The following is a 461,373-nucleotide window of genomic DNA, read 5'->3' as shown; positions in this document are numbered from 1 at the left end:
CTTATAGAGAAGCAATTTACATTGCTGACTGAAGCGGCGCGGCGTCGGGATCCAGCGTTGTTGGAGCGGATTGTTCCACAGATCTACAATCAGCAGATGCTTGATGAGATCAATAAGGTGTATTCTTTTCCAGAAGTGCTTTACACCTTGTACCAATCTAAGGATACGGATGAACAAGTTATTGAGTTTGTTAAAAAAACAGGTGTGGATATTACGATGCCAGTTAGCCGGGCCACCAAGAGTTTTGTCAAACAGTTAAAAAAGATCGGAGCTCGTGTATACGTTCATACAGTGGATGAAGAGGATGAGATTAGAGAGCTATCTCGTATGGGTGTAGACGGATTTTATAGTGATTTTGTGCCTGAAAATGATTTGAATGACCTCAAAGGTATACGCTGAAATCTTTCTCCACTCATTACCACTAATATATCCCCGCAAAGTGGTGCTTTTCTCAGATGCGTATTCTGATATTTTGCGGGGACCTCAAATTTTTATGCGAAAAAATGTTCGTATTTTTGTTCGCTTTAAATTGACACACCTCCTGTGCTGGCATAGACTAGATCTATATCTTTTGCGGCGGCAGGAGTGTTTTGTCTTGCCCAAATGACAATTAAGGATGATTCCCATGAAATCAGTACAGCAAATGATCAAACCTTGGCGGCATGTGTTTAAGTTAGACCCGGATCGTATGATTTCAGATGAGGATTTGGAGGCCGTTTGCTTGTCCGGCACGGATGCCATATTGATAGGAGGCTCTACAGGAGTTACTTATGAGAATACAGTAGATCTCTTATCAAGAGTAAGACGTTTTGAGCTGCCCTGTGCACTCGAGGTATCCGAACTTGAAGCTGCTGTACCCGGATTTGATCTTTATATGATTCCTATGGTGCTAAATACACCCGATCCAGCTTGGATTGTAGGTCATCATCGTCGAGCTATAGAGCGTTATGGATTTATGATCCCATGGGATCAGCTGCTAACGGAAGGTTACGTCGTTTTGAACAGTGATTCTTCAGTTGCGCGGATTACAGGGGCCGAGACAACCATTAATGCTGAAGAGGCGGCTGCGTATGCCCAGGTTGCGGACAAGCTGATGTCCCTGCCAATAGTCTATCTTGAATATAGCGGTAGATTTGGGGAGATGGAGACAGTACGTATAGTGCGTGAGATGGTGGAGCAAGCCCAACTATTTTATGGAGGCGGCATTACTTGTGAGACAGAGGCCGAGCAGGCAGCAGCTCTATGTGATACAGTAGTTGTCGGCAATATTATTTATCGGGATGTAGAGCAGGCAATTCGTACGGTATTAGCAGTTAAAAAGACGGTGCAAGAGCAGTTCGAGTAGCGGCTAGCTTATGGACTACTTATGATTTGTAATTTCATTTTTGGAAAGGAGCATGTTACACATGCAACTTATTAACATACAAGACGCGGTCAGCCGATTGAATCCTCCACAAAGGCAGGCTGTCGAAACTACTGAAGGACCCCTTTTGATTATGGCTGGTGCGGGCAGTGGGAAGACGAGAGTGCTGACTCACAGAATTGCCTGGCTGATTGCTAATCGAAAGGCGCCGCCTTGGGCGATTTTGGCGATTACATTTACGAATAAAGCTGCGAGGGAAATGCAGGAACGTGTATCTAAGCTCGTTGGACCTGAGGGAAGAGATATTTGGGTATCCACCTTTCACTCCATGTGTGTTCGGATCTTGCGGAAGGATATTGAACGGATTGGGTTTACTTCCAACTTCTCGATCCTGGACTCTACAGACCAGTTATCAGTCATTCGTAATTGCATGAAGGAACTGAATATTGATACGAAAAAATTCGAACCGAAAGCTGTACAAGCCATAATTAGCGCATCTAAGAATGAACTGATTACTCCGGCGCAGTATGAGCAAAAAGTCGGTGATTATTTCGAAGGTTTAGTTGCCAAGGTTTATAAAATGTACCAAAGACGCTTGAGAAGCAATAACTCGCTTGATTTTGATGATTTGATTATGAAGACTATCGAATTATTTAAGGAAGTTCCCGAGGTTCTGGATTTTTACCAAAAGAAGTTCAAATACATCCATGTGGATGAGTATCAGGATACGAACAGAGCACAATACATGTTGTGCCGCATGCTGGCAGACAGCCACCACCGCATTTGTGTGGTAGGGGATAGTGACCAGTCGATTTATCGCTGGCGTGGTGCGGATATTACGAACATTCTTAATTTTGAAGAGGATTATCCGGAAGCGAAGACGATTCTGCTAGAACAGAATTACCGTTCAACCGCTAATATCCTGAATGCAGCCAATGGGGTAATTGCACTTAATAGTGGCCGTAAACCGAAAAAGCTGTGGACCGATTCTGAGGAAGGCGCCAAGATTAAGGTGTACCGGGCGGATTCCGAGCATGACGAAGGGTATTTTGTAACCGGAGAAATCAGCAAAAATGTGAAACAAGGTCAAGCTTACCAGAATCACGCGATTCTGTACCGGACGAATGCTCAGTCACGGGTAATAGAGGAAATTCTGATCAAATCAGATATTCCATATCAAATCGTTGGCGGGATCAAGTTCTATGATCGTAAAGAAATCAAGGATCTGCTGGCATATCTACGTTTATTGTCTAACCCTGATGATGATATCAGCCTGACGCGTATTATTAATGTTCCTAAGCGTGGATTAGGGGATACAACGGTTGGCAAGCTGGCAGCTGCGGCTGGTGAACGTGGTGTTTCTATTTTCCGAGTACTGCAAACGGTCGATGATTTGGGCTTTGCTGGACGGACGCGGAATATGCTAGTAGAGTTCTACGATATGATTGAAGCTCTACACCGTATGGTGGAGTTCTTGTCTGTAACCGAATTGACGGAAAAAATACTGGAAATGTCGCAGTACCGTTTGGAGCTGCAAAATGAAAACACACTCGAATCACGCTCGCGGCTAGAGAATATCGATGAGTTCTTATCGGTGACGATGGAGTTTGAAAAGAACAATGAAGACAAGTCGCTGGTCTCCTTCCTCACGGATCTTGCACTTATCGCAGATATCGATAGTGTGAACGATGATGAAGAGGATCGTAGTGATGCGGTTGTGTTAATGACGATGCACAGCGCCAAAGGTCTGGAGTTCCCGACGGTATTTATCGTCGGAATGGAAGAAGGCGTGTTCCCACACAGCCGTGCCTTCCAGGACAACGACGAGCTGGAAGAGGAACGCCGGCTTGCGTATGTGGGGATCACCCGCGCGGAGAAACAACTGTTTCTCTCTTGTGCGCGGATGCGTACGCTCTTTGGGCGGACGACGGCGAACCAACCGTCCCGCTTCTTAGAGGAGATTCCGGAGGAACTGAAGGAAGATACCGTTAAGACTCAAGACCGCTTCCAGCGCGGAGGCGCGGAGGCAGGCGGTGCTTACGGCGGACGCGGCTTCGGCAGCGGCGGCCGTGGGAACTTTGGCGGCCGTGGCGGAGCCGCCGGAGCTACGCCGGCAGGCGGCGGAAGCACGGCGTCAGCGGCGGCAAGCAAGAGCAGCGTGACCGTGACCTCCGGAGGCGCACGTGCTACCGGAGCAGGGGCTGCTGCAGCTGGCGAGTACAAAGCGGGTGACAAGGTCTCCCACGGCAAATGGGGCACGGGCACCGTTGTATCTGTTAAAGGCAGCGGGAATGACACGGAGCTGCAGATTGCTTTTCCGGCACCCGTGGGTGTGAAACGTCTGCTTGCGGGGTTTGCACCGATTACCAAAGTGGAATAATAACAGACAACGATTAACGAACGGATATTTAGACCACGCTAACTTTAGGAAACTTATTGACGGAGGGATGTACCTGCATGGATGCTATGCATGTGATGGAAGAGCTTGTTGCGGAATTAAATAATTATAATTACCACTACTACACGCTGGATGCACCGCTAGTCAGCGATAAGGAATACGATGTTTTATACGACAAGCTTGTAGCACTGGAGGCTGAGAGTGGCTTCGTACTACCGGATTCGCCTACACAACGTGTAGGTGGAGAGCTGCTTAAGGGCTTCACGCCGCATCGGCATCTGGCACCGCTTTGGAGTCTGGATAAAGCACAGAATATTGAACAGCTGCGCAGCTGGAATACCCGGGTGCTCCGGTTAGTGAATGAATACAATCTTAAGAATCCAGACAACCCTCTTCCTGATCCTTGTTATGCAGTAGAACTGAAGTTCGATGGCTTAACGCTGAATTTAACCTATCGTAATGGTGTTCTCGAACAGGCATCAACGCGTGGCAATGGTGTAGTTGGCGAAGGAATACTTGCACAGGTGAAGACCATCAAATCCGTTCCATTGACGATTCCCTTCAAGGATGGGGTCATTGAGGTTCAGGGTGAAGGGATTATGAATCTGTCTGTGCTGGCGGATTATAATACAAGGGCTGCAGAGCCGCTGAAGAATGCGCGTAATGCAGCAGCAGGTGCACTGCGTAATCTTAATCCGAAGACTACTGCGGACCGCCGTTTGAACGCTTTTTTCTATAATGTAGGCTTTGCAGAAGGTGCGGAGTTCGCTGACCATCAGGAAATGATGGATTTTCTGCGGAATAACAAATTTAAAGTGAACCCATACCTGACCTACTGCAATGATTTTGATGATGTAACTGAGCAGCTCGCTGGAATCGAGGAGAGTCGTTCGAGTCTCGATTACCTCATTGATGGGGCTGTAATTAAGGTCACGGATTTCAGAATCCGTGAGGTGCTTGGATATACTGACAAGTTCCCGCGTTGGGCAGTTGCTTATAAATTTGAAGCCGAAGAAACGACGACCGTGCTGGAGTCTGTTAGCTGGAATGTAGGTCGTACAGGTAAAGTGACTCCGCTGGCTCGGGTTGAGGCTGTAGAACTTGCTGGAGTTACCGTTCAGAACTGTACCCTGAATAATGTGGGTGATATTGAGCGTAAAAACTTGAAATTCGCCTTAGGTTCGCGGGTCTTTATTCGCCGTTCCAATGATGTTATCCCAGAAATTCTCGGCAAGGTAACAGAGGAGAATGACGGTGGAGAGATTATTTTCCCTGAGGATTGTCCAGCTTGTGGATATCCGTTAGAAATGCGCGGAGCACATCTTTTCTGTAACAATAAACTGAATTGTAGGCCGCAGATTATCAGTCGGATCACCCACTTTGCTTCGCGTGATGCGATGGATATCGAGACATTCAGTGAGAAGACCGCGGGTCAGCTCTATGATGAGCTTAATGTACATGACTCTGCGGATCTGTATGAACTGAACTTTGAGCAGCTTGTACAGCTGAACCGTTTTGGTGAGAAAAAAGCACAGAATTTGCTGCAAGCTTTAGAAGATAGCAAAGGTAGAGATCTTGCTTCATTTCTTTTTGCGTTAGGGATCCCGAACACAGGTAAAGCAACGACGAAGATGTTGGCTGATCATTTCCGCGATCTGGATGCTGTGATGCAGGCCAAAGCCGAGGAGCTCGCTGAGTTACCAGACATTGGTGGGATTGTCGCCGAGAGCATTGTCAGCTTCTTCGCAGATCCAGTTGTAGTAGCTAATGTTTCCCGCTTGCGGGCGTTGGGTGTGGAAGCGAAGGCTCCTGAGGCGCCACGTCCTGTTAGTACCGATTCCTTCTTTAGTGGCAAAACGGTCGTATTGACCGGTTCCTTGCAAAAGCTTACCCGAGATGAAGCAGCTGAACGTCTGGAAGCACTCGGAGCAAAGGTGTCCGGAAGTGTGTCGAAGAAGACGGATTTAGTTATCGCTGGTGAAAAAGCTGGCAGTAAGCTGGCTAAAGCGCAGCAGTTAGGTATTCAGGTCATTGAGGATGAAGATGAGCTAATTCGCTTGTTGGATATGTAAGTAACAAACTATATTCGATTCCAAAAGGTTCCGGGTTCCATTTCGTTTAAGTGCGAGAGGAGCAGGGGCCTTTTTTGCGTGGATACAACTAAACGTTTCTTTTTTAGAAAAAAATTCGGATGATCTGCTAATATATAGGCTATAGATATTTATTACTATATTTGAAAGGAAACCCTTCCTGTGAAGAGAGAAACGATATTGTTAGTAGATGATGAGAAGGAAATTGTAGAACTGTTAACGATTTATCTCTGTAATGAAGGCTATAGACTGCTAAAGGCTTATGATGGAATGGAAGCGCTGGAATGTCTGCAGAAAGAGGAAGTTGATCTAATTATTCTTGATGTCATGATGCCTAAAATGGACGGGCTAGCTGCATGTATGAAGATCCGTGAAGAGCGGAAAATGCCAATTATCATACTATCAGCCAAAAATACAGATATGGACAAAATCTCCGGCCTGAGCCTCGGGGCAGATGACTACGTGGGCAAGCCGTTTAATCCCTTGGAGATTGTGGCACGAGTAAAATCACAGCTGCGCCGTTATCACGGATTTAATAAGGATAGTAATACGTTGGGAAACGACAGCAAACTAAGCTTTGAGGATCTGACTATAGATACGTCTAAGCATGAGGTGTATGTAGATCAGCAGAAGATTAAACTGACTCCGCGGGAATTCTCTATTCTAGAGCTTTTGGCGAGACACCAAGGTCAAGTGCTTAGCTTGGAGCAAATTTACAATAAGGTATGGAATGAACCTTTTCTAGATGGCGGTAACACAGTGATGGTACATATTCGTAATCTCCGAGACAAAATCGAAATCGATTCGAAACGCCCACGTTATATACAAACCGTCTGGGGAGTTGGCTATAAATTAGACGGACCTTCCTGAAAGGATTAGGTGAGGCTTCTTGAATTCTAAATATATAACGACGATCCGCTGGAAGTTTATGTTCGCTTTTTTGCTGAGTGTGCTTTCAGGCGCTTTGCTGCTTATGGCAGGGTACCAACTCGTCAACTTTATGATCTATCTAAATCCGGCTTCAGAGGCGGCTCCCTATTCACGCATACTGCGCTGGATTATTAATCATATTGGCTCTATGCCACTAATGACAGCAGCGGGTATTATCAGCTTTTTATTATTCTTTTTTATCTACACTCGTAAAGTTGTGCTGTATCTGGAAGAGATCACAAAAGGGATTCGAGAAATTACAAGCTCCGGGATGTCCCATAGAATTGAAGTCAGAACCACGGATGAGCTGGGTGTGCTGGCTGAGAATATTAATGAAATGGCTGAGCGTTTGCAGCACTCCATAGAGGAGGAACGTAAAGCTGTAAATGCAAAAAATGACTTGATCACAGGTGTTTCCCATGATTTGCGCACCCCGCTTACCTCTGTCTTGGGTTTTCTGGAGTACATCGAACAAGATCGATGTCAGGAAGAAGCGGAAATCCGGTATTACGTGGATATAGCCTACAACAAATCCCTGGTGCTGCGTAAACTGATCGATGATCTTTTTGAATACACACGTGTAAATAGTGGAGAGTACCCTTTGGTTATGCAGAGATTGGATTTGAAGGCCTTCATACGGCAGCTGGCGGAGGAGTCAGTTCCTGAACTAACAAAGGCGGATATGATCTATGAAATCGAGGACGTTGCTGATGATTTATGGATAGAGGCTTCGCCTAAAGAATTAGTACGTGCTTATGAAAATTTGATTACTAACGCGATCCGTTACGGCAGAAGCGGCGGGAAATTGGAGATAGGTTTCAGTAAAAAGGAAAATGATGCTGTGGTCCGGATTAGCAACTTTGGAGACAGGATTGAGGAAAGTGATATCCCTTTTATTTTTGAACGATTCTATCGGGCAGAAAAGTCGCGTTCACAGCATACAGGCGGCTCAGGGCTTGGACTTGCGATTGCCAAAAGTATCATCGAACGCCACAATGGCGTTATTTATGTAGAAAGTACATCTCTTCGCACGGATTTTATTACCCGTTTCCCATTCTTCATAGAATCTTAAGAAAACTCTGGCGGGTTCTTAAGATTTGGAAGTTATCCTTGTGGCACAAGGAGGGAACTACCATGCCAAAACTTCGGACGGTTCGTATTAGCTATTTATATATTTTTATGGGTTGCGCTCTTTTGAGTGCTGCCTTTCTTTTTGTTGTCCAGCGGGCTGTCGCTTTGCTGTATTCTCATTATTCGGGCCAATCAGGAGCCTTTTTTGTCCGGCTTATTCATTGGGTTATTAATCATATGGGTCAAACCCCTAGTGCCATCCTTCTATTTATTCTAGTCTTCGGTGGGCTGTATGTTCTTCGTTCACAGAAAATAGCTGATGATTTGCGCTCGCTAGTGGTGGGAACCTCGGAGCTGGCAGACAAAGGAGTCGCTCAGAACATCAAGGTTCTTTCTGGAGGAGAAATAGGTGAAATTGCTGCTAACCTCAATCGAATGCAAAGAATAGAAGTTCCAAATAGAGATGCAAGCTCAAAGCGGATAGAGGACACACCAGCAGTAGCTTTATTAATAAGGACTAGGGCGATCCTTCGCACCCTCCGTGAGGTTGAAGAGAATGAGGCGGAAGCACATACACTTCTTGCAGCAGCGAATGATGAAGTGCGCAGTATGGAGCGGTTCCTGGAGAACCTGATTATCGAATCATGAGCAGATGGAATTCACGCACCCGGATATTGCGAGTAGGGTACCTATTATTTGATGTGAGTGTTATTAGTACGGTATTGGCGCTTTTGATTATGTTCTATGTATACCAGTATGGGGGGATCGTACTTAACCGGCATGAGGATAGGCTGCAATTGCCAGAATCAAGTCTCATCACAGCTTCAGATGGAACAGTTATACGAATGACTCCGCTACCGAGCTCGGGTTATAGGCTTACAGCAGAGCTTGAGGAGATGCCGGCTTTATTAATAGATACTTTTTTAACAGTAGAAGACCGCCGTTTTTATAGCCATCAAGGGGTCGATTATAAAGGGATATCACGCGCTTTCTTAAAAAATATCTTGGACATGAGTTTATCAGAAGGTGGCAGCAGTATTACTCAACAGCTTGCTCGCAATCTTTTTTTGAACAGAGATAAGAATATGCTGCGCAAGTTAAATGAAACCTCTATTGCTTTTGCCTTGGAGCAGCGACTGACGAAACGTGAGATTTTGCAGCTGTACCTCAATCAGATTTATATGGGGCGGGGACAATATGGAGTAAAAGCAGCAGCGAAGCGTTACTTCGGCGTGTCTGATCTGAAAAAATTGGAGATCTGGCAAATAGCTACTCTAGCGGGAATCCCTAAAGGCCCCTCTATTTATAACCCAGTAGACAATAGTGCATTATCCAAAACGAGAAGAAATCTAGTGCTAAAGATGATGTTCAATCAGCGACTAATCACGTATGAGCAAATGCAGGAAGCTATGAATAAACAATATCAGCCTCCAGCTGCGGTCGAAAATGGGGTTGCCGGAGTGTATTATGTGGATGCCGCCCTTAAGGAAGCGGCTCAGATCACAGGGGAATCTGTAGAGGAGCTTCGTACAGGCGGCTACACTATAGTTACAGGTTTGAACATCAAAGCACAGCAGGCACTTGAGCAGGCCGTTCTCAAAGAGGCTTCATTTCCACCTGACGGAAAAGATCAGCAGGTAGAAGCAGCTATGACCATAATGGATCATCGTACAGGAGAAGTAGTGGCATTGATTGGTGGGCGAGATCAAAACGAGGGCAATTTGAACAGAGCTATTATTGATGCACGTCAGCCGGGTTCCAGCTTTAAGCCGATCATTGATTATGGACCTGCACTCGAGAGCGGGAAATTTAACCCGAATAGTATGCTGTCCGACCGTAAAGTTGCTTATGGCAGCTATAAGCCTGAGAACTTGAACGGTATATACCAAGGTCAGGTCACAATGAACACAGCTTTGCAAAAATCCATCAATGCACCAGCCGTATGGCTATTGAAGCAGGTTGGAATCTCTTCTGCGCGGCAATTTGCCGCCAAATTAGGAATTGTACTGACGGAGGAGGACAATCATTTATCTATAGCTTTGGGGGGGCTTCATAACGGGGTTTCTCCACTAAAAATGGCCCAGGCCTACAGTGTCTTTGCTAGTGGAGGCAAATTTAATGCGGCTCATATGGTGCGCTCCATAACGGATTCAAAAGGGAAGGTCTTGTATACTCATCCCTCTGAATCACGTCAGGTAATCTCGCCGCGTACCGCAGAAGCGATGACGGCTATGTTACGCAATGTTGTTAATGAAGGAACAGGGAAAAAAGCGCAGATGAACAGACCAGTAGCGGGAAAGACCGGTACGACCCAATTGGACTTGACTGGCGTGAGCAAGAAAGCCAATCGGGATCTTTGGTTTGTAGGCTTTACTCCGGAGTGGACAGCTGCGGTATGGATGGGTTTTGATCGTACGAATCAGGATAATTATATGACTGAAGGCAGCGGGAAGGCTGCCGCTCTATTTTCTACAGTAATGAGTAAAGCCTTAAGTGATCATTGAGAAGTTATTGCGCCGCCCATTCTTCTAATTTCTCATCTCTAGGAAGCAGCAAGGCAAGAAACCCAAGCAGCGGGAGGAAGCCGCAAGCGATGAACACTTTAGCAATCCCGATACTATCAATGAGGTTGCCGAGGACTAATGAGCCGATCCCGCCGAGTCCAAAAGCAAGTCCCGTGATCAGACCTGAAACTGTGCCAATGTTGCCCGGATATAGCATTTGAGCATAAATGACGGTAACAGAGAAGCTGGATAGAAGGATGAAACCGCCAATCAGCAGCAATACAGCCGCCCATAATGGACCTACGAAGGGTAGAGCAAGCGCAAAGGGAACGGTTCCGACCATTGACAGTAAGATGAGATTACGTCGTCCAAAACGGTCAGCCAGCGGACCCCCAAAAAATGTACCCACTGCACCAGCAGCCAAATACATAAAAATATAGATTTGGGCTTTATCCAGTGTCATTTGATATTTGTCCATTAGATAGAAGGCGTAGTAGCTGCCGATAGAAGCGCCATACCAAGACCTAACAAAGACTAGGAATACAAGAATAATCGTTGCTGTTCGTATGCTTTTTCGGCGGCCGGGGTCGATTGCTCGTGCTGTTGATTTTTTATGAAAGGTATAACCGGCATCTAGCATTTCTCTATACCAGCGAGCGACATAGGTCTGAACAGCAATCCCGGCAGTCGCGACGATCGTGAAGCCTAGGGCACCAATCTGGCCAAAGGGGATGAATACCCATTTCGTAAGCATTGGACCAAGGGACTGTCCAGCATTGCCGCCCACTTGAAAAATAGATTGTGACAATCCCTTTCGCTGACCTGCGGCCATATGAGCAACGCGCATTCCTTCTGGATGGAAGGTCGCTGATCCGAATCCGATCAGGATAACCGAGAATAAGACCAGAAAATAGCTATTGGCATAAGCCAATAGAAGTACACCTAAAAATGTGCTGCACATACCCAGCGGTAATAATATAGGACGGGGTTTACGGTCTGCAGCATATCCAATGACGGGTTGGATTACTGATGACGTCATATTTAAAGCGAATGAGATCCATCCAATCTGGGCGAAAGAGAGCAGTAGATTATCTTTGAGAATAGGGAAGATTGCTGGAATGACTGCCTGTATAGAATCATTGAATAAATGAACAAAACTGACAGCTAACAAAATTTTATAAATTGTTGCCTGCTGCAGATTACGCTGCTCCTTGTCCTTGCTGTCTACTGTGGACGCAGCGTCTGTAGGTTTGGTCTTCATTTTGACTCCTCTCTGTACGGATAGTTAGAAGGTAAGATTGGCGAATACGATAAATTCTATTTAGCCACAAATAATGGATGAATGGTATCAATTTGTGTTGTATCGAAGTTATTTATACGAATGATTTTTTTATTTCAAAAAAAGCTTGCAAACTCAATGACAGCATGGTATATTATCTCTTGTGCTTACGACGCATCGCACATACGGAACACAAGCGATGAAAAAATAAGTTGACAAGATAGAAACAAACATGATATACTATAATTCCTGTGCAAGAGACATTGAATGTCAAAATGCTAGGAGCAAGTTCTTTGAAAACTGAACAAATGGAACACGTTAATTTTTAAAAAGATTCATTTAATGAATCGTCAGTTTCAAAATGAGCAAATCGCTCTTTTCAATACTAATTGGAGAGTTTGATCCTGGCTCAGGACGAACGCTGGCGGCGTGCCTAATACATGCAAGTCGAGCGGAGTTATTTTGAAAGCTTGCTTTCAAAATAACTTAGCGGCGGACGGGTGAGTAACACGTAGGCAACCTGCCCTTCAGACTGGGATAACTACCGGAAACGGTAGCTAATACCGGATAATTTCTTTTTTCTCCTGAGAGAAGAATGAAAGACGGAGCAATCTGTCACTGAGGGATGGGCCTGCGGCGCATTAGCTAGTTGGTGGGGTAACGGCCCACCAAGGCGACGATGCGTAGCCGACCTGAGAGGGTGAACGGCCACACTGGGACTGAGACACGGCCCAGACTCCTACGGGAGGCAGCAGTAGGGAATCTTCCGCAATGGGCGAAAGCCTGACGGAGCAACGCCGCGTGAGTGATGAAGGTTTTCGGATCGTAAAGCTCTGTTGCCAGGGAAGAACGTCCGGTAGAGTAACTGCTACCGGAGTGACGGTACCTGAGAAGAAAGCCCCGGCTAACTACGTGCCAGCAGCCGCGGTAATACGTAGGGGGCAAGCGTTGTCCGGAATTATTGGGCGTAAAGCGCGCGCAGGCGGCTATTTAAGTCTGGTGTTTAAACCTTGGGCTCAACCTGAGGTCGCACTGGAAACTGGGTGGCTTGAGTACAGAAGAGGAAAGTGGAATTCCACGTGTAGCGGTGAAATGCGTAGATATGTGGAGGAACACCAGTGGCGAAGGCGACTTTCTGGGCTGTAACTGACGCTGAGGCGCGAAAGCGTGGGGAGCAAACAGGATTAGATACCCTGGTAGTCCACGCCGTAAACGATGAGTGCTAGGTGTTAGGGGTTTCGATACCCTTGGTGCCGAAGTTAACACAGTAAGCACTCCGCCTGGGGAGTACGGTCGCAAGACTGAAACTCAAAGGAATTGACGGGGACCCGCACAAGCAGTGGAGTATGTGGTTTAATTCGAAGCAACGCGAAGAACCTTACCAGGTCTTGACATCCCTCTGAATCCGCTAGAGATAGCGGCGGCCTTCGGGACAGAGGAGACAGGTGGTGCATGGTTGTCGTCAGCTCGTGTCGTGAGATGTTGGGTTAAGTCCCGCAACGAGCGCAACCCTTAACTTTAGTTGCCAGCAGGTAAGGCTGGGCACTCTAGAGTGACTGCCGGTGACAAACCGGAGGAAGGTGGGGATGACGTCAAATCATCATGCCCCTTATGACCTGGGCTACACACGTACTACAATGGCCGGTACAACGGGAAGCGAAGCCGCGAGGTGGAGCCAATCCCATCAAAGCCGGTCTCAGTTCGGATTGCAGGCTGCAACTCGCCTGCATGAAGTCGGAATTGCTAGTAATCGCGGATCAGCATGCCGCGGTGAATACGTTCCCGGGTCTTGTACACACCGCCCGTCACACCACGAGAGTTTACAACACCCGAAGTCGGTGGGGTAACCCGCAAGGGAGCCAGCCGCCGAAGGTGGGGTAGATGATTGGGGTGAAGTCGTAACAAGGTAGCCGTATCGGAAGGTGCGGCTGGATCACCTCCTTTCTATGGAGAATCGTTCTCTGCAATGAGGACATTCAAATCGGAAGTTTAACTTCCACAACTAATTAACGTGTATTCATTTGTTCGGTTTTGATGGAATTTGCGGGGCCATAGCTCAGCTGGGAGAGCGCCTGCCTTGCAAGCAGGAGGTCAGCGGTTCGATCCCGCTTGGCTCCACCAACAAACTTCATCTATTTGTTATGTCTATACACTTGATCCTTGAAAACTGGATACCGAAACGAATTTGCGTTTTAGAACATCTTTTAGCAACTTGTGCAAACAAGTAAATGTTATTAGTGAGGTTTTTCTTCGGAAAAATCAAGGTTAAGCTAATAAGAGCACACGGAGGATGCCTAGGCGCCAGGAGCCGACGAAGGACGTGGCGAACAACGAAACTGCCTCGGGGAGCTGTAAGCAAGCTTTGATCCGGGGGTGTCCGAATGGGGAAACCCAGCTGTGGTAATTCGCAGTTACTCATTTCTGAATACATAGGAAATGTAGAGGCAGACCAGGGGAACTGAAACATCTAAGTACCCTGAGGAAGAGAAAACAATAGTGATTCCGTCAGTAGCGGCGAGCGAACGCGGATCAGCCTAAACCTAAGAGCTTGCTCTTAGGGGTTGTGGGACGTCTCACATGGAGTTACAAAGGAATATGGTAGGTGAAGAGGTCTGGAAAGGCCCGCGATAGAGGTAAAAGCCCTGTAACCTAAACTGTGTTCTCTCCGAGACGGATCCCGAGTAGTGCGGGGCACGTGAAACCCCGTATGAATCCAGCAGGACCATCTGCTAAGGCTAAATACTACCTGGCGACCGATAGTGAAACAGTACCGTGAGGGAAAGGTGAAAAGCACCCCGGAAGGGGAGTGAAATAGAACCTGAAACCGTGTGCTTACAAAAAGTCAGAGCCCTATTAATGGGTGATGGCGTGCCTTTTGTAGAATGAACCGGCGAGTTACGTTTAACATGCAAGGTTAAGCCGAGAAGGTGGAGCCGCAGCGAAAGCGAGTCTGAATAGGGCGACTTAGTATGTGGACGTAGACCCGAAACCGTGTGATCTACCCCTGTCCAGGGTGAAGGTGCGGTAACACGCACTGGAGGCCCGAACCCACGTACGTTGAAAAGTGCGGGGATGAGGTGGGGGTAGCGGAGAAATTCCAATCGAACTCGGAGATAGCTGGTTCTCCCCGAAATAGCTTTAGGGCTAGCCTCGGTATAAGAGTAGTGGAGGTAGAGCACTGATTGGGTGCGGGGTCCGCAAGGATTACCAAGCTCAGTCAAACTCCGAATGCCATATACTTATTGCCGGGAGTCAGACAGTGAGTGCTAAGATCCATTGTCAAAAGGGAAACAGCCCAGACCATCAGCTAAGGTCCCCAAGTGTGTGTTAAGTGGGAAAGGATGTGGAGTTGCACAGACAACCAGGATGTTGGCTTAGAAGCAGCCACCATTGAAAGAGTGCGTAATAGCTCACTGGTCGAGTGACTCTGCGCCGAAAATGTAACGGGGCTAAACACACCACCGAAGCTATGGCTAGATGCTTTGCATCTGGGGTAGGGGAGCGTTGTGTAGGGGTTGAAGGTGTACTGAAAAGAGCGCTGGACACTACACAAGTGAGAATGCCGGTATGAGTAACGAAAAGATCAGTGAGAATCTGATCCGCCGAAAGCCCAAGGTTTCCTGAGGAAGGCTCGTCCGCTCAGGGTAAGTCGGGACCTAAGGCGAGGCCGAAAGGCGTAGTCGAAGGACAACAGTTTGAAATTACTGTACCACCGTAATCCGCTATGAGCGATGGGGTGACGCAGGAGGGTAGTGACGCGGACTGATGGATGTCCGTCTAAGCAGTGAGGCTGGTGTGTAGGCAAATCCGCACATCGTTAAGGCTGGGCTGTGATGGGGAGCGAAAATTATAGTAGCGAAGGTCATGATCTCACACTGCCAAGAAAAGCCTCTAGCCAGGAGAAGGTGCCCGTACCGCAAACCGACACAGGTAGGCGAGAAGAGAATTCTAAGGCGCGCGGAAGAACTCTCGTTAAGGAACTCGGCAAAATGACCCCGTAACTTCGGGAGAAGGGGTGCCCCGGTAGTGTGAATAGCACGAGGGGGCCGCAGTGAAAAGGCCCAAGCGACTGTTTAGCAAAAACACAGGTCTGTGCGAAGCCGCAAGGCGAAGTATACGGGCTGACGCCTGCCCGGTGCTGGAAGGTTAAGGGGAGTGGTTAGGGGTAACCCGAAGCTATGAACCGAAGCCCCAGTAAACGGCGGCCGTAACTATAACGGTCCTAAGGTAGCGAAATTCCTTGTCAGGTAAATTCTGACCCGCACGAATGGCGTAACGACTTGGGCGCTGTCTCAACGAGAGATCCGGTGAAATTTTAATACCTGTGAAGATGCAGGTTACCCGCGACAAGACGGAAAGACCCCATGGAGCTTTACTGCAGCTTGATATTGAATTTGGGTACGATCTGTACAGGATAGGTGGGAGCCGTAGAAATCGGAGCGCAAGCTTCGGTGGAGGCGCCGTTGGGATACCACCCTGATCGTATCTAGGTTCTAACCTAGTGCCCTAATCGGGTACGGGGACCGTGTCAGGCGGGCAGTTTGACTGGGGCGGTCGCCTCCTAAAGAGTAACGGAGGCGTTCCAAGGTTCCCTCAGAATGGTTGGAAATCATTCGCAGAGTGCAAAGGCATAAGGGAGCTTGACTGCGAGACCTACAAGTCGAGCAGGGACGAAAGTCGGACTTAGTGATCCGGTGGTACCGCATGGAAGGGCCATCGCTCAACGGATAAAAGCTACCCTGGGGATAACAGGCTTATCTCCCCCAAGAGTCCACATCGACGGGGAGGTTTGGCACCTCGATGTCGGCTCATCGCATCCTGGGGCTGAAGTAGGTCCCAAGGGTTGGGCTGTTCGCCCATTAAAGCGGTACGCGAGCTGGGTTCAGAACGTCGTGAGACAGTTCGGTCCCTATCTGTCGTGGGCGCAGGAAATTTGAGAGGAGCTGTCCTTAGTACGAGAGGACCGGGATGGACGTACCGCTGGTGCACCAGTTGTTCCGCCAGGAGCATGGCTGGGTAGCTACGTACGGACGGGATAAGCGCTGAAAGCATCTAAGCGTGAAGCCCCCCTCAAGATGAGATTTCCCAATTAGTAAGACCCCTTGAAGACGACGAGGTAGATAGGTTGGAGGTGGAAGTGCAGCAATGCATGGAGCTGACCAATACTAATCGGTCGAGGGCTTATCCTATACGTAGAATGCAGATTTGTTTCGGATTCAGTTTTCAGGCGATTAAGCCTGTAACACGCTTAGAAATTCATTGTCACTTCTGGTGATGAACTGAATTTCACGCGGCAGCGTCTGTTTCACAGACGCATGTTTGGTGGCGATAGCGGAGGGGTTCCACACGTACCCATCCCGAACACGACCGTTAAGCCCTCCAGCGCCGATGGTACTTGGACCGAAGGGTCCTGGGAGAGTAGGACGTTGCCAAGCACAAATAGACCACTGTTGATAACTCGACAGTGGCTTTTTTGCGTCTATTATAGATTGTGGAAAACTTGTGGATAATTCATTGGGATTTGCAGAAAACTTACGCACATGTGGATAGATGATTAAAAGGCGAAAAATCACCGGATGGTGTGGATTAAGTACATATTTATGTAGATCTGTCAACAGAAAACCTTAGTAATACACGGGTTGCTGTGGATATAGTCATATTTATGTGGATAGAGGGATTGATAAGTGGATAATTATTTTAACTTGAATAGGACAAGATTACAAGACTATTTTTAAAACAGCTTAAGGCTGTGGATAACTAAATAAAGTTCGAAAAATATCCTTATAATTCGCACACCATACACTCTCTTGTTATACTAACCATAAAAGTAAATTCATAAATGATGAGGTGAGTTTTGTGGATATCAGACAGTTGCACTCAGAAGAGTTTGATCTAAGCATGGATTTATCTGAATATGCTTTTCAATACAAGCTGCCCAGTGAGAAAAGGGCGAATGCTAAGGAAAGATTTAAAGCAGAACGCGTATGGGGTGCTTTTGAAGAAGGTACTTTGGAAGCCAAACTTACTCTTCTTCCATTCGAAGTGTACATACAAGGTAGATTAGTACCTATGGGAGGGCTCGCAGGGGTAGCGACATGGCCGGAGAATCGCAGACAGGGACATGTGGCAAAGCTCCTGGCGCATACGCTGCAAACGATGAATGAGGCGGGGCAGACATTATCTTTTCTGCATCCGTTCTTGATCCCCTTTTATCGCAAATTTGGTTGGGAAGTTTATTGTGAATATAAGAAATACTCCATTCCTGTTGCCAAGTTTCCCAAGAAGGTTGAAGTTGAGGGCAAGGTAAGACGTGGTGTTAAAGATATCGAAGTATTGGACAACTTATACAATCGTTTTGCAGTTAGATATAACGGGACACTTAAGCGCGATTTGGACTGGTGGGAGAACTCTGTTCTGGATGATGAAGGTCAGATTGCGGTATTTTACTCACAGCTTGGGGAACCTGAAGGATACGTACTATATAAGATAGAAAATAGAGAACTGGTCATTGATGAATTTGTGTTTTTGAACGAACAGGCCCGGCAGGGGCTGTGGACATTTCTTGCGAATCACGATTCGATGGTGACCGGTGCATCGCTAAAACTGGTGCCATCCGATGATATGTTACCCTTTTTGCTGTCTGATCCGCGTATAGAGCAGGAGAATTATCCTTATTTTATGGCGCGTATTGTGAATGCTAAAGTATTTGTGGAGAGTTATTCTTTTAAGCGTCACAGCAGTCAGAAGAAGCAGGTTATTTATATTGAAGATAAATATGCCCCATGGAATGACGGGTTGTGGGAATGGACGGTCTCCGAAGAGGGAGCAGCAGCTTTCTTGCGTATAGAGGGTGAACGGGATGCAGCTGACTTAAGCTGTGATATTGGTACGCTGACGATTCTAATGTTTGGATATAAACGCTCGGCAGAGCTGGCTCGTTATGGACTTGTGACTGGTAATCCGACGTCTCTGGAATGGCTCGAAGAAATCATACCGCAAGCTGAAACCGCACTTTTTGATCATTTTTAGAAAATAATTAGGCTCTCCCCTTCGAAAGATGCTGGGAGAGTTCTTTATTTCCGAATACATTCGCTGAAAAAAGTGAAAAATAAGAGAATCCTCTTGGAATTAGCACAGAATATGTTATAATATTAAAAAGTCAAAGAAAGTCAAAGTCAACGCACCTGATGACATACAGTGCGATCCTCTGAATTCGTGAAGTTTTCTTCAGACTTATATGAATGAAGTTCACTAATGAATGTCATTAAGGATGCGGCCGCAAGCGATATTATGAAGCTTTAAAGAGCACTGGAGGATGAGTGATGCGCAATATCTCTGATATTATTGAACAATATCTGAAGAATATTTTGCATGAAAGTCCCGAAGGTACGGTGGAAATCCAGCGAAATGACCTGGCGGACCAGTTCTCATGCGTACCGTCACAGATCAATTATGTTATTAGTACACGCTTTACACTGGAAAAAGGCTATGTGGTGGAAAGTAAGCGTGGTGGCGGGGGATATATTCGTATTCAACGTTTTGAATTGCCGCCCAACGTGGCACTGCATGCCCATTTAAACCATACTATAGGTGGCGGGATAGATCAGAACGCTGCCGAAGGGTTGATTTATCAGCTGGAGGAAGCTGGTTTTCTAAGCAAGCGTGAGGCGTGTCTTATGCGCGCTGCTGTTTCTCGGGATTGCCTAACGGTTAAGATTCCATATCGGGATGAGATTCGGGCCAAGATTATGAAGGCGATGTTAATCTCTTTGTTAGGCAAATAATTGTCAATCATAAGGGAGGGGCTTTCGCTTATGCAATGTCAGGAATGTGGCGTCAAGCCAGCAACACTCCATTTCACCAAGATCGTGAATGGAGAGAAGACAGAATTTCATATCTGCGAGAGCTGTGCTCGGGAGAAGGGTGAACTGATCCCGGGAACTGCTGGAGGATTCTCCATTCACAGCTTGCTGTCTGGTCTGCTTGATCTTGAAGGGGCCGGTAAGGAAAAGACGGCTGCTACGAAGACTACGCAGAGTCTGCAATGTGAGAATTGTGGGATGACGTACTCGCAGTTTAGCAAATTGGGTCGTTTTGGCTGCAGCTCCTGTTATAAATATTTTAACAGTGCACTGGACCCGCTCTTTAAACGGGTGCATGGCAGCACTTCTCATGTAGGCAAGATTCCCAAACGTGCTGGAGCACAGATTGTGTTCAAACGGCAAATTGATGAATTGAAGCTGGAATTACAGCAAAGTATCGCACAGGAGGAATTCGAAACTGCGGCAGAGCTGCGGGATCAAATTCGCCAACTTGAAAAAGAAATGGCACAAGAGTAAAGTCTTTGATATATAGGGGGGATATGACATGTCAAGTCTCCGATTTACTGAACAAGCGCTTAGTGATTGGATGCGCTCGGGAGGCAGTCACTCCGAGATTGTAATTAGCAGCCGTATGCGTATTGCACGTAATTTAGAGCATCTTCCATTCCCTATGCTTGCTTCCTTAGAGCAATCGGAAGAAGTATTAGAGCTGCTGGCCCCTGTGTTTCATGGGGAAACTGCTGCCGAATTCGGATCTTTTCAACTGATAAAGCTTGCTGAAGTGAATGAACTGGACAAAAAGGTATTGGTCGAGAAACATCTTATCAGTCCTAATCTGGCCAATGATTCACGTGGCGCAGCTGTAATATTAAATGAAGATGAGTCGGTCAGCATCATGATTAACGAAGAAGACCATCTGCGGATTCAATGTCTGTTCCCGGGTCTTCAGGTAAGAGAAGCATGGGAACGTGCGACCGCCATCGATGATATCTTCGAATCGGCTGTTAATTACGCTTTTGATGATAAAAGAGGATATTTGACCAGTTGTCCCACCAATGTGGGTACAGGGCTGCGTGCCTCAGTAATGCTGCATTTGCCAGCACTAGTAATGACCCAACAGATCAATCGCATATTGTCAGCAGTGAATCAAGTGGGATTGACTGTAAGAGGAATTTATGGTGAGGGCAGCGAAGCAGTAGGGAACATCTTTCAAATTTCCAATCAGATTACTCTCGGTCAAACGGAAAGTGAAATCATCGAGAACCTTCACAGTGTAGTCACCCAGATTATAGAGCATGAACGAAATGCCCGTGAAAGGCTGCTTGTAGATTCCGCTTTAAGAATTACAGACCGAGTCAAAAGATCTTATGGGATTTTGTGTTATGCCGCTCTAATGGAGCTTAAAGAATCCGCACAACGGCTATCTGATGTGAGACTTGGGGTCGACCTTGGCATACTGGAAGGCCCTTCGATTTCCGTGCTTAATGAGCTTAACGTTAAGACACAGCCAGGATTTCTGCAAAAAATGTTCGGTGATGAGATGAACGCCACTGAACGGGATATGTATCGGGCGAAACTGCTCCGAGAAACACTGGGAACACAACATTAATATAGATATTTATTATTCATGGAGGTGCAGGAGATATGATGTTTGGAAGATTTACGGAACGCGCACAAAAAGTGCTAGCGCTAGCGCAGGAAGAAGCTGTTCGTTTAGGACACAACAATATTGGCACAGAACATATTTTGCTAGGACTTATTCGTGAAGGAGACGGCATTGCTGCTAAAGCATTAATCGCTTTGGGTCTGGGTCTTGAGAAAATCCAGGACGAAGTGGAGACACTGATTGGCAGAGGCCAAGAACAACCTACGAACATTGCTTATACTCCTCGCGCCAAAAAAGTAATCGAGTTGTCGATGGACGAAGCCCGCAAGCTGGGACATACGTATGTCGGCACTGAGCATATTCTGCTAGGACTTATTCGTGAAGGAGAAGGTGTCGCGGCTCGTGTGCTTAATAACCTCGGCATCAGCTTGAACAAAGCTCGTCAGCAAGTGCTTCAGCTTCTGGGAAGCAGCGAGGCTGCATCCAGCCATAGCGGAACACCTGCTAATGTCAGCACACCGACTCTAGACGGTCTAGCACGCGATTTGACGGCTTATGCCAAGGATGGCAACCTGGATCCAGTTATCGGTCGTAGCAAGGAAATTGAACGTGTTATTCAGGTACTGAGCCGCCGGACGAAGAACAACCCGGTGTTGATAGGTGAACCTGGGGTGGGTAAAACAGCTATTGCTGAAGGCTTGGCCCAAAAGATCATTAATAATGAAATTCCAGAAACACTGCGCGACAAACGCGTAATGACGCTCGATATGGGCTCTGTAGTGGCTGGTACTAAATATCGCGGTGAGTTTGAAGACCGCCTCAAGAAAATCATGGATGAGATTCGCCAAGCGGGGAATATCGTACTCTTTATCGATGAGCTTCATACGCTGATCGGTGCTGGTGGCGCAGAAGGTGCTATTGATGCATCTAACATTCTTAAGCCGGCTTTAGCCCGCGGAGAACTTCAGTGCATCGGTGCGACGACGCTGGATGAATATCGTAAATATATTGAAAAAGATGCAGCTTTGGAGCGCCGTTTCCAACCTATTACGGTGGATCAGCCATCTCCAGAAGAAGCGGTACAAATTCTATTTGGACTTCGTGATCGTTATGAAGCACATCACCGTGTGAAAATTACGGATGAAGCTATCGTGGAAGCTGTAAAGCTGTCTGATCGTTACATTCCGGATCGTTTCCTGCCGGATAAAGCCATTGACCTTATCGATGAAGCAGGGTCTAAAGTAAGGCTTCACTCTTACACTATCCCGCCAAATCTGAAGGAACTAGAAATGCGCTTGGATGATATCCGCAAGGAGAAGGATTCCGCTGTTCAGAGCCAAGAGTTTGAGAAAGCGGCTGCCCTGCGTGATACGGAGCAAAAAATCCGTGAAGAGCTTGATACGACTAAGAACCAGTGGAAAGAAAAGCAAGGACGCACCGATTCTGAAGTTACTCCTGAAGATATCGCACAGGTTGTAGCAAGCTGGACGGGGATCCCTGTAAGCAAGCTGAAGGAAGAAGAGACCGACCGTCTGCTTAATATGGAAGCTCTGCTGCATGAACGAGTGATTGGTCAGGACGAAGCTGTTAAGGCTGTCAGCCGGGCATTGCGCCGGGCGCGTGCGGGTCTTAAAGATCCGAAACGTCCAATGGGCTCCTTTATCTTCCTCGGTCCTACGGGCGTAGGTAAAACTGAGTTGGCACGTGCGCTTGCTGAAGCCATGTTCGGCGATGAGAATGCGGTCATCCGTATTGATATGTCGGAATACATGGAGAAGCACTCCACGTCCCGTTTAGTTGGTGCCCCTCCTGGATATGTCGGCTATGAAGAAGGCGGCCAATTAACAGAGAAGGTACGTCGTAAACCATACTCTGTAGTACTGCTTGATGAAATTGAAAAAGCGCATCCGGAAGTATTCAACATTTTGCTGCAAGTGCTTGAAGATGGTCGTCTTACCGACTCTAAAGGCCGGGTAGTTGACTTCCGTAATACACTTATCATTCTGACCTCTAACGTAGGCGCACAGGCAATCAAGAAGAATTCGACGCTTGGATTCACGGCTGTGCAAGATGCAGGAGCAGAATATGGCAATATGAAGGGCAAGGTTATGGAAGAGCTCAAGAAGAGCTTCCGTCCAGAGTTCTTGAACCGGATCGACGAAATTATCGTCTTCCACTCACTCGATGAGAAACATATCGCTGAGATCGTTACGTTGATGTCTGATGAGCTCCGCAAGCGCCTGCGTGAATATGATGTTGATTTCGTACTCACGGATGCAGCGAAGGCCTTCTTGGCTAAAGAAGGTTATGACCCAGCCTTCGGTGCGCGTCCATTGCGTCGGGCAATTCAGAAGCATATTGAGGACCGCCTTTCTGAGGAATTGTTGAGAGGAAATATCCAAAAGGGTGATTCCCTCAATATTGATGAGGTGGGCGGAGAGCTTGTGGTGACTAAAGTGGACGCTCCAGTAGCGCCAGCGCTTGAAAAAGAAGTAGAATCCGAATAAAATAAACAAGGCTTTCGCTCCTTATTTATAGAGGAGCGAAAGCTTTTTTTATTGGAAATAGATCAATTTAAAATATACATTTAATGCAAATACCGAATGACCTTTCGTTAAAGGGGTAGAAATGGTAAACTTTCATTAGAAGAAAATGATCCGAATTGTAAACAGTTCGGACCGTAAGGAGAACAAATGGCTAAAGCAAAAACAAAATTTTTTTGCACCGACTGTGGATACGAATCGCCAAAATGGTTCGGGAAATGCCCAGGGTGCCAGGCTTGGAACTCCATGGTGGAGGAAACGGAAAGCGTAGTCAAAACACAGGGAATGAATGCCCCTATTTTTCATAGTAAAGAAAAGGCACAGTCGATCATAAGTATAGAAAGTGACAAGGAACCGCGCATACTGACAGGTATAGGTGAGCTTAACCGTGTTCTCGGTGGGGGGATCGTACCAGGATCGCTGGTACTAGTAGGGGGAGACCCAGGAATCGGTAAATCTACGCTCTTATTACAGACCTCGCACGCCCTTACAACACAGGGATTGCGAGTACTGTATATCTCGGGCGAAGAATCGGTAAGGCAAACTAAGCTGCGCGCGGATCGCCTCGATGCGTTGTCAACGGAGCTTTATGTACTATGTGAGACAAATATGGAAAGCATAGAAGAAGCGATCGAACAAATCCAGCCACAATTTCTTGTCATCGATTCTATTCAGACCGTATTTATGCCAGAAGTAACGAGTGCGCCAGGCAGCGTGACCCAGGTTCGGGAGTGTACGACAAGATTTATGCGTATCGCTAAGATTCGTGGAATTGCAACAGTTCTCGTTGGTCATGTTACCAAGGAAGGGGCTATTGCTGGACCACGGATGCTTGAACATATGGTGGACTGCGTGCTGTATTTTGAGGGTGAGCGGCATCATACGTATAGACTTTTGCGGGCTGTAAAAAACCGCTTTGGCTCTACGAATGAAATCGGCATTTTCGAAATGGGTGAAGCGGGGCTTACCGAAGTAGAGAATCCATCGGAGCTCTTTTTATCGGAACGTCCGCTTGGCGTGGCTGGTTCTACTGTGGTGGCCAGTATGGAGGGAACTAGACCTGTGCTTGTAGAACTTCAGGCACTTGTTGCTGCCACCCACTTCCCTTCTCCACGGCGAATGTGCACAGGCATGGATCACCAGCGGATGGCACTTATTATCGCTGTACTCGAGAAACGGATGGGCATGTTCCTGCAGAATCAGGATGCATACCTGAATGTTGCCGGGGGAGTAAAGCTGGATGAACCGGCGATTGATCTAGCTGTAGCTATTAGTATCGCCTCCAGTTTTCGTGATATTTCAACAAAACCTTACGACGTTTTCTTCGGAGAAGTAGGACTTACCGGTGAGGTAAGAGGCGTTTCGCGCGCGGAAATGCGCGTTAAGGAGGCCGCGAAACTTGGCTTCCGGCGGGTGATTATGCCTGAGAAGAGCATGAAGGGATGGAAGCACCCGCAAGATATCCAGATTATTGGCGTCAGTACCGTAGCAGATGCACTATCGGTCGCGTTAGATTAGGGGGCACAGGGATATGAAAGAATATAACCAATTAGAGAATATGAATGATCTGCTCAGACTGGCGGCACCGGGTACACCTTTTCGGGAAGGTTTGGAGAATGTGCTGCGCGCTAAGACAGGGGCGCTTATTGTCGTAGGGTACAGTCCTGAGGTGATGGACGTAGTGGATGGCGGATTCTCCATTAACTGCGATTTTTCGCCCAATTATTTATATGAGCTAGCTAAAATGGACGGAGCTATTATTCTAAGTGAGGATTTAAAGCGTATATTGTATGCTAATACACAACTTATACCGGATTCCTCTATCTCATCCATCGAGACGGGGATCCGTCACCGGACCGCGGAGCGGGTAGCGAAGCAAACGGGTAAGCTGGTAGTTTCCATTTCACAACGCCGCAATATCATCACGCTATATCAAGGCTCGATACGTTATGCGCTCAAAGAGATCGGAGCTATTTTGGCAAAGGCTAACCAAGCGATTCAGACACTCGAGAAGTATAAAGCAGTGCTCACGCAAGGACTGACGAATTTGTCAGCTTCAGAATATGAGGGCATTGTTACCGTTGCTGAAGTAGTGGGTGTTATCCAGCGTGTAGAGATGGTTTTGCGCATAAAAATGGAGATCAAACGCTATATCAACGAATTGGGCAACGAAGGACGCCTGATCAGCATGCAGATGGAAGAACTGGTTGGAAATACAGAGGAAGAAGCATGGCTTCTATACAGAGACTATGCTAAGGAAGAGCAGGAAGATAAAATCCGTGAAATTATCGCCGGTCTCAAACGGATAAGCGATGATGATCTGATGGATGACAACCATATTGCCCGTATATTGGGTTATTCTTCTACGGCAATTACCTCTGAAGAAGTGGTGACTCCACGTGGTTATCGCCTGCTTAACAAAATTCCGCGGCTTCCGAATGTGATCATTCACAATCTGGTGGAGCGGTTTGAAATGCTGCCTAATTTGATGTCCGCAAGCATAGCTGAATTGGATGAAGTGGACGGAATTGGGGAGGTGCGGGCCCGTAATATTCAGGATGGGCTCAAACGTTTACAGAAGCAAGTTCTTATTGACAGGCAAATGTAAATAACATACAATCACGTAATATTGGGGACGTTAAAGGCCAAAGTTAGAAAATTGAGGTGAAGAAATGATACAAAAATCAATTCCGAGTCTTTTTACGATAGGTAATTTGATGCTCGGAATGTTTGGTATCATGATGGCGTTTGACGGTAAGATTAGCATGGCCGCTATCATGGTTATTATTGCTATGCTGTTAGACGGCTTAGATGGTCGAGTAGCTCGCGCTCTAAAATGCGAAAGCGAATTTGGCAAGGAGTTGGATTCCTTATCTGATGTCGTTTCTTTCGGAGTCGCACCGGCCGTTATTTTGTACGTCTCAAGCCTGCAGGATCTGAACTCTGCATTAGGCTGGACAGTAACTGCAATTTTTCCGGTGTTTGGTGCTTTGCGCTTAGCCCGTTTTAATGTTCGTCCGGGGGTTCCGGGTTATTTTATCGGTTTGCCAATTCCTGCTGCAGGTGGTGTACTGGCCACATTAGCTCTTTTTAATAAAGATGTTTCGGCTCCGTTTATGATTGTTGCTACACTGCTCTTATCCTATTTGATGGTCAGCACTGTTAAATATCCTAATTTCAAAAAGATTGGATTGCCGAAAAAAGCGGTGGTTGGAGCGCCAGTGGTTATTGTTGTTGCAGTGGCTGTAGCTGTTGTGTTCCCAGAGCAAATCGCTAAGCTGATCTTTGTCTTACTTGGAATTTACGCATTATACGGCTTTAAGCAAAATATTGATCGGTTGACAGCCAGACGCCGTCATCGTCGTCGTAGCCGTTCAGAGGATAAAGTGTATCACTCCAAGAATGGTTAATCGGCCCATAAAGGTAAGGTAACTGAATAAATTATGACCAAAGGTTTTGTCTTCCCTGGGGGATGGCAAAGCCTTTTTGCATTTCCAGCGCTAACCCAAGTTTATCGTCTTGAAAATTGGAACATACTGGTGAGGAATAGATCCATTTAGGATGAATAAAAAGGAGGTGCGTTAGGTTATGTGGAAAAAAGTGATTTTGTCTTTTGCCTTAATATGTGGTGCTTGGTCAGGTTTTTCGCTATACCATGCGCTCGAAAGAGGATTCCCCAAGGGGATGGAAAAGCTGGGTGAAAGCTTACCTGTAGAAGGAAGCATTTTATTTACGGTGCTGGGTGCCATTATTTTTTTGTTTGCGGGGTCTTTATGCGCGGAATGGGGAGGTTCAAAACTGCGGGAGGCGGTTCACTACTGTTCGCGTATTCCAATGAATGAATTAGCTGCAAGTGCAGCTGGGCTTACAGGGGGGCTTCTGTTATCTCTCTTGTTATATCCTGCAATGATCTGGCTGGGGAAAGCTGGGCAGCTGCTGCAAGTGCCGGCAACGTTAGCTTTTGGATACCTGGGACTGCGGATCGGTTTGGAGAAAAAAGAGGAGCTAGCTGCACTTTGGACATCTGGACGCTGGGGCCAAGCGGCTGAGCCGGAAGGCCGCGGGCTTGAGGAACATAAAATCCTCGACACAAGTGTTATTATCGATGGAAGAATCGCTGACATTTGTAAGACGGGATTTATTGAGGGAACCATTGTCATACCTGAATTCGTGCTTGAAGAGCTCCAGCATATTGCTGATTCTTCGGATCTGTTGAAGCGGAACCGGGGACGGCGTGGGCTTGATATTCTCAATAAAATTCAAAAAGAGCTTGATGTGAAGGTATTGATCTATGAGGGAGATTTTGAAGAAATCTCTGAGGTTGACAGTAAGTTAGTGAAGTTAGCGAAGGTACTGCAAGGTAAAGTAGTCACTAATGATTTCAACTTAAATAAGGTTTGCGAATTGCAGGGTGTTTCGGTTCTGAATATTAACGATCTGGCGAATGCTGTGAAGCCAGTAGTGCTGCCTGGTGAGGAAATCGTAGTTCAGGTCATTAAGGATGGCAAAGAGCATGGGCAAGGTGTAGCCTACTTAGACGATGGAACGATGATTGTTGTAGAGGGCGGACGGGAATATATCGGGACTACGATGGAGGTTCTGGTCACTAGCGTGCTGCAAACTTCGGCTGGCCGAATGATATTTGCTAAGCCAAAACTTTTAGAAAAAGCGCAATAAGTAAAGATAAAGTGTATGGGGACTGTCCTATGGGTTGGAAATGCCCGCCAAACACGTTATGATGGGATTATACGTGAAAGACAGGAGCCAGATTAATGTCAAACAGTGTGGGCGTCGTCATTGTGGCGGCAGGCAGAGGAACGCGAATGGGAACTGCGGAGAGCAAGCAATATTTGTTACTGCAGGGGAAGCCGATTATCGTTCATACGCTGGAGGTATTCCAGCAGCACGAATTGATCTCTGAAATCGTGCTCGTAACCGGTGAAGAGGATATTGAACGCTGCCGGGAATGGATACAGCTCTATAAGCTGGACAAGGTTAAGGCTATAGTAACTGGTGGATCTGAGCGTCAGCATTCCGTACATAAAGGGTTGTTGAAACTTACGACACAGTGGGTAATGGTACATGATGGTGTTCGTCCGTTTGTACAGCCGAATGAAATTGAGGCTTGCTACGAACGAGCGAAGCAGATGGGTGCTTCGGTTCTTGCTGTACCCGTCAAGGATACGATCAAACAGGTGGATAATGAAGGACAAGTACTATCTACGCCGGATCGGCGAAGTCTGTGGGCGATTCAAACCCCGCAGACTTTTCGTCTTTCTGATTTGCTGGAGGCTTATGCAGCGGCGGAGCGGGATGGCTTTCTGGGCACCGATGACTCCAGCTTGGCGGAGCGTGCGGGGATTCCGGTTTCTGTGGTAGAGGGAAGCTACAGAAATATTAAGATTACGACACCTGACGATTTGGATTATGCAGAATTCACAGAAAGAAACAGGGGAGAGGGACAATCATGATCGCTGTAGGACAAGGATTTGATGTGCATCAGCTGGTAGAGGGCAGGCCTTGTATTATTGGGGGAGTTACGATTCCTTACGAAAAAGGATTGCTTGGGCATTCCGATGCAGATGTGCTGCTGCATGCAGTTAGTGACGCGATTCTAGGCGCACTTGGACTTGGTGATATTGGCAGACATTTTCCGGATACAGATCCAGCCTTTAAGGACGCAGATAGCTTGAAATTATTAGAAGAGGTATGGGCACTTGCTCGTGAGCGAGGATATAAGCTGGGAAATATTGATTCAACAATTATCGCCCAAAAGCCTAAGATGGCTCCGTACATTCCACAAATGACCGAGATTATCGCACGTGCGCTTAATGCCGACCCGTCCAAGGTGAATGTTAAAGCTACTACAACTGAGCAGCTTGGTTTTGCCGGACGCGGCGAAGGAATTGCCGCACAATCTATTGTCTGTCTACTCCAAGATGTGATATCATCTTGAGATGGTCTAAGTAGTAAATTAAGTTCAACCATATGAAGCGGAGGGAATACAATGACGGATGAAGTCCGGGTGCGTTACGCACCGAGCCCTACGGGACATTTACATATAGGTAACGCCAGAACGGCGCTGTTTAACTATCTGTTCGCCCGTAATAAAGGCGGTAAATTCATTATCAGAATTGAAGATACAGACGTAAAGCGCAATGTCGCTGGTGGTGAAGAGAGCCAGCTTAAGTATTTGAAATGGCTGGGTATGGATTGGGATGAGAGCGTTGATGTTGGCGGAGAGTACGGACCTTACCGTCAGACAGAACGTCTTGACTTATATCGTGTACATTGGCAGGATTTGCTGGACAGAGGTCTGGCTTACCGCTGCTATTGCACAGAGGAAGAGCTGGAAGCGGAACGTGAAGAACAGACTGCCCGCGGAGAAACCCCTCGTTATTCTGGCAAACACCGTGATCTGACTGAAGAGCAACGTCTAGCTTTTGAAGCTGAGGGACGAGTGGCTAGCATTCGCTTCCGTGTGCCAGAAGATCGTACGTATGCGTTTGATGATCTCGTAAAAGGCAGTATTTCTTTTGACACAAAAGAAATGGGTGACTTTGTTATTGTGAAGAAGGACGGAATTCCGACCTATAACTTCGCGGTAGCTGTTGATGATCATCTGATGGCTATTACCCACGTATTGCGTGGAGAAGACCATATTTCCAACACACCCCGCCAGCTTATGATCTATGAAGCGCTTGGCTGGGAGCCACCTTTATTTGGTCACATGACGCTTATTGTTGGCGACAACCACAAGAAGCTCAGCAAACGGGATGAATCCGTTATTCAGTTTATCGAGCAATATGATGAATTGGGTTACTTGCCTGAGGCCCTGGTTAACTTCATTTCTCTGCTTGGCTGGTCTCCAGAGGGAGAAGAAGAGATCTTCAGTAAAGAAGAACTTATTTCTATTTTTGATGCGGACCGTTTGTCCAAAAGCCCGGCTGTATTTGATAAAAACAAGCTGGCGCATCTGAATAATCATTATATTAAGCATGCTGATCCTAAACGGATCTCTGCACTAGCTATTCCGCATTTGCAAAAAGCGGGTAAAATACCTGCTGAGCTGAATGAAGAGCAACAAGCATGGGCGGAAAGCCTTGTCGCGTTGTATCAAGAGCAGATGACTGCAGCTTCTGACATCGTGGCGCTATCGGAACTGTTCTTCCGTAGTCACCTAGAGTTAGAGACGGAAGCAGCGCAGGTTCTGGCTGAAAGCCAAGTTCCTGAGGTATTGTCTGCTTTTCTGGCTAAGGTTGAAGCCTGTCAGGATTTCAGTGCAAGCAACATGGCTGTTCTGATTAAGGAAGTACAGAAAGAAACAGGTCATAAGGGCAAAGCACTCTTTATGCCAATTCGTGTGGCTCTGACCGGACAAACGCACGGACGTGATCTTAATATAACCATTGCTTTGCTCGGCAAAAACCGGGTCATAGAACGTTTGAAATCACAAATTAAGGGCGCTTAAGGTCGTATTTCATACGACAAAACCCCCTTGTCAGTATCTTGTCTTTTGCGCTAAGATAGAATTATATGATAATAGCTGTGATCAGGAGAAGTACGTCCATTGAAGACAATTGCCAGAGAGAATAACCGAGAAAGGGACACCCTTTCGGGCTGGGAGTTATTCATTTGTCCGGGGCAGAACATGCGCCTGTGAGCTGCACGGTTGAATGACCTTTTTAAGGCTCATTAGATCGCGCCGGGAACGTCGCCGTTAATGATGCCAAGTGGAACGAAGAAATTCTGCCGTTTGTAACAATAGCGGCTCATTTGATTCGTTCAAGCAGAGTGGAACCGCGGTTAAACGTCTCTGCAGCATTATGCTGCAGGGGCGTTTTTTGTCTAAATATAAGCAAATAATGTTCAGTCAATACTCTTTGTCTTATATTTCTTCAGATAACAAACCAAGCGAACGCTCACAGCATATGTATGATAAGGATGATGGGCCTGGAGACAATACCTTTCTTGTGTACCTGTAAACAGGAGATAAGGAAGTTAAGAAGAGAGGAACCGTGATGTTTAAGCATATTAAGTCGGACATTCGGGCGGTATTTGATAACGACCCTGCTGCCCGCAGCTGGTTCGAGGTTGTCTTCACATATGCCGGCTTGCACGCCATTTGGGGTCACCGGATCGCCCACTCTTTTTTCAAACGCCGCTGGTATACAATGGCCCGTATGGTTTCGCAGTTTAGCAGATTTATGACTGGTGTTGAGATCCATCCTGGAGCTGTCATCGGAAATAGGCTGTTTATCGACCATGGTATGGGGATAGTTATTGGAGAAACCTGCGAAATCGGTGATGATGTTATAATCTATCAAGGGGTTACGCTTGGAGGAACAGGAAAAGAAAAAGGTAAGCGTCATCCCACGGTCGGCAACAATGTAGTTATTGGTTCCGGTGCGAAGGTTTTAGGATCTTTTCGTATTGGTGACAATTCAAATATAGGTTCGAATGCTGTTGTGTTGCGTGAAGTGCCTAACAACAGTACAGTAGTAGGGAATCCAGGTCGTGTGGTAAAACGTAATGGAGAACGGGTATCCGATCGGCTCGATCATACGAAGATGCCTGACCCGCTTGTCGATTCATTGCGGTTTTTGCAGAAAGAAATCGAAGAAATTAGGGAAAAGCTTGGCGCAGAAGATAAACAAAAAACCGCACAGCGGATAGCAGAAGCTCAGCAGTATATTGGTGACTATGAAATTTAAGCATCCCGGTATTAAGGAATCCGGAAGAACAGAAAGGGCTGGAATAAGGATGGCTTTACAAATATATAACACAATGACACGCAGCAAGGAGCAGTTTGTGCCCCAGGATCCGGGCAAAGTTAAGATGTATGTGTGTGGTCCAACCGTTTATGGATATATGCATATCGGAAATGCTAGACCTATAATTGTTTTTGATATGGTCCGGAATTACTTGGAGCAGTTAGGTAATGAGGTGCGTTATGTTACGAATTTCACGGATGTCGATGATAAACTGATTCGCAAAGCCGAAGAAATGAACACTACTGTAGCAGAGGTAGCGGAAACTTTCATTGCTGCTTACCGTGAGGATCTGGAAGGGCTTGGTGTTAAACCGGCAACCTTGAATCCCCGTGTAACGGAAAGCATGGAGCTGATCATTGGATTTATTAAAGAGCTTGAGGAAAAAGGATACGCATACGAAAGCGGCGGCGATGTATATTACCGCACTTCAAAATTTGAAGACTACGGTAAATTATCTCGTCAGAATTTGGATGAGCTGCAGTTTGGTATCCGTGTTGAGGTGGACTCACGTAAGGAAAAACCGGAGGATTTTGTGCTTTGGAAAGCAGCCAAACCTGGTGAAGTGCACTGGAGTAGCCCTTGGGGAGACGGACGTCCCGGCTGGCATATTGAATGCTCGGCTATGGCGCGCGAGTTCTTGGGAGATACGATTGATATCCATGGTGGTGGACAAGATTTGCAGTTCCCGCATCATGAATGCGAATGCGCTCAGACCGAAGCTCTGACTGGTAAACCACTCTCTAATTACTGGATGCATAATGGATTCATCAACATCGGGGACGAGAAAATGTCGAAATCGCTCGGGAATGGCTGGCTTGTAAAAGATATCCGTGAGCGTTTTAAAGCAGGAGCTATCCGCTATTTCATGCTATCGACCCATTACCGTAACCCGCTGAATTTCTCAGAGGAATCTATGACTTCCGCCGAAAAGAGCGTTGAACGGATCACGCTTGCAGAGAGTAACGTTAAACATCGGCTTGAACTCGCTGCTGATGGTGCTCAAGGTGAAGTCAACTCAGAGATTAACGATAAGCTATCGGCTATAGTGGCCAATTTCCATGCTAGAATGCAGGATGACTTTAATACGCCTGATGCGATCACGGCTATGTTCGATTGGGTGAGCCTGGCAAACCATACGCTTGCGAATAACGAGGCTGCTCCTGCTGATTTTGCTGCATTACTGCAAGCATTTGGCGAAATGAATGCTGTGCTGCGTTTGACGCCTGAACTAGAAGAGGAAATTGCAAGTGAAGAAGTTGAACGGTTAATCGCCGAGCGGGTTGAAGCTCGTAAGAATAAGAATTGGAGCCGGTCTGACGAGATCCGTGATGAATTAGGCCGCTTGGGCATATTGCTTGAGGATACTCCACAGGGAATGCGGTGGCGTCGTAAATGAGTGAGGAACGCAAGTTTGATAACGGATGGTTTCCTTATGAGCCTTCCAAACCTGCGCGACTACTTTCGCCTATTGTTCTAGCTTATGTAGGAGATGCTATCTATGAGGTGGCTGTTCGCCAGTATTTAGTATCTCTTCCGAATTTGCGTCCGAACCATTTGCATCGTTCTGCTACAGGGCTGGTATCCGCTAAAGCACAGTGTGCAATTCTGAACTTTTTGGAGCCTAGTCTCACGGAAGAGGAGAAGGATGTCGCCCGTCAGGGGAGAAATGCGAAATCGGGAAGTGTTCCTAAGAATGCGGATGTGCTTGAATACCGTCATGCTACAGCTTTTGAGTGCTTGATTGGTCACTTGTACTACACAGGACAACAGGAGAGAATAGAAGAAATTGTGCACAAGGGTATACAGTTTATGTTGAAACAGCCGTGATAGGCTTGGGCGAAATAGAAAATAGGAGAAGTGAACATGGAAGAAGAATTGAAGACTGAAGAGGAAATATTGGCAGGGAAGCATTCTGTGCTTGAAGCGCTTCGTGCTGGTCGTACATTAAATAAAATTTGGATTGCAGAGACAGCCCAAAAGCATCTGACAGCACCCATCGTTGCCGAAGCCCGGAAAGCGGGAATTGTCATTCAGCATGTGGACAAGCGTAAGCTGGATCAACTGGCACCAGGAGTGCAGCATCAAGGGGTGGTTGCACAAGCAGCACCATTTGCCTATGTTGAAGTGGATGATTTGTTAGCTATAGCAGAAGCCAAAGGAGAACCGGCATTCCTTATTTTGCTTGATGAAATTGAAGATCCTCATAACCTGGGCTCGATTCTGCGGACGGCGGATTGTACTGGAGTACATGGGGTAATCGTACCTAAACGCCGTTCGGCTCAGATAACTGCGACCGTGTCCAAAACATCCGCGGGTGCTGTGGAGTATGTTCCGGTTGCCCGGGTTACAAACCTGGGTCAGACTATTGACCGTCTAAAAGAGCAGGGAGTCTGGGTAGTAGGAACAGACGTGGATACCGATCAGAATCTATACCAATCCGACATTTTCACGGGTCCGGTAGCTGTTGTAATCGGCAATGAGAATAAAGGAATGGGACGCCTGATTCGTGAAAAATGTGATGTACTTCTTAAGCTGCCGATGGCCGGAAAGATCAATTCATTAAATGCCTCTGTCGCCGCAGGAGTCATTATGTATGAAGTGATACGCCGCCGGCAACTGCAGGGATAGCTATGGCCGACTGGCGCGATGTGCTGCTTGTGGATGGATATAACATGATCGGTGGCTGGCCGGAACTTGTGGCACTGTCCCAGATTGGTATGCAGGAAGCACGCGACCGCTTGATGGATTTGCTGGCAGATTACCAGGCTTTCTCTGGACGAAGAGTTATTGCTGTTTTTGATGCATACCGTGTTCCGGGGTTGGGAAGGTCTTTTGTCCAGGGGAAGGTCCAGGTGTACTTCACCAAGGAAAAAGAAACCGCAGATGAATGCATTGAGCGACTGGTTGGGGAATATAGCAATCGGCGCCGGCAGATCTATGTGGCTACGAGTGATTTTATAGAGCAGCATATTATTTTTGCACAAGGTGCATTGCGAATTTCGGCAAGGGAATTGCATCTGGAAATTGAAGAGAACCAGAAACAAGTAAAAAAAGCTATTGAACCTGGTGGTGTCAGTTCTACTCGTCATTCGTTGGAAGACAAACTGCCTCCCGATGTGCGCAGTAAGTTGGAAAAATGGCGCAGACAGTGAGATTGAGGAAGAATCAGGAAATATTTTATTCCAATTTATGCTATTCTAGATTGATTTTGGACAAACTCCGGTTGACGGTGGAAGGTAACATAATATATACTGATCCTATATTTCGCGAAGTAACGATGTGTCTTGCGTTGCAGCCGGGGGGATTCTTGGTGAGTGTCGACCTCAAGGAAATAATGCTGTCTGAGTATGATTTCATAAGTGATGAAGATATTGTCGAGGCTTTCCGTGGTGGCGACAGTGGCGCATTAGAACATTTGATTAATAAATACCGTAACTTTGTACGTGCTAAAGCCCGCTCTTATTTCTTGATCGGGGCAGACCGTGAAGATATTGTACAAGAAGGAATGATTGGTCTATACAAGGCTATTCGTGACTTTAAAGGTGACAAGCTCTCTTCATTCAAGGCTTTTGCTGAGCTCTGCATTACACGACAGATTATAACGGCTATTAAGACGGCCACTCGTCAGAAACATATTCCGCTGAACTCTTATGTTTCCTTGGACAAGCCCATTTATGACGAAGATTCTGATAGAACACTTATGGATGTCATTTGTGGAACACAGGTTCTAGATCCAGAAGAGCTAATTATTAATCAAGAAGAATTCATTGGTCTTGAAGATAAGATGGCGGAGATTCTAAGTGACTTGGAGCGCAAGGTTCTGATGTTGTATTTAGACGGAAGATCCTATCAAGAGATTGCTGAAGATCTTAAGCGGCATGTAAAGTCTATTGATAACGCTCTACAACGAGTAAAAAGGAAATTAGAAAGATATCTAGAAGTACGTGACAATTGATGATATAATGAACAAGAGAGGGCTCGGACATCGAGTTCTTTTTTTTAGTCTTTTTGAAATCACTCGGATAGAATTAGGTGCTTGCACCATAAATTACTATTTGAGCCGATTTTAGTCGTTGCCGTTGAAGGTAGGTTTATACACAGACGGAATACCCCATAATGGTAAGGAAGACAGCGAAGTGTGAGGAAGAGATAGACCCAAAGACAGGGTACGGCCATATGACTACTAAACCCGGAATTACCCAGTGCAGAACGGAATTCTTTCGTTGACACAGACCTTGACATTATGCTAAAGTGTTTTAGGTAGGCCTAAATTCGCGGCTTTTTTTTAGGATCAATATTTGCGTCTTCTAATGTGAATTAGAAGGACGTCTCGGGAGGTGCACATCATGCGGGTAATTATCACTTTGGCTTGTACAAGTTGCAAACAAAGAAACTATGCGACTACCAAAAACAAGCGAAATCACCCCGACCGCATGGAGATGAAGAAATTTTGCAAGTATTGTAACTCGCAAACTCCTCATCGCGAAACCAGATAGTCTGTGGAGGTGTAGTCGGCATGAAACGTAGTTTCAAGTCTATGTTTTCCTTTTTCACTGAGAGCTGGAGTGAACTCAAAAAGGTTCGCTGGCCAAGTCGTAAAGAATTGACCAACTATACATTGATCGTTCTCGGTACGATTGTAGTTGTCGCTATTTACTTCTGGGTTCTGGACATCGGTATTTCCGCTGTGATTGAAGCGATTATTTAGAGAGGTCCCAGGTGGCTTGATATGGAAAAAAGATGGTATGTCGTTCATACCTATTCTGGGTATGAGAATAAGGTCAAAGCCAATTTGGAGAAGCGCGTTGAGTCCATGGGCATGGAAGACAAAATATTCCGCGTTCTTGTTCCTATGGAAGAAGAAATCGTAAACAAAGACGGTAAGAAAAAAACCGTTATGCGTAAAGTTTACCCCGGATATGTTTTGGTGGAAATGGTTCAGACTGATGATTCCTGGTATGTTGTCCGCAATACTCCGGGCGTTACTGGATTTGTTGGTTCGACAGGCTCAGGGTCTAAACCAACAGCTTTGCTTCCGGAAGAGGTAGAACAAATTCTGAAGCATATGGGCATGGTTGAACCTAAAGCGAAGATTGATTTCGAAATCAAGGAATCCGTACGTATTATGGTTGGTCCGTTTGCGAATTTTGTGGGCTCCGTGGAAGAAATTTTGGCTGACAAGAGCAAGATCAAAGTGCATGTTAACATGTTTGGACGGGAAACCCCGCTAGAGTTGGATTTCACTCAAGTGGAGAAAATATAACATAAGCTAGGGTTTCTTGTGGGAGAGCGCTATTGGCGTTCGAAGACCACTATTTTTGCAAGGAGGTGTCACTCATGGCTAAAAAAGTTATTAAAATGGTGAAACTGCAGATTCCTGCAGGGAAAGCGAATCCAGCGCCTCCAGTAGGTCCGGCGTTAGGTCAAGCAGGTGTCAACATCATGGCATTCTGTAAGGAATTTAATGCTCGTACTGCCGACCAGGCTGGCTTGATCATTCCGGTTGAAATTACAGTATTTGAAGACCGTTCCTTTACTTTCATCACTAAAACTCCTCCGGCTGCTGTTCTGCTTCGCATCGCTGCTAAAGTAGAAAAAGGATCCGGCGAACCAAACAAGAAAAAAGTAGCAAAAATCGGCCGCGCTGCGGTACGTGAAATTGCTGAAACAAAAATGCCTGACCTTAACGCTGCAACTGTTGAAGCTGCAATGCGTATGGTTGAAGGTACTGCTCGCAGTATGGGTATCACAATCGAAGACTAGTAGTTTTCGAAGAATCGGTCATTCGTGACCCGCAAGTATGTGGGAGGAATTTCCGCTAACACCACAAAGGAGGAACATTTTCATGGCTAAACATGGTAAGAAATACCAAGAAGCTGCTAAGCTGATCAACAGCGAAGCAACTTACGAGCCTTCAGAAGCTGTAGAGCTTGTGAAAAAGGCAGCGACTGCTAAGTTCGACGAAACCGTTGAAGCAGCAGTTCGTCTGGGTGTAGACCCGCGTAAACAAGACCAAGCAGTTCGTGGTGTTGTTGTCCTGCCTCACGGCACTGGTAAAACACAACGCGTGCTTGTATTTGCAAAAGGTGAAAAAGCGAAAGAGGCAGAAGCTGCTGGCGCTGATTTTGTTGGTGATCAAGACATGATCAACAAAATTCAACAAGGCTGGTTTGAATTTGATGTCTGCGTAGCTACACCTGATATGATGAGTGAAGTCGGTAAACTGGGTCGTCTGCTTGGTGGTAAAGGTCTTATGCCTAACCCTAAAGCTGGCACAGTTACATTCGATGTTTCCAAGGCTGTGCAAGAAATCAAAGCCGGTAAAATCGAATACCGTCTCGACAAAGCAGGTCAAATTCACGCGCCAATCGGCAAAGTGTCCTTTGATGCTGCACAATTGAACGATAACCTTAAAGCTCTTATCGACGCTTTGAACCGTGCGAAACCAGCTGCTGCTAAAGGTGTATACCTTAAAGGCATCTCGATTTCTTCCACAATGGGACCTAGCGCTCGTGTGAACACAACCGTCTTCAGATAATTAAGGGTTGACTCTTTGAGTCAATTTTGATAATCTATAACAGTTGTGAAACTTAAGGTATCAATCTTAACCTTGAATATGCTTACCGTAGACAGTAGGTGCCTTAGTGCTTAATTTCCTACCGAGGTGTTGTGATAGAAACAAGAAGTAACGAGCTTGCTCGTATAACTTTCGTTTTATCAAGCCTTCGTGATTCTGCGGAGGCTTTTCTACTGCCTGCGTAGGAGCGGTGAAGCTTTCCTTGGAAAGAACGCCGACACATAAATTTTCAGGAGGTGTATACATTGGCAAATGCAAAAGTAATTCAAGCAAAACAAGACGCGGTTGACGTCGTTACTGCAAAACTGCAAAACAGTCTTTCGACTGTTGTAGCTGACTACCGTGGATTGAACGTTTCCCAAGTGACTGAACTGCGTAAGCAACTTCGTGAAGCTGGCGTTGAGTTTCAAGTCCTGAAGAACACATTGCTACGTCGCGCAACTGCTGCGGCTGAGTTGAGTGAATTGGATGAAGTTTTGACTGGTCCAACAGCTATCGCATTCAGCACAACTGATGCAGTAGCACCAGCTAAAATTTTGAACGATTTCGCCAAGAAAAACGACGCTTTGAAATTGAAAGGCGGCGTAGTTGAAGGTCGTGTCATTGACGCGGAACAACTGAAAGCACTGGCTGAGCTTCCATCCCGCGATGGTTTGCTGTCCATGCTGCTTAGCGTACTTCAAGCTCCAATGCGCAACTTCGCGCTTGCAGTTAAAGCTGTTGCTGAAAAAGAAGAACAAAGCGCGTAAGCCTTTGACTCTTGCAGCATAATCAATACCACAAATAAATTTAAATATAAAATGGAGGTTCAATCATGAGTAAAGAAGCAATCTTGGAAGCAATTAAAGGCATGAGCGTATTGGAACTGAACGACCTGGTTAAAGCAATTGAAGAAGAATTCGGCGTAACTGCAGCAGCTCCAGTAGCAGCTGGCGGTGCGGTAGCAGCAGTAGCTGAAGAGCAATCCGAATTTGACGTAATTTTGACAGGCGCTGGCGCTTCCAAAATCAACGTTATCAAAATCGTTCGCGAAATCACTGGTCTTGGCTTGAAAGAAGCTAAAGATCTTGTAGACAACGCACCAAAAGCAATCAAAGAAAAAGTAAGCAAAGACGAAGCCGAAGCTACTAAAGCAAAATTGGAAGAAGCAGGCGCAGCTGTAGAAGTGAAGTAATTCCTTCTATTACTGAAAACCCCTTGAACTTGTTCAAGGGGTTTGTTTTATAAATAGAGTTAGTAGGGCGTATATACCAACTGCTAACATAACAGGAAAGGGAGGAAAGAGATGTCGCAACATTATTATTCGCAGCAGCCGGAAGTACGTCATGACAGACGTAGCATTGATACCGTACTAAGAGGCAAAAGCTTTCGTTTTACGAGCGATGCCGGTGTATTCTCTAAAGGAGACATCGATTACGGTAGCCGAGTTCTTATTGAAGCTATGATAATTCCGGACGGTTCAGCGGTGCTTGATGTAGGTTGTGGTTATGGGCCGATTGGCATAAGTGCAGCATACCTAGCTCCCAAAGGACATGTAACCATGATTGATATTAACAGTCGTGCGGTAGAACTGGCGCGTGAGAATGCTCAGCACAATGGAATCCGGAATGTTACGATAATGGAAAGCGATGTGCTCGGCGCATTGAATGAGCAGCAGAAGTTCGATGTGATTCTAACTAATCCTCCGATTCGTGCAGGAAAAGCTGTAGTGCATAAGATTTTTGAAGATGCGTATGAACATTTAAATGAGGGTGGCTATCTGTGGATTGTGATTCAGAAGAAGCAGGGTGCTCCATCCGCAGTGGCAAAACTAGAAAGCTTGTTCTCAATGGTGGAAGAAGTGGGGAAAGACAAAGGCTATCGTATTATTAAAGCGCAAAAATAAAATACAATAGGTTATTGACATGTGATAGTGATAATGGTATTATTATAAAATGTCAGTATTAAGATAGGCTCCATGTCTTTAGTTTGCTGAAATGTCAAGCAATATATTGTCGCCCGGCTAGCGCATGCCGCACGGCAAGTTTTTGCGAGTTGGTTATCTATGCTCTAACGTAGCAAATGCTGCGTGGTAATAGATAATAGCGCATAAACTATTGCTTGGTGACGTATAATATGTACGTTTTGGGCAAATCTACTTGATAAGGAGTATTTTGGTCATGGATAAATGCGCTCTTTTTTCGAAGATTTCGATAAGGGCTTTTCTTTTATTTATGACTGAATCCTTGTAGTATGGTTCCATTATACGGTTCCAAACAAGGGTTCGCAATCAATTTTTAAGTGAGTAGACATGAGGGGTGAGTAAAGTTGGCAGGACATCTTGTTCAGTATGGTCGACGCACTCGGCGGAGCTATGCGAGAATTAACGAGGTACTCGAGGTCCCGAACCTGATCGAGATCCAACAAAAATCTTATGATTGGTTTTTGGAGGAAGGATTGCGGGAAATGTTTCAGGACATCTCGCCGATCCAGGATTTCACAGGTAATTTGGTACTAGAGTTCATTGATTACAGCCTGGGTGAACCGAAATATACGGTTGACGACGCTAAAGAGCGGGACGTAACGTATGCGGCTCCTCTGCGTGTAAAGGTGCGGCTCATTAATAAAGAGACCGGTGAGGTTAAAGAACAGGAAGTGTTCATGGGAGATTTCCCGCTGATGACGGAGACCGGCACTTTTATTATTAATGGTGCGGAACGGGTTATTGTCAGCCAGTTGGTTCGCTCTCCAAGCGTCTATTTCAGCACAAAAGTGGATAAGAACGGCAAAAAAACCTACACCGCCACAGTAATCCCGAACCGCGGAGCCTGGTTGGAACTTGAAACCGACGCTAAGGACATTATGTATGTTCGTATCGATCGGACTCGTAAAATTCCTGTTACCGTACTTTTGCGTGCTCTCGGTTTCGGTAGTGATGCCGAAATTCTGGAATTGCTTGGCAATGATGAATATATTCGCAATACGCTGGATAAAGACAACACGGACTCCACGGAGAAGGCGCTTATTGAAATTTATGAGCGTTTGCGTCCGGGCGAACCGCCGACACTAGACAATGCCAAAAGTTTGCTGGTTGCGCGTTTCTTTGATCCAAAACGCTACGACCTAGCTAATGTAGGCCGTTACAAAATCAATAAAAAGCTACACATTAAGAACCGTCTTTTCAATCAACGTCTTGCTCAGCCTTTGGTTGACGACTCTACTGGAGAAATCCTGGCAGAATCCGGCCAAATGGTCGATCGTAGACTGCTTGATGAATTGATTCCATATTTCGAAAAGAATGTTGCCTTTAAAAACTACCGTGTTACTGGCGGAGTTATGGACAGCGAAGATATTCCTCTTCAAACAATTGACGTGTTCTCGCCAATTGAAGAAGGCCGGGTTATTAAGCTGATTGCTAACGGCAACATCGACAAATCTGTTAAGCATATTACTCAAGCTGATATTATATCCTCAATCAGCTACTTTATTAATTTGCTTCACGGAATTGGCAATACCGATGATATCGACCACTTGGGTAACCGTCGTCTGCGTTCTGTAGGTGAACTCTTGCAGAATCAGTTCCGTATCGGTTTGTCTCGGATGGAACGTGTTGTACGTGAAAGAATGTCGATTCAGGATGCTAATGCGATTACGCCTCAGGCTCTGATCAATATTCGTCCGGTCATCGCGTCTATTAAAGAGTTCTTCGGTAGCTCCCAGCTGTCTCAATTTATGGATCAGACGAACCCACTTGCGGAACTTACGCATAAACGTCGTCTGTCCGCCCTCGGACCTGGTGGTTTGACACGTGAACGCGCGGGCTTTGAAGTTCGTGACGTCCATCACAGTCACTACGGTCGGATGTGTCCAATTGAAACGCCGGAAGGTCCAAACATCGGGTTGATCAACTCCTTGTCCACCTTTGCCCGCATCAATGAATACGGCTTTATTGAAGCTCCGTATCGTTGGGTGGATCCGAAGACTGGTAAGGTGACTGAGCAAATTGACTATCTGACTGCTGATGAGGAAGATAATTATGTAGTTGCTCAGGCTAACGTGTTGATCGAAGAAGATGGCACCTTTAAAGAAGATATGGTAATCGTTCGTTACAACAAAGACTCAGACAACATTACAACGATGCCAAGTAATCGTGTCGATTACATGGACGTTTCGCCTAAACAGGTTGTATCTGTCGCTACGGCGCTCATTCCGTTCCTTGAGAACGATGACTCCAACCGCGCACTGATGGGATCTAACATGCAACGTCAAGCCGTTCCGCTTCTAATTCCAAAAGCTCCGCTGGTCGGAACAGGGATGGAACATAAATCCGCTAAGGATTCTGGCGTATGTATCGTTTCCAAGTATGACGGTATTATCGAACGTTCTTCAGCTAATGAAATTTGGCTGCGTCGCGTTGAGACTGTCGAAGGCAAGGAAGTTAAAGGCGATATCGTTAAATATAAATTACACAAATTTATGCGTTCTAACCAAGGTACCTGTATTAACCAACGTCCTCTAGCTAAAAGAGGGGACATTGTTAAGAAAGGTGATATCCTGGCAGACGGTCCTTCCACAGAAATGGGCGAACTTGCTCTTGGCCGTAACGTAGTCGTTGCGTTCATGACTTGGGAAGGTTACAACTACGAGGATGCGATCCTGTTAAGTGAAAAGCTGGTTAAGGAAGATGTATATACTTCGATTCATATCGAAGAATACGAATCTGAAGCTCGTGACACTAAACTGGGACCTGAAGAAATTACGCGCGATATTCCGAACGTCGGCGAAGAAGCTCTGCGCAATCTTGATGAGCGCGGAATCATCCGCATCGGTGCGGAAATCAGCGCTGGTGACATTCTGGTGGGTAAGGTTACTCCTAAGGGTGTAACTGAACTGACAGCAGAAGAACGTCTCCTGCACGCTATCTTTGGTGAGAAAGCTCGTGAAGTACGGGATACCTCTTTACGCGTTCCTCATGGTAGTGATGGTATTATCGTGGACGTTAAAGTCTTTACACGTGAGAACGGCGATGAGCTGCCTCCGGGTGTAAATCAATTGGTTCGTGTCTACATCGCTCAGAAACGTAAGATCTCTGAGGGTGACAAGATGGCCGGACGTCACGGTAACAAGGGTGTCGTTGCCCGTATCCTGCCAGAAGAAGATATGCCGTTCCTTCCGGACGGTACGCCAGTACAGGTTGTTCTTAACCCTCTAGGCGTTCCTTCTCGTATGAACATCGGACAGGTGCTTGAGGTCCATATTGGTATGGCCGCATTGCGTCTGGGAATTCACATTGCAACGCCGGTATTTGACGGAGCGCGTGAGTACGACGTGTTTGATACGATGGAAGAAGCAGGTATGCAGCGTAATGGTAAAACCGTACTGTATGATGGCCGTACAGGTGAACGCTTTGAACGTGAAGTTACTGTTGGTGTCATGCACATGATCAAACTGGCGCACATGGTTGATGATAAGATTCACGCCCGTTCAACAGGACCTTACTCACTAGTTACGCAACAACCATTGGGTGGTAAAGCTCAATTTGGTGGACAGCGTTTCGGGGAGATGGAAGTGTGGGCGCTTGAAGCTTACGGTGCTGCATATACATTGCAAGAAATTTTGACCGTGAAATCCGATGACGTGGTTGGTCGCGTGAAGACGTACGAATCCATTGTCAAAGGTGAAAATGTACCGGAACCAGGTGTTCCTGAGTCGTTCAAGGTATTGATCAAAGAACTGCAGTCCCTGGGTATGGATGTTAAGATTCTTAGCGGTGACGAGCAGGAAATTGAAATGAGAGAATTGGACGATGAGGACGAGACGTCAGGCGACAAACTAAGCCTCAATTTAGAAGGTTCAGAAGTCGGAGTAGAATAATCAAGCTGGAGCTTAAAAGTTCCATTTTATAAAGGACCGCACGCCCTCTTTTGATGTAACAGTCAGAAGAGGGCAAAGCGGTACTAAATCAGGATTAGGTTAAGGAGGGTTGCTCCTTGTTGGACGTTAACAATTTTGAATTTATGAAAATCGGACTCGCTTCTCCGGAGAAGATTCGTTCATGGTCCCGCGGAGAAGTTAAGAAACCGGAAACCATTAACTATCGTACATTGAAACCGGAAAAAGAGGGTCTTTTCTGTGAGCGTATCTTTGGACCACAAAAAGACTGGGAATGTCATTGCGGTAAATACAAACGTGTCCGTTATAAGGGCGTAGTCTGCGACCGTTGTGGCGTTGAGGTTACCCGTGCTAAAGTTCGTCGTGAACGTATGGGTCACATTGAATTGGCTGCTCCGGTATCTCATATCTGGTATTTCAAAGGTATCCCAAGCCGCATGGGGCTTGCACTAGATATGTCTCCAAGATCACTTGAAGAAATTATCTATTTCGCATCTTATGTTGTAACGGATCCAGGTGAAACTCCACTGGAAAAGAAACAACTTCTGTCCGAGAAAGAATATCGTAGCTACCGTGAAAAATACGGTTACGGTTTCCAAGCCGGCATGGGTGCTGAAGCTGTTAAAAAGCTTCTTCAAGATATCGACATCGATAAAGAGCTGGAATTCCTCAAAGAAGAACTGCGTACGGCCCAAGGCCAACGCCGTAACCGGGCGATCAAACGTCTGGAAGTCATTGAAGCATTCCGTAACTCCGGCAACAAGCCTGATTGGATGATCATGGATGTTCTTCCGGTTATTCCTCCGGAGCTTCGTCCGATGGTTCAATTGGATGGTGGCCGTTTTGCTACGTCCGACTTGAATGATCTCTATCGCCGTGTTATTAACCGGAACAACCGTCTGAAAAGACTGCTTGATCTCGGTGCTCCTGACATTATCGTGCAGAACGAAAAACGGATGCTCCAGGAAGCTGTCGATGCTCTCATCGATAACGGCCGTCGGGGACGTCCGGTAACCGGTCCTGGTAACCGTCCACTTAAATCGCTCAGCCATATGCTGAAAGGTAAACAAGGACGTTTCCGCCAGAACTTGCTCGGTAAACGGGTTGACTACTCTGGACGTTCCGTTATCGTAGTAGGACCGTACCTCAAGATGTATCAATGCGGACTTCCTAAGAAAATGGCGTTAGAATTGTTCAAACCTTTTGTTATGAAAGAATTGGTTAATAAGGGCCTTGCCCACAACATAAAGAGCGCGAAACGTAAAGTTGAACGCGTAAGTCCTGAAGTTTGGGATGTACTCGAAGAAGTAATTAGAGAACACCCAGTACTTCTAAACCGCGCACCAACACTTCACCGTCTCGGTATTCAAGCATTTGAACCGATCTTGGTGGAAGGTCACGCTATTCGTCTTCACCCACTCGTATGTACGGCGTACAATGCCGACTTTGACGGTGACCAAATGGCGGTGCACGTTCCTCTGTCTGCAGAAGCTCAAGCGGAAGCACGCATTCTCATGCTTGCATCTGGTAATATCTTGAATCCTAAAGACGGTAAGCCAGTTGTAACACCTTCCCAGGATATGGTCCTTGGTACTTTCTACTTGACCATGGATAACAAGGAAGAAAAGGGTAGTGGTATGATTCTGCGTACCGTTAACGAAGCTGTATCAGCTTACCAACGCGGAACTGCAGGACTTCATGCTCGTGTTGCTATTCCGGCTAAAGCACTTGGCAAAACATGCTTTACGGAAGAACAACAAAATGCAATGTTGATTACTACGGTCGGTAAGATCATTTTTAATGAAATCTACCCAAGTAGTTTCCCTTATATCAACGAAGCAACCAAAACTAACTTGCTGCACGGCACACCTGAGAAATACTTTATCTACGAAAAAGGCGCGAACATTCGCGAGCTGATTGAATCCGCTCCAGAAGCCAGTGCTGTAGGTAAAGAATATCTGGGTCTGATTATTGCTCGTTGTTTTGAAACTTATCACACAACCAAAACTTCTATGATTTTGGATAAAATTAAACAACTCGGATTCACTTACTCCACACGTTCTGGTGTTACAGTTGCCGTGTCGGACGTTATTGTCCCTGAGGAGAAAGTTACGATCCTGAAAGAGTCTGAAGCTAAGGTTGATGTGGTTGCTAACCAATATCGCCGTGGTTTGATCACCAATGACGAACGGTATGACCGTGTTATTGAGATCTGGTCGAAGACTAAGGATGATCTTACGAACATCCTGCTTAAGTCGATGGACCGTTTCAACTCTATCATGCTCATGGTCGACTCTAAAGCGCGTGGTAACAAATCGCAGATCACTCAGTTGGGTGGTATGCGTGGTCTGATGGCAACACCTTCAGGTCGGATTTTCGAATTGCCAATCAAGGCAAACTTCCGTGAAGGTCTTACCGTCTTGGAGTACTTTATCTCCACTCACGGAGCGCGTAAAGGTCTTGCCGATACCGCACTTCGTACCGCTGACTCAGGGTATCTGACTCGTCGTCTTGTTGACGTTGCCCAGGACGTTATTGTCCGTGAAGAAGATTGTGGAACCGATAAAGGCTTCACAGTTAGTCGTATTCAGGATGGTAAAGAGGTTATCGAAGATCTGTATGACCGTATTGAAGGTCGTTACTGCTTCGAAACTGTTCGTCACCCAGAAACAGGCGAAATCATTGTTCACCGTAATGATTTGATTGACTCCGATAAAGCGGAGGCAATTGTAAACGCAGGTGTAACTAAGCTGCAAATTCGTTCTGTACTGAGCTGCCGTGCCCGTCATGGGGTTTGTAAGAAATGTTACGGACGTAACTTGGCAACTGGTAAACACGTTGAGATTGGTGAAGCAGTTGGTATTATTGCCGCACAATCTATCGGTGAACCAGGAACCCAGCTTACAATGCGTACGTTCCATACCGGCGGTGTTGCCGGTGATGACATCACTCAAGGTTTGCCGCGTATTCAGGAGTTGTTTGAAGCTCGTAACCCTAAAGGTCAAGCTACAATCAGTGAGATCGATGGCGTAATCAAGGAAATCCGTGAAACCAAAGACCGTCGCGAAATAGAGGTTCAAGGTGAAGCAGAATCCAAGACTTATTCCATTACTTATGGTTCGCGTCTACGTGTTAGCGAAGGTCAAGAAATCGAAGCCGGCGATGAGCTGACAGACGGTTCGATTGACCCTAAAGAAATGCTGCGTATCAAAGGGATCCGTGGGGTACAAAACTACATTCTGCAAGAAGTACAGCGTGTATACCGTAACCAAGGCGTTGAGATCAATGATAAGCACATTGAAGTTATGATCAAGCAAATGCTTCGGAAGATCCGTATCATTGACGCAGGTGACACAAGTCTGTTGCCAGGTGCATTTGCGGATATTCATGAGTACGAAGGTGCTAACAAGGAAGCAATCTTGTCTGGTAAAGAGCCTGCTGTTGCTAAACCAGTCTTGCTCGGTATTACCAAGGCGTCTCTTGAGACTGATTCCTTCTTGTCAGCTGCATCATTCCAAGAAACTACTCGTGTCCTAACAGACGCTGCTATCAAAGGTAAAGTAGATAAGTTGCTTGGACTTAAAGAAAATGTTATTATCGGTAAGTTGATTCCTGCAGGTACTGGGATGAACCGTTACCGTAACGTTAAGCTAAGTGATCCAAATGCAGAAAGCGAACTTGAAACATTAGAGACGGTTCCTGCTGAATAAATTAGCAATCATGGTAGTGTGCTCATGTCATACCTACTCATAGGTGTGGCATGAGTGTTCTGCTGTGTATAATTTCTATAAAAATTGTTGCTGAATTTCTTGACACCATCTATTGATAATGCTAAAATGTCTAAGGTGCGTGAGTAGCCATGTTATCCTTGTTCATTGGAGGTAAAGAGAATGACTGATGATAGAGGACTACAGGATGCTCAGGTCAAGATCGGTACCAAACAAACCGTCAAGGCGGTAGAGTTGGGCCTAGCCGCAGAAGTCTATGTGGCAGAGGACGGAGATCAAAGGCTTACTTCCAGGATAGTTTTGCTTTGTAACAAACAAGGTGTTAAGATCACATATGTGGATACGATGCTGAATTTGGGCAAGGCCTGCGGAATAGAAGTTGGCGCTGCGATGGCAGCCGTCTTAAAACAATAGCTACAGAAATGTTTTTGTACTGGGGTGAACACCAGCGGCAAGAACTTTTCATTTGTCTTTTTATGAACCGCCTGGGTCTGTGGGCTTAGAGTTCTTAAATCGACTATCATTTCAGGAAGGGGGTGGCAACAACATGCCAACAATTAACCAATTGGTTCGTAAAGGCCGTCAAGCCAAAATCGAAAAATCTAAATCTCCCGCTCTTCAAAAAGGGTATAACGCCCTCAAGCGTGAGGCTACAAATTTGAGCGCTCCGCAAAAACGCGGTGTGTGCACTCGTGTAGGCACAATGACTCCACGTAAACCAAACTCAGCGCTTCGTAAATATGCCCGTGTTCGTTTGACGAACCGTCTCGAGGTAACAGCTTATATCCCGGGTATCGGACATAACTTACAAGAGCACAGTGTTGTATTACTTCGCGGAGGTAAAGTAAAGGACCTTGCAGGGGTTCGTTACCATATCGTTCGTGGTGCTTTGGATACAGCAGGTGTAGCTAACCGGATGCAAGCTCGTTCTAAATACGGTGCAAAACGTCCTAAAGCTAAGAAATAAGATAACAATATCTGAATAATAAACATTTAAGAAAGGGGGATATCCATGCCACGCAAAGGTCCAGTTACAAAGAGAGACGTATTGCCAGATCCGTTGTATAATAGCAAGTTGGTTACTCGTTTGATTAACCGCATTATGCTGGGTGGTAAAAGAGGTGTCGCTCAAAGCATTCTGTACAATTCATTCAAATTGATTGAAGAACGTACGGGTAAAGATCCGATGGAAGTTTTCGAAGCTGCCATCAAGAATATCATGCCGGTTTTGGAAGTCAAAGCTCGTCGTGTCGGTGGTGCTAACTATCAAGTACCTATCGAGGTTAAACCAGAGAGACGTACTGCTCTGGGATTACGTTGGCTCGTAAACTACTCTCGCAACCGCGGTGAGAAGACTATGGAAGAGCGTTTGGCGGCTGAGATCATCGACGCTTCCAACAACACAGGCGCTTCTGTTAAGAAACGTGAAGATACACACAAAATGGCTGAAGCAAACAAAGCGTTCGCTCACTACCGTTGGTAGGATAAAGGTCATTCAAATAACTTATATTTTGAAGGGAGATCCATTTCATGGCTAGAGAGTTCTCCTTAAAAAATACACGTAACATCGGGATCATGGCGCATATTGATGCTGGTAAAACAACTACCACAGAGCGGATTCTTTTCTATACAGGCCGTACGCACAAAATCGGTGAAGTTCACGAGGGTGCTGCTACAATGGACTGGATGGAGCAAGAACAAGAGCGCGGAATCACGATTACGTCCGCTGCTACGACTGCTGCGTGGAAAGGTCACCGCATCAATATCATTGATACCCCAGGACACGTTGACTTCACTGTTGAAGTTGAACGTTCCCTGCGTGTATTGGATGGGGCAGTTGGTGTATTTAGTGCAAAAGAGGGCGTTGAGCCTCAGTCTGAAACCGTATGGAGACAGGCTGACCGTTATAACGTTCCCCGGATTGCATATGTAAACAAAATGGACATTATCGGTGCGGATTTCCTTAACGTAATCGAAACTATGCGTGATCGCCTTCAAGCCAATGCAGTTGCTATTCAATTGCCAATTGGTGCAGAAAGTGATTTCACTGGTATTATCGACCTAGTTGAGCAAAAAGCACACATGTTCAGAGATGATCTGGGCCAAAACATCGAAGTAACGGATATTCCGGAAGAATATTTGGCCAAAGTTGAGGAGCTGCGTCTCGAGTTGATCGAGAAAGTTGCTGAACTTGATGAGGATCTGACTATGAAGTATTTGGAAGGCGAAGAAATTACAATTCCGGAAATTAAAGCTGCAATTCGAAAAGGCGTAGTTGAAGTTAAATTGTTCCCTGTAATTGCTGGATCTTCCTACCGAAACAAAGGGATTCAGCTTATGCTGGATGCTGTTGTTGATTACTTGCCATCTCCTCTTGACGTTCCAGCTATTACTGGACATCTTGATGACGGTACAGAAGCTGTTCGTCACTCTTCGGATGAAGAACCGTTTGCAGCTTTGGCATTTAAAATCATGACAGACCCTTATGTTGGTAAACTTACGTTCTTCCGTGTTTACTCAGGCGTACTTGAGTCCGGATCATACGTAGTTAATGCAACTAAGAACAAGCGTGAACGTATTGGTCGTATCCTTCAAATGCATGCGAACAGCCGTCAAGAAATTTCCATCGTGTATTCTGGCGACATCGCAGCTGCTGTTGGTTTGAAAGATACCAGTACAGGTGATACACTGTGTGATGAGAAGAATCCAGTAATTCTGGAATCAATGAACTTCCCTGATCCAGTTATCGAGATCGCTGTTGAACCAAAAACTAAAGCTGACCAAGATAAAATGGGCGTTGCTCTCGGAAAGTTGACTGAAGAGGATCCAACTCTTCGTGCTCACACTGATGAAGAAACAGGCCAAACAATCCTGGCTGGTATGGGTGAACTTCACTTGGACATCATCATCGACCGTATGCGTCGTGAGTTCAAAGTAGAAACCAATGTGGGTAAACCACAGGTTGCTTACCGCGAAACGTTCAAGGCACCTGCTCGCGTCGAAGGTAAATTTGTACGCCAATCTGGTGGTCGTGGTCAATACGGTCACGTATGGGTTGAATTTGAACCCCTCGAACCAGGTACTGGTAGCAAATTCGAAAGTAAAGTTGTTGGTGGCTCGGTTCCTAGAGAGTACATCGCTCCTGCACTTGCGGGTATTGAAGAACAAATGAAAAACGGCGTACTTGCTGGCTTCCCGCTAGTAGACGTTAAAGCTACCATCGTAGATGGTTCTTATCATGATGTCGATTCCAACGAAATGGCATTTAAAATTGCCGGTTCGATGGCACTCAAAGCAGCTAAAGACAAGTGTAAGCCTGTCCTGCTTGAGCCAATCATGAAAGTAGAAGTAACTGTTCCTGAGGAATATATGGGTGATGTAATGGGTATGCTGAACTCCCGCCGTGGCCGTATCGAAGGTATGGATTCCCGTGGTGGAGCGCAAATTATCCGTGCTAAGGTGCCTCTTTCCGAAATGTTCGGATACTCTACAACACTTCGTTCTGGTACACAAGGACGTGGCGTATTCTCAATGGAGCTTTCTCACTATGAAGAAGTTCCTAAATCCATTGCGGAAGAGATCGCTGCAAAGAACAAAGGCGCTGAATAATTACCAGTTTTAACTTGCCGTCCCGGGTATAAACACTCAGTCATCTAAGATTACACGTATGCGGGCGGCTCAAATATAAGGAACCCCACATTAAGGAGGAACTGTTCAAATGGCAAAGGCAAAGTTTGAACGTAACAAACCGCACGTTAACATCGGTACTATTGGTCACGTCGACCATGGTAAAACGACTCTGACTGCTGCAATCACTACTGTATTGTCCAAAACTTACGGTGGCGCAGCTATCGCATTCGATCAAATCGACAAAGCTCCTGAAGAGCGCGAACGTGGTATCACAATCTCCACTTCCCACGTTGAATATGAAACTCCTAACCGTCACTACGCTCACGTAGACTGCCCTGGTCACGCCGACTATGTTAAAAACATGATCACTGGCGCAGCGCAAATGGACGGAGCTATCCTGGTTGTATCCGCAGCTGATGGCCCAATGCCACAAACTCGCGAGCACATCCTGTTGTCCCGTCAAGTAGGCGTTCCTTACATCGTTGTCTTCTTGAACAAATGCGACATGGTTGAAGACGAAGAGTTGTTGGAATTGGTTGAAATGGAAGTTCGCGACTTGCTTAGCGAGTATGACTTCCCAGGCGACGATACTCCAATCATCCGTGGTTCTGCTCGTGAAGCTCTGCAAAACCCAGATGGCGATTACGCTAAAAAAATCATCGAAATGTTTGAAACAATCGATGAGTACATTCCACTTCCTGAGCGTCAAACTGACAAGCCTTTCTTGATGCCTGTCGAAGACGTATTCTCCATCACTGGCCGCGGTACTGTGGCAACTGGTCGCGTAGAACGCGGAACAGTTAAAGTCGGAGAAGAAATCGAAATCGTTGGTATTCACGAAGATACTAAGAAATCCGTAGTTACGGGCGTAGAAATGTTCCGTAAATTGCTGGATTCCGCTCAAGCTGGGGACAACATCGGAGCATTGCTTCGTGGTGTTGACCGTAACATGATCGAGCGTGGCCAAGTATTGGCTAAGCCGAACTCCGTTAAACCACACACTGAGTTCACTGCTCAAATTTACGTTCTGACAAAAGAAGAAGGTGGCCGTCACAAGCCTTTCTTCACTGGATACCGTCCACAGTTCTACTTCCGTACAACTGACGTAACTGGTATCATCAACTTGCCAGAAGGTACTGAAATGGTTATGCCTGGTGATAACATCTCCGTAACCGTACAACTGATCTCCCCAATCGCTATTGAAGAAGGTACTAAATTCTCCATTCGCGAAGGTGGCCGTACAGTTGGTGCTGGTAGCGTAGCTTCTATCCAAAAATAATAATTCGACTTCTATCTGCGGGTAGATTCCGAATTACAAACACCCCTGATTCTTCTTGCGGAGAATCAGGGGCTTTTTTGTTTTTTTCTGAGAAAGATTTAATATTCGACACCAATTGATAATAAAGCATAACAATATGATCTTTTTCTACATAATTCGCCAAAATACAACAATCAATTGTTTACAATTATACTAATGATAGAGTAAAATGAAGGAGGAATAATAATGTAAAATAATAGGAATTGTGGGAGAGTGGTAATATGGGGAAATGTCCTTTTTCCTTCATGCATGCGTTAAATGCACGTAATAATAATGTAGATTCTCCTGCCTCTCATTCCTTAGACTTCAAGGATCAGAATCATTCTGTGGCAGAGTCTTTTCATAAGCTGGAGGGACATGGTGAGCTTAACGAGCAGATGAGAATGATTGATCTAACTGAAGCAGATTTGAACTTACTACGCAGGGTGAAACCTGTTGTTGAGCAGAATATAGACTATATCATTGATCAATTTTACAATTCGGTATTAGGCGTAAATAAACTTGAAGCTATTATTTTAGAGCATAGCAGTATAGAGAGGTTGAAAACTACTCTTCGTGGTCATATTCTAGAGATTTTTAATGGAAAGGTTGATGATGAGTACATAGCAAAGCGTCTAATGATCGCTAATATTCATAAAAAAGTAGGGCTTGAGCCTAAATGGTACTTATCTGCTTTTCAGAATCTTCAGAACGTATTTATACGCGTTATATATAATGAAACAAACGATGATAATACACGCCTTCGAGTGGTTCAGACCGTGACCAAGCTCCTTAACCTTGAGCAGCAGCTGGTTCTAGAAGAATATGAGAAGGAGAACATAAAAGAGAAGGAAGAGCAATATTTATTGGTGAAAAATGAATTAAAACAAAAAATTTCAGAGTTTAGCGTTGAATTGATAGATTATAGCATCGATACTAATGCTGCTGTGAAACAGCTAGTGGCAAGCAGCAATGAAGTAAGTAGAACATTCCAACGTACGGCTGCATCCGCTCTGGAGTCACAGGGATTAGCTACAGATGGTCATGAACACTTGGGTGATTTGACTGAGCAAATTAATCTTATATATCAGACCACCAGTGAGATGGAAGACTCGATCATTGAGTTAAGCGATTCCTCTAAGCAAATTCAAAAAATTGTGAACTCAGTAAGGGAAATTGCCGATCAGACTAAAATCCTCTCACTTAATGCAACGATTGAAGCCGCTAGAGCCGGTGAGCATGGTAGAGGTTTTAGTGTGGTTGCTCAAGAAGTTAGCCGGCTTGCAGAGGATACTAAGAGTACTGTAATTCAGATCGTAGAGCTAACAAATAAATCAGGTCTACTCACTCAGCAGGTTGTAGAAGAGATTCGTAAGGTGCAGGAGTTAACTAAGAATGGGAAGCACCAATCAGTCGAGACTAGTCTTTTGTTCTCTGATATTGTAGATGCTATGCGTAGCAGTACACAGGAGATTGTAATAGTGGAAGAAGAAATAAGAACCTTAATCCAAACCATTGAGGGGATCGGAACGGCGACGGCTCAGACTGCTTCCTCCGCAGAGTTTTTTAAGTCTGCCACAGAGAATCTTTAACATATATATAGTAGAAGAACAGCGCATGAAAAAAATATGCGTTGTTTTTCTATTTTCGCTTGCAATACTGCTGCCTATTATATATAATAATAAATGTTGTTCTGAGACGTTGCGATGATGTGAGAGGTTACTGACACACCCGGCCCCTTTGCCATGGGGACGAGGTCAGAAAATTTTCACGGAGTATGTCCGATACCAAATTGGGCGATAGAAGGAGGGACTAAAATGGCAAAGCAAAAAATTCGTATTCGCTTGAAAGCATACGACCACAGAATTCTTGATCAATCCGCTGAGAAGATTGTTGAAACAGCAAAACGTTCGGGTGCAGGTGTGTCCGGGCCGATTCCGTTACCAACTGAGAAGCAAATCATTACTATTCTCCGTGCGGTACACAAGTACAAGGATTCCCGTGAACAGTTTGAACAACGGACTCACAAACGTTTGATCGATATTGTGAACCCAACACCACAAACTGTGGATGCCTTGATGCGCTTGGATCTACCGTCCGGTGTAGATATCGAAATCAAATTGTAATTCTATTTTAAGTAATTTAGGAAAAGAAAAGAGGTGTCAACATTGAAAGGTATCTTAGGAAAAAAACTCGGTATGACTCAAGTGTTTACTCCAGAAGGTAACGTAATTCCTGTTACTGTTATCGAAGCAGGACCTTGTGTAGTACTGCAAAAGAAAGACCTGAATATCGACGGATATGAAGCAGTGCAATTGGGCTTTTCTGATAAAAAAGAAAAACGCTCCAATAAGCCTGAACAGGGTCACGCCAAAAAGGCAAATGCAACACCTAAGCGCTACGTTCGTGAAATTCGCGGTGTTGATCTCGGGTCTCTCGAGGTTGGACAAGAGCTGAAGGCTGATATCTTTGCTGAGGGCGAATTTGTTGACGTAACTGGTACATCTAAAGGTAAAGGTTTCCAAGGTAACATCAAACGTTGGGGACAAAGCCGCGGACCAATGGCACACGGATCGCGTTACCACAGAAGACCGGGTTCCATGGGTTCTATCCAAGCTAACCGTGTTCCTAAGGGCAAACGCCTTCCAGGACATATGGGTCATACGACTATTACGGTTCAAAAGCTTGAAATTATCAAGGTTGATGTTGAACGTAACGTATTGCTGGTTAAAGGCGCTATCCCAGGTCCTAAAAACAGCTTCGTGAAAGTTAAACAAACCGTTAAGAAATAATTATTGAAGAAAGGAGGAACATGAAATGCCAAAAGTAACACTTTTTAATATTAGTGGCAACGAAGTTGGTGAAGTGGAACTGAGCGATACAGTATTCGGTATTGAACCGAATGAGCACGTTCTACATGAAGCTGCGCTTATGCAAAGAGCTTCCCTACGTCGTGGTACACACAAAGTAAAAGGACGTTCTGAAGTTCGTGGCGGTGGACGTAAACCTTGGAAACAAAAAGGTACAGGTCGCGCTCGTCAAGGCTCCATTCGTTCTCCACAATGGAAAGGCGGCGGCGTTGTCTTCGGACCAACACCACGTAGCTATTCCTGGAAACTGCCTAAGAAGGTTCGTCGTTTGGCGATCAAATCCGCTTTGTCCTCGAAAGTACTCGAGAATGACATTATCGTATTGGATAGCTTGACAATGAATGCTCCGAAGACGAAAGAATTCGCAGCAATCTTGAACAACCTGAAAGTAGATCGTAAAGCGTTGATCGTAGCTACTAGCTATGATGATAACGTAGCACTTTCCGCTCGTAACATCCCTGGGGTGAAATTCGTAGCGGCTGACGGCATTAATGTTCTTGACGTACTGACGTACGACAAACTGATCATCACTAAAGAAGCAGTTCTGAAGGTAGAGGAGGTGTTCGCGTAATGAAAGATCCTCGTGATATTATCAAACGTCCGGTGATTACGGAACGTACTTCCGACTACATGAGCGAAATGAAATACGCTTTTGAAGTGGATATCCGTGCTAACAAAACCGAAATCAAAAAAGCTGTCGAGGCTATTTTCAAAGTAAAAGTAACTAATGTGAACACAATGCGTGTACCTGGCAAACTGAAACGTTATGGTAAATATTCTGGTTACACTCCAGAGTGGAAAAAAGCCATCGTTAAGCTTAGCCCGGACAGCAAACCGCTTGAATTTTTTGAAGCGGTAGAATAATACTCTGTTGAAGTAAGGAGGGAACTACAGTGCCAATCAAAAAGTACAAACCGACCTCTCCGGCAAGACGCGCTATGTCCGTGTCTACGTTTGAAGAAATTACAACAAACCAGCCAGAGAAATCGTTGCTTTCTCCGCTGTTCAAACATGCGGGACGCAACAACCAAGGTAAAATTACGGTTCGTCACCATGGCGGCGGACATAAACGTAAATACCGTATTATCGACTTCAAGCGGACTAAAGACGGCATACCAGGTAGCGTTGCTACAATCGAGTATGACCCGAACCGCACATCTAATATTGCTTTGATCCACTATGCTGATGGAGAGAAACGTTATATCATCGCTCCTAAAGGTCTAAGAGTTGGGGATAAAGTAGAGTCCGGTCCTGCGGCCGACATCAAAATTGGTAACAGTCTTCCACTGGAAAACATTCCAGTAGGTACAGTTATCCACAACATTGAGTTGAAACCAGGTAAAGGCGGACAATTGGTTCGCGCAGCTGGTACAGAAGCTCAATTGCTTGGTAAAGAAGAAAAATACTGTTCCGTTCGTTTGTCATCCGGTGAGGTTCGCAAGATCCTTAGCGTATGCCGTGCAACTATCGGTTCCGTAGGTAACGAAGATCACGAATTGATCAAAATCGGTAAAGCTGGACGTAGTCGCTGGCTCGGCCGTCGTCCTGAAGTTCGCGGGGTAGTAATGAACCCTAACGATCACCCACACGGTGGTGGTGAAGGTCGCGCTCCAATCGGACGTAAATCGCCAATGTCTCCATGGGGCAAACCAACCCTTGGTTACAAAACGCGTAAGAAAAACAAGGCATCTGATAAATATATCGTTCGCCGCCGCACTAAATAAGACGCTTCTGGCAAGTTAATAAAGCGCGAAGCGTCGATTCGCGGTTTGAAGAACCGGATGAAGGGAGGATTCACACATGGGTCGCAGTTTAAAGAAGGGGCCGTTTATTGATGGCTACCTGCTTAAAAAAGTTGAGGAACTGAACGAGGCTGAGAAAAAGGTTGTAGTTAAAACTTGGTCCCGTCGCTCAACCATTTTCCCTCAGTTTATCGGACATACGTTTGGTGTATATGACGGCCGTAAACACGTGCCTGTATACGTAACAGAAGATATGGTAGGTCACAAGTTGGGCGAGTTCGCGCCAACACGTACTTACAAAGGCCACGCGGGTGACGATAAGAAAACAAGAAGATAATAATAAGGTCTCTGTTTGAAAGGAGGTTAAACAATGGAAGCAAAAGCACATGCAAGATCGGTGCGAATTTCCGCTCGTAAAGCGAAACTGGTTGTTGACTTGATTCGCGGTAAGCAAGTGGGGGAAGCAATTGCTATTCTTCGCCACACTCCGAAATCCGCTTCTCCGGTCGTTGAAAAGTTGCTTAATTCGGCAATTGCGAATGCTGAGCATAACTATTCTTTGGACGTGAACAGTTTGTTCGTTAGCGAGGTTTTCGTTAACCAAGGACCTACTATGAAACGTTTCCGTCCGCGCGCCATGGGCCGCGCAAGTCGGATCAATAAACGCACGAGCCACATTACACTGGTGGTATCTGAGAAATAAGGAGGGATAACACGTGGGTCAAAAGGTAAATCCAATCGGACTCCGAATCGGTATTATTCGCGATTGGGAATCTAAATGGTATGCAGGAAAAGATTTCGGTACTCTTCTGATGGAAGACGTCAAAATCCGGGAATACCTTAAAGGCAAATTGAAGGATTCCGCTGTTTCCCATATCGAGATCGAAAGAGCGGCTAGCCGCGTGAACGTTACAATTCATACAGCTAAACCAGGTATGGTTATTGGTAAAGGCGGAGCAGAAGTAGAAGTACTTCGCAGCGCAGTTACAGCAATCGCTGGTGGCAAAAAAGTACACATCAACATCAATGAAATCAAGCACCCTGAATTGGATGCAATTCTTGTAGCTGAGAGCATTGCTCAACAATTGGAACGTCGTGTATCGTTCCGTCGTGCCCTCAAACAAGCGATTCAAAGAACTATGCGTTCTGGCGCAAAAGGGATTAAAACTCAAGTGGGCGGACGTCTTGGCGGAGCTGAGATTGCTCGTTCAGAAGGTTATAGCGAAGGAACAGTTCCACTTCATACGCTTCGTGCCGATATCGATTACGGAACGGCTGAAGCACATACAACTTACGGCCTTATCGGCGTAAAAGTATGGATCTACCGTGGAGAAGTTCTTCCCCCAGCTAAGAAACAAGCTGCTCAGGAAGGAGGCAACTAATCATGTTGGTACCAAAACGCGTAAAACACCGCAAGCAACAACGCGGACACATGAAGGGTATGGCAAAAGGCGGTACTGAATTGAACTTCGGCGAATTTGGCCTGGTTGCACTTGAACCGTCTTGGATCACTAACCGTCAGATCGAAGCTGCTCGTATCGCGATGACACGTTATATCAAACGTGGCGGTCAAGTTTGGATCAAGATTTTCCCAGATAAACCTATTACTCAAAAGCCTCTCGAGGTTCGTATGGGTAGTGGTAAAGGTAATGTTGAGAAATGGGTAGCCGTAGTTAAACCGGGCAAGATTATGTTCGAACTCGGAGGCGTGTCGGAAGAAATCGCTCGTGAAGCGATGCGTCTTGCCGCTCACAAGCTGCCTGTAAAGACTAAGTTTGTGAAACGTGAAGAATTGGGTGGTGAAGCAAATGAAAGCTAATGAACTTCGCAACTTAACCACTGCTGAGATTGAACAAAAGATCGCTGGATTCAAAGAGGAACTTTTTAATCTCCGTTTTCAATTGGCAACTGGCCAATTGGACAACCCAACTCGGATTCGTGACGTGCGTAAGGAAATAGCTCGTGCTAAAACCGTGATCCATCAAAGAGTGCTTGGGATTAGTTAAGTGAGACGGATCGCAGATCCGTATTCAGGAAGGAGGCTAACTAATGAGTGAAGAACGTAATGCACGTAAAGTGCTAATCGGTAAAGTGGTCAGTGATAAAATGGATAAAACCATCGTAGTTGCTGTTGAAACCTATAAGAAACACAATTTGTACCACAAACGCATCAAGTCTACGAAGAAATTCAAAGCACATGATGAGGGAAATGTTGCAAAGATTGGCGATACCGTAAAACTCATGGAAACTCGTCCGTTGTCTAAGGACAAACGTTGGAGACTAGTTGAAGTGGTAGAAGCAGCGGTTATCATCTAAGATAATCAAGAGAGTTTTTCCGGAAGGAGGAAATTATAATGATTCAACCATTTACACGTTTGCATGTGGCTGACAACTCTGGTGCGAAGGAACTGATGTGTATCCGCGTACTGGGTGGTACTGGACGCCGTACAGCAGCAATCGGTGATTTGATCGTTTGTTCCGTTAAACAAGCAACACCAGGCGGCGTTGTCAAAAAAGGTGATGTTGTTAGAGCGGTAGTTGTTCGTACGAAACGTTCCGTTCGTCGTAAAGATGGATCTTACATCGCATTCGACGAAAACGCAGCTGTTGTTGTTAAAGACGACAGAAGCCCTCGTGGAACACGTATCTTTGGACCAGTTGCTCGCGAACTTCGCGATAAAGACTACATGAAGATCGTTTCCTTGGCACCGGAAGTTATCTAATAAACACGGCACCAATAAGTTGAAGGTTAGTTATAGGAGGTGTAATAAATGCCTAGAGTGAAAAAAGTTCTGGAATCCCATAACAATAAACTGCACGTGAAGAAAGATGACGTGGTGCTTGTGATTAGTGGTAAAGACAAAGGCAAAAAAGGCCGTGTCATCGCTGCTTATCCTCGTGAAAACCGCGTTCTGGTAGAAGGCGTCAATATGGTGAAAAAACACCAAAAGCCAAACCAGCTGAATCCACAGGGTGGAATTATTGAGCAGGAAGCTTCGATTCATGTGTCCAACGTAATGCACATCGATCCGAAGACCGGCAAAGTAACCCGTATCGGTTACAAAGTTTTGGACAATGGTAAAAAAGTTCGGATTGCTAAAAGATCCGGAGAGATTATCGACTAATCTAGCCCTTAAGAAAGGAGGTTAAATCTTCATGGCAGCAAGAATGAAAGAACGTTTTCTTAACGAAATTACACCTGCTTTGATGCAGAAGTTTAACTATACAACTGTTATGCAAGTGCCTAAGATCGAGAAGGTTGTCATCAACATGGGTGTGGGTGACGCTGTTCAAAACTCCAAAGTACTTGATGCTGCAGTTAATGACATGCAGTTGATCGCTGGTCAAAAACCAGTAATCACTAAAGCTAAAAAATCCATCGCTGGTTTCAAACTACGCGAAAATATGCCGATTGGGGTTAAAGTAACACTGCGCGGAGAGCGTATGTATTACTTCTTGGACAAATTGTTCAACGTAACACTTCCACGTGTACGTGACTTCCGTGGTGTTTCCACTAAAGCCTTTGACGGCCGTGGTAACTACACACTTGGTCTTAAAGAACAATTGATCTTCCCCGAGATCGAATATGACAAAGTGGATAAAGTCCGCGGTATGGACATCGTTATTGTAACGACTGCTAAGACGGACGAGGAATCCCGCGAGCTGCTGGGTCAGCTGGGAATGCCTTTCGCAAAATAAAGTCGGTTAATCCATTTTCTCCGAAAATGTTTAGGAGGTGTCAGGCTAAGTGGCAAAAACTTCGATGAAAGTTAAACAACAACGTACGCCTAAGTTTAAAGTACGTGCATATACACGTTGCGAACGTTGTGGTCGTCCACATTCGGTACTGCAAAAGTTCAAAATTTGCAGAATTTGTTTCCGTGAATTAGCTTATAAAGGCCAGATCCCTGGCGTGAAAAAAGCAAGTTGGTAAGAAGTTTATAAACGGGAAGGAGGTTTACACACATGACTATGTCTGATCCTATTGCAGATATGCTTACTCGTATTCGTAACGCTAACATTGTGCGTCACGAGACGGTAGAAATGCCTGCTTCTACTATGAAGAAACAAATCGCTGACATTTTGAAGCGTGAAGGTTTCATCCGCGATGCGGAATTCGTTGAAGATAGCAAACAAGGGATTATCCGTATCTTCTTGAAATACGGCCCTAACCAAGAGCGTGTTATTTCTGGTTTGAAAAGAATCAGTAAACCAGGCCTTCGCGTATACACGAAGAGCAATGAAGTGCCTCGTGTACTCGGTGGTCTAGGAATCGCGATTATCTCCACATCTAAGGGAGTTATGACCGACAAAGAAGCTCGTCAATCAAAATCTGGCGGAGAAGTTGTCTGCTACATTTGGTAATAAACGTCACAAGATAAGGAGGTGCAACACATGTCTCGTATTGGTCGCAAACCAATCGCAGTACCTAGCGGTGTAGATGTCACTTTGGACAACGCCGTTATTACAGTAAAAGGTCCAAAAGGTTCTTTGACTCGTGAGCTTCATAAAGACATGAAGGTTACAGTTGAAAATAACGAAATTACCGTTGTTCGCCCGTCGGATAACAAATTGCATCGTTCACTTCACGGCACAACCCGCTCCGTTGTCAACAACATGGTAGCAGGTGTGACTGAAGGTTTCTCGAAATCTCTGGAACTGGTTGGGGTCGGATATCGTGCAAGCAAATCCGGAGATAAAATCGTTCTGAACGTTGGTTATTCCCACCCGGTTGAAATTACACCGGAAGCTGGTATCGAGTTCGAAGTTCCTGCGAACACGAAGATCATCGTTAAAGGTATCGATAAAGAACGCGTTGGCGCATACGCTGCTAAAATCCGTTCCGTTCGTGAACCAGAACCGTATAAAGGTAAAGGTATCAAATATGAAGGCGAGCGTATCATCCGCAAAGAAGGTAAAGCTGGTAAGAAGAAATAACCAGTTTAAACTTAATTGTAAGATACCCCGTGCATCTTAAAGTGAAGCTGTTTACGGCAAACTGAAGGGAGTGAAAGGGAAGTCATGATTACAAAAGAAGATAAAAACAAGGCTCGTCTCAAAAGACACCTGCGTGTTCGTAAGAAGATCCAGGGAACTACTGAGCGTCCACGTTTGAACGTATTCCGTTCTTCGAAACACATCTACGCTCAACTGATCGATGATGTTAAAGGGGTTACTATCGTATCCGCTTCTACACTTGATAAAGATCTGAGCGCTAACATCGGTAATGGCGGCAGCGTTGAAGCTGCAGCGAAAGTTGGCCAATTGGTCGCTGAGCGTGCCAAAGAAAAAGGATATGCAGTGGTCGTATTCGACCGCGGAGGTTACTTGTACCATGGACGGATTCAAGCATTGGCTGATGCAGCTCGTGAAGCTGGTCTTGAATTCTAGAATAATTCTTAAAAGGAGGTTAACGACTTGCGTGTAGATCCGAACAGTTTAGAACTGACAGAAAGAGTTGTACACATTAACCGTGTTGCAAAAGTTGTAAAAGGCGGACGCCGTTTCAGCTTTAGTGCACTTGTTGTTGTGGGCGACGGCAACGGCTACGTCGGTGCTGGTATCGGTAAAGCCGGCGAAGTTCCGGATGCCATCCGTAAAGGCATTGAAGACGCCAAGAAAAACCTGATTCACATCCCAATCGTAGGAACTTCGATTCCCCATCTCGTTACTGGACACTTCGGTGCAGGACGCGTGTTGCTGAAACCAGCATCAGAGGGTACTGGCGTTATCGCTGGCGGTCCAGTTCGTGCGGTATTGGAATTGGCAGGCGTTGGCGACATTTTGACAAAATCACTGGGTTCTTCGAATTCCATGAACATGGTCAATGCAACTTTGGAGGGACTTTCCCGTCTGAAACGCATTGAAGAGGTCGCGAAACTTCGCGGCAAATCTGTCGAAGAATTGCGCGGTTAAGGAGGGGAACGTCAATGGCAAAATTGCAAATTACCCTCGTACGTAGTGTAATCGGACGTCCAGAAACACAACGTGTTACTGTTAAGACGCTCGGCCTGCGTAAACTCAACACGACAGTGGTTCACAATGACAGTCCTGCAATTCGCGGAATGATCAATAAAGTGAGTCACTTGCTATCTGTAACTGAAATTGAAGGCTAATCGCCTCGCATAAATTAACAAACATAAGGAGGTGCAAACGATGAAGTTACATGAACTTGCTCCAGCTCCTGGTTCCCGCAAAGAACGCAATCGCGTTGGTCGTGGTCCTAGTAGCGGAAATGGTAAAACTTCCGGTCGCGGTCACAAAGGTCAAAACTCACGTTCTGGCGGTGGTGTTCGTCCGGGCTTCGAGGGTGGACAAAATCCGCTCTATCGTCGTCTGCCTAAACGTGGTTTCGTCAATCCTACCCGTAAAGAGTATGCGATTGTGAACCTGGAAGATCTGAATAGCTTTGCAGAAGGAACTGAAGTGACTCCGCAGTTGTTGCTTGAAACTGGTGTTGTCAAGAATTCCAAAAGCGGCATCAAGATTCTCGGCAACGGTGAGTTGACCGTAAAATTGACTGTACAAGCAAATAAGTTCTCTCAATCTGCGGTAGAGAAAATCGAGGCTGCCGGCGGTAAAACCGAGGTGATCTAATGTTCAAGACGCTTAAGAATATCTGGCATGTTGAAGATTTGCGCAAAAAGATCCTGTTTACCTTGTTCATTCTGATTATCTACCGTATCGGTTCGTTTGTTCCGGTTCCTGGTGTGAACAAAGATGTACTGCAAACAGCAAATCAGAGCGGTGACGCTTTGATGGGACTCTTGAACACCTTTTCGGGCGGAGCGCTCAAAAACTTCTCGATATTTGCGATCAGTATTTACCCGTACATTACAGCATCCATCATCGTGCAATTGCTGTCGATGGATGTTGTTCCTAAGTTTGCTGAATGGGCTAAACAAGGGGAGCACGGGAAAAAACAATTGGCGCAAATCACTCGTTACGGTACAGTGATATTAGCCCTGATCCAAGGTTTTGCTACGTCGATAGGGTTTAACCGGATTTATGGAACTCAAATGATGCCGAATGCGACATTTGCTGATTACTTGCTGGTTGCCATTATCTTGACGGCGGGTACTTCTTTCTTGATGTGGCTTGGTGAACAGATTACCGAAAAGGGAATCGGGAACGGGATTTCGATCCTGATTTTTGCGGGAATCGTCGCCGCCATTCCGGGGTATATCACAAGTACGGCTAACTCAAGTTTTATTCAGCCGGATCAGGTGTTCCTGAATATTCTTAAAGTCGTTATCGTGCTGATTGTGATTGTAGCGATTATTACAGCAGTTATCTTCGTACAGCAAGGTATTCGGAAGATTCCTGTTCAATACGCTAAACGCGTAGTCGGCAATAAAATGTACGGTGGACAGAATACACATATCCCATTGAAAATTAATGCGGCAGGTGTAATTCCGGTAATCTTCGCCGTATCATTGCTTCAGTTCCCAGTTGTTCTCTCCAGTTTCTGGTCAACACATGCCTGGGCACAATGGATTACCAAATATTTGGCAACCGATGCTCCGCTTGGTATGCTTCTGTATGTAGTGATGATCATCGGGTTCACGTTCTTCTATACGTTCGTGCAGATGAATCCTCAACAGATGGCCGATAACATGAAGAAGAATGGTGGTTACATCCCAGGTATCCGTCCTGGTAAAGCTACAGAGAAATATCTGACTAGAGTAATGTCTCGTTTGACTATGTCAGGCGCGTTGTTTCTGGCTTTGATCTCTGTACTACCGATGTTCTTCGGTGCTATATCTGGATTGCCCAAAGAAGTTCGAATTGGTGGCACTGCGCTGCTTATCGTAATCGGTGTGGCATTGGATACTATGAAGCAGATCGAGAGCCATTTGATCAAACGCCATTACAAAGGCTTCATCAATAAATAGGTGATAGGTTCCGGTGAAGCTTAAGTTTTTATTCTTCCCGGCACCTATTATGCTGTTTCTTGCTTGGTGGCGAACTTTTGGGGGGAGAGAGAAATCGTGAACATTTTATTCATGGGCCCTCCTGGGGCAGGCAAGGGAACACAAGCGGCAGAAATCGTTAAAGAATTTGGTATTCCTCATATTTCGACAGGAGATGCTTTCCGTTTGGCAATCAAACAGGAAACTCCGGTAGGATTGAAGGCCAAATCATTTATAGATCAAGGTTTGCTTGTACCAGATGATGTGACCATTGGGATAGTCGAAGAACGGCTGCAGCAGTCCGATTGCGAAAAAGGATTTCTATTGGATGGTTTTCCAAGAACTCTTTCGCAAGCGGAAGCGCTGGATGATATTCTTAGCCGTTTGAACACTTCTTTGGATCATGTCATCAACTTGAATGTTGACCGTGGATTGCTAATGGCGCGTCTTACTGGACGTCGTATCTGCAGCGTTTGCGGAGCATCCTACCATTTAATCTTCAACCCGCCGAAGCAAGATGGCATTTGCGACATTGATGGCGGTGAATTATATCAACGTCCGGATGACAACGAAGAAAGTGTAGGCAAGCGCCTGGATGAGTATGATAATAAAACAGCGCCGCTGCTTGCGTTTTATGATAATAAAGGTCTTTTGCGTCAGGTAAACGGGGAAAACGAAATTAATGTCGTTACTTCTGAAATCGTGTCTTTAATGCGGGGTTAATGTAATGATCATTTGTAAATCCGAACAGGAACTTGCCTTTATGAGGGAAGCTGGTCGAATTGTTGCCGAGAGTCACCGTCTTATTGCTCAGGCCATTCAACCTGGCATTACAACGGGCGAGCTCGACAGAATCGCCGATCAATACATTCGCAGTCAAGATGCTGTGCCGTCTTTCAAAGGCTACAACGGTTTTCCTGCCAGCATTTGCGCTTCAGTCAACGAACAATTGGTGCATGGATTTCCAGGTAAACGTAAACTGATCGAAGGCGATATTGTTACGCTGGATATCGGTGCAGAGTACCGCGGTTATCACGGTGATTCCGCCTGGACCTACGGTGTGGGCAGCATTTCCGAAGAGGCTCAGCGTTTGCTGGACGTTACGGAAGGCTCCTTGTACGCGGGACTGGCGTTAGTTAAGCCGGATGTGCGCTTGTTTACAATCTCCCATGCTATTCAGCAATACATCGAAGAGGCTGGTTTCTCAGTCGTACGTGAGTATGTTGGTCATGGTATTGGGGCAAAACTGCATGAAGAACCGCAAATTCCGAATTATGGCATAGCGGACCGCGGACCACGTCTGAAACCGGGTATGGTGCTCGCGATTGAGCCGATGGTAAACGCAGGAAAGAGACATGTCAGAACACTGGAAGATAACTGGACTGTCGTTACGGTTGATGGCTCACTATGTGCTCACTTCGAGCATACAGTAGCAGTTACTCCGGACGGCATGGAAATTTTCACAAAACTGAATGCGTAGGTGATCTCCTCTTGAATACTGTGAGCAGCCCGCAGGTTGGTCAATTAGTGAGAATTCTCAAAGGCAAAGATGCCGGAGAGGCAGCCGTTGTTATCGCAGTTGTTGATAGCAGATTTGTATACATTGCAGATGGAGACAAACGTAAGTTTGATGGGCCAAAGAAGAAGAATATTCTTCATCTTGAGCTCATACCCTTCATCAGCAGTGAGGTTGTGGACAGTTTGAAGGAAACTGGGCGGGTAACAAACGGAAAGCTGCGATTCGCAGTCATGAAGTATGCTGGACCCACCGGAATAAGTGCTGATGAGAAAGGAGACTAACTGTGGCTAAGGAAGATGTCATTGAAGTAGAAGGTACTGTCCTTGAACCGTTGCCAAACGCAACGTTTAAGGTTGAGCTTGAGAACGGTCATCAAATACTTGCCCATGTATCCGGTAAATTGCGGATGCACTTTATCCGTATTTTGACCGGAGACAAAGTGGTCGTGCAGTTATCGCCTTATGATTTATCAAAAGGTCGTATAACTTACCGTAAATAGATGGGAACTACGAAAAAAGTTTTGCTTCGCAAAACTTTGAGGAGGTAATTAACATGAAGGTAAGACCTTCTGTAAAGCCCATTTGCGAGAAATGTAAAGTAATCCGCCGCAAAGGGACTGTTATGGTGATTTGCGAAAATCCGAAACACAAACAAAAACAAGGTTAAGAAGGGGGTGTAGCGTAAAATGGCTCGTATAGCTGGAGTGGATTTGCCACGTGACAAACGCGTTGAGATCGCCTTGACTTATATTTTCGGAATCGGTAAAACGACTTCTCAGAAAATTCTTAATGAAACAGGCATTAGCGCTAATACACGTGTCCGTGATTTGACGGAAGATGAAGTCAGCAAACTGCGTGAAACGATCGACAAAACGGTTAAGGTTGAAGGTGACCTGCGTCGTGAAATTTCCTTAAATATTAAACGTCTTACTGAGATCGGCTGTTACCGCGGTGTTCGCCACCGTCGTGGATTGCCTGTTCGCGGTCAACGTACTAAAACGAATGCCCGTACCCGGAAAGGCCCGCGTCGTACGGTAGCAAACAAAAAGAAATAATAAGGGGGGATAAGAGACAATGGCTAAACCGAAAAAAGTCGTACGTACCAAACGTCGCGACCGTAAAAATATCGAATCCGGCGTGGCACATATTCGTTCCACGTTCAACAACACCATCGTTACCATCACGGATCCTCACGGAAATGCAATTTCCTGGGCAAGCTCCGGCGGCCAAGGATTTAAAGGTTCCCGTAAGTCCACTCCATTCGCAGCGCAAATGGCAGCTGAATCAGCAGCTAAAGCAGCTATGGAGCACGGCATGAAGTCGGTTGAGGTTATGGTTAAAGGACCGGGCGCGGGCCGCGAAGCAGCCATCCGTTCCCTTCAAGCTGCAGGGCTTGAAGTTAACCTTATTAAAGACGTAACTCCGGTTCCTCACAATGGATGCCGTCCGCCTAAGCGTCGTCGCGTATAGTGAAATCAGTATTGTGAATGTGGTATAATTCTGACGCATCTGCTAATAATAGGTGTTTAGGCATACTACATGATGCACCTGATGGGGTGACAGTTTCATATAGGAGCGACGTTGAAGGAGGGGTAAACTCGTGATAGAAATCGAAAAGCCGAAGATTGAGACCGTAGAAGCTAATGATGAAGGTACCTATGGGAAATTCGTAGTTGAACCGCTGGAACGTGGGTATGGCACGACTCTGGGGAACTCGCTTCGCCGGATATTGCTTTCTTCGCTTCCAGGAGCCGCAGTGACTTCGGTCCAAATTGACGGCGTTCTGCATGAGTTCTCGACCGTTCCAGGCGTAATGGAAGATGTGACGGAAATCATTCTGAACCTTAAAGCCTTGTCTCTGAAGATTCATTCAGACGAGGAAAAAGTGTTCGAGATTGATGCTGAAGGGGAAGGCATCGTTACCGCAGGTGATATCCGTGCGGACAGCGATGTTGAGATCCTCAATCCGGATCTTCACATTGCAACGCTGGGACCTGGTGCGAGACTTCATATGCGTATTTTTGCAGGCCGTGGTCGCGGCTATGTCCAAGCGGACCGGAACAAACGTGACGATCAGCCAATTGGTGTTATTCCAGTTGACTCCATCTACACTCCAATTTCACGCGTTAACTACGGCATAGACAATACACGTGTTGGTCAAGTGACTAACTACGACAAATTGACGCTTGAAATTTGGACAGATGGAAGTATCAGACCGGAAGAGGCTGTAAGCCTCGGAGCCAAAATTTTGAACGAGCACCTCGTTCTGTTCGTAGGTCTTACGGACGAAGCGAAAGACGCCGAAATTATGGTTGAAAAAGAAGAAGACAAAAAAGAAAAAGTACTTGAGATGACAATCGAAGAGCTTGATCTTTCTGTTCGTTCCTACAACTGCCTCAAACGTGCTGGTATTAATACCGTACAAGAGCTTACCACGAAGACTGAAGAAGATATGATGAAGGTGCGTAACCTTGGTCGCAAATCTTTGGAAGAAGTTCAGGAAAAGCTTGAGGAACTTGGTTTGGGTCTCCGCACAGAAGAATAGCTGCAGATTGCTTTAGTAAAGGAGGGAAAACACAATGGCATACCAAAAATTGGGCCGTGATTCCAGTGCGCGTAAAGCGTTATTTCGCGACATGGTAACGGATCTGTTTTTATACGAGCGCATCCAAACAACGGAAGCTAAAGCGAAAGAAGTTCGTTCTATCGCTGAAAAGCTGATCACTAAAGCTAAAAAAGGTGATCTTCATGCTCGTCGTCAAGTAGCTGCATTTGTTCGCCGCGAGACTGTTGATGGTGAACAAGATGCAATTCAAAAATTGTTCTCTGACATTGCTCCTCGTTACACTGAGCGTCCAGGTGGATACACTCGTATCCTTAAACTAGGACCTCGTCGTGGCGACGCTGCGCCTATGGTTTATCTTGAATTGGTAGACCGCGCGTAGTATCACAAGTATTGATTTCCGATGCTTCCCTTTCATCCAGCCCTCTTTGGAGTAAAGATGGGGGAAATATCAGCGTTATTGTGCTGCAGAGGCGCAAGACTCTGCTGTACTAATAACCGTGGGAATCACCTTGGTTCAATTGAAGGAGCTCCCGCAGGGGCTCTTTTTTTTGAAATTAAGGATCCTATAGGACTTGTAGTTCTATATATGAAAAATGGATGCCGTCCTTTCAGGGACGGCGAAGCCATTTCTTCAAATAGAAGATCAGACAGTGCTTCGATCGACGTTCTGCTGACCGGTTTAAAAAGGAGAACGGAATGCGTAATCTATTGATGAAGGTCAATTATGACGGAACGAATTATGATGGCTTTCAGACCCAGCCTCAGGGCAATACGATTCAGGATCGGCTGGAGCAAGCCATACTCCATCTGACAGGTGAGAAGCTTAAGATTACTGCTTCAGGCCGTACAGATGCCGGAGTACATGCCTATGGCCAGCCTTTTAACTTTACAACCTCCTCCCGAATCCCAACTGAACGTTGGTGTCTAGCGCTTAATGCCCGACTGCCACAAGACATCGTGGTTACAGAGGCTAGGGAAGTTCCGCTAACGTTTCACTCTCGTAGAGGGGCTAAGCGTAAAACTTACCGATACACGATTAATGGCAACAGGTTTCCAGATCCGTTTCAACGGCGCTGGCAGCTTCACCATCCAGTGAAGTTGGATATTCCTGCGATGCAGCAAGGCTTAACGCAAATTATAGGGACACATGACTTCACTTCGTTTGCATCACGACGGTCTACGAAGACTTCTCATGTACGAACGATCTTTGAAGCTCATATGGAAGTAGATCGCAGGATGTGCCGACCCTCTTCATCAGATCAAGGAGTTATCCATACTTATATAACGGGTAGTGGATTTCTTCAGCACATGGTTCGCATTATTATGGGGACTTTGATCCATGTGGGGGAAGGTAAAATACCTGCTGATAAGGTTGCTGAAATATTGGCAGCATGTGATCGATCACATGCTGGTCCAACAGCTGTGGCCATGGGGTTAGCTTTGTGGAGTGTTGAATATGACGAGATTGAAAGTGAATAGTTTTTTCTATAAATTTCTTCCTAATTAATAGGCTAAATGTTTAAAAATCACTTGCACTTGTTATGTTTATACTGTAATATAAAAGTTGTGTTTTCTTGATGGCTATCCCACAGCCCCGATCAGGAAAATGCCAAAAAAATGCTTTGCTTAACTCACATAATCGTAATTCAATGAGAAACAAGATATACGAAACAGAAGATTTTCGTACGAGAACAAGGAGGAAACATTCATGCGTACCACCTATATGGCGAAGCCGAACGAAGTTGAACGCAATTGGCACATTATTGATGCCGAAGGCAAAACACTCGGTCGTTTGGCCAGCGAAGCCGCTGCTTTGATCCGTGGCAAACACAAACCGCAATTCACTCCACACGTTGATACAGGAGATTTCGTTATCGTAATCAACGCTGAGAAAATTCACTTGACCGGTAAGAAATTGCAAAACAAAAAATACTACCGTCACTCGATGCACCCAGGTGGTTTGAAAGTTACTAATGCTGAAACTCTGCTGAATACTAAACCAGAACGCGTAATTGAATTCGCGGTTCATGGTATGATTCCTAAGACTCGTCAAGGGGACCACATGAAGCTGAGATTGAAAGTATATGCAGGCGCCGAGCATCCACATGCAGCACAAAAACCTGAAGTTTACGAACTTCGCGGATAAGAATAGAGGAGGACAGTTTCATGGCACAAGTACAATACTATGGGACAGGTCGTCGTAAACATTCGGTAGCACGTGTTCGCCTTGTACCGGGTGAAGGACGCATTGTCATTAACAAACGTGAGATGGACGAATATTTCGGTGTGGAAACACTGAAAATGATCGTAAAACAACCTTTGAACCTGACTGAAACACTGGGCAACTACGATGTAATCGTTCTTGCACATGGTGGCGGCATTTCCGGTCAAGCTGGAGCAATTCGTCACGGTATCTCCCGTGCATTGCTTAAAGTTGACCCTGAATATCGCGGTGCATTGAAGAAAGCCGGCTTCCTGACTCGTGACCCACGTATGAAGGAACGTAAGAAATACGGCTTGAAGGCTGCACGTCGTGCGCCTCAGTTCTCGAAACGTTAATATGCCTTGTATATCAAGGAATTTCAGCCCTTGGCCTTTATGGTCAAGGGCTTTAATTTTGCCCACAAAAAGAGTCGTGACCATATTTTGACCATATTTATACTTCCTGACCATTTGTGACCACATCAGAACCCGTAATTTGTTCGTCAAGCTCCATGAATTTTTCAAAGCGGTCAGCTGTTTTCTCTTTCGCCGATTTGGTTACGTGCGTATATATGTTCATGGTCATTTTAATATCTGAGTGACCCAAGCGCTCCTGCACTTCCTTAATGCTTGCTCCAGCCTCAAAGAGTAGTGAAGCATGGGTATGGCGCAAGCCGTGGACTGTGACAGGGTGGAGCTTGTGTGAACGGATGATCTCAGCAAGCTTGTCGTTAGGGTAGGCTAAACGAATAGGCGTGTCATCTTCTCGTGCGAAAATTAAACGATCATCTTTTGTGCCAATGGGTGTTACAATGCCTCTGTTTTGCTCTGAGCGGCGTTTTCTCAGTAACCCCAAAGTTGTATCGTCTAAACTAAGAACACGGCGTGAGGCAGCTGTTTTGGAGGTCAGGGACATAAAGCCTGTCTTATCCTGAAACAAAGTCTTGTTCAATGAAAGATGTTTATTCTTAAAGTCAATATCATTCCAGCGAAGTGCCAAAATCTCCCCCTTGCGTGCACCAGTGTAGATCAGTAAGTGAAACATTAAATGATCTCTCTGTGAGCATTCCGTTTTCGCTACACCAAGAAATTTTTTTATCTCATGCTTCTCCCAAAAATTTCGCTCCATACCGTCCTCATCTGCCAGATGGTCAATTTCCTTCATGGGGATTACCACACCTTTCATGGGGTTGGTTGTCCGAATGTCCATGCGGATCGCATACTCGAAAATCTGATTGGCATACATCTTCATGTTATCTATTGTTTTGATTTCCTTCGCCATTTTATTAATGACTTCTTGACAATAAGAGCGGGTGATATCTCGCATCTTGATTGCCCCAAAGTGAGGGAGCAACTGCCGCTTAAATTTAGACAAGACGGCTTTTTTTGTGCTGGGCTTAAAGTTGGGGGAATTGGTTTCGTACCATTGTTCATAGACTTGTTGGAATGTCGTAATTTTGTCTTGGGAAACAAATGATCCGTCAGCAACTTCTCTTTCTGTTTGGGCAGCGTCTAATTGAGCTTCCTTCTTTGTTTTAAATCCTCGTTTGGTTGAGGGCTTTTTCTTACCTGTTTCAGGGTTGATCTCACCATAATACTTGTACAACCAACGCACACCGTCTTTTGTATTGTACTTCTGGAAGCTGGCCAAAGTAATTCCTCCTTACCATGATAGTTTTCGATTCATTTCTTGATCACGAGCAATTTTCATCTCTATATCATGCATCTGTATGACATAGCATTGTTTCTTTAGTCCATGTCTGTACAAGAGCTGATGAATCTGCAGTGTGATAATACCGTCAAAACAAATAACGTCGCTACTAAGGACTGGCACACATTCAATCTGCTGCATTTCTTCTAAGTCTATCTCAGGCAACCGCTCTCCGATAGGTAAATCAATTTCTCGGCAGTTCATTATTGTCCACTCGTCTAAGGTGACAACAAGCTGGGATGGTCCGTCTGTTGTTCCAGAAGGATCGTAATACACCGCAAATTCTACCTCGTCATTCGTGACAGTTTTCACCTCCTTTCGTGGCTGTAATGCAGCGGCAATTTCAGCACTCATAGCTCCTTCAAATTCTCGACGTAGGATTTGTTCATATCGCTTGCTTGCTTGCTCTATGCTTACTGAGAATGTAGAAGATATCTGCTTTATTGCTTGTCCATGATCAGGAGATAAATTTATTTGTTCTATCATGTTAAAGGGCATTAGAGAATATAGTTGGAATTGCACTGTGTCATCCTCTTGGTACTTAACAAAAGGTTCAGATAACACAAGTTGATTTCCTTCATGACGCATCAAATGGCAAAGCTCATGTAGAAAGTCTTCTCTTTTTCCTTTTGGGCTTTTGCGTTCATCTAGGAGTATAAGGAGTTTGGATTTGGTGTGTAGAGAAAAACTCTCTACACGGACATATTCAACCTTTATTTTTAGTTTTCTGCTTAATTTATCTATAGTTATATCTTCAGGTAAGAGAATGTCATTCTGGGTATATAACTGTTCAACAAAATCCTCTAAATGTGTTTTTTTGTAATATTTAAACATGTTAATCCTCCTGTGAGATCGTACGTTCGTATGTATGGGTATGCAGAATCAGCCTGACAGCTGATGCTACAGAAATTACTTCTCGTCAGATTCAGAAGCGCGTTTGATGATTTCCCAGACCTTTTGAAGGTCTTTTTTGCGTTCTTCTGGTGCTTCCAGATAGTCTTTGAAAAAAAGGCCGTGCTCGGGATTATTGATGAAAGCCTCAAACTCCGCTATTTCAGCAGCACTCAAATTTACATCATCCGGTGAACTAAAATCGTTATCGATTGACATTCCTTCAAGTTCCTCGACAGTTATTCCTAATGCCTTTGTTACTTTTAAAACATTATCAACAGCTGCGCCACCGAGTCCTCTATTTAGCATTGATCTCAAGGTTGTATATGGCAGTCCAGCTTTTTCAGCGAAAGCTTTTGTACTTAATCCCGTTTTGTCAATCAGTTTCTTAACGACCTCGGCCCTGCGCACGGCTAATCCTCCCTAAACGTATAGAATATACGTTATTTCGTATTTAATCACAGTATAACCACATTTACAGTAAAAGTAAATGCTCATTTTCGTTTTTTTTATCTCTTTAAGGGTTGACTAAGTGCGAAATTGAGTATATTCTGACAATGAAATACGAAATTGAACACCGGGAGGAGGGAAAACATGTTCCCGAACTTGGAGGCTGAGATGGCAAGAAAAAAAATCAAGAAAGGGGATCTACAGAAAGTGCTTGGCGTGCGTTATGCAACTATCGTAGACAAAACAACCGGGAAGACTCAATTTACATTGAGCGAGGCTTTTCAAATCAAAAGATCTCTGTTTCCAGAATATCCTATCGAGTATCTTTTTTCGAAGGAGGTTGAGGCTTATGGAATCACCAGTCATTCAGCTTGTAATTGATCCGGAATATGTACGTCAACTGGCTGAGTCTGAAATTAAGCGTCTTATGCAAGATTTCGGACCCGGCGCTTGGTGGGACATGAAGCGCCTTGAATCAGAGACATGTCGTAAACGTGATTGGTTACTAGCTAACATTCTTCTAAATCCTTCTTTTAAGCAGGAAATGAAATTGGTTTCTAACGGGGGAGAGGGTGGACGATGGATGTTTAAAGCGCAAGGGATGAGACAATTCCTCGATAAAAATTTTGAAGTTTTAAACCGCGCCTCTTCAAAGCTGGCACGATAATATGAAGCTATTCACAAGGAGGTAATACCTTGAAACTTACAGTAAACATGCTTCGCAATGTATGCGCTATGTACCTGACACTTCGCGATCAGGCAGAAGCTGAGGGGTTAACCCAAGCAGTTGAAAATGCCAATAAAGGATATCGGAACTATCGTGAGTTACTTAACCAGGTATACGAAAAACGGCCGTCCGGGGTAGGAGCCGGACAGCCGTCACTTAGTTGGAAAATAACAATTAAGTCTAGATTACCACTGCCGGGAGGTGTTGGCAATGGCAAAGAGAGTGCAATCTGTGGAGCGGACGGAACTTCGTAAGAAGCTTCGCGATCTTTATCTCGATCAATCAGCTTATCTTTTGAATCACAGTAAACCATCTACGGCGATAAATTTTAAGATCGACAAAGCAAAAGCCGCACTGGCCAAGGTGGACCGTAGATCTATTCATAAAGATACTCCACAGCGTCCAAAGTTTGGGAAAGCGAGGAAGCTATGAAGGATGAAGAATTAGACTGGCACATCGAACAAAGCAACAAACTGCGGGATCAGGCGAAGGCATACGATGAAGATGCACCAGGTGCAATGGTTGAGATTGTCCGTCTCTTAACGGCTTCTTATGACCTTATGGGGCGGATTTCTGCACAGATGGACGGGGACTACGAAAAAATTTATACCCTACGGCAGAACACATTTACACTGGCCAAATCGCAGGCAAAAAAGGGCGATAAAATCTTGACAGCTGAACTGGCCACAATGGAGCTTCGCAATCTTGAGGCTGAGGCCTACGAACAGAAAATGTTCTGGCGTAATGAAAGGGAATCTGTAAAAGAAAAAATATACGAACTTAGAATGCGTGTCCGAATTGATATGCAAACAGGAGGTATGGCTAATGGGTAGCTTTGATTTTCGCCCGGTTCCCAAACCGGAACATAAGCGTGCTAAGCGTAAGCAGGGCCAGGAGACAGCCATTACAACTAAGGTAGACAAAGAGATATACCGTCGTGCAAGCGAGGAAGGGTATACCGTCTGTGAGCATTGCGGCTGCAGCGTTCCAAGATTTCGATTTGAACGGTGCCATATGCTTAATGCATCTCAATACGGAACAGGACGGGCTCCATGGAATGTGGTTATTTTGTGTGGTCCCCGTAATGATAACGGTAGCTGCCATAATTGGGCAGATGAAACCATTGAAGGGCGAGACTGGAAGGCGCGTAAGCAGGCAGAACTTTATCTTTACTACACGGCTGGAGATGGTCGGCAATATTGGAAATAAGGGCATGCATTTTGTCCGGCGGACGTCCTACGGACATCCATCGGATAACAACGGGACAACGCTCGGAAGTCCGCAGGATGTCGAAGCGCTGTCCGTGCATGTCCAAGCGGGGAGCAGGTGAACAGCATAAATGTTATGGATTAAGAGCTACCAGGCGACCGACAGAGACCCCAAAACACGTAAGTTTTGCCGTGCAACCGGCTTGGACACTCCGACAGCGGTAGGGTCCCTGCACATGTTTTGGTGGTGGGCGCTGGATTGGGCACCTTCGGGAGATATAAGCAAATATGAAGCAATAGACATAGCCGAAGCAGTTCATTTTAATGGTGATCCAGAGGTGCTTTTGCAAGCCATGATTGACGCCGAATATGTGGCTAAAACCATGGTAGGACACGAGATTGTCAACTGGCATGAGATCGGTGGACAGATTATAGAGGCCCGGAAAAAGGACGCTCTTCGCAAGGCAGAAGCCAGGAAGAAGCGGGAGGACAAAAAGGCGAATCCTTCGGACGTCCAGCGGACATCCACCGGACAAGAATCGGACAAGACCGGACAACAGACGGATGTCCACTCTATAGAGAAAGAAATAGATTTAGATTTAGAACTAGATATAAATAAAGATTTAAAGATAAACGGTGATGCAGATCCAAATCAAAAGTCAGATCAAGAGCCAAATCAAAATACAAAAACGAAGTCCAAACAAACCGCCGACGAATCGAAAGCGGCGGACGAGGCGCCTAGAAGCGGGAAAAATGGTTCAAAAGGGCGGCAAAAACCCGTCTACGAACCGGACAGCCCGTACATGAAAATGGCTGTGTACTTCAAAAGTAAGCTTGACGAGCTGGCAAAAGTGTTAGAAGTAGATGATCTGGCACCGAAAGCGAACATGCAGACATGGGCGGACGATTTCCGGAAGTTGGTTGAGCTGGACAAGCAATCTGACAAGCGTCTGATCATGGATGTGATGGACTGGCTGCCAAAACATGATTTTTGGCGCAAAAATGTGTTAAGTGCAAGTACGTTTCGGGATAAATGGACGACGTTGCTTGTTGAAATGCGCTCTGGTAAAACATCCACGTCCAATAAGGGTTCCGGCGGCGGGGGCCGAGGTTACGGCAACCAAAAGCAAGTGATTCCGATCTCACAAGATGATGGAACGGCCGGAACGCCTTCAACATCGGAATTTGATGCCATGATGAAGAAGGCAGCGGACCTGAAGGCTTCAAAACTTCGGGAAAAGGAGGCATTCAATAACCGATGAGCTACCTTTCACGCGCTCCTGGAATGCACCGCTGCATCTGTGGCTGGGAAGGTAAGCCCCAGCGAGATAAGAAGGCTAAAAACCCCGTTGATAAATGTCCGCAATGTTCCGAGAAAACTGTACTCATACCTTTACGGGAGATACCCGGATTCTGCTTCTGTTGTGCTTCCACAAACGGGAAGCTGCAAATTATAGATCATACGATGGTTCGCGAATGCCACATATGTGGCGCAAAACTCAATTTACACACGGTAAAGCCGTGGATATGGGAGGTCAAAGGGATGGAACAAGCGGTAAATAAGCTTAGAACGGAAATGGAAGCGTCGAAGAATCCCTATGTGAAAGTGGTTGGAGAACATCTGCTCAAGGTGTTGGAGATCAATCCTGCTGCAGCTGAGAAGGTGTTGGCTGAGGGTAAGACCATTGCGGGAGCGTTAACTGCAATGAAAACTGAAGCTTCCAAGAACAAATTTGATGGCATGGCAATGCTTACGGATGAAGAGGGTTACGCCATTGCGTTGAAGTATTTCGGATTTACCGGAACGATTCCCGCTCCTGCAGTAGCACCGGATCAGGCAGCTCCTGTGCCGCCACCCGCTCCGGTTACCTCACCGCCAACGCTTGGCATTTCTGTTGATGATCTGTTTGGCGATCTGTAAAGGGGGAGCGGGAGAATGAATGTAGCATCAGAAGCGCACACGGCCCATTTCGGACCGATCAGCAAAGAAATGATTGATTATGTCGAAAACAAAGTCCTGCTTCATAGTCGCTATTTATTCACTCAAACTGTTTTGCGTGTTCAATATGCTTATTGTACTCATTGCAATCAGCGCCATCGTCCAGAAGAACCGTTAAAGCATTGTCAGAAAGCGGTTTGTCCTCACTGTAATTCTCAATGCACTGTAAAGAAGAGTCATGTCGGCCGCAAATACTTGCAGGATAAGGCCTATGTTGTTTTCTATGAGAAATCAATTATTGATCCTCAAGTAATGACTGCAGTCGGGTTTTACGTTAGGCGGGACTATAGCGGCGATTACAAGAACGTTACAACCTACTATAAGGCATCTTGCAGCTATGTGTTCAAGGCGAATGGTGAAAGCACCATGTACTATACAGGCTATTACAGTGACACTCAGTGGTATAAGAGGGATAACATCACCTCTGAATATCCGTTATACAAAAATGGTGTTCCGTGTTACTGCTCTCTGGACAGTATTAAAGCGGCAGTGAAGGGTACGTCAATGCAGTATAGCACCTGGGAAAATTATTGGGACGGCAGTGACTCAGATATGACCAAGTTTTTTGGCTTGTATTCTAAGTATCCGTGTATTGAATACCTCACAAAGCTGAAATTTGAATATTTTGTCTGGGCGAAGCTTTATGATATGCGCACTTATGATGCCATCAAATGGAGCGGCAAAACCATAGAAGATGTATTACGGCTCCGCAAAAAGGATCTAAAGCAGTTCATCAGCAATAAATCGACCATTCTGGAGCGGGACGGAATAGGGGCGCTCACGTTACGGCTCTACCAGTTGACTCTGAATGACAGCAATCGTCCCGATTTTGAAGAACTGAAGCGTATTGCAACGAACGTGAATCCGTATTTTTCCCAAATGAAACCAATGTTTAAATTTCAAAATGTAAGGGCGTGCGCTAGATACATCGAGAAACAATTCAAAAAAAATCGTCGAGTCTTCTATGACCAAACTAGTGTCGTGACGATGTGGAAGGATTACATGGAAGAGTGTAAGACATTGGGGTTTGATTTAAAGCGGTTGGAAATCGTGTTTCCCCACAATCTAGCTACCGCACATGACAGCACCATGTCTCAGGTCAAAATCCAAATGTCGGAAATTGAAAAGCGGCGAATTGCCCAACGGGCGCAGGAACTGGAAGTTTATCGGTTTGCTTGGAGAGATTACATCATTCGTCCTGCTCAATCGGGTCAAGAGATTATTGACGAGGGAAAGGTTTTGAGCCACTGTGTTGGCGGTTATGCGCAGCGTCATGCGAAAGGGGAAACAAGTATCCTGATGATTCGCAAATACGCTGATCAGGATACACCATTCTTCACATTGGAACTGAAGGATGGACAAGTAAAGCAAGTGTACGGTTATAAAAACCTTCGCATGAGTGGAGATTTGATAGAACTCATAGATGCTTTTAAAGCTGAAAAGCTCGTTAAGGGTAAGAGAAAGACCAAAAATTCAAATAAACCGCAGGGGGTAGCAGTATGACGCAATTATCTTTGAGAACACCAGAAGTCATTGCCATTGAGATTATTAGTATTCGGGACCACGTTCAGCGGACGGCCATACATGGGGCTATCGAAATCGGCCGTAAGCTGACAGAGGCCAAGAAGATGCTGCCACATGGAGCATTTGGGGATTGGTTGGCTGATCATGTGGGATTCTCTCAATCGCAGGCCAATAACATGATGGCCATCTTTGACGGCTATGGTTCGCAGCAGCTTGACATGTTCGGAGAGAATTTGAAATCCCAAACGTTTGAGAATTTGACACCGACTCAAGCACTGGCCTTGCTGGGCGTACCCGAAGAGGAGCGGGAGGCATTTGTGGTTGATCAAAAGGTTGAAGAGATGTCCACCCGTGAGCTGCAGGAGGCAGTAAAAGATCGGAAGCAGGCCATTAAGGAGAAGGAAGCAGCCGAAAAAGCTGCTGCCAAGGCCGAGAAGGCAGCGGAGCAGGAGCGGAAGGCCCGGGAGAAGCTGGAGACCCAGCAGAAGGACCATGCTGCCATTGTCCAGCGCCTGCAGGAACAACTGGACGCCGCACAAGCCGCTTCTGCCGCTGGTGATGAAGGTGCAGCTGCTGAAGCAGAGGAAGCCGCTGAACAGCTCCGGGCAAGCCTGTCCAAGTCAGATGAACAATTGATTGAATCTCAGAAGCGTGTCAAGGAGCTAGAAGAGGCTCTGAAGGCGAAGCCCGTAGAGGTGGCTACAGCAACGGAGACGGTATTCGAAACCTCGCCGGAAGTACTTGCAGAGTTGGAAGCACTCCGGAAGAAAGCCGCTTCAGCTACAGGTGAAGATACGGCAATGTTCAAGGTACATGTCAAGAGCCTACAGGATAGCTTTAACGCAGTTATCGGGGTCATTACAACGTTGAAGGGAAAGGACACTGAGGTTTCAGATAAGTGCGGGACTATCCTAGTTGGAGCAATCGAGCGGATGCAAAAGATGTTGGTTGTCGTTACGCAGAAAGCGTCTGAATAATGTTCTTTTTCTTTAGTATCAATGATCCTGAGGCAACCGCCATTGAAAACCTCTTAGGCGAGAGCATTCAGATAATGAGGCAATACCATTGCTATCAAACACATGTAGGGCAAATAACTCATTATTACGCTCTGACCGCTGATTCACTGTATGACTTATCCATTGCTGAGGATTCGAATTATAGCCGTATATTTGCTCGTTATGATCGTTCCATCATGGAGCGGGACAATGATTATTTCCGCGGGGCTGAAAACTCGCCCCTGAATCGCATATTTCGCAGAGAGATTTAAGAAAGGGTGAATAACATGAATTGGGATAAGTTTATCAAGGATCTCCGAGAGTCGAACGATTTGGCCAAAGCGGCAGCCGAAGCTATTCCAGACGGCGGAAGTGCAAATTTAGATTCAGTGTTCCTCTGTGTTCCGCGCCAGTCTGAAAGAAAGGTGTTGGAAGCCATCCGAAAAGCCGGGCTCTATTGCCGTTCTAAACGGCGTTGGATTGGAGAGGGGTATATGATCAACCCGAACAGCGGAGGGCAAGCAGATAAGCGCTGCGAGGCTGTGACAGTGATGTATAAGGAGTTAGCTGGGCGAGGGTGGGACGTTCTCACATACCGCCAAGCGGATTAGGAGGAGCGATGTTCTTCTTTTTTGATCCACCAGCTCCATCGGTTTCCAAAGACAAGTACCGTCCAGGCGTGGTTTGCCAGATCATCCGTAATGATAAGCGACATGAAATCATGCCGAAGCTTTATCCGGACAAGATAGGCCGGGAAGTCATGATTACGGAATCGGCTACCGATCCAGCTGGCTGGGTATGGGGGTATGAGATTCAAATAGGCAGAAGGCCGACAAGTACTCAACCCTACCGGACAGACTGGCTTAAGCCTTTGAGCTCAAAGCAGGCGGCACTGGTCCTGCGGCTTGCGAAGTAGAGGAGGAGGCCGATGTTCTTTTTCTTCCAAGAGGAGCGGCCACCATGTGAAATCATAGATTACAGAGTCATATATAACCGTTTGAAGGACAAGCCAGCGGGAAAATGGACGCGGGAGCTTCATCAGTTCTCCGTCCTCTACCTTTGGCGACAAAATGATCCTAGGGAGGTATAACCAGTATGAGCAGAGCTATTAAGTTTCGCGGTAAGTCGAAAGAAACAGGCCAATGGGTGTATGGAGGTCTGGTGCAGGTGAGTATCGCTGGATCTTTGGCAATAGCCACTTTAGACAATAAAGGGCACCTTAAGCTGCATGAAATTATCAAGGGGACTGAGGGTCAATACAGCGGCTTAAATGACCGGAACGACCGTGAGATCTATGAGAAAGATATATGCAACGCCGAAGAAATGCTATTTCCCCTTTCTGGTACTCGGACAGGGATCGTGAAGTATCATGATGGTTCGTTTCTGCTTGAAAATATGGACGGTAAGGACGGAGACTACCTGTTTAGTGAAACGGCTGAAACTACGGTCATAGGAAACATTCACGACAACCCGGAATTGCTCGGGGGAGAGGCGGCGAATGCATGACATCAGAACGGATAGAAGAGATCAAGCCCTATTTCACGAATGAGCAATTAGATGAATTGAGTCGTGAGTATCGGACGATGCCTACAGATGGCGAAGGATATGCCATTGAACCAGAGTACGAAGGGATGATAGCACGTGGCTATATTGTAAAGCTAATATCTGATGTGAAAACCGCTCGGACTGCTCTAGAAGAGGTAGAGCGTAAGCATGGCGATACAGGTAATGCACTTGAAATAAAACGCATGCTTTTGGAAAAGGCAAATTACGAAGCTGGACGTCAACGAGTATTCAAGGAATCGGCAGAGAGGAAGCTGGTAGAGGCACAGCAGACCATAGCCCAGCAACAGGGAGCATTGGAATTCTACGCTTTAGAGGATAACAACAACTGGTGGATTGGCGGTCTGGATGAAGTAATGCCGTCAGAAGTGATGAAAGATGGCGGAGCTAAGGCACGTGCAGCCCGAGGAAATAAGGAAGGAGACACAAACAATGCGGACACTGTTTGAAATTGTGGAAGACGCTAAGGATGGTAAAAGTCCAGAGAATAATGAACTCCTTTACGCTTTGTTGGTGTACTGCTCCATGTTCAATATTGAGCATCGTCAGTTGCGGGAAGAATTGATGCGAGACCAACCACAGCCGCAATTTCTACGAGACATGAAATTAAAAAGCATGTTCGATATGTTTAAAACTGCTCTTGAAAAGTCGCCTAAAGAGTACCTTGGTTGGAACAATGACCCGGCCAACAAAGATTATCTAAGGCAGCGGGTTGAAGGGGAAAAGCTGGTAGATAAGATTGTAGGCCAAAGTCATGAATAACTGGCATTTTGCAAATAAGGACAAGGCAGTAGAGCAGGCAGCTGGAGGACAGGGAGAGATAAAGTGTTCTCAGCTTACACCGGAGGAGCTGGCAGCATTTAGACAGGCTAATCCTACTCTCTTAAATGCTAAGAAGCCAATTCCAATATTTGAATACAACAAGAGGAGAGCGCTGCGCGATGAAGGTTAAGGAAGTTCAAGCTGCATTAAAGGCAGGTGAGCGATTTTTTAAAGATTGGAAATTGAAAGATCCGGTTGAAGTGATTGCTTGGGGGAACGCATGGGTTAGATATAAGTCGCCTATCATGGCTCACTGGATATCAACCAACATACGGACGTTCGCTATGGGCTTAGATGGAGTATATAAGCAAGAAGGGGAGTGTTCTTGTGGGGGCGGTGGTACAGATGGAGTTCTTTCCCGGCGTGACGGCAGCGGACAAAGTGGCCACAAGAGAATTGCTAAAGAAATATCCGAAAATGCTCAGGAAAATCGGTGTTTACGGGAAAAAGGAGTCTCTGACGGAGCTGGAAGCAAGAGAATTTAAGGACTTTTCTCGTAAGGTGAGAGAGATCGATAGAGCGTTTGAGCTTATTGAAGACGATGAGGTGATGGCCATAATCAAGCATCGTTATGTAAACGCCCGTAAGCATAAGCTTACACTGCTGAAATATACCGCGAATACTAGCACTGCAACCATAAACCGGCGGATCAGGGTTGGTGTTGCGACCATAGCCGATCATCTGAAGCTGGCCGGGATCATTTGATGAGCGTTAGACGCAAACTGTGAACTAATAGGGCACCGAAGTGCCCAACAAGTTTCTATTATTTTTCTGGTGTGAAAGTAAAGGTTTCTTTGTACTTTCTATGATGGGTTTCGTTGTTTGAAGGTTTTCCGTACCAGCTAATTTCGATTTGAAGTTCCTTTGAATCAACTGAAATAGGGAAGTTAGAAAAGTCGACTAACTCACCATGTTTAAAATTCTTATGATGATCGTCTGAAATGCTTAATCCATACTTTGTTTGGGTATTTGGTTCATCTCTATAGGAGTTAAATACGACATTTTCTAATCCAGCTCCGATATTGGTGATGATAATGTTGTACATTTCACTTTCATTTTCACGAGGTTTTGACATCTTGGAGGTATATTTCTCAACTTTTTTGATTTCAACTTTCCACTGATCAGATTGTTTTGATGTAGGTGTTTTGTAGAGATCATTTGATGCTACGGCAGCATATGGAGAAATTCCAACGGCTATAAAGCAAAAAACAAAGAGAATTATTAGTTTTTTCAGCATTGTTGCCTCCTGTGAAATAAACAATTTTTGATTAGTATCTCTTTAAGAAGAAAAAATATTCTATTGCACAGTACGAAGAAACTGTAAAGAAAGGGCATTTACCTTATGCGTAAAATCATCTGCAAATTGCTAGGACATAAGATCCTCAACAAGAGAGGTATTTGGCACAGCTATTGTCTACGATGCGGTAAAGACAAGGTTTGGGGAATGGATTGACGCATATAACGAAGGAGGATAAACGAAATGAAAGATGCCACAGTAACGATCGGTTATGAAAGTTTCCAAGCTATCAAGACTAAAGCAGATAGATATGAAAAGCTAGCAAACGCAAATGAAGACGCTGAATCAAAGGAACGTTCGTTTATTGACCAATTATGTACCTGTATTGAAAAAGCGAACGAGTGCCGGACAGCAGAGCAAAAGCAGTATTATGTCGCGCTAGGTATACGAGCAATTTGCGAACACTATGAGTACGACCTACTGGCAGAGTATGGAGAATTGGATGCAGGGCAAGCGTATTGAACATTACGAATGCACGGCGAAATTATGATACTAAATTGATACTAAGTTGAGACTAATATGATACAAAAACAGACTTACAGTAAGGGACATAGGACGGAACAACGTCCGGGTGTCCCTGCTGCCCCTTATCGCTGGCAGGACTCGTCAGAGCTGAATCAGTGATGATGCCCGTTGCAATAGCAGCAGATACCATGGGGCGGAACTGTAAGCACAAGTAGCCAGTAGCAGTTATAGCGGCGGCCTGATGCGGGGGAAGAGAGTTTAATATCACTCTCAACGCGCTCCGCCCGGGCGCGTTATGAGCATAGGGGATATGTTACGGCAACTACCGGACGTCACCATGCAAATACGGGCATTACATTATGAATTGAGTAAGGCGCTGCAAAGAGAGCAACAATCCACCCAAGCCGTGTGTGAGTCGCGGTTAGCAGCCCTTTACTGAGCGCATAATGCTCAGGAATAATCCCAAGCGTTTGGGAATTTAATATGCAGGAGCGGGTCGCTGAAATGCGGCTCTTTTTGTTGTACACCAGTTTAGGAGAGGTGAAGCCGATGGTCAATGTGGTGCAGTTAAAGATCGAGGCGCTGGTTATTGCAGATGATATGAACACTGCAGGCTTCTTCAAAAGGATTAAGCTACGAGCTCAGATCAGGCAGATTCTTGATGAGATCGAATATCAGGAGGGCAGATTGCAGTTTGCAAACAGACCTTACTCAAAACCCACGGCTATGCTGCCACCCAAACAAGGGAAACGGCATCCCGTTCATGATCTTAGCTGTGCTTGTGGGTGCTGGAGGGATAAACGAGCCCGATTTATCGGATTTTAGGTTGGAAATTAAGATTTGGGTCCTTCCCGGGGCGGGGGTGGGGTGCGGGTGCGTGTGAGCCCGATTACTGGCTATTTCTGATGCAAAAAAATCACTGTGCACTGTGCATTTTGAGGGGGTGTTTTAGGCTTGGAATCCTACACGAAAATGATCGAAGAAACCTTATGTATCAACGCTTCATACACTGCCGAGTTATTCGGTGTCCACCGGAACACACTTGCACAGTGGGTGAAGCTCGGAATGCCCAAAGCTATGAACGGCTGGTATCCACTAAAAGACTGTTTTGATTGGGTTATGGACTATCGGCTAGGAGCAGAAGAGGAGGACGAGGAAAATGGTCCGATCACAGATGCCGCCAAGAAGTTGCGCCATGAAGCACGATTGAAAGAGCAGCAAGCAGATGCAGCAGCTTTGAGAAATGCTGTATCCAAAGGGGAATACATTCGGCGGGACGAGGTAGTCAGTGAACTGCAACGATTTTTTACATCACTTAAACGGTCTATGACCGGGTATAGTCGATCCGTTGCGATGGAGGTAGCGCCGTACGTTTCCCCTGAGCTGGTCCGAGAAATCGAACAAAGCATCAGTGACAAGACAAATGCAGTCTTGCTGCAAATGTCCGTCAGGGGTGTGTACCATGCCAAAAAAGGCAGGAAGTAAGTGGGCAGACTGGCTCATTGAGGCCTTAAACGTCTTGCGTCCGCCTGAAAAGCTTACGGTTTCCGAATGGGCAGATAAATACCGTATGTTGGACAGCAAAACATCAGCAGAGCCAGGGCAATGGTCCACCGACCGGACGCCGTATTTACGTGGGATAATGGATTCCTTCACCGATCCTCGTGTGGAAGAAATCATATTCCTCAAGCCGACACAGGTGGGTGGTACGGAATGTTTGAATAACATGCTGGGTTTCGTCATTGCTCAGGACCCAAACCCGGCTTTAGTTGTTTATCCTATAGATACGCTGGCTCAATTCACATCAGAAAATCGGCTACAACCCATGATTGAGCTAAGCCCGGCGCTGCGCAGCCGATACCATGCTAACCGAAGCAAGGATTTAGAGCTGCAATTCGATGGGATGTATGCCGTTATTGCTGGAGCAAACAGCCCAGCATCCCTTTCCAGTCGTCCAGCGCGTTATTTGTTCATGGATGAAGTGGATAAATACCCTCGAACGGCTGGTAAAGAGGCCGATCCTCGGGCGCTGGCTAGGGAGCGGACGAAGACCTTTCCGCACAATAAGAAGATCATGCAAACGTCCACGCCTACGGTGCGAAGCGGGCCGATTTGGAGAGCGTGGGAAGGAGCTGATATCAAGCTTCAGTACTTTGTGCCTTGCCCGCATTGCGGACAGTATCAAACGCTGAAATTCGCTGGTAGCTCTGGCTCCGTCAAGTTTGATTCTGACCTAGACCTAGAGACAATACGTTCCACGGCTTATTATGAGTGCGAACATTGTCATGCATCAATTAGAGATGCACACAAGCCAGCCATGCTTCGTGCTGGAGAGTGGAGAGCGCCGGACGGATCGACGGGAAGAAAGCGGAAAACTGGCTTCTGGCTCAATGCCTTGTATAGCCCTTGGGTTCGCTTCGGTGATGCAGCTGTTGAATTTCTGACATCCAAGCGGGCAGGACCGGAAGAGTTGATGAATTTTATTAATTCCTGGTTAGCTGAACCATGGGAAAATACACAGGTCAAGATGAACAGTGATAAAGTGCTTGAAAAATCAAGTAGTTATGAAGAGGGTGTAGTGCCGGACAAAACAATTCTGTTAACGGCAGGTGTTGACGTTCAAAAAGATCGGATGTACTACACGATACGCGCTTGGGGCGAAGGAATGACTAGCCATAATATTCGACATGGCGTTGTGGAAACCTGGCCACAAATTGAGGACGTAATGAACATATCGTATTGTTCTCGGGATGGAACAGAGTTCTTTGTTAATCTGTGTGCAGTGGATTCCGGTTACAATGCGGATGATACGTACAATTTTTGTGCAAAAAATGCAGAATGGGCTGTAGCAATAAAGGGTTCTAATACGCCTTTGCCTGCTAAATACCGTCTGACCAAGATAGATCGCGAAGAACGCGGTCTTTTTGGTATTTCTTTGTACATGGTGGACGGTGCGTACTTTAAAGATTTCATTGCGGGTCGTCTAGCCCGCAAACCTGAAGAATCTGGCGGATGGTTTGTCTATGAAGGATGTGACGAGGAATATGCGGAGCAGGTAACGGCAGAACAGAAGGTTAAAGAACGGCAGCGTGGCCGTGAAGTTGAAGTGTGGCGCCCCAAAACAGCCCACGCAGATAACCATTATCTCGACTGCGAGGTATATGCTGCTTTTGCAGCTGATTGCTTAGGCATTCGTTACATGCGATATGAACAACCAGCAGAGCCACCGAAGCCACCAGAAGATAAACCAGTAGAGAATAAAAAATCTTGGTTGCAAGGAGGTGACTCGTGGTTATGACACCGGAAGAACGTTTAGCACGGTATCGAGAACAATTAGTTGAAGTGGAAAAGGCAATTAGTGCGATCTTGGGCGGGGCTCAAGAATATCGTATTGGCAGTCGAAGTATTAAGCGGCCAGACCTGGGGAAGTTGTACGAGGAGCGTAACCGATTGGAACAGGAAATCAGGTCCATTGAAGACGGCGGCGGTATGTTTCGGCTTGCCTATTTCGAAGGGAGGTGAAGAAACTGAACTGGTTAGATAAATCTATTGCAGCAGTCAGTCCGCGATGGGCATACAAGCGTTTAGCCTGGCGTAATGGTATGGGCGTCTTTGATGCTGGTAGTAGGGGGAGGCTCAATCAAGGGTGGAATCCCTCCTCTGCTCCAAATGAGCAGCGCAAGCAGGCAGAGAGAACCTTGATTCGTGCTCGGGCGCAGGACTTGGAACACAATAGTGATATAGCGGCCGGGATTTTGCAGGCGTTCGATCGTAATGTGGCGGGTACAGGGATAATGTTACAAGCTAAAATTTCTCATGATACTCCTGGCAATCAGGCGGGTGAGATGAATCAGCGAATCGAAACTCTTTGGAAAGAGTATTGTAAAGCTGAAAACATTGATATTACAACGACCCAATCGCTAGAAGAGATCACAGAAATGATTATTCGGCGTTACATTGTGGATGGTGGAATACTCATTGTTAAAGTATATGTACCTAATAGTGAATTTCCGTTCAAACTACAGGTGCGTTCCGTGGATGAACTGAATACTTTGGTTCAGCCTGGTGAGGGAACGCGGATCGTAGAGGGAGTTGAGTTGGACGAATATAATCGACCAGTAGCGTATCATTTCAAAAAGACAACAGATGGATATTTGTTAAATCCAGCCGAAACTGTCCGAATTCCTGCTAAAGACGTTATATACCTGTTTAAAAAGACAAGCCCACAGCAGGTCCGGGAAGTCTCGCAGCTGGTTACAGCGTTACCACGTATCAAAGATGCTAATCAATTTATTGAGGCTGTGAGCATCAAGGAGCGGGTCTTGGCTTGTATGGCAGTGTTTATCAAAAAGGATACTCCTCAAGGTGGTGTGGGGCGTGGTGTTCGTGGTGGCGGAGAGAACCCCCAAATTGATTACAGTGGTGTGTCTCTGGCCCCTGGTATGATCGGGGAACTGAATCCTGGTGACGAGGTTCAAACGGTTATTCCAGCAGGGCAAGCATCCAACACCAAGGAATTCATTACCACTTTAGTTCGCATGATTGCTGCTGGTCTGGGCCTTAGCTATGAGGCTGTATCCCGTGATCTATCTCAAGTGAATTACTCATCAGCCCGTCAAGGATTGATTGAGGATCGTAAATTGTATAAAAAGCTACAGAAGATGATCATCGAACGCGTTCTACGTCCAGTGTACTTGGAGTTTTTAGAATCCATGTATTTAAAGGGGAAGCTTGAACTGCCTGGATATTCGCAAGACCGCAGCAGTTACACAGCACATGTGTGGGTACCGCCCGGCAGTACCTGGATTGATCCGAAAAAGGAAGCGGACGCCAATAAGACGGCGCTTGACTCTAATCAGGACACGCTTGCTCGTATTTGTGCGGAGCGTGGCGAGGATTGGCGTGATGTAGTCGTACAGCGCGCCGCCGAGATTAACCTAATAAACGAATTGATCGGAGAACGGTCAGAAAAGGAGGAACAACCCAATGAGAAAGAAAGCCCGGACGATGAAGAAGAGTCTTCCGACGAAGCTGCATAGAGCTGCGGGACCGCCGGAGAATCAGTTATCTCGTACGCTGACCTTCAGTAAAGATAGCATTAATGAAGTGGAACGTACTGCTGAGCTTTCGTTCTCGTCCGAAGCACCATATGAACGCTATTTCGGTAGTGAGATTTTAAGCCATGACCCCGGAGCGATTGACCTACAGAGGTTAACCGACGTCGGGGTTTTGTTATTTGCACATGGTCGAAATTCCAGATACGGCAATATGCCGATTGGAGTTATACAAAAGGTATGGGTGGACGACAACGAACGTAAGGCAAGGGCATTAGTCCAGTTTGATGATGATGAGGACAGTGACAAGGTATTCCAGAAAGTAAAGAAAGGGATCATCAAGGGAGTATCTGTAGGTTACGAAGTGTCTTCGTGGGAGGAAGTTAAAGCCGGAAAGGTATCTGCCAATGGCCGCCATGCTGGACCTGCTTATGTGGCACTTAAGTGGCAGCCATTTGAAATCAGTATTGAACCAACTCCGGCAGATCCATCCGTTGGTGTTGGGCGTAGTTATAACCAAAATGAGAGCGAGGATGAAGGAATGAAGGGACTTAAAATGCTGGCTTTGGCCGCACAGGGTTTAATGCATGCGCCAGATAATGGAGCGGGAATTGGCGGCGGCGCTGGAACGTCTACACCACTAGAGGGAGAGGGGCAACGAGCAGCTGCACCGTCTGGAATTGATCCAGCAATATCTGCACAACAAGGGGCGACAGCAGAACGATCCCGGGTCACAGAAATTAATTCTCTATGTCGTAACTTTGGTATGGACGCAACACCATATATTGAAGACGGCAGCACCGTGGACAAAGTGAAGGATGCGATTCTTCAGAAGCAGATCGCGGACAAGGCGCCACAACGGTCAGCCATTCAGGTAGGAGCGGAAGATCAGGACAAGTTCCGAGCAGCCGCAACGGATGCGTTGCTGTTGCGGGCGGCGCGTACAGTTTCAAAACCAGCAGCGGGGGCAATGGAGCTACGTGGTTTGCGCTTGCGTGACCTGGCCGTCGAATGCTTGATTCGTGCTGGTGAATCTGGAGCACATCTACTGCGTGATGAAGAACTGCTGAAGCGTGCGCTGAGCCCAGATACTACTTTCCAAGGCATTATCTCCAATGCCGCCAATAAAACGCTGTCTCAGTCGTACCAAGAAGCCCCAACCACATTCCAGCATTGGACCGGGAAGGGCAGCAACTCCGATTTCAAGGCAGCAGAACATTACCGCATTTCCGAAGCTGGGAACTTGGAGCTAACATCGCAAAATGGAGTTATCCCTTATGATACAGCGATGAAAGACGAAAAGGTCACAAAAGCAGTGCTGACATATTCCAAACGGTGGGGCTTTACCCGGGAAGCGTTTATTAATGATGATTTGAGCATGTTGTCCCGGGTGCCTGCTGCTTACGTAATTGCGGCTAAGCGTGGTGTAAACAAACTTGTTTATCAGCTATTGGCATCCAATCCACTGATTTTTGATAACAAGAACCTATTCCATGCAGATCATAATAACTTAGGGACGGCAAGTGCGATTAATACTGTCTCTATGAGTGAGGCCCGTAGAAAAATGCGTACACAGAAGGATCAGCGGGGCATTTCTACACTCAATATCGCTCCAAAGTATTTACTTTCTCCAGCAGAGTTGGAGACTGCAGCCGTACAATACTTGCGTTCTGAAGCTGATCCGGCGGGAGCTCATAGCGGTGTGGTTAACGTATTCCGGAATTCGTATGAGGTGATTGTGGATGCGGAACTGGATCAATACTCTTCTACCGCCTGGTATCTAGCTGCTGATGCGAACATTGCGGATACAGTGGAGGTAACTTATCTACGGGGTCAAGAGGAACCGACCCTAGAAACAGACATTCCTTTTGATCGGTTGGGTATGGATTTCCGTATCTATTTTGATTACGGTGTAACGCTACTGGATTCCCGAGGTTTGTTTAAAAATGATGGCGTAGCTCCAGGAGGTGGAGAATAATGTTGATTTTAAAGGAACCGCTAAACTATGGGGGCAAATTGTTTGAGGTAGGTGAAAATGTTAGGGGACGTTTACCTTTGGAGCTCACTCAGCAGCTACAAGAAATGGGGCATCTGGAAGAGCGGGAGGAAGAAAAATCGGAGGACGAAGTAGATGTTTTGTCTGAAGACTCAAAATCACAGCGCGGGTCTAAACGTGGTTAGCTTCAAAGATTTCGTTTCCCAAGATATCGGCGTGTTCCTTAACGATGAAGAATTTGCAGACAAATATGTAATCGACAAAAAAGAAGTTACTGCTGTGCTTGATCAAGCCATCGACAGCGATCACCCCCTGGCCTATGCCGAGGGGGTATCTTTGGTTACTCATGTGCTACATGTGAGTGAGGCAGAATTAGGGTACGCTCCCAAGCCTAACGAGATGATGGTTATTAACGGTCAGCGGTACCGCGTGGACCGCGTAGGTGACGATATGGGCCTGCTTACGATCTCATTGGAGGCGAACATCACATGATAGATGTTCAGGCAGAGGCAAGAGGCATCCGAGAGGCACTAAGAAGGGTGGGGTCATTGGATACGGATGTACGCAAATCCTTTTATTCGGCGCTCAATCGGACCTCTCAACGTCTAAAAACTGAATCTGGCCGCAAAGCAAAGGAAACGTACATCGTGAAGTCCAAGGCGGTTACAGATCAGGTGGTGCTCAAGCGGGGCAGCGTCAGTAATCTATCCAGCGAACTCCGCTGGAAGGGCGGTAACATTCCTTTGATGCAGTTCAAAACAAATCCTAAGGCAATTTCCTCCAAACGTCCGCGCGCCTTAAAAGCTGCGGTTAAGCGTGCAGGAGGTAACAAGAAAGTGGATGGTGCGTTTCTCGCTCGTATGAAAAACGGGCATATCGGAGTTTTCCGACGTAGCGCACGTCGGCGCCTACCCGTGGAGGAATTATATGGTCCGGCAGTGCCAGTCATGCTCAATAATCTAGAAGTTACTGAGCACCTGGAGAATGTGGCCATTGAAGAAATGGACAAACGGCTGGAGCATGAGCTTAACCGCCGTTTAGGAGGTGGATCGTCATGACACCAGTCATGTTGATGATGGCAATCAAGGAGTTTTTAAAAAAAGAACTGGCCGACGAAGCGGCGACGATTCCAGCAGTTCATCTTGGAGCGTTACCGAGCAAGACTGCAGAAAACCGGGATGATCCAGTATTCCCCCTTATTATTGTTCGCCCCATGGAGGGTGACAGCGACGATAAGGAAAGCCGAGCTCAAGTTAAATTATTGTTTGGGACACAATCCGATGATGATTCCGGCTTTGTTGATGTGCTGAACCTCATGGAGCGGGTCCGCATTTTGCTGATGCGGCAGCGGATCATTGATAAAAAGTTCTACATTGAACCCAATTGGAAGTGGCAGTTTTTAGAGGATCAGCCAGAACCACAATGGATTTGCCAAGCGATAACTACTTGGACACTTCCGCAAATTAGACAGGAGGTTAAGCACTTATGAGTGATGTTAAAGAAGCAGCAAAGAATAAACCTGAGAGCGCATCTAAAGCGTCTGTAAAGGTAGAGAAGCAGAGTCCTACTTGTATTTACTTAGGTCCGAATCTCCCAGGTGGACGTCTGCTACAATCCACCGTATTTCGTGGTGGTATTCCGGAGTATTTAAAACCACTACTTGAGGAGCTGCCGGATGTAGCAGATTTGATCGTGCCAGTAGATATTATGTCCGAGGTACAAGAGAGTATTGGCAAAACTGGTACAGCCGAATACTTGGCCTATCAAACGATTCTGAAAGGAGAGAACTAAAGCGATGGCATTTAAACACGGTGTAAGCATTATAGAGCAAGCTACATCTGTACTCGCTCCAACACAGGCGAGCAGTGGTATTCCATTCGCAGTAGGTACAGCGCCTATCAATCTGGCGTCAGCAGCGGTGCCAGCGAACACTCCCGTACTTGTCCATACGTATGCAGAGGCAGTAGCAGCGCTTGGTTACTCGGACAATTGGAAGGATTACACGCTATGCGAACTTATTTACTCACATTTTGCTTTGTACGCGATGGCTCCAATGATCCTGGTCAACGTGCTGGACCCAGCCACACACAAGACAACAGTAGAGCCGGCTGCTATAACCGTTGCAAACCGAGTGGCTACATTAGCTGTCAGCGGCGTAATGCTTCCAACACTGACTGTTAAGTCCTCGGATGGGACCAAAGACTTTCTCAAAGATAAAGATTATACAGCGGCTTTTGATGACGCTGGGCATGTGGTTATCACCACCAAGGCAAGTGGTGATATCGGGGCAGCAATTGCATCGTTACAAGTGGGGTATGACAAACTCAACCCTGCAGCCGTTGACGCAGACGACATTATTGGTGGGGTAACGCTTGACGGTTCCTATACTGGATTTGAATTAGTGAATCAGGTATTCCCACGCTTTGGTATTCTACCTGATTTGCTGGTTGCTCCGGGTTGGTCACATAAACCAACAGTGGCAGCCGTAATGAAAGCTAAATCAGGTAACATTAACGGCAATTTTAAGACAATGGCTTTGACCGACATTGACCCAGCACAGCCATACACTGACGCAGGAGTTTGGAAGTCGGACAACAATTATACTGGACCATTACAAATTCCAGCCTACCCTCTACTTACGCTGGGAGATAAGGTTTTTCATTACTCTACTCAACTTGCCGGACTAATTGCAGCGACAGACGCGGCAAATGGAGGTATTCCGTTTGCCTCTCCATCGAATAAATCACTTCAAGCGGATGGAACTGCACTAGCTAGCGGAAAAGACATTTTTCTGGGGATTGATCAAGCTAGTTATCTTAACAGTTTAGGCATAATGACTGCATTGAATCTTGGAGTAAGCGGTTGGAAGTCTTGGGGTAACTATACCGGAGCGTTTCCAGGTGTAACAGATCCAAAAGATAGTTTTATCCCGATTCGCCGTATGTTTAACTGGGTTGGAAATAGCCTGATTCTGACCTACATGCAAAAGGTTGATGACCCGATGAATAAGCGCCTGATCGCTGCTGTAACGGATTCGGCTAACATTTGGCTAAATGGGCTTTCAGCATCTGGTGCGTTACTAGGTGCACGCGTTGAATTCCTTGAATCCGAGAATCCTGTAACGAGCTTGATGTCTGGGAAAATCGCTTTCCATGTATATATTACGCCGCCAGGACCAGCACAGGAAATTGATTTCTTGCTTGAATATGACACAACTTACCTAGCTGCAATGTACGCAGCGTAGAAAGGAGAAGCACACATGCCAAAAAGATCTGAACGGGTTATAGACTATTCCGTGTTTTTGAGCGGAACGGAATACTTGGGGACAGCTACGGCCGACCTTCCTGAAATTTCGTTCCTGTCTGAAACGATTAAGGGAGCCGGAATTTCGGGGGAAATCGACGCTCCATCCCCAGGACAGACCAGCGCAATGACGCTTACGCTGAACTGGAATGTCGTGGAGAAAGCTTCTCTAAAACTCTTAGCTCCGGTCGTTCATGCTCTTGACCTTCGAGCCTCCATTCAACAATTCGATACTGCCACGAATGAGTATAAGGAATCGGCACTTAAAATTACTGTTCGCGGACGTCCGTTGAGTGGTGGATTAGGGGGGCTTGAAGCTGCAACGGCTATGAGTTCAACAACCGCGTTCTCCATTAGTTATCTTAAAGTTTTGATTGATGGCGAGGAAGTGCTTGAAGTCGATAAATTAAATTACATCTTCAAGGTGCTGGGACGAGATTATCAGGCCCAAACACGAGCCAATCTTGCGTTGTAAAATATAAATCCCAAACGCTTGGGAATTTGAGGAGGAAAATGGAATGTCAGAAGAAACACAAGGTGCAGCAGAGGTATATACCTTTGCCAAGCCGTTTACATTTGAAGGGCAAGAGGTTAAAGAAATTACCCTTAATTTCGATGATATGTCAGGAAACGATATTATCGCGTGTGATCGGCAATATCGCGCAGAACAGAAAGGTGCTATGTCCTTTTCTCCTGAGTTAGACAAGGTATATCAAGCATATGTAGTTGCTAAGGCTGCAGGTGTGCACGTTAGCTTAGTTCTTGCATCCAAAGCAAAGGATTTTACTGCGTTGACATTGAGGGCTAGGAATTTTTTGCTGCTGTAGGCTGTGGAGACAGTGAGGGAATTAAAGACCTCGCTGTCTCTTTAGCCATGATTACCTATACACCGGTCTCCTACTATTTGAGCTTGCCGCTTGATGAACTCAGGGACTCGGTGGAGCGGGTGAATAGATTACGGAAACGGAAGGGGAGTAATTAGACCGTGGCAGGGAGAAGTAGAGAATATGATATCGCCTTTCGGTTAAACGGGCTCATGGATCCCTCGTTCCGTCAATCCATGGGCAATGCTGAGCGCCATATTGAGGAACTAGAACGCGCATTAAGGGAAATGTCTCGGCGAGGAGATTTGGACGATGTACGGCGTGATGCAGATCGAGCAGATGATTCTTTACGAGATTTGAGGGACAGTGCTGGTGGCTTTGGTGATACACTGCGACAAGTGGGTGAGTATACAGGAGCATTTGCCTTGATTCAAGGTGCTGCTGGCGGTATGCAAAATATCGTAGGAACCATTGCTGATCAGTCTGATGCTATGGCTCAGCTACAGGCTGCAACTGGCGTAACTGCCGAAGAAATGCTTGCGATGAAGGATAGCGCTGAATCCCTTTATAATGATCGACTTGGCGAGGATTTCAACGATTTGGGCGCTGCACTTGCAACGGTTCGGCAGGTAACGCAGGCTACGGGCGCTGAGTTAGAAAGTACGACTAAAAACGCCATTGTGTTTAGAGATGTGTTTGGCGAGGATATTACCCAAAGTATCAAGGCATCAGACACGATGATGAGAAACTTCGGTGTCACCTCAGAGCAAGCGTACAACCTCTTGGCTCAAGGAGCGCAGAATGGACTTAATAAGTCAGATGAACTTATTGATACTGCTAACGAATATAGTGTGTACTTTAAAACTTTGGGTTACGATGCTGAGGAGATGTTTGACCAATTCGCAGCTGGACTAGATGCAGGTGCTTTTAACCTGGATAAAGTTGGAGATGCAGTTAAAGAATTCGGTATACGGATTAAGGATGGCAGCGAAAGCACACAAACAGCAATGGCCATGTTGTTCGCACCGGATGATATAGAAGAGTTTACGCAAAGGCTGACAAAAGGATCTAAGAAGTCTGCTGAGTATATGGAATTACTCAAACATGTATCCAAAGATACTGCTGCTGAATTAGTCAAGAACTTAAAAGCAGGCGGCACTAAATCAGCAAAAGCTTATGAAGCTTTACAAGGAATCATGGGTCAAGGCATTAATATTTTAGATGGAATTGCTGATGGATCAGTCAAAGGTAAAGACGCCATGCAACAAGTTATTGATAAGCTTGGCGAGATTGAAGACCCAATTCAAAAGAGCACAATCGGTGTGGCATTGTTTGGTACGCAGTTTGAGGACATGGAGTCTGATGTTATCGCTGCCTTAGGCACTGCCCGAGAACAGTTTGATATGACTAAAGCCACAATGGAAGAGGTAGCCAAGGTTAAATACGATACTTTGAGCAAAGACTTTCAGGCGGTGGGTCGGCAGCTTATGACTGAGCTTGTAATTCCGATCGGTGAGGATCTAATGCCAGCGCTTCAAGGATTCGCTGACTGGATGGGCGATAATACCGAAATATTAAAAGCCATTGCACTTGCAGCACCAGCGGCGTTGATTGGTAAGTCTGTAACCAAAATCGTTAAGGGTTTTGGGACGATTACAACAGCTGCTGGTGGAGCTGGAGGGGCTGCTGGTGGATTTGGTAGGGCGCTTGCGCTGCTGACTAATCCTGTTGGTATTGCAGTTACAAGCGTCGGTTTAATTACTGCGGGAGTTATGGCTTATAAGAAGCATCAGGAGAAAGCTCGTGAAGAGCTTTTAAATATGGGTGAAGCACTTGAGACCGCCTATTCCAGTTATTCTGAAGTGGACAAAGCCAACAAAAAAACAAAAAACTTGATCACTGAGTATGATCGTTTAAAGACCAAAATAGAAGATTCCAAAACCCCAGCGGATGAATTAACTGAAGCGCGTCGTAAAATGAAAAATGTCGAAAAAGAGTTAATCGACATGAATCCTGATATATTATCGGCGGAAGATGCGAGAACAGGTAAATTCCGGCAGCAGCTAGACGTGATAGAGGATATTTACCAAACACGTGAAGAAATTAGCAAGCGAGATTTGGAACATGAGATACTAACTGCTCAAGCCAAACTGCCGGAACTTGAAGATAACTATATCGACAACACCGAGAAGATTGAATCGGAGGGGCAAGCTTACGATGAGCTCACGAAGAAATATCGTGATTACTTAGGTTATATTAAAGAGCGACAAAAGATCATTGACAGCGGACTTGATTATGAACAACAAGATAAAAAGTTTGATGAATTGGCGGATAAGATACTAGCAGAAACAGGGTCGAGTTATCACGATAAACTAGGTACTATCGATTTCGAATTCCAAAGAATTGAAGACGCCTTTAATAAGGGAAAAACAAAGGTGGATGATCTGGAAGCTGAACTTTCTAAAGCAAAAGATAGCATGTCCAGCTATTACAATTTACAAGTTCAAATGATAGAAAAGGAGCTTGGCGGCTCAATCGATGATATGGCTAAAAAGTATAAGACAGCATCAGATACTGAGAAAAAACGATTTGATGAAGCTGCTCGACTAATATCCGAACTGAATGACGAGGTTAATTTGCTTCCATCGGAGAAAAAGATTGATCTTCAGGTTGTATGGCAACAAACGGGAAGAGCGCCGGATCTCAATACGACCAAGGGTAAAAAGATGAACTATCTATCTTTGCGCGATCCAGGATTCGAAGGATATGCAGAAGGTGGTATCGCAACAAAACCTTCTATCTTTGCGGAAGCTGGTCCGGAAATTGCTATCCCACTAAATAACAAGCCGCGTTCGCGATCGTTACTCGATATGGCTAATGATTTAATGGGTTATAACAGTAACTCAGGTGAAACGGTAATTCAGGTGAACAACGCTCCGGCGATTACCATCCCAGGGGTCGATCCATCCATCATGCAATCGGTAAACGATGCGATAAAGCAAGCGAATAACGCTTTGGAGCGGCGCTTAAATGAAATCGTTCAACAGCAAAGGCGGGTGAGTTTTCAATGACCACCACATATAGAACCCTTCAAGGCGATACCTGGGATGGTATCGCCTTTAAGTTGTACAAGAATGAAAAGTTAATGACATTGCTTATTAACGCAAACCCCGAGCGTGTAGGAACTGTTGTATTTTCGGGAAATGTAATCTTAGTTGTGCCAGATATGCCAGCAGATGCCTCTGAGACGCTTCCGCCGTGGCGTAGGGAGAACTAATATGGAACTAATGCAAGACGCTCGCAGAGCAGTGCTAGTGTTATCATACAACGGCAAGGATGTTACTAAGGACATCGCCAAAGCATTAACTGATTTTCAGTTTAACGATGCGGCTCCAGGTACGCTTGATAATCTTTCTATTACTTTGGAAGACAGAGAACGGAACTGGCAGGGTCCTTGGTCACCGACTGAAGGAGATCGTATTACAGGAGAGATTCGCACAATCAACTGGGATGGTCCGGGCGAGATTAAAAAACTTCCCCTTGGCTCATTTGAAGTTGATTCTTTTGATTTTAAGGGACCACCAGATACAGTAGCTATTAAAGCTATATCATTGCCTGTCAGTTCGGATATTAGGCAAGAAAAACGTTCACGAAGTTGGGAAAAGGTAGCGTTGAAGACAGTCGCTACGCAGGTTGCAAAAAGTGCAGGGCTGAAGCTTCTTTATGAAGCTATAGATAATCCTTCCTATGATCGGCTTGAGCAGTCTCAACTATCTGATCTTGCTTTTCTGTTAGAAACAGCGACGAAGGAAGGAATTGCGATTAAAGTATCTAACGGATCTCTTGTGCTCTTCGATGAGTCTGTTTATGAGAAAAAACAAGCAATTGCAACGATTATACGCGGAGAGGATAACGTAAAAGGTTATGGATTCTCATGGGGAACGGCTTATACAGCTTATCGTGCGTGTGAAGTGTCTTATACAAACAGTAAGTCTAAAAAGACTGTAAAGGTGATCTATACACCGCCGGGAGCTCCCAAAAGCGGACCTATACTAAAGATTAACGAGCAAACAGATTCTCAGGCAGCAGCACTCAAGTTAGGTCGAAAAAGACTGCGAGAGAAAAACAAGGAAGCGGGAAGAGGGACTTTAAGCCTTATGGGTGATATCCGCATGGCAGCAGGTTTGACGATCAACATAAAGGGTTGGGGGCGATTTGATGGTAAATATATTATCGTATCTGTCAATCACGCTATAGGCGGTAGTGGGTTCACAACTGACCTAGAAATCAGAAAAGTATTGGGGTGGTAGTATGATTGTGATAGGTCAAGTATCGACATCAAACGCAGCAACTGGCAGTGTGAGAGTTGCCTTCCCAGATCGTGATGATTTGGTATCTGGCGAGCTTCCTGTTATTACGCGCGGAGGCTGGGGGCGAGGAAACGCCGTACCACTGCCTGGAGAAACTGTGCTATGTGTCTTTTTGGATAACATCCGTAATTCGGGTTATTGTCTAGGCACTTATTACGGATCAGAGGACAAGACACCTGGGACAATAGATCAGCGGGGTATATGGTTTGAAGACGGTAGCTACGCCTACTATGACCGTGCAACTAAGACTCTTAACCTCAAAGCAGTTAGTGGCGTAAAGATTGATGGTAATCTAACCGTAACTGGCAAGATAACGAGTGGAGGGTAAGACATGGGAAGCCAAAATTATGTAATGTCCAAGATTGGCAGTCTTGGTCCAGTGACTTTCGTTGTTTCAGAAGGAGCTACGCGAACGATTGACGAGTTCACTCGTAATACTGCTGGACGTTGGGCACAGCATGATATCATCGGCAAAAAGCCTAAAAAGGAGTGGCTAGGACCGGGAATTGACTCGGTGTCGTTTTCGGTGCAGTTAGATGCGCGGCTCGGACTGAATCCCCGAAAAGAGCTGGACCGACTTACTGAGTTGGGTAGGGCAGGCAAGGCGCTACCGTTGATAATTGGACGTAAGGGTGTAGGAACTGGGCTTTGGATAATTACAGACATGTCTCAAGCTTGGGAAACCCTGGACAACATTGGTAATGTTCTCGCATCAAACGTGAACATTACGCTGGAGGAGTATGTGAAATGATCTATACCGTTGATATGACTCAGCCATCAACAATCAATTTTGCGCCAGTGAGCAAAGCGGAGGAAGTGGCTCAGAACATCCGAATAATATTATCCACTCCTCTCGGTAGCGCACCACTGGCACGAGATATTGGGATCGACTACAGTTTAGTTGATGAGCCTTATCAAATCGCACAGTCAAGATTAACTGGCGAGATTTACGCTGCTATTGCTGAGCAGGAACCGAGAGCGCAGCTCATTGATGTATCTTTTAACGGAAAAATCACGGACGCTTTGACAGGGCGTGTAGCGGTTGTAGTGAGTTACACACTGACAGAGGAGGTAACGTAATTTGGTGCAATACGTAGATCTACCAGAGATACAGTTTGTTGCTGAAGATGCGGCGGACATACAACAAAACATTATCACTATGTACGAAGGTTTAATTGAAAGTACTCTTCAGCCTGCCGATCCGGTAAGGCTTTTTTTGTCTTCGCTTGCAGCAGTTATTGTGCAGCAACGAGTACTTATCAACCGGACATCCAAAGGTAATTTGTTGCGTTATGCAACCGGAATTGTATTGGACTACAAAGGTGCCGATTTTGGTTTAATCCGGTTGGATGCTGCTCCATCAATTACTAACTTGCGCTTTACCCTCTCTATTCCGTTGGCATCAGTGACAACCATCCCTGCGGGGACGAGAGTAGGGGCGCAGGGCGGTGATGGATCCATATATTTTGCAACAACCGAGTATTTGGAGATTCCGGCAGGCGCTACAACTGGTATGGTGACGGGCGAGTGTTCGACGGTAGGCACGACAGGCAACGGATTCATGCCTGGGCAGGTCAATGTTTTGATGGATCCCTTACCGTTTGTTCAATCCGTTACAAACACAACCGAGAGCAGTGGGGGAGCAGCAACAGAAACAGACGAAGCCTTTCGTGAACGCATTCGAACGGCACCAGAATCCTATAGTACCGCTGGTCCACAAGGATCTTATGAGTTTTGGGCAAAATCTGCATCAGCTGCCATCTTGGATGTACATGCTTATTCTCCGTCTGAGGGCAAGGTTACAATTGTTCCTTTACTCGCTGATGGTGTAATTCCTGGAGAGGATATGCTCGAAACTGTGGCGGAGACGCTAGAGGATCGTGGTATCAGACCTTTGACTGATCATGTGACAGTCATAGCACCGATATCTGTACCTTATACCACTACATTGACTTACTACATCAGTCGTAACCGCGCGTCAGAAGTTACAGCTATCCAGACAGCAGTTACATCAGCGGTGGAGGCTTATCAACTCTGGCAAAGATCCAAGCTTGGGCGACATATTAACCCGTCTGAGTTGATTGCCCGCGTCATGGCTGCCGGAGCGCTGAGGTTAAATGTCACAGCACCAGTTTATACACCGCTGACAGCTACTCAAGTTGCTCAGCAAGGTATAACGACATTGACCTATGGAGGGCTCGTTGATGATTGATATCCATAAGCTAAGCTTGCGAGATATCCTGCCACCGAGTATCGCCAACGATCCGGCTATTGCTGCTGCAGCCGCAGCACTGGATACAGAGTTACAGGTGACCACATCGGAGATCCGTAAGTTAGACATTCTCGGACGATCTGAGGAATGGAGCAGCGAGGAAGTTGACGAACTGGCGTGGCAGTACAAGCCTCCTTACTATGATCCGGAGTTGCCTTTGGAACAGCGGCGTGAGCTGGTTAGAACAGCCATACAATTTCACCGTAAGAAAGGGACTCCTAGAGCTGTTGAGGATCTAGTTAAGCTGCTCTTTGGTGAGGGGCGTGTAGAAGAATGGTTTGAATACGGAGGGCGACCTTATCATTTTCAAGTCATAACCAATAACGCTGACGTAACAAACGCCCGAGCTCAAGAGTTCATTCAAGCGGTGGATTCTGTGAAACGTCTTTCAGTGGTTTTGGATCGGGTTACAATCTCGCAAACAGAAGATTTAGAATTATATTTCGGTGGAGCCTTGCACATGGGCGAAATCATGAGAGTAGGGGAATAAATGGGCGCATTTGGGAGTTTTACTCTAACAAACAAGGGCAGGACGCTTCAGTCAAAAGCCCAAGCCGGATCAAAGCTAAATTACACAAGGGTTGCCGTCGGGAGTGGTCAACTAGGTGGGCAGTCTGTTTTATTGCTTAATGGACTTATTGATCAGAAAAAATCATTACCTGTAACACGACTGAGAATGCAACCACCAAACAAAGCTGTCATTGGTACGGTTCTATCAAATCAAGACGTAACAACAGGATTTTATTTCCGGGAAATTGGTGTGTTTGCTCAAGATCCTGATGAGGGAGAAATCCTATATTGCTATACTAACGCGGGAACCGATGCTGAATATATACCTGCTGTTGGAGGTAGTAATGTAATCGAAAAGACCATTGACTGCATTGTGGTAATTGGTACAGCGTCAAATGTATCAGCTACAATCGATGATTCTTTGGTATTTACAAGGGAATCTGAATTTAACGCTAAGTTTGACGCATCCGGAGGACATAAACACACAGGAGCTGCAGGTGATGGTCCTAAGCTCACAGCAGCCAGCCTAGCCGCAGGCGCAGCTACTGACACCGTTATAGGTGATCGCACAGCTGACCCAGCTATAGCTACTGCTTATGGTTTAAAGGGTTCCATCACCCAGTGGTTCTCATGGATCACTAAGTATCTCAAAGCCATTACAGGCAAAGCTAATCCATTCGACACACCTGACATAACACTAGCTGCAACTAAGACGCATGTTGACGACACTACAAGGCACATCACAGCCTCAGAGCGTACTGCTTGGAACGCAGCAGAGAGTAACGCCAAGAATGCATCTATTCCCAAGACAGAAAAGGGTGCTGCCAGTGGTGTTGCTGCCATGGACGCTACCTCTAAGGTTCCACGTGTTAACACCTACAGTTCTTTAGGCGGGGCTGGTGGAGCGACCAACCTTAACACTTTGTACACGGCGGGTACGTACTCAGTTACTAATACGGCTACGGGTGCTCCAGAAGCTAACTATGGACAAGTTATAGTTCATGTCAGTTCAGGAGATAGCCACGACAACGCGACTAACTGGATATGGCAAATGTTCTTTAGCACAATAGGTCCGACATATGTACGGAGAAAAGTAAACGAAAAAGAGTGGAGCGCATGGGTTCCATCGTGGACAGGGTATAATGACGCACCCCTATTTATGACTAGAGCCATAGTACCAAACAGTACGGATTTGAACACGCTTATTACTAATGGTGTATGGGACATTTACCAGCCTTCGGGATTAACTAACCTTCCTCCTGCGGGAGTAACCTACGGCATCCTTTTTGTATTTAGGGCAAGTGCCGCTACAAACTACATCAAGCAAGAGTTAACAGACATCATAACAAGTACTGTATACACAAGAAGTAGAAACGGAGGTACTGGATGGAGTGCTTGGGTATCTACCGTCACTAGTGATAAACGGAACATAGCTAACGGATATGCTGGACTAGACGCAAATACTAAATTACTTGATGCGCACATACCAGATAATATCTCAAGACTAGCAACAAGACTAGTAACAGACACTAACCTAAATGATGTCATTGGAGAGGGTGTCTACCATTGTGACTCCAACACTATAGCCGCCACGATTCTCAATATGCCTCCGGGAATAGTAGGTCTAGCCTTTGGGTTGCGAGTAACTAAGACAGCGGGGTCAGTAGGTTTTAATCAACAGTTAATTTGCTACTCAATATCTGGTGTTCCTGCGTCACCTAGAACGTATACGAGAAACTACTATAATGGTTCTTGGACTTCTTGGTATGAACTAGAGACATCAGGCTCTAAGGGGATAGCTAATGGGTATGCAGGACTAGACGCATCTGTCAGAGTACCACGAAACAATGTGTACAACTCTATGGGTGGAGCTAACACTATCCCTGCTGTAGACTTAGACCTAGTGCTCACGGCGGGAGTATACCCCATTAGTCCAGTTACTCTTAACAAGCCATCAGCTAGTATGTGGGGACAAGTCTTAGTATTTGTAAGTGGTGCAGAGACACACAATAATGCAAATACATGGACATGGCAGATGATTCTTCAATCTAGCGGTGGTTCTCACGTAAGATACAAAGATGCGGCGGCGGTATGGAGTGCATGGGTTCCATTGTGGACGGGCAACAATGACGCACCTTTATTTACTACCAGAGGCAATATATCTAATAACACAGATTATAATACCCTAGTAAAAAACGGGGTATACATGATTTACAACCCTACAGGAACAACAAATTCTTCTCCTGTGGCATATGGGATCTTAACTGTGTCCGCGACTAATCCATCTGACCTTTCCAGCAGCTATATAAAACAGGAAGTCATAGAAGTTACCACAGGCACTATATACAGTAGATCAAAGTATACGCCAACTTCTTGGACTCCTTGGAAGACACCAGAAACCATAGACAAAAAGAATGTGGCTAATGGGTATGTGGGTCTAGACGCAAATGCCGCAATTAACGTGGACAAAGTAATTGCTAACAAATTAAGAACGGGCGGATTCTACAGAAAGCAACTAGGAGCTTTTGCCACAACACAAAACGTAGCCAACGAAAAGGTAGACATAGTTATACCTGATATGATTTCTGGCTACATAGATATTGTCTTGACGGGTGGATTTAGCTACCAGCAAGCCTTTGGACAACTACGTAAACGGATTAGTGTGTATACTGCGTCACCAGTAACGGGACAAGCTAATGCTGGCACAATTTATGGTATGGAATCTAGGTATGTAGAGACCATCGGGTATATCAGTGCTGATTACGCTATATCTGACCTTTTCTATGATTCTAGTTCACAGTCCTACCGCATACGAATTTCTAAGTTAAACGCGGGTAGTGGTAACAATATTCAGGTGTATATAGAGGGACTAGCCTCGGGTAATACCCATGCTGATAACTTTGAGAAAGCTACACTAAGTACAATTTCTACTGGAGACACTACAGTTCCAGCAGTACCTGTACGTTCATTCCTAAAGCCTACCGTGTTTAAAGATGTTGTCACAAATGAGACTATGTCTATTAGATCTTATGGATCAAACGTTACTAAGTATGGAAACGTAGCTTCATACTTTATGGGTGCGGCTAACTACGTGGGTACGTTAAAGATAAAACTTCCAGTCGGTTGGACATCGGCTATGATGCATATCAAGATAACTGGATATGATTACTCCTCACGTGGGGCGTGGGAGATTACCCTCGGTGGGTACAACTTTACTACTGGGTGGACTATGCTTTCTGCTTCTGTGACAACTATGAATGGGACAAGTTTACCTTTTTCCTCAGTGCGTTTCGCATACGAAGGTGGTAAGTGCTGTATCCTCTTGGGTAATACAACTACTGCTTGGCAATATCCATCTATAGAGGTGACAGAAGTATTAGCTTCTGCAAGTGGCGCAAATACTTTAGGCGGTAGCTGGTACGTCGATATTACTACAGACGAGTCAGGAATCACAAACGCTCTTTCAACGCCAATAAAATGGGGGAATGCTGACTCAGTAGGTGGATATTCTGCTGCACAGATAACGCAAGGTACACTTTCCTATGCTGTTACCTCTGGTACTGCTCCAACACTGGTGGCTACTTTTAATCCGGCAGTTGCAGCCTTGACAGCGGGTTTACGCGTAACCATTAAAGCACATGCAGCTACAACAGGTCCGGTTACACTCAATGTAAATGGTCTGGGCGCTAAATCTATCAAAAAGCCAAATGGCAATAACCCGCCTTTGGCTCTTGGTGGTGTCTATACGGTTGTATACGATGGAACGGCTTTTATCTTACAGGGTGAAGGGGGTGAATATGGAACAGCTACAGCAGCGGAAGTCCTGGCGGGAAAAACGATAGGCACAGATAACGGACTGGTGAACGGGACAATGCCTGATAATCGTAGTATTGCTAAGGATGCCGCAGGGACTACTTTGGTCGGTGGGGATTTATATTTAAATACACCGGAAGGGTATTATAATACAACGTCTTCTATCCATTCATATGACGGTAACTTAGCAGACCCTAGCAATTGGAGAAGTGACAGAACGATGTTCGGAAAACAAGGGACTATGCCTGTTATAGCTGGGGTTGATGTAGCTTCGGGTGTGGGGAGATGGGGAAACGGTGATCTAGCTGTCTACCCACTGGAAGGTTATAGAAAAGGTGGGATGGGTGCTGGAGAAATAAAAGTGACTGTAGCTCAACTGAATTCTGCTGGACTACCACAAGTTGCCTCCGGCACGATTGAATCTGGTGGTCTTGAGACGTACACAAGGGCTGATGGTAGCACAGTTATAGCCGCATCACTAATCGTTTCGGGACTAACTTTCAAGCCCACCGTGATTATTGTAAAGAACGGGAATTTAAATAACACAAACAAGGATCATATCGTATACGATGCTAGGATGGATGTTAACTACAGAATAACAACACTAGGAGCAAGAACAACGAGTAATCCAGAATTACACATATTTAGAGAGGCATCACCTGTATACGTGAACAGTACGGGTTTTAAACTACCAGTCATAAACGGATACTATCCCTATACATGGATTGCAATACAGTAGAAAACCGCCAGATACTTTATAGGAGGGATTATGATGGAAATCGGAATGAAAATATACTTTGAAAAAGCAACAGGAAACGTGGTAGTAAATACGGGTGAACAGGTAGGTAGGTTGGTAGTGGAGACAACCGAGGATCAGGACTTTGCAACATATAAGGCACTGGCTGAACGGGTCCGCGATACTATTGGGGTAGTAAAGCTCAAATATGGTCAGTTTCGCCGAGAGTTTGCTGAGTGCAATGGCTACCGCGTTAATCCTGATACGGAGGATTTAGAGTTTACCTATCCTGGGGAAGTGCCGGCAGAGGTGTTAATTAAACGAATCGAAATGGTAGAGGGGGAAAATGCTAAAACGGTTCAGGAGCTAGAACAAACCAATAAGAAGCTTGTAGAGACCTTGGAAAGACTTGATCAAACTGAAACCCAATTGCAAGAAGCGCAGCTTGCTCTTACAGAAAATTATGAAGAGTTACAGACTGCCAAACAAGAGGCGGCAGACGCACAATTGGCGCTCACAGAGCTTTATGAGCTAGTACTTGCCGGACAACCCGTAGCACCTACAGAACCTGTAGTGGGAGGTGAAATAGATAATGGCTAAAATATATGCAAGCTTGATCCGTAAAGGACTTAAGAAGTTAGAGCAAGTACCGGAGATTATCCGTGAGGATGTTGCAGCAGAGCTAAAAGAATAGATTAAATTGCTAGCGCCACATAGTAGGCGTTTTTATTTTGCCCTCGGGATTCCCGGGGGCTATTTATATTGAGGGGGAAACGGGAGTGGAGCCTACAACAATCGTAGCAATGATTGCGGCAGTAAGTGGGGTTGTCTTGGGCTGGACGGGGAAAACCCAAGCATTTAAAAAGGATGTTGCACAAGAGGCTGGTAATGGTGCGTCACTTCGTACTGACGTTGAGTATATCAAACGGGGCGTGGATGATATGCGTTTAGAGCAGCGAGCCCAGGGGCAGAGATTTGATTTACTTTCAGAGCGTGTAACGCGTATTGAAGAGGCTTCTAAATCGTATCACAAGCGGCTTGACCGATTTGAAGAAAATAGAAGAGGTGATTTGTAATGGAATGGAATGCAGTTATGGAGTTTATTAATCCCGAATTAATGGCTGTCGTTGTAACTTGTTGGATCATAGGCTATGTTTTGAAAAAAACGCCGAAAGTGCCAGATTGGAGTATTGTATACATCGTTACGCTGATGGCCATCGTATTTGCTGTACTGATGTTAGGGTTTGTCATTACAAGCTTTATACAAGGCATCCTATGTGGTGCTGTAGCTGTATATGGTAACCAACTGGTCAAGCAGTCTCGTAAAGCGGGTGATGAGTAATGAGTCGTAAAATTTCGCAAGTGGGAATTTCCCTTATCAAGTCTTTTGAGGGCTGCCGTCTCACGGCGTACAAACCTGTGCCTACTGAAACATACTGGACAATCGGATGGGGTCACTATGGTCCAGATGTTAAAGCAGGTATGACCATCACGCAGGCACAGGCTGACAGTATGCTTATTTCCGATCTAACAAAGTACGAATCGTATGTTAATGATCCGGACTATGTGCCGGTTACAGCGCAGCTTAATCAAAACCAATTTGATGCTCTGGTGAGCTTCTGCTACAACTGCGGAAACGGCAGTTTAAAAAAGCTTTGTGTTGGTCGGACGATAACAGAGATCACTCAAAACATCGCTAAGTATAACAAGGGTGGAGGTAACGTACTGGCGGGGTTGGTGCGTCGTCGCAAGGCTGAGTTGGACCTATTCAATAAGACCGTAGAGGCGGTCAAGGAGGACGACAAATTGGAACTGACTACTTATCAGTGGAGCACGTTGCGTGTTCAGGTTAAGGCATTGCTAGACGAAGGGAAGATCAATGACACATCTTGGTTAAATAAGATTGATAAAAAGACGCTGACGACATCTGAGCTTGCATGGCTTTCGTTTATTGTTTCCAAAAAGTAAAGAACAAAAGCTTATAAATTTCCAAACGCTTACGAATATGTCCACTGGCTTTGGCTAGTGGATGTTTTTTTTACCCAAATTTAGAACATATGTTTCCAATAAAATAATGAGGTGACTTTATGATTTACAACTTAGACTGCATCAGTGGTGCAAAACAATATTTAGAAGATAATAGCGTTGATCTTATTATTACAGATCCACCATATAATCTTGGCTTCGGGGGGACATCATTCACCAAGTCAAAGAAACCGAGATTCTCAATCATTGCGAATGACAAATTATCTGCCAGAGAATATCAACGCTTCACGTTTCAGTGGCTCAAAGAGGCGTATCGGGTTCTTAAACCAGGAAGACATATTTATATTTTCATTGACTGGCGAATGTATCCCCTTATGGCTCTGTGGGCGGAGAAAGTTGGATTCACAATTAAGAATACGATAGTTTGGGATAAGGCATATATGGGCATGGGGTGGCAGTATCGGTATCGCCATGAGTTTATCTTGTTTGCTGTCAAAGGCAAGAATAAGGTAAGACGGATAGGCACAAGGAAAGCAACCGATATTATCAGGGTGCCGCGAATTTCAGGAAATAAGACTATCCATCCAACAGAGAAGCCGACCGAGCTCATGGAACATCTTATTGGCAACAGTAGCAATGAAGGAGAGGTTGTCGTCGATTTCTTCTGTGGTAGTGGTCCAGTACCAGTTGCTGCATTGTCGATGGGCAGACAGATTAAGGGTTTTGAGATTGATCCAGAATACTACAAAATAATAGAAGATAGAATTCAAGGCTATCAATAATGTTATAGTGTAAAAGCCCCGCCCAGATTAAGTCCTCGACGGGGTGCTTTTTTATTTTTGTAAGAATAAACCATTGATTAAAAATCCATTAAGCGCATATAATACAAACAAATGTTCTTATTTTTGGAGGGTGAATATGCTTAGTGATACTGCACGTAAATTATTAATGATAATGACCCACTCAGCAAATCATCACGCTCATATGCCAAGTTTACCGGAGTTAGAACGGCTCAGTGGACGTATGCCAGTCCCTATAAAAGCAGCTTTACGGGAACTGGTTGAGGAAAATTACATCGAGTGGAATCCAAACACACCGCCTGAGACAGCGATCATAATAGAGGGATGGGAACGCCCTGACCCACGGTTTAAAAGATGTGAGTCAGTGCCACGGGATATCCAGTGGGGCATTAATGGTAGCAACATCGAATACTGGACTAAGTACTAGGAAGGTTACGACTGGATTAAAATAGAGGATGTTGTAGGTGCTAATACATAGAAAATTCCCAAGCGTTTGGGATTATGACAAAGCCTATTAAACTATATATTGTTTGGTAGTTCTTTTTTTGTTAATTGGGACATGGTAAACTTTAGGAAAGTGATGAGGGGGATAAAGATGCGCCGAGGTGTATTTGTTCTATTGTTTTTAATTCTATTAACTGCTTGCGGATCTTCAAAAAGTGGGCTTACCGTTGATGACCTAGCGATAGTAAAGGTAGATGACCAGAAAGCAGTTATTAAGTATGGGATGAGTCGCGCTGATTCTGAAAAGGTTCTGGGTAAAGGCGAGAAGATGACTATTGGCGATTCATTCACGTACAATTCTGGTGTGAGAATTATGTATCGAAATGATAAAGTAGCAGGCATTTCTTTAACCGATGAATCAGCCGATGCTTATGAAACGGTTAGTGGTTTAAAAATTGGAATGCTGAAAGATGAAATCAAAGAAGTTTATGGAGATCAACATCAAGGCGATTATGAAAAAAACTTAGATTATGTTTACGATTCAATCAGTAAGCAGTTTTTAAAAGAATCGTCAAAGAAGTCTGATGATAACACAAAAGTCTATGTAATTTCAGCTATGTTCAATGATGACGGATATGCAGATAGTATTATGTTATTGGATCGGCAAATGGCAATGCTAATGAAATAAAGTATTAATAAAAATCCCCTGCTATTATACGGCAGGGGATTTTTATTTTAAATCAATACGGAGACTATCCTTGTAAAGATAGCCCCTAGGGATTCCCGCGACCACCTGCTCCGTAATGCAAAATGATTTCAGTCGGTTCCCCTCCGCCCATCATCAGGCGGTTTTATGAGCGCTTCTCAATTCCGAGACTATGCTTCAATCCTTCTTGCAAAACCTGGCTGAAATTAAGGTGTTGCCGCTCAGCTTCATCATTCAGCCACTTAGGCACGGTCAGCGTCTTCTTGATAGCTTTGGACTCCATAGCCGCTCTAACAGTAGGCATCCATACCATTACGTCCAAAGCAGCCTCTCCAGCTTCTGCCTGCTTTAAGATTATGTCCAGTGTGGACGGATCGGGAATAGAATCCCCGTCTTGCTCCATCACATACAAAAAACCCTCTAAGGCTTCCCGCGCTGCAGCGTATGCTTCTTCGGCAGTGTCCCCAGCCGTCAGGCATCCAGGCAAATCAGGAAAACGAACAGATATTCCTTCGTCTGCTGTGTCTAGCAACGCCCAGTAGCGATAAACATCTTTCTTACTCATTTATATTAACCTCCTTGGGGGAGAGGGGCTTGCGCCCCTACAACCCTGCTGATTTAAGAATACTCTTTTGTGTCTTGGGAGGAAAGCTGCTTCTAGGATGCGGCACCGTTATTTTACCGGGCTTACTTGGATGTTTGTAGTAATGATGACTTCCATGTACTCCGACTAAGTACCATCCGTCTCCTTCGATAATTTTTATAATTTCCCTTGAACTGTAAACCTTCATCTCAACCCTCCTTATACTTCTATTATACACGTATAAAAAACACGTGTCAACGTATAAATAACACGTATTTAATAATCGAATAACTTCTTCTTGTCTATATGGCTTCTTCCGTATCACCAACACTGGCTTAGCATAACCAGAAAGTTGGATGGTGACAAATAACAAATTCATATCAGTCGGGGGTATAATGATATTGTGAAGATACCATTCCGAGATATTTTGAAAGTGGAGGACCCAGCTTTTTATGCCTGAGTCCGCGACCATATTTTGACCATATTTGTATCTGAACTAATCGGAATTAATAGGAACTGAAAACGAGAAACTTCCTATTATATGCGGAAATCTGAACTAATAGGAAGTGATTATTTAAGAACGTAAGAAATACGGCTTGAAGGCTGCACGTCGTGCGCCTCAGTTCTCGAAACGTTAATATCTACAGAATTCAACCCTTGGCCTTATGGCCGAGGGTTTTATTTTTTATTGCCCCTTTCCACAAGAAATGGGCTTTTTTTGCATCTATTTACTAATTCTAACGGTTGAAACGCATTGACTTCCTCAGTAAAAGTTATATACTATTTCATATAGAATTAGTTGGTTTTATTACTTCTTTTACCTCATTTATTCATACGATTAATATTTTGGATGGAGGAATACCTTAATGAACCTGCTCGAGAAAGAGGATTTAATCAAAGTTAAGGCCGAAGAATTAGAAACTGCTTCACCCGAGGAAATTATCCGCTGGGCTGTAGAAACATTTCCTAACATTACTTTTGCCTGCAGCTTTGGTGCCGAAGATGTAGTGCTAGTTGATATGCTTCACAAAGTTAGTCCGTCTACAGACGTCTTTTATCTCGATACAGATTATCATTTTAAGGAAACCTATGAGACCAGAGATTTGATGGCGGATAAATACGGGCTGGAGTTCGTACGAGTGTCTCCACAAATCACTCCGCAGGAGCAAGCACTTCAACACGGTGATGCGTTATGGACAGTAGATCCTAACCAATGTTGTGGGATTCGTAAAGTAGAGCCGCTGACTCGTATCCTATCTCAATATGAAGCTTGGATTACAGGCATTCGTCGTGACCAAGCGCCTACCCGTGCTAATGCCAAAAAGGTTGAGTATGATTATAAATTTGGTTTGGTTAAGTTTAATCCAATCGCGGATTGGACAACCGAGGATGTATGGAACTATATTCGTGAAAATGATGTAATTTATAACCCTCTACATGACCGTAACTATCCAAGTATCGGCTGTGAGCAATGTACGCGTCAGGTTATGCCTGGTGAAGATCCGCGTGCTGGACGTTGGGCTGGATCAGAGAAGACTGAGTGCGGATTACACAAGTAAGACCTATCCCCGTGAGAACCCAGAAGGAGAGACGATAATGACTTCAATACGTCCGCATGGCGGAACATTAGTTAACCGTGTAGTAGTGGGTACAGAAAGAGAAGAATTGCTGCAGCTTGCACGTGAATATAAGGCGATTGCCGTGAACACCTGGACTTTATCTGATTTGGATCTAATAGCGGTAGGTGCATTTTCTCCACTGACTGGATTTTTGAATGAACAAGATTATCATTCCGTAGTCAAAAACATGCGTTTAGCAGATGGCACAGTGTGGAGCATTCCAATAACACTTGCTGTAGAAGAGGATGTGGCCTCTGGTTTAGCTATTGGAGACAAAGTATCTCTAATCGGTGAAGAGGATGGCGAGATCTACGGTTTATTGGATATTGAGAGTATTTATACGGTTGATCAAAACCTTGAAGCGCAAAATGTATTCAAAACAACAGACCCTGAACATCCAGGAGTAAGTAAGCTGTTGGCCCGCCCGGCTACCTATGTAGGAGGATCAATTACAGTGCTGAATAGACCACAGCCAGAAAAGTTCGGAGAATTTTATTTTGACCCTTCAGCTACACGTAAGATATTTGCAGACAAGGGCTGGAGAACAGTTGTAGGCTTCCAGACGCGTAACCCAGTTCATCGTGCACATGAATATATTCAGAAGTGCGCTATGGAGGTTGTAGACGCTCTGTTCTTAAACCCGCTAGTGGGTGAGACGAAGTCTGATGATGTACCGGCAAATGTACGAATGAAGAGCTACCTGGCGCTTTTGGAGAATTATTATCCTGAGGATCGTACCTTTCTAGGTGTTTTCCCGGCGGCCATGCGTTATGCAGGTCCGAGAGAAGCGATTTTTCATGCTATGGTTCGCAAAAATTACGGCTGCACCCATTTTATTGTCGGACGTGACCATGCGGGCGTAGGTGATTACTACGGAACTTATGAAGCGCAAGAAATTTTCGCGAATTTTACCGCTGAGGAACTTGATATTACTCCATTATTTTTTGAACACAGCTTCTTCTGTAAAAAATGCGGAAATATGGCTTCCAGTAAAACCTGCCCGCATCCTGGCGACGATCATATGACTTTGTCGGGTACAAAGGTACGGGCTTTGCTTCGGGAGGGTCAATGTCCGCCTCCTGAATTTACGCGACCTGAGGTTGCGCAGATTCTAATTGAAGGCATGACTCAAGAAGTAACAGCTTAATCATCGTTAGCTAGTACTATTTGGCCTTCTTGTCCCATATAGATGAGTATTATCTATCGGGACGAGGGGGTCTTTGTTATGTCTGGCCGAAAACACAGTAAAGTCTCGGTCTGGATCTCATGGAGCAGTATCAAAAAATGTATGCTGGGCGCGACACTGCTGGCTATAATGATCGGCATTATAGCGTATGACATGCCTACTGCCAAAACGTTAAACTATTGGAGTCTTCCTTTGTCTGGTAAAGTGATCGCTATCGACGCTGGACATGGGGGAGCAGATGGAGGGGCAGTTAGCCGGGAAGGGCTAATTGAGAAAGACATTAATCTCGCGGTCTCTCTTTATTTACGTGATTACCTGCAACAGGCAGGGGCTATTGTTGTGATGACCCGTGAAGGGGATTATGATTTGGCTCAGGAGGGCACTAAGGGCTATTCTAAGCGCAAGACTGAAGATCTTAAGCAAAGAGTAAGAAGCATTGAAGAGAAGGGCGCAGATCTTTTTATAAGCGTTCACATGAACAGCGTGCCTTCGAACCGATGGAGCGGGGCGCAGACCTTTTACTATCCCAATCACAAGGATAATAAAGCTATCGCAGAGTTTGTACAGAGTGAGCTGAAGACTACTCTGGAGAATACTGATCGTGTAGCTAAGACTGTAAATACTGTTTATCTACTAAAAGCATTAAAAATACCTGCGATCCTTGTAGAGGTCGGTTTTTTGTCGCACCCTCAGGAATCAGTTCTGCTCGGAGATGATGTTTATCAACGCAAGGTAGCGACTAGTATATATCGTGGCATTCTTCGTTATGCTTCCGAGTAGCCGGGACTACTCATCAGGAGATGGGTAATGCTATAATAGACAAAAACTCCGGAAGAATTCTCCTCCGGAAAGGAAACAGAGGTGCTTTCCATGCTGACTAGGGAACATATCCAGGAAATACTGCAGTCAATAACAGACCCGGAAACCGGAAAAAGCCTTGTGGAACTACAGCTGATCCGTGACATTATGATTAAAGAAGATCGTATTTCTTTGTCAATCGTATGTCTGGATCCTGAAGAGCAAAGTCGCATGGACCTAGAACAACGGGTTCGTGAGTTACTTGAGGCGGGTGGAGTCACTAATGTACATATCCGGCTGCGTGATGCAACCGATTATGAACGTGCTCTGCTACGCGGAGAGAGTGCTGGGGAAGAGCCATTGGCTGATGAACCGGGAAAACTTAAGGGGCATGCAGCAGGCCTTGACGATCATGAATTAATCAATGAGAACTCTGGTGTTAACTTTATCGCCATTGCCAGTGGTAAAGGCGGTGTTGGAAAGTCTACGGTTACTGTGAATTTGGCAGTAGCTTTGGCTAGAAAAGGTAAAAAGGTTGGATTGATTGATGCGGACATTTATGGGTTTAGCATCCCTGATATGATGGGAATCGAAGAGGGACCCGTTGTAGAAGAGGGAATCATTATTCCTGTGGAACGTTTCGGAGTGAAGGTCATGTCTATGGGCTTCTTTATCCGTGAGAATAGTCCGGTAATTTGGCGGGGACCTATGCTTGGCAAAATGCTGCGCCAATTCTTCGGTGATGTGGGCTGGGGAGAACTTGATTATATGTTGCTTGATCTTCCTCCAGGTACAGGTGATGTGGCGCTTGACGTACATCAGATGCTCCCTCACAGCAAAGAGATTATTGTTACTACCCCTCATGCTACCGCAGCGTTTGTGGCGGCTAGAGCGGGCTCTATGGCTCTGCAGACAGAACATGAGATTATTGGGGTCATTGAGAACATGGCTTATTATGAGTGTAAAGACTGCGGTAAAAAAGATTATATTTTTGGCAGAGGCGGAGGCGCTCGGCTTGCGGAGACACTCCATACGGAGCTGCTTGCACAAGTTCCATTGGGCGCACCGGACAACCATATTTCTGAACCGGATTTCTCACCTTCCGTATACAAGGAAGACACAGCAACTGCGTTGTTGTTTGCTGATATCGCCGATAAGCTGATTGCGAAATATGAGCACTAATTATTGTGCATAAAAAGAGGCCGTCCCACTTTGTTAGGTGGGATAAGGCCTCTTTTTTGTTACGTGCTTGAATCATCGCCGCTACCGCTGCCACTTTCACCACCGCTGCCGCTGCCTTCCTGCTTACCGCCGCTGTCGCCGCCCTTTTTCTGTTCCTTCGGTTCGAGCTCGTCCTGAACGACCTTTTTAAGTAAATTCAATACCTCCATCCGGAATAATGGAGTCTGCATAGATTCCTGGATGGTCTTCATGGATTGCTTTCGGTAGTCAGGTGTTTTGGTGAGATTAAGAAACATGGTCATCATTTCTGGAGACTTCATGATTTCCTCGACGGATTTTTGATATGTGGGATCTTTAATTAGTTGCAGGTGTAATTCTTTGCTTTGTGATTGAATGGCTTTAGCAAAATCACCTGCGAATTTGGGATCAGTCATAATTTTCTCGATTTCCTTTTGATATTCTGGTGCAGTGAGGGTATCTTTAACAGCGGTTTTTATCTCCTCTGTTGTTTGAAGTGGCATCATTTTCATACTCATTCCGCTGGTGCCTCCAGAACTGGAATTTGATAATGATTCCTCAACCGCTTTTTTTCCATCTTCACTTTTTAATATATCAATAACCATGGTCTTCATTTCTTTATAACTGCCCTGACCAGAAGAAGAACTGCTCTGCTCACTTCCGCAAGCCGTTAAGGCCATAACAAAGCTTAAAGCCAAACCCACAGATCCGATAAATCTCCATTTCATTGGCGCTGCCCTCCTTTATTAGGATTCTCCAGTTGTATTATGCCGCATTAACACACATTTATGTTGCTGATGTAATGGTGTTTTGTCGGTATCCTTGGTAAAATAAATCTGACATAGGGGAGGTGAAGTGGCTGAGTATAAAAAAATGGTTTTATTTATTTTGGACAACCCTTCTAATAGGAGCGGGCGGAGCAGTAATTACAGGTCTGGCACTGCAATTCGTGAACGGTCGAATTGATTTCAAAAGTGTCGCTGATTTCTTTTTATACCCGCTGATACTATTCGGCTACGGTATGCTTGTCAGTGTTTATGCGCAACTTGGTTTTTTTGCTTATCTAATTTTGAATTACATGGGCAATGGTGTTTTCCCGCCGAAAATTTGGAAATACATACAACTGGTGCTTTCTGTGCTCGCATTGCTTGAACTGATTTTTTTGCGTACCGTCGTTGGCGGGGAAAGAAGTGTTTTGTCTGATCTAATACTAGGAATCTTTATTTTGTTAGCTGCCATTATTGTGTCTTATTTCAAAGTGAAAAGTACAAACATCTCAGCTTGGATTCCAACCCTCTTTTTTATGACAGCTATTTCAATTGTGGAAATTATCGGCGTGCTCCGTATAGGTGTTGATAGTGCGACAGTGTTTATTGTTGTTCCGCTCATCGCCTGTAATGCATTCCAAATTTTGATGCTTCACCGTATTCTCAAGCCGGCAGCCGGATAAAGGCTGGGGCGAATTCAGCAAATCATGAACCCCGTGCTCTGGCCTTCAGAAGACGGGGTTTTTTGCTCTAGAATGTATCCTAACGATTAAAATCCGCTGGAGGAGGTTAATCTTAAAGAACAATAGAGCGGATTCTTTGTGTGTAGCAACGCTCACAAAACTAAGCGTATGCTTCCGAAGCGAGTTTTGTACGAAGTAATACAAGTGTAGCAACGCTCACAAAACTTTTAGGAGGGGAATATATGGACATCAAGCGCTATATGATAAAAGACACAAATGAAATCCAGCTTAACAAGCTGGACCCGGACGATACAGGTAACTTTAAATCAAAAAAAGAAGCAGAAGCCAAAACAGAGCAGTTAAAGGAACGGTTGGCAGAGCTTCAAGATATTCTTTTTGCACAGAAAAAGCATTCACTGCTCGTAATTCTGCAAGGGATGGATTCCAGCGGTAAGGATGGAACAGTTAAACATATTTTTTCAGGGATTAATCCACAAGGCTTTATAGTGACCAGCTTCAAGAAACCTTCTCTGGAGGAAGAGGCTCACGATTTCTTATGGAGAGTGCATCAAAAGACACCCCCTAAAGGCTACATCTCTGCATTTAACCGCTCACACTATGAAGATGTATTGGTACCGCGGGTACATGGGGGACTGAAAAAGGATGACTTGAAGCGCCGCTTTCGTTACATACGGCAGTTTGAGGAGATGCTGGTGGAAGAGGGAACGACAATTATCAAGCTTTTTCTGCATATTTCAAAAGAAAAGCAGCTTAAGAAAATCAAAGAACGGCTTGAAGATCCCAAAAAACACTGGAAATTCGACGCAAGTGATCTACAGGAGCGGGAGTTTTGGGATGATTACCAAGAGGCATATGTAGATGTTTTTAAGGAGTCTAGTATTGATAAAGCACCCTGGTACTGGATACCAGCCAATCATCAATGGTACCGCAACTATTTGGCCTTATCCATCGTTGTAAAGACACTGGAGAGTCTGGATCTGAGCTATCCGAAGCTGAATACCCCCACACCCGACATATCGGAGCTCATTTCTCCGCGTCATTAATATTTGGATAAGACCAACATCTATTGCGGTACCTAAGATTGGGAGGAGCGTTACAGCCCAGCAGCATCCTCTAAGGCACTATTTAGTGAGGCTGAGTCACGGACCTCTTTACCCTCTGCGTTGCTTTGGCTGATCAGCTCAGAGACGGTAACGAATTCATAACCTTGTCTGCGGAGCTCATCGATAATTTGCGGAAGAGCTTCGTGAGTTTGTTTGCAGGAATCACTGGCATGTAGTAGAACGATATCACCAGGATGTGCTTTAGTCGTTACACGCTTCACGATATTGTCTACACCTATGTTCTTCCAGTCTAGAGAGTCTGTGTCCCACTGGATGACTTTGTAACCAAGATCATTGGCCACTTGCAGAACTCTTTTGTCAAAATCACCATTAGGCATACGAATTAAATTTGGTTCTTTACCGGTTAATTCTGTAAGCACAGTGTGAGCCGTTGTGATCTGAGTGCGAATCTCTTCGTTACTTAGAGTGCTGTAATTGACGTGTTTATGGCCATGACTGCCAATTTCGAATCCTGCGTTTTTGATGCTTGTTACAATATCCGGGTGAGTCTTACTCCATGGTGACGATAGGAAGAAGGTGGCTTTGTCCACTTTCTTGTCTTCAAGTACCTTCAAAATTGGTTCGGGTCTCTTTTCCCCCCAGCTAATATCGAAGGTTAGAGCAATCAGCTTCTTCTCTGTTGGCACACTGTAAATGGCAGAAGGTCCAGCCTCAGAAAAAACGGTGATATTACCCCTCTCGACATAGACAACTCCAGCAGCAAGAAGCACAGCGGCGAAGATATAGATGAACCTTTTGATCTTTTTGCCGCTGAATACATAAAAAGAATTCATTAATGACAGCGCTCCTCTCCCATGCGAAATGCTTGTTTGTTCTAAATGTATGCTCGTACCGCACGGTTATGACCTAAGAAACAGAGATCACAATTTCAGGAGGTATTTATGTTGTCGTTCTTCACGTTTGTTAAAGATATTAAATCGATCCGCAAGGCTTTGCTGCTATCCTGTCTGCTCTTCGTAATAGGAGCGGTTGTTGGCTGGGTAGCGACAAGTAGTCTGGAAAAACTATTGGTTCAGCAATTGGAAGGGCTAAGTGAGATCAGTGGGAACTTAAGAGACACCGCTAATCCGCAATGGAACTTCTTTGTATTTATATTTCTGAATAACGCCATCAAGGGAGTGGTTATTATTTTCCTGGGAGCGTTGTTCGGCATATTGCCAGCTATATTCTTATTTATAAACGGAGCGGTAATTGGCTACTTGATACATTTATCCGCACTGCAAGGACAGGATTTGTTCGATTTAATCGTAAAAGGATTGCTGCCACACGGGATTATAGAGATTCCGGCAATCATTATCGCTTGTGCCTTTGGGCTGCATTTTGGCGGGAAAGTGATTTCAAGTTTATTTCGATCTACAGATAGAAAAGAGGAGAGAAGCGCAGACTGGTCTGCATTCATGCGTCAAACACTTACGGCTTCCATATGGACTGTAATCCTGTTATTTGTTGCAGCCATTATTGAAAGTACAATTACTTTTTCACTTTTATCATAAAACTTCCGGGAATAGAGCATAACATTAAGGGCGTTCATCCAAGGATTGCCTAAAGGTAAGGAGTATATAATCGAGACGAAACCATAAAGGGAATTTTTAATAATTATGGTTATAAAAAGAGGACTCCGGTTAATCTAGTGTAAGAGGATCTTAAGGCAGCTTTCTACATGAGATGTTACTTACTGTTTATGCACAAAAGTTTTGGGGGTTTAGAGAAGGTGTTAATTGCAACTTCATGAAGGAGGCCAAGCATATGTTGGGAATGTTGTTTAACGAAAAGGAATGCAAGGAACTGGATTATGTTTTGAGAAAAGAACTAGATGAGATGCTGTTAGATTTGAGTGATCAGCGCTTGGACCAAAATATCAGGCACGCCATCGCTAATAGATATAAGACTGTATTCCGGATGTATGCTCGCTTCGCTCCTCAGAAAGAGCTTTCGAAGTATGCATGGGGTGGGCGTTCTTCTCAGTATAAACACTGAAGATATACGAGAATTGCTACAGTTTTATAAAGTTTTCAGATTATTTAATAAAATAGCTTGACTAAAAAGGAGTGCTCATGATAAATTATATCTCGCGCTCCTTTTGCTTGTGTAAAAGGGAAGCGGAAGGCAAGAAAAATTGAAAAAAAGATTTTTCAAAAAAAAGACTTGCCAAACAGCTTAACACTGTGATATATTATAAAGGTCGCCGCTGATAAACAACGACGACGAAATGAGAGACATTGATCTTTGAAAACTGAACAACGAGTGAGTGGGAAATCACGCAAGTGAAATCCAAAATTAGAGAATTAATTTTCTCGTCAGATGTTTCAAAATGAGCATATCGCTCTTTTCAATACTAATTGGAGAGTTTGATCCTGGCTCAGGACGAACGCTGGCGGCGTGCCTAATACATGCAAGTCGAGCGGAGTTACTTTGAAAGCTTGCTTTCAAAGTAACTTAGCGGCGGACGGGTGAGTAACACGTAGGCAACCTGCCCTTCAGACTGGGATAACTACCGGAAACGGTAGCTAATACCGGATAATTTCTTTTTTCTCCTGAGAGAAGAATGAAAGACGGAGCAATCTGTCACTGAGGGATGGGCCTGCGGCGCATTAGCTAGTTGGTGGGGTAACGGCCCACCAAGGCGACGATGCGTAGCCGACCTGAGAGGGTGAACGGCCACACTGGGACTGAGACACGGCCCAGACTCCTACGGGAGGCAGCAGTAGGGAATCTTCCGCAATGGGCGAAAGCCTGACGGAGCAACGCCGCGTGAGTGATGAAGGTTTTCGGATCGTAAAGCTCTGTTGCCAGGGAAGAACGTCCGGTAGAGTAACTGCTACCGGAGTGACGGTACCTGAGAAGAAAGCCCCGGCTAACTACGTGCCAGCAGCCGCGGTAATACGTAGGGGGCAAGCGTTGTCCGGAATTATTGGGCGTAAAGCGCGCGCAGGCGGCTATTTAAGTCTGGTGTTTAAACCTTGGGCTCAACCTGAGGTCGCACTGGAAACTGGGTGGCTTGAGTACAGAAGAGGAAAGTGGAATTCCACGTGTAGCGGTGAAATGCGTAGATATGTGGAGGAACACCAGTGGCGAAGGCGACTTTCTGGGCTGTAACTGACGCTGAGGCGCGAAAGCGTGGGGAGCAAACAGGATTAGATACCCTGGTAGTCCACGCCGTAAACGATGAGTGCTAGGTGTTAGGGGTTTCGATACCCTTGGTGCCGAAGTTAACACAGTAAGCACTCCGCCTGGGGAGTACGGTCGCAAGACTGAAACTCAAAGGAATTGACGGGGACCCGCACAAGCAGTGGAGTATGTGGTTTAATTCGAAGCAACGCGAAGAACCTTACCAGGTCTTGACATCCCTCTGAATCCGCTAGAGATAGCGGCGGCCTTCGGGACAGAGGAGACAGGTGGTGCATGGTTGTCGTCAGCTCGTGTCGTGAGATGTTGGGTTAAGTCCCGCAACGAGCGCAACCCTTAACTTTAGTTGCCAGCAGGTAAGGCTGGGCACTCTAGAGTGACTGCCGGTGACAAACCGGAGGAAGGTGGGGATGACGTCAAATCATCATGCCCCTTATGACCTGGGCTACACACGTACTACAATGGCCGGTACAACGGGAAGCGAAGCCGCGAGGTGGAGCCAATCCCATCAAAGCCGGTCTCAGTTCGGATTGCAGGCTGCAACTCGCCTGCATGAAGTCGGAATTGCTAGTAATCGCGGATCAGCATGCCGCGGTGAATACGTTCCCGGGTCTTGTACACACCGCCCGTCACACCACGAGAGTTTACAACACCCGAAGTCGGTGGGGTAACCCGCAAGGGAGCCAGCCGCCGAAGGTGGGGTAGATGATTGGGGTGAAGTCGTAACAAGGTAGCCGTATCGGAAGGTGCGGCTGGATCACCTCCTTTCTATGGAGAATCGTCTTCTGAAATGAGGACATTCAAATCGGAAGTTTAACTTCCACAATAGAACCTTCGGGTTCGAACACTCACTCGTGTTCAGTTTTGAAAGAGCAAGTCTCTTTCGTATGCGTTTGGTGGCGATAGCGGAGGGGTTCCACACGTACCCATCCCGAACACGACCGTTAAGCCCTCCAGCGCCGATGGTACTTGGACCGAAGGGTCCTGGGAGAGTAGGACGTTGCCAAGCGGACAACCAATTCATTGGTTGATTCACAATGTTATATATGTTATATGGGCTTTTAGCTCAGTTGGTTAGAGCGCACCTCTGATAAGGGTGAGGTCGGTGGTTCGAGTCCACCAAGGCCCACCATATAACATTATAGAGTAATTTTATGGGGCCATAGCTCAGCTGGGAGAGCGCCTGCCTTGCAAGCAGGAGGTCAGCGGTTCGATCCCGCTTGGCTCCACCATAAATTTTAAATGAATAACTTTTTCAACTTGATCCTTGAAAACTGGATACCGAAACGAATTTGCGTTTTAGAACATCTTTTAGCAACTTGTGCAAACAAGTAAATGTTATTAGTGAGATTTTTCTTCGGAAGAATCAAGGTTAAGCTAATAAGAGCACACGGAGGATGCCTAGGCGCCAGGAGCCGACGAAGGACGTGGCGAACAACGAAACTGCCTCGGGGAGCTGTAAGCAAGCTTTGATCCGGGGGTGTCCGAATGGGGAAACCCAGCTGTGGTAATTCGCAGTTACTCATTTCTGAATACATAGGAAATGTAGAGGCAGACCAGGGGAACTGAAACATCTAAGTACCCTGAGGAAGAGAAAACAATAGTGATTCCGTCAGTAGCGGCGAGCGAACGCGGAACAGCCTAAACCTAAGAGCTTGCTCTTAGGGGTTGTGGGACGTCTCACATGGAGTTACAAAGGAATATGGTAGGTGAAGAGGTCTGGAAAGGCCCGCGATAGAGGTAAAAGCCCTGTAACCTAAACTGTGTTCTCTCCGAGACGGATCCCGAGTAGTGCGGGGCACGTGAAACCCCGTATGAATCCAGCAGGACCATCTGCTAAGGCTAAATACTACCTGGCGACCGATAGTGAAACAGTACCGTGAGGGAAAGGTGAAAAGCACCCCGGAAGGGGAGTGAAATAGAACCTGAAACCGTGTGCTTACAAAAAGTCAGAGCCCTATTAATGGGTGATGGCGTGCCTTTTGTAGAATGAACCGGCGAGTTACGTTTAACATGCAAGGTTAAGCCGAGAAGGTGGAGCCGCAGCGAAAGCGAGTCTGAATAGGGCGACTTAGTATGTGGACGTAGACCCGAAACCGTGTGATCTACCCCTGTCCAGGGTGAAGGTGCGGTAACACGCACTGGAGGCCCGAACCCACGTACGTTGAAAAGTGCGGGGATGAGGTGGGGGTAGCGGAGAAATTCCAATCGAACTCGGAGATAGCTGGTTCTCCCCGAAATAGCTTTAGGGCTAGCCTCGGTATAAGAGTAGTGGAGGTAGAGCACTGATTGGGTGCGGGGTCCGCAAGGATTACCAAGCTCAGTCAAACTCCGAATGCCATATACTTATTGCCGGGAGTCAGACAGTGAGTGCTAAGATCCATTGTCAAAAGGGAAACAGCCCAGACCATCAGCTAAGGTCCCCAAGTGTGTGTTAAGTGGGAAAGGATGTGGAGTTGCACAGACAACCAGGATGTTGGCTTAGAAGCAGCCACCATTGAAAGAGTGCGTAATAGCTCACTGGTCGAGTGACTCTGCGCCGAAAATGTAACGGGGCTAAACACACCACCGAAGCTATGGCTAGATGCTTTGCATCTGGGGTAGGGGAGCGTTGTGTAGGGGTTGAAGGTGTACTGAAAAGAGCGCTGGACACTACACAAGTGAGAATGCCGGTATGAGTAACGAAAAGATCAGTGAGAATCTGATCCGCCGAAAGCCCAAGGTTTCCTGAGGAAGGCTCGTCCGCTCAGGGTAAGTCGGGACCTAAGGCGAGGCCGAAAGGCGTAGTCGAAGGACAACAGTTTGAAATTACTGTACCACCGTAATCCGCTATGAGCGATGGGGTGACGCAGGAGGGTAGTGACGCGGACTGATGGATGTCCGTCTAAGCAGTGAGGCTGGTGTGTAGGCAAATCCGCACATCGTTAAGGCTGGGCTGTGATGGGGAGCGAAAATTATAGTAGCGAAGGTCATGATCTCACACTGCCAAGAAAAGCCTCTAGCCAGGAGAAGGTGCCCGTACCGCAAACCGACACAGGTAGGCGAGAAGAGAATTCTAAGGCGCGCGGAAGAACTCTCGTTAAGGAACTCGGCAAAATGACCCCGTAACTTCGGGAGAAGGGGTGCCCCGGTAGTGTGAATAGCACGAGGGGGCCGCAGTGAAAAGGCCCAAGCGACTGTTTAGCAAAAACACAGGTCTGTGCGAAGCCGCAAGGCGAAGTATACGGGCTGACGCCTGCCCGGTGCTGGAAGGTTAAGGGGAGTGGTTAGGGGTAACCCGAAGCTATGAACCGAAGCCCCAGTAAACGGCGGCCGTAACTATAACGGTCCTAAGGTAGCGAAATTCCTTGTCAGGTAAATTCTGACCCGCACGAATGGCGTAACGACTTGGGCGCTGTCTCAACGAGAGATCCGGTGAAATTTTAATACCTGTGAAGATGCAGGTTACCCGCGACAAGACGGAAAGACCCCATGGAGCTTTACTGCAGCTTGATATTGAATTTGGGTACGATCTGTACAGGATAGGTGGGAGCCGTAGAAATCGGAGCGCAAGCTTCGGTGGAGGCGCCGTTGGGATACCACCCTGATCGTATCTAGGTTCTAACCTAGTGCCCTAATCGGGTACGGGGACCGTGTCAGGCGGGCAGTTTGACTGGGGCGGTCGCCTCCTAAAGAGTAACGGAGGCGTTCCAAGGTTCCCTCAGAATGGTTGGAAATCATTCGCAGAGTGCAAAGGCATAAGGGAGCTTGACTGCGAGACCTACAAGTCGAGCAGGGACGAAAGTCGGACTTAGTGATCCGGTGGTACCGCATGGAAGGGCCATCGCTCAACGGATAAAAGCTACCCTGGGGATAACAGGCTTATCTCCCCCAAGAGTCCACATCGACGGGGAGGTTTGGCACCTCGATGTCGGCTCATCGCATCCTGGGGCTGAAGTAGGTCCCAAGGGTTGGGCTGTTCGCCCATTAAAGCGGTACGCGAGCTGGGTTCAGAACGTCGTGAGACAGTTCGGTCCCTATCTGTCGTGGGCGCAGGAAATTTGAGAGGAGCTGTCCTTAGTACGAGAGGACCGGGATGGACGTACCGCTGGTGCACCAGTTGTTCCGCCAGGAGCATGGCTGGGTAGCTACGTACGGACGGGATAAGCGCTGAAAGCATCTAAGCGTGAAGCCCCCCTCAAGATGAGATTTCCCAATTAGTAAGACCCCTTGAAGACGACGAGGTAGATAGGTTGGAGGTGGAAGTGCAGCAATGCATGGAGCTGACCAATACTAATCGGTCGAGGGCTTATCCTAAAAATACCCCAAAAAGTGAAGAAAAGGCTGCGAAGCTAATTCCGAATACTTTCCGGGGGCCCCGAAGAGATGACGGGCGACGCAAATTCAATTCGGATTCAGTTTTCAGGCGATTAAGCCTGAGCATTTACGCTGTAAATGCCCGTTTGGTGGCGATAGCGGAGGGGTTCCACACGTACCCATCCCGAACACGACCGTTAAGCCCTCCAGCGCCGATGGTACTTGGACCGAAGGGTCCTGGGAGAGTAGGACGTTGCCAAGCGGATATTCCCTGATAGCTCAGTTGGTAGAGCACTCGACTGTTAATCGAGTTGTCACAGGTTCGAGTCCTGTTCGGGGAGCCATGCTCTCATAGCTCAGCAGGTAGAGTGCTTCCATGGTAAGGAAGAGGTCACCGGTTCGAATCCGGTTGAGAGCTCCACAGATTTGCAAGGCCCGTTGGTCAAGGGGTTAAGACACCTCCCTTTCACGGAGGTAACATGGGTTCGAATCCCATACGGGTCACCAACTTTTACTTGTACTTACCCTTAGAGGGTCCCATAGATATGGAGGCTTAGCTCAGCTGGGAGAGCATCTGCCTTACAAGCAGAGGGTCGGGGGTTCGATCCCCTCAGCCTCCACCATAATCTTCCTAAGAGATTATGGGCAACATAGAGGTACCATCAATGGGGATTAGCCAAGCGGTAAGGCAACGGACTTTGACTCCGTCACTCATAGGTTCGAATCCTATATCCCCAGCCAAGTGCGAGCCATTAGCTCAGTTGGTAGAGCACCTGACTTTTAATCAGGGTGTCGAAGGTTCGAGTCCTTCATGGCTCACTTTTATTATTATTATGCGCGTGTGGCGGAATGGCAGACGCACCAGACTTAGGATCTGGCGTTTCACGACGTGGGGGTTCAAGTCCCTTCACGCGCACCACTTATTGCGGACGTGGCTCAGCGGTAGAGCATCGCCTTGCCAAGGCGAGGGTCGCGGGTTCGATTCCCGTCGTCCGCTCCATAATTTTGCGCCCTTAGCTCAGCTGGATAGAGCGTTTGACTACGAATCAAAAGGCCGGGAGTTCGAATCTCTCAGGGCGCGCCATTTTTATTATTAAGCAATTATAGTATTTATAACGGGATGTAGCTCAGCTTGGTAGAGCACCTGGTTTGGGACCAGGGGGTCGCATGTTCAAATCGTGTCATCCCGATTTTCACCTTTGCGGGTGTAGTTCAATGGTAGAACTTCAGCCTTCCAAGCTGATAGCGTGGGTTCGATTCCCATCACCCGCTCCATAATTTTATAGTAACGGGATGTAGCTCAGCTTGGTAGAGCACCTGGTTTGGGACCAGGGGGTCGCATGTTCAAATCGTGTCATCCCGATACTCAGCTTAATCGCTGCTCAAAAGCTCTTACTTCGGTAAGGGCTTTTTTGTTATGTACTTAATATACATATAAATACAATCAAAGAACGTATGTTCTATTATTCCTCCAAAAAAAATCGGACTTCCGGTGGAATTCCAATCCGTAGGTAATAGTTTCTCCATGATTCCTCTTGTTCGGGGCTTCTGCCCGATGAAAGTAATTTTACAGCAAAGACATTAGCTTGACGTTCAAGCTTACCAGGAGAGAAATAGGAGCTTTCCTCCAGAAAAAAGCGATTGATCCCCTTGTGAAGCCGATCATGTCCTAATTCATGCGCGCAAACGAACCGCTGCCATTCTACAGGCAACTCATTATGAATGACGATAAACCTTCTTCTTAGTTTTCGATAATATAATCCCTTTGTGCCAGTCCCCAGGTTCATGAAGCGAACTTGAATGCCTAGTGCTGCGGCAAGCTCGAACGGGCAGTTGGTTTTATATTTTTTAATCAGACTATTGATCAGTTCATCCATGTTCTTCACCTGCAGCATGTTAGTATAGTTATTTAGTGTCTTTGGATTTTTTTCTCTTATTCATTTGTTTGGCTTCCCAGAACAATCCGGTTAGTACATCTTTTATCCTCTGTTTATCTTCTTTGTCTAATGGAATCCCGTCAAACATCAGTTCTCCATCATCCTCTAGCATTTTTCGAAAGTCTCTTTTATCTTTGCTTGTGGCCCAATCTGGGACAGCCTCATCGCTTGAAAGAGTCTGGTCCTGCAAATACCCTGCCTGATCCATTAGCTCCTCGTAGGGGACGCCAGTGGCCTCAGCAATTTTGCGTAACGTGGTTGGTTTAGGTACCCCTCTTAATCCATTCTCAATCCGGGAAATTTGCGAACCGCTGATTCCGGCAGCTACTGCTAATTGATTAATGGTGAGTCCCTTTGTTTCCCGAAGATGCTTCATATAATCCCCGAATTCCTGTTTCATCTCAACTCACTCCTTATTGGCTGTAACCTTATGATAATAATATAAGCCATTTTTGCCAATAGGTAAACAACAAGGCGTATATTATTGCCAAAAGGCAAGATAATGGAGGGATATACGCTCTTTTTCGATAAAAACAGCTTAAAACGGGGTTTTACGAGATTGGTAAAGAAGTGGTATATTATAGAAAAATACGAACATAATACGAACAAGATTTATTTTATCACATTGGGCTGGAAAATTCCGCAAATTAAATCTCATTCAGTTAAACCCAAAAGGAGTGCATAAATGATGAACATATCAATTTTACCAGAGTTGGACCGTCGCCGAACCCAGGTCGCTATAGAGAGCATGTTGGAGAAATACCGTATTTTTAAGACCGTTACATTTGAAGCTAAAGAAGCTAGCACAACTTATTCATACACAGAAAGATTTCATGGTCCTACTAACACTGTAACTGATCAGACTGCTGCGATAGCTTCTTATAATGTGGACATCCCCGCCGCAAGGAGAGCTTATTGTTCCGCAATAGACTCTGTGGTAGAGAGACTCGATACGAGAGAACAGCAGCTGGTACGAGAAAGGTATATGAGAAGAGACGAGATGTACGATTATACGATTTACAATCATGTGTTTGATCCACCGGTAAGTAAGGATACTTACGTGAAGATACGCTCGAAGGCTTTTTACAAGATGGCATTAGCGTTAACGGATCTCGGTTTACTGTCTCTGCAAACTTTAGTAATAACTGCGCCTAGGGTAAAGAAAGAGAAAATGAGTATTACTTAATAGAAATAGAATTGTGTGATTAGTAAAGAAGACTGTATCGTCCGAGCGGATGATGCGGTCTTTTTTTGAATTATAAGAAAGTATAAGTTGAAGGATGTACTTTATCCTTATAATCCTCGCACAAAAACTTGCCGTCCATAAAAGGAGGGACCAAGGCTCTTTAGCTTGTCTTCAATCGTGTACCTCCAAAAAACCGCTCTATACCATCCCAAAGCTAGTCAAAACCTCGTCCGTTTACCCTCTCCGCAAGGAAAATATGGGGGTATGATTATAACATGGCAAATGAAGCAAAAGAACACCGCAAGAGCATGAATGCTCTGCTAATAGTTCCGCCCTAAGGGTGATGAGAACAAATCGAGCGGTGAAAGATTCTTCTCGCATTTGCCTAATGAAGAAGGGATATTATCCAACCTCGGATAGTATCCTTTTTTCTTAAATCTAGTTGAGGGGGTGTCTGCTTAATGTTCATGCAGTTGAAGGTTAACACCATCAAGGATCGACGAACGGTCGCAGATCAGAAAGGAATGGAGTGATGTCGGTACAACAATTGCGAGAACACATTACAAGTACACTTGAACGGTATTTTCCTGATGTGCCTGTATATGTAGAAGGAGAAAAACCTCAAACCGCTTATTTTCATCCCGGATTGATCTCAGCAACACTGGATCGGCAGCGGGAGGGCAGGTATTTAGCGGTCTACCGTTTTGGCATCCGTTATGAGCAAGGCAATTTGCTGGAAGCTGAGGGAATGGCAGATAAGCTAAGTGAGGCGATGGCAGGAATGGAGCAGGAGGGTGGAGCTTTTCGTGTAGTTAGGCAAGCTTGGGAAGCTGGAACTGAAGGGCATGGGCCGCTGTTTACAGTTGACTATATGTTGTATTTGCAAAACGACAAGCCTGACAGCATTAAGATGGGACAAATGATTGGAGGAGAACGATTAAAATGAGTACTAGAGGGAGTAACGGGAATGGGTTTAGTAAGGAACAGATTGTGAATTCCTCACTTTTTACGCCGAGGGAAAAGGATATATTGAACGTTATTTTGCAGGATGGTAAGAACTATACGCTCGAAGAAGCAAAGCAATCTATGGGATTGTTCAAAAATAAGGAGGTAATGAACTAATGGCAGGCGGAACATGGACAACGCAAAATAAGGTGCGCCCTGGGGTGTACGTAAATGTAGCATCAAATCAAGGTGCCATCGGCAAAATGGGAGAACGCGGGATTACGGCATTGGCGCTTGCCCTATCTTGGGGAGAACCGGGAGTAATCATGAAGATTACCCCGCAGGATGATGTGAATAAGCTGCTGGGTGTTGATTTGGAACATCCGACTCTACTGCCAGTGCGTGAAGCGCTGAAACGGGCGGGAACCTTGCTGCTCTATCGATTGAATGAAGGCGTTAAAGCGGCAGTCACGAATAACGGCCTCCAGGTAACAGCTAAATACGGCGGTGTACGCGGAAATGATCTTTCGATTGTGATTGAGAAAAATATAGAGAATGCTGCTCTTTTTGATGTAAAGACGTTGCTTAATGGAACTGAACTGAACAAGCAAACGGTTGGAACGGCTGAGGAGTTGGTCGCGAACGATTATGTTCAATTCCAGAAAAATGGTGCAGAAGGCTTGAAGCTAATTGCAGGTATGCCGCTTACAGGGGGGGCTAACGGAACCGTGACGAATGGAGCACATAGTGACTTCCTGTCTGCTCTTGAGGTGCAGGAATTCCAAACCGTGGGTCTAGTATCGCAGGATAGTGCTCTGAAGGCACTTTACAGTTCTTTTGTGAGACGGCTTCGGGATACAGAAGGGAAAAAGGTACAGGCTGTACTATCCGATTATGCGGCTGCAGGTCATGAAGGTGTGATTAGCGTGAATAATGGGGTAGTACTGAGCGACGGAACTACGATTGATAACGTCAATGCCGTTGCTTGGGTAGCTGGTGCTACAGCAGCAGCAGCTGTTAATGAATCGCTGACTTATCAGGGGTATGATGATTCGGTGGATGCTGATGTAAGACTTAGACATTCTGAGACTACTGCTGCGTTGCTAAAAGGAGAGCTTATCTTTACTTACAGTGGCGGACGGGCTGTGGTGGAACAGGATATCAATACATTTACCGCGTTTTCACCGGACAAAGGCAAAGCATTCTCCAAAAATCGTGTACTGCGCGTGCTGGATGGAATTGCGAATGATATGAAGCGTATTTTTGAGAACTACTATATCGGTAAGGTCGCGAATAATGAAGATGGCCGTGCTCTTTTCTGGTCGCAGTGTGCGACTTATATGAATGATTTGCAGGATATGGGTGCGATTGAGGGCTTTAACGCGCAGACAGATGTTGTAGTTGTGGCTGGTGCAGATAGTGATAGTATCGTGCTGGATGTGGCTGTGAAACCGGTAGATTCCGTAGAAAAAGTATATATGAAAGTGAAGGTGGTTTAAGATGGCATTTTTAAAAGCTAGTGATACGATTTCCGGCCAGGAGGGCCGTGCTTATGCTGTGATTGGTACGCAAACCGAAGAGATGTTCTATGTGAAAACTCTTGAGGCTACAGTAGAAAAAACAAAGGCAGAGGTGAAAACACTGGGCCGCCGGGGTGTTCAGCATAAAGCGACTGGATGGTCGGGCAGCGGTTCGATGACGATTTTTTATATGACTAGTCGTTTCCGCCAGATGATGCTTGATTATATGAATACGGGTGTTGATCAGTACTTCGATATTGAGGTTACGAACGAAGATCCATCGTCCAGCGTGGGGGCACAACGGATTATTCTAAAAGGGGTGAACCTCGATAGCGTCATCATGGCCTCACTCGATACAGAGTCAGACGCTCTGGAAGAAGAAGTTAGCTTTACCTTTGAAGATGTGCAGATTGTGCAAGCTTTTGGTGCTCCGGCAGGTTCCGGGCTTTAATTAAGACAACTAGATAGATTGGAGCAAGCAAGACCCGAACGTAGAATGAGCGGCGGGTCTCTTCTCTGTCTATTGGCAGCTAGTAGCAGGAGAAGCATCTAAATAAATAATTCTAGGAGGAAGACAATGAGCGAATTAAGTTTGTTTTTTGCCCAAAATGTAGCATGTGACACGACCGAGGAGTTTGTAGTATCCCAGCGTTTTAAGGATAAGGAAGGAAATGCGGTAGCTTGGAAGCTGCGCAGTATGACTGAGGATGAGAATCAGGAATGCCGCAAGGCCGCAACCCGCAAAGTCAAAGGTAAAAACGGAGTCTATACCTCTGAAATTGAGCCTAACGATTATATGGCGAAGCTGATGACCTCAAGTGTAGTGCATCCGGATCTAAAAAATGCTGAATTGCAGCGTTCTTATGGCGTACTTGGCGCTGAGACACTGCTGCGTAAAATGCTGCTTCCGGGTGAATTCGCGGCGTTAGGTGAGCGGGTGCAGGCCTTAAATGGTTTTGGCACGGACATGAACGAGCTGGTGGATGAAGTAAAAAACTAATCAACGAGGGCGATAGTGAAGCTAATTTTGCTTATTACGCCCTCCATGAGCTGCGCATTTTACCCCATGAGCTGATGAAGCTGTCTTCCCGCGAACGCGCCGCAATATATGCGATGATTGCTGTTCGTGTGGAGAAGGAGAAGCGGGATCAGGCACGGAGTAAGGCGAGGAAGAGATAGTTAGGGGGTGAGAGAATGGCAGGTGTACAAAATAATATAGCTGGAATACAGCAAGTCTCTAATCAGTGGATCAATGATATAACCAATCAGATTACAACACAGGTCTCTGCGAATATTTCAAATTCCTTCTCAGCAACCTTAAACCGTATCAGTATGAAAATAGTCAATAAACCCGTGTACAACATCACTAATAATTACAGTGCAGCTTATACCAGAATTCAAGCTTCTATTGGAGGTGCGGTTCAGGCTCAGGAGAGACTGAATGATGCGGCTGATAGAGGGGCTGGAGGAGCTGAAAAGCAAGCAGGAACCTGGGAAAAGCTTACTGGGGCCTTTGAAAAGGCCAAGGGTATGGTTGAAAAAGTTAAAGGTGTCATGGAGAAGGTGCTTGTGCCAGCTGCTGAGCAGCAGAAGTGGGAAGATCTTTTTAAAGCAAAAACCGGGAATGCTGATGTTGGTGTAGCTATGTTTGATAAATTCAAGAAGAGAGCGCTAGAAACCGGACAGGACGTCAGCAAGTCTATGGAAAGTGTCTTGTCGTTTTATCCTAAAACACAAAATACGGACCAGCTAGATAAGCTAATGGATTATTCCACAAGGCTTAGTATGATGTCTCCAGAAGGTAAGGATATTGGCGATACTTCATCAGCGATTAATTCTGCATTTGATGGAGATTCTAGTGACTTAGCATCGATGCTTCAGGTAGATGAAGAGGAGCTTGGTGGACTCGACCTAGTAGCCAGTACGGGGAACATGAGCGCTTTTTTAAGTACTTTGGGAGATATCATGACAACGGCAGGTATGACGAGTACTTCGCTGCAAACCATGATGGATTCACCCGTAAATCAGTGGCAGACGCTTCTTGGAAACTATAACAATTCTTTAGCTGGCATGGGGCAAGGGGCTCTTGCAGCATTTTCCCCGTTGTTAAGCATTCTTAACGATGCGTTCTCAGAGGGTACCTTTCAGCCTATTATCGATGGGATGGCCATTGGATTGGCTATTATAGCACAAGGTTTTTCACAAGTAGTACAGGGAGCTTTGTTCCTTTGGAGTGTTCTTAGCAGCACGTTGCCTTATGTAGTACCAATTCTTTTGGGAATTGTTGCTGGGATTATAGCTTATAAAATTGCCATGGGTGCAGCTGCAATCGCAACTAATATGTCAGCAATTGCGACTGGGATCGCTACCGCTGCGCAAGGGATTTACAACGCTGTGTTAAATGCTAATCCTATTGCGCTTGTAATTGGACTTGTTATTGCACTTATTGTGGCTTTTCTAGGAATTGTCGCAGCTCTTCAGCCAGTAAGAGATTTTCTTGCCAATATGTTCAGGGCTCTGGGACAGATCGTTGCAGATTTTGTAGGTTATGTGATTGATCTATGGACCGGATTTATTAATGGCATCATTGATGCTGCCAATTTTTTATTAGGTGGTATTAATAAAGTAATTGGGGCTGTTGGTAAATTTATCGGTATAGAATCAGAGATTAATCTTCATCTTGAACAGGTTGACAGCAGTCAATTTAAACAGAACGTGGAGATGAGCATTGAAAATACTTTTGATACAGCTGCGAATTTCACGCAAGATTTTGATGTTAATAAATTTAAAGAAAGCCTAAACGTTGGTGGAAACACGAATAACGAGACTACAATCAATCAATGGAATACTACTCATCAAGATGATTCAACGAAACCTCCGAAATCGCCTACCATTCCTGAGGTTCCAGTAGTTCCTGTGACGACGACTCCTGCGTTAAATACGCCTTCCGCTGTAGGTTCTTTTCAAAATGCAGGAGTACCGGGTAATCTGAACACCGTCAACCGTGTGAACGAGCTCGGCTCCATCAACGACACCGTAGACATCTCCAGTGATGATCTGAAAATGCTGCGCGAGCTGGCCGAGATTCAGGCGATCCAGAATTTTGTGGAGCTTACGCCGACGGTGCAGGTGACGACCGGGAATATTAACAATGCCGGAGACATTGATACGATTATCAACAAGATCGGGCAAAAGCTGAACGAGGAGTTTGTCTCTACGGCGCAGGGGGTGTATACGTAACGTGGAAGAGTACGGGATTTTTTTGGGTTTTAATAATCAGGAGGATGCAATTCGGCTGCCAGTCAATCCAGAGACCTTGGAAATCAAGGAGAGTGGAGATGGAAAAAGCTATACCATTATCGATCTGGGTGAGATTAATACGATTGCTTATCCGAAGCTTACGGAGATCACAATTGAAAGTATTTTTCCGGCACAAAGGTATCCGTTCGTATTGGTGCAAGAGGATGGACTGAAAAGGCCTTTTGAATATGTGGAGCTTATTAAGAAATGGATGAAGAGTCGTCGGCCTATTCGGTTTGTGTTCTCCGGTGTGAGGTATCCCGATGATACAAAAAAAGATGAAAAGAAGTTAAACAAACCGCAGAAATGGCTAGAGGAATCTTCAATTAGTGAGGATAGATCTTTAGAAATTGATTTTGCTGTGAATATGGCTATGAGCATTGAAGGTTTCACTTGGAAGCTTAGTGCGGGTACGTCAGGGGATATTGAATATTCGTTATCTCTCAAAAAATACGTATTCTATCAGGCGGTAGCTGTGAAGGTTGTCAAAGGTGAAGTGAAGGCGGAACAGAAGCGGGCTAATGAAAAAGCAAAGCCTACCACCTATACCTTAAAAGCTGGAGACAGTCTATGGAGCATCGCTCAAAAAAACCTAGGAGATGGCTCAAAGTACAAAGCCATTCAGAAGCTTAATGGCATTCCGGATAGTGAGCTGAAAAAGCTGCCCATCGGTAAAGTCATCAAGCTGCCGTAGGAGGATGTTATGGAACTGCTAGTGAAGAATAAAGAAGGGAATCTATGGGATATTTCTGGCATCGTCTCAGATATTTCTTGGAAAACCGCACGGTCAGGTAAACCGTCAACGCTAGAGTTAACGCTTGTGGACAGCGGAATCTATCAGCTCCCCAAGTTCGGGATCAGCAATGGTGATATTATTCAGTTCAGTAAAGATAATGTGGATGTATTTTACGGATTTGTGTTCAGCATTGATACCGGCTCGAATCAGGAGATTAAGCTGACTGCCTATGATCAGATTCGTTATTTGCTGGGCAATGGTAGTTATGTTTTGCAGGATGTTACGGCTAGTGATGTGATCAAGAAAATAACAACGGACTACGGATTAAAGACAGGTGTGCTGGAGGAGACAGAGTACCGGATTCCTTCTTTAATTGAAGATGACAAAAAGCTGTTGGACATCATTATGGGAGCCATCGGCAGTGAGCTTCAGTATAAGGGGCGGTTGATGGCTTTTTACGATGATTTTGGGAAGCTGACGCTGCGTAAACCGGATTCTATGCTGCTTAACCTGGTGCTCGGAGCGGGTCATTATCTGTACGATTATTCGCTCAAAAAAAGTATTGATGACGATACGTACAACACGATTTTTCTGTACAAGGATAACGAGGCATCGGGCAAACGTGATTTCTATCCGGTTAGTGACAAGGACAATGTGAAACGCTGGGGTATCCTGCACTTGTATCAGAAGGCTGATGACAAAGCGAATGCTGCCCAAATTCAGGAGAAGGCAAACAATTTACTGAAAATGCACAACCGTGAAAAGCTCAGTCTCTCCGTACAGGCGATTGGTGATATGCGTGTAAGAGCAGGCAATTTCATTTATGTCCTATTGGATGAATTCGAGACTCAATTGTTTCTGGTAGACCAATGCAGCCATAAGATTTCTGGAGGGGAGCATACAATGTCCCTCGATATTAAGGTGGTGTAGAAATGATGTTAGATATTATTAAAAAAGCAAGTCTAGGAGCCGTGGGAAGTACAAATCCCGTGGCTTTTTCTTATGGAACGGTAACGGAGGCAGCGCCTTTGCAGATCCAGGTGGATCAGCGGTTTATTTTATCGGGGAATGCGTTAGTGCTGCCTGAATCGGTAATGGAAAGCAAGATCGCCATCGAGGGCAAAGAAGTAATACTTCGGCGGGGATTAGCGAGTGGGGACCGCGTATTAATGGTTCGAATGCAGGGCGGACAAAGTTACATTGTTCTAGATCGGCTGGTGAGCCCGATATGATCCCGGCGATTGGAAAAGCTGGACCGATAACGGCCCTGCTTGAGGGGGAGGTCAACCTTGAGCGTGGGGAAAGTCCTAGTCTTACGTACCGAATGGATTGGGAGAGAAGAAGGATTACAGGCCAAACGGATGGACTAGAAGCAGTTCAACAGGCAGCGGCAAAAATTTTGCGAACCGATCGGTTTGAACATCTGATTTACAGTTCAGATTACGGAACAGAGTGGCGGTTGGTGCTTGGCAAGGATCGGCTGCTGGTTAGAGCTGAAATCAGACGTATCGTTAGTGAGGCACTACTTCAGGATGAACGAATCCTTAGCTTAGAGAATATTGTTGTTTCGTTTACCGGAGATAATCTAACTTTTGACTGCAAGGTCGTCACACGTTACGGAAATTTTCAGCTGAGAAAGGAGTGGAATGAGGATGTATGAGGATCAGACGTATGAGGCTATTTTAGAGCGGATGTTGGACCGGATTCCATCAGGATTGGATAAACGCGAGGGCAGCATCATTTATGACGCATTGGCTCCAGCAGCCGCTGAGTTGGCACAGATGTATATTGAGCTGGATGTGAATAATAATCTGTATTTTGCAGATACGGCTACCGGAGAGTACTTAGAGCGAAGTATCTCCTGGTCAGGCATTGTAAGGCATGAAGCCAGCAAGGCACAGCTGAAAGGGATTTTTTATAAGGCGGATGGAGGATTGCTGGATGTTCCACTAGGCAGCCGCTTCTCACTCGAAATGCTGAATTATACGGCTGTGGAGAAGTTATCTCCTGGAGTGTATCGCTTGGAAAGTGAAACCGCTGGAGAAGAAGGAAATCGATATTTTGGCTCTTTACTGCCAGTGGATTATATTTCAGACCTAGCGCGCGGAGAAATAGCTTCTCTTCTGATCCCTGGGGAGGACATTGAAACGGATGATGCGCTACGCCAGCGTTATTTGGATTCAGCCAGACGCCCAGCTACTAGCGGAAATAAATATCACTATATGGAGTGGGCACTGCAAGTTTCGGGTGTGGGAGGCGCACGTGTTTTTCCATTATGGAAAGGTCCTAAAACTGTGAAGGTGATTATTGTGAACGCCGAAAAAAAACCCGCATCCGAGCTGTTGGCGGCTCAGGTGCAGCAATATATTGATCCGGTCTCAGGAGCTGGTGAGGGACAAGCACCGGTAGGGGCTGTTGTGACCGTGGCGCCGGCTGCGGGCAAAAACATCAGTATAAGTGCCAAGGTAACCCTTGCTTCTGGCTATGCACTGCAAGCTGTAAACCAAGGCTTTCAGGTGATGCTTGAGAAATATCGCAAGGAGAAGGCTTTTTCAGCAACCTTTATCAGTCAGTCTGTCATCGGGGCATTATTGCTTGCTACTGAAGGAGTCGCGGATTACACAGAGCTGAAGTTGAACAGTGGAGCGGGCAATGTGATGTTGAACGAAGAAGAAGTACCGTTGTTCGGTAACGTTCTACTGGAGGTGTAGCATGGGTTATCCAGAGCAAATTGATATTTTTCAAGAAAAACTTAATAAAAAAGAAAACGGTAGCAGCTATGTTATCGAAGAGAGATTACCGCTTGTAAATGGCGTTTATAGTGGTCTTCTAGCGCATGACAATATTAATAATCAGACCATTGCGGTGTACACAGGGTCACAGTATTCCGGGATCGAGCTACGCAATTTCACTGTGTCTTTTCCGGATGAGGCGCCCTGGCGGCGGTTGATTAAGATTTTTGCCGATGTGCCTGAGGTATATGTTACTTACGAAACCCCCGGTGATACGGTTGAAGCAGAGGATATTAACGGTTTGCAGGTGAGTCTTACCGCTGTCCAAACTGAAATAGAGCGTTATAAGAACAAGGGCCAGATTGACGGAGGATTATTTAGAAGAGAGGTGTAAAATGGCACAGACCATACAAATAAAGCGGGGTACAAAGGCTGAGCTAACGAGTTATGGCGTTTTGAAGGCAGGTGAGCTTGGTTTTTGCAGTGATACTAAGGAAGTTTATATTGGTGACGGCACGTCCAATTCCATGGTCGGCAGGGCGCTGTCAGGGCCAGAAGCTTCGCGTCCGGTTGCAGGATCCGTTGGTCGTTTGTATTACGTGACTACGGGTTCGAATAGCGGATATTTATATTTTGATGATGGGGCAGCTTGGCGGCGGGTGAATGCGCAGAAGCTTACCGATCTGACAGGTACAATTGATGATATCGCTGATGGAGCAACCTATGCGAAGGTGCTTAAAGCGGATATTAGTGCGGGACATATCAATAAAGTATCGGATGGCACAAACGTAAAGACTGCCGCTGAGATCAAGACTCACATTGATGATGTGGCCAAGCACCGGACAATCAATGATGCGGGGACCACGATTACAGACTTGTGGTCTGCGCAAAAGATTAAAAATGAAATTGAGCTGGCTAAGCATAACATCGAACCGCAAGCATCGGTAAAAGACCAGAACCTGCTGGCTCCACCTGCCAGTCCGGTTGAGGGTGATCGTTATATTATTCCAGCAGGGGCAACCGGGGTATGGGCGGGCAAAACGAATCAAATTGTTGAATACCAATCTGCCGCTTGGGTATTTTATGTTCCTGCCGTCGGTTGGACCGCTTACGTCGATGATGAGCAGAAGATTTACAGCTGGAACGGCAGCGCATGGGTACGTACCGGTGGTGCACTACAGACCATTACAGCCGGGAACGGGCTGATTGGTGGGGGTCAGGCCGATGCTGTGACGCTGAACATTGGTGCGGGCAATGGGATCACAGTCACTGCAGACGCGATTGCGGTTACCGCTGGAAAAGGAATCACCGTGGATGCAGCTGGTATAGCTGTAAGTGTGGATGGAAGCAGTATCGTTTATGATGCTGCGAATGGCAATAAACTTACCGTGGCCAGTATTGATGGCGGAACATTCTAGGGGGCGGGACAATGGCTCTAAAAACATTGATTCAAATACGCCGCGGCTTGGAAAGCGCCATTGGAGCACTGGCTATTGGTGAGCTTGGGTATTGTACAGACAGTGGCAAGCTGTACATTGGTTCTGCCGCTGGTAATGTCTTACTGGTAGCCGCGCAAAGTACCGGGGATATGCTGAAAAGCATTTACGATACGAATAACAATGGCAAGGTGGATTTTGCACAACAAGCGGATAGTGTAGCTTGGGCGGGGGTAGCGGGTAAACCAACGGTATTCCCTCCAGCGGCGCATACACATGACTATTTGCCCAAAGGCCCCCTAACCTGGAATCAACTGAAGGGGGTGTAGAGGATGAGTTACGGCAGCTCTTTATACAGCGAATTGCAATATTCCGCAGATAAAGATTCGAGCCATCCGGGTGAAGTCGAGGCGCCTGATCTAATGCAGTATTTACCGGATTATTACAAGGATGTCCGCGAAATGGAGAAGCTTCAGGAGACCATCGGGCTAGAAATTGGTGGACTGAAGGTAGGTACTATAGATGTACTGGATCAGGCGTTTATTGAAACGGCTACAGTGAGCCTTGGGCGCTGGGAATCCGAACTTGGACTCAGCAGCGATCCATCCAAGTCTTATGCCACTCGTCGAGAGATGATTAAGGCAAAGCTGCGTGGAAATGGGACCACCACACCGGAGATGATTCAGCGGACGGCGTCAGCTTTTTCAGGTGGAGTGGTTGAAGTGAAGGAAGTGCCTGAGGAGTACCGTTTTGAGATTCATTTTGTGAGTACACTGGGGATTCCTCCGAATATGGCAGGGTTGATTCAAATCATCGAAGAGATTAAACCTGCGCATTTAGCTTATGAATTTGTGTTCAGCTATACCTGGTGGGACTCTGTTAAAGCCTTGACTTGGGAGAGTGCTCACAGTAAAACATGGAACGAATTAAGAACTTATAGATAGGAGAGTGACATATGCAAACCACAGGAAATTTGGGCTTAAAGAAGCCAGAGGGAACAGATATCGTTGATATTACCGATCTGAACGGGAATATGGACATTTTGGACAATGCCGTTAATGGCAAGGTCGATAAAGTAACAGGCAAACAGCTATCTACGAACGACTACACCGCAGCAGAGAAAACGAAGCTGGCGGGTATTGCTACGGGAGCAACCAACTATACTCACCCAGCTACTCACCCACCAACTATTATTGCTCAAGATTCGAGTAATCGTTTTGTTACAGATGCTGAAAAGACCGCGTGGAATGCGAAAGAGACTCCAGCTGGCGCTCAGGCAAAAGCGGATGCAGCTGTCGCAGCAGCAAAAGCAGACTACATTCGCCAACCGGGATATGCAGCCACTAGCGGTACGGCTGCAGCCTATATCGCAGTTCTTACTCCAGCACCTACGACCACACCGGATGGATTTGGTATTACTATCGTCCCGCATGTAACCAATGGGGCAAACCCTACATTAAGTGTTAACGGCCTTGCAGCAGCGCCTCTTAAAGATCAAAAAGGTGTAGCTTATGTAGCTGGCAAGCTCATCGCTGGCAAGCCTTATGCGTTCCGTCGTGTGGGTACGGATTTTTTGGCAGATAGCGCGGGTGGCTCTGGTAATGCAGTAGCAGGAGACATTCGCGCAGGAAAAACGGCGGCATCAGATGCAGGGGATATTACAGGTACACTCCAGGTTCAAACTGGTGGTACGGTTACTCCAGGGGCAACGGCTATTGTTAAGGCTGCTGGGATTTATGATACAGCTATTACGGTTGCTGGGGTAAATGTTCCGGCTGCAAAGGTTCTTAGTGATACGACAATAGCTGGAACTAAGGGGACTATCCCAATAGCTAATCCTGTAGTCAGTTCCCATTGGGCTGCCAATCAGGTTTCTTACGGAGCCTACTCAGGTGATGGTATTCCGTATTTGTATCTTCAAGCTCCGAATGGTCACTTTCTAAATGGTGTTGATTGGGTTAGATATCGTGAGCCTAATTTTAACGCCGCATATTTCAGATCAGATGTAAGTATGTTTGGTGTGCAAGGCACTCTGCCAGTTATCACCTCGGGTGGGGACCCAGCGCAGGGGGTTGGCCTATGGCCAGATGGAGCATTAGCAGTTTATCCGAGTGAGGGATATCGCAAAGGTGGATCGGGAGCCGGGGAGATTAAGGTTAGTCCAGCACAGTTGCAATCAGTGACTCCTTTGCAACCGGGTAATATTAGGGCTGGAACGACAATTTTCGGGGTGGCAGGAGCTTTACAACCTAGACAATACGCTTCTGGATCGTGGGGCACTTCACAATACAATCCGCAAGTGTCGGGGCTGTCTTTTAAACCAAAATTAATCATGTGTCTATCTAATGGGTATGGGCTTAAACAGCCTACATATTACGTTGAATCTTTTTCTAGTACCCAATTTTATAGTAACGCTCATAACCCAGATGATAATATACTTACCTTGGACGGTTCAACTTACTATGTAAATAATAATGGCTTTAAGCTTTACGCTCCCAATGGGGCAGATCGTTGGGAAGCCTGGGGTTAAGAAAAGGAGGAACTTATTTTGGAAATCGGCAGAAAAATATATTATGAAAAAGCAACGGGCAATGTCCTTGTTGATACGGGCGAGCGTTCCGGTAATGTGGTGGAAACCACTAGGGAACAAGATTTTAAAGTGTATAAAGCCCTTGCTGCGCGCGTAGAGGACACGGTAGGCTTAATAGAATTAGAGTATGGTGAGTACAAGCAGGATTTCATGGAATGTAGCGGCTATCGTGTAAATATCGAAACAGGCGAGTTAGAGTTTAGCTATCTGGATCTTAATGTCGATCCTGAGCAGCCACAAGAGCCTATGTACCAAGCACCTTTAAACAAAAAAGATTAAAAATATTAAATCAGAGAGTGCAGGCATGTCACTCGAACTAGCAACGACTCAATCTCAATTGGATCAAGCAGACCAAGAACAAGCGAATCTAATCCTGAGTCTCTTGGAAGGAGGTGTATTGTAGATGGATTGGTTCGTACTGGTCCAATGTTACTACGTATGATGCCGGGCTTTATACGGCATTGCAAGTACTAATTTTTGTTTCCGTAAAAAAATTCGTCTGAGCAGGCTATAAAGAATACAGATGACGCCGTATAGGCGTTTTTATTTTGCCCTCGTAGCTGCTACGGGGGCTGTTTTATTTATCACTTTAGAAGGGGGCTGTTATATGACCATTGTGAGAGTGAACTCAGGAGGAGGCGATGCTGAAGCAGCGCCCATTGAGCACCGTTTAGAAGATGTTGAAAATAGACTAGTAGTCATCCAAGACGAGATTTTTAGATTTGAAACAGAATATCTAAGTTTTAACAATGAGCTTGTATTATTAAAAGAAAAACAATCACGCCATGAGGAAGATGTGAAGCAAATTAAACAATCAACGATAGAAATGAAAATACAATTTAATGAGATCATGAGACGTTGGGATACATTGGACTCACGTGTGTTCCAGCTATTGCAACAATCCCAGACGGACAGCAAGAGCGAACGAAAAGTGTTTATCGATTTACTTAAATACGTTCTGGCGGGAACTATCTTTGCTATTATTGCCTTTTTATTTAAAGGAGGGGTATAGATGCTCACTTTGTCCCAAATCAAAGAAAAATCAAGTAAACGCCTAACCAACCTACACCCCGTAGTACGTTCCGCTGCTACTGCTCTAATCGAACGTTGCTACAAACTCAATATCCCCATTCTCATTACGCAGGGACTTCGCACAATCGCCGAGCAGGATGCTCTATACGCACAAGGACGAACTAAGCCCGGAGCTATTGTCACCAATGCACGTGGCGGATTTAGCTATCACAATTTTGGATTGGCCGTAGATTTTGCTCTTTTGCTGCCGAATGGATCTAGTGTGTCTTGGGATATGTGCCGGGATGGAAATAACAACCAGATCGCAGATTGGCAGGAGGTTGTGAAGGAGGCAAAAGGGCTGGGCTTCGAGTGGGGAGGCGACTGGACAAGCTTCAAGGATTACCCCCATTTTCAAATGGCGTTTGGGTTAACACTCACACAGTTACGAGCAGGGACAAAGCCCTCAACAGCTGCGGTGGAGTCAGCGTATAAGGTCATCAATCGGAAGGAGGAGGAAGAATTGAAGAGTGATGTTATTGCTGTCGTAAAGGTTAACGGGGTTAAGGTTACAGATGGAGTGCTTGAAAAAGGCATCACCTACGTCCCTGTACGTGTTATTGCAGAAGCGCTGGGTGCTCAGGTAGGTTATGATTCATCGACTCGAACGGTTGAGATTACAAGTACCCGCTAAGGAGGGAAAAGGATGGAAACTGGAACAATTTTAGATGATGTTATGGCGTTCGCCTCTATATTAGCAGTATTCGTACTGGCACTGGTTCAGTTGGTCAAAAATAGTATCAACATCCCGCGTAATGCAGTACCGATTATCGGACTATTGATAGGTTTGTTCATCGGCGTAGTAGCGTATCCTTTTACCGAACTTGATTTAGTGCTTCGCCTTTGGGCTGGGGGTCTTGCAGGCTTATCTGCAACCGGGTTGTTTGAACTAGCTTTTAAGGATCGCCCGGGCACGACGAAAGGGTAAGTGGATAATAGGTACGAATCATAAAAAAGGGCTGTTCCAAAAAGTCTGAATAAGACCTAAGGGAGAGCCCCACTGTTTTTCTCATGATATTACATAAATAAGATTCAGAACGAAAGCGTGCTGCCGGGTTGTAAAGAATATAGTCCTGTGAAACCTTCTTCTTTTAATATAGAAGCTACATGGTCGATATGTGGTTTGGGAGCATGGACGAGCACTGTCCGGTGGCTGGGAATCGTTTGGAGCATTTTGCGAATGTCCGGCAAGCCTTGATGGACTTTATAGCGGATAAGTGAGACTGTACAGCGCACGCTGTTAGATTCTCCGATCATAGCTTGCTTAACAAGGCGATGTCCAAAGCTTCCCGCCGCTAAATGTCCCGTAAAAATCACATGGTTGTCAGGAGAAACAGAGAGCTGGTGAAAGTATTCTTGTGCTTTTGCTGACTGCATCATCCCGTCATTAGTGAATACGATAGCTCCCTTAAGATTCAACATTGCCTTCGCGCGTTCGTCCGAATTAGATACAACACACAAGTTTTTTCTGTTAAAAAGCGCATTTACGCGCTGAATAGCGTCCTCTTTCAGCCATTCCACCTTGTCGCTTAAAGCTCGTAAAGGAGCGACGAGTGCTTCTTCAACGATCAATTGATGATCTGGAAAACATTCATTTGCCCATACGATCAATTCCTGGCTCCTGCCATGGATAGGCACGGGAAGGAGGACGGAGCCCCCTTTTTGCAAGGTGTTATGGATGGCTATCTCTAATTGCTGTAATTTTACAAGCTGCTCATCAGGATCTGCCCCATATGCGGCATCGATAATGGACAGATCAGCCACATTTTTAGCTTCGGCTTCCATAATTGCTGGTGTGTCTGCCGTGAGCAGCTGCGATTCCTCCGAATAATCCCCCGAGAAAAATACAGTCTTGCCCTCCCATTCTAGGGCCAGCCAAACCGAACCTGCTAAATGCCCGCTACGTCCCCATTGAACTCGAAGGTTTGGCGCAAGCGTCAGCCAAGTTTGAGGGGAGACATGCTCCTCTAAATACATGAATTGAATAGCTTCTTTATCCATTTCCTCATAGGGGAGCGCGGCGGATTGAGCCGCCACATATTTATCCCAGGCCTCGAAATAATCAGGAAGCTGTAATGAGGTTGATCTAGTAGTCCATACCTTACCTCTGTATCCGTGTTTATAAAGTAAGGGCAGTGCTATGGAATGATCCTCATGCGCATGAGACAGAAATACTGCCTGCAAATGTGGAATAATATCCTTATCAAGTAGGGGGTATTCCCCTGGGCCTTCTTTTTTTACGCCACAATCTAGCAGGATGCCATTTCGTGAATCCTTGCCCTGCAAAAGATAGGAGGAACGGCCATGCTCTCCGGCCCCTCCCCAAATCGTTAGTCTGCTCATTGTTGTCTCCGCTTTCTATCTGGGCTTAAATATTCTAAGACTAATAGTAGTAGGGTAGTAATGCCTACAGAGATAACAGCCATGGCCATCCCCATGGCTACCGCACCTTGTTCAAACTGGGCAAAAATATAGGTTGCCGAGGTCTGCATTGAAGGTGGCAGAATGAGTAATGAGGCTACCAGTTCCCGATTGGAAATGGTGAAGGTCATCATCCAGCCAGCTACCATCCCCGGAAGGATGAGGGGAAGCAGGATACGGCGGAACACATACAGCTTACTTCCTCCGAATACTTGTCCCGCTTGCATCAGAGAGGAATCGATCTGCCCATAGCTTGCTTTTACATACTGAACAGTATAAGGAAGGAAAAGTACGACATAAGTCAGTACAACCATCCAGTAGGTATTATAGAGCGGGATAGGCATCCAGCGGGCATTCCACAGCAGAATTAGCCCTACTACAATTACAATTCCCGGGACTGTATTTGGAAGCAAGCTGAATAAATCTGTAATTTTCTGCTTGAATGTAGCCCCTTTTCCTACCGTTAAGGCAAACCAAGTCCCGAGAATAACAGCGATACTGGAAGCAACGATAGCTAATGTAAAGCTATTTAATAAGGCCTCAAGTCCTTGCGAACCCGGGGATAACAGCTCTGCATAATGTTTTAAGGTTAGATTGCTCCAGGATACGCCTTCTCCCCGAAGCTTCAATAATGAGGCTGTTATGATAGAGAAATAAGGAATGCCGATGGATGCCAGAAGCAACATAAGAACATAACCCCAGCTAAGAAACCCTACGATTCCTGTACTCTTATAACGTTTAGTACGAGTTCCTTTTCCGCCAATCAGACGGTAAGAGTAGCGGCTGCTGATTAGAGTTTGGATGTACCACATGACAAGACAAACTCCGAGCAGCAAGGAGGCTAGTGAAGTAGCCTTACCAAAATCAATCGGCCAACTGGAGATATATTTATGGATCTCAGAGGTCAGAACGTAAAAGCCGATCCTGCGGCCAAAGGTCGCAGGGGTACCGAATTCAGCAATTGTTTTGACGAAGATGAGCAGTGCTCCAAGCCCATAGCTAGAGAGTAGTAAAGGAATAATCACTCTTTTAAATCTGTAAAAGAAGGGGGCGCCGTGAACCGAGGCTGCTTCCTCCAGATTGCCCCCGATCTGCAAAAGCGCATTGCGCAGCAGCAAATACAAGAAAGGGAATAGATGAAGGCTCATGATCAGCACCATACCCCCATAGCTAAAGAAATACGGTGTAAGCACGGAGGAGGAGGGCAGAAACTGCTCCATATATCCGCCCGTCTGCATAAACAACATCCAGCCCATAGAACCAATGTAAGGCGGCGTCATAAATGGAATTAACAGCACGACATCCAGCCAGTTGTGGCGCCCTAAGTCGGTTTTTGCCATAATCCAGGCTAGAGGCAGCGCAAACAACGTAGTTAGCAGAATAACGCTTAACCCAAGCCCGATAGAATTCAGCAGCACCTCTACTAGGTCATTGCTCCCCATAATGGTTCGTAGTGGTGCGGCTATGTCGAGATGCCCCTCTGGATAAATACTGGTCCAGAAAATGAGCAGGAGTGGCAGCAGCACGAGCACGGTTAGTATAAATAAGGCCAGTCCACCGCTCACCCATTTAAATGAGCGCAAAGAGTTAGTATTCATTACGCTTATTTAAAAATTTGTGTGAAGGTCGAGGAAACTTCATCGCCGTGCTCGTTCATCCATTCCCAATTCACATCAAATGTTTTGATTTCTTCAAGATTGGCACGATTTTCTGCCTTCACGTCAGTTCTGCCTGGCAGCAAATAGGCTTTGGCAACAAGGGCTTGCGCTTCATCGGAGAGCAGGTAGTCGATAAAAGCCTTAGCGTTATCTACATTCGGGCTTGTCTTAATGATCGCAGCCGGACGAGGGCTGATTACAGTTCCTTCAGCAGGGTAGACGATATCCACTGGTTCTCCGTCAGCTTTTGCTTTATAAGCCATGTAATCTACGCCAGCAGCAACGACGGATTTAGCACCGGTAATCACCGGATCAAGTGCCTCTTGATTGGCGCCTGCCATAGCTACTTCATTGCTTTTATATTGTTTAAAAAGTTCCCAGCCACTGTCCCCTTTAGCACTTAAATACCCAGTCATGAAATCAAGAGCCGAGCCGGAAAGTGAAGGATCGGGGATATTGACTGCACCCTTCCATTCCGCTTTGCTGAGGTCATCCCAGGAGGTCGGCGGTGAGCTTACTTTTTTGGTATTGTAGACAATACCGAGTGCGGATGCACTGTAACTGAAATAGTTACCTTCATCTATATCTGACCAATCGCTAACCAGCTTGTCTGCATTAATCGCTTCTTTATATGGAAGTAATAATCCGTCGTTTTTCATTCCTTGCATGGACGGAAGAGAGGCGAGGACAACAACATCAACGACCGGATTGGATTTTTCTGCTTCCATGCGGGCAAGTATTTTTCCTGTAGTGCCTTGGAACATTTCAACTTTAACGCCAGTTTTGGCTTCAAAGCCGTCTTTGATTTTATTGGCTAAACCTTCAGGGCCTGCACTGTAAACGACAAGATTGCCGCTTAGTGCCTTTTCTGTTGGTTGTGGGGATTCAGTTTGCGTCGCCGCCGCAGTATCGGTTTGGTTGTTGCTTGCGTTAGCCGCAGGGGTGTTCGAGGAGCCGCAGCCTACTAAAGTAATACCAAGTGCAGTTGTTAGAAGAAGTGAACTTAACCCTTTTGTCTTTTTCATTTGATTCAATGTAATTGCCTCCCTAATATTGTTGTGTGCATCTTGCTGCATGGAACAGCTACATATAGAGCCATTCCATGCAGTGGACGCTTAATTCAGATGATGGATCTGGTATTCTGAAGCGTACAGCTGGATCTTTTCTCCTACAGGTAGGCGCCGATCATGATAAGCGGTCCAAGTCCCATTGTGCTCCATATTCAGAATGATCTCATAGCGATCCCCCATATAACTCACATGCTGAATAGTCCCTGTAAAAGGAAGAGAGGAAGCATTCTCCTGAGACCAGCGTAAATGTTCTGGACGCAGCATCTGTTTATCCGGAACGATCCAGTTGGATTTTCCAATAAAGTGTGCTACAAAGGGATGACTCGGTTTACGATAAATGTCCTCAGGAGATCCACTCTGTAAAATAGTGCCACCTTGCATTACAACTACTTCATCTGACATAGACATCGCTTCGGTTTGATCATGCGTCACATACAGGGCTGTAATGCCCATGTTTTTCACCAAGGAGATTAACTCCAGCCTCATTTCATCTCGCAAGACCGCATCCAGCGCACTTAATGGCTCATCGAATAATACAAGCTGAGGGCGCATGACTACGGCTCTGGCAAAAGCAACCCGCTGCTGCTGTCCACCAGACAACTGATGTGGAAAACGCAGTTCCAGCCCCTCCAGCTTGACAGATCGAAGCGCCTCCTGCACCCGAACCCGTAAATTCTTTTTTTGTTTGGAAGCTCGAAGTCCGAAAGCTACATTCTCGAACACAGTCAGATGCGGCCAGAGGGCGAAATCTTGAAAAACCATGCCAAAGTTACGGCGATGAATGGGGCGGCTAATTCTTTTGCTGCCTGAAAAAATAAACTCATCATCGATCAGAATTTCTCCTGCATCCGGTGTTTCCAGCCCAGCAATCAGACGGAGTAGTGTCGTCTTTCCACAACCTGAAGGACCGAGTAATGTCGTAAAGCTTCCAGCGGGAATCTTCAGATCTGCAGCTTTCAAGGCATGCACATCTCCGAATTTCTTTTCCAATCTGTGGATTGTAATTTCCTTCATTCTATCTACCTGCCTGTTCTTAAGCTTGTTCTTAGTGTAAAGGTAAAGAATTCCCGCTATATTTGCTGAATGTAACTGTGATATTAACTTTTTTGCCGATTTATTTTAACATTCATAGAATTCTTCTATGTTACCGTTTAGGAAAAGGCGAGGGAGTGGAAGAGAATGAACCTTAATCTAATAAAGCTGGAAATTGTAGAACTGCTGAATAAACATAAAAAAGTTACCACGGTAGCAGATAAACTCGGACTAAAGCAGCCCACCGTTACATATCATTTGAAGAATTTAGAGCAGCAATTGGGGGAAAAGTTATTTGAATCCAGAATGGATAAAATGATTCTTACGGAGAGTGGCAAAGCTTTTCTTCATTATGCGATTAAAATCAATGCGCTTGCTGCGGAAGCGGAGCGGGTGGTAAAAGAGTTCAGTCAGGCAGGTCGGGGGACACTGAAAATTGGCGCCAGTTATGTTCCAGCTACTTATATTCTTCCACAAATATTGGGGCAGTTTGGCGAACAACATCCGGGGATTACCATTTCTTTATCGGTTAAGCCTTCACCGGTGATCAAAGAAATGCTTGCCAGTCATGAGATTGATCTTGGTATTTTGTCTACGGAATCTTTTTATCTGCCTGATCTGCATACTCAAGCCTTATGCGAGGATGAGCTTGTCCTTGTCTTTGCACCTACACATGATTTTGCCGGATTTACTAATTTAAACTCAGCGATGATTGCTTCAGCGAGCTTTATTTTACATGATAAGGAATCAAGCACACGCCAGTTGACGGATAAATGGTTTGAACGAGAGGGAAAAGAATCAAAACCGCATATTTTACTCGATTCACTGGAGGCAATTAAGCAATCGCTCATGAGTGGACAACATGTTTCATTTATTTCACGACTTGCTGTGGAGGACGAGGTAGCCAGAGGAAGATTGCTAATGCGAGCCATTCCGGATTATAATTTTGAAAGACATATTTATTATTCGTATAACCGTGATCGCCATTATTCTCCTTTAATTGGACTGTTCATTGATCAGCTCCGCACAATCCGAATATAAGCATACATAGAGAATATACGATAGAGCCATTATATATATGAAAGAATACATAAAATATAAGGACTGTATAAATTCAGAAATTGGTGTATAATCTTAGGTACTGTGTCGCTTTACAGCACAAAAAAGTTGCAGATTTTCAAACGGTTTTATTGTATGATATGAGGAAGCTTTAATAGACGATATTTAGACAGACAAACTTAACACATTGATCCGGAAGAGAATGGGGGGAGCAGCATGACCGAACTTACGACTACCGTCAGCAAAAGCAACTCTAACAATCTGCTGCGACGGGACGTACGGTTCTTGGGGAACATTTTAGGAGAGGTCTTGGTTCACCAAGGCGGTAACGAACTGCTAGAGATCGTGGAGAAGATCCGCGAGACCAGTAAATCGCTACGCTCACTATTTTTACCTGAACTGCATAGTGAATTTAAGGAGTTAATCAATTCTTTGGATCCGGAGAACCGTCATCAGGTAATAAGAGCGTTCGCCATTTATTTTCAATTGGTGAATATTGCCGAACAGAACCACCGGATTCGCCGTAAACGTGACTATGAACGTTCAGCTGGGGAGACAGTACAACCCGGTTCTATAGAAAGCGCTATTCAAGAGCTTCGTGAACGTGATTTCTCTCATGAGGAAGTTAACGAGATTATTGAAGGATTGTCTCTGGAACTTGTAATGACGGCACATCCAACGGAAGCTATGCGCCGTGCGATTCTCGATATTCATAAACGGATATCCGATGATGTTATGGGTCTTGATAACCCTACTTTAACTTTCCGTGAACGTGAACAGCTTCGTGAGAAGTTATTAAATGAAGTGATTACGCTTTGGCAAACGGATGAGCTGCGTGACCGCAAGCCAACAGTACTCGATGAAGTGCGTAATGGAATGTATTATTTCCATGAGACGATTTTCCATGTATTGCCCGACGTGTATCAAGAGCTTGAACGCTGTCTGAGCAAATATTATCCAGGACAGAATTGGCATGTGCCAACCTACTTGCGTTTTGGATCATGGATTGGCGGAGACCGTGATGGTAACCCTTCGGTAACCTCAACAGTCACTGCGCAGACTTTACGCATGCAGCGTAAGCTGGCCATTCGTGAATATCAGCGTATTATGCGTGAACTCATGAAATATCTAAGCTTTAGCACAAGTATTGTTAAAGTGACGCCTGAGCTAGTAGAATCCATCGAAGCTGATCGTCAGATCATTAACCTAGGCAAGATGGAAGAATGGCGCAATGACAATGAACCTTACCGTATTAAACTTAGCTACATGATCTCTAAGACACAAAATGTTTTGGATGATGAGAAAAAAGATACTCCTGAGCGTTATGCTACACCTGAGGAGTTCATAGATGATTTGAATGTCATTGACCGCAGTCTACGGCATCACTACGCCGACTATGTGGCCGATACTTATATTAAAAAGCTAATCCGCCAAGTGGAGCTGTTCGGATTCCATACGGCAACTCTTGACGTGCGTCAACACAGTCAAGAACATGAGAATGCCATGACAGAAATTTTGGCGAAGATGAACATTTCGCCGGATTACTCTAAATTAACGGAGATTGAGAAGATTGATCTGCTGGAGAAATTGCTGAATGATCCACGTCCGTTGACCTCTTCTTATCAGACGTATACTGAAAGTACAGAGGAGTGTCTGGCTGTTTACCGGACGATCTTCGCATCGCAGGAAGAGTACGGCAAACAATGTATCACCAGTTATCTGATCAGTATGGCTGAAGCTGCAAGTGATATTCTGGAGGTTATGGTCTTCGCCAAAGAGGTAGGACTATTCCGCAAGGATAACGACGGTACAGTTGTATGTACCCTGCAAGCTGTGCCACTTTTTGAAACGATTGATGACTTGCATGAAGCACCGCAAATTATGAATACACTGCTCAATATGCCGATCTACCGTGATGCGGTAAGAGCAATGAATGATTTGCAGGAAATCATGCTTGGATATTCAGATAGTAATAAAGATGGCGGCGTGGTTACTGCTAACTGGGAACTGCGTGTTGCCCTAAAAGAAATTACAGCGACAGCGGATAAGTTCGGAATCAAGCTGAAGTTCTTCCATGGTCGTGGTGGAGCGCTCGGCCGCGGGGGTATGCCACTTAACCGCAGTATTCTTGCTCAGCCAGCTTCGACAATTGGCGGCGGGATTAAGATTACCGAGCAGGGAGAAGTGATCTCCTCCCGTTACTCGATGCAAGGGATTGCTTACCGCAGTCTGGAGCAAGCGACATCTGCACTTGTAACTGCAGCAATTAGTGCGAGAGTGCCACAAGCGGATCTTTATGAAGAGAAATGGGAAGAAATTGTTGCCCGGATTTCTGAAGTCTCGCTGAACAAGTATCAGGATTTGATCTTCCGTGATCCGGATTTCCTGACTTATTTCAAAGAATCAACACCTCTGCCTGAGGTTGGAGAGCTTAATATCGGTTCCCGTCCTTCCAAGCGGAAGAACAGCGACCGTTTTGAAGATCTGCGCGCAATTCCTTGGGTATTTGCATGGACACAAAGCCGTTATTTGCTCCCAGCCTGGTACGCTGCTGGAACCGGACTGCAGAGTTTCTATGAGGGTAAGGAAGAGAATCTGAAGATAATGCAACATATGTATGAGAACTTCTCATTCTTTACTACACTGATAGATACGCTGCAAATGGCTATTTCAAAAGCGGACTTGATCATTGCTAAGGAATACGCCAGCATGGGCAAGAACGAGGAAGCACGTCAACGGATCTTTGGCCAGATTGAAGATGAATTTAATCTGACCTCTGAGCTGATCCTGAAGATTACAGGCCAGCAGGATATTCTGGATAACGTTCCTGTGATTCAAGAGTCGATCAGACTCCGCAATCCATACGTTGATCCGCTTAGCTACCTGCAGGTACAATTGCTATCCGAGCTTAGAGCGCTCCGTGAAATTGATGGAGATGATAGCGAACTGCTTCGCGAAGTATTGCTTACCATCAACGGCATTGCCGCCGGTCTTCGGAATACCGGCTGATATAGTCCCAACAACAAAAAGTCCGCCCTATTTGGGCGGACTTTTTTTGCCTAATACAAGTTGTTGTGATCATAAACTGTATATTGCTGCTGTGAACTTTACTTGTTCCTAAATATTGGAGAGTCAAACCCGATATTGCTTTTTTTACCCTACCCAAGTAACCGAGATGTAATCGGAGGTGAATTAGGAGGGATATAAAATTAGGGGAAAGAGTGCATGGAAAAGATTTTTGGAACTGTAGGAGCGCCAGCATTCGCCTTTATCCTCAGATTTCGACCGCTATATGCGGTTTATAATCAGGAAATGTGAGGATAACAGCGACCGAAAGTCTAAATGTTTCTCGGAGCTGCACTTAATCGCCTATACCAAGTTGTCCAGTTTTTAACTCAGTTTACATAGAAGGTTACAATACAATCCTTGATTTTTACACAAACTTGAATTACGATTTAATTGCTTGTACCGTGGATATTTGCGAAGAAATACCAAGGGCGGCAAGTCTGGGGGAGTTAACAGGTGGAGAATTTGGAAGGCAGATTGACAAAGCTCGCCTTGAAGGGCGACCAAAGGGCATTTGCCGAGCTTGTGGAACTATATAAAGACAAAATATATCATTTAGCTTATAGGATGTTGAACAATCGCCATGAGGCGGAGGATATTGTTCAGGAGACCTTTTTGCGTGTGTATAGGAATTTGGATCGTTATGATGATAAACAGAAGTTCTCCACATGGATTTACCGGATTGGAACGAACCTCTGTATTGATAGATTGCGTAAACGAAAACCAACCTATTCGCTGGATGCTGAAATGAACGATCAGGAGGGCCTTGATGGCTATTCGTTGATTCCGAGCGACAATGTGACACCTGAGACCGAACTATTGCTCTCGGAGACGCAGGGGCTAATCTATGAAGCGATTGACAGTCTGCCTGTGAAATACAGGTCGGTGATGATTCTGAGATACCTGCAGGATCTGTCCCTTCAGGAGATTAGTGATGTCCTGGATATGCCCGTGACCACGATTAAGACGCGTGTACACCGAGGCCGTGAATTTTTGCGTAAAAAATTAGGCCCAAAAATGTAAAAATAGATTTTATTTATGAAACATCTTTTCGAGAGCGACGTATGTAAGTTAAGCAAGTCTTATGTGTCCTGACCCTTTGTCTTAGGATAATTAAATAGCACTCATGAAAGGATTGGCTCCTATGGAATGCAAACTGGCCGTCTCTATGATGCATGACTACTTGGATGACGACTTGCCCGAACAGCAGCAGAGGGAATTGAAGGAGCATCTTCTATCCTGTCCAGATTGCCGTGCAAAGTTTAAAGAATTGGAACAGACAGATATGTTGATGTTCTCCCTAATGCATCAGAATCCTGTAGCTTCAGATGATCTTGTGAGCCGGATAATGAGTTCATTGCCAAAGACTAAGAAAGAAAAAGCCTTTATTACCTGGATCAAGAGACACCCTGCACTTACAGCGGCATCTCTATTCCTTGTCGTTATGCTGATGAGCACCGTAACTTTTTGGAGTCCAGACCGACAACTTGTAGTTAGAGGTGTTGATTTGGATCAAGTGGTCATCAAAGGGGATACTGTAATTGTACCTTCCGGCAAAATTATTACCGGAGACCTTACCATAGAGAACGGTAAAGCACAGGTATATGGAGAAGTGAACGGCAACGTGACAGTCATTGACGGATCTCTATATCAGGCTTCAACAGCTCATATTTCTGGGCAAGTCAAAAGCATAGACCAGGCAGTAAGCTGGTTCTGGTATAAAGTGACGAACATGTTCTCTGAAGTTGCCTACCGTTAATGCGGGTAGTGGTTACCTTGAGCAGGAATATTAATTAGCGCCTCTTTTTCCGGAAAGATGGCGCTTTTTTGTTTCCTTAAATTGGGTGGTTTCGGAAAGGATTGAGGGACTAAACTTGCAACTGAAGCCCGAACGTTATAACCTAGATATGATACAGAGCTAACAGACATTTTACATAAACCCAGCTAATTTGAAATGACGGGGGTTTTAGGCAATGAGTTATTTTACTGAGCTAACATGGAAAGATTCCATTAAAGATATAATTGATATCCTAATCGTCAGTTACATTATTTATAAAGTGCTTAATATGGTACGCGGGACGCGGGCGATTCAGCTTTTAAAAGGGATACTGGTTCTGGTCTTGATTTGGGCGGTAAGCACAATCCTGGACTTGTATACACTTAAATGGCTAATGAATCAAATGTTTACTTTCGGGGTCCTAGCTGTCTTTATCATTTTTCAGCCGGAACTACGAAGGGGACTGGAGCAGCTTGGACGGGGCAGATTTTTCGGACGGGCTGGAGAAAGTGACGAAGAGATCAGTAAGTTAATCGGCGAAGTGATTAAAGCCGTGAATTATTTATCTCGCAGAAAAATAGGGGCGTTAATCGTTTTTGAGCGGGAGACGGGGCTAAACGAATATACAGAGTCAGGTATACCCATGCGTTCCCTGGTCAGCTCCGAATTGCTCATTAACATTTTCATTCCTAATACACCTCTGCATGACGGGGCCCTTATTATGCAGGGAAATCAGATTGCTGCGGCTGCTTGTTACTTGCCTTTGTCCGAGAATCCTTTTATCAGCAAAGAACTGGGAACCCGGCATCGCGCTGCTATAGGAATAAGTGAGGTTGCGGACTCAGTGTCTGTCATTGTCTCAGAGGAGACAGGGCAGATTTCCCTTGCAATTAATGGCCAGATCGTGAGAGACATTAAGGAAGAATCCATGATATCGAAGCTCCATCAAGAGCTTAGTGTAAGCTCATCGCTGAAGGAGAAGGGTTCAACTTTCTGGAAACGGAAGGGGGACAAGAATCATGGATAAGTGGATGAACAATAACAATTTCAATAAGATTCTGGCCCTTGTGTTTGGGATCATTTTGTTTACGATGGTTCATGTCGATACTGCGCCTTCTGGACAGACAACAGTGGATATTAAAACAAAAACTATTGAGAATGTGAAGATTGAAGTGACCGGCCTTGACGAGGACAAATATGTCCTTGAACCCTTGGCTGTCGATAGTGTCAGTCTGGAGGTAGCGGGTAAAAATTCCGATATCTCCTTTCAGTTCTCGGATGACTATAAAGTGATGCTTGATCTGAGTAAGGTTGAACCTGGAGACACCACGTTGCCACTTTACTATAAACTACCCAAAGGTGTATCTCTGGTAAGAATGAACCCTAAAGAGGTTACTGTACATGTAGAACCGCGAAACACGAAGTCTTTTCCCATAACATTGGTTACAAAGGGAAAACCTGCAGCGGGCTATCAAATAGGCACGCCTGTCTTGCAGCCTACAGATACTGTAAAAGTGACACTTGCGGATAATGAACTAAGCAAGGTAGCCAAGATACAAGGGACTATTGAGCTTAACGGTGAGAACGAAACCTTTGTAGAAAAAAAGCTGAAGCTACACGCTTATGATAATAATGGAAATGAAATTAAAACTGCTGTAATTGAGCCTTCTACTGTATCTGTGGAATTGCCGATTACTTTACCTTTTAAGAGTGTGCCGCTGGAGATTGGCTTTACTGGACAACTCCCAGATTCTCTCGTATTATCCAAAGTGACCCCTGAGCAGGAAACGGTCGTAGTGTATGGACAAGCAGAGGCTTTAAAAGCTTTATCTGCTTATGAAGCTACAGTCGACCTTAGTGCAATAGATTCTGCGGGGACGAAACAAGTAAAGGTGGATCTGAAGCCTCCGGCTGGAACGGAGAAAGTTATGCCCGAAGCTGTGAATGTTTCATTAACCATCTCAGAAATTGCTGAGCGGACGATTGAGGCGGTACCCATCAAGCTCCAAGGCGTGGGGGATGATTTGGAAGGAAGTATCGTTAATCCTTCAAGCAAGGAAATTGCGCTTACCTTAAAGGGTGCGCCTGCTTTACTTGATCAACTTGATAAGAAAAATATAGGGGTTGTGGCTGATGTTAGCGGACTTTCAGCTGGAACTCACGAGGTTTCTTTGCGGGTATCATTACCCAAGTTCATCGCACTAGCCAATGCAGGGGTGCCACTTACTGTGACCGTGCAGCTGCTATCGCCTGCAGCACCAGTCCCTACGCCTCATCCAGATACGGGGGGGGTGACTACTCCTGAACCGAGTTCTGAACCTGTTATAGGCGATGTGGAACCTACGGAGAAGCCCACGCATAGCGGAGAGGCTGGTGGAGCAACACCAACGCCTGTCCCTACGGATAGCAATCCGGAGAATAACGGCACAGCTAACACAAGTACGAATTCTGAGAATCCTGTAGGTACAGGCGGGACGTAATCTTTTGAGCCCAGAGGTACACCAAAATAGTATGCAATTCATATGATAGTACATTAAGCTAACGTAGCGTATTCAAAGGAGAAAAATAATGGGGAAGTATTTTGGAACTGACGGTGTGCGGGGAGTAGCAAACCGTGAATTGACTGCAGAAATGGCTTATAGTATTGGCCGTTGTGGAGGATATGTACTAGCGGGTAACTTGGATAAACCGAAGGTTGTTATCGGAATGGATACACGTATTTCCGGTCCTTTATTGGAATCCGCGCTGATAGCGGGCTTATTGTCTATTGGCGCCGATGTAATCCGTATAGGCGTAGTGAGTACCCCTGCTGTTGCTTATATTACGAGATTGTTGAAGGCAGACGCAGGTGTCATGATTTCAGCTTCTCATAATCCTGTAGAGGATAACGGCATTAAGTTCTTTGGTGGGGATGGCTTCAAGCTTACAGATGAAACTGAATTGCGCATTGAAGAGCTTATGGATGCTGAGGTAGATGAATTGCCACGTCCTATCGGTTCGGGTTTAGGTATGGTTACCGTAGATAATGATGCTAAGTATCTTTATCTGGAGTATTTGAAAACTACCATTTCTCAGGACTTTAAGGGAATCAAGGTTGTACTGGACTGTGCGCATGGCGCAGCGTATGAGCTTGCTCCAAGACTGTTCAGAGAGCTTGGCGCTGAGGTTATTTCTATCGGGGCTGAGCCGGATGGATTGAATATTAATGATGGATTTGGTTCGACACATCCAGAGACATTGCGTGAAGAAGTCTTGCGTCATGGAGCCGATTTGGGACTTGCTTTTGACGGAGATGCTGACCGCCTGATCGCTATTGATAATAACGGTGATGAAGTCGATGGTGACTTTATCCTTTGTATTTGTGGTGATGCCATGAACCGTGCAGGTAAGCTGAAGGATAGCACGATTGTATCAACCGTTATGAGTAACATCGGATTCTATAAAGCTACCGAGAAATTATCCCTGAATACTGCTAAGACAGCTGTAGGGGATCGTTATGTTATGGAAGAAATGCGTCGTGGGGGCTTTAATCTAGGCGGAGAACAGTCTGGACATGTTATTTTCCTGGATTACAATACAACTGGTGATGGTATTCTTACAGCTATTCAGCTGGTAGACACGCTTAAGGCTACAGGCAAACAGCTTAGCGAAGTTAAGAGTATGATGACTAAATACCCGCAGGTGCTGGTTAATGTTCGTGTACAGGATAAGACTAACTACCCTAATAACCCGGCTATAGAAGCGGCTATCGCTGAAGTAGAGGGCAAGCTAGGTGACAATGGCCGTGTGCTTGTACGTCCGTCAGGTACGGAATCTCTAATCCGCGTTATGGCAGAGGGACCGGATAAGGCAGATCTAGATCTTTATGTGAATCAAATTGTGGAAGTAGTTCAACGCGAATTGGTATAATCCATTACCTTAACTATAAGGCTGGTGCAGTGAGCGGGAGCGATTCGGACTCGTTGCACCAGTGTTATTTTATTTTAGGATTGGATCGTTTGAACTGGTTTTGTAAAATTTAGGTTGGTGCGCCATTGCCAAAGTACTACAAGGTGCATATAATAGATTAAGTGTCATTCTAGAAGGAAAGCGGGGATTGTGAGGTTAGCAATAGCAAGCGCCAGAGCTTGGTCTAGCGCGGGGGAGAAGGGAAAGCTGCTTACTTGTTATGTAGGCTATGGCTTGAACGGATCACGGCAGACGTAAGCTGACGAGGTGGAGGTGTTCGAAATGTTCGGCGGGGACCTCCCGGTGATGCACCAGAGCCGTAAATGGATACGGAAAATGAAAGGGCGACCTTTCACACAACGTTTTCATGGGTGCAACAAATTATATTATTCATGTGTGCGCGCATCAGAAGGAAACACGTTATTTCTGCCACGGCAGAGGAGAAGGCTGTGCATTTCATGAACATTAGAATGTAAGTGACAGTTTATTTTGTTGATCCTAAAATACAACAGAATATTTGCTTTTTCTCAAAAACATGCCGCACGGCACGTTTCTTTCCTTATGCCGCCACATTACGATAACTCGGACGGGGGAAATTATAATGTGTGGTATTGTAGGATATATTGGTAATCAGAATTCGCAGGGGATCTTGGTTGAGGGTTTGAAGAAATTGGAATATCGTGGATATGATTCCGCTGGTATTGCTGTATTCACCCAAGAAGGACTGCAAGTAGTGAAAGCTCAAGGCCGTTTGGCGAATCTGCAGTCGAAGCTCGAAGACAGCCCGCTGGCAGGTAGCGCAGGTATCGGACACACACGCTGGGCGACTCACGGTAAACCATCCGATGAGAATTCACATCCACATACGGATAACAGCATGAAGTTCTCGGTAGTTCACAACGGTATTGTCGAAAACTATCTGGATCTGAAAGAAGAGCTGATCGCTGGCGGATGCCACTTTGTCTCTGAAACCGATACAGAAGTTATTTCACATCTGATTGCTCGCGAATATGACGGAGATATCGTGAAGGCTGTACAAAAAGCGATTACGTTCATGCGCGGTGCGTTTGCATTAGGCGTCCTGACTGAATATGAACCAGATAAACTGGTGGCTGTGCGTCAAGCTAGCCCGCTCATTATCGGTCTTGGCGAAGGAGAAAACTTTATCGGGTCAGATATTCCGGCACTGCTTGAATATACCCGTAACGTATATATTTTGAACGACGGCGAAATGGCTGTGCTGACAAGAGATGCTGTCGAATTGATGACGATTGAAGGCAATTTTATTTCTCGGGAAATGATTACTGTCGATTGGGATGCAGTTACCGCAGAAAAAGGCGGCTACGAGCATTTCATGCTGAAAGAAATACACGAGCAACCTAAGGCTTACCGCGACACCATGCGTGGTCGTATCAATGCCGAAGGCAACAAGGTTGTATTGCCTGAACTGAGCATGACTGAAGAACAAATCAAGAACATTCGTAACATTCAAGTCGTTGCTTGCGGAACAGCATACAACGCTGGGGTGGTAGGACGTACTATGATCGAATCTTTGGTTCGTATTCCGGTTGAGAATGATATCGCTTCGGAATATCGTTACCGTTCACCAATCGTGACTCCAGAAACTTTGGTTATCGTAGTCAGCCAATCCGGTGAGACTGCAGATACTTTGGCAGCTCTGCGTGAAGCACAAGCTAACGGGGCACATGTATTGGCGATCACTAACGTTGTGGGCAGTTCTATCGCTCGCGAAGCAAATGATGTGTTGGTAACCTTGGCGGGTCCGGAAATTGCAGTAGCTTCGACCAAAGCTTACACTTCACAATTGATCGCATTTGGATTGTTTGCCCTTTACTTGGCTGAAGTTCGTGGTACACAAACCGAAGCACAAGTTACTAAGATTCTTGCAGCTATGCAATCTCTACCAGAGCAAGTGGAAGAGATCCTAGCTCAAAAAGAAGCGATCAAAGGTTATGCTGAACAAATTTCTGAACACAAAAACTTGTTCTTCATCGGCCGCGGCGTAGACTACGCTGTTGCTCAAGAAGGATCCTTGAAGCTGAAGGAAATTTCTTATATTCACTCCGAAGCTTATGCTGCAGGTGAATTGAAACACGGTACATTAGCTCTGATCGAAGAAGGCGTTCCAGTTATTGCCCTGGCAACTCAGGAAGCTGTACTTGAGAAGACCGTCAGCAACATCAAAGAAGTGAAAGCTCGGGGCGCAGATGTGCTGGCAATCACGCACCAAGAGCATTTAACTGACCTGCTTAGATCAGTTGATCAAGTGTTCGTGATTCCTAAGACACTGCCAATGCTGACAGCAGCTTTGTCCGTAGTGCCTCTGCAATTATTGTCTTATTATGCTTCTCTTGCACTGGGTCATGATGTGGATAAACCACGTAACTTGGCGAAGAGTGTTACTGTGGAGTAGGATTGGTGATGTAAAAGTATAGATGTTAGAAGAAAATAAAGTATTAGACTGAGATGCTTCATTAAGCGAACTGGCAGGATGGTTTGAATATCCAATATACGGTATTATAATAATTATATCGATAGTTGTACTTTTTATATGCATCGGATACATTCAGTTCCAAGGGATGGTTCGAAACAGTGAAACAAAATCAATAAGGTATAAGCCGCTGTAATGCGGCTTATACCTTATTTTGATGGAATTCACGATCAAGCTTCATTTTGCCCTTCGGGTACATCATAAGATAATCGATTTACGGGTCAGATTAACAACTTTATCAAGGTGCTTTTCCATTACAAGAGGGAGGGATATTTTATCGGTCATAGGCCGGTGGAATAGTCGAAGAGGTAGGCCAGAAGTTTCAAAAGTGAAACAGAGGTTATCCCCTTTCAATATTGTATCTGACTTCATACAAGCTAGTATTTAACTGCTGGCTACTCAGAAAATTGTAAGGTAATATCACCGTTATTTGTATAAGTAGATAATTTTTTCGAACCCTTCTCTTTATTGGCAGGCAAATTGCTATCACCTTTCTTTACCTTGCTTAAAATCGCGAAATCATCATATGACCCCAGAATTGAACCGCTAATATTTCCGTTTTTTGTTTCAAGGGTTATAGCCGTCCCTGCATTCAATTTGTCCAGTTGGATATTTCCGTTATTTATGTTTACTTCCACTGTCCCTAAAAACGAGATTGTTGGTAATACAATACTTTCATTTGATGTTTTTAAAGTCAAATTTTTTAAAGTTGCATCAGGTATCCATACCTGAATAGTTCTGGTTACTTGTGAGCCTTTTCCTCCGATATAGTCGTTCCATTCCTTATTACTGTCACTTACCATTAACAGTTCTTTATCATCAGATAGATCAATGTTGTAAAAATCTTTCTCACTTTCATAGTAAACAATATGAATTTGTTCATCTTTAGATTGTTGGATAGTTATTTTTTTGTCCTTTACATCAATTGTTAAGGTATCAATCTTTTGGGCAGGGATGATGTAATTTTTTTCTTCCATGGAAGTGGAGTGGGAGGAGCATCCTGCCAATGCTATCAATAGTGTCACCAATATGCCTATAGTAGTTAGTAATTTTTTTGCAGTACTTTTCATTATAAAATTCTCCTTTGTTAAATCATTTTTTTTTTTAATATAGCCAGTCCTACGAATACCAATCCTAAGCTGCTCTGCAAAAAAATTGCGATATGCAACAAAGTATTAGAGTTGAACATAATGATCTTGAAAAAGTAATAAATCCATTTTTGTATTTCGTTGCGTTTATCAGTCGCATATGTTTTAATCATCATAAACTTTTGTGTTACAAAAAGGTCAAGAGGGTAGATATGAACAACTATTTTACAATTAAGCAAGCAGCTGAAATCGTAGAGATGACCAGTGAGACCTTGCGGCACTATGATCGGATTGGATTAGTCAAGCCATGTCATAAAGATGAATTGTCGGGATATCGATACTATTCCGAGCAGGAGCTCGTAAAGCTGCAAACCATTGAACTGCTCAAAGCAATGGATCTTACTTTAATGGATATTAAAGATATATTGCAGCAGAATGATCTCTCTAAAGTAATTGAATTTCTAAAACAGGCAGAAAAAAGAGCAGACGATAAAATTGCTCGTCTGCAGTATGCAAAATCGAAAATTAAACGTGCCTATCTACATTATGAAAATAAGTTCCACAACGGTTATAGTCAAAGTGAAAATTACTTTGTCAGAAACATAGAGGAAAGGGTAATTATGCTTTCGAATAAAATGGAAAGCCCCACACTTAAGAATTTATGGGACTATCACAGACATTTCTATCAACAAATTGAGACTTCTCTGCATTCACAATTTCTGTTTGAAGATATGGCGGGAATGTTCACGACTGAAGGAATAACACGGTTATTTGCTGTTTGCTTGAAATATCCGTCTTTAGAGGGGTTAACTGTGCTACCAGAAGGGGACTATCTGTGTGCAAACTGTACCGAAGAGAATAAGAATGCTGTATTACAAAATTTACTTGAAAGGGCAAAGACGGAATACGATGTGTGTCCAGATTTTGTTCTTCATAACATTATTGTGACTGGAATATTGCAGTGGGATTATCAGATACAACTGTTCATTAAGAAAAGCACATGTTAGATTAAAAGTCGCTAATTTAGCGGCTTTTTTTGATTAAGCAATCACGTTTCTTGCTCCAGGTTGAGGACAAGAACGTTATACTTCGCCGATTAGCTAAATATTTAACTATAGTTCAATGTTATCTATTTAGCTAACTAGCAGATTAACGCTATAAGCCTCTTAGGATTAGTATGCTTAAGTAAAAAAGTATTCTCAAGAATTATCTAATGTGAATAAATACAAATTCCACTTCAGTTAATCTATTTTCTATACATATTTTTAATAGTATATTGAGGTAAATAAAGTGATTATTCACTTTGATAAATCCGAAATTGCTTTGTCGGTATTATTTTATGACTTCGTAAGGATTGCAAAACCATCGAAATATGGGAGTTTAAAACAGATGCTGTGCCGTAGTTAGTTTTATGAAAGGAAGGTATAGGGGTGAATATTTATTACACTTCAAGCAAAGAGGATATCACTAAGGATGCACTCCAAGAGTTATTTCTTTCGGTAGAATGGGAGTCTGGCAAGTATCCAAACGAGCTTTTACAAGCAATCGGAGGGTCTCATTCAATTGTTACCGCTTGGGAAGGAGGAAAGCTTGTCGGTTTAATAAATGCTTTGTCAGATGGTGTTTTAACGGTATATTTTCATTATATGCTTATTAATCCGAGTTATCAGAGTATAGGTATAGGTAAGGAAATGATGAATATAATATTGCAAAACCATCGAAATATGGGAGTTTAAAACAGATGTTGTGCCGTAGTTAGTTTTATGAAAGGAAGGTATAGGGGTGAATATTTATTACACTTCAAACAAAGAGGATATCACTAAGGATGCACTCCAAGAGTTATTTCTTTCGGTAGAATGGGAGTCTGGCAAGTATCCAAACGAGCTTTTACAAGCAATCGGAGAGTCTCATTCAGTTGTTACCGCTTGGGAAGGAGGAAAGCTTGTCGGTTACTAAATGCTTTGTCAGATGGTGTTTTAACGGTATATTTTCATTATATGCTTATTAATCCGAGTTATCAGAGTATAGGTATAGGTAAGGAAATGATGAATATAATGCTTGATAGATATAAAGGGTGTAAAACAAAAGTATTAATTTCTTATCCGCATGCAGTGGATTTCTATAATAAATTTGGCTTTAATACAGAGGATGGAGCTACACCAATGTTTATCTCAGAGATGATATGATTAAACTAACGGGTCACGATAATTGAACAACAACAGCGGTAGTCAAATACTTATTTTTTATGAATTTGACGATTTCAGCCACGTAGGTAAAAGATTCCTCCATGCGTCCGATTATCACTCGCTTGATACCGTTCGTATTCCCTCTGATATCTATGGTGCGAAATTTGAGTTATCACTCAAGCCTTGTTCAAGCTGCTGTGTGTCAGTTTCAATGTCCGGCTGCGGCGGTCGTAATGCATCTCTATCCCCAGTGATCTGCTTAGCGGGCCTAACGGAACCATCAATTTCCCATTCCTCAACTGCGGCTGAGTCCCGATAAGAGGCACCTTTCTGGAATTCACAGTCAACTCCATCAGAGGCTCAGTATGCTTCAGCTGTTCTATGGATAAAGCCGCGGTGAGGGTTTCGTCCCCTTCGTTAATCCGCGGTGCGTTCAGATTCGTTCTGGAGCTTAAGCCCTCCCGGGTATTGAATTTCAATTTGATTCCGAGTGAATCGCTTGCATCCAGCAGCTTTTCATTATAGGAACCGTAGGGAAAAGCAATAGCTGAATCCGTATTGCCTAGCTCTTCCTTTAGCCTGCGTTCCGCCAGAGCCAGGTCCCCGGTTACCCTTCTGTAGTATTCTTCATTTAGCTCATTGCGGTTCTCATCATCAATGTACAGCAAGGCACTCGCCGACGGACGGGTACCTCCTTCTGCATCGACAATGCCATAATAATGCAGATTGTACGTATGATTATAGAAGCCCATTCCGGCACGTTTCATCTCCCTCATCTGCTCCCAGGTCAGTTTTGGTACCTTCCGCCCATCCGGGTTATCAACATCAGAAACAATGATGAAGTTAATTGCGGTGTAGCCGTGCTTTTGCAGAATAGGAAACGCCAGTTTATAAAAGCTCTCATAACCATCATCAAAAGTCAGCAGAACTGCATTATCGGGAACCGGAGCATTCTCCAGCATAAACCGCCGGTATTGCTCCATCGTAATGACCTGAAAGCCCTCCTGCTTCAGCAGCCGCATTTGTTCATCAAACTGTTCTGCGGATAATACACCGGGATAAAGCGATAACGATTCTTCTGTGAGATGATGGTACATGAGTACCGCCACCTGATCTTTGTAGTAAATGCCCTCGGGAAGTGGAGTCTGCTTCTCCCAGCCGATACGGGCATTAAGAACCTGCTCAGCTACGTCTTTAGCAAGCATAAATTCATGATCCGGATACAGAACATAGGCATCTGTTGTGATCTTGTGTCCGTCAACACTGGTGATTTCCAGCTTAGACATAGTTTTATACGTAAGAAGTGAAGACAAGCAGACCATTAGCGATAAAATAACGAGGATATAATATTTTTTTAGTTTCAGTTTGTTTAGTTTCAATGTTCAAGTCTCCCTACATCCTGATTGCATTAATATATATATAACGCTTCAGACACCAAAAAATGTGACAGGGATTCTTGAACAGTTTTTCAGCCGATCAGAGCTGCCCTTTTTTATAGAAGTAAAGGGCAGGATAACTCAGTAATTTCGCGAATACTCAAAAGATGGAATTATTACAACGTTTCCGAATAAGACGTTATAAGAAATCGGCGAGAAACTATAAGGAGCAGAAAACATGAAATGCCCTCACTGTAACAACGAATTAAGTGAACTTCCTTTATGTTACGGAAGTGAAGCGCCATATTATTTTTACACTGTACCAGAAGAGAAGAGAACAGAATTAATTAGAGACTTTTGTGTAATTGATGAACAGCATTTCTTTATTAGAGGCCATATTGAAATACCAATAATTGATAGCAAAGAGAAATTTATATGGAGTGTTTGGGTTTCTCTTAGTGAAGAAAACTTTCTGAAGTCTAATGAATTATTGCACGTAGAAGGAAGGGAGACGGAAGAACCTTATTTTGGCTGGTTATCGACGGAACTTTCAATATATCCAATAACTACATTATCGTTAAAGACAATGGTGCATACACAAGAGGTTGGTGCTGTTCCGTTAATAGAATTAGAACAAACGAATCATCCACTTGCAGTTGAACAAAGAGAAGGAATTACAATGGAGAGAGTGAAAGAAATTGCTCATTTAATAAATCATAGTCAGTAAGAGAAGAATTTGAAAGTATAGTCGAAGAAGCTGCCGACATCTTATTAAATCATATCTACGCCAGCAGACAACCCTGCAAGGCTAAACTCGGTGCGTAATGTTGTTTAAGCTAACAGGAGACTTTTGTTCAATGAAACAGAGACAGTCTAATATTTTATTTTCTGCTGACAATAACACGTTAGTCCTGATGATGTGAATAATCATCGGGACTTTTTTATCCAAAAAGGCAATTTTTTAGAAGGTATATTCTTGAAACAGGCTAAGCTAACTGAAGTTTTTCTTCATAAGTTGTCGCCCGTGAAACACTCAACGTCACCCCGTACTCCTATAAGGGAGTTAACGAGTGTCGTTTTTTCATGCCCAATTTTACAGATGTAGTATCAACAAGGCGTGTCCTAAATCATTACACCTATAAAGATCACGGGTTAAATTGCAATCAATTTCAACTGATGGAAAGTTAGCTTTACATACACATTCCAATGTGTTATTCTTACGGAAAGTTAACTTTCCATAATTGCTTCAGGAGGTAAGATATTGAAAAACAGGCTTGAAGAGATTAGAAAAGAAAAAGGTATTAAACAAGAAGAATTAGCGGATAAATTGGAAGTATCCAGGCAAACGATTGGTTCACTTGAAAATGGCCGGTATAACCCATCGATCATTCTTGCATTTAAGATTGCGCGATTTTTTGAAATGAGTATTGAAGATATTTTCATTTACGAGGAGGAGCTGGGTAATGAAAACGGCAAGTAAATGGGTGCTCTTAACAATTGCAGGTGCTATTATGGTTTATATGGGTGGAATCATTTTTACTGACGAGAAGCTAAAAGGAATTTCCGGTTTGCTCATTGGTGTGGGTTCAGTCCTTGCAGTGCTTGGAGTAGGAAATATGGTTTATTCGTTATGGCTAAATAAGCCCCAGAACAAAGTGAAAAATGATGAGAAAGTTAGAATGAGTAAAATTGAGGCTAATGATGAACGTAAAATAAGAATAAGAGAAAAAGCGGGTTGGAAAACTAATATTGTTAACTTTTACATCCTAATGGCTCTAACTGTTGTATTTAGTTTAATGGGAGTAGATCAAACTGTAGTCACTGTGTTATGTGGTGTTTTCATTTTTCAAATTTCCTTAGGAATCTTCCTGTTTAATTATTATGCTAAGAGAATGTAATTGGAATGACGTGACATCAATTAGACCATTCGAAAATATTTTGTTAGGAGAGAATGACATGGAAGTATTTGCAGAATATTTAGCGCAGATTGATAACCCGCAACATCGGGAAAGAATGGAAGAAGTTTTGGCTTGGGTAGCTGGAAAATTTACTGATTTAAAGCCAAAAGTTGCGTGGAATCAGCCTATGTTTACCGATCACGAGACTTTTATTATTGGCTTCAGTGTATCCAAACATCATTTGGCGGTTGCCCCTGAAATTGCAGGAATTAATCGTTTTTCTGATGAAATTGTGCAGGCAGGTTATGATCACACCAAGCAGTTGTTACGCATCCGATGGGAAAGTCCCGTTGATTTCTCATTACTTGAAAAAATGATCGAGTTTAATATTTTGGATAAGGCAGACTGTTCAACTTTTTGGCGGAAATAAAACGTATTATTTAGCGTTCAATTCATTTTAAGCAAATTTATATGTGGAAGCACCGGAGGACAAGTCACTTTAATACGTGATTTGTCTTTTTTATTTGAATTCTCAGCGTGAAATATTCAATATTTTGGAAGGTGGATGGAATGTTGAAAGCGAATTTATACACATTAGTTCAACCTGATGAATGCTGAAAAATGGAAGTGAGACAAATGGCTACTGTAGGCGAGAGCCAATTCAGATTGGAGGATGAAAATGCTACTAAACGATGATCAACTATTAGAGCTATTAAGAGGTCAGGGTGTTCCTGAGATTCTTGAGATTAAAAGAACAAAACAAGAAATACGCAATCGAGCAGCACTCAATAAAATAGAAGTGTATACGAAAAACAATAAGGTTTTGTCGTTATTAGAGAAAATCACAAAGTCAGATCATATTCCATATGAAAATATGATTTATAATCATTACTCTACCAAGGATGTATCTATTCCGAGAGTCTTTTTTAATAAATATGATACAGCTGGACAAGTGGGTATATTGTTGATGGAAGATCTGACCCCGACACATACCAATTTAGCTGACTGGGAAGTGCCTATTGATTCTAATAAATTAGCAAACATTATTGATGTGATCACACAGTTTCATTCTGCTTCTTGGGAGACAAGCGAGTTAGCTCATCCCGAGCATTTGAAAAGTATAGAGCATTATTTAAAGCATATTTCGTATTTGGAGAGAGATTATCTGGCTTTTAGAAAGCACCAGACATATAACCTTGGGGAAGAACAGTTTAGTATTTACGAGAAGAGTTTACTTAGCTTGCGTGAAAATGCCCAGAAACATATTAGTCGTATCTCCAGATATCAAAATACAACATGCATCCATGGTGATCTAAATGTTGGCAATTTATTATATCCGATGTTCAGCAGTTCAAGGCCGTGCATCATTGATCTTGAAGCAGTGAAGGTTGGGCTTTGTACGGAGGATCTCGTTATGTTATTTATCCACGATTTGTTTCATGGCAGTGCCGAGACTACACGTATTTTTGATCTGTATTTTCATTCAATTAACAATAAAATCAGGAGCGCATACACGTACACACAATTTGTGGAGGACGTTAGATTATCGATTATGGAAGGAATCTTTTTTCCAATAAAGTTATTTGTTCATGAAGGAATTAAGGATGAGGAGCTTATATGGAAGTCGATAAATGCTTATAAGAATCTCGTCTGAAAGGAAGTGGCCCTCGTTGTTTTTTCTTCAGATGTCTGGATACCCCGGATCAGGGAAGTCTTCATTAGCCAGAGTAATAGCGCAGCATACTTCTGCTGTTATTCTTGATCACGACATTGTAAAGTCTTCTCTTATGGAATCACTTGGAGCAAACTTTGGGTTCAAGGAAGTTGGGAAAATTTCGTATGATATTGAATGGGCCTTGATAGATTTTCACTTATCTCAAGGTCATAATGTTATACTCGATAGCCCTTGTTTATACTCTGAGATGATAGAGAGAGGATTGAATCTGACCCAGAAATATAATGCGGAATATAAATATGTAGAATGTTTATTAAATGACTATGACGAGCTCAATAATAGACTGCGAAATAGAAAAAGAATGATTAGCCAGATTGAAAGAGTGCCTTCTGAAGAGACATTGCTTAAAACTATTGAAAATGCTAAAAAGCCATCTAATGTCAGAATACATATTGTTAATACAAAGGAACCGATTGAATCCTATATTAAAAGTGTCATTGAATACTTAAATACTTAGCCTGAATTTTAAGGAGGGGAACAGATGGATTTTGAGAAAGCAGCCCATTTCATTTGGACACATGGCAGATTATTAGAAAGGAGGGTTTTTGAATATATTTTCCACGGTGGATCAATGAGCAATGTTGTGACTTCACTAACAGCCTACCAGAACGAAGATGGTGGGTTTGGAAATGCAATAGAGCCGGATTTGCGGGCACCCGGTAGTCAGCCACTTTTCATGGAATTTGCACTACGTTTTTTATATGACTGTAACATAAAAGATGAAGAACTTTCTCAAAAAGCATGTGATTATATTTCAAAGCATGCTGACTTAAAAAAAGGGATTCCAACAATATTTCCTTCATCAGCAAACTATCCAAGAGCAGAACATTGGAATAACCCTCTTTCTACAGAGCCATCATTTAGCAGACTTACTGGTCTTGTCGGGCTTCTTAAATGGCAAGGGATAGAACATTCCTGGCTTGATAAAGCGACAGAAATTTGTTTGGAAGATATTCGCGCACAAGCCTATGATGATGCGCATACAATTTTGACTGCATTTTATTTATTGGAAAGCTTACCTCAATCGGATTTTATCAAAGGATTATTTCAAAAATTATCTAAGGAGCTTATTACTGCCAACTTTTTTTGCTTGGATGCCGCATCCCACAGTTATGGACTCTCTCCTCTAGAATTTTCGCCATCACCAACTTCTTACTGTAGCAGCATATTTTCTGATGAAACCATTCTTGATCATTTAAAAGTATTAGAATACCAACAGGAGGATGATGGAGGATGGCAGATAAAATGGGAGCCTCCCGGTGAAACAGCGAGGTTGGAATGGAGAGCCTATAAGACGCTAAAGAGTTTGATGATACTAAATTCATACAATAAGATTAATCTATAAATTGATCGCGGAGATAATAAACACTCCAAGGAGAGGAACCTATGAACAAATTAAGGGTGATTATAATTCCGTTATTCTTAATCTTTTTATTGGGATGTAGTGATGAGCAAATTAGCGATAATTCAAAAAAAGAATATAGCCAAGCTGAACAATTTATTACCGATATGGGCTATTTGATCATTAGTAATGAAGGAATTGTTTCTGAATATTTATTAGATAAAAAGCTGCTGACGGACATGCCATACATGCAATACTGGAGTGTTCAAAGTGTTGATCCAGTCGATTATATAGGCAAGGAAATAACTACAAGTAAGTTCATCGTTAAAAATCACCCCTTAGATAATGAGAAGGATAATACAAAAAAACAAACCCTGATTTTTCTGCTAGAAGCAGACGATCAAGTGATAGGAGGCTATAGTTTTCCTGATTTCGCTGAATTACATATGGGCTGGGTTTACACCATTGATGGAAAAACACTCGAAGAATTGACCGGAGAAGCATTCCCAAAATGGTCAAAGGAGTGGAATTTAAAGTACAAATAAAAATAATAATTTCATCTAGCCAAATTTTACGGAGCCCGAGCTCTTTAGTGAATAGGGGAAGATCGTCTACGCCCCAAAAGCCTGCCGGTATTTCACAGGAGACATGCCTTCAAACCTTCTGAACACTTTAATAAAATAGCTGGATTGGGCAAAACCGGACTGAGTAGCAACCTGAGCAATGGAGAGTCCTGTGGAAACCAGTAAAAGCTTGGCTTTAGCCAGCCGACAATCGGTTAAATAACGGTTTGGAGTTTTACCCATAACCACCCGGAACAGCCTTAGAAAATGATAGCTGCTGTAACCGGTCAATCTTGCCATCGATTCAAGAGACCAAGGGCTGGCACATTCGACATGAATGATATCTGCTGCACTGCGGATGGACTGTCTAACCTCGTGCGGTACTGAGCCGTGAAGCGGCTCGGAGTTCTGCAGCAAGTTCACTAGAAGCTCATACAGCAGAGCAGATAGCCTTGGTTCGCTACGGGTCACGTAGGAAGCGCTCAGTAGGTACATTTCCTCGAATAGCTCGTCCAGCTTAGCATCCAAATCAAAAGTGAACAGGTATGCACGAGACTGGTCCACTTCTTCTAATAAGGGAAGGACAATTTCAGTGTTAAAATGAACCCAGCGGACATCCCAAGGCTCGCCTGGGTCAGAGCCGTATTGCTGATAAGCCCCTTTTGGGTACAGAAAACCTCGTCCTCTACTCATCGGAATACGTTCGCCCTCATGGAATACATAACCCTCCCCACCAAAAATCAAATGCAGGTTATAACTCCCAAGAAACCCTTCGCTTCTTCTCTCTGTATGTTGTGGAAAGTGAGTGTAATGTCCCAAAAATTCAGGATAACAGACATATTTTGAAAAAGCCGGTGTCGGCAAATACCATTGTTTCTTCATGTTTGGCAGCACCCATTTCTGTAGCGCAACAGAGCGCAAGTTGGATTAAGGCAATAAACGCAAGATTGTTATATGATAGCAATATTTTGTTATATAAGACCTCTTATCATTGATACTACAATAGAATTATAAAATATTGAAAGCATATTTTTAATACTTTGGAGGTAATGATGAAGAAACCTGTCGCAACTGAAAAATTCGAGCTTGGCGTCTGTTATTATCCGGAGCACTGGCCAGAAAACATGTGGGAGGACGATTATCGCCGGATGCGTGAACTCGGCTTTACGATCATTCGGATGGGGGAGTTTGCTTGGTCTATTTTTGAACCGGCAGAAGGGGAGTTTCAGTTCGGGCTCTTTGATCGGGCGATTGATCTAGCACATAAATATGGTCTTCAGGTTGTACTTGGTACTCCGACGGCGACGCCTCCAGCTTGGTTGACTGATAAATATCCCGAAGTTTTAAATGTAACCTACGAAGGTGTTACACTTCAGCATGGCATGCGCCGTCATTATAATTACAGCAGTCCTAAATACCGGGAACTGTGTGCACGTATTGCAGAACAAATGGCTGAACATTACGGCAATCATCCGGGTGTAGTTGGCTGGCAAATTGATAATGAGCTCAACTGTGAGATCAGTGAATTTTATTCGGAGAGTGACCATAAGGCTTTCCGGGAATGGCTACAGCATAAATATGTTACGCTTGAGCATTTGAACGAGGCTTGGGGAGCTGTTTTTTGGAATCAAAGCTATAGTGACTGGTCTCAGGTCTATCTCCCACGTCCGACTCCAGTACCGAAGCAGCCCAATCCTCATCAGGCATTGGATGAAAAACGGTTTATTTCGGACAATACAATTTCTTTTGCCAAAAACCAAGCGGATATCATTCGTAAACTTGCCCCTAAGCAATGGGTAACCACGAACGGTCTGTTCGGGCATCTTGATAGCCATGAAATGACGGATGAACTGCTGGATTTCTTCAGCTATGATTCCTATCCTCAGTTCTCTACTATTTTTTATGACCCCAATGAGCGGAATCCGCTGAATGATAGAGGCTGGGGACTGTCGTTATCTGTTGTTCGTTCGATATCCCCGAATTTCTGCATTATGGAGCAGCAGTCGGGCCCGGGTGGCTGGGTGAACCGGATGGATATGCCTTCTCCAAAGCCCGGGCAGATGCGGTTATGGACTTATCAGTCGATCGCTCATGGAGCAGATATGGTGCTATATTTCCGCTGGCGGACAGCTACGATGGGCAATGAAATTTATTGGCATGGAATCAATGACTATCATAATCAGCCTAACCGGAGAGTGCGGGAAGCGGGGCAGATCGGTCAGGAGCTGGCAGCAGCAGGTCAAGCGTTTATCGGTACTCATAATCAGGCTAACGTTGCTATTGTTCGTGATTATGACAATGAGTGGGATGGAGAATACGATGTTTGGCATGGCCCGTTTATGTGGAAGAGCAATAAGGAGTGGTACAAGGCTCTTCAGCGGAAGCATATCCCGAATGACGTGCTCTATCTGCGCAAAAAAACAACGCTGGAGGAGCTTGCAAGGTACGACGTGCTTATCTATCCTCACCCAGCGATTATGACAGATGAGACAGCGTCTCTGCTGGATGAATATGTTCAACAAGGCGGCAAACTGATCTTCGGCTGTAGAACTGGCTATAAGGATGAGCGCGGTCAATGTTATATGCGTCCTTTCCCAGGTGCTGCTAAGGATCTATGCGGGATCACAGTTGAAGAATTCACAATGGTTAAGGGCAGTCGTCAGCCAACAACAATTAGCTGGTCGGGCGCGACCGAAGTCGTTACAGGAGCAGATGACTTTAATGATATTCTCAAAATAGAGGAAGCTTCGGTTGAAGTGATGGCGGTTTACGCCTCTGATTATTATGCAGGAAAACCGGCGGTAACTAGAAATCGTCGCGGCAAGGGTGAGGTTTGGTATTACGGAGCCGTATTTAATGAACAGGCAGCGGCTGAGATCATAAATTTAATGGATCTACAATCGCCAGCAGATTGGCTGGAGCTCCCAGAAGAGGTAGAGCTGCAAGTCCGTACCGGAGCTTCTTCCAGTTATGCTTTTTTGCTTAATTATAGTGAGACTCCTGTCACGATCCATCTTCATGAGACCAAAACAGATTTACTGAGCGGCACAACATTCTCGGGCGAGGTGCTTCTGGAAGGATTTGGGGTACTGGTGCTATACTAACGTACACGTTGATCTCACATTTGAGTAGATTTGGATAATTCTCTCTTTTCGGTTATACTTTGAAGTAGCAATTATATAGTCACGGGAGCTTGGTGGGACCAGGCTGAGAGGATAGTTATAACTATCGACCGTCAAACCTGATCTGGATAATGCCAGCGGAGGAAATGGAGCTCTATTTCTATTTGTCTACTCTAAGGCCTCATCTTATACAGATGTGGCCTTTTCTATGTGTGGGGAGTAGACCGTCTCCGCTTGATCAAATCACCTTATAGGAGGAATTGAGATGACAAGCGAATTGAACAACGATCCAATCAATTTATCAGCTTTTCCAGCAAGTCAAAAAGTTTATGTAAAGGGTTCACGGCCTGATATTCAGGTGCCTATGCGGAAGATCTCACTTAGTCCAACTGCGGGCATAGACGGCGAAGAGGAGAATGCCCCAATTCATGTCTATGACACAAGCGGGGCTTACACGGATGCTAATATTCAAACTGATATTCGTCAGGGGTTAGAGCCCAATCGTCTAAGCTGGATTGAGGAACGAGGGGATGCGGAAGCGTACGAAGGAAGAAACGTGAAGCCTGAAGATAACGGGAATGCAACGGGAAAAGCTGTGGCGGAAGTGTTTCCAGCGCTCCATAGAAAAACTTTGCGAGCGAAAAAGGGGCGTAATGTCTCTCAAATGCATTATGCACGCAAAGGAATTATTACTTCCGAAATGGAATACGTTGCGATTCGTGAGAATGTGGCACCGGAATTTGTAAGAGATGAAGTGGCCCGCGGCCGCGCCATCATTCCAGCGAATATCAATCATCCAGAGAGTGAACCGATGATTATTGGACGAAATTTTTTAGTGAAGATCAATGCCAATATAGGAAATTCCGCAGTATCCTCCTCCATAGAGGAAGAGGTAGAGAAGATGAGATGGGCCACCCGCTGGGGTGCAGATAATATAATGGATCTTTCCACAGGTAAAAACATCCACACTACACGCGAGTGGATCATCCGCAATTCTCCTGTTCCTATTGGAACGGTGCCTATCTATCAAGCGTTGGAAAAAGTGAATGGAAAAGCGGAAGATTTAACGTGGGAAGTGTACCGTGATACGCTCATTGAGCAAGCGGAGCAAGGGGTTGATTATTTTACCATTCATGCGGGGGTTCTGCTTCGTTATATCCCGTTGACTGCACAACGTATGACAGGTATTGTTTCAAGAGGTGGCTCCATCATGGCGGCATGGTGTCTTGCGCATCATCAAGAGAACTTTTTATATACACATTTTGAAGAGATATGTGAAATCATGAAGCTATACGATGTTTCTTTTTCCCTAGGCGATGGATTACGTCCGGGTTCGATTGCTGATGCGAATGATGAAGCACAATTTGCCGAGTTAGAGACGTTAGGTGAATTAACAGCTATAGCTTGGAGTCATGATGTACAGGTGATGGTAGAGGGTCCAGGACATGTACCGATGCACTTGATTAAGGAGAATATGGATAAGCAACTTGAAACTTGCAACGAAGCCCCTTTTTATACATTAGGTCCACTGACTACAGATATCGCGCCTGGTTATGATCATATTACTTCTGCTATAGGTGCAGCGATGATTGGTTGGTTCGGTACAGCAATGTTATGTTACGTAACTCCGAAGGAGCATCTTGGCCTGCCTAATAAGGAAGATGTACGTGTAGGGGTCATTACTTATAAAATAGCGGCTCATGCCGCAGATTTGGCGAAAGGGCATAAAGGAGCACAAGACCGGGATAATGCTCTTTCAAAAGCCCGTTTTGAATTTCGTTGGCGTGATCAATTTCATTTATCGATAGATCCTGAGCGAGCGCTAGAATATCATGATGAGACATTGCCTGCGGAAGGCGCTAAAACAGCTCATTTCTGTTCCATGTGCGGGCCGAAATTTTGCAGTATGAAGATCTCTCATAATATCCGTAATTCGACGAGAATTGAATCAGGAATGCAAGAGAAGACAGAAGAGTTTCTCCAAGGCGGGAGCCTCATTTATAGATAACTTTTTCTGCTAAAAAGAAATATCTAAAAGAAGTCGTCATTGGCGGCTTCTTCTTTTATACTTTGAATAGATAGGAGTTGATGAAATGGAAGCGATTCGTTCAGAGGAAGCCATTTTAGAGGATTTAAGTAATAGTTTCTATCATTTTTTTGGATTGAAAGTCCTTCATGCTACCCCAATAAAACGTGGCTGGTTAAATCTTAAATGGAAAATCACAACGGATTCAGGGCAATTTCTACTTAAACAATACAACAAAAAAAGATATAAATTGTATAACCCAGAAGAGCTGAACTTTGCTTTTTCTCAACAGAAAAGATTGTATCTACAGGGGCTCCCCTGTCCCGGATTGTTGGCTTATAACCATAAAGTTTTACTGGAATCAGATCAGGGAGAAACGTTTATGGCTATGGAATATTGTGAAGGGCGTGTCATAGAGCCGGGTAAAATTAATATCCATCAAATGTTTGATTTGGGTCGTGCCACAGGTAAAATGCATCGTTTATTAAATGATGGGACCCTTAGTTTGAAAAGAAACCCACAATTTATTCCCCAAAGCCCTGAGGAACGTTTAGAACATTGGAATGTACTCCTACAACAATCAAAGGAAATGGGCAAAACCTCACTTATCACTGACCTAGAGATACAACTAAGAGCGACTGAAGAAATAGATCCGGAAATATTCGAAGGACTTGAAGCTGGATGGGCACATCGTGATTTATGGGTTGATAATCTTTTATTTCAAGATAGCCAATTGTCTGCAATTCTAGATTTTGATCGGTTCAAATATGATTATCCGCAGCTTGATGTTGCACGAGCAGTGATGTCATGTGCTCTAGATGAAGATTTAGATGGAGCACTAGCCTCAGCATTTATTGACGGATATCGTGAGGAACGAACGGTGGAGCAGGGGGATTTAACAAAATCATTGCAGTTATTGTGGTATATGGAAAGCCCATGGTGGATTAATGCCGAGATGGACAAACATAGTGTACCTCCAAAACGTTTTGCAAAAGAAATGAATTGGCTTGCTAAGAATCTGAACAACTTACCTGCTATCATAGGGAACTTATAGTGAAAACGATTGAATTATAGCCTAAAAGATGCATTGACCAGCAAAAGGTTTGGCGCCTATAATCTTAACAAGGAAAATCCATCAGATATTGAACTGTTTGTAAACGCATACAATGAGTTTTTTCCTTATTTTTTATTGAAGGAGGAGATCAAACCTATCAAGTATTTCTTTTTTTCTCATTTTTGCAAACGTTTGCACAACACGATAAGCATAAAAATCGTAGCTGCACTAAAAATTATGAGGAGGTTATTTACTTGGTATCCAAACAATCCAGGCGTTATATTTCGTGGTTAATTATTTTTTCGCTCATTTTTAGTTTATTTGGTTTATCGGGTGGCGCATCGGCCAGTAATACGGATCATACAGTCACCTATAGCAATCCTACAGCGACAGCTGTGACCTTACATTGGACTACGAATAACTGGGCTAATACTATGGACACGGTGATGACCAAAAATGGAATCACGTTCACCGCCAACCTCAATGTTCAGGAAGGCGCCACCCTAATTTACTGTTATCACATCACGGCTCCAACGGATAGTTGGGACAATAACGGCGGGAAGAACTGGACGGTTGTTATTCCGGTTGCCGGGAAATACGAAGCAGAGAGTGCATCCCTGTCTGGTGGTGCAAAAGTAAATACGAATCACACCGGATATTCGGGCACTGGTTTTGTTGATGGATATACAACTACAGGAGCAGCCACCACTTTTAACGTCCAGTCTTCCGCAGCAGGGTCCTATAATGCCACGCTTCACTATGCTAATGCATCCGGCAGTGCCAAAAAGGTGTCCATTTATGTCAATGGAATAAAGGTTACACAGACAACATTAGCGAACCTGGCCAACTGGGATACATGGGCAGACCAAACAGAAACGCTCTCCTTACAGGCAGGAAATAACACGCTTGCTTATAAATATGACTCGGATGATAGCGGGAATATTAATATCGATTATGTGACCCTTTCGGCCGGAGCTACACCAACACCTACGGTAACTCCTACACCAACGCCAACAGTTACCCCAACACCTACCATAACACCCACACCAACGCCAACAGTGACGCCAACACCTACGGTAACTCCTACACCAACACCTACGGTAACTCCTACACCAACAGTAACGCCAACACCTACCGTAACACCCACACCAACGCCAACAGTGACGCCAACACCTACTTCAGCGGGGCTAACCGTTCACTTTAAGAAACCAGCAAGCTGGAATGCAGCGATTCGCATCCATTACTGGAATCTGAATCCGGCAACCGTTCCGACTAGTGGAGCGTGGCCGGGAATACTGATGAAATCGGACGGAAACGATTGGTATAGCTATACTGTTCCAAATGCTACAGGTGCAAGCCTGATCTTTAATGACGGCAATGGCAAACAGACGGCTGACTTATCTCGCAGCGTAAAAGAGGGCTGGTATAACTCAGATAACGTATGGTATGACGCCAATCCAGACGTTCCCAAGGTTCCGGTGATATCCGTCTCTCCTGCGCCCCAAACCTATGATTCTGCCCAAACGGTGACACTATCCAGTACAAATAGCGGCGATAAAATTTATTATACGACCAATGGCTCGACACCTACGACAACCTCAACGTTGTATACGACTCCAATCCAAGTCCCTTCATCTTTGACTATCAAAGCATTCGGCGTTAACTCTATAGGGCAAGCAGGTAATGTAGGCTCTTTTGCTTATGTGATTGATCTGAATGCCGATCTGCAAGCTCCGATTATCACAGCGAATCTGCCTGTTGGGAATTCAAGTTCAGCAGTTTCCGTATCTTTTAATATAAAAGACAACAAGGCGGCAACGACCACAGCATATTACACAGATAATGGTACGGAACCAACAACGAGTTCAAAAGTCTATATTTCAGGCAATGCACTGACTACTCTTGCGGGACCGTCTATCTTGATTAACAAGACGACAACCTTAAAATTCCTTGTGATCGATGGTGCCGGAAATGAAACTAAACAGAGCTTTGTTTATAACATTGGTAATAAGGGCGATTTTCGTGAAGATACGATTTATTTTGTAATTACTTCCCGGTTCTATGATGGCGATCAGAGTAACAACGAGCATGCATGGGAGGATGCCAAGGCAGGAAATCCGGACTCAGATCCAGCTTGGAGAGGGGATTTTAAAGGACTGATTCAAAAGCTCGATTACATTAAAGCCCTAGGCTTTAGTGCCATCTGGATTACACCTGTGGTGCAGAATGCCAGCGGTTATGATTATCATGGGTACCATGCAATAAATTTTGCGAAAGTAGATCCAAGATATGAATCCGCTGGGGCATCTTATCAGGATTTGATCAATGCAGCGCACGCGAGAGGGATAAAGGTTATTCAAGATATTGTCGTCAATCATACCGGTAATTTTGGAGAAGAAAATCTGTTCCCGATGTTTAAAAAAGATCCGACGGCGGCGGACACCGTGAGTAACATGCTCAAAATTACGGATAAACTGCCAGCTAACTATGATTCCATGACCCCTGATCAGCAATATCAGGCAAGACTCGCCTTAATGAAGACTGCGGAGACTAATAATAACATTTACCATACGGAAAAAAGTCTTTCTTGGGAGTCTTACACCGTCCAGACAGGACAGATTGCGGGAGACTGTGTAGACTTAAACACAGAAAATCCTCTAGTGAATCAGTATCTGATCGACAGCTATAATCAATATATTGATATGGGTGTGGATGCTTTTCGGGTCGATACTGTAAAGCATGTAAGCCGGTATATTTTCAACAAATATTTTGTGCCGGCATGGAAAACAAGAGGAGGCTCAGACTTCTTTGTCTTTGGGGAAGTGGCTACTCGGTACAGAGATGTCTGGAACAGTGGAATTCCGGCGATATCAACACCATTTTATACTTGGAAAAGCTCAAAATCCTATCCAGGTGATGGTCAAAATGATTACGCTTCCAACAAGCTATCGGTGGAGCAAGAGTGGGCAGATAACTCTACTACAGCAGGACAGCCTACCTCGAACAATGCATTTTTAACAGGAAATACTTATCATACGCCTGACTATTCGATGAAATCGGGTATGGATGTCATTGATTTTCCAATGCACTGGGCCTTCAAGACTGCTCAGGAAGCATTTAGTATGAGAAGCGGTGATCAATTCTATAATGATGCTACTTGGAATGTAACTTATATTGACTCTCATGACTATGCACCTGACCAGGCACCAGAAAATCAAAGATTTGCCGGCACACAGGACACTTGGGCTGAGAATCTCGCTCTGATGTTCACCTTCCGAGGAATACCTGCGATCTATTATGGTTCTGAAATTGAGTTCAAAAAAGGATCAGTCATAGATGTAGGTCCAAATGCGCCGTTAAGTACAACAGGCCGTGCTTACTTTGGCGATCATATTGAGGGTAGTGTTACTGTTCAAGATTACGGTAAATATACCAATGCTACTGGCACACTTGCAGACTCGTTAAATTATCCTCTGGCGAAACATATCAGACAACTTAATTTAATCAGAAGAGCTGTTCCTGCTTTGCAAAAAGGCCAATATTCTACAGAAAATGTATCAGGTGATTTGGCATTTAAAAGAAGATACACTGATAGTACCAAAGGAATCGATAGCTTTGCTTTGGTTACGATCTCAGGAAATGCAACATTCACTGGAATTCCTAACGGAACTTATGTGGATGCAGTGACTGGTGATACCAAAACCGTTACCAACGGTGTGATCACAATCAACTGCTCCGGTAAAGGAAATGCACGGGTGTATGTATTGAACGGTAGTGGTGGAATCGGAGAGTCAGGAACCTATCTGAAGTAGAACCTTGTATATTAGTTATCAAAAATAGCCTCAGTTCGGGATGAACCCGTACTGAGGTTACTTTATAGTACAGAATAGTTCAGCGAATAGTAGAAGACATCGAATTGTAGAAATTGAACTACATAAAACATGTAAACTAAACCATAATAGTCAATAAGCACGAATGAGCATCCGTCAGATGATAAAGTGTTGTATTTAAATCCGAAAGAAAGGAATTTGTATGAACATTTAGCGACTGACAACGATTATCATATTAGAATTATTATAAATAACTTGACAGGCCTTAATTTGGTTAATTATAATAATTATAAATAGTATCCACTCTATTCATAAATTAAACCCAAAGGAGATTAAACAATATGTCATTAATCGGAACAGAAGTACTACCATTCAAAGCAAGCGCATTTCAAGATGGGAAATTTATCGATGTTACAGAAGAAAACTTCAAAGGTAAATGGAGTGTAGTTTGCTTTTACCCAGCTGACTTCACATTCGTATGCCCAACTGAACTAGAAGATTTGCAGAACCAATATGAAACCCTCAAACAACTAGGTGTTGAAGTATATTCCGTTTCTACTGACACACACTTTACACATAAAGCATGGCATGAAAGCTCCGCAGCAATTGGCAAGGTGAAATACATTATGATCGGCGATCCTTCCCATGTGGTTTCCCGCAACTTTGATGTATTGATCGAAGCTGACGGTCTTGCTGATCGTGGTACATTCATCATTGACCCAGACGGTGTTATTCAAACTGTTGAGATTAATGCTGGTGGTATCGGCCGTGATGCTAGCTCTCTTGTTAACAAAATTAAAGCAGCGCAATATGTACGCAATCATCCAGGTGAAGTTTGCCCAGCGAAATGGTCGGAAGGTGCAGAAACTCTTAAACCAAGTCTCGATCTTGTAGGTAAGATTTAAGGAGCGAAAGCTAAATGAAACTAGATCAAGAAATAAAAGCTCAACTAGCGCAATACCTAGAACTCTTGGAAGGCGATGTAGTACTGAAACTCAGTGCAGGCGCTGACGAGGCATCACAAGAGATGACTGAACTAGTAGATGAAATTGCCAAAATGTCAGCTAGGATTACGGTGGAAAGAACCGAACTATCTAGAACCCCGAGCTTTAGTGTAAATCGTGTGGGTGAAGATACGGGTGTAACCTTTGCCGGAACTCCGCTTGGACACGAATTTACTTCATTAGTATTGGCACTGTTGCAGGTTAGCGGAAGAGCTCCTAAGGTTGAGCAAAGTGTAATTGATCAGATCAAAGGCATTAATGGTGAATATAAGTTTGAAACTTATGTTAGCCTGAGCTGTCATAATTGCCCTGATGTTGTACAAGCACTTAATCTTATGAGTATCTTTAATCCGGGTATTACCCATACGATGATTGACGGTGGAGTATTCAAAGAAGAGGTAGAAAGCAAAGAAATTATGTCTGTTCCAAGCGTCTACCTTAATGGTGAATTTTTCGAAAGTGGTCGTATGACGGTTGAAGAAATTTTAGCTAAAATGGGCAGCAGTGTGGACGCATCAGAGTTTGACAATAAAGCTCCATATGATGTGCTTGTTGTCGGCAGCGGCCCAGCTGGTGCAAGTGCAGCCATTTATGCGGCACGTAAAGGGATTCGTACAGGTATTGTTGCTGAACGCTTTGGCGGACAGGTCAACGACACGCTTGGTATCGAGAACTTTATTAGTGTGAAGTACACTGAAGGTCCTCAACTCGTAGCTAAACTTGAAGAGCAAGTAAAAGAGTATGGCATTGATGTAATGAAATTGCAGCGTGTCAGACGTCTAGACAAAAATGACTTGATTGAAGTTGAACTCGAGAACGGCGCTGTTCTAAAGAGTAAGACGGTCATTCTGTCTACAGGTGCTCGCTGGCGGAATATGGGCGTACCTGGTGAAGCTGAATTCAAGAACAAAGGTGTAGCCTACTGCCCACACTGTGATGGTCCTTTGTTTGCAGGCAAAGATGTTGCAGTTGTTGGCGGCGGTAACTCAGGTATTGAGGCAGCTATTGACCTTGCAGGTATAGTGAAGCATGTAACGGTTCTGGAATTTGCTCCAGAGCTCAAAGCTGATGCTGTACTGCAAGATCGTCTTTATAGCCTTCCTAACGTTACTGTTCTTAAAAATGTGCAAACTAAAGAAATTACCGGAACTGATAAGGTAAATGGTATTTCTTATGTTGATCGTGCGACAGAAGAGACTCACCATGTTGAATTGCAGGGTGTATTTGTACAGATCGGTCTGGTTCCAAATACAGAATGGCTAGGTGACACAGTTGAACGTACTCGTGTAGGTGAGATTGTTGTAGATAGCCATGGTGCTACTAGCTTACCAGGAGTATTTGCTGCTGGTGACTGCACTAATAGTGCTTATAAACAAATCATTATCTCGATGGGATCCGGTGCAACTGCAGCGCTAGGAGCATTTGATTATCTGATCCGTAACTAATCGATATTGTTAGTAACAGCAAGAGAACGAAAGCCCTCACTTTTCACAAAGTGGGGGCTTTTTTTATCTTTTGTGAGAGAAAAATGGGGATTTGTAAACTTTTTTGGAGGATTTTATGAAGATTTTCGCGAATACATATCTAAAATATGAATTAAACAAAATTAAATATTTAGATTAAATGCATGTATGTAAGGCATGATCTGGTTAGACTTGGTGCGCTATAAATAACGTTTTGCTGGAATGGAGACTATATTTCTGTGATTAACAACATTGAATCTTTAGACAAATTTATCTCACTTATACCTATTATAAAATTATCTATCCCCGCTGATTTATCAATAGCGATATGTGATTTGGAACGGTTCGTTGCTTATTTTCCTGGCGACACCATAAATTTAAATATTAACGAAGGACAACCTTTACACAAAGAAGAACCGCTTTACTTAGCGATACAAGAGAATCGTACCTTGAAGTCCGATGTTCCAGCCCACTTTTATGGATTTGAGTTTACAGGGACAGCAACACCTCTTCACGATCAAACGGGACAAGTCATTGGCGGGATTGCAGTTCAGATTCGAAGACAAAGTGAATTAAAAGCCATTGTAGAACAAATCTCGGAATCATTATCCCAAGCCAATGAGCAAATTAATAATATTTCCTATGGCGTAAGTTCACTTTCGGATCACTCTCAGGAACTACTCATTCAATCTCAGCAGGCTGGAAAAGATGTAGAGAATACAACAGAAGTCCTATCCATTATAAACAGGGTTGCTGATCAAACGAATTTACTCGGGCTGAATGCTGCAATAGAAGCAGCGCATGCAGGTGAGAAAGGTAGAAGCTTTGAAGTTGTAGCCAAGGAAATCCGGAAATTTTCAAGGGAAACCGTCGCCTCGACGCAAAATATAAATAAAACCATGTTACAGATCAAGGGAATTACGAATCAAATGGCTAATTCGATAGAGAAGATAGCAGCTATCGGCCAAGAACAAGCGGCATCTGTTCAGCATACTTCTACATTTATTGAAGAAATAAAAATAATGTCTCAAAAACTTAACGAGTTTGCTAATAAATTATAAATAGAGATTCAGTAGCAGTATTTTTGTCGCAATAAAAGAAAATTTTAAACGTATATTTAAAATCATGAATGGTATAGTAAGATAGTAATGAGTAATCAACATAGGAGGAATAAATTATGTCAACGCCGCACAATGCAGCACAAAATGGTGAAATCGCCAAAACAGTATTAATGCCAGGAGATCCTTTGAGAGCGAAGTATATTGCAGAAACCTATTTGGAGAACCCAACCCAATTTAATACGGTACGTAATATGTTTGGATATACAGGAACTTATAAAGGCAAAGAGGTTTCGGTAATGGGTTCGGGAATGGGAATGCCAAGTATCGGTATTTATTCTTATGAACTATACAAAAACTATGGTGTGGAAAACATCATTCGTATCGGTAGTGCTGGAGCATACACTGATAAATTGAATTTATTTGACGTGGTGTTGGCGGATAGCGCGTGGAGTGAATCTACATATGCCTATGTGCAAAGCGGTGTAGAAGGAGATATCCAGCTGCCAAGTAAAGAATTGAACGAAGTCATTGAAGCAGCAGCTACACGTATTAACAAGCCAGTTCTGACGGCGAGAATTCATTCCAGTGATGTATTCTATCATGAAGACAATGTGCCTGGAATTAATGAATTTTACAATGAACATGGCTGTGTTTGTGTAGAAATGGAGAGTTATGCGTTGTTCCATAATGCGAAAGTGTTAGGTAAACAAGCTGCATGTATTCTTACCATTTCCGATTCGTTAGTTACTCATGCTGTAACCACGGCAGAAGAAAGACAAAATTCTTTCAACGGCATGATGGAAGTAGCTTTAGAAGCAGCGATTTCTATTTAATAAAAAAGATTAAGCAGCTTAAAAAGTTCTACGAGCAAAAGCTTGAAAGCCTATTAAATTCAGGATTAAGTCCTGATATTTAATAGGTTTTTTTCTCATTTGTAAGGTTGTGGAAATGGATCGGTGAAGCGTGTAAATTATTGTTGTTTTTAATCAAAATTTAATGTTAAATTCGTAATAATTCTCTCGGATTATACCGATATAAAAATCAAACCAAATGGCTACAAATCTTAGAAAAGACATCTAATCTCCATATGGTGGAAGTATTTATATTTTGGTGTAATGCCAAAGGGGGAAAATTGTGATTAAGCGGAGTGGCAATCTTTTATTAGCAATAAGTTTAGTATTCTCTATCGTCAGTTCTCTGTTTATGCCTGCAGTAATTTATGCAGCACCCAGCAATAGCAATATCATAGATCAAAGCTCCACATCAGCTGGAAATTTGAGCAGTGTTGCATTTGGTAACAATGTTTTTGTAGCGGTGGGCCAAGGAGGGATATCTACATCATCAAATGGCGTAGATTGGTCTATCTCAAAAAAGGCGGGGAACCCCAAACTAACTTCTATTGTGTTCGCTAATGGGCTGTTCTTAGCTATTGATGGTAGCGAAAAGGCAGTATACAATTCACTCGATGGTGAAAATTGGACAAAAAAAACGTTAGCTATCACACCGGAAAGGTTGAAAGCGGTCAATGGAAAGTTTTTTGTATGGCAGTCAGTATATAAACCTGGCACCAATCCACCTTCTTATGATGTAACTCTACTACAATCCTCGGATGGCGTTAACTGGACAGACACAGGAATCACTTCTACCAATGCAATATTCGGAATGCAAAGCTTAACGGATATTGCTTATGGCAACAACAAATATGTGGTCTCTGCTAACAATGCTGTCTATTATACCTCAACAAATCTGATCAATTGGACAACGGTCACCTTAACCGATCTTGTGATCAACCACTATAATTCTAGTTGGCCTTATGTTACGAATGTAATCTATTTAAATAATCGTTTCTTTAGTTATATCGTGACTCCTTATGCTAAAAAAGTATTCACCTCTACAGACGGTGCTAATTGGACCGTTGATGCCTCATGGGATAACAAGCAATTTTATGGGGGAGGTTCTTTAAATGGGAGCTATTTGTTGTTTGGGCAGGGTGTAATTTATAAATCTTCTGCGGCTCCGCTGGACAGCACCCAGTGGACATCTTCGGATACCCATACAACAATGATGGTGAACAATATGGTTTACGGAAATGGCAAATATGTTGCTTCAGGGGGCAATGGCTTACTGGTTTCTTCTGACCTATCGGCGTGGAGTAATGTCAGCGGTAATCTGAAAAGTATTGCTAAGGATGGTAATGGCAATTATGTTGCCGTCTCATCCGGGGAATATGGCTCTATTTACAAATCTAATAGCTCCGCAGTATGGAACGATGTCACACCCTCCAAGCTGCCGGGAATGAATGCGGTCACTTATGGAGCAGGGAAGTTTATTGCGGTTACAGATAAAGAAAACTACAATCTTAACGCCAAAGTGGTGACCTCGACCAACGGTGATACTTGGACTATGACAGATACCGGAGTGCAGGACAATCTGACAGGTATTGCTTTTGGCACAAATCAGTATGTTGCTGTTTCCGATTATGGCGGAATTTATTCTTCAGTTAACGGAACCTCATGGACAGAGAGATTTAAAAATGGGGATTTTGCATTTAATACAGTAGCTTACTTGAATAATCAATTTGTAGCTCTTGGGATGAAATACAATAGTACTACTTATGAGCAAGAGAGCGTTGTTATCGCAAAATCATCAGATGGAATACAGTGGAATGTGCCCTTAGAGATTGGGTTCCCCAATACTTCTTTAAAGGGAATTGCCTATGATGGCAGAGCTTATATTCTGGTTGGAGAAGATACACTTAGCCAGCAGGCAGTAATTCTAATCACAGAAGATGTGGTAACTTTTACGAAGGTTACAATATCAGCTAGCGCACTAAATAATATCAGCTTTGGTAATGGAAGTTTTCTGGCTGTTGGATTGAAGGGGGAGTTATTCTCTTCGGCAGACGGATCCACGTGGACTCAGGAAATATCAGAGCTTACTTCTAATCTTAATGGCATTATTTACGATGGTACTAACTTTAAGGTCGTGGGGGATTATTTTACTAAAATGACCCTGAACCTAGGACCTACTCTTGCATATAGCATCACCGCCTCAGCGGCGACGTTGACACCTGTTGTAGGTGTAGATAATGGGATTACGCTGACCGTGAAAAATTCGCTGGGCGATACGGATACAACGTTCACCGGATCAAAAGAAGTGACGGTAACGGGTTATGGTGTTGCGCCGGACGGAACGTACGGAAGCTTAGGAAGCACCGCTTTAGCGGCTTCACCGAGCAAGATCAACGTTAATTTCGTTGATGGTGTAGCTCAGGTGAACCTGAAGCTGAATAAAGCGGGAGCACAGGCTGTTGTGTTCAGCCAAGCAGGCGTAACCTCGCCAGCGGCAACAGCGCTGAACATTGCACCTGTCGCAGGTAGCACAGCGACAATGAAGCTGACTACGGGCGTAAGTGCTCCGCAGGCTAACGGCGGCAGCTTCGCGCAGCAGCCAGTGATAACGCTGCTGGACCAGTTTGGGAATGTGAATATTGGCGACAACAGTACGGTTGTTACTGTGTCGAAGAAGGATGCAGGAAGCTGGACGTTAACGGGAAATACGACGTTGACGGCAGTAGCGGGCGTCATTTCCTTTACGGATCTGGGAGCTACGAATGCAGCTGGAATCACAGGAGCCCAACTGGCATTTGATGCGACAGGTCTTGCAGAGATCACTAGCGCTACCGTGAATCTTCCACAGCCACAGGGAGCGCAAAGCATTACCGCCTCAGCGGCGACGTTGACACCAGTTGTAGGTGTAGATAATGGCATTACGCTGACCGTGAAGAATTCGCTGGGCGACACGGATACTCTGTTTACCGGAACAAAAGAAGTGACGGTAGCGGGTTATGATGTTGCGCCGGACGGAACGTACGGAAGCTTAGGAAGTACCGCTTTGGCCGCTTCACCGAGCAAGATCAACGTTGATTTCGTTGAGGGTGTAGCGCAGGTGGATCTGAAGCTGAACAAAGCTGGCGCGCAAGCGGTTATGTTCAGCCAAGCAGGCGTAGCCACGCCAGCAGCAACAGCGCTGAACATTGCACCTGTCGCAGGTAGTACAGCGACAATGAAACTGACCACAGGCGTAAGTGCGCCGCAGGCCAATGGCGGCAGCTTCGCGCAGCAGCCAGTAATTACTTTGCTGGATCAGTTTGGAAATGTAAACATTGGCGACAACAGTACAGTTGTTACTGTGTCGAAGAAGGACGCAGGGAGCTGGACATTGACGGGAAATACGACGTTGACGGCAGTAGCGGGCGTCATTTCCTTTACGGATCTGGGAGCTACGAATGCAGCTGGAATCACAGGAGCCCAACTGGCATTTGATGCGACAGGTCTTGCAGAGATCACTAGCGCTACCGTGAATCTTCCACAACCACAGGGAGCGCAAAGCATTACCGCCTCAGCGGCGACTTTGACACCTGTCGTAGGCGTGGATAATGGCATTACGCTGACCGTGAAGAATTCGCTGGGCGATACGGATACAACGTTCACCGGAACAAAAGAAGTGACGGTAGCGGGTTATGATGTTGCGCCGGACGGAACGTACGGAAGCTTAGGAAGTACCGCTTTGGCCGCTTCACCGAGCAAGATCAACGTTGATTTCGTTGCGGGTGTAGCGCAGGTGGATCTGAAGCTGAACAAAGCTGGCGCGCAAGCGGTTGTGTTTAGCCAAGCAGGCGTAGCCACGCCAGCGGCAACAGCGCTGAATATTGCACCTGTCGCAGGTAGCACAGCGACAATGAAGCTGACTACGGGCGTAAGTGCCCCGCAGGCCAATGGCGGTAGCTTCGCGCAGCAGCCAGTACTTACTTTGCTGGATCAGTTTGGGAATGTAAACATTGGCGACAGCAGTACGGTTGTTACTGTGTCGAAGAAGGACACTGGAAGCTGGACGTTGACGGGGAATACGACGTTGACGGCAGTAGCGGGCTTCATTTCCTTTACAGATCTGGGAGCTACGAATGCAGCTGGAATCACCGGAGCCCAACTGGCATTTGATGCGACAGGTCTTGCAGAGATCACTAGTGCTACCGTGAATCTTCCACAGCCACAGGGAGCGCAAAGCATTACCGCTTCAGCGGCGACGTTGACACCTGTTGTAGGTGTGGATGATGGGATTACGTTGACCGTGAAGAACTCACTGGGCAATACAGATACAACGTTCACCGGAACAAAAGAAGTGACGGTATCAGGTTATGGCGTTGCGCCGGACGGAACGTACGGAAGCGTGGACGGCATTGCTTTGGCAGCTTCACCGAGCAAGATCAACGTTGATTTCGTTGAGGGTGTAGCACAGGTGAACCTGAAGCTGAACAAAGCGGGAGCACAAGCTGTTGTGTTCAGCCAAGCAGGCGTAACCTCGCCAGCGACAACAGCGCTGAACATTGCACCTGTCGCAGGTAGCACAGCGACAATGAAGTTGACTACAGGCGTAAGTGCGCCGCAGGCCAACGGCGGCAGCTTCGCGCAGCAACCAGTGATAACGCTGTTGGATCAGTTTGGGAATGTAAACATTGGCGACAACAGTACGGTTGTTACTGTGTCGAAGAAGGACACTGGAAGCTGGACGTTGACGGGGAATACGACGTTGACAGCAGTAGCGGGCCTCATTTCCTTTACGGATCTGGGAGCTACGAATGCAGCTGGAATCACCGGAGCCCAACTGGCATTTGATGCGACAGGTCTTACAGAGATCACTAGTGCAGTTATTGACCTTACCTGGCCTGAACTTGCTGCGCCAAGCATTGAGTCTGTAACAGCAGGGAACGGACATATTCGAATTACTTGGAGTCCCGTATATGGTACCGATAGTTACGCTGTATATCAGTCTACAGCTTCAGGTGTTTATGGAGCTGAGATAGCTACTATAAGTGGCTCTGAGAACAGTTATGATGCTGTAGGATTAATTAATGGAACTGCTTATTATTTTATTGTTAAGGCTGTTAATCCTGATGGTATCAGTGCGGCTTCCAATGAAGTAACTAGAACGCCTCAAGTTCCAGCACCGGGTGCGCCAATACTTCATTCACCTGTGGCAAGTAATGGCCTCATCGGCTTAACATGGGATCCGGTGAAGGGTGCGATTGGATACACTATATATCAAGGTATTACTTCCGGAATCTATGAGACCCAAGTGGCTACAGTAAGCGAATCCGTCTACAACTATGATGTGACAGGGTTAACTAATGGCCAATCTTATTATTTCGTAGTTAAGGCATCTAATCCGGGCGGGGAGAGTGCAGCTTCTAACGAAGTCAGCACGAAACCAAGAACATCACCATCTGCACCTACGGACTTAATAGCAGTAGCGGGAGATGGCGAGGCGACTGTGACATTTGCAGTTCCTGATTCGAACGGGGGAACTCCAATTACGAATTATGAGGTTACTGCTTCTCCGGGTAATATCGTAACAGTTGGGGCAACAAGTCCAATAAAGGTAACAGGTCTAGCGAATGGAACCACTTATTCGTTTACAGTTAAAGCGATTAATAGCGCTGGTAGTAGTGTAGCTTCTGAAGTTTCGAACTCCGTGACACCGAAGTCATCAACGGAGGTTGAGGTTACACCTACACCGCCAACACCAACGCCAACAGAATCACCGACATCAACACCGACTGCACCACCTTCAACAACTGCACCAACTGCAACAGCAGGATCCACTGCTACAGCTACAGCTACACCATCTAGTAGCATGGTTGAGGTATTGGTGAACGGTAAGGTTGAAAATGCCGGAACAGCAACGATATCTGAGCAAAACGGGCAGACGGTTACCACGATTGTTGTAGATCAGGCAAAAATAGAGCAACGTATCGAAAAGGAAGACCAGAATGCAATTATAACTATTCCTGTGACTGCGACTTCAGATGTGATTATTGGTGAGCTTAATGGCCAAATCATAAAAGATATGGAGCAGAAGCAGGCGCTGCTAATTATTCGTACTCCAAAGGGTACTTATACAATATCAGCAGCACAGATTGATATCAGTGCAATTTCAAAACAGTTTGGCACAGACATTGCTCTACAAGATGTGAAGGTGCAGATTTCAATTTCTGTTCCGACTGCGGATGTACTGAAAAGAATAGAAATGTTGGCAGCCAATGAAAAACTAACGCTGGTAGCTCAGCCATTAGATTTCACGGTGAAAGTTACTTACGCTGGAAATACTGTTGAGCTGAGTAAGTTTAAGACTTATGTGGAAAGAACTATTCCCCTTGTAGATGGTGTAGACCTTAAGAAGATCACAACTGGGCTAGTGCTTGAAACGGGGGGGACGATCCGTCATGTACCCACACAGATTGTTGCCATTGATGGCAAACACTTTGCGAAAATACACAGTTTAACGAACAGTACGTATTTTGTAGTTCAAGACTCACAGAACTTCAAGGATGTCGTCAACCACTGGGCTAAGGACATTGTCAATGAGATGGCTTCCCGTAAGGTTATTAATGGAGTCGGCGACGATTTGTTTAACCCTAATCAGGAGATTACACGTGCAGAATTTGCGGCGATTATCGTACGTGGATTGGGATTGAAGTTGGAAAGCGGGACAACATCCTTTACGGATGTAAAGGTCTCAGATTGGTATAATGATGCGGTGCAGACAGCTTACTCCTATAAGCTAATCAACGGTTTTGAAGATGGAGCGTTCCATCCAACAGACAAGATTACTAGGGAACAGGCGATGAGTATTATTGCTAAAGCAATGGTGATTACCGATTTGAAGACTAAACTTTCTTCCAAAGAAGCAAGCGAGCTGCTGAGTATTTACACGGATGCGAATGAAGCATCGGGCTGGGCGAAGAGTGGCATCGCAGACAGCCTGCAAGCAGGAATCATCACGGGCAGAAGTGGAAATGTACTTGCCCCACAAGCCTTCATTACGAGAGCAGAAGTTGCGGCTATCATCCAAAGATTGCTGCAACAATCAGATTTGATTTAATACACGGTTCTGGTTTGAGAGGATCCTTCATGCAGGAAGAGCTGCGGAGGGTCCTCTTTATTTTATTAGGTCAGAGACAATCATTTGTTGCTTTTTTATTGACAAGAAGAAAAATCCAGTTAATAATAACATATGAACACATGTTCATATGTTATTATTAACTGGAGCTTTTGAATGTAACTGCGCAGGGCTAAGAATACTATCTAGCTGAAGGTAATAGGAGGTTAAGCATGATGAACAAGAAGAACAAACGCAATCATCAGGTCGAGAATGTACACGGGCAACAGGCCAATCACGATCACAGTAACCATGACCACGCTCACGAAGGACACAGTCACTCCCATGGCTCTCACGGGCATCAACATTTTGATCCTAGTGGAAATAAAAAAGGGCTTTTGATTGCATTGATCATTACGGTTGGAATTATGTTTTTGGAGTTTTTTGGTGGGTTGATTACTAACAGCTTAGCCCTGTTATCGGACAGTGGGCATATGCTAAACGATGCAAGCTCTCTAGCATTAAGCCTAGTAGCGGTCTGGTTTGCAACTAAACCTGCTTCTCCGAACAAAACGTACGGATTTCATCGATTTGAAATTTTGGCAGCACTCTTAAACGGAGTTACTCTATTTGTAGTTGCTGGATTTATCATTGTAGAAGCTTATGGGCGATTTTTTGAGCCGCCGACGGTTGCCAGTGGTTCTATGATGCTGATCGCAAGTATTGGTCTTTTAGCCAATGTGGCTAGTGCATGGTCGCTTATGAGAAAAGGGGATGTGAAAAATAACATTAATCTCCGTAGTGCTTATCTCCATGTGCTTGGTGATGCTTTAGGTTCAGTAGGGGCGATTATTGCCGGTTTAATCATGATGATTTTTGGCTGGTATGTTGCTGATCCAATCATAAGCGTACTGGTTGCTCTATTGATTCTTAGAGGGGCATGGGGAATTATCAAACATACCGTTCACGTCCTTATGGAAGGCACCCCGATTACAATTAATCCAGCTGAAGTAAAGGAAATCCTCGAAAGCATTGAGGGGGTTAAAAATGTTCATGACCTGCATATCTGGACCATTACTTCGGGCTTAGATTCACTCAGCTGTCATATCTTAATTGAAGAGGAAGCAGATGACCAACGCATTTTGCAGCAAGCGATTCGGTTAATTGCCGATCATTTCAAAATTCAACATACAACCATTCAGGTTGAAACTTCAGCTATAGTTCATGAAGAATTGAAAATCTAATCAATGATTTATTTTTTGAATAGAATAGGGGGGCTATAGTATAATAAAAATACGAGGAAAGGGGTGATCGGTGCATGGATAATCTGACTCACGAGCATGAATCATGCAGTACGGATGAGCGGAAAAGTCATCACTCAGATAAAACTAAAAAGAATTTGATTAGCCGGCTCAATAGAATTGAAGGCCAAGTTAGAGGGCTAAAAGGGTTAATTGAAAAAGACACCTATTGTGATGATGTGCTGCATCAAATCTCCTCGGTCCAATCTGCATTGAACGGCGTGGGCAAGCTTTTGCTGGAGCATCATATGAAAAGTTGTGTGGTGGAACGTATCCAGGATGGTGAGAACGAGGTACTGGATGAACTATTAGTTACCATCAATAAATTAATTAGATAATTGATCAATCGGAAGGATTCCTTGGAATCCTTTTTTATTTGCTCAAATTGGGTATATATAGAGTAGGGGACTATCCTAATTTGTAATTTCGAGAGGAGAATGTGTTATGGCACATCAAAACTACAAAGAGTGTATCGAAGAGTGTTTAAAATGTATGGTAGCTTGCAATCACTGTTACTCAGCTTGTTTGGATGAGGATCATGTGGGGATGATGAAGGAGTGCATTCGCCTGGATCGTGAATGTGCAGATATATGCGAGTTCGCAGCTCATGCGATGTCGATGAACAGTAAATATGCAAAAGAGATTTGTTTAGCTTGTGCAGAAGCATGTGAAGCCTGTGGCAACGAATGCCAAAAGCATGATCATGAACATTGCCAGCAATGTGCAGAAGCTTGTTTTGCTTGTGCAAAAGTTTGCCGTGAAATGGCGGCGTAAATTAAAGATTGAAACTGAAAGGGCTGCAGCGGCAGCCCTTTATTCATGAATAGGATACCAAATCTAAGGGCAACTAGTGAGGTTTTGTAAAATTATTAAGCAATATAGGTAAATATAGTGTTAAAATTTATTGAAATAATACCTTTATAATCAAGAGATATAGATGCCATAGGGGATGGCTGAGAAAAACAAACAGTTATGAGAGGGATGTTAACGACGGTATGATCAATCTTAGTCCAGAACGACTCCAGCAAGTTAGCTACATAGGGATTACTGAGGCTGATTTAGAATTATTAAAAAGCAAGGAGAAAGAATTCAACTTAATCGTTAGCTCATTGGTTGAGGAGCTGTATAAACAGATGACAATGGAGCCAGAGCTGCTCCACATCATTGAGCAGCACAGTACACTGGATCGATTGAAAGAAACACAGCAGTGGTATTTTTTATCTATGGCCGCTGGTGTGATCGATGAAGCATTTATTGAAAGACGTTTGCTTATCGGGAAAATCCATTCTCGTATTGGATTAACAACAAATTGGTATTTGGGGACGTACATATTATATCTGGATTTGGCTACTGCTTATTTTGAACGGATATTACCAAACGAGTGGAAGCCTGTTATTCATGCCTTAACCAAGATGTTTAATCTCGATTCACAGCTCGTTCTTGAAGCCTATGAAGTGGATGAAAAAGCAAAAATTGAAAACTTGCTGGAGAAGCAAAATCACCTGCTTACAGGAGTGAGTTCAGCCGTTCAGGAGCTAGTATCTTTGATGGTTCAATTAAAGGATAGCAGTGAATCGATCGAAAGTTTAGCTAGTAAAAATGCTGATTATCAAGAGAAAACGCATCAAACGGTATTATATTTGGACAAAGAGGTGGAGTCTATTCATCAAGTGGGTACGATGATTAGAGAAGTGGCAGATCATACGCATCTTTTAGGCTTAAATGCGGCTATCGAAGCCGCCAGAGCTGGGGAGTTTGGAAGAGGTTTTGAAGTTGTGGCTAATGAAGTTCGTAAGCTAGCCCGCCGCTCAAAGGATTCATTGGTAACCATTGACCAGAAGCTAGACAATATCAATGCCACACTCTCCAAGGTGAAAAAAGAATCGGAACATAACTCGATATATTCCAAGGATCAGGTCAAAAGCTCTCAAGAGCTGGCTTCCTTCGTGAACTTAATTGAAAAAGTGACCGCTGAGTTAGAGAGCTTGAAATGAAGCTGCCACGGATTGAAACACTCCTTCAGAAAATTCTGAGGAGTGTTTTTTTGTTTGAAATATAAAAAGTGATTAGCGGTATAGCTTAGACATCAGTTTTGGAGACACCGTTTAAGCTGGGCACATAATCAGCAGCCTTATCGATGTTCACCATCTGAGCGGCTTCATTGAAATTGTTGTTATTCTCCGCATTGTTTTTCTTACTTGGTTGATGTTTACCTGGAGCTTCTTTGGGATTGGCGTTATTTTTGGGCATGACATTCACCTCCATATTCTTCACCTAGTATGAGAAGGTAGTTTGAATTTTATGCCAGCAGTTGACAAGTGTATCATTAAAAGATATAGTTCATTTAATGATATATCTTTTAATGATATATATGGGGAGGTGATTAAGTGTCAAGAACAGACTCATTGGAAATGGGAGAGCTCACAGACACTGCTTTTTATATTCTCTTGTCTTTAGTCGAAGCCAAACATGGATATTTGATTATGAAATCGATCGAAACGATGACGAACAATCAATTTTCAATTGGGCCTGCTTCCATGTATACAACCATTAAGAAGCTGTTAGCGGCTGAATTTATTGAGCTGTATAAAGAAGAAGAGGATGACAAACGAAAAACGTATATTGCAACAGAAAAAGGGATTGGATTGCTAAGAAAAGAAGTAGAGCGCCGAAAAGAAATGATTAGACATGCAGAACAAATTCTCAAATAAAAGGTGGGGAATAGGCATGAAGAATACAAAATATGTGACCAGCGGGGGCTTAGCTTTTACTGAAAAAGGAGATATGCAGAAATTGAGTAAGTATGCCAAAAGGGGCTGGCTCCTGGAAAGCTTTGCACCATTTGGTTATAAGTTAAGAAAGGGAGATCCCCAGACTTTTGAGTACAGTGTAGATTATCACACGAATGTCGATGAGGAGTATTATTTGATTTTTGAAGATGCCGGATGGACCTATGTCTGTTCTGCCGGAAATGGGTTTCATATCTTTCGGGCAGCTGCAGGCACGGCGCCTATCTACTCGGACACTGGGACCCTCATTGACAAATATGAACGTGAAAAGAAAACGATGAGCAAAGCAGCCTTGCCATTGCTTATAGCTTTGATTGTTTTTATCTTCCTGGCGATCTTGGGCGTTAATGGATGGTTACCTGAGATCGTGAGGAATATCAGCCTAGTGTTAGTAGTGGTCACACTTTGTATGTTGGTCTTTCCGGGTCTTCCATACATTGCGTATCGATTTAAATTAAATAAATTACGAGAATAGCGAATGGATTTTTATCTAAAGGATGTTTGCACAGCCATGAATGAAGTTGGTTGTGGAACCATCCTTTTTTTAGTTGAGGAGTGAGAACAAATCTAAGTCTCAGATATATAGTACTAATGATCTATTAATGGAATCGCTTATATATTAATTCCATATTCTGTATTACAATGATAGCGAATACGAATTAGCTTGCTATTTTCTTTCAAATTTATTACCACAATTGAAGAGGAGGCAATGAATGATGAAGAAGGATGCAAAGCTTAGGTTGAGTTGGAAAAGCCTTATTGTCGTATGCTTGGTAATTAGTATTCTTCCTGCCGGTTCCGCGTTTGCAGCAGTGAACAAACCATTTCCGCAACACACCACCTACACGAGTGGTTCTATCAAGCCGAACAATGTAACCCAGACCAGTATGGATAATTCAGTGAAGACCAAATGGGATGCGTGGAAAACGGCCTATCTCAAACCAGCTGGCACTGGAAAATATTACGTTAAGTATAATTCAGCTGGAGAAACGGTATCTGAAGCACATGGTTACGGGATGTTGTTCACAGTTTTGATGGCTGGTTATGACAGCAATGCTCAGACTTATTTTGACGGCTTATATAATTATTACAAGGCTCATCCAAGTGCAATTAATCCTTATTTGATGTCCTGGAAGCAAAACAGCAGCTTTCAAAACATTGAAGGCGAGGATTCTGCTACAGATGGAGATATGGATATAGCTTTCTCATTGCTGCTTGCGGACAAGCAGTGGGGAAGTAGTGGTACGATCAATTATTTACAAGCTGCAAAAGATATCATTAATGCGATTATGGACAATGAGATTAACCAGACACAGTGGACGATCCGTCTAGGTGACTGGGCGAATAGCGGCTCGTATAATACGGCAACTAGACCTTCGGATTTCATGCTAAATCATCTAAAAGCATTCCAACAGGCTACAGGAGATACCCGCTGGACGAATGTTATCGATAAAACGTACACGATTATAAATAGCCTTTATACGGGTTATAGCTCTAGCACTGGACTCTTGCCTGATTTCGTTGTTTACTCTGGTGGTGTGTATAAACCTGCTGCGGCGAATTTCCTTGAGGATGCCAATGACGGGAATTACAATTACAATTCTTGTCGTACCCCATGGCGGATCGCAACAGATTATTTGATTACTGGAGACAGCAGGGCACTTACTCAGCTCAATAAGATGAATAGCTGGATTAAGACTAAAGTAAGCAGTACACCCGGTAGTATAAAAGATGGGTACAAGCTAAACGGAACCGTATTTGGAAGTTACAATAGCGGTGCTTTCTATGCTCCATTTGGAGTCAGTGCGATGACCTCATCAACTTACCAAAGCTGGTTGAATTCTCTCTGGAGCCACACAGCAAGCAGTGCTGCAGAAGATTACTATGAAGACAGCATCAAGCTGTTTTCGATGATCGTTATGTCTGGTAACTGGTGGACCTATTAAGAGAACGTATAGTTAGAAAAAGGCTGTCCCCAAAACGTTCATGCCCAAAACCATAAAAGTCAAACAGAACAGCGATTTCCCTAATATTGGGGAATCGCTGTTCTGCATTTTTGGTCAACTACTGTTTGCTTCAGTAGATTATGGGCAAGTGAAAGCCACCTGATCTCTATCGTCACTTTTTTGTGCCGCAAAGCAGAAATCACTGGAATCCCCGAGATCCTCGAAATCCTCGAAATCGCCGAGATCCCCGAAATCCCCGAAATCCCCGAAATCCCCGAAATCTTCGTTTGTTCTTCGGTTATCCAAATACACTTTGCGGTTTCATCATTCGGCGTACGGCGGAGCATCCTTTATTTGATAACCAATTGAATCAAGGGGCGTACCTAATGATGCTCCAAATGATGCTCCAAATGATGCAATAAGTGAAGCACTGATACAGCAATTAGGGAATTTCTCCCTGAAATTCAGAGATTTCTGTTCATCAGACATATAATTAGGGAAAACTTCCCTAAATTTTGGCCGATTCAGTAACTAATAAAGAAATCCCCCTGATTATTAGGGAGGAATTCCCTGATTTCGTCCTTTTAGAGCCAAAATCGGCTATTTTCAGGGAGTATTTCCCTAATTAGTTTACACTTACGCTGCACATCGCACATCGCACATCGCACATCGCACATCGCACATCGCACATCGCACATCGCACATCGCACATCGCACATCGCACATCGCACATCGCCCATCGCACATCGCCCATCGCACATCGCCCATCGCACATCGCCCATCGCACATCGCCCATCGCACATCGCTCACCATTTCACTATTTTTGGGACAACCATTCTGAAGACTTTGCGGCATACAGATAAGCAGTACCGCAAAAGAATTGTGGTTTTAACGAACGTTGTTTTCGGTGAAACGTCCTGCCTGGTTATATACAATTGGATTAAATAGGAAGATATAGTTCCTTATATCTAAAAAGGGTAGGTGATAATATTGCTCTCAGACAAGAAACAATCTCTTCTATTTATTATTATCGTATGGGCAATGGCGTTAGGGATGTTGCTGCTTCCGGAATCGGCACAAGGTCTGTATGGATTTACTCCTTTTTTCGCAGTATGTATCATGATGTTTCTGATTGTGAGAGATGGATACAGTACTGAGGGATGGAGAAGGATGGGCTTCAAATTTAGGGGAGGCAAAGAATATATATTGGCTTTAGTTATTCCCTTAGGTTCACTGGGAGCGGGATATGCTGTCTATTGGATGGGATGGAACTCAAGCTTAATTTCTCCAGATTCATGGATCAAGACTGCTATATATTTGCTCGTTTACATTGTTCTTGGTTCATTATCTGCTTTGGGGGAAGAGATCGGTTGGAGGGGCTGGCTGCTCCCGCGTTTTCAATGGATGGGAAGAGTAAGTTCTAGTGTAACAATGGGCTTAATCTGGGCTATATGGCATTATCCGGCGATTCTTGGGCCGCGTGCTTATCATTCCTCTGGAAGCCGCTGGCTCGTGGTGGTGCTCTTTACCTTATCTGTTATGTTTGCGGGCATCATTATAAATGAACTGCGTCTGTCCTCCGGTAGTATTTGGCCGGCAGTGCTTTTACACGGAACTAATAATGCTGTAGACAGTGTTTTGCACAATATTACTGTCAGTTCTTCACCTATGTTGGAGTATGTAGCCGGGGAGAGTGGTTGGGTTCCAGTGATTTTATATGGCTGCGTAGCTATATGGATTCTGAATCAAAACCACAGAGTGAACCAGCAAAAAGCCAGGTTAGAGCTATAATTCAATGCGGATATTTAGAGGAGAAGGAATATCATGCATAAAAGTATATAATTTCCTTTGTGATTCATATAAAATGGTAGGGGAATACCAACTAAGAATAGAGATATGTATAATTTTGTTCGTTCGGGGGATTTGAAATGACAGTAAAACTCCGCCAGTTATTCATATCAGGGTTACTTTGCATTTTTGTTTTTCTTATTATTCATTTTGTATGGGTCATTCACTCTAACATCTTGCTTGGCGTTGGTCTGGAGCAGAATGAAGAAGGCCAATATTATATTGCTGAGGCAGACGTTTCAAGCGAAGGGTATAAACAGAATCTAAGGGAAGGGGATATCTTATTACGGGTTAATGGAAACCCGATTGATAAAGTGGATGAACCTGTGAGATATGGAAGCTTAACTCAGGTTCAATCCGTTGACCTTCTTCGTAACTCCAAAGGGGGGGCTCCACTTGCTTTGCATTATGATATTGAGAATAAGTCCTCCATCTATCATACGTTTACTCAGCTTGTAGTCCCTGGAGCGACATTTGTTTTTTTTGCCGTGTTAAGCCTTCTATTATACCGCAGGAGAAGTGGGGATCGCTCAGCAGAGCTGCTGATTTTATTCTTTTTATTAGTCGGAATAACTTACTTTGCGGGATATGCCTCAAGTAGATCTGATCTTATAGGTAGAATCGCGATGGGTTGCGTGTTGCCTTTAATTCCACTGGTTTTTATTCACTTTCTCCAAGTATATCTGAAACGATTTGATGTATTAGTTCTATCTACTACTGTAATCAAAATATACTATGGCCTGGTCATTTTACTAAGCCTATTTTCCACCTCCAGTCTAATGGTTTACTCCTGGGATAGATCCTTGTATTCCTTTATAAGGTTAATTATTATTGGGTTCTTTGTTTTCGGAATTTTTTACAGCATATTTAAGCTGCTATATTTATACATTACTTATCGAAGCACAGCGCTTAAATCGATGTTTAAAATTATGCTTACCGGACAAATCCTTGCGTTTACACCGTTTGTTCTCTTCTCAGCTGCACCCATTGCTGTTGGGGTCAACTTGATCCCTTACGAAATTACTACGATCTTTTTGTTTTTGATGCCAGTTACTTATTTTTATCTGCTGACGGCTAGGCAACTATTTGATATTGATTTCGCTTTTAATCGGTTTAAATATTATTTACTAATTGCTTTTTTCCCCGCGCTAATGATTGTAGCCGTGCTTGCGATCATTCAGAGCAGGCAAGAGTATGATTGGATCAAATGGATTCAGATGTTTTTGGTTGTATATTTATCTATTACAATCTTTTTATTCTTTAAGGAGAAAATAGATTATTATTTCCGGCCTAAACTGTTCCGTGAGCTTTATCATTATCAAGGTAGTCTGGAGCGATTCTCGAAGCAAATCTCCAAGGTGATGAAGCGGTCTGATTTGGAGGCTGCAATTTACAAGGAAATCAATGAGATTTTACCGGTTAGTCGGTCTGCTTTTTTTGAGAGAGATGAGGATATGAGTAACCTCGAACAAATAGTCGACAATTCGGGCCAAGAGATCAACATAGAATTTGTATCGAAATCTCCAGTTTTTAAGGTAGGAGAAGTAGTTCAACTCAAACAGGGGATCTTGCTCGTAATCGGACGTCACCAAAAAAAATTTCATCTCCTCTGGATTGATCATAAGAAGAACCATACAAAGCTTAATTCGGATGAGCTTAACTGGTTAAATACCCTCGCAAATTATGCGAGTATTGTCTATGAGAATTTATATCTTATTGAAGGCTTGATTGAAGACCTTGAAGCAGAGATGAATAAAGAGCTACATGCAGCACCATGGGTTCTACGCCTGATCTTTAATTTATCAGAGAAAGAACGCAGAAAGCTGGCGGCGGATTTACATGATTCTGCTCTTCAGGATCAGCTCATTTGGCTTCGCAGGCTGGAAACACTGATCTCCGATCACGATATTGACGCGGATATTTTACCAGAGCTGCTTCAGATTAAAGAGGGACTTCTGGATGTGATATATCAGATTAGGGAGACCTGCAATGAACTGCGTCCGCCGCTGCTAAGAGAGACCGGAATTGTGAAGGCACTGGAACTATTATTTGAGTATGCCCAACTGCAATCTAACTACATAATCACCTTTACATCCAGTCCGATTGGTGAGCTAAGTGATGATTTGGTGATTGCGTTGTATCGAATAGTACAGGAGCTCCTGCGGAATGCCGGGAAACATGCCAAGGCGAATCAGATTGAAATTGAGCTGGACCAGCAAGAGCATCTCTATTTCCGATATAAGGATGATGGGATTGGCATGAATATAGTTGATATCAGGGAATCTTTTCAGCATATGGGCCTGTCCGGCATCAAAGAACGTGTTGCGAGCTTAGAGGGGAAATGCACTTTTAACTCGGAGAAAGGGAAGGGACTGGAGGTTATTATTTATTTACCGACAATAGCTTTTGTAGAAAAAAAGCACAGAGGAGACGATGACGATGATACGTATCTTGTTGGTTGATGATCATCCTTCTGTCGGAGAAGGAACTAAAACTATGATTGAGCAGGACGCGGATATGGAGGTTACTTTTGTTTTGTCAGCGATGGAAGCTTTGGATAGGCTGGAGCAACAAGAATTTGATGTAATCTTATGCGACCTCAACATGCCTACGATCAGCGGACTTGAATTCGCCAAAAGAGCCGTTCAACGTGATCCTGAATCTAAAGTGGTGATTTATACCGGATATGAAATCAGTGCTCATTATAATCTTTTGATGGAGTCAGGGGTCACAGGATTTATCTCTAAGACAGCTTCCCGAGAACAGTTGTTAAATACTATTCGTTGTGCGCTGAGGAATGAGGCGGTCATTCCGGTGTCTTTACTTAAACAGCTACGAAGAAATGATATCAAGATTTCTAATCACCGGGATAATCGTCTGCTTGAAGAAGTGTCCATTAATCAAAGAGAACAGGAAATACTCCAAGAAGTAGCTAGTGGAAAAAGCAATAAAGACATAGCCAGCAAGCTTTTAATGTCACAACGAACTGTGGAGTATAACCTGACGAGAATCTTTGAGAAGCTTAGTGTACATTCCAGATCCGAAGCTATAGTGGAAGGAAAGCGACTGGGTCTTGTTAGGATGGAGACTTTCTAAGTTGAATAATCATAAGAGTGCTGGAGACAGCGAGGGTTCCCAGTAGAAGAAATATGTCTCCTTCAAATTGGCCGCCTAAGATCATCATTGCAATAAATTGAATAACGGCGACGATCAATCCGATCTGGAAAAATCGGTATTTGCCTTGCTTGATCGCAACATACATCTGAATGACCCCTACATTTAATAGAACATAAATAACAACGGCAATCGCTATCCACAGCCATTTAGCTTCCTCTGTTCCAGCAAATGTGGACCACATCGCGAGTGGAAGGGCATAACAATTAATCCCTATTAGAGTAATGGCCCATACAACCCAATACATAGTTTTGTTAGTTTTATTCATGGTGTTAAGCACCTCACTTTTGCATCTTGATCGTCATTACCTGTAATTCATAATTCTGAACCATTCCGGTATTTAGTTGTATTATTCTGAAGAAATCAAGGAGGAACATCCATATGATTGACATGAACCAAATATTTCTGATTACAGATATCCCAGGTTACTCGCCGCAAATCAGCCGACTTTTATCCATGATGAACTATGCAAGATATACAACATTAGAAGCCGTTAAGGGTCTATCTATGGAACAACTGGATTATTTATTAGACCCACAGAGTAACTCTATTGGAGCGTTATTATTGCACTACGCTGCGGTAGAATTTGCATATCAAGTGGCAACGTTTGAGCAAAGAGATTTGTCTGAAGAAGAGCTAACAAGATGGGGGCCAGCATTAAATTTAGGCGATGAAGGACGAGCCAATATTAAGGGGAATGATCTGAGCTATTATTTAGATCGCCTAAATGAAGTTAGACAAAAGACTTATGAATTATTCGCAACCGTCGATGATAATTGGTTATATACTGAAGAGGAATTCTGGCATAACAAACCTGCGAACTACTATTTTATGTGGTTTCACGTTTTTGAGGATGAAATCAATCATAGAGGCCAGATTAGGCTGATCCGAAAAAGAGCACTAGCTTAAGAAAGGAGGCGCGCGAATGGAGTACATAGAGAAAAATATAAAGCCTTTATTTAAGAAATATCCGCTGCTCTCGAAATTTGTATTAACAGTGGTGATTATAGACATCGTTTATTACGCCGGCAAACAAGTTGGAGGATTAGCTTATTACCTCATGCACTAATTTCTTTTGAAAATAAGTCGAATAGAGAAGGCGAGTTCCACTCATTTTGAGTGTGAATTCGCCTTTTTATATTGCTTAACCTAAATATCTGCTGTAGGTCTGACTCTTCCATGTGGCTATCCAGTTCATTATCAGTTCACACAAATTTGTTAGGATATGAAACATCAAAAGAGATATAGAGCATGACCAGGAGAGGAAGAGAAATAAATGAAAATATTAGAAGTTAAACATGTAAAGAAATCATATACTTTGTACGGTAAAGAAAAGGTGCCAGTACTCCATGATGTGAATCTAAGCTTTGAGACAGGTGAATTCGTCTCTATTCTAGGTGAGTCTGGCTGCGGAAAGTCCACACTGATGAACATCATTGGGGGAATGGACTCCGATTATGAAGGCGAGGTCCTTGTCCGCGGAAAGAATTTAAGCACGATGACCGAAAAGGAAATGGATGATTATCGCAAGAACAATATTGGATTCGTTTTTCAAAATTTCAATCTGATCCCGCATCTGTCAGTTTTGGAGAATGTTACAGTGGCGATGCAGATGACGGATACCAGTGAGAAGGACCGTAATAAACGTGCTATAGATATTTTGACTGAGGTAGGCTTGAAAGAGCACCTGAAAAAACGTCCGAATCAGCTGTCCGGTGGACAGAAGCAAAGAGTGTCCATCGCCCGCGCGCTAGCGAATAATCCTGATATTATTTTGGCAGATGAACCTACAGGGGCCTTGGACAAGGATACCGGCGATCAAATTTTAGCCTTATTGGACAGCATAGCCAAAAGAGGCATATTGGTCATTACCGTGACCCACTCACAGAAAGTAGCCGACTCTGGTACCCGTATCGTAAAGGTTGAAGAAGGAAGGATTAAAGATGATATTCAGTTAAAGGACCGCTCTTTGATTAGTTACGATGGAGGAGAGGGGTCATCCCGGAATCTCAGTTTATTTGCATCTTTTAAAATGGCTCTGCAGAACATGAAGCTCAACGCCAAACGTAATGTATTGGTAGCTTTGGGTGGGTCTATTGGTATTTTAAGCGTACTGTTGATGCTTTCCTTAGGGAATGGAATTACGAACTATATGAATGACGAAATTAATTCAAGTATGGATCCTTTACTCGTGGATATAACTAAACCCAATGAAGAAGCTAAAGGTATGCAAGGTCCAGAGGCAATGATGTTGCCCGGCGAAACGTTTACGGCTGCCGATATTGAAACCATCAGAAATATTCCAAATGTTGATTATGTAGAAACCATCACTTCCATTTCGGGCAAATCTACTATGGTTTATGCAGATCAGACGGTTAGTCTTACACAATTAACAACCTTAACGGATGCTTTTGCTAAAGAGACGATTACCGCAGGGGCTTTTCCAGAGGGCAAAGAGATATTATTACCCGTGAAAACGGCAAGTAAATTAAGCGGAAACGACAGTCCGGAGTCTTTGGTAGGGAAGTCGATTTATCTATATATTAATGAAATGGATGCTAAGCATAAACCGGTCACATTGGAACAAGAAGTCACTATCTCTGGTATATATGAAAGCACTGATCCAAGAGCGCAAATGCAACCCACGGGTTATCTTCCAGCGCAGACTCTGGAGCAAATGTATGCTGACAAGGCGATTACAATAGCTCCAATACAAGTTAATGCTTTTGCAACCGATATGAAATATGTGAATGATATTAATGCAGCCGCTGTTGATGCTGGGTTCTCAGGTTCTCAATCGGCAAAAATCATGGAGCGAATCACAACTTATGTGAATATGGCTACTATAGTTCTCTCTGGTATTGCCGGGATTTCACTTCTCGTATCAGGAATCATGATATTGGTTGTGCTATATATCAGTGTAGTGGAACGGACTAAGGAAATTGGGATCCTTCGGGCAATTGGCGCAAGGAAAAAAGATATCAAACGTATATTCTTTTCTGAATCAGCTTTATTAGGTGTATTCAGTGGTATCTTTGCAGTACTCTTTGCTATTGTCATTAGTTATGTGTTAAATATTCTCTTGGACAATGCTTTTGGAGTGAAACTTATTAATCTATCCGGTTATTATGTGTTATTTGGGATCGTTGTGAGTACCCTGATTAGTATTATCGCAGGTTTGATGCCATCCTCTAAGGCTGCCAAACTGGATCCAATGGAATCTCTACGATATGAATAAATAGGTTAGCGGAGAGGAAAATTGAGAGATGAACACGATTCTAGTGGCGGATGATGATTCTCATATCCGTAGATTAATACGATTATATCTTGAAAAAAACCAATTTTCCGTAGTGGAAGCAGCAGACGGTCAAGAGGCATTAGACATTCTAGCGCATACAAAGATCGATTTGGTTATTGTAGATGTGATGATGCCAAATGTAGATGGTATTGAACTGACCGAAGATATCCGGTCTTATATCGATATTCCAATTCTGATGGTTACAGCTAGAGGAGAATCTAAGGACAAAGTCAGAGGATTTAATGCCGGATCAGATGATTATTTAGTCAAACCGTTTGATCCCATAGAATTGGTCCTGCGTGTAAAATCACTATTAAAAAGATATCATTTAACCTCCTCGAGTGTGATTCAATTAGGCGCAGTGATGATTGATCTGGGAAATTTGACCGTTGTTGCGGCTCAGAGAACGGTGGAGTTGAAGAAAAAGGAATGTGAGTTGTTATTTGCTCTGGCGGGTTCGCCAGGGCAAATATTCACGCGTTCTCAGCTCATAGAAAATATTTGGGGTGTCGATTATGAAGGCGACGAGCGTACGGTAGATGTGCATATCAAACGTCTGAGAGAAAGATTGGAATCGATTCCCGAGCTAATTATTTCTACGGTAAGAGGACTTGGATACCGTCTGGAGTTGGCATAAATGTTGAAAAAAAGCCTTCGTCTGCGTATTGTCATTACGTTTATTGGGATTGTGATCGTCAGCTTAATGATCTCTTTTTTGCTAAATGTACGGTTTTCCGAAAATAATGTGACCCCAAACCATATCTTCATTAGAGTAGCTGGAGACGTAGCCAAAGTGCTTACCCTAATCGATGATCCGGAAAAAGCACAGGCATTTACTAAATTACTCAATAAATATGGTGTCGATATTGCGAAAGTGAGAGTGAATGAGTGGAGTGATGCTGTTTTTTCAGTGGATAAGGAGAAGCTTGCCGCTCTATTTAAGCCAGATTCCACAGACGCAGTGATGCTTAATGATAAGTCTGGTGTTGCTATTGTTGGCATTCCCATCGTAGATAAGGAGAAAGCTGCGCTCATCATTAAAATTGATTTTTCGTCGAGCTTGATCACATTCAGACGCAACGTATTTTTTACACTTCTAACGGTCTTAGTCATCGGAAGTTTACTGATTCTCTTGATGTCCGGATTCATTGTTAAGCCTATCAAACGTCTGACGGAAGCAGCTAAGAAAATGGCATCAGGGGATTTATCTGTTAGATTGACTTATAAAAATCAAGATGAGTTCGGGGAACTGATGGAAAGCTTTAATCATATGGCTAGTGAGCTGCAAAAGATAGATTCAGTTCGTGATGATTTTGTCAGCAATGTGTCCCATGAAATGCAGTCTCCACTTACGTCGATTAGAGGGTTTACTCGAGCGCTGCAAGATGGGGTCGTTCCAATAGAAGAGCAAAAAGAACATCTGGATATTATTTATCAGGAAACGCTGCGCTTATCCCGCCTAAGTGACAATCTGCTTAGATTAGCCTCGCTGGATTCAGAACATCATCCGGTTAATCTCACCACTTTTCAGCTGGATGAACAGTTAAGAAGAGCGATCGTTCTGGCGGAGCCACAATGGACACAGAAAAACATTCAGATAGAATTAGATTTATTGCCCTGCGAAATTACGGTGGATAAAGATTTGTTTGATCAAGTCTGGCAAAACCTAATCAATAATGCTATAAAATATACAAGCCAAGAGGGTATCATTCATGTCGAAATCGAGAGGTCTATAGCGTTTGTGAAGGTTTCTATTAAAGATTCTGGTCAAGGCATACCAGAGGCAGCATTGCCCCGTATTTTTGATCGTTTTTATATGGTGGATAAAGCGCGGAGCAGCGTTCATAAAGGGAATGGACTTGGATTATCTATTGTATTAAAAATTCTAAAAATGCATGATTGTAAAATAGAAGTGGAGAGCAAGGTTGGGGAAGGAACCCAGTTTATCGTCTCGATCCCTATCTCTCAACCCTATGAATAGTTAACAGGCTGAAGCTTAAGGCAAACGCTGAGGGGGAAGATGATGATGCTAGAGCGAAATCCTATCTATTTACGCGAACTGAAGTTTACGGACTGGCAAGATGTTCATGCCTATTGTTCACAAGAACGTGTATGCCGTTTTCAAGCTTGGGGTCCAAATACTGCTGATCAGACCCTTTCATTTGTTAACCAAGCACTAGAAGACTCTCAAAAAGTTCCCAGAACTCGGTTCGCGCAAGCCATAGTTGCAGTAGGAACTGAAGATTTGATCGGCATGATTGAATTAAATATTAGAAGCCATACGGACAGAAGCGGCGAAATCGGCTATATTGTCCATCCTGATGCCTGGGGACAGGGAGTCGCTACAGCAGCGGCCAGACGAATGTTGAAATTTGGTTTTGAAGAACTGCAACTACATCGAATATATGCGACCTGTGACCCTAGAAATAGCGGATCATCCAAGGTACTCACCAAGATAGGTATGACCTATGAGGGAAGATTAAGGGATGCTTTGCTTATTAAAGATGGATGGCGGGATTCTTTGATGTTCAGTATGTTGGAGCATGAGTGGACGGTAGCCCGCTAAAAAATTAACTCTTGATTCCCAATGGTAAGTTCACTAGAATATAAGTAATAGCTTATATACTTTTGAGAGGAGGAGAGAAGGAAATGCAGACACTAATGGAAATTGCTGAAGACTTGAAGTTGTTCGGAGATAAGACACGATTGGCAATGCTTTCTCTTCTGAAAGAGCGGGAATGGTGCGTGTGTGAATTCGTTGATATCTTTGACATTTCCCAGCCGGCGATTAGCCAGCATTTACGGAAATTGAAAAGTAGAGGAATCGTTAGGGAAAGCAAGCGGGGACAGTGGGTACATTATTCGTTAAATGTCGAGGATAAACCACATCTTAAGGCTGTTCTTCAACAGATGCCTAGTACCAAATCGATATTGGCTGAACTGAATAAAGAGGCTAAAGAGCCATGCTGCGACTAAATTTCAGGTAGGGATTTTTATGATTTATATATAACCATATAGTTATATAATGATGTTGGATTGAAGTCACATGCTTATATAGGAGTGTTGAAAAAGATGTGGATTGGCAGTAAAAGGGGGATGGCACTTTGGCTATTGTAGCTATCCTTATATTTTTAGTAACTTTAATCCTTGTAATCTGGCAGCCCCGTAATTTATCGATTGGATGGTCAGCCTGCGGTGGCGCGATCATAGCTTTGCTAGCTGGGGTAGTCAGCTTTAATGATGTTCTGGATGTAACGCAGATCGTGTGGAATGCTACTTTAGCATTTGTGGCTATTATTCTGATTTCTTTAATTCTGGATCGAATCGGATTTTTTGAATGGGCTGCATTACATATGGCACGGGCTGCCCGCGGGAATGGCAGACGAATGTTTGTGTATGTCATCGTACTTGGTGCGTTAGTGTCTGCATTTTTTGCGAATGATGGAGCGGCTCTGATTCTTACGCCTATTGTGCTTGCGATGGTAAGGGCGTTGCATTTTGATGAGAAAAAAGTTTTTCCGTTTATTATCGCCAGCGGTTTTATTGCCGATACCACCTCACTGCCGCTCGTGGTCAGCAATCTGGTCAATATCGTATCGGCGGATTTTTTCGGAATTACGTTTATGGAGTATGCAGGCAAGATGATTATACCTACGCTGTTTTCACTTGTGGCGAGCATCGTGGTGCTCTATTTCTTTTTTCGCAAAAGTATTCCCAAGCACTTTAACGATTCACAGCTAAAAGATCCGCATGAGGCGATTAAAGACAAAAAAATGTTCCAGCTCTCATGGATTGTATTGGCTGTTCTTTTGGTAGGGTATTTTGTCAGTGAATTTTTGGGTATTCCGGTATCTGTGGTTGCGGGGATCATAGCTATTTTGTTCCTGCTTCTCGCGAGAAGAAGCCCTTACGTCAAGGTGAAAGAAGTGATTACAGGAGCGCCTTGGGCGATTGTGTTCTTTTCCATTGGAATGTATGTCGTAGTATATGGACTTCGAAATGTTGGGCTGACGGATTTACTTGCTAAGATGATTGGGTCTATTGCTGATCAGGGCTTATTTGCCGCAACGATGGGTATGGGCTTCATAGCTGCATTGATCTCATCGCTGATGAATAATCTGCCTACCGTTCTGATTGACGCGCTTGCCATTGATGCGACGCATACCACTGGAATCATTAGAGAGGCTTTAATATATGCGAATGTTATAGGTTCGGACTTAGGACCGAAGATCACTCCAATTGGCTCACTCGCCACACTGCTGTGGCTACATGTACTTTCGGCTAAAGGCGTGAAGATTTCTTGGGGAACGTATTTTAAGACAGGTATTATTTTAACCATTCCAACGTTATTTATTACGCTTTTAGGTCTTTATATGTGGTTGTTGATTAACTAATTTGGACAGGGGAAGATCAAGATGAACAAGAGAACGATTTATTTTTTATGTACAGGGAATTCCTGCAGAAGTCAGATGGCTGAAGGCTGGGCTAAGCAATATCTAGGAAAAGAATGGAGCGTGTACAGTGCAGGTATTGAAGCTCACGGTCTAAATCCAAAAGCTGTACAAGCGATGAGCGAAGTAGGCATAGATATTTCCGGCCAGACTTCGGATATTATTGATGCTAATCTGTTGAATAATGCTGATCTGGTCATTACCTTATGTGGAGATGCTGCGGATAAATGTCCAATGACCCCTCCGCAGGTCAAACGGGAACACTGGGGCTTCGATGATCCGGCAAAAGCGCAAGGGAGTGATAAAGAGAAGTGGGCAGTGTTCCAGCATGTGCGTGACCAGATTGGTGAGAGAATCAAACAATTTGCGGAGACGGGTGAATAAGCAAAGGGAGGAAGTAACCTATTCTTTTAACTTAGGGTATTTCACCACGGGCCATTTCACTTTCCGTAAGGCATTGATCACTTCGGGCCCAACGTTCAAATTACTTTCAACTAATTCATGGGGAGTGAGAGCCATCCATTGGTTCAAAGAAACGTCGGCAAAACGGTCACTTTTGAACATTTCGAGGAACCACAACGATTCTTCTCCTGTATTCTGAATATAATGTCCAAATGCAAAAGGAACATACCCAACATCGCCTGCCCTGTAATTAAAGGTACGTGCTGCACCGTTTCCGGCAAACACAGTCATCCGTCCTTTTCCCGTAAGATAATATTGCCACTCATCGTTGTTGGGGTGCCAGTGGAGCTCTCTCATTCCTCCAGGTTCAATCTCTACCAGTGCAGCAGCCACGGTCTTAGAGACCGGAAAGTTGCTGGAGTCAACGATTCTGACGCTCCCGCCAGGAGTCTTTAATGGAGGCTGTGCCAACAGCGAATGTTTGAAGCTCTGTGGAATTTCTCCATATGGCGATTGCACCTTTTGGCTTTGTAATGAGCCGGGAACTTGATCCTGATAAATATAGACTTGTTCAGTGGGGATGGAGTCAAAGGCCTCAGCAGGTATTCCAAAGTTAGCTGAAAGTACCTCTTTAGGCGTATGGGCGAACCAATCGGAAATAGACAAGGTATTCAGATCGGAGAAGCTCCCGTCGTCAAAGACTAGGAGGAATTCGCAGCCTTCTTCAAGACCTTGTATAGAGTGAGGAATACCCGGCGGAAAATACCATAGATCACCAGGTCCTACATCTGCTATAAAGTTCCGTCCATTCTGATCCACAGCAGTAATCCGGGCGCGGCCTAACAGCATATAAGACCATTCCGCTTGCTGATGCCAGTGAAGCTCTCGTACTCCACCGGGGGTCAGGCTCATATTCACACCTGCCAGTGTAGTTGCGATAGGGAGTTCTCTGACGGTTACTTCTCTGGACCAGCCACCATGATTAAGCTGCATATGCGCATCGGAGAAAGAAAATTTCAAATTGGGAACCAGGCCCGCATCCGTTACCGGAGGTACGAACATATCCGGGTTCTCAAGATCCCGCATAACATCGCGGGGTCCTTTATCTAGTCCCCCTGTGCCATCGCTTCGGATGGGCTGGGGGATGTTTGTTTTGTTTGCCGAATCCTGTCCAGCAGAAGTCATAAGATGTTCTCCTTTCTTGTTCCTTAAGCGTTCAATGAAAATATATGCGGAATGCTGTCTTTTATGATGGATAGCAGAAGTGGTACAAGTTGACATGTGTAGGGTCATCATTGATTATTACTAATAGAGGCTAAGGTTCTAGATGAACTGGAGAGGGGTTTGTGATGATTCACATCAAGGAGTCCTTACAACGATTAGGGAAAATAAAAGCTTATGTAATAGGTCTATTAGTGATTATGTTCGCCGCGGGATCTGCGGTTACACCTACATCGGTGTCGGCAGCTGTCCAGTTAGGGACACAGGTAATGCCACTGTCATACGGGGGATATTACGTGCTTTTTCCAGGTAAACTAGCCCCTTATTTCAAAGCAGGTAAATTAATGGTGCCGATTCGAGCCTTCTCCAATGCGATTGGCGCAGATTTGCTCTATGACGCTCTGAGCAAGAGTATTACTGTTTCACTGCTGGACCGATCGGTAGGAAATATTAAAGCAGGGCAGCTAGAGGCAGATTTTAATGGGGAGACCGTAGATTCATTAGGCGTTGCTCCAGAGATAAAGGATGGCACTCTGTTTGTTCCGGCGTCCCCCATTTTAGAAGGGCTTAAGTCTTTTCGCTGGGAAGTGCAATTTAATAATGTGAATAAATTAACCCTTGGCATTGGAGCCAGAAAAGGGGAGGAATGGGTGAAGCCTGAGGCAGATCGTGCGCTTGCTCCTTATCCACTCGAAACGACAGCACATCCGTATCCGTTATATCCTACTATGCTAACGCAGGCTCAATCCGGGAAAGAATATAGATTAACCTTAGGCGTGCAAAATACCTCCGGATTCATCATCCCTCAAGGAAACGCGGAATTAGAGCTGGTGAGTGTGGACAGTAAAGGGAATTCTTTTTATCAAACGTTGAAAGGACCTGATTCCTCAACCTCCAAAGCGGCATTATTATCATTTTCCGCTACCATTCCAACAGAGGCTGAATACGTCATTTTCAGGTCACGCACATTGAGAGCGCAGTAAGGCAATTGCTATAGATTATTCAAACAAGCTAGACAGAGAGCGGGTAAAGAAACAGATGACAGGTAACAAAGAACAGCAATATCGCTTCAGCGAAGCACCGATTTGGGAATTGCAACGAACATATTATGAAGAGCAGGGGTTAAAGGCTTGGAATAATGATCAGGTCCCGCAGTACATCACGAGTAACCCTATGATTGCGACAGCATACGCAGAGATGATCTTTGGATTCCTGCAAGACCGGGCTGGACAAGGGCATCTCTCAGAGACCGTTACGATTCTAGAACTTGGAGCGGGAGCTGGCCGTTTAGCCTTCCATGTGCTTAAAAAGTTATGTGAAATCGTAGACTACGCAGATATTCCTCTTCCTCCTTTTCGTTATGTGATGAGTGATTTACCTTCCAAAAATATATCCAGCTGGCAGCAGCACCCGAGCCTACTTCCTTACGTAGAGCAGGGTATTTTGGACTTCGCTCGTTTTGATGCTGTGCAGGATGTAGAACTACATTTAGTACACGCTAAGCTCAGCATTCGGCCGGGTGATTTACAGCAGCCATTGGTGATTGTGGCAAATTATTTTTTTGACAGCATTCCGCAAGAATTAATTTATGTGGATGAAGGAAAAATATATGAATGTGAGGTTTCGATCCAGTATTCGGCGGAAGTTGATCCGGATAACCCCTCCGATGCGCTCGGCAAAATCATCCCGCAGTACCATTATCGCCGTGCAGCTAGTTATGAAGAGGAGACTTATCCCTATCATGACGTTATAGCGCTTTATCAGCAGAAGCTGGAGGATTCACATATACTCTTTCCGGTGGTGGGGCTTACTTGTCTGGAGCGGCTTGCGCGGCTCTCTACAGAGGGATTCGTGCTGCTTACAGCGGATAAGGGAGACCATCGCTTAGAGAACTGGGAATTTGCAGAACCTCCATTGCTGATTCATCACGGAAGCTTCTCTTTGACCGCGAATTATCATGCGATAGAGCATGTGCTGAAACAAAAAGGGGCGCATTCAATATTCACCAGTCATCACTATAAAAACCTGAACATCGGCTGTATTCTTATGCTTCCAACACCGCTGAGCTATACAAACACTCGGCTGGGTTACAAGCGGTTTATAGAACGTTTTGGCCCGGATGATTTCTTTAGTATGAAGGAATGGATGGATCAGCAATTAGATACGATGGGGCTGCAGCAAATTTTGGCCTTTTGGCGTCTGGGTGGGTATGATGCTGAATGGTTTATCCATAGCGCTGAACAGATTTCGGAGCTACTGCTGGGTGCCAGTGATGAAGAAATGCTGGATCTACAGCGAGGTATACAGTTGATGTGGACTGGCTATTATCCGATGGAACAGAGTTATGATCTGTCGCTAGATGCGGGGTTGCTGCTGTATGAAATGGATAAATTCGCGGAAGCATTGGGTTACTTAGAACGCTCCATGCATGCGAGTACGGAAGAACCATTGGCATCAGTGCTTTATAGCATGGCAATTTGTAACTACGAGCTAGGAGCTGAAGCTGCTGCATTGGAATACGCGCGTAGAGCTTTGGTTGCAGAGCCTGACAATGAAGTAGTATTGGAACTTCTAACGGCGCTGAGCGGGGAATAAGCACATTTACATAGGCTTATCTTTTTGGTATCCTATACAAAATAATCAAACGCGATGACGAGAAGAGTACATGAAATCATTCCTTCACAGAGAGCCTTGGATGATGAGAACAGGGTAAGGGGGATTTTATCGAAACAAGCCTCTGAGCGGCATATCGGAACCGGACTAAGGGGATGGTATGACGGGAGCTCCTGTTATAGAGCTAGAGTATAAGCACTGCGCAAGATGTTTTGCCGTACTTGATGAGATTAATATGGCGACATATTAATGAACCTGGGGTGGTACCGCGAGAATTTCGTCCCCAAGACCATAAGTCTTGGAGGTGAGGTTCTTTTTATTTTGCAGATTAAGCAGGCGGATATCACTTATAAACAGGAGGTAACACCAATGAACGAGGAACCGGAAGTATTAGCTGAGAGTTACATCGACAGATTGATTCAAGAAGAGCTGGAAGCAGGGACTTACAGTAGAGATATATGCACGAGATTTCCACCGGAGCCTAACGGGTATCTGCATATTGGCAGTGCGTATGCTATTCACACGAACTATACGACTGCGAAAAAGTATGGCGGGAAGTTCCATTTGCGCTTTGATGACACCAATCCTTTAAAAGAGGATCTGGAGTATGTAAATGCCATCATCGAAGATATTCAATGGATGGGCTATCCACCGGACCATATTTTTTATGGATCAGACTATTCTGAGAAAATATACAATAGCGCAGTTACGTTAATCCGAAAAGGAAAGGCGTATGTCTGTGATTTATCACCTGAAGAGGTGACAGCCTATAGAGGGACGCTTACGGAGCCGGGAAAAAACAGCCCGTTCCGGGAGCGTTCTGTGGAAGAGAATTTGCGGTTATTTACGGAGATGAAAGCTGGAAATTATCCGACGGGAGCCAGAGTGTTGCGGGCTAAAATAGATATGAGCTCACCTAATATCAACTTACGTGATCCGGTGATTTACAGAATCATTCATGCGGAGCATTATAGAACGGGTAACGAATGGTGTATCTATCCGATGTATGATTTTGCCCATCCTATTCAAGATGCTATCGAAGGGATAACGTATTCCTTATGCTCGATTGAATTTAAGGATCATCGGCCGCTCTATGAGTGGGTACTGAATGAGCTGGATACCCCTGAGGCTCCTAAGCAAAGAGAGTTTGGACGGGTGAACATCACCGGAGTTGTGACGAGTAAACGGTATATCAGACAACTGGTTACAGGCCATTATGTGGATGGCTGGGATGACCCGAGACTTCCTACGCTTCGTGGTTTACGCAGAAGAGGTTTTACACCGGAGAGTATCCGGAATTTTGTGAAGGAAATTGGCTTTGTCAGAAATAGCACCATTGTGGATATTGCCATGTTAGAGCATGCGCTTAGACAAGATTTGAAGGCAAAGGTTCCAAGTGTGATGGCTGTTCTTAAGCCTTTAAAAGTGGTCATTACTAATTATCCTGAGGATCATAATGAAGGGCTGACGATTGAGAATAACAGTGAAGATAAGTCACTTGGAGAAAGAGAGGTTCCTTTTTCACGAACCCTTTATATTGAACAAGAAGATTTCATGGAGGAGCCGCCAAAAGGTTATCACAGGCTGACTATGGGGAATGAAGTAAGGCTAAAGGGTGCTTATTTCATTAAATGCAATGAAGTAATCAAGGATGAAGTTACCGGAGAAATCTTAGAGCTTCGCTGCACCTATGATCCGAGAACGAAGAGCGGAAGCGGGTTTAATGAACGGAAGGTTAAGGCGACCATTCACTGGGTATCGGCAGACCATGCTATCAAGGCTGATGTTCATCTATATGAGCGGCTGCTGAAAGATAACGACGGTCCTAAAGAAGACGGTGAGCGCTGGGACGCGTATCTTAATCCAGATTCCTTAACGATCCTGAAGGATTGTTTACTGGAGCCATCAATGGGCAGCGCAAGGCCAGAGGATAAATTTCAATTGATCCGGCACGGATTTTTCTGCGTGGATAAGAAGTATACCACGGCAGATAAGCTGGTGCTGAATCGAATAGTACCGCTGAAGGACACATGGAAGAAAAATTCATAAGCAGCTTAAGCTGGGCGAAGATCGGGTAATTTCTGATCATCGTCCAGCTTTTTTTGTGCCTTGTCGTTGGTGAACAAGCAAATGAAAATTCCATATGAAACATGTTTACATTTTTCAGAAATAAGCATATACTTTAAATATAAGTTGCACAGGGGAAACTTTCGTGTATATAGACAACTTTTTCAGGGTAAGAGGAGGAATTGAAATGCTCGAACAAACTTTAGTAGAACAACCACATATAAAACAACATAAGAACTCGGTTTCAGCACAAGCCGTACTTAACGGGGAGATCAAAGGGATTAAACGATTACTTCCTTTTCTAGGCCCAGCTTTTATCGCTGCTGTTGCTTATCTGGATCCAGGTAATTTTGCCACCAATATTACGGCGGGCTCCAAATATGGATATCTCTTATTGTGGGTGATCGTGGCCTCTAATCTAATGGCTGTGCTAATCCAAGCGTTATCCGCCAAGCTGGGGATTGCGACAGGCAAGAACTTGCCTGAGATCGCTCATGATCGTTTTCCGAAGAGTGTATCTATCTTCTTATGGATTCAAAGTGAGCTAGTGATTATAGCTACGGATCTGGCAGAGTTTATCGGGGCGGCATTAGGGCTATATCTCTTATTCGATATTCCCATGCTGCCAGCAGCACTGATTACTGCGGTGGGCTCATTTGCTATCTTAGAGCTGCAACGCCGGGGATACCGCTCCTTAGAGGCAGGGATTGCCGCGATGATCCTTATAGTCGTATTAGCCTTCGCTTTTCAAGTTATTGTAGCTAAACCGGATATGGGAGCAGTTGCCGTAGGCATGTTTACACCTAAGTTTGAAGGGGTGGACAGCATCCTTTTGGCCGCAGGAATTCTAGGCGCAACCGTGATGCCACATGCGATTTACCTGCATTCATCACTTACACAGAACCGTATCGTCGGGGTGAATGAATCGGAGAAAAAACAGATTTTCAAATTGGAATTTATAGATATTATTATTGCAATGATTATCGCAGGTGCAGTAAATCTGGCTATGGTAATTGTCTCCGCGGCATTGTTTTTCAAAAATGGTCTCGTGGTTGAGGATTTGGATGTCGCGTTTCAGCAATTTGGTCACTTAGCTGGGCCAGTAACGGCGATCTCGTTTGGGCTGGGACTACTCATTGCGGGACTGTCGAGTTCCTCTGTTGGGACTATGGCTGGCGATGTGGTTATGCAAGGCTTCATCAACAAAAGAATTAACCTGTACTTGCGCCGTGCGATTACCATCATTCCGCCACTAGCGATCATTGGTTTTGGTGTGAATCCAACCAAAGCGCTCGTGATCAGTCAGGTGATCCTGTCTTTTGGGATTGCATTCGCGTTGATTCCGCTGGTTGTGTTTACAAGCAATCGCCAGATTATGGGCGGGTTAGTGAATCGCAAAATGACAGCCACTCTGGGCTGGATTATCTCCGGTCTGGTTGTATCATTGAACTTGTTCTTGGTCTATCAAATGCTCGTATAAGGAAGCAGTCAAAAGAGCCCGACCCACAAATCCCCTCAGGTTATACCTGAGAGAGAGATGGGGCGGGCTTTTTTTGGAGTGTTGTTCCAGCCAGTTATTTAAAATAATCTGCAACGCCTTCGGCGATGGCTTTAGCCGCTTTTTTCTGATAGGAGGTCTTGCGGACAATGGACTCGTCTGTAGGATTGGTGAGGAATCCAAGCTCAACCAAGGTAGCTGGAATCCGATTCTCCCTTAGGATGTGATAATCGCCAAAGGACAACCCGTTGCTTTTCAGACCGATGCCTTGCCCCAACCGGGTTTCAATCGCCCGTGCCAGCTTCAAATCATCTGCTTCTGAATAAAAGAAGGTCAACGTTCCGGACACATTTTTAGGTGAAGAATTATAATGAACGCTTACAAAAGCATCAGCACGCAGGGCTTGGCTCATCTGAACACGACGCGCTAACGTCGGCTTCTGATCATCTCGGGTGCGCGTCATCTCTACCCGTGCTCCTTTAGCAACAAGAGCATCGCGGACATAAAGTGCAGTATGCAGATTCAAATCTTTTTCCATGGTGTTATATGTAGTGCCAAGCATGCCCGGATCACTCCCGCCATGACCAGGATCGATGACGATCAGCTTTCCTCGTAGTCCGCCTTTATGCTGGACGGTACTTATGCTGCTCGTACTGCTTGATGTGCTTCCACTTCGGATATACTGCTCTGCCACCCAACCGGTTTCACCGCTGGCTGTACGAATTCGAGCCCAGCCGTTCTGACGAAGAAGGAGAGTGACTGTATCTTTGGCTTTTAAAGAACCGAGCACCTTATATTGTGTTCCTGGGCCACTTCGGATGCGCAGAGAATCAGCCGTGACAGTAGCCTTTGAAGTTCTACTAGAAGCATTGGCTGAGGTTGACGAGGCAGTATTGGTTTTAGTGGCAATAGACGTTCCAGAAGCGCTGGATTGCAGGGAGTTGCTGTTCACCTTTTTTAGGTAATAACCCGCTACCCAGCCAGAGGTGCTCCCCGCCTTAACCTTTAACCATCCGTGCTGCTCATCAGTCACAGTAACCCGAGCCCCATTCTTAATTGATCCTACAACAGTTGCATTCTTAGCCGGTTCATCGCGTACATTTAAAGAACTCGTATATACCTGTGCGGTATAACTTCCCGCTGCTGTCTTTGCTTCAGCAGACTGTGGCGCTGCTATACCCAAAAGGCAAGCTGTGAGCAGGGTGACACCTATCATTTTGTTCATAGTATCCTCGCTTTTTGAGAGTAGTCGTAATTCCTTACCCAATTTACGAGGTTTAGAATAATATTTTTTGAGAATTTGGCCTCTTTTCTGGTGGTCTAAAGACTTGTATAATTATTACATATCGGGAAAGAGGATGAAGGAGCATTGCCGTGACTAAACCCAAGCTATTCATTGGATCTTCCAGGGAGTCTATACGTTATGCAAGAGCGATTCATGAGCAGCTGAAGAGGGATGCTGAAGTGCATCCTTGGTATGCCAACGCTTTTCGGGCGAATGAATACACTATGGAGGCGTTGGAGCGAAATTTGGATGAGAGCGATTTTGCCGTATTTGTGTTCTCACCAGATGATGTTGCCAAAATCCGTGGTAAATATTATTATGTGACCCGCGATAATACGGGGTTTGAAATGGGTTTGTTTTGGGCTAGATTACGGCGCAGCCGTGTTTTTTGTCTAGTGCCTGATCAGGTAACTGCGCGTGATGATCTCATCCCTGGAGAAAATGTAGAAGAATATCATCTGCTATCTGATTTAGCGGGAATTACATCTTTAGAGTATGAAGTGCATCACGATAATCCTACGGCTGCTGTGGATGTGAGCTGTGGTAAGATTATTGATAGTATTCAAGAGCGTGGAAGATTCCGTGACCCGCTTAAAGATTTAGAGCAGCTAAAGATGGATTTAAGGCGCAAGGAAAGTATCCTTCATTTTTTTTGGCAATATAATAGTAATGTGACCATCTCCGAGAATGGAGATAAGTATCACGCACTTAGTGAGGCGATACGCAATTCCTTTTTACCTCCGAAGCATTGTCGTGTAATCGGTGCAGCCATCTGGCAGGCACAAGAGAAGGAACAACTTGTTCAGGTGGGGGGGAATGTCGGACGCGGTCACTCCTATCCCTTGTCTGTAACGAAAGGGTATGAGAAGCAGCCTAGTGTGGTAGATGCATTTTTATCGAGTAAATGGACTTTTTTTCAACGCACGGAAGTTGCAGAGGTATATATCCTATGCTATCCTCTAGGTAAGAAGTATGTTCTTTCCGTTCATTTCTCAGGAAGTGATGGATTATCTGCAGATGATCTTAAGGCGGTAGTTGGGAATAATCAGGATTTATTCCGTACCATCAATCATTTAGTAGGAGAGGATTCAGCATGAAGAGAATAAAAGGTATTAACAGCTTATCCGATGCTGTTCTCCGATCTGCGAGTGGTGGGAGCAGGAGTGCAGGCGGCGATGACAAAAGCACCAAAAGAAAAGCAGGCTCGAGTCATTCTGCTCAGCAGCCAGCTTCAGCTCAGATTTATACTGCACCTTCTTTGGACGGCGGAGACGACGAATATAAGAAGCTTATCAGCGGAAAAGTAGATAATAATAAACCATCCTTTGCGTGATTTTTTTATAAAAAGGGGGCCTCAGCCATTGGCTTGAGGGCCCCTTTTTGGTATTCCATTCTAACGGCTGTTCTTCTTGGCGATCTCACGCCGTACGACAGGTGCAACCTCTGTTGCCAAAAGCTCAATGGCTTTGGCTACCTTAGCGTAAGGAAGGCCGCCGATATCGAGCTGAGTCATAAAGCGGCTATGACCGAACAGCTCATGCTGATAGAGAATTTTTTCGATAATTTGCTGCGGGCTGCCCACAGCCATCGTGTTATCAGCAGTTACATATTGCCCAAAGTCATCACGAGACACCTTGTACTCTTGACCCGGTTTTGGATGGATAGAGTTACGGTAACTATAGTAGTAAGGGTAATATTCATCCAACGCCTGCTGTGAGGTTTCAGCAATGTAGCCGTGGCTAGTGATCGCAATCTTTAGATCCTCAGGTGCATGTCCTGCTTGAATTCCGGCACGCCGATAGGTGGCGGCAAGCTCTTGAAAAGGCTCTGGACTGCCGCTTAGGATGGCGATAGCCATTCCGGTCCCGAGCATCCCGGCCTTCTCCGCGCTTTCTGGAGAACCGCCTACACCAATCCAGAGCGGAAGATTCTCCTGTAATGGACGTGGAGCAATCTCCGAATCCTTCAGAGATGAACGGAAGAAGCCCTCCCAGTTCATAACTTCATGTTTGTTAAGCTCCAAGAGTAAATTGATATTCTCGGAGAATAGACGGTGATAATCATCAAGCTCATACCCGAAGAGCGGAAAAGACTCCACAAAAGCACCACGCCCCGCAATAATCTCTGCACGTCCATTCGACAGCAAATCAAGTGTGGCGAAATCCTCGAACACCCGTACAGGATCAATGGTGCTTAATACGGTTGTTGCGCTCGTTAGTTTAATTCTGTTAGTAACCTGAGAAATGGCAGCCAGCACCACTGGCACCGAAGAAATTACAAAATCAAGACGATGATGCTCACCTACACCAAATACATCAAGTCCCGCCTCATCTGCCAGCTTAGCTGCAGCTACAACTTCGTCGAGACGTTGTTTTGGACTGATCTTCTTCCCTGTATGACAATCCGCTACGATGTCTCCTAAGGTATAGATACCAAATTCAAAATCGGTTGCTGGTGCTGCGGTTGCTTCGTTACTCATGCTCACAAACCCCTTGTTATTCATATATTTGCTAAAGCCTGTCCGTTTATGGAGGAATGTGATTATTATAACACAATGACTTACAAAATGTAAGTTTGTGAGTAAATGTTTTGATTTCTTCTGTTGTTTTTGACAAAATGGAATAATAATCCATAAGGGTTATGTCCTGCTCGTCCAATATTATTATATTTGATTTTAAGAAGCTATCCAAATGAGGCAGTTACTTATATGAGGAGGAGTTTGGTGGTGAGAGGAACAATATTGAAATCTTATCTTCGTACTGCAGTTATTGGTTTAGGGGTATTGCTTATGGTAAATCCGGTACAAGCAGCTGCGGTTGATCCACACACCTCTTTTATAGGCTCGAATGTTGATGATTACTATGCAAACCTGCCTGCCGCGAAGGTGGAATGGTCAACAACAATGGATTTGCCAGCTTTGAAAGATGTGCCGTCGGATTATATCATAGGTAAGGGTGTTGTTGCAGTCGGAGCGGGCAAAGCTTTTATCCTTCAAAAGGGTCAGCTTTTAGCGATTAACGTCCAGACTGGAAAAGTAATGTGGAAGTACGGCTCCAAATTAACAACGCCGCTGCTCTATCAGGATGGCGTGGCTTACGTCACTTCGGAGGCAGGTACAATCTATGCAGTTAACGCGGCTACGGGCAAAAATAAATGGAGCTCATCGGCAACCAGTAAAGGTGTTAGTAAATTGTTAATTGATAAAGAGCAGCTATTTGCTGCTAATGGCGATATTCAAGCCTACAATCTGAAAGATGGCAAGTTGCAGTGGCGCGATAATTTCAGCGAAATGCTGTTTGAACCATTTATGGTTGAGGGGAATCTGGTGCTAGCTCAAAACTCAGAATCCGGAGCATATACGTATGACATTTTACATGCATTTGATCGAACAACAGGTAAAGAGCTTTGGAATAGTGGTAATCATAGTCTTCCGATTGCAGCAGATGGGACTACGCTTATCTCACAACGGGAAGCTACATTGGTAGACCCTCTTCCTTTGACGACACTCGATCATTTGGATGTGAAGACAGGTAAGCTTGTAAAGGCTGTAGAGTATAATCCCACTCATATAGATCCTAATCATCCGAAACCAGAAGAAGAATATATGACTAGCGGAGGCAGAGCCTGGATCATTGGAGACAGGATATATATTGGGGGACAAAAAGGAGTCTATGGCTACCCAGTAAATGTTGATCCAGCTGCCGTAACACGAGATAATTATTCGTATGAATCCATCGGAGCTAAGTTAGCCTACGCGGCGGGTCCTTATGATGGAAGAATTCTTTTTAGTAACGAACAGAGCATTTATGGTGTTAAAATGTCTAATAAATCTGTGTTCCAGTACGGAGGAATCAGCAATCCGATTGCCCGCTTCGATCTGCTCGGACATGGCATGTATGTTGCCCAGACCGATGGGAAATTGGTTGCTATTGATCTAATTACCGCCAAACCGATCGTGCAGCTCAAAACATCAGGTAGAGTATTCGGCCCAACCTTGCTGGAGAACGGGATGATTATTGTGCAGAGTAAAGGGACGTTAACTGCTTTCAAGGAGCCTCAGGCTCTGAAAATGAAATAATCGAATCCACAACGGCTCTCCGATAACCATCCGGCAGAGTCGTTTTTAGTGGAATGATTCCACAATCCCAGTGCGAAAAATACAAATCTATTTTATGATAATAAGGTTATATGATGAGTAGACTGTAAGTTAACCAAATTACATAGAAGGACCGAGGGATATTATGGAACAGCAAGCGGTTTGGGCGATAGGTATTTTTCTGCTTATTTATGGACTTATTATTTCCGAAAAGATTCACCGTACCATTCTGGCGATGTTAGGCGCTATCGTCATGATAGCGATGGGCATTGTGGATCAGGAGACGGCACTGCAGCACATCGATTTTAATACTATAGGATTGCTTGTAGGAATGATGATGATTGTAGGGATTACCGCTGAGACGGGGCTCTTTAAATACGCAGCTGTGAAATCAGCTAAGTTGGCGAAGGGGAAGCCGAAGAGAATACTGATTGCTTTGTTTGTGATTACCGCAGTGGCTTCAGCCTTTTTGGATAATGTGACGACAGTACTGCTTATGGTGCCAGTCACCTTCAGTATTACAAGACAACTGCGCATACATCCGCTGCCTTTTTTAATGTCACAAATTATCGCATCTAATGTAGGCGGAACGGCAACCTTGATCGGAGACCCGCCTAATATCATGATTGGCAGTGCTGTTAAGGAGCTGACCTTCATGGCTTTTATTAGCAATCTGACACCCGTGATTATCATCATTGTTTTGGCGTATATCCCGCTGCTGTTATTGATGTTCGGTAAACAAATTAAAACCACACCTGAATTGCAGCAGAGCATCATGGACATGGATGAGAAGGTTATGATTACGGATCATAAGCTGCTGCGAAAATGTCTGATCGTACTGGCAATTACGATTGCCGGGTTCTTTTTACATCAAGCGTTACATTTGGAGTCCGCTACGGTTGCGCTGGCTGGTGCATTTTTACTGCTGCTGCTGACCGGAGGGGAACATATGCTGGAAAAAGCTTTTCACAGCGTGGAATGGATTACGATCTTCTTTTTTATCGGACTGTTCGTGTTGGTGTCAGGGCTTGTAGAGACAGGTGTGATTGCAGAGCTGGCAGCAAAAGCGATTGAAATAACGAATGGTGATGTGCTGATGAGCTCAATGATGATTTTATGGGTCAGCGCCATTACCTCAGCATTTCTGGATAACATTCCTTTTGTAGCAACTATGATCCCTCTGATTCAGGAGATGGGCAATATGGGGATCAGCAATTTGGAGCCGTTATGGTGGAGTTTGGCTTTAGGGGCTTGTCTGGGTGGGAATGGCACATTGATTGGTGCGAGTGCTAATTTGATTGTAGCGGGTTTGGCAGGAAAAGAGGGGTACCCGATTACATTCATGAAGTATTTGAAGGTCGGTTTTCCTTTGATGCTGTTGTCCATTGTGATCTCCAGCGTGTATTTATATTTAAGATATCTGATGTAAGCAGCGTTACTAAGAGCCGGGGGAGCGATATGCTTGAAGTGATATTTTGATACGGCAGGTAGAAGTAGTCGAGGAAGTAGAAGGAGTAGAGGAAGTAGAGGAAGTAGAGGAAGTAGTGGAAGAAGTGGAAGAAGTGGATGAAGATGCAGGAGTATAAGTAACAAGTGGAGGCAAAATGCAGATTTTGAAGCGGTGAACATATGTTGAAGTGGCGGTGGGAGCATATAAGTGTACTTTGTACAGTTATAACTCATCGAATAAATTGTCCCCCCAAAAATAGCTGTATTCAGTACACTTATTTTCATGATTTCCTCAGCTAAAGGTGATTTTTCTGGATTTTAATTGTATAGAATACAGTTATATTCAGGACGCCCCCTTTTTTATACGAAATAAGTGTACAGAATGCAACTAAATCAAAGATTGGGTTTAGATTTGGTAATTAAAATATACGGGGGGATCCGGAGGAGTTATTCCGAGGTTTACCCAAAGTCGACTTAACGCTACGCAATGCAGATAAACAAGCAGGCAGTGATTCTCCAATATCTGGAGGCTCACTGCCTGCTTGTTTTTTACATTAGAAAGGGCTGCTTAAGGAGTATGACTTCCAAAATACTGGTAACTTCCTTTGGGATATTGATTCCACTCGCCCTCAAGTGAATACTGCTGTGATCCAGTGTATATACCAGATTTACGGACAATAGTTCCACCTGTGGAGAGGAATTGCTGAGTAGAGGTAGGGTCACCGAGAACATCTACGATTTGGCCGTTTTTCTTCAGTACTAATGCTGTAATATTATATGTTTTTGGATTATAAAGACTCAGCTCATCATTGTAATAGGAGATATTCATTAAATCAAATGCGTCCCCAAAAGTAGAATCTATAAACATATACGGCATTGCTACAGGTACAGGAAATAGTGGCCGGGAATAAACCTGTTTGGTTTGGGTGGCTTTCATAAATTGGTGGACTTCAAGGGTGTAACCTTCTGCTTTTCCTGCGGGATTACCATTTCCTTTATAGTACAGCTCAACTGCGATTCTGCCGTCACCGCCGTCCAGATACTCTGAGAAGAATAGCTCGGAGGTGCCCTGTGAAGCCACACTTATAGATAAAACAACCGCTTTACCATCAGAACCTACTATCCATACCGTTCCTGGACTTGTAGGACCATTCCATATAGCTCCATTCAGAATTGCAGGTCCGCTCAATGAACCTGTGCTGCTTTCTGTATACACTTTAAATTGACTCTGATTAGGAATCAGCTTGGAAATATCGAAGGAAATATTGGATACACCTTGCTTGGTGGTTATTGGCACAAAGCCGTTGTTTACAAGCTGGGCTGTAATCAAGGTGAAAGTTGAGGTAGTTGAACCTCCTTTATTATCCGTTGCTGTGAGGGTCACTAAACCACTCGCTGAACTATTAGCTGCCGGAGTTACCGTTAGAGTGTTGCCATTAAGGCTAAGTGTACCAGCATTTACGTTATCTATAGAAGCTGAATAAGTAAGCATGTCATTGTCTGGATCTTGAAAAAGCTGGGCCAGATCAAATATACGTGGTGCCGTGATACCTGGTGTTAAGAGTTGAGTAGTGATTCCAGATATCGCAATTGGTGGCTGATTAGACGTTACAGTGAATACAAAAGTAGAAGTGTTAACGCCACCTTGGCCGTCCATTGCTGTTATTGTAATCATGGCCGTACCTGAATTGACCGGCACAAGGTTGAGATGATTCCCATTTACAGATACAGTGGCAACGCTAGTGTCAGAGGATGCAGCTGCGAATGTAAGCGGGTCGCCATCCGGATCAATGAACACATTACTGATGTCGACGTTTTGGACACCACTTGTGATCAGAGCAGATATTGGATCAATATTATTTTGCACGACTGGTGCATGGTTCACCGGAGTCGGCGCCGGAGTAGGCTCAGGAGTCAGCACCGGAGTAGGACTAGGAGTCGCTACGGGAGTAGGCTCAGGAGTCGCCACCGGAGTAGGACTAGGAGTCGCTATCGGAGTAGGCTCAGGAGTCGCTACCGGAGTAGGGCTCGGAGTCGCGACTGGAGTAGGCTCAGGAGTGGCCACCGGAGTAGGACTAGAAGTCGTCACCGGAGTCGGCTCAGGAGTGGCCACCGGAGTCGGGCTAGGAGTCAGCACCGGAGTCGGGCTCGGAGTGGCTACCGGAGTAGGACTAGGAGTCGCTACGGGAGTAGGCTCAGGAGTCGCTACCGGAGTAGGACTAGGAGTCGCTACGGGAGTAGGCTCAGGAGTCAGCATCGGAGTAGGACTAGGAGTCGCTACCGGGGTAGGGCTCGGAGTCGGTGCCGGAGTCGGCTCAGGAGTCACTACGGGAGTAGGCTCAGGAGTCGCGACTGGAGTAGGACTAGAAGTCGTCACCGGAGTAGGCTCAGGAGTGGCCACCGGAGTCGGGCTAGGAGTCAGCACCGGAGTCGGGCTCGGAGTGGCTACCGGAGTCGGGCTCGGAGTCGCTACGGGAGTAGGCTCAGGAGTCGGATCGCTCACGGCGGCGTTAGCAGACGTGGACGAAGTATACGCAGGAGCAACGGCTCCAGATGCATTTTGAATCGTTTGGATATTATCTTGAATGGCTGTGTAATTTGTTATGAAATGTGAAGGCAGACTGTTGCCAGGCAACTGCAGATTTTGAATAGATAAGGAGGGAGCGATGGTGATCTTAGCGCCGCCTTCAACTATTTTTAAGGTTTGCAGGAAACTGCTGCCATGAATAGTAAATGGAGTTATAGAATCCACAATGATCTGCCCAATTTGGCCCTGAAAAGTTATACTCGAAACGCCATTTTTAATCTTCAAATCACCGGTAACATTGCCTTTAATAACAACATCATTTCCAGAAATATTGAGCAAAGAACCGGAGGGTAAGCCGGAGGTATTTAGTTGAACCCCTTTTTGTACAATTTCAAGCTCTTGCAAACCATCTATATGACGATTCAAGGAATTGAACTTAAGGACAGCTCCTCTTAAAGCATCATGGTTGCTATCACCCATTAATTCTTTGAGTTTACCTTCAATGAGGTAAGGCGTGCCATTGATCGTTACGAAATCTCTATCTATATTGTCGATCGTTGCAGTTTGTTGTTCTTCTTTAAAAATATTCAGCAGAAAAGAAGCCATATCCTGCCGCTGAACAGTACCTTTGGGGCTGAACATATCTTCGGGAGAGTCTATAAGATTAAGACGTAATGCGACATCGGTATACTCTTTTGCCCAATTGCTGATTGTGGATTCGTCATTAACCTTCTTGGCTTGTCCACCTTGCGCTCCAGTTCCGCGGATGGCACGAACAAATATAACTGCAAGCTCTTCTCTAGTTACAGGTCTGGATGGATTAAAATTACCTGTAAGATCACCCTCCATAAATCCTGCCTTTTTAACAGCCTCAATAGCGGAGACACTCCAACTGGAGTCAGATACGTCTCTAAAGGTAGAGGTGGAGTTCACTGAGGAATCTAGCTTTAAGGTCTTCGCTAAAATGGCTGCGAGCTCTTGGCGAGTCATTGTCGCAGTGGGTCTGAATTGTCCATTGGGATCGCCTTTAAGCAAGCCTAGACGAGCAGCCTCGAGGATTGCGGCACTTTTCGTCTGTTGTATTTCGGTTAAGTCGGAGAACGGTGGAGTGATTTCAGCTGCAGATGCATAGAGAGTACCACCGAACAAGGTGTTAAGGGCAACAAGTGTTGCTCCCCATTTTAATGATATGCTTTTCAAGCAAAAGCCCCTTCCTTAGAACCAATTTGTCATAAGCTTACTTCATTATATCGACGCAAAAGCAAGGTTTTTTAATACTTTCATCCTAGTTAAAGTGATTAAATTCATTGCATTTCTAACTAATGGACTAGAAATAACTCCACTTCTGTTCCATAAAAGGGCTTGTTTTTTGTTGACAGCTTATAAAATCGATGATATTTTAAATATTATAATTCCAATTGATTTACTTTGAATAATGATTGCCGACTGTTCCTACAGAGGTATTGCGAATGTAAAAACGCAATGCCTCTGTTTTTTTGTCCATACAGATTAAAGGAGGGGTCAAGGTGGGAGAAGCGTTGCTGTCAATTTCGAACCTAAATAAACGTTTTGAGTCTGCTGGGGGTCATGTTCAAGCACTCCATAATGTAGATCTCCATGTACAGGAGGGCGAATTTATTACAGTCATCGGCCCCAGCGGCTGTGGAAAAAGTACATTATTACGCATCGTAGCCGGTCTGGATAGCGGGTACACTGGCAGTGTCACCCTGGAAGGGGCAGAGATTGGGGGTCCTGGGATCGATAAGGGTTTTATTTTTCAGGAGCATCGCCTCTTTCCCTGGCTTACCGTTGAGAAGAATATTGCCTCTGATTTACCGCTAGGGAACAAGGAGGTTAGGCGGAAGGTCGATGAATTGATTGATCTGGTGAAGCTAAATGGATTTGAGAAATCTTATCCCCGCGAGTTGTCGGGAGGGATGGCCCAGCGGGTAGCAATAGCTCGTGCACTTCTGCGCAATCCGAAAATACTGCTGCTGGACGAACCGTTTGGAGCACTGGATGCATTCACTCGGGCCCATATGCAGACGGTATTGCTGGACATTTGGCGGGCTAACCAAACAACCATGATTTTTGTGACGCATGATATTGATGAGGCTGTGTTCTTGGGGAATCGGGTAGTGATTCTAGAGCCGCGTCCCGGGAAAATACGTAAAATTGTACCGATAGATTTACCGTATCCACGGAAAAAAACAACGACCTCCTTTCAAGAGCTGCGTTTGAAGGTGTTGAATTATTTTGAAAAGGTAGATGAGCTAGAGCTTACAGACGGAGCCGGAATATAAAATAGGTCGACCATACCCATGGAGACTTTCGAAGGTATTACTATTCGAGGGTCTCTTTCTGTTTATTTAAAGTGATCGTAAAGCTGAAAAAAGGTGGGTTCAAAGTATGACAAATCGGGCTGTAGCCATAAGAACTTCCGAACGCCCCGGAAAGGTGGCAACACTAGGACTTGGTCTTTTGCTGCCGGGCAGTGTGCTGATTCTGTGGCAGACGCTTGGGCATTATGGAATGATCTCGGAGATGCTGTTCCCTACGCCGTATACGATTGCGGAATCTTTTGTAACTTTAGCGGCTTCAGGCGATTTGTGGCCGAACTTTAGGATCAGCTTGGTCAGAGCCTTTTCTGGATTCCTGCTAGGTGGTGGACTGGGTCTGCTGTTAGGACTTCTCGTAGGCCTGTTCCGCAGATCGGAGAAGCTGTTAGATCCTTCCCTGCAAATGATCCGCATGATTCCCAGTCTGGCGGTAGTACCGCTGTTCATTTTATGGTTCGGGATTGGTGAGGAGTCGAAGGTGCTATTGATTGCTAAGGGAGCTTTTTTTCCACTTTATATCAATACGTTCATGGGAATTCGCGGCGTGGATAACAAGCTGTTCGAAGTTTCCCGGGTACTTGGCTTCAGCCGGTTGAAGCAGATTGGCAGGTTAGTACTTCCAGCAGCGCTGCCGAACATTATTCTCGGAGTGCGTCTCTCTCTAGGGCTTTCTTGGCTGGGGTTAGTAGTAGCAGAGCTTATTGCATCTACCTCAGGCATTGGATACATGATGTCCGATGCGCGTCAATTCGCGGACACACCAGTGGTGTTCGTGGGAATTATTATTTTTGCCGTAGCTGGATTGTTGAGTGATTCCATTGTTCGTTACATTGAACGACGGTTGTTGAGATGGCAAGACAATTATCGCGGATAACCTTGAACGCTCATTAAACAAAAGGGGGATGCACCATGAGCGATGGAGTAGAAGCTATTATCAAAAATACTAAAAGAGCCAGAGAAACGCTGGATAGCAGCGGCACAGCTCCTTTATCCAAGAAGACACCGAAGAAACCCGCAATACAAGTTGCATGGAAACCCCTGCTCTCTGATTGGGGAATGGGTGCAATTATCCCGGCGGTAACGTTAGTCCTTTGGCAGCTGGCAGGGAGTACAGGGCTGGTCTCAGCAACCTTTTTGCCGACTCCGCTTTCGATTGCAAGAGCTTTTACTGACTTGTTGGTTACTGGAGAGTTAACTCATCATCTGGGTGTCAGCATGGGTAGGGCGGGCATCGGATTTCTTATTGGAGGTGTATTGGGTCTTCTATTCGGCGTACTGACTGGCTTGTTTCGCAGTGTAGAATATGTGCTCGATCCTAGCGTACAAGTGCTTAGACTTGTTCCCCATTTAGCTATAGCGCCGCTCATTATTCTCTGGTTCGGGTTTGGAGAGATGTCTAAAGTTGTGATCATTATGACAGGCTCATTTTTTCCGCTCTATATTAATACGTTTATGGGCATCCGCAATGTGGACAATAAATTGTTCGAAGTAGCTCGGGTTTTGGGATTCAGTCCATATCAGAAGCTGCGCAGGCTTATACTTCCGGCGGCGCTGCCTGGAATTTTGTTAGGGCTAAGGTTGTCGCTGGCTGTAGCTTGGATTGGTTTGGTTGTAGCAGAGCTTATTGGATCACAGTCAGGTATTGGGTTTCTTATCAATGAGGCGAAGCAGAACTCTAATACGGAGGTTGTATTCGTAGGCATTATTATTTTCGCAATTGTCGGTAAGCTGATCGATTCCTTGTTCCGGATTATTGAACGAAAGTTCCTGTTCTGGCGCGATAGTTACGAAGGCTAAACAAACTGAGGAGGTCTTGAACATATGAGTGGATCGGTGAAAAAAGGATCGGTGAATTTGGTGGCAGACGTGCTCGTTATCGGAGGAGGTCCGGCAGGAACGTGGGCAGCCCTTACTGCATCAGCGAAGGGGGCCAAAGTAATCCTTGCAGATAAAGGGTACTGCGGTTCAAGTGGGGCAACGGCACCGTCGGGAACGGGGGTCTGGTATGTGAAGCCGGATGAGAAGCTCCGGAAAGAGGCAAAAGCAAGTCGTTATGCGCTTGGCGGTGAGCTGGCTGAATCTCGCTGGATGGACCGGGTGCTGGATCAAACCTATGCCAATATGAACAAGCTTGGTGTTTCCGGTTATCCATTCCCTGTAGATGAGCAGGGCAATCAATTCCGAAGAAGTCTGCAAGGACCGGAATATATGAAATTAATGCGTAGGCTGGTGAAAAAGGCAGGCGTCAAAATTCTAGATCACAGCCCAGCCCTGGAACTCCTGGCAGATGAGCATGGCGTAGCTGGAGCGGCTGGAGTTCATACCCAGAGTGGAGAAACCTGGACTGTTCAGGCAGGAGCAGTCGTCATTGCTACCGGAGGCTGCGCCTTTCTAAGCAAGGCACTTGGCTGCAACGTGTTGACCGGAGATGGCTATCTCTTCGCTGCTGAGGCTGGGGCGAATCTGTCCGGCATGGAATTCTCCAATGCCTATGCGATCTGCCCTACGTTCTCTTCGGTGACCAAGACGGCGTATTACAGCTATGCCAGCTTTTATTATGAGGATGGAAGCATTGTGGAGGGAGCCGGTTCCAAGAAAGGCCGTTCTGTAATTGCCCGGAATCTGTTGGCAGGTAATCAGGTGTACGCCAAGCTGGATGGGGCACCAGAGGATTTAAGACCGCTGCTGCGGGTAGCGCAGACGAACTTTTTCCTTCCATTTGACCGCCAGGGAATTGATCCGTTCAAGGATGCGTTTCCGGTTACTTTGCGGCTCGAAGGCACGGTTCGGGGGACGGGTGGCATTCATATTACAGATGAAAGCTGCGGCACAGGTGTTCCCGGACTTTACGCGGCAGGAGATGCGGCTACCCGCGAGCTGATTTGCGGAGGTTTTACTGGCGGAGGCAGCCATAATGCGGCGTGGGCGATGTCTTCAGGTTCTTTTGCTGGTGAAGGAGCTGCTGTCTATGCACAGAGTCTGGGGTCGCACGCTGCGCAGCGTAGTCCAGTCGGCTTATCATCATCACCACTGGTGCATCAGGAAGTGAAGCCGGGTGTGGCAGCCCAAACGGCAGAGTATGTGTCTGCTGTGCAAGCTGAGGTGAAGCCGTATGATATCAATTTGTTCCGGACAGAACAAGGGCTGACTTCTGCACTAGATCGTCTGGATGGATTGTGGAAAGAGCAACGAAGCCGAGAAATTCAGCGTACGCCAGAAGGGGTCAAGGCACGGGAAGCCGAAGCCGTGACCGCAACAGCCCGCTGGATGTACAATTCTGCACTTGCTCGTACAGAGACGAGAGGCATGCATAAGCGTGAGGATTTCAAGGCTACAGATCATGGCCAGCATCACCGCTTGATCAGTGGCGGATTAGATCAGGTATGGGTGAAGACGGAAGCCGTGGCTAAGGAGGGTGTTCTATCGTGATTGAGGTGATCAGCGCTGCCAGATGTGTAGAGTGCAACCAATGTGTATCTGTCTGCCCGACTAATGTTTTCGAACGGGTAGAGGATGGCATTCCTGTTATTGCCCGGCAGAGCGATTGCCAGACTTGCTTTATGTGTGAGCTGTATTGTCCTGTCGATGCTCTCTACGTTGCACCAGACTCTGAGAATATTATTGGTGTGACAGAAGCGGAACTTCAGGAGCAGGGACTACTTGGCGGTTATCGTGAAAAAGTAGGCTGGGGTAAGGGCAGGCAGCCGGTGGCAGGCCATGACTTTATGTATAAATTGGCGTCGAGGGCAGGGTTCTGAGCTTGATCAAGATTTAAATAAATAGCATAAACCTAGGGGGAGAAACAATGAAACAAGCGTACAGAGAGATTCAAGGGAAACGTTCTAGGAAGATTCGGTTTGCACTTTTAACTACAATTATGATGGCCATGCTGGTGCTTCAGGCTTGCGGAAATAATACGGGCGGCAATGGAGCGTCTGCCTCCGGGGGATCAAATACGGAGAAGGCGGGAGAAGAGGCCACGAGCAATGTTCCAGCGGTATTGAACTTTGGGTTTATCGGTTCCAACAAATTGAATGTGCCCGGCGGTGCAGAGGGTTGGGGCTTTTATAAAGGGATTATTCAAGAAGAGTTGAAGAAATACGGCATTACTGAAGTGAAGCTTACTGGCTTTCCAAACGGTCCGGATCAGACAGAATCCTTGATTAGTGGTCGGCTGGATATCGGCAGTCTTGGAGATACACCTGCTATTATTGCCTACGCTTCTGGGGCCAAGACCCGTCTGATTTCACAATCTTCCGCGAACACGATTGGTTATTTGATCGGCAAGAAGGATGGTCCCAAGACAGTGAAAGATCTGCAAGGTAAAACTATCGCGATTCAAAAAGGCTCCTTCATGCACCGTTATGTAGTTGGATTACTACAGGAAGAAGGCGTGACCGACTACAAACTCGTGCATATGCTCATTCCTGATGCTACCGCAGCTTTAGCCCGTGGAGATGTAGATGCTACAACAAATCTAGGTGTTCCTGCACTGAAGCTGATTGACCAGGGCTATACTCACTTGGATGATGCCTCGAAGCACCCGAACCTGCTTGGTTCTAGTGCAACAGTTGTGTCTGAGGATTATCTGGCGAAGTTCCCTGATTTTCCGAAGGTATGGAACGAAGCTAGAGAGAAAGCCTTGGCAGACTTGAAGCAGCATGAAGATGAATATTATCAATTTCTGGCTGAAATCGGAGATACAACGCCTGAGCTGGCGAAGCAAGTGAATCCGATTAGTGATATCAAGGATACTGCGTTCACTGATGAAGGAACAAAGCTGTTGGAAGGTACCAAAAACTTTCTCGTCGAAGAGAAGTTAGCGAAAAAAGACTTCAATATTAGCGATTGGCAGCTGAAATAAAGTTGCTTAAAGGCTGCTTTAATTGAACTTAAGATTCTTTTATAAAGGTAATTGAGTGACTGCGGTGAATGTTTGGACTTTCGGCCACCTCTCCGCCACTCCTCCCTTTAGTGATTTTTAAGTTCAACTAGCTCAGCTAATGGTGTAGGAGGAAAAAAATATGTCGCAGCTTAAGAAGGAAATGACAGTGGATGTCCTCGTGCTTGGCGGAGGTCCTGCTGGGGCGTGGTCGGCATGGAGTGCAGCCTCGCAAGGTGCAAAGGTAGTCCTGGCGGATAAGGGCTACTTGGGCACAAGTGGCGCAACTGCACCGGGTGGAACAACGTTGCTCGTTATCCCTCCCATTGCCGAGCTGCGGGAGCAGGCAGTGCAGGCCAGACTTAAGTCCGGCGGATACTTATCGGAGAATGCTTGGATTCACCGGGTGCTGGATCAGGTAGAGCAGAACCTGGCTCAAGTGGAGCAGTGGGGGTATCCGTTTCCGAAAGATGAAGAAGGAAACTCACTGCGTACCCATCTCCATGGACCAGAATATATGCGGATTATGCGAAAAGTTGTGCGCAAAGCAGGGGTCACAATTCTTGATCAGTCACCAGCGCTGGAACTTCTTCACGATGAACACGGTGTTGGTGGAGCGCGTGGGATCAACCGCCTGACAGGAGAGTCTTGGGAGGTGAAGGCAAATGCCGTTGTGATGGCTACCGGAGGCTGTGCTTTTCTCAGCAAAGGCCTTGGTTGCAACGTCCTGACAGGGGAAGGATTGTTGATGTCCGCAGAGGTGGGAGCTGATCTTTCGGGCATGGAATTCAGCCGCCAATACGCCCCAAGCTTTGCGGACGGAACCGTAACACGTGGACGCATGCTGGCTTGGGCCACCCTTTATGATGCGGACGGTCATCCGTTGCATAGAGGGGACCGGACCTTTGGCAGCATTCCTGAGCTGATGCTGAAGGGTCCGGTTTACGCTTCGCTGGATCTGGCAGACACCGCGGAGAAACAGGATTTTCTGCGCAAAGCGCATCCGATTTTCTTTATGCCGCTGGAGCGGGCGGGAATTGATGCGTTTAAGCAGAAATTCCCGCTCACCCTGCGCTATGAGGGCACTATGCGCGGCACTGGGGGTCTGCGCTTGAGCGGCACGGATTGCCAGACGACCGTGCCCGGACTCTATGCGGCCGGAGATGCCGCATCTCGCGAGAAAGTGACCGGCGCCATCTCCGGCGGCGGGGCTTATAACGCTTCCTGGGCCATGTGCAGCGGAAGCTGGGCTGGACAGGGAGCCGCGCAGCATGCGCTGTCCTGCCGAGGACAGGCGAACAGCCGCAAGCTGACCGCAGCGGGACGCTACGGGCTGGCGGCTGGCGCCGATGCCTCGGAAACGCTGGAGGTGAAGCCGCTAATCGCGGCAATCCAGCGTGAAATCTTGCCGCTGCAGATCAATTATTTCCGCAGCGAGACGGGCATTTCATCAGCCTTGAAGCGGCTGAATGCCTTGATGCCCTATTTGAACGGGCAGGCTCCTGCCAGCGTTCAGGGCATCGTGCAATCGCGTGAAGCCGCGGCTATGCTCGCGGTCGGCAGGTGGATGTACACCGCGGCACTCGCCCGGAAAGAGACCCGCGGACTGCAAAAGCTAGCGGAATATCCGGAGCTTGATCCGCGCCAGACTCACCGGCTGATCTTATCCGGTATTCAACATATAAGCGTCAGTATAGAGGCTGTGCCCCATGCTCATGAACTGAATGCGCTGAAGGAGGGGCAAGCGATATGATCGAATTAATCAGCTTGGAGCGTTGTGTGGGTTGTAAGCTGTGTACGAAAGTATGTCCGACGAACGTATTCGAAATGCAGGGGAAGATTCCGGTCATTGCCCGTCAGGAAGATTGCCAGACCTGTTTCATGTGTGAAGCTTATTGTCCTGTAGATGCTTTATACGTGGCACCACAGGCGGATCTGCTGATCGGTGTAAATGAGGAGGCGCTGATTCAGTCAGGTGTGTTGGGGAGCTGGCGTGCTGAAATCGGCTGGGGACCAGGTGCGAATGGTTCGATGGCGGAGAGGGACACGACTCCTTATTTTGAAGTGTTTACCGAGCAGTACCGTACATGATTAAGCAGAGGCTTAAACCCAAAAAATCCGCCCGAAAGCTGGGCGGATTTTTCATATATTAGAAACTTACAGCAGGGCCTCGATAGCTGGTTCAATATCCAGCGGGTCCACCGTAGATTCGAATCTAGTGACAACGTTGCCTTCGCGATCAATCAGGAATTTAGTGAAGTTCCATTTGATTTCGTCATTGTTCAGAGCCTCTGGATCTTTGTCTTCAAGCATGCTTTGCAGCAGCTTTCCTGAAGAATGGTTGATATCGAACCCTTCAAATCCAGCCTGTTCTGTAAGGTAGGTGAAAAGAGGGTGTTTAGCTTCGCCTTTTACGTCAACCTTTTCAAAGAGTGGGAAGGTTACCCCGTAATTGATTTGGCAAAATACATTAACCTCTTCATTGCTGCCGGGTTCTTGCTCTCCAAATTGATTGGAAGGAAAGCCGAGAATTTGGAGGCCGCGTTCCTCGTACCGTTCATAGAGCTTTTGCAGATCTGAATATTGGTGGGTAAATCCGCACTTACTTGCTGTATTCACTATCAGTAGCACTTTACCTTTGTATTGCTCTAGCTCGATATCTTTTCCCCGAATACTGCGTGCTGAATATTGATAAATGCTCATGGCTGCTACATCCCTTCAGTTATCTATGCTTTTTGAAAAAGAACAGGAAATATTTATAATAATTAAATTGTAAACAATTCAATTATCGCTGTCAAACAATACAGCTTGAAGGAATTGGAACCGTAATTGCCAGGTTGGAATAGGATAGATAATGGGTATGGATCAGTCAAACAAATTTATTGCGTTAAAGCTACTCTGCGTTCCATTATTATCTTGCATCGGGAACGTTTTTTGATTAAGATAGCAGAAACCAGCGCAAAAGCCGCGCTGACATAGATAAGGACTATGACGAAGAGAGTAAGCATTATAGCGGATCTTAACAGGGAAGGCGTGCCGGAGACTGAGAGCACCCTCATGAGACGATTAATGCCGAAGTTCACTTCCGAGTCGGCCCCTGAAGTAGTTTGTCACAGGTTGTGGCAGGTATGAGTAGGGAGGCCCGCGCCCCGCGTTACCGGGTGAAAGACAGAATTAATTCTTAGTCAGGGGAACATGAGATTCTATTCCTTTGTGCTAGTATTCGGGTTAATTCTAAATAAGGGTGGTACCACGGCTCCTCGTCCCTTGCGACGGGGGGCCTTTTTGCGTTCCAAATTATAACAAAAAGAGGGAGTGGAAGGGTAATGAGTAACGTGGAATTGGATGTTCTTAGAGGTCGTCTGGATGAAATTAATGGGCAATTGCTGGAGCTGATCTCCGAGCGGGCTAAGATTGTTCAGGAGATTGGAGTAGTTAAAGAAAAACAAGGTGTCCCTAAATTTGATCCAGAACGGGAAAAACAGATGCTGGATAAGCTCGTAGCGAGCAACAAAGGCCCTTTCACTAACGGGACGATCCGTAGCCTCTTCAAACAAATTTTCTCAGCTTCTCTGGACTTACAAACAGATGATCATAAAAAAACTTTACTGGTAGCCCGCAAGAGCCACAAAGAGGATACAGTGATTGTTCTGCCGGGAGATGTAACGGTTGGCGGTGCTTCTTCACTGATGGTAGCCGGTCCTTGCTCCGTGGAAAGTGAACTGCAGACTCGCACCGTAGCTGCCGCCCTGCAAAAAGCCGGAGTACGTGTAATGCGTGGCGGTGCCTTCAAGCCTCGGACTTCACCTTATGATTTCCAAGGGCTGGGAATGGACGGTTTAAGAATATTACGAGAAGCAGCAAATGAATATGGACTGCTGACCATCAGCGAAATTGTAGATCCAAGACATATTGAAGAGTCCCTTGATTATGTGGATATCATCCAGATCGGTGCACGTAATATGCATAATTTCGAGCTGCTAAAAGCGGTCGGAGAAGTCGACAAGCCGGTGCTGCTGAAACGTGGATTGGCTGCCACACTCGATGAATTCATCCATGCAGCGGAATACATCATGTCTCGTGGAAACACACAGATCATGCTGATTGAACGTGGAATTCGTACCTATGAAAAAGCGACCCGCAACACGCTTGATATCTCAGCAGTGCCCATTCTCAAACAGGAATGTCATTTGCCAGTACTGGTTGATGTAACTCACTCGACAGGCCGCAAAGACATCCTTATTCCATGTGCGAAAGCCGCACTCGCAGCTGGAGCTGACGGCATTATGGTGGAGGTGCATCCTGATCCTGCAACCGCATTGTCTGATGCCGCTCAGCAGCTGAATATTGATGAATTCAACACCTTCTTTAATGAAGTGAAGGCTTCCGGATTGTACCGGTAATCTAGAAATATAGAATTTGCATGATATTTTAAGGATTTGCTAGAAAATAAGGTGTATAAGCGCTTACAAGTCTAACTAATCTTTTTGTGAAGGTGAAGGCGGGTCGAGTACAATAAGCAACATTAGCGTTGCACCGGCCCCGGGTCTTTTCTGACAAAAGATCTACACATTTTAATAGTCACAGGAGGAAATTAGATTTTGAAGCAGCTTACCTTAAATAATGGGTGGTTTTCTAACACTCGAACCGATATTTTATCGGGGATGACCGTAGCCGTTGCGCTGATTCCTGAAGCGATCGCTTTTTCGATCCTGGCGGGAGTAAGTCCGATGGTTGGTTTATATGCCTCTTTTTGCATTGCGATTGTAACGGCACTTGCCGGAGGCAGACCCGGAATGATCTCGGCGGCTACGGGAGCTATGGCTCTGTTAGTCGGAAGCCTCGTACTAGAACACGGAATAGAGTATCTGTTCGCGGCAACTGTACTGGCTGGTGTGTTTCAGATATTGATGGGGATGCTAAAGCTGGGGCGGTTTATCACCTTTTTGCCACAGCCGGTCATGACAGGGTTTGTCAACGCGCTGGCGATACTGATTTTTATGGCACAGCTTACCCATTTTAAAGGACAAGGCTGGGTGATGTACGGACTGGTAGCTCTGACCTTGCTTATTATCTACACGGTTCCTCGGTTTACCAAAGCCGTACCTTCAGCACTTGTAGCGATTGTTATTGTTTCTATTCTTAGCATCGCTCTTCATCTGGACGTAAGAACCGTAGGTGATATGGGGAATATTACAGCAACCTTGCCACTATTCCATCTCCCGCAAATCCCGTTCACGCTGGATATGCTGCTTATTATTTTGCCATATTCACTTTCGCTGGCCGTAGTTGGGCTATTGGAATCCCTGATGACTGCCACCTTAATAGACGATATTACGGGCACAGGTAGTGATAAGAACAGAGAGGCGAAGGGACAGGGGCTTGCGAATGTAGTCACTGGTTTTTTCGGAGGGATGGCAGGCTGTGCGATGATTGGCCAATCGATGGTTAACATGAAGTCAGGAGGACGCACGCGTTTGTCCACGTTTGTATCAGGGGTTTTTTTATTATTCCTAATTATCGTACTTGGCGATGTGGTGAAGCAGATCCCGATGGGCGCGCTCGTCGGGGTAATGATAATGGTCTGTATCAGCACCTTTGAATGGGGCTCACTCAAAACTTTAACCCGTGTTCCGCTAAGCGATGCGCTGGTTATGATTGTGACGGTGGTCACTGTGGTGGTTACGGACAACCTTTCTATTGGGGTTTTGTTTGGGGTTCTGCTAAGTGCTTTAACGTTTGCTTGGAAAATAGCTTCGATCCGCCTAACTGTTCAGGAAGCGACCTCTTCCAAAACATATGCGGTTTCCGGCCAGCTGTTCTTCGGCACGACAAGCCACTTCATTCATGAATTCGCCTACGATAGCGATCCGGATCATATTATTATCGATTTTTCACACTCCCATGTGTGGGACCAATCCGCAGTCCATGCCATAGCGAAGACGATGAGTAAATACGCCGAGCATGGCAAAAAAGTCACCATTACTGGACTTAACGACCAGAGCTCACAGCTGGTTCAGCGGGTGGGATTATCATTACAGTAGGATATACAAAAAATAACAGATACCCTCAAAAAAGATTGCGCTGTATGCGTGATCTTTTTTTTATAGCAGATATTAACTGAAAGAAAAGGCCAGCAAGGTTTTACTTTGGGTTTAAAATAATATAAAGTATAAAGTGGATAATGTTTATCCGCTTTATACGCGGACGGTATTATCTACAGTTTGTATCAAACTATTTACGTAAATCGAGGTGCTATACATGCATATGAAAACAGGGGTAGAGCAGTCGGTATATGCACTGGTTCTACTCAACATGCTGCCGGATAAGGCGGTGTTGTCTGGGGAAGCGATTAGCCAGCAGCTCGGAGCATCGGCGACCTATTTTCAAAAACTGTTAAGAAAGCTGGTAACTGCAGACATCATCACGTCTGTTCCCGGCATTAAAGGCGGTTTTAAATTAAAGAAAAGCCCTGAAGATATTCGTGTATATGACGTTTACCTCGCGGTGGAAGGCCAGCAGTCGCTGTATTCATCGAATGGTATTCTGGTAGACATGTTGGATTTAGAAAAAGAAGACAGCTGCTGCCTGCTATCGAATCTGATGGAAGAAGCTGAATCCTCTTGGAAAGCCGTGTTAAAGCGGGAGACTATTGCTTCGTTGTCGGAGGAAATGCGTGGTGAACGCTTTAAAGATAAGATTGCAGCCTTAGAGGAATGGGTCAGTAATAAAATGGTCATCTGACCAAAGAAGGGATGTATTCGCATGAGATTAAGCATATTGGATCAGGCACCCGTGACAAGCGGCAACACTGCGGAAGGTGCCTTGAACAAAGCAGAAGAACTGGCTATTTTAGCAGATGAACTGGGATATAGCAGAATGTGGATGGCAGAGCATCATGGTGGAAATACATTTGCTAGCTCAGCTCCGGAAGTAACGGCTGCCCGTTTAGCCGCCAAGACCAACCGTATTCGAATCGGCACCGGCGGTGTAATGATGATGCATTATTCTCCGCTTAAGCTGGCTGAAGTATTTAAAACGTTAAGTGCTTTTTCCCCGGGGAGAATTGATTTTGGTGTGGGACGAGCTCCTGGTGGCGATACAAGCGCCATGTACGCTTTATCTGAAGGCCGCGAGTTAATGCTGCATAATATGTATGACAAGCTTGGCATTACCATGCAGCTGCTTAGTGATCAGATTCCGGAAGATGAGCTATATGCCAAAAATCTCGCTGCTCCAACGAAAGTGGCGCTCCCTGAAGTATGGTTGTTAGGCTCGAGCGGCAATAGTGCGCGAAAAGCTGCACAAATGGGAGTCGGATACTCCTTCGCACAATTTTTTAATGGTGCGATGAGTAATGAGATTTTGGACCATTACCGGAATAACTACCAGCCTTCTATCTTTATGGACAAACCAGAGATCAGTGTATCTTATATGGTGACCACAGCAGAAACAAAGGAAGAAGCTGAGTATGAAGCATTACCGCAGGATATTTTTCGGTTGATGATGAGTAAGGGCCGGATTACTCAGGTGCTGACACCAGAAGAAGCTCAGAACATTTCGTTATCGGAAATTGACCGGATGTCAATCAAGGAAGGGCGCAAGATTCATTTGGTTGGTGCGGTTAAAGACATCGCCGTACGTTTGCAAGAAGAACAAGCACAATATGGATTCCAAGAAGCAATGATATGCAGCATCCCACATTCGCAGGAGAAACGGCTAGAGGTTTACCGACTACTGGCGCGTGAACTGCTAGGCTCTTGATTCTGGATAGCTAACCTTAACCCGCATTTGATGCGGGTTTTTTGTATGCTAATTTAGCTTTTGGATCGGCGCATCCCCTCAAAAGACAATAAATTAACCCTACCGCCTCCTAAAAGTAACATTTGAATGCCTAACTTCATCTATGATTAATGAAAGATTTAATTTTAAAAAGAGGATAGGAAGTGATCAAGGATGTTTCCTCTACATAAATCCGTTACGCTGACAGCCTTGTTTCTAATGAATCTGCTGGCAGGTTGCCAACATCAGGTGGACCCATCCTCCCTTCAATCGGCTAACGACTACCACACCTCAAGACCGAAGCCAACGGACACCGCTGCAAATCTCATTAAGCTAGAGTGGAAGCTGGTGGATACAATCCCCGTAGTCTCTCAACTAATTGCTCCACCTACAGGCGCTACTTTGATTACAGAGAAGAAGCTGGAAGATTTCGGAGGAGTCAAAGTGAGTGTGTATACGATGGCTAGTGACGAAGACTATGTGTATGCCAGAACTTCTACTCCCAAAGGGCAATACAGTCTAGGGGCGATAGGAACTTATAATTATCGTCAACCGGAGGATATCAAGGTAGAAGTAGTGCGGCTGTTTAGCGAAAAGGTGTTGAAAATCACTGGAGGACTAGGAGCAAATAACTCGCTCAGTAACTATTATTTAATCGACGAGAGCGGTAACCCCTCGGGTTTGCTGCAAATTGATACCGGACATTCCAGAGAGCTGGATGTTGATCAGGATGGATCTTTTGAGGGTGTAGCCGCACATGGAAATCCGATGAGTGCCTACATTTACCGCTGGAATGTTGATCACGCTGAGATAACTTTCGTTAATGATGCTTTAAAGGCGGACTCCGTGGTGCTAACGGATGAAGGAATATATGAAGCTTCTAATATCGGGGACAAGCAGAGCAAAAAATTCCGGTTGACCGTAGAAGGACTGATCCCAGAGCGGTAACGCCATGACCACTGCTGTTGAAATATTTCCTGCGACCATTTACCCTAAACCTCCGTATAGACGGTTAAGCTTGAATGATTATCCATAATCTAGGAGGTGTATTGGATGAATATGCAAATGAATCCGAAATTGAAACAGCTGCGTCCGGGAAAAATAGTCACCGGTATTGCAGCGGTGCTTATTGTATTGTTGATCGGCGCGAACTCTTTTGTATCTGTGGAATATGGGCATGTAGGTTTATACAAAACCTTTGGTAAATTAAATGACAATACATTGTCACCCGGCATTCATTTTAAAATCCCTTTTATTCAGACAGTGATTCAGGTCAATACACAGGTAACGAAGGCGGAGACCGATACTTCAGCCTCTTCAAAGGATCTTCAGCCTGTGTCCACACATGTGGCGGTGAACTATTCCGTAAATAAGGCTTCGGCCTTTAATCTGATGAACAATATCGGAGGTAATTTTGATAGTGTAATTATCAATCCGGCTATTCAAGAAATCGTTAAAGAAGTGACAGCCAAATATCCAGCAGAGGATTTGATTACGCGTCGTGATGTGGTGTCGAGTGAGATTAGTGAGCACTTAACCGCTAGGCTGGCAAAATATGACCTGATCGTCAACGATATTAACATCGTTAACTTTAAATTCTCGGAGGCGTTTAACCAGTCGATTGAAGCAAAGCAGGTTGCCCAGCAGCAGGCGCTGAAGGCGGAAAATGATCTCCGGCGGATTGAAATTGAAGCGAAGCAAAAAATCGCCCAGGCGCAAGCAGAGGCCGAATCTTTAAGACTTAAGAAGCAAGAGGTTACACCTGAGCTGGTGCAGCTGAAGCAAATTGAGGTTCAGGAGAAAGCGCTTGAAAAATGGAATGGCGTGCTGCCATCTGTAACAGGGGGAGCCACACCTTTTGTGGATGTTCAATCCCTGACTAAATAATTCATTACTGGCTGTCTGATTAATTTCACAATTTGCTGTTCTGTGATTGAGATCGTAGCTGTCTATTTTACCTTATATAATTCCGGGTTTGGCAATAAGGACAGCCCATAGTTTATTAGCATCTGATCCTCTGATAGGAAAGCCCTACTTCTATAGAAGTAGGGCTTTTATGCTATTAATATTGATAAAGCATCGTAGGAATTTGCCAGCCAGCGCCAACTGACCAAAAGAAGACATAATCGCCACGTTTGATTCGTCCGTCCTCGACTCCGCGTTGAAAAGCGATAAAAGGACTGCTTGTGGCTGTGTAGCCGAACTCGTCGCCTACATAGATGAACTTTTCTGCGGTGAGCCCAAGTCCGATTTGGATGAGCTCGATATTTTTCAGTGAGAATTGTGAAAGGCAGAATGCTGAGATATCATCCGTAGTCAGACCGTTGCGTGAGAGAAGCTCCTTCATATCCGCTATAGCCGCGTCCACACACACTGTACCGTCAAAAGGGGTCCAACGTATCCGAATCTGCTCTGGGGTCATACCCTCTTGATAAATATTCGACAGGCCGCAGGCCGGGAACATAATATTCTCGGAGCCCTCAGAATCGGTGTAATAAAGGGAATCTATGAAGCCTGCATGCTCGTTGCTGCGCTCCAGAATCACTGCTGCTGCGGCGTCCCCAAAGTTAGGGTAAGTAATTTCATCATCTGTATTGCAGTTCACTGAGCTGTAGTCGCTTCCTACGACGAGTGCGTACCTGATGCTGGGATTGGCTTGCATATAACGACTTGTCTGCTCCACGGCGGAGACCATTCCTGCGCAGTTAGCATTGGAATCCTGCGTAATGGTCCGGTGTTTACCTTGAAGCATACGGTGTAGGAGAAGTGCATTGGTAGGATAGGTGTACTCTGGTGTCTGTGAAGCGAACATGATCATGTCCATATCCTCACCTTGCAAATTCGCTTCGCTAAGCACTTTTTGGGCAGCCTTTAATCCCATCGTCAGAGCATTTTCACCCTGTTCTTTTACGATGTATCTCCGGTCGCGACCCATGACTTCTAGGAATCGTTTGATGTCCTTGCCCATACTCTGAAAATGCTTCAGATAATATTCGTTATCTACGATATGCTCTGGGTGGTAATAAGCAGCTTGGCGAATCGCTATATGTCCCAAATGGCGCCTCCTATGCTTCAATAATTTCGTAATTTTCTAATTTCGTTGCCCGTGCCACTCGGCTTAACTGCATTTTTAGGACAGGGCTTTTGGCAATAATAAAGGTTACTTTTTTAAATCCGGATTGTTTATACAGTATGTAGCATTGCTCAAGCATGGGAAGTGTGTCCTTTGAGGATACATTCAATGTCTTGCAATCTAGGATAATCTCATATTGTTTGGGGTCGAATGCACTTATGATTTGGTTGTACTCATTAATGAAACGTCCTGCATCTTCTGGCGACATAGTTCCTTCGACTTGTACATTCAGTTTTTGATCTGCAGCATTTGTGGCGAAATTGAAGTTTCCCATTTTTGATTAATCTCCTCCTAAGTTTTATCTAAGAAAAATTTTGATGAATAGGATAAAAAAACCTATTTATCTAAGATTATTATCGTATTTTTAATTGGGAAAGTTTAGGGGATTAAACCTTTATTTTTTTAAAAAGATAATTTAGGGAATGATAAACTACTTAAAATCCATAAAATCTGCACAAATTAAGGTTTGAGGTAGGCATGCCCACCCTGTTTGCTTTGCAAAGCACAGTTCTATTGGTATGATTACAGAGATGAAAAAAACTACTATCCAAATCATGGAGGAATAATAAAAATGAGCGAAATTACACTATCGGGGATCATTGATCATACACTGCTTAAAGCAGATGCACGGAAAGAAGACATTATTAAATTGGCGGAGGAAGCTAAAACTTATAAGTTTGCTTCTGTTTGCGTAAACCCTGCTTGGGTAGCTACTGCCCATGAAGTGCTGAAAGATACGCCTGAGGTTAAAGTATGTACAGTAATCGGCTTCCCGCTGGGATCATCGACAACTGAGAGCAAAGCATTCGAGACTACCGATGCTATTGCTAAAGGTGCAGGCGAGGTGGATATGGTCATCAATATCGGAGCATTAAAAGATGGCAACGATGAGCTGGTTAAACGTGATATTGCAGCTGTTGTAGATGCAGCGCGCGGCAAAGCCCTGACTAAAGTCATCATTGAGGCTTGTCTGTTAACGGAAGAAGAAAAAGTTCGTGCCTGCAAGCTATCTGTTGAGGCCGGAGCAGATTACGTAAAAACATCCACTGGATTCTCTACAGGCGGGGCAACGAAAGAAGATATCGCGCTTATGCGTGCTACAGTTGGACCTAATATCGGTGTAAAAGCTTCCGGTGGTGTACGTAGTGCAGAAGATGCACATGTAATGGTACAAGCAGGTGCAAGCCGTATTGGAACTAGTGGTGGTGTAGCGATTGCTAAAGGCGAAACAAGCCAAAGCAATTACTAAGCCGAAGGGCTGAATCGGAAGCGGCGAGTGAGGAGGACAAGCTCATTCGCCGTTGTCCTGATTCAAGTTATTAACCGATCAGCTTGATTAGCGATTGTATTTTATACATAAGTTTGAGGTTTTTATTAATTTATATTGAAAGCGTTATCCAGTAGGTAGAGGACACTAGTAGAAGCATTTGACCAAAGTACAATAATTCACACCGGAATAATGAGAATTTTTTCTTTTCAAATGACGTGGTTTGTGAGAGAATGGGTACAATTCAAAATTGTTAATCATTTCTATACTTAATTATAGGGGAGGAAATACCTATGTCAGAAGATCGCAAGCTGTCGTTTGAAACTTTGGCTGTCCATGCAGGCCAGGAAATTGATCCAACTACTTTCTCACGTGCTGTACCGCTTTATCAGACCACTTCCTACGGGTTCCGTGATGCTGATCATGCAGCGGATCTGTTCGCGCTTAAAGAATTCGGTAATATTTATACTCGGCTGATGAACCCAACTACGGATGTATTTGAACAGCGTGTGGCAGCACTTGAGGGCGGTGCGGGTGCGCTTGCTACAGCTTCCGGTGCAGCGGCTATTTCCTTTTCCATTTTAAATATTGCGGGCGCTGGGGATGAGATTGTATCTGCAGCAAGCCTATATGGCGGAACTTATAATCTATTCTCGACAACACTGCCTAAGCTTGGTATTAAGGTGCATTTCGTAGATTCGGATAATCCTGAGAACTTCCGTGCTGCGATTACAGATAAGACCAAAGCCTTGTATGCAGAAACAATCGGCAACCCGCAGGGAAATGTTCTGGATATTGCTGCAGTTGCAGCGATCGCCCATGAACATGGGATTCCTCTCATCGTAGACAACACGTTCCCAAGTCCATATTTATTGCGTCCGATTGAGCATGGCGCGGACATTGTTGTCCATTCGGCAACCAAATTCATCGGTGGACATGGTACATCCATTGGCGGGATTATTGTTGACGGCGGTAAATTTGATTGGAAGGCAAGCGGTAAATTCCCAGGTCTTACGGAGCCAGATCCAAGCTATCATGGAGTGGTGTATACGGAAGCAGTGGGCCCGATTGCTTATATTATTAAAGCCCGCGTTCAATTGCTTCGCGATTTAGGGGCGGCGATTTCTCCGTTCAACTCTTGGATGCTGCTGCAAGGTCTGGAGACTCTTCATTTGCGGATGGAACGTCATAGCCAAAATGCGCTGAAGGTAGCGCAATATTTGGAGGCACATTCAGATGTGGAATGGGTAAGTTATTCGGGACTTCCTACGCATCCATCTCATGAATTAGCGCAAAAGTATTTGCCTAAAGGTCAGGGTGCGATCCTTACTTTTGGTATTAAGGGTGGAAGTGCTGCGGGACGTAAGCTGATTGAGAATGTGAAGCTGTTCTCTCATTTAGCGAATGTTGGGGATTCCAAGTCATTGATCATCCACCCAGCGAGCACAACCCATGCACAGCTGTCGGATGAAGAGCAAATCACAGCCGGAGTAACGCCGGAATTGCTGCGTTTGTCGATCGGGACGGAGTCCATTGATGATATTATCTATGATCTGGAGCAAGCTATTGCTGCCAGTCAACAATAAAAGTTTATATTTCGAAAAGCATTACCGCTCTGCGGTAATGCTTTTTTTGTTGCCTAAAAAAGTTGGAATATTCATCAGATTTGGCAACGCTTGCATATTTCAGGTGTGGCTCCCGTATTTATAAGTGAGGTAGGTAAATGAAATGTCGGTCGCTTATGTTATATAGCTTGGCATACCGGCAGCAATCCAAAGATAAAGGGTGGGTGCGAGGATGAAGGGTGAACGTCAGCAGGATGGTTTACGGAGTAGTGAAGAGCGCCCGTTCAAGTTCATGTATAAGGCTGGTGATCGGACTGTGGGAATGGAAATGAGCCAAGCTGGATCCGTAGCCTCCGCTGCCGCAGAATTTATCGCTGGAGTAGAGCAGAGGGATGTCATTGAGCCTTTGAAGCGGTCTTATTTTAAGCGGCCGGGGGAACCATCGACATTCCTAGTGCTGCGTGAAGGAAGAGAAGAACGTCTTGCTGGACGGGAAGGAACAAGGACTGTTCAAGCGGGCCCGTGTTTGATACGGAGTGAGGAATGGCTGCTGGAACCAGAGCTGTTCTGTCTTTATGAGAATTGGTTATCTAGCGAGGATGAACTGCAAACAGCGCGTATTCTGCAGCGAATCTCTTATCGTCTGCGCGCAGCTGTTGCTGAGCTGCTTGAATCGCCGGATGGCGAATGGGCAGCGGTCACCCTGCTGCATCCAGAGTCACTTGCGGTGGCGCAGCCCGCCAAGCTTGCCGCGCTTCAGGACGCTCAGCTCGAAGCGCTGTTCGCTGCGGTGGCGGAGAGCCAGCGGCAAGGCGGCGATTGCCGCCTTGACCTGCTGGTCGCCTACACCGCAAGCGCAGCCGAATTCGCCGCAAAGCGCGAATTCATCGAAGACGTGGCCGATCAGACACTCGGCCACGCTTATGCGGCGGCATGCCGCATCGGAGCGCTGATCGCGCCCGATGTGGAGCCTGCCGCCGCTGCGGAAATCGCGCGTATCGCCGATTTCCTAGTGCTGGACGGCGCGGCGGGCGAACACGCGCCGGAAGAGACCGCCGCAGAGGGCTTCGCCCTGGCGGCGGGGGAGATCTTTGCCGCCGTGACGAGCGTGAAGCCGGCGGCGGTGGTACTTGCCGCGGGGACACCGGCGGCGTCGGCTTTGGCCGATCTGTATCAGATCGGGCTCAGCGGGATCTTTTGCAGCGCCGGTCAGCGGACCGAAGCGCTGCTGAGAGCGGCCTGCCTGATCTGGATCGCCAGGCAGCGTGAAACGCTGGATACTGCCGCCGGGGGAAGGCAGTAAGCTTTTTCTGCTGAACGATACGGTGCTGTTCATATAAGAATCGTAAAAAGACTTCAGAGCAGCGATTATCCGGTTATCGGAGAATCGTTGCTTTGTTTTTTTGGTCGTTAGCTGCCTGCTTCAACAGCGTATATATAACCCATTACTCAATCACTATACTCAACCTACGTACTTAAACTAATCTGTATTCATGCTTTGTATTTAAACGCCGTGCTCCTACCTGTGCTCAACCTCAGCGCTTAAACTAATCTTCACTCATGCTTTGCATTTAAACGCCGTACTCATACCATGTGCCCAAACACTGCACTCAACTCCGCACTTAAACTAATCGTGCACCTCTGCACTTAAACTAATCAACACTCAAACTCGGCACTAACCTCGCACTCCTCAACTCCCGATGCTTAAGGATCCAGATGACGCTATTTGCCTGATTTTAGCTTTTTTAGCATGGTTTCGGACACGAGAGACGCTATTCGTTAGGAAGAGGTACATATTTGGTGCTTTTCATGTCAATAGCTGCAATGAGGTCCGTTAGATTACCAAATGTGTTTAAAACCAGCGATTAGGGTCAACTGAGTCCGATAGTAGCTACATACGCGAGCAACTTGCATCATACGTTCATCAATCTTGTCGTACTCATACTTTACGCGCAACCTCCACACTCAACCTCCGTACTCCCACCCTGTGCCTAACCTCCGTACTTAAACTAATCTGCACTCATGCTTTGGATGCAACCTCCGCACTCAACCTCCGCACTCATCCCCCGAACTCAAACTAATCAGCATCGAACCTCTGTACTATCATCAGGACCAACAAGAAAACATTAGTTTTGGAACATCCACATTTGTTTCCAGCTTCTTCTTACATTTTACATAAACAGGATATTGACAGTGGAGGCTCGAATTTATTAGCATCTTGCTGAATAGGGGTGCTGTAGATGTCTACAAATTTTAGAGTTGGCCTGCAAAAGGTCGTAGATCATTCTTACGATATTGAGATTGGGGAAGGTCTTTTTGGCACTCTGATCGAGGATTTGAAACGTGGAATTGTCGAGAATGTAAGCAAATTCGCGATTATTACAGATTCCAAAGTTGAAGCCCTGTATGGGCAAGCCTTGCTGGAACAACTGCTTCAGAATGATTTTCAAGCGGAGTTATTTTCTTTCCCTGCTGGAGAGAAGTCTAAAACCCGAGAAACGAAGGCACAGCTGGAGGACCGGCTATTAAGCCGTTCTTATGGACGGGATTGCTGCATCCTTGCCATTGGAGGTGGAGCGGTAACGGATATGGCAGGTTTTTTGGCTGGAACATTTGGTCGGGGAGTGCCAAGTTTGAACTATGCAACTACCCTTTTAGCAGCAGCGGATGCTTCTATTGGTGGCAAAACGGGCGTGAATACACCAGTTGCAACCAATCTAATTGGTGTTTTTCATCAGCCGAAAAAGGTCTACATCGACTTAGCCACATGGAGAACGCTTCCGGTACGTGAGCTTCGCAGTGGTTTGGCTGAAACAATCAAACATGCCTGCATCGCGGATGCTGAATTTTTTGAGTTTCTTGAACAGAATATGGAGCGAGTTGTTTCCTCAGAAGGCAATCTTGTATTAGATAGAGAGGTTTGCGAACAGATTGCTTTTCATAATTGTGAGATCAAGTACAGTGTGGTGGAAAAGGATGAATTGGAGAGCAACTTGCGCCAAATTCTAAATCTGGGGCATACTGCTGGCCGGGCGTTAGAGGCTTTAAGTGGTTATGAATTATTACATGGTGAAGCTATTGCGATTGGACTCGCGGTTCAGGTGCAGCTGGCAGAGCAGTTGGGGTATGTATCGGCTGACCAAACTCAGCGTGTAATTGCTTTGTTGAAGAAGGCGGGACTTCCGACTGAAATACCAGCAACCATTACAAATAGAATGCTGATTGATAAGATGTATACGGATAAAAAGGTTCGCAAAGGGCGTATACGGTTTGTGTTCCAAGCCGGAATTGGAGCGATGAAGTCTTTTGAAGGTGGAGCTTATTCGACGCCAGTCGAAGAGCAAGTCCTATCCGAGCTTTTAAATAAAATACGCAGCTAAGAGAGGAAAACGCTATTTTAAATTTATGATGAATAGCCCAGAAGGTAGGGTTTACTTTTTCGTTCAAGGTGGTATTATTAAAATATAAGTTGCACTAAGGAAATATAGTTGTACTATTGCAACAATGATTATCATTCTCACTACTCATAGTTATCATTCATGCTGTCCCGGCTAAGCCGGGGCAGCATGTGTCATTTTAGGGGTCTTAAGAATGGCTCTCATTATCATTTAGACAAAACAAAACGTATGCTTCCGAAGCAAGTTTTGTTGCGAAGAGAAATCAATGAAGTAGTCCTACACAAACTTTCAGGATGGTGATTATTATGCAAGCAACATCAAAACATTTACCCCAGCAAACCTCAATCTCCGGCAGTATGAAGAAACCAGGCGCTCCAAAACGCCGGTTCGATCTGAGAGCCATGCTCAGCAACTCCGAGATGCAGGCTGCGCTTGGCAGCGGAGTGCTTATGCTTTTTGCTTGGGCTATGGGCAGCTGGTCAGAAGTTTTTTCTGTAGTACTTTATGTTATTTCGTATACCATTGGTGGCTGGAACAAAGCCAAAGAAGGCGTTGAGACGCTCGTCAAAGAACGTGATCTCGATGTGAACCTGCTGATGATTGCGGCCGCACTAGGCGCAGCTACCATTGGGTACTGGAATGAAGGTGCTATGCTCATCTTTATTTTTGCGCTTAGTGGAGCTTTAGAGAGTTATACGATGGAACGGAGTAAGAAGGATATTTCCTCACTTATGGCCTTGAAACCTGCCACAGCCATGCGGATTGAAAAAGGAAGCATGAACGAGGTAGCTATTGATCAGTTAGTAATCGGAGATCTGTTGCTTGTACGTCCAGGGGATCTTATTCCTGCAGATGGTAAGGTGTACAGAGGAGAATCGGCAGTAGATCAGGCTTCCATTACAGGAGAGTCAGTGCCTGTTGAAAAATGCGCTGGCAGCGAAGTATTCGCAGGTACGGTCAATGGAGAAGGTCCACTTTATATTGAAGTAACGAAATCAGCAGAGAACACACTTTTTTCAAAGATCATTAAGATGGTAGAAGAAGCAGAGACGGATGTTCCAAACTCACAGCGATTCATTAAAAGACTGGAAGCCATCTATGCACGGGTAGTCGTTGCCTCGACTGTGGCTCTTATTTTCCTTCCACCCTTTTTGCTGGACTGGAGCTGGAGCGCAACCTTTTATAAAGCGATGGTTTTTCTTGTAGTAGCCTCGCCTTGTGCGTTGGTCTCATCGATTATGCCTGCGATGCTGTCGGCCATTTCCAAAAGTGCGCGAAAAGGGATTTTATTTAAAGGCGGGGTCCACCTCGAAAATATGGCTCGGACCTCGGTTGTAGCTTTTGATAAGACAGGGACCCTTACAGAGGGAACTCCGCAGGTGACTGACTTTATTGCAGGTGAAGGCTACAACCGGGAAGAATTACTGGCGATTAGCGCATCCATTGAGCATATGTCCCGCCATCCATTGGCGGAAGCCATTGTGCGTAAAGCTGAGGAAGAATATGTGGAGCTGCGGGGGGTGCAGGAAAGTAAAACCATCACTGGCTGGGGAATTGAAGGTCAAGTTGACGGGCATCACTGGAAAATTGGAAAGTCCAATTTACTGGATGAGCTGACTTCGTCTGCGATGGACTCTGAGCTAGCATTCTGGAGAACTAAACGGCAGCAGTTGGCGGAAGAGGGGAAGACAGTCTCCATTATTTTGGACGGTGAGCATATCGCAGGTATGATTGCATTGCAGGATACAGTTCGCCCACAAGCAGAAGCCGCAGTGCGGAAGCTGCAGGAGCTGGGGATTAAAGTGGCTATGCTTACGGGTGACCGGGAAGCTACAGCAAAAGTTATTGCGGCTTCAACCGGAGTAGATCTGGTATTTGCCGACCTTTTACCAGAGGATAAAGTAAAGCATATTAAGGCGCTGCGTGAAGAGCACGGTAATGTTGTGATGGTGGGTGACGGTGTGAATGATGCGCCTGCTCTGGCTACAGCGACTGTTGGCATGGGTATGGGCATGAAAGGCAGTGGTGCAGCGCTTGAGATCGCCGATGTAGTGCTTATGAATGATAATATTGAAGAGATCGCCTCGACCATTTCATTGGCACGGCGCTCACAGCGTATTGTGAAGCAAAATATGATTTTTGCTGTAACAGTAATCGCGGTTCTGATGATCAGTAACTTTGTGCAGGGCATCGCCCTTCCTTTTGGCGTGATCGGTCATGAAGGCAGTACGATATTGGTCATTCTTAATGGGCTGCGATTGTTGCGGTAAGAGGTCAGAGATGTTATTGCACATTATTTATTGCCAAAAATTAAATTGTTCACAAATGATTTTTTCCTGAGGGAGTCTGGCTTATTGACATTTTTGCTTTCAGTTAGCATAATTAAGACTACATTATAATTATTTTAAATAAGAAGCGACGTCACTGCCGTCTAACTCAAGGAGGATATAGATATGTATAAATCAATAATTGTTGGAACCGGACCGGCGGGGTTGACTGCTGCTATCTACTTGGCTCGTGCCAATTTGAACCCACTAGTAATCGAAGGACCTCAGCCTGGCGGACAATTGACCACCACTACAGAAGTGGAGAATTTCCCGGGATTTCCTGATGGAATTATGGGTCCAGACTTAATGGATAATATGCGTAAACAGGCTGAACGTTTTGGTGCGGAATTCCGTACGGGTTGGGTGAACAGTGTAGAACTTGGAGAGCGTCCTTTTAAGCTTAATGTTGAAGGTTTGGGTGTTCTTACGACGGATACCTTGATCATTTCCACTGGCGCTACGGCAAAATACCTCGGTATCCCAGGCGAACAGGATAATGTGGGACGCGGTGTGAGCACCTGTGCTACCTGTGATGGATTCTTCTTCCGTAATAAAGAGATCGTGGTTGTTGGCGGTGGAGATTCTGCGCTTGAGGAAGCGGGTTTCTTGACTCGTTTTGCCTCCAAAGTAACGCTGGTACACCGTCGTGAAGAGCTACGTGCTTCCAAGATCATGCAGGATCGCGTTCGCGATAATGTTAAAGTAGCTTGGAGCCTGAATCGTACTCCTTTGGAAGTAACTTCTGGAGACAAAGGCGTGAGTGGACTAAAAGTGCTGAACAATGAGACCGGACAAGAAGAAATCATTGAAGCAAGCGGAGTGTTTGTGGCGATTGGCCACCATCCTAACACTGCATTTTTGGGTGGACAAATCACAACTAATACTGAAGGTTATATCATGACTAACCCAGGTACTTCTGAAACTAATATCCCAGGCGTATTCGCTTGTGGTGATGTGCAGGATACCCGTTATAGACAAGCAATTACGGCAGCAGGCAGTGGATGTATGGCAGCTATGGATGCTGAGAAATACATTGAAAGTCTGGAACATAGCGCGGTTATTCTATAATTTGGTTTAGCAAACTCCCAGTGCTACAATAGATAACATAACTGTAATCTTCCATAGGAGGTCTAATGATGGAAAATGTAATTGTATATACATCAACAAATTGTCCACATTGCCGTCAGGTGAAGAGCTTTTTGAGTGAAAAAGGCGTAGCCTATGAAGAACGTAACATCGAGCAGAATGATGATTACGCGCAGCAGGTTTGGGATATGGGAATGAGAGCTGTTCCTGTAACTGTCATTGGTGAGCACAAAATTGTGGGGATGAATATCACTCAGTTCGACAAAGCATTGGCGACTGTTTAATCAAATATAGTTCTGTGAGGAAATTGCAAAAGGTCGCTTCCATTTTGGAGGTGATCTTTTTGTAGTCTAAGTATACAAAAATAGCCTGACGCTAATATGCGCAGGCTATTTTTTATGATGTAAATCGCAAAGTTCAATTTAAGCTTGAGTGAAAGAGGTAATGATCTGAAATAGGACGTATACAGCAACACCGCTGCCGATCAGAATGAATCCTGATTTCTTTTTGGCTTGAAAAAAACGGAGCACACCGAGACTGATCAAAGGGGCAATAATGAGCAGAAAAAGCAACACAGTGATGAACATCTGTGCCGAGATATCAGACGTATCAACATAGGTCATGGACTCGCTCTCCATTTCAAAAAAGGGGTTGTAGTGATAAATGTCACACTAACTTATCCTTTATTATATAGGATTTAAGTTGCTTTTACTGCACTTTTGATCCACCTAAATGCGGCAATTTTACGTCAATTCTATCCGCTCTTGAATTTCACTTGTGAAACTGTCCCGCAAAACGTTGTTCATTAGACTACCTTAAACGGTCACCCGAATATCACCTAGAAAATGCATAACCGCAGAGAACCCCGCGCCTATCATGGTTCCCCGGCTGCCCAGCTTGGAGAAGGTAATCTCGAGCTGCTGCTTATGATAAGGAAGCGTACGCTCCGCTACAACCCGGCGAAGGGGCTTACCTAACCAGGCTTCTGCTTCGGATAAGGCGCCACCGATGACAATCAGCTCTGGATTAAAGCTATTGATTAGATTCGTTACTCCGATGCCGAGATATTCACCCATAGATGAGAAGTGGCGCAAGGCGTCTTCTTGTCCAGCGGCTGCATAACGGACCAGTTCTTGTGTGGTATGAGCAGGGAGGGAGAACTCTGAATGGTCATAGGTTTTTTCCGAGGCATATAGCTCCCAACAACCACGGCTCCCACAGCTGCACGGCTTGCCTTGGGCTTCGATCGTCATATGTCCGGTTTCGCCGGCATATCCTCGTGCACCTTTGTACAGCTCTCCGCCAATAATAATACCAGATCCGATCCCTGAACCCGCACTGATATAGAGCAGATGTCTAACATCTTTTGCCGCCCCAAAGTTCAGTTCACCTTGTGCACCTGCGTTAGCTTCGTTATCAATAGTGACTGGAACCGCGAATTCCGTCTCCAAAATACCCCGCAGGTCGACCATTTCCCAGCCAAGGTTGGGAGCAAAAAGAACAACCCCGTTCTCATCCACCATCCCGGGGACACCTACTCCGATGCCGACGATACCGTATGGGGATTCAGGTGCTTTATCAATCAAGTCTGAAATTGTTTTTTTCATCCGTTCCAGAACATAAGGCAGAGCATGATTGTCCAGGGAGAAATCGCTTTCGAAAAGAATGCCACCACTTAAATCACATAAGACGGCCGTCAGCTGCTTCACTCGCAGCTCTATGCCGATTACGCTGCCAGCCATGCTATTAAAATGCAGCATTAGCGGTTTACGGCCGCCACTGGATTGACCTGGTCCAACTTCAGTCACTAATTCTTGAGCGCATAGCTCTGCCACCAGATTGGATACGGTAGCTTTATTCAGTCCGGTCATCTCTGAAACCTTGGCGCGCGAGAGCGGAGAGTTCCTTCGAATAGTATGTAGTACGATCGATTTATTGATTTTTTTGACCAGCGCCTGATCTCCGGTAACCTTCACGAATCACACATCCTTTTTAGCATAGTTCCCTTTTGTTGTATGCCACTTAGTCTAGAGTGATGTGCTGGAAATTGCAATACATCGGCAGAAAAGAGAAAAACTAAGTTTGTTGGATTTTTTGAATATTAAACGGATAGGCAAGGGAGACTTAAAGAGGCGGAAATTTTATAAAAAAACTTTGTTTAACCAATATACAAAGTCAAAAAGATGTGTTAAGATGATGCTGTAAACGCTTGCTAGCGTAGCACAATATGAGGAGGATTACACAATGGCTTATTTTGAGACAGTGAACAAAATCTCTTACGAGGGAAGCCGTTCCACCAACCCTTATGCATTTAAATTCTACAATCCTAAAGAAGTCGTAGCCGGCAAAACTATGGAGGAACATCTGAAATTTGCAATGGCTTATTGGCATACATTAACTGCTGGCGGTTCTGATCCGTTTGGCGCTGAAACTGCAATTCGCAGCTGGGACAAATTGAGTGGTCTGGATAAAGCTAAAGCTCGCGCTGAAGCAGCATTCGAATTTATGGACAAGATGGATCTGCCTTACTTCTGCTTCCATGATGTAGATATCGCACCAGAAGGCGCATCTTTGCGTGAGTTCTACAGCAACATCGACACTATCGTTGATATCCTTGAACAAGGCATGAAGACTTCCGGCAAGAAATTGCTGTGGAATACAGCTAATATGTTCACTAACCCACGTTATATGCACGGTGCAGGTTCTACACCGAACGCTGATGTTTTCGCACATGCAGCAGCACAAGTGAAGAAAGGTCTGGAAGTTGGTAAACGTCTGGGCGCAAGCAACTATGTATTCTGGGGCGGCCGTGAAGGTTATGAAGAATTGCTGAATACAGATATGGGTCTTGAACAAGATAACATTGCACGTCTGTTCAGCATGGCTGTAGATTACGCTAAGGAAATTGGTTTTGATGGTCAATTCCTGATCGAACCTAAACCAAAAGAGCCTACTAAACATCAATATGATTTCGATGCAGCAACAACAATTTCGTTCTTGCAAAAATACAACCTCGACAAGCACTTCAAGCTGAACCTTGAAGCTAACCACGCTACGCTTGCAGGTCATACTTTTGAACATGAACTTCGTGTAGCTCGTATTAATGGCATGCTTGGATCACTTGACGCTAACCAAGGGGATACACTGCTTGGTTGGGATACTGATGAATTCCCAGTAAACATCTACGATGCAACACTTACTCTTTATGAAGTATTGAAGAATGACGGTCTTGGCAAAGGCGGAATTAACTTCGATGCTAAAGTACGTCGTCCTTCCTTCGAGCCAGAAGATCTGTTCTTGGCACACATCGCTGGTATGGATACTTACGCAAAAGGCTTGAAAGTTGCTGCTAAATTGATCGAAGATCGCGTATTCGAAGACTTCGTTGACAAACGCTACAGCAGCTTCACTGAAGGCGTTGGTGCAGACATCGTTTCAGGTAAAGCAACATTGGCTTCTTTGGCTGAATATGCTTTGAACAATGAGAACCCACGTCCTAACCAATCCGGACGTCAAGAATACCTGAGAGCTACCCTTAACCAATACATCTTGGCTGAGTAGTTTTTACAGGGAGCTTGAAGCTTAGACTTTGAGTCCAGTTTGAACAAATGCAACGGGGGTTGCTGAAGAGAGCATTCTTCGGCAGCCCCCTTTTTGTAGCCAAAACTAAGCAGATGCTTACGAAGCGAGTTTTATTACGAAGAGAATCAAGAAGCTAAGCTCCATAAAACTAAGCGGATGCTTTCGAAGTAAGTTTTATTCGAAGTAACTCAACGTAGTAAACGCTCATAAAACTAAGCAGATGCTTACGAAGCAAGTTTTATTACGAAGAGAATCAAGAAGCTAAGCTCCATAAAACTAAGCGGATGCTTTCGAAGTAAGTTTTATTCGAAGTAACTCAACGTAGTAAACGCTCATAAAACTTTTAGGAGGTCAAAAATGAAATACGTTATAGGTGTTGATTTGGGGACTAGTGCAGTGAAGACTGTTCTAGTGGACCCGCAGGGGAAGGTGGCTTTTGAGCATTCCGAGTCCTACCCGCTAAGCAGACCCCAACCGAACTGGAGTGAGCAAAATCCTGAGGATTGGGTAAAGGGCACGCTGGTCAGCCTGCGCCGTCTGATTGAAGTATCAGGCATAGACCCGTCACAAGTAGACGGTCTAAGTTTCTCCGGACAAATGCACGGATTGGTACTGGTAGATAAAGAAGGGCAAGTGCTGCGTCCAGCTATTCTTTGGAATGATACCCGTACTACTGCACAATGCCGTAAGATTGAGAAGACGCTTGGAGCGAAGTTGATCGATATCGCCAGAAACAAAGCATTGGAAGGTTTTACACTGCCTAAGATTCTGTGGGTTCAAGAGAATGAACCAGAAGTATTATCACAGGCGCATCAGTTCCTGCTGCCAAAAGATTATGTGCGTTATCGGTTGACGGGTGATTATGCAATGGATTACTCCGATGCTGCCGGAACGTTGCTATTGGATGTAGGTTCTAAAGAATGGAGTGCAGAAATCGCAGAGGCTTTTGAACTTCCGCTTTCTCTTTGTCCTAGATTGGTAGAATCCTTTGAACAGACTGGAACCTTATTGCCGGACATTGCTGAAGCGTCAGGTCTTTTATCTTCAACGAAGGTATTTGCTGGTGGTGCAGATAATGCTTGTGGCGCGCTCGGAGCGGGTGTATTGGGAGAAGGCCGGACCATGTGCAGTATTGGTACATCTGGTGTAGTACTTTCTTATGAGAGCAATAAAGATTTGAATCTCGAAGGCAAAGTCCATTTCTTTAACCATGGTGAAAAAGATGCCTACTATATTATGGGGGTTACACTAGCTGCTGGTCATAGCCTTACGTGGTTCAAAGAAACCTTTGCGGCGGACAAAAGCTTTGATGAGCTGTTAAGCGGAGTTTCCTCTATTCCAGCTGGCAGCGGCGGCCTGTTATTCACTCCTTATATTGTTGGAGAACGTACACCACATCCAGATGCGAATATTCGCGGAAGCTTTATTGGTATGGATTCAGGGCATACGTTGACGCATTTTACACGAGCAGTATTAGAAGGCATTACCTTCTCACTGCGTGAATCCATTGAGATTGTACGTGAGTCAGGCAAAGAGATTACAGAGATCATTGCAATTGGTGGTGGAGCTAAAAATGAGGCTTGGCTGCAAATGCAGGCTGATATTTTCAATGCATCTATCGTGAAGCTCGAAAGTGAGCAGGGTCCGGCAATGGGAGCAGCTATGCTGGCGGCTTATGGAAGCGGATGGTTCACATCCCTTGCGGAATGTGCAGAAGCGTTTATCCGTCCTGCTGATGTATATAAACCAGATCCGAAACAAACGGCAATCTATGATGGTCTATTCAACCTCTATCAGGAAGTTTACGGCCAGACCCGCGAATTGAATAACAAGCTGGCTGCATATCGCCAATAAAGCGCCATTTATCTATCTGTCTGATATAAAAAAAGGTCTTTCGCATCTGGCGGAAGGCCTTTTTAAAGACCATCTTCTTTATAGAGGTGATGAACGGCAATATTCAAAAATGTTGCCGTTTTCATTTTTCTTCTGTAAAGTATGGAATATCTCCAAGGTAGTGGCAGCCTGTACATGAGATAGTGAAGGTTTCGGGGGGCGAAAGGCCATGTTTCAATGGTTTGTTAAGGTGCTGAATGACATCAAAATCCGCAATAAGCTGCTGCTTGCTTTTTTACTGACTACACTTTTACCGGTATTACTGGTAGGTGGTTATCTTACGATTGAGATGAGGACCATGGCGTTTGAGAATGCACTGGAGCAAGCTTCAATTAACGTAGATCGGGTAAAAAAAAGAACAGAAGAAGTCATCGGTGTATCGCAAGATATAGCGTATCGATTGTCCAATGATGCCCGGCTGAAAAAACTTGCCATACGCCAGTATGTAAGCACTTATGATGTGGTTGAGGCTTATCGGGATTACACTGATATGCGTGAATACCTAAGATTATATAAAGACATATCCAACATACGTTTATACACTGATAATGCTACGCTGCTTAACAACTGGGAGCTGATCAATCCTTCGTCTGCCATTAAGGAGAGCCAGTGGTATCAGAGAGCACAGCGGTACGATAGCCTCGTCGGTTGGGAATATATAGAGGATGAGCGTGATCAGCGGAATTATTTAAGTCTTGTCCGCAAAATCGAGCTGGAGGGCTCCAGTAAAATTGGCGTGCTCGTTATTAATGTAAACAGTCACCAGCTAACCTCGATTCTGAGCCAGGAATCATTTGACACCATGATCGTGGATGATCAGGACAATATCATTGCTGCGAACCGGAGCGATCGAACAGGAAAGAAACTGGCAGATGTTTCTTTTGATACAAAGCTTTTGGGGCAAGGAAGCGGGAGCTATGAGGCAGAAGTAGATGGTGAAGCCTCCAAAATAGTGATAGAAGAACTTAAACCACAAGCCAGCCGTAACGCCCTGCGAATTATTTCTGTTTTTTCTATTGATAGTATAGTCAAAGAACCTAATCGGGTGATTAAGCTTTCGATTACCGTGATTGCCGTAAGCGTTTTATTGGCCTTTTTAATCATATATAGTTTCTCTTCGTTATTTTCACGTCGATTACTGCAGTTAAGCAGACATATTAACCGCGTGAGTACGGGTGATTTTGACACTTCATTAAAAATTGATGGCAAAGATGAAATTGCTCTGTTAGCTCGTCAGTTCAATTCTATGGTGCGGAGTATTAACGATTTGATGTACGAGGTACAGGAATCTAATGACCAGAACAGTCTGCTGGAACAGAAACAGAATGATATCCGTTTTAAAATGCTGGCAAGCCAGATTAATCCTCATTTCTTGTTCAATGCGCTGGAATCTATTCGTATGGAGGCCCATATGAAAGGGCAAGTGGAGATTGCACGGGTAGTGCGTCTTCTTGGCAAAATGATGCGCAGTAATCTGGAGGTAGGCCGAAGTAAAATTTTGCTTAGCCAGGAGCTTGAAGTGGTTCGGTGTTATTTGGATATTCAGCAATTCCGTTATGAGGATCGTTTGAAATATCAATTTATTGTAGACCCTGCCGTCGAATCACTCTACATTCCGCCGCTGATTGTGCAGCCGCTTGTGGAAAATGCGGTGATTCATGGGTTAGACAACACGATGGATGGAGCAATGGTTACGGTGAATATCAAGCGGGAGCAGAATCATGCGGTCTTTACCATTACCGATAATGGAGCCGGGATCACTCCGGACAAGCTGGAGCAGATCCGTTATACCCTTGAGATTCGTGATGAGCAGGAGGAGGCACGGATCGGGCTGCGCAATGTACACGACCGTTTGAAGTTATCCTACGGTGTTGAATATGGACTGAATATCGAAAGCCGGATGAATGAAGGAACATCTATTACGTTTCGTATTCCAATGGAGGACATAAATCTATGATCAAAGTATTGATTGTTGATGATGAGCCAAAGCTGCGGGAAGGCCTTCGGGCTCTAATCCCTTGGGAAGAACTAGGGTATACGGTGGTGGCTACGGCCGCCAACGGCTTGCAAGCTCAGGAGAAATATCATATTTTTTATCCGGAACTGATTGTGGTGGATATCCGCATGCCTGGTATGGACGGGCTGGAGTTAATCGGTGAGCTGCGCGAAGAAGGCTCGACCAGCCATGTGCTGATTTTAAGTGGTCATGCGGACTTTGAGTATGCCAAACGAGCCATTTCTTACCGCATTGACGGCTATTTACTGAAGCCGGTGGATGAGGAAGAGCTGATCAACTATTTGGAGGAACTCAGAGTCACGATCGCTCAGGAAGATCGCTTTAGCCGCTGGAATGAAGAGGAGCCTGCCCGTAATCGTGAAAGCCTGCTGCGTGCATTGCTGCAGCCTTCAACTGCGGAGGAGGGGGAGAATGATCCTGCTAAGCAGGCGGCAGCACTGGGTCTTAAATCAGGCCGTGTCGAAGTGATCTTACTCGAATTACTCGCGCCTGCGGGCGGCAGTGAGGAAGGAGAGCGGGCCGTTAAGGCCGCGGTAGAACAGTATTTTGGCAGCAGTGAAGAGCGGATGTTTTTCACGATGCCGCCATATATTGGATTCCTGCTGCAAGAGCCGCTGCCAGGAAAGCAGGAACAGGAGCGGCTGATGGAAGAGCTTTCTTCCTTAATTTGCCGTGAGGGGTACGACTTCAGTGCAGCAACTGGAGGCCCAGTAGCTGGACCAGAAGAGGCGGCACAGTCTTTTCAAGTGGCGCGTGAACTGCTGCGCCGGGCATTCTTTTACCGCAAAGGGATTCTGATCAGTGCCGATCTCTCCGGTATGTTGTTTCCTGGAGTGGAGGAGACGTACACCGAAGAAGGGCAGGATGCGGAGAGCCGCCTAATGCTGGCTGTTGAAACCGGAAGCCGTGCTGCCATTGAACCGCTGGTGGATACGATCTGTGCGGAGCTACTGGCTGCGGGCAGTGAGGAGCAGCAGATTAAAGATACATTTGTGCGGATTCTCAGTACGGTGTTGGCCCGTCTCGAACCGGTCTATCCAGAGATTCGCAGCAATGCTGCTAAGCATTCCCCGCCGATAGGTGAGCTCTACCATAGTCATTATCTGGCAGACCTGCAAGAGCAGGCCGTCAATTTCATGGCGGAGATCGCCGATCAAATGTCCAGTGGCAGCAAAGGGAATGAGATCAAAAAAATTACGGAGCTAATCAACCGCCGTTACAATGAGAATCTTAAGCTTGAGACCTTATCCGAGTTATTTAATTACAACAGCGCATATCTAGGTAAAATGTTCAAGAACACTACCGGGGAATACTTCAATACGTATGTGGACAAAGTGCGGATTGAGAAGGCGAAGCAATTCCTAGCACAAGGCATGAAAGTATATGAGGTGGCCGAGAAAGTAGGGTACATGAACCCCGATTACTTCAACGCCAAGTTCCGTAAATATGTAGGGCTCTCCCCGAGTTCTTTTCGCAAAAACATCTAAAATAGAAGCCCAAAAAGCCACAGTTGCAGTTCAGGTATAACCTGAGCTTTAGCTGTGGCTTTTTTTTCTTACATTAAAGCTACTTCACTAATAATAAATCTAATCGTTGCTGCAATTCTAGATTTGCAGGGTCCTTTAGAAGGGCCAGAAGTAACGCTTGAATTTGGTCCATCTCTTTAAAAGGTTCATTTTGTACATATTTGTCATGTATTCTGGTTTCCAAGGTATATCCATAATCGAACCCTAATGTTGAATACGTCGAAAGGGCAGCAATTTTACTCGCTTGCTCTACAGCAAGAATGCTTGGTGTTGAGGTTCGTTCTAATTCCACTCTGAGACCGTCGAGTTCTGATGTAAGATTCAGGTCTAGCCTATCCATAAATCTGTTATGGCTTACGTTGTTATTGAATTGAAATAAATTTAGTGTCAATAATACTGCGGCGATAATCAATAATAATATCTTGATGTTTTTGTTTTTCATTGCTCTCCTACCATTGGATACTTGCATGTCCTGGCACAGTATCAAATTTACTTTCTGGGCTAACCCTTACACTGCCTCCTCCAGGAAAAGAAACAGAAGGTGCAACAGATAATGCCGACTCGGCATGTGCATATAAAGAATATGCATCTGCGACAGTTAAAGTACTGACGTTTGGTTGGAAGGTGAATTTCATATATCCAGCATGGTATAGACTATTACTGGTTTTAGTTAGACTCATATTATATGAGATACCGATTGAAGCATCAGTATTCGGATGAGTGTAATCAATCTGATCTGTTACAATATTACCTGAATCTGTATAAAAAGTATACTTGTATAAGGCAGATGAGCTTCCGGGAACAACGCTGGAATTTGCATTTAGTCCAAGAGCCAAGGCATCCGTACCTCTAAAAAACGGTGAAGTGAGCCATTCGAACCTTGCGGATGCTCCTCCAGTATTTGTCGTATATTTGGAAATCGAAGTTTCAAGCTTTAGCCAACTTGTTGTAGTTGTTACAGTTCCGAAGGGAGTAATATCTGATGAGTAATTATTTTGAAGTGCTACTGCTCTTTCGGCTTCTTCCTTAGAAGTTTCTGTGACAGTCTTAGTATAGTTTTGTGGTTCAAGATTAGATTGTATCGATAACAAATCTGATTTGGGAACATACTCAATTTTATAGTATTTTTCATCGTAAGAAGCTGACTCTAAATTTGGGATATTAGAAAAATAATCCAATAAGTCTTTGGAGGAAAGATCATCTACAAAATTTTTGGAAATATGATACTTCTCATGAACTGCCTGTTTCATTTGAGTATCGGGTATAGAAACATTTTCATCAGCAAAAGCGACTACAGGAACACTGGTAACCAATAAAATAGACAATGATAAACTACATAAATTCTGTTTTAATCTCATATTACTAATACATCTCCTTTTAGGGAAAATTTTCTAATCTAAGATAATATTAACTCAATCTTATCTTATTGAACCAAATTATTGAAAAAATAAGTACAACTTACAATTTCGAATCTCAGTCCGCGCCTTCGCTTCCGGCCACGTTCACTTATAGAACGTTAGCTCGGGGCATTTTTTTAAATTATAGAGTGAAGTATTAATTGTGTGAAATAGACAGGGGATTAAGTATCGTATCGATTTATGAAATCAAATAATTTCACTTGATTTTATTTTCAGTAAATTCATGTTTGTTTTCAGTGTTTTCAACAATGTATCCGCTTTATTAGGGTTATAAATCTCTAATTTTCACCTGATTTTAGGTCGAATTTATAGGGTACTGCAATCGCTTACAGAGATTTAGAATATAGACATAGAGAGGAGGGGCTTTATGAAAGCGGACACAGTAACTTCTCAAATCCCGCCGGATACCCGAACACGCAACAAAAAGCCTGCTTCAGGAGGACGGTTTTGGAGAAGCTTTAAGAATCAAAAGTACTTATGGATGATGTCGATACCTTTTGTGATCTGGGCATTCGTCTTCAGTTATCTCCCATTATGGGGCTGGACGATGGCTTTTCAAAAGTACAAGCCCGCACGTGGCTTTTTTGAACAAGAATGGGTAGGTTTTGAACACTTTAAGACACTGTTCAGTGACTCGCAATTCCTTCTGGCACTGCGTAATACGCTAGCGATGAGTGGAATGGGCTTGGTCGCAGGCCTTATCTTTCCGATAACGTTTGCAATATTGCTCAATGAAGTGCGTCTCGGCTTCTTTAAACGATTTGCTCAAACAGTCTCGTATTTGCCCCACTTTGTATCATGGGTGGTTGCGGCAGGGATTGTAACTAAAATGTTATCTGGTGAAAATGGTATTGTAAACGATATCTTGTTAGGAATAGGATTCATAGACGCACCTATCCAGTTTATGGCCCAGGGCCATCTCTTCTGGGGAATCGTTACCTTATCGGATATTTGGAAAGAGACCGGATGGAATGCCATCATCTACCTTGCAGCTATCGCAGGTATTGGGCCTGAATTGTACGAAGCGGCCCGGGTAGACGGTGCCAGCAGGCTTCGTCAAGTATGGCATATTACACTTCCGGGTATTCGCCCAACAATTACTGTACTACTTATTATGTCGATTGGTAATTTGCTCAATATCGGCTTTGAGAAGCAATTCTTGCTCGGAAACAACCTCGTTACCGACTATTCTCAAGTGCTAGACCTGTATTCACTGAAATACGGACTGGGCATGGCGAGATATTCCTACGGTACAGCGATCAATATATTCAACTCAGTGATCAGTGTAATTCTACTGTTTACGATTAATGGAATCTTTAAACGCACAACAAAAGAGAGCCTTCTGTAATACAGAGGGCCCTTCAACCCAATCGTGGCAGCAAATTGCCCTTTTCATGAAAGGAGAGCATTACCGTGGGAGAATCAGCTATCACCAGAAAGTCATGGTCAGACCGGATCTTTGATTTCTTTGTATATTTTGTAATACTGTTCGTGGTTGTAGTCACGATTTATCCGTTTTTGAACGTGCTTGCCATCTCACTGAATGATTCAGTGGATAGTGTACGCGGTGGAGTGACCATCTATCCCCGCCAGTTTACTTGGGACAATTACTTGAAAATTTTCACCTTCTCGGGATTAATCACCGGGTTTAAAATATCCGCTTTGCGGACAGTTGTCGGTACTTTATTCGGACTGATCAGTGCCTCGATGCTGGCGTTTACGATCAGCCGCCCTGACTTTGCAGGCCGTAAATTCGTTTCCACATTCTTGGCAATGACCATGTATATCTCTGGAGGAATGATTCCTATATACATGCTGATCAAGGATCTGCATATGATGAACAGCTTTGCAGTTTATGTCCTACCTGGATTGGTCAGTGCTTTTAACGTTTTTGTTATTCGTTCCTTTATCGACGGCTTGCCATATGCACTGCAGGAATCGGCGAAGCTGGATGGAGCCAATGACTTTACCATCTACTTCCGGGTCATTTTGCCACTGATGAAACCAGCGTTAGCAACAATTGCGCTGTTCCTAGCAGTAGGTCAATGGAATGCTTGGTTGGATACGTATCTGTACAATGGTTCGAGCCCTAACTTGACCACATTACAATTCGAACTGATGAAGGTTCTACAGACCACAACCAGTGGTAACGGAGGCGACTACCGCTCCAACATTGCTTCGCTGGCTTCCAATCAGGTCTCACCGGAGTCGCTCAAAATGGCGATTACGATTGTCGTAACCGTACCGATCCTGTTGGTTTATCCGTTCATTCAGAAGTATTTTGTTAAAGGTATGACACTTGGTGCTGTGAAGAGCTAATCACAGTTCAACGGGGGAGCTTAGTCTCCCCTATGCTTAAAACCTGTTGTGTATCCGTTTTCTTTTGGCAAGCTGGGTAAAGTATTAACAGGTCTTCACCTGTGATACGATAGATAAACAATTTTAAGGAGGGTTTATTTAATGGGAAGTAATAGAAAGATAAAAGCCAAAGCTACGGCATTAACGCTCACTTCTATTATGCTGCTCGGTGTGCTTGCAGGCTGCGGTGGTAACAATGGCAACAATGGTAATGCTGCAGCTGGAAATACAGGCGGCAACGCAACTAATGCTGGAAATGCGACCAATGCGGCTGAGGATATTTCCCCGCTCACGATGACCTTCTTCAGTGCAGACCCTAACCCGAACTGGACAGGTATGCAAGATGAAGTTGGTAAAGTGCTTACGGAAAAAACGGGAGTAACCCTAAATGCTGAATATGCAGTTGGTGATCCTCAACAAAAAGTAGCCTTGATCGCAGCGAGTGGTGAATATCCGGATTTGATCAGTGCTAAGACTGATGTCAGCAAGCTGGTGGATGCAGGCGCAATGCTTGATCTAACAGATCTGATTGAAAAATATGCTCCGAATATCAAAAAAGTATTGGGCGAAGAAGGCATGAAACGTTCACGTTACAGTGACGATGATCATGCGATTTATGCCATCCCTACCTATGCAGGTGTGGACAACAAATATTTTGATGCTGGTGGCGGATTTGAACTACAGCACCGTGCTGTTAAAGAAGCTGGATATCCTGCAATCAAAACTGTTCAAGATTATGAGAACGTAATCAAGGCTTACCTGGAGAAACATCCTACGGATGAAAATGGTAACAAAAACATCGGCCTGACTCTGAATGCAGACGATTGGTACATGTACATTACAGTAACTAACCCAGCATTTATTACTACTGGTTCTCCTGACGATGGTGAATATGCGATTGATATCGACACCCAAGAAGTAACTTATCACTTCCGTCGTCCGGCTGAAAAAGAATATTTCCGCTGGCTCAACCACATGAACGATATTGGATTGCTTGATCCAGAAAGTTTCGTTCAAAAGTATGATCAGTACAAAGCTAAAATCGCTACCGGCCGCGTTATTGGTTTGATTGACCAAGACTGGGGTTATGGCGATGGAGAAAGAGCATTGAAAGCTGAAGGCAAGCTGGATCAAGGCTATGGACACTATCCTGTAACCTTGTCTGAGGAGTACAAAGAAACCTCCTTCTGGCCTACAGGCTTCATGGGTGGTAACGGAATCGGGATCAGCGTAGATGCTAAAGATCCAGTTCGTGCGATTAAATTCCTGGACTATCTAGCTTCCGATGAAGGTCAAGTATTGGTTAACTGGGGTATTGAAGGCAAACACTACAATGTTGTGGATGGCAAACGCGTCATTCCTGAAGATGTGAACGACCGTAAATATAATGACACTACCAACTTCCAAAAAGAAACTGGTTTGGGTAATGTCGGATCAAACTACGCATTGCTGAGCGCTCACTATGGCGACGGTGTATTGGATCCATCTGGTAACTACTACACAACTCGTTTCCCTGAGCAAGTAACTGTAGGTTACAATGCGGTTGAAAAAGAAACACTTGCTGCTTACAAAGCAACAACTTGGAAAGACCTCTTCCCAAGTGAAGATGAGTTCAAAGTTAAACCTTGGGGCGCGGCATGGAACATCACGATTCCTGGGGATAGCGAAATTGTCGTTCTTGACAACAAGCTGAAGGATATCAGTTGGAAACGGATCCCAGAAGCAATCTTGTCTAAACCAGCTGATTTCGATAAAGTTTGGGATGCTTACATGGCTGAGCTTGATAAAGCTGGGGTAACGAAAGCTGAAGATTTGCGTGAAGAGCTGGTTAAACAACGCGTGAAACTTTGGAATGATTAATTATTAAATTTCGTCTAATCCAATAAAAGCATGAAGATGGCGGGAAGTCCGAACGAAAGTCCGGGCCTCCCGCTGATTGCTTTTCACCGGTAATAACAGGACAGGAGGAATATACATGAGAGAGAGCAAGAACTCCGGACGGCATGAGTTATGGTACAAGCAGCCGGCGGCTGTATGGGAAGAGGCGCTGCCCGTAGGTAACGGCAGGCTGGGCGGTATGGTCTTTGGTGGAATCGAAGAAGAACGGATTCAATTAAATGAAGATACTCTATGGTCAGGTTTTCCGCGGGATAAAGCCAACTATGAGGCACTGCGGCATTTGGCTCCAGCTAAACAGCTAGTTGCAGAGGGGAAATACAAGGAAGCAGAAGCACTGGTGGACGCCAAAATGTTAGGCAGCCGGACGGAATCCTATCAACCGCTTGGAGATTTGCGATTGAAGTTTAATCTTGCTGGTCCTGTAGAGGATTACCGGAGAGAGCTTGATCTGGATCAGGCGTTGGCTAAGGTATCCTATACTGCCGGCGGTGTAAGGATCGTTCGTGAGGTATTGGCCAGCAGACCGGATGGAATTATAGCTCTTCATATCCGTGCGGAGGGGGGAGAGGGCCAAGCTACTCTGCCAGATTTCTGGGCAGATCTGGCAGCACCACATCCTTTCAACTCGGAGATTACTCCGGATGGCATGCTGATTATGACTGGCCGTGCTCCGTCGCATGTGGCTGATAACTACGTAGGGGATCACCCGCGTGCCGTATTATATGAAGAGGGGCTTGGCATAAGTTTTGCTGCGGTTATGGAGATCCAAACGGAAGGTGGCACTTGTGCAGTGGAGAACGGCTCGCTGTCGATTTCTGGCGCGCACTCCATTACCCTTCGTCTGGCTGCGGCAACCGATTATGCCGGGTATGACCGGATGCCGGGAAGCGGTGGCAAGCTGCCAGCGGAGTTATGCCTAGTGCAGTTAGCTTCAGCCTCTAAAGAATACGCAGAGCTTAAGCAGCGCCACTTAGAGGATCATCAATCCTTGTTCCACCGTGTGGAGTTGACGCTTGCATCTGCTGCTTCCCGCGGAGAGCTTCCGACTGATGAGCGCCTGGCACAATACCGCGAAGGTCAGACAGATCCTGAACTGGAAGCACTGCTGTTCCAGTATGGCCGCTACCTGATGATTGCTGGCTCACGGCCGGGGACACAAGCCCTGAATCTGCAGGGCATTTGGAATCCCTATATTCAGCCACCATGGAACAGCAATTATACGACAAATATCAACACCGAAATGAATTATTGGCCGGCCGAATTATGCGGATTGGGCGAATGCCATGAACCTTTAATAGATTTTATCACGGAGCTTAGCGTGGCTGGCAGCCGTACAGCGAATATTCATTATGGCGCACGGGGCTGGACAGTACACCATAATACCGATTTGTGGCGGATGACTTCTCCATCAGACGGTAAGGCGATGTGGGCTTTTTGGCCGATGGGCGGGGTATGGCTCTCTCGCCATCTATGGGAGCGTTACGCTTTCCGTCCAGATGAGGACTATTTACGCACAGCTTATCCCATATTAAAGGGAGCCGCATTGTTTTGTCTGGATTGGCTAGTAGAACTGCCTGATGGAAGATGGACGACAGGTCTGTCTACCTCACCAGAGAATGTATTTCTGACTGCTGACGGCACACCATGCAGTGTCTCGGCTGGCTCAGCTATGGATTTATCGCTTATCGGTGAGTTGTTCAAGCACTGCATTCAGGCTGCTGACATTTTAAATACCGATGTAGAGCTGCGTCAGGAGCTTATGCAGAAACAGAAGCAGCTTGCCCGCCAGGGGATCGCACCGGACGGAACTGTCCGCGAATGGAATGAGGATTTTGCTGAACAAGAGCCTGGGCATCGTCATGTTTCTCATTTGTATGACTTGTACCCTGGGAACGTAATTAGCCCTTTCTCCACACCAGAGCTAGCAGAGGCGGCAGCCTTAACACTGAAGAAACGCATAGAACACGGAGGTGGCCATACAGGCTGGAGCGCAGCATGGTTGCTTAATCTTTATGCGCGTCTGAAGGATGGCGAGAGTGCGGTTAGCTGTCTACGTCGCATTTTGCAAGATTCCAGTTTGCCGAACCTGTTCGGCAATCATCCTCCGTTTCAGATTGATGGAAACTTCGGCACTACAGCCGGAATAGCAGAAATGCTTTTGCAGAGTCATCAGGAGGGTCTGGAACTATTACCTGCTCTTCCTGAGGAATGGTCTGAAGGCAGCGTGAAAGGGTTGGTGGCACGTGGTGGCTTTGTCACGACTATAGAGTGGAGCGGGGGCTGTTTAACAAGGGCAGAGGTTACCTCGACTCATGGCCGATCCTGTAGAATTGTTCAACACCAGTCTTTGCTCATTCAAAAACCGGATGGTTCACAGATTGAAGGAGCGGGGCTGGAATTTGAAACAGTAATCGGAGAGACCTATTTCATTACCCCCCTAAAGAAATAATTCATATTGATCTGGCTTACAGACTGTTCTCAGAGTAGAATTATTCTACAGAGAACAGTCTTTTTTTGCCCAAGTCTTCATTATCTATTAAATGGAGGGTTTTGAATAAGTCTGTAGGAGCCGGAGGATCAGAAAAATGATGTGGAAAAAACGCTTCACGTTGGCAAAAGTCATTCTTGGAGGAGTGATTATTTGCGCAGCCATTCCCCCGACATTGTATTGGACCTGGGGGCATGCTTATGCGGCCACGACTTCACCGACTGTTCGTTCTGTAAGTGAAATTGCCCAGAAGCTAACCGGTGCGATGAATAATCGTAGAGAAACTATCACTTTTACTTATGAGGGGAAAACCTCGAATTTAAAAACACAGATACAAACGGGTATAGATCAAGCGATGAATAGCGATCCTTATTTGTATTACATCATAGACAGCTACGGATATACTTATCGAGGGAGCAAAAGCTCAGTAAAGGTTACGGTAGAAGTGAAATACTTGGAAACGCTGGAACAGACCGCTTTTGTGAACAAAGAAGTAAAGGCAACGCTCAAGAAGATCATTACACCGGGCATGAATAATCATCAGAAGGTTAAGGCTATCCACGACTGGGTGGTGCTGCGTCTGAAGTATGATACCTCTTATCGTAAATATACGGCTTATGAAGGCCTGAAGAGTGGCAGTGCCGTTTGCCAGGGGTATTCGCTGTTGACTTATAAGCTGCTCAAGGAAGCGGGATTCAGTAATAAAATCGTTGAGGGCACTGCAAAACAGCCGGGAGGACGCAGCCAGTCTCATGCTTGGAATCTAGTGCTGCTCGAAGGGAGATGGTATCATCTCGACACAACTTGGGATGACCCGACACCTGATAAAGCCGGCGTGGTAAGCACTGCGTATTACTTGAAGACTGATGCACAAATGCGTCAGGACCATAGCTGGACGAAGTCTTATCCGGCAGCCTCGGTTGCCTATTATAAGACCTTGTCAGCACTTGCAGAGCGTGGAGGACAGAGCGCCGGGGTGTATAAGCAGCTTCAGAAGGACCTTAATTATGAGCTGTATGCCGAGGAGCGGATTGTACGTTCAGCAGCAGATTTAATTCAGCTGGCGAATAAGGCTGTCGCTTCAGGAGAGGGATCTTTATTATTCCGTTATCACGGTAGTGGAACCCAGCTGAAGAATGATTTACAGGAGTTATATAAACTTGGATTAGAGGAAGTGTCTTATTCTAGCACTTCTTTTGATAATACGGGTGATCTAAAAGTTTATGTGACTTGGGAATAGGCAAAGGGCTAAGTGAAATCAGGAGTTGAATATACTAGATTGATTTATATATAAAAAGGGATATCCCGCAGCCTTTCAGGCTTCTGGTTATCCCTTTTTTGAGGAGTCTATTTATTCTGGGTGAGTACTAAGATCGCATTTTTCTAAAGGAATAATATTACTCTTGCGGAAGAAGCGATAGCCGGCCCAAATCAAGACGAATAATGGCAGGCTGATATAGGAAACGGCGATACCGTACCAGTCGATGCTTCCACCTGAGAAGGCACCCATATTCTGGCCAAGGATGGCTACCGTACAAAGTACTAAGGCAAATATAGGCCCAAACGGGAACCATCTAGCCCGGTAAGGCAGCTCATCAAGGGAATGACCTTGAGCTATGAAGGCGCGTCTGAAACGATAATGGCAGACAGCGATGCCGAGCCAGTTAATAAATCCACACATACCGGAAGCATTAAGCAGCCAGTTGTATACAGCACCGTCACCAAAGAATGATGCTAAAAAGGCTAACATACCCACGGCTGTGGTCACGAGCAAAGCACCAACAGGAACACCGCGGCGATTAAGCTTGCCTAGAGCACGTGGAGCCATTCCGTCCTTAGCCATAGCGTACAGGACGCGGGTGGAGGCGTACATTCCCGAGTTCCCGGCTGACAATACGGAGCTGAGAATGACAGCATTCATGACGGAGGCGGCAATAGCAAGTCCTGCTTTATTAAATACGATTGTAAACGGACTGACTCCGATATCATCAATACCACCGCGCAGCAGATCTGGATTCGTGTAAGGAATCAGCATTCCGATTACTAGTATAGCGAGGATATAAAAGATTAATATGCGCCAGAATACTTGGCGAATAGCAATAGGTACGTTGCGGCGAGGGTTCTCACTCTCACCTGCTGCAACACCGATTAGCTCTGTGCCTTGGAAGGAAAATCCCGCAGCCATAAAGACACCGACGAAAGCGAAGAAGCCACCGTGGAACGAGCTGCCCCCGATCTGGAAATTGCTGAAGCCTACGGCTTTTCCGCCCATGATTCCGAAAATCATCAAAACTCCGACAATAAGGAAGGCGATAACAGTAATAATTTTGATAATGGCAAACCAATATTCTGATTCTCCGTATCCACGAGCAGACAGGAAATTAAGACCGAACATCAGCAGCAGGAACACGAGACTCCAGAGAAAGGAGGGACTGTCCGGGAACCAATATTTAATAATGACGGTGGCGGCAGACAATTCTGCTGCAATCGTAACCGCCCAGTTATACCAGAAGTTCCAGCCGATGGCGAACCCAAAAGCGGGGCTGACGAAACGTGTGCCGTAAGTGCTGAATGAGCCCGAATCCGGTAAATAGGTAGCGAGCTCTCCCAGACTGGTCATTAGGAAATAAACCATAACACCAACAGCCGTATAGGCTAGAAGTGCTCCACCGGGTCCGGCTGAAGCGATAGCGCCACCACTGGCCAGGAAGAGTCCGGTACCAATAGATCCTCCAAGCGCAATCATGGTCAAATGCCTTGCTTTAAATGATTTTTTTAGCTCAGGCGGGTTATTTACGTTGCCTTGTGCTAGATTTTGCTGCTTGCCCTGCATGATTTGACACTCCTTATGATCTAATCTTTCAATTCATGAACGGGGAGTGCTGAGCTGCTTCCTCCCGCAGAGCGGGAGAGTGTATTTGGTGGTCTCCATAAGGTTATGGATAAACACTAAATATACAAAATCTGTAAACGCAAAGAAACCGCAGACTATATCTGCGGTTTCCATCTATACAGCTCCGCATCATACTCCCTGTGAAGATAGCGCAACACATTATGACCTGCTACTTATACTTATGCAGGTCATATAATGTGACAGTTCCGTGCCTTTCGGCAACGGCCCCAGCCTGCACCGCTGTATGAGCGACAGTGCAAACTTCGGCAGATATTCCTTTCGACGCGATTCATAGACGGCTCTAACGTCTCCACGCGCGTACTCTTTATATCCGCGACCTCTACCTCATCTTAGTATGACGAGGCTATCTTTACTTCATTCATTTATAAACAACAGGGATTAGTATAAAGCAAGTTCGCAAGGCAAGCAATGACAAAATCCGGTAGGGAATGTTAGCTGCGACGACGCTCTGACATTTGCTGCCAAACGGTACCGGCAGCAGCTTCACCGGAAGCGATACGTTCCAAAGCCATTTTGGCCTGAAGTCCAACCTCGAATTCCGGATCTTCTGCCGCAACTGACAGCGCTGCTTGGGCATCGGATGTGCCCACCTCATAGAGGAAACGAGCTGCGCGCCAGCGGACAAGCTTGCTCTTATCCGTCAGTGCTGCCGTCATCACTGGCGTGGCGGCAGGATCGCCGATGTCGGACAGCGTATCGCCTGCCGTACGTCTCACGGCTGGTGCGCTGTCTGCCATCGCCTCATAGAGCAGCTCCATCGCTTCGGGCGTGCGAAGGTCGCCTAGATATACGACCGCAAGCCTGCGAATATGCAGCTTGGGATCGTGCAGCGCCGCCTTAAGCTCCGGCAGGAGCTCCGCCGTCGGCGCTAGATCCTCCAGCGCGGCGTAGCGCACGCGCCAATCCTCATGCTTCAGGTCTCGCAGCAGCTCATCCTGACTGCGGGTTCGTCGCTGCTCGACGAACTCGCCTTCGGCGCCGTGCGCAATGGCTTGCTGCACGAGAGAGTCGAGGCGTTCCTGCGGATACGCCGCTTCGACTTCTTGCTCCACCTCGCGTGCAATCTCCGCGGGCTCGCCATAACGCACGCCGTAATCAGTGAGCTTACGCTCTTTAATCATCACGGCGCTAGCCACATCCATAACCGCCTTCGTGAAGCGGTTTGCTAAGGAGATGCGCTCTTCATTCGCGCCGGTCTTAACGCGGATTTGCAGCGGAATTCCGCGGAACATCTGGACGAAGACTTGAGCTTCGCCGAAATGAGCGCCAGCGTTCTCATCGGCTAGATTCCAATCGTCATTTAAGCCTTCGCTGTTGCCGAAGCGGTTCTGAACTTCTCTTAGAATCGCTGCCCAATCCGCATTGCCCTTGCGTTCGAGCGCTGCAAAGTCAGCAGCATGATAGATGCTAATAACGCCCGGTATCGTTAACATTTCGCGTGCCCAGGCAGGTGCGGAACGTTCACTTTCTGGTGTATAGGTTCTGCGAATTCCAGGTTCCAGACTTTCGTCCAAATGAAGCTTCATCGTATTTGGACTTGGAGTCGGTTCAATAAAAGTAATCTTCATACGTAGCTCCCCCTTGAACGGTATATGCACCGCCATACTTTATACACATATTATCTCATTTCTGGCGTGAAACACAAAAGGGTACTTAGATATTTTGCGGAAAAAGGGCGCACCATTACCAAGTAACTTGTATATTTTGCAAAATACTCTGCCGTTCAATATAGTTGTATTATATTCGCTAAAGTAAAGCGTGCTCGGCAAACTTCTAAAGATGAGGTGCTCTATGGCTAAATTTCGCTACAATAACCTCGACAATGTGAGTACCGATAAAACACTTAAAGAGTTTCGTAAGTGGCGGGAGGAACGTCGACGGAAGAAAAAAGATTATTCATATGTAGTGCCAAGTACGCCACCGAGGTTAGCTTATCTGGCGGAGAATCGCCTGGAGACTACCATTACGTGGATTGGGCATTCAACGTTTTTCCTTCAATATGAAGGGATGAATATCATTACTGATCCAATCTGGGCGAGAAGACTGGGCTTTGAGAAAAGATTGGGGCAACCCGGGATTCCGCTCAGCGAAGTGCCTCCCATTGACCTGATTCTGATCTCGCACTCTCATTATGACCACTTGCATATGGCTTCTATCCGTAAATTATATAGAGCAGGGACAACCCTTGTTGTTCCTATAGGCTTGAAACGAAAGATGCTCCGCAAAGGATTTCGCAACTGCATAGAAATGGAATGGTGGCAGGAAAATACGCTGGGTAAAATTAAGCTTACCTTCGTGCCGACTCAGCACTGGACGCGGAGAACACCTTGGGACACGAACACTTCTCATTGGGGAGGATATATTCTGCAGCCGATCGAATCGGATAGCGACAAGCTGCCCCCAAACCTCTATTTCGCAGGAGATAGCGGTTATTTTCCGGGTTTTAAGGAGATTGGGAGCCGCTATAAGCTTCATGTTGTACTCATGCCGATTGGAGCTTATGAACCGGAGTGGTTCATGACCTCGCAGCATGTAACCCCTGAAGAGGCTATACAAGCATTTGTAGATGTTGGAGCGGAGACCATGATTCCGATGCATTACGGCACCTATAGACTTGCTGATGATACGGCCCGGGAAGCGCTGGATCGGATGGAAAGTGCCCGGTCTAAACAGGGTATTTCTGAAGAAAGAATCCGTACGCTCAGCTATGGCGAAACGCTTGTTATACAACCCGAGAATCGCATAACTGGACAATAATTGAAAAAATTCCTCCTAACTGGCGACCTCTGTACAGCAGCTGGAATAACTTTAGTATTGGAGAGAACAGCTGAAAAGGCTATTTTACGGGCTTTTTGCTCTCTATTTATGCTATAATGAGCCGAAACCCTAAGTGAAAAGGATGGTAATGCGTAATGATTAGCACAAGCGGCGTAACACTCCGCTACGGAAAACGCGCTCTCTTTGAAGATGTAAACATAAAATTCACCCCTGGTAACTGCTACGGTTTGATTGGCGCCAATGGTGCCGGTAAATCAACCTTTCTGAAAATTCTGTCTGGTGAGATCGAAGCAAATACCGGTGAGGTACATGTTACACCAGGCGAACGTCTCGCAGTACTCAAACAGAACCATTTTGAGTATGATGAATTCCCAGTACTTGAGACCGTAATTATGGGTCATACACGTCTTTATGAAATTATGAAAGAAAAGGACGCGCTTTATGCGAAGTCCGATTTCACAGAAGCGGATGGCCTGCGTGCAGGAGAGCTTGAAGGTGAGTTCGCTGAGCTTAACGGCTGGGATGCTGAGCCAGATGCAGCTGCCATGCTGATTGGTCTCGGAATTATGCGTGAACTGCATGACAAAAAAATGGCCGAACTGAGCGGCAATGAAAAGGTTCGGGTACTCTTGGCGCAAGCCTTGTTTGGCCGTCCAAATAACCTGCTGCTAGATGAGCCTACCAACCACTTGGATCTCGAATCTATTGGCTGGTTAGAGAACTTCCTCATGGACTATGAAGGTACTGTTATCGTCGTATCCCATGACCGTCACTTCCTGAATAAAGTATGTACGCATATTGCGGATATTGATTTTGGCAAAATCCAGATGTACGTCGGCAACTACGACTTCTGGTATGAGTCCAGTCAGCTTGCGCAAGCTTTGCAGCGTGATTCGAACAAGAAGAAGGAAGATAAGATCAAGGAATTGCAGGCATTTATCCAGCGTTTCTCGGCCAATGCTTCCAAGTCTAAACAAGCGACATCACGTAAGAAGCAACTTGAGAAAATTACACTGGACGATATTCGTCCGTCCAACCGTAAATATCCGTTCCTAAACTTCAAACCTGAACGTGAAGCGGGTAAACAATTGCTGACAGTCAGCGGTTTGTCCAAAGCGGTTGAAGGTGAAAAGCTTCTTGATGAAATCAGTTTTGTAGTAAACAAAGGGGATAAGATTGCTTTTGTAGGCCCTTACTCCCAGCCTAAATCCCTTCTGTTTGATGTGATTATGGGAGAGCAAGAAGCGGATGCGGGAGAATATACATGGGGAGTAACTACAACTCAAGCGTATTTCCCGAAAGACAACTCCAGCTATTTCGATGGTGTGGAAATGAATCTTGTAGAATGGCTACGCCAGTATTCTAAAGATCAGGACGAAACTTTCCTGCGTGGATTCTTGGGCCGTATGTTGTTCGCCGGAGAAGAAGCACTGAAGAAAGCAAGTGTGCTGTCCGGGGGCGAGAAGGTTCGCTGTATGCTGGCCAAAATGATGCTCAACGGCGCGAACGTGCTTGTGTTCGATGAACCAACCAATCACTTGGATCTGGAATCCATCACGGCACTGAATAACGGGCTGATCGATTTTGATGGCACGATTCTATTCACTTCCCATGACCATCAGTTCATCCAAACCATTGCTAACCGCATCATCGAGATTACACCTACAGGTGTAATTGATCGCTCCATGAGCTACGATGAATATTTGGAGAATCCAGAAATTAAGGAAATGCGCCAGCGCATGTATCCTGTAGAAGTATAATATTTAAATTCCGCTATGCGGAAGGAACCCCATGAAGCAGCTACTCTAATCCTTTTTAGGATCAGGGTAGCTGTCTTTATAATTTCGATTTTGAAAAGTTATTAATAAGTAGAATTCTACGGGGAGTATATGCGGGGCTTCCAAGACAGGAGTCTTTAGCCCTTGAGGTTTCCCAAAGCGCATGTTTTCAGCTGGCTAATCGTACAATAAAGAGAAGCAGTTATGAATTTGAAGAGTTCTAATCCATCCTATCAGGCAGGACGAACGTATAAACGGCTGCGTTTCCCCGAGGGATTCGCAGCCGTTTATGTTTAAGTATAAGTAAATACTAAGATCCGCCAGTACGACGGCGTTGGTTGTTAGGCTTTTTGTTATTTTGGCTTTTTAGCGGTTTGGCGGAACCGGCCTGAAATGTGGATCCAGGTTTGGAGGAAGATTGTTGCTTCTTCTGTTCCAGTTTTTTACGGATAGCTTCCGCTAAGTTGATTTTTCCTTTATCGTTGCTTTCGCTCATTATGATAACCTCCTTCGAAGCAAGTCCTTACACTTTATTCTAATTGTTTTTAAATGCTGCCACAAGGGCAAGAATAATTGAAAGAATTCTTTTCCGTATTTTAAATAATCGGGGGAAAAGAGGGGGAGCCAAGAATGACTGATATTTACGAAGATATACGTAAAGGCGAACGAGGAGCTTGGGTGAGCATAGCGGCTTACCTCATCCTATCATCATTTAAGCTGGTTTGTGGTTATTTATTTGCATCTAGCGCACTCGTAGCGGACGGGGTCAACAATTTAACAGATATCGTGGCATCCATAGCTGTGCTGGTGGGGTTACGGATTTCGCGGAAGCCACCTGACTCGGACCACGCTTACGGGCATTTCCGCGCAGAGACCGTAGCGGCGTTGTTGGCTTCTTTTATCATGGCGGTAGTGGGCATTCAAGTGATTGTGGAGGCGGTGCGGTCCTTTTTCGATCGTACAAAAGAAACGCCACAGCTCTGGTCGGCAGGGGTGGCTATTGTATGTGCAGTAGCTATGATGGGGGTATACATATATAACAAAAGACTGGCCAAACAAATTAACAGTGGAGCACTTATGGCAGCGGCTAAGGACAATTTTTCTGATGCAATGGTCAGTGTTGGAGCCGCAGTTGGGATTGTAGGCGCACAGTTTGGTTTGCCATGGATTGATTCCGCAGCAGCTGTTCTTGTCGGACTCATTATCTCCAAGACCGCTTGGGATATTTTTCGTGATTCGACTTATCGGCTTACGGATGGCTTTGATCAAGATAAATTGATGGATCTACGCAGTACGATTGCTCGAACGCCGGGAGTAGAAGAGATTAAAGATGTGAAGGCACGGGTTCATGGTAATCATGTGCATGTGGATGTTGTAGTGGAGGTGGATGCGAATATTTCTGTGACAGAAGGTCATGAAATAAGTGATTCCATCGAAGAAAGAATGAGCAAAATGCATAATATTATGAATGTGCAGGTGCACGTGGAGCCTAAAAAATAAATTACAAAATGCTATATTAAGGAAAAAACACACATATTCAAGGAGAAATCAAGACTTTAGACCTGTATGTTACCATAAAGTGGCATGATTATATGTGAAATTTGGAGCATGTTCCAAATCCCGGGCAAGCCTATAATGAGGGCATAAAGGAATAATGTAGCACAATCCTTTATTGAAATCTCATCATGGAATTTGGGGGAACGTATGATCAAATCACATAAGCAAATTACAGCATCTTTGTTAGTATCTGCTGCAATTGTTGCAGGTTTAGGAGTATCTGCTCCTGGACAAGCAGCGGCAGCCTCAAGTTCATCTAATTCAGTTACAGCAGCTTCAGCCGTTCAAACAGGTGTGATCGAGGCTAGTGTTCGCCTTCGCAGCACCCCTTCTACTGACGGAGAAATAGTGAAGTACTTGCAAAAGGGAGATCAAGTGCAGATCCTTTCGCAGCCTAACAGCTATTGGTATCAAGTAAAAACGGCTGATGGTTCAGTGGGTTATACAAGTGCAGGAGATAAGTATATCAGCGTATCCTCTGCTTCAGTAACGACACCATCGGCACAAACTGGCACCATTAAGTATGGTGTGAATCTTCGGGTTTCACCTTCAACAAGCGGAAAAGTAATGAAGCTTTTGAATAAGGGAGAAAAAGTAGAAGTTCTGGCACAGCCTAACAGTTACTGGTATCAAGTTAAAGCGGCGGATGGTAGCATCGGATATATAAGTTCAAGCGAACAATATAGTACACTTTCAGGAAACGGTGGGGGATCTGGAACGGTAACACCAACGCCTACACCTACACCTACACCCAATCCACCTATAACAACACCGGGGGCTTCAGCTCAAATCGAACGGGTAATTGCTGCGGGCATGGGATATCTAGGAACGCCTTATGAGTATGGCTCCAGCAGAAATGATACAAGCACCTTTGATTGCTCGGACTTCATCCGGCAAATTTTTATGGATGCTGCCAATCTCAAACTGCCGGCGGATTCCCGTCAACAGGGAGATTGGGTGAAGTCGAATAGTACGGTGGTTACGTCTATTTCCAATTTGAAGCGCGGCGACTTAATGTTCTTTATGGATTATAAGGGGAATTCAGCTTCTTCTTATGAGGGAATCGACAAATCTACAGCTAGAATATCGCATGTTGCAATGTATCTAGGAGATGGACAAGTTCTACAAACTTATTCCGTAGCTTCAGGCGGGGTAAGAGTAGATAAACTAAGCGCTTCTTGGATGAATCGTTTTCTCTACGGAGGTTCGGTCATTCGCTAAATATATGAAAAATGCAGGAAGCGACAGCATCGCATGTTTGTGACGGGTGAACGATGGCGGGCGTACGCGCAAGAGGGCTATCCTTTTAGTAGAATTCTCTACTGAGGGGGTAGCTCTTCCTGTTTTATCTGTTCAGAATATGTACTCTCCACATAAAAAAAGGGCAGTACCATCGGCCATTTTCTTGGCTCTTGGGACACCCTTTTTTCGCATATTGAAAATTAAGGTAAGATCACATTGGCTGTGACAGGAACCTTAACCCATGCTTTTCCTAACCAAGTGTAAATTTCTCTCCATTCATTACCCCAAGTGTCCGAAATGACTTCACCTGTTGTATCAAGAGTCTGAACGCCAAGCCAGCCTGCTGGAATTATACCTCCGACGGAAAAGTAGAAAGGTGTTTTCTCGGTCAGCACTATTTGTGGTGTTGCTGGAATCATATCCGCTGGAGTGATAATGGTTTCAAAAGAATTGCTGTAAGTGCTTCCAGTTACGGTTGCAGGATCCGTAGTAGTGTTAGTTACTTCAGCTGCTGAAGCTGTAGCAGCAATGGAAGCCATAAGTCCTAAGGCTACTGTAAGGCTGGCGATTTTTTTCATGTTTAGTTCCTCCTAGTGGGGGTTGGATGTATTTTTTTCCAAAAGCGCTGTTTGCTAATATGCTAGTAAACGTAAATGATGCGTGATGAACCACCCATTCAACATTTCTTATTTTCTCAAGTGACATCCGTGCAGGAATGACCTATACTTTCTGCATGATGAATAAGATACATGGATAGATATGGGAGGGATACGAAAGTCACACCATTAAAATGAGAGGCTACTACATAGATCTACCTCTGCGTCCCGTGAAGAGAGAAATTACAAACAGAACCAGGAAGACGAAGAACAAAATCTTAGCCAGACCAGCAGCGGCAGCTACAAGGTTGAAGAAACCAAAGATTCCGGCGATTACTGCGACTACAAGTAGTATTGCGGACCATTTTAACATTACATATCACCTATCCTTTTTTGATTAATGTAGTCATTGTATAAACGGGGACTTTGATTTTGAAACAAAAGGGAAGAGGGACTCTTGACAACGCTCGACAAGATGTTTCGGCTTATGGGACCAGGGGTAACTATGCAGTATACAAGGCTGATTAGCCGATATTTATGAGATATGGAAGGGGTTATGAATATGATCATTGAACTTAGTGTAGCTCTCGTGGCAATTGCATTCGCAGTACTTGTTTTCTTTTTAATTAAAACCTTAAAGTCGGCAAAGGATTCACTCGACAAAGTCAGCCAAACCTTGGTGGAAGTACAGAAGACGATGGATGAGCTTACTTATGAAGTGAAAACGACGGTCAGACACGCAAATGAAATCACTGCCGATGTACAGCATAAGATTCAAAAGATTGACCCAGTTATCGATTCTGTCAAGAATCTGGGTGATGTCATGAATGAACTGACCTTAACGGTCAAACAAGTGTCAGTCACGGTGATTGAGAAATATCGTAAATCGCGTGAGCTGAAGGAGAAGAGTAAGGAAGTCTCTATAAAAGAAGCTCCGCTAACTCCTGCTGAAGAACGTACTGTTAACTCCTATGATGCCATTTATGCTGAGAAGTCCCCGGGAAAAATAGCTACAGTGCTAAAAGGTGTAGACGTAGCTGCAACTCTTTGGAAGAAATTTCGTCATTAAGCATAAGATAGTAAGGCTTCTGTAATCGGTGGCTGCAGATAAGAAAGGTGGGACACAACATGAACATGATGATCCTTTTATTTGGTCTTCTTTTCCCATACTTTGATGCGTCTCCACAGTTGGCGCCTATCTCTACTTTTATTGAACAACCTAAGTCGGTTCTCGCATTTGAACATGCTTCAGGATCCAGCCCGTATATAAATCGCTTTGATTCTCTCCAAGGTGTCGCTTTATACACCACAAAGGAAGAACTGCTTCTGACCAAAGGCAATCCGCTTGCGGTGACAAATGATCCATTGCTAGAGACAGTGGAGTACCATTACGCAGATGTGACAGTGGGTGTGGGCGAGGGTGTTGTACTTTATGTACATGTTGCACCTCCGCAAGCACAGCAGTTCGGTTTATATGTAGATGGTGTAGAAATCGATCCTTTAACAGATAATCTGCAAGATACTTTGGGCAAACCGTATTTTATAGCCGAAGATGGGGATGTATATCTGAGAGGGAATAATGCACTCAAAATATATCGAAATTTGGCGGGTGAATTTGAAGGAATTGATTTATTTGATAGTATTTCTTCCTAATGTGTTTCATATTTGAGCAAATTGGTTAATAAACATAGGCTGTCTTTAGAATAGAGTAACCTCCAGCCCCACTATACCTAGTGGGGCTGGAGGTTACTTTGCTGAATACGTAAATTGATCCTATGACTATATTTACATATTAAGAAAATAGAAATAACACTGTAAAATAGCGTATGATATAGTTAATAGGTTTGCAGAATTTTACGGTCGTAATACTACTCGTGTGAGGTGAAGATGATGAGAATCTTAATCGTGGATGACAATCCGACTAATGTTATCATTATCCGTGAAATCCTGAAAAAAGAAGATTACCGAAATTTCGTAACCGCATCCTCTGCCAAAGAGATGCTGGAACGGCTTGGAATCGGTTCGGGAAGTGAAGATGGACGTCCCCGGATGTCAGATATTGATCTGATTTTACTGGATATGATGATGCCAGAAATGGATGGGATCGAAGCATGTCGTGTTGTGCAGCAATACGATCATCTTAAGGATATTCCAATAATAATGGTTACAGCTGTAGGCGATTCTAAAAAATTGGCCGAAGCGCTGGATGCAGGTGCAGTAGATTATGTTACGAAACCTATTAATAAAGTGGAGCTAATGGCCCGGATTCGGCTTGCTCTGCGGTTGAAAAGTGAGAAAGATTGGCATAAGGAACGGGATCAGCGGATTCAGGAGGAATTGAGACTGGCTGCACTCGTGCAGAATGCTGTACTCAGCCTACCCCTGCAGGAAGAGAATTTCGAGGTGCATGCTATCTATCAGCCTTCCTCTGAATTGGCGGGTGATTTATATGCCTGGTATCCCCTTGGGGATGGCCGATATGGCGTAATCCTCCTGGACATTATGGGACACGGTATATCGTCCTCTCTATTTTGCATGTTCCTTGCGTCAGTATTAAAGGACACGGTAACTACTTATGTAGAGCCGGAAAAGGTAATTCAGGAACTCAATCGAAGGTTTAACCAACTTTATATTGAGAAAAAGCTGATTCAATACTATTTTACGACGATTTATCTTGTGATCGACACTCGTATAAAGCGTATTGACTACGTTAACGCCGGGCATCCACCTGCGCTATTTTTTGAGGGCGCAGCCAAGACTCCGGTCTTGCTGGAAAGCAATTGTCACCCTGTAGGCCTGTTTGAACGGATCGATATTCAGCCACAGAGCTTGACCTATCAAGATGAAGGGCATTTGGTTCTCTATACAGATGGTCTGCTGGAGCTGGTTGAGGGTGAACAGGAAGAGCAGCTGAAATTCATGATTAAGCATTTAAATGTTGAGCATGAATGGAAGGAAGAAACTATACGGGCTGCTTTTTTCAATGCTGATGTTCCTAAAGAGCGTGACGATGACAAATGTATAGTGTGGATCTCACTGAAGAAGGGAACAGAATGAGGATGAAAATAAAGGCTAAACTCTTAATTGGTTTTAGTGCGATGCTGGCGATTATGCTGGCACTTACTATGATTGGATACGATCGTTTGGATTATATGAATGGTCAGCTTGAGGGTTACCAGGATAGATATATGAAGGGACGTTCTTCTTCAGGTATGCGTGGAGAAGTGAATGATATGGCGCGAATATTAACGACGACCATGTTAAGCGCTGATACATCAACAGTAGAATCACAAAAAAAAGAGATTGATAAAAAAATAGCTAAGGCTAATGAGCACTACGACAAAATAAAAGAATCAATGACTAGCGCTGAAGAGATGCAGATCGTTAATCAAATTGATGATTCTTATACGATCTATCTAAATTATCAGGAAAAAATATTGAAGCTGCTATCAGCTGGTTATTTCCAGAATGCCAGCACGTATTCTAACACAGAGGGACAAGCGATTCAGAATGCCGTGTTAAATGCTCTGAACAGTCTCTCTGATTATAATGCCTTTATTATGAATGAAGAGAGCACAAAAGCTAAAGATGCCTATCAAAGCTCTACTCAAATGGTCATCTTGATGATGATTGTGGGTCTGTTACTTGGCCTTGGAGTTGTTCTATGGATCATTCCAAGCATTACGCGGGGGCTTAACGTCGTTTCGATGATGATTACCAGCTTTGGCAACGGCAGAATTCGGGCCATAAGGCGCATAAAGGTTACTTCGAAAGATGAGATTGGTGAGGTTGCCCTTGTCTTTAAGAAAATGGCGTTAGATCTTGAAGAGAAACAGCAAATGGAACAGGCTTATGCACAGGCACAGAATGATCAATCCTGGCTGAATGCAAATGTTGCTCAGGTGACAGAACTTCTCCGGGGGGTTAGCTCATTGGATCAGGTCTCACAGACCTTTATCAACGAGTTCACCCCTGTGCTGGGAGCCCAGTTTGGGGCAGTATATTTGAAGGATGCTAACCGTCCCGATTTTCTGCGAAGCAGTGGTTATTATGCAGTAGATAGCGATAAGAAACCAAAGGAAGGTTTTGTGATTGGAGAAGGACTCGTAGGACAAAGTGCGCTTGATATGCACCCAATCAGATTAGAGCGGGCTCCTGAAGATTACATTTCCGTGAAATCCGGCTTTGTGGATTCACAGCCAGGATATATTTCCATTCATCCGCTTATTTTTGAAGACGAGCTGCTCGGTGTAGTAGAATTCGCTTCATTCCAGCCATTTAGCAGTCTGAAAAATGATTTGCTGCAACAACTTGCGAATAATTTAAGCATTATTTTCAATAATATTAGTCGTCGTCTGACTGTAGAAAAATTATTGCGTGAGTCACAGGCACTTACGGAAGAACTGCAATGTCAGTCAGAGGAGCTGCAGACTCAGCAAGAAGAACTGCGTCGTTCCAATGAGAATTTGGAAGAGCAGACGGATGCGCTTAAGCGTTCAGAAGAACTGCTGCAACGTCAGCAGGAGGAACTGGAGCATTACAATACGGAACTCGTCGCCAAGACTCGTGCACTAGAGGAGCAAGTGCAGGAGGTCGAGGAGAAAAAAGATGAAATTGAGCATGCTAAGGTTCAGCTAGAGAAACAGGCTATGCAATTATCCGTGACTAGTAAGTATAAATCGGAATTTATGGCGAACATGTCCCATGAATTGCGGACGCCGCTCAACAGTCTGCTGATTTTGTCCCAGCTGCTTACCGAGAACAAGGATGGTAATTTAACGGAGAAGCAGGTTGAATTTGCCCATACGATTTATATGTCAGGTGCTGACCTGCTTAAGATGATTGATGAAATTTTAGACCTGTCCAAGGTTGATGCAGGAAAAATGGAACTGAATCATGAAGAAATTAAACTGACTGAGCTGAAAAGCTTTGTGAAGCAGAATTTTGCTCCACAGGCGATCAAAAAAGGACTCTCCTTACGGATAGCCTTTAACGAGCCGCTGCCAGATAGCGTAATTGCCGATAGTCATCGGTTGAAGCAGGTCTTAAGAAATCTGCTTTCCAATGCCTTTAAATTTACAACCGAAGGTTTTATCGAGTTTTCAGTTAGCCCGGCAGATAGTAATCTCCTGCCACTAAATCTGCCGAGTGATAATGAATATATTGCTATTGCTGTGAAGGACAGTGGCATTGGTATTCCGGCTGACAAAACAGATATTGTATTCGAAGCCTTCCAGCAAGTAGACGGAACAACCAGCCGTAAATATGGAGGCACGGGGTTGGGATTGTCGATCAGCCGTGAATTGGTTCGTATAATGGGTGGAGCTATTGTGCTCGAATCCCGTGAGGGACAAGGCAGTACCTTCACTTTGTATTTACCGGTAAAGGCAAATTACAGTAAACAACCTGCAGAAATAGAAGCTGCTGTGTCCAAAGAGGATTCAACATATGATGAATATATTGGAGACATGCTTCCAACCTTAGTGCCAGCAGCCGTTAACGTACCCCTTCCACAACTGACAATTGAGGATGACCGTGACAATTTGACGGCGAATGACAAAGTCCTGCTTATTATTGAAGATGATGAAAGCTTTGCGAAAATCTTGTTAGACATGGCTCGTGGTCGCAGATTTAAAGGCTTAGTAGCGCTTCAAGGCGATATTGGACTACAGATGGCAAAAACTTATTTGCCAGATGCGATCATTCTCGATATACAGCTGCCTGTAATGGACGGTTGGACCATCCTTAGAGAGCTTAAAAGTGCATCTCAGACCCGTCACATTCCTGTTCATGTTATCTCTGTGAACGATGAAGTGAAGCAAGGATTGATGATGGGAGCTATGGCATATCTAAGAAAACCATCTTCAAGAGAAGCATTGGAACGGGCTTTCTCACAAATTGAGAATTATACGTCCAGCACTGTGAAGTACCTTCTGATTGTAGAAGATGATGAGATTCAACGTCGTTCCATTATGGAATTGATCGGTCATGATGATGTAGCTATCACAGCAGTATCAACCGGCAACGAGGCACTGATGGAGCTGCGTAAGCAGAGATATGATTGTATGGTTCTGGATCTTATGCTTGGGGATATGAACGGCTTTGAACTGCTGGATCAGATTCGTGATGATGAGGAATTAAACGATCTTCCTATTATTATTTATACAGGTAAGGATTTAGATAGCAAAGAAGAGACACAGCTCCGCAAGTACGCTGAATCCATAATTATCAAGGATGTTCGTTCTCCGGAACGACTACTGGATGAGACAACGCTGTTCTTGCACCGGGTAGAAGCTAATCTTCCGGAAGATAAACGTAAAATATTGCAGAAGCTGCATAACAAAGAAGAGTTATTCGAAGGGAAGAAAATACTGCTCGTCGATGATGATATTCGTAATGTTTTTGCACTCTCTAGTGTACTGGAAGAATACCACATGGAAGTGAAGTTTGCGGAGAACGGACGTGAAGCGCTGGAAATGCTGGTAGAGCAAGAAGATTTTGATCTCGTGCTTATGGATATGATGATGCCGGAAATGGACGGATATGAAGCTATGCGCCGAATCCGTGAAATGCCGCAATATCAGAAACTGCCTATTATTGCGCTTACCGCCAAAGCAATGAAAGAGGATCGCGCCAAATGTATTGAAGCGGGAGCTTCTGATTATATGAAGAAACCGATCGCAACAGGTCAACTTCTTTCGTTAATGCGTGTCTGGTTGTATTCGTAAACTCAAATTTGGGGTAATACCTTTTTAAGAACTAACATGACTAGAATTACGGTGTGTTAATAAGGGAGTCGGGATAACAATGAAAGCGATAGAACACGGATATGAGGAGCAGCCCGTTATGGCAGGAAGTGACGAGTTGGAGCAAATTGAGATCGAGCTGCTCCTTGATGGAGTACACCGTTTATATGGATATGATTTCCGGAATTATGCGTTGCCTTCTTTGAAGCGACGTATCTGGCATCATGTGCATGCGGAGAATGTACACAGCATATCCGCGCTGCAAGAAAAGGTACTGCATGATCGTGCCTGTTTTGAACGATTTGTCTATAGTCTCTCCATTCCGGTTACCGAAATGTTTAGGGACCCGGGGTTATTTTTAACGTTTCGCCAGAAGGTAGTTCCGTTGTTGAGGACTTATCCCTATATTCGTATCTGGCATGCTGGATGCTCCACTGGTGAAGAAGTATACTCTATGGCCATCCTGCTTCATGAAGAAGGGCTTTACGATAAGGCTCGGATTTATGCCACAGATATGAATGAGCGTTCTTTACAGCAGGCTAAGGAAGGCGTCTATGATATTAGCAGAATGAAGCAATACACTAAGAATTATTTGGAGGCGGGAGGTACCCGGGCATTCTCTGAATACTATACAGCGAAGTATAACTCGGTTATTTTACAGCCATATTTACGCAAAAACATTATATTCGCTGAGCATAACTTGGCTACAGATACTTCTTTTAATGAGTTTAATGTTATTTTCTGCCGCAATGTGATGATCTATTTCAATGATGAGCTGAGGGATCATGTTCACGGCTTGTTTCATGAAAGTTTAAGTCGTTTTGGAATACTTGTTCTAGGCTCTAAAGAATCCATTCACTTTACGAAGTACAGCGATTGTTATGAGTCTTTGGACAGAGTAGAAAAAATATACCGTAACATAAAATAACGCATGAAGGAGGGTGGTCCTATGGGGTTTCAAGAACCAATTCATATACTACTAGTAGATGACCGTCCTGAAAATCTGCTGGCGCTGGAGGCGGTACTTGAAAGCCAGCATTATGAGCTAGTCAAAGCCACCTCCGGCGAAGAAGCGCTGCGGTGTTTGTTAAGGTATGATTTTGCTGTCATCGTACTGGACGTGCAGATGCCAGGTATGGATGGGATCGAGACCGCAAAGTTGATTAAAGCCAGAGAAAAAACAAAGGAAATTCCGATTATCTTTATCTCTGCGAATAGTAAGGAAGCGGAGCATTTATTCGCGGGCTATTCTGCAGGGGCTATTGATTATATGGTCAAGCCCTTCATTCCACAAATTCTGAAGTCTAAGATACAAGGTTTTGTCGAGATGTATATTACGAGCAAGAAACATCAGACTCAGACCATGCTGCTGCAGCAAAAGACGAAAGAGCTGGAAATCATAAATAGTGAGCTCGTGAAGGCTAAGGAAGAGGCAGAGATCGCCTCCAAAGCGAAGTCGGAATTTCTGGCTATGATGAGTCATGAGATTCGTACACCTATGAATGGCGTAGTGGGTATGATTGATTTATTAATGGAGACTGACCTTGCTCCTGAGCAGAAGGAGTATTCCGAGATCATTCGGAAAAGTGCAGACACGTTGATTACGGTTATAAACGATATTCTTGATTTCACCAAAATGGAATCCGGTAAAATGGAAATCGAAGAGCAGCTGTTCGAACTTCGTACATGTATTCAAGAGGTGTTCAGCCTCTTTTCGGTGGAAGCGGGAAAAAAGAACCTGGAGCTCGCTTATTTTATCGATCAGAAGTTGCCTAGACTTTTATATGGAGATATGGCTCGTCTACGCCAAGTATTAATTAATCTGATTGCTAACGCAGTTAAATTTACGAATCAGGGCGGTGTCTATTTAGTCGCTTCCATCAAAGAAACATCTGGGCACAAGGTAGAAGTCGAGTTCACGATCATGGATACAGGGATTGGTATTTCTCCAGAGAAATGCGACCGATTGTTCCAACCGTTCTCACAGCTGGATTCTTCAATGACGCGGAAATACGGGGGGACAGGGCTTGGTTTAGCCATATGTAAATCCCTTGTAGGCATGATGGGCGGAGAAATACGGGTAGAATCCATGGAGCAAAAAGGAGCTACCTTTATTTTTACGATTCAAGCATCCGTACCTGGAGAAGATTTAACAGGAGGTTATCAAGAAGAGGAATCGCCTCATCTTCTTCTTAATCAGGAGAGCAGAAGCCGAATCCTTGTTGTAGATGACCATCCTATCAATCAGCGTCTGATGGTTAGCATGCTAGATAAGCTCGGCTATGAAGCGGATATGGCTGAGGACGGGAAACAGGCTGTGCAAATGGCGCTTCAGCAGCCCTATGATTTTATCTTTATGGATCTCCAAATGCCAGTAATGGATGGTCTGGAGGCAACCGCCCAAATCCGTCGAGAAGGCGGTTCGGCGGCTGAGAAGACTATTATTATTGCAATGACTGCGAATGTCATGGATGGCATCCAGAATCGCTGTAAAGCCTCAGGAATGGATGACTATATCAGCAAGCCACTTAAGATGAGCAGTATTAAGCAGATTATCTCTCGGTATTCTAGCAGCGATAATCGGATGGTTGAACCAGATACATCTATTTTTCAGGCGTAACCCAAGATTTACTAGTTTATATTTTAATGTTATTTGTTTCAAAGGTAGGACTATGAGGTTATTAATATAGAAAATATTTATCAGGAGAGATCGTCTATGAACACGCATAAAAGTAATAAGTTTCACGCTAAGACAGAGACAAAAGAAAATGTATGTACGGTTTTCCTGAATGGTGAACTCGATCTATCCGTTGCTTCCGATTTCCGTTTGGTAATGGAGCCGCTTGTAGGTGATACGAAGCATGATTTAGTAATAAATCTTAAAGAATTAAAATACATCGATAGCACGGGTATTGGTATTCTACTTTCGATTCTGAAATCAAGACAAGGTATGGACGTTAAGTTTATGGTTGAGGATGTTCCTCCCCAAATTCAGAAGCTGTTTGACATGACTGGTATAACCAAGTTTTTTGCCTCCCAAGAGAATTCCCACTAGGAAAGGATAGAACAAAGAATGAGTGATGATGTGCAAAAAGTAATTCTTCAGCTGCCGGCTAGCGCAGAGTATGTGGATATTGTTAGGTTGAATTTATATGGTATTGCTTCAAAAATGGGCTTCACCTACGAAGATATTGAAGATATGAAGGTAGCTGTATCAGAGGCGTGTAACAACTCAGTATTGTACGCCTATGGACAACAAGACGGAATGGTTGATGTAATCTTTGAGGTGGGCGAAAGTGCCCTATCCATTACAGTCAAAGACGAGGGGGAGAGCTTTGACGGTTTGGAAGACTCGTCCAGTGAGCGTATGACACTGCATGATAAAGAGTTAAGTGACGTTCAGGTCGGCGGTTTAGGGTTCTACTTAATGCAAGCGTTGATGGATGACGTGAGCGTCGTAAGTGAGGCCGGAAGAGGGACGGTAGTAACTTTGAAGAAGCACCTTAACTTTAGCGAGGAAAAGGTATGAGTGATAAGGTGACTCCCCCCGAGTCCATGAATGAAGCAGTCACCCAAATTTGGGAATATCAGCAGACTAAGGATAATGAACGCGCAACAGTGCTGATTCAGAAATATGAGCCTATGGTAAAAATGGCTGCTGGAAAAATTTCTCGCAACCGCCCCGACTTGTATGAGGATTTATATCAGGTCGGGCAAATGGCGCTCATCCGGTTATTACAGCAATATGATATTAGCCTTGGAATCCCTTTTGAGCCCTATGCGATGAAAAGCATGATTGGACATATGAAGAATTTCCTGCGTGATAAATCTTGGTACATACAGGTACCTAGACGGATTAAAGAAAAGGGAGCACTTGTTCAACACGCGATTGACGAACTAACAGTGAAGCTGGAACGTTCGCCTGCGGTGGATGAGATTGCTCATTATCTTGATTTGTCTGTTGAAGAAACTGTAGAAGTACTGGCGGGCAGAGAATGTTATCATTACGTCTCCCTAGACTCGCCCCTTTCTCAAGAGGAGACAGGAGCCACACTAGGCGAGCTTATCAGCTCTGACGCAAATGATTACGAGACCGTAGAGAAACGCATGGATTTGCAACAAGCACTAGGTCAATTGAAGGAACAGGAGCAGCAGGTGCTGCTGTTAGCGTTCCAAGATGGACAATCCCAGCGGGCGATCGCCCAGAAGCTGGGGGTATCACAGATGAGCGTTTCACGCATACAGAAGCGGGCCACTGAGAAGTTAAAGCAGATTATGGCCAACTCTTCCTATTGAGTTCCTGTATGGGTAATATACATTTTCGACGATAAGGACATGCCTCTCTCCGCTGACTGGAGACCCGCATGTCCTTTATTTGTGTACTGTTGTAGACTTATTCCCCCGCTTGTCCGTCCAACCTAGAGGATTAGACGGACAAGCGGGGGAAGCGGTCGATAGTTGGGGAATAGATCGATAGTCTTGCGGTTAGCTATTCGCATCAATGTATTTTTTAATTTCCCCAAGATACTCTCCGATTACTGGAACATTAAGAAAAAGACTAAGAATGTAGCCTAATAAACCAAGGACTACAAATGTTCCGAGAGATAATCCAAGTCCCCGAGATATACCGGCCATCAGGTTTGTGATGATTCTTTTTTTCGGATCTGAATAGTTGTCGAGAATGTCTTTGAATTCTGATTTTTCCAGGGAGTGAGCGATCTTATCAAGACGACTGTTTAAGCGTTTCACTTCATGTCGCAACTCGAAAGGATGCTCATCAATTTCATAAGGTTTTGTTTGGTTATTTGAATCTGCCATGCGCCATCCCTGCTTTCTATAGCCCGAACGGGCATTAATTAAATGTCTAGTTGTATCTGCTGATGTGAATAAAGGTATAACTAAACAACAGCCAGCTGCGGTCAGCTGGCTGTTGTTTGTTAAAGTGATAGCTGCATGATGCCGCAGATTAGTAATTGGATTTATAGGAGGATTTTACATCCTCTTTCGCATCCTTAGCCTGATTGGCAACCTCTTTAGAGGATGCTTTGGCTTCATCAGCTACGTCTTTAGAGGCGTCTTTAACATCCGAGCTTACATTGCTTGAGGCTTCACTTACAGTGTCACCAATTTTACTTCCAGCCTCTTGAAGAGTGGCGGCAATCTGTTGTTTGCTGTCACTGACAGTGGTATAGATATCAGAGGCTTTATCTGATACCGTACTAGCCAAATCGGTTGCTTTTTCGCCAACGGTTGTCGCAATAGCTTTGGTTTTGTCAGTTACGGCACCAGCAACTTCTTTGGTCTTGTCTGTAGCTAGAGAAAGTTTATCTGACAGATCACTGCGCATTTCACGGCCAGGCTTTGGTGCAAATAGCAGGGCTGCTGCGGCACCAATTAAGCTACCAATAAAGATACCTTTTAATAAGCTGCTTCCGTTCTCTACTTCATGTTCTACGTTACTCATCACCAATCACTCCTTATAATTTATCTTACTTCGTATATAAACTTTGGCGTATGGGCTGAAACAGTTGAAGAGCAAGGGGGAGATTACGGGAGGTTAAGGGAGGATACGGTAACCTAGATGGCTTTAGGTCATATAAACGGCGTTTTTGAGGCTTTATCAGTATTTGTTTATGCGCAAAAAGAAGGGCGAAGACAGGCTGTGATATGCAGCATATGTCTCCATCCTTCCACGATTGAATTTAGAGTGTTACGGATTAATCATTAACGGCTTGAAGTACCGCATAGCCGAATTCAGGCAGATTCAGATGCAGCTGGGATGTGGAGGTTTCAGTCCGCTTCTGCGTCTTTAGGTTAACCCATATCGTGTCTGCCCCGGTTACAGGAATGACGACTTCGGCCATAACATCTTCATTGTTCAATACGATTATGAACCGGCTTTGTTTGTCCCACCGCTCATATACAAGCAGCCTTGGATAACCCGGAATCTCCAGCGCTTTAAATCCACTGCTCCGGAATGCGGAATGAGATTTACGAAGGCTGATCGTCCAGCGATAGTATTCGAGCAAATCTTGATTCTGTTTCTGGGGGTCCCACTCCATACATTTTCGGTTGTCCGGGTCGTATCCGCCATCCATGCCGATTTCATCGCCATAATAAATACAGGGTGCTCCCTGAAAGGTCATCTGGAACAAAACGGCCAGCTTTAACTTCCTGATGTCACCGCCACAAAGTGTCAGGAAACGAACTGTATCATGGCTGTCTAGCAGATTAAAGGCGGCTTCCGTAATTTGTTGCGGATAATTCGCTAGCATAGTAGCAACCGACTGAGAGAATTGTGCAGCATTGATCTGTCCGTGAGCGAAAAAATTAATTTGAATATTCGTTAACGGGTAATTCATAACGGCGTCAAATTGATCGCCAAGCAGCCACGGCAAGGAATCATGCATGATTTCTCCTACGAGATAGGCTTCTGGATTAATGCCTTTGATCGTACTGCAGAATTGCCGCCAGAACGAATGGGAGACTTCATTTGCGACATCAAGCCGCCAGCCGTCTATACCGATTTCCTCGATCCAATAGCGGCCTGCATTCAGTAGATATTCTATGACTTCAGGATTCTCAGTGTTGAATTTAGGCATGATAGGCTCAAATGCAAAGGTGTCATAGGTGGGAATTCCGTCGATGACCTGTGGCGGCCACTCGCGTACATGGAACCAATCCGCATAACGCGAAGATTGCCCGTTCGCGAGCAGATCAACAAATGGCGGGAAGGTATGGCCGCAATGATTAAAGACACCGTCCAGGATGACACGGATGCCTTTGGAATGACAGGAGTCCACAAGCTCTTTCAGCAATGTATTGGTGCCAAAATGAGGATCGACCAAGTAATAATCTTTTGTATCGTATTTATGATTGGTGGTTGCCGCAAATAAAGGATTAAAATATATAGCATTGATGCCCAATTCACAGAGATAATCCAAATGATCTAGTACACCCTGCAAGTCTCCTCCGAAGAAATTCCGAGGACTCGGCGTACCGCCCCATTCCAGTACATCTGTCGGATCGTTGGTGGGATCACCATTTGCGAAACGCTCCGGGAATATTTGATAAAATACTGCATCTTTCACCCATGATGGAGGAGAGTGCACATCTTCACGATTCAAAAATGGAAAGTCGAATAAGCCCTCATATACAACAGCAGGTGGCTCTGGATAAAATCCTTTTTCCAAAAAATAAAGAACTTCGTCTTTGTCATAAAGTGCAAAGTAATACGCGAGTCTGCGGTAAACGGGACGGACGGAGGCTTGCCAGTAATCGAACAAGCCGTCAGAAGTGAGGCGCTGCATTGGAATGACCTCATGCGTTTTGTCCCAGCCAAATTTATCTCCACAGAAAAGATCGATCTGTGATACGTTGTCCCGCTTAGTTCTTATGCGAATATGAAGTGTAGACTCATCGTAGGCATATGACCAATTTTGTCCCATACGGTGATAAACGGCTTCCGGTTGAATCATACTCATTTTCCATCCCTTCGGGCATGTAAACGCAAAAAAGGGCCAACCTCATGATTTTCAGAGGTTGAACCCTTGGCGGTTTCATTGCCTTTAAATTTGTCTGCATCTTACCATAACCCTCAAGAGCAAAGCAAGAGGTTATTTCACAAGAATTTACAATATGGAATATTTAGTATGTGGTAGGGATAAAGAGAAAATAAAAGAAAAGATAAGATAAACTTTGTTAAACCGTCTTGTTTGGACTTATACTCTGATTGCAATCAAAATTATGGATATTATAGAATGAGGGCGAACGAACTTGATTTTTTATAACACGCATTCAAATTAAAGGCACTGTTACCTGGAAAGGTACAACCTCGGCACTTTGTGCAAATGAGGTTGTACCTTTTTTATATGCTTTTTTTCAATGCGGGTTAGGTTTAATCACTCATGAACGAAGGGGAGATGAGCAAATGAAGAAGAGTAAACGTTCCAAAATGCAAGCGGTAACATTTAGTTTAGTCCTATGCCTGCTGTTAACTTTGACGGTCACCGCATGCGGTTCAGGCAATGGGAACTCCGCATCAAAGCCGGATTCGAGTCCGAATTCCGCAGTGAACGAGCCGGGGGGAACCACAAATGAGACAAATACTTCCGGAGAGAATACCACCGATGAGGAAATGAAACCAGAAGCAGGGGCCAAACTGATGGTCTGGGAAGCCAAGGAGCAGCTTGAGTACATGAAGCAGGTTGCTGCTGATTTCGAAAAAGAATATGGGGTTCCCGTCACGGTTGAGGAAATGGCAGGTGGTGATCAAGGCGCAAGACTGGCGACGGATGGTCCGTCTAAACTTGCTGCTGATGTGTTGACTCTGCCCCATGACCAAATCGGGCAAGCCGTAAAAGCAGGGCTGCTTTTGCCAAACGATGTTTTTGAGGAAGAAACCAAATCAACGATGGTGGCAACAGCTGTTCAGGCATCGTCTTATGATGGCATTCTTTACGGTTATCCTAAATCGGTAGAAACCTATGCGCTGTTCTACAACAAGGACCTGATTCCTGACGCTCCTAAAACGTGGGATGATGTGATTGCTTTTGCAGATACGTACAACAATCCGAAGGAAAACAAATTCGCAATCATGTGGGAATTCGTCGGATATTACAGCTATCCGTTTATTGGCAGCTTCGGGGGATATATTTACGGAGACAACAATACGAATTTCAAGGATATTGGATTGAACAATGAGGGCACTATCAAAGGATTTACGTTTCTGCAGAGCCTCAAAAAAATTCTGCCTTTGAATGCAGGAGATATCACTTATGACGTGAAAACACAGTTGTTCCAAGAAGGTAAGCTGGCAATGAATATCGACGGACCGTGGTCCATAGCGGCGTTTAAGGAAAATGTTAACCTGGGTGTGGCGCCTCTTCCAAAGGGACCTGACGGTCAAGACAGTCTTTCTTTCTCCGGTGTGAAATCGTATTATGTCAACTCATATACGGATTATCCGGTCGCAGGCCGTTTGTTCGCACATTTTGCAAGCAACAAGGAGAATCAGCTTAAGAACTTTGAGATGACGGGAGCGATTCCTGCGAGTATAGAAGCTGGAGAAGCCCCGGAAATCAAAGATGACCCTATTATTGGCGGATTCTTCGAGCAATTCCAAAATTCCGTTCCAATGCCTTCCGTTTCAGAAATTAAATCGGTCTGGGAACCCCTAAAAGCAGCGTTTGTGTCCCTGTGGAACGACTCGAATCTTGATGTTAAACAGACGCTGGATCAGACTGTAACCACGATTCAGGCCGATCTGGAGTCGAAGTAAAGGGCAGGTGATTTATCCATGAGGAAAAAAACAGGCGCAGCGCTACTCTCGGCTATTATTCCGGGACTGGGCCAGTTCTATAACGGGCAGTGGCTGAAAGGCTTGGTATTCCTGCTGGTGGGGTCTGCTGGAATCTACTATATTGCTCATGATCTGATGGGACATTTGCATGGCTTAATTACGCTTGGGGAATTTCCAAGCCGTATGGTCAAGGTAGGCAAATTAACCCGGATGGTGGAAGGCGACCATTCCATTTTTATGATGATCAATGGTCTAATGGCATTGCTGGCGCTGCTCTTTTATACAGCATTTCATTTATTAAACATCAGAGATGCATTCCTAGTTGGAGCTGCACGGGACCGGAAAGAGCCCATTCATTCATTCGCTGAATCGCTCAGAGCTATGGGGCGGAGGAATTTTGCCTATCTTGTCCTCGCGATTCCCTTTGTGGCCGTGGTTTTTTTGACGATATTGCCACTTGTTTTTTCGGTGCTACTGGCGTTTACGAACTATGCCGACCCGATTTTACCGCCAGCACATCTGGTGGACTGGGTAGGTTTCGGTAATTTTAATAAAATGCTTAGTCTGGATGTCTGGAGTTCCACCTTCGGTGGAGTGCTGACTTGGACCTTGATCTGGGCGGTTATTGCTACTGCGACGACTTACATTGGAGGTGTGCTCATTGCAGTACTTATTCACCAGCCCCGTGTCCGCTGCAAAAAGCTTTGGCGCACACTTCTGATCGTTCCGTTCGCTATTCCCAATATGATTTCTCTGCTCGTCATGCGCAATATGTTCAATAATCAATTCGGACCGATCAATAGTTATTTAAGAGCCTTGGGACTGGAGGGTGTGGCCTGGCTAACCAATCCTTTCTGGGCTAAGGTCACTGTAATTCTGGCTAATATGTGGATCGGCATACCGGTGACCATGATTCTGGCCTTCGGGGTGCTGACAACAATTCCGAAGGATATGTATGAAGCGGCAGAAGTAGACGGTGCTGGGTCATTTTATAAATTCCGCATGATTACGCTGCCCATGGTATTGTTCGCAACCGCACCTATCCTGATTATGCAGTTTGCCGGCAACATTAACAGCTTTAATGTCATTTATCTAATGACTAACGGAGAACCGGTTAATCCCAACTACCAGTACGCGGGCCACACTGACCTGCTGGTGACTTGGCTTTATAAACTGGCGCTGAACCAGTCGCAGTACAGCTTTGCTTCTGTCATCGGGATTGTCATCTTCCTGATGGTCGCGACATTCTCCATCTGGAGCTACCGGCGGACGCGATCCTTTAAAGAGGAGGATATGATTGCATGAAGCTAAGACTGACGGAAGCTTTCAAAACGTTTGGAAGCCATTTATTGCTGATTGTGCTCAGTTTTATTAGTCTTTTCCCAGCCTTCTGGATTATTATGTCTTCGTTCAAAACAGGAAACAGTTTGTTCAGTGACTCATTGATTCCTAAGAATTTTACCTTTGTTCATTACAAGGAACTGTTTGAGCAAACTAAATATTTGTTATGGTTCATGAATACGCTAAAGATTGCGGCGTTGTCTACGCTGCTCGGCACCTTTTTGCTGCTGCTGACTTCGTACGCCATTTCTCGTTATCGTTTTACGGGCAGAAAAACTACACTAACCGCGCTGCTAGTTCTGCAGATGTTTCCGGGATTTATGGCTATGATTGCAGTTTACGTACTACTGAACACACTTGGGTTATTGAATTCTCATTGGGCACTTGTGCTCGTGTATAGCAGCGGCGCTATTATCACGAATGTTTTTGTGGCTAAAGGTTTTTTTGATACGATCCCTAAAAGCTTGGAAGATGCTGCGCGAATGGATGGGGCGAGCCATATGAAAGTATTTCTTTCTATCATGATCCCGTTATCTAAACCGATGCTCACCTATGCCAGCCTTATGATTTTCAACGGCTGCTTTGTGGATTTTATATTCGCCGACCTTGTATTGCGCACGGAGGATACAAGAACGCTCGCCGTTGGGCTTTACCGGATGGTGAACCAAAGCAACTCAACCGAGTTTACGTTGTTCGCTGCCGGAGCGGTATTGGTCGCTCTCCCAGTCACGCTGCTGTTCATTTTCCTACAGCGTTTCTTGGTGGATGGTCTCACCGCAGGTGCAAGCAAAGGATAAGGTGAACTGCGCTACCTTTGTGAAGCTACGCTGAATTCCATAAAAAACCGCTTTCTACTCGGAGATCAAGGTTCTGAGAAGGAAGCGGTTTTTTATATTTTATCCGGTTTCTAAAATCTTCTTGGTGTGGACAGGATTGAAGAATAATGAAAATAGGAGTAGAATTCCTCATGGAACCAACACTTAAGGGAGTTTGTGGAGTACTCAAAAATCCCCGGAGCACGGGGTTATTTTCTAGCATTTATTAAATGAGAATACTAATAAGTCCTTGTGAGTTATAGAGCATCTAGAGAAAAGAGGAGAGATATCATGGAAACCGTATTAGTACGAGAGTATCGGGCGGATTTGCTGGAATGTGTCCATAGTGGTCATATTGCCATCGTAGGAGAGAACGGAAATTTAAAGGGGTATGCAGGTGATCCGGAATTTGTATCGTTCACCCGTTCAGCTGCTAAACCCCTTCAGGCTATTCCAGGCGTACGTGGAGGGATTGTGGAGCATTACGGCTTTACACCCGCAGAGGTTGCCCTGATGACCGCCTCTCATCGGGGAGAGAGCTACCATGTAGCTGCGTTAGAGAGCATATCCTCCAAGATTGGCATCGATGAGCAACAAATGATCTGTGCAACGAGTTACCCGCTGGATTATTCCAGCAGGGAGAACGCCATTCGTGGTGCGGGCAAAAGAAAGTTCTATCATAACTGTGCGGGCAAGCACATGGGTATCTTATCTTACAGTAAGCTCAAAGGTTTGCCGCTTGAAGAATACTCACAGCCGGAGCAAACGGTGCAGCGTGAGATTATCGACACCATTGCTTATATGGCTGGTGTGGCCCCAGACAGTATCGGTTTAGGTACGGACGGATGCGGGCTGCCGGTGTTTGCTCTGCCTCTGACCGCCTTGGCGACAGCCTATTTGAGATTAGCGAATCCGGATTTGATTGCAGATGAAGCTACTCGCAAAGCGGTTACTACTATTACAACGGCAATGAATGCTTATCCGGAGATGGTTTCTGGATCTGGTCGCCTTGATTCTATTCTTTTGGAAGATGATAATATTATTGCTAAGGGTGGATTTAAGGGTGTATATTGCTTCGGCTTACGCCGTGAGCGACTGGGGATTGCCTTCAAGATTCTGGATGGGTCGGAAGAAGAGTGGGGACTTATTGTACAGGGAATTTTAAACCAAATTGGTTATAGTCAGAAAAATACCATGGAAAAGCTGCGTAATGCATTTTCAGGCGTGATTTACAATGACGGGGGTACACGAGTAGGCCATGCGGATACCGAGTTCAAGCTTAATTTCATAAAGTAGGATCATATAAAAAGAGCCCTTCGACTACGAATCCATCTTCTGGATACGCAGCGAAGGGCTTTTTTCTACGAGAAGCGGTGGTCATCTTTAAAGGACGGCAACATCGTTTCTTCTTGTATAGGGAGAACTATTATTTATGACGTAGACGGCCGAGTTCGGAGACGAGTGCTTCCACCTGAGAAATACTCAGTCTGTCGCTGCCCATGGCTACCTCATATACATCATAGATATCTTCATAATGATCTACTGAAAAAGCGGAGGCTTGCATCGCCGCGGCACTGGCCATTTTTAATTTGTTTTTGATAGCCTCGATCATATACTCAACATTTTCCTGACTAGGCTTTGTTAAATCCATTAGGTTAAAACATCCTCTCTGTATACTGATTCATGTATTTTACCATGTTTGGCAGCTTGACCACCATTTTTTTGTCGGGTTCACTGAAATCATGTTAAATTAAAGGCATGAGATCAAAAATATCATCGAAGGGAGGAAATGTATTGGCAATCAGAGAACAGGGAAGCGGAAAACGCATTAAAATGGACGATGCTGGACTGGTGTCCTTTTTTATGGAAATAGCTGCTCTGCATTCCGCCGAGGAAGTCACGTTTCTTTGTATCGGAACAGATCGATCTACAGGAGATGCACTCGGTCCGTTGACGGGCAGCAAACTTGTGGAATATGGCTTCCGACATGTAATCGGTACGTTGCCGTCTCCTTGCGATGCAGATAATTTGGTGGCCAGAGTGGCTGAGATTCCCTCCGGGCATATTGTAGTTGCGGTAGATGCTTGTCTGGGTCCTCCGATCGCGCTTGGATATTACTTCGTTTCGAGTGAGCCACTGCAGCCTGCACAATCGGTGGGGGCAAATCTTCCAGCCGTAGGTCACTATAGTTTGGCGGCCGTTGTAGATATGAATGGCCCGAAACCCTATAGAACGTTGCAGACCACTCCACTGCATAGAGTGATGGTTATGGCAGAACATATCGCTATAGCGGCAGCAAAAGGATTCGGACTCCAGTAGTACCCATTGGGCACTTAAAAATAAGTTGTCCGTTTCAAGGCGGGCTGTTTTGCTTAATAATAGATATTAGACACATTATCTTAGTATTCTAGAAAGAGGGAAGCAGCCATGGAAAGAGTTCGTTGTGACGGAAGCAATATATGCTACAGTGATCAGGGGAAAGGCGAAGTTATTGTATTGCTGCATGGCTTTTGTGGAAGCGCTGAATATTGGGAACAAGTCATTCCTGTCTTAAGCAGCGGCTACCGAGTGATTGCTCCCGATTTACGTGGTCACGGGGCTTCGGAAGCTCCATTAGGACCTTATAGTATTGAACAAATGGCAGATGATGTTCTGGGTCTGTTAGATTCGCTGGAGATTGCTGAATGCATCATGCTTGGTCATTCGCTTGGCGGATATATTACGCTATCGTTTGCTCAGCGTTATGCTTCGCGATTGAAGGGCTTTGGATTAATTCATTCTACTGCTTATCCAGATAGTGAAGAAGCTAAGGAAAAACGACTGAAGAGTGTCAGCGCGATTCAAAATGAAGGGATTACTCCTTTCGTAGACAGCTTCGTACCAGGATTGTTTGCTGAAGCAACCGCTTCTGCATCCCCACAGCTGCTGGAGCGCGCTAAAGAAATCGGTTACAAAACGCCTCCACAAGGAGCGGCAGGAGCTGCACTGGCGATGCGTGAGCGTCCAGATCGACGGGATGTAATTACGGCCACTACGTTGCCGGTATTGCTTGTTGCTGGCGAGCAGGATGGATTGATCCCTGCTGAACGAACCTTTACTGCGGATAAACCGAATATAACGCAAGCAACGATATTGGGTGCAGGCCACATGAGTCTGTTTGAAGCTCCTGAACGGTTAGCCGAGATCATAAAGGATTTTGTTCAGGCTTCCGTTTTAGACAATAGCCGCGTATAAAAAATCATCTACAAAGAGGCAGCACGGCGCCATTCTGGCGTGTGCTGCCTCTTTTTTTTAGGTCTATCTAATGATCTGGTATTCTCCTTAACTGGCATAGAATTCGGCAATGGTTTAAGATAAATCAATAGAATAACTTAAGTGGTCTGAGTCCTGAATTTTTGCTACCACAGTACGGAAAAGGAGGAATTGCATGTTTCGAAGAGACTATATTGTCCGGATGATCGAAGATATGACGGCGATGGTTGCCAAGGTATTTTCTCTGAAGCAGGAACGGAAGACGACAGAAGCTTTATGGGAAATCGATGAGCTATTGAACCGGCATTTTCCGCTGAATTCACGTCTTTTAAATTCACTATCCGTAGAAGATATCATAGATATGTTTCGTTTTGGCGGTGTGGTTGAGTCCGATAAGCTTCAAGGTCTGGCCAAACTGCTGAAGGAAGAAGGCAGCATTTATGCGGCAAATGGCGATAAGGATGCAGCATTATTTAGAAGTATGAGAGCCTTACATTTATATTTGTACGCGGATCTTCACGGAGCAGACCGGGAGCTGCTGCATATGACTCAGGAAATGGATGAACTCTTGCAGGATGTGCAGGCCTATCGGCTCCCGGCTAAAACGGAGCGGCTACTGTTGGAGTATATGGAGTCGGTAGGACGATATAGCAAAGCGGAGGACAGCCTCTACCGGCTGTGGGAGCAAGGAGAAGATGTTGTAATAGAAGGGGATAAGCTATACAATCGGCTGCTGCTCAAATCATCTGCAGAATTGGAACAAGGTGCCCTTCCTCTGGAGGAAGTAGAGCAGGGGTTAAAAGAGTGGAGCAGGATAACAGCGATACGAAAGGAATCAGGAACCTGATGAATACGATGAATATCCCTTTATATATTATCGATGCTTTTGCAGAACAGGCTTATTCAGGCAATCCTGCGGCGGTATGTTTACTGGAGTATCCCGTGGATGAAGGTTATATGCAGAAGACAGCAGCGGAAATGAACTTGTCAGAGACAGCTTTTCTTTGGCCAGAGGAAGATGGATATCGCCTGCGCTGGTTTACACCTAAAGTTGAGGTCAAGCTATGTGGTCACGGGACTCTAGCAAGTGCGCATGTACTATGGGAGAGCGGATTGCTAGCTCCTGATATGGAAGCAAGGTTCTATACACGCAGTGGGTTGCTCAGAGCTTCTCGTTCAGGAGATTTGATCTCACTGTACTTCCCGCCTTATCAGCTTCAACCCTCTCCTGTAATTTCAGGTCTCGCAGCAGCGCTTGGTATTGTAGAAGCGAACGTAGTGGAAACTATGCGATATGCTGACAATGTGCTTGTACGACTGGATCAGGAAGCCCGGGTTCGCGAACTCAGCCCTGACTTCGGAGCTTTATCCGGGCTTGAAGGGAGAGGCTTCGTGGTTACCGCAGAAAGCTCTAGCGAGGGTATTGATTGTGTATCACGCTTTTTTGCGCCGAAGGTAGGAGTGAATGAGGATCCGGTTACAGGCTCAGCGCATACTGCACTGGCACCTTTTTGGGCGGAAAGACTCAATCGTACGCAGTTGACCGCTTATCAAGCTTCGAAACGTGGAGGTTTGCTTCAGTTAGAGATAAGTAAAGACGAGATTAAGATGTCTGGGCGAGCATTAACTATAGTTAGTGGAGAGCTGCATGTTAAGCCCTGCTAGAACAAGGAACGCCCTTTGTTAACACGTGATATAATGAACGATGATGGTTAGGAGACATAGATTCTCCATTTTTAATCCCGAAAGTGAGATGTGCGTTGTGGAATCTTTAACAGCTCTAATTGAACAACTAATTAACGACCGTACTTTGATTACGGCTACCCTAAGTCAAGTGCGTTATAAAGGCGAAAATTGTACCAAGGTGCAGGTTAAACCTGTTGAACTAAAGGGGAAGCTGCATTATCAGTTTGCGTCCTATATTGGTACAAAGGTAGAACATCGTAACGTACCCGCAGAATTAGCGGCGGAAGAGATCTCTCTTTTATTTAGAGAAACGTATCGGCAAGGTTTGTTGTGTACAGTAGAAGCCGATTATCAGGTGCTTATTAGCAAAAAATTCAAAGTATCAATCCTAACCAAGTCTCCAAGTAAAAAAGAAGAGCCGGATCTAGCTCACAACCGTCGCAAACGTTATGTGCTGGAGGATGGAGAGCCTGTGCCATTTCTGGTGGAGCTTGGAATCATGAATAAAGAAGGCAAAGTGCTAGCCAAAAGATATGATAAGTTTCGGCAGATCAATCGTTTTCTGGAGATGGTAGAGGACGTGCTTGCCGATCTGCCAACAGGCCGTCCGTTGACGATTGTGGATTTTGGCTGTGGGAAATCATATTTGACCTTTGCACTGTATCACTATCTGACCGTTCGCAAGAAGCGGGAGCTTAATATCATTGGATTAGATTTAAAAGCAGATGTGATTGAGCATTGTAACGAACTTGCTGCCAAAATCGGTTATGATCACTTGAAGTTCTTCGTGGGTGACATTGCCGAGTATAATGAGCTGGAGCAAGTGGACATGGTGATCACACTTCATGCTTGCGACACAGCTACCGATGCTGCCCTTGAAAAAGCAGTACGTTGGGGAGCGTCTGTAATTTTATCTGTGCCTTGCTGCCAGCATGAATTATTCGCACAAATCGAAAATGAAGTAATGAGCCCTATGCTTTCGCATGGCATACTGAAAGAGCGTTTTTCTGCCTTGGCTACAGATGCCATTCGGGCCAAATTGCTCGACATGATGGGCTATAGCAGCCAACTGCTGGAATTCATCGATCTGGAGAATACACCAAAGAACATTTTGATTCGTGCCGTTAAGAGCTCAGCCGGGGACAACTCCGTCAAATGGCGCGAATACACCGCATTCCGCGATTTTCTGGGAGCAAAACCCTACCTCGAACGCGTATGCGCCGATCTGCTTCCTGCTGAGAGTTCGGTAGAAGGGTAGAGGGCATTAAGGTAGAAAGCGTAGAACGGTAGGACTGTAGGACTGCAGCATGGTAGAACGGTAGGACTGTAGAATGGGCACTTATAGGTGCAGGCTAATTCGATCAGTTGCACTTTTTACAACTATATAGCTTTTTTGATGGGGAATTGGATGGCGCAGCTAGTGCGATCTAATGGTTAGGACGCTACGGCTATTGTGATCTAGTGGTTAGGACGGTGCAGCTAGTGCGATCTAATGGTGAGTTGGTTTAGTTGTACTTTGTGCAACTAAATATGCTCTGAAGCTGCGTTTTAGTGATTTAGTTGCACTTTGTACACTTAAAAATGAACGATATTCCACATATGGTGGGATTCTTGAAAACTAGTTGCACAAAGTGCAATTAAAGTGGAAGTAAGCAGCAAAAGCACGGGATTAGCTGCACTTTTTACAACTATATAGCTTTTTTTGGATGGGAATTTGGATAGTACAGCTAGTGCGATCTAATGGTGAGTTGGTTTAGTTGTACTTTGTGCAACTAAATATGCTCTGAAGCTGCTTTATAGTGATTTAGTTGCACTTTGTACACTTAAAAACGAACAATACTCCCCATACGGCGGGATTCTCGAAAAACAGTTGCACAAAGTACAATTAAAGTAGAAGTAAGCAGCAAAAGCACGGGATTAGCTGCACTTTTTACAACTATATAGCTTTTTTGGATGGGAATTTGGATAGTACAGCTAGTGTGATCCAATGATGAGGACGGTACGACTAGTGTGATCTAATGATTAGGACGGTACGACTAGTGCGATCTAATGGTGAGTTGGTTTAGTTGTACTTTGTGCAACTAAATATGCTCTGAAGCTGCTTTATAGTGATTTAGTTGCACTTTGTACACTTAAAAACGAACAATACTCCCCATACGGCGGGATTCTCGAAAAACAGTTGCACAAAGTACAATTAAAGTAGAAGTAAGCAGCAAAAGCACGGGATTAGCTGCACTTTTTACAACTATATAGCTTTTTTTGGATGGGAATTTGGATAGTACAGCTAGTGCGATCTAATGGTTAGGACGGTACGGCTCCTTTGTGGAGAGGTATCGTCTTTTTGCGTTCTAGTCTTGTATAAGGGAAATGTGGAAAGGATAGAGATAAATTAACGAGTACAGGGGTATCTAAATGTGGCGTTTTAAAAAAGACCGGAGTCTGGAATCATCAATTGCATATATTTGTGGAGCCTTAGTGATAGCGGCTGGTGTGGGTGCTTGTTTGTTGCGGGGATTGTTTTTTACTGAGGAGATGTATCCCTTTCTAACCTTATGGTTTGTGCTGTGTTGTGCGTGCTCGCTTTATTATCTTGTTGGGGTTGGTGCATGGAGAAAAAGTGGGGGAGGAGTAGGTGCAGGTGCAGGTGCAGGTGCAGTAAGAGGTATTACGGGAGTCAATGGAGTTAGTGAAGTTAGTGGGGAAAATAGAGCGTTAAGAATATTATTAAGCGTCCCTTTAATTATTCTATCGCTTTATGTGATTCATTGGTTGCGCGGGCCGCTTTCCTCCCAGGGAACTATGAATGAAATGCTGCGGTGGGGCTTGTATGCTAGCTTTGCAATATTGGTTTGTTTTTGTGCGGTGAACCGGGTGGGGCGGCGGATTGTAAATGTAACTTGGTCTATGGTGGGTATGTTTTTGAGCATGAGCGCTTTGTTGGCTGTTTGCGGAGTGGTAAAGTTGCCTTTCGCTGTGGCCTACAGCAATTCAGCGGAAGTGAGCGCCACAGGGGTTAGGTTAGCAGGATTGATGGAATATCCGAATGCTTTTGGTGCTGTGATGGCTGTTTTTCTGCTGGAACGGCTATTTGCTGTTGCTGTTTATTATGGGGATCCAAAAAAGAGCGTGAATATGTTGGGAGCAAGAAGTGTTGGGCTGGGGATGGAGTGCACAGAAGCAGAACGGAGGAGCAAAGGGGCAGGAGGCATGGAGGCGGAGCACGGAAAAGCGGGAAGCACGACCGCCGCGCTGCTGCGCTTGCTGCCGCTGTTCCCGTACACCGCCGCGCTGCTCCTCAGCGAGTCGCGCGGCGCATGGCTGACGGCGGCTTGCGCCTGCGCCGCCGCCTTGCTCTGGAAGCGGCAGCTAATCGCGCCGCTTCTTGCTGCTGGCGCCGCGCCCGTGGCCGCCGCGGCGCTACTCTACCGCCAACTGGCCCGTGCCGGGTTGGCGGTAGAGCCTGTACCCGGCCTGCTGTTGCTGGCCGGGCTTTGGGTCGGCGCGCTGCTAGCCGGCCTATGGCTGTGCCGCCGCCAGCGCAGCGCGGCGGGCACTGCCCGAGCCGCCATGCTGGCATTGGCGGCGGCAGGTTGGACGGCGGCGGGGATCGCCGTCCTCCTGCACGTGCGCGAGCGGATCACCGGACCGTCATCGACGGTATCCGCGCGCGGGCTGTTCTACCGCGACGCCTGGCGGCTAGCGGCAGAGGCACCTTGGCTGGGACGTGGGGGTGAGACTTGGCGGCATGCATACCTTGCCGCCCAATCTCGCCCTTATGTAGGCAGCCAGGTGCATAATGGATACCTCGACATCCTGTTGAACGTAGGATTCGTTGGTCTTGCAGCCATACTCCTTATGCTGTTGGCAGCAGGCTGGCTGCTGGCTACTAAATCGCCGCGGTTGCTGCCGCCGTTTCTGGTCATCGTCTTGCACAGCGTCGTCGATTTTGATTGGAGCTATGGATTATTTTGGCTGCTGCTATTCTGGCTGCCAGCGATTGCTCTGGCTGAGCATAAGCAGAAACATCAATCTGCGTCTACCCACCCTCAGTCTGAGACCAAGCTGTCAACTCACTCCACATCCACGAACCCGCTCACCAATGTCACTACACCAGCGAATCCACTAATCGCTCACTCCACATCCACGAACCCGCTCACCAATGTCACTACACCAGCGAATCCGCTAATTGCTCATCCCACACCCAAGAACCGGCCCCAAATCCGCCTTCGCCGACTAATCGGAACTGCGGCATGTTGTTTTTCGCTTCTGCTGGGGATGCTATCTTTTCACGCCGCTCAAGGAGAGAAGCTCTATCGACAAGCGATTATGTCGGTGGATCCTTCGGTGAAGGTAGAGTTGCTACAGCAATCGCTGGCGTGGAATCCCCGGTCACCTCGAACGGCTATAGCATTATCTAGGCTGCTGTCGGGTGAACAGAGCGTGAGTCTGCTTCGGCAAAGTTTGTTGTATTCTCCCGAGAATGCTAGCTTAAGCTGGGAGCTGGCTGAAGTATGGATGAGCAGTGACCATCCGGGGGCAGCGTTATATTGGATAGGCCAGAGCTTTAAGCTGGATACGTACAACAATGGCAAGTGGGTGAAGGCGATTGAAGGGATGCTTCTTATGGGGCAAAAGAAGCTTGCAGAAGGAAATCGAAAGGAAGGCCTAATCTGTGTCGCCTCTGGGAATGAACTTCTTTTGGAATATAGAAGGTTGGCAGAAGAGGAGGCTAATAAAGGAGGGCAACATAATGACCGCGAGTTCCGAATGACAGAACAAGCCGACGACTTGAGTCGACGGCTTAGTATGTTTGCTTTACGATTTTAGCGGACGTGAAATCATCCAGGAGTAGAGAATGGGCACGATAATTGCAAGTACGAGTGCCGTAATAATAAGAAGCTGAGACAAGGCTCCGCTCAAAAAGGCTCCAGCAAAAATAAGTAGGCCACCGATCATCCACATTATCCCGGATAGGCGATGTGTTTTTCGCCATACCTCGGGGTTGGCGAGCGTCCAGGCTGTACGAACCCCAAACAAGTAATTATCTTTTACCTGTGGCATGTAGTTGCCAAGAGCAATGAACATTATTCCAACAGCGCCTATGGCGATCTTCCCAACGTTTATATCTTTACCTAGACCGTAAGCAATCGACAGCACCAGCATTAGATTAAAAAGCATCCCAATAGCAAGTCTGCTCATGGCATAGGCATTTTCGAATTTTTTGTAATTGTCCCGCTTAGGGTCGATGCTGCGTGTGAACTGCATGATTAGCGGGAGCACAATGCCTAAGATTCCGAACACAAAAATAGCTATATTTTTGTCCCAGTATCTGTTGACCTTACCCGTAATTCCAAACTGTGCCGGTAACTCCTGCGGCAGCTTGCTGTAATTGATCAGAGCGTAGGCTAATGTAGCTAAACCTAATATTACGATGAGGGTATCCTGCCATCTCCATTTGAAATCTTTCATCATTAATCCGCCTCCTTTTTGAAATCGATATCCTGACGTTGCTGCTTTCCGTCCAGCGATTTACTCTCCGTCTCCGTTTGCTTACCTGTCCCAGTGAGCTCTAATAACCAACCGAGAACCTCTTCGAGGACTGTTGTGTTTAGCGAGTACATAATAAATTGTCCTTTTCGCTCATCCTGTACCAGATCGGCATGCTTTAGCGCATTCAGATGGTGAGAAATGCTTGGCTTAGACATGTTGAAAAAATCTGCGATTTCACCTGCGGTTCGATCTTTCTCCCTTAGTAACCGAATGATTTGGCGACGGGTAGGGTCAGCTAGTGCTTTAAAGGATTCATTCATATTCCACCCTGCCTTTCGATATTTAAATAATTATCTAAATATATAATAGCCCTTTGCTTTGATAGCTGTCAATGCAGTATTCACTCAGCAATAGCGTGTGTAAAAGTGTCACCGAATCTTTAAAATTAAGGACCGTCCAAAGCCTACTCCTGTTAATACTAACGATGGGCATGCATTCTTTGATGCACCGAACATACGACGCAGAGGAGCGGATATATGATACTAACCAATAAAGTCGCAGTTGTTACGGGTGCTGGATCGGGGATTGGAGAAGCGATTACTCTGCATTTTGCCCGACAGGGTGCTAAAGTGATTGCTGCGGACATCCATCTGGCGAATGTAGAAGCGGTAGCCAAAAAGGCGGAAAAGGGCGAGGGACACGGAGTGGTCTATCCCGTAAAGGCCGATGTCTCGAAGGAAGAGGACACACGGCGAATGATTGATGCCGCAACCACACAGTTCGGAGGCCTTCATATCCTTGTTAACAATGCCGGTATTATGGATAAAATGACGCCAGCGCACGAGATCACTGATGACTTGTGGGAGCAGGTGCTTGCGGTCAATGTAACCGGCCCGATGAGAGCCATTCGTAAGGTTTTGCCGATTTTTATGGCGCAGGAAAGCGGATGTATCATCAATGTAGCCTCTATTGGCGGCTTAGCGGGCTCGCGTGCGGGAGTGGCTTATACTTCCTCTAAACATGCTGTAATCGGGATGACCAAAAATATAGGATTTCAATACGCTAAGCTTGGAATTCGCTGTAATGCCATAGCGCCGGGCGGGGTAAAGACAAATATTGATCTGTCTGATCCAAGTCCTTTTGGGAGTCAAAAAGCGGGCGAAGGTATGGCGTCGATGCCACGGACAGGGGAAAGCAGTGAGATTGCTTCGGTAGCCTTATTTTTGGCTTCAGATGCTGCAAGCTTTTTGAATGGATCGGTGATAACGGCTGATGCCGGTTGGATGGCTTATTAATTGAGCGCAGATAAAAAGGTGTTCATTTTCCCTTTATTGGTGGAATTTGTTCACCTTTTTTGTTTATGCCTGTTACTCAAACTCTTTTTAAGTGTGGATTGGAAGATAGAAGCTGCTTGCCCCGTAAGTAGAAGTGATAAGGTTGCTTGTGCTAGAATAGGCTAAGAGAAACTGGAAAATATAGCAGAGCGGCAAAGCTTTTAAAAATATAAGAAAGTATAAGATTAGTATCTATGCTTTTATGTTCTTATATTTCACTCGCTTAAACGCTTAGTGTCTAATAAAGATGCCAAAGGCGATTAGCTTGATACATGTAGCCATATTCTGCGGAAAAGGGAGGAGGAGCACGTTTGCATTTTATTTCTGATCTGATCTCGACATTATTTGAATGGATTCAGAGTCTTGGTTATTTTGGGATTATGATCGGACTGATGATTGAAGTTATTCCTAGTGAAATTGTATTGGCTTTCGGTGGTTTCTTGGTATGGAGTGGAGATATTAATTTTTTTGGCGCAGTATTGTTTGGTACGATAGGCGGAGTGATTGCCCAGATCTTTGTATATTGGATTGGCCGTTATGGGGGCAGGCCTGTACTGGAAAAATACGGGAAATATATTCTTATCCAAAAAAAGCATATTGATCATTCGGAAGAGTGGTTCAATAAATATGGGACAGGCGTAATCTTTACGGCACGCTTTATTCCCGTTGTTCGCCATGCCATTTCCGTTCCAGCGGGGATTTCTCGTATGCCTTTAGGTAAGTTCACTTTATTGACTACACTTGCTGTTATTCCATGGAGTGCTTTGTTCGTATATCTCGGTATGACATTGGGGAATAAGTGGGAAGATATTGACGAAGTAGCAGCTAAGTATACCAACGAAATTATTCTCGTAGCGTTAGCACTAATCATCATTTATTTTGTGTATAAGTGGTTTAAATCCAAGAAGAGGGGGACTGCAAAATGAAACCGAATGTAGCTCATAAAATTGGAAAAGGTCTTACACCGCGCCAATTTGTAGAAAGCATGACGAAGAACCAGCAGGCTTTTGAATCCTGGTATGAGAAGTTTTCTTGGGAAGATGAGAGTGACAAGGAATTTTTTGAAAGCCTGAACCATCGTGATGATTTGCGGGTACTTATCCTTGCCGCTGATTGGTGTGGAGATGTAGTTCGTAATGTCCCTGCGGTTTTCCGTATTTTGGAGACTGCCGGAATGAAGACAGAGGTATTCATTTTGGAGGAGAACCAGGAGCTTATGGATGAATTCTTGACCATGGGCGGAAGATCTGTTCCGATTGTGATCTTTGCAGATACCGGCGGATATGTGCTTGGACATTGGGGTCCTCGTCCAGAGCATGTGCAGAGCCTAATGAGAGAGTTCAAACGTGAGAATCCTGATCGCGAGGCCGCTGATTATGACAGCAAAATCGCAGAAGTACGTAAGGCTATGGGGCAAGCTTATGGGGAAGGAACGGAATCACAGGCAGTTATCGCAAAAGAGCTGCGTAGTCTGATTTCCGGATTCTAGACCAATGCTAAATATACGTTCGTTTAATTTAGGTCCGCTGCAGACCAATGCCTACTTGCTGACAGGTGCAGATCCAACGAAGGGTATCATTATTGATCCCGGTATGAATCCTGCGGCATTAGTGCGGAGTATTGAAGGGATGGAGATCGAGGCTATTTTGCTGACGCATGCGCACTTTGACCATATGGGCGGCGTAGACGAAATTCGTAAAGCTAAGAAATGCCCTGTTTATTTACATCCACTAGAGAGTGAATGGCTCAGCAGCCCTAAGCTGAATGGTTCATTGATGTGGCCTGATGTTTCACCTCCTTTGACTACAGATCCTGCAGAGTATGATCTGGCAGAAGGACAAGTTCTGCAATTCATCGGACATACCTTCCGCGTGTACCATACACCTGGGCACTCTCCGGGCAGTGTCAGCTTCCTATGTGGGAATGATTTATTCTCTGGAGATGTGCTGTTTAAAATGGGAGTTGGGCGCACCGATTTGCCTGGTGGCAGAGAACGTGATTTGTTCGATTCTATTCGTGGCAAGCTGTACAAAATGGATGATGAAGTGAAGGTTTATCCAGGTCATGGCTCCCGAACAACCATTGGTTTTGAAAAAGTTCGTAACCCTTATATCCCTCAATAAACAATCATTCTAGTAGAACTGACAAGAATCGAGGAATTTTTGATAGACAAAGGGATACAAAAGGACTACAATATTGTTAATTAAATGTAACATTAACCTCGCGAAGCACGCAGACTGCGGAATTAATCCCGGTTTGCGTTCTTTTTTTTGTCTACATATAGGTTTAAAAGCATGGGGGGAAATAGATTGGAGAAGAATATATATTACCCGTTGGATTACGGATGGTATGACTCCAAGGAGAAATGGACTAGTTTTTGCAGCAGTAAATGCCGATGTTTTTCAGAATGTTCTGGGAAGGGCGGTTTTTGTACTTCTATAGAACGCAGGGACATACAATCTGAGAATAAGGATGGGAGAATACCAGTGATTTCAGGAGGCGAACCCAGAAGAACGCCTCTTTTTTGGCATTTTCCAGCAGAAGCAGGATTGCTTCAGCCATGGCGGCGTAAGCTCTGGGAGCTCAAAAAATAAAATTAAAGCGCATTGAACGAATCACTATACATAATCGTATTACAAATAAGAACGAAATCCTGAATGGAGGGGCAGATGAGCGATCAGGCGCTGGAGAAAATCAGACGGGCACAGCAGGGAGATGCTTCAGCGCTGTCTTCACTGCTGCGAGAACATTATACTTTTTTATTCAAATATCTACTCAAAGTGACTATGGATCCGTTGCTGGCAGAGGATCTTGTACAGGACACGATGGTCAGATGTATGGAAAAAATCAATACCTATAACGGTTCTTCTTCGTTCTCCTCTTGGTTAATTACCATAGCCACCAGAATATTTATCGATCGAAAGCGGCGCTGGAAACGTGAGGCAGAATGGAAGAAACGGGAACAGCAGGCACAGGGCACCCGTTCGATTCGTTGGCGGTTTGAGAGCAGGGGGGAAGAATGGAGTGAAGTACTTGATTCCATCTCCAAGCTACCCTCTGCTCAGAGGGTAGCTGTGCTGTTGAAGCATTATTATGGCTATAGCTATGAAGAAATCGGTGTGATCATGCAAATTCCTTCAGGCACAGTCAAATCGCGTGTATCCCTTGGTCTTAACCAATTGCGAAAGGAGCTGAATGAGGATGGAGAAGGATAAGGAGCCAGAACTGTATTTGCACAAGCTTACTGAAGAGATTGAACGTTTGGATGCGCAATATGATGACATCACCCCACCTTCGTTACAGGAACTGGAGTGGTTAATGGCTGATGCAGCTGTGCAGAGAAAGAGAAGGGAACGCAAAGAACTACTGTTATTCTGGGGGGTCTCATTGATCCTGATCTGTGCATTTCTATCCATTCTCACTTCTGCACCCATGATCTATTGGATTATCCAGGCGATCATTCCTATTGTAGGACTGGGTGGCTTAGGGATCGCCAGGATCAGAAGAAATAGAGAAGGTGTACAAGAATGAATGAGCTGCAGGATGTGCCTCTTTGGTTGTGGTTTGGCATAGCAGTAGCGTTAATGCTGCAGGGGACCTTACTGTTCCGGGATGCAAGACGGCGCGGGAAAAAAGCTTGGTTCTGGGGATTGTGGGCGATGACTACAGTTCCGTCACCCACATTAGTCTACTTACTTGTTGTTATTCTTCCAGACCGACGTAGACGGAAGAAGCAGTAGTGAAGCTTTAGTAAGAAGCTCGTTCCTTTCATCCTATTATAAGGAGTGGTACTTCATGGAAGAGGTAAAATGGGGTTTAATCATGCCGTTAATTATTCTGCAGGCTTTGCTTGCTATTATTGGACTGATATCTCTGGCCAAAGCGGATAACGTCCGTGGTCCAAAATGGATGTGGATTATTATCATTATTTGCGGAAATATATTAGGCAGCGTAGCTTATTTCACAATAGGAAGGAAAGATGTCTGATGTCACTCCTTCAAGTTACGAATTTGCGTAAAAGCTATGGGGCGCATATTTCCGTAAATGATATAAGCTTTGAAATTGAGAAAGGACGGTGCGTCGCTTTACTGGGGCCTAACGGTGCTGGGAAAACGACCACACTTCGTATGCTGGCAGGGCTGCTAGAACCCACCTCTGGAATGATTTCATTTGAGGGAAGCCGTCCTGGAGCCGAATATCGCAGAGGATTAGGATATGTGCCACAGTCTCCAGCTTTTTATGGGTGGATGACTGGACATGAATATGTTGTTTTCGCTGCAAAGCTTAGTGGAATGGGAACTAAAGACGCATCCAGCAGGGCATTGGAATCGCTTGAGCGCGTAGGGCTTAAAGGTGATGCTCGTCGCCGGATTGGTGGATACTCCGGCGGGATGAAGCAGCGGCTGGGTCTGGCTCAGGCGCTTGTGCATCGGCCTCGTCTACTATTGCTTGATGAACCTGTATCTGCACTTGATCCGATTGGCCGCAGAGAAGTAATGGGTCTGCTGCGGGAGATACGTGAAGAGACAACTGTAGTTTTTTCTACACATGTGCTGCATGATGCAGAAGAAATTTGCGATGATATTATTTTAATGAATCAGGGCTTGATTGCTGAGAAGGGGTCTTTATCACAGCTGCGTACACAATACAGCCTTCCTGTTATTCGTTTACGTACAGAGAAGCAAGAAAAAGCTATTCAGTGGCTGGAGTCTCTTGCTGCCAAACCGTTTGTACTAGAGGCTCAGTTGTTCGGAGATCAGGCTATTTTTAATGTGAACGATGTAGACATGGCCCGTTGGACGATTCTGCAAGAAGCGGTGCGGCTCGAAATTCCATTACTGCAATTTGAAGCGGGTTCTTCCACGTTAGAGGATTTATTTATGAAGGTGGTGGGAGCATGAGAAGCGCCTGGGTCCTTTATCGCAAAGAAATGCTCGAAATGGCTCGCAGTTATAAGTTAATCTGGATACCTGTCGTTTTTATCCTATTAGGCATTATGCAGCCGTTAACTACTTATTATTTGCCGGAAATCTTAAAAGCTTCAGGTGATGTTCCCCCAGGTCTGTTAGAGGGGTATGAAATACCGAGTGCCGCAGCTGTAATGGCGCAATCTCTGGGACAGTACGGAACGATCGGAATGTTAGTATTGGCGCTTGGTGCGATGAATGTTTTAGCCGGTGAACGCTATAGCGGAACTATGGAATTAATTCTGGTAAGGCCGGTTTCTCCAGCCGCAATAGTGTTCGCTAAATGGGCAGCACAGCTGACCCTGTTGATCGTTGCTCTAGGATTAGGTGCAGCGGGCGCGGCTTACTACACGGAGCAGTTAATTGGTTCACTATCTTGGGGAGATGTCATCGCAGCTTCTGGAGTATATGGATTATGGCTGTTATGTGCTGTCTCGGCTACGTTGTTGTTTAGTGGGTTTTTAAAATCTCCAGTTGCCGCTTTTTTAGCATTGGCGCTAATGGCAGGGTTATCATTAGGCCAAAGCCTATTGCCTTCATGGTTTGAATGGGCACCTGCCGGGCTTTCAGGGTTATCGGCTGGAATCCTTATGGCTGGAGAAGGCTTCAGGGTTGGACCCTATCTTTCAGCAGCTATTTTGATCTTGATTTGTTTAGTGGGTGCTGCACTTTTGACAAGGAAGAATAACTTACCCGCTTGAACCATAAGTTGTGTTTTTATTAAATATAGTATATTTTCATAGAATTTGTAGGATCGGCCAGCCTTCAACTAGACAGTTCTATCTTTTTTTAGTAGACTGTTGAAACAAGCAAAATCTTGAAAGATTTTGGGGTTAGGAGGTAGGGCGATGCTGCGTTTAGGAGAGAAGATTGTCATTGTTGCGGACGCTTTCGAGCAGAGTCTTCCTATCGGGGAATACGGCTACCTAATTGCTTACGACCGCAATCCCGATAATGCGTTTGACTATGTTATTCGTGTACCAGAGGCTAATAGGAACTTTTATGTTCCGGCTGAGGACATTGAGGCGGAAGAACATTTATTAGTAGCTGAGGCTGAGAGAGCAACGCATGAAGCGTTGATTGATTATGCTTTGTCCACGTACAATGAGAAGCTGTTCCATCATTTGATGAACGGTGAAGATATGGATATAGAAGAGACGGAATCAACGTCAAGCGAAAGCATGTCCCAAGCGGATTTCATCAAACAAGTGAATCTTCGAGCTTGGATTTAAGGAAGGCCGGCGCAAGCCGGTTTTTTTGTTTTGTCATACCGCTGCTAAATGCTGTGAAATCACTGACTGTCAAAACCTTTCTCTATGAATATACTAACGAAACGCTCCTTTAAAATGTGTAGGAATCTCCTTCACTTTGATAAAGGAGCGTTTGTTTTACAGCCCATCATTGAATTGTCCAAGCTTCTACAATATAATTAAAAACGTTATCCGGGCGCTTTAGCCCTTTAAACAGGAGGGATTTTTCTTATGAGCATTACCGTTAAAGATGTGCAGCATGTGGCCAAGCTGGCTCGTCTGCAGCTGAGCCCGGAAGAAGAGGCAACCTTTACAGAACAAATGAATGCTATTTTACAATATGCCGAGAAATTAAATGAGCTAGATACGGAGAATGTAAAGCCGACCACGCATGTGCTGCAAGTCAGCAATGTAATGCGGGAGGATGTTGTGAAGGATAGCCTTACGCAAGAGGAAGCACTTCTTAACGCTCCAGATGATGAAGACGGACATTTCAAGGTTCCAGCTGTTTTGGAATAACTACATAATTAGAGAGGGGGAAGAATCTTGAGCCTGTTTCAAAATCGATTGCCTGAAGTACACCGCATGTTAACTGCTAAAGAAGTATCGGTCAGTGAACTGACTGAAGAATCGCTGGCGATTATCGCTGAGCGGGATAAGAACGTAAATGCATTTTTGACCTTGAACGAGGAGGGCGCACGCGCGACAGCACGCGCTTTGGACGACAAACTGGCATCCGGAGCAGCACGTGGGTTGCTGTTTGGTCTTCCTGCCGGAATTAAGGATAATATTGTAACTAAAGGCCTGCGCACGACCTGTGCCAGCCAATTTTTGAGCGATTTCCAGCCGATTTATAACGCTACTGTAGCTTCTAAACTGCAGCAGGCAGATGCCGTAACGATCGGTAAATTAAATATGGATGAATTCGCAATGGGCGGATCTAATGAGAACTCAAGCTTTGGTCCTGTACGCAATCCTTGGGATTTAGAGCGTGTGCCCGGCGGTTCCAGTGGCGGATCTGCTGCAGCAGTAGCTGCGGGCGAAGTGTTCTTCTCACTAGGTTCGGATACTGGGGGTTCCATCCGCCAGCCAGCTTCCTATTGTGGTGTTGTAGGTCTCAAACCTACTTATGGTCTTGTATCACGTTACGGGCTGGTAGCCTTTGCTTCCTCACTAGATCAGATTGGACCATTAACACGTAATGTAGAGGATTCTGCCTATGTGCTTCAAGCAATTGCCGGTTATGATGCCCAAGACTCTACTTCGGCTAAAGTAGAAATTCCTGATTATTTGAGTTCACTTACTGGTGATGTTTCCGGACTTCGCATTGCTGTTCCTAAGGAATACCTGGGAGCAGGTGTTGATGCTTCTGTGCGTGAGACAGTTTTGTCTGCACTTAAAGTGTTAGAAGGAATGGGTGCTGTCTGGGAGGAAGTTTCATTACCACATACGGAATACGCAGTAGCAGCTTATTATTTGCTGTCCTCTTCGGAAGCTTCATCTAACCTCGCGCGTTTTGACGGTGTGCGTTATGGCGCACGTGTAGATGAAGGCGGAGGATTGCTTGATCTATATCTTAATTCCCGCAGCCGCGGCTTTGGACCTGAGGTCAAACGTCGTATTATGTTGGGTACTTATGCACTCAGCTCCGGGTATTACGATGCTTACTATTTAAAAGCACAGAAGGTGCGTACTTTGATTAAACAGGACTTTGATGACATCTTTAAAAAATATGATGTGGTCATCGGCCCAACAGCGCCAACGACAGCATTCAAATTGGGTTCACAGACTGAAGATCCGCTGACCATGTATCTGAACGATATTCTCACGATTCCTGTAAGCTTGGCGGGTATTCCGGCCGTGAGTGTTCCTTGTGGTTTTGCGGAAGGCATGCCTGTAGGTCTGCAAATTATCGGTAAGGAATTTGACGAGAGCACAATTCTGCGTGTCGCTCATGCTTTTGAACAAAATACAGATCATCACAAGCAGCGTCCACAGCTGTAGTAAAGGAGGGAATGGGATTACTTATGTCTAAATACGAAACGGTCATCGGCTTGGAAGTTCACGTAGAGCTTCATACCAACTCCAAAATCTTTTGCGGATGCTCCACTGAATTTGGAGCCCCACCTAACACTCATACCTGTCCTGTCTGCTTGGGTCACCCCGGCGTATTGCCAGTGCTCAACAAACAAGCGGTAGAATACGCTATGAAAGCAGCGATGGCGCTGAATTGCACCATTGGTGATGTTAGCAAATTCGACCGCAAGAACTATTTTTACCCGGATTCACCAAAAGCTTATCAGATTTCACAATTTGATCAGCCTATCGGCCTGAACGGTTGGATCGACATTGAAGTTAACGGAGAGACCAAACGGATCGGCATTACTCGTCTTCATTTGGAAGAGGATGCAGGTAAGCTTACGCACGTAGATGGCGGTTTTGCCTCGCTTGTCGATTTTAACCGGGTGGGAACACCGCTTATCGAAATCGTATCCGAACCTGATCTGCGCTCCCCTGAGGAAGCTCGTGCTTATCTGGAGAAAATCCGTGCGATTATGCAGTATTGTGACGTATCCGATGTCAAGATGGAAGAAGGATCGATGCGCTGTGACGCGAACATCAGTCTACGCCCAGAAGGACAAGAGGAATTCGGCATTAGAGCAGAGCTTAAGAACATGAACTCCTTCCGCGGTGTATTGCGTGGACTGGAGTATGAACAATATCGTCAGGCTGAGATCCTGGATGATGGTGGAGTTGTTGTGCAAGAGACTCGACGCTGGGATGAAGCACAAGGGAAAACATTATCGATGCGCGGGAAAGAAGAAGCGCATGATTATCGTTACTTCCCGGACCCGGACTTGATCGTTCTGCATATTGATGATGCTTGGAAAGAATCCATTCGTTCAACGATTCCAGAACTTCCGGATGCTCGGAAAGCACGTTATAGCGAGGAACTGGGCCTGACAGCTTATGATGCAGGCGTCATTACATCCTCTAAACTGTTAGCGGACTTTTTCGAAGGCTGTCTTGCCTATACGCAGGATGCCAAGGCTGTAGCTAACTGGATTATGGGTGACTTGCTTGCCTATTTGAATGGTAATAATCTGGAGTTGTCGCAGGTGCAAATTACACCACAAGGGCTAGGCGAGATGATCGGGCTGATTGCAGCCGGAACCATCAGCAGCAAAATCGCTAAAACAGTATTTAAAGAAATGCTAGAGAGCGGTAAACTGCCAGCTGTTATCGTTGAGGAAAAAGGTCTGGTGCAGATCAGCGATGAAGGTGCCATTAAAGGGATTGTGGAAGCAGTGGTAGCCGCCAATCCGCAATCAGTGGAAGATTATAAAGCAGGTAAACAGAAAGCAATCGGCTTCCTGGTCGGACAAGTCATGAAAGAAAGTAAAGGTAAGGCGAATCCGGGTCTTGCTAATAAACTTCTCATCGAGGTATTGAGCAGCTAAACGCTTGTCGTCCATAAAAGGACGCCGAAGGCGTTTATAATTGGGGTAATATACTTATGTAATAAGCTAAGGGCTTGTCGGCAACGGCAGGCCCTTAGCGGCATATAAGGGGACTGGTTAGGATGAATACAATTAACAAGCTAAATCTGCAGGATGAAAGCACCGTTAATGAATTATGGAGTCTTCAGCATAAGGCCTATAGACTGGAAGCTGAACTTATAGGCTTTCGTGAAATACCACCTCTGATAGAGACGAGAGAAATGCTCAGCAGCTCTAAAGAGGATTTTTATGGCTGCTTCGATAAAGATGAGGAACTAATGGGTGCTGTTGCTGTAGAGGAAGAATCTCCTGGCAAATTGACGATTACACGAATGATGGTGGGGCCGGACTATTTTCGTAGAGGTATCGCTAGCCATCTTTTGGAATATGTATTTGAGCATTTTGCAGGGATGGAGCAATTCATTGTGTCGACAGGCAAAAAGAATACACCCGCCGTTTCGTTGTACAGTAAACATGGTTTTCTGCCTACCGGTGTGGAGGAAGTCGCTCCAGGAGTTGAATTGATTGAATTTCATCGGAGTGGTTCTCTTTGAAAAAAGATATTCATAGACAACTATTTACGAAAGGAGGAGTCCAAAATGAAACATGACTCTGCAATGCTCCCAGAGCAGGAAGAACTGCAAGGTTCTGTTGATATAGAGACTATGGAGAATGAGATACAGAAGAGGATTATTCCTCCGCGTCCGAAAAGGCGCCACCGCAAACGTAAATTTATCGCTGGACTGCTGGCAGCTCTCATCCCTGGGACGGGGCATTTGTATTTTGGGCTTCTCCGAAAAGGGATCACCTTCATCTTTCTAATTCTTTTGGATATCTCAGCCTTATTGTATTTCTCATCCATCGGGATGCAGATCAATGTTCCACTGCTTATTTTACTTGCGCTCATTATTCCAGCGATCTATTTTTATAACGTGTATGACGTATTGCAATCAGCAGACAGGCTTCTTCGCTTCCCAGAGGATCATGATCTTGCTATTCCTGTGATCAAAGCAAACGAGGCTCCTAAGCGTCGTAGTATCGTCAGCGAGCCTGGGATATCCTTTGGACTCTTATTGCTCTTAGGGGGCGCCCTGCTTATTCTGTTCCGGCAAAAACCAATATGGCTCCAGTTCTTTATTGAACATTATGCCGAAATGGCCGTGTCTGTCATTTTAGTATGCGGTGGCTTATTTATAGGAGCTAGAGAAATTGCCAGAGCAGTTGTGCAGCGTAAAGACAATGAACCTCGCAAGCGGCGCGTGGGAAGATATACGGCTTCTGTATTACTGATAGCTATTTCTGTTCCTTTGTTTTTGGATTGGAAAGAGGGAACTGACTTTATGCTCCTGCTCTTGAAGTGGTGGCCTGTCATCCCGGTGTTGTGGGGGATTGAGTTCCTGCTGATGTTTATCTTCTCTAACCGTTCAGCCAAGGGAACCAAAATCAGATTGGATTTACGTGGGCTTTTATCTGCTATATTACTAGCTGCGAGTGTATTTATTGTTGCAGAGCAAGAACATTATTTATACCTATGGAAAAATGTCAGTCTTAATCTGACGGCAGCAGCAGTGGACTATGGTGAGGCTAAAGGCAGCAAATATCAGAAAGCCCCACTAATTGTTCCGGTGGAGTTAAATACAGCCAAAATATCTATTGATAGTATTAATGGTGATATTTTATTACACCGTGCTCCAGTGGACGATATTCAAATTACGACGACAGTTTGGGTAGATCAGTTGGATGGACCGATGGCTGAAGCTATATCAGAACAGTCCTTTGTGGACGTTGTTGAAGGGCCCAACATAAAAATCACCTCGAATAGCAAGGCCTATGGTGAATCCGGTAAACGCCAGCCACGCATGGATTTAGACATTTACTTGCCGGAGGATCGCCGTTTTAACCTCGATGTTCGCACTATGAATGGCGGGATCACGTTGCAGAATGTAGAAGCCATTGAAGACATTTCTCTGGAAACGGGGAATGGAGAGCTGATCCTTCATCGTATCTTTGGTAATGTTAAGGGAAAAACACTGAATGGAGCTGTCCGTGCCAGATCTGTTCAAGGCAGCGTTGATTTAACAACGAGCGGAGGCAATATGAATGCTTGGGATGTTACCGGTGCTTTGAAATTATCGACGGCTGTCGGCAATATTAGTGCGATCGGAAATAGCAATGATATCGATATTACTACCAAAAACGGTAATTTAGAGGTTGATGGAGCCAGATCCAAGCTACATGCCGAATCTCTAAATGGTACCATTGATGTTCGCTCTTCTGATGTTGCTGGAGACTGGGATATTTATAGCGCAGTTGGTGACATCCAATTGTATTTACCGATGTTAAGCAACTATACAGTGAATGGTTCCAGTGGATATGGTGATATTACTTCAGATTTGCCTGAACTTACAATTGATAAGAAAAAAGTATCAGGTGAAGTGGGGACCGGCGAGTTCAAGCTTCATGTTGAAGGAAATAGCAATCTAAATGTTAGGAAATATTGAAAAAAGTAATTTTTCTTATATAATAATAAATATAATGTATAGACTTCGTTGACAATATTGAAAAATCGGTCTTACAATCTTAAGAAGTATTTCTTTTATTTTTAAATTCAAAAGGCGGTGACAGTAATGGGGAGTGGAGTACAACATGCACTGGAACAATTAAAGACAACAGGTGTCCGTATAACGCCCCAGCGTCATGCGATTCTTACGTATTTGATGGAAGCAATGAATCATCCTACAGCTGACGATATATACCGGGCGCTAGAGCCGAAATTTCCGAGCATGAGCGTAGCAACTGTATATAATAATCTCAAGATGTTTATGGAAGCCGGCATGGTTCGCGAGTTGACCTACGGGGATAGTTCCAGTCGTTTTGATGCCAATGTATCTGATCATTATCATGTCATCTGTCAGCTATGCGGTAAGATTGAAGATTTTAGTTATCCTTCGCTTCATGATGTAGAGATACATGCAGAGCAGGAAACGGGCTTCAAAATTACGGGTTTGCGTATGGAATTGCATGGAGTTTGCAAATGTTGCAGAGAGAAGCAACAATAAGACAGAATACTACTGTACTCAAGGGCGTATAGCCAAGCTACACAATAAACGTGTGAAATCCGAAAGCGGAGGACTCACGTTTTTATTTTTTTCGAAATAACAAAATATAGTGAAAATGACTAACTTATACTGGCTATCCGGAACCAAGTGGATGTTATAATCGTATTGTTAGACTTAACTTAAAATTATCTAGTATTTGGAGGATATATTTTGGACAGAAGATATAGACAGAAACGCGTCAAAAAGCGCGGAGGTCTTTTCCGACGTTTTTTTGGACTTTTGCTCATTGCGGCAGCAGCTTATTGGGTTGTGTTTTTTGTATTGCCAAATCGCCAGCACATCGATCCAGACTGGAAAGGCCTAGAACATCCTATCTTCGTAAAAGGAGAGCTAACAGGATATTCCGCCTCAGGAACCGGTGATAGCATGCTTTTACCTCTACCATTACTGCAGGAACATGTGGACTCATCTATTCGTTATGAAGAAAAGACTAAATCGGTCATCCTATCAACGGAAAGTGAACTTCTATATATGCAAGAGGATAAAACCGATGCCAGTTTGAACAATCGTCCGCTGCAGCTGCGGCTGGCACCTGAAGTTAAGGAAAAGATAACTTATCTTCCTGCGGATGTTTTAGAAGACCTGTATGGGTTTGAGATTCAAGAGGATACGACTACCGGGGCTGTGCTGTTAATGACAGCAGGGGAGACTGTACCACTGGGGAAAGTGAAAGGTGAAGCGGAAGATAAGACAGTCGCTCTTCGCAACGAAGCGTCGATTCACGCACCCATCGTGGCGGATATGTCCCCGGGAGCCAGTGTGAGTATCTGGAATGAGGAAAATGAGGACTGGCTGTATGTGCAGTTAAGCAGCGGTTACGCGGGTTATGCCAAGGCTAGTGATATTATCTCGGACGGTCAAAAGACAGTGGAACCCAAAAGCACCACTCCCTCACGGGCAGAACGAAGCTGGAAAGGGAAGTCAGTAAATCTATATTGGGAAGCTGTTTATCAACGCAAACCTGATCCAAGTACATTTGGTGAGCTTCCAGGCGTTAACGTGGCTAGCCCGACTTGGTTCAGTATCATAGATGGTGATGGGAATGTGCGAAGTCAGGCTGACAGTGCGTATGTGCAGTGGGCACATGAGCGCGGGTTGGAAGTATGGGGGCTGCTCAGCAATAGTTTTGATCCAGACATAACCACTGAGGCATTATCGAGCTATGAGAAGCGGATGAACGCGATCGTACAGATCCTCGAGTATTCAGATTTATACAAGCTGGATGGAATTAATATTGACTTTGAGAATGTATATACGAAAGACGGGGAGAATGTTACACAATTTATGCGAGAGCTAAAACCTATGGCTCAAGCCAAAAACTTAATCGTCTCCATAGACGTAACGCCTAAATCCAACAGTGAGATGTGGTCAGCTTTCCTTGATCGTAAGGCTCTTAATTCAGTAGTGGATTATCTTATTGTTATGGCTTATGACGAGCATTGGGCTGCAAGTCCTATCGCGGGCTCTGTTGCGTCTCTGCCGTGGGTAGAAAGCTCGTTAAGCCGGATCATAGAGGAAGACGATGTACCGCCTGAGAAGCTGATTCTGGGGATTCCACTGTATACTAGAATCTGGACTGAGACCCAGGTGGATGGCAAGACCAAAGTAAGCTCTAAATCGGTTAGTATGAATGCCGTTGAAAAAATTATTAAAGAGAAGAAGCTGACCCCAACCTTTGATAAGGCAGCAGGGCAGAATTACGTTGAGTATAAGGAAGATGGCGCTCTTAAAAAAATATGGATCGAAGACAAGGTTTCTTTAAAAGCTAGAGTTGAGCTTGCTAAGTCTTTAGGGCTTGGTGGCATCGGTTCATGGAATCGCAGCTTTAGTAATCTGTCTGCGTGGGAGGCATTACAAGGAATTCATAAGTAATTATTATTTCATTCATAATAAACAAAGGGGCTCCCAATTACTGGGGCCCCTTTGTTTAATTAAGCAAATGTTTGATTGCATTATAAATCGCTAGTAATAAGCTTCTGTAAGATGTGTTTTATTGATTAAGCTGCTGACTCTTAAGCTGTTCCGCAGTAATATTGGCCTCAGCTGGATCCATAGTAAGGATAGTATGACAGAACATACAGCGGTCTGTTTTGCCCAGCATTTTGGTCAGCTTGTGACATTCAGGGCATTCCAGCTGGACTGCACTAGTAGACAGCATCCCAGCCCAGAAATAGATTGCAAGACTTGCCATCATTGAAATTAAACCGATTACAAGACCGATTCCGGCGAATACTTTTCCAGTTGAGCCCCAAAACACGATGCCCGCTGTACCCAAAACCATTAGTCCCATTCCGAGCATTGTGAGCAGTAATCCCCATGTGCGAAAAGCGTTAATCTTAGCCGTTTTAAACTTCATGAGTGTTTGCTCCTAACTAAATATAGTTGGGTTGTCCAGAAGGAACTGTCTTTCATATGTAGAATAATTATTATAACTGAATTATAACTGACTGGACGCAAAATCGCCAAATTTAATGGAGGGAAGCATGGAACTGTCCAATGTAACTTTGTTGAGTGGAGAAACGTTTGATGAGAATGTTTTAGGAGCGGTCGTTTTGCGGCAGAATGGGGATATTCCGTTTCAAAGCGCTCTTCTTCAAGATTTTGATATGGTAGTGTTAGTATTGCATGAAGAACAGGATAGAGAGCATATTGTTCGCCATACCATTGCCGGTGACCAACGGACCCAGTCAGTCCATATCGGCCTTTTTGCTTTGGAGCAGGCTGTTATGGCAGGGGATAATAACGAACTTCTTATCAGTTTGATGAGGGGGGAAGTGATCTGGGACCCCAAGGGAATACTCGAGGAAATGCGCCGCGAGATATTGCAATTCGAAGGACCGATCAAGGAACGGGTCGCATTTATGGAGTTTGCCCGCTTTTTGCATATGTATGTGAAATCCAAGCGCTATATAGAGGCTGGCTTTATTATGGATGCTTACAACTGTGTATTGATAGCCTTATATCATTGGGCAAGAATAGAAGTGAGTGAAGTGGGGGCTTTCCCCGAGCCGGCTATTTGGGAGCAGGTTAAAAGCATGAATACCTCCGTTCATAAACTTTATGAGGAGCTAACGGTCAGTACTGAGACCTTAGAGCAACGTGTGGAGCTTGTGCTTCTTGCATGTGAGTTTGGGATTATGTCCAAAATGACGGACTGTTGTCTATTGCTCTTTAATATTTTGAATAGCCGTAAGGAAGCATGGAGCATTAAAGAATTACTGCAGCATTCAGGTCTGAGTCAATTAGAGTCTGAACTGCCCCTTGTTTTACGAAAGCTGGTTTCTCGTTCGCTAATCCGAGAGATTACATCCTGGGCTGATGTTCACGAGGGAGAAGGGCATGCGATCCGCTATACATTATAGAGATGAATTAGATATAGTAGAAGATGATTAATTAGAGAGAGATGAGCAAGGATAGGGAGAGGCTGAGCACTCTCTTTTTTGTTTGTTTACTAATATGAAACGCTCATATTTATTCAGGAAAATTAATGGTTGACTCTTTCCTTGTTCATGTGTTAAATTATAACTCGTCCCTCTGACACAGAGATTTGCTTTCGAAAACATTCGAAAGACAACCGAAAAAAGAAATTAAAAAAAAGGTTGACTAAAACGAGGGCGCTGTGATATATTATAAAGGTCGCTGCTGAACAACGCATCGACGAAATAAACAGCTTGATCTTTGAAAACTGAACAACGAGTGAGTAGGAAATCACGTAAGTGAAATCCAAAATTAGAGAATTAATTTTCTCGTCAGATGTTTCAAAATGAGCATATCGCTCTTTTCAATACTAATTGGAGAGTTTGATCCTGGCTCAGGACGAACGCTGGCGGCGTGCCTAATACATGCAAGTCGAGCGGAGTTATTTTGAAAGCTTGCTTTCAAAATAACTTAGCGGCGGACGGGTGAGTAACACGTAGGCAACCTGCCCTTCAGACTGGGATAACTACCGGAAACGGTAGCTAATACCGGATAATTTCTTTTTTCTCCTGAGAGAAGAATGAAAGACGGAGCAATCTGTCACTGAGGGATGGGCCTGCGGCGCATTAGCTAGTTGGTGGGGTAACGGCCCACCAAGGCGACGATGCGTAGCCGACCTGAGAGGGTGAACGGCCACACTGGGACTGAGACACGGCCCAGACTCCTACGGGAGGCAGCAGTAGGGAATCTTCCGCAATGGGCGAAAGCCTGACGGAGCAACGCCGCGTGAGTGATGAAGGTTTTCGGATCGTAAAGCTCTGTTGCCAGGGAAGAACGTCCGGTAGAGTAACTGCTACCGGAGTGACGGTACCTGAGAAGAAAGCCCCGGCTAACTACGTGCCAGCAGCCGCGGTAATACGTAGGGGGCAAGCGTTGTCCGGAATTATTGGGCGTAAAGCGCGCGCAGGCGGCTATTTAAGTCTGGTGTTTAAACCTTGGGCTCAACCTGAGGTCGCACTGGAAACTGGGTGGCTTGAGTACAGAAGAGGAAAGTGGAATTCCACGTGTAGCGGTGAAATGCGTAGATATGTGGAGGAACACCAGTGGCGAAGGCGACTTTCTGGGCTGTAACTGACGCTGAGGCGCGAAAGCGTGGGGAGCAAACAGGATTAGATACCCTGGTAGTCCACGCCGTAAACGATGAGTGCTAGGTGTTAGGGGTTTCGATACCCTTGGTGCCGAAGTTAACACAGTAAGCACTCCGCCTGGGGAGTACGGTCGCAAGACTGAAACTCAAAGGAATTGACGGGGACCCGCACAAGCAGTGGAGTATGTGGTTTAATTCGAAGCAACGCGAAGAACCTTACCAGGTCTTGACATCCCTCTGAATCTGCTAGAGATAGCAGCGGCCTTCGGGACAGAGGAGACAGGTGGTGCATGGTTGTCGTCAGCTCGTGTCGTGAGATGTTGGGTTAAGTCCCGCAACGAGCGCAACCCTTAACTTTAGTTGCCAGCAGGTAAGGCTGGGCACTCTAGAGTGACTGCCGGTGACAAACCGGAGGAAGGTGGGGATGACGTCAAATCATCATGCCCCTTATGACCTGGGCTACACACGTACTACAATGGCCGGTACAACGGGAAGCGAAGCCGCGAGGTGGAGCCAATCCCATCAAAGCCGGTCTCAGTTCGGATTGCAGGCTGCAACTCGCCTGCATGAAGTCGGAATTGCTAGTAATCGCGGATCAGCATGCCGCGGTGAATACGTTCCCGGGTCTTGTACACACCGCCCGTCACACCACGAGAGTTTACAACACCCGAAGTCGGTGGGGTAACCCGCAAGGGAGCCAGCCGCCGAAGGTGGGGTAGATGATTGGGGTGAAGTCGTAACAAGGTAGCCGTATCGGAAGGTGCGGCTGGATCACCTCCTTTCTATGGAGAATCGTCTTCTGCAATGAAGACATTCAAATCGGAAGCTCAGCTTCCAAAACTCAGGTTTAGGCCTGTTACTCACTCGTTGCTCAGTTTTGAGAGTTTAAGCTCTCAAGTAAGACTTGATCCTTGAAAACTGGATACCGAAACGAATTTGCGTTTTAGAACATCTTTTAGCAACTTGTGTAAACAAGTAAATGTTATTAGTGAGATTTTTCTTCGGAAGAATCAAGGTTAAGCTAATAAGAGCACACGGAGGATGCCTAGGCGCCAGGAGCCGACGAAGGACGTGGCGAACAACGAAACTGCCTCGGGGAGCTGTAAGCAAGCTTTGATCCGGGGGTGTCCGAATGGGGAAACCCAGCTGTGGTAATTCGCAGTTACTCATTTCTGAATACATAGGAAATGTAGAGGCAGACCAGGGGAACTGAAACATCTAAGTACCCTGAGGAAGAGAAAACAATAGTGATTCCGTCAGTAGCGGCGAGCGAACGCGGAACAGCCTAAACCTAAGAGCTTGCTCTTAGGGGTTGTGGGACGTCTCACATGGAGTTACAAAGGAATATGGTAGGTGAAGAGGTCTGGAAAGGCCCGCGATAGAGGTAAAAGCCCTGTAACCTAAACTGTGTTCTCTCCGAGACGGATCCCGAGTAGTGCGGGGCACGTGAAACCCCGTATGAATCCAGCAGGACCATCTGCTAAGGCTAAATACTACCTGGCGACCGATAGTGAAACAGTACCGTGAGGGAAAGGTGAAAAGCACCCCGGAAGGGGAGTGAAATAGAACCTGAAACCGTGTGCTTACAAAAAGTCAGAGCCCTATTAATGGGTGATGGCGTGCCTTTTGTAGAATGAACCGGCGAGTTACGTTTAACATGCAAGGTTAAGCCGAGAAGGTGGAGCCGCAGCGAAAGCGAGTCTGAATAGGGCGACTTAGTATGTGGACGTAGACCCGAAACCGTGTGATCTACCCCTGTCCAGGGTGAAGGTGCGGTAACACGCACTGGAGGCCCGAACCCACGTACGTTGAAAAGTGCGGGGATGAGGTGGGGGTAGCGGAGAAATTCCAATCGAACTCGGAGATAGCTGGTTCTCCCCGAAATAGCTTTAGGGCTAGCCTCGGTATAAGAGTAGTGGAGGTAGAGCACTGATTGGGTGCGGGGTCCGCAAGGATTACCAAGCTCAGTCAAACTCCGAATGCCATATACTTATTGCCGGGAGTCAGACAGTGAGTGCTAAGATCCATTGTCAAAAGGGAAACAGCCCAGACCATCAGCTAAGGTCCCCAAGTGTGTGTTAAGTGGGAAAGGATGTGGAGTTGCACAGACAACCAGGATGTTGGCTTAGAAGCAGCCACCATTGAAAGAGTGCGTAATAGCTCACTGGTCGAGTGACTCTGCGCCGAAAATGTAACGGGGCTAAACACACCACCGAAGCTATGGCTAGATGCTTTGCATCTGGGGTAGGGGAGCGTTGTGTAGGGGTTGAAGGTGTACTGAAAAGAGCGCTGGACACTACACAAGTGAGAATGCCGGTATGAGTAACGAAAAGATCAGTGAGAATCTGATCCGCCGAAAGCCCAAGGTTTCCTGAGGAAGGCTCGTCCGCTCAGGGTAAGTCGGGACCTAAGGCGAGGCCGAAAGGCGTAGTCGAAGGACAACAGTTTGAAATTACTGTACCACCGTAATCCGCTATGAGCGATGGGGTGACGCAGGAGGGTAGTGACGCGGACTGATGGATGTCCGTCTAAGCAGTGAGGCTGGTGTGTAGGCAAATCCGCACATCGTTAAGGCTGGGCTGTGATGGGGAGCGAAAATTATAGTAGCGAAGGTCATGATCTCACACTGCCAAGAAAAGCCTCTAGCCAGGAGAAGGTGCCCGTACCGCAAACCGACACAGGTAGGCGAGAAGAGAATTCTAAGGCGCGCGGAAGAACTCTCGTTAAGGAACTCGGCAAAATGACCCCGTAACTTCGGGAGAAGGGGTGCCCCGGTAGTGTGAATAGCACGAGGGGGCCGCAGTGAAAAGGCCCAAGCGACTGTTTAGCAAAAACACAGGTCTGTGCGAAGCCGCAAGGCGAAGTATACGGGCTGACGCCTGCCCGGTGCTGGAAGGTTAAGGGGAGTGGTTAGGGGTAACCCGAAGCTATGAACCGAAGCCCCAGTAAACGGCGGCCGTAACTATAACGGTCCTAAGGTAGCGAAATTCCTTGTCAGGTAAATTCTGACCCGCACGAATGGCGTAACGACTTGGGCGCTGTCTCAACGAGAGATCCGGTGAAATTTTAATACCTGTGAAGATGCAGGTTACCCGCGACAAGACGGAAAGACCCCATGGAGCTTTACTGCAGCTTGATATTGAATTTGGGTACGATCTGTACAGGATAGGTGGGAGCCGTAGAAATCGGAGCGCAAGCTTCGGTGGAGGCGCCGTTGGGATACCACCCTGATCGTATCTAGGTTCTAACCTAGTACCCTTACCGGGTACGGGGACCGTGTCAGGCGGGCAGTTTGACTGGGGCGGTCGCCTCCTAAAGAGTAACGGAGGCGTTCCAAGGTTCCCTCAGAATGGTTGGAAATCATTCGCAGAGTGCAAAGGCATAAGGGAGCTTGACTGCGAGACCTACAAGTCGAGCAGGGACGAAAGTCGGACTTAGTGATCCGGTGGTACCGCATGGAAGGGCCATCGCTCAACGGATAAAAGCTACCCTGGGGATAACAGGCTTATCTCCCCCAAGAGTCCACATCGACGGGGAGGTTTGGCACCTCGATGTCGGCTCATCGCATCCTGGGGCTGAAGTAGGTCCCAAGGGTTGGGCTGTTCGCCCATTAAAGCGGTACGCGAGCTGGGTTCAGAACGTCGTGAGACAGTTCGGTCCCTATCTGTCGTGGGCGCAGGAAATTTGAGAGGAGCTGTCCTTAGTACGAGAGGACCGGGATGGACGTACCGCTGGTGCACCAGTTGTTCCGCCAGGAGCATGGCTGGGTAGCTACGTACGGACGGGATAAGCGCTGAAAGCATCTAAGCGTGAAGCCCCCCTCAAGATGAGATTTCCCAATTAGTAAGACCCCTTGAAGACGACGAGGTAGATAGGTTGGAGGTGGAAGTGCAGCAATGCATGGAGCTGACCAATACTAATCGGTCGAGGGCTTATCCTATACTTAGAATGCAGATTTGTTTCGGATTCAGTTTTCAGGCATCAAGCCTGGTATGAATATTCCCTGATAGCTCAGTTGGTAGAGCACTCGACTGTTAATCGAGTTGTCACAGGTTCGAGTCCTGTTCGGGGAGCCATATGGAGAGGTGTCCGAGTTTGGCCGAAGGAGCACGATTGGAAATCGTGTAGGCGCCACAAGCGTCTCGAGGGTTCGAATCCCTCTCTCTCCGCCACAAATTTTTAATTAGTATGGCCCGTTGGTCAAGGGGTTAAGACACCTCCCTTTCACGGAGGTAACATGGGTTCGAATCCCATACGGGTCACCAAATTTTCACTTGATTTATCCTAGTGGACTTTGGTACAATAACAATTGTTGTTTATGGAGGCTTAGCTCAGCTGGGAGAGCATCTGCCTTACAAGCAGAGGGTCGGGGGTTCGATCCCCTCAGCCTCCACCATAACATTTTCTTACTGACGCGGGGTGGAGCAGCCCGGTAGCTCGTCGGGCTCATAACCCGAAGGCCGCAGGTTCAAATCCTGCCCCCGCAACCAATTAACTTAAGCAATTATATCTTTTGGAACCGTGGTGTAGTTGGCCTAACATGCCTGCCTGTCACGCAGGAGATCGCGGGTTCGAATCCCGTCGGTTCCGCCATTTTCATCATGGCTCGGTAGCTCAGTCGGTAGAGCAGAGGACTGAAAATCCTCGTGTCGGCGGTTCGATTCCGTCCCGAGCCACCATTTATCATCACAAAAGAATGAGTGCCATGCCGGTGTAGCTCAATTGGTAGAGCAACTGACTTGTAATCAGTAGGTTGGGGGTTCAAGTCCTCTCGCCGGCACCATCCTTGGAGGATTAGCGAAGTGGCCAAACGCATCAGACTGTAAATCTGCTCACGTGAGTGTTCGGTGGTTCGAATCCATCATCCTCCACCAGTTTTTAGGGGCATAGTTTAAAGGTAGAACAACGGTCTCCAAAACCGTTGGTGTGGGTTCAATTCCTGCTGCCCCTGCCAAGTTCTTTCTAAAGTTTAATATGGCGGCCGTGGCGAAGGGGTTAACGCACCGGATTGTGGTTCCGGCATTCGTGGGTTCGAGACCCATCGGCCGCCCCATTTACTTTAAAATGAATAATGGCAACAATCTCAACTTAATATGGCGACTGTGGCGAAGGGGTTAACGCACCGGATTGTGGTTCCGGCATTCGTGGGTTCGAGACCCATCAGTCGCCCCATTTTACTTTAAAATGTTATTGGGGATTAGCCAAGCGGTAAGGCAACGGACTTTGACTCCGTCACTCATAGGTTCGAATCCTATATCCCCAGCCATTTTATGCGGACGTGGCTCAGCGGTAGAGCATCGCCTTGCCAAGGCGAGGGTCGCGGGTTCGATTCCCGTCGTCCGCTCCAAAATTTACATGGCGCCATAGCCAAGTGGTAAGGCAAAGCTCTGCAAAAGCTTTATCCCCAGTTCAAATCTGGGTGGCGCCTCCATTTAGTTCATATGTGCCGGCGTGGCGGAATGGCAGACGCGCTCGACTCAAAATCGAGTGGGAAACCGTGGAGGTTCGAGTCCTCTCGCCGGTATCTTAAAAAGGTTTGTAAGAATGCTTTTATAAGCAATCTTACAAACCTTTTTTCTTTATGTTCTTGGGTTTACAGCATTAAGCCGTTGAATAGAGGAGTTTCTCTATATCAACGGCTTTTTTAATCTGATTAGTGATTAACCTGATTGATTATTAATGCGGAATGCTCGCGGGGTAAGACCTATCTCTCGTTTAAACATATTGCAGAATTGGGCATCGTTCACAAAACCTGCAGCAGCGGATACTTCAGAGATTTGCATCTGAGTATGACGTAATAGGGATTTTGCATAATCCAGGCGTTTTAACAGCAAATACCGCAGAGGTGAAGATCCGAAACGTTCTTTAAACAGATGGCGAAAACGATCGTAACTATATCCGGACATTTCTGATAGTGTTTCGACGGACAATTTATGGCGATAATGCTCATTCATATAATTAAGGACATATTGTACTCGGTCTTCTGTTGGGGATTGATATCCAGAGGCACTAAGAAGCCTCATAAGATGGACGGTAATCTCGCTCATTTGTAGGTTTAGAAGCTCAGAGAATCCGTCTTGCTTGCGTGTAAACTCTGCTTTCATTCGCAGCAGGATTTGAAGAACGGTCTGATCTTTATCATCTTCATATACGCCGAGCAGATTACTCATATTAGGGTGTTCCGAGTGGAAGCCTACAAATAATACATTTGCATCCTCACGGTGGTGCTCGTCATGTTTATGATTGGGTGGCACAAGCGCGAAAGAAGAGGAGCGAAAATGGTAACTTCGGGGGCCAACATTGGTTGTCCCTACCCCCTGTAAATAATAGACTAGTTCGTAGCATTCATGCTGGTGTGGAGGGATATAAGTATTTAGCTCATGTGTGGCACTTACAATATATAGAACACGATCCATGATGATCCTCCAATACTTATGTTTTAGCCGAATCGTACAAAACTATGACCGAAATCATATAATTATTTTTAATAATATTTGTTATGATCGTATCAATAAATCCGAAAGTTCGCAACCTGACTGGCCATCTCGTTCGGAAATAAAGCGGATTATTAATAATAATGGTATTTTTATTGCTATTTTTGAGCCTAAACGTTAAATTTATTACTTTTAATGATACTTTATTTGGAAAAAAGAAAATTTCCATTTGAACCGTGAATTATACAATGCGTGAAGATGGGGATTCTGCGGATTACTAACCAACTAAAATTAGGGGTGGAATAGAGTAATGAATAAAAAAGTTCTTTCTTTGTTGTTATTAATGGTGATGGTTCTGGTCACAGCATGTGGGAATAACACGTCCAATAATGGTTCTTCTGCGAATACTGGATCAAACGCTGCTGAGGGTGGAGAAACAGGTTCAGGGGATAAACTGAAGGTTGTATTGCTGATTCCGGGGACACTTGGGGATAAATCATTTTTTGATTCCGCTAATAACGGCTTGCAAAAGGTTAAGGATGAACTAGGTGCAGTAACAAAGGTTGTTGAAATGGGCGTTGATAAAACGAAATGGGAGCCAACATTTAACGATATCGCTTCCGAGGATTGGGATGTAATTATTTCTGGCGGTTCTGAAATTACAGAGATGTTTAATGCAACGGCAGACTTGTATCCAGACAAAAAATTCATTAATTATGATACCGACATCGATGAAGCACCAGATAACATGTATAACATGTCTTATGCGACAAATGAAGTATCTTTCTTGGCAGGTGCCGTAGCAGCATTAGCTACACAATCGGATATGCCGAATGCTACCCCTGAGAATGTGATTGGGTTTGTGGGCGGTATGGATATTCCGGGGATTAATGCTTTCTTGGTCGGTTACATTCAAGGTGCTCAGTACGTTGATCCTGATGTAAAAGTGGCTGTGTCGTACGCTGGTGATTTTGTTAACCCGGCAAAAGGTAAGGAGCTGTCTCTAATTCAATATAACTCCGGCGTGGATGTTATTTTTAACGTGGCTGGGGGTACAGGTCTTGGGATCTTTGACGCAGCTAAAGAGAAGAAAAAATATGCAATCGGTGTAGACTCCGATCAGGCAATGTTGATTAACGATACGGATAGTGAAAAAGCAAATCTAATTGTTACTTCTTCTATTAAAAAGATTGATACGGCTATTCTAGGTGCAGTGAAAAGATTGCAAGAGGGTACGCTAGAAATGGGCAAACGTGATGTGTTGAGCTTTGTAGATGATGGTGTAGGTATTGCTGAGAATGATATTTATAAAAATGTATTCCCGGCTGATCTTCAGGCCAAGGTTGAAGAAGTGAAGCAAAAGCTGATCAATAAAGAAATTAAAGTGGATAATGCGATGGGGATGGAAACCGCAGAGGTAGAAGCTATTCGTAACGCAGTTAAGCCTTAAGCTTTAAACCGTAAGATCAGCTCTATAGAGATAAACCTACAGTTGGAGATTCTTCTAGTCAGGGGAATTCCAGCTGTATATTTTTGCAGACCTCCAAGTTGAAAGGCGTTGAGACCTATGTACAAAGCTCTGCTGGAAATGCGGGGAATTACCAAGGTATATCCCAATGGCGTCGTTGCAAATAAAGACGTGCATTTTTCTTTACGTGAGGGAGAAATACATGCGATTGCAGGTGAGAACGGTGCTGGTAAATCGACTTTAATGAAGATTATGTTTGGCATGGAAGAGCCAAGTGAAGGCGAGATCTATATCAAGGGTGAAAAAGTAAAGCTGCAATCCGCTCAGGACGCCATTGATAGAGGCATCGGCATGGTCCACCAGCATTTCATGTTGGTACCTTCTTTTACGGTGGCAGAGAATATGGTGCTGGGTATGGAGCCGCGCAGAGGAGTTGGCATTAATTATGCCGAGGCTGTGCGCATGACGGAAGAGACCGCAAGGAAATACAATCTGGCCGTGGATCCAAAGGCAAAAGTAGAGGATCTTACAGTTGGGATGAAGCAAAAGGTTGAGATTCTTAAGGCGCTGCTGCGTGGTGCGAAAATTCTGGTGCTTGATGAGCCAACTGCGGTGTTGACTCCACAGGAAACAGAGGAATTGTTCCGCGAGCTTAAGCAATTAAGGGAACAGGGTCATACGATAGTTTTTATTTCGCACAAATTAAAGGAAGTCAAAGCGATTTGCGACAGAATTACGATTATGCGCAGCGGCCGTAGTGAAGGTGTTTTTCAAACACAGGATGTGACAGAACAGGAAATCTCGCGACTAATGGTCGGCAGAGACGTCGTGCTGAAATATGAAAAAGAGATTCTGGCTGTTAGTGAGCCAGTACTAACGGTGCAGGGACTCGGTGTGAATGATGCAGATGGCAAAGCATTATTGTCGGATATCAATTTTGCGGTACGTGGTGGGCAGATCGTTGGGATTGCTGGTGTAGAAGGTAACGGGCAGACACAGCTCATTGAAGCTCTTACAGGTAGCTTGAGAGGTGTCTCAAGTCAGGGCTCTGTACTAGTGAAGGGAAAGGATATCCGTGAATCGGATATTTTGGATATTCGTAAGCTAGGCGTTTCCTATATACCGGAGGATCGGATGCGGCAAGGGATCGCTAGTGAGGCAAGCATAGCTGATAATCTACTGTCTACTCAGTATCGTACAAAAGCAATGAACAAAGGTCTTTTTTTGAATGGCTCACGAATTGCCAAGCTAGCAGTATCCCTTGTAGAGGAATTTAAAGTCCGCTGTTCAGGACCTTCTCAGCCCATTGGAATGTTGTCAGGTGGTAACATGCAGAAGGTGGTCGTAGCTAGAGAGTGTTCGACTGAACCGCAGCTGCTTATTGCAGAACAGCCGACACGGGGTGTGGATATAGGCGCAGCCCAGTTCATACATCAAAAGTTGTTGGAATTACGTTCAGACGATTGCGCGATTTTGCTAGTGTCGGCAGATTTGAATGAGATCTTGGAGATCAGCGATAGTCTGCTAGTAATGTACGAGGGTAAGATTGTTGCCTTTTTCGAGGAACCCTCTAAGGTTAGTGAGGAAGAATTAGGTCTTTATATGCTGGGGATTCATCGACAGGACGAGGAGCACATCGGGAGGGCCGTAAATCATGTTTAAAGTTAAATATTTTGAGTACATTCGGACATCGGCGGTAATCGTTATTGCACTCGCTATTGCCTTTCTGATCATCTCTTTGGTCAGTAATCAGCCTGTGAAGACGATTGGTATATTCCTATTAGAGCCGTTATCCAGTAAAGGTCATATTGGTAATGTGATTGAGATGGCGATTCCGCTCATGTTCACTGGGTTGGCAGTATCCTTGTTGTTTCGAGCCAATATGTTCAACCTGGGAGCTGAAGGGATTTTCTATTTCTCCGGTGTTGTAACTTCCGTATTGGCTATTCATTTAACGTTGGACGGCTGGCTGCATCCGATGGTAGCTATTGCTGCAGGTTCAATTGTTGGAGCCTTGCTCTCGGCAATACCTGGTATTCTGAAGGCAAAATGGAATGCTAATGAGTTGGTTACATCCTTAATGTTCAATAATATTTTGTTCGGAGTAGGGCTATACCTACTGAACTATCATCTACGTGATGCTAAAGCTTTTGCCAATGTATCCTACAAATTCGAGAAAACGGCACTGCTGAGTAAAATGGTCTCGGGCACCCGTATTCATACAGGTCTTATTATCGTTATCGTGCTTATTATTGCAGCTCATTTATTCCTATACAAAACGAAATGGGGATATGAGCTGCGCATGACAGGCATCAACCGGGACTTTGCCCGTTATTCCGGAATGAAGACAGCTAAGGTTATTATTCTCGTTCACTTGATTGCAGGTTTTATCGCAGGTATGGGGGGTTCCGTAGAAGTGCTGGGGATGTATAACCGTTTCCAATGGACGTCACTGCCTGGTTATGGCTTGGATGGTGCCCTTGTAGCGATGTTAGCCAAAAATAATCCACTGTCCGTAATCGGCTCTGCATTGTTCCTAGCGTATATTCGAATTGGGGCTGACATGATGGCGCGTCTGTCTGATGTACCTTCAGAGATGATCTCAATTATACAGGCAATTATCATTCTTCTGATTTCGGCTGAGCAATTTCTGAAGTTTTGGAAAAATCGGATGCTCTTGAAGGAGGCGAAGGAAGCGTGAATAGTTTGTTTGATGTAATTTTTACAACTGACTTTGCGTTCTCTGTCCTTCGCGTGACGACTCCGATTCTGTTCGCCGCGCTCGGCGCACTCATCTCCAACCGCGCAGGGATCATTAACATTGGGATGGAGGGCATCATGCTTGTTGCCGCTTTAGCGGGTGTCATCATAAGCAGCTATACACATAGCGCGTGGGTAGGTCTGCTGGGGGCGGTGCTGTCTGGAACATTGATCGCTGGAATATTAGCTTTTTTCACACTGAAATTCAAAACACATATCATTCTCGGGGGTGTGGCCATTAATATGTTCGCTTCTGGAGGAACTGTGTTTATCCTCTATCTGCTTAGTGGCGACAAGGGTTCTTCTACTTCTCTGGCGAGTAAAGTTCTGCCTAGTGTCCAGATTCCTTTGTTGAAGGATATCCCGGTGCTTGGACCTATTTTATCGGGACATCACATTCTGACGTATGTTTCTATAGTGGCTGTGTTTGTTGTCTACTATCTTTTAAACCGTACACCGCTTGGACTGCGCATTCGCTCAGTGGGTGAAAATCCACATGCGGCTCAATCCGTGGGTGTAAGTGTTGTGAAAATACAGTATATGGCTTTGCTGCTTAGTGGATTTTTTGCCGGTTTAGGCGGTGCTTATATGTCGATGGGGTATTTGTCACTGTTTACCCGCGATATGATCGCTGGCCGGGGCTGGATTGCCATTGCCGCTGAGTCGATGGGAAGAAGTACGACCGTAGGCACGGCGTTGACCTCTTTATTATTTGGTACTGCAGATGCATTGTCGAATGCGCTACAGGTGTTGAAGATTCCTGCGGAGCTAATCGCTACTCTTCCTTATGTAGCCACAGTAATTGGACTTGTGATCTACGCAGTATCTGAGACACGAAAAAAGAATAAAAAACTTAAAAGCCCGCTAGTTAAATAGCGATTGAAATGATTGATACACAGACAAGGAGTGAGTAACTATGCCAACACCTATTATTATTGACTGCGATCCAGGGCATGATGACGCAATAGCGATACTGCTTGCCATAGCAAATTCGGAGAAGTTAGATCTGCGCGGGATTACAACGGTTGGTGGAAACCAAATTTTAGATAAAATCACGGATAACGCCCTGAAGGTGATCAGCTTCGTGAATGCTGACATTCCTGTAGCTAAGGGGGCTGCTGGCCCACTGTTCGGCAAGCTTGTTACAGGTGAGGAAGCGCATGGTGAATCGGGCATGGATGGGCCGCTTTTGCCCCCAAGTAAATTCCGCCCTGTAGAGCAGGGTGCTGTGGAGTTTATGCTGGATATCATTCGTTCTTCAGAGGAGAAGATTACGCTTGTGCCGATGGCTCCTTTAACAAATATTGCACTGCTAATCACGGCTTATCCAGAGATTAAAGACAGAATTGAAAAAATCTCACTGATGGGCGGAGGTATCTCTTATGGGAATGTCACCTCTACTGCGGAGTTTAATATCTATGTAGATCCTGAAGCAGCCCGTATTGTGTTTGAGTCGGGGATTCCGATCACAATGAGTGGTCTGGATGTGACCGATAAGGCTGCTATTTTTGAAGATGAGATTCTAGCATTGAAAGAGCGGGGACCAGTGTCTACAATGGTCGGAGAATTGCTGGATTTCTATTCGATTTACGGTAAAAAAATGGGCTATGTCGGTAGTGCGCTGCATGATCCATGTGCTGTTGCCTGGCTGCTGCATCCGGAACTATTTGAATTTGAGCATCTATATGTAACGGTGGAGACAGAAGGCAAGCTGACGCGGGGAATGACAGTTGCAGACAGACGGAAGAAGACGGATCGTCCAGCGAATGTGCAAGTATTGGTGGGAGTTGACCGGGAAGCATTTATGAAGCTGATCTTTGATTCACTGGAAAAGCTTGATCAAGAGCTGCTGCTAGCGGCTGAAGGGAAGTAGCCTATGGCAGGATGGGAGAGACTTCAAGAGACCGTGCAGTTTGAAATTGCTCAGCGTGGAGAAGAAGGTTGCGAGATTGATGTGTTCGCGGATAAGCTAGCGGCTGCTGGTGCCGATGAGCTCAAGCTGATGCAGGTATACAATGAGCTAATGGAGCTTACGATCAGTGAGGATTTTCCGTATCAAGAGCCATCCTCTCTGGAGGAGATTCGTCAACTACGTCCAGAAGGCCCACGTAAGCTTGAGGCGGACTGGAGCGAGGCGGAATGGAGAGATAAGTTCTATGGAGCTTGGCTCGGTAGAAGTGTCGGCTGCGCACTCGGGAAACCGCTGGAGTATTGGGACTATCTCTATGGGAAAGATGGCCGTCCGGGCTGGGAGAATATTGAACTATGGTTTCAGGGTGCGGACGCCTGGCCTATTACTGGCTACACACCTGGGCATTCACGGGCTGAGGTTGAATATGGACTTGGCTTAAGTGAATGGACACATGCGAGTACCCGCGAGACGATCAAGTATATGGAAAGCGATGACGATATTCGCTACACGGTTCTGGGCCTTATGCTGCTGGAACAGAAAGGTCTGAACTGGGATTCTTGGGATATCGGAAAGCTGTGGCATACACATTTAACATATAGTCAGGTGTGCACGGCGGAGACACAGTCATATATGAATTTTGCGCAGGAGACCTCTCATCTGCATGGCGAGAAGCCTGCGGATTGGCTGGTGCGGCAGGAAAGAGTGCGGATGCACTTAAATCCTTACCGCGAGTGGATTGGTGCCGCTATACGCGCAGATGGACTGGCTTATGGTGCTGCAGGTTATCCTGAGCTTGCGGCAGAATTAGGCTGGCGTGATGCTTCATTTTCACATGTGAAAAATGGCATCTACGGTGAGATGTTTAATGCGGCGATGATATCGGCAGCTTTTGCAGAGAAGGATAATGAACGGATCCTAGAGATTGGCCTTAGCGAGATTCCGCGTACCAGTCGTCTGGCCAGTGATGTTTTGCGGGGGATAGATATTGCGCAGAAGGCTAAAAGTGAGCGGGAGTTGGTTCGTAACATTTGGGATACTTTTAGCCACTATGATGCGGTCCATACAAATAATAATGCTGCTCTTGTAGCTGCGTCGCTTGTTTATGGCGGGAATGATTTTGAAAAAACAGTCGTCACTTCCGTATACGGTGGAATGGATACAGACTGTAACGGGGCAACTGTGGGCTCAATTATGGGAGCGAAGCTTGGAGCAAGTAAGTTGCCGGCTTCATGGATTGAACCGCTTCACGATACGTTATATGCGGATCTGCCCGGATTTCATCCGATTGCGATTTCGAAATGTGCGGAACGCAGCTACCAAGTGTTCTTGAAGATTCGCAGAGAGCTTGGCGAGAAGGCATAAAAGATTTAGCGAGTATGGGACTCGATAGATCATTGATTCAGGGATTACTATATGAATTATGGGGTGTCTTAAGCTATTGGCTTAGACATCCTTTTTTGCGTACAGCAGGTCTTAAAATCACACTCCAACGAACCAAATGTAGCTTTAACTGCATTTCATACACTTAAAAAAACCAAATATGGCTATATTAACAGTGGAGCGTTTAGTGGTGGGGCAATAGGAGAATCATGATTTCAAGAGGGAAGGATTACCTTTGCTAACCCTTTTTATTTTGTTAATAAATGTGTAAAAAGAGCCCGGTATAAAGGGTTTTTAGGTTTTTATCAAACTTCCTGGTATATCATTTAAATAAAAATGATGACACAGCAGAAGAAATGTCTTATTATTTAAGGAGATTTTTAATAAAACAGATTTTAGAAAATTGTAATACAATGTCTCACTTCATGGAGGTTCATTATATAAGGGAAAGGAAGGGGGAGCTTCTAATACTGTCGTTGAGTCGGGTAAGTAAAGGGTTCAAGCTTAAGGAAGGCATCTATCAGGCTGTGGATGAGGTATCGCTGGAGGTACAGCAGGGATCCATTCACGGGATCATTGGTGAGAGTGGTGCGGGGAAATCTACGCTGCTGCGACTGATGAATCTTCTGGAACAGCCGGATCAGGGAACGGTTACTGTAGATGGCCACAACCTGACCGAAATGCCAAGTAAAGCACTGCGTAAAGCAAGGCAAAAGATTGGAATGATCTTTCAACAATTCAATCTTGTTTATAACGTCACAGTAGAGCGGAATGTTTCGATCCCGCTGGAGCTGGCAGATGTCCCAAAGCATGAACGAATGAAACGTGTGAAGGAGTGTCTGGATTTTGTTGGACTGGCAGATAAGGCAAAACAATATCCGGCACAGCTCAGCGGGGGACAACGTCAGCGTGTTGCGATTGCCCGCGCGCTAGCGAACAGTCCGGGAATATTGCTATGTGACGAGCCAACGTCCTCTCTGGACCCAGGAACCACTACTGATATCTTGAACGTGCTGAAGCATGTGAATTCAAGTCTTGGAGTAACGGTTGTGATTGTTACGCATGAGATGGATGTTGTCAAAAGCATATGTACTCATGTATCGGTGATGGAAAAAGGGCGCATTGTAGATTCATTCTCTCGTGAAGACGGTGAATTCCGTCCAGCAGCAGCCAGCACCGGGACATACCGCGATCAGATTCTTGGTAGAGCGGGGGAAGGTCATGTTTGACAGTGTACTTCAATATCAGGCACAGATGTGGGATTCGATCGGTGAAACCTTTGTGATGGTTGGTATTTCTGTTGGAGCGGCAGTGCTGCTGGGGCTTCCGCTGGGCACCTTGTTGTTTTTTTTCCGAAAAGGGCAGCTTTATGAGAATACAACGTTGTCTCTGGTGCTCAACAGTATCGTTAATATTATCCGCTCGTTTCCGTTTCTGCTGCTGGTCGTTGCGCTAATTCCAGTCACTCGTTTCCTGGTCGGGACCGCCATTGGGACGATTGCAGCAGCGGTTCCATTATCTATAATCGCTATTGCCTATTATGCTCGGTTAGTGGAGCAGTCGTTGCTGGAGGTTCCTAAAGGGGTCATTGAAGCAGCATTATCGATGGGAGCCTCGAAGCTGGGCTTGATCTTTAAATTTCTGTACGTGGAAGCTCGTTCGGGTCTAGTCCTTGGACTTACTACTTCTACAATTAGTTTTATCTCCTTCTCGACCGTGATGGGAGTTGTTGGTGGGGGAGGGGTTGGTGATTTCGCTATCCGTTATGGTTATCAGCGTTTTGAGACGGAAGTGATGATTTATGCCATTCTTGTGATGATTGTATTGGTCCAATTGGTTCAGTTCACCGGGGGGACTATCGCAAGGCTGTTGGATAAGCGTTAATACAAAATAGTTCAATATATAAACTGGGGGTTAGTAGTACTAATGAAAAAATCAATGATACTTGTGCTTACATTAATGGTATTGGTCGTAGCGGGTTGTGGCTCTAATAAAGCAGCCGAGAATAATGCTGCAAAAGGTAGTAATGATGAGTTAACCAAATTAAAGATCGCTACACTGATCCCACCTATGACAGAAATTCTGGATATTGTGAAGCCGCTCCTTAAGGAAGATGGCATTGATCTGGAGATCGTTGTTCTCTCTGACAATGTGCAGCCTAATGAGGCTTTAGCTAATAAAGAGGTAGACGCTAACTTTTTCCAACACGTTCCTTATATGAAGCAATATAATGAAAGCAAAGGCTCTAATCTGGTAGAGGTACAGCCTGTCTATGACGCTATTTATGGCGGATACTCCAAACGTTACAAGACTATAGCTGATCTTCCTGAAGGGGCTACGCTTGTAATGGCTAATGATCCATCTAACATCGGTCGTTCATTGCAAATGTTCGCTGCAGCTGATCTTATTAAGCTAAAAGAAGGCGTAGGCATTCAAGCCACACAAGCAGACATTACTGAGAATCCAAAAAAATTCAAGTTTGAAGAAGTCGATCTCCTAATGCTGGCCCGTATGCTTGATGATGGCGATTTAGTAGCCATGACTCCGGCTTATGCGAGCCCACTAGGATTGACACCGAAGAAAGATGCGCTGATTACGGAAGGCGAAGATTCCGAATTCACAATTACTTTGGTGGCACGTGAAGACAACAAGGATTCTGACGCCATTCAAAAGCTGGCTAAACGGATCAGCGGTCCTGAAGTGAAGAAGTTCCTTGAGGATAATTACGCGGATATTGCGTTGCCTGCGTTTAAATAAGCTGAATATGGATCTATAAAAAAGGGCAGCCCGGCGATATTTACCGGGCTGCCCTTTTTGTAATAGGACTATTTAGGTGTGTCTTACATTACTCGGCTTCTCTCAGCCGTTCCACTATGGATGCTTGGGATAACGTTTTATAGGCTCTCAGTGTCACTGTGTAAGCGAGAATTAACAAAATAGGAACGGTGAGGATAAACGGCAGCCAACTCATCTGAAATACCATAAAGGCCATATTTTCCGTGATGCTTTTGGAAAGGTTATAGGTCAGCAATACACCTAATGTTGAGGTTATGAGGACGGTTAGCAAAACGGTGTATAATCCTTCAAGGATCAGCATACGTTTTAGCTGCTTTTTGGTCATGCCAATACTCTCCAGCATGGCAAATTCATTGCGGCGTGAGACTACCCCGGTGAGTACAGTGTTGATATAATTCAGCACCCCGATTAGAGCAATGACCAGGCTAAGCCCATACCCCACGGTTTGAAAAATGCGAATGAATCCACCGAGCTCATCTTTATAATCCTCCCTGGATTTCAAGGATAATTCATTTGTCGAATCTGTTAGAGCCTTGGCTGCTTGTTCTACTAAATCCATTTTAGCTGGATCGACATGTAGTGTGGCTGAAACAATATTGGCTGGATCTGTACCTTGCGGCATTTCCTTCTGCAGCTCCGAAGCAGGGAGGAAGACGTTGTACCCTAACAAAGAGAAAGATTTTGTTGTGGCAGCATATACTGCATCATTTTTTACTACTGCCATCACTTCATAAGATTTACCCGACTTCTCGAAAGTGACTGTATCTCCAGGATGATAATAGGCGCGGTAGCTATCTTCTTCTATAAACATGGCCTCAGCTATGACCGCATATTTTCCTGAAGCAAACTTCTGCCTGTTAAACTCCCCTTCAATAATATCCTTGTCCACAAGATCAAACCAGCCCGGATCTAATCCATATAAATTATTGTAGATCACCCCCCTCTTATCTAAAGTGGAGAGAAGATAGGGATGTGGATCAGCAGCTGCCATTGGCTCCAAAATAGCCCGGACAGCATCATCGACAGGAGATGGAACATATCTGTGGTAAACCTTATCAACACTTTCTACACCGTCAATTTTACTTAGATTGTTGGCGAAATCCTCTGAAAGCTTGTATGGATCACCGTCTCGAGGCCCTGTAATACTGACTAACACTTCATTCTGAACCAAAAAATCACCGGAGATAAAGGAAGTCAGATATTTGTTCACATCCAGTGAGGAAATTACTGTGAAAATGGTACTGAACAAGATGATACTCAAGGAGAGTGAAGAGAGCATCAGGATCATCTTCTTTTTGCTTCTGAACAGGTTGGAGAACGCCATGTTGTGAAGTTTTGCGCCATGTTTTGATTTTTTGGCGTTCCGTTTTCCGCCGCTGCTGACTCCGGCAAATTTTACAGCCTCTACCGGCGAGGTTCGCGAAGCCATCCGGCCCGGTTTACTTGCGGCGATCCATACGGTCATAAACGAGAATGCTGCTGCACCAATAAATATCCACGGGCTAGCAGAATAGACATTATCAGTAGAACCGTTTAAAAATGAGGAGGTCATAGGGAGAATCAGCAGACCTAGCAGATATCCCAACCCCAATCCAAAAGGCAATGCGACGAGATAAAGTGAGCGAGCCTGAATGGAGATGATCTTTTTTAGTTGTCGGGGTGTGGTACCGATGGTCTTTAGCAGGCCATAAAATTTGACATCCCGCACGACGGAAATAAAAAAGATATTGTAGATTAGTAAATAGCCGCTCAGCATGGTGATAAGAATGACAACTGCATAAGGAATGATATTCATTAGATTATCGGAGAGAGACACACTTGTATAAGCCGGATTGACACCATAAGGTACATCCAGGCCGGTGTCCGTCAAAATCTTTTGTACCTTCTTTTCAATATTATAAGAATTGTTAAACATCATCCCTAGACCTGCGGTGTTTACATAAGAACCCGTTGCCTCAGAGATATCCGGGTCAATATGGGAAATGTTCTTCTGTGTAAATGCTTCGGATACAAAAGCTAATCCTGACATCGCCAAATTTTGATCGGTTTCGTAATACCCGGAGAGCTTAAAGTCTTGGCTTATGACTTTTTCACCAATGTCTATATCCAGCTTCACAGTCTGGCCTAACTCATGTTTTGCTCCAAGCAAGTCAAGCGCCCAAGTATTTAGGACGATTTCATTCTCTTGGGAGGGCAGTCCGCCAGCTATAAAGTTGATAAATCCGTGTTTGGCATAATTCTCGTCAATTCGAAGGACCTCTACCCGGTTATTCTTGAACAGACTGGTGCTTATATCGCCAACCTTAAGAAAAACGCCATACTCTTTGATGGATGGGTGATTCTTCAGCTTCTCCAACTCGGCAGGATTCAGATATTTGAAGCTTCCATGATAATCGCTGCCAGTAGTCTGCATTTGTGCGCGTTGCATCGATTTGTTAATACTGAGCGCCAAGGTAAACACGGTGGTGATCAAAAGCGTAGTCAGTACGATGGCACAGATGATAGTGAAATTGCGAGCACGGTTGGCTTTGAGGCTTTTTTTGGCTAAAGTAGCAATAGTCTTATGGTTATTCGTGCTGATCATGGCTGGCTCACTCCGGAGCTACGGGGTTGTCCAGTGAAAATGATGCCATCTTCAATACGGATAATACGGTCAGCAGTTTGAGCGATTTGTTCATTGTGTGTGATCATCACAATGGTTTGGTTGAATTTTTCGCTCATCTGTTTAAGTAAAATCAGCACTTCTTGGCTTGTTTTGCTGTCCAGATTACCTGTAGGTTCATCTGCTAAGATGATTGAAGGTTTGGTCGCCAATGCTCTGGCTATTGCCACCCGTTGCTGCTGTCCGCCAGACAGATTAGAAGGTAGAGTATTCATCTTTTCCTGCAAGCCTAAAGTGCGGATGATCAGATCAAGATAAGTTTCGTCAACTTTGCCACCGTCCAGCTCAATGGGCAGCACAATATTCTCCCGCACATTTAGTATGGGTACCAAATTGTAGTTCTGAAAAACAAACCCCACCGATCTGCGCCGAAAAATGGTCAGCTTCTCATCACTCATCGCAAAAATATCGTTCCCGTCCACGTAAACCTTGCCCTCTGTTGCCCGATCTAATCCGCCAAGCATATGGAGAAGGGTACTTTTGCCGCTGCCGCTAGTGCCGACAATGGCGACAAACTCCCCTTTTTCCACTGACAGTGATATGCCGTCCAAAGCCTTAACGCTTGAGCCCACCTTTCCATAGTGTTTTTTTAAATTTTCAGTCTGTAGAATCGGCATAACTCTTCCCCTCCAATGAGATCTGTTTGTCCATAATTTAAGGGTAGCAAATCAATCTGACAGGAGAGTGTCTGAATTCTGACCATAATGACACATTCTATTTCAGCGCTGGGGCAGGTAAACAGAGAAAGTTGTACCTTTTCCAGTTTCAGAAATGACGTTGATATGGCCGCCTTGCGCCGTGATAATCTCTCTGGACAAAAACAACCCGATGCCGACCCCCTCGAATTCACGCGCTTGCTTCCCTCGGTAAAACCGCTTAAAGATGTGAGGGATTTCTTCGCTGGGGATTCCAAGCCCAGTATCGGTAAGGTGAATACAGGTGAACATCTCATTGCTTTCAGCAAGAACGGAGATTTGTCCGCTATGCGGCGTGTACTTCACAGCATTCTCGAGCAGGTTGAATAGCGCTTCACTTGTCCATTTGACATCGTGGCAGGCTAAGATGTGTGTCCCGCAGTCAATATTGATCGTAATTTGTTTGTTTTCCGCTTGTGCATAAATCTGGGATAAAGCCTGCGTCAGAGTTTGTATGAGCGGTTTCGCCTCAATCTGCTGTAGGGAGATCATTCCTGTTTCCAAACGTGATAATTTGATTAGAGACTGGATCAGCCAATCCAACTTATCTGACTGCGCTTTAATATGCTGTATGTAGTGCCGGACATTCTCATTTAGTCCGGGCATCTCTTCCAGCAACTGACTGAATACCATGATATTAGAGAGGGGGGTCTTGGTTTGATGGGAGATATCCGAGATCAGCTCTTTTATTTTGTTTTTCTCTGTTTGAATATTTCGCTCATTCGCCTTAGCCATCCCTATATACCGCTTTAGTTTATGTTCCATCGAAGATAGAGCGGTTTCTTCATAGTTAGTGAGTGGCGGCTGGTCATGTATTGCCCGCTCAATCGCTGTATCCAAGGTCTGTATATAGTTTGCGATCTGGCGGTTCCATAACCAGACCCATACGGCTCCTGTTGCTAATAGACAGATGATGAATAGAGAAGTCAGTTGGAGCAGAGTGGGGTCGAACCCGTACAGAAACATTATACGGCCGATAAAACAGGCCACTAGTATAAGGATGATCAGTAAAAAGAGCCTATGAATGTGCTTGAAATTAGCAGGTGGGCTATTGGTTTTCATGGTTTTTGCCCTTCAGTCCACATGTATCCAAGTCCGTAAATGGTCTTGATATATTTAGGCGCTGCCGGGTCATCCTCAAGTTTAGCACGCAGCCGTTTGATGGCTACTGTCAATGCGTTTTCATCCACAAATTCGGCATCCTTGCTCCAGATCTTATCTATCAGCTGTTCTCGGGTCAAAATATTGCCCGTATTCGTCACCAGCAGCCGCAGCAGTTTTTGCTCAGTTTTGCTCAGCTGGAGCGATTGTTTATTTTTGCTGTACTCCAGTTTCTCAAAATCGAGTTCTAACGGACCCAATGTTATTTTTCCAGTCCCTAGCGATTCCGTTCTTCTGAGCACTGCCATTACTCTGGCGCGAAGCACCATTAGGCTGAATGGTTTGGTGATATAGTCATCGCCCCCCAATGCAAAACCGGTGATAATGTCGGACTCCATATCATTGGCGGTGAGGAAAATAATGGGTACGCGTGAGGTCTTGCGTAGTTGCTCGCAATAATCCAGCCCACTGCCGTCTGGCAGATTGATGTCCAGAATGATGAGATCAATAGGGTTAACTGCGAAGATATGCTCCGCCGCGGCAATATCGTAGGCTTGATGGATTACAACATTGTTTTGAGAAAGAGTGAGAGCGATCCCTTTATTTAAACTACGGTCGTCCTCAACGATCAGTATGTTCATAGTAATTCTCCTTTGTTTCTTATTTGATCATTATACATTCTCGGGATTTATTCGAAAGCGAGATTTATATTTAGTAGGCACTTGAAAGTGAATTTTTCTTTATAATCTTTAAAAATGTTTTATTTTATATTAAATGTAATTTCCTAGAACAAATAGTTAGTATAGTCCTCAAAAAAACATTGTAAACGAATTTTTTTATATAAAATAGTAAATTATTGGAATAAAGTGGAGCTTAGAAAAAATGTCGAAGTATACACTATTTATTCTAGTTATGGGTATTGCAAGAAATTTCACGACGGTATGACACATGAAGAATCAGATATTCTAAAGAAATAGAGGGGTTGTGCATGAGTATATTAAAAGCTAACGACTTGAGAAAGTATTACGGTAGTGAACCTAACCCTGTCAAAGCGTTGGATGGCATAACAATGAGTGTGGAGCAAGGTGAATTTGTGGCTATCGTTGGGACTTCCGGCAGCGGTAAGTCTACGCTACTGCATATGCTCGGGGGCCTTGATAATCCTACCTCTGGCACCGTAGAAGTGAATGGGAAAGAACTGTCAAAGATGAACAGTGATCAGCTTACGATTTTTAGACGTAAAAATATCGGGTTCATTTTTCAAAATTATAATCTAATGCCGATACTTAATGTCTACGAGAATATCGTTTTGCCGATTGAACTTGATGGAAACAAGGTGGATAAGGAGTATGTGGACAACATTGTAAGGATGTTAGGACTGAAGGAGAAGCTGAATAATTTACCCAACAATTTGTCTGGGGGCCAACAACAGCGTGTAGCAATTGCAAGGGCTTTAGCGATGAAGCCCGCTATTATCCTTGCCGATGAGCCCACTGGAAATTTGGATAGTCAAACAAGTGAAGAGGTAATCAAGCTGCTGGAAATGACTAGTCACCAACCAAATCAAACAATCATTATGATTACACATAACAACGAAATTTCCTTGCGTGCTGATCGGATTCTCCGTATGGAGGATGGGGAAATCGTGGATTAGAGAGGGAAAAAATGTATAGAGATCATTCTTCATCCGTCATCCGAAAATTATTTCAGAGATACTATAAGGCAAACAAAACCAGAAATATTATATTGGCATGCGCCATCATTCTTACGACCATTCTGATTACAGCAGCTTGCAGCACATTTTACAGTTACCTGAAATTATCTAAACATCAAGAAATGAAAGAAACCGGGACAAGTGCTAATGTTATTTTGAGTCGTCCTACACAGAATCAATTAGATTTATTAAGTAAAATCGATATTTTAAAGCCTGAAATGAATATTCAAACCAAAATGGGATCACTTGTCAATAATAAGGGACAGGCTGGGATACTCAAAGCCGCGGACTGGAATGGAGGTTTCATTGTCTGTTGCTATCAGTGATATTTCAAAAAACGGCGACGCAGAGGTTCAGATCCTTCCCTTTACTCTGTCTGGATTCTATGAGGACACGGCAAATATCAATTCTGAAAACAATCGAATTGTTTTTTTTTCAGAAACATTTTTAAGAGAACATCCGCAGGAAGTGCCGAATCTTGTAGGGTTATTATTTAAAGATACCAGACATTATCACGATAAAATCGAGCAGATTCGAGCCTCCATTGATTTGGATGGAAATCAGCAGTTAATTCCTTCATATGACGGTAAATTGAATATGAATGTCAAGGATTCACTGGTTGCAGTAATAATGGTTTTGTTTTTTATGTTTGATGGATACCTTATTATTTTCAACGTTGCGTATATCTCTATTACTCGAGACGTACGATTTTATGGGCTGCTGAAAATGCTGGGAATGACTAGTGCGCAAATCAAGCAAATTGTCTATTACAGTGTTGCTAAAGTAGCCTTTTTTGCCCTGCCTGCGGGGGTGTTGTTGGGATGGGGGCTTTCATTTTACGTAGTGCCGCTTGCCTTATCTTCGTATGAGGGTTTCTCATCCATAGATAGGCAAGTCAACTTATGGGTGTTGCTCTTGGCCCTATTTTTCTCAGCGTTAACTCTATTTTTAAGCTATAGAGCACCTGCAAAGAAGGCAGGGAGAATTTCTCCGATTGAAGCGTCGAAACATACTGATACACAATCCGGAAAACAAAAATCAAGAGGTAGACATGGCGCGAAAATACCGTATATGTCGTTAAAAAATATACTCCGTAGTAAAAAAAGATTGCTTTTCGTTGTGTTAACGCTCTTCTTAGGCAGCATTGCGCTTGTCGTGCTTTCCACATTTCTAAAATCCTTCAGTGCCGAGGAATACATCAATGCAGAGGTTAAATACGACATTGCTATGTATAACCAAATGACCAGAGCCAGTTTTAATCCAACAGAGGAGCAGCACTTTACTACTGAGTTATTGTCGCAAATTTCCGCAATAAACGGGATCCGTGAACTCGAACGAACGACGGTAGTATCTATTTTCCAGCATTATTCAGATAGTACTCATGGTGAGTGGCTGTGAAATTACAATAAATTTCGTGCAGGTGTGAATGAGGAACTCAGAGATAAAAAACATTATGAGGAAGATCCTAAAACCAACTTTTGGGGTTTATTGATCGGCATTGATGATAAAAAACTGGAGGAGTATAACCGTACTGCTAAGAACCCGATTAATGTAAGCGAATTTTCCAAAGGGAAGATAGCATTGGTAACTGATATTAATGGGAATGGCATTCCAATAGGTGCACAGATACCCTTTACGGTAATTGACAACAACAAGAGCTATAAGGTGAAAATTGGCGGTCAAATGACGTTTGAACGTGATGCTATGAATAGTGGTGTTGCTCCATGGCTAATTGTGTCAAATAATGTTATCCACAAATATCATTCTGATGCTGTGATTTACTCTATTAAGATTAATGCGCAAAAAGGAAAAGAACAGGATGTGTTGAACGAGGTCAAACTCCTTACAAGCGGAGACAGCAGCATTTCACGCACCTCAAAAATTGAACAAGCAAAAGCGTTTGCTGACTTAAAGCAGTCTTTTTCCAATCTTTCAATTGTTATCATTATCATTTTAAGCAGCATCGGTGTTTTGAATTTTATTAACACTATATTAGTAAGCATTGTATCCAGAAAACAGGAGTTTGCTGTTCTAGCGTCTATTGGCGCGACGAAGAAGCAAATTAAATGGCTGATCACCTTTGAAGGAATCTGGTTTGCTCTAATTGCTTTTGTTCTTACATTAACAGTGGGTAGTGGCATTAGTTATTTGATCTTTAATGTATTGCATGAATATATAGGCTATGGAGTGTTTAGATATCCGGTTACCTCTTTAATCATATATTCGGGGGTTGTCTTGTTGATCTGTTCAATAATTCCTGGTTTGTTGTACAAATTTATTTCCCGTTCAAATGTTATTGAACAGCTAAGACAAGCAGAATAATAATGCAAGGGAGGTGGGAACTTTGAAATACAATAGTGGAAAAACTGTGAAAAAGTTGGCAAAGCGCTCTCTTAAATCTAGCAAAAATTATTTTGCTATTCTGGCAATAGCCTTGGCTGCGATTATGTTCACCAGTGTATTTACTATTGCAGGGAGTTTGTTAGAGTCAATGAAAGACAACAAGATGAGAATCGTGGGGAGCAATGCTCATGGTGGATTTCATCAAATGTCTATGCCTGAGTATAAAAGGGTCTCTTCAGATTCAAAGATTAAGGATATCTCCTATTCGGTTCTTATCGGTGATGCACAGGGGGCTGCCTTTTCTAAGTTACCTACAGAAGTGAGGTATGGTGAGGAAAAGTATGCAAAATGGGCGTATAGCTTACCACAGCTTAGAAACATGCCACAGCAAAAGAAAGACATAAGTGTAAGCACCTTGGTATTGGATGCGCTGGGTCTTCCCCATACATTAGGTCAATCCATTTCGGTAACCTTCAAAACAGATAAAAAAACAATCACAGATACCTTTACCGTTTGTGGAATTTGGGATGGAAATCCGCTCTCTTGGCGTCAAAATATTTGGCTTTCTCGTGAATATGCAGATTTAGTAGCTCCTGTGGCAAGTGAACCTTGGAACAACCGTTCCAAGGTGTACTCAGGCTATATCAATAGTCAATTTTGGTTTTCGAATACGTGGGATATTGAAACGAAATCTGAACAACTTGCCAGCAGAAGTGATTTTAATGGTCAAATAACTGTTAACGCTTCTTATGATATTCTAGGATCTGAACCTCAAAATATACTTCTAGGTTTCCTTGTAATCTCCGTGATTTCCTTAGCTGGATATTTGTTAATCTACAATATATTCTATATTTCAATTGCACAAGAAATTAAATCGTATGGTTTATTAAAAGTCATTGGGACAACTTCAAAACAAATCAAAAGAATGGTTCGTTATAAGGCAATATATCTTGCTTGTATCGGTATTCCTTTTGGACTAGTGATAGGTTGGACAATCGGTCGTTTTCTTGTTCCGGCTATTATCGATATTTTTGGTGAAGATATGCGCGTCGTAACAAGTGTACATCCGCTTATTTTTGCTATTGCCGCTATATTCAGTCTCTGCACAGTGTTATTTAGTTGCTTAGGGCCAGCAAAGGTTGCATCCGGGGTTTCTCCAATAGAAGCTCTAAGTTATGTTGAAGGAAAACAGACGGGAGAACTAAGAAGAAAAAAGAAAAAAGCTCATCCAATAACATCCGTTCGTCTAGCAATGGCTAATTTAAAGAGGAACCCCCGAAAAGTGATCATCGTCACGCTTTCTTTTACACTTAGTTTAGTTATTCTTAATAGTACTTATGGTCTTGTGCATTCTTTTGATTTTAATAAGTTCATTGAGTTTCAGTCTGTTTCGGACTTTACGGTTGCTGATACTTCGATCATAAATAATTCGCCTCCATTTGATACTTCCGGTGTAAGCAATGAGTTCATAAAACAAGTAGAGTCATTGGCCGGGCTTGAAGATAGCGGCAATGTTTATGTACTCCCTTTAACACAAAATTTAAGTGATCAGGCAATGTCTGCGCTGAAAAGAGAAGTCGGCTTAATGAATGAAAAGGACCAAGAGGAATTTCTGAGTTCTCAGGAGATGGTGAAACGGAGATCATTAGTGAATACATTTGGTTTTAGTGAGTGGCCGGCACAGATGATTCAAGTAAAGGAAGGAGCTTTGGATCAAAAACGCTGGGAGAACGGAGAGGGAATCTACGTTACTAACTGTAAGAAATTTCTAGATGGTACAAGCAGCATTTATCATCCGGGAGATAAAGTTAAAGTTAGTTTTGGAAACGGAAAGGAAAAGGAATATGAAGTGCTTGCCATTGTTGATTTTCCGGGAGCTATTCACTCAGTGGCATATTATGATATAGGATTAGAGTATTTGTTGCCGTCGGATGAACTGCTTGCCCATGCAGATTCCATGCTGCCAATGTATACAATCTTTAATGTAGATGATGAACATTTAACTCAGACAGAAAAATGGCTGGAGGACTATTGTTTACATACGGATACCGGATTGGATTTCTATTCGAAGAATACTTCTAGAGAAACCTTTCGTAGTTTAATCTTTATGTATGAGGTGGTAGGAGGTGCATTTTGTATTCTGCTAGGTGTTATTGGGATTCTGAATTTCATAAATTCCATGCAAACTTCTATTTTAACCAGAAAACGAGAAATTGCCATGCTGCAATCAATAGCCATGACGGACAAGCAGGTAAAAGAAATGCTTATCTTTGAGGGGGTTGGGTATGCCTTGCTAGGGCTGATGTTTTCGATTGTGCTAGGAAGCTTGGCAAATACTACCCTAGTACCCGCAATGGGAGCAGAACTTGATTATTTTACTTGGACTTTTACATTAACCCCTATTTTACTTAGTATAATCCCCTTTATGCTGGTCTCTATTGTAGTACCCGTTTTGTGTTACCACAGCATATCTAAGAAGACTATTATTGAAAGATTACGGAGCGAGGTTTTTTGATAAAGAGCCACATAGTTAACCCTAAAGGAAAGTTCAAAAGGGCATCACCTAAATAGGGTGGTGTCCTTTCAATTTTTGATGGGTAGCATTCCCATTTATATGTGCAAAGGTTGGTTATGACCTACAACTAGCCCAACAGTGGTCTGTAGTCGTACAGCTACCTCGACTAAGGTCCAGTACGAAAAACCGTCGTTGGTCTGTTTTGAAAGTCTGCGATTTACCCTAGAATAAGGCTATAAGGTTAAGGACAACGAAAGGCGGTGAGAAAAAATGCAAAGAAGACAAGGAAACGGATTAGCGGTTGTACTGATTGTGATTGGTGCGGTTATGCTGCTCGGCATTGCGCTTCCTCTGATCCACGGAATGTTCAGATTACTTTTCCCGGTATTGCTGGTTGTTCTCGGGTACTACGGGATTAAGAGCGGACGCAAGATTATCGGTTGGGTGCTGATGTTCATTGGTGTGATGTCCCTGATCGCGAAGCTTTCCTGGATCATTGGACCACTTCTAGGAGTGGCGTTGATCGTCTGGGGCGTATCAGCATTAAAGGGCAGAAGTAACAATGGTACTTATTAAGAAGCAATGTACTTAAACAAGAAGCAGGGAGGGAGCAGGAGATCATGAGTGTTTTTCGTCGCATGAGGGATATTACTGTAGCTAATCTAAACGAACGTCTGGAGCAAAGCCAAGATCCCGTGAAACTAATTGATCAATTTCTACATTCAACCCGTGAGGAAATCAGTGAAGCTGAAAGGCTGTACCAGCAATATGCTTCCCACACGAAGCAATTGCAGCAGCAAGTGAACCAAGCAACTGCTATGAGAAACAAACGTGAAGAGCAGGCGTTGTTGGCACTGAAAGCAGGCGAGGATCATCTCGCGAAGCTGGCTTTACAAGAAAAGATCATTCACGAGGAAAAACTGGAGCAATATAGCGGGCTGTTAGAACAGAGCAAGCAATCCTTGTTTGAACTTGAAGCACAGCTGAATGAGCTGAAAATAGAGTATCAAACGGTGTACAGCAAACGTCAGTATTATTCGGCACGAATGGAGTCGCTGCGATTGCAGCAACGGATGAATCAAAGAGCCAGTGCTTATGGCAATGGTGGTGATGTTCCCAAAATGTTCGGTCGTCTGGAAGATCAGATGTCGGATTGGGAATTAGAAGCAAAGAGTTTGCGTGATTTGCGGCGCATGGGACAGGAATATGCGGTGCAAGCGGGTGAGACCGTAGCGACCGTACTCGAAAGAGAAATGGCTCGCCTAAAGGAGAAACTGAACAATGGTGGAAAGGAGTAACGCTATGAGTCGATTGTATCGTTCAACTAGAGATAAAGTGATGACGGGTCTTGCAGGTGGATTATCTGAGACGCTCGGTATTGATTCCACGTTATTCCGGATTCTATTACTGGTCAGCATTCCGTTCACAGGTGGTGCGGTGATTCCGGTATACTTCATTGCAGCAATGGTCATTCCTAAGGAACCGACGCATTATAATCCTTTTGGACCAGGGCCTGGGGCACCGGGTGGCCCATACGGCGGACCCTACTCAGGTAGACCGGAACATGGACACGGACCACAAGCTACTGGCGGATATGGACCTTATGGACGCCAGCCAAATTACAATCCTAATTTTGAGAAGAACAACGCTTATTCCGCACCGGACTCCGGTTTGGATGCGATGATGAAGGATATTGAGAAGAAGGCTTTGCAAAAAGAAGTAGAAGAACTCAAACAAAAACTGTCTAAATATGAGAAAGGGGAATTGTAAATCATGGGAGTATTTCAAAGAATTAAAGATATGACTAAAGCGTCGGTAAATGACTTGTTGGATAAGGTAGAGGATCCAATCGTAATGCTTAACCAATATCTGCGCGATATGGAGGCTGAGATTCACGAAGCGGAAGTAACAGTTGCTAAACAAATGGCTAACGAACGCCGTATGAAGCAACGTGTGGAAGAAGCAGCAAAAATGTCTGCACAACGTGGATCACAAGCTGAACTGGCACTGAAAAATGGCCAAGAAGAAGTAACTCGCAAGCTGTTGGAAGAAAAAATCTACTTTGACCAAAAGCAAGTGGAATACAGTGATCTTCACGCACAAGCTGAAGTACACGCTAAGGAATTGGTGCAACAACTGCATGACATGAAGGATGAGTTCTACAAGCTGCGCAACAAACGTAACGAGCTTGTATCCCGTGCTCAAATGGCTAAGGCTAAAAAACAAATGTCGCAAATCAGCAGCGTACATTCCATTGAAAGTGGCAGTGCATCACTCGGATTCCACCGGATGGAAGAGAAAATTATGCAGCTTGAGGCTGAAGCAGATGTAATGCGTGCACCTTACAGCCCATCCGCTGCTTATAGCAAACCCGTTGATGTTGAGAAGCAACTGAAAGTGGATGAGCAATTGGCGCTACTGAAAAACAAGCTGAATGATACACCTGCGGCTCCTTCTCTAAACAAAAAAGAACAATAAATCCTGTTCCTAAAACTTGGACGGATATGATATGCTGGACAAGAAGAAGCCATACGGTATGGATCTCCATACCGATATGGCTTTTATAGCGGCTAGCTATAATATTTAACGGTGATAATATTCCTCATCATAGTGACGGATATCTAACCAATAGTATAAAATGAGTTTTGCTTCGCAAAACGTTTAGGAGGTGCGAAATGGATAAACGAAACCGTTTGATTGCCATCGGACTGATTGCTGTTGGCTGCATGATGATTTTTGGTAGATGGCTCGGCTTTTTCTCCATTGTCGCGCTTCTGTTCCTGCTGCTGGGAGTCTACCGTACGACATCAGGCAAAGTAAAGCAGGGCTATAAACTGCTCGGGATAGGTGCTGTATTGCTTTTGCTGGACCATTTGGTGCTCGTGCTGGGGATTTGCTTAATCTCACTTGGGATGTTTTTTACCAAATCCAAAAGAGTTCAGCGCAAGGAAGGGTTTATGCAGAAGCAGAACTTTTCATCCAGATTTGACTGGGACCGCTCACCTTGGGTGATGCACAGCCTTAGCTCTTGGCATGTACTGGGTGAGGCCGATGTGGATCTTTCATTAGCTATGGCGGATCATAAGGAAACGGTCATGCTGTTTCAAGGGATTTTTGGCGATATGGACATTAACCTGTCCGATGATTACGGCGTGGAAATTGAAGCTTTTGTGCTCTTTGGGTCCATTGAATTCGGCAACCAGCGGGATACAGGAATGTTAAACCGTCTGAATTGGAAATCAGCCAATTATGACAGCAGTGAGTACAAAGTGAAATTTAGTGTTTCTTATTTAATGGGAGATCTAGATGTACGATTATCCTGATAAGCTTGATAGAGAAGGGAGAGTCCCCCGTATGGAAAAAAAGAACAAAAACATGATATCACGCAGCATGGGTGAGGGGGCTCTGTTCTCTTTTGTCATGCTGCTTGTGATAATGTATGTCATGTATACATATGGCTATTTGAAGCCTTTTGAAAGCTGGAAATTTGGCGTGCGGACAGCCGTCACCCTAATTCTTCTGCCTATGGGCTTTGGGATTGGTTATGGCTTTTATCAGAGCTTTCGTGTGAAGCGGCAGTTGGAACGTCTTAGGCAGACCCTCGTATTATGGGAAAAGGGAAATTTGACGCTGTCCATGCCGGATCTAGGTGATGATGAGCTGGGAAGGCTCGGAGAACAGCTTGGCCGGATTAGCGGCAAATGGGAGAATCAAGTGACGACGCTGCAGCGGTTGTCCACGAATAACGCGAAGCTTGCGGAGCAGGCGCGGGTATCTGCTATTATGGAGGAACGGCAGCGGCTTGCGCGTGAACTGCACGACGCTGTTTCCCAGCAGCTATTTGCAATCTCCATGACTGCCACGGCGGTAGGCCGGACGTTGGAGAAGGATTTCGATAAAGCCCAGCGGCAAATTGCGCTTATAGAAGAAATGTCTGCCGTAGCCCAATCGGAGATGAGGGCATTGCTGCTGCATTTGAGACCTGTTTATTTGGAAGGAAAGGGCCTCGAACAAGGTCTGCAGGAATTGATCAAGGAGCTTAAGGTCAAGGTACCGATCGAAATTGTATTTGAGATGGACCCTGATGTGCAGCTGTTAAAAGGGGTAGAGAATCACTTGTTTCGTATCGTCCAAGAGGCGATTTCTAATACACTTCGTCATGCGAAAGCAGAAAAAATGGAAATTCGGCTGCATAGACGGGGAGATACAGTTCGCTTGACGTTGCGTGATGATGGGATCGGCTTTGAGATGGACGACACCAAACAAGCTTCCTATGGTTTGTCGAACATGCAGGAGCGGATTAATGAAATCGGAGGCTCCATTCAGTTCATTACCGCTCCGGGTAAAGGGATGCGTATTGAAATTACCGTTCCGTTAGTCAATGAATAATAGGAGGAAAGAGTAACCATGGAGATGGAGGAAGCAATTAAAGTACTACTCGTAGATGATCATGAAATGGTACGGATCGGGCTAGCAGCAGTTTTAGGTACCGAGGATGGAATTGAGGTCGTAGGTGAAGCTGGAAGTGGAGAAGAAGGCATTCGGCTGGCTCAAGAGTACAATCCCGATGTGGTCTTAATGGATCTCGTAATGGATGGGATGGATGGCATAGAAACGACTAAACAGCTGATGAAGCAATACCCAGAGATCAAAGTTATTGTTCTTACAAGCTATTTGGACGATGAAAAGATGTATCCCGTTATTGAAGCGGGCGCCTTTAGTTATCTGCTGAAGACTTCGCGGGCTAGTGAAGTGGCGGATGCGATCCGCGCTGCGGCAAGAGGACAGTCCGTGCTTGAGTCACAGGTGGCCTCTAAAATGATGAACCGTTTTCGAAACAATGCAAAAGGAGAATCACCTGCTTATAAAGAGCTTACGGAGCGCGAGATGGAAGTATTACGTCTGTTGGCGCAAGGTAAATCCAATCAGGATATTGCCGATCAACTAATTATTGGAATCAAAACTGTGAAATTTCATGTGACGAATATTCTCGCGAAGCTGGGCGTGGAAGACCGGACCCAAGCAGCAATTTATGCATATAAAAATGGACTAGCTGAATAACAACAAAGGACTGAAGCCTCTGCTTCAGTCTTTTTTTATAATATAAGAAAGTAGTTTTGGGGCCTCCGCAAAGTATCTGAGTACGCATTGAAGCAAATCCCTCTCTTTGTGGGAATATTTCAGGTATAGAATCTCCTAATTCGAACATACTGTCTAGTAGATTGCTAGAGAGGTTCGAAGGGAGAATGACATATGCGGAAGATGAAGCTGAACAACGGAACAAAAAAAGGGACTTTTTTAATAATGATAATCGTGTGCTGCGCTGTGGCTCTGCTAGTTAATCTGCAAAGTGTTAAAGCGAATTCAACCGTTCTTGATGAGGGCGTTAACCAAGCTTCAATAGGAGCCGAACTGAACCATGCTCTTGTGAGTTTAATAGATCTCGGAAAAGAAACAACCGTTTCTGATTCACCGCTGCGTTTAGTGTTAAAGTGGCAGGGAGAAAGCAGCAATTACGCGGATCTGTCTGCCGAAGTTGCTAAGTTAAGTACAAGTCTCGGATTGAATGTACCGTCAGGTACTGAGGAAGATGGACATATGACTTATCGTACAGAAGCTGCCAAACCATATGAATCGCGGCTTTCCTTATTTTGGAATGAGCTTAGTGCAGGAAACAGTTATGTGATTGTAACGTTAGATACGGCTGATCTGCAAAATGAAGCTGGCTTTCAAGCGGCTGCTCGTGAAGTAAGTATGATTCTTGAACAGCATAAAATTAAGGCCGAATGGAATGTATCCCTTCAAGGAAGCGCGCAAGAACAGGGAGCACCTGAAAAAGTTCTAGCACAGACGGAGTCATTGATGCATGACCGGTTTGAAGCTGTGACCGGAGGAGAAAGCTACAAGGATATCTCAACGGTTAGCCGTACGTATTCGATTCCTAATTTGAAGCGCTCTGTGATGAGTGGAAATCAGTCAGTTTCTGCCCAAATCGCAGTACATCATGAAGATCAAAAGGGGACAAACCGCGTAACGATAGGCTTTCCTTTAATAACCATCGAATATTGACATTTTTCTCTTATATAAGCGCAGATATAGTTAATAATAAGAAATATTAATTGAAATTTGCGAAATCCCGAGAGTATTTGTCAGGAATGTGATAGCATCCTTTTTAGGAATATGCTAAAATGACATAACGTCGTTATTCACCTTATGTTAGTATCGACGCTGAGCATGTCAATAAACTATATTACATACAGAAAGATGAGGAGCCATGGCTGAAAATCAAACCCTTGATGCACTGCACACACCCGGTGCTGTCTTTTTTATCTTTGGGGCAACCGGAGACTTAGCCCGGCGTAAGCTTTTCCCGGCGATTTACAGCTTGTACCGTGAAGGTAAGCTGGCACAAGATTTTGCGGTAATTGGCGTGGCGCGGCGCCCGCGTACTCAGGAAGAATTTAGAAGTGATGTGAAGGAATCCATCCTTGAATTCTGCCGTTACAAAGCGGGAGAAGAAAGTGAATGGAATGAGTTTGTACAGCATTTCGAATACAAATCTCTGGACATTAACAATATTGATGGTTTCCGCGAGTTAAGAGCACAAACTGAAGTTCTTGAAGAGAAATTCAGTATTCCGGGCAATCGGATGTTCTATCTTGCGCTGGCGCCTGAATTGTTCGGCAGTGTCTCCTTCAATCTTAAAGCTGGCGGGATGCTGGATAGTACGGGTTGGAATCGCCTCGTAATTGAGAAGCCTTTTGGCTATAATCTGGAGTCGGCTGAACAGCTGAACGAACAGATTCGTCAGGTCTTCAAAGAAGAGGAAATTTACCGGATTGACCACTATCTTGGTAAAGAAATGGTACAGAATATCGAAGTGATTCGTTTTGCTAATGCTTTTTTCGAACCGCTCTGGAATAATAAACATATTGCCAATATTCAAATTACACTTGGCGAAACCGTAGGTGTAGAAGAACGCGGTGGTTACTATGACCATGCGGGAGCCTTACGGGACATGGGCCAGAATCATATACTGCAACTGCTGACTATGATTGCTATGGAACCACCAAGCCGTCTGCTCGCAGAAGATATTCGTGATGAGAAAGTGAAGGTACTTCGTTCCCTTCGTCCTTATGCGACATCTGATGAGGTGCGTGAGAATGTCGTAAGAGCTCAATATATTCAAGGCCTACACCAAGGCAAAACCCTTCCTGCTTACCGTCAGGAAGATAAGGTTGACCCTGAGTCGAATACAGAGACGTATTTTGCTGCCCGTGTATTTGTAGATAACTTCCGCTGGGCTGGAGTTCCTTTCTACATCCGTACAGGTAAACGTCTCCCGGTGAAGACGACGGAAGTGGTAGTTGAGTTCAAAGGGATGCCAACCAACGTTTATTTGGGACAAAAGCATAAACTTGAGCCTAACCTCCTTGTAATCCGTGTGAACCCAATGGAAGGCATTTACGTAAAGATTAATGCCAAGAAGCCGGGTTCAGAGTCTGAGATTCAACCGCTGGCTATGGACTTCTGTCAGAGCTGCCTGGTTGGAATCAATTCTCCGGAAGCATATGAGCGCTTGCTACATGATGCCGCACGCGGCGATTCAACTTATTTCACTCGTTGGGATGAGGTATCCTCGGCATGGTCATTCGTGGATCGTATTGCGAAAGCGTGGAGCGAAGAGTCTAGCGACTTATCTTCTTATCCTGCCGGCTCTTGGGGTCCAGTGGAAGCAGATGAACTGCTTGCTAAAGAAGGTTTCCATTGGTGGCCTGTAAACGGCCAAGATGAAGATAATGTGGTTTGGCTGAAGAATAACTAAACCTTGAGTTAATGCTATCTCCCTGCAGAGGATGCAGGGGGATTTTTTGTAATGCTAAGATCTAAAAGATTGGACTTCAGACGGTGTTTGGGGGATCTGGGCACGTTTCTAATAACTGCACTTTGTACAATTAAAATCGCTTATCTCGTTGTGATTAGTCTTTTAGATGTATTTTCTGCAACTATAATCACCGGATAAGGCGGAAAAGCGTGCACAACTTATTTTTAATTGCATCAAATGCAACTAAAGGCTAATGAAAATGCTAATACTTCAAGTAAGTGTAGGAAATACATCTATTTTCTTGAACGATGATATGTGGGGATCATAATCCAGACCATTCGGGAGATATTTTGCGGCACGCGCTTTTTAGTAGATAATGTCTGCCGGATTTTGATATACTTTAGAGGATGCTTTCACTTGAAGCGGACTGGAGCTAGACCTAAGAGCTATTCATTCAGAAATGAAGGGGTATGAACAATGAGCAGAGCACCGATTTGATGAACCCCAGTGTAATTGAAGCAGAAGCAGGAATTTTATATATGAAGGGATATGTGTAATGAACAAAGCAATAGATCAGAAGCTGCAAAAGGAAGTGGATAGACGCAGAACCTTTGCGATCATTTCTCACCCGGATGCGGGTAAAACAACTTTAACGGAGAAGCTGCTGTTATTCGGTGGTGCGATCCGTCTGGCGGGAACGGTTAAGGCCCGTAAAGCGAATAAACATGCGACGAGTGACTGGATGGAAATTGAGAAGCAGCGGGGGATTTCTGTAACGTCTTCCGTAATGCAGTTTGATTATTTGAATCATCGCGTGAACATTTTGGATACACCGGGTCACCAAGACTTCAGTGAGGACACCTATCGTACCCTAACTGCAGCGGATAGTGCGGTCATGCTTATTGACGTGGCAAAAGGTGTGGAAGCCCAAACCACCAAACTGTTTCAGGTATGTGCTAAACGGGGCATTCCGATCTTTACCTTTATTAACAAGCTGGACCGTGAAGGACGTAGCCCGTTTGATCTGATGGAAGAGCTGGAGCAGGTTCTTGGTATTCGTTCTGTGCCAATGAACTGGCCGATCGGTAGTGGACGTGAGCTATGCGGCGTGTATGACCGGATGAAAAATCAGGTAGAGCTGTTCCAAGGTGACGATCACTCCGTAATCAAGGTTCAAAAGGTTGACGGATACCGTGATCCAATCATTCGTGAAATGGCTGGAGAGTATCTGCATGATCAACTGTGTCAGGATCTGGAGCTGCTGGATGTAGCAGGCGATGCTTTTGACTATGAAAAAGTATTAAGTGGTGAACTCACACCTGTGTTCTTTGGCAGTGCGATCAACAATTTTGGCGTACAGACTTTCCTCGATAATTTCTTGGATTTGGCACCGAAGCCTGAGCCACGCCGCAGTACTACAGGGGTAGTAGAACCAACGAATGAGAAATTCACTGGTTATGTGTTCAAAATTCAAGCGAACATGAACCCGGCTCACCGTGACCGGATTGCTTTCCTGCGTATTGTGTCCGGGAAATTCGAACGGGGTATGAGCGTGAAGCATGTACGTGCCGGTAAAGATATCAAGCTGGCGCAACCACAGCAATTTTTGGCGCAAGACCGCGATATCGTAGAGGAAGCTTATCCGGGAGATATCATCGGTCTGTTTGATCCAGGTATTTTTAGAATTGGTGATACCTTGAGCCAAGCAGGAGATATGGAATTCGATGAGCTGCCAACGTTCTCACCAGAGATTTTTGCTAAAGTGAGTATTAAAAATGCATTGAAATCGAAGCAGTTCCAGAAGGGTGTCGATCAGCTGACTGAAGAGGGCATGATCCAGGTGTTCCGCACGGTCAACTTTGACGATATTTTGCTCGGTGTAGTTGGACAACTGCAGTTTGAAGTGTTTGAGTACCGCATGAAGGGTGAATATGGTGTGGATGTTCAGTTGCAGAGAATGCCATACCAATTTGCACGTTGGATCGTAGATGATACTAAGCCGGATGCGAGCAAATTCAGAATCAACTCAACGTTGGTGACGGATAAGAAGGGCAATTTTGTCGTGTTGTTCGAGAACGAATATGCTATGCGGACAGCGATGGATAAGAACCCGACAGCTAAATTCCTGGAAATGGCTCCAAAAGCATTACTATAATTAGGACGCTATAACTTTCTGAATGTAATAATAAAACCTCCGCCTCCATAGGTGAAGTTACACCATGGTGAGCGGAGGTTTTTGACTAGTTGTGGTCAGTTTACGATGTGATATCCCCAGGGGTAATAGTCTCCAGGTGATCATGCAGCATGGTAACCAACCGATCTTGCTTAGCGGGATCTAAATCCTTCCAGATCATTTCGAACACGGCGCCAAGTCCCGGGAGTGCTGCCTCCGGACCGTCCACAGAGCCTTCAATCATATGACGTAAATCCTCTTCAGATTGACCGTGCACTTTATGAAGAATCGCCTGGCGCAAGTCAATGGTAACGGGCATAATGTACCTCCTTTTTTGAAAATATAGTGATATTGACCTCGTTATAATGTGCCCTGCAAAGGTGCTGGAAATTCAAGTTTTTGTCCAAATATAAGATAGTATAAGTTTGACACATATATATCATCCTTATATTCCTACGAGAAACGGTTGTCATCCATAAGGACGGCAATGACGTTTCTTCTTGGCTTATGCTATACTGTTTGAGATATAGAATGCTACGGGAGGTACATAGACATGGCCAAAAAACAATATGCCGTCATCGGTATGGGGCGTTTCGGATCTAGTGTTGCTAAGGCGCTCAGCGGCATGGGGTTTGATGTACTTGCGATTGATGCTGACGAGCAGCGAACACAGGAGATTTCAAGTATTGTAACTCATGCCGTATCTGCAGATTCCACGGATGAGGAGGCGCTGCGTGCCCTTGGTATTCGCAATTTTGATGTGGTGGTTGTAGCCATTGGCGAGGACATTCAAGCTAGCATCCTGACAACACTTATCCTAAAAGACCTGGGTGTGCCTGCAATTCTGGCAAAAGCCAAAGGTGAACTGCACGGCAAAGTATTAAGCAAAATTGGTGCAGACAAGGTGATTTATCCTGAACGGGATATGGGAATGCGGGTTGCGCATCATCTTGCTTCGCCTAATATATTGGATTATATTGAGCTGTCGCCGGACTACAGTATTCTGGATATGAAGGTATCCGGACCGATGCTCGGAAAAAATCTACAGGAGCTCGACATCCGCGCAAGATTTGGCTGCAATGTAATGGCCATCCGCCAAGGTGAAGAAATGAACATCTCTCCCCGTGCAGAGGATCGTCTGATTGATGGCGATATCCTTGTTATTGTTGGGCATAAGGATAATTTGACGAAGCTGGAGATGGCGTATCAGTAGGATGGAATGTTCTGATGATAAGCGTTACTGCGAGGAAAGTTTGGACTTCCGGTCACTGTTGTCTCCAGATTTTTTTGATTTGAGCCGCCTGTTGCGGATAAAATATGGAGACAGCTTATGCTTTCGAAGCGAGCTTTACTACGTAAAGCTTTCGGCTGAGCGCTTCGCTCCTACAGTTCCAAATTTCCTCTCCATAACGTTTTCATCAGGTTTATAGGGTGTAGAAGAGAAGAAGAGCAAAGGCAGAGATAAAGATAAAGAGTATGGCGTCAAGATAAAGAAGAAACACAAACTAATGGTTATAGACTAAGGCAAGGCAGAAGAAAGGAAGACCTTATGGAAATCATGTCTCCGCAAAATACGCGGGTTAAAGAGTGGGCCGGGTTACAGGAGAAAAAGCACCGTGACAAGGCTCGTAAATATATCGTAGAGGGCGTTCATCTGGTTCAGGAAGCACTGCTGGCTGAAGCAGATGTGGAATGCCTTGCTTATGACCTCGACAAAGGAATGCCTGCTGAACTTAAGGGGCTGCTTCAGGCCGTTCAGGGAATGGAAGTGATTGGCGTTTCGGCGGCGATCATTTCGAAATGCAGCAGCACCAATACGCCGCAGCCTGTGTTCGCCATCGTGCGGAAGGAACAGCAGGCTGTAGAAGCTATCCTAGCGAAGAAGGATAGCCTTGTGGTTGTGCTGGACGGCGTGCAGGATCCCGGTAATGTCGGCACCATCATCCGCAGTGCGGATGCAGCGGGAGCAGACGGAGTGATCCTCGGACAAGGCTGTGCCGACCTCTATAATCCGAAGACCATCCGGTCCACGATGGGCTCGATGTTCCATCTTCCGGTGGTGGAGGGAGAGTTAAGTGAGATTTTGCCACAGGCCCGGAAAAATGGGGCGCTGCTGGTGAGCACTTCGCTGCAGGGCGAAGAATCGTGCTATGAGCACGATTTTCAGGGCAGCCAGTGGTTGCTGATTGGCAGCGAAGGCAAAGGCATTTCGCAGGAAACGGCGCGACTCGTGGACAAGAGTATCATCATCCCGATGGCAGGCCGCGCGGAATCGCTGAACGCCGCAATGGCGGCGACGATTTTGCTGTTTGAGGGAATGAGACAGCGGGGATAATTTATCACCGTTTGGAACGTAGTTTTTCACAGTAAATCCCGTCCTGATGATCAAGATAATCTTGATCATCAGGACTTTTTTATAATCCTGCAACAGTATTGGCTGCATATTGGCCTGGTCATTTCCATTCTCAATACTTATATATTCTTTAGAAATTACTATTTTTCGAATATTCATATGTCATTCTTTTTTACGACAAATATATACGAATGTTGGAGGAAAAGTGTAAGGCACAAATTCAATTTTCTCAATAAGTAGTTGTTTAGCCCATCTTTTTTTCATGTGCAGCGAGTGCTGATATGCAACTAAAATTCCGCCTGGTTTAAGTGACTTAACAATCTGATGTAGGATTTTGTCACGCATTTCACTTGAAAAATTAAAAAATGGTAATCCGCAAATTATGCAATCTAACTCACGGATGCCTTCCTGATTCAATTTCTTGAGTAAGTAGCTGGCGTTGGAATGGAAAATGCATTCCGGATAAATTGCTTTTAAGTGTTCTCTCATTTTTTTATTCCGCTCAAACAAAAGCACTTTTGTAGAATTCTTTAATTGTGATGTCATGAGACGTGTAATAGCACCTGTACCAGCTCCAAGCTCTGCAACGGCATTTACATTATGCCATTGTACAGACTGAACTATTTTATCGGCTAATAATGGCGAACTGGGTAGAATATTTCCTACCCGCTTTGGATCTTTGAGGAAGCCTTGTAAGAAAAGTAAGTATTCAGACATAATCAATTAGCAATCCTCTCCGAAAGGCAATCTCAGTTGGAATGTGAAGACGTCATGAGTGTGTTTAAGCGTTAAAGTACCCTTGTGCAACTCAGCAATATTCCTAGCTATCGAAAGACCAAGTCCTGCCCCGGTTTGAATTCCCTGACTTTTTCTTGAGTGGTCAACCTTATAAAATCGTTCAAATAGACGGTTTTCTTGATCCTGTGAGAGGGGAGTCCCTTTATTTTCAATCTCAATGGTACAGTGTTCAGAATCGGTTGTAATTCGTATGCTAATGCTTCCCGGGCTGATGGAATATTTTAAGGCGTTCATAAGTAGATTATCTATGGCTCTGGCTATTTTCTCACTGTCGATTAAGGTGATGATTGGACTCTTATCTATATCTTTTATAAGGTGGACATTGTTTTCTTGAGCGATCGGTTCGAATTCGAATAGCAATTGATTCAAAAGCTGCGACAAATCGATTCTCTCCAGATTTAAACGGGAGTCAGCCGAATTAAGTCGGGTATATTCAAACAAATCATCGAGGAGTTTCTTCAAATGAAGCGCCTTGTTATAGGTGTTTTGAATAAAACGTGTATATTCTTTTTTATCTTGGTACGATTCTGTACGTAAAAGCTCAATATACCCGATAATACTTGTAAGAGGGGTGCGTAAGTCGTGTGAAATCCCCGTGATCATCTCCATCTTGGATTTTTCTATTTCGCGTTCCTTGATGATCTGTTGCTCTAAGCGCTCTGCCATCCGGTTGATGTTCAAAGCCACCAGTCCTAGTTCATCTTGGCGAACAACATTTACCCGATAACTCAAATCACCTTCGGATATAATTTGAAGTCCTTGTTCCAGCGCAATTAAATCTTTGACGATTCGCCGGGTCAATGTAAAAAATGTAATAACGAAAATAATGAAAAACATCGGAGTAAGAAGGTAGGCAAGAAAATTGAACACCCAATCCAATTTTGTTGCATTTCCAAAATGAAAGAACAAGATGCTAAGTGAGGTATTTATCGCAATGGTAATTATGAAACTCAACACCATCCTGATTAAAATATTGGACTGAATGCGTTTATTTATTTGTAGATTTCGTATGGTTTTAATCAACTTTGTAACCAACTCCCCAGACTGTCTTAATATACAGAGGTTCTCTTGGATTTTCCTCTAATTTTTCTCTTAAGTTACGAATATGAACCATTACGGTATTGTCAGAATATCCGTAAGGCTCTTTCCATACACTCTCGTAAATTTGCTCCGAACTATAAACTTGCCCAGGCCGGCTTGCAAGCAGGGTTAAAATCGCAAACTCTAGCGGAGTTAATGAAACTTCAATTCCATTTAACTTTACGGAATGTTTATTTTTATCTATGATTAGGTTTTTAATTATAAGCAGAGAGTTGAATTCTTCCTTTCCAATTAAGGACTGGCGCCGTAACTGAGCTTTTACACGGGCCAGTAGTTCCAGTGGATTAAACGGTTTGATCATGTAATCATCTGCCCCGGTAGTTAGACCTGTGATTTTATCAATGTCCTCTTGCTTGGCTGAGAGCATAATAATTGGGATATTTGATATTGCCCTAATTTTGAGACAGGCTGTGATGCCATCCATTTGAGGCATCATCACATCCAGGATAACCAGTTGAATGGGTGTTGTTTGTATTGTACTCAACGCCTCTTGACCATCTGCGGCTTCAAGCACTTGGTAACCTTCATTCCTTAAGTAAACATGAATCACATCTCGAATTTCAGAATCATCATCTGCAACAAGAATTGTATTCAATGGACGCTGCCCCTCTTCTATATTTATTTTATTATGTTTCCCTTTTACGACAGACGTAGACGAAAGCGGGAGGGAAATTAAATGGCACATATTTTATTGTATCAATATTAAAATATTCGGAGAGCTGCTTCTTCATTTGAAGTGAATACTGAAAGGCGATAAATAATCCCTCAGGTTTAAGGGATTGGTAGATCTGTTCAACCAATGTACTTCTTAATTCGGGCTCAAAATTGAAAAAGGGCAGCCCACTAAAAATACAATCTAACTGATGAATATGTGAACTCTTAATTGTTTCTACTAAACTAGCAGCATTATGATAACAGGAAAAGTCCGGATAGCTTGTCTTTAGGTTATTCCTCATGGTTTTATCCATCTCAAATAGTAACACTTTCGTTGTACTAGTTACCTTAGTATTGATTACACGGGTGATTGCACCCGTACCTGATCCAAGTTCAGCGACTGCTTTAACTTTATGCCAAGGGGCTTGGTTAACCATGCTGTGTGCCAGAAACCGGGAACTCGGGGTAACACTGCCTACCTGTTTTGGATCATGAATAAAACTTCTTAGAAATAAGAGTTTTTCATTGAAGCTCATTTGGAATTCCTCCATAATTTTAGAATTAATTTAGATGTTTATTAATTTTGATAGGATGTGATCTCCAAAGTATGTTCCTACAAAAAAGAACAGTAAGGTCCAACTTAAAGCACTGGGATATGAAATAAGGGCGAATCGTTTATAGCTTGTACCGCTGAGCCCGATCAACATGGGAATGATGTAACGTACAACTGGAATAAACATGCCGATATACATAGCTGTACGCCCACGTTTTTTTAGAATCTGCTCTGCTTTTTTAAAATGTCTATTAGCTTCAAATTTGCACTTCAGCTTTTGCCCAAAGTATTTACCTGCAAAGTAGGCAACCGTAAAGGCCGTTAATAGCCCTGATAAAATGCAGAAATAAGTCATCCAGGAATTGATAATCCCCATGTGGCTTAGGGTAGCTCCAGTGAGAATTGTAATTTCATTAGGGATTGGAATTCCAAAAGGGCCTAACGTGAAAGCAAGATAAAAAATCAGATATCCATACTGATTGATTAGCTCTAAGATGGTATTACTGGCCAATATGCCGCCTCCTTCGCTTACTTCAATACAGAAATCTTAACTAAAAAAACTGAGGAATTAGGTGGGGGAATTCTAAAGAAATCCTGAAGAGACTTAAAATTCGACAGAATTAGCCAAGTATCAGTCCCACAGTCACAATAAAAAAGTCCTGAGGATCAAGAAACTCATGATCCATCAGGACTTTTTACATAATGGCTTACCCTTTCATCATCAAACGAAGCGAAACGATGATGAGAAAAACGGCTAATAGCTTTAGAAGCAGCTGGGCAGGAAGGCGTTTTGCCAGGCGTGCGCCAATTTGACCGCCGATAATTGCGCCAGGTGCTAGGGCTAACACCATAAACCATTCAACATTCAATAAAAAGGCATGTGTTGTGGTGCTTACGATAGCTGACAGGAAAATTTGAAGCATAGAAGTTGCAACAGCGATATGGGGGGCAAAGCCGAGAAGTAAGGTCATTGTCGGAACCATAAGACTCCCGCCGCCAATCCCAAATAGGCTTGCTACAAAGCCAACAAGAAAACTGATGATTATGCCGGTAGGCATATGATAAGCATATTCGAAATGAGCACCGCTATTATCCGAAAAGCTTCGCTTCACGGTTGGTTTGAAAGGCCAATGGATGGGTTTGTTCGGCTTGAACAAGAGCAATAAAGCGACAAGGATTAAAAAAATCCCGAAGCTTACGAAAAACATTCTCCCGCCCATTTGCTTGGTAAAGAGTGCACCTATTACTGAACCCGGAATCGAAACGGCGGCAAAGGTGAGCGCTGCTTGATAATCGATTCTCTTCTGCTTTGCGTACACATAAGTGCTTGAGATGGAGTTGAAAAGCAGCATCGCCATTGATGTGCCAGCCAGATGTGAAGGCTCCATATCAGGAAAAAGGAAAGCCAACGCAGGCACAACGATGAACCCGCCGCCAAGTCCGACCAATGAACCGGAAATGCCAGCTGCTAGCCCGATGACTAAGAGCAGTAAGTAAGTTAGCACAACAGCATGTTCCTTCCTCTACGTGAATTCTACAATCATTTATCTTACCAGAAAAAACGTCCCGCAAATAAATTGTTTTTTAGCCAATTGCGCTGTTCTGCTGCTAAACGGGGATCATTGTCCATTTGGGACAGGATATCTTTTTTTACAAGTTTGCAGACGGATTGAACAATAGTTTGATCCTGGTTAGCATCTAACCAGAGAATTTCCGCAGACCGGGGATTAGGGGTGTATCGTTGCCAAGCAGGTTGTCCCTCAGTATTAGGATTACCGGTATATAGGAAATGCCGTAAATAGTCCCTCATTAGGGAAGAGAGCATGTTACGCCCAGGCTCGTTATGCTCGGAAATTACATCTGCAGGAAATCTTTCCTGGACACCGGAAAAGTCACCTGTATAGAAGGGGATGTCTGCACCATGCGGGGCACCTATAAGAAAACGGATGTAAGGATCGATCACTCCGTCTCTTAACCCCCAGGCGAACCGGTAAGCATAAATGGGCATCGCTGGGATCGCACTTAATAATATCTCTGTAGTCTGCTCTACATTAAATTCTGCATACAGATCGCTCCCATATTGGACTGCTGCTTCATAGAGCTTCTTTTCTTCCATATTTCCGGCTAACTCTTCCTTTTGCACTAGGGAGAAGAAATGAGTATCCCCTAAAGTGAACTCGGAGAATTCGCTGGCAGTGCTCCCAAGGATGATCGGCAGGGAAGGGTGATCGAGGTTATTTAGATTGTCGAAGCCACCAATAGGAATGACCGTGCCATCTTCGATCAAATGGGGAAAAGCAGCCATCTGAAGCCCCGTCTCACGAATGATTTCGACAAAGTGAAAGGCATTCTGACGATATAGGAAGTCGGAAATCTTATCCGCAGATTGTGTGGAAATCCATTCTCTTGTTTCATCTTGAGTGCTGACCGTTCCTGTTTTTATTAATAACTCTGTTAAAATGTCATCTGCTTTTTCTTCGCTTTGCTCCGTAACAGCCGTTGTTAAACCTCCGCTCATAATAAAGAGCTTATGAAAGAGCCCTCTGCCCAGCGGTGAAAGGTAAGCAGCTAATGCATTTCTTGCACCTGCAGACTGGCCCCCTAGTGTTATATTCCCTGGATTCCCCCCAAAGCAAACAATGTTTTTGTGCAGCCACTTTAGCGCATGAAGAACATCGAGGAGACCGTAATTTCCTGAGTCATCCAAGGGGTCCCCGGTTCGGAGTGAGGGATGCCGGAAAAATCCCATTGCTCCTAAACGGTAGTTCACTGTAACCACTATACTATTTGTCTTACACGCCAATTCTCCACCTTGAAAATCCCGTCCTGAACCCCCAATATTTCCGCCGCCGTGGAGGAAGACGAATACGGGTAAGCCTGCCTCGGTATGATCCGGTCGCCAAATATTCAAAAAGAGGCAATCTTCACTGCCGTCAGGTTCCCCTTGAATGAATTGGACACTGTTATTCTTGAAATCGCTTGCAGGAAATACACCTGTCCAAGCTTCTATCTCACGTGGTGCCTTCCATCTGAGCTTATGTATGGGGGGTTCCGCATAAGGAATCCCTAACCATGCGATCGCCCCAAGTTCTGGCAGACGTATGCCCTTAAGCTGACCGCTGGAGACTGTAATAATTTCTTCCATTGGTTCTTGTGTGCTCATTTATAGTTCCCCTTTCTCCTGCAGATTCTTATGTATTTTTAATTCTCTTTATTATAGTGTTCTGCTATGATGATGAAAAATATATTATTATATATAAAATACATAACTCTAAGGTTATAGAAGAGGGTGGTTTCGTTGGATTTACTTTCGCTTCGGTACTTTCAAACGGTTGCAAAGCTTGAGAATATGACCCGGGCAGCCGAAATACTCCAAATCTCACAGCCTGCTATAAGTAAAATGATCAAAAATCTTGAGGACGAATTAAACGTCAAATTGTTTGATCGCACAGGAAAATACATTCGATTAAATGAATACGGGAAGCGGTTTCTTGTAAAAGTTGATTCAGCCCTACAAACGTTAGAGGAGGGGAAAACAGAGCTATTGGACTTGTCTGAGAGACCGACAGGAACTGTGGTGATTTTTATCCAAGCGGGTTCCTATTTGCTTCCGGATATGATCACATTATTTCGTCAGAAGTACCCGGAAGCTCAATTCAAGCTATTGCAGCAAGATCAGGAGATCTCACGTTATCCGGCTTTTGATTTGTGTATTTCTTCTACTCCGCTCAAGATTCCAGGAACAGCGTCCACACCGGTAGTAACGGAAGAAATCATGCTGGCGGTTCCTAATGAGCACAGGCTCGCAACCCGTAAAAGTGTACGTCTGAATGAACTCGCGGAAGACGGCTTTATTAGTTTGAAAATAGGCAAGCAGCTGCGTGAAACGACGGATTCTCTCTGTCACGCCGCCGGATTTGCTCCGCGTATCATTTATGAATGCGATGAGCCTTCGATGGTACGCAGTCTAGTCCGTTCGGGACTAGGGGTTTCTTTTATCCCCGCTGTAACTTGGGGTGGTTCTCAAGGATCCTCAGTGGTACTTCTTCCCATTGAAGAACCCATAAGCACCCGCACCATTGAAATCTCATGGTATACCAACCGGTACATGACTAATGTCGCTAAAAAGTTCAAGGCCTTTGTTGAGGATTATTACAAGCAGTTAGAAGAAGACAAATTAAAAAATGAGTCAACTAACCCTAAGGCTTAATTGACTCATTGTCAGCAACGCTAATCATTTAATCCCTTGCCCTCAAGGATTTGCGGGATGAATTTTTCAATTCGGGATACGCGGGTTTTGGATTGTTTGGCTTGAGAAAAATGATAAATATATGCGTTTTGCCGTCCAGGCGTTAAGGCTTCAAAAGCAGTTTTTAAGCCAGGAAGTTCAGTGAATTTGTTCTTAAGCTCTTCAGGAATGAGGTAATCCTCTTTCTTTTTTAATTCGACTTCCAAACCCGCTTTTTCAACTTCTATGGCATTTTGAATGTAGGCTTTCAGAACAGCTTCCATTTCAACGATTTGTTGCACATTCGTAAACCGAATTTGGCGCGCTGCCTGCACATTTTCTGTTTGTTGAATTAGAATCCCATTGGGATCCTGTAACAAGGCACCTTTGTGAAAGAGAAGCGCACAATATTCTTTAAATCCATGAATTAATACTATGTTTTTATCATCAAATGTGTAACATGGATGCATCCACTTATAATCTTCGGTCAGCCCGCAATCAAGCACGATCGTTCTCAACTGCTCATATTCTTCCCGCCATTGTTTCGCTTTACTTAAGAATTTATCAACCCTAGGATTCAATACTTTATTTGTCATAAAAAACACCCGTCTTCATCATAATTTTCAATACAATTTTGCTGTTTTTTTATGGAATGTACAGTCGTAATCTTCTGAGAATGGGCAACCTATGTTGTCTCCCGTTCGATCAGTTGGAACGATAGGGGCTGCAGCTCCATATCCAGTCCTAGCAGGGTTGGAGCCAGCAGAAGAAAGGCGTTCTCCGCCTGTCCCGCAATCGGATTCCGAACAGTGGTAATTCCGAGCGTCTGCGACAGCTCCGAATTATCAAAACCAATGATGGCTAGATCATGGGGCACATCCAGCTGCTGTCTACGCGCTTCGCTCAGAACGCCCACCGCCACCAAATCATTGGAGCACAGAATAGCATCCGGCAGATCGGGTTGTCCAATTAGGGTTCGCACCAATTGCTCTCCGTCACGGATTCCATAAATCGTGGAGTAATACCATTTCTCAACGATGGGAAGATTATATTTGGCCATGATTTGCTCATAAGCTAGTCGTCTACTCTGGGTATTTATGCTGCTTGGGCGGCCAAAAGCATTAGCGATACGCGTATAACCCCGCTCTATTAAATGCTCTAGAGCGAGTGCATATCCGTCATATTGGTTCATGGCAACTGACGGGATTTCAGGATGGTCCATACGTTGCCAAGACACAATCGGGCCGTATTTGCAGTAGGAAGTTATGACATTTTTATCGTTAACAGCGGTCAGAATAAGCAGAGCGTCGACTCTTTTTTGTTTGAGATCCTCAAAGGCCTGAAGTTCCTTTTGCTTATCACCGCCGGTGGTATAAATAATCGTCTGATACCCGTAACGGCCGGAAATTTCGACGAAGCTGTTCATGAAGCACAAAATAAGCTCGTTGAGGTCTAAGGTAATCATGCCGATTTGCTGGGTTTGGCCTTTGGATAAAGATATGGCATTCCGATTGGGAACATAGTCCGTCTCTTTCATAATGGCGAGAATTTTCTCCCTAGTTTCCTTGCTGACATGGGGAGAATCGTTCAGGACTCGGGATACCGTAGCTTTGGAAAAGCCCGACAGCTTAGCAATTTCGTCAAGTGTGGACATCGGCTTATCTCCTTTGCAAGATTAATCCTTGACATGTAACGCGTTCCAAGGTTTAGGATTCGGATTAGAGCAGTAAACCTATACTATCACAATAGCAAAGGCGGGAAGAAATATGAACTTACAATTTCCAGAAGGATTCCTATGGGGTGGGGCTGTAGCCGCTAACCAGCTTGAAGGGGCATATCAGGATGATGGCAAAGGCTGGTCTACTCAAGATGTCATGCCGCATGGCATTAAGTCTGCGCCTACAGAAGTTCCTACCGACGATAACATGAAGTTGATTGGTATCGATTTCTATCACCGATATAAAGAAGATATTAAGCTGTTTGCGGAAATGGGCTTTAAAGTATTCCGGACGTCTATTGCCTGGTCCCGGATTTTTCCGAAAGGGGACGAGCTGGAGCCGAATGAACAAGGCTTGCAGTTCTACGACGACCTGTTCGATGAGTGTCATAAATACGGCATTGAGCCGCTAGTTACGATCTCCCATTATGAGACTCCGCTGCATTTGGCACGAGAGTATGATGGATGGGTCAACCGTAAAATGGTGGATTTTTATGAGCGTTATGTGAGAACGATCTTTAATCGTTACAAGAACAAGGTTAAATACTGGCTGACCTTCAACGAGATCAATTCTATCCTAGAGTTCCCATTTATGAGTGGCGGAATCAATACTCCATTGGAGAAATTGAGTAAGCAGGATCTGTATCAGGCCATTCACCATGAGTTCATTGCAAGTGCTTTGGCGGTAAAAATCGGTCATGAGATCAATCCTGATTTTAAAATAGGCTGTATGGTACTGAGCATGCCAATTTATCCGCTCACTCCGCATCCGGACGATTTGATCAAGGTGATGCAAAGCGATCACAAAAATATGTTTTTTGCGGATGTTCATAGCAGAGGTTATTATCCAGGATATATGAAACGGTTCTTTAAGGAACATGGAATTCACATTCATTTCGAGCCAGGGGACGAAGAAATTCTGAAGCATACCGTGGATTTCATATCGTTCAGTTACTATATGAGCACATGTGAAACGGCTGATCCGGAGAAACAGATCAGAGGAGAAGGAAACCTGCTGGGCGGGGTGCCGAATCCGTATCTGGAAGCGAGCGAATGGGGTTGGCAGATCGATCCGCAGGGCTTGCGTTATGTGATGAATATGTTCTATGACCGATACCAAAAACCGCTGTTTATTGTGGAAAATGGCCTTGGCGCCGTCGATCAGCTGGTTGTAGACGGGAACGGTGAGAAGATAGTAAACGACGATTACCGGATCAATTATTTGCGAGATCATTTGGTTCAAGTAGCGGAAGCTATTGCCGATGGCGTGGAAGTTATGGGATACACAAGCTGGGGTTGCATCGACTTGGTTAGCGCAACAAGCGCCGAGCTGAAGAAACGTTATGGTTTCATTTATGTAGATCGTCATGATGATGGTTCAGGTACACTGGACAGATACCGTAAGAAGTCCTTCCACTGGTACAAAGAAGTAATTGAGTCTAACGGACAAAGCCTGTTCTAATAAAAAAGTCCTGATAATCAAGTTATTCTTGATCTATCAGGGCCTTTTTTTTGTTATCCAATATTATACAGACCTTGGTTTATTGTTGACATCATTAATTGAACATGTTAATTTGTAAATAATAAATTAATCGGATATCAGGATTGCTACTGCATAGCAGGCAAAACCTAAGTTTCATTTATGATTACGGGATAATCTCTCTCGTACATAGATGTGATTTAGGTTTTTTTGTGTTCCCTGATATCCGTGATTAATTGATCTGTTACAAAGGGGTGTATAAAAATGAGTTATGAACAGCTAAGTAAAGACATTATCCAATCTGTCGGTGGGGAGAAAAATATTAACAATGTGATTCATTGTGCCACGCGACTAAGATTCACACTTAACGATGAGCAAAAAGCTGATAAAGAAAATTTGGAGAAAATGAAAGGGATTATTGGGGTAGTTAGCAAAGGGGGGCAATTTCAAGTTATAGTGGGTACCCATGTTGCTGATGTGTATAAAGAAATTGCCAAATCCATATCCCCTAACAGTGACTCTGGCGAGAACAAGGTAAAGAAACCTATAGGGACTTTGATTTTTGATGTTATTTCTAGAAGCTTTTCGCCTCTGATTGGTGCTTTAGCAGGTGCGGGTATGTTGAAAGCGCTATTAACCGTACTTGCTTCGTTACATGTTCTAAGTGCGGATAGTGAAACTTACAAAGTATTAGCCGGCGCTAGTAATGCCGTGTTTTATTTTCTACCTATTTTCTTAGGAATTACGTTATCGATTAGGTTGGGTGTGAATGCTTATGTGGGTGGTAGTATCGGTGCGGCCTTACTTGAGCCTAATATTACGGGATTAGCAAGTGTTGAATCTCCACATTTTTTAGGTATTCCTTTAGTAATTTCGGACTATTCATCAAGCGTATTTCCGATTTTTATCGCCATCTGTATATACGCTTTATTGGATAAGCAGCTAAGAAAGTTTATACACAAGGATTTGCAGATGTTCTTAGTCCCTATGATATGTTTGATTGTGATTGTACCGTTAACTATTTTAGCGTTCGGACCGTTTGGCGTGAATGTAGGGAATTTAATTGGAGACGCTATTTTGTTCCTCAGTACGAAAAGCGGTATTGTTACGGGAGCAATTGTGGGAATAGCTTGGACGTATTTGACTGTGCTCGGATTGCACTGGGGACTTGTGCCAATTATTCTTGAGAACATTGCTAAGGGTGGAGATCCGATATATGCAATGGCCGGCATGGCCATCTTCGCTCAGCTGGGTGTAGCGTTGGGGATCTTCCTGAAAACAAAGGACAAACAGTTGAAAACATTGGCCGGCAGTACATTTATACCAGGCGCGCTTTCAGGTGTAACAGAACCTATTATTTACGGATTGCTGACTCGTTACAAACGGACTTTCATTTATGTAACCATTGCCGGCGGAGTAGGTGGAGCACTTAGTGGTCTTTTCAAAGTGAAGATGGAAGTCTTCGCATTTGTCAGCGTATTAAGTCTTCCTGCATTCTCTCCGCTGGCGGTTCAAGCGATTATAGCAGGAGTGACCATTGTATTGGCTATGGTAATTACCATGGTATTTGGTTATGAAGATAAAAAGAAAGTGAATATTGTAGAAGAAAAAACGAATACTGAAAAAAGCGAAGTTATCCTCCCTCACGCCGTTAAAAGTTCAACCGTTGTAAGCCCTCTGGCTGGTAACGTAATCCCGTTAACCTCAGTAGATGATGCTGCCTTTGCTTCTGAAGCAATGGGTAAGGGGATTGCAATTGAACCCACAGAAGGTAAGCTTTATTCACCGGTAAGTGGAGTTGTATCCACTATTTTCAGAACAGGTCATTGTATTGCGGTAGTATCAGATGAGGGTGTTGAGGTCTTGATTCATATCGGTATAGAAACCGTGAAGCTAAAAGGTAAATACTTTGATGTGAAAGTGCAAGAAGGCGCAACAGTTAAACAGGGTGAGCTATTGATTGAGTTTGATTTTGAACAAATAAAAAATGAAGGTTATCAATGCACAACGCCGATAATTATTACCAATACGGCTAATTATAGTGATGTGATTGGTACCAATAAAACAGCTATTACACCGGGTGAAGATCTGCTGACTGTTGTAGTGTGATCTATTGAAGAGTTATAAGGTATGAATGGAATCGATCTCTTAGCACTGCTACTTAGAGATCGATTTTTTATTATAGAATACTATAAAAAAGTGCTAGCTTCGTAAAAATGAAAAGGTAAGGAGCTGTAATATGCGGATCGAAAAAGTGTTAAACAACAATGTTGTTACTGTCATAGATGAACAAAATTTTGAACTAGTAGTCATGGGAAGAGGACTGGCCTTTAAGAAAAAACGTGGAGACTTTTTAGAAGAAGATAAAATTGAAAAGATATTCACTTTAAGCAATCAAAAACTTTCAGATAAGCTAAAAACGCTGCTTTCCGAGATTCCAATCGAGCACATGGAGCTCTCAGAAGAGATTATCAACTTCGCCAAACTGCAGCTCGGTAAAATGCTGGATGACAGTATTTATGTTAGTCTGACAGATCATATCAGTTTTGCGCTGGAGAGATTCTCAAAAGGGATGAAGATTAAAAACGCCATGCTTTGGGAAATCAAAAAATTCTATAAAGAAGAATATGAGGTTGGGAAAGCTGCGCTTCAAATAATACATTCCAAGCTCGGAGTCAGACTTCCCGAAGATGAGGCTGGACATATTGCTCTCCATCTGGTGAATGCTGAACTAAATGAAGAGATGCCTAACATGGTGAATATCACCAAGATCATGAACGACATCCTAAATATCGTGAAGCGCCATTTTAGGCTAGAGTACGACGAGGAGTCCCTTGCTTATTACCGTTTTATCACTCATTTGAAATTTTTTGCACAACGTCTCATCAACGGTACTCCACCTCCTGATAATGAGAATGGTTTATTTATTTTGGTAAAGCAGCAGTATAGGGAAGCTTTCGCAAGCGTTGAGAAAATTAAAATCTATATTGATAAAACATACAATCGGGAGTTAACAAATGATGAAATGCTGTATCTGACCATACACATTGAAAGAATTACAAACCAGATCATGGAGTAGGTACGGTTAAACATTAAATTTTAACTTTGACTTTCGGGAGAATCACGTATAAGATTACTAATATGTTTTCTATGATAATCATTATCAATAGATTGATAACTGTTATCATAGAATCAACTTCGAACGTTGAATCCAGGGGGATAAAGTAAATGCACAAAAGGTTAATTAGTTTATTTATGGTTGTTGCTATCATATTGGTCGTATCAGGCTGTGGTACTAACCAAAAGAATAATTCAACATCGAACGCGGGAGCAACTGACAAACCAGCTGCTGAAAACGCGGGCAGTGAATCTACAAGCGGTCCTATTGTATTAAAAGATTCTAAAGGCGAGATTACGCTGGACAAACCTGCGCAAAAAGTTGTGGTATTGGAATGGACCTTTACGGAGGATGTTATTGCACTGGGAGTGCAGCCAGTAGGTAACGCAGATAACGAAAACTATAAGCTGTATGTGACTTCTGAAGCACCACTTGATGCAAACGTGACTGATGTTGGTTCCCGTGACGAGCCAGATCTGGAGACGATTGCTTCATTAAAGCCTGATCTGATTATTGCCAATACGGGTGGGCATGAAGGAATTTATGATCAACTTAAAAGTATCGCTCCAACACTGATTTTCGGCCTATATCCAAATGAAGGAGAAGGCAATCAGTACACGCTGATGGAAGATACTTTCAAAACGATTGCAGCGGCAGTAGGCAAAACAGCAGAAGCTGATAAGGTTCTTGCTGATTTGGATGCACATTATGCAGATGCAAAAGTAAAGCTGGCTGATGCAGGCAAAGAAGGCTTGAACTATGTACTGACACAAGCATACAGCTACCAGAATGCGGCAACGATGCGTCTTTTTACAGATAATTCACTTGCGGTACAAACTTTGGATCGGATCGGTCTGAAAAACGACTGGAAACCCGAAAATTTCGAAGTTTACGGATTCAGCACCTCTACAGTTGAAGCATTGCCTGCGGTTCAGGATACAAATCTGATCTATATCGTCCAAGAGGATGATAATATTTTCACGAAAGAACTGAAGGATAATTCCGTTTGGAATGGCCTTAATTTTGTGAAAGAGAATCGCACCTTCGGATTGAGCAGTACTACTTGGGTGTTCGGCGGCCCGATCTCCTCCAAAGTTATCGTGGATGAAGTTGTAAATACATTAACGAAATGAGTGCGGTTATGAACGAAAAGAGTAGCAAAGAAGCCTCTATCGGCATGAACTGGCGGATCATTGGAATATTTGGGGGCGGCTTTGCCGTCCTCTTCATTCTGTTCGTTTTAAGTTTAGGCTTTGGGGAAGCCAAGATCCCTGCAGCTACTGTTATAGATGGCTTACTGAATCGCCAAGATATAATGGAACATAATCTGCTCTGGGATATCCGCATGCCACGTACAGTTATTGGTCTGCTGGCCGGGGCTGCTCTGGCTGTGGCTGGGGCATTATTGCAAACTATAACGAAGAACCCGCTTGCTTCCTCAGATACACTTGGGATTAATGCCGGGGCATACTTTATGGTCGTGCTTGGTATGGTAGCTTTTCCTGCTTTGCAGCATGAGTTTCCATTTTTGCTCGCAGTTGCAGGGGGACTGCTTGCTGCTTTAGCCGCTTATTTATTGAGTGGAGGCAAGGCGGCCACACCTGTTCGGCTGGCTTTGTCAGGTATGATCGTCTCCATGGTGCTCGGAGCGTTTACATCGGCCATACATATTTTTAAAAGAACAGAAACACAAAATCTGTTTTTATGGGGTTCAGGTTCCCTAATCCAGTTGGATTGGGACGGTGTTATATATGCCTGGCCTTTTGTCGTAGTGCTGCTATTGGCAGCGATATTTGCCGGCAGACAATTTGATGCGCTGGAGCTCGATGAGTCAACCGCCCGTTCACTTGGACAGCGAGTAGGGTTAATTCGGGCGACAGGACTTGGCCTATCGGTATTAATGGCTGCGGTTGTAGTCAGCGTGGTTGGACCGATTGGCTTCGTCGGCTTAGTGGCTCCCCATCTCGTCAGACTTAGTGGGATTCGCAAGCATCGCCTGCTCATTCCTGCAAGCGCGTTGTGGGGAGCATTGCTCATCACGGCAGCGGATACGCTTGCGCGTGTAGTGCGAAGCAGTGTGGGTGAAATGCCTGTTGGTGCAGTTATGGCGATTATTGGAGCTCCGTGGCTCATTTGGCTGGTACTCACCAAGATGAAAAATATATCGGGCTCAGGCACTGGCCAATCATCGATGAGTATCGGTGGGGCGGGACTGCGTCTGCGCTTTGTGCCGACAGCTATATTTATGACCGTGCTGCTGATTGTTATTATCCTCGTAAGCTTATCGTTTGGGGGAACAAAAATACCGATCAGCGAATTGCTGAGCAGTCTGTTCCATAGGGGGGATCAATCCTATTCCGTCCTGCTGAATTTAAGACTTCCCCGTACACTCGTAGCGGCTGCAGGAGGGATCGCACTTGCAATCAGTGGTGTACTGATTCAAAGTGCTGTTCGGAATCCATTGGCAGATGCCTCTATTATTGGTGTAACCTCAGGGGCTGGCTTTGGTGCTTTGGCCGTAATGATCGTTTGGCCAGCCTTAACGGTATTCGCAGTTCCGCTTGCCGCAATCGTGGGTGGGGCACTGGCTGCAGCTTTTGTCTTTTCTATGGCTTGGCGCAGGTCCTTGAATCCATCGGTTCTGATCTTGCTTGGAATCGCAGTCTCTGCAATTGCCTCTGCGGGAATCCAGGTCATGATCGTCAAAGGAAGTTTATGGAGCAGTAGCTCCTTAATTTGGTTAACGGGTTCGACTTATGGACGAAGCTGGAATCAATTTTACATCTTATTTGTATTCCTGCTTGTACTTGTTCCGATTGCATACTATTTGGGTCGAAAATGCGATTTGTTGGCATTTGGTGACGAGAGTTCAACAGGATTGGGCTTGCCGGTTCGAGGAACGCGGCTTTGGGCTATGATTATCGGCGTTTTGCTTGCAGCGGGAGCCGTTGCAAGTGTGGGAACAATTGGCTTTCTCGGACTCATGGCGCCGCATGCGGTGCGGATGATGATTGGTCATCATACGAGACGCTCGATTGTTTTGTCAGGATTACTTGGCGGCTTGATGCTCGTCATTGCCGATACGCTCGGAAGAACCATAATGGCGCCGAAAGAAATCCCTTCAGGCCTTATTATTATGCTGATTGGGGCTCCGTATTTCTTGTTTCTAATGTACCGGTCACAGGTTAGAAAAGTGTAGATTTTGTTATAAGAAAAAATCAGGGGGTGCCCCAGCAGCCGTAAAATGGCTGCTGGGGCACCCCTGATTAATTAGAGCTTACTCCATCTAGAACGCCTCAAACATCGTTTCATTCGTTTAAGATTTCCCCCCCTTACGCTACAGCTATCGGACACAGATGACCTTAAACGCAGCTTTATTTCGCATTTGAAGTGACAACGGACCGCATAGTCGCTATTGGCATGAAAAGCACCCGATTTGCCCTTCTTCCTATGAAATAACGTGACTGGAGTCCGAAACCAAGCTCCAAAGGCTAAAAATCCGCATATAAAGTCATCTGAGTCCTTAAGCCTCAACGAATGATGACAATTTATTGGTGCAGGCCACCAATGCCCATAAACAAAAGGCAGCGATTCTCCCATACCGGGGAAAGCTGCTTTTTTAATTGGATATTATCGATTTGTGAACAATTATTTAACTATTATTCTTAATTTTGTATATTTCCGTTTGCTAGTTTATACTTTAATCTTATGCTGTAGAATTTTGGAAATAAGGAGTGGGATTATGTGAGGCTCTTCGACAGAAAAGGTGTACAAGACGGCAGCAAAACTATTAACAACTCTGGCGAATTAAGAATCAATATTTTTTTCTTTAGCACTTTTATTATTTTTTGTGTGATTATCCTACGCCTTGCGGTCTTGCAATTTGTCGAAGGACCTACGTTATCTGAAGCTGAGGCTAATCGGGATACGAAAATAGTGGCATTATCGGCATTGAGAGGGAATATCCTCGCTGCTGATGGAGAGAAATTAGCATACTCAACGCCCGTTCAATCTTTGTACCTTACTTTGGATAAGGAATATACCGCAACAAAAACAGATAAAACTACGAAAAAAGTTACCTTAACTGCTGAGGCAAATAATAAATCAAAGACACTCGCCAGCAAGTTAGCAGAAGCCTTCGGAACTTATGGTGATCCTAATGAGAAAAAACTAACCACAGAAGAGATCCTGGAGTCTATGGATTTATATTCAAAAAAACTCTCTGGTTATATAGCGCGAAGAATTAAATCAGGTTTAACTAAGAAAGAAATCGCTTATTTTTTAGAACACAAAAACGAATATCCAAACCTTGAAGTGATAGAGGAAAGCAGCAGGCATTATGATACCGATACGGTGGCTGTACAAGCTGTTGGCTACGTGAAATTTTTCAAATCCTCTACCAGTTTAGATCTTTATAAGGATGTACTTCAGGCGATGAAAAATAATCAGAACCCTGGACTTAACTATAAAGAGGATGAGCTAGTAGGCTTTGATGGCTTGGAGCTGCAATACCAGGAGGAGCTTCGGGGACAGAATGGTTATAAGGAAGTTTCCGTAGATCCGCAGAACATGGCAGAAAAAATTGTAAGTATTGAACCCCCGGTCAAAGGAAGCACTATCTGGACTACCCTTAATAAAAAAATTCAGCTAAAGACCGAAGAAGCCATTAAAGATCAGATTCAGTGGTTGCATTCACACACCGTTCAGGGAGAAACACATCCTGATGCTTTAACAGGTTACGCTGTGGCCATGGAAGTGGATACAGGTAATGTTATTGCTATGGCAAGTATGCCTGACTATGATACCAACAGCTGGGCTACGGGTTCGATCTCTCCAGAGGTGTATAAAAAAATTGAAAAGCATTACCAAAATGGAACAATAACTCCATACTCATCAGGAAGATCAGGGCATAATTTTGAATCTACCGTGCTGCTCGGTTCGACTATAAAACCATTGAGTGTGTTAATTGGCTTAAAAGAGGGCTTTATAAGTACTTCTTCTACTTATCAAGATAAGGGGATCACCTCATTTGGTAGAGAAGGACATGAGACTAATGTAAGGAACTCATCCAATCATGTATACGGCTCTTTGTATCCTTATACAGCCATTGAAAAATCTTCAAACGTATATATGGTTGATATGATCGGGAAAAAATTGTACGAAAAATACAAGTCTAAGGGCATCGGGGTATGGGACACATATATGAAAGAATTCGGTCTAGGTGTTCCAACTGGGATAGGTTTACCAAGGGAATACTTGGGTGATTTGAATTATAAAGCTGAAGCTAAAGCGGGTTCAGTTCAGTCGGCACTTGTTTATGCTTCTTTTGGGCAGCAGGGACGTTATACCGTTCTTCAGTTGGCGCAATATGCGGCTACACTAGCCAATGAAGGGCAACGAATCAAACCACAGCTAGTAAGCAAGATCACGGACTCCAAAGGTAAAGTTATCAAAGAATTCAAACGGGAAGTGCTTGATGAAGTGACTACTTTCGATAAATCCTATTGGCGGGAGATAAAGAAAGGGATGAACAGTGACGTTAAAAGTGCCTTCGGTGATTTTCCCTATGATTTTGCACGTAAAACAGGGACTTCACAACAGACGGATAGTAAAAACATAAACCGTGATAACGGGGTGTTTATAGCTTTTGCACCACGTGAAAATCCAAAACTTGCTGTAGCTGTAGTTATTCCTGAAGGCGGATTTGGATCTAGCAGTGCAGCACCTGTAGCGAGAAAAATTTTTGATGCTTATGATTGGGAGTACGGATTGGATGGAATTCCGAAGAAAAATGTGGATAAAAGTATCAGTGAATAACACAAAGGAGAGAGCGCACACTGCGCTTTCTTTTTCTTTTTACAGAGCGGTTTGTGGCGGATCGAAGGAACGGGTTCCAGATTAAAATATTGTAACCATAAATCGTGAAACTTTTATCCTAGTAGGAGCGTCAAAAGGTTAGGAAAAAAATGTATTCGTCATTCCAGGAGGGTGAATCTGTGAAGAAGTTATGGATTTCTATTTTAGTGGGCTTATTAGTTTTGCCGATGATGTTTCAATCTTCAGTGAAAGCTGCTACTGCGCCCATCAGTATTTTTATTGATGGGGTTCGATTGTCCACAGATCAAGCACCGGTGATGGTAAATGGACGGACGATGGTACCCCTACGGGCAATCTTTGAAGCCTTTAATGCCACCATCAAGTGGAATCAGAAAACACAAACTGTAACTGCAACTAAAGATGATACAACGATTATGTTAAAGATTGGCTCAAAGACAGCCACGATTAACAATAAAGCTGTAACTCTAGATGTGCCGGGTCAGAATTTAAAAGGAAGAACGATGGTTCCTACACGGTTTGTAAGTGAGTCATTGGGTCATGATGTGGGTTGGAATTCAAGTACCAAAGTGGTGACCATAACGACTTCCGGCGGTAAAACTGGAACTGTAAATCCGGCATCGAATGTACAGTTAAAGGATGTAAGTGATAACGGTGACGGCCGTGATCTCCAGGTCAGCTTCACCCAATCTTCTAATGAAGCTCTTGTGGATCATTACCGGGTAATGATTGTAAAGGCTTGGAGCGCTTTTAATATCTCATCTGCACAAAAGGTTACATCCGCCAATTATTCTACTGTTTTAGCTACAGGCACTAATCCTACGATTAGAATGACTGCAAATTCAAGGGATGTTGATGGTGATCTCATTAAAGGTAATCAAACTTATGTAGCTTATGTTTTCGCAGTGGGCAAAGGTAATAATACCAGCGCTCTTTCGTATAGTTCTGCGACTATATCGCTTAATACTAATACCGTAGTCGTTGCTCCAAGTAATGTACAAGTAAATGATGTGAGCGATTATAGTGATGGCCGCGATTTAGCCGTAAGTTTTAATAAGGTATCGGATGAATCCAAGGTGAGTTCTTACCGGATATTTGTAGTCAAAGCTACTAATTATTCTTCTTTTAATTTGGCGGCAGCAAATGCTGTTAGCAGTTCAAATTACACACAGGTCAACAAAACAGGTTCCAATATCACCCAGATCTTATCGTCTGGAGCAAGGGATGTGGATGGTGCCCTCATTAAGACGGGAGTTGGTTACCGTGTGTTTGTTATGGGTGTAGATAGTGGCAGTAATACAGCCAATAATCTATTGTCTGCTGCTTCAACTGCGATTACGCTGTCCTCGGTCAATGTCTCTAATTTAAGTGTAAGCGACGTTAGTGACTTTGGAGATGGCCGGGATTTAAAAGTATCCTTTACCCACGCTACAGATGAAACGTATATTAGCCAGTACCGGATTCTAGTTGTGCCTACAGCTTATTCCAACAACTTTAGTTTATCTGAGGCGAATAATGTCTCCAGCTCTTACTACACAACGGTGAGCACAACAGGATCTAGCACCAGTCAAGTGTTAGCCTCGTCAGCAAGAGACGTGCGTGGTAATTTGATTAAGAATGGAACACCTTACAGAGTGTATGTGTTAACGATTGGAAGCGGGAAGAATTTGGGCACCAACATTCTCTCAACGGAGTCAACATTAATTACGTTGGCTGTTGACTACAATGTGAGTGCTGTCTACAATTTGGATGTAAGCGACGTAAATGACTATGATGATGGCCGTGATTTAAGAGTATCCTTTGACCACGCTACGAATGAAACGTATATTAGCCAGTATCGAATCCTGGTTGTACCTACTTCCTATTACAACAGCTTCAGTTTATCTGACGCCAATAATGTGTACAGTTCCAACTACACAGCAGTGAGCACAACAGGATCCAGCACCAATCAAGTGTTAACCTCGTCATCAAGGGACGTGCGCGGTAATCTGATAAAGAGTGGAATCAATTACAGAGTATATGTATTAACCGTCGGAAGCGGGAATTACTCGGGCAGCAATGTTCTTTCTTCTGGTTCACCTTTAATTACGTTGAATGTAGATTACAAATTGGCTCCTATTTCGAGCTTGGATGTAAGGGACGTTAATGATTACGAAGACGGCCGGGATTTGAAAATATCCTTTAACCATGCCACGGATGAAACGTACATTAGCCAGTATCGAATCCTGATTGTACCTATTTCCTATTACAGCAGCTTTAGCTTAACCCAGGCAAATGCGGTTTCTAGCTCCAATTATACTGCGGTAGGCACTTCAGGAAATAATACCAGTCAAGTCTTGGATTCTTCAGCCAGAGACGTAAACGGAAATTTAATAAAGAGTGGAATCAGTTACAGAGTGTATGTGTTAACGATTGGCAGCGGCAAGTACTCAGGCACTAATGTGTTGTCCTCAGAGTCGAATGCCATAACTTTATCCACTAAGCTGCCGGTAACCTCTGTCACCAATGTAACGTACAGTGTGGATGAGGGTAAAATACTAGTAAGTTTCAACCGTTCCTCTAACGAGTCTAACATTTCGGAATATCGAATTCTGGTGGTTCCATCCAAACAAGGTTTTGGTTCAGCGGAAGCAATTGAGGTGAAATCCTCGTATTATACGTCGATAACGCCTAACGGAACGAATCCTACAATTGTAGCCTCGAGAAGAGATGTTAATGGTGCATTAATTGTTAAGGGTGTTAAATATAAAGTATATGTTCTTGCGGTAGCCAATAATAATGGCGTGCAGAGTGGTGGTCTTTCGGATTCAACGGAAGAGATTGAAATATAAGGATAAGGAATAAAGGCATTATAATATAAGGCAAAAAACCTTCATTGAGCACTGGGCTTGATGAAGCGTTTTTTTGCCTTGTTTTTTTGTTTTCTATTTTAATAAAAATAGGGTTGCGATTATACACATTTAAAACATTTGGTTTAACCTATTGGAAGCGCTATAATTGAAAATAATTACATGCTTAAGGAGTCTATCATGAAAAGAGGCAGGATATTCTACAAGATTTTTGTTCCTATTCTGGTGCTGGGAATTGGCCTGGTTATTAGCTTCGGAGGCTATATTTATCTGACGACGATTAATTCGGTAAATGAAAGAGTAGCGGATGATAAACAGAGTTTAATTACCCAAATTAAAAACACCCTGGAACAGAAAATTCAGACCATCGAATACGCTTTTAATACTTACAGTACCACCAGTTCCTTCAGGGAGGTCGTGCAAAATCCGATCACTGAGCAGGATTTTGAGAAGTATCGCGAGATTAACTCTCAGCTTAACTACATTGCCAGCATGGGGATGGATTTTGTTAATTATTCTCTAATCAGTTTGGAGCAGAAATGGCAGATTTCCAATGGTAAGCTTTCACATTTAACGGAAGAAGAGAGCAGGACTCTTTATGAGAGCTATATCAATAACCGTAGCCGGGGGTTATTTTGGGTGAAGACGGATAAAGGCATCCGCTTTGTAAATACCCTGCCGGTATTCTCACAGACCAAACAGGCGATTGCCCTATCTGATATATCCCTTCAGACCTTGCAGAGCACCCTTCAGACCGAAGGAAACACACCGGTGTTTATTCTTAACCGGGAGGGTGAGCTTTTATATGAGTCGGAAACTGGAAAGTCCCTGCTGACTAATAATCAACTTAGCCATATCACTAATGTTGCCGGAGGCGGAGGGCAATTGGGGACGATTGCCATGGAGCGGGCTGATCACCAATCGATAAAAGCAATTTATGCTAAATCAGCTTATAATAATTGGATTTACGTAACTATTTTGGATAAATCAGAAATTTCTGATGCACTAAAGACAACCCGATTCGGGATTGTGATGATGGTACTGCTAATTACGTTGTTGATTGCGGTAGTCGCTTATGTGATCTCTTTGTATTTCACCAAGCCATTCCGGCAGATCCAGCGCCGATTATTGCCTGCCAATGCGGAGCTAGAGCCTAAGAATGAGGTAGACTGGATTATTAATTCGATTGATACCATCTTATCGGAGAAAGAAAGCCTAGAGGGTCTGATTGAGTCTGAGATGCCTAAGTTGGAAACTCAGTTTATTCTAAATCTATTTCGTAGCCGGATATCCCAAGAAGAGCTTAATCTGGGTTTACCTCGTTTCGGTTATGAGCTGTCACAGAATTCGGTGTACGCAACACTGCTAATACAGCTGGATAACTATGGGGAACGGCAGGCTAGCGATAAGGATCTTCTGCTTGTGGCGGTTAACAAACTGGTGGAAGAGCTGATTCCGCAGGAGAAGCGGATGATTCCTATCCTACTAAATGACCGTACACAAGCGACCATCCTGATCTTTGAGGGAGCAAATGAACAGGAGAACCGGAGAATAGCACTGGACTATGCCAAGACAATTATTCGAACAGCTAGAGAAATCCTGAAACTATCTATTAGCGTTGGAATCAGCAATTTTTATGATAATTTATTGTTTAGTAGGGAAGCTTGCGAGATGAGTAAGCAGGCGCTGCATCATCGTTTAAATCTGGGAAAAGAGTCTATCATTTTCTATGAGGATATATCGAAGGTGATCTCGGGTCCAGTTCTATTGCATTATCCGTCTGAGTTTGAGTCCCAGTTATTTGACGCGATTCGGATTGGAGATGAAGAACAAGTCTCCTGTTCTCTGTATCCATTACTCGGGGAAATGATGAAGCACAGTAAGAACCCTTTGAATTTCGAAGTCACATTAATACGTTTCGTCAACAATCTGATTCAGCTGGAGCAGCTGCTGGGTGTAGAGGTTCTGCTGACAGAGGACAATTCTACGTTGTATCACCGATTGTTAGACATCCGTAATCCGGAAGAGATCGAACGCATTTTGGTAAAAGAAGTTATCCATCCGATGGTGACCAGTGTTAAGGAGAAGACAGACCGTCAGTTCCGCCTCTTATCTGATAAAATTGCGGTGATTGTCCGCTCGGAATTTGATCAGGACTTAACGTTAGAATTAATCGGTGATCGCCTCCATTATAGTCCGAACTATTTAAGCAGTATTTTCAAAAAAGAGTACGGGATGACGTTTAGCGAGTATCTAATGAACTATCGTCTGGAAATGGCTAAGAAGTGGCTGGTGGAAACGGATATGACCATTAAAGAGATTGCTGAAAGGCTGCAGTACCATAATCCGCAGAACTTTATTCGATCCTTCCGTAAAAAAGAACATGTAACACCAGGTGCATACCGAACCCAAAAACAGGAGAAGTAAGGCGCTGAACACAAACAGCCAGCCCCGGGAGACCGGGACTGGCTGTTTGTGTAGCTGCAATGTTTTAGCCTTTTACAGAACCCAACAGGGCTCCTTTGGTGAAGTGTTTTTGTACGAAAGGATAGGCGAGCAGCATTGGAACGGTTGCGACTACGATAACCGCCATTTTGATGGTTTGAGCAGGTGGGATAATATCAACAGAAGCATTATCTCCCTGCATCCCGCTGGCGACGATAACAATTTGGCGCAGCAGGACTTGAATAGGCCACTTAGTGGAGTCTGTCATATATAAAACTGCACTCATATAAGTGTTCCAGTAAGCTACCCCGTAGAACAAGGAGAGGGTCGCGATAGATGGCATCGCCAGCGGAAGCATGATTTTGAAAAATACACCAAAATCATTAGAGCCGTCAATCTTCGCTGATTCCTCTAGCCCTTCCGGCAGCGCCTGGAAGAAGTTACGCATAATGATCAGGTTAAAAGCATTGATCGCAACAGGCATGATCATGGACCAGTAGGAATCGATTAATCCGAAATATTTAACTACCAGGAAAGTAGGGATCATTCCCCCGCTGAAGAGCATGGAGAACACGATTACGAAATTGATGAAATCTCTTCCGTATAGATATTTTCTAGATAATCCATAAGCCATTAAAGAGGTAAGAACCATACTGACAACTGTACCCACTAAAGTTACACCGATAGATACGCCAAGCCCTTTAAAGATAGTAGGCGTTGACAGTATATAACGGTAAGCATCCAAAGAGAATGTCGTCGGGAACAGGATGAAGCTTTTTTCTACTACCTCTTGTGTTGAAGCAAAGGAACTGGCAAACACATTGACAAAGGGTAAAAGACAGGCTAGGGCAATGAGTGTAAGCAGTGTGGTATTTACAATAGTAAACAGCCGGCTACCCATAGTTTCTTTTTTAAAAGATGATTGCGACATGCAGATATCCTCCTTGTAATCGTTTCATTGAAACTTTAACAGGGGTCTGTTATTCCGTATATAATCATTAGCTTGGGCTTTATTTTGAGAGGAAAAAGCGTGATAAGGCATAGATGATCTTTATGTATTGTAGTAATCACTATAAGATGCACGGGCCTGGAAAACCTTATAGCTATAGGGTTCTTGGAGTATCAGTATCTGATGATTATATACGTAATGGACGAATGATCGTAATCTGGGAATCGTAAAGAAACGCGATCAAGGAGGCCGATCAGGTGAAAGAGGCAAACGTCACCATGCTGAACACGAAAGTTAATCCAGTAAGAAAAAAGCGAACGGGGCCTAGCTGGCTGAGTTTAAAAAGAAACAAGTTATTGTATCTAATGATACTCCCGGGATTTTTGTATTTTGTTATTTTTAAGTACCTGCCTATGGGCGGTCTTATCATTGCATTTCAGGACTATCAGCCGTTTCTGGGTATAGCGGATAGCCCGTGGGTAGGGTTTAAGCATTTCGTCCGATTGTTTACAGAACCTACCTTCTTTATGCTATTGAGTAATACACTTATCTTGTTTGCGTTAAACATTGTTATTTTCTTCCCGCTACCTATTATAGTGGCGCTGATGCTTAATGAAGTTCAGCACAAGTTATTTAAGAGCACCATTCAAACGATTATTTATATCCCCCATTTCATGTCATGGGTTATCATCGTCTCCATTTCCTATGTATTTATGAATGTGGATGGAGGGGTGCTGAATGAGATGTTGGCGGCCCTTGGGATGCAGAAGATCAGCTTTTTGACTTCTCCTGAGTGGTTGCGTACCGTGTATATCGGACAGATCATTTGGAAAGAAATTGGTTGGTCAACCATTATTTATTTGGCAGCCATTACCGTAGTGGATACGCAGTTATATGAAGCAGCTGAGATGGATGGAGCGGCAAGATTGCGCAAAACGTGGCATATCACCCTGCCGGCGATTCGTCCTATCATTATTACCTTGCTTATTCTGAAGATTGGCCACACGCTGGATCTGGGCTTTGAGCATATGTACTTGCTGATCAATTCCTTAAACCGCGAAGTTGGAGAAATTTTCGATACCTATATCTATACAGCTGGTTTAAAGAACGGACAATTGAGTTTCAGTACCACAGTAGGTCTGTTCAAGGGTGTGGTTGGCTTGATTCTCGTTATGCTGTCGAACAAGTTAGCCAAAAAAATCGGTGAAGATGGTGTTTACTAGGCTTCACAGTATGCTGAATTCTTACCTCTGCCTTAAGGGCAGAGGTGGAAGATACAACACAAATACATTAGTAAAAGGGGTAATGTTGATGAATCGCAATTACAAAAAAATTGCAGCCTTAATGTTGTGTAGCGGGTTAGTACTTACTGCATGCGGGGGAGGCAATAACGCGAAGGAGTCAAATTCTTCAAATGGGGGAACGGATTCAACGGCTAAAACAACTGCTGCGCCTGCAGATGTGCTAGATGCTAAAGCAAAGATTAGCTGGCTGAACATTTTACAAACGTCTACAACACCAACGGGTCCTATTTTGGACAAAATTGAAGAATTGACGAATACAGAGATTGAATTCTCATGGATTCCGGATCCTTCCAAAGAAGAACGTATTAATACTTCGTTAGCATCGAATTCCCTAGCAGACATCGTTACCCTGACTATTCTTGATAACTCTTCTGTACGTAATGCCCTGAAGGCTGGTATGTTCTGGGAAGTAAGTCCTTATCTTGATGAGTTCCCGAATTTGGCTAAAATTTCACAGGATACACGTACATCGGCATCGATTGCAGGTAAGCTGTACGGGGTTCCTTTCCAGAAGTCCTTGGCTAGAAACGGCGTTGTTCTCCGTAAAGATTGGCTGGATAAGCTTGGACTGCAGGTTCCAAAAACAACAGATGAGTTGATGGAAGTTGCGAAAGCGTTTACCGAAAAAGACCCTGATGGTAATGGCAAAAAGGATACCACAGGCTTCATGGACCGCAGCGATCTTGTATATGGAGCATTTAAGACATTGGGCTCATACTTTGGAACACCGAACTATTGGAGCGTTGACGATGCGGGTAAAATGACACCTGAGTTCGATACAGAGGCTTATGTTAAAACCATGGATTATATGAAGACTCTTTATGATGGCGGGTATATTAATCAGGATTTCGCTGTGACGGCTAAAACAGATCAGCAGCAGAATTTTGCGCAAGGAAAGGCTGGAATTTATGTGGGTGCCTTGTTTGACAGCAAGAACCTGCTGAATCTGTCTAAAGGCATACAGGATGGTATGGATTTGGTTATGGTTAACGATATCACTTCTACTGGTAATGAAGCGGATCGCGCCATCTGGGCTGGTAATAACGGAATTGGGGGACTGTTGTCTTTCCCGAAATCCGAAGTCAAGGATGAAAATGAATTAAGACGGATCTTGAAATTTGTTAATGATCTTATGAATGAAGATGTCTATGGCTTGATGACTTATGGTATTAAGGATGTTCACTATACAATCGATGGAGAACAAGCGGTTACGATTAAGGATACAGATCTCTGGAAGCAAGAAGTTCAGCCATTTTCGGCATCTCGTCCATTAGAGAATGGATTCATTATCCATGATGCTGATCCACTCAAAGTTGAAGCTGATAAGCTGATCGTTGAGAATGCTAAATATGCTGTACTGAATCCTGCTTACTCTCTGGAATCTGAGACCTATTCTACTCAAGGATCTGAGTTGCAGAAGATTATGACAGATGCCACTTATAAATATATCCTAGGCAAAATTGATTTGGACGGATTTAAAGCTGAGGTTGAAAAGTGGAAGAAATCCGGCGGCAGCAAAATCATTACTGAATATGAAGCTGCTTATAAAGCTGTAAATCCTTAAGACGTACTACAGACTATATTCTAAGAAAATAGTAGATGGGTCCTAAATGGGGAGGCTGCGTTTAGGACCATATCTATTCAAACAGGAGGAAAAAATGAAAGACAACAATGCACTTAGGAGTATGGGCTGGGGTGTTCGAATGGCAGATTCGATTATGGAGCGAACGCCAAGATTATATGAGGATAACGGATATCATGGAAAATGGTCTTATGATTATGGAGTCATCTTGAAGGGTTTTGAGCTGCTGTGGAGACAGACCGGGCAGGTTAAATATTATCAATTCATCAAAGATAATATGGATTATTTTATTGAGGAAGACGGCTCTGTGAAGGGATATCGCCTGAGCGAACATAATATTGATCACTTAAATAATGGAAAGATCCTATTTGTGCTCCATAAAGAAACTGGGTTAGCGAAATATAAAATGGCTGCAGATTTATTAAGAAAGCAGATAACAACGCATCCTCGAACCTCAGAAGGTGCGTTTTGGCATAAGAATGTATATCCTTATCAGATTTGGCTGGATGGCTTGTATATGGGCTCTCCTTTCTATCTGGAGTATTTACTTGAGTATGAAGGCGGCAAGGGTCTGGACGATGTGACCCGGCAATTTATTCTGTGCGAGCGTCATACCAAGGATGCTGAGACGGGTCTCCTGTTTCACGCATGGGATGAAAAGCGGGTACAGCCGTGGTGCGATCCTGAAACGGGGTTGTCTCCGAACTTTTGGGGGCGTTCGCTGGGCTGGTATGTGATGGCGCTAGTGGATGTACTCGGAATTCTCCCTAAGGAACATGCGGATTACGAGATCTTGGCACGCATTCTGACAGATACGCTGACAGCACTTCGTCAGGTTCAGGATGCTGATGCCGGAGTCTGGTATCAGGTTGTAAACATGGGCGGCCGGAAAGGCAATTATTTGGAGGCTTCTGCCTCAAGTATGATCACCTATGCAATGGCTAAGGGCATTCGGATTGGTGTACTGGATGATAGTTGGTTCGAGACACTTGACCGTGCTTATCAAGGCCTTATTACTGAATTTGTGCTGGAAACCAAAAATGGCTGGGTTAACCTGAATAAAAACTGCCAGGTCGCTGGACTCGGTGGTGAAGACCGGAGAGATGGTACTTACGCCTATTATATCAGTGAACCGATTGTTACCAATGATCAGAAGGGGCTTGGCGCATTCCTCCTGGCTTGCGGAGAATATGAATATTTGCAGCGTCCGGCCGTGACGAAAGGGAGCGAGTGAAGCGCATGTCTATCTACAATATAAATGACTACGGAGCACATCCTAATAGTGCAGAGCCTTCAACGGAAGCGATAGCCCGTGCCATTCATGCGGCAAGCGAGGCAGGGGGAGGAACAGTTTATGTTCCTTCCGGGCACTATCAGACAGGCGCTATCTTCATGAAAAGCAATATTGAGCTACAGCTTAGTCCTGGAGCTGAGCTTAGCTTCAGCTCTGATCCTAACGATTATCCGGTGGTGAGTTCCCGCTGGGAGGGCGTGAAACAGAACGTCCATGCTTCATGTATTTTTGGAATAAATCTAGAGAATGTATCGGTTACAGGTGCAGGCAAGCTGGATGGAAGGGGCGCACCTTGGTGGGATAAACATCGGAATTCTCCTGATTCACTGCTGTATCCCCGCCCGAAGCTTATCAGCTTCGACAACTGCCGTAGAGTTACGCTCAGAGATCTGACACTCGTGAACTCCCCAAGCTGGACTGTGAATCCTATTTGTTGCCAGGATGTTACGATTGATAATCTGTCGATCTATAATCCGGCGGATTCGCCTAATACAGACGGCATTGACCCAGAGTCCTGTGTGAATGTCCGCATCAGCAACTGCAATATCGATGTGGGTGATGACTGCATCGCCATTAAAGCGGGGACGGAGGATACGAAGGAGCGGGTTGCCTGCGAGAATATCACGATAACTAACTGCACGATGATTCATGGTCATGGCGGTGTGGTGCTGGGAAGCGAAATGAGCGGAGATATCCGTAATATCGTGATTAGCAATTGCGTGTTCAAGCAGACGGACCGCGGCATTCGATTGAAGTCCAGACGCGGGCGCGGAGGTGTTGTCGAAGATATTCGTGTCAGTAATATCGTGATGGAGGACGTGATCTGTCCGTTTATTCTTAATCTTTATTATTTCTGCGGACCACGTGGTAAGGACAAATACGTATGGGATAAGAATCCTTATCCGGTGACGGAGGAGACCCCCTGCTTCCGACGGATTCATTTTGCTAATATTACTGCTCGGAAAGTTCATGCTGCTGCAGGTTTTCTTTACGGCCTTGCGGAGCAATACATTTCAGAAATTACTTTTTCCAATATTGATATTTCCATGGCAGAGAATGCAATCCCTGGTCGTCCAGCCATGATGTCAGGAATCCAGGATATGAACAACCGTGGGTTCTATCTTGGCAACGTAAGAGATATCCGCTTCCGCCAAGTGACGATCGAGAATCATGAGGGACCGGCTTTTTATATTGAAAATGGAGAAACGGTAGATATCACCGGCTGCCAGTCGAGAAACACCCGTAAAGTTGAAGAGTTAGTGCAGCAGGTGACCGTTGTTCCGTCACAGGAAGATCTAAGTGAGCAGGCAGACTGATAATTGAACAGGACAGACTGCTGTTTGCTTAGGTTGAAGGGTGCGGATGTATGGAAATAGGAAGGAGTATGAAGATGATTACAGATAATATTCAGACTGGAATTATTCACAATCCCATATTAAAAGGCTTCAATCCTGACCCTTGTATTGTAAGAACGGGGGAGATGTACTATATTGCTGTTTCTTCTTTTGAATGGCTGCCCGGTGTGAGGGTGTATCAATCAGCGGACTTAGCAGACTGGGAGCACTGCACAGATATTTTGACTCATCAGGTGGATCTGCGGGGAAATCCGAAAAATTGCAGTATCTGGGCTCCACAGCTTAGTTATTATGACGGTTTGTTTTATCTGATTTATACCGATGTTAAGAGCACTAAAAGGCCTTTTAAAGATTGTCATAACTATCTGATCACTGCGGAGGATATTGAGGGGCCTTGGTCTGACCCGGTATACCTGAATAGCAGCGGGTTTGATCCATCTCTGTACCATGATGAGGATGGGCGCAAATGGCTGCTGAATGAGCTGTGGGATTACCGGATTACGGAAGGCAACAAGTCCTGCGGGATTGTAATTCAGGAGTACGATTCAGAGCAATGCCAATTAATAGGTGAACCTGTGAAAATCTTTGATTGCACGCCACTAAAGAAGACGGAAGCACCGCATATTTACAAGCGGGAAGGTTATTACTACTTAATTACAGCAGAAGGCGGCACTGGATCGGGGCATGCCGTAACCGTAGCGCGCTCCAAGGCGCTGCTTGGTCCGTATGAGGTGGATCCGCTCAATCCGATGTTGACCTCACGGGATAATCCCGAGCTGCCGCTTCAATGTGCCGGCCATGGAAGTCTGGTAGAGACGCCAGAAGGTGAATGGTATATGGCCCATTTGTGTACGCGGCCCCTGGAAGGCGAATACGCCATATTGGGGAGAGAGACTGCCGTTCAGCAGGTGCACTGGAATGAGGCGGGCTGGTTAAGACTAACCTCAGGCGGAAATACGCCACAGCTCAAGGTACCAGCACCTAAAGGAACACAGTTCCTGAACCAAGTGCGGACGCTTGAATTCGAGGATGATTTTAATGGTCCGGAATTGAAAAAGAACTGGAATACACTGCGGATTCCTAGGAATGAAAGCTGGTGTTCCCTTGCTGAAAGACCGGGCTGGTTAAGAATCAGGGCCGGAGAGTCCGTGCAGAGTCTGTTTGAGCATCATATTCTGGCTATTCGCCAGACGGATATAAGCTTCCGCGCCGAAACAGCGCTTGAATATGAACCGAATACTTATCTGCAGATGGCAGGACTGCTGTTATACCTGAATGAAGATAACTATCTTTATGCGTATATCAGCCATGAAGAAGGACGTGGCAAGGTGCTGCGGTTAATGCGCTGTCAGCGGGATGAATTCACTGCGGAGCCTGTAATGATTGAACTAAATGCAGGGGAAACACTACGGATCGCGGTTGAGGTGCAGGAAGTGACTGGGCAATTTGTTTATCTTAAGGGTGACGATACGGAGTGGAAGCCACTTGGCGATCCGCAGAATATCAGCTTTTTGTCGGGAGGCTTCACTGGGAACTTTGTTGGCATTGCTGCGCATGATATGCAGCAGTTCGGTGGCAGCAGTGCTGATTTTGCATATTTCCGTTATCAGGGCAAGGAATAATACACACGGCTTTACTAGGGAAGGGGTTGCTCTGAGGACAGGGCCCCCTTCTTATTCCAATAGATATTAGGAGGTCTTGTATGAAGAGAAAATGGTTATCCGGGGCGCTGGTTGCGAGTCTTCTTGCAACATGTATGCCATTTGGTGGTGTCGAGGCCGCTTCTTTGGAAGCGCTTCCTGCCTTTCCGGGCGCGGAAGGCGGCGGCAAATATGTAACCGGCGGAAGAGCTCAACCTGTGTATGAAGTGACGACTTTGGCTGATTATGGTATCAAGGAAACTCCGATCCCCGGCTCCTTCCGCGATGCGGTAAGCCAAAGTAATCGGACCATTGTTTTTCGAGTGGGGGGAACCATCCATCTAAAGGAATCCCTCAAGATTACCGGCTCAAATCTGACGATTGCTGGACAAACGGCTCCAGGTGACGGAATTACAATAGCCGATTACACAACCTCTGTTGAAGCTGACAATATTATTATGCGCTATATGCGTTTCCGGTTAGGTGACCGGGTAGCTAGTGAAGATGATGCTTTTGGATCAAGGTACCATAAGGATCTCATTATCGATCATAGCTCATTCAGCTGGTCGGTGGATGAAGTGGTCAGTCTGTATGATAACGAGAATACTACTGTGCAATGGTCGATATCCGCTGAAAGTATGCTGATGACGACGCACCAGAAGGGACGTCACGGCTACGGAGGAATCTGGGGTGGCAAAAATGCCAGTTTCCTTCACAATCTGATTGCTCATAGCACCAGCCGCAACCCCCGTTTGCCGACGGTGACCAAATTGGTGGACCTGACGGAAATGTCTAATAACGTTATCTATAACTGGGGATTCGCTTCTACCTATGGGGGTGGAGCAGAAGATTATCGATATAATATCACTAACAATTATTATAAAAATGGTCCAAACACCTACACCAGTGTAAAAAATCAATTGTTTGGGGAAGTATCTCCAGAAACCCGGTTGTTTATAGATGGGAACATCATGGATGGTAATCCGAAGGTGACTGAAGACAACTGGAAGGGTGTGCAAAAGTATTCGAATATCTCTAAGCTTACAGAGCCGGCAAAGATGCCTAACCCCTATACGGCACTGTCGGCGGAGGAAGCCTACGCAAATGTAATGGCGGATGCTGGTGCCACTTTGCCAAGGCGTGATGCTTACGATGCACGGGTCATTAATGATGTGAAGAATCGCACTGGACAGCATATTAATTCACCTATTGAAATAGGCGGTTACCCAGACTATACAGAGACAGCTTCCAATGTAATCGACATGGATCATGACGGTATGGATGACAGCTGGGAGATTGCTAATGGACTAGACCCTACCGATTCTGAGGATGGTAAGAAGACGACGTTATCTGCGGAGGGCTATACGAATCTAGAAGTGTATCTGAATGATCTGATTGTTTTGGGAAAATCAGGGAATGAGCATACAGACAATCCTGTAACCGCTATCAATTATCCTGTGAATAACCAAATCATAGAGTCAGGCAACAATGTGAATGTTACAGCCTCTGCCAGTGATAGCGATGGTATTGCTAAGGTGGAATTTATCGTTAATGGTGTGAAGCAAGCCGAAGCTACCACAGCACCTTATAGTTTCGATTGGAACAATGTGCAGGATGGTACCTATTATCTCGTTGTTCAGGCCGTAGACAATAAGGGGCTCAAGACACAATCTGATAACGTGGCTATTCATGTCAACACGTCTGGATCCGTTCTTCCTTGGACTTCGGTGGATATTGGCCATCCAGGGATAGCGGGAGTGACTACACTTTATCCGGATAGCGGGAAGATTACGCTCAAATCGGCTGGACTTATCGGAGCAACATCAGAGAGCGAAACTGCTGTTGATAACTTTCAGTTTGCTTATCAAACCCTGACAGGCAATGGTGAAATTATTGCTAGAATCGACTCCGTAACGGGAACTGACGATTATGCCAAAGCAGGTGTCATGATTCGTGATAATCTTAATGAGAACTCTAAAATGACAATGCTGGCAATCCCTTATGTCAAATATGGCAAGAAGGGAGTTATGATTACCCGCTCCACCACAGGAGCCAAGGTGGTTAAGACAGAACCGGACAGCTTCATCAATACACCTTATTGGGTGAAACTGGTTCGTCTTGGTAACGAAGTGACAGGTCTGGTATCGCCGGATAAAGTAACATGGAGCAAGGTAGGCACGGTGAAGCTTGACCTGAATGATACGGTTTATTTTGGTCTTGCAGCCGATGCCGCTAAGGTAGATAACGAGGTTAATCGTTATAATGCATCTGTCTTCAGTGAGGTGGAGCTGAAACCGCTTAGTGATCAGTTTCCTACTGCGCCCCGTGGTCTTACAGCGACAGCAGGTGAGGAAAAAGTGAAGCTGAATTGGGAGGATGTTGGTTCTGCCAAGTCGTATAGTGTTAAACGTAGTGAGGTTTCAGGCGGTCCATACAAGACGATCAATACTGAAATTAAGGACAGCTTGTATACTGATTCTGGACTCAGCTCCGGAAAAACTTATTACTACGTGGTCAGTGCAGTGAATGAACTTGGTGAAAGCTTTGATTCCGATGAGGCCAGCGCTACGGCTGAAGGTGAAGCAGGTAATGTGTATTATGTGGATGAAGACTTTGAACAGGTTGCTGTGGGTGTGACACCAGAGTATTATGATGTGACTCCAAATCCACAGACTGAAATTCAAAAGGTTATTGTATCTCCCACACCGTCTGACAGTAAGGGGAATACCTCAGATCAAGTGTTGAATGTGTTCGATGGTGCGAACGGCAGCGTGCAGTTTATCCGCAAATTCGCGCCAATTACGGGTGCACTCGTTATTGACACTGACTTTATGTTTGCGACAGAATCGGGAACCTCGGTGTTCCTGCAGGCCCAGAGTACAGATGGAAGCAAAACGGCATTCTCCATTGAGAGCAGAAAGCCAACGCTTCCTGAAGCTACAGGTAAATATACGCTAACCATGAGTAGGGGAAGCAGTCAGTATCATCAACTGATGAACTCTTATTCCCTAAAACAATGGTATAACCTGAAGTTAAAGGTGGATGTGAACAACGATAAAGTGGATGTATATATCGATGATCAGCCTGCGGGCTCTTTTCCGTTCACAACTACGAATTTCGCCAGCTATGGCATTGGGCGTATTTTGTCCAAGACTCCAGGCGGCGGCTCAGGAAATTATTACATAGATAATTTAAAGATCTATGTTGAGCCGATTGAAACACCGCTTGGACTGACTGGACTTCCAGGAAATCAAGCAGCCCAGCTATCCTGGCCTGCTCTTGAAGGTGCAACTTCCTACAATATTAAGAGAAGTCTTAAGAGCGGGGGGCCTTATGAGACTATTGCCCACGCTATTTCAGAGACATCATATATTGATAATGAAGTTACCAACGAAACTACCTATTATTATGTTATCTCGGCGACGGCGCCCACTGGTGAATCGGGAAATTCCAATGAAATTAGTATTACCCCATCCGCTTTGGCGGTGAAATTGCCTGCGCCAGAATCGTTCGCGGCTGTAAGCCGGAATGCTCAGCTGGATCTCAGCTGGAATGGTGTGGAGAATGCAGCCAGCTACAGCATCAAGAAGTGGAATGAGACTTCAGGCAGCTATGAACTCGTGGCCAAAGAAATCGCCGGCACAACTTACCGCGTCGGAGGTCTGGCCAACGGACAAACCTACCGTTACGTCGTATCTGCAACAAATGTGGCGGGAGAGGGAAAAGAATCAGCGCCTGTTGAAGCTACTCCGCAATCCCCTTTGGGAACGCCTAACGTTTCCATTGAAGCTGGTGACAGTGTAATGAAGCTAAGCTGGCCAGCGATTGAGGAGGCGAGCCAGTATATTGTCAAACGCGCCTCATCGGTGAATGGTCCTTATGCAGTGCTCGGGTCTGATTTATCAGACACAAGCTTTACTGATAGTGGGCTCGTAAACGGAACACCGTATTATTACAAAGTCCAAGCAATAAATGGTATCCGTAGTAGTCTAGATTCAGCTGTTGCCTCAGCGGTTCCATACCAGAATTCCGGCCAGCCGCAGGCTCCACAAGGAGTTAGTGCTGAGTCTGGCAACACTGATATCCATCTGACTTGGAATGTAGCTGATGGAGCTAGCAGCTATCAAATTCTGCGCTCGGAGAGCGGTGGCAGCTATGCGGTCGTGGCCGGAGGCATCGAAGCAACCGATTATACCGACAAAGGCTTAAGCAACGGGACTGCCTATCAATATGCGGTAATCGCCATCAGTGATAAGGGGGCTAGTCTTCCATCCGAGGTAGTCAAGGGAATTCCAGCTCCTGTCATAATTGTTGCTGAGAATGGGACAGGAGATTATAAGACAATTAATGACGCTATTCAAGCAGTACCTGATAATAGTGCCCTAACTACGATTATCAAAGTGAAGAACGGCACGTATAAGGAGAAGGTGCTTGTACCTTCTAGTAAGATGAATATTAGTATCATCGGTGAGAGCCGGGAAGGTACCGTACTTCTTAACGGTGACTCCGCGAAAACCATTGGCTCAGATGGTAAAGAAATGGGCACCAGCGGCAGCTATACATTAAAGGTTGCGGCAACTGATTTCACACTGGAGAACATGACGGTTGAGAACAGTGCTGGGCGGGATGCCGGTCAGGCAGTCGCTTTATATGCTGAAGGAGACCGGGGAGTGTACAGAAATGTTAAACTTCTTGGATATCAGGATACCCTATTCGCAGATAAGGGGAGAGCTTATTTTGTCGACAGCCATATTGAAGGGACAGTGGACTTTATCTTTGGTAATTCCGCTGCCGTATTCGAGAATAATGTGATTCAAAGTGCGGGTGCTGGCTATGTTACTGCGCCTTCCACGGCAACGGGTAAGCCTGGTTATGTGTTCATCAATAATCGACTAACTGCCAGAGAGGGCGTTGCTGCTGGAACCGTTGATTTGGGCCGGCCATGGAGAGAATATGGCAGCTCTACCTTCATTAACACGGAGATGGGAGCTCATATTCGTGCTACTGGCTGGCATGAATGGTATGAAGGTCGTTCCAAAACTGCGCGGTTCTCTGAGTTTTTAAGTTACGGAGAGGGTGCTAATGCAGCTTCACGTTACAGCTGGTCCAAACAATTAACAGCAGAAGAGGCAGCTGCCTATACGATTGAAGCTGTGCTTGGTGGAAGTGATGGCTGGAATCCACAGCAATCCAAGATCTTAGTGGGTCAAGAGCAGATACCTGCGGTACATGTCTCTTCAATTACTGTAACGGGTAAAGATGGAATTAGCAGCATTGAGTCGAAGGGCGGTGCCTTGCAGCTGCAAGCCTCTGTGCTTCCAGAAAATGCGACGAATCCTAAAGTTATCTGGACGGTAACTGAAGCAGATGGGGTAACCTCAACGGATAAAGCGGTTATTAATGAGAAGGGCTTGCTTACAGCTAGAAAGAACGGTAGCGTTCAAGTAACGGCGCGAGCTCTAGATGGTAGTGGAGTATCGGGAAGCCTAGGGATTAACATCAGCGGACAAGATGAGATTGCCCGTAATCTGCCCGCTGCAACGCTGAACGGACCGGTCACAGTAGCGGCAGGACAGGATTTCACTTACCGTGTAGGGCTGACAAATGTTACTACCTCCGTCTACAAGGAAGTGTATGCTGTAGACTTTACTATGGCATATGACCTATCTGGTATGGAATTCGTATCCGCTCAGATCTTGCCAGACGGATTCAGCATCACTCATATTAATGAGGACAGTCCAGGTCTAATAACAGTTAGTGTAGCTGGAACAGAGGCAGGAAATATTCTGACCGATGACGCAGAATTCTTAGAAATGATCTTCAAAGCGAAGAAGGCAACCCGTGAAATCGCTGTGCAGCTTGGATTTATTTCTTTCCGAGGATCCAACACAGATGCTGATTTTGACATCCTGCATGAGGCACAGTCGGTTGTTCATGTCATCCCTATATCCGTCATGGAGATAAAAGTTTCCTCCAAAGATAATGTGAGCGAAATCAAGTCAGGGCAAACCCTGCAAATGGCAGCTGTAATCCTGCCGGACCATGCATCCGATTTAGCGGTGACCTGGTCAGTAGTTAATGAGGATGGATCAGCTACTGAGCGAGCAACTATTACGGATACCGGCTTGCTCACTGCAATTGCAGCAGGCAAGGTAACCGTGAGAGCGACAGCTAAAGATGGCTCCGGTGTTGTAGGTACGATGTCCATTGAGATTAAGGCAGAATCGCAGGTTTCAGAATCGGGCGGTAGTTCATCTTCAACAACAGTCAAACCAGTGAAACAACCGGAACCAACTGTGAACGCAGATGGAGTTACTCTTTCCGTGAAAGCGGATGTGAATGGTAAAGCTATTGCAGAGGTATCCTCAGCGATTCTGCAACAAGCAATTGGCTCAATGCAGAATGGAGTATTGAGAATCACAGTGAAGCCAGCCTCTGCCAGCTCGGTGGTTGAACTGACCTTGCCAGCTCGTGAGTTGACTGGAGCGGGAGCAAAAGCAATTCAACTTTTAGAAATAGACATGGGATTGTCTACGTTCCGAATAAATGCCGATCTGCTTCTTGCAATGGCAGGATCTGACGCCGTAAGCGTGAAGCTTGTAGTTGGCAAAGTTGACGCGAAGACACTGTCGCTTCAGACGGATGTCGGGGATATTTATGAGTTTAAGTTCTTTGTTGATGGCAAACAGTTTGACAGCTTTGGGCGTGGACTGAAGGTTGAACGGGTTTACAAACCAAAGACAACTTCAGGTGTAGAACAAATAGTAGCCTACGAAATCCTTGAAGACGGGACTGTAGAGGTGGTTAGAAACTCCCAGTTTAATCCGACAACTGGCAAGATCATCTTCAGACCAGACAATTCCAGCAGATTCGCAGTAGGATATGCGGAAAATTCCTTTAAGGATATCGCTGGACTAGGCTGGGCACAAAATAGCATTCAAGCTCTTGCCGCCAGAGACATTCTGAATGGCACCGGAGATCATAACTTCGGACCACAGCTGAACGTAACTCGGGCACAGTTCCTAAAGATGCTGATGCTTGCATTAGAGCTAGAGGAAGGTAATGCGGCAAGTACATTTAAGGATGTTTCGCTGGATGCTTGGTACTACAGCTCCGTTGCTGCTGCTCAGCAGCTAGGAATTATTCAGGGCAGATCTGATGGAACCTTCGGTGCTAATGAAACAATTAGCCGTGAGGAAATGGCATTGATGGCTTATCGTGCAGCACAGCTCGCCAAGCTTACGGTCGTGGGAGTGGACCAGCCAGTGAGTTTCAATGATGCCGCTGATGTTTCAGCCTACGCTCGTGAGGCTGTACAATACATGAGCGGAGCAAAGATTATTCAAGGTGTGGGCAAAGATAACTTTGCTCCTAAAGCCAATACAACTCGTGCTCAGGCAGCTGTTATTGTCTATCGATTGTTCCAGCTAAATCCTTAAATTTCAAGTTGACACCCTGTGTGATTTATCATATTATGATTGGAGTTGTTACAAGTAAATAAACCAAACTCTATCCAGTGGATGGAGTGGCGGAATTTTGTCAAAGATGTATTCTTTGGTTTCAATCGCCCCTTGTCATTTCGATGACAAGGGGCTTTATTATGTTAATGAGCTTGCTCAAGAGAAAGGGAAGAGGTTTACGATGAATATGAAGTTATTTAAATATGCTTTACTAGTTTTTTTAGGCGCTTGTAGTTATGGCTCACTCTCTACGATCGTCAAGCTTGGAATGAACGATGGCTTTAGAATGAAACAGTTGGTAGGATCACAATACTTTTTTGGATGGTGTATGCTGCTCTTGCTGGTCTTATTATTTTCTCGAAAGAAATTAGGGCTAAAAACAGGCGGGAAATTATTAGCCGCTGGGATCACCATCAGTTTAACTGGCATATTTTATGGCTTCGCCGTTGAACAATTACCTGCTTCGATTGCGATTGTACTGTTATTCCAATTTACTTGGATCGGTGTAATTCTGGAGGCGGTTGTAGATCGAAAACTTCCTAGTCGGGAAAAAGTAATTTCGATGGTTATCCTTCTAATTGGTACGGTATTAGCGGGGGGCATCCTTGAGCCGAGTGTAGGTGGAATCACGACCACTGGTGTGGTTTTTGGCTTAATGTCAGCCGTGTCGTTTGCCTTCTATATTTTTGTGAGTGGAAGAGTAGCTACGCAGGTACCTGCTGTTAATAAAAGCTTGTATATGACCACTAGTGCAATGGTTATTATTATGACTGTTTTTTCACCTTCGTTTTTATATGACGGTGCGATTACCGATGGGCTTTGGAAATACGGCCTACCTCTAGGTTTGTTGGGCATCGTAATTCCAGTTCTGTTCTTTTCGATCGGGGTTCCGAAGCTGGGTTCAGGTCTAGGCGCGATTTTAGGGGCAGCGGAGTTACCGGCAGCTGTAGTAGCCTCCGTGTTAGTTCTGCAAGAAGAGGTATCATTACTTCGCTGGATCGGGATTATCGTAGTTCTGATCGGGATCGCAGCTCCACAAATCCTACCGATGGGGACAGGGAAAAAGTCACCCAAATCATCACCGAAGCAATCACTTCGTAAGGTAGAACTTTAATCGGCAAACTGGCATCGATGGTATGATCTGATCCTGAGAGGATTAGATTATCTATCGGTGTTTTTTTTGTGAAAAAAAGATTGGTGTTAATTTTTCTGGTATCGATAATGGATGTCTAATATATAGTGGTTCTATTCTTAACTAAATGGAGATGACCACTTATGAACACTAAAAACTATGACTATTTTAAAACGCTGCATGATCAAAAAAATCCACTGATCCTGTACAACTGCTGGGATGTAGCCTCGGCTAAAGCAATAGAGCAAGCTGGATCTAAGGCGGTAGCAACCAGCAGCTATTCCATGGCGGAAGCGTGGGGATATTCGGACGGTGAACAGCTTACATTTGAGCTTATGCTTTGGATGATTTCAAGGATTGCCGAACGAGTAACGGTTCCATTGACCGTAGACATCGAAGGTGGATATGCTATAGATGAGGATATTTTAGCGCATAACATGGAGCAGTTATTTCAATTAGATATCTGTGGTATCAATTTTGAAGATCAGATCGTAAATCATCCTAACAATGAACTATGGGAGACCAGCGAACAAAGCCGGAGGATCAAAACTATACAACAAGTAGCCTCCAAACTGCAAAAGCGCGTGTTTATTAACGCTAGAACGGATATCTTTTTCAAGGCCAAGGAACATTCGATGGATCTAGTGAATCAAGCTATAGAACGTACCTATGCTTATGCAGATGCTGGAGCGGATGGGATTTTTATACCGGGGCTCACTGATCCAAGCTTGATTGAACAATTTGTTAAAAAATCGCCATTGCCTGTGAATATCATGGTTATGGACGGTATGCTTTTAAATCATGAATTGCAAAATATTGGCGTGAAACGGATTAGCTATGGACCGCGTAGTTTCTTTCAGGCACAACATAGCCTCCAAGAAAATGCCCGGCAAACGCTTGATGCCTCAGGACTTTATTTAGAAATGAGCTAACCACACTATGATAACTAATGAGCAGGATATCGATAAATATTATAAGATGCTGGTCGAGAAAAACTCGAATTATGAGGGCGTATTTTTTGTAGGAGTGAAAACAACGGGCATCATGTGTAGGCCAACTTGTCCCGCTAAAAAGCCATTAAAAGAAAATTGTGAGTTTTTTGCTACAGCCAAGGAAGCCTTATTAGCTTCATATAGACCTTGTAAAAGGTGTCAGCCGCTATCCAATCCAACAAAAATGTCTCCTGAAGTAAAGCTGCTTGTAGAAGCTATTGAGAGCAATCCGGAACGAAAATGGACAGATAAAGATTTTGATGAGCTGTCTATTAGTGCAAACACGGCACGCCGCCAATTTAAGAAACAATTTGGAATGACCTTTATCGAATATGCACGTTCTAGACGTTTAGGACTGGCATTCAAACATATTAGGAATGGGGATTCAATCATTAACGCACAACTGGAAAGCGGGTACGATTCGAGCAATGGGTTTAGGGATGCTTTTTCACGAACGATGGGAACTGTCCCGAATCATTCCAAGCAGATTAAAGTGCTGTACTGTACTTGGATAGAAACGATATTGGGTTCCATGCTGGCCATCTCCGATGAAGAGAGTCTTTTACTGCTGGAATTTGTGGATCGCAAGGGTCTTGAAAATGAAATCAAGAGATTACGCACTCGCTTAAATGCAACTATATTACCTGAAAAGATAGCCGTCCTTCACCAAATTGAGGAGGAATTGAAGCTGTATTTCACCGGTGAACTTACGGAATTCACAACGCCGGTTCGTTATCTGGGCTCAGACTTTCAGCAAAAGGTGTGGAATGAACTCCGGAAAATACCTCTGGGACAGACAGCTTCTTATAAGGAGCTTGCAGAGAAAATCAACAATCCTTCTGCTTGCCGCGCTGTAGCAAGGGCGAATGGCACCAATCAACTCTCAATCTTGGTTCCATGTCATCGAGTGATAAATAGCAATGGTGAATTGGGGGGCTATGGAGGCGGGCTTGCCAGAAAAGAATGGTTAATCAAACATGAATCTAACGGCTCCTTAAAGCAGAATAATTTCATTTAAACTACTTCTCACTATTACGTAGAATGTGATGGATCCCCTTACTTCAAGGCAGGAGATTCATCACTTTCTGTACTTAAATACTGAACTAACATGTCCACAAATCGGTTAGCAATCTGAATATCCTGAAGTTCGTTTTTGAAATCATCTTTGGAAATCAGGCTCATTTTCTGTAATAAACCCATCATAGACGTGAAGATGAAATGAGCAGTGGATAAGGGTTCTGTATCAAATTTTAATGATCCATCCTTAACTCCGGCCTCCAGAGCATCCATTAAGAAATGTCGTTCTTTTCCCCGCATCACAAAATTTCTGTAATTTTCTTTGAGTTCTTTACTGTAATCATAGGCTTCAAAATGCAAATCGAATAGAAGAATGAATTTGATGTAACCTGGGTGTTGCCGGGCATAATCAATCCAAGCATTAAGCATCGAAGCAAGTATTTGCTTACCATTCATTTCAATTGAAGAAGGTGCGCTTCTAACAAATTGCGTCATGCTCTCCAGAATTTCCATCTGGACCTCAAAAATCAGTTCGTTTATGGACTGGAAATGCTTATAAAAGGTAACCCGGCTTACACCAGCCACGTCGCAGACATCCTTAATATTAACTTTGAGAAAGCTTTGCTTCATAAAAAGATCCTTCGCCGCAGCAATCAATTCTTCCCGGTTTCTTTTTTTTAAATTCTGGTGCCAGTTCTCAGTCATGGGTTACACTCCTTTCTTATTCTTTTTTTGGTTTTTGTAAGGTGATGAAAAAGGCAGATGCCAGGATAATTGCCCCAAAAATATAGGGAATATTAATGTGTTTGTCAAACATCAATCCCGCTAAAATGGGTCCAAGTATGTTTCCAATGCTGGTATACGTTGTGTTTAATCCAGCAGCATATCCTTGCCGATCGCCAGCTGAGTTGGCAATCAATGTACTTACTGTGGGTCGTAAAAAAGCATTAAAAGCAAAAAATAAACCGGATACAACTAATAAATAACCTAAATTGAACTTGAATATCATCAACAATAAGGTTATAGCGGTCATCACCAATGATATACGTATAAGCTTTATCTCGCCAAGTCTCTTAATCAGATGATCAAGCAGCCAGATCTGCACAATAATGCCTATAATAGCACCAACCGTAATAATGATTGAGATTTTCGTTGCATCAAAACCGTATTTTTGTTCCACGAAAAGGGCGTACACCGTTTCATAATTCATCAGACCAAATGTCATGATCAGAATGAGCAGAAGATAGCGGAAATAGGACGTCCGGAATGAATTTACGATTTGATTACGAATGGATTCCCGAGGGGCCTGTTTGTTAACGGATTTCCGTTTTTCCTTTGGTAGTGTCTCTGGCATATAAAAACAAAGTATCGTAGCGATAAGCCCAAGTCCACCCGCAAAAAAGTAAGGCATGCGTATGCCAAACCCAGCAATAATGCCGCCTAACCCTGGACCAAGTACCATACCCAAATTCATGGAAGCCCCCAAGTATCCCATACCTTTAGCACGGGTTTCATGGGTGGTGATATCAGCGACGTAGGCCATATTGGAAGGGACCATGATTCCGATACCTATACCCCCAATAAATCTAGCGATATAGAGTAGGGGTAATGTCGTAGAGACAGCAAATATAAGATCTGAAAGAACGGTTAAAAACATCCCGGAAATGATCATTGATTTTCTTCCCCATTTATCCGAAAGCTGTCCCCCTATAGGTGAAAAAATAAACTGTGCTGCTCCAAAAGCTGCAATAAGATATCCGGCAGCAGCCCCTGACGCATTAAACAGTTTCAGATATTCAGGTAGAATGGGAATGACCATACCTTGCCCTAATAAAGCGATAAATAGATTCAACATCAGAATGAAAAGCGGAAATCTAGCAGACTTAGATAAGCTGCTCATATCTTAGCCCTCCCATATGGTTTACACTATGTAATCTTTTACTCGATGTAAACCATGATAATGGAATGATGGGCCCTTGTAAAGGTGTATCTGAAATTTAGGATACGTCGTTTTTTGTACGTTTTTTCAAGTAAAAAAAGTACTGTTTTAAACAAAAGAAGGAAAATTTATGAATTCACATCATTATCCAAGTATGATAGCATGATCTATATATTTTGGTGTAAAGCGCGGGCTTATCTTAATAAGATTGGAGCGAACATCATGCTTAAGGTTCTGATCGTGGACGATGAACCCTGGGTTCTTGAGGGGCTAAGGACGATGATCGACTGGGAAAAATTCGGTTATGAAGTTTGTGGTGAAGCTCAAAACGGCACGGATGCGATGAGGCTTATCCAGGAGAATAAACCGGAACTGGTTCTCACGGATATTAATATGCCTGTAATTAACGGACTTGAGCTTATTACAAAGTTGAATGAGGTCATGGAGAAACCTCCTAAATTTGTGATTTTGTCTGGATATGATGACTTCAAGTATGCACGTACGGCATTGCGCCAGCGGGTAAATGAATATTTATTAAAACCCATTGATGATGAAGAAATAGAGGCTTTATTAAGCAGGATCACTCCAATAATCCAAAATGAAATCGCTTCCAATGAGGATTTTGATAAAAAACAATTTTTTATCGTAAATAATATCATCAACCGCCTGATCCAAGGGGAGTATAACGAAAATTTAGAGCTTCTAACCCGAAACACCTTGAAGCTTCAAGCGGATGCAGAGTTAATGTGTATTCTTATCGAACCGGCCTCCTCTATGAATCCATTCCAACCGCAGATAAGTGATTATTTTTCCGAGGAACACTTCTGCTTCTTTCAAGACGGATCGGGAAGAGCGGGGATCATTCTTCAGTCTGCTTCTATCGGCAATGAGAGCCTGGAGACTATCGTCAACCAGATGCATTCAGATCTCACTGAACAATCACAGGAGCTGGTCTTTCTAGCACTTAGCAGCAGAATAGTCGGGGTGAGCTCGATTCGAGAGATTTATAGGCAGGCACTTGAGGTATGGAAGCGAAAAACGCATCAGCAGAAAAGAGGGGTCTTTTATTATAGTGAGCTTAGGAGCCTGAAAAAGGAAGAACCTCATGAGGATCATTTCAGACAGCTGCTGCATAAGGTCCAAACGAATGATACGGAACAGATCCAGCCTTGTGTAAAAGAAGCGTTCACTGCTTTCGTCGAGAATCTGTTGACCCTTGAAGTTGTAAAAGCAAAAGTGGCCCATTTAGAGCTTACGATCTGTAGAATTATCGCTCAAATGAATGGAGATCCGGATACGATTATGATTAAGCTTCAGCAAGAATACGGAAATCTAGGTGAGCTTAGTGATTATTTTATATTAAGCCGTTATATACAAAGTCTGTGTGAACGGGCTGCCGTCTATCTGTCTGAACTAGAGCAGCAGAATGAACAAAATACGATCTACAAGGTTATTCAGTATGTGGATCGGGAATTTCGGAATAAATTAAAGCTTCAGGATTTGGCACAACAATTTCATATTAATTCTACCTATTTGGGACAACTGTTCAGAAAGCAAACGGGTCAGGGTTTTAGTGAATACCTAAATGCCAAACGGATTGAAGAGGCAAAAAGTCTGCTGAAACGAACACAGCTAAAGATATCGGATATAGCGGTGCAGGTGGGATTCTCTAACACTGATTATTTTATAGATAAATTTAAGCTGCTTGTAGGGGTAGTACCATCCGTTTATAAAAATGAGAATAAGAACCAACAGCTCTAGGGGAAGCAAGGTGTTTCATATGGAGAGAAAAAAATTCAGATTTAGAAAAGTAGTGAATGATATTCCCTTGAATTATAAATTTTCCCTTATTTATATCATAGGTGTTCTTCTCCCTATCATTATTATTAACCTTGTTTTTTTGGATCGGATTTCCGATCTGATCAAATCGAGAGAGCAGCAGAATCTAGAGATATCCTTAGAAAGAGCCCGAAAGGATATTCATGACTTCATTGAAGGTGGGGTAGCTGTCAGCTATACGCTTTCTGCCGATAAGAACCTCTATGAATTGCTTGAGCGGACATATGGGAACTCTATTGAATTTTATGACACTTTTGATGAACAGCTGAGAGACCGCATGAACAGCTATATGCCGGTGAATAATCAGATTGAACGGATTACTGTATTTACAAACAATGATTCCATTGTTTCTGGCAGCAACTATCAGGTCATCAATGAAAAGGTAATGAATAGTGAATGGTATAAGCAGTCGAAGGCAGCGAATAAACATCTGTTTCTTGCCGCTTATCATATGAGTGATACCTCTAGTGTGATTTCTACAGCGCCTTATTTGAGTGTTATTGAGCGAATGGACGCTTACAGCTCATACAATAAATTTGAAAAGCTGCTTAGAATTGATTTGGATCTCAGTAAAATATATGACGTGATTATCAGAGAAAAAGATTACTTGAGTCTTTATCTGGTTAACGAGCAGGACGAGATTATTATGTCTGCGCAAAGCGGGTATCAAAGAGGCACCACGGAACCTTATCCCGTGTTCAAGCTGCAGGATGATGAGCGCAAGGAGGATGTTCATATTGTACCCGTCGGCGGAGCTAGTTATATAAAAGGCTGGCGGATAATAGGAATTACTCAAGGTGAGCGTATTGCCCAAGCGATAATGGAGATTCGGATTTATGCAGGGATTCTGGCGTCTATTGTCACGCTAATCACAACCGCTTTTTTATATGTGATGTTAAGATCCTATAATTATCGGGTGAAACGGTTGTCCAGACATATGCAGAAAGTATCCAATGAGAAATTTGAGCTGATTCGGATTGATGAAGGCCAGGATGAGATCGGGGGCTTGATCCGTAATTTTAACAGGATGACCACTACCATTAATTCCTTGATCAATGATGTATATAAACTGGAGATTCAAAAAAATAATCTGGAGATGGAAAGAGTAAGAGCTGAGCTGAATTTCCTGCAAAGCCAGATGAATCCGCATTTTCTGTTTAATACGTTAAATGCCATTTTGGTGGTCTGTACTAAAAATAATTACTCGGATGTTACGGATATCATTAAGAGTTTATCGAAATTACTTAGACGGCTGCTGAGCTGGAAAGAGGATCTCGTTACCTTGGAAGAAGAAATGACTTTCATCGAGATGTATTTGAAAATTGAAAAATTCCGGTTCAGGGATAAATTCGACTATCAATTTGAGATCGATGAGCAGTCGCTTCAATATAAGATTCCCAAGCTAAGCATGCAGCCGCTCGTTGAGAATTCCTGCAAACATGGTCTACAGGCCATAGAGGGACTAGGTGTGATAAAAGTGAAGACGTTAGTGGAGGAGGGACGATTAAAAGTTACCGTCTCTGATAACGGTAAAGGGATAGAGCCAGAGAAGCTGCAAGAATTATTAGGTAATGTTCAAAATGAAGCGTCTTCGGGAACGAATATCGGAATCCGCAATGTGTACCGCCGATTAGAATTGTACTATGAAGATCAGGTCCGTTTTGATATTAGCAGCGTTCCGGATGAAGGGACCATTGTCACTTTTGACATTCCACTAAAACTCCTGGAACGGAAGAATAGCTAGAAAGTGAGGGACCCCCTATGAAATACAAAGTATTATTGATCGATGATGAGCCTAGTGCGCTTGAAGCGATGCAGCTGTGGATTAATTGGCAGGAGCTTGGCTTTGAGGTATGCGGAACCTCCAGCAATGGCAAAGAGGGGCTGGAGTTAATGAAACAGCTAGAGCCAGATCTTGTAATTACGGATGTTAATATGCCGCTAATGAATGGGCTGGAGATGGTCGCAGCTTGGCAACGAGCTGAGATTAAGGAGATTAAGTTTGCCATACTAAGTGGTTATAGTGAGTTTGAATATGCCAAGACAGCTATACACTATGGAATTAATCATTATCTGATGAAGCCAGTGTTTCCAGAAGAAGCGGCAGAAGAATTACTGGAGATTTATCAGGAGCTGGAGCAGGAAGCTCAGAAGCGCAGTTTAAATCAAATAGCCTCCGCGGAGGAGGCTGTTTCTCTCCTGAAAGGAATACTGCATGAGAAAGCTGAGCAGTCGAATCAGGAGGTACTTAACCGATTATCGGAAGGGAAAAGCCATTGGAATATTTGTCTGATACAGACAGAGCCGGTTTTATATACAGAGATCAGAGAGCAAGCCTCAGCCCTCCTAACCGATAAAGATTCGATGTTTCTGATGGATCTGGAGAGTCATTGTTTTGGAATCGTATACGGATACAATTCATTGTCCACTGAGGGAGCTGTGATCGATCAGATCGCAACTCCCTTGCTGAATGAACACCCTAAACAAGCTTTGTATATTGCAGCTGGCGCTGGCGTAGGCTCCTTGCTTCAGATTGGGAACAGTTACCGAACGGCGAAAGAAGCATTAATGTATTATTTTTATTATCCTGAAAATGCAGAGGTCCTGAGTTATCAAGAGATTAAGGATAGGCCCTTCAGTTATCATTATGATCAAATTCAACTGATGGATGACTTGATAAGACCTATTAATACGCTGGACTCCGCAGATTTTAGCCAAGCTGTGAACTCGGCAGCCCGCAGTTTCCGTGAGCAGCGCATCGCTCCAGAGGTTGTGAAGAAAATTGTTATTCATATGATGTATAAGATTATTGAGTTTACCTCGGAAGCCAGTGAAGTCCACGAGTCCTCCTTATCTAATCAAATTAGAATTCCCGCGATGTTAGACTCAATGATCACCTTGACGGACTTAATGCGTAATTTGCTATTCTGCGGTGAGGCCAGTATTGATATCCTTCTTAAGGAACAAAACCTAAGATCACAGGGGATTGTTCAGGAGATTAACAATTATATTGAAGAGCATTTTCGCGAATGTCTTACTATTAAGAGGCTATCAGAGGTGTTTTTCCTGCACCCGGTATATCTGGGACAATTATTGATCAAGAAGAACGGAATTAACTTCAATGAACAGCTGCATAACCTCCGAATAAAAGAGGCAGTACATTTACTTCAACAAAATAAGTTAAAAAATAGTGAAATCGCTGAGAAAGTGGGTTATGGCAATTATAGTCAGTTCCTCAAGCAATTTGAAAAAAAGCTGCATATGAGTCCTAACGAATTTAAAAACACTAATACCTAAACTTTTTGGGGGTACATCTTTAATTCTGGCGTATTTTCAGAAGATTATCACCTCTATAATTTAACTTGTAAGGGCTTACAACATTGTTACACCAACAAATATATGGAGGTGCTTTATGGGGGGCAAGTTAATATCCAAATGGAAACTTAGTCTGATTGCTGTGTTATCCCTAAGCTTTACCTTAGCAGGGTGCGGAGGAAATAACAGCAACAATACGACGGCTAAGGGAGAAGACAAACCAGCAGAAACAGCCACTTCAACTGCAGCAGGAACAGATTCTGATAAGATTGAACCTTTTGAAATTAGTATCTTTCTTGGAGAAGCAGGTCAGCAACCAACACCAGATAATAAAATTTACAAAATGATTAAAGAAAAAACAGGCGCCTCATTCAATTTCGAATTCTTGGCAGGAGATCTTAAACAGAAGCTTGGCGTTATGATTGCCGGTTCGGATTATCCAGATCTAATGAGTTCTAATACCCAACTGACGGCAGCAGGTGCATTTATTCCTCTCGAGGACTTGATTGAAGAACACGCTCCAAATTTGAAAGCGCATTACGCAGCTTACTGGAACATGATGAAGGATCCAAATGATGGACATATTTATACACTTCCAAACTATGGTGCGTATAACGGTGATGTGAATTCTACCTATTACTCTGGCCCAGCTTTCTGGATTCAGAAAGCTGTACTTAAAGATGCTGGCTATCCAGTGGTTAAAACTTTGGATGAGTATTTCGATCTTATCGTTAAGTATAAAGAGAAGAATCCAACCATTGATGGACAACCAACAGTTGGGTTTGAGATTCATAACAAAGACTGGAGAAACTGGGGATTGTTTAACGCTCCTCAGCATCTGATCGGGCATCCTAATGATGGCGGAGTAGTGGTTAATGATAACGTGGCAGAAGTCTTTGCGGATAAAGACTATGCTAAGCAGTACTACAAGAAGCTTAATGATATGAATGCATTGGGTATTATTGATAAAGAAGCATTTACAATGGATTATGACCAATATTTAGCTAAATTGTCCAGCGGAGCCGTTCTGGGAATGTTTGATCAGCACTGGAACTTTGGTAAAGCAGAAGATTCACTCAAGACACAAGAGAAAGATATGAGAACTTATGTAGGTCTGCCTCTTGTGTATGATACCAACACCAAAGATTATTATCTGGATCGCCCTGCGCTTAACTTGAATAATGGATTCGGGATCACTGTCAATGCTAAGGATCCAGTGAGAATCCTTAAACTGATGGACACATTGATTCAAGAAGATTGGCAAAGAACTCTCACTTGGGGTATTGAAGGCGAAGATTATATTGTGGAAAACGGCCGCTTTATGAGAACCCAAGAACAACGGGATAACGCAGTTGATGCTACATGGAAGCTGAGTAACAAAGCAGAAGCTTGGTATGCTACCGCTCCGAAAATGCAAGGGTACTTTGCAGACGGTAACTCAACAGATGCGGCAGCCCAACCAGAAGAATATAAGGCAGGATTGGAAGCGTTTGACAAGGAAGTCCTCGACGCATATGGATTCAACAGTTATGTAGATTTCTTCAGTAAGCCTGGACCGAACCCAGTAGCTTATCCTGCTTGGTCCATAGATCTTGTTGAAAATTCTCCAGCAAAAATTGCCGATACGAAGATGGGAGAAGTTAAAACCAAGTTCTTGCCAAAAGCAATCTTGGCTAGTCCTTCCGATTTCGATAAAGTTTGGGCTGAATTTGTTAAAGAACTTAATAAAGCGGATATCAAAGCTTACGAAGACAGAATCAATGAACAGCTTAAATGGAGATTTGATACTTGGAGTGTTAAATAGTTAGAGCTTGCTTAAAAATCAGAAAGTGGTGGCTTATTAGCCAACCACTTTCTGAAATATATGGATGATGTGGGGAGAAAATATATGGATGAGATTTTAACGGGAAAAAAAGTTAACCGGCATCCTAAAAGAAAAAAGAAGCAACCGATTACTATGACCTTGATTAAGAATCAGAAACAGCTAATTTGGATGTCGGTTCCATTGCTGCTTTATATTATATTATTTGCTTATGTTCCCGTCTGGGGATGGACCATGGCTTTTCAGGATTATAAACCAGCTAAGGCTTTTGGCGAACAAACGTGGGTTGGCTTGAAACACTTCAAGTTTCTATTTACGGACGATACCTTTTTAAGGGTACTGCGAAACACACTGGCTATGGGATTAATTAATTTCTTTCTAGGATTTATAACCGCGATAACATTGGCCTTACTTCTTAATGAAATCAAAAACGTATTTTGGAAAAGAACCGTGCAGACCATATCCTACTTACCTCACTTCCTCTCTTGGATTATTGTAACAGGGATTGTAGGTGTCTCCCTCTCGGTTAACGACGGGATTATCAACATCGTACTCATGAAATTACATCTTATTGATTCACCGATTCTTTGGTTGAGTGAAGGGAAGTATTTCTGGGGTATTGTGGGCGCTTCAACCGTCTGGAAAGAGGTTGGATGGAGTACTATCATCTACTTGGCTGCTATTGCTTCTATAGATCCAGCTTTATATGAGGCTGCTGAGATTGATGGGGCTAACCGGTACAAAAAAATGTTCAATGTAACATTGCCGGGAATTAGACCAACCATTGTAATCCTGATGATAATGTCCATAGGACATGTACTGGATGTCGGATTTGAGGTTCCGTACTTATTAGGGAACGGGCTTACTGTAGACTGGTCGGATACGATTGATATATTTGTATTGAAATACGGGATTGGGCAAGGGAATTATTCCTTAGCCACTGCGGGTGGTATATTTAAAACCGTCGTAAGTGTAACGTTGCTGCTATTAGCTAACTGGACTTCGAAGCGGCTAGGGGAAGAGAGGCTGTTATAATCATGGAAAAAACTCAATTGATTCCTCAAAAATCTCCAAAAAGCAATGCTGGAAAACGGATGAGAAATTTGAGGTTCGAACCCGTAATGTTCGGCACCTTCAATACTATATTTATGGTTTGTCTAGTTATTGTTACCTTGTATCCATTCCTGAATACTATAGCAGTCTCCTTTAATGCGGGGAATGATACCATCCGTGGCGGCATTTATCTATGGCCTAGAGAGTGGACCATACAAAACTACAAGGCAGTTTTTGCCTCTGGTACAATTATTCCTGCTTTTTGGATTTCGGTAGCACGAACAGTGATATCTACGATCCTGAATCTATTTTTGACCACAATGCTTGCTTATACTTTAAGCCGGAAAGAATATGTTTTCCGCAAACAGATTACCTTTATTTTCGTCCTAACCATGTATTTTAATGCGGGTCTGATTCCAAACTATTTCCTAATTAAGGATCTTCATTTGATTAATACGTTTTGGGTATATGTAATACCGACTATGATAAGTGCATTTAATATGATCGTCATCCGTACTTACATTGGCGGCTTGCATGAAAGTCTTATGGAATCCGCGAGAATCGACGGTGCAGGGGAATTCAAGATTTTCATGAAAGTAGTTTTCCCTTTGTGTAAGCCTGTTCTTGCTACCATCGCCCTTTTTGTCGCGGTAGGTGCATGGAACTCATGGTTTGATGCTTTTATCTACACTTCTTCCCGCCAACACTTGAGTACATTGCAGTATGAATTAATGAAATTAATATCATCTAGTATGAATGCGAATAGTAACGCAAGTGTAGCTAACGGGGCAGGGGTAACTGCTGAGTCAGCGGGGTCAATGGTTACTCCAAAGTCCATTCGTGCAGCTGTTACTATTGTTGCTTCGGTTCCAATTTTGCTAGTCTATCCATTTATGCAGAAATATTTTGTAGTTGGAATGAACGTAGGAAGCGTGAAGGAATAAGGAGCTTGCAATCACTATTAAGTAATAGGAAGGTTGTCTGTTAAATTATGACCCCATCTTCAATCACGTACACGAATCCGATACTTCCAGGCTTCTATCCTGATCCAAGTATCACTCGGGCAGGGGATGACTACTATTTAGTTTGCAGCTCCTTTGAGTATTTCCCTGGCGTACCTATTTTTCATAGTCAGGATTTGATTCACTGGACACAAATAGGTCATGTACTCAATCGTGTAAGTCAGCTGGATACTCGTAAAAGCAAGAGCTCTGGAGGGATTTTTGCACCAACGATCCGCTATCATGAAGGAACGTTTTACATGATAACGACCGAAGTACACGGGAAAGGGAATTTCTATGTTATGGCTACGGACCCTGCGGATCCGTGGTCAGATCCGATTAGTATTCCTTATGGAGGAATTGACCCTTCTCTGATGTTTGATGAGGATGGAAAAGTATATGTAACCACCCAGCAGGGGGCAGATTATGACTCCCATGCCATCCAATATGAGATAGATATCGCTACGGGAGCAGCATTAACAGAACCAGTGGTCATCTGGACTGGGGATGGCGGACCTTGGACGGAAGGCCCTCATTTGTACAAAATAAATGGAATGTATTATATCATGACGGCTTCAGGAGGAACGGCAAAGGAGCATCGGGAGATCATTGGCCGCAGCTCCTCTCCATATGGACCTTTTGAACGATTGCCGTATCCAATATTGACGCACAGCGGTACTGACAATCCCATTCAGTATTTAGGGCATGCCGATTTGATTGAGGATCGTAACGGGGATTGGTGGGCCGTATTCCTTGGGGTCAGACTAGTAGATGCAAAATTCACTGTGCTTGGAAGAGAGACTTTCCTTGCTCCCGTAAGCTGGACTGAAGACGGATGGCCGATGATTGATAATAATGATGACACTGTCGGACTGGAAATGAAGGTTTCACGTGTACCTGGTCAATCGCCAAAACCTGAGACTAGTGGAAGATATAATTTTGATGATCAAGTATTGCCGCTGGGATTAGCCTTTCTGCGGAATCCGGCTGAGGGAAGCTGGTCCTTAAACGAACGACAGGGATGGTTATCTCTTCGGGGACAATCTTCAGGTCTCAGTGAAGTAGGCCAAGTGGCTTTTGTAGGCAGAAGACAGCAGCATACTTCGGCAGAATGGAGCACGCTGCTAGAAATGCCTTCATCTATTGCTGATGTGGAAGCTGGACTTTGCGCCAGATTAGATGAGAACGCTCATTATGAAATTGGACTTGTTCAAAAAAACGGGCAAAAAGTGATTACAGCTCATGTGACTATGGATGGAGTAACCCATACAGCGGCAGAGGTTTCGACTACTGCCGAGCGAATTTATTTGAAAGTTAAGGCAGAGCTTACCGAATACAGCCTCTTTTACTCTTTAGATGGGCAGGAGTGGAATATGCTATCAACAGCAGCAGCGTATCCATTATCCCCTCAAGCCGTAAAAGGAAATGGATTTACGGGTGTTCTTATCGGATTATATGCAACAGGTCATGGCAAGGTGGCTGAGGTGCCTGCCTACTTCGATTGGTTCGATTATCAGTCCTAATTATTCGAATACTGATATAAATGCGTTTGTCAGGAGGGAACTTGTTGAGACAAGCTAGTGATTACACAGAACCTGCACTAAAAACAATATTTGCTGAGGATTTCAAAATTGGCGCAGCCGTTAACCCGTTGACGATACAATCACAGGAGCATTTGCTCGCCTATCATTTTAATAGCATTACCGCTGAGAATGAGATGAAGTTTGAAAGTCTGCATCCGCTTGAAGACATTTATAACTTTAAACTAGCAGATCAGTTGGTTGCCTTCGCCCGAAAACATCATATGGCTATGCGTGGGCATACTTTAGTCTGGCATAACCAGACTACGGACTGGTTGTTTGAGGATAAGAAGGGCGGGCCTGTTAGCAAAGAGACATTGCTTGCACGGCTCAAATCACATATTCAGACCGTGGTTGGGCGTTACAAGGAAGATATCTATGCTTGGGATGTCGTAAATGAAGTTATTGCAGATGAAGGAGAAGAACTTCTTCGCCAGTCAAAGTGGCTAGACATTGTCGGACCGGAGTTTATCGGCAAAGCTTTTGAATTCGCTCATGAAGCCGATCCTAAGGCTTTATTATTCTACAACGACTATAACGAGTCTAATCCGCTTAAGCGCGACAAAATCTATAAAATGGTGAAGTCGCTGCTGGAACAAGGAGTGCCGATCCATGGCGTCGGATTGCAAGCCCACTGGAATCTATACGATCCGAGCTTAGACGATATACGTGCTGCTATTGATAAGTATGCATCTTTAGGGCTTCAGCTCCAATTGACAGAGCTGGATGTGTCCATGTTCCGTTTCGATGACAAACGAATCGATTTAAAGGTTGCACCTGCCGAACTGCTCGAGCTGCAGGCAGAGCGGTATGAAGCGATGTTTGCTCTGTTGAAAGAATACCGCGACGTGATTAGCTCAGTCACTTTCTGGGGAGCAGCGGATGACTATACATGGCTGGACGGCTTCCCTGTTCGGGGCCGGAAAAATTGGCCGTTTCTATTCGATGAGCAGCATAATCCTAAGCCAGCTTATCACCAATTGCTTAACGCTGTCACCAAATCATAGAGCGGGTAACCTGCTCAAGCTTGCGAATTATGAACCCGTCCTTTTCAATCCAGGGCGGGTTATTTATACGGGAGGAATAAACATGACCAATACCGCTTATGAGGCTTGGCTCAACTATGGCCAGCTGAAATCTGGATCTCTATACAATCAATATATAAATTGGTGTGGTGAGCTGGTTGTAACGGAGGACAATGAGACGATTCAGGCCGCAGCCGCGGAATTCATACAGGGGATGACCTCTATGCTGGGCAAGGCACCACTGCTCACAGCGCAACCAGAAGGACCGTGTATCGTTATAGGAACCTTCCAAGGGGGGAATCCGTTAATTGGTAGAGTATTCGGAGGAGAGCGAACCGATTCACTGGGTGCTGAAGGTTTCCTTATACGTACAAACGCTACTGAGCAATGTGTCGCTATCGGTGCTTCAACGCCTGTTGGAATATTGTATGGCGTATTCCATCTGTTACGGCTGATAGGAACAGAAAGCGAGATAGACGCTCTGAATTTGTCTATGAGTCCTGTGAACGGCCTGCGAATGATTAATCACTGGGATAATTTTGATGGCAGTATTGAACGTGGCTATGCTGGACGGTCCTTTTTTTACGAGTCCAATCAATTTCTTAACGATACAAAGCGGCTGCGTGATTATGCCAGATTGATGTCCTCTGTGGGAATCAACGCGATTTCGATTAACAATGTGAATGTTCATGAGCTTGAATCTCTATTTATAACGGAGCAATATTTGCCTGATATCGCGTTAATTGCAGGTATATTCCGCGTATACGGAATTAAGCTATTCCTCAGTGCTAACTTCGCCAGCCCGATACAGATCGGAGCATTGGAGACAGCTGATCCACTGGACCCAGCGGTGCGGCAATGGTGGAAAGATAAGGCTGGTGAGGTTTATCGAGCGATACCTGATTTTGGCGGGTTTGTAGTCAAAGCGGATTCAGAAAATCGACCAGGGCCATTCACTTACGGGCGTGACCATGCCGATGGCGCTAATATGCTGGGAGAAGCACTGGAGCCGTTTGGCGGAATCGTGATTTGGCGTTGTTTCGTATATAACTGCAAGCAGGATTGGCGTGACCGTAAGACAGATCGGGCCAGAGCAGCGTATGATCATTTCAAACCATTGGATGGCCGGTTTAATGATAATGTAGTGCTGCAAATCAAGAATGGACCGATGGATTTTCAAGTTAGAGAACCGGTATCTCCGCTGTTTGGCGCACTGGAACATACCAATCATCTGATGGAGTTTCAGATTGCTCAAGAATATACGGGGCAGCAGCGGCATCTCTGTTATCTGGTTCCACAGTGGAAAGAAGTCCTTGATTTCAATACTTATGCCAAAGGGCAAACTACGCTTGTGAAACATATTGTGGACGGATCGGTGTGGGGAAATAAGTATAATGGTGTGGCTGCTGTAACTAATGTCGGGGATGACATGAACTGGACGGGGCACGGGTTAGCTCAAGCTAATCTGTATGGATATGGGAGATTAATTTGGAATCCGGAGCTGACGGGAAAAGAAATAGCTGAGGAATGGATTCGCCTTACCTTTGGCACTGATAAAGGTCTGGTGGCTGCTATTCGCGGGATGTTAATGGACTCATGGAGGATTTACGAATCTTACACAGCTCCATTAGGTGTGGGCTGGATGGTTAATCCGGATCATCATTATGGACCAAATGTGGATGGATATGAATACGCCAAGTGGGGAACGTACCATTATGCGGATCATAAGGGCATTGGTGTAGATCGTTCGGTCAAATCGGGAACGGGTTATAGCGGACAGTATATGGGTCTTAATGCATCAAATTATGAGAATCTAGCGTCTTGTCCAGAAGAGCTGTTGCTGTTCTTTCATCATGTTCCATACACGCATGTTCTGCAATCGGGTCAAACTATTATTCAGCATATCTACGATACTCATTTCGAGGGGGCTGAGCAGGCTGCACAGCTTCTAGCGACATGGGAATCACTTGAAGGCAGCATGGATAGTGGATTGTATATACAAGTGAAGCACCGTCTTGAAGAGCAAGCAGAGCATGCGCAGGAATGGAGAGATCGGATCAATACGTATTTTTACCGCAAGAGCGGAATTGAGGATTTTAAAGGCAGAAAGATTTATTAGATTTCGATTCGAGGGATGATGATAGTGAACCTCACGATTAGAGCGATTTTGGAAGATTTAATGGGAACTGTGGAGCAGGTAGAAGGCACTGTGGATATTTTGAACCCAGGGGAACCGGAAACTGAAGTCACAGGGATTATTACGGCCTTTTCTGCCACGCAAAATATTGTGGAGCAAGCAATAGCGTTAGGAGCCAATTTGCTGATCACGCATGAAGGTGTATTTTATAGCCATTATGCAGCGAGCGAGTGGTTAGAAGGTGATCCAGTTTATCATGCGAAAAAAAGTCTGATCGGACATTCCCCAATAGCTATTTTTCGTTATCATGATTATTGGCATCGGCAAGAGCCAGATGGGATTATGATTGGTTTGCTGCGAGAGCTGGATTGGTCAGACTATGTGGAAGAGCAGCAAGCGGCTGCTACGATTCTCACTATTCCTGCTATGACTGTAATGGAAGCTGCTCAGTATATTAAAAGTAAGCTAGGCATCTCTTATGTACGCGCTGCTGGTGACCTGTCTCTGTCCTGCAAACGCGTAGGGATATTAGTAGGTTACAGAGGAGGCGGGACGATGGCTATTCCGCTTTTTAATGATCACAATCTTGATTTAATTATCGCTGGAGAGGGACCAGAGTGGGAGACTCCGGAATATGTGCGGGATGCAGGGCACCAAGGCAGATCTAAAGCACTCATCATGTTAGGTCATGCGGAGAGTGAAGCGCCGGGAATGAAATATTTAGCTGAAATCTTAGCAGACAAATATCCCATGCTTCCTACCCGGTTCATTGCTGAACAACCCATCTATCAGATGGTTTAATCTGGGGAAATTAAGAGTACGGAATAAATAAACATATTATGGAGAAAATGAAGGGAAACAGGTCACTGAGAAAGGAGTGTTTCAATGGAAATTCCTTTGGAGGCTGATGAAGTATTAAGTCGGATCAAAAAGCTGCAAAGCGACGGAAGCTCGATCAGTAAAAAACAAGTAAAGCAAAGCGACCCAGAGCTTATGAGAAGTGCGCTGTTCTTTTTTCCAAGCTGGGAGCATGCATTGAAAAACGCCGATCTTTTGTAGCCATAGTATTGTAAAAGGGAGCTAAGTGGACAGGGAATATCTCTGATTCTGCTTAGCTTTTTTCTTTTTTATGAAATCATTCGTGCTGTTCATGTGAAATAATATTAACAAGCTTGCCAAACGGATCGCGGACATAGAAACGACGAACACCCCAAGGTTTAGAAACTGGCCCAATATTGGTGATGATTCGTTTGACCCTCATTTCATGCCTCCATTGAAAGGACGATTTTAGTATTCATTTTTATTGGAGATTGTCGTTTCTTATTAAATAGGAAAGTACTGGTGAATTACTCCTATTTTCGCTTGCTTCAGAGCTGTTTTTCTAAAGAAAACGAGTAAACAAGAGCAAACGAAAGAGAAAATGAAGAGTATGCTTAATATGAAATGAAAAGCATTGCTTTCAACATTATTTTGACCAGAGCCCTCCTTTACAAGCAAACCTTACAAGAGTATGATTCATCTCAGAACTGACAATTATCTTAAATTTACAATTACATAAGCAATCCGCTTAATTTCCGTTTCTGGAAAGCGGGGGAACCAACAACTGGCAGCCGATGTGAGAGTCGGCACTGGTTATGGGGTGAATCCTGTTCCGGGTGCATAATATGCATCCCTACAGGTAGGGCAACTCTCACTGCCCGAATCCGACAGCTAACCTCGTAAGCGTATGGAGAGAGGATGAATGGCGTGTTTAGTGATGAATAGCCACAGAGAATCCCTCTGTGGTTTTTTGCTGCGTTTTTAAGCAGATATAGTCGTAGAATTTATTATGAAAGAGGTGTTACCTTTGCCTATCGCTAAACTGAACGGAACTTCGCTCTATTATGAAATCAATGGAACTGGCACTCCGGTTGTGTTTATCCATGGACATGGATTAACACACAGTATGTTCAAACCACAGCTGGAGTATTTTTCCGATAAATATAAAGTGATTTTGTGCGATTTACGGGGGAATGGCAAGTCTGGTAAACTGCTGGAGGCCCCACATGAGATTATTGAGACGCAATGTCTGGATCTAATTATGCTGTTGAATGACCTAGGTATCCGTGAAGCAGTTTTTGTAGGAATCGCTTATGGTGGCTTAGTCGTTCAGCATATTGCCAAACAATATCCTGAGCGTGTAAAAGCCATTGTTGTCGCGGATAGCTTTTGTAGGACTCACGGATCAACAATAGTAGGGAAAATACAAACTATGGCAGCATATTGCAGTTTACTAATGTATTATCTCCCAAGCGAGCTGGTGTTGCCTTCGATTCGGATGATGTACCGAGAGCGCTGGAGTCTGGCCTACAATGAGATTAGAAGAGGGCTGCTGGACAAACGTCCCCGTGAGCTATACCGGCAAAGGCTGGCCACGAGCCATGTTGATTACACCAGGTGTTTAAAGGCTTTTAAACGTCCCGCTTTATGTATTGTAGGGGACTTTAATGAATTTGGAGTGAATTGTATGAAGGAAATGGTGTCTCAGCTGCCACAGGCGCAGTTGGCGATTATTCCGAACGCATTAGATCCAAGTAATCTGTGCCAGCCGGAGCAATTCAATGCGATTCTTCAGCGTTTCTTGGAGAAGCAGCAGGGCAGTCAGCAGATTAGTTGATCCCTTTACAAGCGAAGCGTTTAAGTGAGAAAATAGGCGTCCCATAGCCAGGAGATGAGCTGGCTGTGGGACGTCCTTCTGGGAAGAACTTTAGGGAAATCCTCCCTAAAATGATCGACAGCATGGCTCCTAGAACGTAGATTAGGGAAATCCTCCCTAAAATGAAGGAGATTATGGCTCCTAGAACGTGAATTAGGGAAAACTTCCCTAATAATAGGATGCTTTTAGCCATAAATGGGTATTTGCATGAATTTTTAGGGAGAAATTCCCTAAAAACCTCATTTTAAAGCGATTATCGATGAATATTAGGGAGGATTTCCCTAATATAATGGATATCTAACTAAAGGCTGGCTCATCAGTAGTGAAATCTACGAATGAGCCAGCCTTTAGTATTTTACCAACCGGTGGATGTTGAACATTTACAAGCATATTGTAGCTAGAACGCCACTTAATGTACCTACCCTACCACAGCACCAAATATAGCTCACCCGACGTGGGAAGAACAGTAGACCCTAAGTAGTGAAGGTAAGTGTATAGAGAGAGGTGTAATAAGCAACGCATCTGCAACTCTTGCATTTTGTGCAATGCGATCTACTCGTGTAAGATTAAGATAATTCATACCAAAGGAGCTGAGTCATGATGTCTCAAGCTGAAACCATAAAACTGACTTCATTATCTTCAAAAGGGGGCTGCGGCTGCAAAATCGGTCCCGCCGATCTCATGCAGGTTATTCGTAGTCTGCCACCAACTGTTCCTAACCCGGATCTACTTGTAGGTCTTGATACTAGTGATGATGCAGGGGTGTATCGTTTAAGTGATGAATTAGCGTTAGTGCAAACTGTTGATTTTTTCACGCCGATCGTGGATGATCCCTATTCATTTGGTCAAATTGCAGCAGCCAATGCATTAAGTGATATTTATGCGATGGGTGGAAAGCCGCTTACGGTGCTTAATATTGTGGCTTTTCCTATTTCTGTTTTAGATAAAAGCGTTCTTGGTGATATTTTGCGCGGCGCGGCGGATAAAGTACAGGAAGCAGGAGCTACTCTTGTGGGCGGACATTCCATCGACGATAAAGAGCCCAAATTCGGATTGGCCGTTACGGGCCTTGTGCATCCTGACAAAGTAAGAACGAATGCGGGCGCCAAGGTGGGAGACAAGCTGATTTTAACGAAGCCTATCGGAGTGGGGATCTTAACAACTTCCATTAAAAAGGATCAGCTATCTCCTGAAGAAACCACACGCCTCACGACAGTAATGTCTACTTTGAATAAAAAAGCGGCTGAAATCATGGAGCCTTATGATGTACATGCTTGTACAGATGTTACCGGATTTGGGCTACTGGGACATGCCTCGGAAATGGCAAAAGGAAGTAACCGCGGACTGATTATTCGTCAAGGCGATGTACCGATGCTGCCAAGAGTAAGAGAGCTTGCGGAGCAGGGATTTGTTCCAGGAGGCACTAAGAATAACTTTGCCCATTTGGAAGGCAGTATTCTTTATCCGGAAGAGATGGACCAACTAAGCCGCTATATTCTATGTGACGCTGTGACTTCTGGCGGATTGCTGATCTCTGTGACCCCTGAACAAAGCGAAGATTTGCTAAAAACGTTAGTAGATGCAGGGGTAGAAGCGGCATTGATCGGAGAGGTAACAGAAGAGCATCCGGGTCAGATTACGGTTATAGCTGCTGCGAAATAATCATTGTATACCGGCTTAGAGCAAATTATGAAGGTTAGCCACCAGAGGAGAGAGCATATTGTTTCAGGACATTACACTGGAAGAACTTAGAGTGTTAAAAAACAAGAAGCAGATCACCATTATTGATGTTAGATCTCCTTCTGAATATAAAGATGCAACGCTGCCGGATAGTTTGAATATTCCCTTTTTTGATGATCAGGAACGGGCTGAAGTAGGGACGTTGTATAAACAGACAAGTGTGCAGGCCGCGAAAGAACGCGGTTTGGAGATTGCTGCGGCAAAACTTCCTTCTTTTGTAAAAGAATTTGCCGCGATTCAAGGGGACAAAGCTGTATTCTGCTGGAGGGGAGGTATGCGCAGCCGTACAACTGCGACCGTACTCTCTTTAATGGATATTCATGCTTACCGGCTGATAGGCGGCTATAAGGCTTATCGTAAATGGGTGCTCGACGAATTGGAGTCCTATGAATTCAAGGCGAAGTCTTATGTGATACACGGAAATACGGGTACAGGCAAAACCAACCTGCTACACCGCCTGAAAGTGCATGGCTACCCCGTACTGGATTTGGAAGGGATGGCAGGTCATCGTGGTTCTATTTTTGGTGAGATCGGCCTTCGTGCAAACAATCAAAAAACGTTCGATAGTCTTCTTTTGGAGGAGTTAATTAAGATCGGGGATTCTCCTTATGTACTATTTGAAGCGGAGAGCAAAAAGATTGGTAAGATAGTGATGCCCCCGTTTATGACCGAGCAAAAAGAGATCGGAACACAGATCTGGATTGAGATGCCTCTGCAAGCCAGAGTGCAGCAAATCCTTGAGGATTACCGGCCAGAAGAGTACAAGGAGCAGTGTATTTCTGCATTTCGGAGTATCAAATCCCGAATTCATATCCCTGTTGCAGCAGAAATCGAACGATGCTTGCAGGCGGATTTGTTCGGTGAAGCTGTGGCGCTGCTGTTAGAGTATTACTACGATCCTAGATACGATTATACGTCTACTCAGTATGAAGGCATTGAGAGAGTTACTTTTAAAGTGAATAATCTGGATGAAGCTGAGACTGCTGTGCGTTCTTTTTTAAAACATCAGGATGAGGTATAGGCTTCACGTTATGGTTAAAGGGGGGCTTTACTAATATGATCTATTTAGATTACAACGCTACAACACCAGTAGATAAGGAAGTAGCAGAGGTTATGATCCCTTATCTTTACGGTCATTTTGGGAATCCCTCAAGCAGTCATTCTTTGGGGCGTGAAGCTAAACTCGGAATAGAGCAGGCAAGAATACAGGTGGCTGATTTCCTGAATTGTGCGCCGGGTGAGGTGCTTTTTACCAGTGGGGGCAGTGAGTCTAATAATACTGTCATTAAAGGAGTAGCCCAAACTTATCGCCATGAAGGTAATCACATTATCCTGTCTGCTATTGAGCATCCAGCGGTAATTAAACCCTGCCAGTATCTGGAGCAGATGGGCTACAACCTGACTTATGTACCTGTTGACTCATATGGATTGGTGCAGGTTGACGATGTGAAAAAGCAGCTCACGGACCAAACCATTCTGGTCTCCATCATGCACTCTAATAACGAAACGGGTACGATCCAGCCGATCAAGGAAATAGCTGAGGTCTGCCACGAACGGGGCATTCTTATGCATACAGATGCTTCACAATCTGCGGGAAAAGTAGATCTCGATATAGCGGATTTAGGAGTGGATTTTCTAACGCTTGCAGGCCATAAATTATATGCGCCCAAAGGTATTGGAGCACTGTACATTCGGGACGGCATTCACATTGAGCCTTTGATACACGGTGCGGGCCATGAACAGGGGCGAAGAGCGGGGACAGAAAATACACCCTACATTATTGGCTTAGGAAAAGCCTGCGAGCTTGCTGCTGAATCTGATTCTAGAGAAAGAGTTAAACAAGTTACGGATTATTTTTATGGAAGACTGCAGGAGTCTTTTGGCGAAAAAATTCATTTGAATGGTCATAAACACAAGCGCTTGCCTAACACCCTTAACGTTAGTTTTCTTGGAGCAGTGGGTCATGAGATTGTTGCTTCGTTAGAAGATGTAGCAGCTTCTACTGGCTCGGCGTGCCATTCCGGTGAAACGTTGATTTCGCCTGTTCTAAAGGCTATGCATGTATCGGAGAATATTGGACGGGGAGCGGTTCGTTTTAGTGTGGGACGATATACGACTATAGCGGAAATCGATGAGGTCATCGATAAGTTGAAGGTGTATTTGTTGTGAGGTTCGTTTTTGCAAACAGTGACAAAGTGTGAATCCTAGTGAAAGGATTATGACTCTCAGTGAACGAGCTATGGTTCCCAGTGAACGGAATATGAATCTGAGTAAACGGAGTACGAATCTCAGTAAACGGAGTGCGAATCCCAGTGAATGGACTAATAATTCCAGTGAACGGAGTAGCTATCGGACACAGGCGCTCTTATCTGCAGCATTTTCCTCTTTTTGAGTTGCTATAGGACCCCATAGGCGTTATTGGTATAAAATAGACGGAAATGAGCACCATTCTTGCCCAATAGCGCCTCTCAGGTCCGATAATCTCTCTAAACAGTGATAAATTAACGAATAGCGGCATTTGAGTCCGAAGGATCAAGAAGTTGAACCCGCATATTACTAAAAAAGCATCTGTCACTCCTTCAAAAGGAATCGCAGATGCTTTTTTAATATTTGTTTTAGTGATTATACAATCGTAAAGCCAGCACTTGCATAACCAGTGACTGTATTTACAAGGGTGAGGCCTGTAGCAGTGGCTGAGAATACCATAAGTAAACGTGTCTGTGGCGTTACAGCAAAATTGATACCATTCGTAATTCCGCTGACAAAAGTTCCTAAATTGATAGTACCGGTGATAGGCGGAAGTGGGACGGTTGCGCCTGGAATAGGAGTAAATGTGTTATTTGGTGTGGCAGATTGGTACAATTGCGCTGTTACATTTATCGTAGTACCAAGCAGCGATAAAGCTATGGTATTACTGAAGTAAGCGGCAATGGAAGTTATTACTCCTGCTCGAGGAGTTGAGAATGCAAAATTGATAAGTGGTCCAAGGAGAGTACCTGTCAAATCAATATTACCGCCAACAAGCGAAATGCCTGTAGCTGAACTTCCGAAGCCTACAAGGCTTGTTGTTCCAACCAAACCACCTAAAACCGTGGTCATAATAATAGGTCCTCCGGATGCCAGTGGAATAATTGCACCGTTACCGGTTGCACCAGTGACTCCGGTAATGCCAGTAGCTCCGATCGCGCCCGGATCACCCGTGGCACCCGTTACACCGGTAGCTCCGGCAACGCCGACCGCGCCCGGATCACCGGTCGCTCCAGTCGCCCCCGTAGTACCCGTAGCTCCGGCAACGCCGACCGCACCTGGATCACCCGTGGCACCCGTAGCTCCGGCAACGCCGACCGCGCCCGGGTCCCCAGTCGCGCCCGTTGCACCAGCAGGGCCCGCCAAGCCGGCAGCCCCCGTCGAGCCAGTTGCTCCAGTTGCTCCTACACCTGGACCCGCTGGTCCTTGCGCACCTGTTGGCCCTTGAATCCCTTGCGGACCCTGTGGTCCTTGAGGTCCCATCGCACCACCAGCGATTAACAAGTAATCTGGTGAACTTCCAGGTATTCCAGTAGGTCCAGAAACGGTAGCTATATAGGTGCTGCCATTGAAGGTTACTACTTGACCTGCTGGATAAGTAGGACTTTGTGCAGGATTAAAGATTACAATCCCCTGCAGCCCTACCCCTTGCGGCCCCTGAGGTCCTTGAAGTCCCGGTGTTCCTTGAGGTCCTTGAGGTCCTTGGGGGCCTGTGGAGCCCCCAGCAATTAATAAATAATCTGGTGAACTTCCAGGTGTTCCCGTTGGTCCCGCAACAGTAGCTATATAAGTACTGCCATTGAAGGTTACTACTTGACCGGCAGGATAAGTAGGGCTTAATGCAGGATTAAAAGCAACAATTCCTTGCAGCCCTGCCCCTGTAGTTCCCGTTGCTCCCGGAACCCCCTGAGATCCTTGCGGCCCCTGAGGTCCCTGTGGTCCCTGTGGCCCTTGAGGTCCAGTCACACCTTTAATAGGCAATCCAATGGCTTGTGTAATAGAAGCTTGAATATGTCTGATCTGAATAATCAACTGATCTTTACAGTTAGAGTCAATCTTCGTGGCGAGAATAAAAGATAATAACTCAGCTAACAGCAGTTGAAGATTGGTGCCGACGCTAACGACTGAAAAGGGATTAACTTCGGTCGATACAATGGTTATCTCTACTACAGAAAGTAGCTCAGTTCTAAAAGGGCTGCATAATTTAGAGGTATGCAAGAATTCCAATAGTTCTCTTAATACTCTTTGGAGATTGGCAATATGAAGTGTTGTGGGAGTCGTAAGTACGGGGGGTACCACTGCAGAGAGATCAGTGACTATTTTTAATAGTGCGTTACACTCCCTCTTTCTAATAGGACTGCTAATCCTTCCATGCTTGTTTAGGATAGCATCGCTTTTAAATGGTCTGTAATCAGGCATATTTCTATATCTCCTCCTTGAACTTCTCCTGTTCATTCCTTTAAAAAATGGGAACCTGCCCAATTAGCATATTCGTAGAAGTGGAAGTTGTTACAATAATTGCCCAAAAAGCCGTTATTCCTGAAAGTCTTTATTAATGAAGCAATACAAAAAAGGCAGGCCACCGCTGATTACGGTAGTCTACCTTTTTAATAGATACGTTAAGTAGTCTCTCCTTTAATGAGAGTTACGTCTACAGTAGTGTTGTTGATTAGCTCTCCGTCAGCACTTTCGATCATTTGCAGGAGAGTATTGGTCAGCATGACCCCGATCCGATCACTAGGTTGCATAATGGTAGTCAATTTAGGGCTCTGAAGCATGCGGGTAAAGCTGTGGTAATCATAACCGATGATTTTCAGTTGCTCAGGCACTCGAATGCCTTGCTGTTCAGCATAAATGTATAAAGCATAAGCCACAATATCATTACTGCAAAATACTCCATCATATTCTCGAAGTTGGGCCGGAGAGATATTTTCGGTGACAAAGGACCAAAAATAATCAAAGGTAAGCTTGTTGTGCGCGCCTTCGATAATATCGTAAGTTACACCATGTTTCATACTTGTGATGACAAAAGCATCCCGACGACGATTCGCTAGAATATCCAGATCTAGCGGGCCGGAGATATGTAGCAACCGTTTACAGCCCAGCTGTATCAAATGTTCGGTAGCTAGCTCACCACCGCGGTAATTATCCGATCCCACACAAGGGATATTGGAGGAAATAAAACGGTCAAAAGAGACAATAGGGAAAGGGGCCTTTTTATAGCTTTCAATATTCATGGTATGGCTGCACATGATAATGCCATCTACTTGATTCTGGCGGAGCATGCTAATATAGTTGGCTTCTTTCTCAGGATCGTCAAGAGAATTGCATATTAGCAATTTATAGTTTTTTTCATTAGCACTCATTTCAACATACTTGATGAGATCGGAAAAGAAAGGGTGATTTGAATCTGGAACAATAATCCCAATAAAAAAGGATTGATTCTTCTGTAAGGCTCTGGCGATTTGATTAGGATGATAATCTAAGGCGTCCATCGCTTGTTCAACTTTTTTACGCGTCTCTTTGCTGATATATCCCCGGTTGTTCATTACTCTGGACACGGTAGCTACAGCAACGCCCGCTTCCTTGGCAACATCTTTTATACTTGCCATACCCTCATCCCCGTTTCATAAAATGCTCTAATCTATATTCTACAACTTTCTTGGATTGTTGACACTAATCGGGACTAACAATTGTAAAAGCATAGATTGTTTTTGATAGTTATAATAGGTATGTTATACGTTACCACAAAATATTTAGATATAATATTAAATATCAATAATTTTGTCTATATTATATGAATATAATTATATGAAAACGTTTGACATATTATTTGCGCATCTATAAAATTGGTTTTAAATAAATGTTCTAGAGAAGAACAATTTTGTTAGGAGAACGCCAATATGCAGATTAAAAATGAAGCTATGCTTATCACTTACGCAGATAGCATGGGAAACAATTTAAAAGAACTAAACGAAGTACTGGATACACACTTACAAGGAGTCGTGGGTGGGGTTCATTTATTGCCGTTTTACCCCTCTTCGGGCGACCGGGGATTTGCCCCGATGGATTACACCAAGGTTGACTCAGCTTTTGGCGACTGGGCGGAAATCGAACAGATGAGCGAGAAATTCTACATGATGTATGATTTCATGATCAATCACGTTTCACAGCAGTCTCCATACTTTCAAGATTTCCTTGAGAAGAAGGATGCATCACAATACAAGGATTTATTTATTCGTTACAAGGATTTCTGGCCTAACGGTGAACCAACTGAGGTTGATGTGGATTTAATTTATAAACGTAAACCGCGGGCGCCATACGTAGAGGTTACTTTTAAAGATGGGACGAAGGAAAAAGTTTGGTGTACGTTTGATGAGCAGCAGATCGATCTGGACGTGACTACGGAAACTACGAAGAAATTCGTAAAAGACAATCTGACCTTCCTTGCTGATAAAGGAGCTTCGATTATCCGGCTGGACGCTTTTGCCTATGCCAACAAAAAGATGGGTACCAACTGCTTTTTCGTAGAACCGGATATTTGGGAAATGTTGAATTTGTCTAAAAAAGTAGTGGAGCCTTATGGGGTAACTGTTCTTCCGGAAATCCATGAGCATTACAGCATTCAATTGAAGATTGCAGACAAGGATTATTATGTCTATGATTTCGCCCTGCCAATGTTGGTATTACATGCTCTATATAGTGGAAAAGTAAATCGGCTTGCGCATTGGCTGGAAATCTGTCCGAGAAAACAATTCACTACCCTGGATACGCATGACGGCATCGGCGTGGTGGATGTTAAGGACCTGATGACCGACGAAGAGGCTGAAATGACCAGAGAAAGCCTATACAGCCAAGGAGCAAATGTTAAGAAAAAATACAGCTCCGCCGCTTATAATAATCTGGATATTTATCAAATTAACTGCACTTATTATTCTGCACTTGGCAATGATGATCAGGCGTATCTTTTGGCCAGAGCTATTCAGTGCTTCGCCCCTGGTATTCCACAGATTTATTATGTAGGTCTATTCGCTGGCGAGAATGATATTGAGCTGCTCGAAAGCACAAAAGAAGGACGCAATATTAACCGCCATTATTATTCTAAAGATGAAATTGCTGCTGAGGTACAACGTCCTGTTGTTCAAAAGCTGTTCGCATTGTTGAAATTCAGAAATAGCTGTCCAGCTTTTAATGGTGAGATCAAGATTGAACAAGGTAATGAGAATGAGCTGAACATCACTTGGAAAAATGAGAACACTGTGGCGAAGCTTGAAGCTAATCTGTTGACCAAAGAATACACCATTCTTGCAGGTGAGAATGAAGCAAATATTACGAAGGTATTTTAATATTTCATAGGGTATCGAAGGGTGTTCCAAAAGCCAATGTAATGGCTGCTGGAACACCCTTCTTTTTGGGGGATAGGTGATTCATGTTATGAACTGTTTTTGGTCCGTCTGAATTCTATTGGCGTAAGGCTGAAGTTGCGTTTGAACATCCGGTGGAGATAAGAACTGCTGGTGAAGCCAGTTACTTCAGCAATATCCGATACCGACAAATTACTCTCTACAAGCAGGCGGCATACTTCTTTCATCCGTACCTCCATGATGACATCCACAATAGTGGTTAGGGTCTGCTGCTTATAAAGTCTGCTGACATAAATCGGAGACATATTAAGTTCATCGGCAATTTGGTTCAGACTCAAGCAAGGATCCATGTAAGATTGCTGAATGGTTTGGTTGATTTGCCGGATTAGATCGCTTTGCTTGGAGCTGCGCTTATCCGCTTGGAATTCCTGAATATGATCGAAAAGCTGGTAAAAAGCTGCCTCGAATTCTTCTATCGTTTCATAATGTTCAAGCGAAGGCATCACCATTATCCCTTCGGTGGAGGCAGGACTAAGCTTCTTGATGTTATCGACAATTCGCTTAATCGTTAGCGTCACCCTTGAAACAGTAAGTTCCAGCACATGATAGGGATATTGCTCCATTTCACGTACCATTTCGGAGAAGTGACTGCGGGCTTCGTCTGTTCTGCCACTTGTGAGCGCATCGACCAGCTTTTTCTCGCTGTCAGCCGGGTAGGAGTAAAGATTGTTATGAAGCTCGCTAATGCGCTCAGCATTGATCAAGCTGCCATGACCATAAAACAGTCTATGTTTGGAAGCTTCTCTGGCCTGACTGTACAGCCGGTTTAGTACATCTGGATTATCACTGATAGGGCTGTATACTAACGACAGTCCGATTTTTAGATAATCACAGCAGGCCACGCGGATCTGCCTCAGCAGCACTTCAATCAGCTCGGTATCCAGATGCTCAGTGGAGGTCATGCTGCTAAGCAACATGACCACGCTATCGTCATTCATATCTACAGTTTCCACCTGATAAGTCTGTCCACAGATCTCTGAGGCAATATTCATGATGGCAAACTTGTACGGAAGGAGATAAGAGCCTCGTTCCTTTCGCAGAGCTTCGTACTCATCAATGCGTAGTAATACTAGCCGGTAGCCCTCGTTTAAATTAAAAGAAATACCCAGCTGTTGAACATCATTTTGCCGGCTGTTATGAGGAGATTTAATGCCAAGCACCAGATTGCGTAATGAATTCTGCCTGATCGTGAACATGCTGTTGCGTTTATCTGCCTCAAGGGTGTTCATTCGGCTTACGATCGAATCAATCGGCAGATAAAGCCGTTTGGACAGTACCCTGGAAATAACAAGACCGAACAATAGGATAATTAGAGAAATCAGAAGTGTAGTATTGCGGATATGATTGGTCTGTTCGGTAATCACCTCATAAGGAGTAATGCGCACATATTGCCAGCCAAGCGAATCGGGCGAAGTATAGGACACCAGTGATTTATTCCCTCTAAAAGGGGCAGTAAAATAGCCGGCAGAACGTGCTTTTACTTGATGCTCGAGCCAACTGTTTTCATCCCCGGAGAGCTTCTCCAGTGTCAGCTTATTCCCCGACAGAAAACGGCCTTGGTCATCCAAAATGTAGGTACTGCCACTACCGGGTGTATTGCCGTTAGCCAGTTCTTTATTGATCCAAGCCGCGGATATGTTAACAATAACTGCAGAGTTAATAGAGCGGTCCCAATTGATCGCATCATAGCAGAGGTAAGTATAGACTGAGATGGTTTTCTTCTCAGGTTCATCTATGGAATAGGTTCGCGGAATCGGCGTAAATGCTTTGTAATCCTGATAATGATTCAGCATCTGAATAATTTCAGTGTCCACCAGTTCGCGGGTGGTGAATACGCCATTCTGGCCCTGTGCTGCCGAAATATAAACCGTGTCATTATTCGGATTATATACATAGATGGATTCAATATAAGGCATGGAATTTAAGTAGTTTCCGAGATCGGACATCGCCGCGGTTACCTCATAAATAGAAGGCTTGTTGTAGAACAACAGATGAGAAATCGTGCTGGTTCGATACAGTTGAAATGAAAGCGTTTGCGCGACTTCAGCCATGTTGACCACTTTTTTGCCAGTCTGGGTCAGGTCCCTTAGATCGGAGCGGAAGGTTTGCGTCTTCTCGACGCCGATGTAGTACGTATAGTAAACAAACGTAGAGATAAGAAGGGTTAACGATATGCACAGGGTTATGGTGGTGAGCAGCTTGCCATACAGTAGTCTTTTTCTACGTAGATCATTATTCTTCATACCGTCCCCCCTGACCATCATATGACTTACTCGGACAAGACTCTGGATGAATTCATATTATGAAGTTCCTTTATTATAAGTCCCCAAGAGTGAACAGAACAGTGGAGCAACCTTAGAATCCTGCATTTTTCCAATCTGAAGGGAGTGAACAAATTAAATATTCGTGTACAAAACAGCCTTTTCTACAAGGATTATACAGGGTTAGCGAAGCTTGAGAAGCTCAGTGGGTCTCCGAAGACTTTTACATAAACATCCTGATTGTTCAGTTCCTGTTTCGCCAGTTTGTGCAGTAAGGCTTGTAAGCTTCACTTCTGTGTTCAGAACAATCCCCCTATAGTGGAATTATGCAGTTTCTATATTAAGGGGAGTGAGAGATCTTGAGCCAAACCTCATCCAAAGGAATTTCAAACGTCGAACTTGGCATCCAGGCTGATGGTAGAGCACGCTTACGAACGACAAGAAAGAAGAAAGGATTGTTGTATGAGCTGGTACATAATCGGGTAATGTTTCTGATGCTGCTGCCGACCTTGATCTTTTTTCTAGTGAATTCCTATTTTCCAATGGTAGGCATCTATTATGCGTTCACTCAATTCGACTTCAACAGCAGCATGTTCAACTCCAAGTTTGTGGGATTACAGAATTTCGAGTTCCTCTGGAGATCCGGTACGCTGGTAAAGCTCACGATGAACACGATAGGATACAATATTGCTTTTATTGTACTGGGAAATGTGCTGGCAATTGTCTGTGCGATCCTGCTGAGTGAGCTCAATGGCAAATGGTTTAAAAAGATTAGCCAATCGGTAATGTTTCTGCCTTACTTTGTATCCTTTGTAATTCTCAGCGTAATTGTCTACAACTTGTTTAATTATGACAGCGGTTTCTTGAATACAATGCTTACCCAATTTGGCCTTGATCCGGTCGACGTTTACAGTAAACCTTGGGCATGGATCTTTCTGATCATTATCTTTTATCTATGGAAAAATCTTGGCTACAGCATGGTGATTTATCTGGCGGCGATTACGGGGATTAGTGACGAATATTATGAAGCGGCCAAAATTGATGGCGCTAATATTTTCCAGCGGATTTGGTATATAACGGTGCCGATGCTGAAATCAACCTTTGTGGTGCTGCTGCTCTTTGCGCTCGGCAGTATTATGAAGGGCCAGTTCGATCTCTTTTATCAATTAATAGGCAATAACGGGCTGCTCTACAATACGACGGATATCCTTGATACCTATGTATACCGTTCGCTTAAAGTAACCTTTGATGTGGGCATGGCAACGGCTGCCGGGGTTTATCAATCCTTGTTCGGCTTCGTCCTCATTATGACGGTCAACTATATTATCCGCAAAATAAACGATGACTACGCCCTGTTCTAGGAGGATAAGAAATGAAAATTCAAAAGGATAAATATACGCGAACACTTCATTGGATTGCTTATGTGGTCATTATTGGCCTGTCGATCGCTTGCCTGCTGCCCTTTTTGCTAATTATCTCTGCGTCTTTGACCAGCAATGAGTCCATTATTCGCGATGGTTATCATCTGATTCCGGCACAGTTCTCACTGGAGGGCTACAAGACGGTGTTCATCTTTCCGGATGAGGTGCTGCGGGCATATGCGGTCACAGTCAGCACAACTGCGATTGGAACGGTAATGGGACTTTTTTTCATGACTATGGCCGGTTATGTACTGGCGCGTAAAGATTTCAAATATCGAAATAGCTTTTCCTTCTATATATACTTTACGACTTTGTTTGGGGGAGGACTTGTCCCGTGGTACATCATGATTACGAAATACCTCGGTCTGCTGGATTCCTATGCGGTACTGGTGCTTCCAGGTCTGATGACGCCATTTTTGATCATTTTAATGAAAAACTTCATCAAATCAGCAGTTCCTGAGGAATTATTCGATTCTGGCAAAATAGACGGGGCCGGTGATTTCCGGATTTACTGGCAGATTGTACTCAAGCTTTCCATGCCGGGCATCGCTACAGTCGGTTTATTTCTGGCTTTGTATTACTGGAATGACTGGTTCACCTCTTCACTGTTCATCAATGATACGCATAAATATCAGCTGCAGTTCTATCTGTACAATGTTATCAATTCAGCACAGTTTATCGCACAGATGGGGGCGGGAACCGGGGTGTCACTGGCTACGGAGGTCCCTGCTGAGTCTACCAAAATGGCGATGGCAATTGTCGTGACGGGACCTATTCTTTTTCTGTACCCGTTCGTTCAGCGTTATTTTGTCAAAGGCTTAACCATCGGCGCTGTAAAAGGTTAGAACCGCAACCTGCCCACTACCGGGTTAAGGTACAGTCGGCTAACATAGAAGCATAGTGAAAAGGGAGGATTCAGATGAATAAACAACGGGGCAAACGCATGTCTATTCTGCTTACGTCAGTATTGGGCTTGACGCTGCTGGCAGGCTGCGGGGGGAATTCTAATTCTGCAAACGGGGACAATGCGGCGGTAAAAGAGAGCAATAGCGGAGGAAACACAGCACAGAGTACGAACGCAGGGACTGAGGAGAAGACCGGACTGGACACTTCCAAAAAGGTCGAGCTGCAATTCTATATGCTAGGCGATGCGCCGAAGGACCTCTCAAGCATTGAAGCAGAAATTAACAAAATGGCCGAAGAGGATCTGAATGCAACCGTTAAATTCAACTATACAACCTGGACAGATTGGGATCAGAAATATAAGCTGCTGCTGTCGTCGGGTCAATCGATCGATCTGATCTTCACTGCGGACTGGACACAATATCAGGCTTATGCGAAAAAGGGAGCTTTTTTGGCTATAGATGATCTGCTGCCAAAAGCTGCCCTAGAGCTCCAGAAATTCGTACCACAGGAAATGTGGGATGCTGTGAAGATTGATGGCAAGATTTACACCGTTCCAGCGACTTATAAGGAGTATGTAACGAACGGCTTCGTATGGCGTGAGGATCTGCGCAAGAAATACAATCTGCCTCAGCCGACAGATCTGGCTAGCTATGAAGCATACATGGAAGGAATCAAGAAAAATGAACCGCAGATGTCGCCTGCTTCTTTTAACAGTGACGTAAGAGGTAACATTCATGATGTATATTCTACACTCACCTCACAGGTCGGCAGTCCGCTGCCTTACGGTATTGGCATTAAGTACGATGATCCTTCAAAAGCTTATCTCTATTGGGGCTCGGAGGAACATAAAGAAGAACTGCTGACGATGAGACGCTGGCAGGAAAACGGATTGATTTCCAAAAACGTCCTGAACTTGAAGGATACCATCCAGGCTCCGATTATCGCGGGTAAGGCAGCAAGTATCTTCGGAGATAATCCGACTCGCTTCAACGATACGTTGATGAAGGTAAAAGCAGCACATCCGGATTGGGATCTAGGTTACTATCCTTATGGCAATACCATTGGTTATGCAACACCAGTTCATCCTATTCATAATGGTTTCGCCATTCCGAAGAGCAGCAAGAACCCTGAACGTGCGCTGGCCTTCTATGAAAAAATGGTCATGGATAAACGTTATAATCAGCTGACGCAATACGGTGTGGAAGGAAAGAACTATAAGATTGATGCGAACGGCTATTATGAACTTATTGGAGATGCTTCAACAAACGGTTTTACACGCGAAGGAATGAATGGCTGGGCATGGCGGAATCCGGAGTTCATGTTGTTTGATAAATCCTATGACGGCGTGAAGGAAATCTTCGCTGAGCTTGACAAAATTCAGAAGCCGGATATTTTCACGGGTTTTGCTGAGGATTATACCTCCTATCAGGCGGAAAAAGCAGCACTAGAGCAGGTGGAAAAGCAATACCTGTATCCATTGCAAGCTGGATTAGTAGAGGATGTTGATGCCGGTTTAGCCACCTTTATGGAAAAGGCTAAGCAAGCTGGCCTTGAAAAAATCCAGACTGAATATATCAAGCAATGGGATGCTTATGTGCAGGAGAAGGGTTTAAAATAAAAACCAGCAAGGGATGTTCCCTAAGCCAAATGGGGGGAGCATCCCTTTTTTTGTGTTCTTTAACGTACTCAGATTTACGAGAAACGTTGGCGGAATTCCCGTGGAGTGGTTCCTTCTATTCGAATAAAGCTGGAGCTGAAGTAAGGCGCCTGATTGAAGCCGACTTCCTCGGCTATACGGGCAATCGTGTAGCTGGTCTGCATCAGCAAAAGTTTACTTTGCTGAATCCGATAATGCAGCAGATATTCCATCGGCGCACAGCCATATTCCTTCTTCATGCAACGAGCGATATATACAGGGTGAAAGCTTAGGCTTTCCCCTAGCTGCTGCGCAGTGATGTGCTCACGAAAATGGCTGCGTAAATAGGAGGCCGCTTGCTCTGCACATATTTTGGAGGGCGAGGGGCGCTCATGGCTGAGGGAGGCGGATAACTGCTGAATAACCTCCTGAAACAACAGCTGCTGCTGAAATGGAGTATCGCTTAAATGGGAATTAGGCACAAGCTGATTCAGCTGCGAGAGCAGCTCTTCCATCTTGGACGGCTGCAGCAGAGTTGTATATTGAGGCAAGCGTAAGCTAAATGGCCGGATATCAAATTCGTCAGATTGCAGGGAGTTCTCTATTTTGACGTTGTCTTTCTCAAGCGCAGCAGCCGTATCCTCGGTCATATTCCAGTCGCCCACCGTTTGAAAATGCAGCCAATAATAAGAGGTGGATTCCTTGCAGCTGTCCGTACTGAAATGATGGCTGTCTGGACGAAGCAAGAGCGCCTGACCCGCTTTTACTTGAAAAGGGAGACCGCCCTCACTCATATATAAACAGCCTTGTTTAACTACAAGCAAATCGAACACCCGGGTATTATGGCGGCTCATATGATAATGGCCGGGGGAGAAAGTATGGAATCCGCTTACAATGTAGTACAGCAACGGAGGAACGGTGAAGTTCAAGATGTTCATGTCAGAAGCTCCTTTAAGTGAGGTTGGAATAATGTAATAATTGGTTTGAAATCTGTACCATCATCCAAAGTATATCATCTATAATTTAGTCTGACCTAATGAATAAAGATGTTATTTTTTAGGCTAAGTCTGTAGGCATGGTTTACGAGGAGGGTTTGTATAGTGAAAAAAGAAAGACAGGGTTTTGGACTCTGGGTATTGGCTTGGCCTATATTTATAGAGGTATTTCTACAGACTCTGCTGGGTACGGTAGATACATTAATGGTCAGCCGTATCTCTGATGATGCAGTCGCCGTAGTCGGCATTTCCAATCAATTGTTCGGTGCATTGACCACACTTTTTACAACATTTGCGGGTGGAGCGGGGATTCTGATTGCACAGAGAATGGGCTCCAAACGTTTTGGTGAAGCGCGCACGATTGCTATTATGGGAGTATCGGTTAGCCTCGTGTTGGGGATTGTCGTGAGTATTGTCTTGTTTTTCTATGCGGGCCCTATTGGTGGGGTTCTAAATATAGCACCTGAGCTATTGTCACTTTCCAATGTGTATATCTCCTACGTCGGAGGCGGACTTTTTATGGTCGGGATGATCGCTTCCCTCGGTACCGCTATCCGGAACACAGGGAATACCAAAGGGCCGATGTACACAGGGATCATCATCAACGTGATTCATATAATTCTGAACTATATTTTTATATTTGGTGTATTCGGTCTGCCACAGCTAGGCCTTGCGGGCATCGCGATCTCCAGTATTGTCAGCAGACTGGTCGGAGTGATTATTCTCTACTCCCTATTCCGGCGTTCTTTCGAGATCAAGGTTAGACTTAGAGATTTCCGCATATTCAATGGCAAGCTGTTCAAGCAAATCCTGAAGATTGCCTGGCCTCTTGGGATCAATTCTTCCTGTTGGGTATTCTCCCAGCTTATTGTATATTCCTTTCTGGCTGCACTTGGAGCCGAAGCGTTAGCAGCACGCACGTATCTTAACACCTTGGAGTCCTTTTGCTTCACGCTTGGTTATGCTTTTGCGCTGGCGGGGCAGATACAGATTGCTCATTTATTCGGAGCAGGCAAACTGAAAGAAGCTTATCGCAGTGCATATCGTACACTCTTCATTGGTTTGAGCATTGTGTCAGCTAACATGATGTTACTATTCCTGTTTGGAAAACAGCTGCTCGGTTATTTCACATCTGATCCGAAGATTATTGCGATCGGGGTTTCTTTGTTAGCTCTAAATCTATTGCTCCAGCCCTCCAAAATGCTGAATATGGCCCTCGGCAACGCGCTGAATGCCATCGGGGATACGCGTTATACGATGTATACTTCTATTGTGTCTATGTCCCTCATTGGCGTGGGCTGCTCCTATTGGTTAGGAATCGGCGTCGGCTGGGGACTCATGGGTATCTATTGTTGTATGATAGCCGATGAATTGGTGAGAGGTTTGCTTGTTTTGGCGCGCTGGAGGGGGCGAAAGGTTCTCCGCCAAGCGGACATCGGCTTGTGTGAAGAGAATGCCTCACTACATGGAGCGGGGAAAAGAAGCGCCTCGCTAACCACATAAGCGGGACTCTATAAGCCTAGCTTGATGGGCAATGGAGTAGTTTTAGAGTAGGACGTTGTTTGCTGAGTAGTGTTTTTGTTGTTGCAGTAGTGCGGAATAGGTGGTAGTAGTGCTGCAGTAGTGTGATAGTAGGGCGGCTGTGGGAGGGCGGTAGTGGGGCGGTTGCGGGCGGTAGTAGGGTGGTTGTGAGGGCGGTAGTGGGGCGGTTGCGGGCGGCAGTAGGGTGGCAGTAGGGTGGTTAGGGGCGGTAGTAGGGTGCTCGCGGGCGGGTCGGTGTGCTTTCGGACTCAGCTGCAGCTATTTGCCGGTTTAGGGCCTTTTTTGGATAGTTTCGGACTGGAGAGGCGCTATTCCTCGTAAATTGGCTCATAATGGGGTGATTTTGCGGCAATAGTGACTCTGGAGTCCGAAAGCTCATGAAAAGAGGCGTTTGTGCGGAAATAACGGCTCTGGAGTCCGAAAGCGACTTTGAAAGTCTAAGTAACATTCAGCATCTTGAGTAACGTCGAGCACTCTAGGTAATGATGAGCACTCCAAGTAACAATGATCATCCCGATTAAACATAGAGCAACTCTGCGGCTCGAAAATTGATTAGTTTAGGGGCAGTAGGGCGGTTACGGGAGGTCTGGCGTTGTGCTTTCGGACTCAGCTGCAGCTATTTGCCGGTTTAGGGCCTTTTTTGGATAGTTTCGGACTGGAGAGGCGCTATTCCCCATAAATTGGCTCATAATGGGGTGATTTTGAGGCAATAGTGACTCTGGAGTCCGATAGCTCATGAAAAGAGGTGTTTGTGCGGAAATAGCGGCTCTGAGGTCCGAAAGCAACTTTGAAAGTCTAAGTAACACCGTGCACCCAAGCAACATTAAGCAGTTCAAGTAACATTAAGCATCCCGAGTAACGTCGAGCACTTCAAGTAACATTAAGCATCCCGAGTAACGTCGAGCACTTCAAGTAACATTAAGCATCCCGAGTAACGTCGAGCACTTCAAGTAACATTAAGCATCCCGAGAAACGTCGAGCACTTCAGGTAACATTAAGCATCTTGAGTAACAATAAGCACTCCAAGTAACACTGAGCATCGTAAGAACAACTAGCGTTCGAAGTAACATTACGTGTGATGTTTTTTTGAAAGAGGTTACCTCATGAGTAGAAATGATTACTTCTATGAGGGCCTCTTTTTTATGCGCGTATACAGTTTAAGTTTGACGGTCCTCAAATTTGATTATTCATTCATATAGAGTTTGATTCTATGATATAAATGAGGTAGCCTTTATAGAATGGGTAGCCGTTATATAAATACATGTCAGTGAAGGGTTTGAGGGAAATGTTGTTGTCAAAATGGAGAGGGTTTTCGTTACTAGGGCTGCTCTTAATGCTTGTATTATTATCAGGCTGTTCTAAAGGAACAGCGCATGTCACAGTGAATAAGAATGGAAGCGTAGATTTTGCAGTGAATATGAAAGTGAATTCGCGTGCAGAAGCGTTGATTAGCGGAAAAATGGAAGATGCTCTGGTAAACAAACTTAAGGATCAGGGGATTGAGCTAGAGAAAAGCCAAGATGGAAAATCCACAGTTTATGAATTCATGAAATCTTATGCCTCTTTTGAGGATATGAAAGCACTCTCTGGTGACTTGGATATTGTGGACCTGAAATTAGATACCAAAGATTATTGGTTTTATACCAAATATGATGTTGAGGCGAAGCCCAAATTAAATAGCTACATAGACACCATAATGGATAATATGGGATCGCTCAGCTTATCGAAGCCGATTATTCGGGCGTTTTTGCAAAACATGGCTTTTGACTTTAAATTAACGTTACCTGTGGATTTATATGGAGACAATAATGCAAATGTGGAGGACGGCAGAACCCTTAGTTGGAATGTTACACTAGCGGATACAGAGCCAATTCAAATGCAGGTTTATGTGCCTAATGTATGGAATATCGTGATTGTGCTTATCATTTTAGTGGTGGTTATTGTAACTGCGATTATATTGTTCGTCAGAAAAAGAAAGCAGCGTAATAGAAAACGTTTCTAAGTGGATTCGTAAGGTTTAGGAAGTGCCGGGAAGCTAGGATGCTTTACCGGCCTTCTTTACTTTTTAGCAGGTACAGAGTTATAATTAGTACCAAGTACTAATATCAGATACTAATTGAAGAGGTGATTGGAATGACAGGTGCAAAAATTACCGCTATCGGAACCTATGTCCCAGCCAAAAGACTGACTAATGCCGATCTGGAGCAGATCGTAGATACAAATAATGAATGGATTGTGCAACGGACCGGAATCCGTGAGCGCCGAATTAGTCGGCAGGATGAGTATACAAGTGATTTATGTGCAGCAGCTGTGCAGGATCTTATGACTCGTTATGGAAAAAGCGTTCAGGATGTCGATATGGTCCTGGTAGCTACGAGTACACCTGACTTTTCCTTTCCCTCAGTAGCTTCTTTGATTCAAAATCGTTTTAACATTCCGCAGACTGCTGGTGCTATGGATTTGAGTGCAGCATGCGCAGGTTTTGTCTATGCACTGCATACTGCTCACAGTTATGTGGCTTCAGGAATGCATCGCAAGGTACTGGTTATTGGTGCGGATACGATCTCCAAGATTACGGATTATACTGACCGCAGTACATGTATTCTTTTTGGGGATGGCGCTGGAGCAGTGCTTGTGGAAAGTGATGAGCAGACGACGGGATTTTTAGGCTTTCAGCTGGCAAGTGATGGCGGTGGGGCACATCATGTTTACCGTACGGGGCTTGCCCATACTGTAAACAATATTGAGCTGGTAGATACACAAATGCTGGTACAGAACGGACGAGAAGTGTTTCGCTGGGCGGTCAGAACGGTTCCTTTAGGTGTGCAACAGCTGCTTGAAAAAGCGGAGGTAACTCTGGAGGAAGTAGACTGGTTTATTCCACACAGCGCTAATATGCGTATGATTGAGCCAATTTGTGAGCGACTAAATTATCCACTGGAGCAGGTGCTGCACAGTCTTGTGAATTTCGGCAATACTTCTGCTGCCACGATTCCTTTAGCACTCGATTTGGGCATCCGCGAGGGCAAAGTACAAAATGGACAAAAGATCCTGATGTATGGTTTTGGTGCCGGATTGACCCAGGCTGGACAACTGATTGAGTTGAATTTGGATCATCAAGTAGGGATACCTACTCCATATTAAGAGGTGGAGTTTGGAGAGTTGATGTCCAATTAATCTATAACGAAACGTTTCGGTTAATGAATAAAAAGACAACGCCGTTTGCGGAAACCCGCTTACATTGGCTGTTGTCTTTTTTTTGTTGATTACTGAGTATTTAATTGGCTGCCACAGGATTCACGTACAATAAGCACAGGCTCCACTACAAATGATCCACCACCAGACTGATTGTTAATCAAGTCATAGAGCATATGGGCAGCGAGGATGCCAAGCCGTTCTTTGTTCTGGCGGATGGTCGACAGTTTTGGACTGGTATATTTACAGGCTTCAATGTCGTCACAACCGATAATGGCAATATCTTCAGGAACGCTGAGGCCGTGTTCTTTCAAAGCCCGGATGGCTCCCAGAGCCAGCAAATCAGAAGCCGCAAAAATGGCTTTTGGTAAATTTCCGGCTTGAATTAATTGCTGCATAGCCGTATAACCGCTGGGCTCAAAGAAATCATCGCCATGAACAAACCACTGACGGTTCAAAGTGAGGCCGAAGCTTTCAATAGCTTTTACATATCCGGATTCCCGGAGGTTGGAAATATCTGAATCCGCTGCACTTCCGATAAATCCAAGCTCTCTATAGCCAAGTAGATAAAAATGCTCCACGACCTTGGAAGAAACCTGAAAGTTATCCGACATCACAAAGCCGGATTTTTTGCCTTTTAGCTCGAGGTCGACCCCGATACAAGGAATACTGCTCATATCCAGATCGCGGATGGTAGGCTCCATCTTTTGCCCGGAAATAATGACACATCCATCCACATTAAAATGAACAGATCGAGCGAAATAATCGCCGCTGCTGATGAATTTCTCGTTGGAAAAGAATATGAGATCGTAGCCCAGAACGCCCATCTGCTTTTTAAAGGAATTTAGCACTTCTACGAAAAAGGGATGTGTAAATTCGACATTAAGCTCGCCAGCAAAAATAACCCCGATCAGATTCGACTTCTTAGTTGCGAGTGTCTTGGCGGAGTTGGAAGGTGAATATCCGGTTTGTTCGATGATCTCCAAAACTCTTTGCTTGGTTTTTTCGGAAACATCACTGTAATTGTTCATAATTTTCGAAACAGTCGAGACAGAAACGCCGGCCATTTCGGCAATCATTTTGATATTCATAGGTAATAAAGCCACCCTCCGCTAAATCGTTGAAATTTGAGAAAAAGACTGCTCTAGAGCGGTTATTTGCGAGTTATTATGAATAGGGTGAATGAAAATTCAATTATTTTCAGTCTATTATTATTGCCGAAACAAGTCAAATATATATTTCACTATGCAGATTTATTCCAAAATAATCTATGTAAAAAAATTCAAAATTACATCTTTACAAAAATAGAAAACTAAGCAACAATAGCATTGTCGAAACCGATTTCGATTTTTCGCATGAATTACGAATATTACGAAATTCGAGGAGTGATGTTTAGGATGAAAAGGAATTTCACAGCAGCGCTTGCTGCTATGCTCCTTGTCACCGGGCTGCTATCACCGGTTGGGAGCATGAATGCTTCAGCGGCAGAGGCGTTAAAGGAAAACTCACCTGATTCAGCGGCAACGAAAGTGGGAAATGAACCAATCAATGGATTGAAAGCGTTTACCGATGTATCTCCAAGTCATTGGGCCGCAGGCCCACTACAGCGTTGGAGCACAAATGGGATCATAAGCGGATATGACGACGGGTCGTTTCGTCCGGGTAAGGAAGTCACGAAGGCAGAATTCGCAGCTATTATGAATCGTATATTTAATTATCAGGAGCAATCGGATAAGGTTCCCGCTGATGTCCAGGCTACAGACTGGTATAAAAATGATATAGCCAAAGGGATTGCAGCTGGATATTTAAGCAGTGATCAGAAGAACAATATTTATCCTTCAAAAGCACTTTCGCGCGCTGAGGCGGCGTTAGCATTGGAGAAAGTGTTTCGTTTCAATGCAGACAAAAGCAGTACAGCAGCATTCACCGATCTGAACGGAGTCAGCGATGAAACCGCAAAAGCAATAGCCGTTCTATCGAGTGCAGGTTATGTAAAAGGATATCCTGGAGGTTTGTTTAAGCCTGATGGTGGTATCACCCGTGCAGAGTTAGCTCAGTTGGCTGATCGAATGGTTTCGGGACTCCACCTGAAATCAGGAGAGACTTCACTAGGAACAGTAAAGGGCAATGTAGTCATTAATCGGGCTGATGTGATTCTTAAAGACACGGTCATCCAAGGTAATCTTTATCTAACCGAGGGGATAGCTGAAGGGAATGCAAAGCTTGAAGGTGTAAAGGTAACAGGGACTACTTTTGTACGGGGAGGCGGCGAGCAAAGTATCGGCTTACACCATACTTCTCTTGGACTGCTTCAAGTAGCCAAGCCTAATGGTAAGGTTCGGATTTATGCCAGCGGGTCGACAGCTGTGGGTACTGTGCAGCTGCTATCTGGGGCAATCTTGGAAGAAAGCAGCGATCTTACCGGGGCAGGGTTTGGGGATGTTGAGATGGATGTCGTTCCTCACAATATTTCGCTTCGCGGAACATTTGGAGCCGTTCGTTCGGCAGACTCAGCAGTCAGCGGTTCTTTGTTAAGAATCCTTGGAACTGTCGGCAGCCTTACTCTGGGAAGTCCGACCCAATTAACATTGGAGAACAATTCACAAGTGGCGGCACTAATCCTATCTGCGAGCGCTGGAGGTACAACAATTCAAGGGAACGGAAGCGTAACCACAATAGATAACAAAGCCGATGGAGTGACGATTGGCGGTGTAGCATTGAAAAAAGGAAACACTGGCAAAACAACATTGCCAATAGCAAGCTCAGCGCCAAGCAGTTCTGGGAATGTAGGTCCAATAACGACGCCAAGCTCCACACCTGAAGCAACAGCGGCACCTACGGCAACTGCTACGCCAACCGAAACACCAACAGCGACACCAACACCAACCGAAACACCAACAGCGACACCAACACCAACCGAAACACCGACACCGACACCGACACCGACACCAACACCAACACCAACACCAACACCAACACCAACCGAAACACCGACACCGACACCAACACCAACACCAACACCAACACCGACACCGACACCGACACCGACACCGACACCGACACCGACACCGACACCGACACCGACACCGACACCGACACCGACACCAACAGCCACACCGACACCAACACCGACACCGACACCGACACCGACACCGACACCGACACCGACACCGACACCAACACCA

General features: G+C 44.7%; 417 protein-coding genes, 31 tRNA genes, 9 rRNA genes, 2 pseudogenes, 3 riboswitches and 2 other annotated features (2 of these 464 cut by a window edge). Of the genes and pseudogenes, 392 read left to right on the top strand and 67 right to left on the bottom strand.

Annotation, left to right across the window (positions count from 1 at the left end; genetic code table 11):
• The 8 genes from MKZ09_RS30755 to MKZ09_RS30720 all read left to right on the top strand — a co-directional run.
• Positions 1 to 399, top strand: the end of a protein-coding gene (locus MKZ09_RS30755; RefSeq protein ID WP_076205802.1) for a phosphatidylinositol-specific phospholipase C/glycerophosphodiester phosphodiesterase family protein. The gene continues 468 nt to the left of window position 1, outside the view; only the last 399 of its 867 coding nucleotides appear in the window; its start codon lies beyond the left edge, outside the window; it ends in the stop codon at positions 397 to 399.
• A 226-nt stretch (positions 400 to 625) separates the two neighbouring features.
• On the top strand, positions 626 to 1,345 hold the full coding sequence (locus MKZ09_RS30750; RefSeq protein ID WP_143767334.1) for a heptaprenylglyceryl phosphate synthase: 720 nt from the start codon (positions 626 to 628) through the stop codon (positions 1,343 to 1,345).
• A 61-nt stretch (positions 1,346 to 1,406) separates the two neighbouring features.
• On the top strand, positions 1,407 to 3,743 hold the full coding sequence (gene pcrA / locus MKZ09_RS30745; RefSeq protein WP_076205808.1) for a DNA helicase PcrA: 2,337 nt from the start codon (positions 1,407 to 1,409) through the stop codon (positions 3,741 to 3,743).
• Between the two features lie 77 nt (positions 3,744 to 3,820).
• Positions 3,821 to 5,833: an NAD-dependent DNA ligase LigA gene (gene ligA, locus MKZ09_RS30740; protein ID WP_036678665.1), complete on the top strand. Its 2,013-nt coding sequence runs from the start codon at positions 3,821 to 3,823 to the stop codon at positions 5,831 to 5,833.
• Positions 5,834 to 6,013: 180 nt separating this feature from the next.
• Positions 6,014 to 6,721 carry a response regulator transcription factor gene (locus MKZ09_RS30735; RefSeq protein ID WP_036678667.1) on the top strand — a complete coding sequence of 236 codons (708 nt, stop codon included), beginning with the start codon at positions 6,014 to 6,016 and terminating at the stop codon, positions 6,719 to 6,721.
• A gap of 19 nt (positions 6,722 to 6,740) precedes the next feature.
• Positions 6,741 to 7,853 (top strand): sensor histidine kinase, encoded by a 1,113-nt coding sequence (locus MKZ09_RS30730; RefSeq protein WP_076137353.1) that lies wholly within the window; start codon positions 6,741 to 6,743, stop codon positions 7,851 to 7,853.
• 62 nt (positions 7,854 to 7,915) lie between these two features.
• On the top strand, positions 7,916 to 8,500 hold the full coding sequence (locus tag MKZ09_RS30725) for a HAMP domain-containing protein (RefSeq protein WP_076137355.1): 585 nt from the start codon (positions 7,916 to 7,918) through the stop codon (positions 8,498 to 8,500).
• A 53-nt stretch (positions 8,501 to 8,553) separates the two neighbouring features.
• Positions 8,554 to 10,356: a transglycosylase domain-containing protein gene (locus MKZ09_RS30720; protein ID WP_341041659.1), complete on the top strand. Its 1,803-nt coding sequence runs from the start codon at positions 8,554 to 8,556 to the stop codon at positions 10,354 to 10,356.
• A 4-nt stretch (positions 10,357 to 10,360) separates the two neighbouring features.
• Here the strand turns inward: MKZ09_RS30720 and MKZ09_RS30715 are convergent, their stop codons facing one another.
• Positions 10,361 to 11,617 carry an MFS transporter gene (locus tag MKZ09_RS30715; RefSeq protein WP_076205815.1) on the bottom strand — a complete coding sequence of 419 codons (1,257 nt, stop codon included), beginning with the start codon at positions 11,615 to 11,617 and terminating at the stop codon, positions 10,361 to 10,363.
• Between the two features lie 404 nt (positions 11,618 to 12,021).
• Here MKZ09_RS30715 and MKZ09_RS30710 point away from each other — a divergent pair.
• From MKZ09_RS30710 to rpsI (MKZ09_RS30355), 72 genes are all read left to right on the top strand, one after another.
• A 16S ribosomal RNA gene (locus MKZ09_RS30710) occupies positions 12,022 to 13,579 on the top strand.
• A gap of 101 nt (positions 13,580 to 13,680) precedes the next feature.
• Positions 13,681 to 13,756, top strand: a tRNA-Ala gene (locus tag MKZ09_RS30705).
• 142 nt (positions 13,757 to 13,898) lie between these two features.
• Positions 13,899 to 16,824 (top strand): 23S ribosomal RNA (locus MKZ09_RS30700).
• A 129-nt stretch (positions 16,825 to 16,953) separates the two neighbouring features.
• Positions 16,954 to 17,070, top strand: a 5S ribosomal RNA gene (rrf, locus tag MKZ09_RS30695).
• The 16S, 23S and 5S rRNA genes sit together here with 1 tRNA gene alongside, the layout of an rRNA operon.
• Positions 17,071 to 17,491: 421 nt before the next feature.
• On the top strand, positions 17,492 to 18,664 hold the full coding sequence (locus MKZ09_RS30690; protein ID WP_076208230.1) for a GNAT family N-acetyltransferase: 1,173 nt from the start codon (positions 17,492 to 17,494) through the stop codon (positions 18,662 to 18,664).
• 293 nt (positions 18,665 to 18,957) lie between these two features.
• Positions 18,958 to 19,419: a CtsR family transcriptional regulator gene (locus tag MKZ09_RS30685; RefSeq protein ID WP_036680465.1), complete on the top strand. Its 462-nt coding sequence runs from the start codon at positions 18,958 to 18,960 to the stop codon at positions 19,417 to 19,419.
• Positions 19,420 to 19,449: 30 nt separating this feature from the next.
• Entirely contained in the window at positions 19,450 to 19,974 is a 525-nt protein-coding gene (locus tag MKZ09_RS30680; RefSeq protein WP_036680467.1) for a UvrB/UvrC motif-containing protein, read from the top strand.
• 28 nt (positions 19,975 to 20,002) lie between these two features.
• Positions 20,003 to 21,067, top strand: a complete 1,065-nt coding sequence (locus MKZ09_RS30675) for a protein arginine kinase (protein ID WP_036680469.1) — start codon at positions 20,003 to 20,005, stop codon at positions 21,065 to 21,067.
• Positions 21,068 to 21,102: 35 nt separating this feature from the next.
• Positions 21,103 to 23,571, top strand: a complete 2,469-nt coding sequence (gene clpC, locus MKZ09_RS30670) for an ATP-dependent protease ATP-binding subunit ClpC (protein WP_036680471.1) — start codon at positions 21,103 to 21,105, stop codon at positions 23,569 to 23,571.
• A 186-nt stretch (positions 23,572 to 23,757) separates the two neighbouring features.
• Positions 23,758 to 25,125 (top strand): DNA repair protein RadA, encoded by a 1,368-nt coding sequence (radA, locus tag MKZ09_RS30665; RefSeq protein WP_036680472.1) that lies wholly within the window; start codon positions 23,758 to 23,760, stop codon positions 25,123 to 25,125.
• 13 nt (positions 25,126 to 25,138) lie between these two features.
• Positions 25,139 to 26,215, top strand: coding sequence for a DNA integrity scanning diadenylate cyclase DisA (disA, locus tag MKZ09_RS30660; RefSeq protein WP_036680475.1), 1,077 nt, complete (start codon positions 25,139 to 25,141; stop codon positions 26,213 to 26,215).
• A 64-nt stretch (positions 26,216 to 26,279) separates the two neighbouring features.
• Positions 26,280 to 27,017, top strand: coding sequence for a CDP-diacylglycerol--serine O-phosphatidyltransferase (gene pssA / locus MKZ09_RS30655; RefSeq protein ID WP_036680477.1), 738 nt, complete (start codon positions 26,280 to 26,282; stop codon positions 27,015 to 27,017).
• 178 nt (positions 27,018 to 27,195) lie between these two features.
• A complete protein-coding gene (locus tag MKZ09_RS30650; protein WP_036680481.1) occupies positions 27,196 to 28,284 on the top strand; it encodes a PIN/TRAM domain-containing protein in 1,089 nt (362 codons plus the stop codon).
• 95 nt (positions 28,285 to 28,379) lie between these two features.
• Positions 28,380 to 29,078 (top strand): 2-C-methyl-D-erythritol 4-phosphate cytidylyltransferase, encoded by a 699-nt coding sequence (gene ispD, locus MKZ09_RS30645; protein ID WP_076130021.1) that lies wholly within the window; start codon positions 28,380 to 28,382, stop codon positions 29,076 to 29,078.
• A complete protein-coding gene (gene ispF, locus MKZ09_RS30640) occupies positions 29,075 to 29,563 on the top strand; it encodes a 2-C-methyl-D-erythritol 2,4-cyclodiphosphate synthase (RefSeq protein WP_036680486.1) in 489 nt (162 codons plus the stop codon). The genes ispD and ispF overlap by 4 nt, the downstream gene beginning before the upstream one ends.
• 51 nt (positions 29,564 to 29,614) lie before the next feature.
• On the top strand, positions 29,615 to 31,078 hold the full coding sequence (gene gltX / locus MKZ09_RS30635; RefSeq protein ID WP_036680487.1) for a glutamate--tRNA ligase: 1,464 nt from the start codon (positions 29,615 to 29,617) through the stop codon (positions 31,076 to 31,078).
• A gap of 550 nt (positions 31,079 to 31,628) precedes the next feature.
• Complete coding sequence (gene cysE, locus MKZ09_RS30630) at positions 31,629 to 32,321, top strand: serine O-acetyltransferase (protein WP_036680489.1); 693 nt, start codon at positions 31,629 to 31,631, stop codon at positions 32,319 to 32,321.
• A gap of 49 nt (positions 32,322 to 32,370) precedes the next feature.
• Entirely contained in the window at positions 32,371 to 33,777 is a 1,407-nt protein-coding gene (gene cysS / locus MKZ09_RS30625; protein ID WP_076208233.1) for a cysteine--tRNA ligase, read from the top strand.
• Positions 33,774 to 34,208: a Mini-ribonuclease 3 gene (locus tag MKZ09_RS30620; RefSeq protein ID WP_076099622.1), complete on the top strand. Its 435-nt coding sequence runs from the start codon at positions 33,774 to 33,776 to the stop codon at positions 34,206 to 34,208. The genes cysS and MKZ09_RS30620 overlap by 4 nt, the downstream gene beginning before the upstream one ends.
• A gap of 36 nt (positions 34,209 to 34,244) precedes the next feature.
• On the top strand, positions 34,245 to 35,009 hold the full coding sequence (gene rlmB, locus MKZ09_RS30615; protein ID WP_036680492.1) for a 23S rRNA (guanosine(2251)-2'-O)-methyltransferase RlmB: 765 nt from the start codon (positions 34,245 to 34,247) through the stop codon (positions 35,007 to 35,009).
• A gap of 2 nt (positions 35,010 to 35,011) precedes the next feature.
• Entirely contained in the window at positions 35,012 to 35,533 is a 522-nt protein-coding gene (locus tag MKZ09_RS30610) for an NYN domain-containing protein (protein ID WP_036680494.1), read from the top strand.
• Positions 35,534 to 35,691: 158 nt separating this feature from the next.
• Complete coding sequence (gene sigH / locus MKZ09_RS30605; protein WP_036680496.1) at positions 35,692 to 36,336, top strand: RNA polymerase sporulation sigma factor SigH; 645 nt, start codon at positions 35,692 to 35,694, stop codon at positions 36,334 to 36,336.
• A gap of 391 nt (positions 36,337 to 36,727) precedes the next feature.
• Positions 36,728 to 36,877 (top strand): 50S ribosomal protein L33, encoded by a 150-nt coding sequence (rpmG, locus tag MKZ09_RS30600; protein WP_076099620.1) that lies wholly within the window; start codon positions 36,728 to 36,730, stop codon positions 36,875 to 36,877.
• A 20-nt stretch (positions 36,878 to 36,897) separates the two neighbouring features.
• Positions 36,898 to 37,089, top strand: a complete 192-nt coding sequence (secE, locus tag MKZ09_RS30595) for a preprotein translocase subunit SecE (RefSeq protein WP_036680497.1) — start codon at positions 36,898 to 36,900, stop codon at positions 37,087 to 37,089.
• 21 nt (positions 37,090 to 37,110) lie between these two features.
• The gene (gene nusG, locus MKZ09_RS30590) at positions 37,111 to 37,644 is read left to right on the top strand and encodes a transcription termination/antitermination protein NusG (protein ID WP_036680499.1); all 534 of its coding nucleotides are present in this window, start codon (positions 37,111 to 37,113) and stop codon (positions 37,642 to 37,644) included.
• 74 nt (positions 37,645 to 37,718) lie between these two features.
• The gene (rplK, locus tag MKZ09_RS30585) at positions 37,719 to 38,144 is read left to right on the top strand and encodes a 50S ribosomal protein L11 (protein WP_036680502.1); all 426 of its coding nucleotides are present in this window, start codon (positions 37,719 to 37,721) and stop codon (positions 38,142 to 38,144) included.
• A gap of 82 nt (positions 38,145 to 38,226) precedes the next feature.
• On the top strand, positions 38,227 to 38,919 hold the full coding sequence (gene rplA / locus MKZ09_RS30580; RefSeq protein ID WP_036680504.1) for a 50S ribosomal protein L1: 693 nt from the start codon (positions 38,227 to 38,229) through the stop codon (positions 38,917 to 38,919).
• Positions 38,920 to 38,986: 67 nt separating this feature from the next.
• Positions 38,987 to 39,139 (top strand) — a sequence feature (ribosomal protein L10 leader region).
• A gap of 64 nt (positions 39,140 to 39,203) precedes the next feature.
• Complete coding sequence (gene rplJ, locus MKZ09_RS30575; RefSeq protein WP_076099619.1) at positions 39,204 to 39,707, top strand: 50S ribosomal protein L10; 504 nt, start codon at positions 39,204 to 39,206, stop codon at positions 39,705 to 39,707.
• Between the two features lie 65 nt (positions 39,708 to 39,772).
• Positions 39,773 to 40,132, top strand: coding sequence for a 50S ribosomal protein L7/L12 (gene rplL, locus MKZ09_RS30570; RefSeq protein ID WP_036680508.1), 360 nt, complete (start codon positions 39,773 to 39,775; stop codon positions 40,130 to 40,132).
• 111 nt (positions 40,133 to 40,243) lie between these two features.
• Positions 40,244 to 40,843: a class I SAM-dependent methyltransferase gene (locus MKZ09_RS30565; protein ID WP_038573463.1), complete on the top strand. Its 600-nt coding sequence runs from the start codon at positions 40,244 to 40,246 to the stop codon at positions 40,841 to 40,843.
• A gap of 422 nt (positions 40,844 to 41,265) precedes the next feature.
• Positions 41,266 to 44,811 (top strand): DNA-directed RNA polymerase subunit beta, encoded by a 3,546-nt coding sequence (gene rpoB / locus MKZ09_RS30560; protein WP_038573461.1) that lies wholly within the window; start codon positions 41,266 to 41,268, stop codon positions 44,809 to 44,811.
• Between the two features lie 116 nt (positions 44,812 to 44,927).
• Positions 44,928 to 48,539 (top strand): DNA-directed RNA polymerase subunit beta', encoded by a 3,612-nt coding sequence (rpoC, locus tag MKZ09_RS30555; RefSeq protein WP_076138440.1) that lies wholly within the window; start codon positions 44,928 to 44,930, stop codon positions 48,537 to 48,539.
• 180 nt (positions 48,540 to 48,719) lie between these two features.
• Entirely contained in the window at positions 48,720 to 48,971 is a 252-nt protein-coding gene (locus MKZ09_RS30550; RefSeq protein ID WP_038573459.1) for a ribosomal L7Ae/L30e/S12e/Gadd45 family protein, read from the top strand.
• A 133-nt stretch (positions 48,972 to 49,104) separates the two neighbouring features.
• Entirely contained in the window at positions 49,105 to 49,524 is a 420-nt protein-coding gene (gene rpsL, locus MKZ09_RS30545; protein WP_036680518.1) for a 30S ribosomal protein S12, read from the top strand.
• 45 nt (positions 49,525 to 49,569) lie between these two features.
• Positions 49,570 to 50,040, top strand: a complete 471-nt coding sequence (gene rpsG, locus MKZ09_RS30540) for a 30S ribosomal protein S7 (protein ID WP_036680520.1) — start codon at positions 49,570 to 49,572, stop codon at positions 50,038 to 50,040.
• Between the two features lie 47 nt (positions 50,041 to 50,087).
• Positions 50,088 to 52,166, top strand: a complete 2,079-nt coding sequence (fusA, locus tag MKZ09_RS30535; protein ID WP_036680521.1) for an elongation factor G — start codon at positions 50,088 to 50,090, stop codon at positions 52,164 to 52,166.
• A gap of 109 nt (positions 52,167 to 52,275) precedes the next feature.
• Complete coding sequence (gene tuf, locus MKZ09_RS30530) at positions 52,276 to 53,466, top strand: elongation factor Tu (RefSeq protein ID WP_036680523.1); 1,191 nt, start codon at positions 52,276 to 52,278, stop codon at positions 53,464 to 53,466.
• 260 nt (positions 53,467 to 53,726) lie between these two features.
• Positions 53,727 to 55,076, top strand: a complete 1,350-nt coding sequence (locus MKZ09_RS30525; RefSeq protein ID WP_076194814.1) for a globin-coupled sensor protein — start codon at positions 53,727 to 53,729, stop codon at positions 55,074 to 55,076.
• A gap of 225 nt (positions 55,077 to 55,301) precedes the next feature.
• Positions 55,302 to 55,610 (top strand): 30S ribosomal protein S10, encoded by a 309-nt coding sequence (gene rpsJ / locus MKZ09_RS30520; RefSeq protein ID WP_017692074.1) that lies wholly within the window; start codon positions 55,302 to 55,304, stop codon positions 55,608 to 55,610.
• 42 nt (positions 55,611 to 55,652) lie between these two features.
• Positions 55,653 to 56,276, top strand: coding sequence for a 50S ribosomal protein L3 (gene rplC, locus MKZ09_RS30515; RefSeq protein ID WP_036680532.1), 624 nt, complete (start codon positions 55,653 to 55,655; stop codon positions 56,274 to 56,276).
• 25 nt (positions 56,277 to 56,301) lie between these two features.
• Positions 56,302 to 56,925 carry a 50S ribosomal protein L4 gene (gene rplD, locus MKZ09_RS30510; RefSeq protein WP_036680536.1) on the top strand — a complete coding sequence of 208 codons (624 nt, stop codon included), beginning with the start codon at positions 56,302 to 56,304 and terminating at the stop codon, positions 56,923 to 56,925.
• The gene (gene rplW / locus MKZ09_RS30505) at positions 56,925 to 57,218 is read left to right on the top strand and encodes a 50S ribosomal protein L23 (protein ID WP_036680537.1); all 294 of its coding nucleotides are present in this window, start codon (positions 56,925 to 56,927) and stop codon (positions 57,216 to 57,218) included. The genes rplD and rplW overlap by 1 nt, the downstream gene beginning before the upstream one ends.
• A gap of 29 nt (positions 57,219 to 57,247) precedes the next feature.
• Positions 57,248 to 58,078, top strand: coding sequence for a 50S ribosomal protein L2 (gene rplB, locus MKZ09_RS30500; RefSeq protein WP_036680541.1), 831 nt, complete (start codon positions 57,248 to 57,250; stop codon positions 58,076 to 58,078).
• 76 nt (positions 58,079 to 58,154) lie between these two features.
• On the top strand, positions 58,155 to 58,433 hold the full coding sequence (gene rpsS / locus MKZ09_RS30495; protein WP_036652940.1) for a 30S ribosomal protein S19: 279 nt from the start codon (positions 58,155 to 58,157) through the stop codon (positions 58,431 to 58,433).
• A 33-nt stretch (positions 58,434 to 58,466) separates the two neighbouring features.
• Positions 58,467 to 58,799 (top strand): 50S ribosomal protein L22, encoded by a 333-nt coding sequence (gene rplV / locus MKZ09_RS30490; protein ID WP_036680546.1) that lies wholly within the window; start codon positions 58,467 to 58,469, stop codon positions 58,797 to 58,799.
• Between the two features lie 13 nt (positions 58,800 to 58,812).
• Positions 58,813 to 59,478 carry a 30S ribosomal protein S3 gene (gene rpsC / locus MKZ09_RS30485; RefSeq protein ID WP_038573452.1) on the top strand — a complete coding sequence of 222 codons (666 nt, stop codon included), beginning with the start codon at positions 58,813 to 58,815 and terminating at the stop codon, positions 59,476 to 59,478.
• 2 nt (positions 59,479 to 59,480) lie between these two features.
• The gene (gene rplP / locus MKZ09_RS30480; RefSeq protein WP_036680552.1) at positions 59,481 to 59,915 is read left to right on the top strand and encodes a 50S ribosomal protein L16; all 435 of its coding nucleotides are present in this window, start codon (positions 59,481 to 59,483) and stop codon (positions 59,913 to 59,915) included.
• Complete coding sequence (gene rpmC / locus MKZ09_RS30475; protein ID WP_019908232.1) at positions 59,905 to 60,102, top strand: 50S ribosomal protein L29; 198 nt, start codon at positions 59,905 to 59,907, stop codon at positions 60,100 to 60,102. The genes rplP and rpmC overlap by 11 nt, the downstream gene beginning before the upstream one ends.
• Positions 60,103 to 60,145: 43 nt before the next feature.
• Entirely contained in the window at positions 60,146 to 60,412 is a 267-nt protein-coding gene (rpsQ, locus tag MKZ09_RS30470) for a 30S ribosomal protein S17 (RefSeq protein ID WP_036680554.1), read from the top strand.
• A gap of 38 nt (positions 60,413 to 60,450) precedes the next feature.
• Positions 60,451 to 60,819 (top strand): 50S ribosomal protein L14, encoded by a 369-nt coding sequence (gene rplN / locus MKZ09_RS30465; RefSeq protein ID WP_036680556.1) that lies wholly within the window; start codon positions 60,451 to 60,453, stop codon positions 60,817 to 60,819.
• Between the two features lie 48 nt (positions 60,820 to 60,867).
• Entirely contained in the window at positions 60,868 to 61,221 is a 354-nt protein-coding gene (rplX, locus tag MKZ09_RS30460) for a 50S ribosomal protein L24 (RefSeq protein WP_076099615.1), read from the top strand.
• A gap of 31 nt (positions 61,222 to 61,252) precedes the next feature.
• Positions 61,253 to 61,795: a 50S ribosomal protein L5 gene (gene rplE / locus MKZ09_RS30455; protein WP_036680558.1), complete on the top strand. Its 543-nt coding sequence runs from the start codon at positions 61,253 to 61,255 to the stop codon at positions 61,793 to 61,795.
• A gap of 49 nt (positions 61,796 to 61,844) precedes the next feature.
• Complete coding sequence (locus MKZ09_RS30450) at positions 61,845 to 62,030, top strand: type Z 30S ribosomal protein S14 (RefSeq protein ID WP_013312154.1); 186 nt, start codon at positions 61,845 to 61,847, stop codon at positions 62,028 to 62,030.
• 32 nt (positions 62,031 to 62,062) lie between these two features.
• Complete coding sequence (rpsH, locus tag MKZ09_RS30445) at positions 62,063 to 62,461, top strand: 30S ribosomal protein S8 (RefSeq protein WP_036680560.1); 399 nt, start codon at positions 62,063 to 62,065, stop codon at positions 62,459 to 62,461.
• A gap of 30 nt (positions 62,462 to 62,491) precedes the next feature.
• On the top strand, positions 62,492 to 63,034 hold the full coding sequence (gene rplF / locus MKZ09_RS30440) for a 50S ribosomal protein L6 (RefSeq protein ID WP_036680562.1): 543 nt from the start codon (positions 62,492 to 62,494) through the stop codon (positions 63,032 to 63,034).
• Positions 63,035 to 63,118: 84 nt separating this feature from the next.
• Positions 63,119 to 63,487, top strand: a complete 369-nt coding sequence (gene rplR / locus MKZ09_RS30435) for a 50S ribosomal protein L18 (protein ID WP_036680564.1) — start codon at positions 63,119 to 63,121, stop codon at positions 63,485 to 63,487.
• Positions 63,488 to 63,514: 27 nt separating this feature from the next.
• On the top strand, positions 63,515 to 64,012 hold the full coding sequence (rpsE, locus tag MKZ09_RS30430) for a 30S ribosomal protein S5 (RefSeq protein ID WP_036652980.1): 498 nt from the start codon (positions 63,515 to 63,517) through the stop codon (positions 64,010 to 64,012).
• A gap of 14 nt (positions 64,013 to 64,026) precedes the next feature.
• Positions 64,027 to 64,212 (top strand): 50S ribosomal protein L30, encoded by a 186-nt coding sequence (rpmD, locus tag MKZ09_RS30425; protein WP_036680567.1) that lies wholly within the window; start codon positions 64,027 to 64,029, stop codon positions 64,210 to 64,212.
• Positions 64,213 to 64,252: 40 nt separating this feature from the next.
• The gene (gene rplO, locus MKZ09_RS30420) at positions 64,253 to 64,693 is read left to right on the top strand and encodes a 50S ribosomal protein L15 (protein WP_036680569.1); all 441 of its coding nucleotides are present in this window, start codon (positions 64,253 to 64,255) and stop codon (positions 64,691 to 64,693) included.
• Positions 64,693 to 65,991 (top strand): preprotein translocase subunit SecY, encoded by a 1,299-nt coding sequence (gene secY / locus MKZ09_RS30415; RefSeq protein ID WP_076105929.1) that lies wholly within the window; start codon positions 64,693 to 64,695, stop codon positions 65,989 to 65,991. Before rplO ends, secY begins: the two co-directional genes overlap by 1 nt.
• A gap of 96 nt (positions 65,992 to 66,087) precedes the next feature.
• Positions 66,088 to 66,732 carry an adenylate kinase gene (locus MKZ09_RS30410; RefSeq protein WP_038573451.1) on the top strand — a complete coding sequence of 215 codons (645 nt, stop codon included), beginning with the start codon at positions 66,088 to 66,090 and terminating at the stop codon, positions 66,730 to 66,732.
• Between the two features lie 4 nt (positions 66,733 to 66,736).
• Positions 66,737 to 67,489 (top strand): type I methionyl aminopeptidase, encoded by a 753-nt coding sequence (map, locus tag MKZ09_RS30405; protein WP_076208227.1) that lies wholly within the window; start codon positions 66,737 to 66,739, stop codon positions 67,487 to 67,489.
• 11 nt (positions 67,490 to 67,500) lie between these two features.
• On the top strand, positions 67,501 to 67,809 hold the full coding sequence (locus MKZ09_RS30400; protein ID WP_036680581.1) for a KOW domain-containing RNA-binding protein: 309 nt from the start codon (positions 67,501 to 67,503) through the stop codon (positions 67,807 to 67,809).
• Between the two features lie 2 nt (positions 67,810 to 67,811).
• Positions 67,812 to 68,027: a translation initiation factor IF-1 gene (infA, locus tag MKZ09_RS30395; RefSeq protein ID WP_036652996.1), complete on the top strand. Its 216-nt coding sequence runs from the start codon at positions 67,812 to 67,814 to the stop codon at positions 68,025 to 68,027.
• A 53-nt stretch (positions 68,028 to 68,080) separates the two neighbouring features.
• Entirely contained in the window at positions 68,081 to 68,194 is a 114-nt protein-coding gene (rpmJ, locus tag MKZ09_RS30390; RefSeq protein WP_003322638.1) for a 50S ribosomal protein L36, read from the top strand.
• A 19-nt stretch (positions 68,195 to 68,213) separates the two neighbouring features.
• On the top strand, positions 68,214 to 68,582 hold the full coding sequence (gene rpsM / locus MKZ09_RS30385) for a 30S ribosomal protein S13 (protein ID WP_036680583.1): 369 nt from the start codon (positions 68,214 to 68,216) through the stop codon (positions 68,580 to 68,582).
• 19 nt (positions 68,583 to 68,601) lie between these two features.
• Entirely contained in the window at positions 68,602 to 68,997 is a 396-nt protein-coding gene (gene rpsK, locus MKZ09_RS30380; RefSeq protein WP_019908251.1) for a 30S ribosomal protein S11, read from the top strand.
• Between the two features lie 130 nt (positions 68,998 to 69,127).
• Positions 69,128 to 70,072, top strand: a complete 945-nt coding sequence (locus tag MKZ09_RS30375) for a DNA-directed RNA polymerase subunit alpha (protein WP_036680585.1) — start codon at positions 69,128 to 69,130, stop codon at positions 70,070 to 70,072.
• Between the two features lie 34 nt (positions 70,073 to 70,106).
• Positions 70,107 to 70,472, top strand: coding sequence for a 50S ribosomal protein L17 (rplQ, locus tag MKZ09_RS30370; RefSeq protein WP_019908254.1), 366 nt, complete (start codon positions 70,107 to 70,109; stop codon positions 70,470 to 70,472).
• Between the two features lie 317 nt (positions 70,473 to 70,789).
• Positions 70,790 to 71,572, top strand: a complete 783-nt coding sequence (gene truA, locus MKZ09_RS30365) for a tRNA pseudouridine(38-40) synthase TruA (protein ID WP_076138442.1) — start codon at positions 70,790 to 70,792, stop codon at positions 71,570 to 71,572.
• A gap of 229 nt (positions 71,573 to 71,801) precedes the next feature.
• Positions 71,802 to 72,239 carry a 50S ribosomal protein L13 gene (rplM, locus tag MKZ09_RS30360; protein ID WP_036680589.1) on the top strand — a complete coding sequence of 146 codons (438 nt, stop codon included), beginning with the start codon at positions 71,802 to 71,804 and terminating at the stop codon, positions 72,237 to 72,239.
• Between the two features lie 20 nt (positions 72,240 to 72,259).
• Positions 72,260 to 72,652, top strand: coding sequence for a 30S ribosomal protein S9 (rpsI, locus tag MKZ09_RS30355; protein WP_025706574.1), 393 nt, complete (start codon positions 72,260 to 72,262; stop codon positions 72,650 to 72,652).
• Positions 72,653 to 72,749: 97 nt separating this feature from the next.
• Here rpsI (MKZ09_RS30355) and MKZ09_RS30350 read toward each other — a convergent pair whose 3' ends face one another.
• The 3 genes from MKZ09_RS30350 to MKZ09_RS30340 form a co-directional block, all read right to left on the bottom strand.
• A complete protein-coding gene (locus MKZ09_RS30350) occupies positions 72,750 to 73,946 on the bottom strand; it encodes a site-specific integrase (RefSeq protein WP_076208224.1) in 1,197 nt (398 codons plus the stop codon).
• A gap of 12 nt (positions 73,947 to 73,958) precedes the next feature.
• Positions 73,959 to 74,840 (bottom strand): ImmA/IrrE family metallo-endopeptidase, encoded by an 882-nt coding sequence (locus tag MKZ09_RS30345; protein WP_076208220.1) that lies wholly within the window; start codon positions 74,838 to 74,840, stop codon positions 73,959 to 73,961.
• A gap of 75 nt (positions 74,841 to 74,915) precedes the next feature.
• Positions 74,916 to 75,308 carry a helix-turn-helix domain-containing protein gene (locus MKZ09_RS30340; protein WP_076208218.1) on the bottom strand — a complete coding sequence of 131 codons (393 nt, stop codon included), beginning with the start codon at positions 75,306 to 75,308 and terminating at the stop codon, positions 74,916 to 74,918.
• Between the two features lie 183 nt (positions 75,309 to 75,491).
• Between MKZ09_RS30340 and MKZ09_RS30335 the strand changes: the two genes are divergently transcribed.
• From MKZ09_RS30335 to MKZ09_RS30245, 19 genes are all read left to right on the top strand, one after another.
• Positions 75,492 to 75,728: a hypothetical protein gene (locus MKZ09_RS30335; RefSeq protein ID WP_076208215.1), complete on the top strand. Its 237-nt coding sequence runs from the start codon at positions 75,492 to 75,494 to the stop codon at positions 75,726 to 75,728.
• Positions 75,697 to 76,014 (top strand): DUF771 domain-containing protein, encoded by a 318-nt coding sequence (locus tag MKZ09_RS30330; protein WP_076208212.1) that lies wholly within the window; start codon positions 75,697 to 75,699, stop codon positions 76,012 to 76,014. Before MKZ09_RS30335 ends, MKZ09_RS30330 begins: the two co-directional genes overlap by 32 nt.
• Before the next feature lie 29 nt (positions 76,015 to 76,043).
• On the top strand, positions 76,044 to 76,328 hold the full coding sequence (locus tag MKZ09_RS30325; RefSeq protein ID WP_341041654.1) for a hypothetical protein: 285 nt from the start codon (positions 76,044 to 76,046) through the stop codon (positions 76,326 to 76,328).
• Positions 76,285 to 76,506: a hypothetical protein gene (locus MKZ09_RS30320; RefSeq protein WP_339814888.1), complete on the top strand. Its 222-nt coding sequence runs from the start codon at positions 76,285 to 76,287 to the stop codon at positions 76,504 to 76,506. The genes MKZ09_RS30325 and MKZ09_RS30320 overlap by 44 nt, the downstream gene beginning before the upstream one ends.
• Positions 76,503 to 76,907 (top strand): hypothetical protein, encoded by a 405-nt coding sequence (locus MKZ09_RS30315; protein ID WP_076208777.1) that lies wholly within the window; start codon positions 76,503 to 76,505, stop codon positions 76,905 to 76,907. The genes MKZ09_RS30320 and MKZ09_RS30315 overlap by 4 nt, the downstream gene beginning before the upstream one ends.
• Positions 76,900 to 77,283 (top strand): hypothetical protein, encoded by a 384-nt coding sequence (locus MKZ09_RS30310; protein ID WP_076208776.1) that lies wholly within the window; start codon positions 76,900 to 76,902, stop codon positions 77,281 to 77,283. The genes MKZ09_RS30315 and MKZ09_RS30310 overlap by 8 nt, the downstream gene beginning before the upstream one ends.
• 130 nt (positions 77,284 to 77,413) lie before the next feature.
• Positions 77,414 to 78,544, top strand: coding sequence for a hypothetical protein (locus tag MKZ09_RS30305; protein WP_076208775.1), 1,131 nt, complete (start codon positions 77,414 to 77,416; stop codon positions 78,542 to 78,544).
• Between the two features lie 281 nt (positions 78,545 to 78,825).
• A complete protein-coding gene (locus tag MKZ09_RS30300; RefSeq protein WP_341041652.1) occupies positions 78,826 to 79,203 on the top strand; it encodes a hypothetical protein in 378 nt (125 codons plus the stop codon).
• Positions 79,204 to 79,218: 15 nt separating this feature from the next.
• The gene (locus tag MKZ09_RS30295) at positions 79,219 to 80,784 is read left to right on the top strand and encodes a PcfJ domain-containing protein (protein ID WP_076106868.1); all 1,566 of its coding nucleotides are present in this window, start codon (positions 79,219 to 79,221) and stop codon (positions 80,782 to 80,784) included.
• Positions 80,781 to 81,782, top strand: a complete 1,002-nt coding sequence (locus MKZ09_RS30290; RefSeq protein ID WP_076208766.1) for a DUF3102 domain-containing protein — start codon at positions 80,781 to 80,783, stop codon at positions 81,780 to 81,782. The genes MKZ09_RS30295 and MKZ09_RS30290 overlap by 4 nt, the downstream gene beginning before the upstream one ends.
• Positions 81,782 to 82,072, top strand: a complete 291-nt coding sequence (locus MKZ09_RS30285; RefSeq protein ID WP_076106864.1) for a hypothetical protein — start codon at positions 81,782 to 81,784, stop codon at positions 82,070 to 82,072. Before MKZ09_RS30290 ends, MKZ09_RS30285 begins: the two co-directional genes overlap by 1 nt.
• Before the next feature lie 15 nt (positions 82,073 to 82,087).
• Positions 82,088 to 82,411, top strand: a complete 324-nt coding sequence (locus tag MKZ09_RS30280) for a hypothetical protein (protein ID WP_076106862.1) — start codon at positions 82,088 to 82,090, stop codon at positions 82,409 to 82,411.
• A gap of 8 nt (positions 82,412 to 82,419) precedes the next feature.
• Positions 82,420 to 82,716: a hypothetical protein gene (locus MKZ09_RS30275; RefSeq protein ID WP_076106860.1), complete on the top strand. Its 297-nt coding sequence runs from the start codon at positions 82,420 to 82,422 to the stop codon at positions 82,714 to 82,716.
• Between the two features lie 179 nt (positions 82,717 to 82,895).
• On the top strand, positions 82,896 to 83,306 hold the full coding sequence (locus MKZ09_RS30270) for a YopX family protein (RefSeq protein WP_076106858.1): 411 nt from the start codon (positions 82,896 to 82,898) through the stop codon (positions 83,304 to 83,306).
• Positions 83,303 to 83,812: a hypothetical protein gene (locus tag MKZ09_RS30265; RefSeq protein ID WP_076106856.1), complete on the top strand. Its 510-nt coding sequence runs from the start codon at positions 83,303 to 83,305 to the stop codon at positions 83,810 to 83,812. Before MKZ09_RS30270 ends, MKZ09_RS30265 begins: the two co-directional genes overlap by 4 nt.
• Positions 83,796 to 84,125: a hypothetical protein gene (locus MKZ09_RS30260; protein WP_076106854.1), complete on the top strand. Its 330-nt coding sequence runs from the start codon at positions 83,796 to 83,798 to the stop codon at positions 84,123 to 84,125. Before MKZ09_RS30265 ends, MKZ09_RS30260 begins: the two co-directional genes overlap by 17 nt.
• Complete coding sequence (locus MKZ09_RS30255) at positions 84,118 to 84,315, top strand: hypothetical protein (RefSeq protein WP_076106852.1); 198 nt, start codon at positions 84,118 to 84,120, stop codon at positions 84,313 to 84,315. Before MKZ09_RS30260 ends, MKZ09_RS30255 begins: the two co-directional genes overlap by 8 nt.
• Positions 84,305 to 84,670 carry a hypothetical protein gene (locus MKZ09_RS30250; protein ID WP_143759106.1) on the top strand — a complete coding sequence of 122 codons (366 nt, stop codon included), beginning with the start codon at positions 84,305 to 84,307 and terminating at the stop codon, positions 84,668 to 84,670. The genes MKZ09_RS30255 and MKZ09_RS30250 overlap by 11 nt, the downstream gene beginning before the upstream one ends.
• A gap of 16 nt (positions 84,671 to 84,686) precedes the next feature.
• Complete coding sequence (locus MKZ09_RS30245) at positions 84,687 to 84,890, top strand: hypothetical protein (protein WP_143759105.1); 204 nt, start codon at positions 84,687 to 84,689, stop codon at positions 84,888 to 84,890.
• 58 nt (positions 84,891 to 84,948) lie between these two features.
• Here MKZ09_RS30245 and MKZ09_RS30240 read toward each other — a convergent pair whose 3' ends face one another.
• A complete protein-coding gene (locus MKZ09_RS30240) occupies positions 84,949 to 85,422 on the bottom strand; it encodes a hypothetical protein (protein WP_036681919.1) in 474 nt (157 codons plus the stop codon).
• Between the two features lie 243 nt (positions 85,423 to 85,665).
• On the opposite strand from MKZ09_RS30240, the gene MKZ09_RS30235 reads away from it, so the two are divergent.
• From MKZ09_RS30235 to MKZ09_RS30080, 32 genes are all read left to right on the top strand, one after another.
• On the top strand, positions 85,666 to 85,944 hold the full coding sequence (locus MKZ09_RS30235) for a hypothetical protein (RefSeq protein ID WP_076106848.1): 279 nt from the start codon (positions 85,666 to 85,668) through the stop codon (positions 85,942 to 85,944).
• A 507-nt stretch (positions 85,945 to 86,451) separates the two neighbouring features.
• Positions 86,452 to 86,772: a hypothetical protein gene (locus tag MKZ09_RS30230; protein WP_143759104.1), complete on the top strand. Its 321-nt coding sequence runs from the start codon at positions 86,452 to 86,454 to the stop codon at positions 86,770 to 86,772.
• A gap of 129 nt (positions 86,773 to 86,901) precedes the next feature.
• Positions 86,902 to 87,432, top strand: coding sequence for a hypothetical protein (locus tag MKZ09_RS30225; RefSeq protein WP_256719350.1), 531 nt, complete (start codon positions 86,902 to 86,904; stop codon positions 87,430 to 87,432).
• On the top strand, positions 87,410 to 89,245 hold the full coding sequence (locus tag MKZ09_RS30220; RefSeq protein ID WP_076208736.1) for a phage terminase large subunit family protein: 1,836 nt from the start codon (positions 87,410 to 87,412) through the stop codon (positions 89,243 to 89,245). Before MKZ09_RS30225 ends, MKZ09_RS30220 begins: the two co-directional genes overlap by 23 nt.
• Positions 89,242 to 89,469 (top strand): hypothetical protein, encoded by a 228-nt coding sequence (locus MKZ09_RS30215; protein ID WP_076208737.1) that lies wholly within the window; start codon positions 89,242 to 89,244, stop codon positions 89,467 to 89,469. Before MKZ09_RS30220 ends, MKZ09_RS30215 begins: the two co-directional genes overlap by 4 nt.
• The gene (locus MKZ09_RS30210; protein ID WP_076208738.1) at positions 89,466 to 90,986 is read left to right on the top strand and encodes a phage portal protein; all 1,521 of its coding nucleotides are present in this window, start codon (positions 89,466 to 89,468) and stop codon (positions 90,984 to 90,986) included. The genes MKZ09_RS30215 and MKZ09_RS30210 overlap by 4 nt, the downstream gene beginning before the upstream one ends.
• Entirely contained in the window at positions 90,934 to 92,979 is a 2,046-nt protein-coding gene (locus MKZ09_RS30205; protein ID WP_341041644.1) for a prohead protease/major capsid protein fusion protein, read from the top strand. Before MKZ09_RS30210 ends, MKZ09_RS30205 begins: the two co-directional genes overlap by 53 nt.
• Positions 92,979 to 93,182 carry a hypothetical protein gene (locus MKZ09_RS30200; protein ID WP_076208727.1) on the top strand — a complete coding sequence of 68 codons (204 nt, stop codon included), beginning with the start codon at positions 92,979 to 92,981 and terminating at the stop codon, positions 93,180 to 93,182. The genes MKZ09_RS30205 and MKZ09_RS30200 overlap by 1 nt, the downstream gene beginning before the upstream one ends.
• On the top strand, positions 93,133 to 93,489 hold the full coding sequence (locus MKZ09_RS30195) for a head-tail joining protein (protein WP_076208728.1): 357 nt from the start codon (positions 93,133 to 93,135) through the stop codon (positions 93,487 to 93,489). The genes MKZ09_RS30200 and MKZ09_RS30195 overlap by 50 nt, the downstream gene beginning before the upstream one ends.
• Positions 93,486 to 94,055, top strand: coding sequence for a phage tail protein (locus MKZ09_RS30190; RefSeq protein ID WP_076208729.1), 570 nt, complete (start codon positions 93,486 to 93,488; stop codon positions 94,053 to 94,055). Before MKZ09_RS30195 ends, MKZ09_RS30190 begins: the two co-directional genes overlap by 4 nt.
• Entirely contained in the window at positions 94,052 to 94,486 is a 435-nt protein-coding gene (locus tag MKZ09_RS30185) for a hypothetical protein (RefSeq protein ID WP_076208730.1), read from the top strand. The genes MKZ09_RS30190 and MKZ09_RS30185 overlap by 4 nt, the downstream gene beginning before the upstream one ends.
• Complete coding sequence (locus tag MKZ09_RS30180) at positions 94,483 to 94,788, top strand: hypothetical protein (RefSeq protein WP_081394465.1); 306 nt, start codon at positions 94,483 to 94,485, stop codon at positions 94,786 to 94,788. Before MKZ09_RS30185 ends, MKZ09_RS30180 begins: the two co-directional genes overlap by 4 nt.
• Positions 94,789 to 94,792: 4 nt before the next feature.
• Positions 94,793 to 96,241 carry a phage tail sheath family protein gene (locus MKZ09_RS30175; RefSeq protein WP_076208731.1) on the top strand — a complete coding sequence of 483 codons (1,449 nt, stop codon included), beginning with the start codon at positions 94,793 to 94,795 and terminating at the stop codon, positions 96,239 to 96,241.
• A gap of 15 nt (positions 96,242 to 96,256) precedes the next feature.
• The gene (locus MKZ09_RS30170) at positions 96,257 to 96,775 is read left to right on the top strand and encodes a phage major tail tube protein (protein ID WP_076208732.1); all 519 of its coding nucleotides are present in this window, start codon (positions 96,257 to 96,259) and stop codon (positions 96,773 to 96,775) included.
• Positions 96,776 to 96,818: 43 nt separating this feature from the next.
• Positions 96,819 to 97,127, top strand: a complete 309-nt coding sequence (locus MKZ09_RS30165) for a hypothetical protein (RefSeq protein ID WP_076208733.1) — start codon at positions 96,819 to 96,821, stop codon at positions 97,125 to 97,127.
• Positions 97,128 to 97,285: 158 nt separating this feature from the next.
• The gene (locus MKZ09_RS30160; protein ID WP_341041641.1) at positions 97,286 to 100,195 is read left to right on the top strand and encodes a phage tail tape measure protein; all 2,910 of its coding nucleotides are present in this window, start codon (positions 97,286 to 97,288) and stop codon (positions 100,193 to 100,195) included.
• Entirely contained in the window at positions 100,192 to 100,401 is a 210-nt protein-coding gene (locus MKZ09_RS30155; protein WP_076208748.1) for a tail protein X, read from the top strand. The genes MKZ09_RS30160 and MKZ09_RS30155 overlap by 4 nt, the downstream gene beginning before the upstream one ends.
• Before the next feature lies 1 nt (position 100,402).
• The gene (locus MKZ09_RS30150; protein WP_076208749.1) at positions 100,403 to 101,434 is read left to right on the top strand and encodes a phage late control D family protein; all 1,032 of its coding nucleotides are present in this window, start codon (positions 100,403 to 100,405) and stop codon (positions 101,432 to 101,434) included.
• Between the two features lies 1 nt (position 101,435).
• On the top strand, positions 101,436 to 101,822 hold the full coding sequence (locus MKZ09_RS30145) for a hypothetical protein (RefSeq protein WP_076208750.1): 387 nt from the start codon (positions 101,436 to 101,438) through the stop codon (positions 101,820 to 101,822).
• A 3-nt stretch (positions 101,823 to 101,825) separates the two neighbouring features.
• Positions 101,826 to 102,245, top strand: coding sequence for a phage tail protein (locus tag MKZ09_RS30140; protein WP_256719353.1), 420 nt, complete (start codon positions 101,826 to 101,828; stop codon positions 102,243 to 102,245).
• Positions 102,242 to 102,574, top strand: coding sequence for a GPW/gp25 family protein (locus tag MKZ09_RS30135; protein ID WP_341041639.1), 333 nt, complete (start codon positions 102,242 to 102,244; stop codon positions 102,572 to 102,574). The genes MKZ09_RS30140 and MKZ09_RS30135 overlap by 4 nt, the downstream gene beginning before the upstream one ends.
• Positions 102,575 to 102,578: 4 nt before the next feature.
• Positions 102,579 to 103,706, top strand: coding sequence for a baseplate assembly protein (locus tag MKZ09_RS30130; protein WP_076208786.1), 1,128 nt, complete (start codon positions 102,579 to 102,581; stop codon positions 103,704 to 103,706).
• The gene (locus MKZ09_RS30125; RefSeq protein WP_076208787.1) at positions 103,699 to 104,256 is read left to right on the top strand and encodes a phage tail protein I; all 558 of its coding nucleotides are present in this window, start codon (positions 103,699 to 103,701) and stop codon (positions 104,254 to 104,256) included. Before MKZ09_RS30130 ends, MKZ09_RS30125 begins: the two co-directional genes overlap by 8 nt.
• Complete coding sequence (locus tag MKZ09_RS30120; protein ID WP_341041637.1) at positions 104,257 to 108,828, top strand: phage tail-collar fiber domain-containing protein; 4,572 nt, start codon at positions 104,257 to 104,259, stop codon at positions 108,826 to 108,828.
• A 30-nt stretch (positions 108,829 to 108,858) separates the two neighbouring features.
• Complete coding sequence (locus tag MKZ09_RS30115; RefSeq protein ID WP_179089691.1) at positions 108,859 to 109,425, top strand: hypothetical protein; 567 nt, start codon at positions 108,859 to 108,861, stop codon at positions 109,423 to 109,425.
• Positions 109,418 to 109,519: a CD1375 family protein gene (locus MKZ09_RS30110; RefSeq protein WP_218640545.1), complete on the top strand. Its 102-nt coding sequence runs from the start codon at positions 109,418 to 109,420 to the stop codon at positions 109,517 to 109,519. Before MKZ09_RS30115 ends, MKZ09_RS30110 begins: the two co-directional genes overlap by 8 nt.
• Positions 109,520 to 109,604: 85 nt before the next feature.
• Complete coding sequence (locus MKZ09_RS30105) at positions 109,605 to 109,901, top strand: hypothetical protein (RefSeq protein ID WP_076106565.1); 297 nt, start codon at positions 109,605 to 109,607, stop codon at positions 109,899 to 109,901.
• Entirely contained in the window at positions 109,901 to 110,167 is a 267-nt protein-coding gene (locus MKZ09_RS30100) for a phage holin family protein (protein ID WP_076208803.1), read from the top strand. The genes MKZ09_RS30105 and MKZ09_RS30100 overlap by 1 nt, the downstream gene beginning before the upstream one ends.
• Positions 110,167 to 110,793, top strand: a complete 627-nt coding sequence (locus MKZ09_RS30095) for a lysozyme (RefSeq protein ID WP_341041636.1) — start codon at positions 110,167 to 110,169, stop codon at positions 110,791 to 110,793. Before MKZ09_RS30100 ends, MKZ09_RS30095 begins: the two co-directional genes overlap by 1 nt.
• 119 nt (positions 110,794 to 110,912) lie before the next feature.
• Positions 110,913 to 111,593: a DNA-methyltransferase gene (locus tag MKZ09_RS30090; RefSeq protein WP_076208714.1), complete on the top strand. Its 681-nt coding sequence runs from the start codon at positions 110,913 to 110,915 to the stop codon at positions 111,591 to 111,593.
• Positions 111,594 to 111,729: 136 nt separating this feature from the next.
• Complete coding sequence (locus MKZ09_RS30085; protein WP_076208715.1) at positions 111,730 to 112,038, top strand: hypothetical protein; 309 nt, start codon at positions 111,730 to 111,732, stop codon at positions 112,036 to 112,038.
• A gap of 168 nt (positions 112,039 to 112,206) precedes the next feature.
• Positions 112,207 to 112,743, top strand: coding sequence for a hypothetical protein (locus MKZ09_RS30080; protein ID WP_076106556.1), 537 nt, complete (start codon positions 112,207 to 112,209; stop codon positions 112,741 to 112,743).
• Positions 112,744 to 112,906: 163 nt separating this feature from the next.
• Here MKZ09_RS30080 and MKZ09_RS30075 read toward each other — a convergent pair whose 3' ends face one another.
• Together MKZ09_RS30075 and MKZ09_RS30070 are read right to left on the bottom strand one after the other, a co-directional pair.
• The gene (locus MKZ09_RS30075) at positions 112,907 to 113,326 is read right to left on the bottom strand and encodes a type II toxin-antitoxin system HicB family antitoxin (protein WP_076106554.1); all 420 of its coding nucleotides are present in this window, start codon (positions 113,324 to 113,326) and stop codon (positions 112,907 to 112,909) included.
• 37 nt (positions 113,327 to 113,363) lie between these two features.
• A complete protein-coding gene (locus MKZ09_RS30070) occupies positions 113,364 to 113,552 on the bottom strand; it encodes a type II toxin-antitoxin system HicA family toxin (RefSeq protein WP_076106552.1) in 189 nt (62 codons plus the stop codon).
• Positions 113,553 to 113,922: 370 nt separating this feature from the next.
• On the opposite strand from MKZ09_RS30070, the pseudogene rpsI (MKZ09_RS34555) reads away from it, so the two are divergent.
• The 5 genes and pseudogenes from rpsI (MKZ09_RS34555) to MKZ09_RS30050 form a co-directional block, all read left to right on the top strand.
• Positions 113,923 to 113,982: pseudogene (gene rpsI / locus MKZ09_RS34555) on the top strand (30S ribosomal protein S9); the annotation flags it as partial.
• Between the two features lie 228 nt (positions 113,983 to 114,210).
• Complete coding sequence (locus MKZ09_RS30065; RefSeq protein WP_036680616.1) at positions 114,211 to 114,903, top strand: phosphoadenylyl-sulfate reductase; 693 nt, start codon at positions 114,211 to 114,213, stop codon at positions 114,901 to 114,903.
• Between the two features lie 37 nt (positions 114,904 to 114,940).
• Entirely contained in the window at positions 114,941 to 116,110 is a 1,170-nt protein-coding gene (gene sat / locus MKZ09_RS30060) for a sulfate adenylyltransferase (protein ID WP_076208716.1), read from the top strand.
• A 78-nt stretch (positions 116,111 to 116,188) separates the two neighbouring features.
• Positions 116,189 to 116,929, top strand: a complete 741-nt coding sequence (gene cwlD / locus MKZ09_RS30055; RefSeq protein WP_038573445.1) for an N-acetylmuramoyl-L-alanine amidase CwlD — start codon at positions 116,189 to 116,191, stop codon at positions 116,927 to 116,929.
• A 90-nt stretch (positions 116,930 to 117,019) separates the two neighbouring features.
• A complete protein-coding gene (locus MKZ09_RS30050) occupies positions 117,020 to 118,129 on the top strand; it encodes an Mrp/NBP35 family ATP-binding protein (protein ID WP_076138445.1) in 1,110 nt (369 codons plus the stop codon).
• A 59-nt stretch (positions 118,130 to 118,188) separates the two neighbouring features.
• On the opposite strand, the gene gerD is transcribed toward MKZ09_RS30050, so the two are convergent.
• Positions 118,189 to 118,875 carry a spore germination lipoprotein GerD gene (gene gerD / locus MKZ09_RS30045; protein ID WP_076208717.1) on the bottom strand — a complete coding sequence of 229 codons (687 nt, stop codon included), beginning with the start codon at positions 118,873 to 118,875 and terminating at the stop codon, positions 118,189 to 118,191.
• A gap of 131 nt (positions 118,876 to 119,006) precedes the next feature.
• Here gerD and MKZ09_RS30040 point away from each other — a divergent pair, with 131 nt between their 5' ends.
• Positions 119,007 to 119,597 carry a KinB-signaling pathway activation protein gene (locus tag MKZ09_RS30040; RefSeq protein ID WP_076208718.1) on the top strand — a complete coding sequence of 197 codons (591 nt, stop codon included), beginning with the start codon at positions 119,007 to 119,009 and terminating at the stop codon, positions 119,595 to 119,597.
• Between the two features lie 242 nt (positions 119,598 to 119,839).
• Positions 119,840 to 120,661 (top strand): PPK2 family polyphosphate kinase, encoded by an 822-nt coding sequence (locus MKZ09_RS30035; protein ID WP_052097348.1) that lies wholly within the window; start codon positions 119,840 to 119,842, stop codon positions 120,659 to 120,661.
• Positions 120,662 to 120,711: 50 nt separating this feature from the next.
• Here MKZ09_RS30035 and pdaB read toward each other — a convergent pair whose 3' ends face one another.
• On the bottom strand, positions 120,712 to 121,515 hold the full coding sequence (gene pdaB, locus MKZ09_RS30030) for a polysaccharide deacetylase family sporulation protein PdaB (protein WP_036680629.1): 804 nt from the start codon (positions 121,513 to 121,515) through the stop codon (positions 120,712 to 120,714).
• Between the two features lie 108 nt (positions 121,516 to 121,623).
• On the opposite strand from pdaB, the gene MKZ09_RS30025 reads away from it, so the two are divergent.
• The 20 genes from MKZ09_RS30025 to MKZ09_RS29930 all read left to right on the top strand — a co-directional run bounded on the left by MKZ09_RS30025 (position 121,624) and on the right by MKZ09_RS29930 (position 129,527).
• Complete coding sequence (locus tag MKZ09_RS30025; protein ID WP_076138447.1) at positions 121,624 to 122,235, top strand: stage II sporulation protein M; 612 nt, start codon at positions 121,624 to 121,626, stop codon at positions 122,233 to 122,235.
• 253 nt (positions 122,236 to 122,488) lie between these two features.
• Positions 122,489 to 122,719 (top strand): hypothetical protein, encoded by a 231-nt coding sequence (locus MKZ09_RS30020; RefSeq protein ID WP_036680631.1) that lies wholly within the window; start codon positions 122,489 to 122,491, stop codon positions 122,717 to 122,719.
• 359 nt (positions 122,720 to 123,078) lie between these two features.
• Positions 123,079 to 124,636 (top strand): 16S ribosomal RNA (locus MKZ09_RS30015).
• Positions 124,637 to 124,760: 124 nt separating this feature from the next.
• A 5S ribosomal RNA gene (gene rrf, locus MKZ09_RS30010) occupies positions 124,761 to 124,877 on the top strand.
• Positions 124,878 to 124,923: 46 nt separating this feature from the next.
• Positions 124,924 to 125,000: transfer RNA gene (locus tag MKZ09_RS30005), tRNA-Ile, on the top strand.
• 24 nt (positions 125,001 to 125,024) lie between these two features.
• Positions 125,025 to 125,100, top strand: a tRNA-Ala gene (locus MKZ09_RS30000).
• A gap of 138 nt (positions 125,101 to 125,238) precedes the next feature.
• Positions 125,239 to 128,164: ribosomal RNA gene (locus MKZ09_RS29995) — 23S ribosomal RNA — on the top strand.
• A gap of 145 nt (positions 128,165 to 128,309) precedes the next feature.
• Positions 128,310 to 128,426: ribosomal RNA gene (gene rrf / locus MKZ09_RS29990) — 5S ribosomal RNA — on the top strand.
• A gap of 6 nt (positions 128,427 to 128,432) precedes the next feature.
• Positions 128,433 to 128,508 (top strand) — tRNA-Asn (locus tag MKZ09_RS29985).
• A 1-nt stretch (position 128,509) separates the two neighbouring features.
• Positions 128,510 to 128,585 (top strand) — tRNA-Thr (locus tag MKZ09_RS29980).
• 11 nt (positions 128,586 to 128,596) lie between these two features.
• Positions 128,597 to 128,671: transfer RNA gene (locus MKZ09_RS29975), tRNA-Glu, on the top strand.
• 40 nt (positions 128,672 to 128,711) lie between these two features.
• Positions 128,712 to 128,787 (top strand) — tRNA-Val (locus MKZ09_RS29970).
• A gap of 43 nt (positions 128,788 to 128,830) precedes the next feature.
• A tRNA-Gln gene (locus tag MKZ09_RS29965) sits at positions 128,831 to 128,905 on the top strand.
• A 5-nt stretch (positions 128,906 to 128,910) separates the two neighbouring features.
• A tRNA-Lys gene (locus MKZ09_RS29960) sits at positions 128,911 to 128,983 on the top strand.
• 16 nt (positions 128,984 to 128,999) lie between these two features.
• Positions 129,000 to 129,083: transfer RNA gene (locus tag MKZ09_RS29955), tRNA-Leu, on the top strand.
• A gap of 6 nt (positions 129,084 to 129,089) precedes the next feature.
• Positions 129,090 to 129,164, top strand: a tRNA-Gly gene (locus tag MKZ09_RS29950).
• A gap of 7 nt (positions 129,165 to 129,171) precedes the next feature.
• Positions 129,172 to 129,248 (top strand) — tRNA-Arg (locus tag MKZ09_RS29945).
• Between the two features lie 32 nt (positions 129,249 to 129,280).
• Positions 129,281 to 129,354 (top strand) — tRNA-Pro (locus MKZ09_RS29940).
• Positions 129,355 to 129,365: 11 nt separating this feature from the next.
• Positions 129,366 to 129,439 (top strand) — tRNA-Gly (locus tag MKZ09_RS29935).
• Positions 129,440 to 129,453: 14 nt separating this feature from the next.
• Positions 129,454 to 129,527: transfer RNA gene (locus MKZ09_RS29930), tRNA-Pro, on the top strand.
• Positions 129,528 to 129,627: 100 nt separating this feature from the next.
• Here the strand turns inward: MKZ09_RS29930 and MKZ09_RS29925 are convergent.
• Both MKZ09_RS29925 and MKZ09_RS29920 read right to left on the bottom strand, forming a co-directional pair.
• Positions 129,628 to 130,041, bottom strand: coding sequence for an ImmA/IrrE family metallo-endopeptidase (locus MKZ09_RS29925; RefSeq protein WP_076138385.1), 414 nt, complete (start codon positions 130,039 to 130,041; stop codon positions 129,628 to 129,630).
• Between the two features lie 28 nt (positions 130,042 to 130,069).
• The gene (locus MKZ09_RS29920; RefSeq protein WP_076129758.1) at positions 130,070 to 130,501 is read right to left on the bottom strand and encodes a helix-turn-helix domain-containing protein; all 432 of its coding nucleotides are present in this window, start codon (positions 130,499 to 130,501) and stop codon (positions 130,070 to 130,072) included.
• 288 nt (positions 130,502 to 130,789) lie between these two features.
• On the opposite strand from MKZ09_RS29920, the gene MKZ09_RS29915 reads away from it, so the two are divergent.
• The 21 genes from MKZ09_RS29915 to MKZ09_RS29815 all read left to right on the top strand — a co-directional run bounded on the left by MKZ09_RS29915 (position 130,790) and on the right by MKZ09_RS29815 (position 146,545).
• Positions 130,790 to 131,287 carry an ArpU family phage packaging/lysis transcriptional regulator gene (locus tag MKZ09_RS29915; protein WP_076138386.1) on the top strand — a complete coding sequence of 166 codons (498 nt, stop codon included), beginning with the start codon at positions 130,790 to 130,792 and terminating at the stop codon, positions 131,285 to 131,287.
• A 532-nt stretch (positions 131,288 to 131,819) separates the two neighbouring features.
• Positions 131,820 to 132,233, top strand: a complete 414-nt coding sequence (locus MKZ09_RS29910) for a phage tail terminator family protein (RefSeq protein ID WP_076138340.1) — start codon at positions 131,820 to 131,822, stop codon at positions 132,231 to 132,233.
• Complete coding sequence (locus MKZ09_RS29905; protein ID WP_076138341.1) at positions 132,230 to 132,409, top strand: hypothetical protein; 180 nt, start codon at positions 132,230 to 132,232, stop codon at positions 132,407 to 132,409. The genes MKZ09_RS29910 and MKZ09_RS29905 overlap by 4 nt, the downstream gene beginning before the upstream one ends.
• On the top strand, positions 132,409 to 133,731 hold the full coding sequence (locus MKZ09_RS29900) for a phage tail sheath family protein (RefSeq protein ID WP_076208489.1): 1,323 nt from the start codon (positions 132,409 to 132,411) through the stop codon (positions 133,729 to 133,731). Before MKZ09_RS29905 ends, MKZ09_RS29900 begins: the two co-directional genes overlap by 1 nt.
• Position 133,732: 1 nt before the next feature.
• Positions 133,733 to 134,203, top strand: coding sequence for a phage tail tube protein (locus MKZ09_RS29895; RefSeq protein ID WP_036681245.1), 471 nt, complete (start codon positions 133,733 to 133,735; stop codon positions 134,201 to 134,203).
• 126 nt (positions 134,204 to 134,329) lie between these two features.
• A complete protein-coding gene (locus MKZ09_RS29890) occupies positions 134,330 to 134,752 on the top strand; it encodes a phage tail assembly chaperone (protein ID WP_076129761.1) in 423 nt (140 codons plus the stop codon).
• A 194-nt stretch (positions 134,753 to 134,946) separates the two neighbouring features.
• Positions 134,947 to 136,992, top strand: a complete 2,046-nt coding sequence (locus tag MKZ09_RS29885) for a hypothetical protein (protein WP_076208487.1) — start codon at positions 134,947 to 134,949, stop codon at positions 136,990 to 136,992.
• Between the two features lies 1 nt (position 136,993).
• Positions 136,994 to 137,746: a LysM peptidoglycan-binding domain-containing protein gene (locus MKZ09_RS29880; RefSeq protein ID WP_076208486.1), complete on the top strand. Its 753-nt coding sequence runs from the start codon at positions 136,994 to 136,996 to the stop codon at positions 137,744 to 137,746.
• Between the two features lie 9 nt (positions 137,747 to 137,755).
• Positions 137,756 to 138,718 carry an XkdQ/YqbQ family protein gene (locus MKZ09_RS29875; RefSeq protein WP_076208485.1) on the top strand — a complete coding sequence of 321 codons (963 nt, stop codon included), beginning with the start codon at positions 137,756 to 137,758 and terminating at the stop codon, positions 138,716 to 138,718.
• Positions 138,719 to 138,723: 5 nt separating this feature from the next.
• The gene (locus MKZ09_RS29870; protein ID WP_076138387.1) at positions 138,724 to 139,020 is read left to right on the top strand and encodes a DUF2577 domain-containing protein; all 297 of its coding nucleotides are present in this window, start codon (positions 138,724 to 138,726) and stop codon (positions 139,018 to 139,020) included.
• Entirely contained in the window at positions 139,017 to 139,448 is a 432-nt protein-coding gene (locus MKZ09_RS29865; RefSeq protein WP_076208484.1) for a DUF2634 domain-containing protein, read from the top strand. The genes MKZ09_RS29870 and MKZ09_RS29865 overlap by 4 nt, the downstream gene beginning before the upstream one ends.
• Positions 139,441 to 140,499: a baseplate J/gp47 family protein gene (locus MKZ09_RS29860; protein ID WP_076208483.1), complete on the top strand. Its 1,059-nt coding sequence runs from the start codon at positions 139,441 to 139,443 to the stop codon at positions 140,497 to 140,499. The genes MKZ09_RS29865 and MKZ09_RS29860 overlap by 8 nt, the downstream gene beginning before the upstream one ends.
• A gap of 1 nt (position 140,500) precedes the next feature.
• Entirely contained in the window at positions 140,501 to 140,914 is a 414-nt protein-coding gene (locus MKZ09_RS29855) for a phosphoglucomutase (RefSeq protein WP_076208482.1), read from the top strand.
• A 1-nt stretch (position 140,915) separates the two neighbouring features.
• Complete coding sequence (locus MKZ09_RS29850) at positions 140,916 to 141,938, top strand: DUF2793 domain-containing protein (RefSeq protein ID WP_076208481.1); 1,023 nt, start codon at positions 140,916 to 140,918, stop codon at positions 141,936 to 141,938.
• An 11-nt stretch (positions 141,939 to 141,949) separates the two neighbouring features.
• A complete protein-coding gene (locus tag MKZ09_RS29845) occupies positions 141,950 to 142,285 on the top strand; it encodes a hyaluronate lyase N-terminal domain-containing protein (protein ID WP_076208480.1) in 336 nt (111 codons plus the stop codon).
• A gap of 3 nt (positions 142,286 to 142,288) precedes the next feature.
• A complete protein-coding gene (locus tag MKZ09_RS29840; protein WP_036681263.1) occupies positions 142,289 to 142,900 on the top strand; it encodes a putative phage tail protein in 612 nt (203 codons plus the stop codon).
• 11 nt (positions 142,901 to 142,911) lie between these two features.
• Entirely contained in the window at positions 142,912 to 144,486 is a 1,575-nt protein-coding gene (locus tag MKZ09_RS29835; RefSeq protein ID WP_076208479.1) for a hypothetical protein, read from the top strand.
• Between the two features lie 18 nt (positions 144,487 to 144,504).
• Positions 144,505 to 144,825, top strand: coding sequence for a hypothetical protein (locus tag MKZ09_RS29830; protein WP_143767400.1), 321 nt, complete (start codon positions 144,505 to 144,507; stop codon positions 144,823 to 144,825).
• A 328-nt stretch (positions 144,826 to 145,153) separates the two neighbouring features.
• Complete coding sequence (locus MKZ09_RS29825) at positions 145,154 to 145,558, top strand: hypothetical protein (protein WP_076208477.1); 405 nt, start codon at positions 145,154 to 145,156, stop codon at positions 145,556 to 145,558.
• On the top strand, positions 145,559 to 146,251 hold the full coding sequence (locus tag MKZ09_RS29820; RefSeq protein ID WP_076208476.1) for a M15 family metallopeptidase: 693 nt from the start codon (positions 145,559 to 145,561) through the stop codon (positions 146,249 to 146,251). It begins immediately after the preceding gene.
• A 12-nt stretch (positions 146,252 to 146,263) separates the two neighbouring features.
• Positions 146,264 to 146,545, top strand: coding sequence for a holin (locus MKZ09_RS29815; RefSeq protein ID WP_076099882.1), 282 nt, complete (start codon positions 146,264 to 146,266; stop codon positions 146,543 to 146,545).
• A gap of 104 nt (positions 146,546 to 146,649) precedes the next feature.
• Here MKZ09_RS29815 and MKZ09_RS29810 read toward each other — a convergent pair whose 3' ends face one another.
• From MKZ09_RS29810 to MKZ09_RS29795, 4 genes are all read right to left on the bottom strand, one after another.
• A complete protein-coding gene (locus MKZ09_RS29810) occupies positions 146,650 to 147,960 on the bottom strand; it encodes an MBL fold metallo-hydrolase (RefSeq protein WP_076208475.1) in 1,311 nt (436 codons plus the stop codon).
• Complete coding sequence (locus tag MKZ09_RS29805; RefSeq protein WP_076208474.1) at positions 147,957 to 149,636, bottom strand: ABC transporter permease; 1,680 nt, start codon at positions 149,634 to 149,636, stop codon at positions 147,957 to 147,959. The genes MKZ09_RS29810 and MKZ09_RS29805 overlap by 4 nt, the downstream gene beginning before the upstream one ends.
• Positions 149,637 to 149,641: 5 nt before the next feature.
• Positions 149,642 to 150,721 carry an ABC transporter substrate-binding protein gene (locus tag MKZ09_RS29800; RefSeq protein ID WP_076208490.1) on the bottom strand — a complete coding sequence of 360 codons (1,080 nt, stop codon included), beginning with the start codon at positions 150,719 to 150,721 and terminating at the stop codon, positions 149,642 to 149,644.
• A gap of 90 nt (positions 150,722 to 150,811) precedes the next feature.
• Positions 150,812 to 151,780: an ABC transporter ATP-binding protein gene (locus MKZ09_RS29795; protein WP_076208473.1), complete on the bottom strand. Its 969-nt coding sequence runs from the start codon at positions 151,778 to 151,780 to the stop codon at positions 150,812 to 150,814.
• Between the two features lie 165 nt (positions 151,781 to 151,945).
• On the opposite strand from MKZ09_RS29795, the gene MKZ09_RS29790 reads away from it, so the two are divergent.
• From MKZ09_RS29790 to glmS, 8 genes are all read left to right on the top strand, one after another.
• Positions 151,946 to 152,839 carry a LysR family transcriptional regulator gene (locus tag MKZ09_RS29790; RefSeq protein ID WP_076208472.1) on the top strand — a complete coding sequence of 298 codons (894 nt, stop codon included), beginning with the start codon at positions 151,946 to 151,948 and terminating at the stop codon, positions 152,837 to 152,839.
• A 234-nt stretch (positions 152,840 to 153,073) separates the two neighbouring features.
• Positions 153,074 to 155,866: a phosphoenolpyruvate carboxylase gene (gene ppc / locus MKZ09_RS29785; protein WP_038573414.1), complete on the top strand. Its 2,793-nt coding sequence runs from the start codon at positions 153,074 to 153,076 to the stop codon at positions 155,864 to 155,866.
• Between the two features lie 513 nt (positions 155,867 to 156,379).
• Entirely contained in the window at positions 156,380 to 156,946 is a 567-nt protein-coding gene (sigW, locus tag MKZ09_RS29780) for an RNA polymerase sigma factor SigW (protein ID WP_036681288.1), read from the top strand.
• 121 nt (positions 156,947 to 157,067) lie between these two features.
• Positions 157,068 to 157,682 carry a zf-HC2 domain-containing protein gene (locus MKZ09_RS29775; RefSeq protein WP_036681404.1) on the top strand — a complete coding sequence of 205 codons (615 nt, stop codon included), beginning with the start codon at positions 157,068 to 157,070 and terminating at the stop codon, positions 157,680 to 157,682.
• Positions 157,683 to 157,896: 214 nt separating this feature from the next.
• A complete protein-coding gene (cdaA, locus tag MKZ09_RS29770) occupies positions 157,897 to 158,727 on the top strand; it encodes a diadenylate cyclase CdaA (protein ID WP_036681290.1) in 831 nt (276 codons plus the stop codon).
• Positions 158,720 to 160,180 carry a CdaR family protein gene (locus MKZ09_RS29765; RefSeq protein WP_081394442.1) on the top strand — a complete coding sequence of 487 codons (1,461 nt, stop codon included), beginning with the start codon at positions 158,720 to 158,722 and terminating at the stop codon, positions 160,178 to 160,180. Before cdaA ends, MKZ09_RS29765 begins: the two co-directional genes overlap by 8 nt.
• 88 nt (positions 160,181 to 160,268) lie before the next feature.
• A complete protein-coding gene (gene glmM / locus MKZ09_RS29760) occupies positions 160,269 to 161,609 on the top strand; it encodes a phosphoglucosamine mutase (RefSeq protein ID WP_076208470.1) in 1,341 nt (446 codons plus the stop codon).
• A gap of 640 nt (positions 161,610 to 162,249) precedes the next feature.
• A complete protein-coding gene (gene glmS / locus MKZ09_RS29755; protein WP_076208469.1) occupies positions 162,250 to 164,082 on the top strand; it encodes a glutamine--fructose-6-phosphate transaminase (isomerizing) in 1,833 nt (610 codons plus the stop codon).
• A 473-nt stretch (positions 164,083 to 164,555) separates the two neighbouring features.
• On the opposite strand, the gene MKZ09_RS29750 is transcribed toward glmS, so the two are convergent.
• Positions 164,556 to 165,230 (bottom strand): DUF4097 family beta strand repeat-containing protein, encoded by a 675-nt coding sequence (locus MKZ09_RS29750; RefSeq protein WP_076208468.1) that lies wholly within the window; start codon positions 165,228 to 165,230, stop codon positions 164,556 to 164,558.
• A gap of 230 nt (positions 165,231 to 165,460) precedes the next feature.
• Here MKZ09_RS29750 and MKZ09_RS29745 point away from each other — a divergent pair, with 230 nt between their 5' ends.
• The 4 genes from MKZ09_RS29745 (at position 165,461) to MKZ09_RS29730 (ending at position 167,434) form a co-directional block, all read left to right on the top strand.
• Positions 165,461 to 166,255 carry a MerR family transcriptional regulator gene (locus MKZ09_RS29745; protein WP_076208467.1) on the top strand — a complete coding sequence of 265 codons (795 nt, stop codon included), beginning with the start codon at positions 165,461 to 165,463 and terminating at the stop codon, positions 166,253 to 166,255.
• 423 nt (positions 166,256 to 166,678) lie between these two features.
• Entirely contained in the window at positions 166,679 to 166,984 is a 306-nt protein-coding gene (locus MKZ09_RS29740; RefSeq protein ID WP_341041628.1) for a GNAT family N-acetyltransferase, read from the top strand.
• A 46-nt stretch (positions 166,985 to 167,030) separates the two neighbouring features.
• Positions 167,031 to 167,204 (top strand): hypothetical protein, encoded by a 174-nt coding sequence (locus tag MKZ09_RS29735; RefSeq protein WP_256719339.1) that lies wholly within the window; start codon positions 167,031 to 167,033, stop codon positions 167,202 to 167,204.
• Between the two features lie 41 nt (positions 167,205 to 167,245).
• Positions 167,246 to 167,434, top strand: coding sequence for a GNAT family N-acetyltransferase (locus MKZ09_RS29730; RefSeq protein ID WP_341041925.1), 189 nt, complete (start codon positions 167,246 to 167,248; stop codon positions 167,432 to 167,434).
• Positions 167,435 to 167,610: 176 nt separating this feature from the next.
• On the opposite strand, the gene MKZ09_RS29725 is transcribed toward MKZ09_RS29730, so the two are convergent.
• Positions 167,611 to 168,813 carry a polysaccharide deacetylase family protein gene (locus MKZ09_RS29725; protein ID WP_076208637.1) on the bottom strand — a complete coding sequence of 401 codons (1,203 nt, stop codon included), beginning with the start codon at positions 168,811 to 168,813 and terminating at the stop codon, positions 167,611 to 167,613.
• A 235-nt stretch (positions 168,814 to 169,048) separates the two neighbouring features.
• Here MKZ09_RS29725 and MKZ09_RS29720 point away from each other — a divergent pair, with 235 nt between their 5' ends.
• From MKZ09_RS29720 to MKZ09_RS29685, 8 genes are all read left to right on the top strand, one after another.
• Positions 169,049 to 169,537, top strand: coding sequence for a DUF2199 domain-containing protein (locus MKZ09_RS29720; protein WP_076208636.1), 489 nt, complete (start codon positions 169,049 to 169,051; stop codon positions 169,535 to 169,537).
• Positions 169,538 to 170,071: 534 nt separating this feature from the next.
• Positions 170,072 to 170,290, top strand: coding sequence for a helix-turn-helix transcriptional regulator (locus tag MKZ09_RS29715; RefSeq protein ID WP_036681352.1), 219 nt, complete (start codon positions 170,072 to 170,074; stop codon positions 170,288 to 170,290).
• Positions 170,274 to 170,708 (top strand): hypothetical protein, encoded by a 435-nt coding sequence (locus tag MKZ09_RS29710; protein ID WP_076208635.1) that lies wholly within the window; start codon positions 170,274 to 170,276, stop codon positions 170,706 to 170,708. The genes MKZ09_RS29715 and MKZ09_RS29710 overlap by 17 nt, the downstream gene beginning before the upstream one ends.
• Positions 170,709 to 170,766: 58 nt before the next feature.
• Complete coding sequence (locus tag MKZ09_RS29705) at positions 170,767 to 171,138, top strand: iron chaperone (RefSeq protein WP_036681355.1); 372 nt, start codon at positions 170,767 to 170,769, stop codon at positions 171,136 to 171,138.
• A 249-nt stretch (positions 171,139 to 171,387) separates the two neighbouring features.
• The gene (locus MKZ09_RS29700; protein ID WP_076208634.1) at positions 171,388 to 172,362 is read left to right on the top strand and encodes a phosphotransferase; all 975 of its coding nucleotides are present in this window, start codon (positions 171,388 to 171,390) and stop codon (positions 172,360 to 172,362) included.
• Positions 172,363 to 172,378: 16 nt separating this feature from the next.
• Positions 172,379 to 172,900, top strand: coding sequence for an AAA family ATPase (locus tag MKZ09_RS29695; RefSeq protein ID WP_076138389.1), 522 nt, complete (start codon positions 172,379 to 172,381; stop codon positions 172,898 to 172,900).
• A gap of 24 nt (positions 172,901 to 172,924) precedes the next feature.
• Entirely contained in the window at positions 172,925 to 173,788 is an 864-nt protein-coding gene (locus tag MKZ09_RS29690) for a hypothetical protein (protein WP_076208633.1), read from the top strand.
• A 41-nt stretch (positions 173,789 to 173,829) separates the two neighbouring features.
• Positions 173,830 to 174,330, top strand: a complete 501-nt coding sequence (locus tag MKZ09_RS29685; RefSeq protein ID WP_076208632.1) for a hypothetical protein — start codon at positions 173,830 to 173,832, stop codon at positions 174,328 to 174,330.
• A 66-nt stretch (positions 174,331 to 174,396) separates the two neighbouring features.
• Here the strand turns inward: MKZ09_RS29685 and MKZ09_RS29680 are convergent, their stop codons facing one another.
• Entirely contained in the window at positions 174,397 to 175,230 is an 834-nt protein-coding gene (locus MKZ09_RS29680) for a helix-turn-helix transcriptional regulator (RefSeq protein WP_076208631.1), read from the bottom strand.
• A 170-nt stretch (positions 175,231 to 175,400) separates the two neighbouring features.
• Between MKZ09_RS29680 and MKZ09_RS29675 the strand changes: the two genes are divergently transcribed.
• From MKZ09_RS29675 to MKZ09_RS29615, 13 genes are all read left to right on the top strand, one after another.
• Complete coding sequence (locus tag MKZ09_RS29675; RefSeq protein WP_076208630.1) at positions 175,401 to 177,452, top strand: beta-galactosidase; 2,052 nt, start codon at positions 175,401 to 175,403, stop codon at positions 177,450 to 177,452.
• Between the two features lie 71 nt (positions 177,453 to 177,523).
• A riboswitch (TPP riboswitch) is annotated at positions 177,524 to 177,633 on the top strand.
• Between the two features lie 102 nt (positions 177,634 to 177,735).
• The gene (thiC, locus tag MKZ09_RS29670) at positions 177,736 to 179,478 is read left to right on the top strand and encodes a phosphomethylpyrimidine synthase ThiC (RefSeq protein WP_076208629.1); all 1,743 of its coding nucleotides are present in this window, start codon (positions 177,736 to 177,738) and stop codon (positions 179,476 to 179,478) included.
• Positions 179,479 to 179,563: 85 nt separating this feature from the next.
• The gene (locus MKZ09_RS29665) at positions 179,564 to 180,550 is read left to right on the top strand and encodes a phosphotransferase (RefSeq protein ID WP_076138380.1); all 987 of its coding nucleotides are present in this window, start codon (positions 179,564 to 179,566) and stop codon (positions 180,548 to 180,550) included.
• Positions 180,551 to 180,804: 254 nt separating this feature from the next.
• Positions 180,805 to 184,362 (top strand): alpha-amylase family glycosyl hydrolase, encoded by a 3,558-nt coding sequence (locus tag MKZ09_RS29660; RefSeq protein WP_076208628.1) that lies wholly within the window; start codon positions 180,805 to 180,807, stop codon positions 184,360 to 184,362.
• Positions 184,363 to 184,721: 359 nt separating this feature from the next.
• Positions 184,722 to 185,285 carry an alkyl hydroperoxide reductase subunit C gene (ahpC, locus tag MKZ09_RS29655; protein ID WP_076138381.1) on the top strand — a complete coding sequence of 188 codons (564 nt, stop codon included), beginning with the start codon at positions 184,722 to 184,724 and terminating at the stop codon, positions 185,283 to 185,285.
• 14 nt (positions 185,286 to 185,299) lie between these two features.
• Positions 185,300 to 186,829 (top strand): alkyl hydroperoxide reductase subunit F, encoded by a 1,530-nt coding sequence (gene ahpF, locus MKZ09_RS29650; protein WP_076138382.1) that lies wholly within the window; start codon positions 185,300 to 185,302, stop codon positions 186,827 to 186,829.
• Between the two features lie 257 nt (positions 186,830 to 187,086).
• Positions 187,087 to 187,908, top strand: coding sequence for a methyl-accepting chemotaxis protein (locus MKZ09_RS29645; RefSeq protein WP_076129804.1), 822 nt, complete (start codon positions 187,087 to 187,089; stop codon positions 187,906 to 187,908).
• A gap of 116 nt (positions 187,909 to 188,024) precedes the next feature.
• Positions 188,025 to 188,741, top strand: a complete 717-nt coding sequence (gene deoD, locus MKZ09_RS29640) for a purine-nucleoside phosphorylase (RefSeq protein ID WP_076138383.1) — start codon at positions 188,025 to 188,027, stop codon at positions 188,739 to 188,741.
• A gap of 301 nt (positions 188,742 to 189,042) precedes the next feature.
• Positions 189,043 to 195,849, top strand: a complete 6,807-nt coding sequence (locus tag MKZ09_RS29635; RefSeq protein ID WP_341041626.1) for an S-layer homology domain-containing protein — start codon at positions 189,043 to 189,045, stop codon at positions 195,847 to 195,849.
• Positions 195,850 to 196,082: 233 nt separating this feature from the next.
• The gene (locus MKZ09_RS29630) at positions 196,083 to 197,090 is read left to right on the top strand and encodes a cation diffusion facilitator family transporter (RefSeq protein ID WP_076206705.1); all 1,008 of its coding nucleotides are present in this window, start codon (positions 196,083 to 196,085) and stop codon (positions 197,088 to 197,090) included.
• A 74-nt stretch (positions 197,091 to 197,164) separates the two neighbouring features.
• The gene (locus tag MKZ09_RS29625; RefSeq protein ID WP_036681383.1) at positions 197,165 to 197,485 is read left to right on the top strand and encodes a metal-sensitive transcriptional regulator; all 321 of its coding nucleotides are present in this window, start codon (positions 197,165 to 197,167) and stop codon (positions 197,483 to 197,485) included.
• Between the two features lie 106 nt (positions 197,486 to 197,591).
• Positions 197,592 to 197,921, top strand: coding sequence for a four-helix bundle copper-binding protein (locus MKZ09_RS29620; protein WP_076148452.1), 330 nt, complete (start codon positions 197,592 to 197,594; stop codon positions 197,919 to 197,921).
• Positions 197,922 to 198,142: 221 nt separating this feature from the next.
• A complete protein-coding gene (locus MKZ09_RS29615; RefSeq protein ID WP_076206623.1) occupies positions 198,143 to 199,141 on the top strand; it encodes a globin-coupled sensor protein in 999 nt (332 codons plus the stop codon).
• Positions 199,142 to 199,226: 85 nt separating this feature from the next.
• Here the strand turns inward: MKZ09_RS29615 and MKZ09_RS29610 are convergent, their stop codons facing one another.
• On the bottom strand, positions 199,227 to 199,397 hold the full coding sequence (locus tag MKZ09_RS29610) for a hypothetical protein (RefSeq protein ID WP_162636851.1): 171 nt from the start codon (positions 199,395 to 199,397) through the stop codon (positions 199,227 to 199,229).
• 137 nt (positions 199,398 to 199,534) lie between these two features.
• Here MKZ09_RS29610 and MKZ09_RS29605 point away from each other — a divergent pair, with 137 nt between their 5' ends.
• The 6 genes from MKZ09_RS29605 to MKZ09_RS29580 all read left to right on the top strand — a co-directional run bounded on the left by MKZ09_RS29605 (position 199,535) and on the right by MKZ09_RS29580 (position 206,826).
• Positions 199,535 to 199,858, top strand: a complete 324-nt coding sequence (locus MKZ09_RS29605) for a PadR family transcriptional regulator (protein ID WP_036681391.1) — start codon at positions 199,535 to 199,537, stop codon at positions 199,856 to 199,858.
• Between the two features lie 16 nt (positions 199,859 to 199,874).
• Positions 199,875 to 200,411: a DUF2812 domain-containing protein gene (locus tag MKZ09_RS29600; RefSeq protein WP_076206626.1), complete on the top strand. Its 537-nt coding sequence runs from the start codon at positions 199,875 to 199,877 to the stop codon at positions 200,409 to 200,411.
• A 238-nt stretch (positions 200,412 to 200,649) separates the two neighbouring features.
• Positions 200,650 to 201,882 (top strand): glycosyl hydrolase family 8, encoded by a 1,233-nt coding sequence (locus tag MKZ09_RS29595; protein ID WP_256719248.1) that lies wholly within the window; start codon positions 200,650 to 200,652, stop codon positions 201,880 to 201,882.
• A gap of 990 nt (positions 201,883 to 202,872) precedes the next feature.
• Positions 202,873 to 203,673: a CPBP family intramembrane glutamic endopeptidase gene (locus tag MKZ09_RS29590; RefSeq protein WP_076206627.1), complete on the top strand. Its 801-nt coding sequence runs from the start codon at positions 202,873 to 202,875 to the stop codon at positions 203,671 to 203,673.
• A 137-nt stretch (positions 203,674 to 203,810) separates the two neighbouring features.
• Positions 203,811 to 206,192, top strand: a complete 2,382-nt coding sequence (locus MKZ09_RS29585) for an ATP-binding protein (RefSeq protein ID WP_076206629.1) — start codon at positions 203,811 to 203,813, stop codon at positions 206,190 to 206,192.
• On the top strand, positions 206,170 to 206,826 hold the full coding sequence (locus MKZ09_RS29580) for a response regulator transcription factor (protein WP_038573390.1): 657 nt from the start codon (positions 206,170 to 206,172) through the stop codon (positions 206,824 to 206,826). The genes MKZ09_RS29585 and MKZ09_RS29580 overlap by 23 nt, the downstream gene beginning before the upstream one ends.
• On the opposite strand, the gene MKZ09_RS29575 is transcribed toward MKZ09_RS29580, so the two are convergent.
• Complete coding sequence (locus tag MKZ09_RS29575) at positions 206,807 to 207,172, bottom strand: hypothetical protein (RefSeq protein ID WP_076137063.1); 366 nt, start codon at positions 207,170 to 207,172, stop codon at positions 206,807 to 206,809. The two genes, MKZ09_RS29580 and MKZ09_RS29575, sit on opposite strands and share 20 nt — an antisense overlap.
• A 122-nt stretch (positions 207,173 to 207,294) precedes the next feature.
• Here MKZ09_RS29575 and MKZ09_RS29570 point away from each other — a divergent pair, with 122 nt between their 5' ends.
• The 9 genes from MKZ09_RS29570 to arsC all read left to right on the top strand — a co-directional run bounded on the left by MKZ09_RS29570 (position 207,295) and on the right by arsC (position 215,037).
• Entirely contained in the window at positions 207,295 to 207,813 is a 519-nt protein-coding gene (locus tag MKZ09_RS29570) for a DinB family protein (protein ID WP_076206710.1), read from the top strand.
• Positions 207,814 to 207,829: 16 nt separating this feature from the next.
• Positions 207,830 to 207,973: a hypothetical protein gene (locus MKZ09_RS29565; RefSeq protein ID WP_162636847.1), complete on the top strand. Its 144-nt coding sequence runs from the start codon at positions 207,830 to 207,832 to the stop codon at positions 207,971 to 207,973.
• Between the two features lie 207 nt (positions 207,974 to 208,180).
• Entirely contained in the window at positions 208,181 to 210,142 is a 1,962-nt protein-coding gene (locus MKZ09_RS29560) for an ABC transporter ATP-binding protein/permease (RefSeq protein WP_076206631.1), read from the top strand.
• Between the two features lie 28 nt (positions 210,143 to 210,170).
• Positions 210,171 to 210,839 (top strand): response regulator transcription factor, encoded by a 669-nt coding sequence (locus tag MKZ09_RS29555; protein ID WP_076206634.1) that lies wholly within the window; start codon positions 210,171 to 210,173, stop codon positions 210,837 to 210,839.
• Complete coding sequence (locus tag MKZ09_RS29550; protein WP_081394330.1) at positions 210,840 to 212,183, top strand: sensor histidine kinase; 1,344 nt, start codon at positions 210,840 to 210,842, stop codon at positions 212,181 to 212,183.
• A gap of 39 nt (positions 212,184 to 212,222) precedes the next feature.
• Positions 212,223 to 212,768 (top strand): GNAT family N-acetyltransferase, encoded by a 546-nt coding sequence (locus tag MKZ09_RS29545; protein WP_305953780.1) that lies wholly within the window; start codon positions 212,223 to 212,225, stop codon positions 212,766 to 212,768.
• A gap of 83 nt (positions 212,769 to 212,851) precedes the next feature.
• Entirely contained in the window at positions 212,852 to 213,178 is a 327-nt protein-coding gene (locus tag MKZ09_RS29540) for an ArsR/SmtB family transcription factor (RefSeq protein ID WP_076137055.1), read from the top strand.
• A gap of 128 nt (positions 213,179 to 213,306) precedes the next feature.
• A complete protein-coding gene (locus tag MKZ09_RS29535; RefSeq protein WP_076128777.1) occupies positions 213,307 to 214,596 on the top strand; it encodes an arsenic transporter in 1,290 nt (429 codons plus the stop codon).
• A 21-nt stretch (positions 214,597 to 214,617) separates the two neighbouring features.
• Positions 214,618 to 215,037, top strand: a complete 420-nt coding sequence (gene arsC, locus MKZ09_RS29530; RefSeq protein WP_076206638.1) for an arsenate reductase (thioredoxin) — start codon at positions 214,618 to 214,620, stop codon at positions 215,035 to 215,037.
• Positions 215,038 to 215,055: 18 nt separating this feature from the next.
• Here the strand turns inward: arsC and MKZ09_RS29525 are convergent, their stop codons facing one another.
• Positions 215,056 to 216,240 (bottom strand): oxalate decarboxylase family bicupin, encoded by a 1,185-nt coding sequence (locus MKZ09_RS29525; protein ID WP_076206640.1) that lies wholly within the window; start codon positions 216,238 to 216,240, stop codon positions 215,056 to 215,058.
• Positions 216,241 to 216,404: 164 nt separating this feature from the next.
• Between MKZ09_RS29525 and MKZ09_RS29520 the strand changes: the two genes are divergently transcribed.
• The 4 genes from MKZ09_RS29520 (at position 216,405) to MKZ09_RS29505 (ending at position 222,436) form a co-directional block, all read left to right on the top strand.
• Positions 216,405 to 217,259, top strand: coding sequence for a copper amine oxidase N-terminal domain-containing protein (locus MKZ09_RS29520; protein WP_076206642.1), 855 nt, complete (start codon positions 216,405 to 216,407; stop codon positions 217,257 to 217,259).
• Between the two features lie 55 nt (positions 217,260 to 217,314).
• Positions 217,315 to 218,871, top strand: a complete 1,557-nt coding sequence (locus MKZ09_RS29515; protein ID WP_076137047.1) for an SAM-dependent methyltransferase — start codon at positions 217,315 to 217,317, stop codon at positions 218,869 to 218,871.
• 45 nt (positions 218,872 to 218,916) lie between these two features.
• Positions 218,917 to 219,177: a binding site (T-box leader), on the top strand.
• A gap of 81 nt (positions 219,178 to 219,258) precedes the next feature.
• The gene (locus MKZ09_RS29510) at positions 219,259 to 220,938 is read left to right on the top strand and encodes a glutamine--tRNA ligase/YqeY domain fusion protein (protein WP_076206644.1); all 1,680 of its coding nucleotides are present in this window, start codon (positions 219,259 to 219,261) and stop codon (positions 220,936 to 220,938) included.
• A gap of 205 nt (positions 220,939 to 221,143) precedes the next feature.
• Positions 221,144 to 222,436, top strand: a complete 1,293-nt coding sequence (locus tag MKZ09_RS29505) for an Nramp family divalent metal transporter (protein WP_076104178.1) — start codon at positions 221,144 to 221,146, stop codon at positions 222,434 to 222,436.
• Positions 222,437 to 222,530: 94 nt separating this feature from the next.
• Here the strand turns inward: MKZ09_RS29505 and MKZ09_RS29500 are convergent, their stop codons facing one another.
• Positions 222,531 to 223,679 (bottom strand): N-acetylmuramoyl-L-alanine amidase, encoded by a 1,149-nt coding sequence (locus tag MKZ09_RS29500; protein WP_076206646.1) that lies wholly within the window; start codon positions 223,677 to 223,679, stop codon positions 222,531 to 222,533.
• A gap of 149 nt (positions 223,680 to 223,828) precedes the next feature.
• Between MKZ09_RS29500 and MKZ09_RS29495 the strand changes: the two genes are divergently transcribed.
• Positions 223,829 to 224,836, top strand: a complete 1,008-nt coding sequence (locus tag MKZ09_RS29495; protein ID WP_179089601.1) for a TIR domain-containing protein — start codon at positions 223,829 to 223,831, stop codon at positions 224,834 to 224,836.
• On the top strand, positions 224,833 to 225,072 hold the full coding sequence (locus MKZ09_RS29490; RefSeq protein ID WP_036680302.1) for a hypothetical protein: 240 nt from the start codon (positions 224,833 to 224,835) through the stop codon (positions 225,070 to 225,072). Before MKZ09_RS29495 ends, MKZ09_RS29490 begins: the two co-directional genes overlap by 4 nt.
• Before the next feature lie 60 nt (positions 225,073 to 225,132).
• Here MKZ09_RS29490 and MKZ09_RS29485 read toward each other — a convergent pair whose 3' ends face one another.
• Positions 225,133 to 226,218, bottom strand: coding sequence for an LLM class flavin-dependent oxidoreductase (locus tag MKZ09_RS29485; protein ID WP_076206650.1), 1,086 nt, complete (start codon positions 226,216 to 226,218; stop codon positions 225,133 to 225,135).
• Between the two features lie 246 nt (positions 226,219 to 226,464).
• Between MKZ09_RS29485 and MKZ09_RS29480 the strand changes: the two genes are divergently transcribed.
• Positions 226,465 to 227,817 (top strand): outer membrane protein assembly factor BamB family protein, encoded by a 1,353-nt coding sequence (locus MKZ09_RS29480; protein WP_179089602.1) that lies wholly within the window; start codon positions 226,465 to 226,467, stop codon positions 227,815 to 227,817.
• 163 nt (positions 227,818 to 227,980) lie between these two features.
• The gene (locus tag MKZ09_RS29475; protein ID WP_036680299.1) at positions 227,981 to 229,264 is read left to right on the top strand and encodes an ArsB/NhaD family transporter; all 1,284 of its coding nucleotides are present in this window, start codon (positions 227,981 to 227,983) and stop codon (positions 229,262 to 229,264) included.
• Between the two features lie 588 nt (positions 229,265 to 229,852).
• On the opposite strand, the gene MKZ09_RS29470 is transcribed toward MKZ09_RS29475, so the two are convergent.
• The gene (locus MKZ09_RS29470) at positions 229,853 to 233,011 is read right to left on the bottom strand and encodes an S-layer homology domain-containing protein (RefSeq protein ID WP_076206654.1); all 3,159 of its coding nucleotides are present in this window, start codon (positions 233,009 to 233,011) and stop codon (positions 229,853 to 229,855) included.
• Positions 233,012 to 233,337: 326 nt separating this feature from the next.
• Here MKZ09_RS29470 and MKZ09_RS29465 point away from each other — a divergent pair, with 326 nt between their 5' ends.
• The 8 genes from MKZ09_RS29465 (at position 233,338) to MKZ09_RS29430 (ending at position 241,123) form a co-directional block, all read left to right on the top strand.
• The gene (locus MKZ09_RS29465) at positions 233,338 to 234,114 is read left to right on the top strand and encodes an ABC transporter ATP-binding protein (RefSeq protein ID WP_036680296.1); all 777 of its coding nucleotides are present in this window, start codon (positions 233,338 to 233,340) and stop codon (positions 234,112 to 234,114) included.
• A 106-nt stretch (positions 234,115 to 234,220) separates the two neighbouring features.
• Positions 234,221 to 235,024 carry an ABC transporter permease gene (locus MKZ09_RS29460; protein ID WP_076206657.1) on the top strand — a complete coding sequence of 268 codons (804 nt, stop codon included), beginning with the start codon at positions 234,221 to 234,223 and terminating at the stop codon, positions 235,022 to 235,024.
• A gap of 35 nt (positions 235,025 to 235,059) precedes the next feature.
• Positions 235,060 to 235,947 (top strand): ABC transporter permease, encoded by an 888-nt coding sequence (locus MKZ09_RS29455; protein ID WP_076206659.1) that lies wholly within the window; start codon positions 235,060 to 235,062, stop codon positions 235,945 to 235,947.
• A 24-nt stretch (positions 235,948 to 235,971) separates the two neighbouring features.
• On the top strand, positions 235,972 to 237,579 hold the full coding sequence (locus tag MKZ09_RS29450; RefSeq protein ID WP_076206662.1) for an FAD-dependent oxidoreductase: 1,608 nt from the start codon (positions 235,972 to 235,974) through the stop codon (positions 237,577 to 237,579).
• A complete protein-coding gene (locus MKZ09_RS29445; protein WP_076206664.1) occupies positions 237,576 to 237,908 on the top strand; it encodes a 4Fe-4S dicluster domain-containing protein in 333 nt (110 codons plus the stop codon). Before MKZ09_RS29450 ends, MKZ09_RS29445 begins: the two co-directional genes overlap by 4 nt.
• A 47-nt stretch (positions 237,909 to 237,955) precedes the next feature.
• Positions 237,956 to 239,014, top strand: a complete 1,059-nt coding sequence (locus MKZ09_RS29440) for an ABC transporter substrate-binding protein (protein ID WP_076206666.1) — start codon at positions 237,956 to 237,958, stop codon at positions 239,012 to 239,014.
• 160 nt (positions 239,015 to 239,174) lie between these two features.
• The gene (locus tag MKZ09_RS29435; protein WP_076206668.1) at positions 239,175 to 240,785 is read left to right on the top strand and encodes an FAD-dependent oxidoreductase; all 1,611 of its coding nucleotides are present in this window, start codon (positions 239,175 to 239,177) and stop codon (positions 240,783 to 240,785) included.
• A complete protein-coding gene (locus MKZ09_RS29430; protein ID WP_076137023.1) occupies positions 240,782 to 241,123 on the top strand; it encodes a 4Fe-4S binding protein in 342 nt (113 codons plus the stop codon). The genes MKZ09_RS29435 and MKZ09_RS29430 overlap by 4 nt, the downstream gene beginning before the upstream one ends.
• Before the next feature lie 66 nt (positions 241,124 to 241,189).
• On the opposite strand, the gene MKZ09_RS29425 is transcribed toward MKZ09_RS29430, so the two are convergent.
• On the bottom strand, positions 241,190 to 241,735 hold the full coding sequence (locus MKZ09_RS29425) for a glutathione peroxidase (RefSeq protein WP_038573366.1): 546 nt from the start codon (positions 241,733 to 241,735) through the stop codon (positions 241,190 to 241,192).
• Positions 241,736 to 242,358: 623 nt separating this feature from the next.
• Here MKZ09_RS29425 and MKZ09_RS29420 point away from each other — a divergent pair.
• From MKZ09_RS29420 to MKZ09_RS29395, 6 genes are all read left to right on the top strand, one after another.
• Positions 242,359 to 243,435: a bifunctional 3-deoxy-7-phosphoheptulonate synthase/chorismate mutase gene (locus MKZ09_RS29420; RefSeq protein WP_036680279.1), complete on the top strand. Its 1,077-nt coding sequence runs from the start codon at positions 242,359 to 242,361 to the stop codon at positions 243,433 to 243,435.
• A gap of 195 nt (positions 243,436 to 243,630) precedes the next feature.
• On the top strand, positions 243,631 to 245,076 hold the full coding sequence (locus tag MKZ09_RS29415) for a SulP family inorganic anion transporter (RefSeq protein ID WP_076206670.1): 1,446 nt from the start codon (positions 243,631 to 243,633) through the stop codon (positions 245,074 to 245,076).
• A 217-nt stretch (positions 245,077 to 245,293) separates the two neighbouring features.
• Positions 245,294 to 245,776, top strand: coding sequence for an RrF2 family transcriptional regulator (locus MKZ09_RS29410; RefSeq protein WP_076137019.1), 483 nt, complete (start codon positions 245,294 to 245,296; stop codon positions 245,774 to 245,776).
• Between the two features lie 21 nt (positions 245,777 to 245,797).
• Positions 245,798 to 246,796, top strand: coding sequence for an LLM class flavin-dependent oxidoreductase (locus tag MKZ09_RS29405; RefSeq protein WP_076128737.1), 999 nt, complete (start codon positions 245,798 to 245,800; stop codon positions 246,794 to 246,796).
• A 192-nt stretch (positions 246,797 to 246,988) separates the two neighbouring features.
• Positions 246,989 to 247,762: a hypothetical protein gene (locus tag MKZ09_RS29400; RefSeq protein ID WP_076206672.1), complete on the top strand. Its 774-nt coding sequence runs from the start codon at positions 246,989 to 246,991 to the stop codon at positions 247,760 to 247,762.
• Positions 247,763 to 247,867: 105 nt separating this feature from the next.
• Positions 247,868 to 248,701: a prohibitin family protein gene (locus tag MKZ09_RS29395; protein ID WP_076128733.1), complete on the top strand. Its 834-nt coding sequence runs from the start codon at positions 247,868 to 247,870 to the stop codon at positions 248,699 to 248,701.
• A gap of 175 nt (positions 248,702 to 248,876) precedes the next feature.
• On the opposite strand, the gene MKZ09_RS29390 is transcribed toward MKZ09_RS29395, so the two are convergent.
• Together MKZ09_RS29390 and MKZ09_RS29385 are read right to left on the bottom strand one after the other, a co-directional pair.
• Positions 248,877 to 249,869, bottom strand: coding sequence for a ketoacyl-ACP synthase III (locus MKZ09_RS29390; protein WP_076137015.1), 993 nt, complete (start codon positions 249,867 to 249,869; stop codon positions 248,877 to 248,879).
• Positions 249,870 to 249,879: 10 nt separating this feature from the next.
• Complete coding sequence (locus MKZ09_RS29385; protein WP_076099934.1) at positions 249,880 to 250,221, bottom strand: hypothetical protein; 342 nt, start codon at positions 250,219 to 250,221, stop codon at positions 249,880 to 249,882.
• Between the two features lie 297 nt (positions 250,222 to 250,518).
• On the opposite strand from MKZ09_RS29385, the gene deoC reads away from it, so the two are divergent.
• The 7 genes from deoC to MKZ09_RS29350 all read left to right on the top strand — a co-directional run bounded on the left by deoC (position 250,519) and on the right by MKZ09_RS29350 (position 259,874).
• Positions 250,519 to 251,196: a deoxyribose-phosphate aldolase gene (gene deoC, locus MKZ09_RS29380; protein ID WP_036680262.1), complete on the top strand. Its 678-nt coding sequence runs from the start codon at positions 250,519 to 250,521 to the stop codon at positions 251,194 to 251,196.
• Between the two features lie 311 nt (positions 251,197 to 251,507).
• A complete protein-coding gene (locus MKZ09_RS29375; protein WP_036680260.1) occupies positions 251,508 to 252,800 on the top strand; it encodes a homocysteine synthase in 1,293 nt (430 codons plus the stop codon).
• Between the two features lie 211 nt (positions 252,801 to 253,011).
• Positions 253,012 to 254,082: a hypothetical protein gene (locus tag MKZ09_RS29370; RefSeq protein ID WP_076137011.1), complete on the top strand. Its 1,071-nt coding sequence runs from the start codon at positions 253,012 to 253,014 to the stop codon at positions 254,080 to 254,082.
• Positions 254,083 to 255,019: 937 nt separating this feature from the next.
• Positions 255,020 to 256,159 (top strand): 3-dehydroquinate synthase, encoded by a 1,140-nt coding sequence (gene aroB, locus MKZ09_RS29365; protein ID WP_076206674.1) that lies wholly within the window; start codon positions 255,020 to 255,022, stop codon positions 256,157 to 256,159.
• 323 nt (positions 256,160 to 256,482) lie between these two features.
• On the top strand, positions 256,483 to 258,447 hold the full coding sequence (locus MKZ09_RS29360; RefSeq protein ID WP_081394332.1) for a heavy metal translocating P-type ATPase: 1,965 nt from the start codon (positions 256,483 to 256,485) through the stop codon (positions 258,445 to 258,447).
• A 183-nt stretch (positions 258,448 to 258,630) separates the two neighbouring features.
• The gene (gene trxB / locus MKZ09_RS29355) at positions 258,631 to 259,572 is read left to right on the top strand and encodes a thioredoxin-disulfide reductase (RefSeq protein ID WP_076128718.1); all 942 of its coding nucleotides are present in this window, start codon (positions 258,631 to 258,633) and stop codon (positions 259,570 to 259,572) included.
• Between the two features lie 68 nt (positions 259,573 to 259,640).
• A complete protein-coding gene (locus tag MKZ09_RS29350; RefSeq protein WP_076137007.1) occupies positions 259,641 to 259,874 on the top strand; it encodes a glutaredoxin family protein in 234 nt (77 codons plus the stop codon).
• A 138-nt stretch (positions 259,875 to 260,012) separates the two neighbouring features.
• Here MKZ09_RS29350 and MKZ09_RS29345 read toward each other — a convergent pair whose 3' ends face one another.
• Positions 260,013 to 260,213, bottom strand: a complete 201-nt coding sequence (locus tag MKZ09_RS29345) for a hypothetical protein (RefSeq protein ID WP_036680251.1) — start codon at positions 260,211 to 260,213, stop codon at positions 260,013 to 260,015.
• Positions 260,214 to 260,405: 192 nt separating this feature from the next.
• Positions 260,406 to 261,566 carry an ROK family transcriptional regulator gene (locus tag MKZ09_RS29340; RefSeq protein ID WP_076206676.1) on the bottom strand — a complete coding sequence of 387 codons (1,161 nt, stop codon included), beginning with the start codon at positions 261,564 to 261,566 and terminating at the stop codon, positions 260,406 to 260,408.
• Between the two features lie 268 nt (positions 261,567 to 261,834).
• On the opposite strand from MKZ09_RS29340, the gene xylA reads away from it, so the two are divergent.
• From xylA to MKZ09_RS29320, 4 genes are all read left to right on the top strand, one after another.
• Positions 261,835 to 263,151, top strand: a complete 1,317-nt coding sequence (gene xylA, locus MKZ09_RS29335) for a xylose isomerase (protein ID WP_076206678.1) — start codon at positions 261,835 to 261,837, stop codon at positions 263,149 to 263,151.
• A gap of 378 nt (positions 263,152 to 263,529) precedes the next feature.
• Positions 263,530 to 265,026 (top strand): xylulokinase, encoded by a 1,497-nt coding sequence (gene xylB / locus MKZ09_RS29330; RefSeq protein ID WP_038573349.1) that lies wholly within the window; start codon positions 263,530 to 263,532, stop codon positions 265,024 to 265,026.
• 208 nt (positions 265,027 to 265,234) lie between these two features.
• Positions 265,235 to 267,022 (top strand): sensor histidine kinase, encoded by a 1,788-nt coding sequence (locus MKZ09_RS29325; RefSeq protein WP_076137001.1) that lies wholly within the window; start codon positions 265,235 to 265,237, stop codon positions 267,020 to 267,022.
• Positions 267,019 to 268,569 (top strand): response regulator transcription factor, encoded by a 1,551-nt coding sequence (locus tag MKZ09_RS29320; protein WP_076136999.1) that lies wholly within the window; start codon positions 267,019 to 267,021, stop codon positions 268,567 to 268,569. The genes MKZ09_RS29325 and MKZ09_RS29320 overlap by 4 nt, the downstream gene beginning before the upstream one ends.
• Positions 268,570 to 268,648: 79 nt before the next feature.
• On the opposite strand, the gene MKZ09_RS29315 is transcribed toward MKZ09_RS29320, so the two are convergent.
• Both MKZ09_RS29315 and MKZ09_RS29310 read right to left on the bottom strand, forming a co-directional pair.
• Positions 268,649 to 269,050, bottom strand: coding sequence for a hypothetical protein (locus MKZ09_RS29315; protein ID WP_076206680.1), 402 nt, complete (start codon positions 269,048 to 269,050; stop codon positions 268,649 to 268,651).
• 7 nt (positions 269,051 to 269,057) lie between these two features.
• The gene (locus MKZ09_RS29310) at positions 269,058 to 269,966 is read right to left on the bottom strand and encodes a hypothetical protein (RefSeq protein WP_076206682.1); all 909 of its coding nucleotides are present in this window, start codon (positions 269,964 to 269,966) and stop codon (positions 269,058 to 269,060) included.
• A 427-nt stretch (positions 269,967 to 270,393) separates the two neighbouring features.
• Here MKZ09_RS29310 and MKZ09_RS29305 point away from each other — a divergent pair, with 427 nt between their 5' ends.
• From MKZ09_RS29305 to MKZ09_RS29285, 5 genes are all read left to right on the top strand, one after another.
• Positions 270,394 to 271,374, top strand: coding sequence for an ABC transporter permease (locus MKZ09_RS29305; RefSeq protein ID WP_036680239.1), 981 nt, complete (start codon positions 270,394 to 270,396; stop codon positions 271,372 to 271,374).
• A 65-nt stretch (positions 271,375 to 271,439) separates the two neighbouring features.
• The gene (locus MKZ09_RS29300) at positions 271,440 to 272,345 is read left to right on the top strand and encodes a carbohydrate ABC transporter permease (RefSeq protein ID WP_172628863.1); all 906 of its coding nucleotides are present in this window, start codon (positions 271,440 to 271,442) and stop codon (positions 272,343 to 272,345) included.
• 141 nt (positions 272,346 to 272,486) lie between these two features.
• Positions 272,487 to 274,244, top strand: a complete 1,758-nt coding sequence (locus MKZ09_RS29295; protein WP_081389079.1) for an ABC transporter substrate-binding protein — start codon at positions 272,487 to 272,489, stop codon at positions 274,242 to 274,244.
• Positions 274,245 to 274,359: 115 nt separating this feature from the next.
• Positions 274,360 to 276,732: a glycoside hydrolase family 95 protein gene (locus tag MKZ09_RS29290; protein WP_076206685.1), complete on the top strand. Its 2,373-nt coding sequence runs from the start codon at positions 274,360 to 274,362 to the stop codon at positions 276,730 to 276,732.
• A 139-nt stretch (positions 276,733 to 276,871) separates the two neighbouring features.
• Complete coding sequence (locus MKZ09_RS29285; RefSeq protein WP_076137092.1) at positions 276,872 to 278,011, top strand: transglutaminase domain-containing protein; 1,140 nt, start codon at positions 276,872 to 276,874, stop codon at positions 278,009 to 278,011.
• Positions 278,012 to 278,122: 111 nt separating this feature from the next.
• Here MKZ09_RS29285 and MKZ09_RS29280 read toward each other — a convergent pair whose 3' ends face one another.
• Positions 278,123 to 279,604: an amino acid permease gene (locus MKZ09_RS29280; RefSeq protein ID WP_076206687.1), complete on the bottom strand. Its 1,482-nt coding sequence runs from the start codon at positions 279,602 to 279,604 to the stop codon at positions 278,123 to 278,125.
• A gap of 199 nt (positions 279,605 to 279,803) precedes the next feature.
• Positions 279,804 to 280,015: riboswitch (Lysine riboswitch) on the bottom strand.
• A gap of 101 nt (positions 280,016 to 280,116) precedes the next feature.
• Entirely contained in the window at positions 280,117 to 281,253 is a 1,137-nt protein-coding gene (locus MKZ09_RS29275; RefSeq protein ID WP_076136988.1) for a virulence factor, read from the bottom strand.
• A gap of 223 nt (positions 281,254 to 281,476) precedes the next feature.
• Between MKZ09_RS29275 and MKZ09_RS29270 the strand changes: the two genes are divergently transcribed.
• Positions 281,477 to 282,442 (top strand): MBL fold metallo-hydrolase, encoded by a 966-nt coding sequence (locus MKZ09_RS29270; RefSeq protein WP_076206689.1) that lies wholly within the window; start codon positions 281,477 to 281,479, stop codon positions 282,440 to 282,442.
• A 155-nt stretch (positions 282,443 to 282,597) separates the two neighbouring features.
• The gene (locus tag MKZ09_RS29265) at positions 282,598 to 284,223 is read left to right on the top strand and encodes an ABC-F family ATP-binding cassette domain-containing protein (RefSeq protein ID WP_036680232.1); all 1,626 of its coding nucleotides are present in this window, start codon (positions 282,598 to 282,600) and stop codon (positions 284,221 to 284,223) included.
• 328 nt (positions 284,224 to 284,551) lie between these two features.
• On the opposite strand, the gene MKZ09_RS29260 is transcribed toward MKZ09_RS29265, so the two are convergent.
• On the bottom strand, positions 284,552 to 284,737 hold the full coding sequence (locus tag MKZ09_RS29260) for a hypothetical protein (RefSeq protein WP_036680230.1): 186 nt from the start codon (positions 284,735 to 284,737) through the stop codon (positions 284,552 to 284,554).
• A gap of 134 nt (positions 284,738 to 284,871) precedes the next feature.
• Between MKZ09_RS29260 and MKZ09_RS29255 the strand changes: the two genes are divergently transcribed.
• A complete protein-coding gene (locus MKZ09_RS29255; protein WP_076136984.1) occupies positions 284,872 to 285,741 on the top strand; it encodes a cation diffusion facilitator family transporter in 870 nt (289 codons plus the stop codon).
• A gap of 204 nt (positions 285,742 to 285,945) precedes the next feature.
• A complete protein-coding gene (locus tag MKZ09_RS29250; protein ID WP_076206691.1) occupies positions 285,946 to 287,019 on the top strand; it encodes a C40 family peptidase in 1,074 nt (357 codons plus the stop codon).
• A gap of 221 nt (positions 287,020 to 287,240) precedes the next feature.
• On the opposite strand, the gene MKZ09_RS29245 is transcribed toward MKZ09_RS29250, so the two are convergent.
• Both MKZ09_RS29245 and MKZ09_RS29240 read right to left on the bottom strand, forming a co-directional pair.
• Complete coding sequence (locus MKZ09_RS29245; RefSeq protein ID WP_036680226.1) at positions 287,241 to 287,618, bottom strand: hypothetical protein; 378 nt, start codon at positions 287,616 to 287,618, stop codon at positions 287,241 to 287,243.
• A gap of 223 nt (positions 287,619 to 287,841) precedes the next feature.
• A complete protein-coding gene (locus tag MKZ09_RS29240; protein ID WP_036680225.1) occupies positions 287,842 to 288,009 on the bottom strand; it encodes a DUF1328 domain-containing protein in 168 nt (55 codons plus the stop codon).
• Positions 288,010 to 288,198: 189 nt separating this feature from the next.
• On the opposite strand from MKZ09_RS29240, the gene MKZ09_RS29235 reads away from it, so the two are divergent.
• The 9 genes from MKZ09_RS29235 (at position 288,199) to MKZ09_RS29195 (ending at position 298,678) form a co-directional block, all read left to right on the top strand.
• Positions 288,199 to 288,705, top strand: a complete 507-nt coding sequence (locus MKZ09_RS29235) for a DUF948 domain-containing protein (protein ID WP_036680224.1) — start codon at positions 288,199 to 288,201, stop codon at positions 288,703 to 288,705.
• Between the two features lie 59 nt (positions 288,706 to 288,764).
• Positions 288,765 to 289,289 (top strand): hypothetical protein, encoded by a 525-nt coding sequence (locus MKZ09_RS29230; protein WP_076136978.1) that lies wholly within the window; start codon positions 288,765 to 288,767, stop codon positions 289,287 to 289,289.
• A gap of 237 nt (positions 289,290 to 289,526) precedes the next feature.
• Positions 289,527 to 290,693, top strand: a complete 1,167-nt coding sequence (locus MKZ09_RS29225) for a SpoIIE family protein phosphatase (protein WP_076206693.1) — start codon at positions 289,527 to 289,529, stop codon at positions 290,691 to 290,693.
• Between the two features lie 2 nt (positions 290,694 to 290,695).
• Positions 290,696 to 294,364, top strand: a complete 3,669-nt coding sequence (locus MKZ09_RS29220) for a response regulator (RefSeq protein WP_076206717.1) — start codon at positions 290,696 to 290,698, stop codon at positions 294,362 to 294,364.
• Between the two features lie 79 nt (positions 294,365 to 294,443).
• Entirely contained in the window at positions 294,444 to 295,310 is an 867-nt protein-coding gene (locus MKZ09_RS29215) for a CheR family methyltransferase (protein WP_076136975.1), read from the top strand.
• Positions 295,311 to 295,331: 21 nt separating this feature from the next.
• Positions 295,332 to 297,002: a response regulator gene (locus tag MKZ09_RS29210; RefSeq protein ID WP_076136973.1), complete on the top strand. Its 1,671-nt coding sequence runs from the start codon at positions 295,332 to 295,334 to the stop codon at positions 297,000 to 297,002.
• A 96-nt stretch (positions 297,003 to 297,098) separates the two neighbouring features.
• On the top strand, positions 297,099 to 297,437 hold the full coding sequence (locus MKZ09_RS29205; RefSeq protein ID WP_036680220.1) for an STAS domain-containing protein: 339 nt from the start codon (positions 297,099 to 297,101) through the stop codon (positions 297,435 to 297,437).
• Between the two features lie 18 nt (positions 297,438 to 297,455).
• Positions 297,456 to 297,911 (top strand): anti-sigma B factor RsbW, encoded by a 456-nt coding sequence (rsbW, locus tag MKZ09_RS29200; RefSeq protein WP_036680217.1) that lies wholly within the window; start codon positions 297,456 to 297,458, stop codon positions 297,909 to 297,911.
• Entirely contained in the window at positions 297,908 to 298,678 is a 771-nt protein-coding gene (locus MKZ09_RS29195) for a sigma-70 family RNA polymerase sigma factor (RefSeq protein WP_036680216.1), read from the top strand. The genes rsbW and MKZ09_RS29195 overlap by 4 nt, the downstream gene beginning before the upstream one ends.
• Before the next feature lie 189 nt (positions 298,679 to 298,867).
• On the opposite strand, the gene MKZ09_RS29190 is transcribed toward MKZ09_RS29195, so the two are convergent.
• The 3 genes from MKZ09_RS29190 to MKZ09_RS29180 all read right to left on the bottom strand — a co-directional run bounded on the left by MKZ09_RS29190 (position 298,868) and on the right by MKZ09_RS29180 (position 301,866).
• Positions 298,868 to 299,200 (bottom strand): DUF5665 domain-containing protein, encoded by a 333-nt coding sequence (locus tag MKZ09_RS29190; protein WP_036680215.1) that lies wholly within the window; start codon positions 299,198 to 299,200, stop codon positions 298,868 to 298,870.
• A gap of 148 nt (positions 299,201 to 299,348) precedes the next feature.
• A complete protein-coding gene (locus MKZ09_RS29185) occupies positions 299,349 to 299,846 on the bottom strand; it encodes a YtxH domain-containing protein (RefSeq protein ID WP_038573324.1) in 498 nt (165 codons plus the stop codon).
• 253 nt (positions 299,847 to 300,099) lie between these two features.
• A complete protein-coding gene (locus MKZ09_RS29180; protein ID WP_305953781.1) occupies positions 300,100 to 301,866 on the bottom strand; it encodes a glycoside hydrolase family 13 protein in 1,767 nt (588 codons plus the stop codon).
• A gap of 446 nt (positions 301,867 to 302,312) precedes the next feature.
• Between MKZ09_RS29180 and MKZ09_RS29175 the strand changes: the two genes are divergently transcribed.
• The 4 genes from MKZ09_RS29175 (at position 302,313) to MKZ09_RS29160 (ending at position 307,135) form a co-directional block, all read left to right on the top strand.
• Complete coding sequence (locus MKZ09_RS29175) at positions 302,313 to 303,662, top strand: sugar ABC transporter substrate-binding protein (RefSeq protein WP_232061461.1); 1,350 nt, start codon at positions 302,313 to 302,315, stop codon at positions 303,660 to 303,662.
• An 18-nt stretch (positions 303,663 to 303,680) separates the two neighbouring features.
• Complete coding sequence (locus MKZ09_RS29170; protein ID WP_076206695.1) at positions 303,681 to 304,988, top strand: carbohydrate ABC transporter permease; 1,308 nt, start codon at positions 303,681 to 303,683, stop codon at positions 304,986 to 304,988.
• Entirely contained in the window at positions 304,985 to 305,821 is an 837-nt protein-coding gene (locus MKZ09_RS29165) for a sugar ABC transporter permease (protein WP_076206698.1), read from the top strand. The genes MKZ09_RS29170 and MKZ09_RS29165 overlap by 4 nt, the downstream gene beginning before the upstream one ends.
• Before the next feature lie 309 nt (positions 305,822 to 306,130).
• A complete protein-coding gene (locus MKZ09_RS29160; RefSeq protein ID WP_076136967.1) occupies positions 306,131 to 307,135 on the top strand; it encodes an asparaginase in 1,005 nt (334 codons plus the stop codon).
• 130 nt (positions 307,136 to 307,265) lie between these two features.
• Here the strand turns inward: MKZ09_RS29160 and MKZ09_RS29155 are convergent, their stop codons facing one another.
• A complete protein-coding gene (locus MKZ09_RS29155) occupies positions 307,266 to 307,490 on the bottom strand; it encodes a DUF1128 domain-containing protein (protein ID WP_036680203.1) in 225 nt (74 codons plus the stop codon).
• 143 nt (positions 307,491 to 307,633) lie between these two features.
• Between MKZ09_RS29155 and yyaC the strand changes: the two genes are divergently transcribed.
• The 6 genes from yyaC (at position 307,634) to MKZ09_RS29125 (ending at position 315,604) form a co-directional block, all read left to right on the top strand.
• On the top strand, positions 307,634 to 308,158 hold the full coding sequence (yyaC, locus tag MKZ09_RS29150; protein ID WP_232061460.1) for a spore protease YyaC: 525 nt from the start codon (positions 307,634 to 307,636) through the stop codon (positions 308,156 to 308,158).
• Between the two features lie 108 nt (positions 308,159 to 308,266).
• Positions 308,267 to 309,073, top strand: a complete 807-nt coding sequence (locus MKZ09_RS29145) for an alpha/beta fold hydrolase (protein WP_076206701.1) — start codon at positions 308,267 to 308,269, stop codon at positions 309,071 to 309,073.
• Positions 309,074 to 309,266: 193 nt separating this feature from the next.
• A complete protein-coding gene (locus MKZ09_RS29140; RefSeq protein WP_076206703.1) occupies positions 309,267 to 309,938 on the top strand; it encodes a DUF6483 family protein in 672 nt (223 codons plus the stop codon).
• Complete coding sequence (locus MKZ09_RS29135; RefSeq protein WP_305953782.1) at positions 309,896 to 310,756, top strand: PhzF family phenazine biosynthesis protein; 861 nt, start codon at positions 309,896 to 309,898, stop codon at positions 310,754 to 310,756. Before MKZ09_RS29140 ends, MKZ09_RS29135 begins: the two co-directional genes overlap by 43 nt.
• An 88-nt stretch (positions 310,757 to 310,844) precedes the next feature.
• Positions 310,845 to 312,035, top strand: coding sequence for a class I SAM-dependent methyltransferase (locus MKZ09_RS29130; protein WP_081389078.1), 1,191 nt, complete (start codon positions 310,845 to 310,847; stop codon positions 312,033 to 312,035).
• A gap of 1,154 nt (positions 312,036 to 313,189) precedes the next feature.
• A complete protein-coding gene (locus MKZ09_RS29125; protein ID WP_076208639.1) occupies positions 313,190 to 315,604 on the top strand; it encodes an O-antigen ligase family protein in 2,415 nt (804 codons plus the stop codon).
• Here the strand turns inward: MKZ09_RS29125 and MKZ09_RS29120 are convergent.
• Complete coding sequence (locus tag MKZ09_RS29120; protein ID WP_052097330.1) at positions 315,593 to 316,249, bottom strand: SdpI family protein; 657 nt, start codon at positions 316,247 to 316,249, stop codon at positions 315,593 to 315,595. The two genes, MKZ09_RS29125 and MKZ09_RS29120, sit on opposite strands and share 12 nt — an antisense overlap.
• Complete coding sequence (locus MKZ09_RS29115) at positions 316,249 to 316,587, bottom strand: autorepressor SdpR family transcription factor (RefSeq protein ID WP_076136957.1); 339 nt, start codon at positions 316,585 to 316,587, stop codon at positions 316,249 to 316,251. The genes MKZ09_RS29120 and MKZ09_RS29115 overlap by 1 nt, the downstream gene beginning before the upstream one ends.
• A 216-nt stretch (positions 316,588 to 316,803) precedes the next feature.
• On the opposite strand from MKZ09_RS29115, the gene MKZ09_RS29110 reads away from it, so the two are divergent.
• From MKZ09_RS29110 to MKZ09_RS29025, 18 genes are all read left to right on the top strand, one after another.
• Positions 316,804 to 317,562 carry a glucose 1-dehydrogenase gene (locus MKZ09_RS29110; RefSeq protein ID WP_076136955.1) on the top strand — a complete coding sequence of 253 codons (759 nt, stop codon included), beginning with the start codon at positions 316,804 to 316,806 and terminating at the stop codon, positions 317,560 to 317,562.
• Between the two features lie 350 nt (positions 317,563 to 317,912).
• Positions 317,913 to 318,527 carry a DedA family protein gene (locus tag MKZ09_RS29105; RefSeq protein WP_036680184.1) on the top strand — a complete coding sequence of 205 codons (615 nt, stop codon included), beginning with the start codon at positions 317,913 to 317,915 and terminating at the stop codon, positions 318,525 to 318,527.
• Positions 318,524 to 319,090, top strand: coding sequence for a thioredoxin family protein (locus MKZ09_RS29100; RefSeq protein ID WP_076136953.1), 567 nt, complete (start codon positions 318,524 to 318,526; stop codon positions 319,088 to 319,090). Before MKZ09_RS29105 ends, MKZ09_RS29100 begins: the two co-directional genes overlap by 4 nt.
• A 4-nt stretch (positions 319,091 to 319,094) precedes the next feature.
• Complete coding sequence (locus MKZ09_RS29095; protein ID WP_076208640.1) at positions 319,095 to 319,724, top strand: MBL fold metallo-hydrolase; 630 nt, start codon at positions 319,095 to 319,097, stop codon at positions 319,722 to 319,724.
• A 546-nt stretch (positions 319,725 to 320,270) separates the two neighbouring features.
• Complete coding sequence (gene sigY, locus MKZ09_RS29090; RefSeq protein WP_076136949.1) at positions 320,271 to 320,816, top strand: RNA polymerase sigma factor SigY; 546 nt, start codon at positions 320,271 to 320,273, stop codon at positions 320,814 to 320,816.
• Positions 320,803 to 321,132, top strand: a complete 330-nt coding sequence (locus MKZ09_RS29085; RefSeq protein WP_076208641.1) for a YxlC family protein — start codon at positions 320,803 to 320,805, stop codon at positions 321,130 to 321,132. The genes sigY and MKZ09_RS29085 overlap by 14 nt, the downstream gene beginning before the upstream one ends.
• Positions 321,129 to 321,341 (top strand): hypothetical protein, encoded by a 213-nt coding sequence (locus MKZ09_RS29080; protein WP_076136944.1) that lies wholly within the window; start codon positions 321,129 to 321,131, stop codon positions 321,339 to 321,341. Before MKZ09_RS29085 ends, MKZ09_RS29080 begins: the two co-directional genes overlap by 4 nt.
• Positions 321,342 to 321,396: 55 nt before the next feature.
• Positions 321,397 to 321,588 carry a PLDc N-terminal domain-containing protein gene (locus MKZ09_RS29075; RefSeq protein WP_036680175.1) on the top strand — a complete coding sequence of 64 codons (192 nt, stop codon included), beginning with the start codon at positions 321,397 to 321,399 and terminating at the stop codon, positions 321,586 to 321,588.
• Complete coding sequence (locus MKZ09_RS29070; RefSeq protein ID WP_076208642.1) at positions 321,588 to 322,502, top strand: ABC transporter ATP-binding protein; 915 nt, start codon at positions 321,588 to 321,590, stop codon at positions 322,500 to 322,502. Before MKZ09_RS29075 ends, MKZ09_RS29070 begins: the two co-directional genes overlap by 1 nt.
• Entirely contained in the window at positions 322,499 to 323,269 is a 771-nt protein-coding gene (locus tag MKZ09_RS29065; RefSeq protein WP_076128640.1) for an ABC transporter permease subunit, read from the top strand. Before MKZ09_RS29070 ends, MKZ09_RS29065 begins: the two co-directional genes overlap by 4 nt.
• 147 nt (positions 323,270 to 323,416) lie before the next feature.
• Entirely contained in the window at positions 323,417 to 323,800 is a 384-nt protein-coding gene (locus tag MKZ09_RS29060) for a hypothetical protein (RefSeq protein ID WP_036680170.1), read from the top strand.
• A gap of 249 nt (positions 323,801 to 324,049) precedes the next feature.
• On the top strand, positions 324,050 to 324,337 hold the full coding sequence (gatC, locus tag MKZ09_RS29055) for an Asp-tRNA(Asn)/Glu-tRNA(Gln) amidotransferase subunit GatC (RefSeq protein ID WP_036680166.1): 288 nt from the start codon (positions 324,050 to 324,052) through the stop codon (positions 324,335 to 324,337).
• Positions 324,338 to 324,364: 27 nt separating this feature from the next.
• Complete coding sequence (gene gatA, locus MKZ09_RS29050) at positions 324,365 to 325,822, top strand: Asp-tRNA(Asn)/Glu-tRNA(Gln) amidotransferase subunit GatA (protein WP_036680165.1); 1,458 nt, start codon at positions 324,365 to 324,367, stop codon at positions 325,820 to 325,822.
• An 11-nt stretch (positions 325,823 to 325,833) separates the two neighbouring features.
• Positions 325,834 to 327,279, top strand: a complete 1,446-nt coding sequence (gene gatB / locus MKZ09_RS29045; protein ID WP_036680163.1) for an Asp-tRNA(Asn)/Glu-tRNA(Gln) amidotransferase subunit GatB — start codon at positions 325,834 to 325,836, stop codon at positions 327,277 to 327,279.
• 122 nt (positions 327,280 to 327,401) lie between these two features.
• Entirely contained in the window at positions 327,402 to 327,872 is a 471-nt protein-coding gene (locus MKZ09_RS29040; protein ID WP_076136940.1) for a GNAT family N-acetyltransferase, read from the top strand.
• Between the two features lie 45 nt (positions 327,873 to 327,917).
• The gene (locus MKZ09_RS29035; RefSeq protein ID WP_256719340.1) at positions 327,918 to 329,819 is read left to right on the top strand and encodes a DUF4097 family beta strand repeat-containing protein; all 1,902 of its coding nucleotides are present in this window, start codon (positions 327,918 to 327,920) and stop codon (positions 329,817 to 329,819) included.
• A gap of 126 nt (positions 329,820 to 329,945) precedes the next feature.
• On the top strand, positions 329,946 to 330,377 hold the full coding sequence (gene perR / locus MKZ09_RS29030) for a peroxide-responsive transcriptional repressor PerR (RefSeq protein WP_036680160.1): 432 nt from the start codon (positions 329,946 to 329,948) through the stop codon (positions 330,375 to 330,377).
• Between the two features lie 210 nt (positions 330,378 to 330,587).
• On the top strand, positions 330,588 to 332,309 hold the full coding sequence (locus MKZ09_RS29025) for a glycosyl hydrolase family 18 protein (protein WP_076208643.1): 1,722 nt from the start codon (positions 330,588 to 330,590) through the stop codon (positions 332,307 to 332,309).
• A gap of 118 nt (positions 332,310 to 332,427) precedes the next feature.
• On the opposite strand, the gene MKZ09_RS29020 is transcribed toward MKZ09_RS29025, so the two are convergent.
• Entirely contained in the window at positions 332,428 to 332,793 is a 366-nt protein-coding gene (locus tag MKZ09_RS29020) for a DUF2614 family zinc ribbon-containing protein (RefSeq protein WP_036680151.1), read from the bottom strand.
• Between the two features lie 127 nt (positions 332,794 to 332,920).
• On the opposite strand from MKZ09_RS29020, the gene MKZ09_RS29015 reads away from it, so the two are divergent.
• From MKZ09_RS29015 to MKZ09_RS28925, 19 genes are all read left to right on the top strand, one after another.
• A complete protein-coding gene (locus MKZ09_RS29015; RefSeq protein WP_076128632.1) occupies positions 332,921 to 333,799 on the top strand; it encodes a nucleotidyltransferase-like protein in 879 nt (292 codons plus the stop codon).
• 426 nt (positions 333,800 to 334,225) lie between these two features.
• Positions 334,226 to 335,783: ribosomal RNA gene (locus MKZ09_RS29010) — 16S ribosomal RNA — on the top strand.
• 232 nt (positions 335,784 to 336,015) lie between these two features.
• A 23S ribosomal RNA gene (locus MKZ09_RS29005) occupies positions 336,016 to 338,941 on the top strand.
• 60 nt (positions 338,942 to 339,001) lie between these two features.
• Positions 339,002 to 339,077: transfer RNA gene (locus MKZ09_RS29000), tRNA-Asn, on the top strand.
• A gap of 3 nt (positions 339,078 to 339,080) precedes the next feature.
• Positions 339,081 to 339,173, top strand: a tRNA-Ser gene (locus MKZ09_RS28995).
• An 18-nt stretch (positions 339,174 to 339,191) separates the two neighbouring features.
• A tRNA-Glu gene (locus MKZ09_RS28990) sits at positions 339,192 to 339,266 on the top strand.
• 55 nt (positions 339,267 to 339,321) lie between these two features.
• Positions 339,322 to 339,397 (top strand) — tRNA-Val (locus MKZ09_RS28985).
• 17 nt (positions 339,398 to 339,414) lie between these two features.
• Positions 339,415 to 339,491 (top strand) — tRNA-Met (locus tag MKZ09_RS28980).
• Positions 339,492 to 339,516: 25 nt separating this feature from the next.
• Positions 339,517 to 339,594 (top strand) — tRNA-Asp (locus MKZ09_RS28975).
• Between the two features lie 10 nt (positions 339,595 to 339,604).
• Positions 339,605 to 339,680, top strand: a tRNA-Phe gene (locus MKZ09_RS28970).
• A 28-nt stretch (positions 339,681 to 339,708) separates the two neighbouring features.
• Positions 339,709 to 339,784 (top strand) — tRNA-Thr (locus tag MKZ09_RS28965).
• Positions 339,785 to 339,789: 5 nt separating this feature from the next.
• Positions 339,790 to 339,875, top strand: a tRNA-Tyr gene (locus MKZ09_RS28960).
• Positions 339,876 to 339,881: 6 nt separating this feature from the next.
• Positions 339,882 to 339,955: transfer RNA gene (locus MKZ09_RS28955), tRNA-Trp, on the top strand.
• A gap of 23 nt (positions 339,956 to 339,978) precedes the next feature.
• Positions 339,979 to 340,054: transfer RNA gene (locus MKZ09_RS28950), tRNA-His, on the top strand.
• A gap of 43 nt (positions 340,055 to 340,097) precedes the next feature.
• Positions 340,098 to 340,173, top strand: a tRNA-His gene (locus MKZ09_RS28945).
• Between the two features lie 19 nt (positions 340,174 to 340,192).
• Positions 340,193 to 340,267 (top strand) — tRNA-Gln (locus tag MKZ09_RS28940).
• 6 nt (positions 340,268 to 340,273) lie between these two features.
• A tRNA-Gly gene (locus tag MKZ09_RS28935) sits at positions 340,274 to 340,348 on the top strand.
• A gap of 10 nt (positions 340,349 to 340,358) precedes the next feature.
• Positions 340,359 to 340,432 (top strand) — tRNA-Cys (locus MKZ09_RS28930).
• A gap of 14 nt (positions 340,433 to 340,446) precedes the next feature.
• A tRNA-Leu gene (locus MKZ09_RS28925) sits at positions 340,447 to 340,525 on the top strand.
• A 136-nt stretch (positions 340,526 to 340,661) separates the two neighbouring features.
• Here MKZ09_RS28925 and MKZ09_RS28920 read toward each other — a convergent pair.
• Complete coding sequence (locus tag MKZ09_RS28920; protein ID WP_076130295.1) at positions 340,662 to 341,417, bottom strand: AraC family transcriptional regulator; 756 nt, start codon at positions 341,415 to 341,417, stop codon at positions 340,662 to 340,664.
• A 328-nt stretch (positions 341,418 to 341,745) separates the two neighbouring features.
• Here MKZ09_RS28920 and MKZ09_RS28915 point away from each other — a divergent pair, with 328 nt between their 5' ends.
• The 9 genes from MKZ09_RS28915 to MKZ09_RS28875 all read left to right on the top strand — a co-directional run bounded on the left by MKZ09_RS28915 (position 341,746) and on the right by MKZ09_RS28875 (position 351,712).
• Positions 341,746 to 342,885, top strand: a complete 1,140-nt coding sequence (locus MKZ09_RS28915) for a BMP family ABC transporter substrate-binding protein (protein ID WP_076134097.1) — start codon at positions 341,746 to 341,748, stop codon at positions 342,883 to 342,885.
• A 117-nt stretch (positions 342,886 to 343,002) separates the two neighbouring features.
• On the top strand, positions 343,003 to 344,565 hold the full coding sequence (locus MKZ09_RS28910) for an ABC transporter ATP-binding protein (protein ID WP_076206881.1): 1,563 nt from the start codon (positions 343,003 to 343,005) through the stop codon (positions 344,563 to 344,565).
• A complete protein-coding gene (locus MKZ09_RS28905) occupies positions 344,558 to 345,604 on the top strand; it encodes an ABC transporter permease (RefSeq protein ID WP_036685569.1) in 1,047 nt (348 codons plus the stop codon). The genes MKZ09_RS28910 and MKZ09_RS28905 overlap by 8 nt, the downstream gene beginning before the upstream one ends.
• Positions 345,601 to 346,539 (top strand): ABC transporter permease, encoded by a 939-nt coding sequence (locus MKZ09_RS28900; RefSeq protein WP_076098837.1) that lies wholly within the window; start codon positions 345,601 to 345,603, stop codon positions 346,537 to 346,539. The genes MKZ09_RS28905 and MKZ09_RS28900 overlap by 4 nt, the downstream gene beginning before the upstream one ends.
• A gap of 40 nt (positions 346,540 to 346,579) precedes the next feature.
• A complete protein-coding gene (locus MKZ09_RS28895; protein ID WP_076206884.1) occupies positions 346,580 to 347,536 on the top strand; it encodes a nucleoside hydrolase in 957 nt (318 codons plus the stop codon).
• A 3-nt stretch (positions 347,537 to 347,539) separates the two neighbouring features.
• Entirely contained in the window at positions 347,540 to 348,937 is a 1,398-nt protein-coding gene (locus MKZ09_RS28890) for an ADP-ribosylglycohydrolase family protein (RefSeq protein WP_076206887.1), read from the top strand.
• Between the two features lie 485 nt (positions 348,938 to 349,422).
• A complete protein-coding gene (locus tag MKZ09_RS28885; protein ID WP_081394346.1) occupies positions 349,423 to 350,184 on the top strand; it encodes a methionine ABC transporter ATP-binding protein in 762 nt (253 codons plus the stop codon).
• A complete protein-coding gene (locus tag MKZ09_RS28880) occupies positions 350,177 to 350,839 on the top strand; it encodes a methionine ABC transporter permease (RefSeq protein WP_036685560.1) in 663 nt (220 codons plus the stop codon). The genes MKZ09_RS28885 and MKZ09_RS28880 overlap by 8 nt, the downstream gene beginning before the upstream one ends.
• Positions 350,840 to 350,881: 42 nt before the next feature.
• On the top strand, positions 350,882 to 351,712 hold the full coding sequence (locus MKZ09_RS28875; RefSeq protein ID WP_036685556.1) for a MetQ/NlpA family ABC transporter substrate-binding protein: 831 nt from the start codon (positions 350,882 to 350,884) through the stop codon (positions 351,710 to 351,712).
• 88 nt (positions 351,713 to 351,800) lie between these two features.
• Here the strand turns inward: MKZ09_RS28875 and MKZ09_RS28870 are convergent, their stop codons facing one another.
• The 4 genes from MKZ09_RS28870 to MKZ09_RS28855 all read right to left on the bottom strand — a co-directional run bounded on the left by MKZ09_RS28870 (position 351,801) and on the right by MKZ09_RS28855 (position 356,850).
• On the bottom strand, positions 351,801 to 354,335 hold the full coding sequence (locus MKZ09_RS28870) for an ABC transporter permease (protein WP_076206890.1): 2,535 nt from the start codon (positions 354,333 to 354,335) through the stop codon (positions 351,801 to 351,803).
• Positions 354,332 to 355,030, bottom strand: a complete 699-nt coding sequence (locus MKZ09_RS28865) for an ABC transporter ATP-binding protein (RefSeq protein ID WP_036685550.1) — start codon at positions 355,028 to 355,030, stop codon at positions 354,332 to 354,334. Before MKZ09_RS28865 ends, MKZ09_RS28870 begins: the two co-directional genes overlap by 4 nt.
• A 102-nt stretch (positions 355,031 to 355,132) precedes the next feature.
• Complete coding sequence (locus MKZ09_RS28860; protein WP_076134104.1) at positions 355,133 to 356,170, bottom strand: sensor histidine kinase; 1,038 nt, start codon at positions 356,168 to 356,170, stop codon at positions 355,133 to 355,135.
• Entirely contained in the window at positions 356,167 to 356,850 is a 684-nt protein-coding gene (locus MKZ09_RS28855; RefSeq protein WP_076104862.1) for a response regulator transcription factor, read from the bottom strand. The genes MKZ09_RS28860 and MKZ09_RS28855 overlap by 4 nt, the downstream gene beginning before the upstream one ends.
• A gap of 347 nt (positions 356,851 to 357,197) precedes the next feature.
• Here MKZ09_RS28855 and MKZ09_RS28850 point away from each other — a divergent pair, with 347 nt between their 5' ends.
• From MKZ09_RS28850 to MKZ09_RS28780, 15 genes are all read left to right on the top strand, one after another.
• Positions 357,198 to 357,863: an ABC transporter ATP-binding protein gene (locus MKZ09_RS28850; RefSeq protein ID WP_076206893.1), complete on the top strand. Its 666-nt coding sequence runs from the start codon at positions 357,198 to 357,200 to the stop codon at positions 357,861 to 357,863.
• Positions 357,864 to 357,874: 11 nt separating this feature from the next.
• Positions 357,875 to 358,249 carry a hypothetical protein gene (locus tag MKZ09_RS28845; RefSeq protein WP_076206896.1) on the top strand — a complete coding sequence of 125 codons (375 nt, stop codon included), beginning with the start codon at positions 357,875 to 357,877 and terminating at the stop codon, positions 358,247 to 358,249.
• Positions 358,230 to 359,321 (top strand): ABC transporter permease, encoded by a 1,092-nt coding sequence (locus MKZ09_RS28840; RefSeq protein WP_076206899.1) that lies wholly within the window; start codon positions 358,230 to 358,232, stop codon positions 359,319 to 359,321. Before MKZ09_RS28845 ends, MKZ09_RS28840 begins: the two co-directional genes overlap by 20 nt.
• A 24-nt stretch (positions 359,322 to 359,345) precedes the next feature.
• On the top strand, positions 359,346 to 360,245 hold the full coding sequence (locus MKZ09_RS28835) for an ABC transporter permease (RefSeq protein WP_076206902.1): 900 nt from the start codon (positions 359,346 to 359,348) through the stop codon (positions 360,243 to 360,245).
• A gap of 22 nt (positions 360,246 to 360,267) precedes the next feature.
• A complete protein-coding gene (locus MKZ09_RS28830; protein ID WP_076206903.1) occupies positions 360,268 to 362,781 on the top strand; it encodes an ABC transporter permease in 2,514 nt (837 codons plus the stop codon).
• A gap of 270 nt (positions 362,782 to 363,051) precedes the next feature.
• A complete protein-coding gene (locus MKZ09_RS28825) occupies positions 363,052 to 363,357 on the top strand; it encodes a LiaF transmembrane domain-containing protein (RefSeq protein ID WP_036685544.1) in 306 nt (101 codons plus the stop codon).
• A 44-nt stretch (positions 363,358 to 363,401) separates the two neighbouring features.
• On the top strand, positions 363,402 to 364,079 hold the full coding sequence (locus tag MKZ09_RS28820) for a PspA/IM30 family protein (RefSeq protein WP_036685541.1): 678 nt from the start codon (positions 363,402 to 363,404) through the stop codon (positions 364,077 to 364,079).
• Positions 364,080 to 364,083: 4 nt separating this feature from the next.
• Positions 364,084 to 364,551 (top strand): PspC domain-containing protein, encoded by a 468-nt coding sequence (locus tag MKZ09_RS28815; RefSeq protein ID WP_036685653.1) that lies wholly within the window; start codon positions 364,084 to 364,086, stop codon positions 364,549 to 364,551.
• A 3-nt stretch (positions 364,552 to 364,554) separates the two neighbouring features.
• The gene (locus tag MKZ09_RS28810) at positions 364,555 to 365,259 is read left to right on the top strand and encodes a PspA/IM30 family protein (protein WP_036685540.1); all 705 of its coding nucleotides are present in this window, start codon (positions 364,555 to 364,557) and stop codon (positions 365,257 to 365,259) included.
• Positions 365,260 to 365,456: 197 nt separating this feature from the next.
• On the top strand, positions 365,457 to 366,104 hold the full coding sequence (gene liaF, locus MKZ09_RS28805; protein WP_036685537.1) for a cell wall-active antibiotics response protein LiaF: 648 nt from the start codon (positions 365,457 to 365,459) through the stop codon (positions 366,102 to 366,104).
• A 31-nt stretch (positions 366,105 to 366,135) separates the two neighbouring features.
• Positions 366,136 to 367,170, top strand: a complete 1,035-nt coding sequence (locus tag MKZ09_RS28800; RefSeq protein WP_038573283.1) for a sensor histidine kinase — start codon at positions 366,136 to 366,138, stop codon at positions 367,168 to 367,170.
• A gap of 18 nt (positions 367,171 to 367,188) precedes the next feature.
• Entirely contained in the window at positions 367,189 to 367,842 is a 654-nt protein-coding gene (locus MKZ09_RS28795; RefSeq protein ID WP_036685532.1) for a response regulator, read from the top strand.
• A 192-nt stretch (positions 367,843 to 368,034) separates the two neighbouring features.
• Complete coding sequence (locus MKZ09_RS28790; protein ID WP_076206906.1) at positions 368,035 to 368,850, top strand: YwmB family TATA-box binding protein; 816 nt, start codon at positions 368,035 to 368,037, stop codon at positions 368,848 to 368,850.
• A 205-nt stretch (positions 368,851 to 369,055) separates the two neighbouring features.
• A complete protein-coding gene (gene zwf / locus MKZ09_RS28785; RefSeq protein ID WP_036685526.1) occupies positions 369,056 to 370,606 on the top strand; it encodes a glucose-6-phosphate dehydrogenase in 1,551 nt (516 codons plus the stop codon).
• A 556-nt stretch (positions 370,607 to 371,162) separates the two neighbouring features.
• A complete protein-coding gene (locus MKZ09_RS28780; RefSeq protein WP_076206909.1) occupies positions 371,163 to 372,761 on the top strand; it encodes a peptide chain release factor 3 in 1,599 nt (532 codons plus the stop codon).
• 100 nt (positions 372,762 to 372,861) lie between these two features.
• On the opposite strand, the gene MKZ09_RS28775 is transcribed toward MKZ09_RS28780, so the two are convergent.
• The gene (locus MKZ09_RS28775) at positions 372,862 to 373,098 is read right to left on the bottom strand and encodes a small acid-soluble spore protein SspI (RefSeq protein ID WP_076098826.1); all 237 of its coding nucleotides are present in this window, start codon (positions 373,096 to 373,098) and stop codon (positions 372,862 to 372,864) included.
• Between the two features lie 234 nt (positions 373,099 to 373,332).
• Here MKZ09_RS28775 and MKZ09_RS28770 point away from each other — a divergent pair, with 234 nt between their 5' ends.
• Complete coding sequence (locus MKZ09_RS28770) at positions 373,333 to 373,992, top strand: potassium channel family protein (RefSeq protein WP_036685517.1); 660 nt, start codon at positions 373,333 to 373,335, stop codon at positions 373,990 to 373,992.
• Between the two features lie 336 nt (positions 373,993 to 374,328).
• Positions 374,329 to 375,114, top strand: a complete 786-nt coding sequence (locus MKZ09_RS28765; protein ID WP_076134110.1) for a TrmH family RNA methyltransferase — start codon at positions 374,329 to 374,331, stop codon at positions 375,112 to 375,114.
• A gap of 180 nt (positions 375,115 to 375,294) precedes the next feature.
• On the opposite strand, the gene MKZ09_RS28760 is transcribed toward MKZ09_RS28765, so the two are convergent.
• From MKZ09_RS28760 to MKZ09_RS28730, 7 genes are all read right to left on the bottom strand, one after another.
• Positions 375,295 to 375,849 carry a class I SAM-dependent methyltransferase gene (locus MKZ09_RS28760; protein ID WP_081383878.1) on the bottom strand — a complete coding sequence of 185 codons (555 nt, stop codon included), beginning with the start codon at positions 375,847 to 375,849 and terminating at the stop codon, positions 375,295 to 375,297.
• A 6-nt stretch (positions 375,850 to 375,855) separates the two neighbouring features.
• A complete protein-coding gene (locus MKZ09_RS28755; RefSeq protein WP_111506415.1) occupies positions 375,856 to 376,890 on the bottom strand; it encodes a sensor histidine kinase in 1,035 nt (344 codons plus the stop codon).
• Positions 376,891 to 376,945: 55 nt separating this feature from the next.
• Positions 376,946 to 377,626, bottom strand: coding sequence for a response regulator transcription factor (locus MKZ09_RS28750; protein WP_076134113.1), 681 nt, complete (start codon positions 377,624 to 377,626; stop codon positions 376,946 to 376,948).
• A gap of 31 nt (positions 377,627 to 377,657) precedes the next feature.
• Positions 377,658 to 378,221: a class I SAM-dependent methyltransferase gene (locus MKZ09_RS28745; protein WP_076134114.1), complete on the bottom strand. Its 564-nt coding sequence runs from the start codon at positions 378,219 to 378,221 to the stop codon at positions 377,658 to 377,660.
• A 30-nt stretch (positions 378,222 to 378,251) separates the two neighbouring features.
• Positions 378,252 to 378,749 carry a DedA family protein gene (locus MKZ09_RS28740; RefSeq protein WP_076134115.1) on the bottom strand — a complete coding sequence of 166 codons (498 nt, stop codon included), beginning with the start codon at positions 378,747 to 378,749 and terminating at the stop codon, positions 378,252 to 378,254.
• Positions 378,750 to 378,945: 196 nt separating this feature from the next.
• Positions 378,946 to 379,743 (bottom strand): sulfite exporter TauE/SafE family protein, encoded by a 798-nt coding sequence (locus MKZ09_RS28735; RefSeq protein ID WP_038573266.1) that lies wholly within the window; start codon positions 379,741 to 379,743, stop codon positions 378,946 to 378,948.
• Between the two features lie 44 nt (positions 379,744 to 379,787).
• Complete coding sequence (locus MKZ09_RS28730; protein WP_076206914.1) at positions 379,788 to 381,401, bottom strand: carboxylesterase family protein; 1,614 nt, start codon at positions 381,399 to 381,401, stop codon at positions 379,788 to 379,790.
• 135 nt (positions 381,402 to 381,536) lie between these two features.
• Here MKZ09_RS28730 and MKZ09_RS28725 point away from each other — a divergent pair, with 135 nt between their 5' ends.
• Positions 381,537 to 382,448, top strand: coding sequence for a LysR family transcriptional regulator (locus tag MKZ09_RS28725; protein WP_076206916.1), 912 nt, complete (start codon positions 381,537 to 381,539; stop codon positions 382,446 to 382,448).
• 20 nt (positions 382,449 to 382,468) lie between these two features.
• On the opposite strand, the gene MKZ09_RS28720 is transcribed toward MKZ09_RS28725, so the two are convergent.
• Together MKZ09_RS28720 and MKZ09_RS28715 are read right to left on the bottom strand one after the other, a co-directional pair.
• On the bottom strand, positions 382,469 to 383,062 hold the full coding sequence (locus MKZ09_RS28720; protein ID WP_076206918.1) for a YdeI/OmpD-associated family protein: 594 nt from the start codon (positions 383,060 to 383,062) through the stop codon (positions 382,469 to 382,471).
• 89 nt (positions 383,063 to 383,151) lie between these two features.
• Positions 383,152 to 384,120 carry a LacI family DNA-binding transcriptional regulator gene (locus MKZ09_RS28715; RefSeq protein ID WP_076206920.1) on the bottom strand — a complete coding sequence of 323 codons (969 nt, stop codon included), beginning with the start codon at positions 384,118 to 384,120 and terminating at the stop codon, positions 383,152 to 383,154.
• Between the two features lie 112 nt (positions 384,121 to 384,232).
• On the opposite strand from MKZ09_RS28715, the gene MKZ09_RS28710 reads away from it, so the two are divergent.
• From MKZ09_RS28710 to MKZ09_RS28675, 8 genes are all read left to right on the top strand, one after another.
• On the top strand, positions 384,233 to 385,645 hold the full coding sequence (locus MKZ09_RS28710) for a glycoside hydrolase family 1 protein (protein ID WP_076134121.1): 1,413 nt from the start codon (positions 384,233 to 384,235) through the stop codon (positions 385,643 to 385,645).
• A 282-nt stretch (positions 385,646 to 385,927) separates the two neighbouring features.
• Positions 385,928 to 387,772, top strand: a complete 1,845-nt coding sequence (locus MKZ09_RS28705; RefSeq protein ID WP_076134122.1) for a beta-glucoside-specific PTS transporter subunit IIABC — start codon at positions 385,928 to 385,930, stop codon at positions 387,770 to 387,772.
• 130 nt (positions 387,773 to 387,902) lie between these two features.
• Positions 387,903 to 388,742, top strand: a complete 840-nt coding sequence (gene licT, locus MKZ09_RS28700) for a BglG family transcription antiterminator LicT (RefSeq protein WP_076206923.1) — start codon at positions 387,903 to 387,905, stop codon at positions 388,740 to 388,742.
• A 149-nt stretch (positions 388,743 to 388,891) separates the two neighbouring features.
• Positions 388,892 to 389,914: an ABC transporter substrate-binding protein gene (locus tag MKZ09_RS28695; RefSeq protein ID WP_076134123.1), complete on the top strand. Its 1,023-nt coding sequence runs from the start codon at positions 388,892 to 388,894 to the stop codon at positions 389,912 to 389,914.
• Positions 389,915 to 389,922: 8 nt separating this feature from the next.
• Positions 389,923 to 391,980 (top strand): iron ABC transporter permease, encoded by a 2,058-nt coding sequence (locus MKZ09_RS28690; protein ID WP_076134124.1) that lies wholly within the window; start codon positions 389,923 to 389,925, stop codon positions 391,978 to 391,980.
• 545 nt (positions 391,981 to 392,525) lie between these two features.
• Entirely contained in the window at positions 392,526 to 394,598 is a 2,073-nt protein-coding gene (locus MKZ09_RS28685) for a peptidoglycan D,D-transpeptidase FtsI family protein (RefSeq protein ID WP_076206926.1), read from the top strand.
• A gap of 179 nt (positions 394,599 to 394,777) precedes the next feature.
• The gene (locus MKZ09_RS28680) at positions 394,778 to 397,447 is read left to right on the top strand and encodes a copper amine oxidase N-terminal domain-containing protein (protein WP_076206929.1); all 2,670 of its coding nucleotides are present in this window, start codon (positions 394,778 to 394,780) and stop codon (positions 397,445 to 397,447) included.
• A gap of 198 nt (positions 397,448 to 397,645) precedes the next feature.
• Positions 397,646 to 399,892, top strand: a complete 2,247-nt coding sequence (locus tag MKZ09_RS28675) for an AraC family transcriptional regulator (RefSeq protein WP_076134127.1) — start codon at positions 397,646 to 397,648, stop codon at positions 399,890 to 399,892.
• A 64-nt stretch (positions 399,893 to 399,956) separates the two neighbouring features.
• Here the strand turns inward: MKZ09_RS28675 and MKZ09_RS28670 are convergent, their stop codons facing one another.
• On the bottom strand, positions 399,957 to 400,841 hold the full coding sequence (locus tag MKZ09_RS28670) for a carbohydrate ABC transporter permease (RefSeq protein ID WP_036685426.1): 885 nt from the start codon (positions 400,839 to 400,841) through the stop codon (positions 399,957 to 399,959).
• A 383-nt stretch (positions 400,842 to 401,224) separates the two neighbouring features.
• On the opposite strand from MKZ09_RS28670, the gene MKZ09_RS28665 reads away from it, so the two are divergent.
• From MKZ09_RS28665 to MKZ09_RS28625, 9 genes are all read left to right on the top strand, one after another.
• A complete protein-coding gene (locus MKZ09_RS28665; RefSeq protein WP_370511181.1) occupies positions 401,225 to 402,082 on the top strand; it encodes an ABC transporter permease in 858 nt (285 codons plus the stop codon).
• Between the two features lie 88 nt (positions 402,083 to 402,170).
• A complete protein-coding gene (locus tag MKZ09_RS28660; RefSeq protein ID WP_076134128.1) occupies positions 402,171 to 403,727 on the top strand; it encodes an extracellular solute-binding protein in 1,557 nt (518 codons plus the stop codon).
• 94 nt (positions 403,728 to 403,821) lie between these two features.
• Positions 403,822 to 404,979 (top strand): glycoside hydrolase family 88/105 protein, encoded by a 1,158-nt coding sequence (locus MKZ09_RS28655; protein ID WP_076206931.1) that lies wholly within the window; start codon positions 403,822 to 403,824, stop codon positions 404,977 to 404,979.
• 5 nt (positions 404,980 to 404,984) lie between these two features.
• Positions 404,985 to 406,355: a glycoside hydrolase family 28 protein gene (locus MKZ09_RS28650; RefSeq protein ID WP_076206934.1), complete on the top strand. Its 1,371-nt coding sequence runs from the start codon at positions 404,985 to 404,987 to the stop codon at positions 406,353 to 406,355.
• Between the two features lie 74 nt (positions 406,356 to 406,429).
• Positions 406,430 to 408,016, top strand: a complete 1,587-nt coding sequence (locus tag MKZ09_RS28645) for a glycoside hydrolase family 43 protein (protein WP_076206937.1) — start codon at positions 406,430 to 406,432, stop codon at positions 408,014 to 408,016.
• Between the two features lie 80 nt (positions 408,017 to 408,096).
• Positions 408,097 to 415,473, top strand: coding sequence for a pectinesterase family protein (locus MKZ09_RS28640; protein ID WP_076206939.1), 7,377 nt, complete (start codon positions 408,097 to 408,099; stop codon positions 415,471 to 415,473).
• Positions 415,474 to 415,681: 208 nt separating this feature from the next.
• Positions 415,682 to 416,608, top strand: a complete 927-nt coding sequence (locus tag MKZ09_RS28635; protein WP_076134252.1) for an EamA family transporter — start codon at positions 415,682 to 415,684, stop codon at positions 416,606 to 416,608.
• Between the two features lie 161 nt (positions 416,609 to 416,769).
• Positions 416,770 to 417,558, top strand: a complete 789-nt coding sequence (locus MKZ09_RS28630; protein ID WP_076134133.1) for an isocitrate lyase/PEP mutase family protein — start codon at positions 416,770 to 416,772, stop codon at positions 417,556 to 417,558.
• A 7-nt stretch (positions 417,559 to 417,565) separates the two neighbouring features.
• Positions 417,566 to 418,636, top strand: coding sequence for a bifunctional transcriptional activator/DNA repair enzyme AdaA (locus MKZ09_RS28625; RefSeq protein ID WP_076206941.1), 1,071 nt, complete (start codon positions 417,566 to 417,568; stop codon positions 418,634 to 418,636).
• Positions 418,637 to 418,674: 38 nt separating this feature from the next.
• Here the strand turns inward: MKZ09_RS28625 and MKZ09_RS28620 are convergent, their stop codons facing one another.
• Both MKZ09_RS28620 and MKZ09_RS28615 read right to left on the bottom strand, forming a co-directional pair.
• A complete protein-coding gene (locus MKZ09_RS28620; RefSeq protein WP_076206943.1) occupies positions 418,675 to 419,340 on the bottom strand; it encodes a TetR/AcrR family transcriptional regulator in 666 nt (221 codons plus the stop codon).
• 16 nt (positions 419,341 to 419,356) lie between these two features.
• Entirely contained in the window at positions 419,357 to 420,535 is a 1,179-nt protein-coding gene (locus MKZ09_RS28615; RefSeq protein WP_076206945.1) for an MFS transporter, read from the bottom strand.
• Positions 420,536 to 420,796: 261 nt separating this feature from the next.
• Between MKZ09_RS28615 and MKZ09_RS28610 the strand changes: the two genes are divergently transcribed.
• The 11 genes from MKZ09_RS28610 (at position 420,797) to MKZ09_RS28560 (ending at position 435,405) form a co-directional block, all read left to right on the top strand.
• Positions 420,797 to 422,335: a response regulator gene (locus MKZ09_RS28610; RefSeq protein ID WP_076206947.1), complete on the top strand. Its 1,539-nt coding sequence runs from the start codon at positions 420,797 to 420,799 to the stop codon at positions 422,333 to 422,335.
• A 19-nt stretch (positions 422,336 to 422,354) separates the two neighbouring features.
• Entirely contained in the window at positions 422,355 to 424,157 is a 1,803-nt protein-coding gene (locus tag MKZ09_RS28605; protein ID WP_076206988.1) for a sensor histidine kinase, read from the top strand.
• A 17-nt stretch (positions 424,158 to 424,174) separates the two neighbouring features.
• Positions 424,175 to 425,710 carry a response regulator transcription factor gene (locus tag MKZ09_RS28600; RefSeq protein ID WP_076206949.1) on the top strand — a complete coding sequence of 512 codons (1,536 nt, stop codon included), beginning with the start codon at positions 424,175 to 424,177 and terminating at the stop codon, positions 425,708 to 425,710.
• A 115-nt stretch (positions 425,711 to 425,825) separates the two neighbouring features.
• On the top strand, positions 425,826 to 427,532 hold the full coding sequence (locus MKZ09_RS28595) for a sugar ABC transporter substrate-binding protein (RefSeq protein ID WP_076098804.1): 1,707 nt from the start codon (positions 425,826 to 425,828) through the stop codon (positions 427,530 to 427,532).
• Positions 427,533 to 427,616: 84 nt separating this feature from the next.
• Positions 427,617 to 428,585, top strand: a complete 969-nt coding sequence (locus MKZ09_RS28590; RefSeq protein ID WP_076098803.1) for an ABC transporter permease — start codon at positions 427,617 to 427,619, stop codon at positions 428,583 to 428,585.
• 59 nt (positions 428,586 to 428,644) lie between these two features.
• Positions 428,645 to 429,547 carry a carbohydrate ABC transporter permease gene (locus MKZ09_RS28585; protein ID WP_111506407.1) on the top strand — a complete coding sequence of 301 codons (903 nt, stop codon included), beginning with the start codon at positions 428,645 to 428,647 and terminating at the stop codon, positions 429,545 to 429,547.
• 47 nt (positions 429,548 to 429,594) lie between these two features.
• The gene (locus MKZ09_RS28580; RefSeq protein ID WP_076206953.1) at positions 429,595 to 431,127 is read left to right on the top strand and encodes a glycoside hydrolase family 43 protein; all 1,533 of its coding nucleotides are present in this window, start codon (positions 429,595 to 429,597) and stop codon (positions 431,125 to 431,127) included.
• Between the two features lie 44 nt (positions 431,128 to 431,171).
• Positions 431,172 to 432,191 (top strand): endo-1,4-beta-xylanase, encoded by a 1,020-nt coding sequence (locus MKZ09_RS28575; RefSeq protein ID WP_232061457.1) that lies wholly within the window; start codon positions 431,172 to 431,174, stop codon positions 432,189 to 432,191.
• Positions 432,192 to 432,273: 82 nt separating this feature from the next.
• On the top strand, positions 432,274 to 434,328 hold the full coding sequence (locus MKZ09_RS28570) for an alpha-glucuronidase family glycosyl hydrolase (protein ID WP_076206959.1): 2,055 nt from the start codon (positions 432,274 to 432,276) through the stop codon (positions 434,326 to 434,328).
• A 24-nt stretch (positions 434,329 to 434,352) separates the two neighbouring features.
• The gene (locus MKZ09_RS28565) at positions 434,353 to 435,147 is read left to right on the top strand and encodes a Nif3-like dinuclear metal center hexameric protein (protein ID WP_370511182.1); all 795 of its coding nucleotides are present in this window, start codon (positions 434,353 to 434,355) and stop codon (positions 435,145 to 435,147) included.
• An 84-nt stretch (positions 435,148 to 435,231) separates the two neighbouring features.
• Positions 435,232 to 435,405: a hypothetical protein gene (locus MKZ09_RS28560; protein WP_169744809.1), complete on the top strand. Its 174-nt coding sequence runs from the start codon at positions 435,232 to 435,234 to the stop codon at positions 435,403 to 435,405.
• A 76-nt stretch (positions 435,406 to 435,481) separates the two neighbouring features.
• Here MKZ09_RS28560 and MKZ09_RS28555 read toward each other — a convergent pair.
• Positions 435,482 to 435,577 (bottom strand): annotated as a pseudogene (locus MKZ09_RS28555) (glyoxalase); the annotation flags it as partial.
• Between the two features lie 323 nt (positions 435,578 to 435,900).
• Positions 435,901 to 436,087: riboswitch (cyclic di-AMP (ydaO/yuaA leader) on the top strand.
• A gap of 105 nt (positions 436,088 to 436,192) precedes the next feature.
• Between MKZ09_RS28555 and MKZ09_RS28550 the strand changes: the two are divergent.
• The 4 genes from MKZ09_RS28550 (at position 436,193) to MKZ09_RS28535 (ending at position 440,950) form a co-directional block, all read left to right on the top strand.
• Positions 436,193 to 437,002 carry an alpha/beta fold hydrolase gene (locus MKZ09_RS28550; RefSeq protein ID WP_076130474.1) on the top strand — a complete coding sequence of 270 codons (810 nt, stop codon included), beginning with the start codon at positions 436,193 to 436,195 and terminating at the stop codon, positions 437,000 to 437,002.
• A 639-nt stretch (positions 437,003 to 437,641) separates the two neighbouring features.
• A complete protein-coding gene (gene selD, locus MKZ09_RS28545; RefSeq protein ID WP_076134143.1) occupies positions 437,642 to 438,703 on the top strand; it encodes a selenide, water dikinase SelD in 1,062 nt (353 codons plus the stop codon).
• Positions 438,704 to 438,761: 58 nt separating this feature from the next.
• Positions 438,762 to 439,802, top strand: coding sequence for a tRNA 2-selenouridine(34) synthase MnmH (gene mnmH / locus MKZ09_RS28540; protein WP_076206964.1), 1,041 nt, complete (start codon positions 438,762 to 438,764; stop codon positions 439,800 to 439,802).
• Positions 439,803 to 439,837: 35 nt separating this feature from the next.
• Positions 439,838 to 440,950, top strand: a complete 1,113-nt coding sequence (locus MKZ09_RS28535; protein ID WP_076206967.1) for a cysteine desulfurase family protein — start codon at positions 439,838 to 439,840, stop codon at positions 440,948 to 440,950.
• A 453-nt stretch (positions 440,951 to 441,403) separates the two neighbouring features.
• Here the strand turns inward: MKZ09_RS28535 and MKZ09_RS28530 are convergent, their stop codons facing one another.
• Both MKZ09_RS28530 and MKZ09_RS28525 read right to left on the bottom strand, forming a co-directional pair.
• Positions 441,404 to 443,227, bottom strand: a complete 1,824-nt coding sequence (locus MKZ09_RS28530; RefSeq protein WP_081394345.1) for an exosporium glycoprotein BclB-related protein — start codon at positions 443,225 to 443,227, stop codon at positions 441,404 to 441,406.
• Between the two features lie 200 nt (positions 443,228 to 443,427).
• Entirely contained in the window at positions 443,428 to 444,420 is a 993-nt protein-coding gene (locus tag MKZ09_RS28525) for a LacI family DNA-binding transcriptional regulator (RefSeq protein WP_076206970.1), read from the bottom strand.
• A gap of 291 nt (positions 444,421 to 444,711) precedes the next feature.
• Between MKZ09_RS28525 and gtfA the strand changes: the two genes are divergently transcribed.
• Entirely contained in the window at positions 444,712 to 446,154 is a 1,443-nt protein-coding gene (gtfA, locus tag MKZ09_RS28520) for a sucrose phosphorylase (RefSeq protein WP_076206973.1), read from the top strand.
• Positions 446,155 to 446,240: 86 nt separating this feature from the next.
• Here the strand turns inward: gtfA and MKZ09_RS28515 are convergent, their stop codons facing one another.
• Entirely contained in the window at positions 446,241 to 448,475 is a 2,235-nt protein-coding gene (locus MKZ09_RS28515; protein WP_076206976.1) for an AraC family transcriptional regulator, read from the bottom strand.
• Positions 448,476 to 448,978: 503 nt separating this feature from the next.
• On the opposite strand from MKZ09_RS28515, the gene MKZ09_RS28510 reads away from it, so the two are divergent.
• The 3 genes from MKZ09_RS28510 (at position 448,979) to MKZ09_RS28500 (ending at position 452,438) form a co-directional block, all read left to right on the top strand.
• Positions 448,979 to 449,854 (top strand): ABC transporter permease, encoded by an 876-nt coding sequence (locus MKZ09_RS28510; protein WP_094903677.1) that lies wholly within the window; start codon positions 448,979 to 448,981, stop codon positions 449,852 to 449,854.
• A gap of 11 nt (positions 449,855 to 449,865) precedes the next feature.
• Positions 449,866 to 450,759 (top strand): carbohydrate ABC transporter permease, encoded by an 894-nt coding sequence (locus tag MKZ09_RS28505; protein ID WP_076206978.1) that lies wholly within the window; start codon positions 449,866 to 449,868, stop codon positions 450,757 to 450,759.
• Between the two features lie 68 nt (positions 450,760 to 450,827).
• A complete protein-coding gene (locus MKZ09_RS28500; protein ID WP_143767356.1) occupies positions 450,828 to 452,438 on the top strand; it encodes an extracellular solute-binding protein in 1,611 nt (536 codons plus the stop codon).
• 74 nt (positions 452,439 to 452,512) lie between these two features.
• On the opposite strand, the gene MKZ09_RS28495 is transcribed toward MKZ09_RS28500, so the two are convergent.
• The gene (locus MKZ09_RS28495; RefSeq protein WP_076206983.1) at positions 452,513 to 453,394 is read right to left on the bottom strand and encodes an AraC family transcriptional regulator; all 882 of its coding nucleotides are present in this window, start codon (positions 453,392 to 453,394) and stop codon (positions 452,513 to 452,515) included.
• A gap of 159 nt (positions 453,395 to 453,553) precedes the next feature.
• Between MKZ09_RS28495 and MKZ09_RS28490 the strand changes: the two genes are divergently transcribed.
• The 3 genes from MKZ09_RS28490 to MKZ09_RS28480 all read left to right on the top strand — a co-directional run bounded on the left by MKZ09_RS28490 (position 453,554) and on the right by MKZ09_RS28480 (position 458,137).
• Positions 453,554 to 454,954 carry an MATE family efflux transporter gene (locus tag MKZ09_RS28490; RefSeq protein ID WP_076134150.1) on the top strand — a complete coding sequence of 467 codons (1,401 nt, stop codon included), beginning with the start codon at positions 453,554 to 453,556 and terminating at the stop codon, positions 454,952 to 454,954.
• 1,324 nt (positions 454,955 to 456,278) lie between these two features.
• Complete coding sequence (locus tag MKZ09_RS28485) at positions 456,279 to 456,995, top strand: hypothetical protein (RefSeq protein WP_341041586.1); 717 nt, start codon at positions 456,279 to 456,281, stop codon at positions 456,993 to 456,995.
• Positions 456,996 to 457,126: 131 nt separating this feature from the next.
• Positions 457,127 to 458,137, top strand: coding sequence for a ketoacyl-ACP synthase III (locus MKZ09_RS28480; RefSeq protein ID WP_076134153.1), 1,011 nt, complete (start codon positions 457,127 to 457,129; stop codon positions 458,135 to 458,137).
• Positions 458,138 to 458,259: 122 nt separating this feature from the next.
• Here MKZ09_RS28480 and MKZ09_RS28475 read toward each other — a convergent pair whose 3' ends face one another.
• Entirely contained in the window at positions 458,260 to 459,279 is a 1,020-nt protein-coding gene (locus MKZ09_RS28475) for a LacI family DNA-binding transcriptional regulator (RefSeq protein ID WP_076128026.1), read from the bottom strand.
• Between the two features lie 306 nt (positions 459,280 to 459,585).
• Between MKZ09_RS28475 and MKZ09_RS28470 the strand changes: the two genes are divergently transcribed.
• Positions 459,586 to 461,373: the beginning of a carbohydrate binding domain-containing protein gene (locus MKZ09_RS28470; RefSeq protein WP_341041585.1), read on the top strand. Its footprint extends 3,510 nt past the window's final position; only the first 1,788 of its 5,298 coding nucleotides appear in the window; its start codon is at positions 459,586 to 459,588; its stop codon lies off the right edge, out of view.

The organism is Paenibacillus sp. FSL R5-0908 (assembly GCF_038006245.1).
Taxonomy (GTDB): Bacteria; Bacillota; Bacilli; order Paenibacillales; family Paenibacillaceae; genus Paenibacillus_AQ; species Paenibacillus_AQ odorifer.
The sequence above is the reverse complement of the archived record's forward strand: the minus strand, read 5'-3'. Positions and strand labels throughout refer to the sequence as shown.

What these genes read in the sequence shown, in the direction of transcription:
- MKZ09_RS30750 (WP_143767334.1), top strand. Translation starts at nt 626, where the DNA reads ATGAAATCAGTACAGCAAATGATCAAACCTTGGCGGCATGTGTTTAAG.
- pcrA (WP_076205808.1), top strand. Translation starts at nt 1,407, where the DNA reads ATGCAACTTATTAACATACAAGACGCGGTCAGCCGATTGAATCCTCCA.
- ligA (WP_036678665.1), top strand. Translation starts at nt 3,821, where the DNA reads ATGGATGCTATGCATGTGATGGAAGAGCTTGTTGCGGAATTAAATAAT.
- MKZ09_RS30725 (WP_076137355.1), top strand. Translation starts at nt 7,916, where the DNA reads ATGCCAAAACTTCGGACGGTTCGTATTAGCTATTTATATATTTTTATG.
- MKZ09_RS30715 (WP_076205815.1), bottom strand. Translation starts at nt 11,617, where the DNA reads ATGAAGACCAAACCTACAGACGCTGCGTCCACAGTAGACAGCAAGGAC.
- MKZ09_RS30685 (WP_036680465.1), top strand. Translation starts at nt 18,958, where the DNA reads ATGCGCAATATCTCTGATATTATTGAACAATATCTGAAGAATATTTTG.
- MKZ09_RS30680 (WP_036680467.1), top strand. Translation starts at nt 19,450, where the DNA reads ATGCAATGTCAGGAATGTGGCGTCAAGCCAGCAACACTCCATTTCACC.
- MKZ09_RS30675 (WP_036680469.1), top strand. Translation starts at nt 20,003, where the DNA reads ATGTCAAGTCTCCGATTTACTGAACAAGCGCTTAGTGATTGGATGCGC.
- clpC (WP_036680471.1), top strand. Translation starts at nt 21,103, where the DNA reads ATGATGTTTGGAAGATTTACGGAACGCGCACAAAAAGTGCTAGCGCTA.
- radA (WP_036680472.1), top strand. Translation starts at nt 23,758, where the DNA reads ATGGCTAAAGCAAAAACAAAATTTTTTTGCACCGACTGTGGATACGAA.
- disA (WP_036680475.1), top strand. Translation starts at nt 25,139, where the DNA reads ATGAAAGAATATAACCAATTAGAGAATATGAATGATCTGCTCAGACTG.
- pssA (WP_036680477.1), top strand. Translation starts at nt 26,280, where the DNA reads ATGATACAAAAATCAATTCCGAGTCTTTTTACGATAGGTAATTTGATG.
- MKZ09_RS30650 (WP_036680481.1), top strand. Translation starts at nt 27,196, where the DNA reads ATGTGGAAAAAAGTGATTTTGTCTTTTGCCTTAATATGTGGTGCTTGG.
- ispD (WP_076130021.1), top strand. Translation starts at nt 28,380, where the DNA reads ATGTCAAACAGTGTGGGCGTCGTCATTGTGGCGGCAGGCAGAGGAACG.
- ispF (WP_036680486.1), top strand. Translation starts at nt 29,075, where the DNA reads ATGATCGCTGTAGGACAAGGATTTGATGTGCATCAGCTGGTAGAGGGC.
- gltX (WP_036680487.1), top strand. Translation starts at nt 29,615, where the DNA reads ATGACGGATGAAGTCCGGGTGCGTTACGCACCGAGCCCTACGGGACAT.
- cysE (WP_036680489.1), top strand. Translation starts at nt 31,629, where the DNA reads ATGTTTAAGCATATTAAGTCGGACATTCGGGCGGTATTTGATAACGAC.
- cysS (WP_076208233.1), top strand. Translation starts at nt 32,371, where the DNA reads ATGGCTTTACAAATATATAACACAATGACACGCAGCAAGGAGCAGTTT.
- MKZ09_RS30620 (WP_076099622.1), top strand. Translation starts at nt 33,774, where the DNA reads ATGAGTGAGGAACGCAAGTTTGATAACGGATGGTTTCCTTATGAGCCT.
- rlmB (WP_036680492.1), top strand. Translation starts at nt 34,245, where the DNA reads ATGGAAGAAGAATTGAAGACTGAAGAGGAAATATTGGCAGGGAAGCAT.
- MKZ09_RS30610 (WP_036680494.1), top strand. Translation starts at nt 35,012, where the DNA reads ATGGCCGACTGGCGCGATGTGCTGCTTGTGGATGGATATAACATGATC.
- rpmG (WP_076099620.1), top strand. Translation starts at nt 36,728, where the DNA reads ATGCGGGTAATTATCACTTTGGCTTGTACAAGTTGCAAACAAAGAAAC.
- secE (WP_036680497.1), top strand. Translation starts at nt 36,898, where the DNA reads ATGAAACGTAGTTTCAAGTCTATGTTTTCCTTTTTCACTGAGAGCTGG.
- nusG (WP_036680499.1), top strand. Translation starts at nt 37,111, where the DNA reads ATGGAAAAAAGATGGTATGTCGTTCATACCTATTCTGGGTATGAGAAT.
- rplK (WP_036680502.1), top strand. Translation starts at nt 37,719, where the DNA reads ATGGCTAAAAAAGTTATTAAAATGGTGAAACTGCAGATTCCTGCAGGG.
- rplA (WP_036680504.1), top strand. Translation starts at nt 38,227, where the DNA reads ATGGCTAAACATGGTAAGAAATACCAAGAAGCTGCTAAGCTGATCAAC.
- rplL (WP_036680508.1), top strand. Translation starts at nt 39,773, where the DNA reads ATGAGTAAAGAAGCAATCTTGGAAGCAATTAAAGGCATGAGCGTATTG.
- MKZ09_RS30565 (WP_038573463.1), top strand. Translation starts at nt 40,244, where the DNA reads ATGTCGCAACATTATTATTCGCAGCAGCCGGAAGTACGTCATGACAGA.
- MKZ09_RS30550 (WP_038573459.1), top strand. Translation starts at nt 48,720, where the DNA reads ATGACTGATGATAGAGGACTACAGGATGCTCAGGTCAAGATCGGTACC.
- rpsL (WP_036680518.1), top strand. Translation starts at nt 49,105, where the DNA reads ATGCCAACAATTAACCAATTGGTTCGTAAAGGCCGTCAAGCCAAAATC.
- rpsG (WP_036680520.1), top strand. Translation starts at nt 49,570, where the DNA reads ATGCCACGCAAAGGTCCAGTTACAAAGAGAGACGTATTGCCAGATCCG.
- fusA (WP_036680521.1), top strand. Translation starts at nt 50,088, where the DNA reads ATGGCTAGAGAGTTCTCCTTAAAAAATACACGTAACATCGGGATCATG.
- tuf (WP_036680523.1), top strand. Translation starts at nt 52,276, where the DNA reads ATGGCAAAGGCAAAGTTTGAACGTAACAAACCGCACGTTAACATCGGT.
- MKZ09_RS30525 (WP_076194814.1), top strand. Translation starts at nt 53,727, where the DNA reads ATGGGGAAATGTCCTTTTTCCTTCATGCATGCGTTAAATGCACGTAAT.
- rpsJ (WP_017692074.1), top strand. Translation starts at nt 55,302, where the DNA reads ATGGCAAAGCAAAAAATTCGTATTCGCTTGAAAGCATACGACCACAGA.
- rplD (WP_036680536.1), top strand. Translation starts at nt 56,302, where the DNA reads ATGCCAAAAGTAACACTTTTTAATATTAGTGGCAACGAAGTTGGTGAA.
- rplW (WP_036680537.1), top strand. Translation starts at nt 56,925, where the DNA reads ATGAAAGATCCTCGTGATATTATCAAACGTCCGGTGATTACGGAACGT.
- rpsS (WP_036652940.1), top strand. Translation starts at nt 58,155, where the DNA reads ATGGGTCGCAGTTTAAAGAAGGGGCCGTTTATTGATGGCTACCTGCTT.
- rplV (WP_036680546.1), top strand. Translation starts at nt 58,467, where the DNA reads ATGGAAGCAAAAGCACATGCAAGATCGGTGCGAATTTCCGCTCGTAAA.
- rplP (WP_036680552.1), top strand. Translation starts at nt 59,481, where the DNA reads ATGTTGGTACCAAAACGCGTAAAACACCGCAAGCAACAACGCGGACAC.
- rpmC (WP_019908232.1), top strand. Translation starts at nt 59,905, where the DNA reads ATGAAAGCTAATGAACTTCGCAACTTAACCACTGCTGAGATTGAACAA.
- rpsQ (WP_036680554.1), top strand. Translation starts at nt 60,146, where the DNA reads ATGAGTGAAGAACGTAATGCACGTAAAGTGCTAATCGGTAAAGTGGTC.
- rplN (WP_036680556.1), top strand. Translation starts at nt 60,451, where the DNA reads ATGATTCAACCATTTACACGTTTGCATGTGGCTGACAACTCTGGTGCG.
- rplX (WP_076099615.1), top strand. Translation starts at nt 60,868, where the DNA reads ATGCCTAGAGTGAAAAAAGTTCTGGAATCCCATAACAATAAACTGCAC.
- rplE (WP_036680558.1), top strand. Translation starts at nt 61,253, where the DNA reads ATGGCAGCAAGAATGAAAGAACGTTTTCTTAACGAAATTACACCTGCT.
- rpsH (WP_036680560.1), top strand. Translation starts at nt 62,063, where the DNA reads ATGACTATGTCTGATCCTATTGCAGATATGCTTACTCGTATTCGTAAC.
- rplF (WP_036680562.1), top strand. Translation starts at nt 62,492, where the DNA reads ATGTCTCGTATTGGTCGCAAACCAATCGCAGTACCTAGCGGTGTAGAT.
- rplR (WP_036680564.1), top strand. Translation starts at nt 63,119, where the DNA reads ATGATTACAAAAGAAGATAAAAACAAGGCTCGTCTCAAAAGACACCTG.
- rpmD (WP_036680567.1), top strand. Translation starts at nt 64,027, where the DNA reads ATGGCAAAATTGCAAATTACCCTCGTACGTAGTGTAATCGGACGTCCA.
- rplO (WP_036680569.1), top strand. Translation starts at nt 64,253, where the DNA reads ATGAAGTTACATGAACTTGCTCCAGCTCCTGGTTCCCGCAAAGAACGC.
- secY (WP_076105929.1), top strand. Translation starts at nt 64,693, where the DNA reads ATGTTCAAGACGCTTAAGAATATCTGGCATGTTGAAGATTTGCGCAAA.
- map (WP_076208227.1), top strand. Translation starts at nt 66,737, where the DNA reads ATGATCATTTGTAAATCCGAACAGGAACTTGCCTTTATGAGGGAAGCT.
- rpmJ (WP_003322638.1), top strand. Translation starts at nt 68,081, where the DNA reads ATGAAGGTAAGACCTTCTGTAAAGCCCATTTGCGAGAAATGTAAAGTA.
- rpsM (WP_036680583.1), top strand. Translation starts at nt 68,214, where the DNA reads ATGGCTCGTATAGCTGGAGTGGATTTGCCACGTGACAAACGCGTTGAG.
- rpsK (WP_019908251.1), top strand. Translation starts at nt 68,602, where the DNA reads ATGGCTAAACCGAAAAAAGTCGTACGTACCAAACGTCGCGACCGTAAA.
- rplQ (WP_019908254.1), top strand. Translation starts at nt 70,107, where the DNA reads ATGGCATACCAAAAATTGGGCCGTGATTCCAGTGCGCGTAAAGCGTTA.
- truA (WP_076138442.1), top strand. Translation starts at nt 70,790, where the DNA reads ATGCGTAATCTATTGATGAAGGTCAATTATGACGGAACGAATTATGAT.
- rplM (WP_036680589.1), top strand. Translation starts at nt 71,802, where the DNA reads ATGCGTACCACCTATATGGCGAAGCCGAACGAAGTTGAACGCAATTGG.
- rpsI (WP_025706574.1), top strand. Translation starts at nt 72,260, where the DNA reads ATGGCACAAGTACAATACTATGGGACAGGTCGTCGTAAACATTCGGTA.
- MKZ09_RS30345 (WP_076208220.1), bottom strand. Translation starts at nt 74,840, where the DNA reads ATGTTTAAATATTACAAAAAAACACATTTAGAGGATTTTGTTGAACAG.
- MKZ09_RS30335 (WP_076208215.1), top strand. Translation starts at nt 75,492, where the DNA reads ATGTTCCCGAACTTGGAGGCTGAGATGGCAAGAAAAAAAATCAAGAAA.
- MKZ09_RS30330 (WP_076208212.1), top strand. Translation starts at nt 75,697, where the DNA reads ATGGAATCACCAGTCATTCAGCTTGTAATTGATCCGGAATATGTACGT.
- MKZ09_RS30320 (WP_339814888.1), top strand. Translation starts at nt 76,285, where the DNA reads ATGGCAAAGAGAGTGCAATCTGTGGAGCGGACGGAACTTCGTAAGAAG.
- MKZ09_RS30315 (WP_076208777.1), top strand. Translation starts at nt 76,503, where the DNA reads ATGAAGGATGAAGAATTAGACTGGCACATCGAACAAAGCAACAAACTG.
- MKZ09_RS30310 (WP_076208776.1), top strand. Translation starts at nt 76,900, where the DNA reads ATGGGTAGCTTTGATTTTCGCCCGGTTCCCAAACCGGAACATAAGCGT.
- MKZ09_RS30305 (WP_076208775.1), top strand. Translation starts at nt 77,414, where the DNA reads ATGTTATGGATTAAGAGCTACCAGGCGACCGACAGAGACCCCAAAACA.
- MKZ09_RS30300 (WP_341041652.1), top strand. Translation starts at nt 78,826, where the DNA reads ATGGAACAAGCGGTAAATAAGCTTAGAACGGAAATGGAAGCGTCGAAG.
- MKZ09_RS30295 (WP_076106868.1), top strand. Translation starts at nt 79,219, where the DNA reads ATGAATGTAGCATCAGAAGCGCACACGGCCCATTTCGGACCGATCAGC.
- MKZ09_RS30290 (WP_076208766.1), top strand. Translation starts at nt 80,781, where the DNA reads ATGACGCAATTATCTTTGAGAACACCAGAAGTCATTGCCATTGAGATT.
- MKZ09_RS30285 (WP_076106864.1), top strand. Translation starts at nt 81,782, where the DNA reads ATGTTCTTTTTCTTTAGTATCAATGATCCTGAGGCAACCGCCATTGAA.
- MKZ09_RS30280 (WP_076106862.1), top strand. Translation starts at nt 82,088, where the DNA reads ATGAATTGGGATAAGTTTATCAAGGATCTCCGAGAGTCGAACGATTTG.
- MKZ09_RS30275 (WP_076106860.1), top strand. Translation starts at nt 82,420, where the DNA reads ATGTTCTTCTTTTTTGATCCACCAGCTCCATCGGTTTCCAAAGACAAG.
- MKZ09_RS30270 (WP_076106858.1), top strand. Translation starts at nt 82,896, where the DNA reads ATGAGCAGAGCTATTAAGTTTCGCGGTAAGTCGAAAGAAACAGGCCAA.
- MKZ09_RS30265 (WP_076106856.1), top strand. Translation starts at nt 83,303, where the DNA reads ATGACATCAGAACGGATAGAAGAGATCAAGCCCTATTTCACGAATGAG.
- MKZ09_RS30260 (WP_076106854.1), top strand. Translation starts at nt 83,796, where the DNA reads ATGCGGACACTGTTTGAAATTGTGGAAGACGCTAAGGATGGTAAAAGT.
- MKZ09_RS30255 (WP_076106852.1), top strand. Translation starts at nt 84,118, where the DNA reads ATGAATAACTGGCATTTTGCAAATAAGGACAAGGCAGTAGAGCAGGCA.
- MKZ09_RS30250 (WP_143759106.1), top strand. Translation starts at nt 84,305, where the DNA reads ATGAAGGTTAAGGAAGTTCAAGCTGCATTAAAGGCAGGTGAGCGATTT.
- MKZ09_RS30240 (WP_036681919.1), bottom strand. Translation starts at nt 85,422, where the DNA reads ATGCTGAAAAAACTAATAATTCTCTTTGTTTTTTGCTTTATAGCCGTT.
- MKZ09_RS30235 (WP_076106848.1), top strand. Translation starts at nt 85,666, where the DNA reads ATGAAAGATGCCACAGTAACGATCGGTTATGAAAGTTTCCAAGCTATC.
- MKZ09_RS30230 (WP_143759104.1), top strand. Translation starts at nt 86,452, where the DNA reads ATGCGGCTCTTTTTGTTGTACACCAGTTTAGGAGAGGTGAAGCCGATG.
- MKZ09_RS30220 (WP_076208736.1), top strand. Translation starts at nt 87,410, where the DNA reads ATGCCAAAAAAGGCAGGAAGTAAGTGGGCAGACTGGCTCATTGAGGCC.
- MKZ09_RS30215 (WP_076208737.1), top strand. Translation starts at nt 89,242, where the DNA reads ATGACACCGGAAGAACGTTTAGCACGGTATCGAGAACAATTAGTTGAA.
- MKZ09_RS30205 (WP_341041644.1), top strand. Translation starts at nt 90,934, where the DNA reads ATGAGAAAGAAAGCCCGGACGATGAAGAAGAGTCTTCCGACGAAGCTG.
- MKZ09_RS30200 (WP_076208727.1), top strand. Translation starts at nt 92,979, where the DNA reads ATGTTGATTTTAAAGGAACCGCTAAACTATGGGGGCAAATTGTTTGAG.
- MKZ09_RS30195 (WP_076208728.1), top strand. Translation starts at nt 93,133, where the DNA reads ATGTTTTGTCTGAAGACTCAAAATCACAGCGCGGGTCTAAACGTGGTT.
- MKZ09_RS30190 (WP_076208729.1), top strand. Translation starts at nt 93,486, where the DNA reads ATGATAGATGTTCAGGCAGAGGCAAGAGGCATCCGAGAGGCACTAAGA.
- MKZ09_RS30185 (WP_076208730.1), top strand. Translation starts at nt 94,052, where the DNA reads ATGACACCAGTCATGTTGATGATGGCAATCAAGGAGTTTTTAAAAAAA.
- MKZ09_RS30180 (WP_081394465.1), top strand. Translation starts at nt 94,483, where the DNA reads ATGAGTGATGTTAAAGAAGCAGCAAAGAATAAACCTGAGAGCGCATCT.
- MKZ09_RS30175 (WP_076208731.1), top strand. Translation starts at nt 94,793, where the DNA reads ATGGCATTTAAACACGGTGTAAGCATTATAGAGCAAGCTACATCTGTA.
- MKZ09_RS30170 (WP_076208732.1), top strand. Translation starts at nt 96,257, where the DNA reads ATGCCAAAAAGATCTGAACGGGTTATAGACTATTCCGTGTTTTTGAGC.
- MKZ09_RS30165 (WP_076208733.1), top strand. Translation starts at nt 96,819, where the DNA reads ATGTCAGAAGAAACACAAGGTGCAGCAGAGGTATATACCTTTGCCAAG.
- MKZ09_RS30155 (WP_076208748.1), top strand. Translation starts at nt 100,192, where the DNA reads ATGACCACCACATATAGAACCCTTCAAGGCGATACCTGGGATGGTATC.
- MKZ09_RS30150 (WP_076208749.1), top strand. Translation starts at nt 100,403, where the DNA reads ATGGAACTAATGCAAGACGCTCGCAGAGCAGTGCTAGTGTTATCATAC.
- MKZ09_RS30145 (WP_076208750.1), top strand. Translation starts at nt 101,436, where the DNA reads ATGATTGTGATAGGTCAAGTATCGACATCAAACGCAGCAACTGGCAGT.
- MKZ09_RS30140 (WP_256719353.1), top strand. Translation starts at nt 101,826, where the DNA reads ATGGGAAGCCAAAATTATGTAATGTCCAAGATTGGCAGTCTTGGTCCA.
- MKZ09_RS30135 (WP_341041639.1), top strand. Translation starts at nt 102,242, where the DNA reads ATGATCTATACCGTTGATATGACTCAGCCATCAACAATCAATTTTGCG.
- MKZ09_RS30125 (WP_076208787.1), top strand. Translation starts at nt 103,699, where the DNA reads ATGATTGATATCCATAAGCTAAGCTTGCGAGATATCCTGCCACCGAGT.
- MKZ09_RS30120 (WP_341041637.1), top strand. Translation starts at nt 104,257, where the DNA reads ATGGGCGCATTTGGGAGTTTTACTCTAACAAACAAGGGCAGGACGCTT.
- MKZ09_RS30115 (WP_179089691.1), top strand. Translation starts at nt 108,859, where the DNA reads ATGATGGAAATCGGAATGAAAATATACTTTGAAAAAGCAACAGGAAAC.
- MKZ09_RS30110 (WP_218640545.1), top strand. Translation starts at nt 109,418, where the DNA reads ATGGCTAAAATATATGCAAGCTTGATCCGTAAAGGACTTAAGAAGTTA.
- MKZ09_RS30100 (WP_076208803.1), top strand. Translation starts at nt 109,901, where the DNA reads ATGGAATGGAATGCAGTTATGGAGTTTATTAATCCCGAATTAATGGCT.
- MKZ09_RS30095 (WP_341041636.1), top strand. Translation starts at nt 110,167, where the DNA reads ATGAGTCGTAAAATTTCGCAAGTGGGAATTTCCCTTATCAAGTCTTTT.
- MKZ09_RS30090 (WP_076208714.1), top strand. Translation starts at nt 110,913, where the DNA reads ATGATTTACAACTTAGACTGCATCAGTGGTGCAAAACAATATTTAGAA.
- MKZ09_RS30085 (WP_076208715.1), top strand. Translation starts at nt 111,730, where the DNA reads ATGCTTAGTGATACTGCACGTAAATTATTAATGATAATGACCCACTCA.
- MKZ09_RS30080 (WP_076106556.1), top strand. Translation starts at nt 112,207, where the DNA reads ATGCGCCGAGGTGTATTTGTTCTATTGTTTTTAATTCTATTAACTGCT.
- MKZ09_RS30075 (WP_076106554.1), bottom strand. Translation starts at nt 113,326, where the DNA reads ATGAGTAAGAAAGATGTTTATCGCTACTGGGCGTTGCTAGACACAGCA.
- MKZ09_RS30070 (WP_076106552.1), bottom strand. Translation starts at nt 113,552, where the DNA reads ATGAAGGTTTACAGTTCAAGGGAAATTATAAAAATTATCGAAGGAGAC.
- MKZ09_RS30065 (WP_036680616.1), top strand. Translation starts at nt 114,211, where the DNA reads ATGAACCTGCTCGAGAAAGAGGATTTAATCAAAGTTAAGGCCGAAGAA.
- sat (WP_076208716.1), top strand. Translation starts at nt 114,941, where the DNA reads ATGACTTCAATACGTCCGCATGGCGGAACATTAGTTAACCGTGTAGTA.
- cwlD (WP_038573445.1), top strand. Translation starts at nt 116,189, where the DNA reads ATGTCTGGCCGAAAACACAGTAAAGTCTCGGTCTGGATCTCATGGAGC.
- MKZ09_RS30050 (WP_076138445.1), top strand. Translation starts at nt 117,020, where the DNA reads ATGCTGACTAGGGAACATATCCAGGAAATACTGCAGTCAATAACAGAC.
- gerD (WP_076208717.1), bottom strand. Translation starts at nt 118,875, where the DNA reads ATGAAATGGAGATTTATCGGATCTGTGGGTTTGGCTTTAAGCTTTGTT.
- MKZ09_RS30035 (WP_052097348.1), top strand. Translation starts at nt 119,840, where the DNA reads ATGGACATCAAGCGCTATATGATAAAAGACACAAATGAAATCCAGCTT.
- pdaB (WP_036680629.1), bottom strand. Translation starts at nt 121,515, where the DNA reads ATGAATTCTTTTTATGTATTCAGCGGCAAAAAGATCAAAAGGTTCATC.
- MKZ09_RS30025 (WP_076138447.1), top strand. Translation starts at nt 121,624, where the DNA reads ATGTTGTCGTTCTTCACGTTTGTTAAAGATATTAAATCGATCCGCAAG.
- MKZ09_RS30020 (WP_036680631.1), top strand. Translation starts at nt 122,489, where the DNA reads ATGTTGGGAATGTTGTTTAACGAAAAGGAATGCAAGGAACTGGATTAT.
- MKZ09_RS29925 (WP_076138385.1), bottom strand. Translation starts at nt 130,041, where the DNA reads ATGGATGAACTGATCAATAGTCTGATTAAAAAATATAAAACCAACTGC.
- MKZ09_RS29920 (WP_076129758.1), bottom strand. Translation starts at nt 130,501, where the DNA reads ATGAAACAGGAATTCGGGGATTATATGAAGCATCTTCGGGAAACAAAG.
- MKZ09_RS29915 (WP_076138386.1), top strand. Translation starts at nt 130,790, where the DNA reads ATGAACATATCAATTTTACCAGAGTTGGACCGTCGCCGAACCCAGGTC.
- MKZ09_RS29910 (WP_076138340.1), top strand. Translation starts at nt 131,820, where the DNA reads ATGTCGGTACAACAATTGCGAGAACACATTACAAGTACACTTGAACGG.
- MKZ09_RS29905 (WP_076138341.1), top strand. Translation starts at nt 132,230, where the DNA reads ATGAGTACTAGAGGGAGTAACGGGAATGGGTTTAGTAAGGAACAGATT.
- MKZ09_RS29900 (WP_076208489.1), top strand. Translation starts at nt 132,409, where the DNA reads ATGGCAGGCGGAACATGGACAACGCAAAATAAGGTGCGCCCTGGGGTG.
- MKZ09_RS29895 (WP_036681245.1), top strand. Translation starts at nt 133,733, where the DNA reads ATGGCATTTTTAAAAGCTAGTGATACGATTTCCGGCCAGGAGGGCCGT.
- MKZ09_RS29890 (WP_076129761.1), top strand. Translation starts at nt 134,330, where the DNA reads ATGAGCGAATTAAGTTTGTTTTTTGCCCAAAATGTAGCATGTGACACG.
- MKZ09_RS29885 (WP_076208487.1), top strand. Translation starts at nt 134,947, where the DNA reads ATGGCAGGTGTACAAAATAATATAGCTGGAATACAGCAAGTCTCTAAT.
- MKZ09_RS29875 (WP_076208485.1), top strand. Translation starts at nt 137,756, where the DNA reads ATGGAACTGCTAGTGAAGAATAAAGAAGGGAATCTATGGGATATTTCT.
- MKZ09_RS29870 (WP_076138387.1), top strand. Translation starts at nt 138,724, where the DNA reads ATGTTAGATATTATTAAAAAAGCAAGTCTAGGAGCCGTGGGAAGTACA.
- MKZ09_RS29865 (WP_076208484.1), top strand. Translation starts at nt 139,017, where the DNA reads ATGATCCCGGCGATTGGAAAAGCTGGACCGATAACGGCCCTGCTTGAG.
- MKZ09_RS29860 (WP_076208483.1), top strand. Translation starts at nt 139,441, where the DNA reads ATGTATGAGGATCAGACGTATGAGGCTATTTTAGAGCGGATGTTGGAC.
- MKZ09_RS29855 (WP_076208482.1), top strand. Translation starts at nt 140,501, where the DNA reads ATGGGTTATCCAGAGCAAATTGATATTTTTCAAGAAAAACTTAATAAA.
- MKZ09_RS29850 (WP_076208481.1), top strand. Translation starts at nt 140,916, where the DNA reads ATGGCACAGACCATACAAATAAAGCGGGGTACAAAGGCTGAGCTAACG.
- MKZ09_RS29845 (WP_076208480.1), top strand. Translation starts at nt 141,950, where the DNA reads ATGGCTCTAAAAACATTGATTCAAATACGCCGCGGCTTGGAAAGCGCC.
- MKZ09_RS29840 (WP_036681263.1), top strand. Translation starts at nt 142,289, where the DNA reads ATGAGTTACGGCAGCTCTTTATACAGCGAATTGCAATATTCCGCAGAT.
- MKZ09_RS29835 (WP_076208479.1), top strand. Translation starts at nt 142,912, where the DNA reads ATGCAAACCACAGGAAATTTGGGCTTAAAGAAGCCAGAGGGAACAGAT.
- MKZ09_RS29825 (WP_076208477.1), top strand. Translation starts at nt 145,154, where the DNA reads ATGACCATTGTGAGAGTGAACTCAGGAGGAGGCGATGCTGAAGCAGCG.
- MKZ09_RS29820 (WP_076208476.1), top strand. Translation starts at nt 145,559, where the DNA reads ATGCTCACTTTGTCCCAAATCAAAGAAAAATCAAGTAAACGCCTAACC.
- MKZ09_RS29815 (WP_076099882.1), top strand. Translation starts at nt 146,264, where the DNA reads ATGGAAACTGGAACAATTTTAGATGATGTTATGGCGTTCGCCTCTATA.
- MKZ09_RS29810 (WP_076208475.1), bottom strand. Translation starts at nt 147,960, where the DNA reads ATGAGCAGACTAACGATTTGGGGAGGGGCCGGAGAGCATGGCCGTTCC.
- MKZ09_RS29805 (WP_076208474.1), bottom strand. Translation starts at nt 149,636, where the DNA reads ATGAATACTAACTCTTTGCGCTCATTTAAATGGGTGAGCGGTGGACTG.
- MKZ09_RS29800 (WP_076208490.1), bottom strand. Translation starts at nt 150,721, where the DNA reads ATGAAAAAGACAAAAGGGTTAAGTTCACTTCTTCTAACAACTGCACTT.
- MKZ09_RS29795 (WP_076208473.1), bottom strand. Translation starts at nt 151,780, where the DNA reads ATGAAGGAAATTACAATCCACAGATTGGAAAAGAAATTCGGAGATGTG.
- MKZ09_RS29790 (WP_076208472.1), top strand. Translation starts at nt 151,946, where the DNA reads ATGAACCTTAATCTAATAAAGCTGGAAATTGTAGAACTGCTGAATAAA.
- ppc (WP_038573414.1), top strand. Translation starts at nt 153,074, where the DNA reads ATGACCGAACTTACGACTACCGTCAGCAAAAGCAACTCTAACAATCTG.
- MKZ09_RS29775 (WP_036681404.1), top strand. Translation starts at nt 157,068, where the DNA reads ATGGAATGCAAACTGGCCGTCTCTATGATGCATGACTACTTGGATGAC.
- cdaA (WP_036681290.1), top strand. Translation starts at nt 157,897, where the DNA reads ATGAGTTATTTTACTGAGCTAACATGGAAAGATTCCATTAAAGATATA.
- MKZ09_RS29765 (WP_081394442.1), top strand. Translation starts at nt 158,720, where the DNA reads ATGGATAAGTGGATGAACAATAACAATTTCAATAAGATTCTGGCCCTT.
- glmM (WP_076208470.1), top strand. Translation starts at nt 160,269, where the DNA reads ATGGGGAAGTATTTTGGAACTGACGGTGTGCGGGGAGTAGCAAACCGT.
- glmS (WP_076208469.1), top strand. Translation starts at nt 162,250, where the DNA reads ATGTGTGGTATTGTAGGATATATTGGTAATCAGAATTCGCAGGGGATC.
- MKZ09_RS29750 (WP_076208468.1), bottom strand. Translation starts at nt 165,230, where the DNA reads ATGAAAAGTACTGCAAAAAAATTACTAACTACTATAGGCATATTGGTG.
- MKZ09_RS29745 (WP_076208467.1), top strand. Translation starts at nt 165,461, where the DNA reads ATGAACAACTATTTTACAATTAAGCAAGCAGCTGAAATCGTAGAGATG.
- MKZ09_RS29730 (WP_341041925.1), top strand. Translation starts at nt 167,246, where the DNA reads ATGCTTATTAATCCGAGTTATCAGAGTATAGGTATAGGTAAGGAAATG.
- MKZ09_RS29720 (WP_076208636.1), top strand. Translation starts at nt 169,049, where the DNA reads ATGAAATGCCCTCACTGTAACAACGAATTAAGTGAACTTCCTTTATGT.
- MKZ09_RS29710 (WP_076208635.1), top strand. Translation starts at nt 170,274, where the DNA reads ATGAAAACGGCAAGTAAATGGGTGCTCTTAACAATTGCAGGTGCTATT.
- MKZ09_RS29705 (WP_036681355.1), top strand. Translation starts at nt 170,767, where the DNA reads ATGGAAGTATTTGCAGAATATTTAGCGCAGATTGATAACCCGCAACAT.
- MKZ09_RS29700 (WP_076208634.1), top strand. Translation starts at nt 171,388, where the DNA reads ATGCTACTAAACGATGATCAACTATTAGAGCTATTAAGAGGTCAGGGT.
- MKZ09_RS29690 (WP_076208633.1), top strand. Translation starts at nt 172,925, where the DNA reads ATGGATTTTGAGAAAGCAGCCCATTTCATTTGGACACATGGCAGATTA.
- MKZ09_RS29685 (WP_076208632.1), top strand. Translation starts at nt 173,830, where the DNA reads ATGAACAAATTAAGGGTGATTATAATTCCGTTATTCTTAATCTTTTTA.
- MKZ09_RS29680 (WP_076208631.1), bottom strand. Translation starts at nt 175,230, where the DNA reads ATGAAGAAACAATGGTATTTGCCGACACCGGCTTTTTCAAAATATGTC.
- MKZ09_RS29675 (WP_076208630.1), top strand. Translation starts at nt 175,401, where the DNA reads ATGAAGAAACCTGTCGCAACTGAAAAATTCGAGCTTGGCGTCTGTTAT.
- thiC (WP_076208629.1), top strand. Translation starts at nt 177,736, where the DNA reads ATGACAAGCGAATTGAACAACGATCCAATCAATTTATCAGCTTTTCCA.
- MKZ09_RS29665 (WP_076138380.1), top strand. Translation starts at nt 179,564, where the DNA reads ATGGAAGCGATTCGTTCAGAGGAAGCCATTTTAGAGGATTTAAGTAAT.
- ahpC (WP_076138381.1), top strand. Translation starts at nt 184,722, where the DNA reads ATGTCATTAATCGGAACAGAAGTACTACCATTCAAAGCAAGCGCATTT.
- ahpF (WP_076138382.1), top strand. Translation starts at nt 185,300, where the DNA reads ATGAAACTAGATCAAGAAATAAAAGCTCAACTAGCGCAATACCTAGAA.
- deoD (WP_076138383.1), top strand. Translation starts at nt 188,025, where the DNA reads ATGTCAACGCCGCACAATGCAGCACAAAATGGTGAAATCGCCAAAACA.
- MKZ09_RS29630 (WP_076206705.1), top strand. Translation starts at nt 196,083, where the DNA reads ATGAACAAGAAGAACAAACGCAATCATCAGGTCGAGAATGTACACGGG.
- MKZ09_RS29625 (WP_036681383.1), top strand. Translation starts at nt 197,165, where the DNA reads ATGGATAATCTGACTCACGAGCATGAATCATGCAGTACGGATGAGCGG.
- MKZ09_RS29620 (WP_076148452.1), top strand. Translation starts at nt 197,592, where the DNA reads ATGGCACATCAAAACTACAAAGAGTGTATCGAAGAGTGTTTAAAATGT.
- MKZ09_RS29615 (WP_076206623.1), top strand. Translation starts at nt 198,143, where the DNA reads ATGATCAATCTTAGTCCAGAACGACTCCAGCAAGTTAGCTACATAGGG.
- MKZ09_RS29610 (WP_162636851.1), bottom strand. Translation starts at nt 199,397, where the DNA reads ATGCCCAAAAATAACGCCAATCCCAAAGAAGCTCCAGGTAAACATCAA.
- MKZ09_RS29600 (WP_076206626.1), top strand. Translation starts at nt 199,875, where the DNA reads ATGAAGAATACAAAATATGTGACCAGCGGGGGCTTAGCTTTTACTGAA.
- MKZ09_RS29595 (WP_256719248.1), top strand. Translation starts at nt 200,650, where the DNA reads ATGATGAAGAAGGATGCAAAGCTTAGGTTGAGTTGGAAAAGCCTTATT.
- MKZ09_RS29585 (WP_076206629.1), top strand. Translation starts at nt 203,811, where the DNA reads ATGACAGTAAAACTCCGCCAGTTATTCATATCAGGGTTACTTTGCATT.
- MKZ09_RS29580 (WP_038573390.1), top strand. Translation starts at nt 206,170, where the DNA reads ATGATACGTATCTTGTTGGTTGATGATCATCCTTCTGTCGGAGAAGGA.
- MKZ09_RS29575 (WP_076137063.1), bottom strand. Translation starts at nt 207,172, where the DNA reads ATGAATAAAACTAACAAAACTATGTATTGGGTTGTATGGGCCATTACT.
- MKZ09_RS29570 (WP_076206710.1), top strand. Translation starts at nt 207,295, where the DNA reads ATGAACCAAATATTTCTGATTACAGATATCCCAGGTTACTCGCCGCAA.
- MKZ09_RS29565 (WP_162636847.1), top strand. Translation starts at nt 207,830, where the DNA reads ATGGAGTACATAGAGAAAAATATAAAGCCTTTATTTAAGAAATATCCG.
- MKZ09_RS29560 (WP_076206631.1), top strand. Translation starts at nt 208,181, where the DNA reads ATGAAAATATTAGAAGTTAAACATGTAAAGAAATCATATACTTTGTAC.
- MKZ09_RS29555 (WP_076206634.1), top strand. Translation starts at nt 210,171, where the DNA reads ATGAACACGATTCTAGTGGCGGATGATGATTCTCATATCCGTAGATTA.
- MKZ09_RS29550 (WP_081394330.1), top strand. Translation starts at nt 210,840, where the DNA reads ATGTTGAAAAAAAGCCTTCGTCTGCGTATTGTCATTACGTTTATTGGG.
- MKZ09_RS29545 (WP_305953780.1), top strand. Translation starts at nt 212,223, where the DNA reads ATGATGATGCTAGAGCGAAATCCTATCTATTTACGCGAACTGAAGTTT.
- MKZ09_RS29540 (WP_076137055.1), top strand. Translation starts at nt 212,852, where the DNA reads ATGCAGACACTAATGGAAATTGCTGAAGACTTGAAGTTGTTCGGAGAT.
- arsC (WP_076206638.1), top strand. Translation starts at nt 214,618, where the DNA reads ATGAACAAGAGAACGATTTATTTTTTATGTACAGGGAATTCCTGCAGA.
- MKZ09_RS29525 (WP_076206640.1), bottom strand. Translation starts at nt 216,240, where the DNA reads ATGACTTCTGCTGGACAGGATTCGGCAAACAAAACAAACATCCCCCAG.
- MKZ09_RS29520 (WP_076206642.1), top strand. Translation starts at nt 216,405, where the DNA reads ATGATTCACATCAAGGAGTCCTTACAACGATTAGGGAAAATAAAAGCT.
- MKZ09_RS29515 (WP_076137047.1), top strand. Translation starts at nt 217,315, where the DNA reads ATGACAGGTAACAAAGAACAGCAATATCGCTTCAGCGAAGCACCGATT.
- MKZ09_RS29510 (WP_076206644.1), top strand. Translation starts at nt 219,259, where the DNA reads ATGAACGAGGAACCGGAAGTATTAGCTGAGAGTTACATCGACAGATTG.
- MKZ09_RS29505 (WP_076104178.1), top strand. Translation starts at nt 221,144, where the DNA reads ATGCTCGAACAAACTTTAGTAGAACAACCACATATAAAACAACATAAG.
- MKZ09_RS29500 (WP_076206646.1), bottom strand. Translation starts at nt 223,679, where the DNA reads ATGAACAAAATGATAGGTGTCACCCTGCTCACAGCTTGCCTTTTGGGT.
- MKZ09_RS29490 (WP_036680302.1), top strand. Translation starts at nt 224,833, where the DNA reads ATGAAGAGAATAAAAGGTATTAACAGCTTATCCGATGCTGTTCTCCGA.
- MKZ09_RS29485 (WP_076206650.1), bottom strand. Translation starts at nt 226,218, where the DNA reads ATGAGTAACGAAGCAACCGCAGCACCAGCAACCGATTTTGAATTTGGT.
- MKZ09_RS29475 (WP_036680299.1), top strand. Translation starts at nt 227,981, where the DNA reads ATGGAACAGCAAGCGGTTTGGGCGATAGGTATTTTTCTGCTTATTTAT.
- MKZ09_RS29460 (WP_076206657.1), top strand. Translation starts at nt 234,221, where the DNA reads ATGACAAATCGGGCTGTAGCCATAAGAACTTCCGAACGCCCCGGAAAG.
- MKZ09_RS29455 (WP_076206659.1), top strand. Translation starts at nt 235,060, where the DNA reads ATGAGCGATGGAGTAGAAGCTATTATCAAAAATACTAAAAGAGCCAGA.
- MKZ09_RS29450 (WP_076206662.1), top strand. Translation starts at nt 235,972, where the DNA reads ATGAGTGGATCGGTGAAAAAAGGATCGGTGAATTTGGTGGCAGACGTG.
- MKZ09_RS29440 (WP_076206666.1), top strand. Translation starts at nt 237,956, where the DNA reads ATGAAACAAGCGTACAGAGAGATTCAAGGGAAACGTTCTAGGAAGATT.
- MKZ09_RS29435 (WP_076206668.1), top strand. Translation starts at nt 239,175, where the DNA reads ATGTCGCAGCTTAAGAAGGAAATGACAGTGGATGTCCTCGTGCTTGGC.
- MKZ09_RS29430 (WP_076137023.1), top strand. Translation starts at nt 240,782, where the DNA reads ATGATCGAATTAATCAGCTTGGAGCGTTGTGTGGGTTGTAAGCTGTGT.
- MKZ09_RS29425 (WP_038573366.1), bottom strand. Translation starts at nt 241,735, where the DNA reads ATGAGCATTTATCAATATTCAGCACGCAGTATTCGGGGAAAAGATATC.
- MKZ09_RS29420 (WP_036680279.1), top strand. Translation starts at nt 242,359, where the DNA reads ATGAGTAACGTGGAATTGGATGTTCTTAGAGGTCGTCTGGATGAAATT.
- MKZ09_RS29410 (WP_076137019.1), top strand. Translation starts at nt 245,294, where the DNA reads ATGCATATGAAAACAGGGGTAGAGCAGTCGGTATATGCACTGGTTCTA.
- MKZ09_RS29405 (WP_076128737.1), top strand. Translation starts at nt 245,798, where the DNA reads ATGAGATTAAGCATATTGGATCAGGCACCCGTGACAAGCGGCAACACT.
- MKZ09_RS29400 (WP_076206672.1), top strand. Translation starts at nt 246,989, where the DNA reads ATGTTTCCTCTACATAAATCCGTTACGCTGACAGCCTTGTTTCTAATG.
- MKZ09_RS29395 (WP_076128733.1), top strand. Translation starts at nt 247,868, where the DNA reads ATGAATATGCAAATGAATCCGAAATTGAAACAGCTGCGTCCGGGAAAA.
- MKZ09_RS29385 (WP_076099934.1), bottom strand. Translation starts at nt 250,221, where the DNA reads ATGGGAAACTTCAATTTCGCCACAAATGCTGCAGATCAAAAACTGAAT.
- deoC (WP_036680262.1), top strand. Translation starts at nt 250,519, where the DNA reads ATGAGCGAAATTACACTATCGGGGATCATTGATCATACACTGCTTAAA.
- MKZ09_RS29375 (WP_036680260.1), top strand. Translation starts at nt 251,508, where the DNA reads ATGTCAGAAGATCGCAAGCTGTCGTTTGAAACTTTGGCTGTCCATGCA.
- MKZ09_RS29370 (WP_076137011.1), top strand. Translation starts at nt 253,012, where the DNA reads ATGAAGGGTGAACGTCAGCAGGATGGTTTACGGAGTAGTGAAGAGCGC.
- aroB (WP_076206674.1), top strand. Translation starts at nt 255,020, where the DNA reads ATGTCTACAAATTTTAGAGTTGGCCTGCAAAAGGTCGTAGATCATTCT.
- MKZ09_RS29360 (WP_081394332.1), top strand. Translation starts at nt 256,483, where the DNA reads ATGCAAGCAACATCAAAACATTTACCCCAGCAAACCTCAATCTCCGGC.
- trxB (WP_076128718.1), top strand. Translation starts at nt 258,631, where the DNA reads ATGTATAAATCAATAATTGTTGGAACCGGACCGGCGGGGTTGACTGCT.
- MKZ09_RS29350 (WP_076137007.1), top strand. Translation starts at nt 259,641, where the DNA reads ATGGAAAATGTAATTGTATATACATCAACAAATTGTCCACATTGCCGT.
- MKZ09_RS29345 (WP_036680251.1), bottom strand. Translation starts at nt 260,213, where the DNA reads ATGACCTATGTTGATACGTCTGATATCTCGGCACAGATGTTCATCACT.
- xylA (WP_076206678.1), top strand. Translation starts at nt 261,835, where the DNA reads ATGGCTTATTTTGAGACAGTGAACAAAATCTCTTACGAGGGAAGCCGT.
- xylB (WP_038573349.1), top strand. Translation starts at nt 263,530, where the DNA reads ATGAAATACGTTATAGGTGTTGATTTGGGGACTAGTGCAGTGAAGACT.
- MKZ09_RS29325 (WP_076137001.1), top strand. Translation starts at nt 265,235, where the DNA reads ATGTTTCAATGGTTTGTTAAGGTGCTGAATGACATCAAAATCCGCAAT.
- MKZ09_RS29320 (WP_076136999.1), top strand. Translation starts at nt 267,019, where the DNA reads ATGATCAAAGTATTGATTGTTGATGATGAGCCAAAGCTGCGGGAAGGC.
- MKZ09_RS29315 (WP_076206680.1), bottom strand. Translation starts at nt 269,050, where the DNA reads ATGAAAAACAAAAACATCAAGATATTATTATTGATTATCGCCGCAGTA.
- MKZ09_RS29310 (WP_076206682.1), bottom strand. Translation starts at nt 269,966, where the DNA reads ATGAGATTAAAACAGAATTTATGTAGTTTATCATTGTCTATTTTATTG.
- MKZ09_RS29305 (WP_036680239.1), top strand. Translation starts at nt 270,394, where the DNA reads ATGAAAGCGGACACAGTAACTTCTCAAATCCCGCCGGATACCCGAACA.
- MKZ09_RS29295 (WP_081389079.1), top strand. Translation starts at nt 272,487, where the DNA reads ATGGGAAGTAATAGAAAGATAAAAGCCAAAGCTACGGCATTAACGCTC.
- MKZ09_RS29290 (WP_076206685.1), top strand. Translation starts at nt 274,360, where the DNA reads ATGAGAGAGAGCAAGAACTCCGGACGGCATGAGTTATGGTACAAGCAG.
- MKZ09_RS29285 (WP_076137092.1), top strand. Translation starts at nt 276,872, where the DNA reads ATGTGGAAAAAACGCTTCACGTTGGCAAAAGTCATTCTTGGAGGAGTG.
- MKZ09_RS29280 (WP_076206687.1), bottom strand. Translation starts at nt 279,604, where the DNA reads ATGCAGGGCAAGCAGCAAAATCTAGCACAAGGCAACGTAAATAACCCG.
- MKZ09_RS29275 (WP_076136988.1), bottom strand. Translation starts at nt 281,253, where the DNA reads ATGAAGATTACTTTTATTGAACCGACTCCAAGTCCAAATACGATGAAG.
- MKZ09_RS29270 (WP_076206689.1), top strand. Translation starts at nt 281,477, where the DNA reads ATGGCTAAATTTCGCTACAATAACCTCGACAATGTGAGTACCGATAAA.
- MKZ09_RS29265 (WP_036680232.1), top strand. Translation starts at nt 282,598, where the DNA reads ATGATTAGCACAAGCGGCGTAACACTCCGCTACGGAAAACGCGCTCTC.
- MKZ09_RS29260 (WP_036680230.1), bottom strand. Translation starts at nt 284,737, where the DNA reads ATGAGCGAAAGCAACGATAAAGGAAAAATCAACTTAGCGGAAGCTATC.
- MKZ09_RS29255 (WP_076136984.1), top strand. Translation starts at nt 284,872, where the DNA reads ATGACTGATATTTACGAAGATATACGTAAAGGCGAACGAGGAGCTTGG.
- MKZ09_RS29250 (WP_076206691.1), top strand. Translation starts at nt 285,946, where the DNA reads ATGATCAAATCACATAAGCAAATTACAGCATCTTTGTTAGTATCTGCT.
- MKZ09_RS29245 (WP_036680226.1), bottom strand. Translation starts at nt 287,618, where the DNA reads ATGAAAAAAATCGCCAGCCTTACAGTAGCCTTAGGACTTATGGCTTCC.
- MKZ09_RS29240 (WP_036680225.1), bottom strand. Translation starts at nt 288,009, where the DNA reads ATGTTAAAATGGTCCGCAATACTACTTGTAGTCGCAGTAATCGCCGGA.
- MKZ09_RS29235 (WP_036680224.1), top strand. Translation starts at nt 288,199, where the DNA reads ATGATCATTGAACTTAGTGTAGCTCTCGTGGCAATTGCATTCGCAGTA.
- MKZ09_RS29230 (WP_076136978.1), top strand. Translation starts at nt 288,765, where the DNA reads ATGAACATGATGATCCTTTTATTTGGTCTTCTTTTCCCATACTTTGAT.
- MKZ09_RS29225 (WP_076206693.1), top strand. Translation starts at nt 289,527, where the DNA reads ATGAGAATCTTAATCGTGGATGACAATCCGACTAATGTTATCATTATC.
- MKZ09_RS29220 (WP_076206717.1), top strand. Translation starts at nt 290,696, where the DNA reads ATGAAAATAAAGGCTAAACTCTTAATTGGTTTTAGTGCGATGCTGGCG.
- MKZ09_RS29215 (WP_076136975.1), top strand. Translation starts at nt 294,444, where the DNA reads ATGAAAGCGATAGAACACGGATATGAGGAGCAGCCCGTTATGGCAGGA.
- MKZ09_RS29210 (WP_076136973.1), top strand. Translation starts at nt 295,332, where the DNA reads ATGGGGTTTCAAGAACCAATTCATATACTACTAGTAGATGACCGTCCT.
- MKZ09_RS29205 (WP_036680220.1), top strand. Translation starts at nt 297,099, where the DNA reads ATGAACACGCATAAAAGTAATAAGTTTCACGCTAAGACAGAGACAAAA.
- rsbW (WP_036680217.1), top strand. Translation starts at nt 297,456, where the DNA reads ATGAGTGATGATGTGCAAAAAGTAATTCTTCAGCTGCCGGCTAGCGCA.
- MKZ09_RS29195 (WP_036680216.1), top strand. Translation starts at nt 297,908, where the DNA reads ATGAGTGATAAGGTGACTCCCCCCGAGTCCATGAATGAAGCAGTCACC.
- MKZ09_RS29190 (WP_036680215.1), bottom strand. Translation starts at nt 299,200, where the DNA reads ATGGCAGATTCAAATAACCAAACAAAACCTTATGAAATTGATGAGCAT.
- MKZ09_RS29185 (WP_038573324.1), bottom strand. Translation starts at nt 299,846, where the DNA reads ATGAGTAACGTAGAACATGAAGTAGAGAACGGAAGCAGCTTATTAAAA.
- MKZ09_RS29180 (WP_305953781.1), bottom strand. Translation starts at nt 301,866, where the DNA reads ATGAGTATGATTCAACCGGAAGCCGTTTATCACCGTATGGGACAAAAT.
- MKZ09_RS29175 (WP_232061461.1), top strand. Translation starts at nt 302,313, where the DNA reads ATGAAGAAGAGTAAACGTTCCAAAATGCAAGCGGTAACATTTAGTTTA.
- MKZ09_RS29170 (WP_076206695.1), top strand. Translation starts at nt 303,681, where the DNA reads ATGAGGAAAAAAACAGGCGCAGCGCTACTCTCGGCTATTATTCCGGGA.
- MKZ09_RS29165 (WP_076206698.1), top strand. Translation starts at nt 304,985, where the DNA reads ATGAAGCTAAGACTGACGGAAGCTTTCAAAACGTTTGGAAGCCATTTA.
- MKZ09_RS29160 (WP_076136967.1), top strand. Translation starts at nt 306,131, where the DNA reads ATGGAAACCGTATTAGTACGAGAGTATCGGGCGGATTTGCTGGAATGT.
- MKZ09_RS29155 (WP_036680203.1), bottom strand. Translation starts at nt 307,490, where the DNA reads ATGGATTTAACAAAGCCTAGTCAGGAAAATGTTGAGTATATGATCGAG.
- MKZ09_RS29145 (WP_076206701.1), top strand. Translation starts at nt 308,267, where the DNA reads ATGGAAAGAGTTCGTTGTGACGGAAGCAATATATGCTACAGTGATCAG.
- MKZ09_RS29140 (WP_076206703.1), top strand. Translation starts at nt 309,267, where the DNA reads ATGTTTCGAAGAGACTATATTGTCCGGATGATCGAAGATATGACGGCG.
- MKZ09_RS29130 (WP_081389078.1), top strand. Translation starts at nt 310,845, where the DNA reads ATGTGCGTTGTGGAATCTTTAACAGCTCTAATTGAACAACTAATTAAC.
- MKZ09_RS29125 (WP_076208639.1), top strand. Translation starts at nt 313,190, where the DNA reads ATGTGGCGTTTTAAAAAAGACCGGAGTCTGGAATCATCAATTGCATAT.
- MKZ09_RS29120 (WP_052097330.1), bottom strand. Translation starts at nt 316,249, where the DNA reads ATGATGAAAGATTTCAAATGGAGATGGCAGGATACCCTCATCGTAATA.
- MKZ09_RS29115 (WP_076136957.1), bottom strand. Translation starts at nt 316,587, where the DNA reads ATGAATGAATCCTTTAAAGCACTAGCTGACCCTACCCGTCGCCAAATC.
- MKZ09_RS29110 (WP_076136955.1), top strand. Translation starts at nt 316,804, where the DNA reads ATGATACTAACCAATAAAGTCGCAGTTGTTACGGGTGCTGGATCGGGG.
- MKZ09_RS29100 (WP_076136953.1), top strand. Translation starts at nt 318,524, where the DNA reads ATGAAACCGAATGTAGCTCATAAAATTGGAAAAGGTCTTACACCGCGC.
- MKZ09_RS29095 (WP_076208640.1), top strand. Translation starts at nt 319,095, where the DNA reads ATGCTAAATATACGTTCGTTTAATTTAGGTCCGCTGCAGACCAATGCC.
- sigY (WP_076136949.1), top strand. Translation starts at nt 320,271, where the DNA reads ATGAGCGATCAGGCGCTGGAGAAAATCAGACGGGCACAGCAGGGAGAT.
- MKZ09_RS29085 (WP_076208641.1), top strand. Translation starts at nt 320,803, where the DNA reads ATGGAGAAGGATAAGGAGCCAGAACTGTATTTGCACAAGCTTACTGAA.
- MKZ09_RS29080 (WP_076136944.1), top strand. Translation starts at nt 321,129, where the DNA reads ATGAATGAGCTGCAGGATGTGCCTCTTTGGTTGTGGTTTGGCATAGCA.
- MKZ09_RS29075 (WP_036680175.1), top strand. Translation starts at nt 321,397, where the DNA reads ATGGAAGAGGTAAAATGGGGTTTAATCATGCCGTTAATTATTCTGCAG.
- MKZ09_RS29070 (WP_076208642.1), top strand. Translation starts at nt 321,588, where the DNA reads ATGTCACTCCTTCAAGTTACGAATTTGCGTAAAAGCTATGGGGCGCAT.
- MKZ09_RS29065 (WP_076128640.1), top strand. Translation starts at nt 322,499, where the DNA reads ATGAGAAGCGCCTGGGTCCTTTATCGCAAAGAAATGCTCGAAATGGCT.
- MKZ09_RS29060 (WP_036680170.1), top strand. Translation starts at nt 323,417, where the DNA reads ATGCTGCGTTTAGGAGAGAAGATTGTCATTGTTGCGGACGCTTTCGAG.
- gatC (WP_036680166.1), top strand. Translation starts at nt 324,050, where the DNA reads ATGAGCATTACCGTTAAAGATGTGCAGCATGTGGCCAAGCTGGCTCGT.
- gatB (WP_036680163.1), top strand. Translation starts at nt 325,834, where the DNA reads ATGGGATTACTTATGTCTAAATACGAAACGGTCATCGGCTTGGAAGTT.
- MKZ09_RS29040 (WP_076136940.1), top strand. Translation starts at nt 327,402, where the DNA reads ATGAATACAATTAACAAGCTAAATCTGCAGGATGAAAGCACCGTTAAT.
- MKZ09_RS29035 (WP_256719340.1), top strand. Translation starts at nt 327,918, where the DNA reads ATGAAACATGACTCTGCAATGCTCCCAGAGCAGGAAGAACTGCAAGGT.
- perR (WP_036680160.1), top strand. Translation starts at nt 329,946, where the DNA reads ATGGGGAGTGGAGTACAACATGCACTGGAACAATTAAAGACAACAGGT.
- MKZ09_RS29020 (WP_036680151.1), bottom strand. Translation starts at nt 332,793, where the DNA reads ATGAAGTTTAAAACGGCTAAGATTAACGCTTTTCGCACATGGGGATTA.
- MKZ09_RS29015 (WP_076128632.1), top strand. Translation starts at nt 332,921, where the DNA reads ATGGAACTGTCCAATGTAACTTTGTTGAGTGGAGAAACGTTTGATGAG.
- MKZ09_RS28920 (WP_076130295.1), bottom strand. Translation starts at nt 341,417, where the DNA reads ATGGATCGTGTTCTATATATTGTAAGTGCCACACATGAGCTAAATACT.
- MKZ09_RS28915 (WP_076134097.1), top strand. Translation starts at nt 341,746, where the DNA reads ATGAATAAAAAAGTTCTTTCTTTGTTGTTATTAATGGTGATGGTTCTG.
- MKZ09_RS28910 (WP_076206881.1), top strand. Translation starts at nt 343,003, where the DNA reads ATGTACAAAGCTCTGCTGGAAATGCGGGGAATTACCAAGGTATATCCC.
- MKZ09_RS28905 (WP_036685569.1), top strand. Translation starts at nt 344,558, where the DNA reads ATGTTTAAAGTTAAATATTTTGAGTACATTCGGACATCGGCGGTAATC.
- MKZ09_RS28895 (WP_076206884.1), top strand. Translation starts at nt 346,580, where the DNA reads ATGCCAACACCTATTATTATTGACTGCGATCCAGGGCATGATGACGCA.
- MKZ09_RS28890 (WP_076206887.1), top strand. Translation starts at nt 347,540, where the DNA reads ATGGCAGGATGGGAGAGACTTCAAGAGACCGTGCAGTTTGAAATTGCT.
- MKZ09_RS28880 (WP_036685560.1), top strand. Translation starts at nt 350,177, where the DNA reads ATGTTTGACAGTGTACTTCAATATCAGGCACAGATGTGGGATTCGATC.
- MKZ09_RS28875 (WP_036685556.1), top strand. Translation starts at nt 350,882, where the DNA reads ATGAAAAAATCAATGATACTTGTGCTTACATTAATGGTATTGGTCGTA.
- MKZ09_RS28870 (WP_076206890.1), bottom strand. Translation starts at nt 354,335, where the DNA reads ATGATCAGCACGAATAACCATAAGACTATTGCTACTTTAGCCAAAAAA.
- MKZ09_RS28865 (WP_036685550.1), bottom strand. Translation starts at nt 355,030, where the DNA reads ATGCCGATTCTACAGACTGAAAATTTAAAAAAACACTATGGAAAGGTG.
- MKZ09_RS28860 (WP_076134104.1), bottom strand. Translation starts at nt 356,170, where the DNA reads ATGAAAACCAATAGCCCACCTGCTAATTTCAAGCACATTCATAGGCTC.
- MKZ09_RS28855 (WP_076104862.1), bottom strand. Translation starts at nt 356,850, where the DNA reads ATGAACATACTGATCGTTGAGGACGACCGTAGTTTAAATAAAGGGATC.
- MKZ09_RS28850 (WP_076206893.1), top strand. Translation starts at nt 357,198, where the DNA reads ATGAGTATATTAAAAGCTAACGACTTGAGAAAGTATTACGGTAGTGAA.
- MKZ09_RS28845 (WP_076206896.1), top strand. Translation starts at nt 357,875, where the DNA reads ATGTATAGAGATCATTCTTCATCCGTCATCCGAAAATTATTTCAGAGA.
- MKZ09_RS28825 (WP_036685544.1), top strand. Translation starts at nt 363,052, where the DNA reads ATGCAAAGAAGACAAGGAAACGGATTAGCGGTTGTACTGATTGTGATT.
- MKZ09_RS28820 (WP_036685541.1), top strand. Translation starts at nt 363,402, where the DNA reads ATGAGTGTTTTTCGTCGCATGAGGGATATTACTGTAGCTAATCTAAAC.
- MKZ09_RS28815 (WP_036685653.1), top strand. Translation starts at nt 364,084, where the DNA reads ATGAGTCGATTGTATCGTTCAACTAGAGATAAAGTGATGACGGGTCTT.
- MKZ09_RS28810 (WP_036685540.1), top strand. Translation starts at nt 364,555, where the DNA reads ATGGGAGTATTTCAAAGAATTAAAGATATGACTAAAGCGTCGGTAAAT.
- liaF (WP_036685537.1), top strand. Translation starts at nt 365,457, where the DNA reads ATGGATAAACGAAACCGTTTGATTGCCATCGGACTGATTGCTGTTGGC.
- MKZ09_RS28800 (WP_038573283.1), top strand. Translation starts at nt 366,136, where the DNA reads ATGGAAAAAAAGAACAAAAACATGATATCACGCAGCATGGGTGAGGGG.
- MKZ09_RS28795 (WP_036685532.1), top strand. Translation starts at nt 367,189, where the DNA reads ATGGAGATGGAGGAAGCAATTAAAGTACTACTCGTAGATGATCATGAA.
- MKZ09_RS28790 (WP_076206906.1), top strand. Translation starts at nt 368,035, where the DNA reads ATGCGGAAGATGAAGCTGAACAACGGAACAAAAAAAGGGACTTTTTTA.
- zwf (WP_036685526.1), top strand. Translation starts at nt 369,056, where the DNA reads ATGGCTGAAAATCAAACCCTTGATGCACTGCACACACCCGGTGCTGTC.
- MKZ09_RS28780 (WP_076206909.1), top strand. Translation starts at nt 371,163, where the DNA reads ATGAACAAAGCAATAGATCAGAAGCTGCAAAAGGAAGTGGATAGACGC.
- MKZ09_RS28775 (WP_076098826.1), bottom strand. Translation starts at nt 373,098, where the DNA reads ATGCCCGTTACCATTGACTTGCGCCAGGCGATTCTTCATAAAGTGCAC.
- MKZ09_RS28770 (WP_036685517.1), top strand. Translation starts at nt 373,333, where the DNA reads ATGGCCAAAAAACAATATGCCGTCATCGGTATGGGGCGTTTCGGATCT.
- MKZ09_RS28765 (WP_076134110.1), top strand. Translation starts at nt 374,329, where the DNA reads ATGGAAATCATGTCTCCGCAAAATACGCGGGTTAAAGAGTGGGCCGGG.
- MKZ09_RS28760 (WP_081383878.1), bottom strand. Translation starts at nt 375,849, where the DNA reads ATGTCTGAATACTTACTTTTCTTACAAGGCTTCCTCAAAGATCCAAAG.
- MKZ09_RS28755 (WP_111506415.1), bottom strand. Translation starts at nt 376,890, where the DNA reads ATGGTGTTGAGTTTCATAATTACCATTGCGATAAATACCTCACTTAGC.
- MKZ09_RS28745 (WP_076134114.1), bottom strand. Translation starts at nt 378,221, where the DNA reads ATGAGCTTCAATGAAAAACTCTTATTTCTAAGAAGTTTTATTCATGAT.
- MKZ09_RS28730 (WP_076206914.1), bottom strand. Translation starts at nt 381,401, where the DNA reads ATGAGCACACAAGAACCAATGGAAGAAATTATTACAGTCTCCAGCGGT.
- MKZ09_RS28720 (WP_076206918.1), bottom strand. Translation starts at nt 383,062, where the DNA reads ATGACAAATAAAGTATTGAATCCTAGGGTTGATAAATTCTTAAGTAAA.
- MKZ09_RS28715 (WP_076206920.1), bottom strand. Translation starts at nt 384,120, where the DNA reads ATGTCCACACTTGACGAAATTGCTAAGCTGTCGGGCTTTTCCAAAGCT.
- MKZ09_RS28710 (WP_076134121.1), top strand. Translation starts at nt 384,233, where the DNA reads ATGAACTTACAATTTCCAGAAGGATTCCTATGGGGTGGGGCTGTAGCC.
- MKZ09_RS28705 (WP_076134122.1), top strand. Translation starts at nt 385,928, where the DNA reads ATGAGTTATGAACAGCTAAGTAAAGACATTATCCAATCTGTCGGTGGG.
- licT (WP_076206923.1), top strand. Translation starts at nt 387,903, where the DNA reads ATGCGGATCGAAAAAGTGTTAAACAACAATGTTGTTACTGTCATAGAT.
- MKZ09_RS28695 (WP_076134123.1), top strand. Translation starts at nt 388,892, where the DNA reads ATGCACAAAAGGTTAATTAGTTTATTTATGGTTGTTGCTATCATATTG.
- MKZ09_RS28690 (WP_076134124.1), top strand. Translation starts at nt 389,923, where the DNA reads ATGAACGAAAAGAGTAGCAAAGAAGCCTCTATCGGCATGAACTGGCGG.
- MKZ09_RS28675 (WP_076134127.1), top strand. Translation starts at nt 397,646, where the DNA reads ATGAAAAGAGGCAGGATATTCTACAAGATTTTTGTTCCTATTCTGGTG.
- MKZ09_RS28670 (WP_036685426.1), bottom strand. Translation starts at nt 400,841, where the DNA reads ATGTCGCAATCATCTTTTAAAAAAGAAACTATGGGTAGCCGGCTGTTT.
- MKZ09_RS28665 (WP_370511181.1), top strand. Translation starts at nt 401,225, where the DNA reads ATGATACTCCCGGGATTTTTGTATTTTGTTATTTTTAAGTACCTGCCT.
- MKZ09_RS28660 (WP_076134128.1), top strand. Translation starts at nt 402,171, where the DNA reads ATGAATCGCAATTACAAAAAAATTGCAGCCTTAATGTTGTGTAGCGGG.
- MKZ09_RS28655 (WP_076206931.1), top strand. Translation starts at nt 403,822, where the DNA reads ATGAAAGACAACAATGCACTTAGGAGTATGGGCTGGGGTGTTCGAATG.
- MKZ09_RS28650 (WP_076206934.1), top strand. Translation starts at nt 404,985, where the DNA reads ATGTCTATCTACAATATAAATGACTACGGAGCACATCCTAATAGTGCA.
- MKZ09_RS28645 (WP_076206937.1), top strand. Translation starts at nt 406,430, where the DNA reads ATGATTACAGATAATATTCAGACTGGAATTATTCACAATCCCATATTA.
- MKZ09_RS28640 (WP_076206939.1), top strand. Translation starts at nt 408,097, where the DNA reads ATGAAGAGAAAATGGTTATCCGGGGCGCTGGTTGCGAGTCTTCTTGCA.
- MKZ09_RS28635 (WP_076134252.1), top strand. Translation starts at nt 415,682, where the DNA reads ATGAAGTTATTTAAATATGCTTTACTAGTTTTTTTAGGCGCTTGTAGT.
- MKZ09_RS28630 (WP_076134133.1), top strand. Translation starts at nt 416,770, where the DNA reads ATGAACACTAAAAACTATGACTATTTTAAAACGCTGCATGATCAAAAA.
- MKZ09_RS28625 (WP_076206941.1), top strand. Translation starts at nt 417,566, where the DNA reads ATGATAACTAATGAGCAGGATATCGATAAATATTATAAGATGCTGGTC.
- MKZ09_RS28620 (WP_076206943.1), bottom strand. Translation starts at nt 419,340, where the DNA reads ATGACTGAGAACTGGCACCAGAATTTAAAAAAAAGAAACCGGGAAGAA.
- MKZ09_RS28615 (WP_076206945.1), bottom strand. Translation starts at nt 420,535, where the DNA reads ATGAGCAGCTTATCTAAGTCTGCTAGATTTCCGCTTTTCATTCTGATG.
- MKZ09_RS28610 (WP_076206947.1), top strand. Translation starts at nt 420,797, where the DNA reads ATGCTTAAGGTTCTGATCGTGGACGATGAACCCTGGGTTCTTGAGGGG.
- MKZ09_RS28605 (WP_076206988.1), top strand. Translation starts at nt 422,355, where the DNA reads ATGGAGAGAAAAAAATTCAGATTTAGAAAAGTAGTGAATGATATTCCC.
- MKZ09_RS28600 (WP_076206949.1), top strand. Translation starts at nt 424,175, where the DNA reads ATGAAATACAAAGTATTATTGATCGATGATGAGCCTAGTGCGCTTGAA.
- MKZ09_RS28595 (WP_076098804.1), top strand. Translation starts at nt 425,826, where the DNA reads ATGGGGGGCAAGTTAATATCCAAATGGAAACTTAGTCTGATTGCTGTG.
- MKZ09_RS28590 (WP_076098803.1), top strand. Translation starts at nt 427,617, where the DNA reads ATGGATGAGATTTTAACGGGAAAAAAAGTTAACCGGCATCCTAAAAGA.
- MKZ09_RS28585 (WP_111506407.1), top strand. Translation starts at nt 428,645, where the DNA reads ATGAGAAATTTGAGGTTCGAACCCGTAATGTTCGGCACCTTCAATACT.
- MKZ09_RS28580 (WP_076206953.1), top strand. Translation starts at nt 429,595, where the DNA reads ATGACCCCATCTTCAATCACGTACACGAATCCGATACTTCCAGGCTTC.
- MKZ09_RS28570 (WP_076206959.1), top strand. Translation starts at nt 432,274, where the DNA reads ATGACCAATACCGCTTATGAGGCTTGGCTCAACTATGGCCAGCTGAAA.
- MKZ09_RS28560 (WP_169744809.1), top strand. Translation starts at nt 435,232, where the DNA reads ATGGAAATTCCTTTGGAGGCTGATGAAGTATTAAGTCGGATCAAAAAG.
- selD (WP_076134143.1), top strand. Translation starts at nt 437,642, where the DNA reads ATGTCTCAAGCTGAAACCATAAAACTGACTTCATTATCTTCAAAAGGG.
- MKZ09_RS28535 (WP_076206967.1), top strand. Translation starts at nt 439,838, where the DNA reads ATGATCTATTTAGATTACAACGCTACAACACCAGTAGATAAGGAAGTA.
- MKZ09_RS28530 (WP_081394345.1), bottom strand. Translation starts at nt 443,227, where the DNA reads ATGCCTGATTACAGACCATTTAAAAGCGATGCTATCCTAAACAAGCAT.
- MKZ09_RS28525 (WP_076206970.1), bottom strand. Translation starts at nt 444,420, where the DNA reads ATGGCAAGTATAAAAGATGTTGCCAAGGAAGCGGGCGTTGCTGTAGCT.
- gtfA (WP_076206973.1), top strand. Translation starts at nt 444,712, where the DNA reads ATGCAGATTAAAAATGAAGCTATGCTTATCACTTACGCAGATAGCATG.
- MKZ09_RS28515 (WP_076206976.1), bottom strand. Translation starts at nt 448,475, where the DNA reads ATGAAGAATAATGATCTACGTAGAAAAAGACTACTGTATGGCAAGCTG.
- MKZ09_RS28510 (WP_094903677.1), top strand. Translation starts at nt 448,979, where the DNA reads ATGTTTCTGATGCTGCTGCCGACCTTGATCTTTTTTCTAGTGAATTCC.
- MKZ09_RS28505 (WP_076206978.1), top strand. Translation starts at nt 449,866, where the DNA reads ATGAAAATTCAAAAGGATAAATATACGCGAACACTTCATTGGATTGCT.
- MKZ09_RS28495 (WP_076206983.1), bottom strand. Translation starts at nt 453,394, where the DNA reads ATGAACATCTTGAACTTCACCGTTCCTCCGTTGCTGTACTACATTGTA.
- MKZ09_RS28485 (WP_341041586.1), top strand. Translation starts at nt 456,279, where the DNA reads ATGTTGTTGTCAAAATGGAGAGGGTTTTCGTTACTAGGGCTGCTCTTA.
- MKZ09_RS28480 (WP_076134153.1), top strand. Translation starts at nt 457,127, where the DNA reads ATGACAGGTGCAAAAATTACCGCTATCGGAACCTATGTCCCAGCCAAA.
- MKZ09_RS28475 (WP_076128026.1), bottom strand. Translation starts at nt 459,279, where the DNA reads ATGAATATCAAAATGATTGCCGAAATGGCCGGCGTTTCTGTCTCGACT.